The organism is Haloferax sp. Atlit-4N (assembly GCF_003383025.1).
Lineage (GTDB): Archaea > Halobacteriota > Halobacteria > Halobacteriales > Haloferacaceae > Haloferax > Haloferax gibbonsii.
On record NZ_PSYY01000002.1, the window covers coordinates 716,969 to 1,167,265 of the forward strand.

Annotated in this window: 438 protein-coding genes, 4 tRNA genes, 1 other RNA gene, 4 pseudogenes and 2 CRISPR repeat arrays (2 of these 449 only partly in view); of the genes and pseudogenes, 221 read left to right on the top strand and 226 right to left on the bottom strand. The window is 63.9% G+C overall.

Annotated features, from left to right (window positions below; all coding sequences use genetic code 11):
* The 4 genes from C5C07_RS12835 to C5C07_RS12850 form a co-directional block, all read right to left on the bottom strand.
* Positions 1–488 carry the 5' portion of an acetyltransferase gene (locus tag C5C07_RS12835; RefSeq protein ID WP_115805204.1) on the bottom strand. The gene continues 118 nt to the left of window position 1, outside the view, so the window shows 488 of its 606 coding nt (coding positions 1–488); the start codon lies at positions 486–488; the stop codon falls past the left edge of the window.
* A 63-nt stretch (positions 489–551) separates the two neighbouring features.
* Positions 552–1,442, bottom strand: coding sequence for a hypothetical protein (locus tag C5C07_RS12840; RefSeq protein ID WP_115805205.1), 891 nt, complete (start codon positions 1,440–1,442; stop codon positions 552–554).
* Positions 1,435–4,710, bottom strand: coding sequence for a 5'-nucleotidase C-terminal domain-containing protein (locus tag C5C07_RS12845; protein ID WP_199522735.1), 3,276 nt, complete (start codon positions 4,708–4,710; stop codon positions 1,435–1,437). Before C5C07_RS12845 ends, C5C07_RS12840 begins: the two co-directional genes overlap by 8 nt.
* 659 nt (positions 4,711–5,369) lie before the next feature.
* Positions 5,370–6,785 carry a hypothetical protein gene (locus C5C07_RS12850; protein WP_115805206.1) on the bottom strand — a complete coding sequence of 472 codons (1,416 nt, stop codon included), beginning with the start codon at positions 6,783–6,785 and terminating at the stop codon, positions 5,370–5,372.
* 191 nt (positions 6,786–6,976) lie between these two features.
* Between C5C07_RS12850 and C5C07_RS12855 the strand changes: the two genes are divergently transcribed.
* Complete coding sequence (locus tag C5C07_RS12855; RefSeq protein WP_115805207.1) at positions 6,977–8,140, top strand: PAS domain-containing protein; 1,164 nt, start codon at positions 6,977–6,979, stop codon at positions 8,138–8,140.
* A 95-nt stretch (positions 8,141–8,235) separates the two neighbouring features.
* A complete protein-coding gene (locus C5C07_RS21710; RefSeq protein ID WP_193492551.1) occupies positions 8,236–8,412 on the top strand; it encodes a hypothetical protein in 177 nt (58 codons plus the stop codon).
* Between the two features lie 36 nt (positions 8,413–8,448).
* Here C5C07_RS21710 and C5C07_RS12860 read toward each other — a convergent pair whose 3' ends face one another.
* On the bottom strand, positions 8,449–8,841 hold the full coding sequence (locus C5C07_RS12860) for a DoxX family membrane protein (RefSeq protein WP_004975755.1): 393 nt from the start codon (positions 8,839–8,841) through the stop codon (positions 8,449–8,451).
* Positions 8,842–9,192: 351 nt separating this feature from the next.
* Here C5C07_RS12860 and C5C07_RS12865 point away from each other — a divergent pair, with 351 nt between their 5' ends.
* Together C5C07_RS12865 and C5C07_RS12870 are read left to right on the top strand one after the other, a co-directional pair.
* Positions 9,193–9,894 carry a hypothetical protein gene (locus C5C07_RS12865; protein ID WP_115805208.1) on the top strand — a complete coding sequence of 234 codons (702 nt, stop codon included), beginning with the start codon at positions 9,193–9,195 and terminating at the stop codon, positions 9,892–9,894.
* Between the two features lie 74 nt (positions 9,895–9,968).
* The gene (locus C5C07_RS12870; RefSeq protein ID WP_115805209.1) at positions 9,969–12,119 is read left to right on the top strand and encodes a PAS domain S-box protein; all 2,151 of its coding nucleotides are present in this window, start codon (positions 9,969–9,971) and stop codon (positions 12,117–12,119) included.
* A 2-nt stretch (positions 12,120–12,121) separates the two neighbouring features.
* On the opposite strand, the gene lrp is transcribed toward C5C07_RS12870, so the two are convergent.
* Together lrp and C5C07_RS12880 are read right to left on the bottom strand one after the other, a co-directional pair.
* The gene (gene lrp / locus C5C07_RS12875) at positions 12,122–12,583 is read right to left on the bottom strand and encodes an HTH-type transcriptional regulator Lrp (protein WP_004975762.1); all 462 of its coding nucleotides are present in this window, start codon (positions 12,581–12,583) and stop codon (positions 12,122–12,124) included.
* 326 nt (positions 12,584–12,909) lie between these two features.
* Positions 12,910–13,203: a hypothetical protein gene (locus tag C5C07_RS12880; protein ID WP_004975763.1), complete on the bottom strand. Its 294-nt coding sequence runs from the start codon at positions 13,201–13,203 to the stop codon at positions 12,910–12,912.
* 317 nt (positions 13,204–13,520) lie between these two features.
* Between C5C07_RS12880 and C5C07_RS12885 the strand changes: the two genes are divergently transcribed.
* Positions 13,521–13,844: a hypothetical protein gene (locus C5C07_RS12885; RefSeq protein ID WP_115805210.1), complete on the top strand. Its 324-nt coding sequence runs from the start codon at positions 13,521–13,523 to the stop codon at positions 13,842–13,844.
* Between the two features lie 39 nt (positions 13,845–13,883).
* Here C5C07_RS12885 and C5C07_RS12890 read toward each other — a convergent pair whose 3' ends face one another.
* The 4 genes from C5C07_RS12890 to C5C07_RS21305 form a co-directional block, all read right to left on the bottom strand.
* Complete coding sequence (locus C5C07_RS12890; protein WP_115805211.1) at positions 13,884–15,590, bottom strand: NAD(P)/FAD-dependent oxidoreductase; 1,707 nt, start codon at positions 15,588–15,590, stop codon at positions 13,884–13,886.
* A gap of 102 nt (positions 15,591–15,692) precedes the next feature.
* A complete protein-coding gene (locus C5C07_RS12895) occupies positions 15,693–16,481 on the bottom strand; it encodes a winged helix-turn-helix domain-containing protein (protein WP_231608272.1) in 789 nt (262 codons plus the stop codon).
* Between the two features lie 87 nt (positions 16,482–16,568).
* A complete protein-coding gene (locus C5C07_RS12900) occupies positions 16,569–16,949 on the bottom strand; it encodes a hypothetical protein (protein WP_004975773.1) in 381 nt (126 codons plus the stop codon).
* A gap of 59 nt (positions 16,950–17,008) precedes the next feature.
* On the bottom strand, positions 17,009–17,149 hold the full coding sequence (locus C5C07_RS21305; RefSeq protein WP_158546582.1) for a hypothetical protein: 141 nt from the start codon (positions 17,147–17,149) through the stop codon (positions 17,009–17,011).
* A 970-nt stretch (positions 17,150–18,119) separates the two neighbouring features.
* Here C5C07_RS21305 and C5C07_RS12905 point away from each other — a divergent pair.
* On the top strand, positions 18,120–19,898 hold the full coding sequence (locus tag C5C07_RS12905) for a choice-of-anchor I family protein (RefSeq protein ID WP_233510360.1): 1,779 nt from the start codon (positions 18,120–18,122) through the stop codon (positions 19,896–19,898).
* 101 nt (positions 19,899–19,999) lie between these two features.
* On the opposite strand, the gene C5C07_RS12910 is transcribed toward C5C07_RS12905, so the two are convergent.
* The 6 genes from C5C07_RS12910 to C5C07_RS12940 form a co-directional block, all read right to left on the bottom strand.
* Positions 20,000–20,692, bottom strand: a complete 693-nt coding sequence (locus C5C07_RS12910) for a heme-binding protein (protein ID WP_115805213.1) — start codon at positions 20,690–20,692, stop codon at positions 20,000–20,002.
* A 320-nt stretch (positions 20,693–21,012) separates the two neighbouring features.
* Entirely contained in the window at positions 21,013–21,387 is a 375-nt protein-coding gene (locus C5C07_RS12915; RefSeq protein WP_050459454.1) for a PIN domain-containing protein, read from the bottom strand.
* Positions 21,388–21,618, bottom strand: a complete 231-nt coding sequence (locus tag C5C07_RS12920; RefSeq protein ID WP_050459453.1) for an AbrB/MazE/SpoVT family DNA-binding domain-containing protein — start codon at positions 21,616–21,618, stop codon at positions 21,388–21,390.
* Between the two features lie 725 nt (positions 21,619–22,343).
* Positions 22,344–24,722, bottom strand: a complete 2,379-nt coding sequence (locus tag C5C07_RS22160; protein WP_115805214.1) for a PKD domain-containing protein — start codon at positions 24,720–24,722, stop codon at positions 22,344–22,346.
* Between the two features lie 392 nt (positions 24,723–25,114).
* Entirely contained in the window at positions 25,115–25,954 is an 840-nt protein-coding gene (locus tag C5C07_RS12935; protein ID WP_115805216.1) for a DUF4870 domain-containing protein, read from the bottom strand.
* A gap of 47 nt (positions 25,955–26,001) precedes the next feature.
* Positions 26,002–26,592, bottom strand: coding sequence for a hypothetical protein (locus C5C07_RS12940; RefSeq protein ID WP_004975782.1), 591 nt, complete (start codon positions 26,590–26,592; stop codon positions 26,002–26,004).
* Between the two features lie 326 nt (positions 26,593–26,918).
* On the opposite strand from C5C07_RS12940, the gene C5C07_RS12945 reads away from it, so the two are divergent.
* Both C5C07_RS12945 and C5C07_RS21885 read left to right on the top strand, forming a co-directional pair.
* Complete coding sequence (locus tag C5C07_RS12945) at positions 26,919–27,107, top strand: hypothetical protein (RefSeq protein ID WP_004975784.1); 189 nt, start codon at positions 26,919–26,921, stop codon at positions 27,105–27,107.
* A 72-nt stretch (positions 27,108–27,179) separates the two neighbouring features.
* Positions 27,180–27,593 carry a hypothetical protein gene (locus C5C07_RS21885; RefSeq protein ID WP_233510362.1) on the top strand — a complete coding sequence of 138 codons (414 nt, stop codon included), beginning with the start codon at positions 27,180–27,182 and terminating at the stop codon, positions 27,591–27,593.
* A gap of 16 nt (positions 27,594–27,609) precedes the next feature.
* Here C5C07_RS21885 and C5C07_RS12955 read toward each other — a convergent pair whose 3' ends face one another.
* Positions 27,610–28,866 carry an RNA-guided endonuclease TnpB family protein gene (locus C5C07_RS12955; RefSeq protein WP_049967536.1) on the bottom strand — a complete coding sequence of 419 codons (1,257 nt, stop codon included), beginning with the start codon at positions 28,864–28,866 and terminating at the stop codon, positions 27,610–27,612.
* Positions 28,867–29,076: 210 nt separating this feature from the next.
* Between C5C07_RS12955 and C5C07_RS12960 the strand changes: the two genes are divergently transcribed.
* Positions 29,077–29,736 carry a helix-turn-helix domain-containing protein gene (locus C5C07_RS12960; protein WP_004975792.1) on the top strand — a complete coding sequence of 220 codons (660 nt, stop codon included), beginning with the start codon at positions 29,077–29,079 and terminating at the stop codon, positions 29,734–29,736.
* Positions 29,737–29,853: 117 nt separating this feature from the next.
* Here the strand turns inward: C5C07_RS12960 and C5C07_RS12965 are convergent, their stop codons facing one another.
* Positions 29,854–30,156: a CopG family transcriptional regulator gene (locus C5C07_RS12965; protein ID WP_233510365.1), complete on the bottom strand. Its 303-nt coding sequence runs from the start codon at positions 30,154–30,156 to the stop codon at positions 29,854–29,856.
* A gap of 136 nt (positions 30,157–30,292) precedes the next feature.
* On the bottom strand, positions 30,293–30,469 hold the full coding sequence (locus tag C5C07_RS21715; RefSeq protein WP_193492567.1) for a hypothetical protein: 177 nt from the start codon (positions 30,467–30,469) through the stop codon (positions 30,293–30,295).
* 260 nt (positions 30,470–30,729) lie between these two features.
* Between C5C07_RS21715 and C5C07_RS12975 the strand changes: the two genes are divergently transcribed.
* Entirely contained in the window at positions 30,730–31,152 is a 423-nt protein-coding gene (locus C5C07_RS12975) for an ester cyclase (RefSeq protein WP_004975797.1), read from the top strand.
* Between the two features lie 39 nt (positions 31,153–31,191).
* Positions 31,192–31,365, top strand: coding sequence for a hypothetical protein (locus C5C07_RS21310; RefSeq protein WP_158546583.1), 174 nt, complete (start codon positions 31,192–31,194; stop codon positions 31,363–31,365).
* A 351-nt stretch (positions 31,366–31,716) separates the two neighbouring features.
* On the opposite strand, the gene C5C07_RS22120 is transcribed toward C5C07_RS21310, so the two are convergent.
* Positions 31,717–31,842: a hypothetical protein gene (locus C5C07_RS22120; RefSeq protein ID WP_255565254.1), complete on the bottom strand. Its 126-nt coding sequence runs from the start codon at positions 31,840–31,842 to the stop codon at positions 31,717–31,719.
* Between the two features lie 148 nt (positions 31,843–31,990).
* Here C5C07_RS22120 and C5C07_RS12985 point away from each other — a divergent pair, with 148 nt between their 5' ends.
* Positions 31,991–32,575, top strand: coding sequence for a hypothetical protein (locus C5C07_RS12985; RefSeq protein ID WP_049905126.1), 585 nt, complete (start codon positions 31,991–31,993; stop codon positions 32,573–32,575).
* Positions 32,576–32,578: 3 nt separating this feature from the next.
* On the top strand, positions 32,579–33,022 hold the full coding sequence (locus tag C5C07_RS12990) for a hypothetical protein (protein WP_115805220.1): 444 nt from the start codon (positions 32,579–32,581) through the stop codon (positions 33,020–33,022).
* A 78-nt stretch (positions 33,023–33,100) separates the two neighbouring features.
* On the opposite strand, the gene C5C07_RS12995 is transcribed toward C5C07_RS12990, so the two are convergent.
* Positions 33,101–33,619, bottom strand: coding sequence for a DUF21 domain-containing protein (locus C5C07_RS12995; protein WP_004975803.1), 519 nt, complete (start codon positions 33,617–33,619; stop codon positions 33,101–33,103).
* Positions 33,620–33,687: 68 nt separating this feature from the next.
* Positions 33,688–34,851, bottom strand: a pseudogene (locus C5C07_RS13000) (hemolysin family protein); the annotation flags it as partial.
* Between the two features lie 143 nt (positions 34,852–34,994).
* On the opposite strand from C5C07_RS13000, the gene C5C07_RS13005 reads away from it, so the two are divergent.
* Positions 34,995–36,266, top strand: coding sequence for an RNA-guided endonuclease TnpB family protein (locus tag C5C07_RS13005; protein WP_115805221.1), 1,272 nt, complete (start codon positions 34,995–34,997; stop codon positions 36,264–36,266).
* Between the two features lie 425 nt (positions 36,267–36,691).
* The gene (locus tag C5C07_RS13010; protein ID WP_004975813.1) at positions 36,692–37,126 is read left to right on the top strand and encodes a hypothetical protein; all 435 of its coding nucleotides are present in this window, start codon (positions 36,692–36,694) and stop codon (positions 37,124–37,126) included.
* 23 nt (positions 37,127–37,149) lie between these two features.
* On the opposite strand, the gene C5C07_RS13015 is transcribed toward C5C07_RS13010, so the two are convergent.
* Both C5C07_RS13015 and C5C07_RS13020 read right to left on the bottom strand, forming a co-directional pair.
* Positions 37,150–38,328, bottom strand: a complete 1,179-nt coding sequence (locus C5C07_RS13015; RefSeq protein ID WP_049905128.1) for an ABC transporter substrate-binding protein — start codon at positions 38,326–38,328, stop codon at positions 37,150–37,152.
* 163 nt (positions 38,329–38,491) lie between these two features.
* Positions 38,492–40,216 (bottom strand): GLUG motif-containing protein, encoded by a 1,725-nt coding sequence (locus C5C07_RS13020; RefSeq protein WP_233510367.1) that lies wholly within the window; start codon positions 40,214–40,216, stop codon positions 38,492–38,494.
* Positions 40,217–40,482: 266 nt separating this feature from the next.
* Between C5C07_RS13020 and C5C07_RS21720 the strand changes: the two genes are divergently transcribed.
* Positions 40,483–40,650: a hypothetical protein gene (locus tag C5C07_RS21720; RefSeq protein WP_004975817.1), complete on the top strand. Its 168-nt coding sequence runs from the start codon at positions 40,483–40,485 to the stop codon at positions 40,648–40,650.
* A gap of 40 nt (positions 40,651–40,690) precedes the next feature.
* On the opposite strand, the gene C5C07_RS13025 is transcribed toward C5C07_RS21720, so the two are convergent.
* Positions 40,691–41,008 carry an RPA12/RPB9/RPC11 RNA polymerase family protein gene (locus C5C07_RS13025; protein ID WP_049905129.1) on the bottom strand — a complete coding sequence of 106 codons (318 nt, stop codon included), beginning with the start codon at positions 41,006–41,008 and terminating at the stop codon, positions 40,691–40,693.
* Between the two features lie 1,347 nt (positions 41,009–42,355).
* On the opposite strand from C5C07_RS13025, the gene C5C07_RS13030 reads away from it, so the two are divergent.
* The 3 genes from C5C07_RS13030 to C5C07_RS13040 all read left to right on the top strand — a co-directional run bounded on the left by C5C07_RS13030 (position 42,356) and on the right by C5C07_RS13040 (position 46,010).
* The gene (locus tag C5C07_RS13030) at positions 42,356–43,537 is read left to right on the top strand and encodes a Cdc6/Cdc18 family protein (protein WP_004975819.1); all 1,182 of its coding nucleotides are present in this window, start codon (positions 42,356–42,358) and stop codon (positions 43,535–43,537) included.
* Positions 43,538–44,336: 799 nt separating this feature from the next.
* The gene (locus tag C5C07_RS13035; protein WP_115805223.1) at positions 44,337–45,311 is read left to right on the top strand and encodes an ArsR family transcriptional regulator; all 975 of its coding nucleotides are present in this window, start codon (positions 44,337–44,339) and stop codon (positions 45,309–45,311) included.
* Between the two features lie 165 nt (positions 45,312–45,476).
* On the top strand, positions 45,477–46,010 hold the full coding sequence (locus C5C07_RS13040; protein WP_233510368.1) for a cupin domain-containing protein: 534 nt from the start codon (positions 45,477–45,479) through the stop codon (positions 46,008–46,010).
* A 149-nt stretch (positions 46,011–46,159) separates the two neighbouring features.
* Here the strand turns inward: C5C07_RS13040 and C5C07_RS13045 are convergent, their stop codons facing one another.
* From C5C07_RS13045 to C5C07_RS21315, 3 genes are all read right to left on the bottom strand, one after another.
* Entirely contained in the window at positions 46,160–47,788 is a 1,629-nt protein-coding gene (locus C5C07_RS13045) for a nitrous oxide reductase family maturation protein NosD (RefSeq protein WP_158546584.1), read from the bottom strand.
* Between the two features lie 612 nt (positions 47,789–48,400).
* Positions 48,401–49,135, bottom strand: coding sequence for a hypothetical protein (locus C5C07_RS13050; RefSeq protein WP_231608267.1), 735 nt, complete (start codon positions 49,133–49,135; stop codon positions 48,401–48,403).
* A 162-nt stretch (positions 49,136–49,297) separates the two neighbouring features.
* A complete protein-coding gene (locus tag C5C07_RS21315; protein WP_115805225.1) occupies positions 49,298–49,876 on the bottom strand; it encodes a cupin domain-containing protein in 579 nt (192 codons plus the stop codon).
* A gap of 243 nt (positions 49,877–50,119) precedes the next feature.
* On the opposite strand from C5C07_RS21315, the gene C5C07_RS13060 reads away from it, so the two are divergent.
* Complete coding sequence (locus C5C07_RS13060) at positions 50,120–50,917, top strand: DUF4386 domain-containing protein (RefSeq protein WP_115805226.1); 798 nt, start codon at positions 50,120–50,122, stop codon at positions 50,915–50,917.
* 58 nt (positions 50,918–50,975) lie between these two features.
* Here the strand turns inward: C5C07_RS13060 and C5C07_RS22215 are convergent.
* From C5C07_RS22215 to C5C07_RS13075, 3 genes and pseudogenes are all read right to left on the bottom strand, one after another.
* Positions 50,976–51,150 (bottom strand): annotated as a pseudogene (locus C5C07_RS22215) (helix-turn-helix domain-containing protein); the annotation flags it as partial.
* Between the two features lie 53 nt (positions 51,151–51,203).
* Positions 51,204–52,811, bottom strand: coding sequence for a BCCT family transporter (locus tag C5C07_RS13070; RefSeq protein ID WP_050459421.1), 1,608 nt, complete (start codon positions 52,809–52,811; stop codon positions 51,204–51,206).
* 214 nt (positions 52,812–53,025) lie between these two features.
* Positions 53,026–53,562 carry a hypothetical protein gene (locus C5C07_RS13075; protein ID WP_115805227.1) on the bottom strand — a complete coding sequence of 179 codons (537 nt, stop codon included), beginning with the start codon at positions 53,560–53,562 and terminating at the stop codon, positions 53,026–53,028.
* 132 nt (positions 53,563–53,694) lie between these two features.
* Here C5C07_RS13075 and C5C07_RS13080 point away from each other — a divergent pair, with 132 nt between their 5' ends.
* The gene (locus C5C07_RS13080) at positions 53,695–54,615 is read left to right on the top strand and encodes an NAD-dependent epimerase/dehydratase family protein (RefSeq protein WP_115805228.1); all 921 of its coding nucleotides are present in this window, start codon (positions 53,695–53,697) and stop codon (positions 54,613–54,615) included.
* A gap of 24 nt (positions 54,616–54,639) precedes the next feature.
* Here the strand turns inward: C5C07_RS13080 and C5C07_RS13085 are convergent, their stop codons facing one another.
* Positions 54,640–55,431: a hypothetical protein gene (locus C5C07_RS13085; RefSeq protein WP_233510371.1), complete on the bottom strand. Its 792-nt coding sequence runs from the start codon at positions 55,429–55,431 to the stop codon at positions 54,640–54,642.
* Between the two features lie 9 nt (positions 55,432–55,440).
* The gene (locus tag C5C07_RS13090; RefSeq protein WP_115805229.1) at positions 55,441–56,361 is read right to left on the bottom strand and encodes a halocin C8-like domain-containing protein; all 921 of its coding nucleotides are present in this window, start codon (positions 56,359–56,361) and stop codon (positions 55,441–55,443) included.
* Positions 56,362–56,580: 219 nt separating this feature from the next.
* Between C5C07_RS13090 and C5C07_RS13095 the strand changes: the two genes are divergently transcribed.
* Positions 56,581–57,375, top strand: coding sequence for a winged helix-turn-helix domain-containing protein (locus C5C07_RS13095; RefSeq protein WP_004975850.1), 795 nt, complete (start codon positions 56,581–56,583; stop codon positions 57,373–57,375).
* A 56-nt stretch (positions 57,376–57,431) separates the two neighbouring features.
* On the opposite strand, the gene C5C07_RS13100 is transcribed toward C5C07_RS13095, so the two are convergent.
* From C5C07_RS13100 to C5C07_RS13120, 5 genes are all read right to left on the bottom strand, one after another.
* The gene (locus tag C5C07_RS13100; protein WP_004975852.1) at positions 57,432–57,632 is read right to left on the bottom strand and encodes a helix-turn-helix transcriptional regulator; all 201 of its coding nucleotides are present in this window, start codon (positions 57,630–57,632) and stop codon (positions 57,432–57,434) included.
* Between the two features lie 5 nt (positions 57,633–57,637).
* Entirely contained in the window at positions 57,638–58,033 is a 396-nt protein-coding gene (locus C5C07_RS13105) for a hypothetical protein (RefSeq protein WP_050459419.1), read from the bottom strand.
* Position 58,034: 1 nt separating this feature from the next.
* A complete protein-coding gene (locus tag C5C07_RS13110; RefSeq protein WP_115805230.1) occupies positions 58,035–58,265 on the bottom strand; it encodes a hypothetical protein in 231 nt (76 codons plus the stop codon).
* Positions 58,266–58,479: 214 nt separating this feature from the next.
* Positions 58,480–59,007 carry a hypothetical protein gene (locus tag C5C07_RS13115; RefSeq protein ID WP_233510375.1) on the bottom strand — a complete coding sequence of 176 codons (528 nt, stop codon included), beginning with the start codon at positions 59,005–59,007 and terminating at the stop codon, positions 58,480–58,482.
* 182 nt (positions 59,008–59,189) lie between these two features.
* A complete protein-coding gene (locus C5C07_RS13120) occupies positions 59,190–59,834 on the bottom strand; it encodes a hypothetical protein (protein ID WP_115805232.1) in 645 nt (214 codons plus the stop codon).
* Positions 59,835–60,125: 291 nt separating this feature from the next.
* On the opposite strand from C5C07_RS13120, the gene C5C07_RS13125 reads away from it, so the two are divergent.
* The 3 genes from C5C07_RS13125 to C5C07_RS13140 all read left to right on the top strand — a co-directional run bounded on the left by C5C07_RS13125 (position 60,126) and on the right by C5C07_RS13140 (position 61,298).
* Complete coding sequence (locus C5C07_RS13125; RefSeq protein WP_233510405.1) at positions 60,126–60,377, top strand: helix-turn-helix transcriptional regulator; 252 nt, start codon at positions 60,126–60,128, stop codon at positions 60,375–60,377.
* A 421-nt stretch (positions 60,378–60,798) separates the two neighbouring features.
* Positions 60,799–61,107 (top strand): hypothetical protein, encoded by a 309-nt coding sequence (locus C5C07_RS13135; protein ID WP_115805235.1) that lies wholly within the window; start codon positions 60,799–60,801, stop codon positions 61,105–61,107.
* Positions 61,104–61,298, top strand: a complete 195-nt coding sequence (locus C5C07_RS13140; RefSeq protein ID WP_115805236.1) for a hypothetical protein — start codon at positions 61,104–61,106, stop codon at positions 61,296–61,298. Before C5C07_RS13135 ends, C5C07_RS13140 begins: the two co-directional genes overlap by 4 nt.
* Before the next feature lie 872 nt (positions 61,299–62,170).
* Here C5C07_RS13140 and C5C07_RS13145 read toward each other — a convergent pair.
* From C5C07_RS13145 to aglF, 6 genes are all read right to left on the bottom strand, one after another.
* Positions 62,171–63,364, bottom strand: a complete 1,194-nt coding sequence (locus C5C07_RS13145) for an orc1/cdc6 family replication initiation protein (RefSeq protein WP_115805237.1) — start codon at positions 63,362–63,364, stop codon at positions 62,171–62,173.
* Positions 63,365–63,718: 354 nt separating this feature from the next.
* Positions 63,719–64,219, bottom strand: a complete 501-nt coding sequence (locus C5C07_RS13150) for a metal-dependent hydrolase (protein WP_115805238.1) — start codon at positions 64,217–64,219, stop codon at positions 63,719–63,721.
* Positions 64,212–64,742 (bottom strand): hypothetical protein, encoded by a 531-nt coding sequence (locus C5C07_RS13155; protein ID WP_233510377.1) that lies wholly within the window; start codon positions 64,740–64,742, stop codon positions 64,212–64,214. The genes C5C07_RS13150 and C5C07_RS13155 overlap by 8 nt, the downstream gene beginning before the upstream one ends.
* A gap of 70 nt (positions 64,743–64,812) precedes the next feature.
* Positions 64,813–65,961 (bottom strand): glycosyltransferase family 4 protein, encoded by a 1,149-nt coding sequence (locus C5C07_RS13160; protein WP_115805239.1) that lies wholly within the window; start codon positions 65,959–65,961, stop codon positions 64,813–64,815.
* 69 nt (positions 65,962–66,030) lie between these two features.
* Positions 66,031–67,335: a UDP-glucose 6-dehydrogenase AglM gene (aglM, locus tag C5C07_RS13165; protein WP_115805240.1), complete on the bottom strand. Its 1,305-nt coding sequence runs from the start codon at positions 67,333–67,335 to the stop codon at positions 66,031–66,033.
* Positions 67,336–67,420: 85 nt separating this feature from the next.
* Complete coding sequence (gene aglF, locus C5C07_RS13170; RefSeq protein ID WP_115805241.1) at positions 67,421–68,149, bottom strand: UTP--glucose-1-phosphate uridylyltransferase AglF; 729 nt, start codon at positions 68,147–68,149, stop codon at positions 67,421–67,423.
* A 635-nt stretch (positions 68,150–68,784) separates the two neighbouring features.
* On the opposite strand from aglF, the gene C5C07_RS13175 reads away from it, so the two are divergent.
* On the top strand, positions 68,785–70,302 hold the full coding sequence (locus C5C07_RS13175; RefSeq protein WP_158546586.1) for an oligosaccharide flippase family protein: 1,518 nt from the start codon (positions 68,785–68,787) through the stop codon (positions 70,300–70,302).
* Positions 70,303–70,307: 5 nt separating this feature from the next.
* On the opposite strand, the gene C5C07_RS13180 is transcribed toward C5C07_RS13175, so the two are convergent.
* Positions 70,308–71,747 carry an alkaline phosphatase family protein gene (locus tag C5C07_RS13180; protein WP_115805243.1) on the bottom strand — a complete coding sequence of 480 codons (1,440 nt, stop codon included), beginning with the start codon at positions 71,745–71,747 and terminating at the stop codon, positions 70,308–70,310.
* Positions 71,748–71,953: 206 nt separating this feature from the next.
* On the opposite strand from C5C07_RS13180, the gene C5C07_RS13185 reads away from it, so the two are divergent.
* Genes C5C07_RS13185 through C5C07_RS13195 form a run of 3 tightly spaced genes read left to right on the top strand, consistent with a single transcriptional unit; the run spans position 71,954 to position 75,395 of the window.
* A complete protein-coding gene (locus tag C5C07_RS13185; RefSeq protein ID WP_115805244.1) occupies positions 71,954–73,117 on the top strand; it encodes a polysaccharide pyruvyl transferase family protein in 1,164 nt (387 codons plus the stop codon).
* Between the two features lie 3 nt (positions 73,118–73,120).
* Complete coding sequence (locus C5C07_RS13190) at positions 73,121–74,221, top strand: glycosyltransferase (protein WP_115805245.1); 1,101 nt, start codon at positions 73,121–73,123, stop codon at positions 74,219–74,221.
* Positions 74,222–74,264: 43 nt separating this feature from the next.
* Positions 74,265–75,395, top strand: coding sequence for a glycosyltransferase family 4 protein (locus tag C5C07_RS13195; RefSeq protein WP_158546587.1), 1,131 nt, complete (start codon positions 74,265–74,267; stop codon positions 75,393–75,395).
* Positions 75,396–75,454: 59 nt separating this feature from the next.
* Here the strand turns inward: C5C07_RS13195 and C5C07_RS13200 are convergent.
* From C5C07_RS13200 to C5C07_RS22125, 5 genes and pseudogenes are all read right to left on the bottom strand, one after another.
* Positions 75,455–75,646: pseudogene (locus C5C07_RS13200) on the bottom strand (IS6 family transposase); the annotation flags it as partial.
* A gap of 503 nt (positions 75,647–76,149) precedes the next feature.
* Positions 76,150–77,247, bottom strand: coding sequence for an acyltransferase (locus C5C07_RS13205; protein WP_115805247.1), 1,098 nt, complete (start codon positions 77,245–77,247; stop codon positions 76,150–76,152).
* Positions 77,248–77,444: 197 nt separating this feature from the next.
* The gene (locus C5C07_RS21040) at positions 77,445–77,633 is read right to left on the bottom strand and encodes a hypothetical protein (RefSeq protein WP_147302011.1); all 189 of its coding nucleotides are present in this window, start codon (positions 77,631–77,633) and stop codon (positions 77,445–77,447) included.
* A gap of 41 nt (positions 77,634–77,674) precedes the next feature.
* A complete protein-coding gene (locus C5C07_RS21045) occupies positions 77,675–79,504 on the bottom strand; it encodes a hypothetical protein (protein WP_147302012.1) in 1,830 nt (609 codons plus the stop codon).
* A gap of 1,119 nt (positions 79,505–80,623) precedes the next feature.
* The gene (locus C5C07_RS22125; protein ID WP_255565256.1) at positions 80,624–80,758 is read right to left on the bottom strand and encodes a hypothetical protein; all 135 of its coding nucleotides are present in this window, start codon (positions 80,756–80,758) and stop codon (positions 80,624–80,626) included.
* Positions 80,759–80,946: 188 nt separating this feature from the next.
* Between C5C07_RS22125 and C5C07_RS13210 the strand changes: the two genes are divergently transcribed.
* Positions 80,947–81,930, top strand: coding sequence for a GDP-mannose 4,6-dehydratase (locus C5C07_RS13210; protein WP_115805248.1), 984 nt, complete (start codon positions 80,947–80,949; stop codon positions 81,928–81,930).
* A 230-nt stretch (positions 81,931–82,160) separates the two neighbouring features.
* On the opposite strand, the gene C5C07_RS13215 is transcribed toward C5C07_RS13210, so the two are convergent.
* A complete protein-coding gene (locus tag C5C07_RS13215; protein ID WP_115805249.1) occupies positions 82,161–83,405 on the bottom strand; it encodes a glycosyltransferase family 2 protein in 1,245 nt (414 codons plus the stop codon).
* Between the two features lie 195 nt (positions 83,406–83,600).
* Positions 83,601–84,920: an RNA-guided endonuclease TnpB family protein gene (locus C5C07_RS13220; RefSeq protein WP_115805250.1), complete on the bottom strand. Its 1,320-nt coding sequence runs from the start codon at positions 84,918–84,920 to the stop codon at positions 83,601–83,603.
* A gap of 215 nt (positions 84,921–85,135) precedes the next feature.
* Between C5C07_RS13220 and C5C07_RS13225 the strand changes: the two genes are divergently transcribed.
* Positions 85,136–85,675, top strand: a complete 540-nt coding sequence (locus C5C07_RS13225; RefSeq protein ID WP_115805469.1) for a metal-dependent hydrolase — start codon at positions 85,136–85,138, stop codon at positions 85,673–85,675.
* A 152-nt stretch (positions 85,676–85,827) separates the two neighbouring features.
* Entirely contained in the window at positions 85,828–85,983 is a 156-nt protein-coding gene (locus C5C07_RS21725; RefSeq protein WP_004975909.1) for a hypothetical protein, read from the top strand.
* Positions 85,984–86,096: 113 nt separating this feature from the next.
* Here C5C07_RS21725 and C5C07_RS13230 read toward each other — a convergent pair whose 3' ends face one another.
* Positions 86,097–86,540: a type IV pilin gene (locus C5C07_RS13230; RefSeq protein ID WP_115805251.1), complete on the bottom strand. Its 444-nt coding sequence runs from the start codon at positions 86,538–86,540 to the stop codon at positions 86,097–86,099.
* Between the two features lie 316 nt (positions 86,541–86,856).
* On the opposite strand from C5C07_RS13230, the gene C5C07_RS13235 reads away from it, so the two are divergent.
* Positions 86,857–87,636, top strand: coding sequence for a hypothetical protein (locus C5C07_RS13235; protein WP_115805252.1), 780 nt, complete (start codon positions 86,857–86,859; stop codon positions 87,634–87,636).
* 822 nt (positions 87,637–88,458) lie between these two features.
* On the opposite strand, the gene dgoD is transcribed toward C5C07_RS13235, so the two are convergent.
* From dgoD to C5C07_RS13265, 6 genes are all read right to left on the bottom strand, one after another.
* Positions 88,459–89,610, bottom strand: a complete 1,152-nt coding sequence (dgoD, locus tag C5C07_RS13240; protein ID WP_115805253.1) for a galactonate dehydratase — start codon at positions 89,608–89,610, stop codon at positions 88,459–88,461.
* A 103-nt stretch (positions 89,611–89,713) separates the two neighbouring features.
* Entirely contained in the window at positions 89,714–90,883 is a 1,170-nt protein-coding gene (locus C5C07_RS13245) for an ABC transporter ATP-binding protein (protein WP_050459398.1), read from the bottom strand.
* Between the two features lie 139 nt (positions 90,884–91,022).
* Positions 91,023–91,922, bottom strand: coding sequence for a carbohydrate ABC transporter permease (locus C5C07_RS13250; protein ID WP_050459397.1), 900 nt, complete (start codon positions 91,920–91,922; stop codon positions 91,023–91,025).
* Positions 91,922–92,860 (bottom strand): carbohydrate ABC transporter permease, encoded by a 939-nt coding sequence (locus tag C5C07_RS13255; protein WP_050459395.1) that lies wholly within the window; start codon positions 92,858–92,860, stop codon positions 91,922–91,924. Before C5C07_RS13255 ends, C5C07_RS13250 begins: the two co-directional genes overlap by 1 nt.
* Before the next feature lie 4 nt (positions 92,861–92,864).
* Positions 92,865–94,301: an extracellular solute-binding protein gene (locus C5C07_RS13260; protein WP_115805254.1), complete on the bottom strand. Its 1,437-nt coding sequence runs from the start codon at positions 94,299–94,301 to the stop codon at positions 92,865–92,867.
* 57 nt (positions 94,302–94,358) lie between these two features.
* A complete protein-coding gene (locus tag C5C07_RS13265; protein WP_115805255.1) occupies positions 94,359–95,384 on the bottom strand; it encodes an alcohol dehydrogenase catalytic domain-containing protein in 1,026 nt (341 codons plus the stop codon).
* 267 nt (positions 95,385–95,651) lie between these two features.
* Between C5C07_RS13265 and C5C07_RS13270 the strand changes: the two genes are divergently transcribed.
* Positions 95,652–96,410, top strand: coding sequence for an IclR family transcriptional regulator (locus tag C5C07_RS13270; RefSeq protein WP_050459391.1), 759 nt, complete (start codon positions 95,652–95,654; stop codon positions 96,408–96,410).
* On the opposite strand, the gene C5C07_RS13275 is transcribed toward C5C07_RS13270, so the two are convergent.
* Positions 96,389–97,714, bottom strand: a complete 1,326-nt coding sequence (locus C5C07_RS13275; protein WP_115805256.1) for an aminotransferase class III-fold pyridoxal phosphate-dependent enzyme — start codon at positions 97,712–97,714, stop codon at positions 96,389–96,391. The two genes, C5C07_RS13270 and C5C07_RS13275, sit on opposite strands and share 22 nt — an antisense overlap.
* 248 nt (positions 97,715–97,962) lie before the next feature.
* Positions 97,963–98,766 carry an IclR family transcriptional regulator gene (locus C5C07_RS13280; RefSeq protein WP_115805257.1) on the bottom strand — a complete coding sequence of 268 codons (804 nt, stop codon included), beginning with the start codon at positions 98,764–98,766 and terminating at the stop codon, positions 97,963–97,965.
* A gap of 373 nt (positions 98,767–99,139) precedes the next feature.
* Between C5C07_RS13280 and nhaC the strand changes: the two genes are divergently transcribed.
* Positions 99,140–100,609, top strand: a complete 1,470-nt coding sequence (gene nhaC, locus C5C07_RS13285) for a Na+/H+ antiporter NhaC (RefSeq protein ID WP_050459388.1) — start codon at positions 99,140–99,142, stop codon at positions 100,607–100,609.
* A 13-nt stretch (positions 100,610–100,622) separates the two neighbouring features.
* Here nhaC and C5C07_RS13290 read toward each other — a convergent pair whose 3' ends face one another.
* The 3 genes from C5C07_RS13290 to C5C07_RS13300 all read right to left on the bottom strand — a co-directional run bounded on the left by C5C07_RS13290 (position 100,623) and on the right by C5C07_RS13300 (position 103,825).
* On the bottom strand, positions 100,623–101,867 hold the full coding sequence (locus tag C5C07_RS13290) for an ABC transporter substrate-binding protein (RefSeq protein ID WP_115805258.1): 1,245 nt from the start codon (positions 101,865–101,867) through the stop codon (positions 100,623–100,625).
* Positions 101,868–101,995: 128 nt separating this feature from the next.
* On the bottom strand, positions 101,996–103,009 hold the full coding sequence (locus tag C5C07_RS13295) for an NADP-dependent oxidoreductase (protein ID WP_115805259.1): 1,014 nt from the start codon (positions 103,007–103,009) through the stop codon (positions 101,996–101,998).
* Between the two features lie 144 nt (positions 103,010–103,153).
* The gene (locus tag C5C07_RS13300) at positions 103,154–103,825 is read right to left on the bottom strand and encodes a winged helix-turn-helix domain-containing protein (protein ID WP_233510379.1); all 672 of its coding nucleotides are present in this window, start codon (positions 103,823–103,825) and stop codon (positions 103,154–103,156) included.
* A gap of 109 nt (positions 103,826–103,934) precedes the next feature.
* Here C5C07_RS13300 and C5C07_RS13305 point away from each other — a divergent pair, with 109 nt between their 5' ends.
* From C5C07_RS13305 to C5C07_RS13315, 3 genes are all read left to right on the top strand, one after another.
* Positions 103,935–105,374, top strand: coding sequence for an ATPase domain-containing protein (locus tag C5C07_RS13305; RefSeq protein ID WP_081605234.1), 1,440 nt, complete (start codon positions 103,935–103,937; stop codon positions 105,372–105,374).
* 32 nt (positions 105,375–105,406) lie between these two features.
* On the top strand, positions 105,407–106,819 hold the full coding sequence (locus C5C07_RS13310) for a PAS domain S-box protein (protein ID WP_115805260.1): 1,413 nt from the start codon (positions 105,407–105,409) through the stop codon (positions 106,817–106,819).
* 80 nt (positions 106,820–106,899) lie between these two features.
* Complete coding sequence (locus C5C07_RS13315) at positions 106,900–107,544, top strand: SDR family oxidoreductase (RefSeq protein WP_115805261.1); 645 nt, start codon at positions 106,900–106,902, stop codon at positions 107,542–107,544.
* A gap of 455 nt (positions 107,545–107,999) precedes the next feature.
* On the opposite strand, the gene C5C07_RS13320 is transcribed toward C5C07_RS13315, so the two are convergent.
* The 3 genes from C5C07_RS13320 to C5C07_RS13330 form a co-directional block, all read right to left on the bottom strand.
* Positions 108,000–109,979, bottom strand: a complete 1,980-nt coding sequence (locus C5C07_RS13320) for a TRAP transporter fused permease subunit (protein ID WP_233510382.1) — start codon at positions 109,977–109,979, stop codon at positions 108,000–108,002.
* A 218-nt stretch (positions 109,980–110,197) separates the two neighbouring features.
* On the bottom strand, positions 110,198–110,620 hold the full coding sequence (locus C5C07_RS13325) for a universal stress protein (protein ID WP_115805262.1): 423 nt from the start codon (positions 110,618–110,620) through the stop codon (positions 110,198–110,200).
* A gap of 3 nt (positions 110,621–110,623) precedes the next feature.
* Positions 110,624–111,685: an isocitrate/isopropylmalate dehydrogenase family protein gene (locus tag C5C07_RS13330; protein WP_042664948.1), complete on the bottom strand. Its 1,062-nt coding sequence runs from the start codon at positions 111,683–111,685 to the stop codon at positions 110,624–110,626.
* A gap of 254 nt (positions 111,686–111,939) precedes the next feature.
* Here C5C07_RS13330 and C5C07_RS13335 point away from each other — a divergent pair, with 254 nt between their 5' ends.
* The gene (locus C5C07_RS13335; protein WP_049905157.1) at positions 111,940–113,001 is read left to right on the top strand and encodes a TAXI family TRAP transporter solute-binding subunit; all 1,062 of its coding nucleotides are present in this window, start codon (positions 111,940–111,942) and stop codon (positions 112,999–113,001) included.
* Positions 113,002–113,341: 340 nt separating this feature from the next.
* The gene (locus C5C07_RS13340; protein ID WP_115805263.1) at positions 113,342–114,082 is read left to right on the top strand and encodes an IclR family transcriptional regulator; all 741 of its coding nucleotides are present in this window, start codon (positions 113,342–113,344) and stop codon (positions 114,080–114,082) included.
* Positions 114,083–114,355: 273 nt separating this feature from the next.
* On the opposite strand, the gene C5C07_RS13345 is transcribed toward C5C07_RS13340, so the two are convergent.
* Positions 114,356–115,684 (bottom strand): glycerate kinase, encoded by a 1,329-nt coding sequence (locus tag C5C07_RS13345; RefSeq protein WP_115805264.1) that lies wholly within the window; start codon positions 115,682–115,684, stop codon positions 114,356–114,358.
* Between the two features lie 515 nt (positions 115,685–116,199).
* Between C5C07_RS13345 and C5C07_RS13350 the strand changes: the two genes are divergently transcribed.
* Positions 116,200–117,408, top strand: coding sequence for a nitrate/nitrite transporter (locus C5C07_RS13350; protein ID WP_115805472.1), 1,209 nt, complete (start codon positions 116,200–116,202; stop codon positions 117,406–117,408).
* 185 nt (positions 117,409–117,593) lie between these two features.
* On the opposite strand, the gene C5C07_RS13355 is transcribed toward C5C07_RS13350, so the two are convergent.
* Positions 117,594–117,845, bottom strand: a complete 252-nt coding sequence (locus tag C5C07_RS13355; RefSeq protein ID WP_050459383.1) for a DUF456 domain-containing protein — start codon at positions 117,843–117,845, stop codon at positions 117,594–117,596.
* A gap of 153 nt (positions 117,846–117,998) precedes the next feature.
* Here C5C07_RS13355 and C5C07_RS21730 point away from each other — a divergent pair, with 153 nt between their 5' ends.
* A complete protein-coding gene (locus C5C07_RS21730) occupies positions 117,999–118,148 on the top strand; it encodes a hypothetical protein (RefSeq protein WP_199522736.1) in 150 nt (49 codons plus the stop codon).
* A gap of 107 nt (positions 118,149–118,255) precedes the next feature.
* Here the strand turns inward: C5C07_RS21730 and C5C07_RS13360 are convergent, their stop codons facing one another.
* Genes C5C07_RS13360 through C5C07_RS13370 form a run of 3 tightly spaced genes read right to left on the bottom strand, consistent with a single transcriptional unit; the run spans position 118,256 to position 121,535 of the window.
* Positions 118,256–119,398, bottom strand: a complete 1,143-nt coding sequence (locus C5C07_RS13360) for an ABC transporter permease (RefSeq protein ID WP_115805265.1) — start codon at positions 119,396–119,398, stop codon at positions 118,256–118,258.
* Complete coding sequence (locus C5C07_RS13365; RefSeq protein WP_004975976.1) at positions 119,395–120,072, bottom strand: ABC transporter ATP-binding protein; 678 nt, start codon at positions 120,070–120,072, stop codon at positions 119,395–119,397. Before C5C07_RS13365 ends, C5C07_RS13360 begins: the two co-directional genes overlap by 4 nt.
* Positions 120,069–121,535 (bottom strand): hypothetical protein, encoded by a 1,467-nt coding sequence (locus tag C5C07_RS13370; RefSeq protein WP_115805266.1) that lies wholly within the window; start codon positions 121,533–121,535, stop codon positions 120,069–120,071. The genes C5C07_RS13365 and C5C07_RS13370 overlap by 4 nt, the downstream gene beginning before the upstream one ends.
* Positions 121,536–121,817: 282 nt before the next feature.
* Here C5C07_RS13370 and C5C07_RS13375 point away from each other — a divergent pair, with 282 nt between their 5' ends.
* Positions 121,818–122,165, top strand: a complete 348-nt coding sequence (locus C5C07_RS13375) for a helix-turn-helix transcriptional regulator (protein WP_004975978.1) — start codon at positions 121,818–121,820, stop codon at positions 122,163–122,165.
* Positions 122,165–122,491: a hypothetical protein gene (locus C5C07_RS13380; RefSeq protein WP_004975981.1), complete on the top strand. Its 327-nt coding sequence runs from the start codon at positions 122,165–122,167 to the stop codon at positions 122,489–122,491. The genes C5C07_RS13375 and C5C07_RS13380 overlap by 1 nt, the downstream gene beginning before the upstream one ends.
* A 398-nt stretch (positions 122,492–122,889) precedes the next feature.
* On the opposite strand, the gene C5C07_RS21735 is transcribed toward C5C07_RS13380, so the two are convergent.
* Both C5C07_RS21735 and C5C07_RS13385 read right to left on the bottom strand, forming a co-directional pair.
* Positions 122,890–123,051 (bottom strand): hypothetical protein, encoded by a 162-nt coding sequence (locus C5C07_RS21735; protein ID WP_199522737.1) that lies wholly within the window; start codon positions 123,049–123,051, stop codon positions 122,890–122,892.
* Between the two features lie 129 nt (positions 123,052–123,180).
* Positions 123,181–123,462 carry an HPr family phosphocarrier protein gene (locus C5C07_RS13385; RefSeq protein WP_115805267.1) on the bottom strand — a complete coding sequence of 94 codons (282 nt, stop codon included), beginning with the start codon at positions 123,460–123,462 and terminating at the stop codon, positions 123,181–123,183.
* 128 nt (positions 123,463–123,590) lie between these two features.
* On the opposite strand from C5C07_RS13385, the gene ptsP reads away from it, so the two are divergent.
* On the top strand, positions 123,591–125,273 hold the full coding sequence (gene ptsP / locus C5C07_RS13390; protein ID WP_115805268.1) for a phosphoenolpyruvate--protein phosphotransferase: 1,683 nt from the start codon (positions 123,591–123,593) through the stop codon (positions 125,271–125,273).
* A gap of 78 nt (positions 125,274–125,351) precedes the next feature.
* Here the strand turns inward: ptsP and C5C07_RS13395 are convergent, their stop codons facing one another.
* The 6 genes from C5C07_RS13395 to C5C07_RS13420 all read right to left on the bottom strand — a co-directional run bounded on the left by C5C07_RS13395 (position 125,352) and on the right by C5C07_RS13420 (position 129,855).
* Entirely contained in the window at positions 125,352–125,813 is a 462-nt protein-coding gene (locus C5C07_RS13395; protein WP_004975995.1) for a PTS sugar transporter subunit IIA, read from the bottom strand.
* A gap of 115 nt (positions 125,814–125,928) precedes the next feature.
* Positions 125,929–127,371 (bottom strand): PTS galactitol transporter subunit IIC, encoded by a 1,443-nt coding sequence (locus C5C07_RS13400; protein WP_049905142.1) that lies wholly within the window; start codon positions 127,369–127,371, stop codon positions 125,929–125,931.
* A gap of 176 nt (positions 127,372–127,547) precedes the next feature.
* Positions 127,548–127,844, bottom strand: a complete 297-nt coding sequence (locus C5C07_RS13405) for a PTS sugar transporter subunit IIB (protein WP_004976001.1) — start codon at positions 127,842–127,844, stop codon at positions 127,548–127,550.
* Positions 127,845–127,944: 100 nt separating this feature from the next.
* The gene (locus C5C07_RS13410) at positions 127,945–128,622 is read right to left on the bottom strand and encodes a triose-phosphate isomerase (RefSeq protein ID WP_004976006.1); all 678 of its coding nucleotides are present in this window, start codon (positions 128,620–128,622) and stop codon (positions 127,945–127,947) included.
* A gap of 28 nt (positions 128,623–128,650) precedes the next feature.
* Positions 128,651–129,427: a class I fructose-bisphosphate aldolase gene (locus C5C07_RS13415; protein ID WP_115805269.1), complete on the bottom strand. Its 777-nt coding sequence runs from the start codon at positions 129,425–129,427 to the stop codon at positions 128,651–128,653.
* Positions 129,428–129,429: 2 nt separating this feature from the next.
* Positions 129,430–129,855, bottom strand: a complete 426-nt coding sequence (locus C5C07_RS13420; RefSeq protein ID WP_004967184.1) for a secondary thiamine-phosphate synthase enzyme YjbQ — start codon at positions 129,853–129,855, stop codon at positions 129,430–129,432.
* 213 nt (positions 129,856–130,068) lie between these two features.
* On the opposite strand from C5C07_RS13420, the gene C5C07_RS13425 reads away from it, so the two are divergent.
* Both C5C07_RS13425 and C5C07_RS13430 read left to right on the top strand, forming a co-directional pair.
* Positions 130,069–130,830, top strand: coding sequence for an IclR family transcriptional regulator (locus tag C5C07_RS13425; protein ID WP_004976010.1), 762 nt, complete (start codon positions 130,069–130,071; stop codon positions 130,828–130,830).
* 346 nt (positions 130,831–131,176) lie between these two features.
* Positions 131,177–132,637, top strand: coding sequence for an FGGY family carbohydrate kinase (locus C5C07_RS13430; protein WP_004976013.1), 1,461 nt, complete (start codon positions 131,177–131,179; stop codon positions 132,635–132,637).
* Between the two features lie 530 nt (positions 132,638–133,167).
* Here C5C07_RS13430 and C5C07_RS13435 read toward each other — a convergent pair.
* From C5C07_RS13435 to C5C07_RS13460, 6 genes are all read right to left on the bottom strand, one after another.
* Positions 133,168–133,380: a hypothetical protein gene (locus tag C5C07_RS13435; protein WP_115805270.1), complete on the bottom strand. Its 213-nt coding sequence runs from the start codon at positions 133,378–133,380 to the stop codon at positions 133,168–133,170.
* On the bottom strand, positions 133,377–134,501 hold the full coding sequence (locus C5C07_RS13440) for an ABC transporter ATP-binding protein (RefSeq protein ID WP_004976018.1): 1,125 nt from the start codon (positions 134,499–134,501) through the stop codon (positions 133,377–133,379). The genes C5C07_RS13435 and C5C07_RS13440 overlap by 4 nt, the downstream gene beginning before the upstream one ends.
* Positions 134,498–135,574: an ABC transporter ATP-binding protein gene (locus C5C07_RS13445; protein WP_115805271.1), complete on the bottom strand. Its 1,077-nt coding sequence runs from the start codon at positions 135,572–135,574 to the stop codon at positions 134,498–134,500. Before C5C07_RS13445 ends, C5C07_RS13440 begins: the two co-directional genes overlap by 4 nt.
* Positions 135,571–136,575 carry an ABC transporter permease gene (locus tag C5C07_RS13450; protein WP_004976026.1) on the bottom strand — a complete coding sequence of 335 codons (1,005 nt, stop codon included), beginning with the start codon at positions 136,573–136,575 and terminating at the stop codon, positions 135,571–135,573. The genes C5C07_RS13445 and C5C07_RS13450 overlap by 4 nt, the downstream gene beginning before the upstream one ends.
* Before the next feature lies 1 nt (position 136,576).
* Complete coding sequence (locus tag C5C07_RS13455) at positions 136,577–137,536, bottom strand: ABC transporter permease (RefSeq protein WP_008096151.1); 960 nt, start codon at positions 137,534–137,536, stop codon at positions 136,577–136,579.
* A gap of 75 nt (positions 137,537–137,611) precedes the next feature.
* Positions 137,612–139,354, bottom strand: a complete 1,743-nt coding sequence (locus C5C07_RS13460; RefSeq protein WP_004976029.1) for an ABC transporter substrate-binding protein — start codon at positions 139,352–139,354, stop codon at positions 137,612–137,614.
* 185 nt (positions 139,355–139,539) lie between these two features.
* Here C5C07_RS13460 and C5C07_RS13465 point away from each other — a divergent pair, with 185 nt between their 5' ends.
* The 3 genes from C5C07_RS13465 to C5C07_RS13475 all read left to right on the top strand — a co-directional run bounded on the left by C5C07_RS13465 (position 139,540) and on the right by C5C07_RS13475 (position 143,648).
* Complete coding sequence (locus C5C07_RS13465) at positions 139,540–140,802, top strand: amidohydrolase (protein WP_115805272.1); 1,263 nt, start codon at positions 139,540–139,542, stop codon at positions 140,800–140,802.
* Between the two features lie 129 nt (positions 140,803–140,931).
* Positions 140,932–142,188: a hydantoinase/carbamoylase family amidase gene (locus tag C5C07_RS13470; protein WP_115805273.1), complete on the top strand. Its 1,257-nt coding sequence runs from the start codon at positions 140,932–140,934 to the stop codon at positions 142,186–142,188.
* A gap of 641 nt (positions 142,189–142,829) precedes the next feature.
* Positions 142,830–143,648 carry an IclR family transcriptional regulator gene (locus C5C07_RS13475; protein WP_004976035.1) on the top strand — a complete coding sequence of 273 codons (819 nt, stop codon included), beginning with the start codon at positions 142,830–142,832 and terminating at the stop codon, positions 143,646–143,648.
* Between the two features lie 179 nt (positions 143,649–143,827).
* Here the strand turns inward: C5C07_RS13475 and C5C07_RS13480 are convergent, their stop codons facing one another.
* Together C5C07_RS13480 and C5C07_RS13485 are read right to left on the bottom strand one after the other, a co-directional pair.
* The gene (locus C5C07_RS13480) at positions 143,828–144,925 is read right to left on the bottom strand and encodes a TrmB family transcriptional regulator (protein WP_004976039.1); all 1,098 of its coding nucleotides are present in this window, start codon (positions 144,923–144,925) and stop codon (positions 143,828–143,830) included.
* 993 nt (positions 144,926–145,918) lie between these two features.
* Positions 145,919–148,069, bottom strand: coding sequence for a glycoside hydrolase family 3 N-terminal domain-containing protein (locus tag C5C07_RS13485; protein ID WP_004976041.1), 2,151 nt, complete (start codon positions 148,067–148,069; stop codon positions 145,919–145,921).
* 520 nt (positions 148,070–148,589) lie between these two features.
* On the opposite strand from C5C07_RS13485, the gene C5C07_RS13490 reads away from it, so the two are divergent.
* The 6 genes from C5C07_RS13490 (at position 148,590) to C5C07_RS13515 (ending at position 154,820) form a co-directional block, all read left to right on the top strand.
* The gene (locus C5C07_RS13490) at positions 148,590–150,188 is read left to right on the top strand and encodes an ABC transporter substrate-binding protein (protein ID WP_115805274.1); all 1,599 of its coding nucleotides are present in this window, start codon (positions 148,590–148,592) and stop codon (positions 150,186–150,188) included.
* Between the two features lie 21 nt (positions 150,189–150,209).
* On the top strand, positions 150,210–151,214 hold the full coding sequence (locus C5C07_RS13495) for an ABC transporter permease (protein ID WP_004976045.1): 1,005 nt from the start codon (positions 150,210–150,212) through the stop codon (positions 151,212–151,214).
* Complete coding sequence (locus C5C07_RS13500) at positions 151,201–152,262, top strand: ABC transporter permease (protein WP_394324755.1); 1,062 nt, start codon at positions 151,201–151,203, stop codon at positions 152,260–152,262. The genes C5C07_RS13495 and C5C07_RS13500 overlap by 14 nt, the downstream gene beginning before the upstream one ends.
* 42 nt (positions 152,263–152,304) lie before the next feature.
* Entirely contained in the window at positions 152,305–153,351 is a 1,047-nt protein-coding gene (locus C5C07_RS13505; RefSeq protein WP_199522748.1) for an ABC transporter ATP-binding protein, read from the top strand.
* On the top strand, positions 153,348–154,454 hold the full coding sequence (locus C5C07_RS13510) for an oligopeptide/dipeptide ABC transporter ATP-binding protein (RefSeq protein WP_115805276.1): 1,107 nt from the start codon (positions 153,348–153,350) through the stop codon (positions 154,452–154,454). Before C5C07_RS13505 ends, C5C07_RS13510 begins: the two co-directional genes overlap by 4 nt.
* A 132-nt stretch (positions 154,455–154,586) precedes the next feature.
* Positions 154,587–154,820, top strand: a complete 234-nt coding sequence (locus C5C07_RS13515) for a hypothetical protein (protein ID WP_004976054.1) — start codon at positions 154,587–154,589, stop codon at positions 154,818–154,820.
* Positions 154,821–155,683: 863 nt separating this feature from the next.
* On the opposite strand, the gene C5C07_RS13520 is transcribed toward C5C07_RS13515, so the two are convergent.
* From C5C07_RS13520 to glpK, 4 genes are all read right to left on the bottom strand, one after another.
* The gene (locus C5C07_RS13520; protein WP_004976056.1) at positions 155,684–156,553 is read right to left on the bottom strand and encodes a class 1 fructose-bisphosphatase; all 870 of its coding nucleotides are present in this window, start codon (positions 156,551–156,553) and stop codon (positions 155,684–155,686) included.
* 934 nt (positions 156,554–157,487) lie between these two features.
* Entirely contained in the window at positions 157,488–158,654 is a 1,167-nt protein-coding gene (locus C5C07_RS13525) for a Cdc6/Cdc18 family protein (protein WP_004976059.1), read from the bottom strand.
* Positions 158,655–158,701: 47 nt separating this feature from the next.
* Positions 158,702–159,781 (bottom strand): hypothetical protein, encoded by a 1,080-nt coding sequence (locus C5C07_RS13530; RefSeq protein WP_004976060.1) that lies wholly within the window; start codon positions 159,779–159,781, stop codon positions 158,702–158,704.
* Between the two features lies 1 nt (position 159,782).
* Complete coding sequence (glpK, locus tag C5C07_RS13535; protein WP_050459369.1) at positions 159,783–161,333, bottom strand: glycerol kinase GlpK; 1,551 nt, start codon at positions 161,331–161,333, stop codon at positions 159,783–159,785.
* Positions 161,334–161,705: 372 nt separating this feature from the next.
* On the opposite strand from glpK, the gene C5C07_RS13540 reads away from it, so the two are divergent.
* Both C5C07_RS13540 and C5C07_RS13545 read left to right on the top strand, forming a co-directional pair.
* On the top strand, positions 161,706–161,939 hold the full coding sequence (locus C5C07_RS13540; protein ID WP_004976062.1) for a DUF2249 domain-containing protein: 234 nt from the start codon (positions 161,706–161,708) through the stop codon (positions 161,937–161,939).
* 110 nt (positions 161,940–162,049) lie between these two features.
* Positions 162,050–163,390 (top strand): hypothetical protein, encoded by a 1,341-nt coding sequence (locus C5C07_RS13545; RefSeq protein WP_004976063.1) that lies wholly within the window; start codon positions 162,050–162,052, stop codon positions 163,388–163,390.
* A gap of 32 nt (positions 163,391–163,422) precedes the next feature.
* On the opposite strand, the gene C5C07_RS13550 is transcribed toward C5C07_RS13545, so the two are convergent.
* The gene (locus C5C07_RS13550) at positions 163,423–163,722 is read right to left on the bottom strand and encodes a hypothetical protein (RefSeq protein WP_004976065.1); all 300 of its coding nucleotides are present in this window, start codon (positions 163,720–163,722) and stop codon (positions 163,423–163,425) included.
* A 145-nt stretch (positions 163,723–163,867) separates the two neighbouring features.
* On the opposite strand from C5C07_RS13550, the gene C5C07_RS13555 reads away from it, so the two are divergent.
* Positions 163,868–164,173, top strand: coding sequence for a cupin domain-containing protein (locus tag C5C07_RS13555; protein WP_004976066.1), 306 nt, complete (start codon positions 163,868–163,870; stop codon positions 164,171–164,173).
* A gap of 33 nt (positions 164,174–164,206) precedes the next feature.
* Here the strand turns inward: C5C07_RS13555 and C5C07_RS13560 are convergent, their stop codons facing one another.
* Both C5C07_RS13560 and C5C07_RS13565 read right to left on the bottom strand, forming a co-directional pair.
* Complete coding sequence (locus tag C5C07_RS13560) at positions 164,207–164,827, bottom strand: hypothetical protein (RefSeq protein WP_115805277.1); 621 nt, start codon at positions 164,825–164,827, stop codon at positions 164,207–164,209.
* 239 nt (positions 164,828–165,066) lie between these two features.
* Positions 165,067–165,387, bottom strand: a complete 321-nt coding sequence (locus C5C07_RS13565) for a hypothetical protein (protein WP_004976068.1) — start codon at positions 165,385–165,387, stop codon at positions 165,067–165,069.
* A gap of 247 nt (positions 165,388–165,634) precedes the next feature.
* Between C5C07_RS13565 and C5C07_RS13570 the strand changes: the two genes are divergently transcribed.
* A complete protein-coding gene (locus C5C07_RS13570; RefSeq protein WP_049905144.1) occupies positions 165,635–165,901 on the top strand; it encodes a hypothetical protein in 267 nt (88 codons plus the stop codon).
* A 137-nt stretch (positions 165,902–166,038) separates the two neighbouring features.
* On the top strand, positions 166,039–166,392 hold the full coding sequence (locus tag C5C07_RS21055; RefSeq protein WP_147299499.1) for a hypothetical protein: 354 nt from the start codon (positions 166,039–166,041) through the stop codon (positions 166,390–166,392).
* 103 nt (positions 166,393–166,495) lie between these two features.
* Here the strand turns inward: C5C07_RS21055 and nirK are convergent, their stop codons facing one another.
* The 3 genes from nirK to C5C07_RS13580 form a co-directional block, all read right to left on the bottom strand.
* Positions 166,496–167,575 (bottom strand): copper-containing nitrite reductase, encoded by a 1,080-nt coding sequence (gene nirK, locus C5C07_RS13575; protein ID WP_004976083.1) that lies wholly within the window; start codon positions 167,573–167,575, stop codon positions 166,496–166,498.
* A gap of 169 nt (positions 167,576–167,744) precedes the next feature.
* Positions 167,745–167,897, bottom strand: coding sequence for an HVO_2142 family zinc finger protein (locus tag C5C07_RS21320; RefSeq protein ID WP_008096193.1), 153 nt, complete (start codon positions 167,895–167,897; stop codon positions 167,745–167,747).
* A gap of 140 nt (positions 167,898–168,037) precedes the next feature.
* Positions 168,038–168,397, bottom strand: a complete 360-nt coding sequence (locus C5C07_RS13580) for a DUF2249 domain-containing protein (protein ID WP_004976086.1) — start codon at positions 168,395–168,397, stop codon at positions 168,038–168,040.
* 32 nt (positions 168,398–168,429) lie between these two features.
* On the opposite strand from C5C07_RS13580, the gene C5C07_RS13585 reads away from it, so the two are divergent.
* The 3 genes from C5C07_RS13585 (at position 168,430) to C5C07_RS13595 (ending at position 170,846) form a co-directional block, all read left to right on the top strand.
* A complete protein-coding gene (locus C5C07_RS13585) occupies positions 168,430–169,602 on the top strand; it encodes a TIGR04053 family radical SAM/SPASM domain-containing protein (RefSeq protein ID WP_004976088.1) in 1,173 nt (390 codons plus the stop codon).
* Between the two features lie 84 nt (positions 169,603–169,686).
* A complete protein-coding gene (locus tag C5C07_RS13590; protein WP_004976090.1) occupies positions 169,687–170,253 on the top strand; it encodes a halocyanin domain-containing protein in 567 nt (188 codons plus the stop codon).
* A gap of 95 nt (positions 170,254–170,348) precedes the next feature.
* Positions 170,349–170,846 (top strand): hypothetical protein, encoded by a 498-nt coding sequence (locus tag C5C07_RS13595; RefSeq protein ID WP_004976093.1) that lies wholly within the window; start codon positions 170,349–170,351, stop codon positions 170,844–170,846.
* A 179-nt stretch (positions 170,847–171,025) separates the two neighbouring features.
* On the opposite strand, the gene C5C07_RS13600 is transcribed toward C5C07_RS13595, so the two are convergent.
* Positions 171,026–171,634, bottom strand: a complete 609-nt coding sequence (locus C5C07_RS13600; protein ID WP_049905145.1) for a methyltransferase domain-containing protein — start codon at positions 171,632–171,634, stop codon at positions 171,026–171,028.
* A 155-nt stretch (positions 171,635–171,789) separates the two neighbouring features.
* Positions 171,790–174,072: a nitric-oxide reductase large subunit gene (locus tag C5C07_RS13605; RefSeq protein ID WP_004976097.1), complete on the bottom strand. Its 2,283-nt coding sequence runs from the start codon at positions 174,070–174,072 to the stop codon at positions 171,790–171,792.
* 119 nt (positions 174,073–174,191) lie between these two features.
* On the opposite strand from C5C07_RS13605, the gene C5C07_RS13610 reads away from it, so the two are divergent.
* Positions 174,192–174,512 (top strand): CGCGG family rSAM-modified RiPP protein, encoded by a 321-nt coding sequence (locus C5C07_RS13610; RefSeq protein ID WP_115805278.1) that lies wholly within the window; start codon positions 174,192–174,194, stop codon positions 174,510–174,512.
* Positions 174,513–174,572: 60 nt separating this feature from the next.
* Here C5C07_RS13610 and C5C07_RS13615 read toward each other — a convergent pair whose 3' ends face one another.
* The gene (locus tag C5C07_RS13615) at positions 174,573–175,199 is read right to left on the bottom strand and encodes a hypothetical protein (RefSeq protein ID WP_199522738.1); all 627 of its coding nucleotides are present in this window, start codon (positions 175,197–175,199) and stop codon (positions 174,573–174,575) included.
* Positions 175,200–175,350: 151 nt separating this feature from the next.
* Positions 175,351–176,448 carry a halocyanin domain-containing protein gene (locus C5C07_RS13620; protein ID WP_049905160.1) on the bottom strand — a complete coding sequence of 366 codons (1,098 nt, stop codon included), beginning with the start codon at positions 176,446–176,448 and terminating at the stop codon, positions 175,351–175,353.
* 155 nt (positions 176,449–176,603) lie between these two features.
* Here C5C07_RS13620 and C5C07_RS13625 point away from each other — a divergent pair, with 155 nt between their 5' ends.
* Positions 176,604–177,242 (top strand): helix-turn-helix domain-containing protein, encoded by a 639-nt coding sequence (locus C5C07_RS13625; protein WP_115805279.1) that lies wholly within the window; start codon positions 176,604–176,606, stop codon positions 177,240–177,242.
* A gap of 3 nt (positions 177,243–177,245) precedes the next feature.
* Here the strand turns inward: C5C07_RS13625 and C5C07_RS13630 are convergent, their stop codons facing one another.
* Entirely contained in the window at positions 177,246–177,614 is a 369-nt protein-coding gene (locus C5C07_RS13630; protein ID WP_004976107.1) for a helix-turn-helix domain-containing protein, read from the bottom strand.
* Between the two features lie 254 nt (positions 177,615–177,868).
* On the opposite strand from C5C07_RS13630, the gene C5C07_RS13635 reads away from it, so the two are divergent.
* From C5C07_RS13635 to C5C07_RS13655, 5 genes are all read left to right on the top strand, one after another.
* A complete protein-coding gene (locus C5C07_RS13635) occupies positions 177,869–179,026 on the top strand; it encodes a multicopper oxidase domain-containing protein (protein WP_004976108.1) in 1,158 nt (385 codons plus the stop codon).
* Between the two features lie 200 nt (positions 179,027–179,226).
* Positions 179,227–179,634, top strand: coding sequence for a hypothetical protein (locus tag C5C07_RS13640; RefSeq protein ID WP_233510389.1), 408 nt, complete (start codon positions 179,227–179,229; stop codon positions 179,632–179,634).
* Between the two features lie 168 nt (positions 179,635–179,802).
* Complete coding sequence (locus tag C5C07_RS13645) at positions 179,803–180,228, top strand: EamA family transporter (protein ID WP_115805281.1); 426 nt, start codon at positions 179,803–179,805, stop codon at positions 180,226–180,228.
* 155 nt (positions 180,229–180,383) lie between these two features.
* The gene (thiC, locus tag C5C07_RS13650; RefSeq protein ID WP_115805282.1) at positions 180,384–181,832 is read left to right on the top strand and encodes a phosphomethylpyrimidine synthase ThiC; all 1,449 of its coding nucleotides are present in this window, start codon (positions 180,384–180,386) and stop codon (positions 181,830–181,832) included.
* Between the two features lie 118 nt (positions 181,833–181,950).
* The gene (locus C5C07_RS13655; protein ID WP_004976121.1) at positions 181,951–182,985 is read left to right on the top strand and encodes a sodium:calcium antiporter; all 1,035 of its coding nucleotides are present in this window, start codon (positions 181,951–181,953) and stop codon (positions 182,983–182,985) included.
* Positions 182,986–183,039: 54 nt separating this feature from the next.
* Here C5C07_RS13655 and C5C07_RS13660 read toward each other — a convergent pair whose 3' ends face one another.
* Positions 183,040–183,930: a universal stress protein gene (locus C5C07_RS13660; RefSeq protein ID WP_115805283.1), complete on the bottom strand. Its 891-nt coding sequence runs from the start codon at positions 183,928–183,930 to the stop codon at positions 183,040–183,042.
* Between the two features lie 181 nt (positions 183,931–184,111).
* On the opposite strand from C5C07_RS13660, the gene C5C07_RS13665 reads away from it, so the two are divergent.
* The 4 genes from C5C07_RS13665 to C5C07_RS13680 all read left to right on the top strand — a co-directional run bounded on the left by C5C07_RS13665 (position 184,112) and on the right by C5C07_RS13680 (position 193,669).
* The gene (locus C5C07_RS13665; RefSeq protein ID WP_004976123.1) at positions 184,112–184,906 is read left to right on the top strand and encodes a winged helix-turn-helix domain-containing protein; all 795 of its coding nucleotides are present in this window, start codon (positions 184,112–184,114) and stop codon (positions 184,904–184,906) included.
* A gap of 201 nt (positions 184,907–185,107) precedes the next feature.
* Complete coding sequence (locus C5C07_RS13670; protein WP_115805284.1) at positions 185,108–190,966, top strand: PKD domain-containing protein; 5,859 nt, start codon at positions 185,108–185,110, stop codon at positions 190,964–190,966.
* 1 nt (position 190,967) lies between these two features.
* Complete coding sequence (locus C5C07_RS13675) at positions 190,968–192,173, top strand: hypothetical protein (protein ID WP_004976131.1); 1,206 nt, start codon at positions 190,968–190,970, stop codon at positions 192,171–192,173.
* A complete protein-coding gene (locus C5C07_RS13680) occupies positions 192,170–193,669 on the top strand; it encodes a PGF-pre-PGF domain-containing protein (protein ID WP_115805285.1) in 1,500 nt (499 codons plus the stop codon). The genes C5C07_RS13675 and C5C07_RS13680 overlap by 4 nt, the downstream gene beginning before the upstream one ends.
* A gap of 61 nt (positions 193,670–193,730) precedes the next feature.
* Here C5C07_RS13680 and C5C07_RS13685 read toward each other — a convergent pair whose 3' ends face one another.
* The 5 genes from C5C07_RS13685 to C5C07_RS13705 form a co-directional block, all read right to left on the bottom strand.
* Complete coding sequence (locus tag C5C07_RS13685) at positions 193,731–194,231, bottom strand: hypothetical protein (RefSeq protein WP_004976136.1); 501 nt, start codon at positions 194,229–194,231, stop codon at positions 193,731–193,733.
* A gap of 46 nt (positions 194,232–194,277) precedes the next feature.
* Positions 194,278–194,475, bottom strand: coding sequence for a hypothetical protein (locus tag C5C07_RS13690; protein WP_004976138.1), 198 nt, complete (start codon positions 194,473–194,475; stop codon positions 194,278–194,280).
* Positions 194,476–194,572: 97 nt separating this feature from the next.
* Positions 194,573–196,828, bottom strand: a complete 2,256-nt coding sequence (locus tag C5C07_RS13695; protein ID WP_115805286.1) for an NADP-dependent malic enzyme — start codon at positions 196,826–196,828, stop codon at positions 194,573–194,575.
* A gap of 172 nt (positions 196,829–197,000) precedes the next feature.
* The gene (locus C5C07_RS13700) at positions 197,001–197,291 is read right to left on the bottom strand and encodes a hypothetical protein (protein ID WP_004976145.1); all 291 of its coding nucleotides are present in this window, start codon (positions 197,289–197,291) and stop codon (positions 197,001–197,003) included.
* 499 nt (positions 197,292–197,790) lie between these two features.
* Positions 197,791–198,042 carry a hypothetical protein gene (locus C5C07_RS13705; protein WP_004976149.1) on the bottom strand — a complete coding sequence of 84 codons (252 nt, stop codon included), beginning with the start codon at positions 198,040–198,042 and terminating at the stop codon, positions 197,791–197,793.
* Between the two features lie 490 nt (positions 198,043–198,532).
* Here C5C07_RS13705 and C5C07_RS13710 point away from each other — a divergent pair, with 490 nt between their 5' ends.
* Positions 198,533–203,050, top strand: a complete 4,518-nt coding sequence (locus tag C5C07_RS13710; protein WP_233510391.1) for a dockerin type I domain-containing protein — start codon at positions 198,533–198,535, stop codon at positions 203,048–203,050.
* Between the two features lie 72 nt (positions 203,051–203,122).
* Here the strand turns inward: C5C07_RS13710 and C5C07_RS13715 are convergent, their stop codons facing one another.
* Positions 203,123–203,353: a hypothetical protein gene (locus C5C07_RS13715; protein WP_004976153.1), complete on the bottom strand. Its 231-nt coding sequence runs from the start codon at positions 203,351–203,353 to the stop codon at positions 203,123–203,125.
* Between the two features lie 404 nt (positions 203,354–203,757).
* Between C5C07_RS13715 and C5C07_RS13720 the strand changes: the two genes are divergently transcribed.
* The 5 genes from C5C07_RS13720 (at position 203,758) to C5C07_RS13740 (ending at position 208,326) form a co-directional block, all read left to right on the top strand.
* Positions 203,758–204,030: a PRC-barrel domain-containing protein gene (locus tag C5C07_RS13720; protein WP_004976157.1), complete on the top strand. Its 273-nt coding sequence runs from the start codon at positions 203,758–203,760 to the stop codon at positions 204,028–204,030.
* 276 nt (positions 204,031–204,306) lie between these two features.
* A complete protein-coding gene (locus C5C07_RS13725; RefSeq protein ID WP_004976160.1) occupies positions 204,307–204,666 on the top strand; it encodes a hypothetical protein in 360 nt (119 codons plus the stop codon).
* A gap of 96 nt (positions 204,667–204,762) precedes the next feature.
* Positions 204,763–206,145 carry a pentapeptide repeat-containing protein gene (locus C5C07_RS13730; RefSeq protein ID WP_199522739.1) on the top strand — a complete coding sequence of 461 codons (1,383 nt, stop codon included), beginning with the start codon at positions 204,763–204,765 and terminating at the stop codon, positions 206,143–206,145.
* Between the two features lie 123 nt (positions 206,146–206,268).
* Positions 206,269–207,171, top strand: a complete 903-nt coding sequence (locus C5C07_RS13735; RefSeq protein ID WP_115805288.1) for a permease — start codon at positions 206,269–206,271, stop codon at positions 207,169–207,171.
* Between the two features lie 132 nt (positions 207,172–207,303).
* Positions 207,304–208,326 carry a cell division protein FtsA gene (locus tag C5C07_RS13740; RefSeq protein ID WP_004976166.1) on the top strand — a complete coding sequence of 341 codons (1,023 nt, stop codon included), beginning with the start codon at positions 207,304–207,306 and terminating at the stop codon, positions 208,324–208,326.
* A gap of 84 nt (positions 208,327–208,410) precedes the next feature.
* Here C5C07_RS13740 and C5C07_RS13745 read toward each other — a convergent pair whose 3' ends face one another.
* The gene (locus C5C07_RS13745) at positions 208,411–208,893 is read right to left on the bottom strand and encodes a zinc finger domain-containing protein (RefSeq protein ID WP_115805289.1); all 483 of its coding nucleotides are present in this window, start codon (positions 208,891–208,893) and stop codon (positions 208,411–208,413) included.
* Between the two features lie 121 nt (positions 208,894–209,014).
* Here C5C07_RS13745 and C5C07_RS13750 point away from each other — a divergent pair, with 121 nt between their 5' ends.
* Both C5C07_RS13750 and C5C07_RS13755 read left to right on the top strand, forming a co-directional pair.
* Positions 209,015–210,202 (top strand): tubulin/FtsZ family protein, encoded by a 1,188-nt coding sequence (locus tag C5C07_RS13750; RefSeq protein ID WP_115805290.1) that lies wholly within the window; start codon positions 209,015–209,017, stop codon positions 210,200–210,202.
* 99 nt (positions 210,203–210,301) lie between these two features.
* Positions 210,302–210,697: a response regulator gene (locus C5C07_RS13755; protein ID WP_004976171.1), complete on the top strand. Its 396-nt coding sequence runs from the start codon at positions 210,302–210,304 to the stop codon at positions 210,695–210,697.
* Between the two features lie 23 nt (positions 210,698–210,720).
* Here C5C07_RS13755 and C5C07_RS13760 read toward each other — a convergent pair whose 3' ends face one another.
* On the bottom strand, positions 210,721–210,978 hold the full coding sequence (locus C5C07_RS13760; RefSeq protein WP_004976173.1) for a hypothetical protein: 258 nt from the start codon (positions 210,976–210,978) through the stop codon (positions 210,721–210,723).
* A gap of 359 nt (positions 210,979–211,337) precedes the next feature.
* Between C5C07_RS13760 and C5C07_RS13765 the strand changes: the two genes are divergently transcribed.
* Entirely contained in the window at positions 211,338–213,134 is a 1,797-nt protein-coding gene (locus C5C07_RS13765; RefSeq protein WP_115805291.1) for a hypothetical protein, read from the top strand.
* A gap of 48 nt (positions 213,135–213,182) precedes the next feature.
* Here the strand turns inward: C5C07_RS13765 and C5C07_RS13770 are convergent, their stop codons facing one another.
* Positions 213,183–214,343 carry a signal peptidase I gene (locus C5C07_RS13770; protein ID WP_004976175.1) on the bottom strand — a complete coding sequence of 387 codons (1,161 nt, stop codon included), beginning with the start codon at positions 214,341–214,343 and terminating at the stop codon, positions 213,183–213,185.
* Positions 214,344–214,783: 440 nt separating this feature from the next.
* On the opposite strand from C5C07_RS13770, the gene C5C07_RS13775 reads away from it, so the two are divergent.
* From C5C07_RS13775 to C5C07_RS13790, 4 genes are all read left to right on the top strand, one after another.
* Positions 214,784–215,365, top strand: a complete 582-nt coding sequence (locus tag C5C07_RS13775; protein ID WP_115805292.1) for a hypothetical protein — start codon at positions 214,784–214,786, stop codon at positions 215,363–215,365.
* Positions 215,366–215,374: 9 nt separating this feature from the next.
* Complete coding sequence (locus C5C07_RS13780) at positions 215,375–216,058, top strand: hypothetical protein (RefSeq protein ID WP_115805293.1); 684 nt, start codon at positions 215,375–215,377, stop codon at positions 216,056–216,058.
* 17 nt (positions 216,059–216,075) lie between these two features.
* Entirely contained in the window at positions 216,076–216,696 is a 621-nt protein-coding gene (locus C5C07_RS13785; RefSeq protein WP_115805294.1) for a hypothetical protein, read from the top strand.
* A gap of 97 nt (positions 216,697–216,793) precedes the next feature.
* Positions 216,794–217,387 carry a hypothetical protein gene (locus tag C5C07_RS13790; RefSeq protein ID WP_004976180.1) on the top strand — a complete coding sequence of 198 codons (594 nt, stop codon included), beginning with the start codon at positions 216,794–216,796 and terminating at the stop codon, positions 217,385–217,387.
* Between the two features lie 25 nt (positions 217,388–217,412).
* Here C5C07_RS13790 and C5C07_RS13795 read toward each other — a convergent pair whose 3' ends face one another.
* Positions 217,413–218,435 (bottom strand): DUF5305 domain-containing protein, encoded by a 1,023-nt coding sequence (locus tag C5C07_RS13795; RefSeq protein WP_004976181.1) that lies wholly within the window; start codon positions 218,433–218,435, stop codon positions 217,413–217,415.
* 110 nt (positions 218,436–218,545) lie between these two features.
* Here C5C07_RS13795 and C5C07_RS13800 point away from each other — a divergent pair, with 110 nt between their 5' ends.
* Positions 218,546–219,664: a hypothetical protein gene (locus C5C07_RS13800; protein ID WP_115805295.1), complete on the top strand. Its 1,119-nt coding sequence runs from the start codon at positions 218,546–218,548 to the stop codon at positions 219,662–219,664.
* Positions 219,665–219,679: 15 nt separating this feature from the next.
* On the opposite strand, the gene C5C07_RS13805 is transcribed toward C5C07_RS13800, so the two are convergent.
* The 6 genes from C5C07_RS13805 to C5C07_RS13830 form a co-directional block, all read right to left on the bottom strand.
* Complete coding sequence (locus C5C07_RS13805; protein ID WP_115805296.1) at positions 219,680–220,582, bottom strand: hypothetical protein; 903 nt, start codon at positions 220,580–220,582, stop codon at positions 219,680–219,682.
* Positions 220,583–221,177: 595 nt separating this feature from the next.
* Complete coding sequence (locus tag C5C07_RS13810) at positions 221,178–221,567, bottom strand: hypothetical protein (protein WP_004976185.1); 390 nt, start codon at positions 221,565–221,567, stop codon at positions 221,178–221,180.
* Positions 221,568–221,752: 185 nt separating this feature from the next.
* Entirely contained in the window at positions 221,753–222,061 is a 309-nt protein-coding gene (locus C5C07_RS13815; protein ID WP_004976186.1) for a hypothetical protein, read from the bottom strand.
* 98 nt (positions 222,062–222,159) lie between these two features.
* Positions 222,160–222,429 carry a hypothetical protein gene (locus C5C07_RS13820; RefSeq protein WP_004976187.1) on the bottom strand — a complete coding sequence of 90 codons (270 nt, stop codon included), beginning with the start codon at positions 222,427–222,429 and terminating at the stop codon, positions 222,160–222,162.
* A gap of 223 nt (positions 222,430–222,652) precedes the next feature.
* Positions 222,653–224,410 carry an archaeosine synthase gene (gene arcS, locus C5C07_RS13825; RefSeq protein WP_050459331.1) on the bottom strand — a complete coding sequence of 586 codons (1,758 nt, stop codon included), beginning with the start codon at positions 224,408–224,410 and terminating at the stop codon, positions 222,653–222,655.
* 118 nt (positions 224,411–224,528) lie between these two features.
* Positions 224,529–224,888 (bottom strand): hypothetical protein, encoded by a 360-nt coding sequence (locus C5C07_RS13830; RefSeq protein ID WP_004976191.1) that lies wholly within the window; start codon positions 224,886–224,888, stop codon positions 224,529–224,531.
* A gap of 132 nt (positions 224,889–225,020) precedes the next feature.
* Here C5C07_RS13830 and C5C07_RS13835 point away from each other — a divergent pair, with 132 nt between their 5' ends.
* Positions 225,021–225,482: a pyridoxamine 5'-phosphate oxidase family protein gene (locus tag C5C07_RS13835; RefSeq protein ID WP_115805297.1), complete on the top strand. Its 462-nt coding sequence runs from the start codon at positions 225,021–225,023 to the stop codon at positions 225,480–225,482.
* 117 nt (positions 225,483–225,599) lie between these two features.
* Positions 225,600–226,079, top strand: coding sequence for a hypothetical protein (locus tag C5C07_RS21060; RefSeq protein WP_147302014.1), 480 nt, complete (start codon positions 225,600–225,602; stop codon positions 226,077–226,079).
* A gap of 181 nt (positions 226,080–226,260) precedes the next feature.
* Here the strand turns inward: C5C07_RS21060 and C5C07_RS13840 are convergent, their stop codons facing one another.
* Positions 226,261–228,240 carry a PGF-CTERM sorting domain-containing protein gene (locus C5C07_RS13840; protein WP_199522749.1) on the bottom strand — a complete coding sequence of 660 codons (1,980 nt, stop codon included), beginning with the start codon at positions 228,238–228,240 and terminating at the stop codon, positions 226,261–226,263.
* Between the two features lie 276 nt (positions 228,241–228,516).
* Here C5C07_RS13840 and epsC point away from each other — a divergent pair, with 276 nt between their 5' ends.
* Positions 228,517–229,380 carry a serine O-acetyltransferase EpsC gene (gene epsC, locus C5C07_RS13845; protein ID WP_004976205.1) on the top strand — a complete coding sequence of 288 codons (864 nt, stop codon included), beginning with the start codon at positions 228,517–228,519 and terminating at the stop codon, positions 229,378–229,380.
* A gap of 51 nt (positions 229,381–229,431) precedes the next feature.
* On the opposite strand, the gene C5C07_RS13850 is transcribed toward epsC, so the two are convergent.
* From C5C07_RS13850 to tgtA, 3 genes are all read right to left on the bottom strand, one after another.
* Entirely contained in the window at positions 229,432–229,737 is a 306-nt protein-coding gene (locus tag C5C07_RS13850) for a hypothetical protein (RefSeq protein WP_042662634.1), read from the bottom strand.
* A 79-nt stretch (positions 229,738–229,816) separates the two neighbouring features.
* On the bottom strand, positions 229,817–230,092 hold the full coding sequence (locus tag C5C07_RS13855; protein ID WP_004041883.1) for a winged helix-turn-helix domain-containing protein: 276 nt from the start codon (positions 230,090–230,092) through the stop codon (positions 229,817–229,819).
* 73 nt (positions 230,093–230,165) lie between these two features.
* Positions 230,166–231,758 (bottom strand): tRNA guanosine(15) transglycosylase TgtA, encoded by a 1,593-nt coding sequence (gene tgtA, locus C5C07_RS13860; RefSeq protein ID WP_115805299.1) that lies wholly within the window; start codon positions 231,756–231,758, stop codon positions 230,166–230,168.
* Between the two features lie 184 nt (positions 231,759–231,942).
* Between tgtA and C5C07_RS13865 the strand changes: the two genes are divergently transcribed.
* The 3 genes from C5C07_RS13865 to C5C07_RS13875 all read left to right on the top strand — a co-directional run bounded on the left by C5C07_RS13865 (position 231,943) and on the right by C5C07_RS13875 (position 234,280).
* On the top strand, positions 231,943–232,224 hold the full coding sequence (locus tag C5C07_RS13865; protein WP_004976212.1) for a hypothetical protein: 282 nt from the start codon (positions 231,943–231,945) through the stop codon (positions 232,222–232,224).
* Positions 232,221–233,741, top strand: a complete 1,521-nt coding sequence (locus C5C07_RS13870) for a methyl-accepting chemotaxis protein (protein WP_050459327.1) — start codon at positions 232,221–232,223, stop codon at positions 233,739–233,741. Before C5C07_RS13865 ends, C5C07_RS13870 begins: the two co-directional genes overlap by 4 nt.
* 71 nt (positions 233,742–233,812) lie before the next feature.
* Positions 233,813–234,280 (top strand): cupin domain-containing protein, encoded by a 468-nt coding sequence (locus C5C07_RS13875; RefSeq protein WP_115805300.1) that lies wholly within the window; start codon positions 233,813–233,815, stop codon positions 234,278–234,280.
* A gap of 38 nt (positions 234,281–234,318) precedes the next feature.
* Here the strand turns inward: C5C07_RS13875 and C5C07_RS13880 are convergent, their stop codons facing one another.
* The 4 genes from C5C07_RS13880 to C5C07_RS13895 all read right to left on the bottom strand — a co-directional run bounded on the left by C5C07_RS13880 (position 234,319) and on the right by C5C07_RS13895 (position 238,467).
* Positions 234,319–236,190, bottom strand: a complete 1,872-nt coding sequence (locus C5C07_RS13880; RefSeq protein WP_115805301.1) for an SLC13 family permease — start codon at positions 236,188–236,190, stop codon at positions 234,319–234,321.
* Positions 236,191–236,238: 48 nt separating this feature from the next.
* The gene (locus C5C07_RS13885) at positions 236,239–237,012 is read right to left on the bottom strand and encodes a CPBP family intramembrane glutamic endopeptidase (RefSeq protein ID WP_004976219.1); all 774 of its coding nucleotides are present in this window, start codon (positions 237,010–237,012) and stop codon (positions 236,239–236,241) included.
* A gap of 90 nt (positions 237,013–237,102) precedes the next feature.
* Positions 237,103–237,690, bottom strand: a complete 588-nt coding sequence (locus C5C07_RS13890; protein ID WP_115805302.1) for an NUDIX domain-containing protein — start codon at positions 237,688–237,690, stop codon at positions 237,103–237,105.
* A gap of 45 nt (positions 237,691–237,735) precedes the next feature.
* Positions 237,736–238,467, bottom strand: a complete 732-nt coding sequence (locus tag C5C07_RS13895; RefSeq protein ID WP_004976222.1) for a hypothetical protein — start codon at positions 238,465–238,467, stop codon at positions 237,736–237,738.
* A 119-nt stretch (positions 238,468–238,586) separates the two neighbouring features.
* Between C5C07_RS13895 and C5C07_RS13900 the strand changes: the two genes are divergently transcribed.
* On the top strand, positions 238,587–239,303 hold the full coding sequence (locus C5C07_RS13900; protein WP_004976224.1) for a hypothetical protein: 717 nt from the start codon (positions 238,587–238,589) through the stop codon (positions 239,301–239,303).
* A gap of 12 nt (positions 239,304–239,315) precedes the next feature.
* Here C5C07_RS13900 and C5C07_RS13905 read toward each other — a convergent pair whose 3' ends face one another.
* Positions 239,316–239,933, bottom strand: coding sequence for a bifunctional 2-polyprenyl-6-hydroxyphenol methylase/3-demethylubiquinol 3-O-methyltransferase UbiG (locus C5C07_RS13905; protein WP_004976226.1), 618 nt, complete (start codon positions 239,931–239,933; stop codon positions 239,316–239,318).
* Between the two features lie 252 nt (positions 239,934–240,185).
* Here C5C07_RS13905 and C5C07_RS13910 point away from each other — a divergent pair, with 252 nt between their 5' ends.
* On the top strand, positions 240,186–240,380 hold the full coding sequence (locus C5C07_RS13910; RefSeq protein ID WP_004041873.1) for a cold-shock protein: 195 nt from the start codon (positions 240,186–240,188) through the stop codon (positions 240,378–240,380).
* A gap of 115 nt (positions 240,381–240,495) precedes the next feature.
* On the opposite strand, the gene C5C07_RS13915 is transcribed toward C5C07_RS13910, so the two are convergent.
* On the bottom strand, positions 240,496–242,799 hold the full coding sequence (locus C5C07_RS13915) for a hypothetical protein (RefSeq protein ID WP_115805303.1): 2,304 nt from the start codon (positions 242,797–242,799) through the stop codon (positions 240,496–240,498).
* A 116-nt stretch (positions 242,800–242,915) separates the two neighbouring features.
* Positions 242,916–244,145: an ABC transporter substrate-binding protein gene (locus C5C07_RS13920; RefSeq protein WP_115805304.1), complete on the bottom strand. Its 1,230-nt coding sequence runs from the start codon at positions 244,143–244,145 to the stop codon at positions 242,916–242,918.
* 499 nt (positions 244,146–244,644) lie between these two features.
* On the opposite strand from C5C07_RS13920, the gene C5C07_RS13925 reads away from it, so the two are divergent.
* Complete coding sequence (locus tag C5C07_RS13925) at positions 244,645–245,166, top strand: hypothetical protein (protein WP_049905164.1); 522 nt, start codon at positions 244,645–244,647, stop codon at positions 245,164–245,166.
* A gap of 248 nt (positions 245,167–245,414) precedes the next feature.
* Here the strand turns inward: C5C07_RS13925 and C5C07_RS13930 are convergent, their stop codons facing one another.
* From C5C07_RS13930 to C5C07_RS13955, 4 genes are all read right to left on the bottom strand, one after another.
* Positions 245,415–246,452, bottom strand: a complete 1,038-nt coding sequence (locus C5C07_RS13930; protein WP_115805475.1) for a site-specific integrase — start codon at positions 246,450–246,452, stop codon at positions 245,415–245,417.
* Positions 246,453–246,515: 63 nt separating this feature from the next.
* Positions 246,516–246,935: a hypothetical protein gene (locus C5C07_RS13935; RefSeq protein WP_147302015.1), complete on the bottom strand. Its 420-nt coding sequence runs from the start codon at positions 246,933–246,935 to the stop codon at positions 246,516–246,518.
* Between the two features lie 248 nt (positions 246,936–247,183).
* Positions 247,184–247,810: a helix-turn-helix transcriptional regulator gene (locus tag C5C07_RS21890; RefSeq protein ID WP_115805306.1), complete on the bottom strand. Its 627-nt coding sequence runs from the start codon at positions 247,808–247,810 to the stop codon at positions 247,184–247,186.
* Between the two features lie 1,231 nt (positions 247,811–249,041).
* Entirely contained in the window at positions 249,042–250,043 is a 1,002-nt protein-coding gene (locus C5C07_RS13955) for a Cdc6/Cdc18 family protein (RefSeq protein ID WP_115805309.1), read from the bottom strand.
* A gap of 296 nt (positions 250,044–250,339) precedes the next feature.
* Between C5C07_RS13955 and C5C07_RS21065 the strand changes: the two genes are divergently transcribed.
* From C5C07_RS21065 to C5C07_RS13965, 3 genes are all read left to right on the top strand, one after another.
* Positions 250,340–250,918, top strand: coding sequence for a hypothetical protein (locus tag C5C07_RS21065; RefSeq protein ID WP_147302016.1), 579 nt, complete (start codon positions 250,340–250,342; stop codon positions 250,916–250,918).
* A gap of 627 nt (positions 250,919–251,545) precedes the next feature.
* Positions 251,546–253,704: direct repeats of the CRISPR family, unit length 30 nt; unit sequence GCTTCAATCCCACAGGGGTTCGTCTGAAAC.
* A gap of 312 nt (positions 253,705–254,016) precedes the next feature.
* A complete protein-coding gene (locus C5C07_RS21070) occupies positions 254,017–254,295 on the top strand; it encodes a hypothetical protein (protein ID WP_147302017.1) in 279 nt (92 codons plus the stop codon).
* Between the two features lie 128 nt (positions 254,296–254,423).
* Positions 254,424–256,504: direct repeats of the CRISPR family, unit length 30 nt; unit sequence GCTTCAATCCCACAAGGGTTCGTCTGAAAC.
* A gap of 322 nt (positions 256,505–256,826) precedes the next feature.
* Positions 256,827–257,360 carry a hypothetical protein gene (locus tag C5C07_RS13965; RefSeq protein ID WP_115805311.1) on the top strand — a complete coding sequence of 178 codons (534 nt, stop codon included), beginning with the start codon at positions 256,827–256,829 and terminating at the stop codon, positions 257,358–257,360.
* A gap of 473 nt (positions 257,361–257,833) precedes the next feature.
* Here the strand turns inward: C5C07_RS13965 and C5C07_RS13970 are convergent, their stop codons facing one another.
* A complete protein-coding gene (locus C5C07_RS13970) occupies positions 257,834–258,631 on the bottom strand; it encodes a DUF6602 domain-containing protein (RefSeq protein ID WP_147302018.1) in 798 nt (265 codons plus the stop codon).
* Positions 258,632–258,836: 205 nt separating this feature from the next.
* Here C5C07_RS13970 and C5C07_RS21075 point away from each other — a divergent pair, with 205 nt between their 5' ends.
* A complete protein-coding gene (locus tag C5C07_RS21075; protein WP_147302019.1) occupies positions 258,837–259,511 on the top strand; it encodes a hypothetical protein in 675 nt (224 codons plus the stop codon).
* An 80-nt stretch (positions 259,512–259,591) separates the two neighbouring features.
* Here the strand turns inward: C5C07_RS21075 and C5C07_RS13975 are convergent, their stop codons facing one another.
* Entirely contained in the window at positions 259,592–259,852 is a 261-nt protein-coding gene (locus C5C07_RS13975) for a hypothetical protein (RefSeq protein WP_115805313.1), read from the bottom strand.
* Positions 259,853–259,976: 124 nt separating this feature from the next.
* Positions 259,977–260,582, bottom strand: coding sequence for a hypothetical protein (locus tag C5C07_RS21080; RefSeq protein WP_147302020.1), 606 nt, complete (start codon positions 260,580–260,582; stop codon positions 259,977–259,979).
* Positions 260,583–260,765: 183 nt separating this feature from the next.
* Between C5C07_RS21080 and C5C07_RS13985 the strand changes: the two genes are divergently transcribed.
* From C5C07_RS13985 to C5C07_RS13990, 3 genes are all read left to right on the top strand, one after another.
* Positions 260,766–261,377 carry a site-specific integrase gene (locus C5C07_RS13985; protein WP_115805315.1) on the top strand — a complete coding sequence of 204 codons (612 nt, stop codon included), beginning with the start codon at positions 260,766–260,768 and terminating at the stop codon, positions 261,375–261,377.
* Between the two features lie 101 nt (positions 261,378–261,478).
* A complete protein-coding gene (locus C5C07_RS21085; protein WP_147302021.1) occupies positions 261,479–262,024 on the top strand; it encodes a hypothetical protein in 546 nt (181 codons plus the stop codon).
* A complete protein-coding gene (locus C5C07_RS13990) occupies positions 262,021–262,536 on the top strand; it encodes a hypothetical protein (RefSeq protein WP_115805316.1) in 516 nt (171 codons plus the stop codon). The genes C5C07_RS21085 and C5C07_RS13990 overlap by 4 nt, the downstream gene beginning before the upstream one ends.
* Before the next feature lie 106 nt (positions 262,537–262,642).
* Here the strand turns inward: C5C07_RS13990 and C5C07_RS21090 are convergent, their stop codons facing one another.
* Positions 262,643–263,380 carry a hypothetical protein gene (locus tag C5C07_RS21090; protein WP_147302022.1) on the bottom strand — a complete coding sequence of 246 codons (738 nt, stop codon included), beginning with the start codon at positions 263,378–263,380 and terminating at the stop codon, positions 262,643–262,645.
* A 313-nt stretch (positions 263,381–263,693) separates the two neighbouring features.
* Between C5C07_RS21090 and C5C07_RS13995 the strand changes: the two genes are divergently transcribed.
* Positions 263,694–264,056 (top strand): hypothetical protein, encoded by a 363-nt coding sequence (locus C5C07_RS13995; RefSeq protein ID WP_115805317.1) that lies wholly within the window; start codon positions 263,694–263,696, stop codon positions 264,054–264,056.
* Between the two features lie 306 nt (positions 264,057–264,362).
* Here the strand turns inward: C5C07_RS13995 and C5C07_RS21095 are convergent, their stop codons facing one another.
* From C5C07_RS21095 to trmY, 5 genes are all read right to left on the bottom strand, one after another.
* A complete protein-coding gene (locus C5C07_RS21095) occupies positions 264,363–266,093 on the bottom strand; it encodes a hypothetical protein (RefSeq protein ID WP_147302023.1) in 1,731 nt (576 codons plus the stop codon).
* Positions 266,090–266,647 carry a hypothetical protein gene (locus C5C07_RS14010; protein ID WP_115805320.1) on the bottom strand — a complete coding sequence of 186 codons (558 nt, stop codon included), beginning with the start codon at positions 266,645–266,647 and terminating at the stop codon, positions 266,090–266,092. The genes C5C07_RS21095 and C5C07_RS14010 overlap by 4 nt, the downstream gene beginning before the upstream one ends.
* Positions 266,644–267,120, bottom strand: a complete 477-nt coding sequence (locus C5C07_RS14015; protein WP_147302024.1) for a hypothetical protein — start codon at positions 267,118–267,120, stop codon at positions 266,644–266,646. The genes C5C07_RS14010 and C5C07_RS14015 overlap by 4 nt, the downstream gene beginning before the upstream one ends.
* Positions 267,121–267,184: 64 nt before the next feature.
* Positions 267,185–267,257 (bottom strand) — tRNA-Pro (locus C5C07_RS14020).
* Positions 267,258–267,341: 84 nt separating this feature from the next.
* Complete coding sequence (gene trmY / locus C5C07_RS14025) at positions 267,342–267,938, bottom strand: tRNA (pseudouridine(54)-N(1))-methyltransferase TrmY (RefSeq protein ID WP_115805322.1); 597 nt, start codon at positions 267,936–267,938, stop codon at positions 267,342–267,344.
* A 164-nt stretch (positions 267,939–268,102) separates the two neighbouring features.
* On the opposite strand from trmY, the gene C5C07_RS14030 reads away from it, so the two are divergent.
* Complete coding sequence (locus C5C07_RS14030) at positions 268,103–270,004, top strand: ABC transporter ATP-binding protein (protein WP_115805323.1); 1,902 nt, start codon at positions 268,103–268,105, stop codon at positions 270,002–270,004.
* Positions 270,005–270,102: 98 nt separating this feature from the next.
* On the opposite strand, the gene C5C07_RS14035 is transcribed toward C5C07_RS14030, so the two are convergent.
* The 4 genes from C5C07_RS14035 to C5C07_RS14050 all read right to left on the bottom strand — a co-directional run bounded on the left by C5C07_RS14035 (position 270,103) and on the right by C5C07_RS14050 (position 273,881).
* Positions 270,103–271,122, bottom strand: coding sequence for a hypothetical protein (locus C5C07_RS14035; protein ID WP_004976253.1), 1,020 nt, complete (start codon positions 271,120–271,122; stop codon positions 270,103–270,105).
* Positions 271,109–272,008 carry a S49 family peptidase gene (locus C5C07_RS14040; RefSeq protein WP_004976255.1) on the bottom strand — a complete coding sequence of 300 codons (900 nt, stop codon included), beginning with the start codon at positions 272,006–272,008 and terminating at the stop codon, positions 271,109–271,111. Before C5C07_RS14040 ends, C5C07_RS14035 begins: the two co-directional genes overlap by 14 nt.
* A 146-nt stretch (positions 272,009–272,154) precedes the next feature.
* Positions 272,155–272,931, bottom strand: coding sequence for an ABC transporter permease (locus C5C07_RS14045; protein ID WP_004976259.1), 777 nt, complete (start codon positions 272,929–272,931; stop codon positions 272,155–272,157).
* On the bottom strand, positions 272,928–273,881 hold the full coding sequence (locus C5C07_RS14050) for an ABC transporter ATP-binding protein (RefSeq protein WP_004976261.1): 954 nt from the start codon (positions 273,879–273,881) through the stop codon (positions 272,928–272,930). The genes C5C07_RS14045 and C5C07_RS14050 overlap by 4 nt, the downstream gene beginning before the upstream one ends.
* 346 nt (positions 273,882–274,227) lie before the next feature.
* Between C5C07_RS14050 and C5C07_RS14055 the strand changes: the two genes are divergently transcribed.
* The 5 genes from C5C07_RS14055 (at position 274,228) to C5C07_RS14075 (ending at position 278,313) form a co-directional block, all read left to right on the top strand.
* Positions 274,228–274,482, top strand: a complete 255-nt coding sequence (locus C5C07_RS14055) for a hypothetical protein (RefSeq protein ID WP_004976263.1) — start codon at positions 274,228–274,230, stop codon at positions 274,480–274,482.
* Positions 274,479–275,516 (top strand): isocitrate lyase, encoded by a 1,038-nt coding sequence (gene aceA, locus C5C07_RS14060; protein ID WP_004976265.1) that lies wholly within the window; start codon positions 274,479–274,481, stop codon positions 275,514–275,516. The genes C5C07_RS14055 and aceA overlap by 4 nt, the downstream gene beginning before the upstream one ends.
* Positions 275,509–276,810 (top strand): malate synthase AceB, encoded by a 1,302-nt coding sequence (gene aceB / locus C5C07_RS14065; RefSeq protein WP_004976267.1) that lies wholly within the window; start codon positions 275,509–275,511, stop codon positions 276,808–276,810. Before aceA ends, aceB begins: the two co-directional genes overlap by 8 nt.
* 215 nt (positions 276,811–277,025) lie before the next feature.
* Positions 277,026–277,607: a DUF4112 domain-containing protein gene (locus C5C07_RS14070; RefSeq protein WP_049905165.1), complete on the top strand. Its 582-nt coding sequence runs from the start codon at positions 277,026–277,028 to the stop codon at positions 277,605–277,607.
* Positions 277,608–277,707: 100 nt separating this feature from the next.
* Positions 277,708–278,313 carry a twin-arginine translocation signal domain-containing protein gene (locus C5C07_RS14075; RefSeq protein ID WP_049905166.1) on the top strand — a complete coding sequence of 202 codons (606 nt, stop codon included), beginning with the start codon at positions 277,708–277,710 and terminating at the stop codon, positions 278,311–278,313.
* Positions 278,314–278,461: 148 nt separating this feature from the next.
* On the opposite strand, the gene C5C07_RS14080 is transcribed toward C5C07_RS14075, so the two are convergent.
* Positions 278,462–279,439, bottom strand: a complete 978-nt coding sequence (locus C5C07_RS14080) for a DMT family transporter (RefSeq protein ID WP_004976276.1) — start codon at positions 279,437–279,439, stop codon at positions 278,462–278,464.
* A gap of 193 nt (positions 279,440–279,632) precedes the next feature.
* Here C5C07_RS14080 and C5C07_RS14085 point away from each other — a divergent pair, with 193 nt between their 5' ends.
* Together C5C07_RS14085 and rnhB are read left to right on the top strand one after the other, a co-directional pair.
* The gene (locus C5C07_RS14085; RefSeq protein WP_004976278.1) at positions 279,633–280,916 is read left to right on the top strand and encodes a tRNA pseudouridine(54/55) synthase Pus10; all 1,284 of its coding nucleotides are present in this window, start codon (positions 279,633–279,635) and stop codon (positions 280,914–280,916) included.
* Between the two features lie 78 nt (positions 280,917–280,994).
* Complete coding sequence (gene rnhB / locus C5C07_RS14090; protein ID WP_115805324.1) at positions 280,995–281,642, top strand: ribonuclease HII; 648 nt, start codon at positions 280,995–280,997, stop codon at positions 281,640–281,642.
* 67 nt (positions 281,643–281,709) lie between these two features.
* Here the strand turns inward: rnhB and C5C07_RS14095 are convergent, their stop codons facing one another.
* The 3 genes from C5C07_RS14095 to secF all read right to left on the bottom strand — a co-directional run bounded on the left by C5C07_RS14095 (position 281,710) and on the right by secF (position 284,667).
* On the bottom strand, positions 281,710–281,943 hold the full coding sequence (locus C5C07_RS14095; protein ID WP_004976282.1) for a hypothetical protein: 234 nt from the start codon (positions 281,941–281,943) through the stop codon (positions 281,710–281,712).
* Between the two features lie 286 nt (positions 281,944–282,229).
* A complete protein-coding gene (gene secD / locus C5C07_RS14100; RefSeq protein WP_004976284.1) occupies positions 282,230–283,807 on the bottom strand; it encodes a preprotein translocase subunit SecD in 1,578 nt (525 codons plus the stop codon).
* Positions 283,804–284,667: a protein translocase subunit SecF gene (secF, locus tag C5C07_RS14105; RefSeq protein ID WP_042663512.1), complete on the bottom strand. Its 864-nt coding sequence runs from the start codon at positions 284,665–284,667 to the stop codon at positions 283,804–283,806. The genes secD and secF overlap by 4 nt, the downstream gene beginning before the upstream one ends.
* Before the next feature lie 127 nt (positions 284,668–284,794).
* On the opposite strand from secF, the gene C5C07_RS14110 reads away from it, so the two are divergent.
* The gene (locus tag C5C07_RS14110) at positions 284,795–285,136 is read left to right on the top strand and encodes a hypothetical protein (RefSeq protein ID WP_004976286.1); all 342 of its coding nucleotides are present in this window, start codon (positions 284,795–284,797) and stop codon (positions 285,134–285,136) included.
* A 57-nt stretch (positions 285,137–285,193) separates the two neighbouring features.
* Here C5C07_RS14110 and C5C07_RS14115 read toward each other — a convergent pair whose 3' ends face one another.
* The gene (locus C5C07_RS14115) at positions 285,194–285,691 is read right to left on the bottom strand and encodes a DUF5812 family protein (RefSeq protein ID WP_004976287.1); all 498 of its coding nucleotides are present in this window, start codon (positions 285,689–285,691) and stop codon (positions 285,194–285,196) included.
* A gap of 114 nt (positions 285,692–285,805) precedes the next feature.
* On the opposite strand from C5C07_RS14115, the gene C5C07_RS14120 reads away from it, so the two are divergent.
* From C5C07_RS14120 to C5C07_RS14135, 4 genes are all read left to right on the top strand, one after another.
* A complete protein-coding gene (locus C5C07_RS14120) occupies positions 285,806–286,405 on the top strand; it encodes a GNAT family N-acetyltransferase (protein ID WP_004976288.1) in 600 nt (199 codons plus the stop codon).
* 127 nt (positions 286,406–286,532) lie between these two features.
* Positions 286,533–287,231 (top strand): CDP-alcohol phosphatidyltransferase family protein, encoded by a 699-nt coding sequence (locus C5C07_RS14125; protein WP_004976289.1) that lies wholly within the window; start codon positions 286,533–286,535, stop codon positions 287,229–287,231.
* Positions 287,228–287,932, top strand: coding sequence for a PHP domain-containing protein (locus C5C07_RS14130; RefSeq protein WP_004976290.1), 705 nt, complete (start codon positions 287,228–287,230; stop codon positions 287,930–287,932). The genes C5C07_RS14125 and C5C07_RS14130 overlap by 4 nt, the downstream gene beginning before the upstream one ends.
* Positions 287,929–288,612 (top strand): TVP38/TMEM64 family protein, encoded by a 684-nt coding sequence (locus C5C07_RS14135; protein ID WP_115805325.1) that lies wholly within the window; start codon positions 287,929–287,931, stop codon positions 288,610–288,612. Before C5C07_RS14130 ends, C5C07_RS14135 begins: the two co-directional genes overlap by 4 nt.
* A 32-nt stretch (positions 288,613–288,644) precedes the next feature.
* Here the strand turns inward: C5C07_RS14135 and C5C07_RS14140 are convergent, their stop codons facing one another.
* Positions 288,645–289,178: a hypothetical protein gene (locus tag C5C07_RS14140; RefSeq protein ID WP_004976292.1), complete on the bottom strand. Its 534-nt coding sequence runs from the start codon at positions 289,176–289,178 to the stop codon at positions 288,645–288,647.
* A 72-nt stretch (positions 289,179–289,250) separates the two neighbouring features.
* On the opposite strand from C5C07_RS14140, the gene C5C07_RS14145 reads away from it, so the two are divergent.
* Both C5C07_RS14145 and C5C07_RS14150 read left to right on the top strand, forming a co-directional pair.
* Complete coding sequence (locus C5C07_RS14145) at positions 289,251–290,543, top strand: glucose-6-phosphate isomerase (protein ID WP_115805326.1); 1,293 nt, start codon at positions 289,251–289,253, stop codon at positions 290,541–290,543.
* Positions 290,544–290,775: 232 nt separating this feature from the next.
* Positions 290,776–291,513, top strand: a complete 738-nt coding sequence (locus C5C07_RS14150; protein WP_115805327.1) for a CPBP family intramembrane glutamic endopeptidase — start codon at positions 290,776–290,778, stop codon at positions 291,511–291,513.
* A 45-nt stretch (positions 291,514–291,558) separates the two neighbouring features.
* On the opposite strand, the gene C5C07_RS14155 is transcribed toward C5C07_RS14150, so the two are convergent.
* Both C5C07_RS14155 and C5C07_RS14160 read right to left on the bottom strand, forming a co-directional pair.
* Positions 291,559–292,017, bottom strand: coding sequence for an NOB1 family endonuclease (locus C5C07_RS14155; RefSeq protein WP_004976295.1), 459 nt, complete (start codon positions 292,015–292,017; stop codon positions 291,559–291,561).
* 18 nt (positions 292,018–292,035) lie between these two features.
* On the bottom strand, positions 292,036–292,281 hold the full coding sequence (locus C5C07_RS14160) for a PRC-barrel domain-containing protein (RefSeq protein WP_004976296.1): 246 nt from the start codon (positions 292,279–292,281) through the stop codon (positions 292,036–292,038).
* Between the two features lie 195 nt (positions 292,282–292,476).
* Here C5C07_RS14160 and infB point away from each other — a divergent pair, with 195 nt between their 5' ends.
* Positions 292,477–294,279: a translation initiation factor IF-2 gene (infB, locus tag C5C07_RS14165; RefSeq protein WP_050459307.1), complete on the top strand. Its 1,803-nt coding sequence runs from the start codon at positions 292,477–292,479 to the stop codon at positions 294,277–294,279.
* Positions 294,280–294,431: 152 nt separating this feature from the next.
* Positions 294,432–294,755 (top strand): hypothetical protein, encoded by a 324-nt coding sequence (locus C5C07_RS14170; protein WP_115805328.1) that lies wholly within the window; start codon positions 294,432–294,434, stop codon positions 294,753–294,755.
* Positions 294,756–294,780: 25 nt separating this feature from the next.
* Here C5C07_RS14170 and C5C07_RS21745 read toward each other — a convergent pair whose 3' ends face one another.
* The 6 genes from C5C07_RS21745 to C5C07_RS14195 form a co-directional block, all read right to left on the bottom strand.
* Positions 294,781–294,942: a hypothetical protein gene (locus C5C07_RS21745; RefSeq protein ID WP_004976299.1), complete on the bottom strand. Its 162-nt coding sequence runs from the start codon at positions 294,940–294,942 to the stop codon at positions 294,781–294,783.
* Positions 294,943–295,107: 165 nt separating this feature from the next.
* The gene (locus C5C07_RS14175; protein ID WP_004976300.1) at positions 295,108–295,491 is read right to left on the bottom strand and encodes a DUF5811 family protein; all 384 of its coding nucleotides are present in this window, start codon (positions 295,489–295,491) and stop codon (positions 295,108–295,110) included.
* A gap of 159 nt (positions 295,492–295,650) precedes the next feature.
* A complete protein-coding gene (locus C5C07_RS14180) occupies positions 295,651–296,499 on the bottom strand; it encodes a sensor histidine kinase KdpD (protein ID WP_115805476.1) in 849 nt (282 codons plus the stop codon).
* A gap of 92 nt (positions 296,500–296,591) precedes the next feature.
* Positions 296,592–297,065 (bottom strand): pyruvoyl-dependent arginine decarboxylase, encoded by a 474-nt coding sequence (locus C5C07_RS14185; protein ID WP_004976302.1) that lies wholly within the window; start codon positions 297,063–297,065, stop codon positions 296,592–296,594.
* Between the two features lie 108 nt (positions 297,066–297,173).
* Positions 297,174–298,412 (bottom strand): proteasome-activating nucleotidase Pan2, encoded by a 1,239-nt coding sequence (gene pan2, locus C5C07_RS14190; RefSeq protein WP_050459305.1) that lies wholly within the window; start codon positions 298,410–298,412, stop codon positions 297,174–297,176.
* 401 nt (positions 298,413–298,813) lie between these two features.
* Positions 298,814–299,287 carry a deoxyuridine 5'-triphosphate nucleotidohydrolase gene (locus C5C07_RS14195; protein WP_004976305.1) on the bottom strand — a complete coding sequence of 158 codons (474 nt, stop codon included), beginning with the start codon at positions 299,285–299,287 and terminating at the stop codon, positions 298,814–298,816.
* A gap of 304 nt (positions 299,288–299,591) precedes the next feature.
* On the opposite strand from C5C07_RS14195, the gene C5C07_RS14200 reads away from it, so the two are divergent.
* The 8 genes from C5C07_RS14200 (at position 299,592) to C5C07_RS14235 (ending at position 308,216) form a co-directional block, all read left to right on the top strand.
* Positions 299,592–301,556: an aconitate hydratase gene (locus C5C07_RS14200; protein WP_004976307.1), complete on the top strand. Its 1,965-nt coding sequence runs from the start codon at positions 299,592–299,594 to the stop codon at positions 301,554–301,556.
* A gap of 196 nt (positions 301,557–301,752) precedes the next feature.
* Positions 301,753–302,241: a ribosomal protein S18-alanine N-acetyltransferase gene (gene rimI, locus C5C07_RS14205; protein ID WP_004976308.1), complete on the top strand. Its 489-nt coding sequence runs from the start codon at positions 301,753–301,755 to the stop codon at positions 302,239–302,241.
* 82 nt (positions 302,242–302,323) lie between these two features.
* Complete coding sequence (locus tag C5C07_RS14210; RefSeq protein WP_115805477.1) at positions 302,324–305,536, top strand: bacterio-opsin activator domain-containing protein; 3,213 nt, start codon at positions 302,324–302,326, stop codon at positions 305,534–305,536.
* Positions 305,537–305,697: 161 nt separating this feature from the next.
* A complete protein-coding gene (locus tag C5C07_RS14215) occupies positions 305,698–306,045 on the top strand; it encodes a HalOD1 output domain-containing protein (RefSeq protein ID WP_004976310.1) in 348 nt (115 codons plus the stop codon).
* 231 nt (positions 306,046–306,276) lie between these two features.
* Positions 306,277–306,765, top strand: coding sequence for a DUF5810 domain-containing protein (locus C5C07_RS14220; RefSeq protein ID WP_115805329.1), 489 nt, complete (start codon positions 306,277–306,279; stop codon positions 306,763–306,765).
* A 24-nt stretch (positions 306,766–306,789) separates the two neighbouring features.
* The gene (locus C5C07_RS14225) at positions 306,790–307,305 is read left to right on the top strand and encodes a DUF5809 family protein (RefSeq protein WP_115805330.1); all 516 of its coding nucleotides are present in this window, start codon (positions 306,790–306,792) and stop codon (positions 307,303–307,305) included.
* Complete coding sequence (locus tag C5C07_RS14230; protein WP_004976314.1) at positions 307,302–307,865, top strand: NUDIX hydrolase; 564 nt, start codon at positions 307,302–307,304, stop codon at positions 307,863–307,865. The genes C5C07_RS14225 and C5C07_RS14230 overlap by 4 nt, the downstream gene beginning before the upstream one ends.
* Positions 307,866–308,216 (top strand): rhodanese-like domain-containing protein, encoded by a 351-nt coding sequence (locus tag C5C07_RS14235; RefSeq protein WP_004976315.1) that lies wholly within the window; start codon positions 307,866–307,868, stop codon positions 308,214–308,216. It begins immediately after the preceding gene.
* Between the two features lie 124 nt (positions 308,217–308,340).
* Here C5C07_RS14235 and yciH read toward each other — a convergent pair whose 3' ends face one another.
* The 6 genes from yciH to C5C07_RS14265 form a co-directional block, all read right to left on the bottom strand.
* Complete coding sequence (gene yciH / locus C5C07_RS14240; RefSeq protein ID WP_004976316.1) at positions 308,341–308,634, bottom strand: stress response translation initiation inhibitor YciH; 294 nt, start codon at positions 308,632–308,634, stop codon at positions 308,341–308,343.
* 66 nt (positions 308,635–308,700) lie between these two features.
* On the bottom strand, positions 308,701–309,738 hold the full coding sequence (locus tag C5C07_RS14245) for a hypothetical protein (protein ID WP_004976317.1): 1,038 nt from the start codon (positions 309,736–309,738) through the stop codon (positions 308,701–308,703).
* A 147-nt stretch (positions 309,739–309,885) separates the two neighbouring features.
* Positions 309,886–311,160 (bottom strand): hypothetical protein, encoded by a 1,275-nt coding sequence (locus C5C07_RS14250; protein WP_115805331.1) that lies wholly within the window; start codon positions 311,158–311,160, stop codon positions 309,886–309,888.
* Between the two features lie 52 nt (positions 311,161–311,212).
* On the bottom strand, positions 311,213–313,510 hold the full coding sequence (locus C5C07_RS14255; RefSeq protein WP_115805332.1) for a transglutaminase domain-containing protein: 2,298 nt from the start codon (positions 313,508–313,510) through the stop codon (positions 311,213–311,215).
* Between the two features lie 61 nt (positions 313,511–313,571).
* The gene (locus C5C07_RS14260) at positions 313,572–314,600 is read right to left on the bottom strand and encodes a DUF58 domain-containing protein (protein WP_115805333.1); all 1,029 of its coding nucleotides are present in this window, start codon (positions 314,598–314,600) and stop codon (positions 313,572–313,574) included.
* Positions 314,601–314,605: 5 nt separating this feature from the next.
* Positions 314,606–315,562: a MoxR family ATPase gene (locus C5C07_RS14265; RefSeq protein WP_004976321.1), complete on the bottom strand. Its 957-nt coding sequence runs from the start codon at positions 315,560–315,562 to the stop codon at positions 314,606–314,608.
* Between the two features lie 196 nt (positions 315,563–315,758).
* Between C5C07_RS14265 and mutS the strand changes: the two genes are divergently transcribed.
* The gene (gene mutS, locus C5C07_RS14270; RefSeq protein ID WP_115805334.1) at positions 315,759–318,536 is read left to right on the top strand and encodes a DNA mismatch repair protein MutS; all 2,778 of its coding nucleotides are present in this window, start codon (positions 315,759–315,761) and stop codon (positions 318,534–318,536) included.
* Positions 318,533–320,224 carry a DNA mismatch repair endonuclease MutL gene (mutL, locus tag C5C07_RS14275; protein ID WP_115805335.1) on the top strand — a complete coding sequence of 564 codons (1,692 nt, stop codon included), beginning with the start codon at positions 318,533–318,535 and terminating at the stop codon, positions 320,222–320,224. Before mutS ends, mutL begins: the two co-directional genes overlap by 4 nt.
* Before the next feature lie 111 nt (positions 320,225–320,335).
* On the opposite strand, the gene C5C07_RS14280 is transcribed toward mutL, so the two are convergent.
* The gene (locus tag C5C07_RS14280; protein ID WP_115805336.1) at positions 320,336–320,569 is read right to left on the bottom strand and encodes a hypothetical protein; all 234 of its coding nucleotides are present in this window, start codon (positions 320,567–320,569) and stop codon (positions 320,336–320,338) included.
* A gap of 154 nt (positions 320,570–320,723) precedes the next feature.
* Here C5C07_RS14280 and C5C07_RS14285 point away from each other — a divergent pair, with 154 nt between their 5' ends.
* Positions 320,724–320,960 (top strand): hypothetical protein, encoded by a 237-nt coding sequence (locus tag C5C07_RS14285; RefSeq protein WP_004976326.1) that lies wholly within the window; start codon positions 320,724–320,726, stop codon positions 320,958–320,960.
* Here C5C07_RS14285 and C5C07_RS14290 read toward each other — a convergent pair.
* The 3 genes from C5C07_RS14290 to C5C07_RS14300 form a co-directional block, all read right to left on the bottom strand.
* A complete protein-coding gene (locus tag C5C07_RS14290; RefSeq protein WP_004976327.1) occupies positions 320,914–321,900 on the bottom strand; it encodes a 5,10-methylenetetrahydromethanopterin reductase in 987 nt (328 codons plus the stop codon). The two genes, C5C07_RS14285 and C5C07_RS14290, sit on opposite strands and share 47 nt — an antisense overlap.
* A 41-nt stretch (positions 321,901–321,941) precedes the next feature.
* Positions 321,942–322,697 (bottom strand): coenzyme F420-0:L-glutamate ligase, encoded by a 756-nt coding sequence (locus C5C07_RS14295; RefSeq protein WP_004976328.1) that lies wholly within the window; start codon positions 322,695–322,697, stop codon positions 321,942–321,944.
* A gap of 118 nt (positions 322,698–322,815) precedes the next feature.
* A complete protein-coding gene (locus C5C07_RS14300) occupies positions 322,816–323,310 on the bottom strand; it encodes a metallophosphoesterase family protein (protein WP_004976330.1) in 495 nt (164 codons plus the stop codon).
* 60 nt (positions 323,311–323,370) lie between these two features.
* On the opposite strand from C5C07_RS14300, the gene C5C07_RS14305 reads away from it, so the two are divergent.
* Together C5C07_RS14305 and ddh are read left to right on the top strand one after the other, a co-directional pair.
* Positions 323,371–324,603, top strand: coding sequence for an NUDIX domain-containing protein (locus tag C5C07_RS14305; RefSeq protein ID WP_115805337.1), 1,233 nt, complete (start codon positions 323,371–323,373; stop codon positions 324,601–324,603).
* Positions 324,604–324,937: 334 nt separating this feature from the next.
* Positions 324,938–325,864, top strand: coding sequence for a D-2-hydroxyacid dehydrogenase (gene ddh, locus C5C07_RS14310; RefSeq protein ID WP_049905169.1), 927 nt, complete (start codon positions 324,938–324,940; stop codon positions 325,862–325,864).
* 45 nt (positions 325,865–325,909) lie between these two features.
* Here ddh and engB read toward each other — a convergent pair whose 3' ends face one another.
* Together engB and C5C07_RS14320 are read right to left on the bottom strand one after the other, a co-directional pair.
* Positions 325,910–326,527, bottom strand: a complete 618-nt coding sequence (gene engB / locus C5C07_RS14315; RefSeq protein ID WP_004976333.1) for a GTP-binding protein EngB — start codon at positions 326,525–326,527, stop codon at positions 325,910–325,912.
* Positions 326,528–326,666: 139 nt separating this feature from the next.
* Positions 326,667–326,999 carry a hypothetical protein gene (locus C5C07_RS14320; protein WP_115805338.1) on the bottom strand — a complete coding sequence of 111 codons (333 nt, stop codon included), beginning with the start codon at positions 326,997–326,999 and terminating at the stop codon, positions 326,667–326,669.
* Between the two features lie 485 nt (positions 327,000–327,484).
* Between C5C07_RS14320 and C5C07_RS14325 the strand changes: the two genes are divergently transcribed.
* The 4 genes from C5C07_RS14325 (at position 327,485) to C5C07_RS14340 (ending at position 331,129) form a co-directional block, all read left to right on the top strand.
* Positions 327,485–328,147, top strand: coding sequence for a helix-turn-helix domain-containing protein (locus C5C07_RS14325; protein ID WP_049905171.1), 663 nt, complete (start codon positions 327,485–327,487; stop codon positions 328,145–328,147).
* Positions 328,148–328,231: 84 nt separating this feature from the next.
* On the top strand, positions 328,232–328,954 hold the full coding sequence (locus C5C07_RS14330) for a 5-formyltetrahydrofolate cyclo-ligase (RefSeq protein WP_115805339.1): 723 nt from the start codon (positions 328,232–328,234) through the stop codon (positions 328,952–328,954).
* A gap of 42 nt (positions 328,955–328,996) precedes the next feature.
* Entirely contained in the window at positions 328,997–330,301 is a 1,305-nt protein-coding gene (locus C5C07_RS14335; protein ID WP_115805340.1) for a TIGR00341 family protein, read from the top strand.
* A 90-nt stretch (positions 330,302–330,391) separates the two neighbouring features.
* On the top strand, positions 330,392–331,129 hold the full coding sequence (locus tag C5C07_RS14340) for an SIMPL domain-containing protein (RefSeq protein WP_115805341.1): 738 nt from the start codon (positions 330,392–330,394) through the stop codon (positions 331,127–331,129).
* A gap of 153 nt (positions 331,130–331,282) precedes the next feature.
* Here C5C07_RS14340 and C5C07_RS14345 read toward each other — a convergent pair whose 3' ends face one another.
* Positions 331,283–332,260, bottom strand: coding sequence for an NOG1 family protein (locus tag C5C07_RS14345; protein ID WP_004976339.1), 978 nt, complete (start codon positions 332,258–332,260; stop codon positions 331,283–331,285).
* Positions 332,261–332,472: 212 nt separating this feature from the next.
* On the opposite strand from C5C07_RS14345, the gene C5C07_RS14350 reads away from it, so the two are divergent.
* Positions 332,473–332,835, top strand: a complete 363-nt coding sequence (locus C5C07_RS14350; protein WP_115805342.1) for a DUF5518 domain-containing protein — start codon at positions 332,473–332,475, stop codon at positions 332,833–332,835.
* Between the two features lie 137 nt (positions 332,836–332,972).
* Positions 332,973–333,734 (top strand): hypothetical protein, encoded by a 762-nt coding sequence (locus C5C07_RS14355; RefSeq protein ID WP_115805343.1) that lies wholly within the window; start codon positions 332,973–332,975, stop codon positions 333,732–333,734.
* A gap of 39 nt (positions 333,735–333,773) precedes the next feature.
* Here C5C07_RS14355 and C5C07_RS14360 read toward each other — a convergent pair whose 3' ends face one another.
* Positions 333,774–334,271 (bottom strand): DUF367 family protein, encoded by a 498-nt coding sequence (locus C5C07_RS14360; RefSeq protein WP_004976343.1) that lies wholly within the window; start codon positions 334,269–334,271, stop codon positions 333,774–333,776.
* A 112-nt stretch (positions 334,272–334,383) separates the two neighbouring features.
* Between C5C07_RS14360 and C5C07_RS14365 the strand changes: the two genes are divergently transcribed.
* Positions 334,384–334,737 carry a nuclear transport factor 2 family protein gene (locus C5C07_RS14365; RefSeq protein ID WP_004976344.1) on the top strand — a complete coding sequence of 118 codons (354 nt, stop codon included), beginning with the start codon at positions 334,384–334,386 and terminating at the stop codon, positions 334,735–334,737.
* Between the two features lie 70 nt (positions 334,738–334,807).
* Here C5C07_RS14365 and serS read toward each other — a convergent pair whose 3' ends face one another.
* Positions 334,808–336,190 carry a serine--tRNA ligase gene (gene serS / locus C5C07_RS14370; RefSeq protein ID WP_004976345.1) on the bottom strand — a complete coding sequence of 461 codons (1,383 nt, stop codon included), beginning with the start codon at positions 336,188–336,190 and terminating at the stop codon, positions 334,808–334,810.
* Between the two features lie 230 nt (positions 336,191–336,420).
* Here serS and C5C07_RS14375 point away from each other — a divergent pair, with 230 nt between their 5' ends.
* The 3 genes from C5C07_RS14375 (at position 336,421) to C5C07_RS14390 (ending at position 341,598) form a co-directional block, all read left to right on the top strand.
* Complete coding sequence (locus tag C5C07_RS14375; protein WP_115805344.1) at positions 336,421–337,329, top strand: MBL fold metallo-hydrolase; 909 nt, start codon at positions 336,421–336,423, stop codon at positions 337,327–337,329.
* A 231-nt stretch (positions 337,330–337,560) separates the two neighbouring features.
* A complete protein-coding gene (locus C5C07_RS14385) occupies positions 337,561–339,561 on the top strand; it encodes a long-chain fatty acid--CoA ligase (protein WP_115805345.1) in 2,001 nt (666 codons plus the stop codon).
* Positions 339,562–339,690: 129 nt separating this feature from the next.
* A complete protein-coding gene (locus tag C5C07_RS14390) occupies positions 339,691–341,598 on the top strand; it encodes a cation:proton antiporter (RefSeq protein WP_050459271.1) in 1,908 nt (635 codons plus the stop codon).
* Positions 341,599–341,647: 49 nt separating this feature from the next.
* Here C5C07_RS14390 and C5C07_RS21750 read toward each other — a convergent pair whose 3' ends face one another.
* The 6 genes from C5C07_RS21750 to nasA all read right to left on the bottom strand — a co-directional run bounded on the left by C5C07_RS21750 (position 341,648) and on the right by nasA (position 348,343).
* Positions 341,648–341,818: a hypothetical protein gene (locus tag C5C07_RS21750; protein ID WP_004976349.1), complete on the bottom strand. Its 171-nt coding sequence runs from the start codon at positions 341,816–341,818 to the stop codon at positions 341,648–341,650.
* A 253-nt stretch (positions 341,819–342,071) separates the two neighbouring features.
* The gene (locus C5C07_RS14395) at positions 342,072–343,205 is read right to left on the bottom strand and encodes a thiolase family protein (RefSeq protein ID WP_004976350.1); all 1,134 of its coding nucleotides are present in this window, start codon (positions 343,203–343,205) and stop codon (positions 342,072–342,074) included.
* 130 nt (positions 343,206–343,335) lie between these two features.
* Positions 343,336–343,515, bottom strand: a complete 180-nt coding sequence (locus C5C07_RS14400) for a hypothetical protein (RefSeq protein WP_004976351.1) — start codon at positions 343,513–343,515, stop codon at positions 343,336–343,338.
* Positions 343,516–343,517: 2 nt separating this feature from the next.
* On the bottom strand, positions 343,518–345,272 hold the full coding sequence (locus tag C5C07_RS14405) for a nitrite/sulfite reductase (protein ID WP_115805346.1): 1,755 nt from the start codon (positions 345,270–345,272) through the stop codon (positions 343,518–343,520).
* A gap of 265 nt (positions 345,273–345,537) precedes the next feature.
* The gene (locus C5C07_RS14410; RefSeq protein WP_004976353.1) at positions 345,538–346,170 is read right to left on the bottom strand and encodes a molybdenum cofactor guanylyltransferase; all 633 of its coding nucleotides are present in this window, start codon (positions 346,168–346,170) and stop codon (positions 345,538–345,540) included.
* Positions 346,171–346,228: 58 nt separating this feature from the next.
* Positions 346,229–348,343, bottom strand: a complete 2,115-nt coding sequence (gene nasA, locus C5C07_RS14415) for an assimilatory nitrate reductase NasA (RefSeq protein WP_199522740.1) — start codon at positions 348,341–348,343, stop codon at positions 346,229–346,231.
* Between the two features lie 348 nt (positions 348,344–348,691).
* On the opposite strand from nasA, the gene C5C07_RS14420 reads away from it, so the two are divergent.
* The 5 genes from C5C07_RS14420 (at position 348,692) to C5C07_RS14440 (ending at position 352,098) form a co-directional block, all read left to right on the top strand.
* Positions 348,692–350,107 carry an ATP-binding protein gene (locus tag C5C07_RS14420; protein WP_115805348.1) on the top strand — a complete coding sequence of 472 codons (1,416 nt, stop codon included), beginning with the start codon at positions 348,692–348,694 and terminating at the stop codon, positions 350,105–350,107.
* Between the two features lie 50 nt (positions 350,108–350,157).
* On the top strand, positions 350,158–350,769 hold the full coding sequence (locus C5C07_RS21895; protein ID WP_233510395.1) for a hypothetical protein: 612 nt from the start codon (positions 350,158–350,160) through the stop codon (positions 350,767–350,769).
* A 50-nt stretch (positions 350,770–350,819) separates the two neighbouring features.
* Positions 350,820–351,644, top strand: coding sequence for an MBL fold metallo-hydrolase (locus C5C07_RS14430; protein WP_115805350.1), 825 nt, complete (start codon positions 350,820–350,822; stop codon positions 351,642–351,644).
* A complete protein-coding gene (locus C5C07_RS14435; protein ID WP_115805351.1) occupies positions 351,641–351,853 on the top strand; it encodes a hypothetical protein in 213 nt (70 codons plus the stop codon). The genes C5C07_RS14430 and C5C07_RS14435 overlap by 4 nt, the downstream gene beginning before the upstream one ends.
* Positions 351,854–351,915: 62 nt before the next feature.
* On the top strand, positions 351,916–352,098 hold the full coding sequence (locus tag C5C07_RS14440) for a hypothetical protein (RefSeq protein WP_231608255.1): 183 nt from the start codon (positions 351,916–351,918) through the stop codon (positions 352,096–352,098).
* Between the two features lie 24 nt (positions 352,099–352,122).
* Here C5C07_RS14440 and C5C07_RS14445 read toward each other — a convergent pair whose 3' ends face one another.
* Complete coding sequence (locus C5C07_RS14445; RefSeq protein ID WP_199522741.1) at positions 352,123–353,106, bottom strand: DUF5787 family protein; 984 nt, start codon at positions 353,104–353,106, stop codon at positions 352,123–352,125.
* Positions 353,107–353,231: 125 nt separating this feature from the next.
* Here C5C07_RS14445 and C5C07_RS14450 point away from each other — a divergent pair, with 125 nt between their 5' ends.
* The 12 genes from C5C07_RS14450 (at position 353,232) to C5C07_RS21755 (ending at position 361,329) form a co-directional block, all read left to right on the top strand.
* Entirely contained in the window at positions 353,232–354,041 is an 810-nt protein-coding gene (locus tag C5C07_RS14450) for a DUF6517 family protein (RefSeq protein ID WP_115805352.1), read from the top strand.
* Between the two features lie 237 nt (positions 354,042–354,278).
* Positions 354,279–355,514 (top strand): translation initiation factor IF-2 subunit gamma, encoded by a 1,236-nt coding sequence (locus C5C07_RS14455; protein ID WP_049905172.1) that lies wholly within the window; start codon positions 354,279–354,281, stop codon positions 355,512–355,514.
* Between the two features lie 22 nt (positions 355,515–355,536).
* Positions 355,537–355,905 (top strand): hypothetical protein, encoded by a 369-nt coding sequence (locus tag C5C07_RS14460; RefSeq protein WP_004062994.1) that lies wholly within the window; start codon positions 355,537–355,539, stop codon positions 355,903–355,905.
* A 7-nt stretch (positions 355,906–355,912) separates the two neighbouring features.
* Positions 355,913–356,485, top strand: a complete 573-nt coding sequence (locus C5C07_RS14465; RefSeq protein ID WP_004041780.1) for a DNA-directed RNA polymerase — start codon at positions 355,913–355,915, stop codon at positions 356,483–356,485.
* On the top strand, positions 356,485–356,682 hold the full coding sequence (gene spt4 / locus C5C07_RS14470) for a transcription elongation factor subunit Spt4 (RefSeq protein WP_004041779.1): 198 nt from the start codon (positions 356,485–356,487) through the stop codon (positions 356,680–356,682). Before C5C07_RS14465 ends, spt4 begins: the two co-directional genes overlap by 1 nt.
* 2 nt (positions 356,683–356,684) lie before the next feature.
* Entirely contained in the window at positions 356,685–357,224 is a 540-nt protein-coding gene (locus C5C07_RS14475) for a GTP-dependent dephospho-CoA kinase family protein (RefSeq protein WP_004976368.1), read from the top strand.
* A 68-nt stretch (positions 357,225–357,292) separates the two neighbouring features.
* A complete protein-coding gene (locus C5C07_RS14480) occupies positions 357,293–357,598 on the top strand; it encodes a 30S ribosomal protein S24e (RefSeq protein ID WP_004976369.1) in 306 nt (101 codons plus the stop codon).
* 33 nt (positions 357,599–357,631) lie between these two features.
* Positions 357,632–359,290 (top strand): bifunctional N(6)-L-threonylcarbamoyladenine synthase/serine/threonine protein kinase, encoded by a 1,659-nt coding sequence (locus tag C5C07_RS14485; RefSeq protein ID WP_115805353.1) that lies wholly within the window; start codon positions 357,632–357,634, stop codon positions 359,288–359,290.
* A gap of 65 nt (positions 359,291–359,355) precedes the next feature.
* Entirely contained in the window at positions 359,356–359,634 is a 279-nt protein-coding gene (locus C5C07_RS14490; RefSeq protein ID WP_004976371.1) for a DUF5808 domain-containing protein, read from the top strand.
* A 54-nt stretch (positions 359,635–359,688) separates the two neighbouring features.
* Complete coding sequence (locus C5C07_RS14495; RefSeq protein WP_004976372.1) at positions 359,689–360,321, top strand: non-canonical purine NTP pyrophosphatase; 633 nt, start codon at positions 359,689–359,691, stop codon at positions 360,319–360,321.
* Positions 360,322–360,529: 208 nt separating this feature from the next.
* On the top strand, positions 360,530–360,937 hold the full coding sequence (locus C5C07_RS14500) for an ACT domain-containing protein (protein WP_115805479.1): 408 nt from the start codon (positions 360,530–360,532) through the stop codon (positions 360,935–360,937).
* 218 nt (positions 360,938–361,155) lie between these two features.
* The gene (locus C5C07_RS21755) at positions 361,156–361,329 is read left to right on the top strand and encodes a hypothetical protein (protein ID WP_004976375.1); all 174 of its coding nucleotides are present in this window, start codon (positions 361,156–361,158) and stop codon (positions 361,327–361,329) included.
* Positions 361,330–361,368: 39 nt separating this feature from the next.
* Here C5C07_RS21755 and C5C07_RS14505 read toward each other — a convergent pair whose 3' ends face one another.
* Positions 361,369–361,845 (bottom strand): PIN domain-containing protein, encoded by a 477-nt coding sequence (locus tag C5C07_RS14505; RefSeq protein ID WP_115805354.1) that lies wholly within the window; start codon positions 361,843–361,845, stop codon positions 361,369–361,371.
* Between the two features lie 231 nt (positions 361,846–362,076).
* On the opposite strand from C5C07_RS14505, the gene C5C07_RS14510 reads away from it, so the two are divergent.
* From C5C07_RS14510 to C5C07_RS14520, 3 genes are read left to right on the top strand one after another with little or no spacing between them, the layout of a single operon-like run.
* Positions 362,077–363,105 (top strand): substrate-binding domain-containing protein, encoded by a 1,029-nt coding sequence (locus tag C5C07_RS14510; RefSeq protein ID WP_115805355.1) that lies wholly within the window; start codon positions 362,077–362,079, stop codon positions 363,103–363,105.
* Between the two features lie 24 nt (positions 363,106–363,129).
* Entirely contained in the window at positions 363,130–363,828 is a 699-nt protein-coding gene (locus C5C07_RS14515) for an ABC transporter permease (RefSeq protein ID WP_004976378.1), read from the top strand.
* Positions 363,825–364,691 (top strand): phosphate ABC transporter ATP-binding protein, encoded by an 867-nt coding sequence (locus C5C07_RS14520; protein WP_115805356.1) that lies wholly within the window; start codon positions 363,825–363,827, stop codon positions 364,689–364,691. The genes C5C07_RS14515 and C5C07_RS14520 overlap by 4 nt, the downstream gene beginning before the upstream one ends.
* Positions 364,692–364,983: 292 nt before the next feature.
* Here C5C07_RS14520 and C5C07_RS14525 read toward each other — a convergent pair whose 3' ends face one another.
* Complete coding sequence (locus C5C07_RS14525; RefSeq protein ID WP_004976381.1) at positions 364,984–365,637, bottom strand: TrkA family potassium uptake protein; 654 nt, start codon at positions 365,635–365,637, stop codon at positions 364,984–364,986.
* A gap of 41 nt (positions 365,638–365,678) precedes the next feature.
* The gene (locus tag C5C07_RS14530; RefSeq protein WP_004976383.1) at positions 365,679–366,296 is read right to left on the bottom strand and encodes a hypothetical protein; all 618 of its coding nucleotides are present in this window, start codon (positions 366,294–366,296) and stop codon (positions 365,679–365,681) included.
* 98 nt (positions 366,297–366,394) lie between these two features.
* On the opposite strand from C5C07_RS14530, the gene C5C07_RS14535 reads away from it, so the two are divergent.
* On the top strand, positions 366,395–367,006 hold the full coding sequence (locus tag C5C07_RS14535; protein WP_172795736.1) for a metal-dependent hydrolase: 612 nt from the start codon (positions 366,395–366,397) through the stop codon (positions 367,004–367,006).
* 162 nt (positions 367,007–367,168) lie between these two features.
* Positions 367,169–367,780: a class I SAM-dependent methyltransferase gene (locus C5C07_RS14540; protein ID WP_004976385.1), complete on the top strand. Its 612-nt coding sequence runs from the start codon at positions 367,169–367,171 to the stop codon at positions 367,778–367,780.
* Between the two features lie 29 nt (positions 367,781–367,809).
* Here the strand turns inward: C5C07_RS14540 and C5C07_RS14545 are convergent, their stop codons facing one another.
* The gene (locus tag C5C07_RS14545) at positions 367,810–369,132 is read right to left on the bottom strand and encodes an MFS transporter (RefSeq protein ID WP_115805357.1); all 1,323 of its coding nucleotides are present in this window, start codon (positions 369,130–369,132) and stop codon (positions 367,810–367,812) included.
* A gap of 182 nt (positions 369,133–369,314) precedes the next feature.
* On the opposite strand from C5C07_RS14545, the gene C5C07_RS14550 reads away from it, so the two are divergent.
* The 3 genes from C5C07_RS14550 (at position 369,315) to C5C07_RS14565 (ending at position 372,454) form a co-directional block, all read left to right on the top strand.
* The gene (locus C5C07_RS14550) at positions 369,315–370,301 is read left to right on the top strand and encodes a pectinesterase family protein (protein WP_115805358.1); all 987 of its coding nucleotides are present in this window, start codon (positions 369,315–369,317) and stop codon (positions 370,299–370,301) included.
* A gap of 442 nt (positions 370,302–370,743) precedes the next feature.
* The gene (locus C5C07_RS14560; RefSeq protein ID WP_115805359.1) at positions 370,744–371,874 is read left to right on the top strand and encodes a phospholipase D-like domain-containing protein; all 1,131 of its coding nucleotides are present in this window, start codon (positions 370,744–370,746) and stop codon (positions 371,872–371,874) included.
* Positions 371,875–372,127: 253 nt separating this feature from the next.
* A complete protein-coding gene (locus C5C07_RS14565) occupies positions 372,128–372,454 on the top strand; it encodes a hypothetical protein (protein WP_115805360.1) in 327 nt (108 codons plus the stop codon).
* Between the two features lie 865 nt (positions 372,455–373,319).
* Here C5C07_RS14565 and C5C07_RS21100 read toward each other — a convergent pair.
* Complete coding sequence (locus C5C07_RS21100) at positions 373,320–374,099, bottom strand: hypothetical protein (protein ID WP_147302025.1); 780 nt, start codon at positions 374,097–374,099, stop codon at positions 373,320–373,322.
* A gap of 412 nt (positions 374,100–374,511) precedes the next feature.
* Here C5C07_RS21100 and C5C07_RS14575 point away from each other — a divergent pair, with 412 nt between their 5' ends.
* Together C5C07_RS14575 and C5C07_RS14580 are read left to right on the top strand one after the other, a co-directional pair.
* Entirely contained in the window at positions 374,512–374,898 is a 387-nt protein-coding gene (locus C5C07_RS14575; protein WP_115805362.1) for a hypothetical protein, read from the top strand.
* Positions 374,899–375,257: 359 nt separating this feature from the next.
* Positions 375,258–375,578 carry a hypothetical protein gene (locus C5C07_RS14580; protein ID WP_199522742.1) on the top strand — a complete coding sequence of 107 codons (321 nt, stop codon included), beginning with the start codon at positions 375,258–375,260 and terminating at the stop codon, positions 375,576–375,578.
* A 193-nt stretch (positions 375,579–375,771) separates the two neighbouring features.
* Here the strand turns inward: C5C07_RS14580 and C5C07_RS21105 are convergent, their stop codons facing one another.
* Positions 375,772–376,143, bottom strand: a complete 372-nt coding sequence (locus C5C07_RS21105; protein WP_147302026.1) for a hypothetical protein — start codon at positions 376,141–376,143, stop codon at positions 375,772–375,774.
* Between the two features lie 98 nt (positions 376,144–376,241).
* On the opposite strand from C5C07_RS21105, the gene C5C07_RS14585 reads away from it, so the two are divergent.
* Positions 376,242–378,074 carry a DUF4365 domain-containing protein gene (locus C5C07_RS14585; protein ID WP_115805364.1) on the top strand — a complete coding sequence of 611 codons (1,833 nt, stop codon included), beginning with the start codon at positions 376,242–376,244 and terminating at the stop codon, positions 378,072–378,074.
* Between the two features lie 75 nt (positions 378,075–378,149).
* Here C5C07_RS14585 and C5C07_RS14590 read toward each other — a convergent pair whose 3' ends face one another.
* From C5C07_RS14590 to C5C07_RS14600, 3 genes are all read right to left on the bottom strand, one after another.
* The gene (locus C5C07_RS14590; RefSeq protein WP_115805365.1) at positions 378,150–379,340 is read right to left on the bottom strand and encodes a site-specific integrase; all 1,191 of its coding nucleotides are present in this window, start codon (positions 379,338–379,340) and stop codon (positions 378,150–378,152) included.
* A gap of 183 nt (positions 379,341–379,523) precedes the next feature.
* Positions 379,524–379,595 (bottom strand) — tRNA-Thr (locus C5C07_RS14595).
* 78 nt (positions 379,596–379,673) lie between these two features.
* Positions 379,674–380,351 carry a hypothetical protein gene (locus C5C07_RS14600; RefSeq protein WP_004976389.1) on the bottom strand — a complete coding sequence of 226 codons (678 nt, stop codon included), beginning with the start codon at positions 380,349–380,351 and terminating at the stop codon, positions 379,674–379,676.
* A gap of 60 nt (positions 380,352–380,411) precedes the next feature.
* Here C5C07_RS14600 and C5C07_RS14605 point away from each other — a divergent pair, with 60 nt between their 5' ends.
* Positions 380,412–381,107, top strand: a complete 696-nt coding sequence (locus tag C5C07_RS14605; RefSeq protein WP_115805366.1) for an enoyl-CoA hydratase/isomerase family protein — start codon at positions 380,412–380,414, stop codon at positions 381,105–381,107.
* Between the two features lie 30 nt (positions 381,108–381,137).
* Here C5C07_RS14605 and C5C07_RS14610 read toward each other — a convergent pair whose 3' ends face one another.
* Positions 381,138–381,968 (bottom strand): NAD+ synthase, encoded by an 831-nt coding sequence (locus C5C07_RS14610; RefSeq protein ID WP_050459251.1) that lies wholly within the window; start codon positions 381,966–381,968, stop codon positions 381,138–381,140.
* A 323-nt stretch (positions 381,969–382,291) separates the two neighbouring features.
* Here C5C07_RS14610 and C5C07_RS14615 point away from each other — a divergent pair.
* Together C5C07_RS14615 and C5C07_RS14620 are read left to right on the top strand one after the other, a co-directional pair.
* Positions 382,292–382,362 (top strand) — tRNA-Gly (locus C5C07_RS14615).
* A 203-nt stretch (positions 382,363–382,565) separates the two neighbouring features.
* A complete protein-coding gene (locus C5C07_RS14620) occupies positions 382,566–382,760 on the top strand; it encodes a hypothetical protein (protein ID WP_115805367.1) in 195 nt (64 codons plus the stop codon).
* Between the two features lie 14 nt (positions 382,761–382,774).
* On the opposite strand, the gene C5C07_RS14625 is transcribed toward C5C07_RS14620, so the two are convergent.
* The 3 genes from C5C07_RS14625 to C5C07_RS14635 all read right to left on the bottom strand — a co-directional run bounded on the left by C5C07_RS14625 (position 382,775) and on the right by C5C07_RS14635 (position 384,335).
* Positions 382,775–382,954: a hypothetical protein gene (locus tag C5C07_RS14625; protein WP_004976393.1), complete on the bottom strand. Its 180-nt coding sequence runs from the start codon at positions 382,952–382,954 to the stop codon at positions 382,775–382,777.
* A gap of 50 nt (positions 382,955–383,004) precedes the next feature.
* A complete protein-coding gene (locus C5C07_RS14630; RefSeq protein WP_004976394.1) occupies positions 383,005–383,301 on the bottom strand; it encodes a hypothetical protein in 297 nt (98 codons plus the stop codon).
* A 116-nt stretch (positions 383,302–383,417) separates the two neighbouring features.
* Positions 383,418–384,335 carry an acyltransferase gene (locus tag C5C07_RS14635; protein ID WP_004976395.1) on the bottom strand — a complete coding sequence of 306 codons (918 nt, stop codon included), beginning with the start codon at positions 384,333–384,335 and terminating at the stop codon, positions 383,418–383,420.
* A gap of 228 nt (positions 384,336–384,563) precedes the next feature.
* On the opposite strand from C5C07_RS14635, the gene C5C07_RS14640 reads away from it, so the two are divergent.
* Complete coding sequence (locus C5C07_RS14640; RefSeq protein ID WP_004976396.1) at positions 384,564–385,853, top strand: glycoside hydrolase family 68 protein; 1,290 nt, start codon at positions 384,564–384,566, stop codon at positions 385,851–385,853.
* Positions 385,854–385,866: 13 nt separating this feature from the next.
* On the opposite strand, the gene C5C07_RS14645 is transcribed toward C5C07_RS14640, so the two are convergent.
* The gene (locus tag C5C07_RS14645; protein WP_115805368.1) at positions 385,867–388,044 is read right to left on the bottom strand and encodes a GH32 C-terminal domain-containing protein; all 2,178 of its coding nucleotides are present in this window, start codon (positions 388,042–388,044) and stop codon (positions 385,867–385,869) included.
* A gap of 174 nt (positions 388,045–388,218) precedes the next feature.
* Between C5C07_RS14645 and C5C07_RS14650 the strand changes: the two genes are divergently transcribed.
* The 5 genes and pseudogenes from C5C07_RS14650 to C5C07_RS14665 all read left to right on the top strand — a co-directional run bounded on the left by C5C07_RS14650 (position 388,219) and on the right by C5C07_RS14665 (position 390,765).
* Positions 388,219–389,292: an aldo/keto reductase gene (locus C5C07_RS14650; RefSeq protein ID WP_004976398.1), complete on the top strand. Its 1,074-nt coding sequence runs from the start codon at positions 388,219–388,221 to the stop codon at positions 389,290–389,292.
* The gene (locus tag C5C07_RS21760; RefSeq protein WP_004976399.1) at positions 389,292–389,462 is read left to right on the top strand and encodes a hypothetical protein; all 171 of its coding nucleotides are present in this window, start codon (positions 389,292–389,294) and stop codon (positions 389,460–389,462) included. The genes C5C07_RS14650 and C5C07_RS21760 overlap by 1 nt, the downstream gene beginning before the upstream one ends.
* A 102-nt stretch (positions 389,463–389,564) precedes the next feature.
* A pseudogene (locus C5C07_RS14655) lies at positions 389,565–389,860 on the top strand (cell surface protein); the annotation flags it as partial.
* Positions 389,861–389,909: 49 nt separating this feature from the next.
* On the top strand, positions 389,910–390,377 hold the full coding sequence (locus tag C5C07_RS14660) for an SHOCT domain-containing protein (RefSeq protein ID WP_004976401.1): 468 nt from the start codon (positions 389,910–389,912) through the stop codon (positions 390,375–390,377).
* Between the two features lie 139 nt (positions 390,378–390,516).
* Entirely contained in the window at positions 390,517–390,765 is a 249-nt protein-coding gene (locus tag C5C07_RS14665; RefSeq protein ID WP_049905183.1) for a hypothetical protein, read from the top strand.
* Between the two features lie 183 nt (positions 390,766–390,948).
* Here the strand turns inward: C5C07_RS14665 and C5C07_RS14670 are convergent, their stop codons facing one another.
* From C5C07_RS14670 to C5C07_RS14680, 3 genes are all read right to left on the bottom strand, one after another.
* Positions 390,949–392,457, bottom strand: coding sequence for a heme-binding protein (locus C5C07_RS14670; RefSeq protein ID WP_115805369.1), 1,509 nt, complete (start codon positions 392,455–392,457; stop codon positions 390,949–390,951).
* A 105-nt stretch (positions 392,458–392,562) separates the two neighbouring features.
* Positions 392,563–394,350, bottom strand: coding sequence for a site-2 protease family protein (locus tag C5C07_RS14675; protein WP_115805370.1), 1,788 nt, complete (start codon positions 394,348–394,350; stop codon positions 392,563–392,565).
* 139 nt (positions 394,351–394,489) lie between these two features.
* Positions 394,490–394,942 (bottom strand): hypothetical protein, encoded by a 453-nt coding sequence (locus tag C5C07_RS14680; protein WP_004976405.1) that lies wholly within the window; start codon positions 394,940–394,942, stop codon positions 394,490–394,492.
* 131 nt (positions 394,943–395,073) lie between these two features.
* Between C5C07_RS14680 and C5C07_RS14685 the strand changes: the two genes are divergently transcribed.
* Positions 395,074–395,613 (top strand): hypothetical protein, encoded by a 540-nt coding sequence (locus tag C5C07_RS14685; RefSeq protein ID WP_004976406.1) that lies wholly within the window; start codon positions 395,074–395,076, stop codon positions 395,611–395,613.
* A 97-nt stretch (positions 395,614–395,710) separates the two neighbouring features.
* Positions 395,711–396,226: a BGTF surface domain-containing protein gene (locus C5C07_RS14690; RefSeq protein WP_115805371.1), complete on the top strand. Its 516-nt coding sequence runs from the start codon at positions 395,711–395,713 to the stop codon at positions 396,224–396,226.
* Positions 396,227–396,268: 42 nt separating this feature from the next.
* Here C5C07_RS14690 and lysS read toward each other — a convergent pair whose 3' ends face one another.
* Both lysS and pyrH read right to left on the bottom strand, forming a co-directional pair.
* Positions 396,269–397,942 carry a lysine--tRNA ligase gene (gene lysS / locus C5C07_RS14695; RefSeq protein WP_004976408.1) on the bottom strand — a complete coding sequence of 558 codons (1,674 nt, stop codon included), beginning with the start codon at positions 397,940–397,942 and terminating at the stop codon, positions 396,269–396,271.
* A 1-nt stretch (position 397,943) separates the two neighbouring features.
* Positions 397,944–398,657 (bottom strand): UMP kinase, encoded by a 714-nt coding sequence (gene pyrH / locus C5C07_RS14700; RefSeq protein WP_004976409.1) that lies wholly within the window; start codon positions 398,655–398,657, stop codon positions 397,944–397,946.
* 93 nt (positions 398,658–398,750) lie between these two features.
* Here pyrH and C5C07_RS14705 point away from each other — a divergent pair, with 93 nt between their 5' ends.
* The 4 genes from C5C07_RS14705 (at position 398,751) to C5C07_RS14720 (ending at position 402,058) form a co-directional block, all read left to right on the top strand.
* Positions 398,751–399,095, top strand: a complete 345-nt coding sequence (locus C5C07_RS14705) for a hypothetical protein (RefSeq protein ID WP_115805372.1) — start codon at positions 398,751–398,753, stop codon at positions 399,093–399,095.
* A gap of 24 nt (positions 399,096–399,119) precedes the next feature.
* Positions 399,120–399,905, top strand: a complete 786-nt coding sequence (locus tag C5C07_RS14710) for a molybdopterin synthase (RefSeq protein ID WP_115805373.1) — start codon at positions 399,120–399,122, stop codon at positions 399,903–399,905.
* A gap of 307 nt (positions 399,906–400,212) precedes the next feature.
* Positions 400,213–400,458, top strand: coding sequence for a hypothetical protein (locus C5C07_RS14715; RefSeq protein ID WP_008096551.1), 246 nt, complete (start codon positions 400,213–400,215; stop codon positions 400,456–400,458).
* A gap of 460 nt (positions 400,459–400,918) precedes the next feature.
* Positions 400,919–402,058: a site-2 protease family protein gene (locus C5C07_RS14720; protein ID WP_050459239.1), complete on the top strand. Its 1,140-nt coding sequence runs from the start codon at positions 400,919–400,921 to the stop codon at positions 402,056–402,058.
* A 27-nt stretch (positions 402,059–402,085) separates the two neighbouring features.
* Here C5C07_RS14720 and thiL read toward each other — a convergent pair whose 3' ends face one another.
* On the bottom strand, positions 402,086–402,976 hold the full coding sequence (gene thiL / locus C5C07_RS14725) for a thiamine-phosphate kinase (RefSeq protein ID WP_115805374.1): 891 nt from the start codon (positions 402,974–402,976) through the stop codon (positions 402,086–402,088).
* A 166-nt stretch (positions 402,977–403,142) separates the two neighbouring features.
* Between thiL and C5C07_RS14730 the strand changes: the two genes are divergently transcribed.
* From C5C07_RS14730 to C5C07_RS14775, 10 genes are all read left to right on the top strand, one after another.
* A complete protein-coding gene (locus tag C5C07_RS14730; RefSeq protein ID WP_004976416.1) occupies positions 403,143–404,171 on the top strand; it encodes a lysylphosphatidylglycerol synthase transmembrane domain-containing protein in 1,029 nt (342 codons plus the stop codon).
* Between the two features lie 115 nt (positions 404,172–404,286).
* Entirely contained in the window at positions 404,287–404,742 is a 456-nt protein-coding gene (locus C5C07_RS14735; protein ID WP_004976418.1) for a 30S ribosomal protein S19e, read from the top strand.
* A gap of 105 nt (positions 404,743–404,847) precedes the next feature.
* Positions 404,848–405,213 (top strand): DNA-binding protein, encoded by a 366-nt coding sequence (locus tag C5C07_RS14740; protein WP_004976420.1) that lies wholly within the window; start codon positions 404,848–404,850, stop codon positions 405,211–405,213.
* A gap of 3 nt (positions 405,214–405,216) precedes the next feature.
* A complete protein-coding gene (locus C5C07_RS14745) occupies positions 405,217–405,807 on the top strand; it encodes an alpha hydrolase (protein ID WP_115805375.1) in 591 nt (196 codons plus the stop codon).
* Between the two features lie 74 nt (positions 405,808–405,881).
* Positions 405,882–406,787, top strand: a complete 906-nt coding sequence (locus C5C07_RS14750; RefSeq protein ID WP_004976423.1) for an EamA family transporter — start codon at positions 405,882–405,884, stop codon at positions 406,785–406,787.
* A 143-nt stretch (positions 406,788–406,930) separates the two neighbouring features.
* A complete protein-coding gene (hisS, locus tag C5C07_RS14755) occupies positions 406,931–408,226 on the top strand; it encodes a histidine--tRNA ligase (protein WP_050459236.1) in 1,296 nt (431 codons plus the stop codon).
* A gap of 117 nt (positions 408,227–408,343) precedes the next feature.
* On the top strand, positions 408,344–408,811 hold the full coding sequence (locus tag C5C07_RS14760; protein ID WP_115805376.1) for a universal stress protein: 468 nt from the start codon (positions 408,344–408,346) through the stop codon (positions 408,809–408,811).
* A 69-nt stretch (positions 408,812–408,880) separates the two neighbouring features.
* On the top strand, positions 408,881–409,774 hold the full coding sequence (gene truA, locus C5C07_RS14765) for a tRNA pseudouridine(38-40) synthase TruA (RefSeq protein WP_115805377.1): 894 nt from the start codon (positions 408,881–408,883) through the stop codon (positions 409,772–409,774).
* A 64-nt stretch (positions 409,775–409,838) separates the two neighbouring features.
* Positions 409,839–410,486, top strand: a complete 648-nt coding sequence (locus C5C07_RS14770) for an HAD family hydrolase (protein ID WP_004976428.1) — start codon at positions 409,839–409,841, stop codon at positions 410,484–410,486.
* Between the two features lie 108 nt (positions 410,487–410,594).
* Positions 410,595–410,942 (top strand): hypothetical protein, encoded by a 348-nt coding sequence (locus C5C07_RS14775; RefSeq protein WP_115805378.1) that lies wholly within the window; start codon positions 410,595–410,597, stop codon positions 410,940–410,942.
* A gap of 12 nt (positions 410,943–410,954) precedes the next feature.
* Here C5C07_RS14775 and C5C07_RS14780 read toward each other — a convergent pair whose 3' ends face one another.
* A complete protein-coding gene (locus C5C07_RS14780; RefSeq protein WP_115805379.1) occupies positions 410,955–412,292 on the bottom strand; it encodes a M28 family metallopeptidase in 1,338 nt (445 codons plus the stop codon).
* Between the two features lie 378 nt (positions 412,293–412,670).
* On the opposite strand from C5C07_RS14780, the gene pepF reads away from it, so the two are divergent.
* Both pepF and C5C07_RS21325 read left to right on the top strand, forming a co-directional pair.
* The gene (gene pepF / locus C5C07_RS14785) at positions 412,671–414,470 is read left to right on the top strand and encodes an oligoendopeptidase F (RefSeq protein ID WP_004976432.1); all 1,800 of its coding nucleotides are present in this window, start codon (positions 412,671–412,673) and stop codon (positions 414,468–414,470) included.
* Between the two features lie 394 nt (positions 414,471–414,864).
* The gene (locus C5C07_RS21325; RefSeq protein ID WP_158546588.1) at positions 414,865–415,038 is read left to right on the top strand and encodes a hypothetical protein; all 174 of its coding nucleotides are present in this window, start codon (positions 414,865–414,867) and stop codon (positions 415,036–415,038) included.
* Between the two features lie 78 nt (positions 415,039–415,116).
* Here the strand turns inward: C5C07_RS21325 and C5C07_RS14790 are convergent.
* Positions 415,117–415,190: transfer RNA gene (locus C5C07_RS14790), tRNA-Lys, on the bottom strand.
* Between the two features lie 86 nt (positions 415,191–415,276).
* Here C5C07_RS14790 and C5C07_RS14795 point away from each other — a divergent pair.
* The gene (locus C5C07_RS14795) at positions 415,277–416,521 is read left to right on the top strand and encodes a M20/M25/M40 family metallo-hydrolase (RefSeq protein WP_004976433.1); all 1,245 of its coding nucleotides are present in this window, start codon (positions 415,277–415,279) and stop codon (positions 416,519–416,521) included.
* On the opposite strand, the gene C5C07_RS14800 is transcribed toward C5C07_RS14795, so the two are convergent.
* Positions 416,509–417,183, bottom strand: coding sequence for a hypothetical protein (locus tag C5C07_RS14800; RefSeq protein WP_004976434.1), 675 nt, complete (start codon positions 417,181–417,183; stop codon positions 416,509–416,511). The two genes, C5C07_RS14795 and C5C07_RS14800, sit on opposite strands and share 13 nt — an antisense overlap.
* Positions 417,184–417,374: 191 nt before the next feature.
* On the bottom strand, positions 417,375–417,545 hold the full coding sequence (locus C5C07_RS21765; protein ID WP_004976435.1) for a hypothetical protein: 171 nt from the start codon (positions 417,543–417,545) through the stop codon (positions 417,375–417,377).
* 304 nt (positions 417,546–417,849) lie between these two features.
* Between C5C07_RS21765 and C5C07_RS14805 the strand changes: the two genes are divergently transcribed.
* The 4 genes from C5C07_RS14805 (at position 417,850) to C5C07_RS14820 (ending at position 421,649) form a co-directional block, all read left to right on the top strand.
* Positions 417,850–418,173, top strand: a complete 324-nt coding sequence (locus tag C5C07_RS14805) for a hypothetical protein (RefSeq protein ID WP_004976436.1) — start codon at positions 417,850–417,852, stop codon at positions 418,171–418,173.
* An 88-nt stretch (positions 418,174–418,261) separates the two neighbouring features.
* The gene (locus tag C5C07_RS14810; protein ID WP_050459232.1) at positions 418,262–420,040 is read left to right on the top strand and encodes a nitrite/sulfite reductase; all 1,779 of its coding nucleotides are present in this window, start codon (positions 418,262–418,264) and stop codon (positions 420,038–420,040) included.
* Between the two features lie 85 nt (positions 420,041–420,125).
* Entirely contained in the window at positions 420,126–420,410 is a 285-nt protein-coding gene (locus tag C5C07_RS14815; RefSeq protein ID WP_004976438.1) for a DUF6360 family protein, read from the top strand.
* A gap of 318 nt (positions 420,411–420,728) precedes the next feature.
* Positions 420,729–421,649, top strand: a complete 921-nt coding sequence (locus tag C5C07_RS14820; protein ID WP_004976439.1) for a DMT family transporter — start codon at positions 420,729–420,731, stop codon at positions 421,647–421,649.
* Between the two features lie 44 nt (positions 421,650–421,693).
* Here C5C07_RS14820 and C5C07_RS14825 read toward each other — a convergent pair whose 3' ends face one another.
* Positions 421,694–422,641, bottom strand: a complete 948-nt coding sequence (locus tag C5C07_RS14825; protein WP_115805380.1) for a DMT family transporter — start codon at positions 422,639–422,641, stop codon at positions 421,694–421,696.
* A 202-nt stretch (positions 422,642–422,843) separates the two neighbouring features.
* Between C5C07_RS14825 and C5C07_RS14830 the strand changes: the two genes are divergently transcribed.
* Together C5C07_RS14830 and C5C07_RS14835 are read left to right on the top strand one after the other, a co-directional pair.
* Complete coding sequence (locus tag C5C07_RS14830; protein WP_004976442.1) at positions 422,844–423,332, top strand: Lrp/AsnC family transcriptional regulator; 489 nt, start codon at positions 422,844–422,846, stop codon at positions 423,330–423,332.
* Between the two features lie 44 nt (positions 423,333–423,376).
* Complete coding sequence (locus C5C07_RS14835) at positions 423,377–423,652, top strand: hypothetical protein (RefSeq protein WP_004976443.1); 276 nt, start codon at positions 423,377–423,379, stop codon at positions 423,650–423,652.
* A 16-nt stretch (positions 423,653–423,668) separates the two neighbouring features.
* On the opposite strand, the gene C5C07_RS14840 is transcribed toward C5C07_RS14835, so the two are convergent.
* Positions 423,669–425,777: a PAS domain-containing sensor histidine kinase gene (locus tag C5C07_RS14840; protein WP_049905173.1), complete on the bottom strand. Its 2,109-nt coding sequence runs from the start codon at positions 425,775–425,777 to the stop codon at positions 423,669–423,671.
* A gap of 242 nt (positions 425,778–426,019) precedes the next feature.
* On the opposite strand from C5C07_RS14840, the gene C5C07_RS14845 reads away from it, so the two are divergent.
* Both C5C07_RS14845 and C5C07_RS21770 read left to right on the top strand, forming a co-directional pair.
* On the top strand, positions 426,020–426,394 hold the full coding sequence (locus C5C07_RS14845) for an SHOCT domain-containing protein (protein ID WP_004976445.1): 375 nt from the start codon (positions 426,020–426,022) through the stop codon (positions 426,392–426,394).
* A gap of 181 nt (positions 426,395–426,575) precedes the next feature.
* Positions 426,576–426,716 (top strand): hypothetical protein, encoded by a 141-nt coding sequence (locus C5C07_RS21770; RefSeq protein WP_004976446.1) that lies wholly within the window; start codon positions 426,576–426,578, stop codon positions 426,714–426,716.
* 50 nt (positions 426,717–426,766) lie between these two features.
* Here C5C07_RS21770 and C5C07_RS14850 read toward each other — a convergent pair whose 3' ends face one another.
* Positions 426,767–427,999, bottom strand: coding sequence for an MBL fold metallo-hydrolase (locus tag C5C07_RS14850; RefSeq protein ID WP_115805381.1), 1,233 nt, complete (start codon positions 427,997–427,999; stop codon positions 426,767–426,769).
* Positions 428,000–428,084: 85 nt separating this feature from the next.
* On the opposite strand from C5C07_RS14850, the gene C5C07_RS14855 reads away from it, so the two are divergent.
* Positions 428,085–428,447, top strand: coding sequence for a hypothetical protein (locus tag C5C07_RS14855; protein ID WP_004976448.1), 363 nt, complete (start codon positions 428,085–428,087; stop codon positions 428,445–428,447).
* Positions 428,448–428,538: 91 nt separating this feature from the next.
* Here the strand turns inward: C5C07_RS14855 and C5C07_RS14860 are convergent, their stop codons facing one another.
* The 4 genes from C5C07_RS14860 to rnpB all read right to left on the bottom strand — a co-directional run bounded on the left by C5C07_RS14860 (position 428,539) and on the right by rnpB (position 432,054).
* On the bottom strand, positions 428,539–429,771 hold the full coding sequence (locus tag C5C07_RS14860) for a digeranylgeranylglycerophospholipid reductase (protein ID WP_004976449.1): 1,233 nt from the start codon (positions 429,769–429,771) through the stop codon (positions 428,539–428,541).
* Between the two features lie 235 nt (positions 429,772–430,006).
* Complete coding sequence (locus C5C07_RS14865) at positions 430,007–430,318, bottom strand: hypothetical protein (protein WP_004976450.1); 312 nt, start codon at positions 430,316–430,318, stop codon at positions 430,007–430,009.
* A gap of 100 nt (positions 430,319–430,418) precedes the next feature.
* Complete coding sequence (locus C5C07_RS14870) at positions 430,419–431,537, bottom strand: hypothetical protein (protein ID WP_004976451.1); 1,119 nt, start codon at positions 431,535–431,537, stop codon at positions 430,419–430,421.
* An 85-nt stretch (positions 431,538–431,622) separates the two neighbouring features.
* An RNA gene (gene rnpB, locus C5C07_RS14875) (RNase P RNA component) lies at positions 431,623–432,054 on the bottom strand.
* A 149-nt stretch (positions 432,055–432,203) separates the two neighbouring features.
* Here rnpB and C5C07_RS14880 point away from each other — a divergent pair.
* Positions 432,204–432,806: a TIGR00296 family protein gene (locus C5C07_RS14880; RefSeq protein ID WP_004976452.1), complete on the top strand. Its 603-nt coding sequence runs from the start codon at positions 432,204–432,206 to the stop codon at positions 432,804–432,806.
* Between the two features lie 88 nt (positions 432,807–432,894).
* On the opposite strand, the gene C5C07_RS14885 is transcribed toward C5C07_RS14880, so the two are convergent.
* The 4 genes from C5C07_RS14885 to C5C07_RS14900 form a co-directional block, all read right to left on the bottom strand.
* Positions 432,895–434,052 carry a nicotinate phosphoribosyltransferase gene (locus C5C07_RS14885; RefSeq protein ID WP_004976453.1) on the bottom strand — a complete coding sequence of 386 codons (1,158 nt, stop codon included), beginning with the start codon at positions 434,050–434,052 and terminating at the stop codon, positions 432,895–432,897.
* A gap of 90 nt (positions 434,053–434,142) precedes the next feature.
* Positions 434,143–434,460 carry a hypothetical protein gene (locus tag C5C07_RS14890; protein ID WP_115805382.1) on the bottom strand — a complete coding sequence of 106 codons (318 nt, stop codon included), beginning with the start codon at positions 434,458–434,460 and terminating at the stop codon, positions 434,143–434,145.
* 36 nt (positions 434,461–434,496) lie between these two features.
* Entirely contained in the window at positions 434,497–435,927 is a 1,431-nt protein-coding gene (locus C5C07_RS14895) for an Hvo_1808 family surface protein (RefSeq protein WP_115805383.1), read from the bottom strand.
* 45 nt (positions 435,928–435,972) lie between these two features.
* Complete coding sequence (locus C5C07_RS14900; protein ID WP_115805384.1) at positions 435,973–437,418, bottom strand: Hvo_1808 family surface protein; 1,446 nt, start codon at positions 437,416–437,418, stop codon at positions 435,973–435,975.
* Positions 437,419–437,517: 99 nt separating this feature from the next.
* Between C5C07_RS14900 and C5C07_RS14905 the strand changes: the two genes are divergently transcribed.
* Entirely contained in the window at positions 437,518–438,090 is a 573-nt protein-coding gene (locus C5C07_RS14905) for a cysteine hydrolase family protein (protein WP_050459224.1), read from the top strand.
* A gap of 48 nt (positions 438,091–438,138) precedes the next feature.
* On the opposite strand, the gene C5C07_RS14910 is transcribed toward C5C07_RS14905, so the two are convergent.
* Positions 438,139–438,624 carry a PaaI family thioesterase gene (locus C5C07_RS14910; RefSeq protein WP_004976458.1) on the bottom strand — a complete coding sequence of 162 codons (486 nt, stop codon included), beginning with the start codon at positions 438,622–438,624 and terminating at the stop codon, positions 438,139–438,141.
* A gap of 114 nt (positions 438,625–438,738) precedes the next feature.
* Here C5C07_RS14910 and C5C07_RS14915 point away from each other — a divergent pair, with 114 nt between their 5' ends.
* Positions 438,739–441,327: a PAS domain S-box protein gene (locus C5C07_RS14915; protein ID WP_115805385.1), complete on the top strand. Its 2,589-nt coding sequence runs from the start codon at positions 438,739–438,741 to the stop codon at positions 441,325–441,327.
* Positions 441,328–441,410: 83 nt separating this feature from the next.
* On the top strand, positions 441,411–442,538 hold the full coding sequence (locus C5C07_RS14920; protein ID WP_050459222.1) for a hypothetical protein: 1,128 nt from the start codon (positions 441,411–441,413) through the stop codon (positions 442,536–442,538).
* 201 nt (positions 442,539–442,739) lie between these two features.
* On the opposite strand, the gene C5C07_RS14925 is transcribed toward C5C07_RS14920, so the two are convergent.
* Together C5C07_RS14925 and C5C07_RS14930 are read right to left on the bottom strand one after the other, a co-directional pair.
* The gene (locus C5C07_RS14925; RefSeq protein ID WP_004976461.1) at positions 442,740–443,432 is read right to left on the bottom strand and encodes a helix-turn-helix domain-containing protein; all 693 of its coding nucleotides are present in this window, start codon (positions 443,430–443,432) and stop codon (positions 442,740–442,742) included.
* Between the two features lie 221 nt (positions 443,433–443,653).
* Positions 443,654–444,565, bottom strand: coding sequence for a hypothetical protein (locus C5C07_RS14930; protein ID WP_115805386.1), 912 nt, complete (start codon positions 444,563–444,565; stop codon positions 443,654–443,656).
* Positions 444,566–444,619: 54 nt separating this feature from the next.
* Between C5C07_RS14930 and C5C07_RS14935 the strand changes: the two genes are divergently transcribed.
* Both C5C07_RS14935 and C5C07_RS14940 read left to right on the top strand, forming a co-directional pair.
* On the top strand, positions 444,620–445,306 hold the full coding sequence (locus tag C5C07_RS14935) for a lipoate--protein ligase family protein (protein ID WP_115805387.1): 687 nt from the start codon (positions 444,620–444,622) through the stop codon (positions 445,304–445,306).
* 111 nt (positions 445,307–445,417) lie between these two features.
* Positions 445,418–446,707, top strand: a complete 1,290-nt coding sequence (locus C5C07_RS14940; protein ID WP_115805388.1) for a dihydroorotase — start codon at positions 445,418–445,420, stop codon at positions 446,705–446,707.
* A 33-nt stretch (positions 446,708–446,740) separates the two neighbouring features.
* On the opposite strand, the gene C5C07_RS14945 is transcribed toward C5C07_RS14940, so the two are convergent.
* Positions 446,741–447,193 carry a hypothetical protein gene (locus tag C5C07_RS14945; protein ID WP_115805389.1) on the bottom strand — a complete coding sequence of 151 codons (453 nt, stop codon included), beginning with the start codon at positions 447,191–447,193 and terminating at the stop codon, positions 446,741–446,743.
* 124 nt (positions 447,194–447,317) lie between these two features.
* Between C5C07_RS14945 and C5C07_RS14950 the strand changes: the two genes are divergently transcribed.
* Entirely contained in the window at positions 447,318–447,839 is a 522-nt protein-coding gene (locus C5C07_RS14950; protein ID WP_004976466.1) for a hypothetical protein, read from the top strand.
* Between the two features lie 49 nt (positions 447,840–447,888).
* On the opposite strand, the gene C5C07_RS14955 is transcribed toward C5C07_RS14950, so the two are convergent.
* A complete protein-coding gene (locus tag C5C07_RS14955) occupies positions 447,889–448,647 on the bottom strand; it encodes a DUF5806 family protein (protein ID WP_004976467.1) in 759 nt (252 codons plus the stop codon).
* A gap of 121 nt (positions 448,648–448,768) precedes the next feature.
* On the opposite strand from C5C07_RS14955, the gene C5C07_RS14960 reads away from it, so the two are divergent.
* Together C5C07_RS14960 and C5C07_RS14965 are read left to right on the top strand one after the other, a co-directional pair.
* A complete protein-coding gene (locus C5C07_RS14960; RefSeq protein ID WP_004976468.1) occupies positions 448,769–449,137 on the top strand; it encodes a universal stress protein in 369 nt (122 codons plus the stop codon).
* Positions 449,134–449,688: a GNAT family N-acetyltransferase gene (locus C5C07_RS14965; RefSeq protein WP_004976469.1), complete on the top strand. Its 555-nt coding sequence runs from the start codon at positions 449,134–449,136 to the stop codon at positions 449,686–449,688. Before C5C07_RS14960 ends, C5C07_RS14965 begins: the two co-directional genes overlap by 4 nt.
* A gap of 27 nt (positions 449,689–449,715) precedes the next feature.
* On the opposite strand, the gene C5C07_RS14970 is transcribed toward C5C07_RS14965, so the two are convergent.
* The gene (locus C5C07_RS14970) at positions 449,716–450,171 is read right to left on the bottom strand and encodes a universal stress protein (RefSeq protein WP_004976470.1); all 456 of its coding nucleotides are present in this window, start codon (positions 450,169–450,171) and stop codon (positions 449,716–449,718) included.
* Positions 450,172–450,272: 101 nt separating this feature from the next.
* Between C5C07_RS14970 and C5C07_RS14975 the strand changes: the two genes are divergently transcribed.
* Positions 450,273–450,297, top strand: the beginning of a protein-coding gene (locus C5C07_RS14975; protein WP_004976471.1) for a universal stress protein. 437 nt of this gene lie beyond the right edge of the window; 25 of the gene's 462 nt are visible here — the first part of the coding sequence; the start codon lies at positions 450,273–450,275; the stop codon falls past the right edge of the window.

Sequence of the window (450,297 nt, forward strand, 5' to 3'; positions counted from 1 at the left end):
GTGTCGCCCGCGAGGAAGTGCGAGTCGACGCGCCAGAGCGTCCGCCCGGTGCCGAACTCGCCCGCTGGGAGGTCGTCGCGGTCCTCGCGCACCTCGTCCAACGCCGCGACGAGTCGCTCGCGGAGCGCCGCGTACGGCGAGTCGCCCGAGAAGTCGGCGTCGCCGTGGATACCGTCTTCGAGGTGGAGTTCGAGTCGGAACTGTCCGCGCTGGAGGGCGCGCGGCGTCGGGTAGTGTTCGAAGTGGAGGTCGTAGCCGTGGTCGCGACCGCGCTCCCACGCCGTGGGCGTGACGCGGCCCCACGGCTTCCCCGAGTCGAGGGCGTGCCACGTGTGGGGGCCTTCCGGCGGCGACGCGCGGAGGTAGTCGGCCCACTCGTACTGGAGGACCTCACGAGCGAGCTTCGCTACGGCGTCGCGGGTCGCGTCGACCTGTAGCTCGTAGTCGAGATAGAAGCTCGTTTCGTCCGCGGTGTCCGGGCCGTTCATACCTCCCTGCTAGACGTCCACAGGGATAAAGATTCGACACGGGCCCTGAGAGCCCGCGTTCGCTCAGTCCTCGCGTCGCGCCCGGCGTCCGAACCCGAACAGGAACGCCGCGATGGCGGCGACCGCGGGAGCGACGCCGAAACCGGGCACGCCGGTCGCCGTGGTCCGGCGCTCGGTCGTGGTCTCGGTCGCGGTTGCAGACTGCGTGGTCGCCTTCGGAGTCGTCTCAGCGCCGTCAGTCGCCGTCGGACTCGCGGTCGACGCGGGTGGCGTGGGTGACTGCGACGCCGACTCGGTCGTCGCGGGCTGGTCGGTCGCGTCGTCCGACTCGTCGTCCGCGTCGGAGTCGCCGTCCGACCCGGAGTCCGGACCATCGCCGTCGTCACCACCGTCGTTCGGGTCGTCGTCACCACCGCTCCCGCCACCACCACTCCCGCCACCGCCGGACGACTCCGAGACCGAGAGGTCGAGTCCCGACGTATCGGTGACGGTGTAGGAGTTCCCGTCCTCGTCGCCGAGGGCGGACACGGACACGTCGAGCGCGCCGTCGCCGGTGGCGTCGGCGGTCTCGACGGTGACGGTCGCGACGGCCACCGAACCAGCGTCGTCGGTGTCGAGGCCAATGACGCCAATCGACGCGGCCGTGCGACGCTCGTCGTACGATACGTCCCGCAGCCGCGGGTCGGTGCCGTCGGGCGTTGCGACCTCGGTGATGCGACCGACCGACGCGTCGTCGAGTTCGACCGTCAGGTTGTACGCGCCGACGCCGGCGTCGGCGCTGTCGACGACGATATCGAACGTCCGCGTCGAGTCGGGTTCGACGGTCGCCGCGTCTGCGTCGAAGCCGACGGTCGTGTCGGTCGCGGCGACCACGGGCGGCGCAACGGCGCTCAGACAGACGAGCGCCGCGAGCACCGCGAGCGCGGCTCGGTCGGGCAGCTTCGTCTTACGCATCCGTGGAGGCGAACAGCCGCTGTACGTCGCCCACGTCGACGCGACCGTCGTCGTTGAGGTCGAACGCGGGGATGCTCGACTGGACCGGCTCGGCGTCGCGGTTCACGAACAGCGCCTGCGCGTCTACGATGTCCACGCTGCCGTCGCCGTTTACGTCCTCGAAGGTGCCGTCGCCGTCGTGGTCGGCCATCGCGCGGCCGTTGCCGGTGAGGTCGCCGGGTTCGACGGTGACGGGCCGGTTGTCGATGTGCGACACCGCGTAGGCCGTGCCGCCGGGGTCGTAGGTCGCGGCGGGCGTCAGTTCGAGCGCCGTCGAATCGCCGAGCGCGACGCCTTCGACCGTCACGGTCGCGAGGACCTGCGAGCCGTTCGCGTCAGTCTCGGCGTCGATACCGGCGGCCTCGATGCGGACCTCACTGCCGTCGCCGCTGACGTTGACGGCCGAGGTTCCGGGTTCGTCGGGGAACTGGACGCCCGTGATGCGGGCGACGCTCGAATCGCCGACCGCGAGGGTCAGTTCGTACGCGCCGACGCCATCGGCGGCGTCGCTCGCGGTGATGTCGAACGTTCGGGTGTCGCCGAGGGGGACCGACCGGCCGTCCGAGCCGACCGAGAGTGCGACGCCGTCGGCCGGTTCAGGCGTCGGGTCGGGCGTCGTCGCCTCGCCGTCGAGGTCGGCGTTCAGGACCGCCGAATCGAAGTTCTCGTACTGGCTCGAATACGCGCTGTCGGTGTAGTCGACGTAGAGGTCGACGCCCGCCCCCGCCGCAGTCACCGACGACCCGAAGGCGTCGAGGTCGCTCGTCGGCACGGTGACCGTGACGGTGCCGCTCGCGCCGTCGTAGGCGACGTTCGTCGTCTCGACGTAGCCGCCGCTTCGGTCGGCGAAGGCGGCGGTTCCGCTCACGCCGGTCACGCGCGAGGGCGCGTCGATGGTGACCGTCGTCCGGCCGTCGTCGCTCGTCACGTCGACCGCGTCAGCGTCGACCGCCGCGTCGACTCGGCGCATCCGGTCGTCGGACTCGGTGTCGACTTCGGCGGCCGCGATGGTCGAGCGGTTCTGCAGGTAGCCGATGACCCCGTCGGCCATCGTCGTCTCGTTGTAGACCGACACGCGCGGTTTGTCGCCGAGCGGGTAGCCGCTGCCGCCGTCGGCGATGTAGGAGTTGGTCGCGAGCGTGTAGGTCGCCGAGTCGTTGACGGGTTCGCCGTCCACCGTCAGGTCGCGAATCGTCGCGTCGCCCTCGCCGGGCGACGAGCTATCGGTGTGGGGCACCCACTCGAAGGTGACGCCGCTGACCTGCTGTTGGGTCTGGGTGCCGTACTGGTTGTCCATCTCCAGCGGCGTGATCTGGCTCTTGACGACCTCGCGGAGTTCCGCGCCGGTCACCTCGACCACGACGATGTGGTTGCCGAACGAGAGCGTCGACGTGACCATCCCGCGGGTGATGTCGAACTCCTCGCCCGCGCCGTACTCGCTCGGGTAGAGCGTGTCGCGGATGCCGCCGGCGTTCGTCACGGCCACGTCCGCACCGGTGTAGCCGCGGACGCCGTCGGTGACGAGGTGACCCGTCGCCGAGTCGTCGGTGTAACTGGAGCCGACGCCCGTGTGCTCGGGCATGACCGCCGTCGCGAGCTTCGTGTTGAGATAGTCCTCGCGGAGCGGGTTGATGTACGTCTGCCACGAGTCGTTTCGCGGGACGTCGGTCGTCACGTCGACGAGTTCGCCGGAGGCGTCGGTGACGCTCCCGTTATCGACGGTCAGTTCCATCGTCATGACGGCGTTTGCCTTCCCGGTGGTCTCGCCGATGAGGACGCCGTTCGTCGTCTGCGGCGGGTAGCGCTGTTGGTCGTCGCCGGAGACGAGCGCGTCGATGCCGTCGACGTTCCGCGCGAGGGCCTTCGAGTCCGGGATGCCGACCGGGGCCAGCGCGACGACTACGTCAACGTCCTCTTCGGTGCGGAGCGTGTCGACAGTCCGCTGGGCGGCGGTCGTCGGGTCGACGACGGTGTAGCCGTTGCGCTCGATGACGCCGTCGGTCTTGGCGTTGATGGCCTCGTCGGTCAGGCCGAAGAAGCCGACTTTCACGCCGCCGCGCTCGACGACGGTGTAGTTCTGCGTCCCGGGGAGGTTCTCACCGGTCTCCTCGTCGACGACGTTGGCGAGGAGCCACGGGTAGGTCGACTCGTTGGCGATGGCCTCGAAGACGGCGAAGTCGTTCGTCCCCGCGTCCTCGTCGTAGTCGAGTTCGTGGTTCTGGACGACCTCGGCGTCGGGGTCGATGAGGTTCATCGCCGTCACCGGCGGCTCGTAGCCGTGTTCCAGGCCGTCGTAGTTGCGGAGGGCGTGGGGGCTGAGTTCGTCGCCGCCGCCGGCCACGAAGACGGGACCGGAAGCGTTCGCGCGCTCGCGGTTGATGAGCGTAATCATCCGGCCGAGTTTGTCGTCGCCGGAGCCGGCGGCCGCCTTGCCGATGTCGTTGAAGCCGACGAGCGTGAGCGTCGTCGCGTTCGCGCCCGCGGTGTCGTTGCCGGCGTCGCCGCCGTCACCGCCGTCGTCGCCCGCGGGAGCGGTCAGGTTCGTCACCGACGCGGGCTGAATCTTGTACTCCTCGAAGCTGTAGAACACCGGCCCTTCGACGGCGTCGGCGGTACTGCCGACCTCGCCGGGCGTGGTGTCGTCGCCGGTCGTCGCGTCGTCGATGGCGACCGGCCCGGAGCCGTCGGTGACCGCCCACTCACCGTACTGGCCGGGGGTTTCCGTGACCTCGACGTCGCGCACGCTGACGAGAACGCCCTCGTAGGCCTCTCGGGAGACGTTCGCCGTCGCGAGCGCGGTCGCCTCGGGAACCGACCCGGTGTCGGTCGTCGACAGCGAGGCGCTGTCGTTCGCGAGGTCGAGCTGGGTCATCCCGTAGTACTCGGAGACGGGCGCGTCGACGCGCACCTCGTCGCCGGGGGTCGCGTTCGACGACCCGCCCGCGTAGACGTAGACGCCGCTGTGGCGAACGTCTGCCGCGGAGGCGTTCTGCAGGAAGAAGCCGTCGGCGTTCGTCGCCGTCACCGTCCCGGTGACGCTGACGAACTGCCCCGCGTAGGCCGAGGCGTCGCCGCCGGTCGTGTTCGACTGGAGTTCGGTGATGGTCACGGCCGTCGGCGCGGACGCGTTCATCGCCGATTGAGCGGTCGAATCGAGTGCGCTCGCGTCCTCCCCAGCCGCGACGCCCGCCGCACCGGCGGGGAACGTCGCGGTCGTGAGTACTAACACCAGTAGCACCGTTACAGTACGACTGAGAACTGTCTGTGATGGTGTGTGCGGAGGCACATCAGTCCGCACCGGGGCGGGTGTCATAACCGCTGGTAAGAGTGTTATATAGGTGACAGAACTGCGATAGGGAGGTTCATACGATACGGAGCGGTTCGTACGTCAGTCGGGTGGTTGTCGGGTCGGGTCGAGTTCCGGGAGTTCACGAACAGAGGCGACCCAGAGAACGGCGGTCGTATCGCAGCACGTACCGGTGGTAGGTGAGATAGCCATATTTAAGTCCATTGGCCGATTCCGCAGCAGTTGAGAACGGTTTCCACCTCCTCGGTTCGGTGGTCGACCCACCGAAGACCGTTCTCTCTTTCCCCCACAGCATACTATCGGTACTTCCAATTAGTACCTACTTTCCGAATCTATATCACCCTCTACCAAAACAACGTGTACGAGAACGGGAACGTCATCATCTGATGCTGGTGGCGTTGCCCTCGTTCTCGTTCCATCCTCCCCCACTCGGGGGACCCCACCACCCTTCGGCTAACTGTCCACCGAGACGCGTCCGTCACTGAACCGATTCGTCAGCGCTCAGACACGGCTGTCGGGGACGTGCAACACAACATCCGTCGGGCCTCCCACGAACGCGTCGAGAATGGTGACGAGTTGGGTTATGCTCCCTCTCCGCCGAGTGCGGCGCACACGCGCATTCGAACGTCGGCGGGACTCGCCGCCGATTGGTCGCGCCGCGCCATCCGTCCGGTGACGAGGTCGAGCAGGTCGAGCGCGGTCAATAGCTCGCGGACCTCCGCGCGGTCGAGGCCGAGACGGCGTTCGACTTCGTACAGCGTCTTCGCACCCGCGACGGCGGCACACACGTCTTCGGTCGAGCAGTCGAGCGAGGACACCGACGCGGGAAGCGGCGGGAGCTCAGTCGCGGTGGACGCGTCCTCGGCCGTCGTACTCGTCTCGTCGGTCTCCGCCGCGACCGGCTCCGTGTCCGTGTCCGTGGCCGGGTCCGTCTCAGAGTCAGACTCCGACTCCGACTTCGGGTCCGGCCCTGACGTCGGATTTGGCCCTGACGTCGGGTCCGGCTTCGATTCCGACACCGACGTCGATTCGTCGTTCGCGTCGGTCTCGGCGTCGTCCGGCGTGTCACGTTCGACCGCCGCGCCGTCGATATCTTCAGTCCCCACCGGGGGAGACGGGTCAGTCCCACTCGTGCTGTCCTCGACAGAGACGCTCGGCTCCGGTTGCCGTGGCTCGTCGCCCGGCTCGGTCGACTCGGTCGAAGCCGCCGGCTCGGTCGACGCGCCGTACGACTCCGGCTCGTGAATCCCGCGTTGAATCATCTGGTTGCGGACGGTCTGGGGAGTCACGTCGACGCCGAGCGCGTCGGTCATCTCCTTGAACGTCTCGCAGGCCTCGTACGCCTCTCGAAGCCGAACGGGGTCGTGGTGTGCGGGCACCGAGTCGGCGTCTGTCGCGGCGGTCGCGCTCGTCTCCGTCTTCGTACCGGTGTCCGCGTCCGCCTCCGTGTCCGGACTCGTCTCTGTATCCGTATTCGCGTCCGTCTCCGTCTCCGCCCCGATGGGGTCGTCCGTCGATACCGGTGTGGGTTGGTCGTCCTCCGACGGCTCGTCTCTCGTCGTCGGGACCGCGAACTCCATCGTCGGTGGCGACACGACCGATGCGACGGGGGCGCTACCCGTCGAGCCGCGCGCCCCGGAACCGTCGGCTCGGGCGACCGGCGCGTCCGCCGGCTCGGGGTCGCCGTCGGTGCCGGCGTGTTCAGCCGATACCGACTCCTGTCCGGCGTCTTCGGTCGCCGGAGGGGCGAGCGCCACGTCGAGTTCGAGTCGAAGTCGGCCGTCGGCAATCGACGCCGCCGGCGACGACACGGAGAGTCGGTCCGGGTCGACCGCGCACGCTGACGCGAGGTCGTACTCGACGGTGACCGAAGCCGCTGTGCCGTCTTCGCTCGGCTCGTCCCCGCTGGCCAGTTCTATCCCGTGAATCTCTGCCGTCGCCTCCGAAAACTGTTCGAGAACCGCCGTGAGTTCTCGGACGTTTCTAACCACATCCATATGAGGATGTCAACTTCGTCACATGGCATATAATTTATTGCCGCCAACATCATCTAGTAATATATATTCTATACAGATTCTTGTTCGCGTGAGTCCGGCATCGAGAGACCGGAACGGTCGGCGGCGCACGGTCGCGGCGCTCGACTGTCTGCGTAGCTGTTTTTATGCTTCTGAGGGAAGATACCCACCGTATGGACGTGTCTCCGCTCCGCGACATCGCCCCATTCAGCACCGAGCGACGGGCGATGCGAGTCCTGTTGGTCGACGATAACGAGTCGATGGTGGAGCTGTCCGCGACCTTTCTCGAACGCGAACTCGACGACGTCGAGACGGAGACGTACACCGACCCGGTGTCGGCGCTCGACGAACTCACCGACGGCGCGTACGACTGCGTCGTGAGCGACTACGACATGCCGGGGATGGATGGGCTCGAACTCCTCACGGCGGCGCGCGAGCGGGGCATCGAGATTCCCTTCGTCCTCTTTACCGGGAAGGGAAGCGAGGAGATTGCGAGTCGCGCCATCTCCGCCGGCGTCGACGAGTACCTCCAGAAGGGCGGCCCCGAGGAGTATCCCGTGCTGGCGAACAAGGTGTCGAACCTCGTCGAGAAACACCGCGCCGAGACGCACATGCGACGCGGCTTTCTCGCCATCGAGTCGGCCGAGGAAGGCATCGGCATCATCGACGGAGACGGCGTCTATCAGTACCTGAACGAGGCGTACGCCGCGCTCTACGACCGCGACCGGGCCGAACTCATCGGCGAACACTGGGACGTTCTCTACCCGGACGACGAGGCGCGGCGCTTCCACGAGGAAATCCTCCCGCAACTCGAAGTCGAGGGGTCGTGGCGGGGTTTTTCGACCGGCGTCACCAAAGACGGCGAAGCGGTTCCCGAGCGACTCGTGTTGACGCAGATGGACGACGGCGGACACGTCTGTATCGTCCAGGAACTCACTGAGGTCGATGCGTTGCGCGCGGAGGTCGAACTGAAAAACCGGGTGCTCGACGCCCTCGACGTCGGCATCGTCGTCATCGACCCCTCGCAGGCCGACACCCCAATCATCTCTCACAACGAGGCGTTCGAGACGCTCACGGGCCACGACGCCGAGTCGGTGACGGGGCGTAACTACCGGTTCCTCTACGGACCCGAGACGGACCCCGAAACGGTCGCCGAGATTCGGTCGGCTATCGACGCCGGCGAGCCGATTTCGGCCGAGATTCGCAGCTACGACGCCGACGGCGAACCCTTCTGGAACCACCTCGATATCCAGCCGGTTCGGGACGACGACGGCGCACTCGAGTTCTTCATCGGCTTCCACCGCGAGGCCGGCCGCGACGGCGCGGACTCGACCTGACGGGGGGTCGGCAGTCGCCAACGACTTTACTGGAAATAGTGGGGTGTCGAACCCACGAGTAAGAACTACACCCGCGGGACTCGTCATCTGGAGTCATGTCCCGACGTTCCCGCCTCCAACAGTTCTTGGCCCTCGGTGCGTTCCTCTTTGCGGTGTACTGGATAGTCGATGGCTCACCGCTCATCGCGGTCGGGTGGGTCATCGTCGGGCTGCTCAACCTGTACACGCTCAGACGCGACGCTGAAGCAGTGGACGACGCAATCGACGTGTGACCGCAGAAAAGCGAGGGGTTGTGTGGCGATCTGCCGTTACTCGTTCGACGCGCGCTTGAAGAACGCCAGCGCCGCGCCGAACAGCGTCAGGTTCTGGAGGAACGAGGTGAGTTCCTCGTCGCGGGCGTCGTCGTCGACGGCCCAGAAGTCGTGCATCGTCGGCGTGACGCCGGCGAAGAACGCCGCGACGCTCGCGGCGGCGAGTTTGGGGAGTTTCCAGAGGCCGATGCCGATACTCCCGCCGAGGAGCAGGCCGCTCGCGGCGGGGACGAGTCGGTCCGCCTCGGGGACGCCCTTCGCCTCCGCGTAGGCGATGCGGCCGTCGAGGTCGGTCAGGTTGCGAATCGCGAGGACGGCGAGACCGCTCGCGAAGAGGGCGCGGGCGAGCCGCGATGGCGTGCTGCGTTCGGAGTCGTCGGGGGCTGTCATCACGTTTCGAAAATGGCGTCCTAATTATAAGCGCACTGTTTACAAACCGGCCAGAACGTTTTAGTACGAGAGGTGGCCCTGCCCCAGCACCAGAACCCCAAACCCGAGGCGTACAGCCGCCAACTAAGCCGTTCGCTCCCTCTGTCTGAGTTGAGAGGTCCGTACTGCGTTCCCTTTTCTGTCGACTACTGTCCGCGGAAAACACCGTGCCCACCGTCTCACTGACTCTCCGACTGCGCTCCGATTCGGGCCGAAACGCGCCGGACACCAAACTCGCCAATTGTGTGAACTCGTTGAACATTCATAACAATTAACCAATAACGAGTTGATATCTGTTTGTGGTGCGTTGACATGGCAAACCCGAAGCATTACGTCGTGCTGGAAGGCCTCGGAGCCGGAAAGTCCGACTACACGATTCAGGCGACTGGCGACATCGAAAAAGTAGGCGGCAGGCTCGGCGGACTGCCCGTCACCACGGGTCCGGCAGACCAAGTGTCCGGGAGTACGGCAGACGGAACCGTCTGGGGGAAATCCGATGGCTACCGAATCTACGGCGGCATCAAGTCCATCAGCCTCGAAAACCCCGATCACGTCCAGGTCCACATGGGAACGATCGCCGGGGAACCGGACGACGACCACGGCGACCTGTGTGAGGTTGTCGTCCGCGCGGAGAAAGTCGAGTTCATCAGCGGTCAAGGTCCGGGCGAAGGCGCGCTCGAACTGGACATCGAACACGACATCCGCGGCGGCCAGTCCGAACACACGTCGCTCAGGCTCCCGACGGGGTCGACGCGAAACCTCGGCGTGGCGATTGACAACTTCAAGGTCCCCCGAAGCGGGTCGGAACCGAAGACGATCGTGACGAAAATCACGGAACGAGAGCCGCCAAGAGACTGGTTCACAGGGACGCCGGACGAGGGGAGCGAGCCGGTCGATATCACGCTCGCGTGCGACAACCCACAGCAGGTGACCAACACGGTTCCCATCGACTCCGACCGCGGGAACCCCGGCAAGGTGAAGGTGTACTACACCATCGACGACCTCGACGACTGAGGGGGCCGTCCCCCGTTCGGTCGTCCCGCGAGCAGCAACCATTATGATGCGGTGCGGTCACAGTTGTCCCACGAATGGACTCGCCTCGCGACACGCCGCGTTCGCTCTCGGAGTCGTCGCCTATCGACGTCCTGCACGTCGATGCCGACCCCGAGTTCGCGGCGCTCGTCGCGGCGGCGCTGGAACGCGAGTGCGAGCACATCACCGTCCATACCGAGACGGACCCGCGGGTCGCGGTCGACCGGGTTCGGCGCGACGGCCCGACGTTCGACTGCGTCGTCTGCGACTACGATATGCCCGACCTCGACGGCCTCGACGTGCTGGCGAGCGTCCGCGCCGAGTATCCGGAGCTCCCAGTTATTCTCTTCACCGCGAACGGCAGCGAGGAAGTCGCCAGCGAGGCGATTTCGGCGGGCGTGACCGACTACCTCCGGAAGGGCGACGACACGAGTCGGTACCAACTGCTCGCCAACCGCGTCGAGAACGCCGTCGAGCGGTATCGAGCCTCGCAGTCTCTCAACCGGGGGCTGGCGGCCATCGAGAACGCGACCGACGCCGTCTGTATTCTCGGCGACGACGGCGGTATCGAGTACGCCAACGCGGCCTGTACTGAGCTGTTCGGCTACGAGCGCGCGGAACTCCTCGGTCGCCACTGGGAGGCGTTCTATCCCGACGACGACGTACAGGCGGTCTACGATTCGGTACTCCCCGAAGCGCGCGAGGGACAGTGGTCGGGACAGTCGTCGCTCGTGCGGAAGGACGGCAGCCTCGTCGACGTGGAGCACACGCTCACGTCCACGGCCGACGGGTCGCTCGTCTGGACGCTGTCGCGCGTCTCGAAACGCGACAGACTCGAAACGAAACTGTCGCGTCGGGAGCGGGCGATAGACGAGGCCCCGATCGGCGTCGTCCTCACGGACCCCGACCAAGCCGACAACCCCATCGTCTACGTCAACGACGAGTTCACCGACATCACCGGATACAGCCGTGACGAAGCCGTCGGGCGAAACTGCCGGTTTCTGCAGGGCGAAGAGACGGACGAGGCGGCCGTCGCCGAACTCCGAGCGGCGGTCGACGAGCGCGAACCCGTGACGACCGAGCTCCTGAACTACCGCAAGGACGGCACCGAGTTCTGGAACCGCGTCCGCATCGCGCCCATCTTCGACGACGGGAGCGTCGACCTCTTCGTCGGCTTCCAAGACGACATCACGCCGCGGAAGACCTACGAGCGACTCCTCCGGTCGAACACCGCGCGACTCGAAGCGCTGTTCGAACACTCGCCGGACCTCGTCGTCGTACACGACGACGACGGCACCATCCAAGACGTGAACCAGCGGATGTGCGAGGAGTTAGGCTACAGTGAGGCGGACCTCGTTGGCAAGACCATCTGGGACCTCGACCCTACGTCCGACCCGGAGCGCTCGAGGGCGTTCTGGACGGGGCTGCCGGCGAACGAGCCACACCGCTTCGAGGGTGAACTCGAACGGCAGAACGGGACGACGTTCCCCACCGAGATACACCTCATCCAACTCAACGTCGAGGGCGAGCATATGTTCGTCGCGATGATTCGCGACATCAGCGAACAGAAGGAACGCGAGGCCGAACTCGTCGAACAGAACGAACGCCTCGACCGCTTTGCGAGCGTCGTGAGCCACGACCTCCGCAACCCGCTGCAGGTCGCCATGGGCCGCCTCGAGATGCTCCAAGACGACTGCGACAGCGACCACCTCGACGCTATCGACCGCGCGCTGGACCGCATGGACGACCTCATCAGCGACCTCCTGGTGCTCGCCCACAACGGCAACGACGCCATGGAGGTCGAACCGGTCGGGCTGGCCGACCTCGCGCGGGCGTGCTGGCAGAACGTCGTGACCGACGGCGCGACGCTGGTCATCGAGACCGACGCCGTCGTCGACGCCGACCGCGACCAGTTGCAGCAACTCCTCGAAAATCTGTTCCGGAACTCGGTCGAGCACGGCTCCGACGACGGCGACGTGACCGTCACCGTCGGCGAGACCGACCGCAGTTTTTTCGTCGAAGACGACGGCCCGGGCATCCCGGAGGACGACCGCGACACCGTGTTCGAAGCCGGCTACACCACGTCTCCCGAGGGCACCGGCTTCGGGCTGAACATCGTCTCGCAGGTCGCCGCCGCCCACGGGTGGGAGGTGGCGGTCTCGGAAGGAGCCGAGGGTGGTGCGCGCTTCGACTTTCGGGTCGACTGAGCCTACGCGTCGCCGGCGTCGAGGTCGAACTGCTCGTTTTCGGAGACCGCGTTGAGGACGACGCTCGTGTTCGACTCGCGAATCGGCGCTTCGCTCAACAGCGCCTTGATCTGGCGGTTCATGTCGTCGGTGTTTCTGAACTTGCCAACCGCGAGGACGTCGTAGTCGCCGGTGACCTCGTACACAGAGACCATCTGCGGCTCGTTTGCGAGCAGGTCGGTGACGTCCGTGAGCGCGCTCCCCTCGACTTTGAGGTGCATGACCGCGGTCACGTCGTAGCCGAGTTCGTCGTAGTCGAGACGCGGCGTGTAGCCCTCGATGATGCCCTCGTCTTCGAGGTCTCGCAGGTGGTTCGAGACGGTCGTCACCGACACGTCGAGTTCTTCGGCGAGGCTTCGAAGACTACGTCGCCCGTCTTTCAACAGCGCGTTGATGAGGTCGGAATCCAAGTTTTCGTAGGTCATACTCGGGTAGTTTGCAGTTGATTGTGATTAACCTCCCGGTCGAAGTTGACAATCCGGTGAATAGTTGCCGCTTTCATGCTGAAAACCGTTCGAACGCTCGTCGGGCCGGACACGCACGCGCGCTGCCCCGTCTTCACACCCGCACCCTCCGACAACGGTGCGTTTTCGAGATGAACATGCGGTCGCTGGAGACCAGTACGAACGCCTCAGTTTGACACACCCGATGCGACCTCTCGATCGCTGTTCGATTAAATCGTGGTTGCGATAACTCTCACGTCGCGGACGCGACCGCGGCAGTTCACGCGGGTCGAAAGAAACTGACGGCCTCAGTCGGAAGTCGACGACTCAGTTTGTAGTTCCAGAAGCCACTCGCACTTCCCGCAGGGCGTCTTGCCCGTTCGCTTGGCCTCGGCGCGGGTGACCTCGACGAACCGACCGTCGCTGTGGCCGCCACAGACCAGTTCGCCGTCTTCGTCGAGTTCGTGATACGCGTAGCCGCCGGTGTACGCGCCGTTGGGTGTCGTAGCCACGCGGTCGTCGTCGTCGCGGGTGTCCTGCGCAGCGAGTTCGCTTCGCTGCTCGCTCGTGGGTTTCTGGTCGATGTGCTCTCGCGTCGGCATCCGTGCAGGTACACTCGCCCGGCCGCATATGTTTATTTCGGCCCCGACATGACGTGAGGAATCATCATGGATGTCGGCGGCGGCGCGCGATGGCTCCTTGCCACTCGACGAGTGCGTCGAACTCGTGCGGACTTCGTTCGATGATTGCACAAGTGTCCGGCTTAACGAGACACCTACGTCTCGTTCGCTCACGCGGGTACCGCGCTCGTGAACGCTGTCTCTCTCCCTTCGGTCGCTCCGGTCGCAGCTTAAGCAAGTTCCCTCGCGCCTCAGGTCAAGTGAAGGTCTTTACCGGAGTGGGTCGATGTCCCCGAGAGATGAGCCGGACGCTCGAACTCTCTGGGACGTGGCTCAGCTATCTGCTGTCTGCGTTCCAGTTGACCGCGCTCGCGTTGGCCCTCGTGTTCGTCGTGCCCAGACTCGGGTACCCGGTCAACATCTTCTTGGGCGGGCTGTTCGCCGTGGTCGTCCTCGCATCGGTGGTCGCGCTGTGGCGACGCGCGGCCGGTCAGGACGGGAGTCGTCAGCTCGGAAGCACGGAAGACATCACCTATGACCCGTTTGCCGACCCCGGGCAGGCCGCCCGCGATAGCTGGGAGAAGGCCGTTCGGCGGCTCCCCGGGTCCGACGACGACGAGTGATCCACAGTCCTCGGTGCCGCTGTAGCCGTGTTCATGGGGTCACGCCATCTCGGGAACGGGGAAATCGAACAGTTCCGCTCGAAGCTGTTCGGGGGAGTCGGTCTTCCCCCACTGAATGAGTTTCCCCACCAGTTCGGGGTCCGAGAAGTCGACGTGCCGCGCCCGCTCGTCGCCCCAGTCGTAGACGTGCTTCGGGAGCCAGTCCGCCCGCCGCAGTTCCGCGAACAGTAAGCCGGCCGCCTCGTCAACGCTCGCATCGCCCGCCCGGTAGGCGTCCAGTATCTCGCCCATCCGTCGGTGTATCTCGGCTTTCTGCGGGACGAACGGGGCGCCGTCGCCCGGCGTCGGTTCTTCGAGAAGCGAGTCGAACTCGGCGGGCTGTCCCGACGCGAGGTAGGTAAAGCAGTGTCGCTGGATGTACAGGTCGTGGAACAGGACCTGCCCCAGCCACATCTGGGTCCACGCGTTCCAGAGTCGGAAGTCGCCCATCGACTTGTACGCGTTGCTGATGACCCGGTCGTTGGTCGCGAGCTGACGGCGGTGCATCTCGTCGATGGGCGCGAAGCGCGCCGCCGAGAACTCGCCGTCTTCGAACGCGTCCAACAGCAGGTTGGTCGACACGAAGACGGATTCGAGGGTGTTCACGAGCCCGACCGCGTAGAGCGGGTCGACGAAGCCGTACGTGTTGTTGGTCAGGTAGTGTCGGTGCCCCGCGGACTGACTGGCGGTCCGCTGGAGTCTCCCGGTCCGAACCCACGGTCGCACCGTCGTCGCCGACGCGAGGTGGCGTTCGATATCGGGGAAGTCGGCGATGATTCGTCGAGCCTCTCGCTCGGCGCTGACCGACTCGTCTGTGGGGTACTGCGTTCGGTCGAGTACCAACCCGAGACTCGCTTTGTTCGTCTCGGAGCGCTCGAAGTTGTCGAAGGGAATCACCCACATCCAGCCGCCGTCGAACACGTGATGGAGCGTCCCGTCGTGGAGGCGGTTAGACTGTCCGGGGCGGGCGGATTCGTCGAGTATCTCGTCGAACGGAGCGAGTCCTTCGACGTGCGTGAAGATGGCGCGCGAATCCGTCTCCAACGCCGGAGCGTCCTCGCGATACCCCATCTCTTCGGCGAGGACGGAGTTCCCGCCGGTGCCGTCGACGTAGAAGGCGGCCTCGATACGACCGCGGTCGGTCGTCACCGACACCTCGTCCTGTCCGATATCCACGCCGGTGATTTCGGTCTCGTCGAGGTATGCCACGCCGTAGCCCCGGGCGGCCTCGACCAGATAGTGGTCGACCTCCGAACGCAGGAGGTGGCTCTCGCTGTAAAACGGCAGGCTCGGCGGAATCAACTGGTGGCTGTGGTCCGCCGCGACCGGGCGGTCGGGGTCGTGGTACGCGAAGCCGATGGAGTGTTTGATGCCGCACGACGGCGTGACGTTGTCGACGATGTCGTTCGTGTCGCTGAGGTACTGAATCTCCGGGATGCCGTGGTACTCCCCGAGAATCCACATCCACATCGAACTCTGCGGGAGCATCGCCTCGCCGACGGCGAACCGCGGATGCGACCCGGCTTCGAGCATCACCACGTCGAGGCCGCGTTTCCCCAGAATCATCGCGGTGAGAGACGCCGCCATCCCCGAGCCGCCGACGATGACGTCGTAGGAGTCCGTCGGCGACGACTCACCGGCGGCCCGGTCGTCGCGTCGTCCGTGCTGTCGGTTCCCGGTTGCGTCGGTCGAACCTGTCCCGTTCATGTTCCGTTTGACGGATAGGTCACGATTATAGTCATTCCCTGAGATGGCGTCTCAAGCCGTGAGACACCATTCAAACAGCAAACAGACCTGTCGACCGGAGGGTCACCGCGTTTCGGCGTTCATCTCGGCGAGATCAAGGGGGACTGCATCGCGCTTGTAGCGCCGATAGAGGTCGACGGCCCACTCGCGGGCCTCGGGGTCGTCGGTCGTGACGGAGGCGACGGGCAGCGACGTCTCGTCGTCGAAGCCGCCGACGATGACCACGTCGTCGATGATGCCCATCGTGAACGGCAGTCCGGGGTGGGTGTACAGGTCGGGCGCGTCGGCCGACGCGATGGTGTCGAACGCGTTCTTCGAGGCGTTTCGGTCCGCTTCGAGCGCCAGCGGCGTGCAGATGGCCTCGAAGTCCACGTCGTTTTGGGCGTGTTCGATGCCTTGTTCCGTAATCTTCGGAGGACACCCGGCGACGACCAGACTCCGCGAGCGGTCGAACGACGTGAAGTGTTCGAGCCACGGTTCGATGGGCGCGTTCGGGTGCTGTGGCGTGGCGACGTGGAGGTCGGCGTCGGCGAACAAGTGGACGTGGCGCGTGAGCTCCGGAGCCGAAATCTGAGCGAGCAGGGGTTCTAACTGGTCGACCGCCGCGATGGTGCGCTCGAATCGAGAGACGGCGTCGGCGACGGCGCATCCCGCCCCCGTCGTCTGGTAGCCCGCGGGCGTCTGTTCGAGCAACTGCTCGTCCGTGAGCGCGGACGTCCACCGGTAGGCCGTCGCACGAGAGATGTCGAGTTCGTCTTGGAGCGTCGACCGGTCGAGCGGCCCATCGCGGGTCGCAGCCAACAGCGGCGCTTGGTCCAGCAACTGGTGTGAGTCCCGTCCGTGAGGAGTCATGTTCTCGGAACGACCCTTCGAACTGTAAGTGTACCTCCAGCGAGCGGCTGGCGGTTGTCGCCCTCGCTGGCCTCGCTTTCGAACGCGTCACCGAATCCGGTCGTGAATTTCGAGAACACCGAGCGACCACACGAGCGCGCCGGCGAGTCCGGGAAACGCCAACGCGTTCCCCCAGAGGCCGAGCCACTTCCCGTACAGGACGCCCGCGTTGAGGCCGAGGAAGAACCCGTCGAACGACGCGAGGGTTTTCGCACGGACTCCCGCGTAGCGTTCGAGGACGACGAGCCCACACAGGAGGACGAGCGTCCCGGCGACGAGCGCGCCGACGATGTGTGCGAGCGAGGCCTGCCGGCCCAGCGTCGACTCGACGTACCAAAACGGACCGAAGGGCGCGCCGAGGACGACGGCGATGAGGGCGTACGTCCCAAGGCGTTTGCCCGTCTCGGCGAGTGCGTGGGTGTCGACCATTCCGTACTCGTGTGTCGGTTCGGGCGGTGAAATAACTCGGCGCCGTCTCGTCGAGGGCACTACTGTAGTCCCCGGCCGGGTGGATCTCCGAGCAGCCCCTCGCTCCGGACCAGGATGTACAGGAGGATCGGGCCGGCGACCAGGAACAACAAACACAGCAGGCCGATGAGTCCCTTGAGTATCGACTGGACGGGAACCATGTTTCCCGTCTGCAGTCCGAGTCGGAAAAACCCACTCCCGTGGTTGGGATGGGTCTACACCTGTACATTCTCCCGCAACAACGTGTCCTCTGTGGCCGTCGTCGCGTCGACTCCAATTCGGCCGGCAATCGTAGCCAGATTCGGGCCCTATCGACGAACCCCCATTTCAGGTCGAACGGCCCGAAACGAGCGTGCAGGCGGCCACAAACGAGTATGTGTGGACTGTCGTCGACGCATGTCGCGGCCGCGTGTAGACGCCAATTTGGTCCCGATTCCCGCTCGCGAAATCGGGCGGTACACCCCACTTTCGAGCGGGTGTACCGGAAAATCGACGATTTTCGACCCTGCCTGAGTGACGACAATCGGCCGTCGAGACAGCATTTGCACGGGAGGACTGTGGACGAAAAACGCGTCTCTGAGCGGGTGTGAGGCGCTGCAGGCCGGAATCGGGTGGGTCGACGAGTGCTACACAGCCGGCGTCGATGGCACCCCGAACGCGTCAGGAATCGACGCGAATCGAGTACACCCTTGCGGAGAATCGGCGTCCATGTACACCCCTGAATGTCGGGGGTGTAGCGCGTCTGTCCCGGTTCACCCACGCTGCCAGGGGTGTAGAATCGACCGCGATTTTCGGCAGGGGTGTATCGAAGCGGTCGGGTCGGTGGCGTCGGCTCGGCCGTGGACGACTGGTCGTTGGGCGTGTCCGCTTTCGGTTCATAGTCGTGTTAGATTCTCCACACGAATTGGATGCGTCGGGCTGTGGCAAGGCTTGCTGAGAATGTGCGTTTCCAACAGCATCTGAGAACACGTGGAAAGAGCGGCCCCCGTACTGTACACATTGAATCAGTTCAACAGAGTCGTCTCGTAGGTTTGGCATCGGTAAACAGCACACTCGTCGTCAACAGTTCACTACATAGCAATCGTGTTAGATATTATAAGTGCTTAACCTGTCCGACGGGGGCTGTCGACTGTGGAACGATCACAACAGACGAGCGATATCGGGCGTCGAGCTGTCTTGGGTCTCACGGGCGGAACCGTCCTCGGACTTCTCGCAGGCACGGCTGTCGCGGGTCACGACCAGGCGGCGAGTGGCTCCGATTCGGGCGGGCTTTCGGGGACCGAGACCATCACACTGGAACAGATCGGCCGGTACGAATCGGGGCTCTTCGACGAGGGTGGGGCCGAAATCATCGCCTACCACGCCCCCACACAGCGGCTGTTCGTGATCAACGCTGATCTCGGCGGCGTCGACGTGCTGGACGTCTCGGAGCCGACTGCCCCCGAGAAGGTTGGAGCGATCGACGCCGCGAGCGAGCTCGACGGCGTGAGCTCCGCGAACAGCGTCGCGACGTCCGCCGACGTCGTCGCCGTCGCGCTCGAAGCAGAGATTGCCCAGGACCCCGGGCAGGTCGGGCTCTACGACCCCGCGACGCTCGAACGCCTGGGGACCGCGCCGGTCGGTCCGCTGCCGGACAAGGTCACCTTCACCCCGGACGGGACGCGGGTGCTCGTCGCAAACGAAGGCGAGCCGACGGACAACTACGCGTACGACCCCCGCGGTTCCGTCAGCATCGTGGACCTCTCTGACGGCGCGGCTGCACCCACGGTCAGCACCGCCGACTTCACCGCCTTCGACGGAAAGGAAGACCAGCTCCGAAAGCAAGGCATCCGTATCTTCGGGCCGAACGCGAGCGCATCGCAGGACTTCGAGCCCGAGTACGTGACCGTGAGCGACGACTCGAAGACGGCGTGGGTCTCGCTGCAGGAGAACAACGCGATCGCGGAGCTCGACATCGACGCGGCGAAAATCAAGAATCTCCTGCCGCTGGGGTTCAAGGACTACAGTCTGGCCGGGAACGAACTCGACGCGAGCAACGAGGACGGCGGGGTCAACATCCGGAACTGGCCGATCAACGGGATCCTCCAGCCGGACGCGATCGGCGCGTACAACCCCGACGGCAACACCTACCTCGTGACCGCCAACGAGGGTGACAGCCGCGATTACGACTCGTTCAGCGAGGAGGCGGAGGTTTCGGACCTCCGACTCGACCCCGAGGCGTTCGACTTCGACGAGATCGAAGGCATCGACAGCGTCGAGGAACTCCAGCAGCCCGAGCACCTCGGGGCCAAAGGCGTGACGACGACGCTCGGCGACGTCGACGGCGACGGGCGCTACGAGGAACTGTACGTCTTCGGTGGTCGGTCGTTCAGCATCTTCACGACGAACGGCAAACGGGTGTTCGACAGCGGGAGCGACTTCGAAGACATCACCGCCGAGCGGTTCGGCGACCAGTTCAACAACGACAACAACGAACACGACCCTGACGGCCGCAGCGACAACAAAGGTCCCGAGCCCGAGGGGCTCACAATCGGGCAGGTCGGCGACCGGTACTACGCGTTCATCGGTCTCGAACGTATCGGCGGCGTCATGGTCTACGACATCACCGACCCCGAGTGTGCCACGTTCGTCGAGTACGTCAACAACCGGGACTTCTCGGTCGACATCGAGGCGGCCATCGAAGACGGTGACGCCCCCGCTGGCGCTGCCGGCGACCTCGGCCCGGAGGGACTGGACTTCGCGACCGCCGAAGAAAGCCCGGTTGACGACCCGCTCGTCTTCGTCGGCCACGAAATCAGCGGGACGACGGCGATACTCCGCGTGACGAGCGACGAGAGCGATGACGTTGCTGTGGGGTCGTGTAGTGTCGGCTCGCGTGGGAACGGCCGTGGGAACGGACGGCGGTCGTAAGTTAACGGCGTCGACCCTGGGTCGCTGACAGTCGCCCCGGTATTCACGCCGGTGGGCCATCTGAGCACACGAAACGTCCGCTCACAGACCATCTCGTGTGCTCACCGCAGCGCCCGCCGAACGCTCGCCGTGTCCACCTCGACGACCACTTCGTTCGTCCGGAGCCACGGCGGCGTGAAGGGTGCGTCGTAGCGCAAGAGGCGAGGCTCACCCGTCGGTTCGATGCCGGCGTGCGCCAGCGTCTTCCGGAGGGTGCGTTCGTTCAGCGAGACACGGATGCGCGGAGCCCACCACGAAAAGCGGCGGACGGCCAGCGTCCGCGGCGGGTCGACGACGAGTTCTACGTCGTCGTTGGTTGGCTCCGGTGCGGTCTCCGGCGTGTACGTTGCAGGGAGGAAAAACGACATCGTCGCGTCGTCTGCCCGGGTTGTCTCGACAGGAGCGGTCATCGAGATCGACTCGCCCGTCTTGGTGGCCCCATCGCCGGTGGCACTCGTGTCCGTACCCGTTTCGACGGGGGCGGTCATCGAGACGGACGTGCCGCCTTCGTTCGCGCCGTCGATGTAGTTGAACAGGCGGAAAAACGCCTCTCGGCCGTTGGACGCGGTGGTCCGGACGCGAATCGTCTCCGGGTATCGCCGGAGTTCGACGCCATCGATTCGCTCGACCGTCTTGTACGGGACCCGTTCAGTCCCGCGGTTTTTCACGCGGTCGAGGGCCGTCCAGGCCGTCGCGGCGGCCAGCCCCACACCGATGATGCCGACTCCCAGTTTCGCTTTCGTCTTCCAATCCATGTCTCGTGTAGGCGACGTGACTGCAAAAGCCGACTTGTGTGACTCTGCGTTCCGCTCGCGTCGACTTCGGCTGTGAACACGGTCGAGCAGGGCGATAGCAGATGAAGTTGTGGGGGGGTAGGTGGTTGTCGCGGGTGGGATACCGGTTCGAATGTATCGTTCCACTCGCGGCCGCTAGACGCTCAGTATCCGTCGTTTCAGGAGCTTTGGTTGCTACTCACGAGTCCACGTGACTGACAGCGTCGGGGTCGCATGCGTTCGAGCGAGCGCTAACGTACGAGATCCAGCCCGTGGCTGTCGTCGCTTCGTCAGCCATCGTCTCACTCGTCTTGGACTGTCTTCAGGTCGAGCCGTGGAGCAAACGATTCGTACGTCTCATCGCTCGAAACGATGGTATCACCATCTGATTCGACGAGGTGAAGCGCGTCGAACGGTGTGAACCCGTGGTCTTCGACGTAGGTCGCAGCTGTGACAACGGTGTCCACGTCACCACGGACTTCCAACAGAGCAGCGGCATTTGTGACGACTCGCTCTGTATCTCGTTGTTCACGATACGCAACCATGAGGAGTTCGATGAGTGTGAACTGAGACGTCCACAGTTCGTCCTGGTGGTCGCGGTATACTTCCTCTGCGGCGTCACCAAGCCAGTCTTCGTCCTTGATGAGTGCTAAAAGGAAGTCTGTCTCCGCGTACATTCAGCGTCCAGCCTCGTCTAATGCTGCGTTCCGTGCTTCCTGCCGGAGTTCGTCCGCCGACTTCTCGACGTCTGCGAACTCAGATCGGAGGGCATCGAGCGGGTCATCCTCGATTGGAATCAACTTGATACCGTCGTGAAGCTGGACGATGTGGTAGTGTTCGCCATACCGCTCTCGAATCTCTTTCGGGAGCGTCAGGCGTCCACGACCGTCCAGCGTTGCTTCGGACATACGCTCATATCGTGTGGGTAGGTACAAGTAATTTCCCCGAATATATCTAAATACCCACTCAATCAACTCAATCTCGCTTGCTGGACTCACCTACTGTCTGCAGCACGCACATTCTGTCAGGCCCAGGGGCTTTCAACAGAGCCGTCCCGTCCTGTCGAGACTGAGGCGTCGATTCCAGGCGTGTTAGAGCTTGAAGCGTGCTGAAACAGATGAAGTCGTGGGGGTACGGTACTGCTTCACATCGCCAGAACGAGTTCTGTAGCGTCTCCGAATCCTCGGTGTGGACGTTCAATACGGTCTGCTCTCTCCCCACGACTTCATCTGTTCTTGCGGAACGCCCACAGACTCAGCAGCGACTACATCACGAACGAACTCTTCGCTTCGAATGGGCTGTGAGTCTCGAAAATCAGAGGGAGAAGCCATGAGAAGCAGCTAAACAGATGATGTGATGGGGGTCGGGAGACGAACGAACATCTGTGACCAACTGACGACGATGCACAATGTGGAGACCCCCGCCCCCCATGACTTCATCTGTTCTCCGATTCTTTGCAGCGGTTGCTGTGCAGTCATCTCGAATGCAGTTTCATCCAGCGAAGACCGAAGTTTCGACACTAGAACACGGGGATGTCCGGGGACGGCTTTAGGTGTGGGAGCTAGTCGAGCAAAACCACCCCCCGAAACGGGCCTGTTGCTCGGGCTGCGAATCGCCCGTTGGAGTCGGCATGCTACCCGAACATATCGATGAGTTCTCGCAGCAACGTCTCAAGTGCACTCAGAACTCCGTTATCCGCTCTTTCAGCCGAGGATGCAGTCGTCGTGGTCGTCTGTTCGGCAGGGGACGTCTCAGTATCCGTGGACGCCGCCGTAGTCGCTGTTGACGTCGTCCCGGTCTGTGGTGGGTCGGCGGCGTTACCGATGGCCCCAGATGCCGTCGCAGTGGCACCTGCATCGTCGACGACGAGCAGTTCGACGTCGCGTGACCCCGTCTCAGCGGGGTCGTAGGTCACTCGCTCACCCGTTATGACCGTCTCGTTCCCGATAAACCAGACATACTGGGTGATGGTCCCGTCGTCGGCAGACGCGCTCGCGTCGAGCGATACGGTCCCGTTTTGACCAGTGTCAGCTGAGAATTCGGCTGTCGGCCGTGCGTTTGGCGTCGTGACTGTGACCGTCTGTTCGCGAACGGCAGTTTTCCCACCGCTGTCGGTGACCGTCAGTCGAACGGTGTAGTTCCCACCACTCGCGTAGGTGTGGGTTTGCGTCGGCCCGTTCGCACTCGCTCCGTCGCCGAACGACCAATGATACGAATTGATCGGCCCTTCGGCGTCAGTTGACCCGCGAGCGTCGAACGACACTGACTCGCCGGCCTGCGACTGGAACGTGCTCGGGGCGAATGCAGCGTGGGGGGCCGTATCCTGTACTGTGACTGTCTTCGTCGCTGTATCGGTGTTCCCATTTCCGTCCTTGACCGTCAGCTCAACAGTGTACGTCCCCGGACTGGCGTAGGTGTGTGTCTGCGTTGATGTCGAGCGCTGGCTCGTTGTCGCGCCGTCGCCGAAGGACCACTGGTAGTGAGTGACGTTCCCGACGAGGCTGTACGACTGTCCGGCGGTCAGCGTCACCGGGTCACCGATATTGACGGTCGTCTCGCTCGCTTCGAATCGCGACGCGACCAACTGAACGTCTGGGATGGTGCGCAGATCATCTTCGAGTGCCGCGGTGGCCAGGTCTGTGTTCGTAAGCACCAGGTTCGACTCAGAATCGGTGTCATCCGATATCTCAGTCGTTGACGCGTCTGTCGACCCGTTGAGCGATGTGTTGTCAAACGATGGCTCTGTGATGTCGGTTATGAGACTCGTATTTGCAAGTTCGGTTGAGATCGTGTCGCCGGCCGTGACGCCTGTGAACTGACGTGGGGCCTTGCCGTCGGCGCTGACGAACACCTCGTAGGAGCCCTCAACCCATCGCTCTCCACTCCACGGCGTCACGCCGACGACCTCACCGTCGACGAAGACGGTCGCACCCGGCGTCGCAGTGCGGACCGTTATCGGCTGTTTGATCTTCGTCAGTCGCGCATCGATATCGTGTGGCGCTCCCATGCGGCGCGTCTCCGGGAGATACCCTCGGTCGGCCACGGTAACGCGAACTGGGCCATCTTTGCCAATGTCGGTCGGGACCGCACCGGTCCACGGCGTTGTCCCGACGCGTTCTCTGTCGATCGTGACGACCGCCCCGTCGACGTTCGACGTGATGGTTATGTTTTCGGACCGGTCCTGTTCCGGAGACTCGATCTTCAGTGGCTCGTCGGGAACGAAAATGAATGGTGGGGTCCCGTAGAGCGAGTCGAAGATCGCAGCGAACCCCTCATCTGGAATGTCCGTCGGACGGAGACAGGCGTCGAAGTCCTTGCCGGTCAGCGACCCTCTCGCTTCGGGGTCCCAGCAGGCGTCGAGCGTTATCCGTTCGATGGTCGTTCGCTCGGTTGCTGGCCCGAGGAATCGCGACATCTCGACTGCATGACTATCATGTGCCCACACCGCCCCCTCGCGTGCGGTCCCGACGTACAGTGGGGTCTCATCGGTCTCGTTGCTTGGCCCGAAGTATCGATCCGGTCCGATAGGCCGGTACGTCCCAAGATCACGGGGTCCATCTGCGGTGCCTGCAGTCATCACCTGTCCGGGGGTAAAGAACTCGTCTGACGCTTTCTTGGTGAAGAAATTGTGTAGTTTCTTTATCGGCCCACGCATGAGAACAGAGAACAACTTTGCTGTCGACCGGCCGACTTGGCTATTTTCTTTCGGATCTTTCGGGCGCGTGTCACTGACGATCTTGAACTGCAATCCTGAGGCATAGCCGTCGCCGTCGCGGTCAATCCGATCGACGACGACCAGTTCGTGTACGACCCCCGATCCTCGGGTCTCGAATTCGACTTGGGTCGGCGACGAAACCGCTTCACCCGTGTCCACAGACGGTCTTACCTCTGACGAGACGTGATGATCGTCGGGAGGGGGCGCAGGTATCGCCGCGACGGCCGCTGGTCCGGCAGCGATGACAAGCATCCCAATAGACAACAGTGTGAGTGTGGTGTGATGTACGCGTTTCATAATTATATTTGAACAGTATGATTACTTGAACTATTCACGGTATAGTTCTATGGGAGAACCGGCCAGCACCACGTTCTCACCGGCCCTAGATCCGTTTGAAGTGTGTCCTGTCGAACCGATCAAAATGATATAAATTTGGTAATAATGGCGTAGCACAGACTCGGGAGCGGCGATTCGCTCAATTCACTGAGGGAGGATATCTTCGACGGGTGTACTTCGTGTCAGATATAGTATTCGAAATGGAGCGAACCAAGGCGCTCACCGGTTGTCTCATCGTTCCGTGTCTTCTCTACGGCTCCGCCTTCGCCATCGTGGTAACTCAGTTTTCGGATGTCGTTGGTGCCAGCACTCGAAATTCAGGGCTGAGTTGCGCGAACTGTTCGCATTCTCTATCAGCGCAACGTCGTTCTCCACCGCAACACGTACGTCAGTGAGGCAACCCAGAACGCTGCGAGGAAGACATACATCGCGTCGCCCCCGGGGTTGATTGAGTCGGTGAACGTCCCCGAGAGAGCGTATGCGAGGACAGCGACGAGAACGGGCGCTCCAATGTACGCGACGAGATGCGGCTTCCAGTTCGTACCCGCGGCGCTCGTGCGTTTCACGTGAAGATACATCGCAACGCCGGTCAGCGGAACGAGTACCATGATAAGGCCGAACATGCCGAACACAGTTGCGAGGACGGCCGCTCCCTCGTGTGGTCCGAGAAATACAGTTCCGATGACGAGCGGCGCGATGACCACGTAGCCGACGATAACACCTGGCCATCCGCCGGGGACTTCGACCTGTGAGCCGAACCGTTCGACGAGCGCCGGCGTCAGCGGATACCGCCACGCGTCCCCGAATACTGCCTTGCCGGTTGCGATGAATCCGAACAAGAACGTACAGGTCGTGACGATCATCCAGACGAGGAGCAACGCCGAGATGACGAGACCGACCCCAGCGGCGATGGGTGCGGAAAGCGTAACGACGTTGGTGATGCCCTGTTCGGTGAGTTCGGCGTAGACGAATATGGAACCGAACGTCAGCACTGTCAGTGCCAGCACGGTGAAATGCCAGTCGAGAGCGTTGCGGGCGTTTCGTTTCGTGAACTCGTTGGTCGCGACAAGATACACCAGTCCGGCGCCGACGACGCCGGTTGGGATCGACAGCAGGTGGACGAGAATGCCGCCGATCGATCGTTCGTTGAGCAGTTCGGGACCGGGTGCGGCGGGCGTGGATGTCGATGTCATTGGGCTGTGGAGGGTTGTGGTGGGTGATGAGGTGCTGTTGGGTGGTGCTATGTCGATGAGAGGAGGTTCAGCGGGCCGTAGCGGTCGCGAACCCAGCGAACGAGTCGCTCGACGACGAGCAACGCCAGGCTGGTCACGAGCAGATCAACTGCGGTGTCCCACAGCACGATATCGCTCTGCGTGCTGCGTACATCAGCGCCGACGATCGTGAGAACACCGCCGAGAGCGAACAGCACTAAACTCAACTGAAGCCCGGCGAGTACGAGCGTGCGGATTCCTGCCGTGTCCGATAGCGTGAGGAATCCTCGCGTGGAGAGCCGGTCAAGCGGGGTATCTGCGTTCAGCGCGCGTTTTCCCTCGGGCGAGAGGGGCCAGTCCGACTCTGGATGGTTAATGTAGTACAGGGTGATCGAGTCGGGATACGTCTCTGTGGCCACGACGTCGATTGCTTGTAACTCCTGTAACCGATTTCGAACTGTCGCCCTGCTCACTTCGGGTTTGATTCGCGCGTGCAGTTGCCGGAGAGAGAAGAACGGTCGATCGGACTCGATCATCGTCTCAACGACGTGCTCTTGTGTGAGCGTGTTGTCGAGGTTCCGATCGATTCGTTCATCGATCCATGACGGGAGCGTGGACACGGTTCCACCGTTGTCGACGGGGATTATTAAATCGAGACGGATTTTTCGACCCCGCGAACCGCCGTTTCACGGCCGTGAAACGGCCCGTCATCGCTGTGAGAACGGTGTTCCGGGTGGACACCGATAGTTCGATAGTTCGATACTACTGTGGCAATCGGTACCGTCGTTCACTCGACTCTGTGTCTGTCGTTGTCGAAGAACATCACGCGCTCTCTAGTGTCGATGCGGACTCCGACGTGGACGACGCGACTCCTGAGGCGTCGTAGTCCTCACGGGAAGGACCTTGGGTCGACTTTACATCGGAGCGCTACCCGGAACCACCCAGTATGACTCGTGACCGACTCCTGAGTGCCGAGACGAAAACGACGCTCGTGTTCATGTTCCTCGGGCTCACCGCCTGGTACCTAGCACAGCAGTATCTGGGGAACTGGCTTGTGGAACTCGTCGCGCTGTTCGGTGTGGGTATCGTCCTCCCGACGTTGATCAACGAACTCCGTCGGCAGTCCAACGAGTGAGGTGGCGGCGTTCTCGGGTGTGCTGGAGTGCCACTAGCTGCGTTCTTCGAGTTCCGAAACCTGCTCCAGTAGTTGTTCGAGCTGTGGGGATGGCCGATACCGGACACAGCCACTCCGTCGGTCGTGTTCGATAACGCCCGCGTTGACGAGTTTCGGCAGCGAAACGTGGTACAGACGCTGTTCGACTCGTGCGTTATCGTCGTCCGCTCGCTCTCGTTCTCGCCCGACGAGATGCTGGACGAGTCGTTCCACACTCACAGTCGCTTCGTCCGCGTCACGGAGAAAGTACAGGACGTGACGACGACGCTGTTTTGCGATGACGTCGCAAAGCTCTCCGATTCGATCAGGATCCTGCTGCGACGACGGCACGTCGAAAGTGGACATCTACCGGCAGTTCTCGCGACCGGACAATTAGTCTCCTGCGTAAACTACCCCACCCTACTCCCTCGGCGCTCCGCGCCTCGGTCCTTGAGGGTAGGGCTTTGATGTGGACTCCCGGCGATCAGTCGCCAGCAAGAGGCTGGTGACTCTCACCGTTCAACATCCCACCATTCAAACGCACGTCTACTGGTGCGTCTCCGCTCCCCGACTTGGGCGAGGAACGGAGTTTGTGCGTCTCCTTCCGAACGTACCTCACGCCGATGTTCTTCGCTGCATTGTAGTCGGCGTTCACTTCGTACCCGCACTTCAGGCATTCAAAATACTCTCCGTGGCGGTTGTCCTCGTGCGTGAACCCACAGTCCGTCCGAGAACAGCGTTGGGACGTGTGGTTCGGCCCGACCTGCTCCACCGAAACACCGCGTTCCGGGGCCTTGTACGAGACGTACTCGTACAGACGTCGGAACGCCCAGATGTGGTGCCACTTTGCCTGTGGAAGCCGCTCTCGAATGTCGGTCAACTCTTCGAACACGATCACGTCGCAATCGTGTTCGACGGCCTCCGTAATTATCTCATTAGCGACGGTGTGTATGTACTGTTTCCGCCATGCTTCCTCTCGCTTTCCGAGGCGCAACAAGGCGTTGTGTGCGGCTTGCGTGCCGCGTTGTTGCATCTCACCTCGTCGTTTCTCGAACTCGCGGCACCAGTGGTCGTAGTCGTCTCCCTGCCAGAAGCGTCCCGTCGAGGAGACGGCAAGACTGCTGACGCCGAGGTCGATACCGAGGACTGTTTGGTGCTCAGTATCTGCCGAAACCTCAGACGGCTCGCCGTCTCTTTCGGAGTCGTACTTTCGGGTGGTGATATGGAAGTAGAACTCGTCGTCTACTGCGTCGTACTGAAGCGTGCTCGCTCGGAACTCAAACTCCTCTGACAGCACGTACTGTTCGTACGGTGTGGGGCTATCCGAGGGAAGTTCAAACTCACACTCAACACGGCCGTTGACAGTCGATAGCGAGACTTTGTTCCGGTAGAACGTAGCGCTCCGCTTGTCGTAGAGCATACTCCACGATGTGAACTCCGGTTGACTCACTCGCTTCCCGTTTTTCCACCGTTCGACACATCCTTTGACGGCTTCAACGCCGCGTCGGATGGCTTCCTGAACGAGGTTTGCGGTGAGATTAGTTTCCACACGGAGTTCGTCGTAGAGCGCGTCCCGTGTAGTCGTGTTGACCGTGACGCACTCGGTGTAGGAGCGGTCGGACCAACAGAACTCAGCAGCACGGTTGGCACAGTGAAGGAACTGCCGGGCGGATTCGTGGAGATCCTCGCGTCGCTCGTCGGGAACGACGAGTTTGACGGGTGCGGTCCGCCGGACCTCCATGTTTCAGATGTGTTGCTGATGGTTCTTAAACGCTTGGGAGTCAGGTCGTCGCAGTATGCCGGTTGTGTCGCACCATACCGGTTTCCTCTCCGGCCTACTCACTCACTCCGTTCGCTCTTTGAGGCCGGAGGCTCCACCTCGAAAATGCTGAACCTCCCGGGTGTTTATAGGCTCTCGTCTCTTTTTCCCATATAGTGAGGGATGCTACCAATGCTCATAGCAGAATTCACGATCGACCATCCGATTTTGCTCACGCCGTTACGGGAGATTCCCGACATCGAAGTCGAGTGGGAAGAGACGTACCGGGGGCCAGACGATCGGACGCAGATGCTTTTTTCGGTGCGGAGCGACGACTTCGCGGCGGTCGAGGCGGCGCTGGCTGACGACCGCTCAGTCACGAATCCAACCGTCTTGGACGACACGGGCGACCGTCGGTTCTACCGGGTGGACTTCACCTCGGCCGGAGACGAGACGAATCTCATGCCCGAGTTCATCTCGGTCGGGGGCGTCCTCCAGCGAGCGGTCGGGACGAACAGCGGGTGGCGGTGTCACGCCCGCTTTCCGAGTCGAGACGCGTTCAGACACATCATGCAGTTCTGTGCTGACCACGATATCACCGTCTCCGTCAAGCGACTCTACGAGGAGACCGACCAGGACGGACTCAGCGTGTCGTTGACGGACGCCCAACGAGAGCTGTTGGTTGTCGCATCCGAGTGTGGGTATCTGGAGATTCCTCGGACGTGTTCGCTGGCCGACCTGGGAGACCAGCTTGATATCTCAGACAGTTCCGCCTCCGAACGGTTTCGCAGAGGCGTAAAGCAACTCGTCCAGCAGACGGTGGTCAACGAGTCGGCGGCTGCACAGGGGTAGGTCGTGGGCTTCGGCTGTGATTCATGGGACCCCTCGTTGCTCGCGCACCTCTTGTTCAGTATGCATCAGTTTCGAATAGTCAAGGAGAAAGCCCCACCCTTCTGGGTGCGGAGGATGTCAATGCTCAGCGAGGTTGTCTGTGAGTGCGTCACCACGGTCGAGGACTTCCTTCGAGGCGCGGACGGCTTCGGCATCCTGTCGCCCGATGATTTCGGCAAGCTTCTCGAACTGAATCTGACCATCCAGATAACGTTCAACGACGGCCTCACGAAACTGCTCGTCAGACGCTTTTTGTTCGAGATACTGCCGGAGCGTTTCGGTGAGAGTCTCCGTTCGGTTCGTGTGCGTCACTTCGGCCGCGACGTCCGTGCGTGCCACCAAGGCATCTGGCAGCCGGAAGTCGACTCGCTTCGTGCTCATGTACAGACTGTGTCTGTACAGACTCAAAACTGTGTCAGCGTGTCGATGGTGTTTTCGACGACACACAGTCGCTGAGTGTTGTGCGCCGTTTCCGTGGCGTCTCGCGTCTTCGCCGCCGTTGTGCGTTGTCTGTCGATCAGCTGTCGACGACGTTCTCGATGAGAACTGCCCCAACGAGGTACACCGGTCCCAGATACAGAATCGCCATCACGGGGAGCACGATGAATATCGGTGTGTGACCATCTCCGGTCTCGTATACCTGTGCAGCCAACAGCACGGCGATCAAGCCGAGGAAGAAGTCCGTCCGGTCCACGTGATTCGTTTTGGGACCCATTCCCTGTTAGGTGTGGTGTCCAAGTCGTCACGTCGTGGAACGGGCGACTCAACGAGCGTGTATGAGACGGGTGAGTCGCTCTCATGTGAATCATACATTCTGACATATCGTCAGATTGTGTCGAACGAACGTCGCGAGTTGACGACGACATCCAGGGAATGCCTGGTTCTCGTCTCATGAGAGTTATTGACATGTATATGCTGGTTTGGCACCTCTCTCTAGTGAGGGTGTTTTGACCGATGACCCAAACCGTCTCGACCAGACACGAACAGCCCATGAGTGCCTACCTCGCGCTCTGGAACGGTGAGACTTCGAACACAGACGCCGTCTCCGAGTCGTTCGTCGCCTACGAGCCAAGCGCTCCCGGCGGTGAAGTACACGGGCCGGACGCCCTCGAGGCATACGTCCGCGAACTTCGGACCGCGTTCCCCGACTTCACAATCACTCCCACGGCGCTCCTCGAAGACGCCGAGATCGTCATGACCGAGTGGACCGCAACCGGGACGCACGACGGCGTGTTCAATGGCATGCCCCCGACCGGACGCACGTTCGAGCACACGGGCATGTCGGCGTTCGTCCTCACGGACGGAAAGATACAGGAAGAACGGATGTACTACGACCCTCGAGAGATTGCCGAGCAACTCGGCTTCCTCGAGGAGTAAACGTCATTTTTACAATATTTCTGGCGGGAGATTGTCTCGATGGATTCGGCCCTCCGCAAACACCTCCTGTTGATCGAGTTTTTCCTGCTCGTCCTGATCGTCATCGGCGTGTTCGCCTACGGGCAGTTGGTGCCACAATCTGGATACCTCGGACTCGGACTCATCGCCCTCGTTGTGATACTATATCTGTCTGTGTACGATTCGACCGGTTGAGGTTCCGCTCAGCGATTCGTGCGGCGGAGATACACACCACCAAATAGGCAGACAGTTGCCACCAGCAACAGCCCTCCGCTCAGGACGTCTCGAAGGCCTCCAGAAACGCCCGGGTTCGCCACCAGTCCGAAGGTGCCTTCGAACACGACCGATTGAATGACCAACGCCAGCCCCCCAATCGAGATCAGTAGTTCTGGAACGCGTGTGCTCGTGTCGCTAGGCATGTCGGCATTTTTATAGGAGATGTTGATGTACGCTGTGGTTTCCTGAACCGCGCGTATTCGCCTCCCGTCCTTGGCGAGGAGACAGCGAGTCTCTGCTGACTGCCACGCCTTTCGGGGGCGTGGTCGATCACTCGTCGAGATATGGTTTCTCGATCTGTTGGTCGCCTCCGATGAGTGTCGTCAGCCATCGCGTGATGATATCGAACACCGCAACGAGCGGCCCCAGTGCACAGACGAGGATGAGAACACTCACCGAGAGTGTCGCAATCACGACGGTGGAACCGGGGGGATGTCAAGAGAGAATGGCAACTCAACGTATCATACTCAGAAGCGCGATTATCGGTCTACAGCTGATCTGGATGACTGCGCCCTTGCCGTGCCATTGATTCGATATAAATTGAATGGCCTCAACCTATATTAATACATGGCTCGTAGAACAACGTATGTCCGAAGATGAAGAGAACTCTGAGAGGGGGATAATGGAACGCCACACTACAGGGGAAGACCGTGTTCGGATGGTCGCTCGCCAACTGTCCAAGCCACAGACAGCCAACTGGATTGCCTCCGAAGCCGAATGGTCACACGGCCCCACAAAGCGCGTCCTCGAACGACTCGTCGAGGACGGCGTACTCCGTCGTGATGAAAGTGGCACCCACACCACATATCACCCAGACTATCGCAGGCAAGCGATGCAGGAAGCAATGCGGCTTCGTGATAGCAGCCACTCCGTCAAAGAACTGACCGACCGCCTCGCCGAGTTCAAAGCACAGATCCGAGATTGGAAAGACGAGTTTGCTATCGAATCACCAAACCATCTCCGTGCAACGCTCGCGGAAGATGACCTCAGCCCAGAAGAGGAATCCCGGCGACGAGAGATTGCACGTGAATGGGAACACCTCCAACGGCGCATCCAAGTCCTCGGCTTCGCGATTCGTGAGTGGGACTTCTTAGCCCCCGAGACACAGCACGCAGAGGTCGGAAACTAATCGATGTCTGTCCCACATCCGGGTGGTGATCCGAACGCAAATTTGTATGCACAACTCAAGCGAGATGTTCTTGACCGAGTCCCCCACATTACTGCGGTTGAGTACGTCCCGGACGATATCGAAGCAAAGAAGCTCCGAGCGACGTTCGACCACACCCGAATCCGGCCTCCCACTGGACCTGAATCACCGGAACTAATTGTCACTTGGTACCGCCAGACCCCACACGATTGGTTTCGCGTGAACTACAGTGATTCCAATACGGGCTTTCACGCAGGGTGGCATCAAGACGAAGACCACCCAGACCTCGGCTTGGCACACTTTCAGTACACGACGACTGACAGCGAAGATCGGTGGGGAGTCTCATTCGAGCACGAGACTCCATCATTGATCCTCTGGGAAATCATCGAAGAGTTGCTTGAGACCGTGCTCCCAACATACCAACAGTGATACAGAATCAAGCGCATACCCGCGTCTTTAGGCGTGGGAGGGGGTCAAAGAACGCGTGTGCCCATGTCGGCACGCATGTCACTCATCGAGATATGGTTTCTCGATCTGTTGGTCGCCCCCGATGAGTGTCGTCAGCCATCGCGTGATGATATCGAACACCGCAACGAGCGGCCCCAGTGCACGTTCGACGTACGAGATTGGGCGAGCGACACGGAGACTCCACGACTCGGCGTGGCCGAGGCCATAGGATTTCGGCACGATTTCCCCGAAAACGAGGATGAGCACACTCACCGAGAGTGTTGCGATTACGACGGTGAAACCCGGAGGAATGAACCGTGCAACCAGCAGCGTGACGATGCTGGTGATGGCGATGTTGACGAGGTTGTTGCCAACCAGCAGCGTGACGAGCAGTCGATGTGGGTTCTCACGGAGCTGTTGGAGTGTGCGGCTGTCTTTTGTGCTGTCTTCGGGAGCGGTCTGCAGCCAGTCATCCGGGAGCGAAAAGATCGCTGACTCGCTGCTGGAAAAGAACGCACTCAGCAACAACAAAATCACGACTGCGACGAGCGACGGTCCCAAAATCGAGTATGTATTCATACAACACTCGTACGGTGGTGGGCGTATGAATATCGGTGGTTGGTCGTTCCTTGGGAGGGGACTCCACGCTACTCCGTTAGTTGGATTACCAGTCGTTCGATTCGAGTTTCATCGACAGCCTCCACTTGAATGATGTACCCGTCCATATCGATCTGATCGCCAACGACAGGAACCCTGCCGAGGCGACTGAAGACCAGTCCACCGATCGTCTCGACGTCGTCGCTCTCGAATCGGGTGTCGAGTCGGTCGTTCACGTCCTGAATCGGGACCCCTCCGTCGACGACGTACGCGCCGTCGTCTCGCTTCTCGATAGACGGTTCCTGCGCAGCGGTATCGAACTCGTCTTGGATGTCGCCTACGATCTCTTCGAGGATATCCTCGATGGTCACAATCCCCTCGAAGACGCCCCATTCGTCGACGACGACGGCCATCTGGCCTTCCCCACGCGTCTGAAAGTCGGCGAGAATCGTGTCGATCCGTCGCGTTTCCGGGATGGTGAGGACTGGCCGGGCAAGGTCTCGCGCAGTCATGGATTCATCTAACTCCGTTTCGGTTTCACTCACTCGCAAGATGTCTTTCGCGTGGACGAACCCGAGCGGCTGGTCGCCATCCTCGTCGAGCACGAGATAGCGGGTGTAGGTTCCCGTCGCGACAACTGACCGGAGGTCCGGAAACGACATCGAGGCGGGGATGGTCTCGACATCCGGACGCGGAATCATGATCTCGCGAGCGATCGTGTCGCCGAGTTCGAAGACGCTCTCGATCATTTCGACCTCGTCGACGTCGATGTGGCCCGTCTCTTCGGACCGCGTGAGGATCATCCGAATTTCCTCTTCGGTATGGGATTCCTCGCTTTCGGATGCCGGTGAGACGCCAGCGAGGCGGGTGAAGTAGTTGGCAGTCCCGTTGAAGACGATGATGCCGGGCACGAACACGTAGTAGAAGAACTTCATGAGCGGGGCGACGAGGAGCGCGATACGCGGGGCCTCTTGAATCGCGAACGTCTTCGGCGCGAGCTCGCCGAATACCACGTGGAGGAACGTGATGAACCCGAATCCGAGAACGAACGCGACGAGATGGACCGACCCCGCGGGAAGCACCCGCCCGAGGACGGGTTCGATGAGCGCTGCCACTGCCGGTTCGCCGATCCAGCCGAGACCGAGCGAGGAGAGCGTGATCCCGAGTTGACTGACCGCCAGATAGTCGTCTAGGTTCTGGATGACGTCCTGTACGGAGAGTCAAGGAGAAAGCCCCGCCCTTTAGGGCGGGGATGAATCCGGCATAATCCTCCACAGACCACCGTTCAAACACTCGGATGGATATTCCACGCTGCGTAATCCATACCTTCAAGTAATATTCTCGACATAGGTTACGTATGGCGAAACAGGTCGTCACCCGCACCTACACTGCTTCCATCAGGAACCAGCAACAGGTGTCTGACGACCTCGATTCGCTCGGGTTCGCAGCCTCGAAGCTCTGGAACGTCGGACGGTGGGTCTGCGACCGCGTGTGGTCGGAGATAGGCCACATCCCCGGTCACAACGAACTCACCTCGTACCTGAAGTCGCACGAACGCTACGGTGACCTCCATTCGCAGTCAAGTCAGCGAGTCCTGCAAGAACTCGCTGAAGCGTTCACCGGCTGGTACGGCAAACGACGCAACGGAGACACGAAAGCGAACCCACCGAAGTACCGCAAACACGGCGACGAACACCCCCGAAGCACGGTGACGTTCAAAGCCGCCGGTTTCAAACTCGACACCCAGTACAACCGAGTCCGACTCTCCAAAGGCTCGAATCTCAAAGAGTATTGGTCGGACTTCATCCTCTGTGAATACAAGACAAGACCTGACGTTGACCTCTCCACTGTAGAGAGCGTTCAACAAGTTCGGGCCGTCTGGACAGGTGACGAGTGGGAGCTACACTTCGTGTGCAAGGTCGAAATAGAGGTTGCTGAAGCCCCCGGTGAGAAGACCGTGGGTGTTGACCTCGGCATCAACAACTTCGCCGCACTCGCCTACGAAGACGGCCACAGCGAACTGTATCCACTGAACTGCTTAAAGCAGGACGACTACTACTTCAGCAAACGACTCGCTCGGTGTGACGATTCAGACTCCGACCAAGCGACACGGTTGAATCAGAAGAAGTCGGCTCGCCGCACCCACTACTTCCATACACTCTCCAAACACATCGTCCAGCGATGTGTGGACGAAGAAGCTGGAACGATTGTGGTGGGCGACCTTTCTGGCATCCGAGAAGGTGAGGGGAACGGTGAGTCGAAGAACTGGGGTAAGCACGGCAACCTTGACCTGCACTCGTGGGCGTTTGACCGCTTCATCGACCTCGTTGAATACAAGTCCGAGATGGAGGGCATCACGGTCGAACGAGTGTCTGAGCGAGATACGTCGAAGTCGTGTTCGTGCTGTGGTCGTAACCGTAAATCAAACCGTGTTGAGCGTGGGTTGTACGTGTGTGATGACTGCGGTGTGGTGGCGAACGCGGATGTAAACGGTGCTGAGAACATTCGACAGAAAGTATCTCCGAGTCCTTCCGAGGATAGGAGTAACGGCTGGTTGGCACAGCCTTCGACGTTCTTGTTTGACAAGGAAACTGGTGCGTTCGCACCTCAAGAACAGGTAACGTCGTAAACCACAATATCCCAACTGCGGTCGGGAATCCTCGCGCTTCAGCGCGGGGAGGATGTCAACTGCGTGGGCCGAACTTTGACGAACGCGAACTCCGCAGCCACGAAAACGCCGTTCATGATGACGAGAAAGAACGCGAGAAGTAATCCGCCGAGAGAGAACAAATCCACCATACTCAGTTACCGATGTCGTGGCACTTGTAGGACGTGGATGTGCACTCAACAGCCGGGGCTGTCACGAAGGTGGTGGCCACAGAAGTCGCCCAGGAATGCTGTGTTCCGGCGCTGTTGGAATCCCCAGCCGCTGTTCTTTGTTGCGGCTGTGCTGAATAGAGGCGCGAATCGGTCGTCGCTCCGTCGCTCTACGTGACCAAATTGACTCGTTCAGTACAGAGAAAACAGTTACCCAAGCAGATATCTGTCTGACATATGGTGGCCAAGCAGAAATTTGCGTATATTGTTGCGACGATTATGGCTGCAGTATTGGGCGTCGTCGGAGCGTGGCTTCCATGGGTGCGAAAGCAGCCAGCCGGCATCACGGACGAATACATGGTGGGCTTGGATGCCGGCTTTTCTGACATCGACCTCCTTGTTACCATCCTTGTTGTGGCCGTCGTTGTGGCCGTCGTGTTGGGGCACTACCGGAACTGGCGACCGGATGGCATTCTCATCGGTGCTGGCGGACTGATACTCATTGTGTTCGGTAGTGTGTTCCAGAGCTACTCTGCAGTAGAGCGATATGTAGTCGAACCGGGGCTGTATCTCTTGATTGTCAGTGGTTTTCTGTTCATCCTGATCGGAGTCGTTGCAGTACTGAGTCGGCGTATGACGTTCCCACCTCAGTATCGCGACGAGGCAGTCTAGTACCCCGCCGTTCGACGACAGTCCTAGACGTTTCCGTTGATGCTGTCGGCCACGCGCTGGCGGTCGAACAGCTGTTGTGCGTCCGCAATGTCGGGATACGGGCCACCCTCGTAGGTCGGCCACGCGCCGAACTGCTCAGGGTACAGTTGCTTGGCGATCATCTCGAGTTGGAACAGGTTCATCAGCGGACCGCCGTAGCGAACTCCAATCGGGAACACGCGGTCGTTTGCGACCGCTGAGAGGCCCTGCGCAGTCGGTTCGTCGTACAGCTCCTGTTTGGTCGCCTCCCAGTTCGGTCCGAGTCCGCCGTCGACGAGGATGACGTCCGGGTCGGCTTCGACGAGCGCTTCCATGTCGATTTGCGTCCCGCTCGGGACGTCGGCGAGCGCGTCTTCGGCGTCGAACACACGCGTGTGAGCTCGGACCGTCCCGGGGCCGTTGAGCGGATACACCCAGATGCCGCCCCGCCACAGGAACCGTGCGACCGACGGTCGCTGGTCGGTCTCTTCGAGGCCAGCCGCAATCGTGTTCAGGAGGTCGCGGCGGATGTCTGCCAGCGCCTCGTACTGGTCCTGTGCGTGGAACACCGTCGCGACCTGCTCGAAAATCTCCCAGAGCGTGTAGTACTGGTACTGGTCGACCCACGCTGCCGGCGGTTCGCTGTGGTTGCGGCTCAGCGAGTTCCCGAACCACGGCGCGATTGCCGTCCGAACCTCCTCGACGTCGTCGGAGTCCCACGCCTCCATCGTCGCCATGAGCGCGGGGTCTTCGAGGTGGAGGTCGCTGTCGAGTTCGTAGAGCACCTCCTTGTCGGGATTCCAGGTGTCCGCCAGCACGGACCAATCGACCGAGACGCCGGGGAGTCGCTCGAGAAGCAGGTCGTATATCTGGCCGAACCCCTCGGGGTTGTACATCCCGTTGAGCGTCTCGCCGTGGCCGAGTGCGACCACCATGTCGGCGTGGTGGAGAAGGACCGTGAACACGTTCTCCGGGGGGTCGGTGAACGACACACGACCGGCCGGCGCGAGGGTGGCGGTGTAGCGCTCGTCGTCGGGCGTCGAAGTCGTCGTCGTGTCGGGTTGCGTCTGTGTGGTCGTCGCCTCGGACGCCTGTCCGCTACAGCCGGCGAGTGCGGCCGTCACTGCAGCGCTCCCGTACGTCAAGTAGTCGCGCCGCGTCAGTGCATCGTGTGTGTCTGACATGCATTTTAGGCCTGCCTAAAGATAGATAACAACTTCGGTTTTTAGGTGGGCCAAAATATTCTGTGCGTACCTGGCGTTCAGTGAGAAATGGACTAGCCACAGTAGCCGAACCGGGCAACACACCAAGACGACGAACGCTCACGGCAGAGCGCCGCGAGCGAACTTAAGTCGTCGTCGTGTAGAACAACCGCTGGACGTCGACGATGTTGAACACCCCGTTTCCGGTGACATCGAAGCGCTCGCGTTGCTCAGTGACCGCCTCGCTGTCTCGATGGGTGAACAGCGCCTGGACGTCGGAGACAGTGACGGTGCCGTCGCCGTTGACGTCTTCGTACACGCCATCACCATCGGGGTCGGTCGGCGGCGATTCGAAGTTACCGATCGGGTCAACTGTCGGTGCAGTCGGGTCGTCGCCGACGGTGAGACTGCGGTTGAGCGTCGTCTGCGTCCCCGTGTCGTCACTCGCCGATACGTCAAGTGTGTACTCGCCGGCGTCCGTGTCGATATAGCGCGTCGTGTAGACGTACGTCGACCCGTTTTGTGTCTGTGAGAACGCGTCGAGTGTGATCGTCTCCTGGGATACCGTCTCGGTGCTCGCGAGGACGGCTTTGAGCGAGTCGAGTGACTCATTCGCTGTGACCGTGAGGACGAGATCGCCGTCGACCAGTTCGGTCGTTGCGTTGAGTGCGAGCGGGGTCGGCTCGTCAGTTTCGGTGCTCACGGGATATTCATCGTCAGCTACCCCGACGAGGTCCGGGTACGCACCCGACTCAACCTGCCACGTTTCGTCGAAGTCCAGCGCAGTCAGGTTCGTCGTGGCCGCCTCGCCCGCCATCTCGGCGGTCGAGAGCCCGACGCTCCCGTTACCCGCCGCCGCGGAGGTTGGTTGGCCGGTAGTCTGTTCGTTCCAATACGACCCCGTGACCGAACTGCCGTAGTAGAGGCCGCCGACGAGTCCGCCGACGGTTTCCTCGCCGGTCACGTTCGCTGTCGCGTACGAGTTCGCAACAACCCCGCTTTCGTAGTTACTCGACCCGACGAGCCCGCCGACGTAGTTCGTGCCGGACACGCGCCCGTGGGCGTGTGTCGCGGTGATGTTCCCCGAATTATACCCGACGAGCCCGCCGGTCGCGACGCTGGTGTCGTCGGTCGTCCCGACGACGGTCGCGTTCACCGCCGCGCGTTCGATCGTCCCGGGGTTCTGTGCGGCGATACCACCGGCGTACGGCCCACCGGTGATGGTCCCGGTCACGACGACGTCGCTGATGGTTCCCTCGTTTTCGCCAACGAGGCCACCTGCGCTCCCGGGGCTCTCAACCGTGACGGCCGCGCGTGCGTGTTCGACTGTCCCGCCGTCGGTGGACGCTACCACGCCGGCGACGGTCCCGGTTCCGGTCACCGACCCGGAGACAGTCACCTCGCGGACGAGGGTGTTCGTTGCCGACCCGACGAGGGCAGCAGTGGTGAAGTCACCAGTAATGGAGACGTCGGTCAGTCGGAGGTTCGTTATCGAACTCTCCGAGGCGTAGCCGACGAGTGCGACACCACTCGTCGACGGCCGGTCAATCGTCAGCCCCTCAATCGTGTGATTCGCCCCGTCAATCGTGCCCGTGAACGGCGTCCCGAACGTTCCGATGGGTTCGAAGCCAGAGCCGTTGTTCCACGTCGCCGTCTCGGTCGCATCGATGTCCGAGTCAAGTACGTAGTGGGCATCGAGGTCGTCGCGTATCGCGGCGAGCCCAGAGGCGTTGGTGATGACGTACGGGTTCACTTCGGTCCCGTTTCCGCTCTGTATTGCGAGCGTCCCTGTCGATTCGAGGCGTGGTTGTTTCGTGGGCTGTTCTTCGTGGTCGACTGTCGTCGCGCCTGCAATCGGTGCGGTGGCCATGAGGCCGCACAGCAGGAGTATACTCGCGATATGTGTGAATTTGTGTCCCATGTATCGATGTCGCGTCGCGTCTGTTGGTCCCGTGTTCGACAACTCCCTTCGTCGCGGCATCGCGAGCGTTAGTGCTCGCTGTGAACCGGCTGCCCCGACATAGCCGGTTGTTGATAGGTTTCATATTTGTAAAGTTATGGGACACCACAGGGGTTGCGGGGTGTGGCAGCTGTGGGGAGTGAACATCTATCCCGCCTTCCTGCGATTGCTCTCGTATGAGTACGGACGACGACGGGATGGATTCGGCGGCGATAGGCACCTGGATTGCGATTGGGACCGGATTCGGCGTCGCTCTTGGTTTGGCACTCGATAATCTTGCATTGGGCATCGCAATCGGCGTGGCGCTCGGGGCCGGTCTGGGGGCTGGGTTGTCGTCGCGGTAGGGGGGTTCCGGTCGGTGGGTTCAGGGACTCGTGGCGCTGCTCAAGACTCGCGCCACTTGCGGCCGCACTCGACGCAGGTGAACAGCCGAACCTCGTAGGAGCCACCCGGTTTCGGCATCATCTCGTAGTTGGCTCGGTCGCTGTCGCAGTCGTCCGCCGGACACGGTTCCTGCATCGTCTCGGTGGAGCCGTGGGTCGCGTCGGCCACGGCGGGTGCGCCGTCGTCTCGCTGTCCATCTTGAATCGCCATCGCCGCTTCCGCGTTCGCGTCCCGCGGCTCTTCGTGCGCACAGGAGCGACACACCCACGTGTCACCCTCTGTGTGCATTATCGACCCGCATTCGGAACAGAATTGCATTTACCGGAGGAACACACGGGTCGCAGATATATGTATTAATTTCCGATTCGTCGTCCAGGTGCCTCCTCGTGCTGACAGTACGGCCGACTCTCGTTACCCGGCTCTTCGGGCAGGTCGTCGCGTTACTGGGAGGTTTCACTCTCGAGAACAACAACGGTACCGGAGCAGTCGAATATGTGCTCCGAAGTTAGGAATCAAACTATAATAGTTTGAGCTATAATAGTTCAAACTCTAACTCTACGGGTCAATCACGAAGGCAGAACCCCACGACGGGAGGACTCTTCGCACACCGTGTTCGATTTGAATTCACCGCTCGAATCTCGGTTTGATCGGCGTCTGAGCCGATATTGCGTAGTCGACGCTTCCGGACAGATTTCATTTCGACGATGGTGTGGGGTGACGATCTAGTCGGTCGTTCGACTTCTACAGTCCACGAGTCGATGTGGTGAACAGCTTGAGTCAACAGTCGGTCGTAGACTCGGTACCGCGCTCGATTGTGGTCACGGGGGGACACCGTTTTGCAAGTGTTTTGAGAGCACAGAGGGACAGAGTAGGTTCACGAACGGGGGTGACCGAAGTCCTGAGTGCTCCACACCAGACCAATCTGTGGTGTTTTTCTGACCCGTTGAGTGGTTCTCAACTGAATCACACAGTTGCGTTGTCAGCGTCAGTAGTCCTGTTGACCAGGACAGACACACCGTTTTGCAAGTGTTTGACTGAGACAGACGAGGTGACGCTTCTGTACGAACGGGTACTGTTGTTCACGGTACACAACTCGCGCGAGAGTTGCATTGGTAGTCACCCAGAAACGACCGCGACGCCGCAAGTCCCGTCACGGTATAATATTCCACCCTCCAAAGTGTTGCATGTGCTCTGGTTCTTTATCACACTCCCACACACCGTTTTGCAAGTGTTGTTGATCACGTCGTGAGATATGGGGTTCACCTAAGCGGTAGCGCGGAGGCTCCTTCGTCAACGAACGAGCAAAGCGAGTGAGTAGGGAGGGGAGGAAGCGCGTTCGTTTCGAGAGCAAACGCTTATTCCGATGCCTCGCCGACCGTGAGTGGCTTTCTGGTCGGTTCGCATTCTGTTTTCTCTAGTCCACGGAACGAGCACGGCGAGGGATTCGAGGAGGAGTCGACCGTGGACCCGTTGCCGTACTCAATTGTAGACAGAGGGGGACACCGTCTTGCAAGTGTTTCTTGCCGTTGTTGTCCTCGAGCGATACGCGGGAAAGGATCGGAAAATAACACTTGGAAAGTGGTGTGTTCCACATATAAGAGAGTTACTAACACTTGGAACACTCTGATGGGTGGTTTTATAAATAGACCTGTCGTATTTAGCGTAATGACCCATCATGAGTTCCGAAAAACACGGGATATCTTCATCACGAAGGACGTGTTTTCAGAGAACTACTCTCCAGAGGTACCCATCGAGCGTGATGATGAGATTGATGAGTACATGACTGCACTCGAGGACTCGCTCTTCGGGGATCAACCATCGAACATCCTCACGTACGGAAAGACAGGCGTCGGAAAGACTGTCGTCACGAAGTACGTCCTCAACCTCCTTGTTGAGACAGCAACTGAGCGCGATGTCGACATTGAATACTTCGAGGTGAACTGCGGCAGCAATCAGACGTCGTACCAAGTGGCCCTCTCACTCCTCAACAAGATTCGTGCACAAACAGGACAGTCACCGCTGAACCGCGGCTACGGTTTTTCCGAGGTCATGTCGCGGTTGTACGAACAGATTGAGTCGCTGGATGCGACGGTCTATGTGATGATTGACGAAATCGATTACCTTGGCGGTGATGACCGTATTCTCTACGAGCTACCACGAGCGTACAAGAACGGCTACTTGGATACGAGCTTTGTCGGCGTCATCGGTATCTCGAACGACTACTCATACCGACAAAACCTCTCGTCGAAAGTCAAGGATACGCTTCAGGAACGTGAGATTCGATTTCCGCCGTACAACGCTAGTGAACTGCAGTCGATTCTCCGTGAGCGGGCAAGTGAAGGCATGAAATCCGGTGTCGTCGGTAATGGTGTAATCGAGCAGTGCGCAGCACTCGGTGCCCGAGATACGGGATCGGCCAGACAAGCAATCGATCTCCTCCGGGAAGCGGGAAATGTCGCCGAAGAAGCGTCAGCAGGTGAGGTTGAAGTCAGCCACGTCGAACACGCAAAGGAGCGAGTCAAACGCGGTCGTATCCGGGACGGAGTCACCGACCTGACCGATAGTGGGCTGATGGTTCTACACGCGGTTGCGAGCCTCGCTCGGAGTGGTGAGACACCAACTCGGCTCAAATCAATTGTTTCGGTATACGAGGAAATTGCGACGCACTACGGACGCCGTCCACTCGGCGAGTCGCGTATCAGAGACCATGTGGGAGATCTGACTATGCTCGGGTTTGTGACTGAAGAACGGAAGAACCTCGGCCGAGCAGGAGGACAATTCTATCAATACTCACTTGCAGTCGATAGTGACCTCGTGTATGACGTCGTCTCCGAACGACTGTCGTAACGAGGGACGCAAATTCGTGTGCGGCTACTCAGCTATATCTTCAGGGACACCGTTTTGCAAGTGTTTACTGGAAAACCCTTACAAGCACAACCGGAGTTGGCTGCTTGAGCAGGTTTCGAATTGAGAAAGAACACTTGCAAAACGGTGTGTGGGTGTCGTATAAAGAACCAGAGCACACGGAACACATTGGATGGTGGTGCGATATAGCTCAACCCGTTATGCTGGGGTGCAGATTAGCTGAAAATCAGCGCTAAGCCTCCTTCCTCAAGGAGCGACCGAAGGGAGTGAGTAAGGAGGGAATACAGCGTTCACGAGAGCAATCATGTGGGCGAACGAGACACAGGGCGTCTCGTCAACGCCGCACGATTAGCAAACACGTTCGACACTCTGCCCACAGGCCAACGTTTCACCATAACCATTATCCGAAGATGAACGCGAGCAGTGCGGCAACTGCAAGTATACCGAGACACACCCACAGGAACGATTTCACTGTCGACGTGAGAAGCGACGATCCACCGCCTCCATCGGTGTAGCCCATCGATTCGAGGATGTCGGAACCGGTGGTCGACGAACCTGAGTCTCGGTGCCCCTGCGGTGCGTCCTGTTCGGCAGTCTCTCTGCCGACTGCACTTCCGAACCCGGCACCTGACGGATCTTCCTGGACCAGACGTTCATTAATTGGTTCGGTGACACTAATAGTAGTGGCTTCCGAACCGAGCGCGCGAGTCGACCCAGGGAACTCACGACTGAGGTTTGTTAACAATCGTTAACCGCCGCTGGCACCTAGTGGAATGCCAGTATGACCGCCGACGAAGCGTCGGAATACGGACCGACACCGGAGCAGGCGTTTGCCGTTCTCGGCCACGAGACGCGGCTCGCGATCCTGTTTGCGCTCTGGGAACACCGGCGTCTCGACGAACACGTTCCGCAGCACCCGATGACGTTCTCAGCGTTACGAAAGACCCTCGGGATGCGGGACGGCTCGCAGTTCAACTACCACCTCAAGCCCCTCCTCGGTCGATTCGTCCACCATGTCGCGGACGGGTACGTGCTCCGACGGGAGGGCGAGCGTGTGGTCAGCGCCATCCTCGCCGGCGCGTTCACCGACGAACTCGTGTTCGACGCCGTCCCGAACGACAAGCCGTGCGAACTCTGTGGCGGCCGAACCGTCTTCGAGTGCAACACGGAGCTGACCCGTGGGTACTTCGCGATCAGGTGTACCGAGTGCGACGGAGCGTTCGGTGGCACCGGCTTCGACGGGACGTTGAGCCTGACCGAATCGCTCTCGCCGGTCGGGACTCGCAGTCGAGACCCCGCGGAGTTCTACCGGGCACTCGACGTCATGGTGAAACACCAGATCATGTCCGCAATCGAAGGCGTCTGTCCCGACTGTACCGGCACCACGAGCGCGACGCCCCACGTCTGTCGGGACCACCACGTGGAACCGGGTCACCGCTGTGTGTCGTGTGACACCATCTTCGAGGTCCAGTACGACATCGTCTGTGACGTCTGTCACCAGCGGTTCAGTATTCCGAGCAACCGCTGTTTGCTCACCGAGCCGCGAGTGCTCGTCTTCCTCGAAGACCATGGCTACGACCCCTGGTACGACTGGCTGTTGATCGAACTGGAATTAGTCCACCGCCAGACCGTTCTTTCGGAGACTCCGTTCGAACTGGAGATGGTCCTCGAGGCCGACGGGGACCGACTGGTCGCGACCCTGGACAACAACGGGGCCGTCACAACCCTCTGTAGATGCTCTCGAGAGCAGTCATGACAGGAGACTCAGGCTACTGAATTCCAGTCCGATCCTGGATAGAAATATAATTCAGCTTACATATATGCCCTGAGACGCCGTCAGTACTCACGAGGAGACATGACCAGATTCGAACCGGTTGGACGAAGCGCGATTGAACAGCCCGACGGTGTGTTGCGCCGGACCGTGTTGAAAGCCAGTGCCCTGACCGTCGCCGCGCTCGGCACGAGCGTTCCCGTTGCCGCCGACCCGATAGATCACAACGGCGAATCGAAAGCAGACCGCGACGTCGACAGCCCCGTGGGCTTTACCGTCGACCTCCTCGCAGGGCACGCGCCGTTCCCCGACGAGGTTGCCGCGACGTTCCGGCTGAAATACGAGGATGGAGACGGAACCATCGTCTCCAATTTGCCACGGGACGCGTCGACGACCATCTTCGCGAAGGTGACGTGGGACCCCGAGGGGACCTCGGGCTGGCACACCCACCCCGGACCGGTCATCGTCAGCGTCGTCGAAGGCGAACTCGAACTCATCAACGAGCGCGACTGCATCACTCGGACCTACTCGGCGGGTGAAGCCTTCATCGACCCCGGGCAGGGGAACATCCACATCGCGTCGAATCCGAGCCAACGCGACATCGCCGTCGCCTACGCGACGTTCCTCGGCGTGCCAGCCGGCGCGCCGGCGACGGTGCTCGTGCCTCCAGTGGTCTGTGACTAGACGCTGGGTCCTGCGTATCCAACGTCGGGTGTTTGCGTCATGCTCGGCGGGCATTGCGAACTCGGCCGGGCGCCGTGCTGTGTCGTGTGGGTTCGGGAACTGGCGTGCGGTGGCGGCCCGTTAGCGGGGACGCCGTGGAGCACGGTTCGTTACGCTGCTGATTGGTTCCCCGCACCCACGTCCTCGGGTGCCTGCTGGAGCCACGCGTCGAAGTGAACGTTCGATTGGCCCGCGCTGTTCGGGTCTTCGGAGACGGCTGCACCGCTGCCGTTCGCGAGTGTCCCCGTCACCGGGTCCGCGAACGGTGCGTCCACGTCCGCGGCGCTTGATGGCCCGTCGCTCGCACCCCAGTAGTTCGACGTCGCATTCACCACGTCGGCGTTCTGATTCAACACGCCGTACGCGGTATTGTTGGCGATGCGGTTGTCGTGGACGGCGACGAATGCAGCGCCCTCGGCCGTGGGCGAACAGACTGCCGACGCCTGAAGGGTGATGCCGTGTTCGTTGTGCTGGATGTCGTTGCCCTCGACGACGAGGTTGCGGTCGAGCGCCCTGACGAAGATGCCGTCCGTGTTGTTCATGATGTCGTTCCCGCGAATGTCGTTCGCGCGGTCATCAGTCGAGTCGACGAAGGAGACCTCGACGCCGATTGCGTTGTCTGCAAGCGTGTTCCCCTCGATGGTGTTGTTGTACGAGTTCGACCGAAGCGACACGCCGACGTCAGTGTCGGTAATCGTGTTGGCTGTGATCGTGTTGTCCGTGGCGAGTTGGCTCATGACGACTCCGGTTTCCGCCCCGGAAATCGTGTTGTTCCGGACGGTGTTCGACCCGGCGTTTCGGAGGGCGATGCTCCCGCGTGGCCCCGTACCGGGGTTGGTGAGGACGTTGTCTTCGATGGTCACGGCCGACGCGAACGAGACGGTGATGTCGCTGTGGGTGAGCGTGTTATTCGCGACGCGCGTCTGGGTCGGGACGCCGCGGGCCAGCCCGACCGCAATCGAGCCGTTCACGACCTCGTTGTCGACGAGGTGGGTGTTCGTGACGTCATCGGACGCGTGTTCGACGGTGATCGCCCCGTTGACGATGCGGTTCGACGCGACGACGTTGTCGGAACTGCCGTCGTTCACCGCGGGATCCGAGGTGCGGACCTGAATCGCGTCTCCCGACTCGGCGGTCGCGACCACGTCGTTCCCGCTGACGATGGCGTCGTTGACGGTATCGAGGCGGATGCCAACCGTCTCGTAGGTCGTGATCGCGTTATCGACGACTTCGATTCGGTTCGACCCCGCTGTGCGGACCGCGCTCTCGACGTGCTCGAAGGTCGAGTTCCTGACCATCGCTCCGTCTGAAGCGGTCTCGTATCCCGGCCGGGTGTCGAGCGAGCCAACCTGGACGCCGATAGCTGTCTCGGTCACCGTGAGGTCAGTCGCCGTCGCGTTCGGCGCGAAGACGAAGTTGAGGCCGGTCCCCCAGGAGTCGACGGTGAGGTCGCGGACGGTGACGTTCGCGTGGCCGTCTGCAGTCCGGTTTTCGGTCTGGTTCGCGTTGACCGCGACACCGTCGCCGTCACCGGTCAGGGTGTGACCGTTCCCGTCGACGACGACATCACTCGATTCGATGTCGAGACAGGGACTGGCGGTGGCGTTCGTGATGTCGGTCCCGAGCGTGTAGACACCGGGGTCGGTGATGGTGGTACACTCGGTGATCGGCTGTGAGTGAGGTGTCTGTGCCGTACCAATTGTGGGTGCCGCCGTCGACGCCACTACGAGGGCCGTCACGACGGCGACTGTCGCAAGTAATCGTCGCATCCGCGTGGGAGTGGTCAGTGTTACCGCATTATTATCAGTCGGCTAAGGTCTGCAATTGGGAGGTTTCGCGTGGTGATGCGGGGGTTTGGGTGCATGGATACTCGTTCGGTGGGAGACGCCTGTATTCGGCACGGTGTCACTCGGTGCGAGGTGTGGGGGTCAGTCGGCCTAGACAGTATGCGTGAGCTCGTCGACGCTGGTGCTGATTTTGTTGGTGCGGTGCTGCAGACAGGCCGCGGCTTGGTCCAGACGATAGAAAAGTTCACAGTCAGTAGACATGATCGGAGACTATGAACCGTCGCGCCTTCCTTGGAACTGCTTCTGCAGTCGGGATATCATCTCTTTCCGGGTGTGGCACCCTCGAAACGGTCGAAGAACCGTTCGTCACATACCAACTCGACGGGATCTTCACAGACAACGCGGTCGACGAAGCAATCGAGTTCACAGTGGAGATACTGGATGGAACGGACCCGATATACGACACCACCGTTTCACTCAGTACACTCGGCGCTGACGACGGCGACTCCTCCACGGTGATCGAAGCGCCGTGGATGGATGAGAACGCACGGTACGGGATTCGAGTTATTCCTCCCGAAGGTACGCAGACGCCTCGTGGCGACCTGCGCGTAACAGGAGGACGCCGAGCGCGACGAACCAAACGATCTGGGTGAGACCGAAGATGCCACCGCCGATCTCACCGAGCGCTGGAATCGCCGAGAGGATGCCTGCAGCCCCGACTACGAGTCCGAAATAGTTCACCAGACGGTGGAGCGCTCGTGTCCGGAGCGCGACCACACTCACGAGCAGCGTCCAGAGGCCGCCCACGATCTCGTTGCCACCGCCCAGCCCATCGATGACCGGGCTGACCGCCAGCCAGACCGTCGTCGCCTGCGTCGGGTCGGTACTGTAGAGGTTGACGACGACGCCCGTCGCGAGGGTGGCGACCATCCCGCTGGCGATGACGAGCCCGGCCCAGATGAGTCCGAACGCGGTCGTCGCTCGCATCAACATCGGTGCACCGGCCGCGAGGCGCTCGTGGAGCGCCAGAACGAGTGCCACCAGCACGATGCCGAAGACCACGTAGATGAGCAGGTACATCGCGGACAGACTCGTCTCGTTCGCGACGAACAGTTCGACCTGTTGGAGCGCACCGGTGACGCTCGCGAAATCAAGGATGACGAGGAAGTACGCGATTCCGGCCACGTAGATGGCCGCCTCGATCAGCGCAGCGAGGCCGCCGACCGTCAGATAGTTCCAGCGGCCCACCGTAGGCGACTGCTCGATACCCTCTACTGCTTGACCCGTCGTTGCTACCATACGTTATCTGCCGCAGAGACATTACCGCCAGAGGAGATAGCCGTATCGAGTACGACTCTCTCCACCAGCCAGACGCCCCCGAGGTAGTGCGGAGGTACCCGTCGTCGTCGACCGTGGGTGAGCGCACGCGTCACCAGCGATGGCCTTCGATTGGGCAGCGGACTACCTGAGTGGATTTCGACCGAGCATCGTGGCGATGCCGGCGAGCAAACGCAGGAGTGGTCGCTGAACCAGCCACGGGACGCCCGCGAGACGCACGTCCGAACGGTGATGAGAAAGGACTGCCGCCACCGCGAACACATCCGGTTTCCCTCCCGCCCCGGCCTCGTAGAGCGCCCGAATTGCGGCTTCGAACTCGCCTGGTGGGCGGAGCATCGTCCGAACGACGAGGGTGTCGACGCCGCCGTTTCGGATACTGTGGGGCTCGCCGGGTGCGATGGTCAGCGATTCGCCGGGAAGCAGGACGTGAGGTTCACCGCGAGTCGTCACCTCTGCCTGACCCGCGATTACCTCCGAACGTACCTCCGACTGTGGGTGGAAACGAGCGGGCCCACTGTCGGTTCCTGGCGGGAGAACACCATCCATCACCACGTACGCCCCTTGTTCGTCGATACCGCGTTCGAGGAACGTGATGGACGCCCCTGTCGACGGGTCTTCGATCGTGTTCGGGTAGGCACCTGCGTCGGTTCTCGGGGAGTGACTAGATTCCGCTAACAGATGATCGTCTGACCGTGAATCCATCCGCTCCAGTACTACTCAGATGATGCTAAGCATTCCGCCGGCTTCAGCCGATACCTGAGCCCGAGGGGTGTCCCCCGCTCTCAACTGTTCGGTACGGCAGCGTCCGGCCAGGGTGTATCGCACCACCGCCTCCGGTTCGTGGTGAGCCGTCCACACCGCTCGTGACGTGGGTTTGTTTCGGGTAGCGGATAATGACGCACACTTTAGAGCACCGTTATGCTGGTTCGACACCTCTAGAGGCGAATGGCTGGAGCAGCTGTTACCCCAGATCAGGAGCGGAGCGTCGAGTATCAGCGACCGTCCACAACCGAGACATCTGTCGGGCGAGCGAGCGTGATTGCTGGACTCGCACTCTTGCTGATGACTGTCCTCGCCGTCTTCGCGAACTTCGTCGTGTTAGACGGGCTCGTTACACGGGGGGACGCTACCGGAACGGCGACCGCTATCCTGGGTGCCGAAGGGACATTCCGACTCGGTATCGCGGCGCTCTTCGCGGTCGCCGTACTCGATCTGACCGTCGCGTGGGCGTTGTACACCGTATTCAAGCCGGTACACGCTGGCGTCGCGCTCCTCTCGGGATGGTTTAGAGCTGTCTTCGCTGGCATCTTCGTCGTTGCAATCAGTCAACTCATGAGCGTCCCGCAGCTACTGGGTGCAACCGGGACTGGATTCACCACGGAGCAACAGGCCACTCAGGCACTGCTGAGCATCGAGGCGTTCTACAACATCTGGGACGGTGCACTGATTCTGGTCGGCCTCCATCTGGTGTTGGTCGGTTATCTGCTGTACAAGTCTGCGGCTGTCCAGTCGTACCCTTCGGGCTACGTGCCGAAGGTGTTAGGAATGCTCCTCATTCTCGCTGGCATCGGCTACGTGGTGGATAGTTTCGGACGGGTGCTGTTCGCTGGCTACACCTTCGAGGTTGCTGCGTTCACCTTCGTCGGTGAAGTGTTGCTGATTCTCTGGTTGCTCATCTATGGGCGCCGGATCAGGCTGGACGAGGATAGTGTGGACGACGAGCCGATATCCGTGACGACCTGAGACCTGGACTTACGGCGATTCGAGGAGAACGCCCACGACTGCAGTCGTGTGGAGGCCCTCACACCGTCGAGCGTTCGAGGATATCGAAGACGTCGACTGCTTTGTACTCTTGGTTGCGCTGTTTTCCGGTTGCTTCGACGATGAGACCGTCTGCTTCCAGTTCCTCGATTTGCATTGTACGCCGTCTGTCGGCTGACGTCAAAGCGTGATTCGACCTCGTTCGCGGTGAAGTGTGACACCCTCCCCGGCGTAAACGCCGGGGCTTCCCACGCATGGGGAATGCCAGTTAGTCGTCGTCGATGCTCGACCCTGCCCGGTTCGGCGAACTCGCTGGCTCGGCACCCGTCGAGTCGCTCGTGCCGGAGAGGAGTGGCTCAACCTGATGGAATTCCCGGAGCATGCCAGCGATGGCGATGACAGAAATGAGTGCAAATGGGAATCCAGTGATGATTGCCGACGAGCGGAGCGCGTCGATACCGCCACCGACGATGAGGAGCGACGCGAGCCCTCCCATGAGGGCACCCCAGATGACGCGGTTGACAGTCGAGGGGTGCTGCTTCCCACCTGTCGTGAGCATCCCGAGGGCGAGTGTCGAGGAGTCTGCAGACGTGATGAAGAAGGTGACAACGAGGAACAGAAACACGGCCGAAAGCACGCCACCAAATGGCAACGAGCCGAACAACGGGAAGCCGGAGACGGCAACGCCGTGTTCAGCAACCATCTCGAGCATCGGTGCGATGTTCTGCCGTTCGAAGAAAATAGCACTCCCACCCATCGTGAGGAACCACGGCGTGGTCGCAACGGTTGAGCCCACGAGTGCTGTGGCGACGACTTGCCTGATCGTCCGCCCACGTGAGATCCGGGCCACGAAAAGCCCACCAAATGGTGCCCACGAGAATACCCATGCCCAGTAAAAGACAGTCCAGTTGCCGACCCACTCGCCAGATCCCGTCGCGTTGGTGTACAACGACATCTCGAGGAATCCAACGAAGTAGCGTCCCATCGCCTGGAGCCCAGTATTCATGATATAGTTGGTTGGCCCCAAAAGGAACGTCATGACCGTCAGGACGGCGAAGACGCCCATATTGAACCGTGAAATTCGGGCAATACCCTTCTTGACGCCGAGTGCAACCGAGGCGGTGAACGCAACCGTCAGCCCCGTAATTACCAGTACGGTCCCGGTATCACCGATCGAGACGCCGAAGTTGTACGTCAGCCCAGTGAGGAACTGCTCCCCGACGAATCCAAGCGTGGTTGCAATACCACCAATCGTCGCGAACACCGCCAGTATATCGATTCCCTTCGCTAGAACGCCGTCAAGCTTGTCGACGCCGACGAATGGCGCGATAAGCGTCGACACTCGCATCGGAGCATCCTTCCGGAACGCGTAGTACGCAATCGGGAGTGCGACGATGAGGTACGGAACCCAGTACGAGATCCCCCAATGAAAGAGGGTGTACTGAATTGCCCCGACTGCCGCGGTCGCCGATTGGGATTCGCCCCCGATGAGTGGCGGCACCGTCTGGTAGTGACTCAACGCCTCTGCAGGGCCCCAGAAAACGATCCCTGCTGCAATGCCTGCTGAGAACATCATCGCAAAGTACGACAGCAACCCAAACTCGGGGTCTTCGTCTGGTTTGCCGAGTTTGATTCGTCCCCACGGACCAACCATCAGCCAGAGGCTGAACATGACCATCAGGAACATCGTTCCGATGTAAACCCACATATACTCCGTCCAGAGGAACGTATTGATCTGCCCCATGGCGTTTGCAGATGCAGTCGGGTTGGTGAAGAACACGACAATCGCGAGCAGCGATACCGAGAATCCAATCCCGAAGATGGTGAAGTCAAGTTCGTCGATGAACCGTTTTATTGGTGTGTTATTTTCTACCATTCGTCACGATGTCTTCCGTCATGGCGTCTCAAATTTCGGGTTGAATATGACTCCTGTTTAAGTCAACGCCGGTTCTCGACTGTGCCGGTCTTCCAACGATTCGAGGATATTGACTACGAATTTACAGTAACTCGCCGGAAGGCGTGTCAATCAGAGAATAAGATGGGAGTCTCGGCTGTCTATCACTCGGTGCGAGGTGTGGGGGACAGCCGCGTCACCCTGTCGGCGTCCGCTGTTCAATGGCAACGAGTGAGTCGTCGAGTCCTTCGAGAACGTCGCGAGTGCTTGGTTCGCTCCCCCAGGAGTACCGAGAGGTCGTCGTATTGCGGCCGACTTTTGCAGCAACGACGAGTGATGGGTCTGGTTCGCTCTCGCTGTATCCCTGCGTGTTGAACACGTCGTTGAACGCGTCGCTTCGAGCCCACGAGAGCCACGTTGTTTCAGCGTTCTCCCCGAGGAGTGCCAGCACTCGGTCGTCGGTCAGCCACTCGAGCGCCTGCGTGGCGTCGGTGTCCGTCTCGTCGGGGAGGACGAGTAGGTCGGCGTTGTGCGGTGCGTTCACTGTCTCGATGGCTGCAGGCATCGAGAGGTCCAGTCCATCGGCGACGTACACCGGCGTCACGTCGAGACGCTCGTAGGTTGGCTTCTCAGTGTCTGAATCGTCCGTTTGGAGGGCCGAACACCCAGCGAGCGAACTGAGCGCGGCAATGCCGCATGCACGGAGGGCGTTCCGGCGGGTGGAGTGTTGCATGGAAACGAGTTCGTGGGTGGGACTGAAAATATGTTGATGATTCAAGGAGTCTGGTTCCCACGGGTGAACGAACTCGCCTGACTCACACCAGATTGACGATAGGTTCTTGTCACTTGGCGAAAGCACCCACGTATGGACGGCAAACGAGTCCTCGTTACTGGCGGTGCCGGCTTCATCGGCTCGAATCTCGCAAATCAGCTTGCGGAGGATAACGACGTCATTGCAATCGACGACCTCTATCTCGGAACGCCTGAGAACCTGGATGATGACGTGGAGTTCCACGACATGACGGTCCTCGACGACGACCTCCCGACCGAGGGCGTCGACGTAGTGTTCCACCTGGCGGCACTGTCGTCGTACAAGATGCACGAGGAGAACCCGACGAAGGGTGCCCGTGTCAACATCGAAGGCTTCGTCAACACGGTCGAACAGGCCCGGAAAGACGGCTGCGACACGGTCGTGTACGCGACCACGTCGTCGATCTATGGCTCGCGGACCGAGCCCTCGCCGGAAGACATGCCCGTCGAATCTCGGACGGGCTACGAAGCGTCGAAGTTAGGCCGTGAGCGCTACGCGGAGTACTTCCACCACCACTACGACATGCAGCTCGCGGGCATGCGTTTCTTCTCGGTGTACCAGGGCTTCGGCGGCGCGGAAGAACACAAAGGCGAGTTCGCGAATACGGTCGCGCAGTTCACCGACAAAATCGCGAACGGCGAGTCGCCGGAGCTGTTCGGCGATGGGTCCCAAACGCGTGACTTCACGCACGTGGATGATATCGTCCGCGGCATCGAACTCGCGGCTGACGAGCGGCTCCAGGGCATCTACAACCTCGGGACTGCCGAGAGCTACTCGTTCAACGAGATGGTCGAGATGATCAACGACGTACTCGGGACGGACGTCGAGCCCGTGTATGTGGAGAACCCCTTCGAGGTGTACGTCCACGACACCAAGGCGGACTACTCGAAGATCCACGAGGCGACCGGGTGGGAACCCCAGGTGTCGTTCGAAGAGGGTGTCGAGCGGGTTTGTCAGCCGTATCTCGACGACTAACAGAGACTTTCGCGGGAGTGTGTTTTAGCGACGCAGTTCCACCAGCGCTTCGTCACACTGTGGGCAAATGAGTCGCTCGACGGTCACGGACGCACAACACGTCTCGTGAGTCACCTGCTCGTATTCGGTCGGTTCGTCACACCGAAGGCAGCGGTCAACCGTTGCGCGGACGCTCCGAAGGAGGGCGGCGATTTCGTCCGGCGGGCGTTCGCTCCACCCGGTATACCGTTCCGAGAGGACCGCTTTCGCCCGAAGGTCTGCGTCAAGCGCAAGCGGTGACGGCCACGCTGCGATAGGGTCGCTGTCATCGGAAAGCGTGTAGCGACCCTGCTGGCTGGTGAACGAACCGTCGGTCGACGGGAGTTCGAGGACGTCGCGTGCGAGCGAAGCCGATGGCGACTGCGGCGGGTCAACCGCGGCCAGCGACGCTTTGAACTCCGGGTCGAGAGCGAAGTCTCCATCCGAGGACTCGCGTAAAAGCCCCTGCGAGAGGAGCCACGCGTCGGTACTCTCGTCGCGTGACGTCAACAGCGGCTGCTTGCCGAACCACGCGAGGAGCCGTGACGGCAGGTAACGCTTTGTTAGTGCCGGCGTGCCCGGAACGAGGTACCCTCGAAAGTACACCGTCGCGAGCGCCCCAGTCAACGCCACAAGGGCCGCGACACCGGACAGCGGTATCAAGGCGACCGCGACGAGTACCGAGAGACCAACGTTCACTACCGTACAGGCCCAACATCGGTTCGATCCAGTGTACTCGTCTCGACGCAGTCGGTCACCGAGGCCGTGCGTGATGTGGGATAGAGACACGGATGTCACCGCTCCTACTCAGCACCAGTTTGTCCGGTCAACACAGACCTCTTCGGCGACGGCTTCACCGCATCCGGAGAGGGCGTCGGCCACGTCGCAGATGATACCGACGAAGCCGACACAGGTCAGACCAGCGATGGGGACTGCGATCCCGGTTAGCCCGCAGATGAACGCACCGGTTGCCGCACAGCCGACGCTACAGGTGAGACCGACGGCGAACCCACAAGCGTAACAGCCGTCGATGTCGACGTCGTCGTCGAGGAGGTCCCACGCGAGGTTCGTCAGGTCACTCCCCGTGGTGAAGCCGTCGTAAATCTCGTCGATAACGGCGTTCGTGTCGACGTTGTTGACGGCCCGCCGAGTCGCATCGGCATCGAGGTTAAGCTCGGTAGACGCCAAGCCATCAGTGCTGTTTGCGGCGGACACCGTCTGTTCACCAGCGCCGGCGTCGAATCGCTCGATACGAGTGGTGAATCCGTCTTTCGTCTTGTGCGTGTAATCAAGAACGCTCAGAATGAGCGAATCTGACGTGGCGTCTTCGGCGAGTACGACGGCAGCTTCGGCATTAGGATTCGGGTGCTTGACCGGGTACTCGACGACGTACCGGTGAATCTTCTTGCCGTCCGGCGCATCGTCGGCGGCGATCTCGACTTCGCCGACGGTGACCGACTTGCCGCGAGACACCGTCCCGTCGCGGGACTTCGCCTTCGCTTCGAGGCGGTCGAACTCGGCGGTCTTCGCCAACCGGTTTGCCACTTTCCTCTCATCTTTGCCATCGAGAATGCTGATGTTCTCGGAAGCGACGACGTTCCCAGCGGCGACAGGGGACAACGCGAGCCCCGTTCCAACCGCGCCGGCGCGCCGAACGAAACTGCGTCGGTTGAGTCCGCTTGTCTCCTGTTCGTTACTGTCGTGTTCGTTGTCGTTAGCGTGGGTCATCGTGTTACCCAATCGACACCATGGCCGGGGCACCCATTGCTTCATGGACCGTTGGAGAGTCGCATCCACTGCAGTAGCTGCGTACGGGGTGACACAGCGACACAGTAGTTGCACGAATACGTCACGCTCTGCGGAGACGGTGCAGTTCAGAACTGGTGACTGTAATCCAGATTTCAGTCAACAGAAATGTCAAGTTATGTAGGTCAAAACTCGTCGGTGATGCCGTCTCCAGCCACCGAAGAGATAATCGACCTCGTCACCCGCCGGTGGAACGTCTTAGAGTCGCTTTCGGATCGCGCATTATCCAAGCCGGAATTAGAGGCGACACTCGAGGTCTCTCGTTCGACGGTAGATCGGGCAATCGGTGAACTCGAAGCGGCGTCGATGGTCGTCCGCGACCCGTCGAGCGGCTACCAGTTGACGGAGTTCGGTCGGCCGGTGTATCGACTGTGCAAACGGACTCGGCGGTGCCTCGATGCCGTGACTGAAGCATACTCCCTCGGGTCGGCAGTTCCATCGGGCGCGAACGGCGAGCTACCGATGTACGACGGGGCGACGCTCGTGTCCACGGAACCACACGTTCCAGACAAGCCACTGCAGCACCTCCTGGACAGGATGCGCGAGGCGGAGTCACTACGGGGTTACACTCCGGTCGTGTTACAGCAGTATGTCGAAGTATGCAACGAGCACGCCACGCGCCGAGAGGCCGACGTCGAACTAGTCGTGCCTCCACAGGCACATCAGTGCCTGCGGACGACGTATCCCGACGAGTACCAACGCGCGCTTCGGACCTCACGTGTTCGCCTCCACGAAACGGCGGCCTCGCTGCCGTTCGGACTGCTCGTTTTCGATGAGAGAGCGAATCGGACGTGCGCGCTTGTGTCGTACTCGAAGGCAGGAGCGACGGGCGTGCTGTTCAACGATACGACCTCGGCGATTGGTTGGGCGACGCAGACGTATCGCGAACTCAAGGCAGATTCGACCCCAGTCGACCAGCCGAAGGCGACGCACTGACATCCTCCCCGCACTAACCAACGGAGGGTTCTCCTTACTTCTCCGTAACCGTGCGCTCATCCGTCGAACTCCGGTGAAAACAGCTCTTCGACGGAACAATCGAAATAGCGCGCGAGCTTGAACGCGAGTTTGAGCGACGGGTCGTACCGCGAGTGTTCGATGGCGTAGATGGTCTGTCGGCTGACGCCGACCGCAGTCGCCAGCTCCGCTTGAGTGATTCGTTCTTCCGCTCGCTTTACTCGGATGTCGTTTTCCATCGATGTCAGACGCGCTGTCGGAGTTCGGTCGCGCCGAGGACACAGAACACCGTCCCGAGACCTGCGACCGCGAGGAAGGTGACTGCGCTCGGGACTTGCTGGGTACTGAGAGCGTACGACGCGAACAGGCCGACTAGCGACGCGAGCATGACACCCCCGGTCGTACTGAGAGCACGGTCGATGTTTCGCACGTCGCGCTCGTCAACCACGTTGTCGGAGGGCGACTCACCTCGAACGACGTATCCGACGTTCGCGAAGACGGTGATGACCGCAGGAACGACAACTAACTCACCGACCGAGGGAGAAGTTCCCGCACTGAAGAACGGCGGCACAACCGCCAGCAGGAGCGCCGGAACGACGAACAGCAAGAAACTGTACGTCGGCGGGAGCCACCGCGACATTTCACTGTCCCCCGCTTCCGAACTCGCTCGACAGGATTCCGGGCAGGTCGGTCAGCCAACTGATGACCGCACAGACGATCATCACGCCGACCGCGGCCATATAGCCCCACACCGTAACCGTGTCGAGCACCAAGTCGATTGCGACGAATCCCGAGAGGATGACAGCGCCGCTGATCGCCGCCGCGACGACGACGAGCAGCGCCGAATACGCACGCACCGGACTGTTTACCATACGAAAAAAGTGTATATTCAACAACATAAATGTAATGGCTACTTTCCATAATGACAAGAAGGTACGTCATCCAGTCGATGACGGTAGCGACCACAGCAGTGACTCTCACCGAGTTCGCAGTCCCTGACAAAGCAATGCGCGATTCGAACGGGCAGAAGCTGGGAGTCCCGGCCGTTCGATTCTCTGTGGTGTCTTGGCCCGTGGCTTCAGCTGCTCACCGCACCCCACGTCGGTCCGCAGAGTACGCGTACAGATAGGTACACACGAGAATCGCCGCGCCAAGGCCGACCATATTCTGGAGTAGGTCTGTGACCGTCACGACGAACATGAGCGAAAACACACCGTAACACCCGAGGCCGCCAAAGAGACACATGGTGAAGCGCTTTCGAACCCAGTACAGTTCGTGTTCGCGTTTCTGTGGGAGGCCATCGACCACCGGCCAGTACGACCCCGCGATGAAGCCGACCGCGATTGCACACACGAACAGCAACAACAGGAGATTTTCATTCCCAACCACTAGCTCACCCGGCGTCCAGTGGGTGACTGCACTCACGGCGAGGATCGACGCGCTCCCGACCGTTGGACACGCGATGGAGGCAATCCCAGCACCCTGACAGGCGGCCATGAATCGAGTCAGCGGGTCTGGACGAGTGGGACCGTACGATTCGACCGACATCGTGAGCGAGTCCACTCGCGGCTCGTAGTTGGGTATTACGGCAGGATGGGCAACGTCGATTCTCATCACACTCGTTGTGATCTGTCTCAGTTGGGTCGGAGCCTCAAACTCGTTTCATTCACTCACACTACCCTTGTTCACAGTGGGGCTTTCTCGGGTGCTGCTGCTAGCTGTGGGGGCTGTCTCCGCGGTGGGTGTCGACAGCGTGGCGGCGTGCGGTCGACTATCGACGGTTGATCACACGCTCGCTAGCGCCACCCCATCACAACGTCTGTGATTGCACTCCCACCCGAGGACTTCGGTGCTGTCTCTGCGAGTTCCGAGACCGCGTGTTCAGAGAAGATGACGCGTTTCGTCCCGCGGCGTTTCACGATCTTCACACCTTCTTTGCCGAGGTCATCGAGAAAGTCCATGACGCGACTGACGGTCTGGGTGTGGGGGGTGCGGCCTTCCTTTGCGTGGAGGACGGTTCTGATGGTACTCGAGTCGAGTGCGAAGCCTGCGGGGACGCTCGTAGCGTACTCCCTGATGTCTTTGGCGATGAAGCGAGCGCGCTCTTGGTTGGCGGTGAGTTTCGAGCGCGCTTTCGAGGGGAGTCGGATGAGCTGTTGGAGTGGGGAGCGACGGGTGTTGGAATCGTTGGCTGTGGATTCTTCGGATTCGACGGCGTAGAGACGCTGTTGGAGATGCTTGCGGTGGTCCGTTGCGGCGTCGAGTTGGGCTTCGAGTTCTTCGGTACGGGTTTCGTAGTGGGCGAGTTGGTCGCGTTGGGACGCGATTGTCTGTGCTTGGGCGTCGACTGTGTTTTCGAGTTGTTCGGTGTCGGCTTCGAGTTCATCGACGCGGTCTTCGAGTTCGTCGATCCGGGCGGCGAGATCCTCGATAGAGGTCATTCGTGGCCCTCCGTGCGAGGTGGCTGTGCGACGAGACCTTTTTGCGTGGGTGGTGTGTTCGGAGACATGCGGTTGGGGTTAGACCGCACCGGATCCGTGCTACAACACGGGTCCTTTCTGAGGAGACCAATGATCCAGTAGACAGTCTGTCCTACCGAATGAGAGTCTCGATAATAAGAGTTGGCACTATTATTTTCAAGTTGGGAAATATAGTTCCAATTTGGTGACAAAACCACTCGTTCTATAATCACCACGTAGCGAGGGGACTCTATGCGAGACCAAGCACAGTGGATGAACAAGGCGAGTATCCCAGTGCTAGAGCTACTAGACGAATCTGGGGTTGCCTTACCCGCTCAGACCATTTCCCTCAATCTCGACAGGGTGCTATCACAGGGGCCGTCGCGAACTACTGTCTACCGAACACTAGAGCCGCTTGAGCAACATGGGCTCATTGAACACGTTACTGGTGACAGTAAGCACTACGTCATCACCGACAAAGGCAAACAGTTCCTGGCAGGCGAACTGCGAGCGTCTGATCTATAACTGATCAACACCGGGCGTATTAGGTCTCATCTTCAGCTGACTCACAGACAACCTCCCGAAGTTCGGTTAGCAACTCGGGTTTGTGTTCGGCCAGCATTGCCATCTCCTTAGGCAGTTCTTCGTGGATTCGACGCCGTACCCGAGATACTGCTTGATACCGCTTTTCGGGGTCTTCATCGCTTTCTTCAGCAATTCGTTCCCACTCCGTGTTTGTAATGAGACCGCGAGATCGTGGCATTCTACGTCACCTACTACGAACAGTAGTTCTTAAATATCATATACCTTACGTTGCGAGTATTCGCAACTATTAAGCTACCGTAGAATAGAGTTGTAACTGAGAAGCACTGGGTTCGCCTTTCGCAGAAAGGCCACGTGCTGGAACACGTGACCGGGTGGCTTCTCGATTGGAGCAAGAAAGCCAATGTCAACTACGCACACCGCGACACAAGAGCGTACCGTATCGCTAGCCGACCAACTCACCAACGCCCTCACGAACTCGTTTACCCTTGGCATCGACACCGAGGGCTTCACACACCACTACTTCCGCCCTGCCGACGCGGTCGTCGTCTTTGATGGCCGTGCCCTCGACCACTTCCAGCCACTCGATGGCCGGCCGCTTCGTGAGTGGCAGGCGTTCGTCTCCCAGAAGCGTGGCTGGGCCTCGATGGGCCAGCTTGCACACCTCGGGCTCCGAGTAGATACCGAGCGGAAGGAGAATCCCTGCGCATGAGTGCCCACGAAGAACTGCGGATGCACCTCACGCAGGCGCTGACGCGAACGACCGAGCCCGACGTGCAAGCGCATCTGCACGCCGCGTTGGAGTCTTGTCAGGAGTTGCCGACGACGCTCGTGACGTGTCCTGCGTGTGGTGCGGTGGGGCTGCCAGAGCGGATTGAGGTACACAACTGTCGGCAGGGGTAGATCGAGTCTCAAACACGCTCTGAGCAACCGATATTTTGCCACATAGCTACTGATTCTTGGGTATTCTTTATATATGATGTGTTTAGTTAGTACTGTTTAAATAATGGTCTTCAAACCCTCTAAATGAGATACTTAGCCAAAAATAAGTAGTATAGTTTCTGACTATTTCTGTTTTTAGACGTCTAACATTCACATTTAGAGTCTCAGGGGAAGGCACCTCGTGATGGACTGGCGAGTGTCGAATACTGCGAATCGGTGTACCGAACATATGGTTGTTATACCCCACTCCCGCTGTTGTCCCCGTTACCAAGTGATGTGGACGGTCGAGTTGCCCGCTCAGCACGTCTGGCTAGTCAGAGAGTACATTTCGTATGCTTTCCACGTCGGTGCCTGTCGTTTTTGGATGCAAGTTTGAGCATACGAAATGGACTTTGTTTTTGTCGCGATGACGACTCAGTCTGGATTTTGCCCGTCGTCGAACTGAAACCCAAGTGAGAGAGAGTACATTTCGTATGCTATCGTCTGTACCGTCTTGCGGTTTCACCCAGGAAAGAAAGCATACGAAACGTACTCTGTCTCGCCCATCTTCGGTCATCTCTGCTGAGTGAGAGAGTACGTTTCGTATGCTTTTCCCGAGGAAGTCGTGCGTTTTCGCGTACAGTAGTAGCAGACGAGCTGTACTGGTGAAGTCGTGTTCAGTTTGGGGTCGTTGTGAGACAGTACATTTCGTATGCTTTTTGCCATACAGCGTCGCCCCACACTCACTTCTAAGCACTCAGACGTGCCTTGAGGTCGACGAAGACGAGAGCCGGTGACTCCGCTCCAATACAAACGAGAGTACGTTTCGTATGCTTCGGTTCCCCGTTCTCAGGTCACTCCGCGTGTTCAATTTGCTCGCGGGTCTCCAAGACGAGGTCCGAATCGAGGTCGAGTTCGTACTCGTAGTACTGTCCGCCACTCAATCCCTCGTTTCGATCGTATCGCTTGGCGAAACCGAGCATGTGGAGATCCGAGAGGTGGTCCTGAATACTCTTGAGCGTCGTCAACGGTTCAACCCCCCAGGATTTTGCGACTGTTTTGTAGTGGGACTGAATCTCCTTCGATCGCACGGGGCTGTTCCCCTGTTCTTCGAGTCGAGCAATCGTCTCCAAGATGAGTTGTGCCTGTTCGGTTTGGTCTCGGATTCGGTTGCTCAATCGACCACGTTGGACAAGCCGCCGAGCCTCCTCGATATGGTCGTCGGTCACGCAGTACTCGCCTCGTTTTTCAGCCACTTCCGCACCGACACGAAGGAGATCAATCGCTTGGCGTGCATTGCCCATGTCTCGGGCCGCAATCGCAGCGGTCATGGTTATCGCCGACATGTCGTAGCCACCCTCGATGAACGCACGCTCTGCCCTATCGAGGAGGATGGTCTTCAGTTCGGTCGCATCGTACGGCGAAAACGAGATCTCAGTCTCCATCAGCGTGTCTTTGACCTTCGGTGAGAGATCATCTCTGAACGTGTAGTTGTTGCTGATGCCGATAATTCCAATTCGAGCTTCGTCGAGGTGTCCGTTCGACCGAGCACGTGGGAGTTCGTAGAGGAGGGAGTTCGCGCCTGAGAGGTGGTCGATTTCGTCGAACGCGAAGATGTGCGTCCCACCAATTCGATCGAGTTGTGTGTAGAGTTCGTCGAAGGCGTCTCCCGTTCCTAATCCTCGCTTGGGGAAGTCGCTCGCGTGTGCAGGGAGGAGTTCGTTTACTAAGCGACGAACGACCATGAACAGCGTCTTGCCATTACAGTTTACGTCGTGGACGTACAGGTCGTCAGCTCCCTCTCGCGTCTCGACCTCTGTTGCCAATGCGTCCAACATGTAGGTCGTGACTGCTGTCTTCCCAAGTCCTGCCTTTCCGTACAGCATGACGTTCTTCGGATCCCGGCCAAAGAGGACGTCCTGGAGTGCATATCGGTATTCTTCGATTTCTTGGTCTCGCTCGAGAATCTCTTCGGGCTGGTATTCTTCGCTGAGTACACTTTTGTCAGCGAATATCGTCTCCGTCATGTCGCTGAACGGTCCTGCCATGTGTCCTTACAGAATCCATGAATGTTGACTATATAAAACCACACTTTGTCTGTTTCGTATGCTTTCTCATCTCGAATTCCAATTGCTTCTACCCAACGATACTGGCGTTTCTAGGGGTGCAACGTAGGACAGAGCATACGAAATGTACTCTCTCACTAAGTGCGGGCATCTCCACATGTGCTGTGAGTCTGGAACCGGGCGACGGTGTGTGGGTTCCCCTTATTCCGGTCTGTGTACCCCGGGGGGCCAGAGAAAGCATACGAAATGTACTCTCACACTCGATGGGATCGTGTGTGTCACCCCAATAGAGGTTCCTGACGGAGCGATACAACAGGCGCAGACGAAGGGGCCGAATTATGAAGACGCTCGATCTGTCTGTAATTGAGTGATGATATAGACGATGAGTGCGATTGCACCGAAGACGATGGACGGTTCGATATCCGTACTCAGGTACAAACCCGGTGTTGGCGGATGGATTCGAGTAAACGGCCAAAGTAGTGGATAGGACAGTCCAGTCGGTTTCAACAGGAAGGCGTCCGCGATGAGGTGCGATGCAGCACCTGCTGAGAGGAGTACAAAGACACGGCGGCGCTCCGACTCAGAGACAAGAAGCACCCCAATGAAAACCGAACACAGCGCTGCACCTGCCGTGTGAAGACCAATCCAGTCAAACGGAATGCCAAGCAATTGTTCGACTCGTGCGCTTGGAATTAGTAACATGACTTTAGTCATGTCTGGGATGAACGCCCCGGCCATCGCAACGGTGACGTACGGACGCGTAATCCACTCGTAGCGCCACGAGGCGACCGTGGCAATCGTGTATGCGATCAGAGCGTGTGCGAGTAGATCAGGCATCGCGGTCCTCCGTATGATTTGGTCGGGGGACGATGTCACGAATCCCGAGTGGTGTCTCTCGAGGCACGAGCGACCATGTTTCGTCGAGACGCCACGACCGGACGATTCTACCAAGCACCCACAGACCAGCGAGGAACGAAACTGCGTACATGTATAGATAGTTCGCCGGCGGGACGGTGTAGGCGTTCAACGAACGGATTGTCTGAGCTGGTTCGACGACACCATATACTGAGAGACTGTCATCCAGTTGTGCATCGACAGCGGCGTTGGTAACGCGAAGACGGACCTGTTCGCCAGCCCCGTACTCGGCGTTAATCGTGAGTGGGTCAGTATCGGTGACTGTACCTGTGAGACTCACCTGGTCGCCGACCCACGCGTCGTAGTCCGTACCCAATTCTTCCGAGCCGGGGTATGCGCCCACATCTGGTGCAGGAGCGAGTGACCCAAACCAGACCATGAGTCCAAACAGACACCCCAGCAAGACGAGAATACCAACAATCCGGCGACGTGGAGGGTTGGACATTAGATGTTACTTTGGAGGTTAGCCGATAAGTGTTCACGACTGCGGTGTGTCTCTCGCGGGAAACTGACGCCTACCAACTGCCGTCAACTGCCCGACGATACGCCGCTTCGGCCTGGTCGGCGACGCTATCCCAATCGTATTTTTCTGCGCGTTTGGTCGGTTCAGTCGGTGGCGTCTCACCGGCGAGTGCTCGGTCTAACGACTCGGCGACTGAATCCACAGTCGGTTCGGCGAGATAGCCCGCGTCACCGATGACCTCACTCGCCGCAGACTCGGGATGCTGGACGCCGATGACCGTACAGTCGGCGGCCATCGCTTCGGCGTAGGTGATGCCGAATCCTTCCCTTGTACTGGGTGACGCAAACACGTCGGCGGCGCGCATCTGGCCCAATACGTCCTCGTACTCGTCGAGGAAGCCCAGCATACTCACACGGTCGGCGTGGTCCAAGGCGCTCGCCTGTTGCTTGAGACGGTCGACCTCCGGGCCGTCGCCGACGACGCCGAGGGTCACGTCGTCGTAGTCGTCAGCCACGCGGTCGAACGCATCGAGAAGGGTGGAGACGTTCTTGTCGGCGATGAGTCGCCCTGCAAACAGTACGTCGAAGGAGTCGCCGTCGTCGGGGAGCGGCGCGTTCCGAATCTGGTCGACGTCGATGCCGTTCGGGACGACCTCAATGGTGTCTCTGTCGCGGCCGATATCGGCGAGACGGTCGGCGGTGATACCCGAGACGGCGATAGGGTGTTGCGGCACGCGGACGGTGAGGTGTTCGGTGAATTTGCCGAAGGGCGCGAGCATGCCGAGGTAGTCATCCCAGTAGTCACCCCACACCTCGTGCCAGGTCGTGACGACGGGCACGTCAGTTCCGAGGGCGGCGAGCTTCGAAGAGAGGACGGGGAAGTAGGGAAAGACAGAGGCGACGACGAGGTCGTGGTTTTCGTTGTGGAGGCGTTTGGCGAGTGGGTAGGCGAGTCGGGCGGCGAAGTCGAGCGCTTCCGTGATCGAGCGGCGGTCGTCGGTGTAGAGTTCCGTTTCGGGCGCAACCGCACGGAGGGTAACGCCCTCGTGGGTGGTTTCTTTCGGGCCGTCCCAGAAGTGCCGGCCGTAGATGGTGACGTCGTGGCCTCTCTGTGAAAGTTGGGTGGCGATTTCGTGGATACGTTTTTCTGCGCCACCAGTCACGAACGGAAATATCACATTGCTTACAAATGCGAGGTCCATTGTTCGTGTCATCTTGTCTGTGGGTCAATTCCCTTTCGGTTGGGGTACTCTACCTGTGAGCTACGTGGTCTACCAGGTCAGCCCTTCATACGTGAGTTTCGCAGAGGCGTCGATAACGTGCCTACCGTCTACGACAACGGGCTGTTCCATCTGGTCGAATTCGTCGTCTAACACCGCGAACTCGTCCCAGTCAGTACACACAACACACGCAGACGCGCCAGTAAGCGCATCGCCAGCGGAGTCTGCATACTCGATATCAGGGAACCGTTCACGCATGTTGGCCGCCGCGACGGGGTCGTACGCGCTGATGGATGCACCCCGGTCCTTCAGGCCCTCAATCACCGAGATTGCCCGCGAGTTCCGAATGTCGTCCGTCCCTGGTTTGAACGCTAACCCGAGAACAGCCACTTTCTGGTCGGCCACATCGACATGCTGGTCGAGTAAGGACAACAGTCGTTCGGGCTGGTTGTCGTTCACCTCAACTGCGGCTTCGAGCACGGCCGGCGTGTAGCCCTGCTGCTTGGCCGCGTGAATGATTGCGTTGGTGTCTTTCGGGAAGCAACTGCCACCCCAACCAAGTCCACTTCGGAGGAACTGCTCTCCAATCCGGTCATCAAGGCCGATCGCATCCGCAACCTCGTAGGCATCGACACCGAATTCTTTGCAGATATTTCCGATATCGTTGATCAGCGAGACCTTGGTCGCCAGGAAGCCGTTGTTGGCGTACTTAATCATCTCCGCCGTTCGGCTGTTTGTCTCGACGACGTGCGGGTCGGCTTCGGCAATGAGCGGTGCAAACACCTCGTGCATATCCTCGAGCGTTCGGTCGTTGTCCGCACCGAGGACGACCTTCTCGGGGTTGCGGAAGTCGTGAACTGCAGTCCCCTCACGGAGGAACTCAGGATTCATCCCGATTCCCAGTTGTTCGCCTTCGACCTTTCCGCTCGACTTTTCGAGTAGCGGCGTGATGACTTCCTCAGTCGTCCCTGGGACGACGGTACTCTTCACAACGGCTGTGTGCCATTCGGGTTTCTGTGTGAGTGTCTCGCCGAGTTGTTCTGCACCAGCCTCCATAATCGAGAGATCGATTTCGCCATCGTCTTTCTGTGGCGTTGGGAGACAGAGGAAGGTAACGTCGGTCTCGAGTACTTCGGAGTAGTCCGTCGTCGCTCGCAGTCGACCTGTACCGTCTTCACCTGCGTGTGCGGCGATTAGTTCAGGGAGTCCGTCCTCGTGAATCGGTGGTTCGCCACGGTTGATCGCATCAACGATCTCGGTGTCAATATCGACGTTAACCACTTCGTGACCGAGGTCTGCGAAACACGCGGCGATTGTCGTTCCGACATAGCCGCTCCCGATGACAGAGAGTTGCATTACTACGTGTGTCCCACGCAGGTCATATCAAATACTCGGAGGAAACGGAGAGGCGGATGCGACGGACAGAAAGAACTGATTTCGCTTACTGTGCTTCGGCGACTTCGCCACTCAGTCGCTCTTCAGCTTCGTCGCGGTCTTCGGGGTAGCCGATATCAAGTCGCCAGCCATCGAGTCTGATTGCGTCGATCGTCCGTCCGCTATGGATGAGCAGGTCGATTGCCTCACTAATTTCGTACTCGTTGCGGTTCGACGGCTGGACGAGGTGACACGCGTGGAAGATTTCGGGCGTGAACGTGTAGAAGCCCGTCATCACTAAGTTGGACGGCGGATCGTCCGGCTTCTCGACGACGTCAGTAATCTCGCCGTATTTGTTCGTGTCACAGACGCCGTATCGACTCGCTTTCTCCCACGGGACTTCCTCGACGAGGAAGGCCGCGTCAGCTCGTTGTTCTTGCTGACGGTTGACGACATCCGAAAGGTTGGCGTTGAAGATGTTGTCGCCGAGCATCAGCATGAAGTCGTCGTCGATGTGCTCTTCGACGGTTAACAGCGCGTGTGCGAGCCCTTTCTGCTCTCGCTGGTGCGCGTACGTGATCGGGAGGTCCTGGAACTCGTCTCCGTAGTGTTCGATAATTCGCTCTTTCATGTAGCCGACGACGACGACGAGCTCGTCGGCCCCGAGTTCGGCGAGTTGTTCGAAACAATGGGTGAGGATTGGTTTGTCGTTGACCTCGACCATCCCCTTCGGCTTGTCTTCAGTAAGTGGACGGAGTCGGGTCCCCTCACCACCGGCTAGGACGACTGCTTTCATACTGGCTACTGCGTCGTCACATTGTATAATTCTTACCTGTCGTAGAAATAATAGTGTGAATAACGGATTCGTATTGCACGGGACATATTCTACTGCTTGCTCTGGGAAGCACTCTCAGTCAATGTTTGGAACATTTCCCCAAACAACATTAATAAGACTGGGAATTTTGAGGATAGAATGATCTAGACTCTGTAGAACAAACGAACTCAAGTCGTTGGAACGGTAACTCCCAAACTCAGAGCCACGACACTAAGAGTTCAGATAATTGCCTGTCGAATAGTGGTAGCCATGTGGGTAGTCGGAATCCGAACGATCTGCTGAGTTGAGGGATGCACTCGTCGGGCCAGGCCTGTTCATCCCTGCTCAAGAGCTACTATTCAATATAGAAGGTACTACCACGCCTATATTTGTAATGGGTACAACAAAAATACACCCTCGGACTGTAGATTGAAATTTGTCTTCCAAATCTACTAATTAATTGTTAAGTAGACAGACTGGAAATTCAACTCGATGTTTTAATATTATTTCACTCTCTTAGTTGGTATAGTTCCGAATGAGAGACTACACTGATCCGTCTGGTAGACGTCTAAAGAGTGTATTAATAGCTAACCGTACACACACAAATGAAAGCATCTATGTCCTCCAGCAGGATTAACCTCATCCGCGGATTTTTGTCTATTCTTTCTTCAAGCGTCCTACTTATTATTATATCACTCATCACAACGCCGATATTGACACGTGTATTAGGAACTGCATCATATGGAGATTATGCTACCGTTCTCGCAGTTTTTGGAATCTCAAAGGTAGTTTCTGAGTCTGGTACATTTAATGGAGTCCGGAAATACATCGCTGAAAGTCGAGACCAGTCAGAGTGGGATTCGAAGGTAATTAACTTCTATACGTTGTTCTCGGTTGTCCTCGGGTCTGTGGTCGTCCTACTATTGTATTTGTCGTATTTCACAGGAGCTTTAGAAGCAATATTTGGAGATCTCAGCCAATCGTACACAATATTAATATCCCTAATGATTGTATCTAGTTTGTTCTTTGGGCTGTTCCGTGGTGCATTGATGGGGCTTGGTTACGAACATTATTCTGAACCGTTAGACGTGATCAACAATCTAGCGTTTTCAACAATAGCAGTTACATTAGCAGTTCTCGGAACTGGTGTAATTGGCCCACTAATTGGAAAAGTAACTGGATTCCTCTTAGGTGCTATTTTAGCATATATTCTCTTGGTTCGGAAAACTGATCTAAAACTATTCTCTCTAAATTTAGTCGACGTGTCGTCAAATCGACTCTTTGACGAAAAGACTAAATTTGGAATCTATAGTATCATTCTTTCACTCCTAATCAGCTCACTATATAATGTTGACATTTTGCTTGTGCAGCTATTCGTTGGTGGGAGTCAGGTTGGATATTACAAAGCATCACTAGTGATAGCAGAATTTCTATGGTTCGTCCCTCTTGCAGTACAGTACTCATTGGTCCATTCTTCTTCGGAGATGTGGGCAAACAACCAGCATGAGAAGATAACAGATATTTCGTCAAAGGTGAGTCGGTATACACTACTCCTTGTTCTCTTGATGTGTATCGGGCTATCAATACTTGCTGATGAGTTCATTCCATTATATTTTGGACAGCAATATACGCCTGCAGTAGTACCACTCCTACTGCTATTACCAGGAGTTCTCGGATTATCTATCGCACGACCCATATTTGCAATTGGCCAAGGAAAAGGTGCGCTACGGTCTCTTATCCTCGCTACAGCAGCCGCGGCCGTGATTAACTTCCTACTTAATTTAATTTTGATACCACAATATGGTATGAATGGTGCAGCGATCGCGACGAGTATTGGATATGGCTCAATGCTTATATTCCATTATTGGTGTGCGATATCTATTGGATTTGATCCACTATCAAATTTAATGTCTAAGAAGATTGTATTAATCGCGGCTATTACATACCCAATTCTGTTTGTGGTCGAGTCGACTATCCGGTCAGACCTCACGTCATTAGTTGTGATACCAATCCTGGGGTTACTAATCTATATCATCTTAGCCTTACGCTGGAAGGTTATTGAACAGGATGACGTGTATCGTCTTCCACTAACCAACAATCGAATTGAAAAGATTTTGTCTATTCTTAGACTATAGGTTGATTACTTATCATCAAGGAAACGACGAAGAATATGATAAGCAGCAGTTGTGTCTTCTTCATCACCAACATATTGGTTTAACCCCGAGGACACACAAAGAAGCGGATACCTGCCTTTGATCCCAGTATACATATCACGGTTAACTCGAGAAAGATCATCTATCAGACCGTAATCGCTATTTGGCTCAATAAACGAATCGCCAGTTACGCCAAAGAACTGAGAGTCAGAGTGATTAATCCAGATGTCTGGGAGCAAGTCGTAGCAATTTACATTTTGATAGTTAGTGCGGTAGAGTTCAGCAGAAAGTTCTTCATAGCCACTAAGGAAATCATTGACTTCTTCCAATATCTTTTTTGATAGTTTGGAGACATCCGATTCATTAACTGGGCCACCAAAGCGACGTTCATCATTGATGTATATCCCAGGAATATATCGAACAGAAAACGCTTCTGACTTTTGCCAATCTGCGTTCGGAATTTTGAGCGATTCTACCACGCTTGGTGCGGCATCCGTCAGCACTTGTTTGATTGATTGCGGAAGCGTTTTTGATGCAAATTCAATTGCCAGGGATTTGGGTTTAGCAGCCAAGTCCCTATCTTGCTCCTGATATCCAATCTCTCTCAGACAGGTGTTAATATTCACTCTTTCTAGATACGGTGCCTGGCCATGATCTGAGACAACCATTGTATGCTTTGGGTCAATTTCGTTAGCAACCTGCTCTAATCCCGAATCTAACTTCCGGTAAAATTCAATAATTAGTTGTTGAAGGTCGCTCTGTGGGCCGCCAGACTCAATGATCTGTTCAATTTCGCTCATCATCAGATTCTGGATTACCACATTTTCTTTCTGAACAAAAAAAGTGAATTCAGGATCATACCAATCACATAGGTCAAGGAAAACGTCTACCCGTGCAGAAATCGTGTGTATAAGTTGTTCAATGAACTCGTGACTATCACGAATCCCAGAAACCGCGAAGCGGGTCTCCCATTGGTACTCTGAATCTTCAAGTTTTTCAAGAATCTTGTTCGGATATACTGCAGCCTCGGGTACTCCATTTGCAGGACTATACCCCCCACCAGCACCAGATACGAAGAATCCGTCAACTGTAGGTGCAGGAACGGTAGTTGGCGGATTCATAAATCCGACAGTGTACCCAGATTCTTCAGCCAGACGCCATAGTGGTGGCGTGGGCGCGGAGTCATGACCAGGCGTCCCAAATGACTGAGTCGTTCCATACCCCCCATCCAATTTGGGCTTTGCGTAGAATGCACCTGTTTCACGTCCATGTTCTCCATTTAGAATTGAAGCCCAACCACGACTCCAGAGATCTTCTTCTATTTCCACGTTTGTCCCGGTTTCTAGCAAGTTTGAAACAAATGGCATGTCCATTGCTTCAATAATTCGCTGGTCCCCGCCGTCAAGACCAAGCATAAGCACGTCCATAGAAGTTGATACTCACATGTACTTATCAACCTAACTGTGGTTGAAGCCAGAGATGTGCGATAGTCTCACTCAAACTCGTACATTGCGTCACCAAAGCCGCCAAGAGTGACTCTTCAATTTATTCTGGAAGATGTATAATTGGTGTCGATCATTTCTATATTCGCCAAAGCGAAAAGGATACATGTCGCTAGTTGTGTGTATCTCCTATGAAGATTGGAATATTAACATATCATCGAGAGATTAACAAAGGTTCAGTCATGCAGGCATACTGTCTTGAACAATTGCTGCGTGACCGGTGGCCCACAGCTGATGTTGAAATAATTGATTATCGGTCTAGTGCGACCGAGACCAGCGATGTAAACACGCTTCTAAAACAGTCTATGGCACAGCTCGCTTTTGGTCATGCACCCACTCAAATATTCCGGCATTCAGATAAAAAAGAGAGTGTTCGTAGATTTTTGAACAACAACTGCTCCATCTCCTCTATATCTCGAACTACTGACAATCTCCAAGAGGCAATCGAGTACATCCAAAGTTTGGATTACGACGTGATCTTTGTGGGTAGCGATACTGTTTGGAGTGTGCGAAAAAATGGTGGTGGGCCAACACCTCCAAACATTTTCCAATTACCGGGTGTTGACTCCACAAAAATTGGGTTCTCTGTATCAATGGATCAAACGAATGATGGTCTTCTGCAAAATCTGAGTGACGAAATGCATCAATACATATCTGAATTTGACTGCATATCTGTGCGGGATCGGTACACACAACAGCGTCTACAGCGATTGGGTATCTCTAAAAAGAGGGTTCACTACATGCCTGACCCGACGCTATTGTGGGATTTTTCAAAACACATTGAACAACCTCCAATCGACCTTGATCAAAACACAGTCGGTCTTGAGATTGAAAACTTGTTTATAAAGAGAAAGATTACAAAACAGCTCCGCAAGCAAGGAAAAACTGTTCTTAATCTCTTAGGGCCGGCAGTACGTGGGCAACAATCACCACCATCTAACTTGTCTGTGGGTGAACGCATTGGAGTATATGATGAACTGGACTACCTGATCACAAATCGATTCCACGGGAGTATATTCACCATAAAAACGACAAGTACTCCGTTTGTGTATATTGAACAGAAACAGAAGTACCCGGACAATATGAGTAAGGTTCGAGATCTTTATACTCGCCTCGGCATCTCTGATCTAATTATTGAGTCAGATGGCGATATACCAAATGAGATACTGAAAACACACCGACCAATATGGGAAGAAAATCAGGATGAGATGCAGTCTCGGTTAACTGACTTAATACGAGAGGGATCTTCGACATTTTCAGACTTGAGTAAGAGTCTTGTGAACGTGTCAAAATAATATATGAAGCTAGCTTTTTATATCCCTTCACTTGGCGTTGGCGGTGCAGAGCGAGTTGTGGTTAATCTTTCAAATGAATTTTCTAAGAGAGGTCATTCAGTTGATTTAGTTACTAGTGACAAGGGTGGTAAACTACGTAATGAAGTTTCTAAAGACGTGGATCTAATTCAGCATTCACCACTCAATGTTCCAGGATATTCATCAATAGGGTCAGTTCCATTTCTATCACGATATCTCAAACAGAACGAGCCAGAGTGGCTCTATTCTGCAATGAACCACGCAAATATCCCCGCTATAATAAGTGGACATGTATCAGATTCAGACACGAATATTATGATCAGTGAGCATAACACGCCGTCAAGATTAATTAACCATTCATATGGGAATAAAATTATATATTCAATGGCAAGGTATCTTTATCCCCATTCAGATTGTATTATTACTGTATCAGATGGTGTTAAAAGAGACCTCGTAAATGAGGTGAACATTTCACCTGACAAACTAAAAACAGTCTATAATCCAATTGTCACTCCTAGTCTAATTCAAAATTCATCTAAAGGTGTTGAACACCCCTGGTTCAAATCTGATGATATTGATGTGATACTCGGGATGGGGCGACTTCATCCACAAAAGAGATTTAGTGACCTAATCAGAGCTTTTTCTCGGGTTGACTCCCATAATAGTAGGCTTGTGATAATTGGGACAGGACAAGAGCGAGAAAAGCTTGAACAACATGTAAATGAATTGAATATCAATGATCAGGTCGATTTCCTTGGATACGTTGAGAATCCATATAAGTATCTCCGTAATTCCTCTGTGTTCGCACTCTCATCTGCTTGGGAAGGATTTGGCAATGTACTGGTTGAAGCACTAGCCTGCGGTTGCCCTGTGGTCTCAACTAACTGTCCTAACGGTCCTAATGAAATATTAGCTGACGGTGAGTATGGAACTCTTGTTCCTGTTGGAGACATAGAGTCCCTTAGTAGCGCGATTGAGCGCACGATCAAGAAAGAAATTAATCAGACTACGCTTAAAAAGCGAGCTGACGACTTCCATGTGGATGAAATTGCAGACCAATACGAGTTACTATTTGAACAACTATAAGCAGTAGAAACCCAAATATCAGAGCACTTGTTATCTAATGCCTATGAAAATCGCAATCGTCACCCCAAACTACCCCCCAAACACGCGTGGTGGTGGTGAATTAAGTGCCCAACTTCTCGCTGAACAGTTTGTTGATCAAACAGAACACAGCGTCGTTGTTCATTCGTTTGATGGTCGTAGTCAAGAACTAATAAACGGGGTCCATGTAGTCAGGCATCGAGACCTACCGTCTATTCCTGAACTAAGTTCAATCATTGCAATCAAATCTCTTTGGGACTTAATCGAGGACTATGATATCATTCACGGGTATAACATGGAGTTGCACCCTGCAGTGGGGTTTTTGTCAAAACACAAATCGATCGCCTCAGTCGCCCACCTTAATTCATATACGTTTGTTGATAAAAATTCAATTGGAATTGATATGCCAAAGCAAGAAATGATATATAATAATTATGTGAGGCCATCAGTAGGTCGGGTTTCAAAACATTATCTTTCGCAAATTTCAACTTTGATTGCACTTAGTAATTGTATCAAAGGTATATATGACTCAGAACCAGGAATAGATACTCAAATAACACAGATTACAAACATGATCGATCCATCATTTACTCCTGAGTCGGTTCAGTACACCATCTCAGGCAATCCACAGTTACTGTACGTTGGGTCACTTAAGAAGCAGAAGGGTGTCGAACACCTCATAAGATCAATCCCGGAAATCAAGCAACAAGTCAGATTAACTGTTGTTGGGGATGGACCAGAGCGAGAGAGACTGCGACAGATTTCCCGTCAGAAAGGTGTTGATGAACAGATCGAGTTCGTAGGTCAGGTTCCTCATTCGAGAGTCGACGAGTACTATGAAGATTCAGACATTTTTGTCCATCCTGGAACCTGGCCAGAACCATTAAACAGAACTCTATTAGAGGCAATACAGCATGGACTGGCAGTAGTAGTAACTCGGCGAGGCGGCCCACCAGAAATTATTCAAGACTCGAATCTACTGGCAGATCCTGGAAATCCAGCCGAATTGGCGAATGCTATTAAATATGCCATTGAAAATCGAAAAGAAGCCGGAGAGATGCATCGTCAGCATATTCTTAAAAACCACCACCCGTCTACTGTAATTGCGAAGATAGAACAGTTGTACCGAAGGTTAACAAATGAGAGGCCACCATGAATCACTAGACGAAGTCGACTTTCATCCGCAGGAATTTGGAAATCGAAGTTAATCCAAACGCTCAATCCTAATCGAGAGACGGCAGTCTGATATCCGTAGCCATCAACAGAAACACAGCATCTGAGAGGTCTGTTTCTCCGAGAGTCCATAGAGAAACGCAGCCGCCGGATCAGTCCCAGTCGTCCAAACAATTCGACGTCAAGAATCAGCTTTGTCTCGATGTCTATTGCAGCGTACAACCAAGACAACTCGATGTCCGCTCACGCTCCCAAGTTTCTTCTAAATCTGTCGCAAAGCACTTTCTGAGCAGGTCTGCGAGCATCGAACCAAACTCACTCAACGACCTCGTTTTTTAGATTACGATACAGGTATAGACAGTTTCGGATTGACCACCTGAACCGTCGGGTACAGTTCCATCGTGATGGCCAAGGCCTTGAAGTGAGTCCGCCTGACGCGAATACGCGCTAGTGGTCGGATGATTGACAACGTGGGGAACATCGACGCTACACCGTGAGGAACAACGCGAACAAAAGCAGATAGGCGGCCCCGTAGTGACTAACAATTACGGTGAGTGCGAACATAACTGCAAGAATGCGTTCATTCCGGGGAAGCGGAAGGCCGTGTCTAAGCAAGGGACTGTCCAGAAGGGCGGTGAACTGAGCGGGTGGTGCAACGCGGCCGGCAGTTGGGTAGGTAGTGAACTAGAGAAATGAAAATTAAAGAGAAGGACCGATAGGTCAGGTTCAGGAAAATATCAAGTAGAAAACCACGCTCTGAACGGTATATGGCTCCCTCCGGAGTCTATTATGTCCAATTTATCAAATACTACATAAATACCTAATGCGCCCAGGAACACAACCGGGGTTAAAAGCAGATGCCAGATTATCGTTTGTTCGATGTTTACTCCACTCATTTTTGCGAACTCACTCAAGGCAGTCAAAGAATACAATATCGAAGGATGAACAACATAGATACCAACCGACAGCGTGCCTAACTCTGGGAGACGAGTACCTTGCCCGAGTGTTGGGCGTGACAGCACGAACATCGAAACCGAGAACACCAACAGGAAGGTTCCGACGGTGTATTTTGCTACATTGGTTCCTCCTGTTAGCGACTGTCCTGTCCATAAGTAGTTAAGTGTGTATTGCTCAACAACGAGGAGGATCGCACTCGCAACCGTCGCGAACAAGAACTTATTAGAGTGTTTCCGCGAGGATGGCAACTCCCATCTCTTCAGGAAGAATCCAAGTGAGACATAGAAAAACCCGTAGAACAGCGCGTCAGTAGTGTTGAGTCTCAAATCAAATAGACCATACGTCGTGGTTAGAAGTCCGACGCTATGGAAGGCCGCAGCTGCTGTAAATGTCCACTTGCCTGCCCCCAATTCGAGAAAGACGAACAACAAGACAACTGAAAAAATGAGTGCTGGGAGAAACCAAAATATCGGAGAAACAGAATCGCCGTAGTAGACCAGCCCCAGAGGAGAGAGTGTGCTATAGAATCTCGACACTACTGCTGCAGGCACCGAAGAACCGGACACATATGCTGTTGCAGCACTCCTCATAAGAGTGATTGGAAGATAGAGAAGCATTCCAAACAAATAGATTGAGGCAACTTTCGAGATGTACTGCTTGAGATACTTCCACGAACTCCCCCGTTCATATTTCTGAGCAAAGAGAATCCCTGAGATGACAAAAAACAGTGGAACAGCGAACCCTGCCACGCTTCGGATGACGAGATTGAGAGCGTTCCAAGAGTAGCCAAGGCCCTCAAATGGGTGCGTGTGTATCATCACGATAAACACCATTCCAATCGCTCTGAAGGAGTCGATGCTGTAGATTCTCTTTGACATTTGTCTGTGAAATACTACTGAACTCACATAAGACGCTCGGCATGAAACTCACGTTAAGAAGCGTTAGTTCGGCGGACCTATTCAGATGCCATTAGGTCGCAGTTGATATTGGCCCGAGTTGCTATCCCCCGAATCAGTAAAGAGCACCGTTGTACTGAGAGATGGTGATATTTATTTTCTCTGAATTTTGCAGAGAATCAAGAGTTGATGGATCCAAAGGTCAAGAACAACACAATCGCAATAACCAAACCAGTATATTCAGGTAAATTCAGGGAAAACTCAATAACACCTGCGACTGCTCCTACGAGTAGTGTGGCCAATAAAAACCCCTTGGCTTCAGACAGAATTTTGCCATTTGAAATCCGGACCCGTCCTTTTTCGGACACACCAGCGGTTTTTAACCAGACGAACTTAATATTTTGTTCAGTTAAGAGCTGTTCCCATTGTATACAGAGGAGTCGCCAGAGTCATAGACTCTATTCGAAGCTGGTTCGGATAAATCAAAAGCCACGTCGTAATAGTCGAGGTATATGACGGTCTTTCTACTCCCATTCTTCTCGAATTGGTCAATCGTCGACGGATCGCTTTCTGAAAATCCCTGTCGTATTGTGACAACTGGCTGTTCACCTTTCGATGCTTGGGAGATATGGTCGTAACCGCTCACGTAAGGGCCTGATTGTGCGCTGGTTGTATGACTTTTTGTCCACTCAATTGCTTTCAGCTGATTCGAACTGAGTGTCTTTTGATAGCTGTGCTCAGACAACTCTGGTTTCGCGACAGCCGGGGACAAAACCCCACTAAAAGCAACCATCATAATTAAGACAGCGACTAATACAAAACCAATTTGTCCTCGACGTTCACGAACACGATTCAATGCCATCCCTGCAAGCGGAGATAGAATAATCAAGATAATCGGAACAGCACGGCGAGCATCTCGACTTCCAGCAGCAAAGACAGCTGCCAATCCTGTGAAAGTGAGCAAACCAAACAGCATATACTGAATTGGTAATCTGTGGTCTCGTTTTGTCAAAAAGTCACGTAGTGAAAAGTAACTCGCAAGACCAACTAGGAGTGCAGCGCAAAGTAGCGGTGCGGCCCACATTAGGACACCGGGCAGTTCTTGACCGAACAGAACAACAGTGGGGACGCCTGAGGCACCAGTATTTTCGATTGATCCTTGTCCATTCCCATCTAACAACAGAACGATTCGGAACACGCGGAGAACCTGATAAGAGAGATAACCAACACGGTCGTACCAAAGGAACCCTGCGATCCCGCCAACCATCACGACAAACGTCGTGTCAGCGTATAGTTGGGCCGAATCTATGTGCGTTTTTGCCTTCGCAGCCAAGGCCCCGGAAAACCATGTCAGTCCTCCAATCCCTGTGAGAATTAATGGTGCGATGTTTTGAGTCAACGTCAAGATAACGATAAGGCCAAGAATCAACGCGGTGTTTCGTTTGCTGAACTTCTCTCCAAAAAACATTAGAAACAAAATGACTGGCATTATTGCGGTCAGAAGAGCCTGTGCAAATGGCTCACCGCCAGATTTTATATGGAATCCAGAAACCGCAACAAACAGAGTTCCAAGAAGAGCTGTGTGAGTTGAATCTGATATTTTTTTCGCGAAGCAATAGACAACGATTAGTGAACAAGCTTGAGAGATACCCAGACTAAAATATCCCACTTTAAGCGGTACTTCGGTCACAATTCCGAATGTTGATGCGAAGATGTGCGCTATCGGGAAATCTCGATAATAGGTGATTGTTTCGGGAACGAGTTCCCCTGTGTTAATAATCCATCCGAATGCTGCAAAATGGAAGCGGTCAGCTCCGTAAACCGGGTAAGAGAACCACAGTACGCTACGAAGAACGAGCGCAAATAGCACGATTTGAACAACTCCCATTGAGGGGCGTATGGGTCTTCTTGATAACCGATAGGAAAGAACACCAGATGTTCCAACGGCGAACACATAATAAAAGTCAAACACCCCTCCACGTTCGAGATGTCCAAGGATCGCAGTTAACGTGATCAATAAGAACACAACCGCATCAAGTGATTTGGCGGCAGTCGATGTTAGCGGTCCGAGTGACGCCTTTGGCAGGAGGTGAAGAACCGAAAAAAGGAACGATGCAAAAGAGACAGTCAACAGAGGGTATCGGACAAACTCTATCTCAATCAAGACTCCGGCAGATAGCGAGAGAAAACCAATGATTGCAGTAATGAGAGAAAATTGGCGGTTAGTGACTCTCAACATTTAGCCATACAGAGACAACCCGGTGACAAAAATGATTCGAGAAAATTTATCCATCACGTATATTGGGCCTCAACGACCGTGCTCGAACAATCGAATGATGACGTGTCATAATCAACATCGAGTCTAATATCCGCATTTGGATCCGTTTAATGTCGGTTGTGATGTTAAGTGACACCCCCCACCCCGAAACTCACGCCGGAGGCATCAACGTCTATTCTGCGGTCACAATTACCGGAGTGGACCATAAGAGACGTCGCTGGCGTTGAATGTGATGAAGATTGCAGCAGCGACCCAATCGTAAGCAGGAACTGTCCCCGTCACGTCGCTAAATTGTTCCGTCCCGTACCGCTACCGACGACAACCGTCACGTCGATTTTACCCTCGTTATTCCTATCGGAGAAAATCTCCATGTTGTTGTCCCGATGTTGGTTTCATTCCCATCGATGAATCCTCGATGTGATGGGAACGTTGGCTGCGAAGACATGAACGGTGTGGTACTCTGTCGTGCGTCAATTTGAGTCCGAGTAGTTGGGAGGCACCATCGGCGAACTCAACGTTCGCGTTGGAGAAAATAATCAACTCTGTGTTCAGTGTCTCGACTTCGATGGAGTCCGAGATAATGTGTTGACCGGGGGAGTAGTGTACTGAGTGCCCAGAAGATGTAAAAAATCGTTGATTTCGGATGCCGACGTTCAGCCCCAATGAAATAGTCGGCGCTGTTTGGGACCTTCTGAACTGCGCACGTGAACACGTGCAAGAGCCGCACCGAGGCGTTTCAAAAGACAAACTGATAGTATATCTCAGAGGATCCAAGTTCGGCGATGGATCCTCCTCAAAACCGGGGTGAGAGACACTCAAAGATATTGTCTAAGCGTTCTCCGCTCTACCAACAAATAAACTCACAAGGGAATAACACAGTCACATATGTATTCGTACACGAACGTAGCTCGGAGTAACTTTTCAAACTCATCCAATATCTGCGTTAACAATAAAACGTGCCGTAGTATAGCCAACTTGACAGCGGTCTATTGGTTCATGACGAGTTTGATTTAAACAATCCAATATCGTCCATTCTACAACTATAGTTGGGCAGTCAGAACGTTACCCACTAGTAATGTATTATGACTCCCGTTTTTCAGACAGATGGTCCCAAATCTCTGTGCAACCCGCTCCATCCTCGATATCGATTAGATGCGCTGATTGCTCTCTCTCCTGCTCTTCGATCTCCTCGTCGTTTTCTACGTCCTCTACCATTTGTTATACAGGACGACATATCAGCGCTAATGTATAAATGTGTGTGTTCAAGGAATACTAGTACGTTGTTTCAATGAGGTACACGTCGCACAGATCCCAATACCACTCCCAACCAACCACAGATATATTGTATCTAGGCAAGTCTCTCTTGAGTATAATATAAATACCTCTCTTGTATTTGTACACACATGACGGTACTAGTAACTGGAGGAGTTGGATTTATTGGATCACACCTTTCCGAAGCGCTACTGCAGGAGGGGCGAGATGTCATCGCAATTGATACCCTTGATCCCTATTATGATGTGAGCCTCAAGAAACAGAATGAAAGGCTATGCCAACAGGCAGGCCCGGGAGAGTTTAATTTTATTCAGGGATCAATTAATGATTCTGACTTAGTCGGCGATGTGATTGCTAATAACGATATCGAGGTGGTCTATCACCAAGCAGCAAAAGCTGGTGTTCGTCCAAGTGTTGAGCAGCCGGTTGCTTACGAACAAAATAATGTAATGGGCATTTTAACACTTCTTGAGGCAGCCGAAAAATACGGAGTTAATCGTCTCATTCATGCCTCTTCATCATCTGTCTATGGTATTCCAGAATATCTCCCGTACGATGAGGAACACCCAAACAATCCCAAAAGTCCGTACGGTGTGACGAAACTTGCTAGCGAACATTATTGTAATGTCTACGATCAACTTCACGACATATCGACAGTTAATCTACGCTACTTTACTGTATATGGGCCACGGATGCGCCCAAATATGGCAATTTCAAACTTTGTGTCACGCTGTCTTAATAATCAACCGCCTATAATCTATGGAGATGGTAAACAAACCCGTGACTTCACGTATATCGATGACATCGTTGAAGCAAACCTAGCGCTTCTCAACTCAGATGCTGGAGATGGTGAGACAATGAACGTTGGATCAAGCGACAATATATCTATCCGCCAACTTGCTGAATACGTGGTTGAAGAGACTGGTGTTGATGTTGAGATTGAACATAAAAAAGAGAAGGACGCGGACTCCCGCCACACACATGCAGACATATCAAAAGCAAATGATCTGATTGACTACGAGCCGAGTTACGACATCCGTGAAGGAGTAAATGAATTTATTAACTGGTACAAACAGAATCGCGAGTGGTATGAGCCACTCATACTGAACACGTGATTTGTAATTGTATAGGTGTACTCCAGATCTTCAAAACTGTATTTTAGTAGCAACCATTTATGATTGAGTTATTTCAGTAACAGAACCACATTCAACCTAGAAAGTCTGTACTACAGAAAAAAGGAGAATTACTATAGTCCATGACGAAACAACGCATTTGATCTAAGCCCACTCGTTTTTCGTGCGTACACGTCAAATATAGATGATTTCGACAGAAGCTTGTATCCTGTTTAGCTATCCACCGACCCCAACAGGAACGACCCGAACACCATCTGCAGGCCAACGACCACAGCCACGGTCGCCACGACGTCGGCAACCGCGATCGGCAACGCACTGAATCCACTGGTCACCCACGTAACGGCCAGGTAGCCACCGTAGGCCAGCCCACCGAGGAACACGAGCGAGCCAATCGTCGCCCCTCGCTCGAGCGAAATCCGCTTCGTAAACCAGGTCGTAAACGGATCAGAAGCCCCACGAACCGGATCCGAAGACACCGTCGAGAAGGCTCCGAACAGCATCAGTTGAAACCCAGCGAGCGTCAGCAGGCCACCGCCAATCCCGGTGTGAATGCCGAACTGCGCACCACCGATCTCCAGACCACTCCACGCGAGCACCAGCGCCAACACACCAACCACAGACAGGCCGAACCCAGGTGCCGAAAACAGGTAGCCGGGCGCATTGACCAACATAAACCGAACGTGTCGCCAGCCATCGGGGAAGCTCTCCAGATTGGCCTCACCCTCACGCGGGTGATACGTAATCGGCTTCTCTTCGATCTCGAGATCCTTCGCGCCGGCCTCCATAATCATCTCGCTGGCGAACTCCATGCCAGTCGACGAACACTCCATGGTCTCCCAGGCGTCTCGAGTAAAGACACGCATCCCACTATGCGCGTCACTCACGCCAGCGCCGTAGAACACGTTCAGGAATTTCGTCAACAACGGATTCCCGACGTGTTCGTGCAGCGGGGGCATCGAGCCGGGGAGAATCTCACCCTCCAGCCGCGAGCCCATGGCCATATCTGCATCACCGGACCGAACCATGTTCAACAGCTTGGGAAGCTCCTTGAAGTCGTAGGTGCAGTCGGCGTCGCCCATGGCGATGTACTGGCCGCGGACGCGCTCGAAGGCGTACAGGTAGGCGTAGCCGTAGCCCTTGCCGTCGGGTTCGATGACGACCGCACCATTCTCTGCCGCAATCTCGGGCGTGCGGTCGTCCGAGCTGTCGGCGACGACGACCTCGCCGTAAATCTGCATGTCCTCGAGGGCGGCTTTGACCCACTCGATACACTGGGCGATGCCGCCCTCTTCGTTGAGGGTGGGCATCACGACCGAGAGCGTGGGCGTGATCTCGCTGTCTGCGGACAGGAGCAACTCATCACCGCTGAGTTGGATATCCGATGCTGACGTACCGTGTTTGCCGTTACCCAGCTGTTTCGCATGCTGGGTGTCGTTGTGTGTGGTTGACGTTCCCATAGAGATTGACCACCTGTTGTGAGCACCGTTGAGACTGTATTGCAGTAGTTCGGTGGACCCCACGAACGGTTTCTATTGTGTTGACTCGGGGAGGTGCGTAAAGAGTTTATCGTCTGAGCAGTCTGTGTAGACAGAATATAATATTGTTGACATCCTCCCGCGCCTGAAGACGCGGGAATCCCGAGCGTTGGGATATTAGGGTTTGCAGTCTACCACTTGTTCCCTCGGTGAGAATCCGTGGGACAAGTCATGAAGGTAGACTCCAGGCTGTGCCAACCAGCCGGTACTCCTATCTCCACCCAAACGGGGTGCAGACTTGGAGTTACTTTGATTCAGGTCGAGACGTATGTTTTCCGCCCCATTCACGTCAGCGTTGAACGCCGCATCACACTTCTCGCACGCGTACAGGCCACGCTCAATACGCTGATTGTAGTCTTCCCTACCGCACACGCAACACGTCTTGCTCGTGTTGCGCTCAGACACCTCTACGACTTCGATGCCCTCGACTTTCGCCTTGTAAGTGAGAATCTTCGTGAAGCGGTCGAACGCCCACCCGTGCAAGTCGAGGTTGCCGTGCCGACCCCAATTCTTCGGCTCACCATTCTCGTCCTCACGGACACCAGCAAGTTTTCCGATGTTGATGCGACCCACGCCACGCTCGATACACTTCTCAACGATGTGTTTAGCGAGGCTATGGAAGAAGTGGGTACGGCGCTCCGACCACTTGTGGTGTAGACGAGTTGCCTCAGAGCCTCCCGAGTCGTCGCAGTTAGCGATTTCTTTCGGGAAGTAGTACCCGTCCTGCTTCAAGCGATTACCGGGATACAAGTCGGCTTCCTTGGTGCTGTACGCGACTGCCGCGAAGTTACAGATGCCAAGGTCAACACCTGCTGTCTCGTTACCGGGAGCGGTAGGCGTCTCGATTTCGTCTTTGCAGACGAGATGCAGTTCCCACACTTGTTTGGCCTTGTTGTAAACGGCTCGAACCTGTTTCAGATTCTCAACCGAGACACCGGGACGAGTTTCGTATTCGACAAGGATGTACTCCCACGCTTTCGGGTGTTCCTTGTGACTCGCGCCTTTGGACAGCCTGACGCGGTTGTGTTTTGTGTCGTGACGAATTCCGTTCTGCTTCCACGTTACTGTCGAACGAGGATGTTCTTCGTGGACACGGTTGCCATCGTCGTCGTAGTAGTTTTTCTTGCGGTAGCCGGGTGGGTTTGCGCGGTCGTCAGACTTGCGTTTGCCATACCACGAATTGAAGGATTCAGCGAGTTCCTCCAGAACGCGCTGACTGGACTGCGAGTGCAATCCCTTGTAAGTTGTATGACTCTTCAATTCGCTTTTCAAGTCTTCGTGGCCGGGGATTTCACCCGAATCATTCCATACTTGTCGGGAGTGATAGTTCGCTACGTTCCAGAGTTTGCTGGCACTCCACCCATGAATGTCGAGCATCTCAGCCACTTGGGAGTGATTGAGGATTTTCGCTCGATGGGTTCGGTGGATTTCCAACATCTCGAAACGCCCGTATAATAACTTATACTCGTCCCTGTTGTAAAAGTTCGGATTGAGATGGTGGAATATCCAGACGTGCCGTCGAACGGTGGGTGGTGTAGAGAATCGTCGGATTCATCCTGAAAGGGTCAGGTATTCTCCTTGATTCTGTATACATATATGCGAAAACAATTTCGATGAATGAGTTTATGGGCGGGACGCGCCTGTATCGGCGTGTGTATCCCCTTGGCCACCTCGCATTCGGCTATCTCCTCGTCGTGGCCCTCGCTCGGGTGCGTGACTGGGAGTTCCGATATCCCCACGGCCTGACGCTCGCGTTGCTCGCGGTCGGGACGCAACTCCCTGATATCATCGACAAGCCGCTGGCCTACGCGGGCGTGCTGCCGAACGGCCGGTCGCTCGCACATTCACTCCTCATCGTCGTCCCCGTCGTGGTCGTCGGCGTCCGGTATCTCTCGCGTCGAGGCTACGGAACTGAAGCGCGCGTGCTCGCGGTCACTATCGGGTCGCACCTCCTCGGCGATTCGTATCTCCTCGTCCTCCGAGGAGAGTGGCGCGAACTCGGCTTTCTGTTGTGGCCTGTCGTGCCCGGCCTCCAGTACCCGAGCGACGACATCGCCCCGTGGGTCCGGATTCTCAACGCGGGGTTCGACAGCCCACAGATGCAGTTCCAGTATCTGTTGTTTGCGGGCGCAGTAGCCATCTGGCTCGTGAGCGTCTATCGACGACGTCAGCGGCGTCGACCGTCGACGTGACACCGTAGTAGTGTAACGTACATATGTTTGTTTTAACATCCGCAGAAAACGAAGACGGTGAACACACGTAACTTGAAGCAAGACGGCCCACTACAGCCACACGTACAGTCCGCAGCGAACAAGCCACGATTTCAAGCACTCTCAACCCTTCCATGACCGACGAGTCGACGACGATTGGCCGTTGTCCGGACTGCGAGATGGAACTCTACGAGTACCATGTGTTGATCGAGTTCGAGACGGAAGACGGCGGGACTGGCGTGTTCGCGGACTGTCCCGAGTGTGATGACGTCGTTCGACTGAATCGGTGACGTTCATCTGCGTAGTTGTCCAGCGTCTCCGAGACGTGTCTGCGACTGCGCGCTCCGACACGGTGAATTCTCTCTGGTAATCAGGTACGCTCGCAAAAAATCTGAAGACTGTGTTAGCCGTTGTAGGTCCACTTCTGCAGGGTCGCAGAGTTAGACCCGGATTCGGAGGTCCAGACAACGCGGACGGATTCACCGGATGCGAACGAGGCGGGCGTTCCAGTTGCGGTCACGGTAATCGAGCTACCTGCCGAGACTTCAGTCGCAGTTGCGTCGATTACGTTCCATGCGTCTCCATCGTCAGTGATCGGTCCCGAGATGGTCACACGGGCGGGGTCGATGGCGTCACCGCTTTCGTGAGTGATGATCAGGGTCCCGGCGCTACTGTCGTGATCGAAGCTGAAACTCGCCTGCGGGGCAGTGTCGCCGACCTGGTCGCCGAGACCGAGGACGAACGTCCCGATGACGGCCGCGAGGATGACGGTAATCGCGACCATCAGGATGACACCGATAACCGGCGAAACAGCAGAGTCGTCTTTGAAGAGGTGTGTAAGTTGCATTGGATATTTCCTGTGCCCGAACAGACGGCGGTCGACGGATACGTCGGCGCGTGTCGCACGCAGCGAACAGATAACGTACCTGTTGCGTACACACGACCCCTGTAGTGGGCTTACAACCAAACATATGTTGGCAATGCTAATAAAGATAGATTGAGTGACTATCTCATAGCACGGAACAATCACAAACACAGACAATTCGCGGGGAGAACCTATCCAATCACCCCACCAGAACCGGTCTCACGAGCCACCATTGTCACGCTCTGCCTGAATGTCTTGAATCGCGATAGTTATCTCTGAGCAACACGTTCGGACGTTCATGCCGCTTGCGACGGAACCGGAAGTCGCGCGGACGTACGCGACGCCGGTCGACGACGCGTGGGCGTACGTTCTGCAGTATCGCGAGACGTTGGACTACGTCGCGGCCAACCCCGACAAGGGGTCGACCGCAGTCAGTACCGCCCTGGATCTCCCGCGGAGTCGCGTCCGCGAGTGGATGGACGGAAGCGTCCCGGACGTGGTCCGCGGGCTACAGACGGCTCGCGACCACGGCTGGTTCCCCGACTCGCTTCGCCAGCCGGCCGCGCGTGCGCTCAACCGACTCGTCGCCGCGGTGTTCGCGACGGGGAGCATCGCCCTCGACAACTATCGGCCGTCGTTCGTCGTCGACGACGCCACTCGCGACGTCGTCGCCGATGCGCTCGCCACGCTCGGTGTGGGGAGTCGCACGATTCACACCGACGACGACCGGCGCGCGACCGAACTCGTCCCCCGACGCGACGGGGCGGTGTTGGGTCGGGTGCTCGCCGCGGCTGGCGCGCCGGTCGGCCCGAAGGTCCAACTGGAGGCACTTCGGCTCCCGACGTATCTCGACGACGCCCCGCTGTCGATCCAAGTCGATTTCGTCGAACTCTACGTCGACGGCCGCGGGACGGAACTCGACGGGAAGGCGACGACGCCGCTTCTCGAACAACGCAACGAGACGTTTCGGCGCGACCTCGCGGCGCTCGTCTCGCGGGTGACCGACGAACCCGTCTCGGTCGGCACCAACGGCGTGTATCTGTCGGCGACGGCCGCGCGTCGACTCGGCGTGCGGTGAGTCTTCGAAGCGAGCACAGACAGACCGCGATGCCGACTGTCCAGTATGAAGTATATTCTAGTTAATTGACTAAATTGACTCGGCGATAACTGACTGATGTATCTAACTACTGTGAAAATACAAAAGGAGCCAAATAAAAAGAAGATATTCAAAATATGCCCCATATTTTGAAACTTCATCTATTAGCTCTCATGTATAAAATCAGCGATCTCGATGCGAATTATATCGAGTTACCGATTATATGTGGTTTATATTGGGAATCTAGACGAATTGCGTCGAATCGGTTCCCAGACGAGTACGTGTGACTGACGTTCCACTAGGAACTCTATGCAGACGATAATATTATCATCTGCATAGTGGTCGACCGCGAAAACGAACTGGAGTGGTTGGCGTCCCAGCTCACGGATAGACCTTCACCCGATGACTGTTGTGCGAGGACGCTGAGAACGGCGTCACCCAACGATTCTAGTCCGACTGTTCGGTCACGCCGTCACAGGAACAGAGCTGCAGCGCAGTCCGGAGGTGGAAATTCTTCTCGTCAGGATCGTCCGTTTCGAGGGCTCTCTGCAGGTGGACTTTCGTCTGCTCGAGGAACGACGACGGCTCACTCATCCTTCCAGGTTCGAATCTTTTCAACAGGCGTTCGGAGGCCAAACACGGTCCAGTCCACGTGAGGGTCGGCTTGTTGCAACATGCCAATCATGTTGCCTAGCTAACCTTATTCTCAAAAGTATTTCTAGACGGTCTCCTCCCTTGTAGCTTCGTCTCAGTGAGCTTCGGTTCGAACGTGGGCAGGCAGATTTCCACAATCGGCACGCCGGCTCACCACTCGGCGAGTCGGCCGTCGTCGTGGTGCCAGACGGGGTTGTACCAGTTAACCTCGCCGCGGGAGCGTTCGCGGACGTACGCTTCGTCCACGTCGATACCCAGTCCCGGCCCGGTCGGCCGTTTGACGAAGCCGTCGGAGAAGTCGAACTGGTGGGGGTCGTCGAGATACGCGAGGCCGACGCTCTCGGATGGGTCGTGGAGCCCGAGGTCCTGTTCTTGCATGACGGCGCTGTGGGACGCGAAGACGGCCTGGAGGTTCGCAGCGAAGGCGACCGGGCTCAACGGACAGTGGGGGACGACCGACACGTCGAACGCCTCGGCCATCGTCATCACCTTCCGGAGTTCGGTGATACCGCCGACGTGGGTGACGTCCGGCTGGAGGACCGACACCGCCCCCTCGGTCAACAGCGGCTTGAAATCGTAGCGAGAGTAGAATCGCTCGCCGGTCGCGAGCGGGGTGGTCGTCCCCTCGGCGAGCGAAGCGAGCGCCTCGGAGTGTTCGGGACCGACGGGCTGGTCGATGAACATGAGACCGTAGGGTTCGAGCGCCTCGACCAGTCGCGACGCCATCGACTTCGAGACGCGTCCGTGAAAGTCGACGCCGAGGTGAAGGTCGTCGCCGAGCGCCTCGCGGACGGCGGCAACGCGCTTGCGGGCGGTCTCGACGGCGGCCGGCGGCTCCAACGGGCCGAACTCGGTAGTCGCGTTCATCTTGAGCGCCCGGTAGCCCTGGTCGCGCCGTTGAATCGCCTCTTTGGCGACTTCCTCCGGCGTCTCGCCGCCGACCCACTGGTGGACGGGAATCCGGTCGCGGACGTGGCCACCGAGGAGGTCGTACACCGGGGCGTCGTAGTGTTTCCCTTTGATGTCCCACAGCGCGTGGTCGATACCCGACAGCGCGCTCATGAGAACTGGGCCACCCCGGTAGTACCCGCTTTGGTAGAGTTTTCGCCAGTGGTACTCGGTGCGAAGCGGGTCCTCACCCAGCAGGTACACCTCCACGAGTTCTTCCACCGCAGCCCGGACCGTCCGGAGGCGACCCTGCACGATGGGCTCGCCCCAGCCGACGAGGCCGTCGCTCGTCTCCAGTTTGAGCAGCAGCCACCGCGGGGGCACGGCGAACAGTTCGTAGTCCGTGATGTGCATGGTCGCACAACCGGGAGCGGATACTTCAATGGGAGGGGGGAGCGTCCGGGCGGCGGCGGCGGGGCCGTGAGCGTGAGTCGGTCGTTGTCGGCACGAACGAGGCTCAGTCAGCGCCCGCGCTCGCGTTCTCGAGAGGTTGTGAGAGGGCGTGTTCCGCGTCGTCGGTGAGCGTCCGCTGATGAATGGTTTCGCCGGACTGGGTGTCGAAGAGGTGTGTATCCTCGCTTTCGACGTGGGCGTACAGCCGCTCGCCTTCGGAGACGGGTTGCTGGCCGTCGACTTCGACGACGAACGTCTCGTCGTGAGACGCCGCGACCGCTCGAACGTACACGTACGAGACGCTTCCCATCGGCTCGACAACGTCGACGACGACTTCGAAGCCGTTGTCTGTGGAGTCTTCGGAGAGCGTGAAATCCTCCGGGCGCGCGCCGAGTGTCACTGCGGTCCGGTCGCCGACGTTCGCCCGCATGCGTTCCGAGAGATCGTATTCGAACCCGTCGGCGACGAGCGTGCCGTCGGCGACCTCGCCTTCGAAGAAGTTCATCGACGGCGACCCGATGAAGCCGGCGACGAACCGATTCGCGGGGCGGTAGAAACACGCCAGCGGCGTGCCGACCTGCTGGAGTTCGCCGTAGTTGAGGACGACGAGGCGGTCGCCCATCGTCATCGCCTCGGTCTGGTCGTGGGTGACGTACAGCGTCGTCACGCCGAGGTCGCTCTGGAGGCGGTTGATTTCGGTCCGCATCGTCGTCCGGAGCTTCGCGTCCAAGTTGGACAGCGGCTCGTCCATCAAGAACACGTTCGGGTCGCGGACGATGGCGCGGCCGAGCGCGACGCGCTGTTGTTGGCCGCCCGAAAGCTCGCCGGGCGTGTTGTCCAGAAGCGACTCGATACCCATCATCTCGGCCGTTTCGGTCACCGTCGCTTCGATTTCGTCGGCCGAGAGTTCGGTCGACATCTTCAGCCCGAACGACATGTTCTCCTCGACGGTCATGTTCGGGTACAGCGCGTAGTTCTGGAACACCATCGCGATGTCGCGCGCGCGAGGGCCGAGCTGGTTGACGATTTGGTCGCCGATGTACACGTCGCCGTCGGTCTGCGTTTCGAGGCCGGCGACCATCCGCATCAGGGTGGACTTGCCGCTTCCCGACGGACCGACGAAGACGACGAACTCGCCGTCTTCGATGTCGAGCGATACGTCGTCGACGGCGACGACCGCGTCGCCGCCGTCTCCGAACTCCTTCGTTACGTCGTCTAGGGTGATACTGGCCATGTGTGTGTCTCCGTGTTCGTGATGCGGCTGTCTGCCCCCGCCGCGCGGGTATGGATGTTGGTGGTGGTGTGGGTATGGTTCGCGAGCGATGCGCGCTGTCGTGCCGACGGTCGTCGGCCGTGTGAGAGCCCAGTCTGTGTCATTCCTTGATCACCACGCCAAAGCTCAGCCCGGCGGCGAGGTACTTGTTCACCGCGACGAGGAAGACGACGACCGGGAGAATCATCGCCATCGAGGCCGCGGCGAGCATCCCCCACTCGATGGACCGAGAGCCGATAAACGAGTAGACGAACAGCGTCACCGGGACCGCCTTGAAGTTCGTCAAGACGAGTCCGAACAGGAGCTCGATCCACGCGAAAATGAAGCTGATAATCGCGACCGAGAAGATGCCCGGTTTCGCCGCCGGCAGGACGACCTTGCGGAAGCCCTGGAACCGGGTCGCGCCGTCGACGCGAGCGGCCTCTTCGAGCGTCTCGGGGATGCCGTCGAAGAACGCCTTCATCACCCAGACGACGAGCGAGAGGTTGATGCTGACGTACATGAACACCATCCCGATGCGGCTGTCGAAGAGGTTGAGTTCCCGGAAGATGACGAAAAACGGGATGACGACGGCGATGGGCGGGAGCATCCGCGAGGAGAGAATCCACACGAGCACGTCCCGCTCCATCGGGATGTCGTACCGCGAGAGGACGTACGCCGCGGGCACGCCGATGAGCAACACGAGCACGACCGACGCCGACACCATGACGACGCTGTTGGCGAACGCCGCGAGGAACGCGCCGTCCTGTGCGAGGCGGATGTAGTTGTACACTGTCGGCAGGAAGAGCCAGTCCGGCGGCAACGAATTCGCGCTCCCCGGCGGCTTCAGCGACATCGACGCCAGCCAGTACAGCGGGAACAGCACGACGAACGACCACGCCAACAGAAGCCCGTGGCGGGCGACGCTGACGAGCGTCTCGCGGGTGTCGTTGTCGAGGCGCTGCGACCCGGTGTCGACGGGCGACTGGGACTGGGACTGAGACTGGTTCTCGGACGCCATCAGTCCCACACCCCCTCGAAACCGACCTTGGCGATGACGATGTTCGCGATGGCGACCACGAAGACGAGGTAGACGACCGCGATTGCGGCCGCCACGCCCGGCGAGTTGTTGATGAACATCTGTTCGTAGATGTTGATGCTCACGAGTTGGGTGGCCGTCCCCGGGCCGCCCTGGGTCAGCCCGTAGACGACGCCGAACGTCCGAAAGAGGTCAATCATCCGGATGAGCGTGGCGACGAACACCACCGGCTTCATGTACGGGATGATGACGTGGAGGTACCGACGCCACAGCGGCGCGCCGTCGACCTTCGACGCCTCGATGAGCGTGTCGGGCACCGACGAGAGGCCGGCGTAGAAGATGATGAACATGAACGGCGTCCAGTTCCAGGTGTCGAGGAGGACCACCGTCAACAGCGGAATCTCCGAGAGGAACGCCGGGGCCGCGAAGGGCGTCGTCGCCTCGATGAGGTACGGGATGACCCCGATTTCGCTGTTCAGCATGATGCGACCGATGGTCGCGAGCGAGACGGGCGCGACGGCCATCGGGATGATAAACAGCACCCGGTAGAACGATTGCAGTCGTTCGGATTCCACGCCGGCGACGAGCGCGGCCAGGCCGAACCCGAGGACGCTCTCGAGGGCGAGCGCGCTGACGACGACGGTCACCGTGATGATAAACGAGTGCAGCGCGCCGCCGCGGCCGAACGCCGTCGCGTAGTTACTCAGACCGACGAACTCGGCCGCGAAGACGTCGAACGTGGGTTCCTCGATGACGCTGAGATAGAGGTCGTACGCGCCGGGGAAGAAGGTGATAAGCAGCATCACCAGCACCATCGGCGCGACGAACCAGTACGGGAGGTAGTCGTTCCACAGCGCCCGGAGCTTGGCGACTCCCGTCTCCCTCGTCGTCGACGTTTCGGTCTGTGTGTGCGTACTCATGGCGTCATTCGCTGTAGATTTCCTCTGCGACCTCGGCGGCGGTCGTCATCGCCGCCTCGGGGGACTTCTGGCCCGCGAGGGCGCGCTGGAGTTCCTCGGAGTAGCGCTGTCCCCACTCGGGGTACTTCCGGTCGAAGGGGTCCGGCGACGCCGCCTGCAGCGATTCGAGGGTCACCTGCGCGAACTCCTCGCCGACCTGCGAGCGGAACTCGTCGTTCTCCCAGACCGACTGCCGGACCGAGAACGCGGCGTCGCTGTGGAGATGCATCCACGTGTTCGTCGGCTCCGAGGTGGCCCAGAGCATGAACAGGAACGCCTGTTTCGAGTTCGCCGCGTTCTTCGACGTCGAAATCTGCCAGTTGTACGCGTTGGGTGCGAACTCGCCGTCGGCCGGCTTCGGGACCTTCGCGATGCCGACGGTGTCGGCGATCGACGACTCCGAGCCGGTCAGGCCGGGCCAAAACAGGTTCGCGTCGGCGACGATGTGACCCGCGCGAACCTCCTGCATCGTCGACAGCACGTCGGACCACGACTGCGTGGACGCGCCGTCGGGGCCGTAGTCCCGCAGGAGGTTCGTGTACCACGTCGCCGCGTCGATGACGCCCGACGAGTCGAGCCCGGAGTCGGTCGGGAACTCCGTCCAGAGCGAAGAGCCCATCTCCCGGAGGAGCATGTTCAGGATGAAGATGTTCATGCCGTAGCCCTTCTGTCCGCGGCCGACGGTACCGACGACGTCAGACTCGTTTTCGTGAATCGCCTGGGCGTTCTGTCGGAACCCTTCGAGCGTCTCTGCGACCTCAAGATCGTGTTTCTCGTAGAGGTCGGTCCGGTAGAACTGGGTCTGGACTTCGACGGTGATGGGCAGGCCGGTCCAGTCGTCGCTGAAGCCGCCGCCGTGGGCTTGCCATCGCGACGCCTCGAAGAGGTCGTCGGGCTGGTACCACGCTTCGTCGTACAGGCTCTCGTCTTCGAAGTAGGGGTCGAGCGGCTGGAGCCAGCCTTCGTTTCGGTACTGGTTGACCACCTGGTCCATGAAGAAGACGTCAAACTGGCCAGCGCCGGTGCTCACGTCGGTCTGGCGCTTCGTCCGGAACTGGTTTTCGGGGAGGATGTTCCAGACGACGTCGATGCCGGTGAGTTCCTCGAAGACGGGGATTGCCGGCTTGATGGCCGAGACCCACGGGTGCTGGACGGCACCGATGTTGATTTGGGAGCCCTCGAACTGCGCCCAGTCGATGTCGGCGTCGTACTCGCTGAGCGGGATGACGGGTTCGGACGACGACCCAGTCGAGGTGTCGCCGTCGGTGCTCCCTCCGCCGTCAGTCGAGCCGCCGCTGTTCTGTGCCTGTTCGCCGCCGCGGGTACAGCCGGCGAGTCCGCCGAGGAGACCCGCGGCCGCCGCCGTCTTGATGAAGCTTCGTCGGTTGTGGTCGTTCGTCATTGGTGGTGATGTGATGTGGTGTGGTGTGTCGGTCAGTGGGCAGTCACGTCGTGCGCGTCACCGGGCGGGGTAGATGATCTTCTTCAGCCCGCGGTTGTCCTCCATCTGGTCGAACGCGGTTTCGAGGCCGGCGAGACCGAACTCGTCAGTGACGAGTGTGTCAACGTCGATGCGGCCGTTCTGGAGCAACCGAACTGCCCGTGCGAACGTGTCCGGCGTGAGCGAGTAGCTCGCAACGAGCTCGCGTTCCTCGAAAAACAGCTCGTACGGCGAGAGTTCGATCGTCGCGTCGGTCGGGGGGACGCCGAAGATGAGCGTCCGGCCACCCGGCCCGGTGAGCGACTGCGCCTGCGCGATGGTCTGGGGGAGGCCGACGGCTTCGACGGCGACGTCGACGTCGCCGACGAGGTTCGGAATCACCGTCGTCGGGTCCGTGACACTCGGGTCGATAGTGTGGTCGGCACCGACCGCCTCGGCCACCGCTCGGCGGTCGTCGACCGGTTCGGAGACGACAATCGTCCCCGCGCCACTCGCCCGAAGCGCCTGGACGAGAAGCAGGCCGATGAAGCCCGCGCCGACCACGACCACGGTCTCGCCGCTCGTCAGGTCGGCCTGGTCGACGCCGTTGATGACGCAGCCGAGGGGTTCGGCGAACGCGGCCGTCCGGTACTCGAGGTCGCCGATGGGTTCGACGTTGCCGACGGGGACGGCCGCATACTCCGCGAACGCGCCGTCAATGACGTGTTTCGCGGCACCGCCGAGTGAGGTGAGGTCGTGACAGAGGTTCTCCCGGCCGGCCTTGCAGGCGCGACATTCGTGGCACGGCACCGACGGGTTGATAGCAACCCGGTCGCCCACCTCGTAGGCATCAACGTCCGACCCGACAGCGACGACTTCGCCCGCGCTCTCGTGGCCGGGAACCATCGGGAGGTCAACGTCGAGGTTGCCGTGATACATGTGCAGGTCGGTTGTACAGACCCCACAGGCGTGTATCTCGACCAGCACCTCGTCGGCGTCGGGGCGCGGTCGCGCTGTGTCGGTGATCGCTACCGTGTGGGTATCCGTTAGTTGGGCAGATTTCATTGTTCGACCGTGACAATCCGTTCAAAAACTGATTGATAAAACCCCATGGCCGGAATCGAAACCGCTCGTTTAGAGAGCCATACTACCGAAAATCGGGTGATTCAGATTGTTCTGCAGAGCAAAACGAGGTAGCTATTGCCGGCCATTTGTTGTATAAGTTATAATAATTAACAATTGTGCGCGTGCTGGAGCGTGTGTGGTCTGGGTCGTCGTTCTGCTCTGAAAAACAAATTCTATATAGGTGTGATAGCTCGTAGCACTACAGAGATGACGGGGACAACGACGGTCGATGCGACGATGAACTCGTTTCGCATCCTCGAGCGACTGGTCGCGTCCGACGAGGCGCTCGGCGTCACCGAACTCGCGGCCGACGTCGGACTCTCGAAAGGCGTCGTCCACACGCACCTCAACACGCTCTCGGAACTCGGCTACGTGACGAAGCGAGACCGGAAGTACCTCGCGTCGATGGGGCTGTTAGCCCTCGGAGAGGAGGTTCGGTCGCACCTCGGCGTGTTCGCCGCCGCGAGACAGCATGTCGATAACTTGGCGCGAGTCACCGGCGAGGTCTCGACGCTGTTCGTCGAGGAAGACGGCGTCGGCATCTGCGCGTACATGGCTCACGGGCCGAACGACTGGGAACCGGCGTACGCGTGTGGAACCCGCATCCCGCTTCACGTCACGGCCCCCGGCAAGGCCATGCTCGCGTCGCTCGGCCGTGAGCGCGTCGGCGACATCGTCGACGAACGCGGCCTCGTCGCACAGACGGGAGAGACGATTACCGACCGCGGCGTGCTTCGGGGCGAACTCCGGACGATCCGCGAGAACGGCATCTCGTTTTGCAGAGAAGAACAGTCAGCGGGCGTTATCGGGGTTGGGACGTCCATCGCCCTGACTGAGCGCGCGCCAGCGGCGGCCATCGGGGTCTGTGGACCGGCGAGCAGACTCACCGGCCGGTATCTCGAAGAGGACATCACCGGGCAGGTCATCAGCACCGCGAAATCGATTCAGGTCGAACTGACGCGGTGACTCGCGACGCTGTCGAGGGCGGCTTCGAAGCACTCGAGCGCGAGGTCGAGTTCGCGGTCGGTCACGTCGAGCGGCGGCAGGAGGCGAAGCGACCGCTTGCCGCAGCCGAGCGTGAGAAGGCCCTCAGACAGGGCGGCCTTGAGGACTGCGTCGCGACGGTCCTTGGTGTCGAATTCGACGGCAGTCATCAGCCCGAGCCCACGCACGTCGGTGAGACAGGGAGTCCGCTCGGCGAGCCGCGAGAGATCCGCACGGAGCTTCGTACCCTTCTCCGTGGCGTTCGCCATGAGGTCCTGTTCCTGAATGACGTCGAGCGTCAGCGTGCCCTGAATCGACGCGAGGATGTCGCCCGCGCCCCACGTCGATGACAGGCGCGCTTCGGTGTCCGGGAACAGCGCTTCGTTCGCCACCGTCGCGCCGACCCGGAGCGCCTTCGCGCTGGTGATGACGTCCGGTTCGAGGTCGTAGTGATCCGAGGCCCACAGTTCGCCGGTCCGGCCCACGCCGGACTGAATCTCGTCGGCGATGACGGGGATATCGTGTTCGTCGCAGATGGCCTGCACCTCGCGCATGAATTCCTCGCTCGGGACGTGGTAGCCGCCTTCGCCCTGAACGGGTTCGAGGATGAGAAACGCCACCTGATCGGCGGGGAGGTGACCGTGGGTGTCGTCGAGTTTGTCGCGCAGCGTCTCGAGGCCCGCCATCGAGTACGGCACGTCGTGGATGCCGCTCACCTCGGGGAACTTGCGGCGGTGGACGGACTTCGAGCGGTTGAGCGACAGCGCGCCGAGCGTGCGGCCGTGGAACGCCCCGTCGAAGGTGATGCCGTACTTCGGAGCCTCGCAGGCGTCGTAACAGATTTTGATGGCGTTTTCGACCGCCTCGGCCCCGGAGTTCGACAGGAAAACCGTGTCCATCCCGTAGTGATCGGTGAGGTCGGTTAGGCGGTCCATGAGATGGGCCGGCCCGGGCAGCGACGCCGTCTCGGGCGACCCGCCGGTGCTCACGTAGAAGTCCTGGCCCGCAATCTTCATCGGGTCGACGAGGTCGAGGTCGTCGAGGCGGGACTGCAGTTCGGGGTTGTTGTAGCCGAGTGGGGCGGCCGCGACGTGGCTCGTGAAGTCCAGCAACACGTTGCCGTCGGGGTCGGTACAGAACGGTCCGACGGCGTCCTTGGTGATGTCCCACACGAACTCGTAGACGTAGGTGCTCGTCGCGGCGGTCGACTGATGATACTCGACCCACTCTGAGGCCTTCGGTCCCGGGAGCGACGTGACGGTCGGCTCGACTGAGTCTCGATCCATACGAACACTCTGGTGGACAATGTAACATAAAACTACCTAGAAAAATTAGTACCTCCTCCAAATACGACTCTAGATAACCAATCGTCTGATTCACTTCAGGATTTGTTTGATAATACCGAACAATTCCGATGCGCACGAACACGTCGCAGGTCGCGAATCGACGGCGTTCCACGCCGAGAACGTCTCTCGTGAGGAGAGTCACCACGCGACGGGGTCGCGCTGGGTTTCGAATCGTCAAACCGGTCGCGTCACCGGGACGGGTCGAACGTGGTCGTCTCGAGGTTCACCTCGATGATGTTCGCCGCCTGCATCACGAGTTCGGGGATTTCCGAGCGAAAGCGGTCCCCCGAGAGTCGACTCGTCGGCGCAGTGACGCTGACCGCCCCGCAGACGTCGCCGTCGACGCCGCGAATCGGCGCGCCGATAGAGCGCATGCCGCGAAGCTCCTCTTCGTCGTTGACCGCGTAACCCCGCTCGCGAATCCGCTCGAGTTCGTCGAACAGCCGTTCGGAGTCGGAGATGGTGTTGTCGGTCTGCTCGACGAGTCCCTGGTCGTCGATGATGTCGCGGACGCGGTCGTCGTCGAAGTGACCGAGCATCGCTTTCCCGGTCGCCGTACAATGGAGGTACTGTGGGGCCTCGCGCATCCGCAGATGATAGTCCGTCGCGACCGCGTTGTCGCCGCGACTCTCGTAGATGGTCACCTCCTTGCCGCGGGAGACGACCGTCAGGTGGACGTACTCGTTGGTCGTGTCGGCGAGCTTGTCCACCTCGAGTTGGCCCGCGCGGTACAGCGGCGTCTCGTTGCGCACGGTTTCGCCCATCGTGACCAGTCGCAGGCCGAGGCGATAGCGACCGTCGACCTTCGCCACGAACCCTTCTTCTTCGAGCGTCGCGAGGTAGGTGTGGACGGTCCCCTTCGAGGCGTCGAGTTCGTCGCAGACGTCGCTGAACGTCGGGTCGGGCCGTCGCTGTATCGCAGCCAGAATCTCGCTCGCCGTCTGTACGGATTTGATTCGACGCGGGCCGTCCGCGGGGCGACTGTCGTCCATACGAACCCGAACTCGGTGGGGTGCCATTAGTTCTGTTATATCAAACTGCGATTCGTCTGACAACGCCGTTTGTCTGCTATAGATGCAATCATGTTTGTCTTTCTCAAACATTACACGCCAAAATCTCCAAATAAAAATTTATATGGGACATTCATGATTGTTCGAGTGGTATGGATTGTCAACCATCTGGCCGCCGCCGGGACGCGCCCGCGGTGGGCCGGGTGCGAGCGCGCACGTATCGGCTTCCAACGACGGTCGGTGAACGCGGAACGACGGCACGCGCCGACCGCGCCGGCCCGGTCTCGGGCGGACACGTCGGCGGAACCCCGACGAGACGGTCGGGCGACAGACAGCGACCGACGGAGGTGCCACGATGGGCTTAGCGTTCGAGCCCCGCCTGTACGAGGAACTCGACGCCGACGAGCGACCCTCGCTGTTCGAAGCGTTGGTCCCCGTCTTCGGGATGCTCGTCTTCCTCGGCGTCGGCATCGTCGTCTACGGCCTCGACCCGCAGTTCCCGCTGTTTTGGGGCATCACCTTCACCGGACTGTTCAGTCGGTACTGGCTGGGCATCTCTTGGGCGGACCTCTACGACGGCATCACCGACAGCCTCCACATGGGGATTCAGGTCATCCTCATCATGTTCGTCGTCTACGCGCTCATCGCGACGTGGGTCGCCGCGGGGACGATTCCGAGCCTGATGTACTACGGCCTCGACCTGCTGACGCCGACGATATTCCTGCCCATCACGGCCGTGCTCGCGTCGATCGTCACGTTCGCAATCGGGTCGTCGTGGACGGCCGCCGGCACGCTCGGCGTCTCGTTTATCGGCATCGGTGCCGGATTGGGGATTCCAGCCCCGATGACCGCGGGGGCCATCCTCTCGGGGGCGTACATGGGTGACAAACAGTCGCCGCTTTCGGACACGACGAACCTCGCGGCCGCCGTCACGAACACCGACCTGTTCGACCACGTCAACGCCATGCGCGACAGTTCGCTCGTCGCGTTCGGCATCGCCGTCGTGTTGTACGCCGTCCTCGGCGTCCAAGCCTCGGGGAACATCCCGGTCGGGCGCATCGCCGAGATTCAGGGCGCGCTCACCGGGTCGTACGCGATATCGGTACTCACCTTCGCCCCGCTCATCATCACGTTCGGTCTCGCGCTCTACGGCGTTCCTGCGTTGCCGGCGCTCGGCGCGGGCGTGTTCGCGGGTGCAATTACCTCGGTCGTGATGCAGGGAACCGCCTTCGGAGCCGTGTGGTCCATCGCGCAGTCGGGGACCTCGCCGTCGACCGGGATGGAACTCGTCGACGGCCTGCTGGCAAGCGAGGGGATGATCGGCGGTGCGTGGGTGGTCACCATCGCCATCGCGGCGCTGTCGCTCGGCGGGATGCTCGAACGCGCCGGCATCCTCGCCGTGCTCGCACACCACCTCGGCCGACTGAGCCGCGGTGTCGCGAGCCTGACCGGCGTGACCGCCGTCTCCGCGGTGTCGATGAACGTCCTCGCCGCCGAGCAGTACATCAGCATCGTCGTCCCGGGCATCACGCTCCGGAACCTCTACGAAGAACAGGGACTCCAAAGCGAGAACCTCTCGCGGGCCATCGAATCGGCGGGGACGACCACGAGCGCGCTCATTCCGTGGAACAGTGGGGCGCTGTTCATGGCCGGCACGCTCGGCGTCGGAACCCTCGAGTACGCGCCGTACTACTTCTTCGGCCTCCTGTCGCCGCTCGTCTTGCTCCTCATGGGCGTGACCGGCTGGCAGATCACCTACCAGCCTGGCGCGGCCCCCGGCGACGCCGGCGACCGTCGCGGCTCGCCCTCGTCGACCGACGACTGACGAGGAAACGCGCCTACAGATTTTCGCCGGCGATGATCTCTTCGACCCGCCCGTGGTCGAACAGCTGTTCGTCGGCACCGAAGTCCGGATAGTCGTCGCCGTCCTCGTAGGTCGGCCAGTCGCCGAACTGGTCGGGGTAGAGCTGTTTGGCCGTCATCTCGGTCTGGAACAGGTTCATCAGCGGCCCCTGCCACCGGGTCCCCTGCGGGTAGACGCGGTCGTTCTGGACGGCGGCCAGTTCGCGGCCGACCGGGTCGTCCCGGAGGTTCTGCTTCAGCCCGTCGAAATCGACGGTTTCGGTGACCGTCCACAGCGTGAGAATCACGTCGGGGTCGGCCTCCAACAACGCCTCCATGTCGACTTCCTGGAACGGGCCCGTGAACTCCTCGTCGCCGAAGGCGTCGACCGCGCCGAGCGGCCGGGTGTGAGCGTTCCAGTAGCCGGGCGCGTTCAGCCGAAGGAGGTAGATGCTCGAGAGGTCCGTCGAGAGAGAGAGGTACGCGGCGGTCGGGCGTTCGGACTCGGCCGGAAGCCCGTCTTCGACGGTCGTGAGCTGGTCGTCGCGGACGGACTGCAGCGCCGCGTAGCGCTCGCGCTCGCCGTACAGCGACGCGACGCGGTCGAACAGCTCCCAGAGGTCGTAGTACTCGTAGCCGTCGGCCCACTCCTCCGGGGGTGCGGCGTTGAAGTTGCTGTAGTAGTTGCCGAACCACGGGCCGATGTTGTCCGCGACCTCGTCGATGTCGGCTTGGTTCCAGTTGTCCTGCGTGGACACCCACGCGGGGTCGACGAGGTGGAGGTCGCTGTCGAGTTCGTACAGCCGTTCCTTCGTGAAGCCGTACTCGCCCGCGGCGTCAGCCCACTCGATGTCGAAGTCGTCGAAGCCGGCGGTGAAGTACTCCAGGCCCGCGACGGTGCCGTCCCACCAGAGGTTGTTGACGGTGTCGCCCTGTCCGAGCGCGCTCGCCATGTCCGGGAACCACGGGAAGTGGGTGAACACGTTCGTCGGCGGCTCGTCCAGCGTAACCGTCCCGACCGGCGACAGCTCGGCCGTGTAGCTCGATTCGGCCGCCTCGGTCGTCGTCTCGGCGGCGTCCGTCTCGGTTCCGGTCTCCGTGGCCGTCTCGGTCGCCGTCGTCGACGTCGTATCGCCCGACTGCCCGGCGCAGCCTGCGAGGAGGCCCCCACTGAGAAGTGCGCCACCGTACTTCACGTAGTCTCTCCGCGTCGGACCCGCGTTCTCGTCGATCTCTTTCATACGGATTAGGCCCACCTAAACCGATATAGGTGCTTCGAAGTTTAGGCAGGGCTAAAAATGAATGACACGACGGTCCGCGTTCGGGCCGTGGTGGTCACCTCACCGGCGGTCGGCGGCGAAGCCGCGCGTTAAGGTTCGGACACGCCGACCACCTGCTTGCCGATATTGTCGCCGGAGAACAGCCCGAGGAACGCGTCGGGCGCGTTCTCCAGCCCGTCGACGACGGTCTCGCGGTGTTCGAGGTCGCCCGAGGCGACCCACGCGCCGAGCTGTTCGCTCGCCTGGCCGAATCGCGTCGCGTAGTCGCCGACGAGCAGTCCCTGCACCTTCGCGCGCGGCGCGATGAGCTGTGGGAGCTTTCGCGGGCCGGTCGGCACGCCCTCGTCGTTGTAGTGGGCGATCTGCCCGCAGACGGCGACGCGGGCGTCGAGGTTCAGCTTCGTGAACACCGCGTCGGTGATGGGCCCGCCGACGTTATCGAAGTAGACGTCGACGCCGTCGGGCGCGGCATCGTCGAGCGCAGCCCGGTAGTCGTCGACGTCCTTGTAGTTGATCGCGGCGTCGAAGCCGAGGTCGTCGGTGAGCCACGACACCTTCTCGTCGGAGCCGGCGAAGCCGACGACGCGACAGCCGTTGAACTTGGCAATCTGGCCGACGACGGAGCCGACTGCACCGGCCGCGCCGGACACGACGACCGTCTCGCCGGGCGAGGGGTCGCCCACTTCGAGTAGGCCGAAGTACGCCGTCCGGCCGGGCATCCCGAGCACGCCGAGATAGGCGGGGAGGTCCGCGACCGAGGGGTCGACGGGCGCGACCTCACCGGCGTCGAGGACGGTGTAGTCGGCCCACGTGCCGTTGCCGGTCACGAGGTCGCCGGCGTCGTACGCCTCGCTCTCGCTTTCGACGACCTCGCCGACGACGCCGCCCTGCAACGGGTCGCCGACCGACCACGGCTCGGCGTACGACTCCGCGTCTCGCATCCGCCCGCGCATGTACGGGTCGACGGAGAGATATCGCACGCGGACGAGGAGTTCCCCGTGTCGTGGCTCCGGTATCTCGCCCTCGCGGAGTTCGAAACTGTCCATGTCCGGTTCGCCCTCGGGGCGCTCGGCAAACATCCACTCGCGGTTCGTCTCTCGCATACCCGAACACCGACCCGCGAGCGTTAGGACGGTGTTGTTTCCAGCAGCACCGTCCGGTTCGACGGGGGCACATCGGGCGTCGGGGAGCTGTCTGTCGTTGTCTGCCCTCTCTCATCGTCGGACGACCCCGAATCACTCGCCTTGTTACTCCTGTAGAACCACCGACTCGATCGTGTTCAGGAGGGCAGAGATATCGACATCTTGGTACGGTGAAAAGCTGGCAGAATACAGATTCCGATCCGGGTCTTGAGCGATAAGTAGTGCTTCCGGATCGAAGAAGTAAATCTGTGCCCAGCACTCCTTATTTGGGATGTTCAGATCTAAGTTAACCCGCCGGAACACCAGTTCTCGGGCACCGTCTGTCAGTTCCTGTTCTGTGTACTCGGAGCGTGCGTCATCATCGGCGTACAAGAGCCTGGCTGAGGCACCGTCGTACATGCCGACGAACCGGAGTTTGTCTCCGAGGAGTTGGGTTACTGTTTCGACGAACCGGCAGCTTGTCTCACTCGTCGGGTCGGCGTCCTGCCACTCTACGTGTATGATGTCCGTACGGAGATGCTCCCACGCCGCTTCACCGAAGTCAGTCAGCCCGTAATACCGTCCAACAGTTCGCTCTTCTGGCGCGTGGAGTTTCACGATGCCCTCCTCGCGTAACTCCGAAATCGCCCTGGAGAGATGTGACCGTTGGAGCTCCGTGTTTTCGGCGAGCTCGGTCGGTGTCGCGAGGGTGGCCCTCGCCAACCCTTTCAACACGTGTTTTCGGTATTTGGAACTGAGGACGAACGAACGTGCCGCTTCGATCCTGTCTCGTTCCATTACCTCACACACAGAGAGCCGGCGTTATAGACCATTTGTTGAGGAACACACAGAAATGTACCATTCCGGTACCAGAACGAATATACTCTCGTACACGGACAGGAAAACAATGGACAGCATCAGTTCAGGTATCCCCGGGTTAGACACCGTTCTTCATGGAGGGTTTGCCAGGGGAAGAATGTATCTGGTGAGAGGCGAGCCAGGTGCCGGAAAATCTCTGCTTGGTGCACACTTCCTCGAAGCCGGTCTCGAAGCGGATGAATCGGTTGTCTATATGCACGGTGAAGAATCGAAAGAGAACGTCTTGCTGAATGCGAAGCAAGTCGATATCGACATTTCCGGGGCGCATTTTCTCGACCTCGGTCCGGAAACTGAGTTTTTCACCGAAGACCAATCGTACGACCTCGTCGAGCCGGGTGATGTACAGTCCGAACGAATCACCGAAGACATCATGCAGGCGATCGAGGAGTACGATCCGTCACGCATACTCATCGATCCGATAACGCAGATCAAGTATATCGAGACAGACCAGTACCAGTACCGCAAACGTCTCCTGTCGCTCATGCGGTATCTCCGTGACCGAGAGACGACAGTCGTCGGGACGCTCACGACCAGAAGTGACGACAGCGGGAACTGGCCGGAGGACGCCGAGTCGCTGAGTGACGGACTCCTCGATCTCACAAATGGAACTGCTGGACGCCGATGCGAAGTGAAGAAACACCGTGGGCTCGGTCAGGAGGCAGGGACACACGGACTTGAGATCCGCGCGCAGGGTCTCGAAGTGTATCCGCGCGTCGTCCCTCAACAGCGGACGACGCCGTTCGATCCGAACGTCCTCACCTCGGGGAACGACAGTCTCGATGCACTGCTGGGGGGCGGTGTCCGAGAGGGCTCTGTGACGTTCATTAGCGGCCCGAGCGGCGTCGGGAAGACGACGACTGGAACACAGTTCTTACACGGCGTTGCCAGCCAAGGCAAAACCACCCTCGGATTCCTCTTCGAGGAGTCGACGGACCAGTTCAGCTACCGTGCTGAAAAACTCGGGACGCCTGTCAGAGACCTCGTCGATCGCGGACTGCTGGAGCTACACGATATCGAGCCGCTCGTACGCTCGCCTGAAGAGTTCGCACAACTCGTGCTCGATGCCGTTGAACGACGGGATCCAGAGATCGTGCTGATCGATGGTATTGCGGGCTATAAGATGTCTATTCAGGGTGATGACATGCAACTCGTCCGGCGGCTTCACACACTCACGCGGACGTTGAAACAGCGAGACATTTCGGTCATCATCACAGACGAAGTTGGCAGAGTGACCGGGGTTGAGTCGCCGACGAGCGCAGGTGCCAGCTACCTGGCGGACAACGTCGTGTTTCTGTCGTACGTCGAGCAGGCAGGAGGGATGGAACGGATGATTGGCGTGCTGAAAAAGCGCCTCGGCGATTTCGATAACCAGTTTCACCGGTTCACGATCGAAGATGCACAGGGGTTGCAACTGCATGGGCCCTTCGAGACAGCCCCAGACATCACCCGCGGACTCTTCGACGAGTGAGTTGTCCCACGACTGTTTGGCGATCTTAACTGATGTTTGAGACGAGACACGACGAGACGACGGTTCAGTTGCTCGTGAGTGGTGAACAAGACCAATCAGCAATCCGTGACCTGCTGTTGTCGGAGTACGATGTCGTCGTCGACGACGAGATTCAGCCCGCGTCGTGCTACCTGATTGAAGACCGTCTCCTCCCGAAGTACGGCTCTCAGCTATTAGCGCGAAAACAGGCCGAACATCCGACGTTTTGTCCAGTCGTTGTGATCAAGCGTCAGGATTCCTCGTTCAGCCTCGGGGGTACACAGCAGGTGTGGCAGCGGGAGCAAGCCGTCGTGGACGATATCGTCGCTGCACCGATCAACGAGCAGGTCCTCAACTATCGTCTCGAAAATCTCTGTATCCGACGTGTGCAATCTCGAAAGCTGACGAGCCAGTACGAACAAATCGAAGCGCGATACGAACGACTGTTCGAGTCCGCAGAGGAAGCCATCGTCGTCGTCGATGTCGAGTCGAACGAGATCGCCGAGTGCAACAGGGCCGCTTGCGAACTCTTCGGCTACTCCAAGTTCGAACTACAGCGACTCAATCCGTCGAGCGTCATCCAGTTCGAAGACGGTTGTGAGTTCACCGAGTTCACCGAACACCTCTCCCAACAGGATGCTGGCGTCACGAAAACACTCATCTGTACCACACAGTGGGGACAGAGCGTCCACGCCGAGGCCTCCGCAGCGGCGATCGAACACGCCGAACAACAGTCGGTACTGCTGTTGATTCGAGACATCTCCGAACGGGTCCGGCGACAAAAGCAGATCCGTGTACTCAATCGGGTATTGCGACACAACATCCGAAACAGCATAAACGTCGTCAACGGGTACGGCGAACTCATCTACGAATCGACGGCCGACGACGAAGTCAGTGCGTTCGCAGAGAAGGTCGTCGACCGCTCCAAAGAGTTGCTTGATCTCAGCGAGAAGTCCAGAACCGTCAGTAACGCGCTCCAGGCGGGAGATGAGTTACAGTCACTCGACGTCGTTGCGGTACTCGACCGAATTCGAGCAGCGCTCTCCGACGAGTATCCGCATGCCCGAATCGAGCTGACCGCCCCTGAGAGTGCGCAGGTCTTCGGAAACTCCTATCTGCAGACCGCGTTGTACGAACTCTGTGAGAACGCGATCGTCCACTCGACGCAGGATGCACCGCTCGTCGACATCTCCGTAACTGAGGCACAATCAGCCGTAACGGTTCGGATCGAAGACCGTGGAACCGGTATCTCCGAACAGGAACTCGCGATGCTCGAAGGCGAAGAGACCGCGTTACGTCACGGGAGCGGGCTCGGTCTGTGGATGGTGAACTCCGTCGTCGACGGTATCGGCGGTGAGCTCGATATCAGCACCGACAGCACGCGGGGAAGTGTGGTAACGGTCTCGCTCCCGCAACCTGCGGAGTGAGCGCTCTGTTCTCGCGGACCACCTTCACCTTCGCCGACCCCAGCCCCTATCTGGCCCGGCCGACTACGCGACGGCGAACCATGCAGGTCGCAGTCATCGGCGCGAACGGCGGTATCGGACGGCGGCTCCTCCCCCGGCTCGCAGACGCCGGCCACGACCCCATCGGCGTCGTCCGCGACGAATCGCAGTTCGAGGTGGTCCGCGACCGCGGCGGCGAGCCGCGACTGGGCGACCTCGAAGGCGACTTCGAAGCGGCGCTCGAGGGGGCCGACGCGGTCGTGTTCACCGCCGGCTCCGGCGGGTCGACCGGCGCGGACAAGACGCTCATGGTTGACCTCTGGGGCGCTCGACGGGTGGTCGACGCCTGTGTCGACGCGGGTATCGACCGTTTCGTGATGATTAGCTCCATCGGTGCTGGCGACCCGCTCGCAGGCCCCGAGCCGCTGCGCCCGTACCTGGTCGCCAAGCGCTGCGCCGACGACTACCTCGAACAGTCGTCGCTCGATGCGACGATTCTCCGTCCCACGAGGCTCACCGATGCGGACGGCACCGGAACCGTCTCGCTGACCGTCGACGGCCTCGATGGCGACACGGCCGAGATTCCGCGGGCCGATGTTGCAGGGACGGTCGTCGCCTGTCTCGACATCGACCGGACGGTCGGCGAGACGCTGCATCTCACGGGTGGCGAGACGCCCATCGAGCGGGCGCTTCGCGGAGACGACTGAGTCGGTATTGTCTGGATATAGACACCTAGTACAGATAATAGAAGTGTAATAAATAAGCAATACCAGGGAGTGATATCAGTTTTTGCTGCTCCCAATGGAGCAACAAATTCGACATTCTAGTACCACTATTGATTTTCTACAGTAGATGTGCACAGAAAGTGGCGGCTGACTTCAGTCTCTTATTCAGTACGCACAGTCTCGAGAATGATGCGCCAATATAAAAATGTACGAGAATAGCATGACTACATTGGATTTTTATTCACCTATATCCGAAGACACATTCAGGAAACGTGGTCAACTAAGAGTAGTAACCACGTATGAGGACACCCACAATACGTGCTGTGTGGGAAGAGACGACAACTGTCCTCGGGAGTAACCTCGACGGGATGGTACGTGACTCGCCAGCTACCCGTTACCGGTCGGTGTCTTGTATTGACGGTTGTACATCGATGCGCCTAGTTGTTGATGGTGTCGCCGACAGCAACTTTACGAGTCGCGAGCTGTTGGATGACGAAGAGCGTGATAATCACGCCAGCGCCCGCGTACTGAACTGTCGAGTTGGGGTACACCATCGTGAGGACACCAACCACAAAGAACGCCACTCGAGTGCCGAGTTGCGCCCATTTGCCGTAGCCAAAGCGGTAGTTGATTCCGTGGATGATGCTGATGCCGCCCAGCAAGATGAGCAACCCGGTGAAGACGGCACCACCACTGAGTACCCCTGAGACGATGACAGGGTGGTAGATGAACGAGAACGGCAAGACGAACAATGGGGCGGCGACTTTGATAGCTTCGTAGCACGTCTCGACGAAGTCGGCATTCGCGATACCGGCGGCGACCGCGGCACACGTCGCAATCGGTGGCGTGAGTCCCGAGAGAATCGCGCCGTAGAAGACGAAGAAGTGGGCAGCCAGATCGGGGACGAGGAAGCGACTGACGAGCGTCGGGGCCACGAGGAGTGCCACAACGGTGTAGGCGGCGGTCGTCGGCATCCCCAACCCGAGGAGGATACAGATTACCATCGAGATCAGAACAGCGACGAGCATGATGCCACCCGAGATATCCATCATCGAGAGGGTGAGGATTCCGGGGACGCCGGTGGTCATAAGAATGTCAACGACGCCGTTTATCGCCGCGAGGATAATGGCGATGGGTGCCGTGATGATCGCACCGCGCCGGAAGCCAGCCACCGTGTCCGAGAGTGTCTCTCGAGTCGCGGCCGTCACCGAGCGCGACTCGTACGCCGCCTGGAAGACGGGGAATGTGATACCGGTGATCAACATCGTGACTGCGGTGTACAGCGCGGACGTCATCACAGTCAGCTGAATGACACCGAGCGTGTACACCAACACGCCGAATGGGATGATGAACTTGACCGTGTCGACGAGGGTGTCCCGACGAGTCCGGTCTTCCAGCTCGTCAAGGACGGCATCGACGTCGATCGAGTCGAGCTGATTGCTCGCGATGTAGTGAACCGCGAGAATTATACACACCATCATGATCATCGCCGGAATGAGCCCTGCGGTGATGACGGTCACGTAGCTGATGCCGAGAAGCGAGGCCATGATGAACGCACCCGCACCCATAACTGGTGGAAGAACCTGACCAGTCGTGGATGCGACCGCCTCAATTCCCCCTGCTGTCGAGGGCTTGATGCCGTTTTCTTTCATCATCGGGATTGTGAACGACCCGGTCATACCGGCGTTTGCGGTCTGTGAACCGTTGATCGAGCCGATAACCGCACTTGCGACGACAGCGGTCTGTGCAACGCCCGAGTCGATGTACTTCGACGTTCGGACGGCTCCACGGAAGATGAGGTCGAACGCACCGTAGCTCTCCAACAGCCCCGCATAAAGCAAGAAGAGCGCGATCCACGCCGCGACTAACTGAGTCAGGAAGCCGTAGAAGCCGGTGATGTCGAGTGCGAGTAAGAGGAGCAGTCGGCTGTAGCTTAACCCACTGTGGCCGAGGATTCCGGGAATCAGATCACCGAAGTAGCCGTACAGGAGCGCACCCACAAGGATGCTAAGGAACGTCAGCCCGAACGAACGCCACGAGAGGTAGACAATTGCTGCGAGGAATGCAGCTGCCAAGGCGTACTCGTGTGGAAACGCGTAGCCAACACGGTCGATGTACAGTTCCCTGAAGTGCAGGTTGACGTAGACGGTGATGGCAATGGTGATCACCAACGACCCGAGTAACAGGGCTGCGTCGAGATAGTCCCGATCAGCGATGACGTCTTCGAGTTCGTTGAGGATGTACACCCCGATTGCACCGGCAATGAACAGGACACCGTACTGTGCCCGCGGCATCGACACGGTGTAGGCATAGAAGATAACGAGTGCCCACAACGCGAGAGCAGCGAGCGTTAACGTCCCACCCACCGCGTCTTCCAGGTCTGTTGATCTCAATCGCTGGATACGTCTTGCTACCATGGTTCACTCTCACAGTAGATTCAAACATATAAATTAGTTATGGTAGGCTCAGTCATATGGCGACGTCTCGCATGACAGCAGACAAACGAATCCGCACCTGAGACGTCCGAGTACATCGGCTCTCGGTTTCCGGGGAGTGTGACTGAAGCTGTTGGGAGGCAATCTCAGCTGACGAAAACGGGAGTGGGGCAGGTTGCAGGCTGTCGGGCGGTCAGGAACTAGGCAACGATGACTGGACACTCGGCGTCAAGCAGGACGCCCTGTGTGACGCTCCCGAAGAGCACTTTCCCAACCGGCGAGCGACTGGCGGGCGCCATGGCAATCGCATCGGCGTCACAATCCGCTGCAGTCTGTACGACCGTCGCCGCCGGGTCGCCGTGGGCCGCTTCGAACGTCCAGTCGATTCCGCGCTCGTCCAGTTCCTCGCGGGCGACAGTTACGCTCGATGGCGGATCGTACTTTTCGAAGAGTTCCTCCGACGTCACGTGTCCGCCGCTGTCGTCGATTGCATCGAACTCCTCGAATACGTTGAGAATCGTGACGGTGACCGCTGACTCGGCAGCGGGGAGGTTGGCAACTGCGTCGACTGCGGCTGCCGTCCGATCTTCATTCCCGTCGACGGCAAGTAGCACGTGATACATAGGTTACTCGAGGAGTCGCTCTTCGAGATCGCCCACGACATCCAGCGTCGTTGCCGTGCCACCGATGTCCGGGGTCCGCGGTGCATCCGAATCTGCTAGCTGTGCACCGACACCGTCCCAAAGCGTCTCGGCGAGATCGTCCTCTTCGAGATGTTCGAACATCAGCGACATCGACAACAGCATCCCGACCGGGTTCGCGATGCCTTCTCCCATGATATCGAAGGCGCTTCCGTGGACCGGTTCGAACATCGAGGGGTACTCCCCGCTGGGGTTGATGTTCGTCGACGGGGCCATCCCAAGACTCCCGGAGATGATGCCACCGATGTCGGTGAGGATATCGCCGAACAGGTTCGATGCGACGACGACGTCGAACTCGTTGGGACGACGAACGAAGTCCATACTCCCGGCGTCGACGAGGAGTCGTTCGACGGTGATATCCGGGTATTCCTCGCTAATCTCCTCAACGATTTCGTCCCAGAACACCATCCCGTAAGCCTGTGCGTTCGACTTCGTGATGTTGGTTAGTTTTCCACTCCGCTCTGTCGCGGCCTCAAAGGCAGCCCGGACGATTGCTTCGGTCCCCTCGCGTGTGTAGACCGCTGATTGAACTGCGACTTCGTTTCCGAATCCTTGGTGTTCGCGTCCACCGACGTCAGCGTACTCTCCCTCGGTGTTCTGTCGGTAGACAACGAGATCGATATCGCCGCCCTCGTAGCCACGAAGCGGGCTTTCGACCCCATCAAAGAGATACGAGGGGCGCTTGCAGATGTGCTGGTTGAATCCCTTGGTGATCGGGAGGCGAAGGTTACGGAGCGTAACGTGATCCGGCACGTCTGGGTGACCCACCGCACCGAGCAAAATCGCGTCAAACTCTTTGAGCGTCTCCAAACCGTCGTCGGGCATGAGCGCACCCTCTTCGAGATACCGCTCGCTTCCCCAGTCGAACCACGTCGTCTCGATCTCAACGCCGTGGGCCGCAGCAAGTTCGATGAGAAGTGGCTCGGTCGCCTCTGTCACTTCGATTCCGATACCGTCGCCTGGAATCACCGCTATGTTATACGACATCGGTCCGATTGATGCTCTATCCTGATAAAAACATTTGGGTGGCGACCAATCGAGAGGGTATCTCGCTCCCAAGCCGGCTGTCACGGGCGCAAACCCCTGATGATATTTTGAATATCAATCAAATATTGGAATTAACAACAAGATTTATCATCGATGTACATGAACGTCGAGAGCGGATGTCTAAGCAAGCACACAGCGCACGGACTAGACGGAGTATTATCAAAGCAGCCGCTGCGGGTGCCGGGACCGTTGCAATCACCGGCTGTCTCGGTGGCGACAGCGAATCCGACAGTGGGTCTGGCAGTGGATCCGGCGGCGATTCAGGGTCGGACGGCGGCTCGAGCGATGATTCGGGTTCGGACGGTGGCTCGGGCGGTAGCTCGTACCAACTACGGATGGGCGGCTCCTCACAGGGGAGTACGGCGTTCAACTCGATGCAAGCACTTGCTCGAGCACTCAACGAGCACAGCGACTCCCTCCGAATGACCGTCGAGCAGACCCAGGGGAACGTCGCCAACATGTATCAGTACGACCAAGGTAACATCCCTGCCGTCGCGACGGACAACAACACGATCAACAAGGCGGTCAACGAAACGGACCGATTCAACGATGAACCGGTCGACAACATCGGCTATCAGTCGTTCCGGTTCAACGGACTCGACATCTTCTGGGTTGCCGTTGAAGGCTCTGGAATCGAATCGACCGCAGACTTCGCGGGGAAGACCGTCTACCCGATTCAGCCGGGCTTCGGGACGCGGCTACTCACCGAAGAGGTGATGCGAGTCGCCGGAATGTGGGAGGAAGTCGACATCATCAACGTCAACACGAGCGACATCCCTGGTGCGATCGAAGAGGGTCGCGTTGACGCTGTTGCGGTATACGGGTCGAACCGCGTCGAACTGACTGGCTGGGCGAAGCAGATCGACGCTCGAAACGACGTCTATCTCGTCGATGTCGCCGACAATTTCAAACAGGCCATCGAAGAGGTCGGCGGCGCACGTTTAGCCGAAATCGAGCCTTACGGGTGGAATCAGGAGGTCACGAAGGTTACCGACTCGATCGTCAGCTGGAATCTTGACCTGCAGTGTCTGCTCAGTCCGGAAGTGCCAGCAGACGCCGCACACGAACTGGCTCGGATCAGTCACGAACACGGCGAGACGATCCGGGAGGCCGACCAGACGTACGCTGACCACTCTGACCCGGCAGATATGGCCACCGCAGTCATTCCAGAACATCCGGTCCACCCCGGCGTCGCTGAGTTCTACAAGGAACAAGACGTGTGGGACGACTCCTGGACCGTCGGCGACGAAGCGTAACGAAACCAAACTGACGGACGTTTCGTTTTTTATGATTAGTTACCGATTGTACTTCGTACTCATTGAATTCGCATATAAAGTTCCGTATCATGGCACACACTCGATGCTGATCGGTGGCCAGTATGGGGTCTCACTTCGTTGTGTTCGAAGACAGATGGATGGACACGCGAACAACCATCATGATTGTTAAGAATATATGTGTGAGTGAGACTCACACGAACACTACGTGTGTACGCCGAGACACGCGCGCCAATCCGAAGTGAGACTCCAAGTGCTATGTTCCACATTGTGAAACTTTATGTACCATCGCTGAGAATCACGACTAACGGAGACACAAACCATGAAAACGACACACAAGCTGTTCAGGATTATCGAGGAGCTACGAGACCGAAACGGGGCTCGAGTATCGGAACTGGCGACGGAGTTAGAGCTGCCCAAGAGCACGGTTCACCGGCATCTCAAGACACTCGAGGAACGAGAGTACGTGATGAAGACGGGGGATCTCTACCACATCGGCTCCCGATTTCTTTACATCGGCATGGGCGTAAACAACCGACACGAGGCGTTCGCTCAGATCGAACCGAAAGTCAAAGCACTCGCCTCGGAGACTGACGAACGTGCTCAGTTCATGATCGAAGAACACGGCTATCTCGTGTACATCTATCGAGAAACCGGAGAACACGCCGTTCAGACGAACACGCAGCTCGGAAAGCGAATGCCAATCCACGCGACCTCCGGCGGAAAAGCAATTCTCGCTCAACTGACCGACGACCAAATCGCTCGCATTATCGAGCGTCATGGGCTCCCAAAAATCACCGAGAACACCATCACGGACGAAGACGAGCTCTACGACGAACTACGCGAGATCAGAGACGAGGGCGTCAGTTTCAATGATCAAGAGTATATTGAGGGTCTCCGGTCCGTCTCAGTTCCAGTTATCAAGCCGAACGGACAGCCGTTAGGTGCGATCGGTATCTCCGGCCCGCAGAACCGGTTCAAAGGTGAATTCTACCGCGAAGAACTGCCAGACAAACTCTTGGGTGTCGTTAACGAGGTCGAGCTCAATATGAAATACCAGTAGACGAATGCCGTGCGGGTGAAGCGATGTTCGTACTATACATTACAAAGATATCGTTGTAATCCCTTGCCACATAATCTATCATCGGTGATTATATTCCACGGGATGGAATTTTATATAGTATGTGTTGTTGTGTAGATAGATGCCAGCCAGACCGATACCAAGTTACGATTGACACGTTCTCGTGCGGACCACGACCCACGAAGAAATAAAACAGAATGTCGGGTCTACAGAGAAAACAAGGCGAGTGCCTCGGGGTCAAGCCCCCGAGGCAGTTCACGTCAACGTGATTACCATCACACGAAGATCGTTTACATTTGTCCCGGTCGGACCCGATCGAAGAAGTGCCTCAGCGGCCTCGAGGTGTGGATAGACGTCGTTTTGTGCGAGCCCAGCTTGTGCACTCTCTTGGTCATCAAGTAGCTCGGCATCGACGAGTGCCCCAGCGGCGTCGGTGTTGCCGTCAATGCCATCCGTATCAACCGCTCCAACGACGACGCCCGCCGCATCGAGTTCGAGTGCAGCACTCAACGCGAACTCTTGGTTTGGACCGCCATGTCCGTCGCCCGAGACGGTTACTGTTGCTTCGCCGCCGGAAAGGACGACCGCCGGTGGTTCGACCGGTCGTTTCGCGGCGAGTGCTTCCTCTGCGAGACCGACGTGTACTTTCGCGATTTCGCTCGCTTCGCCTCGGACATGTGATGACAAGATCATCGACTCGTACCCGTGTTCGTGAGCGACTTCAGCGGCACTCTCCAACGCAGTTCCGTTATCTGCCAAGACGTGAACGTCCACACTAGCGAAAGCCGGGTGGTCTTCTGTAGGCGTTTCTGGGTGCCCCCCTTGGAAGCCATCTTTGAGGTGGCGCACAACCGGTTCAGGCGGTTCGATGTTGTAGCGGTCGAACACCGCTTGTGCGTCGCCATATGTCGTCGGATCCGGCGAGACAGGGCCGCTCGCGACTGCACCTAAATCGTTCCCGACGACATCGCTGAACACGAGCCCGATGACATCCGCTGGGGAGGCAGCGACCGCGAGACGTCCGCCCTTGATTGCTGAAAGATGTTTTCGAACCGTATTGATCTCTCCAATCGTCGCACCGGCCCTGAGAAGTGTCTCGGTGACTGCCTGTACGTCACTAAGAGTGAGAGTACCCGCTGGGGCAGGGAGGAGAGCGCTCCCCCCACCCGTCACGATACTGAGCACGAGATCGTCTGTCGTCGCGTCCGACGCTAGCTCCAACAGCTCGGCGGTCCCTGAAACGGCGGACGCATCTGGAATCGGGTGAGACCCCTCGACACAGCTGACCCTCGAGAGCGAAACAGGATCATCTGTCACGACCAGTCCGTCGTCGATTCGGTCGGACAAGCACGTCTCGAGGGCCGCAGCGACGTGGCCAGCGGCGTTACCACCGCCCAACACGAGCAGGCGATCGTAGTCGTCTAGGTCGTACTCGCGCTCACCGACGTGTAACGTGTTGTCTACTACCGAAACAGTCCGTTCGATAACCGACTGCGGGTGTGCAGCTCGAATCCCCGCCTCAAGGCAGTCGAGTACGAGTTTGTGTTCGGATGTAGCTGCAAGGGCAGCTCGATTTGCAAACATCAGTGGATACTCTCAACCAAGAACTCAAAAATGTACTGGCGTTTCGTGTCTCGTGTTCAGAGATAGCTGCGCGACGTTGTCGTGTTTGTATAAGACAATTCTCTCCCACTCCAGAATAGTATCTTCACCCATCAATATTGGTAGTAAATAACAAGATAGCCGCTAGTTTTCAGGTATAGATCAGTCAAACCCATTGGAACGTGGTCGTCATCATATATCTCAAAATTTCCTCAAATAAATATATATTTTACACTCCTAACCATTCATATCAGGTATTTCCACTGTTATTTAGTTTTCTATAGTTTTCCACATCGACAGCCGTCCCAGATAATCGAGCGAAAATAGATTATACTAGTGCTATAGTATTGTATCTAAATGTGTCAATTACCACGGGGCAACACCATGCTCGAAGAACAGTAGTAATGGACAAAAACACAAAGCTAGCGTGTGGCTCATCTGCTCAGCACAGAAGAACGACAAACGATTTCAGCCCCCACCGAGCAGATATGAAAACCGTGAGTACGACATCGGACGCGGCGGGCACGCGACGCGAGATACTGGGCATCGTCGTCGGCTTCTTCCTGCTTTCGACGGCGGCGGCAGCCTACGAAATCGCCCCCGCCAGCGTGCTGCCGGTGATTCAAGAGTCTCTCGGGCTGAGCGCGAGCGCGGCGGGCTGGCTCGTGAGCATCATGTACGCGACGGCGGTCGTCACGAGCGTCCCCGTCGGCGTCGTCCTCGACCGGTTTTCGGTGCGCCGCGTGGTCGCGCTCGCGACCGTCGCCCTCGTCGTCGCCGGCGGCTGGGGCTGGTACGCGGCCACCGCCGGCGCGTACGGCTGGCTCCTCGTTTCGCGGGTGCTCGGTGGCCTCGCGTACGTCACGTTCTGGAACGCGGGCGCGAACGTCGTCGGCAGCGCGGTCCCAACGGAACAGCGCGCGACCGCGGTCGGCGTGTTCACCGCGAGCGCGCCCGTCGGCTTCGCCCTCGGGCAGTTTGGGAGCCCGCTCATCGCGAACGTCGCCGGGTGGCCCGCGATTCTCCCACTGTACGCCGCGGTTGCCGTCGTCGGCGTCGTGGTTTTCATGCTCGCGACCCGCCGCCGCGTCCCCGGCGTCGACGCGCCCGCACCCGACCGGGCGGCGCTCCGCGAACTGTTCGGTAGCCGGGCGGTCTGGACCGTCTGCGCGCTCTGTTTTCTCGCCTACTCGCTGTACCTCTTCGTCAACACGTGGCTCCCGAGTTTCCTCGCCAGCGAGTTCCCGATTTCGCTGGCCGCGAGCGGCCTCCTGACCGCGCTGTTTCCCGCTATCGGCGCGGTCGCGCGGTCGACCAGCGGCGTGGTCACCGACCGCGTGTTCGGCGGTCGTCGTCGCCGGGTCATCGTCTCGTCGTTCGCCGTCGCCACGCCGGCGGTCGTCGCGTTCGCGTTCGTCTCGGAACTCGGCCTCGTCGTCGGCGCGGTCGTCGTCGTCGGCTTCGCCATCCAACTCGTGACGGGGCTCATCTTCTCGTACATCGCCGAACTCGTCGCCCCCGCGGTGCGGACCACGGCCGTCTCGCTCCTGACGAGCGTCGGTCTCCTCGGCGCGTTCGCCGCCCCCATCGCCGCCGGCGCGATTATCGACTACGCGGGATACGCACCGGCGTTCTTCGCCGCCGGAGGCGTCGCTATCGCCGGGGTACTGTTGGCGCTTCGAGCACCGGAGCCGAGTCGGGCGTAGGCCCACCGCCGTGTCGGCTCTATTGGGATATACCGCCGCTGATGATTTGTCGAGACCGTGCTGAATACAGCGGGCGAGTCGGTCATCAGTCAGGCTATCAAATCGCCAATCCCAGCACGCAATTGGAGTGACCGGTAGTCTCACGAGAGTTAGAGTATGAAATAGGTTCTAACAGATTCTCGCAATCATTCGCCCTCGTCTGGACTGTCATCTATCTTGAGCTGTTCAACTGTTGATTCCGTTTTCGCAACGCGCTCCTCTAGTGCTGCCATTCGAGACTGGTAGTTTTCATAGGCAGATTTGAGTGGAAATCCGACGAATATTGTGCCGACGAGTCCGATAAAGAATCCGACCGGGCCAAGCAGGAGGAAGCCAACAGCACCGACGAGAAATGAACCACCAACCATCAGGAGAGCGGTCCAGTCTATTTGACTCATATTTAATGTTGCCTTATTGATAGAAATAAACGTCCCGAAATCACAACGGATCCACCGCGTCGTGTCTCCCCACACCTGCCGCTCCCGTTCCCACGACCATTTATATATTAACTATTCAGTTACTTTATATATCTGTGCGTCCGACGACCACGTATGGCTCGCGCAGTCAACCCCGTTCGAACCGACTACTCGAACATCCAGATGGGACTCATGGGGACGCTCATCGTCGCCGGAATCGCGGTGCTCATGATACCGTTCGCACCGTTCATCCTCCTCGGTCTGCTGTGGAGAGCGCTCCATTAGGCGCGTCGCTCTCTCTCCAGCCCGCACGTCAGCACGTGTTTTTTCACCCCGTTTGACGCCCGAGTCCGAAACTCGCCGACGGATGTCGGCCGAAAAGAGTCGACGGCTCAGCTCCGAAGCGCGTCGACCGGGCGGTCGTTGGCGGCCTTCCACGCGGGGTAGACACCGCTCAGGACGCTCGCCACGACGGCGAATGCGAACCCGAACAGGAGGTACTGGGAGCTACTCCAGTTGAACACGGCCATCGCGTTACCCGTGAGTAACTGGAACATGGCCAGTCCGACGAGGAGCGACCCGAGCGCTCCGATCAATCCGCCGACGGCACCCATGAGGGCGGCCTTGGTCAGAATCATCCGGAGTACCTCACCACGGCGAATCCCGACGGCCCGGAGGACGCCGATTTCGCCGCGGCGTTCGACCGTGCTCATCAGCATCACGTTGAGGATGGCGACGCTCGCCACGACGAGCGAGATGGCACCGATAGCGAGCAGCGCGTAGTTGAGCGTGTTCAGGAACGTTTCGAGGCTGTCTAAGCTCCCGAACGTGCTCACGCGTAGCTCCTCGTCGTCTTCCCCGTTGAACTGGGCGTCGATCACGTCAGCGAGGGCCGCGGCCGCGTCGCTATTGCCGGCGACGACGGTCACGGTGTCGTACCCGTCCTGCTCAGAGAGCGCTGACATCGGCAACACAAGTTGGCCGCCACCGCCGCCGAAGCCACCCGACTCCTCGAGGAACCCGCTGATGCGGTATATCTGACCGTCGTACTCGACGGGGTCGCCGAGTTCGAGGTCAAGTGTCTCGGCGGTGCCGTTGCTGATGAGCGCCCCCGAAGCCAGCCGATTCGGTGCGTCGCCGTTCGTGAGGTTGTACAGCGCGGCGGCGTTCGTCACCCCCGTGACGCTCATCCGCGCCTCCTCGCCGTTTCGCGCGGTTAGCGCCGTCGAGTTCGACTTCTGTGGAACCACCTCCGCGTCACTCACGATGTCACGGAGCGTTTCGACCTGCGCTCGGGTGACGCCGTCGGTGGCGCTGTCCGCTCCCGAGGCGATCGTCACATCACCGCCGATAGAGCCGAGGTCGGAGGTGGCCTGCTGTTGGAGCGCTGCACCCGCCATCCCGAGCGACGCAATGGAAATCACGCCGATAACGATGCCGAGTGCCGCCAGCACCGTTCGCGTTCGGTTGCGGCCGAGGTTGCGCCACGCCATGAGCGCGCTCGGATACCGCCACAGGTAATCGGCGATACTCACGGCTGATCCACCTCTTGGATGACGCCGTCGACGATGCGGACGGTGGTGTCGGTGTAGTCGAGCATCTGGTCGTCGTGAGTGACCGCGACGATGGCGACGTTCTCGTCTTCCTTCAGCCGCGTCAGTTCTTCGAGAATCGTCTGACCGGTGTCCTGGTCGAGGTTCCCCGTGGGCTCGTCGGCCAAGAGGATGTCCGGTTCGTTGATGAGCGACCGCGCGACTGCGACACGCTGTTGTTGGCCGCCGGATAACTGGTCGGGCGTGTGGTCTAAGCGGTCGCCGAGACCGACGCGACGGAGCAACTCAACCGCGCGGTCGTGCCTGTCTACCGAGGTGTTCCACATCGAGGGGAGTTCGACGTTCTCGACCGCCGTCAGCATGGGAAGCAGGTGGAAGTCCTGGAACACGAACCCGATTCCCGTTCGGCGCTCTTCGGTGAGTTCGTCCTCGCTGAAGTCGGTCACGTCGCGGGCGTCGAGGTGGACGTGGCCCTCGGTGGGCGTGTCGAGCAGTCCGATCATGTTGAGCATGGTACTCTTGCCCGAACCCGAAGGGCCGATGACGGTGACCATCTCGCCGCGGTCGGCGCTGAAGTCCACGCCCTTGAGCGCCTCAACCGTTTCCACACCGCTCTGATAGCGCTTGATGACATCCTCGAGTTCGATGACGCTCATGACTGTTGTCGTCGCCAGTAGACACCAGCAGCACCGACCGCAACGGCGAGTGCGATACCGAGCGCCGCCACGGAGAACCCGCTGCTGCCACCACCGGAACTACTGCTCGCGGCCGCACCACCCCGCGCGGCCGACTCGCTCGACGCGAGGTCGACGTGGACCGTCCGGACGAACTGCTCACCACCCGCAGAGTAGCGGATTTCGACGGGGAGGCTGTCGACCGAGCCGTTTGAATCCGTCTCGGCAGTCAGTTCGAACGTGGCGAACTCGCTGGATTCGACGGTGCCGACGAAGTACTCGCCGTTCGGCGCAGCCGGGCTGACCCCGGCGGCGTCACCGACGCTCATGAGCACGGAGTCGGCGTCACTGCTCCCGACGTTCGCGGCATCGCCGCTCAGCGTGACGGTCGAACCGCTCCGCGTCGCTTCGATACCGGTCAGTTCGATGTTCGACAACTCGCGGGGGTTGTAGTCGATGGTCGTTTCGGTCGTGTGGGCGTCACCACCGGCGGTGTACGCGGCGACGATGGTTACCGCACCCGTGGGAATGTCGGTCCCGCTGAGTGCGAACGTCTGCGACGTCTTCGGGTCGACGTCCGAGACGAGGGCGCGTTCAACGACCGTTCCGTCGACGACCGCCCGGAACTGAACGTCGGTGAGGCCGACGTTCCCGTACTCTGTGAGCGTCGTCTGAATGACCGACGACCCGTTCGACTCGGCCACCGTCGCGGTGAGACCGGTGTCGATATCAGCGGTCTCGGCGGTCACCGCCTTCTCGACGGTCGCTGTCCGCGTTGCTCCGGTCGCGGTTTTGTACTGGACCGTGCCGCGGAGCGTGTGCTCACCGGCTTCGGGAAATGTCACGTTGTACGTGTAGTCGGCCTTCGAACCGGGCGCGAGCGAGGCGCTCACGCGTTTCGGGTCCTCTACGTCGGCGTCGCCGCCGAGCGTGAGTTTGACGTTCGAAATCGTGTCGGTGTCACCGTTGGCAACGGTCACCCCGACGGAACGCTCGTCGCCCGCGACGGGGTCGAGGTGTTCGAACGAGATTGCGGCCTCGTCTGGTGGCTCGACATCTACGTACACCGGGTAGCTCACACGGGTGTATCCACCGCCTTGTCCCCTAACGGCCGCTTGGACGGTGAGCCGTTTTCTCCCCTCCTCGTCGAGGGTGACACTCATGGGAACGCTCATCTCACGCCCCGCGGTAAGCGACCCGAGATCTTCGGCCCGCGCGTACTCGGCCCCGCTCGGATCGCGGAGGTACACGTCGGTCACGTCGACAGACTCGTCGCCGACGTTGCTCAGGTTGACGGAGACGACGAACGGTTCGCCCGGTGCGGGGTCGCTAACGGACGCGTCGGCATGGATGGCGACTTCGGTCGCACCCGCCGTACTCGCGACGGCGCCGACCGACGACGTGAGCAACAACAACGCGAACACAGCGGAGAAGAACCGCTTCACCGACGCTCCACCCCGATTGCGCTCCGACGGCGAGCGAGTCGCCGTCCGATCCGTTGATAGGTCAATACTCGAACGCGGCCATCGGTGTCTGGCTGTCGTTTCACGAGAGAGCAAGCGGCAGATAGGTGATTAAACACCGACACAGATTTTCTGGGTCGGAAAGTTTGACCGGGTCACAGATGTCCGACTGCCGTCTCGGCCCGAGAGTATATAGGGCGACGCACGTTTTCTGGGCCAGAAAATCGACGCACCGATAAACATCACTCACGATGATACCCCGTTGTGTGTGAGGAGTCTACACCGGAGGAAGTCTACCACCTCCTCGACGACAAATACGCACGGACCATCCTCACGTCGACAGACACGACAGCGAAGTCCGCCAAAGAGCTCAGTGAAGCGTGCGACGCGTCGCTCCCGACGATTTACCGGCGCACCGAGCGCCTGATCGACTGCGGACTTCTCGAAGAGCAGACCGAACTCGAAGGCGATGGGCACCACTACAGCGTCTACAAAGCACGGCTCAAGCGCCTCACGGTGGAATTAGAGAACGATGAACTCAAACTCACAATCGAAGAACGGGAGCCCGAAACGATGGCGGACCGCTTCACGCGGATCTGGGAGGAACTGTGATGCAACCGCTTCAGATTGACCTTCTTACGCTGCCGATACGCTACGTGACGCTGTTCGCCGCGTTCTTCGTCACAATCGTGATGGGCCTGTTTATCGTCTTCCAGGCCTACCACGGATACCGTCGGAACGCGAACCGACGAATGTTGTTTCTCGCGGTCGGCCTCGCGTTCGTCACCGTCATTCCACCGCTCATGTCACTCGCCACCGCCTCGTTTGGGCTCCACGTCGACATCTACATGTTTTATCTGCCGCTCGGGACCGCGATAAGCCAAATCGTCGGACTGTCGTTTATCATCTACTCACTTGCGCTTCGGAGCGGGTCCTAGCGTTCGGCCGAGTCCGAGGCGCTTCCGATTCGGCGTCTTTCGCGCGCTTCAGAACCCGTCCAGCACCGGAGGCGACTCGGTCGCCGTCGTTCTCGGTAGCGAACGTCACTCCGGAGTGGGGAGACCGTTCGTGGCAAGGACAAACTATCATAAATCAGAAATAGATTTTCGAAATATACGTTTTAGCTGTCAATTAGGCCCAGAAATACGCGAGTACGCTGATTAATTCAATATATGGCCGGTCAGGCCAGATTATCGATACTCGAATAGCAGTCTAAGACAAATACTCCTCAAACACCGATAGATGGCCTGATACGTCTATTCATACGTACTGTCCGAACAGACCTAAAATGACATATCTTTAGATAATCTCTATTCCTCTCAATTATTGTATGTTTCTATCTCCGAACGAGAGACACAGACACCCCGCGAGGCCGCTCCCCCCCGCGGTCGAACTCGTCGTCGACCATCGCCAGCGCCCCGCCGGAGTTGAACAGCAGGCGGCTCACGATGGCGACCGTCAGAACGAGGCAGAATATCGGCTTGACGGCGATGCTCATCTGTCGTCATCATCCCGGCCGGCGGTCGCGAGCGTCGGTTCGGCGTCGAAGGTGCAAGCGGCTTTGTGGCCGCGGGTCGCGCTCGCCACGCCGTCGAGCGTCGCGGTCGACCGCGAGCCCGAGCGGTCGTTACGAATCGAGGTCGAAGTCGTTCTGGACGAGTTCGACGAGCCGTTCGACGGCCTGCTCGCCGTCGCTGCCGTCGGCGGTGATGACGATCTCTTCGTCCGGGCCGACGCCGAGCGAGAGGACGGCGATACTGCTTTTCGCGTCTACTTCCGTCTCCCCGCCTGTTTTCCGCACGGAGATATCCGTCTCGAACTTCGACGCCGTCTGGACGAACATCGACGCGGGGCGTGCGTGGAGACCGGTCTCGTGCTCTACGACTACTGTCGCTGATTTCGCTGCCATCCGTGCCACCATTTCCCACGCCGGTACTAAGGCCTTTCCGCTTGGCGAGCGTTTTTGCCGGCGGACGCGGACTAGTCGCGTGTGATGTTCGCAAGCGCAGCGTATCCAGCGGTAGCTACGAGGGACCGATGAGCGACCGTAGAATCTCGGGCGTCGGCGTGACACCGCTTCTCGGTGTCGGCACGGTCGTCCAGTACGATTCGACGGTCGACCTCGACGAGAGCGAGCGGTCGGCGGCCGGCCCCGAAGCTGAGCTTCGGCGGTTCGAGGCGGCACGGGAGACGGCGGCGGACGAGCTCGCTCGCGAACGGTCACGGACGGCCGAGCGCGTCGGCACCGAAGAAGCGGAAATCTTCGACGCGCACCAGCAGTTCCTCGCCGACCCACAGATCACCGACGGCGTCGAAACCGCGATCAGCGAAGACGGCCTCACCGCCGAGCGCGCCGTTTCGCAGGCGTTCGAAGACCCAATCGCCACGTTCGAGGCCGCAGACGGGATGTTCGCCGAGCGCGCGGACGACCTCCGCGACGTCCGCGACCGAGTGCTTCGCATCCTGCTCGACCGCGACCGGGTCGACCTCTCGGCGCTCCCCGAGGGAACGGTGCTCGTCGCGGAGCGACTCACCCCGAGCGATACCGCGCAGTTAGACCCCGACGCCGTCGCCGGGTTCGTCACGGTCGAGGGAGGACGAACCTCCCACGCCGCCATCATGGCACGGTCGCTGGCGATTCCGGCGGTGGTCGGCGTCGGCACCGATGTGCTCGACCTTGCTGACGGCACGCGCCTCGTCGTCGACGGCACCACGGGCGACGTGACCGTCGACCCAGACGCCGACGCCATCGCCGCGGCGCGGGAATCGGGCGGTGCAACGGTGGAACACGACCCCGTCACGACGGCCGGCGGCCGACACGTCGAAGTCGCCGCGAACGTCGGGACGCCGCGGGAAGCGGTGGCGGCCGCCGAACGCGGTGCGGACGGCGTCGGGCTCTTTCGAACGGAGTTCCTCTTTCTCGACCGGGAGACACCGCCGGACGAAGACGAGCAGTACGAGGCGCTCACCGAGGTGTGCGAGGCGTTCGCCGGGTCGCGCGTGGTCGTCCGAACGCTCGACATCGGGGGCGACAAGCCGATTCCGTACGTCGACTCCGACCCCGGCGACAACCCGTTTCTCGGCGTTCGCGGCGTCCGGTTCGCGCCGGGCGAGCGACCCGAACTGTTCGAAGAACACGTCCGCGCGATTCTGCGTGCGGCCGCCGGGCCGGCGCAGCTCGCCGTGATGTTCCCGCTGGTGTCGACGGTGACGGAACTCGACGCGCTCCTCGACGAAGTGAGCGCAATCGCCGCGGAACTGGACGAGGCGGGCGTCGACTACGCGGTTCCCGAACTCGGCGCGATGGTCGAGACGCCGGCGTCGGTGTTTCTCGCCCGCGAGTTCGCCGACCGCCTCGACTTCCTCAGTATCGGGACGAACGACCTCACGCAGTACGTGATGGCCGCGGCCCGCGACGACGACCGCGTCGCCTCCTTACACGACCCGCTTCACCCGCCGGTGCTCCGCGCCATCGCGCGGACGGTCGAGGCCGCTCACGACGGCGACGCCTGGGTCGGCATGTGCGGCGAAATGGCCGGCGACCCCGCGCACACGGAACTGCTCGTCGGGCTCGGTTTCGACGAGTTGAGCATGAGCGCCGTGACGATTCCCGAGGTGAAAGCGGGCGTCCGGGCCGTCGATGACGAGTCGGCGGCGGCGCTCGCCGAGGCTGCCCTCCGCGCCGAGACCAACGAGGACGTTCGAGCGCTCTTAGACTAACAACTGGAGTGGAGTGGAGTAGAAGACTGGCCGCTCGCTCGCCGTGAAGCGCCGCTCCGCGGCGTCGTCTTCTCCGGTTCAGCCGTCGAAATCGACGCAGCGCTCGACGACGAGGTCGAGCAGGCCGTCGGCGTCGCGGCGCTTCGTCAATTCGGCGAACTCCTCGGCCTGAAAGAGTTTGGCGAGGTTCGAGAGGAACGACGAGTAGCCCTCGGTCTCTGTCACGAGGAGCAACACGACGACCTCGGCGTCGACGCGCTCGTCGGGGTTGTCCATGCTTCGGAAGGCTATCGACTCGCCCGCGGGCGGCAATCCGAGGAGCACTGCCTGTTCGGAGACGTGGTCGGGGTCGGCGTGGGGGATGGCGATGCCGAACCCCATCGTCGGGATGTCGAGCCCCGTCGGATAGTCGGCTTCCCGCGTCAGGAGGGCATCCGCGTAGCTCTCGTCGGCCCATCCCCGGTCGTAAGCGTACGCGCCGAGTTCCGTGAGGACCGCTTCGTCCGTCTCGCCAGTCAGTTCGAGGCTTTCAGTTCGCATCGATGAGTCGTACGCGGGTCTCCGAGAAAAGTGTTGGTACCGGTTCGCCGACGGTTCGGCGAAGCACGGTGGCTCGTCGCGGTCGGGCCGCGGACGTCAACGGGGAACTGCGCGGTCAGTCGTCGGAGCGGCCCTCTGCGGCCGTCACGTCGGCTGACGAGCCGAGTTTGTTGGGCAAGAGGCCGCCGCCCTTCCCGGTGTGACGACGTTCGACGGTCTCCCGCGCTTTCTCTTCTGACGCGCCGGCGACCATGTACATCCGCTGGGGCCACATCCGAAGTGCGACCCAGATACCGAGGACGATGACGAGCCCGACCGCGAGGGCGACCGGCGCCGGGATGAGGGCAAGGACGCCCGTCGCGGGCGACCCCGCGTCAGCGACGGGCGACGTGATGAGCCCGCGGCCAGCGAGGTCGAAGCCCGCGCTCCCCGCCGCCTGCGTCAGGAGGGGCGCCACCGCGGAAGAGATGTAGTGCAGCGGAATCAGCAGGATGGTCCCCGTGACGACCATCTTCACGATGTTGCCGTTCATGATGGGAACCATCAGCGCGAAGAAGAACGGGAACGTCGCCAGGTCGATTCCCCACAGGACGTCGTTTCCGGGGAGGATGATCGACATCACGATGGCGATCGGGACGATGAGCAGGCTGGACGCGATGACCGACTCGTGGCCGATGAGGATGGCCGAGTCGAGGCCAATCGCCATGTCGCGGTCTTCGAACCGCGAGGTCATGAAGTTCCGAATCGACTCCGAAAGCGGCGTCAGCCCCTCCATGAGGATGCCGACCATCATCGGCAGGATGTGCATCACCGCGGCGAACGAGATGCCGGCGGTGAGGATGGCGTACCAGCTCTCGGCGACGAAAAGCGCGTTACTGTAGGCGGCGATACCGATGACGAGACCGATAGCGAGGCCGACGAAGATGGGCTCGCCGAGGATACCGAACCGGTCTTGAATCGCGTCGGGGTCCGCTTCGATGTTTCCGAGGGGTGTCTTGTCCACCGCCCAGTGAATCGGAATCGCGGCGACGGCGTACGGTGCCGAGGTTCCGTGCGGGATGGAGATGCCGGGCGTGTCGAACGTCTCTTCGACGGCCGGCTGCGTCCAGTCCGCGGCGACGAGGACGAACAGCCCAAGCGTCAGCCCGACCGCCACCGAGTACAGCCAGTTGTTCGTGCTCATGTAGACCAGCCCGCCGATGAAGGCGAAGTGCCAGTAGTTCCAGATGTCCACGTTGAGCGTGTAGGTAAAGCCGATAGCGAAGAGGACGAGGTTCATCGCCACGAACAGCGGAATCATCCAGACGCCGAGTTCCGCGATACCGAAGGCGATGGCGGCGGCGGCGGGCCAGCCGACGTCGACCGCCGGCAGCGTGATGCCGGTCACCTCGACCATCTGTTGGGCCAGCGGGCTGATGTTCTCGCTGAACAGTCCGATGACGAGATTGATGCCGATGAAGCCGATACCGATGAGGATGGACGAGCGCGCCGCCTTCAACACGTCCACCCGGAACGCGAGCGCGATGAGGAAGATGATTATCGGAAGGAGGACGCTCACGCCCAACGATTGGATTACGCTGTTGATAGAATTCAACAGGGAACTCACACCACTCTGTAAGAGTACTTCTGGTACTGCCATGTTATTGACTCACAACCCTGTCTCAGGATGAGAGTGATCCCACATAAATATTGCTATCGTTCGTGAAAAATCCGCGTCGCCGACTCGTCGAACAGTCAGTCTTCGAGCGCCGCGGCGATGTCGTCGAGGACCTCGTCTTGGCCGATACCGGTCATGAACGCCGTCGTGTGGATGACCGGGATGTCGAACTTGTCTTGGTTGAGCTGCGTCGTGGTGACGATAAGGTCGAAGTTCCCCGACGAGACCTTGCCGGGGGCCTCCGTCGCCTTCGCCTTGGCGATGGTCCCGATGTCGAGGCCCCGCTCCGGGAGTTTCTCTTTCAGCGCTTCCTTGACGACCGTCGACGTCGCGACCGATGTGCCACACACTACGAGGATGTTTTTCGTTGTCATTGACGTGTATTGCACATCATCGATGACCACTAAAAAGATTGCGCCGGTCTGACGCGCTGCAGTCGCCGAACCAAGCGGGGCGTTCGCCGTCGCCGGCGTCTCAGGGGAAACTCGCGGCGATGTCGCGGAGGAGCGACTCCGGATCCGACGCGAGCGACACGGCCGATGCGGCACCGGTCGCGTGACCGCCCTGTTCGAAGGCGAGGCGGACGTCCTCGGCGGTCGAGATGCCGCCGCCGACGAGGACGCGAGTGCGCGGGTTCTCCGCTTCGACCATCGACATGAAGGCGCGGACGCGGTCGGGGTGGGTCTGCGTGATCGCGCGGTCCGACGAGATGTCTTCGGGCATCTCGTATATCATCGAGTCGGGGTCGAACTCGGCGACCGCTCGGCCCATCTCGATGCTGTCGACGCAGACGACCGAGTCGAGGTCGAGGTCGCGGCAGCGCTCGATTTTCCACACGAGGTCGGACAGCGTGTCGCGGTTCTCCGCGTGGTTGATGACGACGCCGTCCGCCCCTGCGTCCGCGACGGTCTCAGGGAGGATTTTCCCCATCCCGCGACCGGGCTCGACGGCGTCCATCGCGGGCGCGGTGACGGCGAGGTCGGTGTGTTCGGTTATCAGCCGAATGTCCGGCAGTTGTGGCGTCAACACGAAGCGCGCGTCGGTCTCCGCTTCTATCGTTTCGAGCATGCGCGCGAACGCGAGCGCGTCCTCGCCGCTCGTATCCGGGTACACCTTGAAGTTGACCTGAAAGTGGGGGTACGGAAGGTTCATCAGTGGGTCCGGGAGGTGTTTCGGGAGGTCATAGCAACGTCTCGGCCTCTTCGATGGTCGCGCCCTCGTGGACGATGGCCGAGAGCGCGTCGATGATGGCGGCGGGGTCGTCTCGCTGCCAGACGTTGCGGCCGAACATCACGCCCTGCGAGCCGGCGTTGACGGCACCGTGGACCATCTCCAGTACCTCCCGGTCCGTCTCGACGGTGGGTCCGCCGGCGATGTACGTCGGCACCGGCGCGTTGTGTACGATACGCTCGAAGCCCGTGGGTGGGTACGGCGTCTTCAGGATGTCCGCGCCGAGTTCGAAGCCCAGGCGGTTGGCGTTGACGAGGTAGTCGGTGTCGAACTCGTCGTCGGCGCGCTGGCCCCAGAGGGTCGGCTCGACGATGAGCGGAATCCCCGCGTCGTCGCAGTCCTCGGCCGCGGCCGCGACGAACTCGGCGTTCTCCTTCAGCACGTCGGGGTCCTCCCGGCCGAAGACGAGCGCGACCTTCGCGGCGTCGGCCACGTCGGCGCAGTCTTCGACGCTGAACACCTGGGAGTGGATTTCGGCGTTTTCGATGTCGCCCGGCATCGTCGAGTCGTACAGGAGGTCGAGCGTGCCGATGGTGTGGACGTCGGCGGCGGCGATTCGGTCCTCGAAGCGCTTCAGGAATGGAACGCTCGCGAGGATACCGTCGGGGCCGGCGTCCAGCACCGTGTCGAGGAGCGCCGCGGGGTCCTCGAACCCCTCGAGGGAACCCCAATGGAGGCCGTGGTCGATAGCGACAGTCACCGATCGTCCGAGTGGTTGGTCCGTCATGGCTATTGTAGAATCGTCGTGGTAATCGTTCGCTCGCGCGGGCCGCACAGTTCGAAGAACATGACCTCTTCCCAGGTCCCGAGGTCGAGCTCCCCGTCGCGGAGGACGAGAAGGACCGGTCGCTTGATCATCGCGGAGATGAGGTGCGCGTGAGCGTTCGGCTGCTCACCTGCGGTGATGTGGTCGAGGTCGTGGTAGTAGCCCTCGTCCGGGGGGGCAATCTCCTTGAACTTGTCAATCATGTCGTCGAGGAGCTTCTCTTCGTACTCGTTAGTCGAGAGCGCCGCAGACGTGTGCGGCGTCGACACGTACACGAGTCCGTCGGTCACGCCGAGGTCCTCGATGGTCGCTTCCACCTCGGGAGTGACGCTCAGAATCTCGAACCTGCTGTGGCTCTCGATGGAGAAGCTCTCTGTCTGTATCTCCATACACCGTAGCTCAGGGAGTGAGCGTAAATAGTTTTTGCCGGCACTGCCCCGAACACCGCACAGCGGCCCTTAGACACCAGATACCTCGGTTCCACCTCGTCTGGCTCCGCCGTTCGAACGGCGTCGACGGTTCGCCCCGCTGTCTCGCTGAATCGAACAGCTGTTCTACTCGATGGAACAAACTATTTAGGGTTGCCTCGACGACACGCAGTCATGACAGAGAACGCGCCCCACCGGGTCGAAACGAGTCGGAAGACGATTCGGGTGCTCGACGCGCTCCGAGAACACGGGTCGAGCAGCGTGACGTTCCTCGCTCGGGAACTCGAGATGAACAAGAGCACGGTCCACAACCACCTCAGCACGCTCGAAGCCGAGAAGTTCGTCGTCCGCGACGGGACCGATTACGAACTGAGCCTTCGGCTGCTCGGGTTCGGGGGGTACGTACAGCACCGCCACCCGCTGTATCAGGTGGCGAAGCGCGAGGTCCACCGGTTGGCGTCACAGACCGGCGAACTCGCGAATCTGATGGTCGAGGAGTACGGGCAGGGCGTGTATCTCGCCTCCGAACAGGGCGAGCGAGCGGTCGATTTAGACATCTACCCCGGCCTCAGGCGGCCGCTACACGCTATCGGACTCGGAAAGGCGATACTGGCGCACCTCTCTCCCGAGCGCGTCGACGACATCATCGACGAACACGGCCTTCCCGCGGAAACCGACCAGACGATCACCGACAGGGCGGAACTCGACGCACAGTTGGCGACGGTCCGCGACCGGGGCTACGCCGTCGACAACGAGGAACTTATCCGGGGACTCCGGTGCGTCGGCGCGCCCATCATCGCGAAAGACGGGACTGTTCTGGGTGCAATCAGCGTCTCGCAACCCGTCAGCCGCATGAATAACGAACGGTTCACCGACGAGGTTCCCGATATCGTCCAGAGCGCCGCCAACGTCATCGAACTCCACGCGAACCACTAGCTATTACAAACGTACCTTTGTAACGACTTTCGCGACGACTCCTGCAAGCCTCCGCCGGCCCTGTCGAGACTGTTCAGCACCCTTGGACTAGTGTTCTCAATCACAGAATAGAAGGAATCTCAACGATAGTTCGTGTTTGTCCGATTATCGTTCTTATTTCGGTATCAACGCTCGGAATGTCATCTCTCCCGAAACGAATGTCGATTGAACGTGCGCTCGTCCGGATTGTATGCTAACAGCCACCAAATGAACTCTGCTGCGGCCGGTCTGTCGAACCGCGCGCTCGCGCGGTCGACAAGGTCACTGCCTCGGAAGGGTTTAATGGCGTCCTACGAGACCCCGTAGTATGGAGAGCCCGCAACTGGTCGGCGTTCATCTCGGTACCGCGAGCGTGCACGTCGATGTGTACAGCACCGACGGGGAACGACTCGCCGGTGGTGAGGCACCGGTCGCCGAGCAGACGACGCTCGCGTGGGAGCGTGCGCTCCACGAGGCGGCACCGGCGCTGCCGCAGACCGGTATCGGCTCGGTCGCAAGTACGTCGGGGACGGCCGTACTCGTCGATAAGTACGGCGAGCCGGTGTTTCCGCCGCAGATGTACTTCGATTCCGCGCCCGAACAGGCATCGAAGCTCCGCGACCTCGACCTGTCCGGCCTCTCGATTAACCAGAACATCGCGTTTTCTCCGACCAGCCCCCTTCCGAAGATTCTGAAGCTTCGCGAGGAACACCCCGAAAAGTTCCAGCGGGTGGAGTGGATTCTCAGCCCGACGACGTGGCTGTTGTATCGGCTCCGGTTCGACGCGTCGACGCCGTGGCACGATATCGAGACCGACTGGACGAACGCGTTGAAGTTCGGTGCCGACGTGACGACGCCCCTCCCCACGTGGTTCGAGTCGCTGTTCGAGACGCTCGACCTGCCTCGATCGCTCTTTCCGGCGATTCGACCCCCGGGGTCGTTCATCGGCGTCGCCGACGGCCAGTTAGCCGAGCGGACCGGCTTCGACGGTATCAAACTCTTTCAGGGACTCACCGACGGCAACGCCTCGGTGTTGGCGAACGGCGGCGTCAAACCGGGGGAGTTCAGCATCACCTTCGGCGCGTCGAGCGTCGTCAAGTACGTCTCGGAGACCGTCTCGCCGCACCCGGCGCTGTATTATCACCGCCACCCCATCGACGGCTACCTTCCCGGTGCGTCGTTCGACACCGGCAACCTCCTTCGGTGGTTCTTCGACCGCATCCTCAACTGTACGCCGGAGCGCGGGCTCGAACTCGCCCGACAGGTCCCGAGCGGAGAGGGGTACGAGATGTTCCTCAAGGGCAACCGAAGCCCGTTTTTCGACGCCGACGTCGCGGGGTCGCTCCTCGGACTCAACTACGACAACTCCCTGTCGACCGAGGAAGTCCACGGCCGACTGGCCCGCGGGCTCATCACCGGTATCATCCTGACCGAGTGGACCTACATCTCGCTTGTCGAAGAACACTTCGACACCGACATCGACCGCGTGCTCGTCATCAACGACGGGACGCCGACGCTCGACGGCAACTACGACTGGTGGAACACGCTCCGCGCGTCGATATGGGACCGTCCGGTCGTCGAGATGGAGCCGCGGACGACCGCCGGCGCGGTCATGGCCCCCGCGCTCATCACGTCGATTTACAGCGACGTCGAGACGGCAGCGGAAAACCTCCTCCGGGAGCGCGACGTTATCGAACCAGACCCGTCGATCGGCGCGGACTTCGATACGCAAAAAGAGGCGTACTTCGACCGATGGCGGGACATCGCGGAGTTCTATCAACGGGAGTGACGCCGAGTGCGACCGTTCACTGGCTCTGGTCGCCTTGCATCGGTCCATCTCGTCTCGCCTTCGCTCGTTCCCTGTCGATCGTGGCAACTCCCAGCCTCATTCACGAGCCAGTCGCGTCGTGTGTTCGATGCACAACGAGGCGGCGGGTTCAAGATAGCGAGCGACTCTGCCTTCGAAGGGTGAGGGCGCCCACATCCTAAACGACGAATTTGACAGATATAATAATATATCAAACAAAATATTTCGCCACCTCGACCGAATAACGTCTGAAGCGCAAATACCATGCGAATTAGAGGATTTAGCGTCCGGTATGTCGCTTGGACGTTTCGTTAACCGCTGAGTGCGTTCTCGGATAGACGATCTTTTGAAATCGTCTTATTCATCCCTTGGAGCCACCTATTCAACTATTTAGTGGTCCCCCTCGGAAAATTCGCTTGGTACTGACTACTATATTGAATGATTAATCACTACTCTGTTTTCTGATATTTATTATTGTGGGTACAGGGTGCGGACGGCGCACCCGTCGACTGCTACCCCCCGCGGTCGAACTCGTCGTCAACCATCGCCAGCGCCCTGCCGGAGTTGAAAAGCAGGCGGCTCACGACCACCCACGTCGGCACCGCGAGGACGACCAGCGCGACCGTGCTCGCGACGGGCGACAGCGGCGGCAACAGCCCGCGGTAGAACCACACGATGGCGAACGTCAGGACGATGCGAAGCATCGGTTTGACGGCGATGCTCATCTGTCGTCGTCACCCCGGCCCTGGTCCCGTCCGCGACCGTCGGTCGCGAGCGTCGGTTCGGCGTCGAAGTTCTCGATGCTGAATCGTTCGTCGACGCCCTGTGCGGCGCTCGGGACGCCCGCGCCGGTCTCGAACTCGTCGACGTGGATACAGGCGGCCTTGTGGCCGCCGGTCGCGCCCGCCACGTCGTCGAGCGTCGGGTCGATCGACGTGCACTCCTCGGTCGCCTCGGGACACCGCGGATTGAACGAACAGCCGGAGGGCGGGTCGAGCGGCGAGGGGACCTCGCCTTCGAGCACCTGCCGCTGCCGCGCCAGCTCCGGGACCGGCTGGGGAATCGCGCCCAACAGCGCCCGCGTATAGGGGTGTTGGGGGTTCGAAAACAGCTCGTCGGCGTCCGCGAGTTCGACGATTTCGCCGAGGTACATCACGGCGACGCGGTCGCAGACGTGGCGAATCACGCTGAGGTCGTGGGCGATGAACAGAAGCGTCAGGTCGAACTCCTCCTGGAGGTCCTCGAGCAGGTTGAGTATCTGCGCTTGAATCGACACGTCGAGCGCGGAGACGGGTTCGTCGGCGACGATGAAGTCGGGGTCGACCGCGAGCGCGCGGGCGATGCCGACGCGCTGGCGCTGGCCGCCCGAGAACTCGTGGGGGTAGCGGTTGGAGTACTGCGGCGGCAGGCCGACGGTCTCCATGAGTTCGTCCACGCGGGCGTCGCGTTCGCCCTCGTAGAGGCCGTGAATCTCCATCGGCTGTTTGATTATCTGGCCGACGGTCTTCCGACGGTTGAGACTCGACGCGGGGTCCTGAAAGACGATTTGGATGCGCTTTCGCATCTCCGTCATCTCCCGGTCCGACAGCGCCGTCAGGTCGGTGCCGTCGTAGCTGACCGTCCCCTTCGTGGGTTCGTCCAGCCGGAGGACCGATCGCGCCGTCGTCGACTTGCCGGAGCCGGACTCGCCGACGAGACCGAGCGTCTCGCCGCGCTCGATGTCGAACGAGACGCCGTTGACGGCTTTCACGGTCTCGTCGGCCCCGAGCAGGCGGTCGATGAAGCCGTCGTTCTGCGTGAAGTACTTGTGGAGCCCCGAGACGGACAACAGCGGGTCGTCGCTCATTGCGATGCACCTCCGTCGGTCGCGGGAGTCGCACGACTGCCGCCGTCAGCTTGCACGCCTTCGGTTTCGAGAGCCGACTTCGAGAGGTTGTAGCCGCGCGCGTGGAGACACGCCGCTTCCCGGCCGGGTTCGACCTCCCGGAGTTCGGGGTCGTACGACTCGCACTCGGCGGTCGCGTGCGGACACCGAGGGTGGAACGAACAGCCAGACGGCAGGTCCGTGAGGTTCGGCACGTCGCCTTTGACGGGCGTCAGCCGGTCGGTGTCGTCGGTGAGCCGCGGAATCGACCGCATGAGGCCGCGGGTGTAGGGATGCCGCGGGTTCTCGAAGAGTGCGTCCACCCCGGCGCGCTCGACGACGCGGCCGCCGTAGGCGACGGCGACGCGGTCGCAGGTCCCGGCGACGACGCCGAGGTCGTGCGTGATGAGGATGATACTCATCCCGTACTTCTCCTGGAGTTTGTCGAGGACGTTGAATATCTGCGTCTCGATGGTCACGTCGAGCGCGGTGGTCGGCTCGTCGGCGATGAGCACGTCCGGCTCGCAGGAGATGGCCATCGCGAGCAGCGCGCGCTGGCGCATCCCGCCGGAGAACTGGTGCGGGTAGTTGTCCACGCGCGAGGTCGGCTCTGGGATGCCCACGTCGGCCATGAGTTCGATGGTCCGCTCGCGGGCCGCCGCGTCCGAGACGTCCTGGTGGGTCTTGATGACCCGGCTGATCTGGTCGCCGACGGTGAACACGGGGTTGAGACTCGTCATCGGGTCTTGGAACATCATCGCGATGTCGTTGCCCCGAATCGACCGCATCTCCGCCTCGCTTTTTTCGAGCAGGTCGTCGCCGCGGTAGCGGACGCTTCCCCCCTCGATGCGACCGGGGGCGTCGACGAGTTGGAGCATCGACAGCGCGGTCACGGACTTGCCGGAGCCCGATTCGCCGACGATGCCGAGCGTCTCGCCCTCGTAGAGGTCGAACGACGAGCCATCGACGGCCTTGACGGTCCCCTCGTCGGTGTAGAACCGCGTGACGAGGTCGCGGATTTCGAGTACCGGTTGTTCGTCCGGCTCAGCGCTCATCGCTCGCCTCCGTCGTTGCGGGGGTCAAGCGCGTCGCGCAGGCCGTCACCGAGCAGGTTGAACCCGAGGATGGTGACGACGATGACGAGCCCGGGGAACACCGAGTACCACCACTCCCCACTGTAGAGGTAGCCGCGGGCGTTCGACAGCATCAGCCCGAGACTCGCGTTCGGCGGCTGGATGCCCAGCCCGAGGAACGACAGCGCGGCGCTGGCGAGGACGGCCGTCCCCATGTAGAGCGTCCCTTGGACCACGACGGTCGGCAGGGTGTTGACGGCGATGTCCTTCACGAGGATGTGTCGGTCGCTCGCGCCGAGCGACTTCGCGGCGTCGACGTAGTCTTCTTCCATCTCCTTGAGGACCGACCCGCGCATGACGCGCGCGAAACTCGGGATGTAGACGACGCCGATGACGGCGATGACCTTCACGATGTTTGGGAGCGTGAACGAGCCGTACTCCGTGCTTCCGACCCCGAGCACGCCGAGCACCGCGATGGCGAGGATGAGACTCGGGAAGGAAAACAGGATGTCCATGAAGCGCATGACGACCTCGTCGACCCAGGTGTTGCGGTAGTAGCCCGCAATCGCGCCGGCGCTCACGCCGAGCGCCATCGCGAAGCCGACGACGCCAAGCGAGACGGTCATCAGCGTCCGCAACCCGTAGATGATGCGCGAGAGGATGTCCCGGCCGTGGTGGTCGGTGCCGAGGTACGCCGTCGTCGTGCCGACGACCTCGCCGGCGTCGTTCTCGACGATCATCTGGGTGCCCATCGGCATCGGGTTGTGTTCGCCGTCCGGTGCCTCGAACTGCGTCGTCGGGTCGTGGGGGGCGAGAAACGGCGCGAACAGCGCGGTCAGGAGCATCGTGAGGATAATCGCGGTCCCCACGAGCGAGAGGGTGTTCTTGCGGAACTCCTTCCAGAACATCTCGAACTGACTGTGGTGCGTACCGGGGGCTTGCGCGGCCGGCACCGCCTCGTCCGTGTGGTCTGTCGTTGCCATGTTAGTTTCCATCGTGTCTGATGCGGGGGTCGAGGTAGGCGTACAGCACGTCCACCGCGAGGTTCGCGAAGACGAACACGCTCGCGATGAACAGGATGAGCGCCTGGATGATGCGGTAGTCGCGGCGGTCGATGGCCAGTATCAGGAGCTTGCCGATACCGGGGAGGTTGAACACCGTCTCGGTCAGAATCGCGCCGTTCATGAGTTGGCCGAGTCCGACGCCGATGACGGTCACGACGGGGATGAGCGCGTTCTTCGAGGCGTCCTTGAGGACGATTTCGCGCGCGCCGATGCCCATCGCGCGGGCGGTCTTGACGTAGTCCTGACTGAGCGTGTCCAGCATCTCGGAGCGCATCATCCGGGCGATGAGCGCGGAGTAGGCCGTCCCGAGCGTGATGACCGGAAGGAACAACTGCTGGAGGTTCGCCACCGGGTCGACCCACGGCGGCGTCCAGCCGCCGGTCGCCCACGGGAACGAAAACTGCACCGCGAATATCATGATGAGGATGATACCCAGCCAGAAGTCGGGAATCGAGATGCCCGACAGCGCGGCGATGCGCGCGGCGTGGTCCGCGGGCTTGTCCTTCCGGACGGCGCTGATGATGCCCGCCGGGATGGCGATGAGGACCGCCGTAATCATGCTGAGAATCGACAGCTCGACCGTCAGCGGGATGCGCTCGACGATGATGTCGGTGACGGGCGTCCCCTGCTTGACCGTCCACGACACGCCGAAGTCGCCCTGTATCGCGTCGAACACCCACATGCCGTACTGGACGTACAGCGGGCGGTTGAGCCCCATCTCCAGTCGAATCTGCCTGACGAGCTCCTCGCTGCTGAGCGGGCCGAGCATCACCCGCACCGGACCGCCCGGCGCGAGGTGGACGAGCGCGAAGACGACGACGCTCACCCCGAGGAGGACGGGAACGCTCAACAGCAGGCGCTTGAGGACGAACCGGAACATGCTCACGGCCGAGTCACCTCCCGGGTCGCCGTCTGCGGTCGACGAGTCTGGCGCGAACGCGTGTGCATCGGCTCGTCACTCACCCTTCGAGACGAAGCGGTAGTTGTCCTGGAACGTGCCCACGTCGTAGTCGTTGACGGCGTTGCGCCACGCTTCGAGCTTGTTCACGTAGGCGATGTCTATCTGGATGCCGTGTTCGACGAGGTACTCCTCCAGTTCCCAGACGATTTCCTTCTGTTCTTGTTCGTCCGTCGAGGCCTGTGCCTCGCGGAGCTTCGAGACGTACCACTCGTGACCGTTCGAGAAGTCGCCCTCGGCGTCCTCGGGCGCGGCGGGGCCGCTCGGCGCGTAGATGTCTTCGAGGTCGTCCGAGGGGTGGTGCCAGTTGTTGTGGTTGTGGTTGTTGTCGGCGTAGCCGGCGTCGAGCCACGACGTGGCGACCGGAATCGACTGCGCCCAGTCTTCCATCGCGGCGTGCCACGTGTCCGTGCTGTACACCTGATTGAGGAGCGTGGACTTGTCGACGGCGGTGACGCTGGCTTCGATGCCGATTTTCGACAGTTGGTTCTGGATGACGACGGCCTCGTCTTTGAACCACGAGCCCTTGGTGGCGATGATGTCCATCTCGAAGCCGTCGGGGTTGCCCGCGAGTTCGAGTTCCTTCTTGGCCTTCTCGGGGTCGTACATCTGCATCTCCTTGAGCTTCGGCGAAGTCCAGTCGCTGTCGGGGTACCACGGTCCCTTCTGGACCGCGCCCTGTCCGTAGAAAATCTCGTCGAGGATCTCCTCGCGGTCGATGCCGAACAGCACCGCGCGGCGGTTGTGCCGGTTGCTCATCGGGTTGCCCTCCGACTCCATGAGGTTCACGTACAGCACCTGGGTGAAGTTGCCGGGGACGGACTCGGTCGTGATGTCGGGTTGGCCGCTGAGGCTCTCGAAGTCCTTCGGGGGAACCTTGTCCGTCAGGTCGAGTTGGCCGGACCGGAGGTTCGCGAGGCGCGTGGAGTCCTCGCCGATGAAGTCGAACTTGAACTCGTCGACGGCGGGCGCACCCTCCTTCCAGTAGTCTTCGTTCTTTTCGAGGAGGACGTGACTCCCGCTTTTCCACTCGACGAATTTGAACGCGCCGGTGCCCGCGCCGGCGGGGTCCTTCGTGAGGTCGGTCGCGAGGCCGCTCGGCCCCTTCCCGTCCGCGGTGTCGCCGCGGGACCCCTCGGGAACGATACCCTCCAGGCCGCGCGTGAGCCACCAGTTGAGCGTCCCGAACGGCTGGGAGAGGTTGAGCCGGAGCGTCCGGTCACCGACGATTTCGGTGTCCTCGACGAACGGCAGGCGGCTCTTGACCGGCGACTTGTTGTCGGGGTTGAGAATCCAGTCGACGGAGTACTTGAAGTCCTCGACGGTGACCTCGTCGCCGTTGTGGAAGGTGATACCCTCGCGCAGCGTGTACTCGAAGGCCGTCCCACCGTCGACCGGGTCGGGAACCTCGGTCACGAGGCCGGGCTGGAGTTCGGAGTCGGGCGTCAGTTCGATGACCTCGTCGTAGATGAGGCCGCCGATGGTGCTGGTCGCGGTGTCCGTCCAGAGCGCGGGGTCGAAGTTCCACGGCTCCGCGGCGAGCGCGACGTTGACGCGGACGGTCTCTCCCGAGTTGCCCGACGAACCGCTGTCGGTGCTCCCGCCGCTCGTCTCGGTTCCGTCGGAACCGCCGGAATCGCCGCCGGTACAGCCCGCAAACGCGGTCGCGCCGACCGCGCTCGCGGCCGCAATAAATTGCCGTCTGTCCATGTTTATCTCGGTAATGTTGTCGTCTGACATTGTTTCTCGGAGCTACGTACACACCCTTGTAGCGGTACGCGTGATACCTTAGCTCATGAAACACCGTTATTTATATCTTTGGCAACCCCTCACAAACTTGGTACTATCTCGCAATGGGTTCCGGGCGCGTTCGTTGTGCTACCGCTTCCCAAACAGTTTAACGGGGTGGTTGCAATGTCGGCTTCATGGCGTACGCCAGCACGCTCTCCCTGCGAGAGTTACGACAGGACCTTCACGCCCACCCCGAGTCCGGGTGGAAGGAGTTCCGCACGACAGCCCTCATCGCCGCCGCGCTCGACGACCGCGAGTTCACACTCCACCTCGGCCCGGACGCAGTCGCCGAAGACGAGCGACTCGGCGTCCCCGACGACGACGCGGTCGCGGCCGCAATCGAACGCGCACGCGAGGAAGGCGCACCCGAGGCCTACCTGGAACGGATGGGCGGTATCACGGGGCTCGTCGCCGAGAAGACCTTCGGCGACGGGCCGACCGTCGGCGTCCGCGTCGACATGGACGCCCTCGAACGCACCGAGTCGAGCGACGAGGCGCACCGCCCCGCGAAACTGGGCTTCGCGAGCACGCACCCCAACGAGATGCACGCGTGCGGCCACGACGGTCACACCGCCATCGGCCTCGGCATCGCCCGCGACATCGACGACGACGGCGGGTTCGACGGTACGCTTCGGCTGTTCTTCCAGCCGGCGGAGGAGGGCGGCCGCGGCGGCAAGCCGATGAGCGAGACCGACCTGCTCGCGGACATCGATTACTTCCTCGCGCTCCACCTCGGTCTCGGCAACCCCACGGGGACCGTCATCGCCGCCTACGAGAACCCGCTTTCGAACGCGAAACTCGACGCGACCTTCGAGGGCGCGCCGAGCCACGCGGGCAACGCGCCCAACGAGGGGCGCAACGCGCTCCACGCGGCGACCGCAGCGGTCCAGAATCTCTACGGGATTCCGCGCCACGCCGACGGTGCGACCCGCATCAACGTCGGGAAGTTCGAGTCCCCCAACCCGCAGAACATCATCGCAGAAGAGGCGCGTCTCCGCGTCGAGGTCCGCGGCAGGACCGCCGAACTCAACGACTACATGCTGGAAAAGGCCCGCCGCGTGCTCGACCACGCCGCGGGCATGCACGACGTGTCGGTCGAGACGGGACTGTACGGGAAGACGTCGACGTTCACGGCCGACGACGAGATGGTCGAGGCCGTCCTCGCGTCGGCGGCCGACCTCGACGACGTGACCGAGACGGTCCCGCGACTCGACATCGGCGGCAGCGAGGACGCCTCCTACCTCATCCGGCGCGTGCAGGACCACGGCGGGAAGGCGACCTACGTCGGTATCGGCGCGAGCAACGAGTTCGGCCACCACACCTCGCGGTTCGACATCGACGAAGACGCCCTCGACGTCGGCGTCGACGTGGTGTGTCAGACGATTCGAACGCTCTAACGCGGCGACTCGACCCGGCTGTCCGACCCCGACCAGCCGCGCGTCCCGGCCGTCGTCGCCGCCGCCGACCCGTAGAATCTGCCACGAACGCACACAATTATTAGCTATCGTTTGCGAGTTGAGTCGCACATGCAGGCCTCCCAGCAGCGACTCCGCGAGGACATCGAAGCGAACGCCCGCTTCGGCGACATCGACGCGCCGGCGGGACGCGGCCGAACCGTCCTGACCGGAAGCGACGCCGACCGACGCGCTCGCGAATATTTCGTCGAGCGACTGCGCGACGCCGGCCTCTCGGTCCGCATCGACGCCGTGGGCAACGTCGCCGGGCGGTGGGTCCCCGAGGGAGCCGACCCCGACGCGGCCCCCGTCGCCGCCGGGAGTCACCTCGATTCGGTCCCCGAGGGTGGCATCTTCGACGGCCCGCTCGGCGTCTACGCGGCGCTCGAAGCGGTCCGAACGCTCCAAGAACGAGACGCCGACGTGAGCCTCGACCGCCCAATCGACGTCGTCTCGTTCACCGAAGAGGAGGGCGCGCGCTTCTCGCACGGCCTGCTCGGGTCGTCGGTGGCAACGGGGGCGCGAGACGCCGACGACGCGCTCGCGTTCCGCGACGCCGACGGCACGACGCTCGCAGCGCACCTCGACGCCATCGGCTTCCGCGGAACCGACACCATCGCGGCCGCGGAGTGGGACGCGTGGGCCGAACTCCACATCGAACAGGGGACGCTCCTGGAGTCCGCGGGGGCGTCGGTCGGCGTCGTCGACGCCATCACCGGTATCACGACCTGCGCGGCCGACATCGTCGGCGAGGCAGACCACGCCGGCGCGACGCCGATGGACGAGCGCCGCGACGCGCTGGTCGCCGCCAGCGAGTTCGTCGTCGACTTCCGGGCCGCGGCCGACGACGTGGCGCAGAACCAGAGCGCCACCGCCGTGGGAACCGTCGGCCAGTTCGACGTGACCCCGAACGCGCGCAACATTGTCCCCGGTGAGGTCACGCTGCAGATGGACATCCGCGACGTGAACTACCGGGCGATGAACGCCATCGCGGAGCGAGCGGACGCCGCGCTCGCGCACCTCGAAACCACCCACCCGGTCGAGACGAGCTTCGACCGCTACCGCGACCAGCGCCCGAGTCGGATGGCCGACGACTGCGTCGACGCCGCATTCGCCGCCGCCGCGGCCGAGGATATCGACGCCCAACGGATGCACTCCGCGGCGATGCACGATACTGCAAATGTTGCCACCGTCACCGATGCCGTGCTCCTGTTCGCACCGTCGGCGGACGGCCTCTCGCACAACCCGCGCGAATGGACCGACTGGGCCGACTGTGCGACCGCAGCGTCGGTTCTCGCGGGGACGCTCGCTCGCCTCGCCGCCGCGTGAGCCGTTGCCTGAGCCGTCGCAGACGACCCACCCCTCTCTGCCACTCCGTCTTCGCGTTCCGATAGTTTAGCGCTCTACTCGCGTCTTTGCCGCCGTTTCGTCCCGACCGCACCGCCAATCTCGCTATGTGACACGCACCCGGCATGCTCACCCAACGGCGTCGTCTCGGTCGCGTTCCGGGAGCGTCGGACGCGCTCCGCCGGAGATGTCGGATTCCCGCTTGGAGTGGTCTCGGGTCGCTCGGGTTCTCGTCCAGCGAGCCACGGACCACGATAGCCGAAATCACTCGTGGACAACTCTGTACCGCTGCTTTGCCGTCAAATACAACGACTATCGGTGTCGCAGGCGACGTATCTCTCGGTACCGAAGTCAACAAGCGGAAACACCGGGAGTACGACGATTCTACGCATCTGACAGGCAGGGATCGCGGGCAGTGGCCGTCGCCTCCGGTGTGTCTCGGGGGATGCGCACATCCGCGCTCGCGCTGGGCGAGGGGGTGGACGACTCCGGCTTCGAGTCGGGGTTGACAATTATCGAGCGAAACCGCCTTCGAGCCCCTGTCTCGACACCGATTTTGCCCAACACGTTTCGATTGCAAGATATTCGGAACAGCTATGACACCCGATAGACGTTCTCGTAGCATGCCCGAGAACCCCAACACCGATGCGCCGTCGCGGACCCTCAGCACGGTGGACACGGCGGTCAGCGTCGTCAGGGCGCTCGAGGAGTTGAACGGGGCGCGCGTCGCCGAGTTGGTCGATTACCTCGACCTCTCGAAGTCCACGGTGTACAACCACCTCGCGACCCTGCGGAAGAACAACCTCGTCGCCAAGGACGGCGACAGCTACCATCTCAGCCTCCAGTTCCTGCTTCTGGGCGAGTACGTGCGCAACCAGCAGATACTCTACCAAGTCGGCAAGGAGGAAGTCGAGGCGCTCGCGGAGAAGACCGGCGAGTACGCCCACCTCTCGACCGAACAGCACGGCCTGCGAATCAGCCTGCTCAAGGTTCGCGGCGAGCGCGCGGTCGGCAGCCAGTACCAGCGCTCGAAGATTCAGCGCCCGGACAACCTCCACGCGTCGTCGACCGGGAAGGCCATCCTCGCGTTCCTCCCGCGCAGTCGGGTGGCGGAAATCGTCGACCAACACGGCCTGCCGGCGAAGACCGAGGCGACGATCACCGACCGCGACGCGCTGTTCGACGAGCTCGACGCCATCCGCGAGCGGGGGTACGCCTGCAACGACGAGGAGGAAATCGAAGGCCTCCGCGCCGTCGGCGCACCGATTCGAGACCGAAACGGCACCGTCCTCGGCGCGCTGAGCGTCTCCGGGCCGACGAGCCGAATCAAGGGCGAGCAGTTCCGCGACACCATCCCCGAGATGGTCACGAGCACTGCCAACATCATCGAAGTGAACATGAACATGGCGGCGCGGAGTTCGAACGCCGGGCGCTTCGACTGAACCGCCCGCCCCCCGACAGCCATGACACAGATATGCCCGTAATCTTTTGCGACATCTCATCCGGGTTCGGATGCGGTGTCCGGTCGAGCAGTTCGGCGTTCTGACCGTTCTCCCGACCGTTTCACCGGGGCCGTCCCGCAGCCGTCGTCGGCCGCTCGAAGCCAGCGAGCGCTGGCCCGTCAGTCCCGTCTCTCGTGGGTGAACGGTGTCTCTCCGATGTCGATACGCTCCAAGGTGATCGTCCGTATCTCCATGTCTTCGAAGACAGCACCCCACCCGCCAACGACGGCCGTTTCGTCGCCCGTGTCGAGTGTGAGGTTCTTGTACGCCCCAAGGTCGGACAGCGCCAGCCGTGACGGCGGTCGCTCGTCTCCGTAGAACGAGATGTCGGCGACGCTCCCTTCGACAGCCGTCTCTCCGCCATCTGCAAGGTCGACGCCTTCGACGGTGACCCCGAGTTCGAACCCGCGTTCCCAAAGCGGGACGATATCCCGAATGAACTCCTCGATGGTGACGTAGGTGTACTGGTCTTCGGCGTCGAGGTAGACGGTCGGGTACAGGTTCCACAGACAGGTGAGGAAGAACCAGTGAAAGACAAACGGCAGGATGCGGTCGTAGACGAGGACGCCGTAGTCTTCGTCGGAGCGCGTGTTCGGTCCGAAACACGTCCGGTTTCGGTCGATAACGACGAGGTACGGTCCCGGAATGGTACACACACGAAGTTCCGAGAGCACCCCACTCGGGTCGAACGCCGCGGGTGGTTCATCGTCCTGGTCGATGTAGACGGCCGCACGGACGACGACACCTCGGTCGCGGGCCTCTCGAAGCGCCGGAGAAAGCGACTGGAGTTGTTCGAACGACCCGGCGACCTCCACGACGGTTTCTGCGTCGTCGATGAGGTCCTGTGCGTTCTCGACTGCTGTCTCGACACGCTTGGTGACGCCGACTCTCGCGTCCATCCGCTCGGGAGTTCGGTACCGCTCGCGGACCGCTTCGGCGGCATCGTGGAGGAGTTCACCCCTGGACTCTAGGTCCGCCATCGCCGCCTCCGGGTCACACGGTTGCACGTACAGTTTCTCTCGTTCGATCGTTTCGACGTACCCCTTCGATTCGAGGCTCCGGAGAACGTCGTACACTTGCGAGACGGGGACGGCGCTCTCACGACCCACCTCGATAGCAGGCGAGACGCCCATCTCGAGGAGTGTGAGATAGGCGTCGGCTTGGTACGACGTGAGGTCCGCGTACTCGAGTGCGTTCGTCAGCGTTTCGCGGTCCATACCCGCACCCACACAATCGTTCACCATGAATACTTCGTTGATGTCCGGCCCTGGTTCCGGGAGCCGTTTGCGTTCGACCAGTACGGTGAGACGTCCGTGTGAAGAGTTCGACCGCTTCGAAACGACTGCGGTCGCTCGCGAACGATTCACCGTGCGGGTTCCATCAGAGATGGTTACTTTCTTGTCAGCAATTCGGGTGTCGTTGGTGGGCGATATACTACCCTCGGGAGGCCGTCTGAGACACCGCCACCGAGATCACGACTCACCCAGAACCAGTCGAATGTGCGGTGCCTGTCTCGAGGCACGATTCAACTGCTGAATGGCTGTCCGAGTCTCCGTTGGGGAACGTCGCGAACGGCGGGCACACCAAGTCATTACGGGCCTAAGTCTGTAATAGATATCCCGGCTACGACCCAGATATACTCTAGGATATGATAGCTGAGCCGGCGACACGGCTTCGTGCCCCTACCGAGGAGCGAACCAATTCGGACGACATTCCCAGATACGCCGTTAGAAGCCGTCAATCAGGCGTTTGGAATGTCGGCGTACTTATTTTTCAGCGCCCTATACAGAAAATTTGCTTGTGTCTGACTCCTTAGTATTCGAGCCTCTACGAAGCAGAGAAACGGGTTTCATGCCCTCTAAAGTCGGTTTCGAGGGCATAGTCTCTTTCAGTAAACTTACGCTACTCTGAGTTGTTTTCTCAATTCCTCACTGAAATGACCTGATATCCGGAATATGTGTGTTTCATGTGGCCGAATGCCAGACGATGGGTTCCCGTAGGATACCGAACGACGGCCCGAAAGGTCGTCCATGAGAGCCTCACGAAACGCGGGCGACGGCTCAACAGGAGACAGTTCCGTGTCTGTTCTCGCCGCGGCGTCGAGAGGGAGACACGTAGTGGCGGCGCTCTCTCCACGAAGAACCGCCAGGAAAAATATCGCCGCCGAAAACCTCGCTCGGAACGGGTTACGCAGTCCGCGACGAGGCCGGTCAGTCGGACTTCGGTTCGACGGTAATCGTGACAGCTTGCTCGCCGACACGAAGGGTGTACTCACCCGGAATCGCCAACACCCTGCCGGTTTCGTCGACGCGCCCGATCGATGCCGCATCGATGGGGACCGACACCGTCTCTGTGGCTCCGGGGTCGAGCGAGACACGCTCGAACCCACAGAGTTCCCGGACCGGGGTTACGCGCGTTCCAGCCTGGTCGGTGACGTACACCTGTACGACGGTCGAACCGCGTCGGTCCCCGACGTTCTCCACGGGGAGTTCGACTGTCGTGGTCCCGTGGGGTGACATCCGCTCGTTCGTCACGGTCATCGAGCCGAACTCGAACTCGGTGTAACTCAGCCCGTGACCGAATTCGAAGAGTGGGTCGTACGACGGGAGATGTTCGTCGGGACCGATCGGTGTCGGGTGCGGGAAGTGATTGAACCGGGTGGGAAGGTGACTCGCGGACCGAGGGAACGAAATCGGTAATCGCCCGCCGGGGTCGCACGCCCCGAAGAGCGTCTCCGCGACGGCTTGGCCACCCATTGTCCCCGGGTAGTACGCCAGCAACAGCGAGGGGAGATTCGCTGCCATCCACTCCACGGCCAGCGGTCGACCGGTGACGAGGACGCCAACGACAGGAGTCCCCGTCTCGTGCAACGCGGTTACGAGCTCGCGCTGCGCATCGGGGAGTTCGAGCGTGGTTCGGTTCGGAAACTCGTCGGGGGCGGTACCGCTCTCCGCGGTCGGCCCAAACTCGTGGATATACCAGTTCTCTCCGACGGCGACCACCGCGACGTCCGCATCCTTCGCCGCTTCGACTGCGGCGTCGATATCGTCTGGGTCGGTTACCGTCGCCCCCCGCTCGTAGGTCACCGTCCCATCGCACACGGATTCGATTCCGTCTTTGATTGTGATGACGTCGGTGCCCGCTTCGTCGGGGACGCTCCAGCCACCGAGTTGGTGAACGGGGGTGTCTGCGTTCGGTCCAGCGACGAGAACGTCGGCACCGGGGTCCAACGGGAGCGTGTCGTCGTTCTGAAGCAGCGTCATCGACTTCCGCGCGGTCGCTAACGCGTCGGCTCGATGCGCATCGGCACCGACGACGTCTCGCGCTTCGTTCGCATCGACGAACGCGTCTTCGAAGAGCCCGAGCCGGAATTTGAGGTCGAGGACGCGCCTGACGCTCTCGTCGAGAGCGTGCTCTGCGACCGCTCCCGCTTCGACGAGCGACACGAGATGGTCCGCGTGCGCGACCGCATCGACTGATGCGACATCGAGTCCAGCGTTGCGAGTCATCCGGACCGACTCGCGGTGGTCGCTCGCGACGTGGTGGTCCTCGTGAAGCATCCGGACCCCGTTCCAATCAGAGACGACGGTTCCATCGAATCCGAGTTTCCCTCGCAGAAGGTCCGTGAGATAGTCGCGTGAGGCGTGTGCGGGCTTCCCGTCGATTGCGTTGTAGCAGGGCATAACGGACGCGACGCCCTCGTCAATCGCGTCGAGGAACGACGGTAAGAAGACGTTTCGAAGGAGGTACGAGGACACTTCGACGGGGGCAGTGTCTTCCCCCCGTGCGGGCTCGCTATAGGCCGGGAAGTGCTTCGCGGTTGCCGCCACGGAGTTGGGGTCGTCGAGGCCGTCGCCTTGGTACCCGCGTACCATCGCACCCGCCATCCGTCCGCACAGAAATGGACTCTCGCCGAACGTCTCGAAGGTGCGGCCCCACCGCGGCTCTCGAGCAACGTCGCACGTGGGCGAATAGTTCTGCTGTGCCCCCGACTTCCGGACTTCGGTTGCAGTGACCGCTGCCGCCCTCTCGACGCCGTCTTCGTCCCACGTTGCCGCCATCCCGAGTCCGTTCGGGAACGCCGTTCCTTCGGCGACGTACGCGTGACCGTGGACGGCATCCACGTTGAACAACAGCGGGATACCGAGTCGAGTCTTCGACAGCGCGACTTCTTGAAGATGGTTGACCGTCTCTACGATGTCGTCTATTCGAGAGTCGAGCGCTCCTGCCCACCCGAACGACGCAACAGCACCGACTGCGGATTCGACGATTTCGTCTTCGACGTCTTCGACCGATTTGAACCCATCAAGTTGTCCCGCCCACGTGCCGACGAGTTGCCCGACTTTCTCTTCGACCGTCATTCGGTCGAGAAGGTCCTCGATGCGCTTCTCGGTCGGGAGAGTCTCATCTCTGTAAGGGGGATGCTTGCTTTCTGACTGCATACGGCGAAGAGAAGGCCGCTACTACTTATACATTTGCCAACGCGTGACGAGCGTCGCTCAGACGGCCGTGTTTCGCGACGAGAGCGTGACTGTGCCGTGTTCTCCGACGCCGACGTGTTCGGTGTGGCCCTCTTGGGAGAACTGTCACAACAGCCATCTGCTACACCTAACCAAATATTTATTAACAATGACTGTGGTTTGTTATCAGTACGCCATGTCAGACAGTACTGACCGCTTTAGCGACTTGATTAGCCGGCGCCGTTTCGTCGAACTAACCGGGGCAACCGGAATCGCAGCCCTTGCGGGGTGTAGTGGTGCGTCCACCGGAGGGGGAACGACCGACGACGGTGGGTCGAACGGGGACACGACCGGGTCCAACGGGAACGATGCAGGCGGTGACGATTCCGAGACGAGTGGGACGACTGTCCTCGACAAGAAGATGGTCGGTGCCACGAACAACGGTGTGCCGACGAACCTCCACCTGAACCCGGAAGCGACGCAGAACTACGACCCACGAGCGGGGAACTTCGTCTTCGAACGGTTCGCCGCCTACAACTTCTCGACCGGCGAGTTCGAGTTAGCCGCGCTCGACTCGTGGTCCATCGAGGGCCAGACGGTGACACTCACGCTCCGGGACGACCTGTTGTGGGATACCGGCGAGGACGTGACCGCGCGTGACGTCCTGACGCAGTTCCGCCTGATGAAGAAGATGAACACGTCGCTTTGGGACTTCACCGAGAGCGTCGAACGGGGCGACGACGACAAGACCGTCGTTCTCAACCTGAAGCGACCGTCCAACCCGGAGGTCATCAAACACACGCTCGCCAACGGCTCACTCCGACTGTTCGCGTACCATCCGACCTTCGAACAGTTCCTCGACAAAGAAGCCGAGGAGCTCCAGCAGTTCAAATACGAGGGAGACGTGGTCGCGAGCGGCCCCTTCTCGGTCGCGTCGAAGTCGAAGCAGTCGTGGGAACTCACGAGGAATCCCGAATACTACGGCGCTGAAAACATCAACTTCGCGGGCATCTCGCTTCTCTCGCGGGCGGACAACACCGCACTCCAACAGGGCCTGATGGGCCGCGAACTCGACTTCGTCACGAGCCTCTTCGCGCCGCCGAAGATCGTCGGCAACTTCCCCGACTCCGTCGAAGAGGTCACCATCTCTGCGAAGTGGGGGTACGGCGTCCTGTTCAATCACGACGACCCCGACTTCGGGAAGCGAAACGTCCGGCAGGCCGTCGCTCACATCGTCAACCGCCAGCAGGTCGTTGATAACGCAGGGCCGCGAACGAAAGCGCCCGCACCGAAGGTGACTGGCATCGCCCCGGGTGACCAGGAATCGTGGCTCGGTGACGCGTACGACTCCTTCGAGGGGTACGGCATGGCGGCGTCGCAGACGGACAAAGCCGCCGCGCTCCTCCGCGAGGCCGGCTACTCGAAGGAAGACGGCACGTGGACGCACAGCAGCGGTCGAACCCTCGGTGGGACGTACTACACCCCCGCTGGCTGGACGGACTGGACCACGGCGACGAACACTGTCGTCGACCAGTTGAACGCGTTCGGCTTCGACTTCGAAATCAGCCAGAAGCCGACGGGGGATTTCTTCGGCGGCTACATCGAATCCAACTTCAAGATCGGCGCGTTCTACTGGCTGCCCGGTGGCGCCCGGTCGTCGTTCCCGTACTTCCCGCTCCGCTGGCAGCTCACGAACCCGGACATCGACGGCGGCCACAACTTCCCGGAGGGCGAACAGACTGTCCCCGGGATGGACGGCGGCGAGATGACTATCGACCCACTCTCGGTGGCACAGGAGATTTCGACCACGCAGGACCGAGCCGCGACGGAGGAACTCATCAAGCGTGTCGCGTGGCACCACAACCAGAACATTCCAATACTGGGGCTGGTCGCGAAGCTCGAACAGTCGTGGCTCACCACCGACGAGTGGGACATCCCGGCGGAAGGGAGCGACGACCGAGCGATCAAGTGGCCAAGCGAGTGGCTCCCGCGCAAGGGACAGCTCATGGCCGAGCGATAATCGAAGTGGAGCAACGTAACCATGAGTAACTACTACGTCCGTCGGACGGCCAGGGTGTTCGCGACCATCTTCGCGGTCGCGACGCTCACGTTCGGGCTGATTCGCCTCCTTCCGGGCGGCCCCTTCACGCAGTTGCGCGCGCAACTGCTTCGGCAGGGCGTTCCGGCATCCGAGGTCGACGCCCGGATTTCGAACCTCCAGAACATCGACCCCAACGCGCCGCTCTGGCGGCAGTACCTGGACTACATGGGCGCCGTCGCGCAGGGGAACTTCGGCGAGTCGATCTCGCTGGGCGAACCGGTGGCGCAGGTCATCGCCGAAGCGGTGCCGTGGACGGTGTTCGTCGTCCTGGTGTCGACGATTCTCATGTTCGCCGTCGGTATCTTCCTCGGGTCGTTACAGGCCTACTGGGAAGGCTCGCGGTTCGACAAGGCGTTCAGTGGCCTCTCGATCGGCCTCATGTCCGTCCCCTTCTACGTCGTCGCCGTCATCTCGCTGTACGTCTTCGCGTACCAGTGGGGATGGTTGCCGACGGCGGGGACAGTCGGGACCAACGTCGACAAAGAACTGAGCGTCCCGTTCGTGCTCAGCGCGCTCGAACACAGTCTCTTGCCCATCTTCTCGTACACGCTGGGCGGGATCGGCGGGCAGGCGTTGGCCATGCGCGGGAACAGCATCCAGGTGCTCGGTAACGACTACGTCCGGGTCGCGAGACTCCGCGGGCTCCCCGACCGCCGAATCGCGACTCGGTACGTCGCGAGGAACGCCATCCTTCCGATGTACACCGGGTTCCTGTTGCTCCTCGGATTCCGCCTGTCGGGGACCGTCATTCTGGAGCAGATATTCTCGTACACCGGACTCGGCTACTACATGTTCGCCGCGCTGAAGGCGAACGACTACCCGCTCATGATGGCGACGTTCCTCATCATCACCGTCGCGCTCATCGTCGGCGTCTATATCGCCGACCTGACCTACAGCAAGATCGACCCGCGAATCAGTGCCGGAGGTTCTGATGAAGCGTACTGAGAGAGAAGAGTCCAGCGCGGCGGAGTCCAGCGCAGTGGTTACCGACGGTGCCGGCGTCGACTGGCGAGGGTCGGCCTCGTCGTCGGTGACGGTGACTCGTGCGGAGCGACTTCGAGAGTTCTACGAGGAAACCGTCCTGAAACCGATGCTCGTCGCGTGGTCGGACAGCAGAACCCGACTCGGACTGCTCATCATCGGGTTCTACGTGTCGTTGGCGCTCGTGGCCGTCCTCGGTCTCTGGCGAGCGCCTTCGACGAGTCAGGCCCCTCGGTACCTGACGCTGTTCGAGAACATGCAGTACCCGCTCGGGACGACTGCGTCGGGGACGGACCTCGCCGCACTCATCATCCACTCGACTCCAGACATCTTGCTGATGGTCACCTCGGGTGGGCTCTGGGCGACCGGTATCGCCGTCCTCGTCGGGACCGTCGCTGGGTACAAGGGCGGTTCGGTCGGACGCGCGTTGATGTCGATATCGGACTTCGTCATGGCCATCCCCGGGCTCCCGCTGGTGATGATTCTCGCGATTACGTTCAATCCCAAGAACCCGATCCTGCTCGGAATCGTCATCAACATCAACTACTGGGCTGGCCTCGGCCGGTCGATCCATTCACAGGTGCTGACGATTCGAGAGAACAACTACGTCGAAGCCTCCCGGACGATGGGCGTGAGCACGCCGCGAATCATCCTGAAGGACGTGATTCCGAACATCATGCCGTACGTGACGGTCAACTTCGTGTTCGCCGCGCGGTACGTCGTGTTCGCATCGATCGGACTGTTCTTCCTCGGCGTGTTGCCGTACTCCGACCAGAACTGGGGCGTCACCCTGAACTTCGCGTACAATGGTGGTGCCCTGTTCTCTTGGAGTGCCGCACACTGGCTTCTCGTCCCGATGGCCGCGATTATCGGCCTCTCGGTCGGCCTCATCCTCCTCGGTCAGGGGATGGACCGCGTGTTCAACCCGCGTGTCCGCACTCGGCTGACGGGGGAGTCTGAGTCGACTGCTTCGGCCGACGAGAAAGACACCGGCATGACGGAGGTACTGTAGATGACTGCCAAACAGCGCGAAACGACGACCACGACGACAACTATGACGACAGACGACCCAATCATCGAGATCAACAACGCGGCCGTCACGTACGACGGAGGCGAGACGTACGTGTTGGACCACGTGAGCATGTCTATCGAACGTGGCGAGATTCTCGGCATCGTGGGCGAGAGCGGAAGCGGCAAGTCGATGTTCGCCGACTCGATGCTGGACGCCATCCCCGACCCCGGACGACTGTCCGGTGAGATACGCTACCACCGCGACGATGGGACCACAGTCGACGTGCTCGAACTCTCCGACGACGAACTTCGGGAGTTCCGGTGGGAGGAGGTGTCGATGGTCTTCCAGGGCGCGATGAGTTCGTTCAACCCGACGATGAAGATCGGCGGGCACTTCAGAGAGACGCTGAAGGCCCACGACGCCGACGTCACGTCTGGAATGGAGTTCGCCCGTGAACTCCTCTCTGACCTGTACCTCGACCCGGAGCGCGTGCTGACGTCGTACCCGCACGAACTCTCCGGCGGGATGCAACAGCGGGCACTCATCGCCCTGTCGCTCGTTCTCGAACCCGAAGTGCTGGTGATGGACGAACCGACCGCCGCACTCGACCTCCTGATGCAGCGTTCGATTCTGACGCTCCTCCAGGACTTACAGGAGAAGTACGACCTGACGATGGTGTTCATCACCCACGACCTGCCGCTGGTCGCCGAACTCGCCGACCGGATGGCCGTCATGTACGCCTTCCAACTCATCGAGGTCGGCGACCGTGAGCAACTTATCGCGAATAGCGGACACCCATACACGCGAGCGTTGCTCAATGCGACGCCCGACATCGAAGCACCGCTCGAAGAGATGCGACCGATCGAGGGACAGAGTCCGGCACCCATCAACGTTCCACAGGGGTGCGCCTTCGCACCGCGATGTCCACTCGCCACCGAAGAGTGCCGAGTTGAAGACCCGGCGTTCACGCAACTCGACGACGGCCACGCCGTCGCCTGTCACTACGCGGAAGACGCACGAGACGAGATTGCGCTGCACTTCGACCGTTCCGAGGAGACCGTTCCGGTCTCGGGAGGTGGTGGGTCGTGAGCCGTGCCGACGAATCGTCGAGCGGGTCCGACCCGCTCGACGAACCACTCATCTCACTCGAAAACCTCGAAGTCCACTTCGAAACAGAGCAAGGACTGTTCGACCTCTTCGAGGAGCCAGACGTGGTCAAAGCGGTCGACGGCGTCTCGCTCGACATCGAGGAGAACGACGTCCTCGCACTCGTCGGGGAAAGCGGGTGCGGAAAGACCACCCTCGGCAAGACGACCATCGGACTCCAGCGGCCGACGGGCGGGACGGTGACGTACAAGGGACAGGACATCTGGGCCGCCAAAGACGGCAACGGAGAGATACCGTTCGACGAGATTCGGTCGTCGCTCCAGATTATTCATCAGGACCCCGGGAGTTCGCTCAACCCTAATCGACGGATTCTGAACATCCTCGCAGAGCCGATTAAGCTCACTCACCCAGCGGTCGGGGCCAGCGAACGCCGCGAGCGGATTCACGCGCTTCTCGAGCGCGTCGGTATGAACCCCGCAGCGGACTTCGCAGACCGGTACCCACACCAGCTCAGCGGCGGAGAGAAACAGCGCGTGGCGCTCGCTCGCGCGCTCTTGATGAATCCCGACGTGATCCTCGCAGACGAGGCCATCAGCGCACTCGACGTCTCCTTACGGGTCGAAATGATGGACCTGATGCTCGATTTGCAGTCGGAGTTCGACACCTCGTTCGTGTTCGTCTCGCACGACCTCTCGAACGCGCGGTACTTCGCAGAACACGGGGACGGTCGAATCGGGGTGATGTATCTCGGAAATCTGGTCGAAGTCGGGCCGGCAGACCAACTCATCGGCGACCCCAGTCACCCGTACACGAACGTCCTCCGCTGGGCGACGCCGAACTTGTCCCGACAGTCGGGTGAGGCTGGTGAGCCGCCGATGCGGAAGATAGACATCCCGGATCCGGTCAACCCACCGAGCGGGTGCCGGTTCCACACACGCTGTCCCGAAGCACGTGAGGCGTGCCGAGAGGTGGCCCCACAACTCCAACAGTCCGGTGAGGCCGCTGGCCATCGCGTCGCCTGCTTCAGAGACGACCCGAACCACACCTATTGGGATAGCGACCCGCTGACGGAGGACGATGACTGATGTGAATGGGTGGTTGTCGCTTCCGCCTCACTCGCTGGTCGCCGGTGCGAACCCGCCCTTCCATCTCGACCGGAACCTGACCGGTATCGGTCGAATCGGGAGCTTGATAATCGGTGCAATATACGATACCGTATGACACGGCTAGAGACGGTTGTCGACGTGATCTGCGACCAACGTGACCGGTTCCCGCTGTTCGTCGCAATCGGCATCGTGATGGGGCTCCTGCTCGGGTTTTCGTTGTTGTATCTCGAACCGGGGACTGCCGCGTACGCGATCGCGCTCGTCGACGTTGGCCTCGTTGCGGTCACGGTGGTCGGGTTTGGCGGCGGCTTTTGGCTCTGTACGAAGCGCTCCGTAGAGGACTGACGCGGTACTGGCGACGGCGCTGAGCACTCGGTGGGGACGAATGGCTGGTCTCACGAGAAACGAATCACTGCGCGACACCCGACCGCCGCTGAATGCGTCAAACCAGCAAAGGACCCAACCGCTCCCTGGAGACACCAGTCAGGAGTTCTCCGCGCACTCCAGGAAGCGGTTATTTATGTAAAGAAAGGAGACATAGACACACCATAGCAAATTTATTACATTTGACTATCGGTCTGCTGACTGCGGAGCGACTCAGCTGAGATAACAGCAAGGTGGGCGATCACCTCGTCAATTATGTTCAGATGTGATGAGTATGTATTGATTTTATTATACAATAGTACTGGATGGGACGCTTCTTGCGCCAAATTGGCCGGACACCGCGAAACCGTCCTGAGTACGTTGCCATACTCCCGTCAGAGGCCCACAGTCACCCGTACGACGCCTCGTTCGTCGTCGGCCACCGGTATCGGACTCAGTCCCGACACCCTGACCGACTCGATTCGACCACGTGAGCAAAAACCTCGTGAAGTGTCGGTTTTACACGCGTATAGGCTGTTTTAACCGAGTCTTTTCCTCCCTCAAGTGGAATTCACACGGGCTTCGGTAATGAGCCATATTTTGAACAATACTCTATGTCTCAAATCACCTCGACAGTTGGCTGCCGAGCACGGTCGAAGATATTGTATTCTAGAGAATGAGTCCCCAAGTGAAATCTGAATTTAATACTAACTATACATATATTTCATCCGCGGTCGGAACGGACGTGCCACCGCCGCGCTATCGAGCGCATTGCTCAGTTCGGTGGGTGTCGGTGAGTCTGGCTCGTATCGGACCGCGACTCCGCCACCGCGTGAGTCGGACCGTCAGCCCAGTCGCGCTTCCAGCGACTCGACGAGCGAGTCGTTGCCGATGTAGACCGGAACGCGGTCGTGGATGCCGTCGGGCGTCCCCGAGAGGAGCGACGCCTCGCCGTCGGAGGACCGCCCGCCCGCACACTCGATGATGTAGCCGATGGGAAAGCCCTCGAACTGCTGTCGGAGTTTCCCGCTCGGTGCGTCGGTCTGTGCGGGGTACGCGAAGACGCCGCCGTAGTGGAGAATCTGGTTCACGTCGCCGATCATCGAGCCGCCGTAGCGGAGCTTCATGCCCTCGGTGCGCTCGGTCTCGCTGGCGAACGCCTCGAACTCGTCGAACCAGTGGTTGACGCGGCCGCCGAAACTGAAGATGGCGGGGTCGTCGGGCAGCGTCAACTCCTCGCGGAGCGGGCGCTTGATGCCCGATTCGAGGATGTACTCGCTGACGACGCCGTCGCGGGCGGCCACGAGCGTCGTCACCGGGCCGTAGAGGATGTAGCCAGCGGCGAGCAGATTCTCGCCGCCCGTGGGGAGCGGTTCGTCGTAGACGCTGTAGAGCGTCCCCATCACGTTGTTCGGCTTCAGGTTCGTCGACCCGTCGAGCGGGTCGAGCGCGACGGACACGCCCTCGCCGATGTCGATGACGTCGGCGCGCTCCTCGCTGGCGTACTCGCCGACGCCGTCGAGGGGACGAAGCCGCTTCAACAGCAGTTCGTCGGCGTAGGTGTCGGCTTCCAGTTGGCGCTCGCCGCTCGGGTTCGTGCCCTCCTCGTAGACGCGCCGGCCGGGCAGGCCCGCCCGAATCGACGGCGCGGCCGCACAGAGCGTCTCGACGACGGCGTCGACCACGTCGTCCTCCCGACTCGATTCGTCTGTCATGCGTTCGATACACCCTGCGGAGTCGCGGATGCGTCGAAGCGGTTCGACGGGACGCCGACGGGCGGCGCGCGGACGGGCGTCGGGGTGGTCGTCATTACCTACAGATTCCGTGGACGGAGTATAGTTCTGTCCCCGAGCGTAAGCGTTGCACCGCGCCGACGACGGGGTTTGCGGCGGGTTTTCGACTCGGGCGCTGTTGAAATCCTCCGCTGGTGGAGGTTGTTGGACTCGTGCTGAATACAGGGCGCGAGTCGGCTATGAGTTCAGCACTCGATATGGGCAGCTCAAATCGCTACGTACAGTTTTTCTACTCAGCGGTTATCTCTCGGGGCTTGGCAGAACTAAACTACGTATTGCATTTTGTTCCACCAAGGGGTACCCAGAAGACATATTATATCAACTAAGAAGAAATAATTATGTCAACAGGTGGGGTGCCTGGGTTCATTACAACTCTCCCTCTCGTGGCACTGATTGGTCTCTTCGGTAGTTCAGCAGCAATCGCCTACTGTATTCGAGTACTCGCTGCCCGATACGAGACACCGGCACCGCTTTCAACGGGAAGTCTCACGCTCATCAGTGTACTAGGACAGTTAGCGGTTCTATTCACCGCAGGAACTGTCCTCGCCGGAATTGGTGGAATTCCTGCGAGCCCTTCCTTCTTCGGCCCCGCAGTCCCAGTACTCCTGTTTGGCTATGGACTCCCTCTCGTAGTCATCGCAGTTCTCATCGGGAAATTGATCGAGTGGCGCAGTCAAGATGAACCGTCACGTCGATTTATACATGGTTCGAGCACCGTATTCGCAGTCATCCACCTGCTAACGGTGCCTACCGTTTGGGCAATGTTTGTTCTAATTGAATTACTGATTCGCAGTTACTGATCACAGTTCTGTTATCAATTTCCGTGGCGTCTGTGAGACAGATACGTTCGAACAGATTACTGCGCGGCGAACAGTCGTTCGAACACGACCGTCGGGAACCGCGGTTCGAGTCGGCTCGGCGGCCGGCCCTTTCGGTCGACGCGCTCGGCCGTGACCCGACGGGTGATGCCGTCTTCGGCGAGTTCGTAGAGGATTCGCTTGACCGTCGCCGCCGAGAGGTCGACCGACTTGGCGATGTGCTGGCTCGTCGCCCGCACCGACTGCTGTTGGTCGGGGCGCAACGCGAGGAGTTCGTGAAGCACCTGCTGGCGGTTCTCCGGGAGCGCGAACACGCGGCCGAGCGAGACGCACGGGCGCGGCACCGCGGCGATTCCCGCGGCGGTGTCGGCGGCGGTGATGCTCTGGTGTCTGTTCCGAGTCGCCTCGTCGGCCGCGCCGAACAGCGCCGCGAGCGCGTCGTGGGCGTCGCCGTCGGCCCACTCGGCGATGTCGCGCGCGAGTCGGTGGTCGAGCGTCCGCTGGGACCCGGCCGACGACGCCCGGGTCATCAGCACGTCGATGAGCACCTGACTCTGGTACGGTTCGAACTGAATCTCGCCGGCCGTGTAGTCGGTCAGCACCGTCTCGTCGGGCGACGAACGCCCGATGGCCAACCAACTGACCTTGCTCGGCAGTCCGGCACAGAGCTCGACGAACGCCTCGCCGTCGAGCGTTCCCGGCTCTTCGAGGTGGTCGACGGCGACGATGGCTCCCGTCTGCGGGCCGTCGAGCGTCTCCTTGAGCCGCGACTGGAGCGCCTCCGTCTTGATGCCCTGCTTCGGCACCGACTCGTCGACGAGCGCGTCGAGCACGGCGTGATAGAACGCGAACGCGCTCGTCGTCTCGCGCGCGTCGACGTAGACGAACCGCGGCGCGAACGTCGCCTGCACGCGAGTCGTCGTGTGAATGGCGGCGTTGTTGACGCTCGACACGCGGACGAGGCGGTCGAAAAGCGCCGTCACCACCGCCGACTTCCCCGACCCTTTGGGGCCGTAGACGTAGGCGTTCGGCGGGAGGTGGCCGTCGAACACCGGGTCGAGGTAGTCGAGCAGTCGCTCCAACACCGGCCCGCAGTTCACCGGGTCGTCGATGTGCGCGACCGGCGAGAGCGAATCGTAGTCGACGAGGAGGCGAGGCTCACCGTCACGGCGCTGTCGACGTTTGATCCTCGCTTCGATGTCCATGTCGTGGATGATAGTTCCGAAATGGGAGGTATATCAGTTCTGACTGCTCACGGCAGCGGCACCGCGCCGGCCGTGGTGAAGACGCCCGCGATGGCGAGCAGGCCGAGGACGAACGTGGTCGTCACGATGGAGGCCGCGGGCGGGTCGAAGTGGGTGCTGCCGTGGGCGTAGAAGACGCGCTCGTACACCTCGCCGAGGACGCCGCCGAGGACGCCGAAGCCCGCGCCGAGCACGAGCGCCACGGGGACGCTCGCGCCGTCGAGCATGGCCATGCTGGCGATGAACGTCGCCGGGAGGCTCATGTGGTGGGTGACCGGAATCTTCTCGACGCCGAGATTCAAGAACAGCAGGCTCGTCGCGGAGATGCCGAACGGGATGAACAGGCTCCCCGTGCGCGCGAAGATGTACGCGCTGAGGATGCCGACGGCCATTCCGACGGCGGCGACGCCGCTCCACTTGTACTGGTGCGGGAGCCACGGCTCGACCGCGAGACGGTACGAACCGCCGGTGGCGGTCCCGCCGTCGGTCATCGCCTCGCGTTTTGTGCCCGTCTCGAACGGCGACACGTCGAGGAAGCCCTTGCCGCGGGGGGTTCCGACGAGTTCGTAGCCGAAGACGGCGCGGGCGAGCAGCGCGGTCAGGACGACGCCGACCGCGGGCGGGTCGAGCGGGAGCGCGAGGCCAGCAGAGGTCTGACGAATCGCCATCCCGATGACGCCGAAGACGCCGCCCACCGCGAGGATGTCCGGCCGGGTGCCGAGCGCGTACGCGATGTCCTTCGCGGGGTGGTAGTCGCCGTCGGCGGGCGCGGGCATACCGTCGTTCTTCGCGGCGTAGGCCGCGGCGGCGACGCCGCCCGCGAAGGCGACGTGAGGGCCGAAGACGGGGCCGAACGCCAGCGGGCCGACGATGCCGGCACCGTAGCCGCCCGCGGCGTCCGCGACGAGGCCCCCGCCCCCGACGAACTCCGTGGAGACGACGTTGCCGGCCTCGCCGACGAGCACCATGATACCGGTGAAGATGAACGCCGGCAGCGCCCCGAGAGACGCGCCGAACATCCCGCCCGCGAACGAGGCGATGACGAGCACGAGGATGTCGACGGCTTCGAGGCCGAAGACGATGGCCATCTCACTCGTCCCCCTCGGTTTCGTCTTCGCGCGCCCAGTCGAGCGAGCGGTCGACCGCGTCGTGCCAGCGGTCGTACAGCTTGTCGACGCGCTCGGCGTCGGCCTCGGGCGAGAACTCGCGGTCGACCTGCCAGTTGTCGCGGAGTTCGTCCACCGTGTCCCAGTAGCCGACGGCGAGGCCGGCGGCGTACGCCGACCCGAGGGCGGTCGTCTCGTCGACCTCCGGCCGGGCGATGTCCGTCTGGATGATGTCGGACTGGAGCTGACAGAGGAAGTTGTTCTTGACCGCGCCGCCGTCGACGCGGAGCGCGTTCAGTTCGACGCCCGAGTCGGCCTCCATGGCCTCGGCCACGTCGCGGGTCTGGTAGGCGATGGATTCGAGCGTCGCGCGGACGAGATGCTCCTTCCGCGTGCCGCGGGTCATGCCGACGATGGTGCCGCGGGCGCGACCGTCCCAGTGGGGCGCGCCGAGGCCCGTGAACGCCGGGACCATGTAGACGCCGTCGGTGGACTTGACCGAGCGCGCGAGTTCCGCCGTCTGGGCGGCGTTGTTGATGAGGTCGACGTCTTCGAGCCACTCGATTGCCGCGCCGGTGATGAAGATAGAGCCTTCGAGGGCGTACTGCACGGGCTCGCCGGAGAGTTGGAACCCGATGGTCGTCAGGAGGCCGTGGTCGGACGAGACCGCCTCGGTCCCGGTGTTCATGAGGTAGAACGAGCCGGTGCCGTAGGTGTTCTTCGCGTCGCCCTCGTCGAAGCAGGTCTGGCCGAACAGCGCGGCCTGCTGGTCGCCGAGCGCGCCCGCGACGGGGATTTCCGCGCCGAGGAAGCCGTCGGCGTCCGTGTGGCCGTAGAGGTCTTCGTCCGAGGACGGCCGGACCTCCGGGACCATCTCTTTGGGCACGTCGAACTCGGCGAGGAGGTCGTCGTCCCAGTCGAGCGCCTCGATGTCGTAGAGCATCGTCCGCGAGGCGTTCGACACGTCAGTGATGTGGTTGCCCGTCAGGTTGTAGATGAGCCACGCGTCGATGGTACCCATCAGGAGTTCGCCCTCCTCGGCCCGACTGCGGAGGTCGTCGCCGCGCGAACTCTGGAGCTTCAGCGGCTCCGCGTTGTCGAGAATCCACTCGACTTTCGTCGCCGAGAAGTAGGCGTCCGCTTCGAGGCCGGTCTGCTCGCGAATCCACTCGACTTTGTCTTCGGCCTGGAGTTCCTCGACGCGGTCGGTCGTCCGGCGGTCCTGCCAGACGAGCGCGTTGTGGACCGGCTTGCCCGTCTCACGGTCCCAGACGATGGTCGTCTCGCGCTGGTTCGTGATGCCCAGCGCTTCGAGTTGCTCCGCGTCGAGGCCGGCGTCGGCCAGCCCGTCCGCGATGACCTGCTTCGTGTTCTCCCAGATTTCGAGGGGGTCGTGTTCGACCCATCCCGGATTCGGGTAAATCTGCTCGTGTTTCTCGTAGGCGTTGCCGACGACCTGCCCGCTGTGATCGAAGATCATGAAGCGCGTTCCGGTCGTCCCCTGGTCGATCGAACCGACGTATGTGTCTACCATGTGTGTTCCGTGCCCTGCCCAATTCGTTATTGCTGGTGCGGGCTTACCAGTAAACAATATATTGAATCGTTATAAATATACCTCTCAGACTGATTTTCGTCGGTGACACACGGGAACCAACTGTCGTTCGAATGGGTGTTTCGAGAGCCCACCCACACAATAGAGGCGCTTTCATCCGCGTATTCCCGGAGTAACCAGTTCCCGTCCGAAAGCACCCGACGCTCGGCGACGAACGTATTCTTCACCGAGAACAATCACAGAATCATTATGTTTACTAGCCATCCGCAGTGGGTAGTGTCGATTCGGTTCAGCCGTGCGAGCGAACGTGTTCGGGGTAATCGACTCGGTGGTCTCCCGCGAGGGACGATACGCATGGCAGACACCACCCTCGACGTGCGCGACCTCCCCCCGGTAGAGCGCCATCCGAAGATTCACGCCGCCTTCGACGACCTCGACGCCGGCGAGTCGCTGACGATTCTCAACGACCACGACCCCAAGCCGCTGTTCTACGAGATGCAGGCGGAAGTCGACGCCTTCGACGCCGACAACTACACCGTCGAACAGCGCGCCCCCGACGAGTTCGCGGCGACGTTCCCGAAGCAGTAGCGTCGCGGCCGCGGGTCGTGACCGCGGTTCCGGCCCGCCTCCCGCGTTTCTCCACCTCGACGAATATGTTCGGAGTCACCGGTAGGACTCCTCGCCGCGCTAGGTCGCGTATGAGCGCCATTCCCGCCGACATCGACACGGCTCGACAGCCACCGATGACGATTCCGCTCCGGCACTTCGTCGTCGCGCTCGGCCTCCTCGCGGCCGCGGTGGGCCTCCGGGTCGGCCTCGCCGTCGGCGTCGCTCCCGGTGCCGCCCGCCTCGCGCACGTCCACCTCCTCGTCGCGGGGTGGGTGTGCGTCACCATCATGGGCGCGATGACGCAGTTCGTCCCGGTCTGGTCCGGCGTCGACCTCTACTCTCGACGACTCGCGACCACCCAACTGTGGGCCGTCGGCGTCGGTCTCGTCGGCCTCGCGGGGTGCTTTCTCCTCGGCGCGTTCGCGTGGCTCCCGGTCTTCGGTGCCGCCGCCCTCCTCGGCTTCTGGACGTTCGCCTACAACATGGCGCGCACGCTCTCTCGACTCGACGGCTTCGACGTGACCGAGCGCCACTTCGGCCTCGCAATCGGCTTTCTCGTGGCCGTCACCGGGCTCGGGTTCCTGCTCGCGGTCGACTTCACGCGGCCGCTTTTCGCCGGCGTCGGCGCGACCCACGGGACCGTCCGCGCGGCCCACGTCACGCTCGCCGTCTTCGGCGTCGTCGTGACGACCGTCGTCGGCGCGCTCTACCAACTCGCGACGATGTTCACCCAGACGAAACTCCGCGGCGTCGACGTGTGGCTCCGCCGCGTCGAGGAGGTCGGCTACCCGCTGGGCGTCGTCGCGCTCGCCGGCGGGCGACTCGTCTCCGAGCCGACGCTCGCGCGGGTCGGCGGCGCGCTCGTCGCCCTCTCGCTTCTCGGCGTCGCGGCGATTCTCGCCCGCCGCCTCGTCGAGTCGTCGGTCGACTGGACGCCCATGCTCACCCGGTACGCCGTCGCGGCCGTCGCGCTCGCCGCCTGGGCCGTCCTGACGGTCCCCGCGTGGGTCGCGGCCCCGCTGGCCGGCGACCGCCTGTTCGGCACGCCGGGGGTCGACTCGCTGTTCCTCCTCGGGTTCGTCGGCTTCGTCGTGCTCGGGACGCTCTACCACGTCGTCCCCTTCATCGTCTGGGTCCACCGCTACAGCGACCGCCTCGGCCTCGAACCCGTACCGATGCTCGACGACCTCTACAGCGACCGCCTCGCCCGCCTCGACTTCGCCCTCGTCCTCTCGGGGGTCGCCGTCGTCGTCACGAACGACCTCGCCGGACTCTCTCCGGCCGCCGAGACGGCGGGCTGGACGCTCGTGTTCGTCGGCGTCGCGGCGTTCGCCGCGAACCTTTTGCGGGTCATCTGGCTCCACAGCCCGCAGTCGCTGGTCGGCGGCGCAGTCGCGTCGGCCGCCGATGCGGACGACGGCGCGGACTGAGTCGATTCGTCAGCGACGCGTCTCGGACTCCTTCATTCCATGAGCAGTTCGGGCGCGAGGAAGAGCATCGCGAGCAGACACGTCAGGACGAGAACCGCCGCGAGACGCAGGACCCCGGCTTCTCGCCGTCGATCGTTCGGAAGCGACTCGGCGACGCCGGACAGCGCGGTCCCCGCTATCATGAACAGGAGCCACCCGCCAGACAGGGACTGGTCCACGACGGCGTACTGCCAGTACAGACCCGACATGACGAGCGCGCCGCAGAGCTGGACGACCGGGAAGACGCCGCCGGAGGGCTCGCTGAACACGGTTTCGTCGACGATGGAGGGCATCGAACAGGCCATCGCCCGCGGAGAACAAAATAGCACCTGCTGTCGCTCACCTCGCCGGCCGTGCGCTCGTTCGCTCCCGGTCGTGTCTCCCCCGAACGCGTTCGGCCGCAGGCTTACCGACCGCGCGGCCGACAGTCCAGCCGTGATGCCAGAACACGCCGCGCTCGCCGACCTCCCGCCGCAGATGCACGCGCCCGTCTTCGAGACCGACCGCCCGAAAACCGTCAGGCTCCGCCTCGAAGCCGGCGACGAGGTGCCGGCGCACTCTCACCCCGGCTTCGACATCGTCTTCCACGTCGTCGACGGCCGGATGGAACTCGCGCTCGACGGCGAGACCCACGAGGTCGCGGCGGGGGAGCTGCTGCGGTTCGGCGGCGACCGCGACATCTCGCCGCGCGCGCCAGTCGATAGTACCGCAGTGCTCGTGTTCGCGCCGGCCGGTGACGACTGAGCTGCGGGGTCACGACGGACGAAAAACGGACGCCTACTGCTTTTCGCCCGACAGCCGGTTCAGCGCCGCCTCGAACTCCTCGGACAGCGAAACCGCTCCGGGTTCGGCCTCGTCGTCGCGCTCGCCCGCTGGCGCTCCAGCGACGCGGGTCGAGTCGTTCGTCTCCGCCTGCGCCTGGGCGTCGCCCGCGTCCATCGCGTCGAGCTCCGCGTTGATGGCGTCGGCCTGCTGGTGCATCGGCGCGACGCGGACCCGGACGCGATCGTAGTCGTGGCGGTCGGCGAGGCCGTTCCACGCCCGAAACGCGCCGACGGTGAGCGTCTTCGACTGCGGGCAAAACGGCGTCGTCGGCGTGAACTCCGCGCGGAGAATCGACGGGTCGTCGCGGTCCTCCGCGTAGCGAAAGCCCGCCTCGGGGTGTCGCCGGTCGAGGTTCAGCCGCGCGAGGTTGTAGCCGAACGTCACGTCGTAGACGCCGCGGTCTTCGAACAGGTCGCGCGCGACCCGGTGGACGGCGACGTGGTCGTCGCCGTCGAGGACGCGGTGACCGTCGAGAAAGGCGTCCGGGTCGGGCAGGTGTTCCGGGACGAACTGGTCGATATCGTCGAAGCGGTCGGCTCGCGACCCGCCGAACAGGGATGGGATGTCTGGCATGGTCCGAAATGGGGTCGCCACGGGCGTAGGCCCACCCCCGAACACGTTCAACGCACCGTTCGGTGCCGGCGCCCGTCGCGGTCGTGGCACGAGTCGATGGTGCTCGGTGCTGTCAAAATTCGTCGTCGCGGGACGGGAGCTACGTATGGACGGGCCAAAGAGTGGCACAGACGGACCGGACACGGCTCGGAGCGTAGGTTACCGAAATATCGCCACGACGGAGACGGCTTCGGACGCACTCATCTCCGATTTATCAATCGCTGAATCCGGTCGCGAACCTCGTCCGCGGAGTCGTATAGCTCGTTGTCAACCGGAGCGAGGACCTCGTCGACGGGTTTCAACCCTCCTTGCGTTTCGACCTCGTAGTCGCCGTAGTTCTCGACGAGTTGCTCCGTCGTGGTCGGGTAGTCCTGAATCTCAAGCGCATCGTCGAGGTCCCCAAGCTGCTCCCCGGGGGCGGGTTCGTCGGCGCGGTCACGCGCCTCTTGGAGCGCTCGTTCGCGCTGGCGCTGTTCTTCGTTGGCCGCTTGCTTGTTTCGGCCCTGTTTGTCGTCTGGCATCCTTGGCACTTCGAAAGCGAACGGGATAATGCTGTGGCCGATTCTCGGTAGTCACTTCCGACATGCGGGTTCTGTCAGGTCCGGCGGGGGTCAACAGCGTCAGGTAGAAAACCGGTCAGTCCGGGGACGACCGGTTGGTGCCGGCGCTCCGTTGCGGTCGGAACGGTCGAGGTACACGATGAATGCCAACCGGCCTCAGAGTGGCTTTATTTTCGGCCCGCATATACGGTACACCACTTGCGGAACGATGCGTGCTCACCAATCGCTCGAAATCCTCGCCGTGGCTATCCTCTACATCTGCGTGTTTGTGATAGTCGTCGGATCTGCGCTTGATTCGATAGCCGGCTTGGAAACGCTCTCGATGGATGCTACGAGGGGTGTTGAACGCACATGGGACTTAGTCTCGAAGCCACAGGGCTGGATTCTCTGTCTCGGCTACGTCCCAGTTCATTTCGCGTACCTGTTCGTCCGCGCACGACTCGCCGGTGAATCGGTTGATTCCTACTGGGACTGACAACCGCCACGATGTGTAATACGCCTCGCTGAACACAGAGTGCGAGTCGGCCACTAGCGACTCGCTGGCGAAATATATTACACGTCCAATCAGTACTCGTTCACGTATGCGTTGCAACCAGCATCGGCCCTCTATCGATGACTGACATCAACGACGAGTTCGGTGGTGTGTGGGGTGGCGTGAGTACGCTGCTAGTCGCAGTACTCGCCATCGGCGTCTTCGTATTCTTGACGAACCCGATCAATACTGGTGGAGTTATCGCCGGAATCGTTTTGGCCCTTATTGGTCTTGTACAGGTTCTTGCCCCTCGCATCTCGCCGTGGTTCAAACGCCTTAGCCGTCACTGGATTGGCCTGTGTTGGATACTCATCGGTGGCGGGATAGCGACTCTCGGGCTTGTTGCCTCGTCAACAACCGGAACGCTCGTTGGTGGAGTTGTACTCGGGGCACTGTTCATACTCTTTGGAAGTGCTGTTGTATTCGGTCGTTGACATCGCCCTCTAAGCGTTGCACGCGTGTTCTCTCAACACCGAGAGGTTTCGACAGAGACGGGCGAAAAACAGCGATCAATGGTTGCCAGTCGGTGCGACGGCGCTACTGCGGGTCAGGGTCGGAGTCGAATATCTCGGGGTCCTCCGGCCCCTCGGCGCGGATGACCGCCATACAACCCTTGCGGGCGACGCGGGACAGCGAGTGGTCGACGAGTTTGAAGTCGCCGGGGACGGGCGAGCTCATCGTCGCGATGGTCGTGCTCCCCGGCGGGACGAGCCGCGTCTGGATGTGGCTCTGGGGCTCCGTCGTCAAAGAGCCGTCCGGGTAGAGCGTCTCCCAGACGCTCCCGATGGGGTGGAAGCTACTGGAGAGGTTCGGCCCCCCGTCGACGAAGTACACCCGGACCGTCTCGCCCGTGCCGACGGTCGCGGCCGGTCCCCGGCCGTTGGGCGTCCACGCGTACTTCTCGCCGTTCATGAGGACGTACGTTGGGTCCTCGTCCCGCATCGACGCGTAGTCGAAGTTGTGCTGGCCCTCCTCGCCGGCGGCCTTGTCGGTGTAGAGTTCGTGCTGGCCGATGTAGACCTCGTGGTCGACCTCGGGAAGCCCCTCCGGTGGCTCGACGAGGATGAGCCCGAACATCCCGGCGCTGATGTGCATGTCCATGTTCGGCACGGCGCAGTGGTAGATGTACGCGCCGGGGTAGGTCGCCTTGAACCGCAGGTGCGCCGTCTCGCCGGGGTTCGTCATCGTCGCCTCCGCGCCGCCGCCGGGACCGGCGACCGCGTGGAAGTCGACGTTGTGCGGCATCGCGTTCTCCTCGGGGTTCTCGAACGTCAGGTTCACCGTGTCGCCCTGCCGGACGCGGATGAACGGACCGGGGACCTGCCCGTTGTAGGTCATGTAGGTGAACGTCACGCCGTCTTCGACCTCGGCGGTCACCTCCTCCGGCCGGAGCGTCACGTCGACCTCGGCGGGCTCGCTTCGGTCGATTGGTCCGGGGATATCAGTGGGGTCGGCCGCGACTTGGTCGACCAGATTCGTCGAACGCTGTTGTGTCGGTTCCTCCGTCCCGTCGAGCGACTGCGCGGCGGTCGGCGCTTTCGTCGCACAGCCGGCGAGCGATGCGGCGCCGCCGAGTCCGAGCCACTGGAGCGTCCGTCGCCGAGTCGTAGATAGCATCTGTGTCTCCCTCCGGTTGAATCGAGTGCCCGAACACGGGTATAAACGAACAATGGTTGTACGGTTGGGAGACGCGCTCCGAACATCTTCGCGAGTCGTACCACACCGCGAGACGCGAGCGGGCGCGGTCGCTCCCGAGTGCGCGAGTCCCGAGAAGACGAACGAGGGTTCAGTCGTCGCCGACGAACCGGTCGCGGCGGTACCGACACTGCTCGCAGAAGAACTGCGCGAGTCCCGCTGGCTGCGTGCCGGTGAAGGCCATCTCGGAGCCGCAGTCAGGGCACCATTCGGAGTGGGTGGTATTCGTGTGGTCTGAACTCATACCACGTACAAACGCGTGAGGAGTTATTACATTAACGATTATGCCAAATTAGGCTCGATTGATACGTTTCGGGACGCTAAGGGTGTCGACGACGACGTTAGCGAGGGGCACGCTGGAGGTGAGTCGGTGGTGGCGACGACTCAGGGGTCCCAAATCGCGGTGACGACGCCGTCCTCACGCTCGGCCGAGCAGTAGGCGAACCCCCGGTCGTCGAGCTTCGGGTAGAGGAACTTCGGCTCGCGGTCGTTGAGCTGGACGAACACGGTTTCGCCGTCGAGTGCGGCGAGGCGGTTCATCGTCTCCGTGAGCGGTTCCGGCGGCGGCAGCTCCCGCACGTCGAGGAAGCTCACCGCTCGTTCGCTCGGTGCGTCGAGTCCGTCGAGGTACGCTTCGTGCTCCATACCGGTGTCGTGGGGCCGCCGGAGCAGGAAGTTCACCCCGAACGTGTTCGTCCCGTCGCCGCCGGTCTTGCGGCCGAACGCGTTCGGGGTGTGGCTCACCTTTCACGCCCTCGAACCACCCGACCAGAGCCATGTCTCGACCGCCACACCTCGACACCGACACGGGAACGGGGAGCGACGCGGACGCGCCGCCGACGGCGACCGCCCCGCCTGACCCGTCGAGCATCGACACCTCGCGGCGGCCGTTCGTCCTCATCTGGGAGGTCACCCAGGCGTGCGGCCTCGCGTGCGACCACTGCCGGGCGGACGCGACGCCCGCACGGCACCCCGACGAACTGACGACGGCGGAGGGCACGCGCCTGCTCGGCCAGGCCCGCGAGTTCGGCCCCGGGCAGCTCGTCGTCCTCTCCGGCGGCGACCCGCTCGCCCGTTCGGACCTCGTGGACCTCGTCGAGTACGGGACCGACTTGGGCCTCCGGATGACGCTCACCCCGAGCGGGACGTCGTCGCTGACGCCCGAGACGGTCGCCGACCTCGCCGACGCGGGCGTCAAGCGCATGGCGCTCAGCCTCGACGGCGCGACCGCGGCGTCGCACGACGCCTTCCGAGGCGAAGACGGGAGTTTCGAGCAGACCGTCGCGGCCGCCCGCGCGGCCCGCGAGGCCGGCCTCCCGCTCCAGATAAACACGACCGTCTGCGCCGAAACGGTCGACGAACTCCCCGCGCTCTGCGACCTCGTGGCCGACCTCGGGGCGGTTCTCTGGTCCGTGTTCTTCCTCGTCCCCGTCGGGCGCGGGCGCGTCCTCGACCCGATTTCCCCCGAGCGGGCCGAGCGCGTCATGGAGTGGCTGGCCGAGGTGAGCGCAGAAGCGCCCTTCGGCGTCAAGACGACCGAAGCGCCCCACTACCGCCGAGTCGCCATCCAGCGCCGGCGGGACGCGAGCGACGCGCCCCCGACCGACGGCATCGGCCGCCGACTCGGCATCACCGCGGGCGACGGCTTCGCCTTCGTCAGCCACACCGGCGAGCTGTTCCCGTCGGGCTTTCTCCCCGCGTCCGCCGGCTCGGTCCGCGACGGCGGACTCGTCGAGCGGTACCGCGAGAGCGACCTCTTTCGGGCGCTCCGGGACCGCGACGCCCTCCGCGGGAAGTGCGGCGCGTGCGAGTTCCGCCACGTCTGCGGCGGCAGTCGGTCGCGGGCGTACGCCCACACCGGCGACCCGCTGGCAAGCGACCCGCTCTGTGGGTACGTACCCGCCGACTACGACGGACCGATGCCCGGGACTCGGTCGGCGGGCGACTGACGCCTCGGGAGTGGCGGCGCACGGGAAGAACCCCGAACACGTTCGGGATAACCGCTTGCATCCGTCGCCGCCGAGGTGTAGCTGATGACGCGCGACACAACCTTCACGAGACGGCGCTTTACGGCACTGACTGCGACGGCGGCGCTGTCGACGGCGCTCGCCGGCTGTTCCGGCTCCGGCGACGACGCCGCGAACGCGGCCGAAGCGGACGGGGGCGACGCGACGACCGCCGAATCGACCGCGGAGCCGACGACCGACTCCGGCGGCACGACCGGCGGCGACGACGGTTCCGGCGGCGGGAGCGCCCCGCAGTTCGACGGCTGGTTCGACAACGTCGACAACTACGACGGCGTCTCGGACGAGACCGGGAGTTCGACGGTGACGGTGACAGTGGGTTCGCAGGCGAACGGCGGGGCGTTCGGGTTCGGCCCGGCCGCCGTGCGGGTCTCGACGGGAACCACGGTCGTCTGGGAGTGGAACGGAAAAGGCGGGTCGCACAACGTCGCCGCCGCGGACGGCGGGTTCGAATCGGAGTTGGCGGGCAATAGCGGTCACACGTTCGAACACACCTTCGAGGAGGCCGGGACGTACAGATACGCCTGCACGCCGCACGAGACGCTCGGGATGAAGGGCGCGGTCGTCGTTGAGTAGCGTCCGGCCACGTCGTTTTTCGGTCTGTTTCCGCCCGCAGTCGGTCGGTTCTCGACTGCCGCGAACTTCTTCTTCCGGTGCGACGAATCTCTCGCATGGGCCGTCCACCACTCCTCGCCGCCGCGCGCCGCCGCCCCTCGATGACGTTCGCTCTCGCGGGCGGCGCGTTCGCGCTCTGGTACGTTCTCGCCGACCCGGTCGTCGCGTTGTTGACCGGCGGCGACCCGGCCGCCCCCGCCGCGCCGATGGCGGTGCTCATCGCCGGGGGGTTCCTCGGCGGCGGTCTGCTCGCCAGCCTGCTCTGGCGGCGACTCGGCGGGGCGAACTCCCGAGTCCGCGGCGCGCTCGTCGGTGGGCTCGTGGGATTGCTCGCGCTCCCGGTCCCGATGTATCTGCTCGAACTCGCGGTGGTCGTGATGGAGGGCAATCCGTTCGAAGCGCCGGTCGGGATGGGGGCGGTGGCGGCGCTTGTGAGGGGTGTCGTCCTGTTTCTCGTCGTCCCGCTGTTGCTCGGGGCGCTGGGCGTGATTGCGACGCTCGGCGGGACGGTCGTCGTCGGGGCCGTGACCGGGGTGGTGCTCGCGTGGGAGTGAGTCGGGAGTCCACCGGCGGCATAAATCGGAACACGTGACTCCGTCGAACTCCTCGGAACCCGACAGGAGTGGCGTGCTGAATATAGAGGGCGTATTCAGCGACCTGTAACCGAGGGCATCGGCACTGAACGTTATCGCTGTCCGTCGTGCTGCAAAAAGAGACTCAAAAGGCCCCGACTCTATTTCTGTACAAATAATATTTCAGCAGCATGTTGGTGTGGTTCATCTCCGGAATCGTCGTCGAAGACGACATTTTCTGACTGAAGGACCTCCCAATCTTCGTAATAGCTCAGGAGTTCACCCTGCGCATAGAAATATTCGTTCTCCGTCCAGTCAGGTGGTGTCGGCACGTCTGGATGATCGATGAACGCAAAGATTGCGTGTACCCCGCCCACCGCCGTGTTCTGTTTGAAGTGGTCGAACTGCTGCGAGCGATTCGTTGGATGAATGTACTGGACGGCCCCTGCCGAATACACTACATCGACCGGTTCCGGGAGAGAGACGTCATTTGCATCGGCCCGAATCGTCTGGAGAGGGACACCTCTCTGGTTAGCGAGTCGCTCGGCCTTCTGCAACCCTTTCGGGGAGACGTCCATCGCATAGACGTTCCACCCTTGTTGGGCGAAGAAGACAGCATCTCGCCCTTCGCCGGCACCAATATCGATCGCTGTTAGTTCGTTAGCATTCCCAGAGGTGAGTTCTACAACCGTTTCTGCCATTTGATTCGGTTCTGTTCCCCAGTAGTAGTCGTCTCGTCCGTAGACCTGTTCTCTGTCTTCGAAGTTCATGATATGACTGTGTTTTCAGACGCTAGATAAGATATACTCGGTTTCCTAGTCGACTTGATACCTGACCTCTACAGAATATCGCGAGATATGCGCGCTCTATTCAGCACGGCCTCAACAGGCGAGCACAAAAAAGCGGGTCGACAGAACCTCCCCCGTTAGTCGTCGCCCAGGATGCCCTCGGCGACCGCCATGTCCTCGACGCTCGGGTCGTCGGCGGACTGCCGGAGGACGAACCGCTTTCTGACGAGGTCGGCCGCGTAGATGACCGTCCCGAGGATGATGAGGGAGTCGCCGGGGAGCCGCGCCCAGAACAGCGTCTGAATCAGCGGCTGGTCGTAGAAGGCGACGCTCCGGGCGGCGGCGTAGCTCCCGGTAAACGCCGTCTCCAACTGGAGGAAGCCGACCGGGAGGACGGAGACGAACACCATCAACACGAGGCCGACGTTCCAACACCAGAAGGCGGCGTGCAGCCACGAGCCGTCCCAGCGCTCGGCGTCGATGGAGAGCTGGAGCATGTAGGTGACCATGCCGAGCGCGAGGAAGCCGAACGCGCCGAACATCGCGGCGTGGGCGTGACCGACCGTCAGGTACGTCCCGTGCTCGTAGTAGTTGATGAGCGGGAGGTTGATGAAGAAGCCGAGCACGCCCGCGCCGACGAAGTTCCAGACGCCGCTGGCGACGATGAACATGAACGGCAGGCGGTACGGGAACGACTCGCCCGACATCGCGCGGTACTGCCCGAGCGCCTCGTAGAGGATGAACACCAGCGGGATGAGTTCGAGCGTCGAGAAGACGCTCCCGATGGGCACCCACATGTCGGGCATGCCGACCCACCAGTAGTGGTGCGAGACGCCGATGATGCCCGTCCCCATGACGAGCAGCGCTTGGAGCATGACCGCCTTCTCGGCGCTCCGGCGCGACAGGAGGTTCATCGACACCAGCGTCAGGCCGACGATGGCGACGATGAAGAACTCGAAGGCCCCCTCGACCCACATGTGGACGACCCACCAGCGCCAGAACTCCGTGACGGCGATGTTCGTCTCGGGGGTAAAGAGGAAGCCCGCGGTGAACAGGAGGGCGATGGAGCCGCCGGCGTACAGAATCATGTGCGCCAGCCCGTACGGCGGTTCCTTATCGAGAAGCGGCTTCAGGCCGCGGACGGCCAGCCCCGCCCAGATGAGGAAGCCGGCGAGGATGCCGAACTGCCAGAGCTTCCCGACTTCGAGGTATTCGAGCCCCTCGTTGCCGAGAATCCACCACAGCGAGCCGTCGATGTAGCCGTTCGCGCCCAGCCAGATGCCCGACAGGCCGCCGACCACGACGACGACGATCGCGCCGAGGAGGACGTTGATGTACGTCGACTGCTTCGGCGGTTCGTAGCCGGTCAAAAGCGGCGGGAGGAACAGCCCCGCGCCGAGCCACGTCGCGGCGATCCAGAGGATGCCGAGGTCGATGTGCCACGTCTTGGCGATGGCGAACGGGAGCAGTTGCAGGATGGGCACGCCGAATATCGACTCGATGCCGAAGAACCCGGCGCGCTCGATGTAGAAGTGCGCGAGTAGGCCGCCCAACAGCACCTGCGCCAAGAACAATCCCGCGGCCACCGGGATGAACCGAAGCGCCGCCCGCTGGCTCGGGAAGACGCTCACGTCGCCCGGCTCGGGCACCGTGATGTCTTCGGCCGACGGCTCGGGGAGTTCGACCGACTTGTACAGCCAGATGCCGAGGCCCGCGCCCGCGACGAGAAGCACCATGGCGATGACGCTCCACGTCATCGAGGCGGCGGTGGCGTCGTTGCCCGCGCCGGGCTGGTACGGCCAGTCGTTCGTGTACGAGTGAGTGCCGTCAGGGCGGTCGGTGTGGGAGAACCAGGCCGTCCACATGGCGAAGTCCGCGAATGCCCGCGCCTCCTCCTCGGAGTCGATCATGTTCGCGGGGACGCCGCGCTCGTGGTCGCCTTCGTGGTAGCGCTCGACGTACTCCTGACGAACCTGCTCGTGGGCGTAGACTTCGGCCGCGGTGTACTGAATCGCGCCGCCCTCGTAGCTGTCGTCGAGGTCTGATTTCACCACGTCGGCGACGGCGGCCTGGTCGGCGGAGTCGAGTTCGTCGTAGGATTCACCGTACCGCTCTTGGGCGTAGTAGTTCCGCATGAACTGGACTTTCAAATCCAGCGCGTCGGCGGTGTAGTCCGCGCCGTAGTACGCGCCGTTGCCCAGTATCGACCCGTGGTTCATCAGGCCGTCTTTCTGGAACACCGTCTTGCCCTCTCGAATCACGTCGCCGCTGACGACGACGTCGCCGTCGGGTCCGACCACCTCGTCGGGGATGGGCGGAGCCTCCTGGTAGGCGAACCAGGCGCCCGCGCCCATCACGACGAGGTTGAAGACGAACACGACGACGATTGCCTTCGCGATGGTCTTGCGTTGAAGCTCCATACACGTCGTGGTTCACACGCCTGCTATAGGCTACACGCGGCGCTTCCCGGCCTCGCACAGCCCGGACGAACATGTTCGGATAGCCGCTCTTTGAGTCGGAAGCCGTCTCTCGAAGTGTGATGACGACCGACTCGCGACCCGCGGACCACGACCGCGAAACGCCCGACTCTGCGACCGACCGCGTCCACGACACGTCGTGGTCGGCGAACCTCGAACACCCGCGGCACGCCGCCGACCGCGACCTCGTGGTCTCGGAGGCGGTCGCCGCGGTCGAACACACGACCGCCGGCCACCACGTCAACCTCGTCACCCACGGCGACCACGGCCACCCGGAGACGTACCTCTACGACGCGCTGGCGGAGCGGTTCGACGGCGTGGCGTACGAGTACGTCGAGCAGTGCGGCTGCGGCGGGCACGTGACGCGGGTGTTCGTCGGGTAGCCGCATCTCGGTCTCGAACGTCCAGACCGGTGCCTGCACTCGCGGCGAGCCGGTGTCTAGCTACCCCGACGAACTCGGGGTTCCAGCGGTTTCACCGTCGGCGTCCGGTTCGGCGAAGAAGTCGAATTCCAACTCCCCGTCGAGGACGTGCGTGTGCTCGAAAACCCCCGTCTCGACGAGTTCCACGGTACTGTCGACGGCGAGCCTGCGGGCCGATTCCGGCCATTCGGTGACCGCGAGGTTGAGAAACGCGGTCTCGTCGGCGAGCTCGCCGAACCGGTGAACTTCGACGACCGCGGCCGTCTCGTCTCGGAACAGCGACACAGACGGGTGAGGTCTGCGGCCACCCTCGAACGGCCCCCGTAGCGAGAGTCGTGGCGGGGACCCGTCACCGTCGGGTGCCGTAAAGCGCTGTGTGAGCGACCGCAGTTCGGTGTCGCGAGAGTGCGAAATCGAGACGGCGAGCGGTCTCGGGAGGGGCCCGGACGTGGGGTCGACGCCCACGGTGGCGAGGTCTCCGTCGTCTCCATCCCCGTCGAACTGGAGGTATTTTCCCCTGTCTCGGGGGTTGTCGTCGGGCTCGACCACCGGGTCCGTGTGTTCGGTCGGCGACCGGATGGAACCACATCCGGCGGTCAGGGTGGAGGCGGCGGTCAGGGCGGACGCGAGGAACGCGCGGCGGCGCATAGTTGTCAACACGTTGGCGGCAGTAACAATGTTCTGGACCGACGACAGCGCCGGGAGCCGTCGACACCGCCGCGATGGGTTGTCGCCGTCGTCTCGTGACGACCGCGTCGCAGTCGCCCAGTCTTCGAAAGCGCTGCCGGGCCGTGGGCGACTACTCCGACTTCTCTTTCGGATACGTCTCGCCCGCCGACTCGCCACCCTCGCCTTTGAGCCACATGAACGCGCCGAACAGCGCGGGCGACGCCAGCATCGCGCCGAACGTCCCGGCCAGCGCGATGCCGCCGAGGCGCTCCGTCTCGGGGTCGCCGAACGGTTCGGCGACCTGCTCGTTCGACCCGCCCTCGTCGTCGGTGACGACGACCGCGCCCTTCATCCCGAGCGTCTCGTGCGGCGTGCAGGCGTAGGTGTACGTCCCGGCCTCCTCGAAGGTGTGCTCGAATGTGTGGTCGCCGGCGCTGACGAGGTCGGACTCGAAGCTCCCGTCCTCGGCGACGACGTTGTGCGACCCGCCCTCGCCGGACCACGTCCACGCCACGGTCGTCCCCTTCGAGACGCGAATCGCCGCGGGACCGAACCCGAACGCCCCGCCGTTGGCCTGCGAACCGACCTCGACCGTCACGCGCCGGAGACCGGTCTGTCCCTCCACGCCGTCGAAGTTCGAGGTGTTCTCGAACCACGCGTCGAGGTCAACGTCGCCCTCACCGGCGCTCTCGGCAGACGCCTCTGAATCGCCCTCACCGGCCGAGTCGGCCGCCTCGGTCGCGGTCGCGCCGCCGGCGTCGCCGACGACGACTGCGCCCTTCATGCCGAGCGTCTCGTGCGGCGTACAGACGTAGGTGTAGACGCCCTCCGTGTCGAAGGTGTGCTCGAACGTGTGGCCGCTGTCGCCGACGAGGTCGGACTCGAAACTCCCGTCGCTGGCGGCGACGTTGTGCGAGCCGCCTTTCCCGTTCCACTCCCAGACGACGGTCGTTCCGGGGTCGACGCGAACCGCGGCCGGGCCAAAGCCGAACGCGCCGCCGTTTGCCTGCGATCCCACCGTCACCGTCACCGTCGAACTCCCCGTCTCGTCCACCACCCCCTCGTAGTTCGAGGTCTGTGCGAACCACGAGTCGAGGTCGGTCCCCGACTGCGCTCGCGCGGAGTCGGCGACGCCGCCCAGCGCGGTCGTGGAGACGGCCGCGCCGCCGAGGAGTCGAAGTACGGTTCGCCGGCCGAGCGTCGGAGATGTGGAATCGTTCGAACTCATGATTGAGGCGGCGAGGCGGTTGACCCGCCCCGCTCGACACTCGACGGTCGGGGTTCCGGTGAAAAGCCCGTCTCGGTGGTTCCCGAACCGCGGTCGATGGCCGAACATGTTCGGAACTATCTTTGTGCGGCGGGGACGAGTTCGTTTCACTACCGATGCCCCGGGTAACACTCTCCATCACGCTCCCCGAGCAGGTCTGGGTTTCCGACCTCTCGGGCCGCTATCCGGACGCCGAGTTCACCGTCCTCGCGGCGATGCCGGCCGACGAGACGGGCGTCGGCCTCGTCGAGATACGGGCGGCCGACATCGAGCCGGTCGTCACCACCATCGACGAGTACGAGTCGGTCGTCTCGGTGACGATTCTCGAAGCGCAGCCGGAGCGCGCGCTGGTGCAGTTCGAGACGACCGAGCCGCTGTTGATTCTCACGCTCAGCGAGGTGGGCATCCCGCTGGAACTGCCCATCACCATCGTCGACGGCGAGGTGACCGTCGAGGTGACCGCGCCGCGCGAGAACCTCTCGGAGCTGGGCGAACAGCTCACCCAGTTCGGTATCCCGTTCGACCTCGTCTCCATCCACCAGTCGATAGACACGGAGTCGCTTCTCACCGACGACCAGTACGCGCTCCTCGAGACGGCGGTCGCCGAGGGCTACTACGACACGCCACGGACGTGCACGCTCACCGGGCTCGCCGAGGCCGTCGGGCTGGCGAAGTCGACGACGAGCGAGAAGCTCCACCGGGCGGAAGGGAAAGTCATGAAGGCGTTTCTCGCGCGAGACGACGCGACGGTCTAACTCTCAGTCGTCGGTCTGGTCGCTGACGGCCGACCACAGCGTCGAGAGCTGGTCCGCGGCGGACCGCGACGGCGACGACACGGAAATCGAGAGGTCGCCCGGTTCGCGCGTGACGACCACCTCTTCGAAGCCGAGCGCGTAGCGGGCGGCCTCGCGGCCGCGGTCGCGTTTCTCCAACAGCCCCGCCTCGACCATCTGTTCGAGCTTTCGGTACACCGTCGAGCGCGGGAGGTCGCACGCGGCGGCGATGTCCGAGGCGGTCATCGGGCCGTCGAGCCGCTTGAGGACGGCGCGACACTGCGTGCTGGTGAGGGCGTCGAACACCGTCTCGAAGTCCGGTTCGAGCGCGTCTGAGAGTGGATTCGTCGACATCTGCGTAGGCTTGGGTTGCTCGGCGCGGCGCGCGCCGTCAGTTCGGGTTCCGATACGCCACCGGGTCGTATGAAAGGTGTGGGCACCAGCGTCGAGTCGGTCGAATCGATGGCCGTCGATTCGCACTGGGACGCCCGACTCGACCGTTGCCCCGCCCGGTACGTATCGACCGCGCCGAACATGTTCGGACACGTACTGAGAGACGGGAACCGGCGAGACGGTATTCCACTCCCCCGGGCCAACGACCGACTGTAATGAGCAACTACGTCGGTGCACCCGGTTCGACGGTGTCGCGTCGCGAATTCCTCGCCGCAACGGGGAGCGTCGGAGCGCTCGGCCTCGCGGGGTGCGCAGCGCCCACGAACGGCGACGGCAACGCCGCCGTCGGCGCGGACGAGACGACGGTCGCCCAGACGAGCGAGTCGGCGCTGCCGTACACCAGCCCGCCGGAGGTCGTGCAGGTCGACGAGCAAGGCGGGAAGGTCACCCTCAAGAGCGCGCCGGCGCGCCACGCGGCGCACCCCCTCGAAACGATGGGGGGGCCGGTCGAACTCCCGCAGGTGTGGGCGTTCAGCGCCGACGACGGTGCGCCGAGCGTCCCCGGGCCGATTCTCCGGACGACCGAGGGCAACGACATGGAGGTCACGCTGGACAACACCGACGGGATGCGCCCGCACACGGTCCACTTCCACGGCGTGCGCAAGGCCTGGAAGGACGACGGCGTGCCGACGACGACGGGCATCCGCGTCGACCCCGGCGAGAAACACACCTACACCATCCCGGCGAACGTCCCCGGGACGCACCTCTACCACTGTCACTACCAGACCCATCGGCACATCGAGATGGGGATGTACGGCATCCTCCGCGTCGACCCGAAGGGGTACGAACCGGCCGACAGGGAGTACTTCATGACCGTCCGCGACTGGGACTCGCGGCTCCCCCGGCAGATGGCCGGCGAGAACGTGGCTTACGACCCCCGGAACCGGAAGCCGGACGTGTTCACCGTCAACGGCAAGAGCGCGCCGCGGACGCTCCACCCCGAAGACGGCTCGCCCATCATCGTCGAACGGGGCGACACCGTCCGCATCCACTACGTCAACGCGGGCTACATGAGCCACCCGATGCACATCCACAACCACCGCTTCCAGGTCGTCGAAAAGGACGGCGGCGTCGTCCCCGAAGCCGCCCGCCACGACATGGACGTGACGAACATCGCGCCCGCGGAGCGCCACACCATCGAGTTCACGGCGGACGCCCAACCCGGCATCTACCTCATGCACTGCCACAAGGTCAACCACGTCATGAACGGGAACTTCTACCCCGGCGGCATGCTCGGCGGCGTCGTCTACAAGGAGGCGATGGACACCGACATCTTCGCGAAGCTGATGGAGTACGCCGGCTACGAGGGGTGAGCTGACGAGTCGGTAGCGCGGTTCACGCGCGCTTCCGGCGACGTTTCGGCGACTGTTTCTGTGTCAGTGACCCACGGCTGAAGCCGTTGGCTTCCCCCTTGCATCTCTGTGAATCGGTCACGGGCTCAGTCCCCAGTATGAGAGAATCGAATCGTTCAGAAGTGATAACATACTTACTAATATCGGATGTAGTCGGACGTGTGCAACGCCGCCACGTCCTCCTCGGTGCGACCGCCACGTTGTTCGGGTTCTCCGGCTGTATCGCCCCGTTCACGTCCGACGGATCCCTTCAAGAGGTGAACGTCGAACTCCGGAATACGGACGACGGAGCGCAGACGTTCCACCTCGCGCTCGAAACCGAATCTGGCATGCTAGACTGGGAGTCGCATCGTGTCAACGCGGGCGCTGACGAGCCAGTAACGATAGCCCCAGACAAAGATGTCACCCCGGTCGCAGTACACGGAGTTGTCAAGGACTTCGCGGAGAGAGTCGACATCTCAGGTGTCGATGAGCTTGATGAGAACTACTGTCTCCAATTCCATTTCTGGGACTCCCATCCAATCGACGAACGACCGCAGTTGGCGCAGGTTGCCGACATCGAATGCTAACCGTGGACCCGTTCTGCCGATAGATCCACAGGCGCTACTCGGCAGTTAGTTCAGCGTCGGTGGGGTAGAATAAACGGACCTCCGTGCCGGCATCTCTGCCCGCCCCCTATATACACCAGTCATAATCGAGGTCCGGTTTCTTTTGAACGGCGACGTGAGGCGTTACAGATGGAATTCGCTGAGATGGACTCGGCTGTGTTGTTCGGCCTGGTTACAATGGTGACGTGGGGGATTTGGATAATCTTAGGCAACGCCGCGTCGGAGTCCATCGACCCGAGGACTGCCGCCGCGATTTCGTATCTCGTAGCGGCACTCCTCGCATTCGGCTTCATCATCGTTTCAGACGCATCGCTCGCAGTTACCGCAAGGGGAGGTCTCCTTGCCGGCGTGGCCGGGTTGTTCACCGGAATTGGTCTCATTTCGATGTATATCGGGTTCACTCATGGGTCGACGACAGTGGTCTCCACGCTCGGTGCGATGTACTTCGTCGTCGCCGCCGTCATCGGGATACTCGTTCTCGGAGAGAACCTCACACTCACGAAACTCACGGGTATCGCGTTCGCGGTCGTCGGCATCGTCTTGGTCACTCGATAGATTGAGTCGCCGTCTGTGTCACGCCGCCTCAGACAATGCTCGTGAGGGTTCTGTGGACGTGTTGAACCCGGCGTGAGTCGCCCTCTCCGACGACCATCTCCCGCTGGCCGCGGCTGTCACAAATGTTATTAGCCAGTTGTATCACTAGGTAATCAATGGCGTCGACACAACTCCAGCACGCCCGAGAGGGACGCGTCACCCCTGCGATGGAACGCGTCGCGGAGCGCGAGAACCGCGACCCCGAGTTCGTCAGGAAGCAGGTCGCCGAGGGCCAGGCGGTCGTCCCCGCGAACCGCAACCACGACTCGCTCGACCCGATGATTATCGGCCGCGAGTTCGCCACGAAGGTCAACGCGAACATCGGCAACAGCGAGACGACGAGCGACCTCACCGAGGAGTTGGAGAAGCTCCACACCGCGGTCCACTACGGCGCGGACACGGTGATGGACCTCTCGACGGGGTCGAACCTCGACGAGATTCGCGAGGCGAACGTGGCGTACTCGCCGGTCCCAATCGGCACCGTCCCCATCTACGAGGCGGTCAAGCGCGTCGACAGCCCCGAGGACATCACCCGCGACCTGCTCCTCGAAATCATCGAGAAACAGGCCGAACAGGGCGTCGATTACATGACGATTCACGCGGGCGTGCTGATGGAGCACCTCCCCCTGACCGACGGCCGGAAGACGGGCATCGTCTCCCGCGGCGGCTCCATCCTCGCCCAGTGGATGGAAGAAAACGGCGAGCAGAACCCGCTTTTCGTCGCGTTCGAGGACATCTGCGACATCTTCGCCGAGCACGACGTGACGTTCTCGCTCGGCGACGGCCTCCGACCCGGCTGTCTGGCCGACGCCGGCGACGACGCGCAGTTCGCCGAACTCGACACGCTGGGCGAACTCACGCAGACCGCGTGGGACTACGGCGTGCAGGTGATGGTCGAGGGACCCGGCCACGTCCCGATGGACCAAATCGCCGAGAACGTCGAGCGCCAGCAGGACGTCTGCGACGGCGCGCCGTTCTACGTCCTCGGCCCGCTCGTCACCGACGTGGCTCCGGGCTACGACCACATCACGAGCGCCATCGGCGCGACCGAGGCGGGCCGCGCCGGCGCGGCGATGCTGTGTTACGTCACGCCGAAAGAACACCTCGGGCTTCCCGACCGCGAGGACGTGCGCGAGGGGCTCGCGGCCTACCGAATCGCCGCCCACGCGGCCGACGTAGCGACCGACCTCCCCGGCGCGCGCGACTGGGACGACGCGCTCTCGGAGGCCCGCTACGAGTTCGACTGGGCGCGGCAGTTCGACCTCGCGCTCGACCCCGAGCGGGCGCGGTCGTACCACGACCAGACGCTCCCCGGCGACAACTACAAGGAGGCGCGCTTCTGCTCGATGTGCGGCGTCGAGTTCTGCTCGATGCGCATCGACCAGGACGCGCGCGAGGCCGACGGCGAGATGGAGACAATCGCGTCCGCGACCGACCTCGACGCGTCGCCGGCGGCCGACGCGAACCTCCCTCCGGTCGGCGCGCACGACACCGACCGCGTCCCCGACGAAATCGAAATCGGCGGCGTCACGTTCACGCCCGAATCGGCCCACGGCGACGACTGACGACCGTCTGAGTTCGCGGGCCATCGACCGAGTCCGCGGGCCACCCGCCGACCGGCCCCCACCGCCGACCACCCCGTGTCGGTGGGTTCTTTTTCCGCGTCGCTGAAAGGGAGTACCAATGGTCCTCGGCAGTCTCGTCCCGTCGTCGCCGCTCGCGAACGTCGTCGTGATTCTCCTGACGACCGGGCTCATCTGGGTCGGCAGCGGCTGGCTCGAAGAGTCCGCCGACCACCTCGCGGCGTACTACGGCCTCCCCGCGGTCGTCCAGGGCTCCATCATCGTCGCTCTCGGGTCGAGCTTTCCCGAGTTCGCCAGCGTCGCCATCGCCGCCACCGCGGGCGTCTTCGACATGGGCGTCGGCGCAATCGTCGGCTCGGCCATCTTCAACATCCTCGTGATTCCGGCGCTATCGGGGCTCGCCACCGACGGCGACCTCGAAACGAGCCGGCTGGTCGTCTACAAGGAAGCGCAGTTCTACATGGTCGCCGTCGCCACGCTCGTCGTCACGTTCTCGCTGGCGGTTATCTACTTCCCCGTACCCGACGGCCCGGCGCTGACCGGACAGCTCACCCGTCCGGTGGCGCTCATCCCGCTTTTCCTCTACGGCCTCTACCTGTTCATCCAGTGGCAGGACGTCTCGGAGTACGAAGCCGAGAACGCCGGCGTCGCTGACGGTATCGGTCGCGAGTGGGCGCGCCTCCTCGGCGGCCTCCTCGTCATCCTCGTCGGCGTCGAGCAACTGGTCGGGAGCGTCGAGTCGCTCAGCGGGACGTTCGGCGTCCCGACGTTCCTCGCGGGGGTCACCGTCGTCGCCGCCGCGACGAGCCTCCCCGACACGCTCGTCAGCGTCCGCTCGGCCGCCGACGGCAACAGCGCGACGAGCCTCGGCAACGTCCTCGGGTCGAACACGTTCGACCTGCTCGTCGCCATCCCCGTGGGCGTCCTCATCGTCGGGAGCGTCCCGGTCGACTTCGCCGTCGCCGTCCCCATGCTGGGCGTGCTGACGCTGGCGACCGTCCTGCTGTTCGGCCTGCTCCGGACGGACCTGTCGCTCTCGCGGGTGGAGTGCTACGCGCTCGGCGCGGCGTATCTCGTCTTCGTCGGGTGGGTCATCGCCGAGACCGCGGGCGTCACGAGCTTGCTTCGGAGCTGACGGGCGAAAGCGACCGGCGTCCGCCGACCGCGGGCCGACGCCCGACGACCCGACCTACTCGCCTCGCGGCTCTCTGACCGTCACCACCGGCACCGGCGAGGTTCGGACCAGTTTCTCTGCGACGCTCCCGAGCATGTAGCGGTCGAAGCCCGTGTGGCCGTGGGTTCCCATCACCACGAGGTCCACGTCGTGTTCGTCGATGTACGCGAGGATGCCGTGGTGAATCGACACGTCGCGGCCGACGGACTCCCTGACCGTCTCGACGCCCGCGGCGGCCGCCACGTCGCCCGCCTGTTCGACCGCGTCGCTCGCCCGCTCTTCGAGTTCGTCGATGAGGAGCGGCCCGCGGATGTCCGCGCCGAAGGCGGCGACGTTGACGACCGAGACCGCGTGGAGCGCGGCGTCGGTCGCCGCCGCCAACTCGCTGCCGAACGTGACCGCCGCGGTCGCGCAGGCGCTCCCGTCGGTGGGCGTCAGCACGTCTGCGTAGGGGTACGCGAGGTCGGTCGCCGCGTCCGGTCGGACGGTGAGCACGGGCACGTCGGACCGTCGGACGACGCGCTCGGTGGTGCTCCCGAGGAGCAGGCGGCTCAGCCCCGTCCGCCCGTGGGTCGGCATGGCGACGAGGTCGACGTCCTGTTCGGCGGCGTACTCGGTGATGACCCGATACGGCTCGCCGCGCTCGATGCTCGTCACGACCGCCGCGTCGGACTGGGACGCCCGGGCCGCGGCGTCGCTCACGAATCGCTCGCCGTCGGTTCGGCGGCGCTCGCCCGCCGCTCCGTCGCCTTCGTCGCGCAGGTTCGGGCGTCGCTCGGGCTCCGGCGGGGCGACGTGCAGCAAGTGGAGGGTCGCGTCGTGGGCGGCGGCGATGTCGATGACGTGGTCGAGGACGGCGTCCGCGCCGTCGCTCCCGTCCGTCGGAAAGAGGAGTCGGTCGAACATAGTTCGATGTTCTCAACGAGCCCACATAACCGCTGAGGTGCGTTCGCTCGCGGTGGGAACGAGGCGGGGGGTTCGCGACTGACGCGGTGGCGGCGATTCCGCGGCACACAGCCTCGTTCGCGTGTGGTTTCGCACCCACGCAGAGGGGAACCACTATTACGGCGGTGTCGTATCGTCTACCATGGACGGGGTCGTGGACGAACTTCGGAGTCTCATCACCTCACCGAACCGGTTAGCGGCGCTCCGGGCGCTCGACGAGGGACCGGCGACCGCGAGCGAGTTGCAGGCGACGCTCGACACGTCACGGTCGACAGCCTGGCGGGTGATGAAGTCGCTCACCGAGCGGGAGTGGGTTTCGAAAACGGGCGAACACTACGAGATTACGCCGCTCGGTGTGGTCGTGGTCGAACAGCTCCAGACCGCCGTCTCGACCGTCGAGGCGGCGACGACGTTCGCGGAGGCCGACCTCTTGCAGTGGCTCCCGCTGGACGACCCCGGCTTCCGTCTCGGCGCGCTCGCGTCTGCGACCGTCGTGACGCCGACGCCGAGCGACCCGCAGGCCCCGCTTCGGCTCGCGGTGTCGCACGTCGAGTCGGCCGACCGAATTCGCATCCTGACGCACGCCGCCTCGCCCGACGTGTTGGCGACGGTTCATCGCCGCCGGAACGACGACGTCGACGTCGAAGTCATCATGACCGACGGGGCCTACGAGGCGATGGCGCGAAGCGAGAAGACCGCGGGGCAGTTGGCCGACCTCTTCGACGCCCCCAACGTCTCTCTGTACCGCTACGAGCGCGTGCCGTACGTCCTCTCGATTCTCGACGCCGACCGCGTCGGCATGGGCGTCGTCGACGACCACGGCCGCCCGCGCGCGGTGTTGGACGCCGAGGCCGACGCCGTGGTCGACTGGGCCCACTCGACGTACACGCGGTATCGCACCGAATCGACGCCGGCCGAACGCGACGCGTTCCTCTGAGGCGACGGACTCGCCGCCGCGGTCGAACAGCCGACAGCGGCGCGGCTCGGCGGCCTACGATTCGCGGTTCGAAACGTCGTTTCAGGCCCTGAAACACCGCTGTATGGCCAGTAACACAGAATTATAGCCTCGCCATGATGACACACGATATCGTTCCGGATTTCGTGGCTATCGCGGGTTTCGGAGAGACGAAGGTGGGGCATGACAACACGTTATCGACACCAGGTAGGGGCAGCATCGCTCACGATTATCGTCCTCGTCTCGCTGGCGAGTCCGTTCGTCGCGCTCTCGGGGGCGGCCGCCGGGCAGTCGCTCGCGGGGTCGGTCGACCGCGCGACGGGCGCGCCCGCCGCAAGCGACGTCGTCTTCGCCGCGACCGACGGAAGTGAACCGAGCTACGACGAACTCTCGGCGCAGGGGGCGTACAACCTCACGGGCCTCCAATCGAACGCCACGTACGACGTGAGTTACCTCGCGGCCAACGGGTCGCAACCCGGCGCTCCCGGCGCGTTCCCCCGAGACGGGTCGCCCGACGTGTTCGCGCTTCGGCGGGCGTCGCCCGGCGCGACCGCCGACCTCGGGAACGCGGCGCTTCCGGGTGCGCACGTGGTGAACCTCTCGGTCGTCAACGAGACCGGCGCGCCCGTCTCGGGGGCGGCCGTGGCCTTCCAGCACACGAACGCGAACGGCGCGACGGTGAACACCTCGCAGTTCGGCGAGTGGTTCCTCACCGAGGCCGACGGTGACGTCCACCTCTCGAACGGGACGGCCGGAATCGAACTCACGGGCAACGTGACCGTCGCCGTCGCCCCGCCGAGACAACTCAGCTACGACGGCGGACTCGAAGGCGAGCCCGTCTCGTCGTCGAGCGGCTACGTCCAGCGCGTCTACACGACACAGCTCGACGTGACGGGCGACGAGACGGTGACGGTGACGCTCGAATCGGCCGAACAGCCGGGCGCGACGATGACGGCGAACGAGACGGCCCCGGCGCTCGGCGAGCCTGTCAACGTCTCGCTGTCGAACATCACGGGCGAGACGCCCTCGTTCTACACGTGGACGGTCGACGGCTCTTACGCGAGGTACACGACGCATCCGAACGCGAGCCTCGTCCTCCCCGGATTCTCCGCCCCCGGCCCGCACACCGTCGCCGTCACGGCGCGGAGCGGGAGCGAGCAGTTCCTCTTCGAGGAGTCGCTCACGCTCGACGCGGTGACGGCCGGAGACGGCACGCTCACCGCCGCACCGACGCCCGCCCGCGCCAATCTCGATACGGTTCGGTTCGCCCTCGTGAACGTCTCCGGCGTCGGCGACGGCGACTTCTACACGTGGACGTTCGGCGACGGCGACCGCGCGTACACGAGACACCCGAACGCGACGGCGAATCACACCTACGCCGAGCTGGGCGCGTACAACGCGACCGTGCGGGTCCGCGACAACAGCACGGAGGCGCTCCTGGTCGAAGACACGCTCCGACTCGACGTGACGGCCGCCGGAAACGGCACGCTCGTCGCCACGCCCGACAGCCTCACCGAGGGCGAATCTGTCGCGTTCGCGGTTCGGAACGTCTCGCTCGCGGCCGGCCAGTCGGTCGGCGAGTACCGGTGGGACTTCGACGGCGACGGGACCGCCGACACGACGACCGCGGCCAACGAGACCAGCTACGCCTACGCCGACCCCGGTACCTACGACGCCGCCGTGACCGTGGCGAACGCGAACGGAACGCCGCTGTTCACGGCGTCTGTGGCGGTCGACGTCGCCGCCGAGGAGTTCGCCGCGCCGACCGACGGCTGGCCGCAGTTCGGCTACGACGACGCCAACACCGGCGCGAACGTCGCCGGCGTCGGCCCGGCGGGACCCGTCGAGGTCCGCTGGAACGAGACCACGTCCACGCTCTACTCGCGGCCGCCGACGTTCGCTGACGGGCGGGTGTTCGTCGCCAGCGGCTACGGAATCGTCGCCTACGACGCCGCGAACGGCTCGACGCTGTGGTCCGCCAGCGCCTACCCCGACGAGGTGACCGCGCCCCCGACCGTCGAGGGCGACTCGGTGTTCGTGAGCAGTCACAACGACGCCGCGAACAACGAGCGCGACACGCTCACCGTGTTCGACGCGGCCGACGGCTTCGAACGCTGGTCGGTGTCGGTGCCGGCCGACAGCGACGGTCTGTTCACCGACGGCGAGTGGCTCTCCGCGCCCACGGTGACGAGCGACGCGGTCTACGTCGTCTCGGAGGCCGAAGACGCGCTCTACGCCATCGACCGGGGGTCGCACTCGCTCCGCTGGCGGAAGAACCTGACCGAACTCGAAACGACCGGTGACGCGCAGGCCGTGCCCGCGGTGGCGAACGGCACCGTCTACGTGACGCAGGGGTGGGACGGCTCGCGCTTCACCGGCTTCGGCTCGCACCTCTACGCCTTCGACGCCGACACGGGCACCGAGCGGTGGAACCGGAGCCTCTCGAACCACCGCGGCGCGGCACCCACCGTCTCGGACGGCGTCCTCTACGTCTCGACGTACGGCTCGCTCGTCGCCTTCGACGCCGACACGGGCGCGCAACTGTGGTCCGTGGCCGCCGGCGAGACCGAGAGCCGCTCGTCGCCCGCCGTCGCCGACGGCATCGTCGTCGACACCCGCGGCGGCTTCTACGACGACGAGAAGGGCGTCGTCGCGGTCGCCACGAACGGCTCGCGCGCGTGGAGCTACGACACCGACAGCGCCGTCCTCGGCGCGCCGGCCGTCCTCGGCGACACGGTCTACGTCGCCGAGTTCGACGGCACCGTCCACGCGCTCGACCTGCAGACGGGCGCGCCGGTGTGGAACGACTCGCTTGACGCCCCCGGCTTCGACACCACCGTCGCGAGCGCGGTCGTCGGCGGCGACGGCTGGCTCTACGTCCAGACCGGGTCGTCGTCGGACATCAACCGCTCGCTCGTCGCACTCGGCGACGTGGAACCGCTCGCGTCGGTCTCGGGGTCGCTCTCGGCGACGCCCGCGGACCCGCGGCGTACCGTCGAGAACGTCACCTTCGAGACGACCGTCTCGGGCGACGCCGACAGCGTCGAGACCTACCGCTGGTCGTTCGGCGACGGCGCGACCGCCGAGACGACGGCGCGGAACGTCTCGCACGCGTACGACCGGACCGGAACGTACACGGCCCGCGTCTCCGGCTTCGACAGCTACGACCGCAAACTCTACACCGCGACGACGGCCGTGACCGTCCGCGACATCGGCTCTGCGGACCTCCGCGTCGCCCCGACGCCGGCCGACGTGAACGTGACGAACGTCTCCTTCGCCGTCACCAACCGCTCGCTCCCGGCGTCCGTGACGGACGTTCGCTACGGTTGGTCGTTCGGTGACGGCGAGACCGTCTTCACGAGCGCGAACCGGACGAACCACACCTACGCGGCGCTCGGGGACGCGCCCGTCTCGGTCGAGGTGCTCGACGGGACGACCGAACAGACGCTGGTGACGCTTTCGGCGACCGTTCCGGTGGTCGACCGCGTGCCGCCGACGGTCTCGGCGAGCGCGCCGTCGCCAGTCAGGACCGGCGGGAACTTCAGCGTCGCCGCGAGCGCGACCGACAACCACCGCGTCGCGAACTACACCTTCGAGACCGACGAGGGGCAGTCGGTGACGACGGCCGCGAACCGGACGAACCTCTCGTTGGCGACGGCGGGCGCACACACCGTCACCGTCACCGCGACCGACGCGTCCGGGAACAGCAACGCGACGACGCTCGTCGTGAACGCCTCGGCCGCGCCCGACCTCGAACCGCGCATCTCGGTCGAACCCGCCCAGACGCTCGGCAATGACCGCGTGACCGCGAACGTCACCGTCGTCAACGACGGCACCGCCGAGGCGACCGACGTCGACGTGCGACTGGTCGCGCGGTCCCGCGTCGGCTACTACGACGACGCCTCGACGACGTACACCCGCGCCGTCGGCACCGTCGCCGCTGGCGCGAACGAGACGGTGACGGTCGACCTCACCGACTGGCTCCGCGGCAACCTGAGTTCGGCGTATCCGGACGTGGAACTCGTCGCCGTCTCGGACCCCGACGGCGCGGTCGCCGAGGGCGACGAGACCGACAATCGAACCACGGCGACGACCGAGGTCAGCTACGCCGACCTCCGACTCACCGTCAACGCGCCGTGGCGGGTCATCCCGACCGAGGCCGCCGAGACGCGCGTCTACGTCAGGAACTACGGGAACGCCCCGAGCGACGCCCGCACCGCCGAGCTCGACTTCGGCGACGGGTCGTCGAACGAGACCCTCGCCGTGCCGGCGCTCGACCCACGCGAGACGGCCGTCTTCACGCGGAATCACACGTTCGCGACCGGGCGGCACACGCTCGTCGCCTCCGTCGCGGACCCCGACGCCCCGCGCGGCAACGCCGACCGCGACGTGACGACGAGCCAGCCGTACGAACTCCGCGGACGGCTGTCCGCCGCCGACCCGGTGCAGGTCGGCCGGAACGTCACCGTCTACGGCCGCGGCTACAGCAACTACGAGAGCAACGTGACCGCGAACCTGTCGCTCCCGGCGGGCCTCGAATTCGCGCCCGGCGAGACCGCGACCAAGTACGACACCGACGACCGAACGTACTTCGAGTGGACCGTGGTCGCCACCGCGAACCGCGACGCGACCTACGACCTCGAACTGAACCTCAGCGCCCGCGGTGAGAACGAGACGGCGACCGAACGCCTCACCGTCGAGCGCCCGAAGACCCGCGTGGTCGACACGGCGGCGGTGAACTTCACCGGCACGGGGAGCGACTCCGCGACGCTCACCCTCCGCAACGAGACGACCTACGAACACGGGGTGACCATCTCCACGCACCTCGGGACCGACGGGCGGACGCTCGCCGGGCTCGACTACCTCGTGGAGTACCCCCACGCCTGCGTCGAGCAGACGACCTCGCCGATGCTCGGGGCGCTGTACACCGGCCAGTACTACCGGCGCAACCCCGCACCCGGCGGATACGACACCGGCCAAATCAACGCCAGCGTGGACGCGGGCGTCGCCCGTCTGACGACCGGACAGGACGCGCAACACGAGAACGGTTCGTGGAGCATGTACGGCAACGACCCCGACGGCGACGTGTTCTACACGGCCTACGCGCTGTTCGGCACGAGCGCGGTCGGAAACGACCCCGTGCAGAGCGCTCGCGCGCCGGTCCGCGCCGACCTCGACCGGATAGACGCTAACGCGACCGTTGCGTGGCTCGCGGACGAACAGGCCGCCGACGGCCGCATCCGCAACGACAAGTTCTACTTCGACGATGACGCCGCCATGACCGGGTTCACCCTCGTCGCCCTCGACCAGGCCGGCCCGTACAACGCGACCGCCGCAGCGACCGCAGACCAACTCCGGGGCGACGCCGCGAGCTACCTCGTGACCGCCCAGCGCGCCGACGGCGCGTGGGGCGACGGTTCCACCCCGAACACGATGTCCACCGCGCTCGCCGTCTGGGGCCTCGAAGCCTCGGGCGTCGAGACGGCTCCCGTCCGGACGGCCATCGACGACGGCCGGGCGTGGCTGCTCGACAACCAAGCCGACAGCGGGGCGTGGTCGCAACGTCGCTCCGCCTCGTGGAGCGACGTCGGCACCACCTCCGAGACGACCGCGTACGCGCTCATGGCGCTCAACGCGACCGGACTGGAGAACACGAACGCCTCCGTGCAGGCCGGCCAGACCTACCTCGTCACCGTCTACGACGACCGCGGGTCGTGGGGCTACACCCGCGCGACCGCCCTCGCAATCAACACGCTGTTGACGCTCGGACAGGGCGGCTCGAACCCGACCCACGACGTGACCGTCACCTTCGGCACGGAGTCGACCCCGGCGCTCGTGACGAAGACCATCGACGTGGACTCGACCGACGCGCTCGACTCGGTCGAACTCACCGAGAGCGAACTCCAGACGCTCCGGGACAACGCCGACGGGCCGATAACCGTGCAGGTCGATACGACCGGGACGGGCGTGCTCGTCGTCGGTCTCGAAAACGACCAACTCGTCGCCCGCGACGAGTACGCCGCGAACGAGGGAGGTGCCTGAGATGTCCGTCGCACGCGCCGTGACGGGACTCCTGCTCGTCGCGGTCGTCGTCGCCGGCGTCTCCGCGCCCACCGCGGCCGCGGCCGGCTACGGCGTCTCAATCGACGCGCCGGCCGACTTCCACGTCGGCGACAACCGACTCGAAGTGACCGTCGACAACACGGCGAGCGGCACGGACCTGTTCAGCCCCATCGTCGAGGTCCCCCTCGAAGCCGGGCTGTCGGCCCCGGCGGACCCGAATCCAGTGGTGAAATCGACCGACGGAACCCGGACGTGGGCCGTCCAGAACAGCACGATTACGAGCGGGGACTCGCTGTTCGTCTACGGCCGGAACGTCCCGGCGGGCGAGTCGCGGACCTACGTCTTCACCGTCACCGTCGAGTCGGCGGGCGAGCGCACCGTTCGGGCTGACGTGCGCCCCCTGTACAACGAGTCGAACAACGTCCGCGCGCAGACGACCGCGACCGCTGTCGCCACCGGCGCGCTCTCCGTGGACGTGCTCGACGAGGCGGGCGACCCGGCGTCGGGCGCGACCGTCACCGTCGACGGCACCGACCGCGCGGGGGCCACCGTCCGCGACGACGTGACCGCGGGCGACCACACCGTCTCCGTCAGCGTCGGCGGCGCGACCTACCCGGCGCTGAACGTCTCGGTCGTCGCCGGCGGCGAGACCAACGTGACCTACCGCCACGGCTCGCTGGACGACCCCGCGGTCGTCGTCGCCACCGACGCACAGTCGGCCGTCGCGAACGGCAGCGCCGAGAGCGCCGTCACCGAGGCCGGCAACGCCACCGCCCGCGCGCGGTTCGAAGTCGCGTTCCTCGCGGACGTGCCCGACGGCCGGGCGGTCGTCGGCGTCGCCGACCCCGCTGCCTTCCCGTCGGGCTACCACGACGTGACGGCCACCGTGGACGGCCAGCAGGTCGCGCCCGGCCGCAATGGTGGAACCACGACCGTCGCCCTCGACTCGCCCGGCCTGCTCGACGTGGCCATCGAGTTCGTCGGCTTCCCGGTCGGCGACGCGACCCGCGACGGGACCGTCGACGACGGCGACGCCGCGGATATCGCGGCCGCGGTCGCCGCGGTCGACGACGGCGACCCCTACGGCGACGTGGACGGCGACGGCGAGGTGACGGCGGTCGATGCGATGCTCGTCGCCCAGTACGACGCCGGCAACCGCACCGCCGACTACGGAGGTGCGCGATGAGCCGTCTCGCGTTCGCGCGGCGCGTCGTCGTCGCGGCGGTCGTCTGCGCGGTCGTCCTCGCGGGCGTCGCACCGTTCGCTGCGGTCTCCGCGGCCGGCGCGGCATCTTCGGCGACCGTCTCCGTCGCGGGCGTCGATTCGGTCGGCTTGGAGGAGACGGCGACGGCGACCCTGCGGGCCGCGGACGTTCCCGCCGGCGCGGGCGTCGGCGCGTTCGCAGTCAACGTCACCTACGACCCCTCGGTCGTCTCGGTGCGCGTCGCCGACAGCGACTTCGCGGTCGAGACGGCCGCGCCCGAATCGGGCGTCCTCAGAATCGTCGGCTACACCGACGCCCGGTCCGGCCCGACCGGCGACGTCGCGCTCGCGGCGCTCGACGTGACGGGCGAGTCGGCCGGCGACGCGACGCTCGGCGTCGAGGTCGACACCCTCGCCGACGCGGACGGGTCGGCGATTACGCGCACGACGGCCGACGCGTCCGTCGAGGTGACCGGCGGCTCCGACGGCGGCGAGACCGACGGCGGCGACACGACGGACAGCCCGGACGACCCGGGCGGCGAGAGCGACGACGACACCGGCGGCTCGTCGGGCGGTTCCAACTCCGGCGGCGCGCGGACGTCGGTTCGCACGTCGGCCAGTAACGGCGGCCTCGCGGTCGACATCCGAAACGCGAAGCCCGGCGCGCCGGTCGAGGTCGACCTCTCCGGCGTCGAGCGCGGCGGCGTCCGGGTCGACGGCCTCTCGCTTACGCTCGGCGCGAAGTCGGACGCGAAACTCACGGTGCGGGCGCTCGATTCCGTGCCGGACGGGACGCCGGCGCTCGACGGGGGGCCGCTTTCGTACCTCGACGTGGCCCACGACGTGGACGACAGCGCCATCTCCGGCGTGAACTTCACCGTCTCCGTCTCGAAGGCGACGCTGACGGACCGCGACCTCGACCCGGCCGACCTCCGGCTCTACCGCTACAGCGACGGCGAGTGGCGGGCGCTCTCGACGGGCGTCGCCGGCGAGACCGACGACGAGGTTCGATTCACCGCCGTCTCGCCCGGCCTCTCGGTGTTCGCGCTCGCCCCCGCGCCCGCCGGGGCGGCCTTCGCGGTGACGACGGGGCCCCTGCCGTCCTCGGTGGTGGTCGGCGACTCGGTCACCGTGACCGCGACGGTCGAAAACACCGGCCAGACCCGCGGCGAGACGACAGTCGACCTGACGGTCGACGGCGCGGTCAGCGAGTCGCGAACGCTCGACCTCGCCCCCGGCGAGACGCGGTCCGTCGAGTTCGTGGTCACAGCCGACGCCGTCGGGCGCTACGACGTCGCGGTGGACGGCGTCTCGGCCGGAACGCTCCGGGTCGACGCCGAGTCGACGCCGACGCCGACCGCGACGACCGAGTCGGAACCGGCGACGACCGGGACCAGTACCCCCGGCTTCGGTGCGGTGACCGCAGCGCTCGCGGCGGCGTTGGCGGCACTCGTCGCACTCGCTCGGCGACGGACGTAGGTGCGGGGCGTCGCGAGCAGCGACTCGCAGGCGCGCGGTCTCGTCGACCCGCGTTCTCGGTTTACGCTCGTTCGAGAGTCTGCAATACCCGGAGCGATAGCTCGTCCGCGCTGATGTCGCCGCGGTCGTAGGCGTCGAACCACGTGGACTCGGCGCGCCAGCGGGCGACGACCGCGCCCGAGTCGGCGGCGGCCGCGACGATGGTCGCTTCGAGCCGCGACGCGGTCCACCCCGCGGCGACCTCCCTGAAGAACCCGCCAGCGACGGTCCCGATTTCGTTGCTGAGGCGGTCCGTGCTGCGCGCGTCGCTCTCGTAAGTGAGCGAGACGACAGACGCCCGTTCGTCGGCGGTCAGTTCCGCGAGCGCCACCGACTCCGAGTCGAGGAACCGTCCGAACGAGGCGAGATGGGACTCGTAGGGGTCAGGGGACGACGTCGCCGTCGGCGACTCCGGCTCCGCTCGCGTCGTCGGCGAATCGGGCGTCGTCGGCGGCGACGGCGACGCGCTACAGCCGGCGAAAAGCGAGGCGAACGACCCGAGAACGAGGCGACGTGATGGCACGCGCGAACGTTCGAACGACGTCGATATAGCTGTTCTCCGCCCGCCGTCAGCGTCGGAGCAGCCAGACGGCCAGTCCGATGACCTCCCGAAGCGTCACGCCCGCCGCGAACACGTACACCGTCTGCAACGGCAGTTCGAGGAAATCGATGGCCGCCACCGCGAGCGACATCACGATGGCCATCCCGACCCACCCGAGTGCGAACCGGCGCTCCGACGCCGACGTGTGTGTACCCAACTCGACCATACTCCCTGACTCGGCTGAACGTATTTAATTTCTCGTGCTGACACGACGGAGTGGCCGCCGCGGCCAGCCGAGGTGGCTCGACGCCGCTCGGAGCGCGTTACTCCTCTTGGGCGTCCACCACGGCGACACCGGCCAAGTTGACGATATCTTTCACTTCGTCGCCGCGCTGGAGGACGTGGACCGGCTTGTCCATGCCGACGAGCATCGGGCCGATAGCTTCCGCGCCGCCGAGACGCTGGAGCAGTTTGTAGCCGATGTTGCCCGCTTCGAGGTTCGGGAACACGAGGACGTTCGCGGGGTCGTCGAGCTCCGCGAAGTCGTAGGTATCGGTCAGCATCTCCTCGACGAGGGCGGTGTCGGCCTGCATCTCGCCGTCGACCGGGAAGTCAACGGCGGGGTCGGCGTGCAGTTGTTCGACCGCGTCGCGGGGCTTGCGCGTCCCCTCGTTGGTGACGCTCCCGAAGTCGGAGTACGAGAGCAGGGCCGCGCGGGGGTCGACGTTGAACCGCCGGGCGAGTTCGGCGGTGTGTTTCGTCACCTCGGCGAGCACGTTCTCGTCGGGGTCGAGGTTGACCGTCGCGTCGGCGCAGAAGATGACGCGGTTCCGGAACGTCAGCATGTAGACGCCGGCGGCGTAGTCGGCGTCGTCGGCCGTGCCGATAATCTGCAGCGGCGGGCGGAGCGCCGAGGGGTAGTGATGCGTGAGACCGGTCAGCATCGCGTCCGCGTCGTCCATGGCGACCATCACGCTGGCGAAGTAGTTCGAATCGCTCCGCACGAGTTCGGCAGCCTCCGTCCGGGTGAGGCCCTTGCGCTGGCGGCGCTCGTAGAGGTGGTCCACGTAGTGGTTCCACTCGCCGCTTTCGGGGTCGGCGATGGTCGGGTCGAAATCGAGACCGAGGTCCTCGGCGGTGCGGAGAATCTCCTTCGTCCGGCCGACGAGGATGGGTTCGGCGATGCCCTCTTCGACCAACTGACTCGCGGCGCGAATCATCTTCTCGTCTTCGCCCTCGGCGAGAACGACCCGCTTGGGGTTCGTCGCCGCCTTGTTGAGGACGACGCGCATCATCTCGCGGGACTTCCCGAGGCGGGCCTCCAACTCCTCGCGGTAGTCGTCGAGGTCGCGCTCGCGGCGGGCCGCGCCGCTCTCCATGGCCGCCTCGGCGACGGCGGGCGTCACCTCGTAGAGGACGCGCTGGTCGAGCGGCTTGGGGATGAGGTAGTCGGGGCCGAACTGCAGCGGGCCGTCGCCGTAAGCTTTGACGACCGCGTCGGGCACGTCCTGTCGGGCGAGGTTCGCCAGCGCCTCGGCGGCCGCGCGCTTCATCTCCTCGTTGATTTCGGTCGCGCGCACGTCGAGCGCGCCGCGGAAGATGAACGGGAACCCGAGGACGTTGTTCACCTGATTCGGGTAGTCGGAGCGCCCGGTCGCCATGATGACCGTGTCGTCGCGGGCGTCCTTCGCGTCCTCGTAGGCGATTTCGGGGTCCGGGTTGGCCATCGCGAAGATGATTGGGTTGTCGGCCATCGACCGCACCATCTCCTGGCTGACGATGCCGCCGACCGAGAGGCCGACGAGCACGTCAGCGCCCTCGATTGCGTCTTCGAGGTCGCCGTCGTCGACGCCGCGGGCGAACGGTTCGGCGTACTCGTCGAGTTCGCCGGCCTCGGCCCGCGACTCCGAGAGAACGCCGTCGATGTCGCACAGCGTGATGTTCTCGTGTGGGATGCCCAGCGAGACGTAGAACCGCGCCGTCGCGGTCGCGGCCGCGCCCGCTCCCGAGAAGGTGACGTTCAGCGACGACAGCTCCTTGTCCGCGATGTCGGCGGCGTTGAGTAGCGCCGCACCGGAGATGATGGCCGTGCCGTGCTGGTCGTCGTGGAACACGGGGATGTCCATCCGGTCGCGCAGGGACTCCTCGATTTCGAAGCACTCGGGCGCGCGGATGTCCTCCAAGTTGATGCCGCCGAACGTCGGCTCCATCGCGGCGACTGACTCCACGAACGCCTGGGGGTCGTCGTGGTCGAACTCGACGTCGAACACGTCGATGTCGGCGAAGCGCTTGAACAGCACGCCCTTACCCTCCATCACCGGTTTCGACGCCTGCGCCCCGATGTCGCCGAGGCCGAGCACCGCGGAGCCGTTCGAGACGACGCCGACGAGGTTGCCCTTCGCCGTGTACTCGTAGGCCGCCGTCTCGTCGTCGGCGATGTCGAGACACGGCGCGGCCACGCCCGGCGAGTACGCCAGGCTCAGGTCGCGCTGCGTGTTCGTCGGCTTCGTCGTCGCTATCTCCACTTTTCCCGCGGGCGGCCGTCGATGGTAGTCCCGGGCGTCGTCTTCGAGCGTCATTGCTCGTGATGGGAACGCTGAGGTAGGTAGAGTCTTCGCTCCGACAGAGACGCGCGTAGAAATAATGATGTAGAATACGGAGACACAGAACCGGGATTTCACGACGAGGAGGCGAACGAGCGGAGCGAGGCGGGTCGCGGTCGACGCGGAGGCCGACTCGCGCGCCGCGCAGTCAGCGGAGCGACTCGTGCGGCATCGTGTACAACTGCACGTTCTCCGCGATGGTCACCTCCTCGAAGTGGCTCTCCGTCGCGAACAGGTCCGAAACGTCTTCGACCTGCTCGACCGGATAGATGTGCTTCGCGCTTCCGTAGCCGTGGTAGACCTCAACCGGAACGGCGAACGCAACCTCTCCCTCGTCGACTTCGACTGTCGCCCCGAACGTCAGGCCGTCTTCGTCGTCGGCGATTGTACAGATGGTCGACGGTACGGTTTCCCCTGCATCGTATCTCTCTTTGGCCATGCGTTGACAACCCACACGATTTTTCGATACTATAAGCAGTATCGCTCCCTACCCATACACCGGAAGGCGTACTGCTCAAGTTTCAGCCATATGTCCAACGAGCACCGTGATAATTATTACTCAACTCGCATAACTAACTGATAGATTGATACGTTTGACACGGGAGTTCTCCGACTGTCGACTCACCGCGCCACAGTCTGGGCACGGTCTCCGAGTTCTGACCACGGCCACTTGACGCGCCGCGTGAGCCGTCTGTACGCGAACGGTTCGGCATCGACACCCCACGACCGGTCCGAACCGATGCGGCCGTCGTCGCGCGGTCGCGCATAGCTGTCGCAGGTTTGTCTGGTCGGTTCGGTGGTACGTCCGCGAGTCTCTGACCGTTCGGTACATAGTCAGCTCTCGGATATTTCGGCCCCTGCGGACGGTCGTCGAACGCGACTCGGGTTCGCGACTCGGGCAGGACGCGGAGGCGAGCGAGCGTGCGACCACGACCCACTCAGCGGAGCGCGTCGTGGGGAATCGTGTAGAGCCGAACTTCGTCTTCGACCACCACCTCGTCGGTTTCGGTGTTCGTGACGAACAGGTCCCAGACGCGTTCGACTTGCTCTGTCGGATAGACGTGCTTGGCGCTCCCGTATCCGTCGTAGACGTCGACGGAGACGGCGAACGTTATCTCTTCTTCCTCGGCGGGGACCGAGCAGATGTCCGCAGGTACTGTTTCACCCACTTCGTAGTGTGTAGCCACCATATTGTATGGAACGTTCTTGTCAGCACCTACGAATCCGCACGTTCACGGGTACTGAAGGCACTCATTCGGTTGGAAGTCCATGTGACAGCCAATAATTGTTTCTCCGAGTGACAGTCGATGTGTTCATCAGCGTCGACGAGTCGGAGAGGGAAAGTATCGTTACCAAGTCGCACAGTGGTGTAACAATGTTAGAGTCATTATACCTATCGACTCCGCTCTGAGAGACCTCGAGAACGGTTCTCGAAAGGGGTCAGTAGAAAGCCGCGGAGTCCGTCGAAAACGCGGGACAGTCAATTGTTTCCAACGAACCATACAATTATACTATTTCGATAAACACTTGCGAGCGATGCGAGCACGGATAGCAGTTACACTAGGGGCAGTGCTGTTCGTCTGCTCGGTCGCATTGGTTGGGGTTAGTGCGGCAGAGGAGATACAGCAGCAACCGGATACAGAGGTACAACCGATAAACGAAAGCGGGGTCCTCGAGGTGGTGTTCATCGACACGGGCTCGGGGGCAGACTACCACTTCGAAGGGGGTGACGTGGACACGTCGTCGCTCCCGCGCGGGGAGTATCTCGTCGTCACCTACACGCGGACCGACGACGGCATCCAGAAGCAGACCGAACGCGTCGAGCTCTCGGACGATTCGACGGTCACGGCGACCGACGCCGAGTCGTCCGACGAACTCCTCAGTTCGTTCAGTCACGACTCGGAACCGGAGATCGACGTAGGGGCAAGTGTCGCCTACGAGTACGGCGAACCGTCGTACGACAGCGACGGGACTGTCGACATCCGCGTGAGCGCGGTGAACGTGACGACCGAGGAGTACGTGCCGGCGAACACGTCGCTCACGGTCGAAGTCGAGACGCCGAACGGCACGGACACGTTCAACGCGACGACCGGTGAGGACGGGACGGCGGTGGTCAGCTACGACCTCGCCGGACGCGACGACGGCGAGTACCAAGTGTTCGTTACGTCGGACACGAGCGGGTACTCCGGCTACGCGAGCTTTACCGCGGGCGCGCGAGCCCAGCTCGTCCCGCAGTACTACCGCCAGACGACGCCGCAGAACAGCACCGTGGGCGTCGCCGTCCACACGAGCGTCGACGGGGAACCCACCACCGGTGACCCGGTTCACGTCGAGATTCGGGCACCCGACGGGAGCGTCACTGAACAGAACGTGACGACGGGGACCGACAGTTTCGCTCGGCTCAATCTCACGACGACACAGACGGGGTCGTACGTCGTTCGTGCGACCGGACCGAACGGCGAAACCGAGCGCGCAACCATCGATTCGGCGGAGTATATCAGTAGCGTCAACATCCCGAACTGGTGGGAGCTTCGCCCGGGCGAGCGCGCGTCGATTTCCGGGACGGTTCTCACCGAGACGGGCGAGCCGCTGGCGAACGAGGAGCTAACGCTGCGCATCGAAAACGAGAGCGACGTGGTCCTCGATACCCAGACGCTCACGACGACCGCCGCCGGCCAGTTCGTGACGTCGTGGGACGTGCCGGCGAACCAGACGGAGTACCGCGTCCACTACGACGTCACCCTCGAGACGAACGGCGTCCGAATCGCTGAGGACGCCGAGCTCGAAGTCGAAAACCGAACGAGCGAGGACGACGAACCGGTGCCGGACGAACCGGCGGCCGAGGTGGAAGTCCGGACGGGCGGTGACGTCAGCCCGGACGGAAGCGCGACGGCGACAGTCGTCGTCGAGAAAAACGGCACGGCGGTAAGTAATCAGGACGTTCGCGTGCTCTCGGGAGTCGACGCGACAGTTCTCGATTACCGGACCGTAACGACGAACAGCACCGGCGCGGCAACGGTCTCGTTCGACCTGCCGCAGTCGCTCGCGAACTACCACAACAGGAACATCCGACTGCGCGCGACGACAACTGTCGACGACAGCACAGTCGTCGGCTACGGCTACACGGACATCTCGCAGGGCGAAACCGAACTTGACGGGGAGTTCGGAACCGAAGCCGGCCAGTCGGCGAACGGTTCGATAGCGTTCATCGACGCGGATGGCTCGCCCGTCTCGAACGCACCTGTCGCGTACGTCGGTGCACGCAACGGCCTGCGAGCCGGCGTGTTCGCGACCGGGTTGGTGACGACGAACGCGAGCGGGCAGGCGTCGTTCACCTACGACGTGCCCGCGGACGCGCAGCTCTCGGTCGCCCTCGCGGCCGACAGCCGAACGCGGGACTTCAACTACTGGACGTCGCCGTCGCTGAGCCAGTACGTCGTGGACGTCAACGTCACTGACAGCGGGAACGGCTACACCGAAGTCGCGCCCGGCGAGACGGTGACAATTAACTACGACGTCCCCGACGAGACCGTCGAGGGCGGCGTGCTCACCGTCTATTCGTGGGATGAAGAGGCCGAAGAACGCGTGCTCACGACCCGGACGTTCGCGCCGGGCGAGAACGCGTCGGTCAGGATTCCGGCGACGACCGAAGCCGGTAGCTACTCGGCGATGGTCCAGACCGTCACCGCAGACGGTCGGCTCTCGTCGGCAGAGGGCTACATCAGCATCGACCAGGACGCAGAGCCGATCCGCGAGACCACGTCCGTCTCCGGTCACGTAACCACGGCCAACGGGACGCCGCTGGTCAACGACACGGTCGCGTTCTTCGACGAGTCGTTCGATAGCCCGTCAGCCGCCGCAACGACGAACGGTTCCGGGTTCTACAACACGACGCAGGACATCGCCGAATTCGACCAGTCGGTGCTCCAAGACACCGAGTACCAGGTCGGGTTCTACCAGTTCAACGCGAGCGAGTCGGCCTCCAGAGCCGACGCGTGGCCCCGCGATGGCGTCGCGGACATCTACGCGGTCGACCGAATCAACACGTCACAGACGACGACCGTCGATGCCGAGATTCCCGAGGGCCACGTCCTCAACGTCTCCGTGACGGCCGAAAACGAAAGTGCGGTCGAAGACGCACGGCTGCGAATCACGCACGCGAACGGCTCCGCGAGAGTGGTGTTCGGAGGCCGGACGAATGCGAACGGACGACTCATCATCAACGACGCGCCTCGGCCCGGCGTGGAAGTCACCGGCAACGTGACCGTGGAGGTCGCACCGCCGGTTGAGTCCGACGCGTACGAGGACACGATTCAACGGCAGCGCGTCACCGTGACGAACGACACGGACCTCTCGTTCACGCTCGCCACGAACGAGACGGACGGGTCGCCGGCGAATCTGACCGGCTTCGTTGAAGCCGCCGACGGGACCGTCCCGCCCGGTGAGGTCGTCCTCGACACTCGTCTCGGCGCACCCGACGGCGACGTGTCGTCGCTCGGGCCGAACGGCGAATACGACCTGACGGCCGCCCGCGGAACGTATCAGGTTTCGTTCGTCCAGCCGAGTAGCCAAGTCGACGGGGTGCCGGACCTCTACCCGCTCCACCGCGTCTACGCCGACGACTCGACGCACCTCGGAAGCGATGAACTACCGAATGCCAACCGCCTCAACGTGACCGTACTCGACCGGCAGGGCGACCCGGCCGACGACGCGACGGTCGTCGTCGCGTACGGCGGGAACCGCGTGTTCGATTCCGTCAGCGGGCAGACCGCTAGTGACGGCCAGTTCATCTTCGGCCAGACCCAGGGTGTCGAAGTCGCCGGCCCGGAGGCGGTCCCCAACGATTACGGCGGCAACGTGCAGGTCCAAGTCTACGGCCCGAACGAGACCTTCGTCGGGACGCGGCTGAACGTCACGTCGGACACGAACCTCACGGTTCAGTTGACCGACCGAGTGAACGTCACCGGTCGGTTCGTCCGGCCGGACGGCGAACCGGCGGTCAACCGGACCGCGGTCGTCCTCGGCGATACGAACGGCACGTCCGGCGGCGGCTTCGCCCGCACGGCCGACGACGGGGCGTTCGGCGTGTCCGTCGCGGAAAACGGGACCTACAACGTGAAGTTCCGACAGGAACGGTACGCCGAGGAGGGAACGAGCTTCCCGCGCGACGGCGTCCCGGACGTCTACGCGGCGACGTCGATTGACGTGGGGGCCGCCCCGCACGACGTCGGAACAGTCGCGCTCCCCGAGGCCCACCAGCTCAACGTCTCCGTCGTCGACGCCGGCGGCGACGCGGTCGAGAACGCGCGCGTCACCGTCGACCACCGCAACAACGGTTCGGTCGGCTTCGTCTCCGGAAGCACGCTTCCGAACGGCACGATGGTGCTGGACGCGACCGGTCGCCCCGGCGTCGAACTCGTCGGCGACCTTCGGCTGACCGTCGAAGCGCCGCCGAACGCGACCGACCTCGAAGGTATCGAGACCACCGAGACGCTCTCGCTCGACGACGACCGAACCGTGACGGTCCAGTTGGACGGTGACGAGGACGACGAGAGCAACACGACGCCGGATGCGGTCGACGTTCGCGCGCTCGCGACGCCGACGACCGCGAGCGTGAACGAGACGGTGACCGTCGACCTCGTCGCGACGAACGTCACCGACGGCGTCGGCGCGTTCGAAACGACGCTCAACCTGACGAACGGCACGGCGGGAACGATTACCGACGTGACCGTTCTCGGGTCGCCGCTCGAAGCGAATGCGACGTACGGCCCGGAGAACGACTCGGTCGCAATCGACGCGTTCGGCATGGACACGGCGCAGAACGGGACCGTCACCTTCGCCCGCGTGAACGTCACACTCACGTCGGCGGGAACGTCCGAACTCGCAGTCTCCGAGACGGTACTGGGAAGCGAGCCGGGTACCGAATACGACGTCGGCTCCGAGAGCGGCGCGACCCTCACCGCGGTCGCGCTCGAGCCGGTCGGTGCATCGGACGCCGTGCCGACTGACCCGGACGGCGACGGAACGTTCGAAGACATCAACGGCGACGGAAACGTGACCGTCTCCGACGTGCAGGCCATGTTCGCGAACCGGAACAGTCCGGGCATCACCGACAACGCCGACGCGTTCGACTTCTCCGGAAACGGCGAGGTCAACATCGTCGACGTGCAGCGGCTGTTCGTCGAGATTCGGGACTAACACCCCCGTCAGGGGAACGTCCCGACAGGGGTTCTTTTTCGAACGCGCGGTAGTGGCAGCCTCAGCGTCGTCTCACCGTCCGCCGCTTCCGAACTCGCTCGACAGGATTCCGGGGAGGTCGGTCAGCCAACTGACCGCCGCACAGACGACCATCACGCCGACCGCAGCCATGTATCCCCAGACCGTGACCGTGTCGAGTACGAAGTCGATAGCGACGAATCCCGAGAGGATGATAGCACCGCTGACCGCCGCCGCGACGACGACGAACAGCGCACCATACGCCCGGACCGGACTGTCTACCATACGGAGAAAATGTGTATTCAAAAACATAAATGTGAAGATTACTTTGCATCATGGCAACGGGACTGTACGCAGCGCAGGCGGCGACGGCGCTCGGCGGGAGAGACGACAGCGGGATAAACACGACCAACCGCCTGCCCGTGAGAAAATGGTCAGTCGGCCTCGGCAGTGGTGGTGGGTCTGTGGAAGGAACACCGAGGCTCAGTTTTCCTGACCAGATTCATATCCATTAGGCGTGCCTAAATACATATCGACGCGGGAGAATATCCAGCGCTCGCGTCGTCTCTCGGCGACTATCGCGCGGTACGCGTCTGGACCGGAACGTCTCGTACCCCTCGATGCCCCTCGGGACCGAACCGCCCGCATCGACCGAGGTATTTTTTATTGACACGTTCGATGGCGTAGGTATGGTCCCCCAGTCACCGACGGGCATCGAACCGATTCCGAGCATCGAAGGCCGCCCCGTGTACACCGCCTCGGGGAACCGGTTGGGCGAGGCAGTCGACCTCTGTGTCGACCTCGACGACGACCGCGTGACCGCGCTTCTCGTCTCGGTCGAAGACCCTCCCGAGGGAATGGAAGTCGGTCCGCGGGGGATTCGGGTCCCGTTCAGGTCCGTGCGGGGGATGGCCGACATCATCGTCCTGACGGGCGACCCCGGTATCGAGGCCGCCGACTGAGCTCGAACATCGGTTTTCGACTGTCCACGCAGCCGACGGGCACATACGTTGATATACTCCCGACGACGACCGTATAGCGGGCAGTCGTGTTGGTCAGGATGTGGACAGCGCGATTGCCCAGTCACGGCGGCCTGTCCCGCCTGCACGCCTCTGACAGACGGTCGGGCCCCGACCGTTCAGGCCGCGAGTCGCGAGGTTCGCGACCCGCGCTGACGGTCGAGAGACGCCGAAAACTGTTGTAGATACGTTGATAGGAGTAGGTCGAGTAGGCGACGTATGAGCCTCTACGAGTCGATTCACCAGTTCGTCGGTGAACACGAGACGCTCCGGTCGGTCAGCCACTACGAGGAGATGACGGTGCTTCTGACCGAGACGCGACTCGTGCAGATTCGACACGACGGCGAGCAGGCGACCCCCGAGGAAGTCCGAGAGGTGCGGACGATACAGCTCAACCGCCCCGTCTTCGCCGGCTGTTCGGTCGAACTCGAATCGGACCGGACCGTCGTCGGCTTCCACGACAGCGCCGGCGAGACGGTTCGGCTGGTCACGCTCCCCGTCCGTGACTTCGAGTTCGCGGCGACGTTCTCGGCCGTCGTCGGCGACGCGGAGGCCGGCGCGCCCTTCATCGAGCGGTAATCAGAGCAGCCGACTGAGGTGGCGACGAAGGTGAAATCGGACGTTCGCGACATCGTGACAACCTATTTACGTGATAACGACGAACGGTCGAGCGACGTGGAACGCCCCGCTCGCTGTGCTTACAAGCACGTCTTCGACGCCGACGACGAGACGGGTGCCGACGAATCGCCATCCGTGTGGCGGTGTCCGCACCCCGCGAGCGGTGCGGCCGACCGCTGTCTCTTTCACCGCCCCGTCGGCGAAACGCGAACCGCGGCCGTCACCGAGGCGCTCCGCGAGACGATTGCCGACCCCGAACGGCCGTCGGCGTTCGTCGGCGGGTCGTTCGAACGCATCGACCTCGCAGGGCTGACGCTCGCCGACGACGCGCCGCTCGACTTCCGCGGCGCGATGGTGAAAGGAGATATCGACCTGCGCGACGCGGCGCTCGAGGGCCCGCTGCGGCTCGACCGCGTCTCGGTGGGCGGCGCGGTGTGCATGCAGCGGCTCGACACGCTCGCGACAGTCACCTGTCGCAGTCTCCAGGTCGGGGACCGCTGGGTGCTCTGCGAGTCGCGCTTCGGCGAGCGCTTCGACGCGACCGGCTTCAGCGCAGGGGCGGTCGTCGCGACCGAGGCGCGCTTCGAGGGCGGGGCGACGTTCCGGAAGGGCGTCGTCGACGACGACGTGTCCGTCGCGGAGGCGCAGTTCGGCGGGCCGGCGTGGTTCTCCCACACCCGACTGGGCGGTCGCCTCGACCTCGGGAACGTCGCGTGCGACCGTCGGCTCTCCCTCGCGCACTGCCGCGTCCGTGAGAACATCGTCGCCGCGTCGGCGACCGTCGACGACGGCCTCTCGCTCGAACACCTGACGGTCGACGGCGAACTCGACGCGACGCGGCTCACGGTGGACGGCGGCATCGACGCGACGAGCGCCGGCTTCGGCGGCCGGGTCGACTGCACGGGGCTCACCGCCCGCGACGGGACCGTCGACTTCACGCACAGCGCGTTCGACGGCCCGGTCTCCTTCGACAACGCGACCGTCGAGGGGCGGGCGCTCCGCTTCCGGAGCGCGCGATTCGAGTCGGGGGCGGCGTCGTTCGTCCGCGCGACCGTGACCGGCGGCCTCGACCTCTCCGACGCGGTCTGTTCCGCCGACTCGCCGGTTCGAGTGGTCGAAACCACGGTCGGCGGGAGCGTCGTCTGCGACCACGCGCGCTTCGGCGACGAGGTGTTCTGTTCGGGCGTCCGCGTCGCGCGCGACGTGGACTTCTCCGACTGCACCGTGGGTTCGCTCGTTTTCGGGGTGGAAATCGAGGGCCGACTGGACTTCGCGTACACGCACGTGACGGACGCCGCGGCCTTCGGCGACACCGTCGTCCGCGGGCCCGCTCGGTTCACCAGCGCGCGGTTCGACGCGGACCCCACGCTCACCGAGGCGACCCTCGGCGACACGGTCGCGGCCTACGACATGTCCGTCGAGCACGCCGGCGGACAGTAGCGACTCGGCGGACAGTAACGGTGCGCCGACGGGTCGTGACGGGGCGTCGGTTCGGACGCCGGCGGCGGTACGAACCCCGAACCCAGCGAACATTATATGTCGCGCCGGAGAGTGGTCTGAGGCATGTCGAGTGACGGGCAGAACACCCTCATCGCCCTCTACCGGCGGTACGTCGACGCCGACCCCGACGAGACGACCGTCTACGCGGGCTTCGCGCTGTTCTTTACGGCTATCGGACTGCTCGCCGTCGCGCTCGCGGCGGTGGTGTGGAGCGGCGGCATCCCGCCCGAGAACATCTTCAAGTACGAACTCCGCGAGGTCGCGGGCGTCACCGGCGCGCTCGGGATTCCCCTCCTCTTGGTCTCCGTCGTGGTCCTGCTTCCCTCCCAGTACCGGTTCCCGACGGTCCTCGCGGGCGCGGGCCTCCTCGTCTGCGCGGTCGCAGTCGCCCAGTTCGTCGGCGCGTACCCCCACAACTGGAACGTCTCCGCGAGCGCCGACCAGAGCGGCCGCATCGTCGGCATCTACTCGCTCGGCGCGGTGGCGGTCGTCGCCGCGAGCGGCACGTCGCTCGTCGGCTTCCAACTCGCCCGCGCGAGGACGAGCGGCCCCGCCGCGGGCGGGGGCGATGCGGAGACCGACGCGACCGACGACGGCGAGGACGAGGAAGCCGTCTCCGCGCAGGTCCGCCGCGACATGGACGAGGCGATGTCGAACACCGAACTGTCGTGGGGTGGCGTCCGCAAGACTGAGACCACCCGCCTGAAGCTCGATACCTCCGCCGTCGACGACGTGGACCGGGCGAGCTTCGAGAACGCCAAGGTGACCGAGACGCGCGGCGGCGGGGTCGACGACGCGGTCGCCGGGCTACAGGGGCTCCGCGGCGGGAAGAAGGACACGGCGGTCGGCGACAGCACGGACGACCAGGCCGCCGCGCTGGCCGAACTCCGGAAGCAACAGCAGGCCGACGCCGAACGCGAGGACTCGGACGGCGTGGTCGACCGGATTCGCGGACTGTTCTCCTGAGTCGTCGCGGGACGCCGGGCTATCGGTTCGGCGTTGGATTCATCGGCAGAAGTGAATTTCAAAAGCGCATACAGATTTATGCGACAGCCCTACGACGCGTGAGGTATGGCGAAAGGCCTTGACGTAGGTACCATGAACATCCTGTCCGCGAGCCAGGATGGAAGTGAGACCGTATTTGTCCAGCAGCGAAACTCGTTCGTCGAAATCGACTACAGCGACATGGCGGAGCAGATGCTCTCGCGGAGCGACGTGCTCCACATCCGCAAGGACGACAAAGTGTACGTCGTCGGCGACGACGCGCTCAACTTCGCGAACATCTTCGGCAAGGAGACGCGCCGGCCGATGCAACACGGCATCCTCTCCAGTGAGGAGTCCTCCGCGATTCCGATGATCAAGCTCATCATCGAGCAGGTCGTCGGCTCGCCCTCCCGGCCGAACGAGCGCCTCTTCTATTCGAGTCCGGCGGACCCCATCGACTCGGACCTCTCGACGCTGTATCACGACAAGACGCTCGAATCGATGCTCGGCGACATGGGCTACGACCCCGAACCCATCAACGAGGGGATGGCGGTCATCTACAGCGAACTCGCCGACAACAACTTCACCGGTCTCGGCGTCTCCTTCGGCGCGGGCATGACGAACATCTGTCTGGCGTACTACGCGGTGCCGGTCATGCAGTTCTCCATCGCCCGCGGCGGCGACTGGATCGACCAGCAGACCGCACAGGCCACCGGCACGGCCGTCGACAAGGTCACGTCCATCAAGGAAGACGACTTCCAGCTCGACTTCCGCACGGACGTCGGCGGCGTCGAGGGCGCGCTGTCGATTTACTACGAGAACCTCCTCGACTACGTCATCGAGAACATCGAGCGCGAGGTCGACGAGGAAGACATCGAAGAGGGCCTCGACGTGCCCGTCGTCGTCACCGGCGGCACCTCCAGCCCGAAAGGCTTCGAAGAGCTGTTCGAACACCACCTCGAAGACTCCACGATTCCATTCTCGGTCAACGAGGTTCGGAGCATCGACCGCCCGCTGTACAGCGTCGCCCGCGGGTCGCTCGTCGCCGCCCGCTCCGAAGAGGAGTCCGACGGGAGCGCCTCGGAACCAGAGCCCGAACCGGAACCCGAAGCAGAAGCCGCACCGGAATCGAACTGAACGCCGACCCGAACTGACGCACCCGACCGGACAGTACGTCACGACCGAGGTCGACGCGCCGCCGGGAGCGCGCGAGCGAGCGCGTTACTCGTCTCCCGTGCGGTCCCCGCGGTCGCCGTCCTCCCCGTTTTTGCGCTGGTAGTCGCTGGACTCGCGGTCAGCGGTGTCGCTGTCACCCGTCTCGTCGGCCTCGACGGCTCCGGACTCGGCGACGCCTTCAGTCGCGTCGCTCTCGTCGGTGACGGCGTCGCTCTCGCTGTTGTCGGCGTCAGCTTCGTCGCCCTCGGGTTCGGACTCGTCGTCGCCGTCAGCAGACTCGCTGTCGCCGCCAGCGGACTCGTCGTCGCCGCCTTCGTCTTCAGCCACCACGTCCTCGTCGCGCTCGCGCGCCCCGCGGACCGCCCGTGCGTGAAAGCGGGCTATCGCGTCGTCCCACGACTCTCGGTTCGGCGCGTCGCGCTCGTGGACCGTCTCGACGCCGACGAAGCCGCACCGCTCGCAGTAGCGCGCCGCGCGGCCGTCGAGCGAGAGCGTCGAGAGGGGCTGTGAACACCGCGGACAAGTCATGCAGTTTGCCGGTGGTTCTCGCCCGGGTCGTATAGAACTACCCCGTTGGCGGGGCCGAAGACCCACGTGTGACAGTCCGCTAACAGAAGATTCACCATTAATGGCGTGCCACAGAGAGACGATGAAGGTCCTTTGCTTCGGAGTTGGACAAGCGGGTGGGAACGTCCTCGACGCCCTCCTTCGGTACGAACAGCGCACGAACGCCGACTACGTCGTCGACGCGGTGGCGTACAACACCGCGTCGGCGGACCTCCGCGGCCTCGACCTCGTCCCCGAGGAGAACCGCATCCTCTTCGGCGCGGACGAGGTGAGCGGTCACGGCGTCGGCGCGGACAACGAACTCGCCGCCGAACTCGCCGAGCGCGACAGCCGACAGCTCCTTCGCGGCACCGACGACTCCCCGACCTCCACGGCCGACGCGTTTCTCATCTTCGCCGGACTCGGCGGTGGCACGGGCAGCGGCGCGGCCCCCGTGCTCGCAAAGCACCTCCAGCGCATCTACGAACAGCCCATCTACGGCGTCGGCATCCTCCCCGCCGCAGACGAGGGCGCGCTCTACTCGCGCAACGCCGCGCGGTCGCTCAAGACGTTCGTGGACGTGACCGACCACGTGTTCGCGTTCGACAACGGGGCGTGGGCGAAAAGCGGCGAGGACGTCGCGCAGGCCCACGACTCGATGAACGAAGAGCTGGTGCGACGCCTCGGCATCCTCTTCGCCTCGGGCGAGGTGAGCGAGTCGGGGACGGTCGGCGAGAGCGTCGTCGACTCCTCGGAGGTCATCAACACCCTCCGCGGCGGCGGCATCTCGACTATCGGCTACGCGGCGAGCGAACTCCCCGAGAGCGACGACGGCGGCGGGTTCAGCATCAAGGGACTGCTGGGCGGGGGGTCGTCGTCGGTGGACGAACTCGACTCCATCAACCGCATCACGACCCAGACGCGGAAGGCGGTGCTCGGTCGGCTCACCCTCCCGTGCGACGTGGACTCCGCGTCCCGCGGGTTGGTCGTCGTCAGCGGCCCGCCCGAGTGGCTCAACCGGAAGGCCATCGAGCGGAGTCGGACGTGGGTCGAAGAGCAGACCGGGAGCATGGAGGTCCGCGGCGGCGACTACCCGCTCCCCGAGTCGAACCACGTCGGCGTGCTCGTCCTCCTCGGCGACGTGTCGCGGAGCGACCGCGTGGCCGAGGTCCGGTCGACCGCCGTCGAGGCCGAGCGGGACCGCCGCGACCGCGAGGCCGACGACACGAGCGCCGACGCCGGCGACGATGCGGAGGGCGTCGTCGACGAGCGCCTCGATACGTTGTTTTAACTCGGTCGCGTCGCAGACCGCCGCCGAGGCGGGGGTGCGGCCGGCGGCGGTTCGTTCCGGAGAAACTGTCAAATACTCTCTCGGCGAACAGCTAGGTGCGTGTCTGAGACCAGCATAGCGGCGACGCCGCGCATCCTCGCGTACGGCCCGCAACCCGCGGGTTCGGCGATAGCACAGTCCGACGTGGACGTGGAGTTCGTGGAGTCGAGCAGAGAGTTGTTCGAACGGTTGACCGAGGCACCGGCCCATCTCATCATCTGCCTCCACGCCCCGCCGGTGTTCGACGGCGTCGAGGCGGTCAAGGGTATCCGGCGGTTCGACGCGACGGTCCCGGTGGTGCTGGCGTCGCGAATCCAGAACACGATGCTCAACCTCCAAGCGGTACAGTCGCAGGTCACCTGGAGCGTGAACCTCGCAGGCGAGGGTCCCATCGAGGAGGCGCTGTTAGACCTCGTCACCGACGCGAGAGAGTGGTTAGAACGGCAGGCGGAGTAGTCACCGAACCCGGTCGAGACCGGTCAGTCGTCGGTCGACGGGAAGTCGAAAGGCCCCAGCGTCTGCTCCGCCTCGTCGGCCGCGTCGGCGGCCGGGAACGAGACCCGTCCGAGTTCGTTCTGTACGGCCCACAACCGCTCGAAGAGTCGGTCGAACTCGTCGTCCGCGTCGTCCGGGAGGTCGCGAGCGCACTCCCACAGGAGTTCCTCGGCGCGGTCGACGTGAGCCGTCGCCCGTTCGAATGCGTCGCTGGGCCGTCGTGCCGGTGTGTGTTCCGCCATTGTTTGACTTAGGTCAGCAAATGGCATAGTCGTTTCAGTGTGTCTAATAATGTTATGTCTGTTATAGCTGGCCACAAGATTGTTTACCGAGCTGACAATCAGAATGATTTATATATTCGAAGTGGTTACGCCTACGTGGATGCAGCACCGTACAGAGTAACCCCTCGGACGCATCCACATGACCGAACTCATCCCCCCTTCCCCCCTTCCCCTTTAGGTTCGGTCACCCCTTTACGGGGCGAAACTGTTCTCAAGAGTGACGTCCGTCGGACGAGAAGCGCGGCCGGCCGAACCGCCGACAGTCGGTGTGTACAAGACGCTCCACGTCCTACTGACGAGTAGGCTCTGGAGACCGTCGCATGAATCAGAATCTCTGGTACGCCGGCGTCCTCATCGTGGTTCTCGGCGTCACCCTCGCCGCGGTTCCGACGGGCAGTTTTAGTTCGGTCTCCGGACAGCGGCCGGTCGACGTCTCGGTCGTCGACGACGACCGAGCCCTCGTCGCGTTGGAACCGACCGGCGAGGTCGTGACGAGTCCAAGCCGCGGCAACGCCGTGGCGGTCGGCTCAATCGTAAACAACCTCGGCACCGACGTGACCGTCGACTACACCGCCAGCATCGACGTGAACGCGCTTTCGCTCGCGCAGTCGGGCGGCTCTCCGACGCTCAGCCGGGGCGGCGAGCACCAGGTGACGGCCTACTGCCGGCGACCGAACGCGGGGAGCGGCGTGGCGACACTCGTCGTCGAAGTCGATTCCGCGCAGGCGGACGGCGTCTCTATCTCCGGTGCGACGCTCGAAGCGCGAGTCGAGTACGATTGCACGAGCGGGAACGGCGGCGGTAACCCCGGGAACGGCGACGACAACCCCGGGAACGGCGGCGGCAACGACGGCGGAGATAGCGGCGACGGGAGCGATGGCGGCGACGGCAACCCCTCGGGGCCGTCGAACGGCGTCGCCTACGTCGACAGCGACGAAGACATCGCCTACGATGACGGCGAGCGCGTCCTGACCGAACAGGAGGTCGCGACGTTCGACGACGACGACGCGGTGCTCGTCGTCGGGACCGACAACGGCACCATCGACAACAGTTGGCGCGCTATCGACATCTCGGCCAAGCGCGTCGTCGTCACGCACACGACGTTCACGAGCGGCGACTCGGTCGACATCGAGGCGGAGACGGGCATCGAGTTCACCGACGTGACGGTCAACTCCGACTGGGGCGAGGTTACGCTCTCGGGCGAGTCGATAACGCTCCGTCGGTCGACGATAGACGCGAAAAACGGGAAGATAGAACTCGCGGCCGACGGCGGGACGCTCGACGTGCGCGAGAGCGCGGTCCGGGGGAAGAACGACAAGGTCGAACTGACCGGCGAGACGGTTCAGGCCGGTGGCGCGACCATCCGGAACACGAACGACGAAATCGAACTGGCGGCCGACGACGGCCCCGTGAACGTCACGGGAGCGACGCTCGACAACCAGAACGGCAAGGTCACGCTCTCGGGCGAGTCGGTTCAGGCTCGCGGCGCGAGCATCAGCACGCGAAACGGGAAAATCGACCTCGCGGCCGACGACGGCCCCGTGGACATCCGCGACGCGAGTCTCCAGAACCGGAACCGCGACATCGAGGTGAGCGGGGAGACGGTGTCGGCGCGGAACGCCTCGATTACGGTCGTCAACGGGCGGATTTCGCTCGACGCCGACGACGGCCTCCTCGACATCGAGAACGCGACGGTCCACGGCGAAAAGCAGATTGACCTCACCGGCGAGCGCATCGGTGCCGCGAGCGCGTCTATCGAGACGAAAAACGCCCAAATCGACCTCCGGTCGGGGTCCGGCGACGTGACGCTCGACGGCGCGACGGTCAAAACGAAGAACGCCCAAATTACCGTCGAGTCCGCGGGCGACCTCCGCGCGAACGAGAGCGTCTTCGAGACGACGAACGCGGACGTGTCGCTTTCGGCCGACGGCGACGTGTTCCTCCGTGACGCCGACCTGCGCACCACAAACGCCGAACTCGCCGTCGAACTCGGGGACGCGTCGGCGACGCTCTCGGTCGACGGCCTCGAAGTCGAGGACCGAGACGACACCCTCGACTACGACCCCGGCGGCGCGGGAGTGACCGGAACGCCGAGCGCCGGGCAGGTTCGCGGGTAGTCGAAGTCGGGAGCGCGCGGACGCAGCAGACCCCGGCGTCCAGCGCACTCACAGATACTTGCGTCTGAACTGCTCGACGAGCGAGACGTTCCGGTCGGTCGAGCGCAACCGAATCGGGCCGAGACCGAGCGCGAGGACGCTCACGAGGAGCGTCGCGAACGCCAACACGGCGTCGATAGCCGCGATTGCGAGGAACGGATGAACCTCGTGTAAGCCGAGGATGACCGTCTGCGGGAGCACGGGAACGTACAGCTGTTCGCGTATCTCGCGGTCGTACGCGCCGGTTCGGTCCGGCGCTTCGATGGTGAGCGTCGTGTTTTTCGACCCCTTCCCGGGGACCACAAACACGGACTGGCCGAACGAGACGCCCGGGTCGCGGGATTCGAGGACGGTGATAATCGGGACGTAGCCGTTGTTCGTCAGCGTGTAGTCGATGACCGTCGTCTCGCCGACGCCGACGACGAGCGGGTTCTCGTTCGGCGACTCGGAGCTCACGATGGTCAGTTCCGTCGGTCCCGACCCGAGAACCATGCTCAGCGTCGCGGGCGTGACGACGATGACGACGAGCAGGAGGAGGACGACGCCGCTCGTGTAGTAGTCCGGACGGCGACGGCTGTGCGAGCTCTGTTTTCGCCCGCCCCCGGAGCCGTCGAACACGAGGCTCAACGCGATGAGAATCCCGCCGATAGCGACGAGGAACATGGGCGAGGGCTCCCCGTCGGCGGCGCTCTCGAACCCCGGCAGGTTCCCGAGGAGGTCGAACGCGCCGGTCGCGAGACCGTTGACCGCTCCGACGACGGCACCGAGCTGCGGGATGACGACGACGTTCCCGTTTATCTGGAGCGCCTCGGCGACGATTTGGGACCGCTTGACCGGCGGCTCGACGCTCTCTTGGTCGGTGAAGGGGTTGGCGTCGCCGCGCGTGATGTACCCCTCTTCGGTCCACCTGACAACCCGGTGGGTCGTCAGCCCGCCGCCGTGGAGTTCGCGCGCGTTGAACACGACCACGTCGCCGGATTCGGGGTCTTCGAGCAGGACCGACGGGACCGCGATGAACCCGTCGCCGGGCTCCATCGTCGGCGACATGCTCCCCGTCTCGACGTAGCCGAGGAGCACCGGCTGGCCGAGCGCCTGCCCGAACAGCAGCGCGACGACGGCGACGACGAGGAGGCCGAGCACCGCGTATTCGAGGACGTCGCTGAGTTTCACGGCGTGTATGAGACACTACGTGTGAACCCGTAATTACCTATCGCCGACTCGACAGCACTCGTGACCCCGGCGCGTGGGTGTCGGTGGGGTCGTCACGCGTCCCGGCTTGGGGGCCCTCACTTTCGATGTGCTAGTATGTCGTGTTCTGTGGTAGCTCGGTTCGATACACGCGTTACCAATCATCATGGGACGGCGAACCACAGACACCGATTCCGAACAGAAATCGACAGACTGCGAGTCAGTTGCACCGTCCTAAACCCTCGATTGAACGCCGAAACCGACCCGCGAAAGGTGGGCTTGAACCCGACTCGACGGGGAGAAAGCCGGGCTTGTCGAATCGAACGGTGACCGAGGACTCGTTCAAGCACCGGAATACAAAGTGGGTAGGTCCTGATGGGAGAGACAACGACGCAGTCACCTGTGTCAGGGAGAACACAACCATGGCAATCAACAGACGCAACATCTTGATCGGACTCGGAGCACTCGTCGGCGGCGGCGGCGCACTCGTCGGAACGGGCGCGTTTACGACCGTGAGCGCGGCGCGTGAAGTGAGTGTGAGCACGGCCGGCGACGGGAGCGCGTTCCTCCAGTTGACCTCTGACAGCCCGTACGTGGACAACACCGGAGATACGCTGACGCTGACGTTGGACGCGGACGGAAACGACGGAAACGACTCGGGCTTCAACGAGAACGCGGTGACGACGCTCACTAGCGTGTTCACGATTGCGAACAACTCCGCGGAGGGCAACTCCGTTCAGGTCGGTCTCGGAGCTGGAGCGGGTCCCGACGTCCCCAGCGCCGACGACCTCAGTACGGAAGTCACACTAACCGTCGGTAGCGACGGCGGCGAAGACGTAGATATCACCTTCACGCTCAGCGAGACGGGCAACAACGGATCTGCACCGTCGCTCGACGCGGGGTCCTCGGTTACCGTCGATGTCGAAGTCGACACGACGCCGACATCGAGCGACGCTGACGCCACCGGCGAACTGAGCATCTTCGCTGTCGACGACAGCGCCTAAACAGAGAGCATGAAACGACGCAACGTTATCGCGGCGATTGGAACGCTCGCAATCGGCAGTGGCACGGCAATCGGGACCGGCGCGTTCAACGCGACGAGCACGAGCGCCGACTCGTCGATGAGCATCATTACCGAACGGTCCGACGTGGACGTCGATGTGAGCCCCGGGAGCGGAGCCGGAAGCGGGAACATCCGAGATAGTTTGTACAGCGACACCGAGATCGAGAACATCGACGTCGACGACCTCCCGCTGGCCGCCGTCGCCGACAACGGTCAAGGGATGGTTCACGTCCAGATTATCGGCGTCGTCGGCACCGACGAGACGTTCTCGAACATCGTGGAACTGACGAACAACGACGCCGACCAGAGCTACGAGATGGGGTTCTACTACGACGGCGGCTTCACCGAGGAGGTCACGTCGGGCGACAAACTGACCGAGTCCGAGGCGACTGACGTCTTCGAGTTCACGCACGACTCGACGGTCATCTCCAGTCTCGACGGAACGACTGGAGGCACCGTAGAGCTCGACGCGTCCGGCGGTACCAACGACACCGTGCAAGTCAGTATCGACTTCAACGGGACTGACACGCGACTGAATGAGGAGTACGGCCTGAGTGCGGGCGGGTTCGGGACCGGCGGCGCGACGCAGTTGGAACTCATCGACCAAGTTACCGCGTTCGCGGACGAAGTCTAACGACCCACGGACCTCCCATGCCAACACGCCGCCAGACCCTCTTCGCCCTCAGCAATTTCTTCATCGTCGGCGGCGTTCTCGGCGTCAGCGCCACGACGACGACCCAATCGACGTCGGGGGCGAGCTTTCGCATCGTCGCGCCCGACTACCTCTCTCTCACGGCGGCGAACGACCCGCCGATTCACGTCGAGACGGACTCGTCCGGCTACGTGACGCGGCTCACCCCCGGCGGCGACGAGAATGGCGTCAACAAGCGCGCCATCACGCGCTTCGAGGACATCGTCAGCCTCACCAACGTCAGCGAGGCCGACATCGACGGCGTCTACTTCGAGTTCGACGTGACGAGCGACTCGCTTTCGGCCTCGACGCTCGAAGACGTCGAGGCGGCGTTACAGGTCACGGCGGGCGACGAGGCGCTCGCCCCGGGCACGGACGGAGACGACCTGCTCGACGTAAGCACGGCGGTGTCGGGTCCGGAGGGCGTGCTCGAACCGGGGGAGTCGGTCCCGTTCGGCCTCCAACTCAACCTCATTCCGTGGACCGGACCGAGCACGCTGGAGGACCTTCCGGACCCCGAGGCGTACAGCGCCACGCTACGGATTCACGTCGAGCGAGAATCGTCGGACTCCGGCGACTAATCGGCTGGTGTCGTCGGTACGCCGCGCGAGGCGGTATCTGTGCGGCCGCTGACAGCAGAGGAACTATGTGCGGCGGGGCAGTATCGACGGTCGATAGATGAGTCCCAGCGGTGCCGGCGGGTTGCTCGGCCGCACGTCAGCCTCGACGCCGGACGGCGGCGGCGAGGACGGCGACGCGCTGACGCGCGACGAGATTTTCGACCTGATGAGCAACCACCGCCGGCGGTACACCCTCCACTACTGCAAGCGGGCCGACGGCGCGGTCGAACTCGGAGACCTCGCAGAGCAGGTCGCGGCGTGGGAACAGGACAAGGAGATTTCGGACCTGACCTCCGCCGAGCGAAAGACCGTCTACACGTCGCTCCAGCAGACGCACCTGCCGCGGCTCGAACAGGCCGGCGTCCTCCGATACGACCGGGGCGAAGTCGAACTCACGGAGCGCATGGAGCGCCTCGACATCTACATGGACATCGTCCCCGAGAACTCGGTTCCGTGGGGGGTGTACTACCTCGGCCTCTCGGTCCTGTCGAGTCTCGTCGTGGCGGCCCTGTGGGCCGACGTGCTGCCGACGGGGACGGTCCCGCTTCTCGCCTACCCGACCGTCATCGTCGCGGCGTTCGGCCTCTCGGCGGCGTACCACGCCGTGACGAACCGTCGCTACCAGTTCGAAAACCTCGAACGGCCGCCGTAGGACGGGTCACGCCCGAGGGGCCGGCTCAGAGATTGAGCCACGCGTGCGTGTTGGTCTCGTCGAGCGAGTAGTAGTAGATCTCGCTGCTGTCGATGACGGCGTACGTCTCGATTTCGGGGTCGAAGATGACGCGACGGTTCGTGTCGATGGCCACGTCGACGAGGTCTTCGAGGGTGAGAATCGAGATGTACGGCTTGTTCGCGTCGGTCGGGAACTCGCCGCGGGAAATCCACTCCTCGTGGCGACTGTGCGAGATTCTCGTGCGGAGTTCCTCGGGGTCGCTTCGGTACTCGGTGCGGATGACGAGGCCGGCGAGTCCGAACAGCACCAACGCGGCCGCGGCGAGTCCGCCGTACTCGACGGGGTTCGGCGGTCGCGTCACGGTCCGCGCGACGGTCGTCGAGTGTCGCCGGTCGTCGGCCAGCGACCGTTCGAGGTAGTAGGCCCGCCCGGAGAACGCGAGCGGCGTGCTCGCTTCGAGCGTGCCGCTGTACGAGCCCGTCTGGTACGTCACCGTGAGGTTGAGGCTCGTCCTGAACTGACCGACGCCGCCGGTTTCGGTCCGCTTTTGCTGGAGGTCGCGGTCGAGCGTGGAGACGTTGAGCGAGGGCGCGTCGACGGCGGTTCCGTCGGTGACGAGCGTCTGTTCGTCGAGGAGGACGGTCTCGTTCTCGTAGAACGGCGTGCCGTCGCGAACGCCGACGGTGCGCAGAACCAACCGCTGTGTGACGTTGACCGACTGGTTCGCGGGGACGTCGGTGTGGACGCGGAACGACACGTCGGGCGAAATCGTCATGAAGTAGACAGAGCGGTTCTCCAGCGTCGACCCGCGCTCGTAGAGCGTCGTGTTCTGGGTGACGACCGCCCGCGTGTCGACGCCGGTCTCGACCGACTGCACGTTCGTCTCTTCGGTCACCGTCTGCGTCGTCGGCGTGAGAAAGACGTAGCCGGCGGCGACCAGACACGCGACGCCCGCGATGGCGAGGACGGCGACCAGCACCCGAGCCTGCTGCGTGACGAAGAGTTCGAGGCGGTCGTCAAATCCCATTATCGAGAGGGGAGCGCGGCACTCGCGGGATGTACATACGGGCAGATAGTTCGAGGCGCAAGAAAACTTTTGTCCTAGCGACCGATAGGTTTTGCGAGGCAGTACAGTACATGGTCTCCGACCCCGTCGACAACGACCGAGCGGACGACATCCCGTCGTCGTTCGAAGCCTGGCTGGACCAGCGAATGAGCGAGACCGGTAAATCGCGCGACCAGTTGTGCCAGGAGTTGCTCGCGTCGCACTGGCAACTCAACGAGATCACGGAACTTCTGGGTCGCGACAGCCACGCCTCGGACGAGAGACCCAGCGAGGCGAAGAGCGCGACGCGCTCGCCGTCCAGAGATGATACGGAACCGAACAAGCCCGTGAGCGACGACGAACTAGCCGAGGTCCTCGAACTCATCGAGGGACTTCAATCGGAGGTCGATACGGAAGCACAGCGGCGCGCGCGCCTCGAACAGTCGGTTCAGACGCTTACGACGCGACTGGACGAGGTCGAAGACGCGCTCGACGAGGTCGAAGACCTACCGGCCGAACTCGACGCTGTCGAGTCCACGTTCCGCGAGCGACACCAAGCGCTCGACACGCGGTTCGACGACGAGTTCGACAACCTCCAGACGATTCTCGAGTACCTCGTCGAGACCGACGACCGCGTCGAGACGAAACTCAAGGAGATAGAGACGCAGTACGGGGCCGAGATACGGGAGATTCGGGCCGAACGCGAGCAGTTGCGTCGGGTGAAACAGGCCGCAAAGGAGGCCGATACCCACGAGGGAGACTGCGAACACTGCGGGGAGACCATCGACCTCGCGCTTCTCACCAGTCCCGAGTGTCCGAACTGTCAGCGCCCGCTGCACGGCGTCGAAAAAGAGACCAAGTGGCTCGTGCTCACCGACTACACCGTGACGGTCGCGAGCAGCGACGGGGGCACGCGGCGCGCGTCGGAGACGACCGCTCGACCCGACCTCGACGCCGCGCGGGACCCCGCGGACTCCGGCGGCCAACCGTCCGAACCGAAGCGCGGCGCGTCCGGAACGTCCGACCGCCCGGTGAGCCAGAGTCGGGAAGCGGTCGACGAGATAATCGACTCGTTCGAGTCGGTATCGACCGGCGACGACGGGACGACCGGGACCGACGAGACGGCGGACGCGACGGGTGCTATCGACCCGGACGCGGCGATAGACGCCGACGAGAGCACGTTCGAGTGGAACGAAGACGACTTCCGGTGAGGCGCGACGCCCGCCTCAGCCGAGCGATAGCGACCCGTCGGCCTCGAACTCTATCGCCGCGTCGAACAGGGATTTGAAGGTCCGGAGCGTCTGGTCGTCGTGTCGCGCCGGGTCGACGTGGTAGTGGGCGCGTGCGCCCGCCGAGGAGACGCGATTCGTGAGGATGTGGAGGAACCGGAAGAGGCGCTGGTCGTTGTTCACCGCGGCGATGAGGTTCGAAAGCGAGTGCACACAGAGCGTCGATTGGACCGACGACTCGCCCCACTCGTTCAGCGACTTCGTGATGAGGAGTCCGATGCGACGGAGGTCCGTCGCCTTCGTGACGGTCTTGATAGTTATCGGCAGGTCGGCGGCGTCGATTGTCCCGGAGGCGTCGTACGACTGGACGCTGATGAGCGTCTGGTTTTCGACGCTCCCGACGCGGTAGTTGTTGAGGATGTTGAGCTGTTCTTCGGGCGTCGTCTCGACGGACACGAGAAGCTGGTTTGCGCCCCCCGAATCGCCGGTCATGAGTTGCGTACAGAGGTTGTACTCCGCGGCGGTCTCCGCCGGGCCGACGACGAGGATGTTAGACTGCTCGGACACGAGGTCGAACACCGCCGCCGCCTTCTCGTCGAAGTTCGCCTCGTCGAACGGCGTGTCCGAGCGGTCGTCGATGAGGTCCCATTCGGACGCCTCGTCGTCCGGTAGCGACGCCGACGGACCCTGCTTCCGCCGAATCGACTCCGCGAGTTCGGAGAGCGTCGATGGCGTCCGGTCGGTCGTCGGTCCGTCCTCTCCCGCCGGCGAGACGGTGTCACCCGATTTATCCGAGGTCGGCGTCCCGTCTTCCACGCGGTCCGCAAGGTCAGATAACGACGGCGAGTTCTGTATCTCGGTGTCGGAGTCTCCCGACTCCGCATCGTCACGGTCTGCCATAGTGGCCGATGGGTGTGAGCATGGGTTGCGAGGGAGTTCGTGAAGCGGTGGCGACTGGGCGGGAACGAGAGCGAGAACGTGCCCTGTTCCCAACGTGTTTCACTGTTTTGAACTCGTAGGGGGTTCACTTAATGTATGGGGCTTTGCCGGCGAAAGACAGGATAGCGTTATACACCGTCTCGGGGGGACAGACGAGCTGATAAATTTCGTATGGGAAGACGAATAGATATCGAGAGTGGGATTTCGTCTGCTCGAATTCATGGTCGAAATCGGCGTTTTAATATTGGTATATTTAGACAATACTAACTGTTTCTGGAATCGGGTTCGAAGAATCTATGGACAAGAGCTCAGAATACGCTATAACTCAAATGAGTATAGATGCGTGGATTTCTTCACGATAGGGAAGATTTCGAATCTGATTAGCCAGCTTTTATCTAGTTCGTAGAGTTCGTCAAGCTGTAGATTCCACTCTGGCGCGAACGTGGGGGCGCACAACTACGTAGTAGAAGTTCTCATATTTACCAATACTGTCGTTAGGTAAAAATCGACCCGGGCCGGGTATCGACCAGCCGAGTCAGAAAGTCTACTGTGTTGGTTATTTGCCGAATCTGATGCCGTCTTCGACCAGTCGAAGGTTTCGTTCCCGGTCGATGTGCGGCTTCAACCAGTCGTACTCCTCGATTTGGAGGATGAGGTCCGCTTGGAGGTTCCGCCACGCGATGGCGTAGATGGGCGATTGCCCCCACGCGCGGAGTTCGGGGATGAACTCGTCGTAGCGCTCGTAGTGGCCTTCGAGGCGTTCGAGAGCGTCGACCACGTAGCCGGCGGCCTCCGATTCCGTCTCCGCGCCGTCGATGGCCCGGTTCAGTCGGGTTTCGAGCCCCTCGACGGCGCGTTGCATGTCCTGTGCCGCCGTGCCGTCGGCCTCCGGAAGCGAGTCGATGATGGGCTTCGGAACGCCGAGCGAGAGTGGTTCGATAGCCATACCTCGAACTGGGCGGCAAGGCGGCAAAAAGGCGGCGACGGTCGCAGCACGGCGCGGACGAATCCGACACCACGACGCCGTGTCGGGATGGCGGTGTCGAACAGCGTCACCACTCGTCACCGAGAACAGCGCGCCGGGGTGCCTCCGAAGGCCGTCCCGACCTCCGGTTGCGGCGCGTCGCTCTGTTACGCGTTCGTCTCGTCGGTCCGCGCCCTGAGTTCGGATTCGACGAGGGCGTCGAAGTCGACGCCGTCTGTCCGGTACTGGTCGCGGTTGTCGATGACGACCAGCCCCTTGTCTGTGATTTCGTACAGCCCGGAGTTCGGCGCGGGCCCGACTCGCGCCAACAGGTCGTAGTCCGCTAAAATCGGCAGTCGCGTGTTGATGTACGAACGGTTCTTATCGAGGATATACGAGAGATTCACGGCGGTGTTCCGCCTCCTATCTGAGAGTGCCTCGAGGATATCGAAGTCAGTTGGGACGGCCAACTTCATACATGGTTGTTCGTAGCCGCTGTTAAATAAACAGCTTATTGCGAGGGCCTACGGCCGGGTTCGCGCGGCGAGGGGCGATAGGGCGGCGATTTCGGGTCTTACCGATGGTCGAGCGCGTCGCGTGCGAGGCGCAAGTCCTCGATAATCCGCGTGTGGCGGTCGATTGCATCGTCGATATGCCGCGCCGTCGCCGCCGTGTCGACTCCGGCGTCATCGTGGTACTGCGCCTGCAGCAAATGCGACTCCAAGGCCCGCGACGTGGAGTCACTCGCCGCCAACAGCGCCTGGGTAATCGTCCAGTCTACCGTCCCGTCGTCGGGGAGTTCGTCGAACTCCAACCGCTCCCCCTCGTATCGTTCTGCCATCATGGCCCACGTTGGGACGTTATACTATTTAAAGTTATAGCGACGTGATAATTCCGACGTTTCGGGTTCGATAGGAAACCCACTATACGTACCATTTACTGGCGTTTCGGAGCCGATTAACGACGGCGATAAGTATATCAAAGTTAAGTAACTTCACCCGGTGGCGGCGAGATGTCCTGCGATTTCCGAGGCGAGTCGGGGACGCGTCACCCGCCCCGCGTTCGCGTCACCGCTCTTCGACGTGTCGAATCTCGACGCCGATGCCGCGCGTGGACTCGACCAGTTCGCGGCCGCCCATCTCGGCGCGGCCGATGGCGAACGCCTTCGGCCCCTCGACGATGACCTCGTCGCCCGGCCGGATGTCCTCGTCGGCGTCGACGACGCCCGGCGCGAGGACCGACCCGTGCGGGACGAACCCGTCGATTTCGACCGTCTTCGTCGGCGCGTCGCTGTCGCGCCACACCTTCGCACCTTCGAGCGTAAAGGAGAGCACGCCGTACTGCGGGACCATCGTCGCCAGCTGCTCGCCCGCGTCGTTCCACACCTGCAGTTTGGGGTAGCGGCTCGTCATCTCCAACTCCACGTCGGAGAAGAGCGCGTCGCCCGCGTCCGGGCCGAGTTGGTAGTCTGCGAGCGCCTTCACGACGTTGTGCTCGCGCTCCTCGCGGGTGAACTTGGGCGCGCCGTCGAGCGTTCGCATGAGGTTCCCGATGGACTCCGTCGTCGTCGGGTGCTCCGAGACGGTGAACTCCACGTCGAGGTTCAGGTCGTCCGCGACGCGCTCGACGATTTCCGTGTAGGCTCCCGGCGGGACGTGGGCGATGATTCGCGGGTAGTCGTTGCGCTCCAGATAGCGTCGGAGCACCTCGGCGACGAACGACTTCTCGTCTTCTGACCAGTCACCCGTGACGACCGAGTCGTAGTGCTGGGCGGGGTAGGTGAGTTCGAGTTCCTGCGGGACGACGCCGATGGGCGAAGTCATCGACACCATGTGCGCGCGGTACTGCACCGCCTCGTGGAACTGCCGGTGGCTCTGGGACTCGCTGTAGGGTTTCTTCGCCGAACACGGCAGGAGCACGAGCGGGTGGTCGAAGCGGTTCCGGTAGCGCTTCGTCACGCGGTCGGCGAACCGCTGAATCTCCACGCGGTCGATGGACTCCTCGGAGGCCGCGGTGAGCTCCGAGTCGCGGATGACGGGAACCCGCTCTTCTATGAAGCTGTACTGCTGGTCGAACCGCCGGAACAGGGCGGTCAGCCACTGGTCGTGGCGGGCCTGCCCCTCCACGTAGTCCCGGAGCCGACCGTCGCGCACGCGGCGGCGGACCCGCGCGAGTTCGGCGCGCAGGGCGTTGGCGTTGTGGTCGGCCGCGTCGGCGCGGGTGAACTCGGAGGCAGGTTTGCGGCAGGCCTCGCAGGCGCAGGGGAGTTCGTCGAGGTCTTCGAGGAAGTACTCGCCGTCGCTCGTGAGGTAGAACCCTTCGAGGCCGCGGGCGCGGGCGAGTTTCTCGTCGACGAGGTCGACGCCCGCGTAGACGAGCAGCGAGACGTTCCGGGGCGTGGCGACGCCCGAGAGCATGAGCGCCGTGTCGGCGGGCAGGTTCTCCTTCGCCTCGATGACGTTGTCGCGGAAGGCGCGCGCGTGGCCGACGAAGCCCTGCGCGTCCGAGAGGATGTAGGCGTCAGCGCCGTAGTCGGCGGCCGTGTCGGCGGTGACGACGGCGGCCGAGGGGAACTCCACGTCGGGGTAGTCCACCGAAAAGGACTCGCGGACCTCGTCGGCGCTCCCGGCGGGAAGCGAGCGGTGAGGGAGCACGGTCAGCACGTCGTCGGAGCCGTCGGGGAACTCGCGCTCGGCCGCCCAGAGGCTGCCGGCGTCCGCGAGCGCGTCGTCCACGACCGCCGGCGTCGTCACCGAGTCGGAGAGCCGCAACTCCCCGATTCGGGCGGCGCCGTCGCGGGCGTGAACCTCGAAGTAATCGGTCATACCCGCTTTCGGCCCCCGATAGGCAATTAACTTGTCTTCTGCGGGCGCGCCGAAACGGGGGAACGCCGGGAGTCTTCGTAAACGGCGAGCCACGCGAAAAACAGCGGAAACGAACGGACTACTCGTTTGACCGGCCGTCTTCGACTTCGATGCGCTGGGGTTCTTCGGTTTGCGCGTCGGCGTCGGCGTCGTCACGGCCGCCCAGTAGCGACGATTGCAGGTTCTTCGCGAACGACTCGACCTGGTTTCGGAGCGTCTTGACCTCCGTCTCGAACTCCTCGACGGAGCGCTCGACGTAGTGGACTCGCTGGATCGGAATCCGGCGGACGACGTCGTTGCCGCCGGCGTCCTCGTCGAGTTTGACTATCCAGTGGTCCTGAAAGTAGGCGATGTTCTCGTTTTCGACGCGTTTCTCGACGGTTCCCTCGTCGGGGTCGTCGTAGACGATTACCGCCGTACCGAGGTCTGTGTCCGTCATCACGGGCCCTTGTATCCAGACACTGGTATGTCTGGTGGCACGGCGAACCCGCCGGCGACCGAGCCCATCGGTTCGGCCGCTCTACTTCCACCGAGCCTACCGAATTTAGCCCGCCCCGCCCGAACGACCACTATGAACGCCCCCGACCCCACCGGCCCGTGGTCGCGCGACCGCGTCGACGACTTCCTCGCCGACGCGACCGTCCCGGTTCGACTCTCGTGTCGCACCCCGGCGGACGACCTCTGGATGCTCTCGCTTTGGTACGAGTGGGACGCCGAGGCGACCGAACTCCGGTGTGCCACCGCGGCCGACGCCGACGTGGTGCGATTCCTCCGCGCCCACGACGACGTGGCGTTCGAAATCTCGACGAACGACCCGCCGTACCGGGGCGTCCGCGGCCGGGGAACCGCGACCGTCGAACCCGACGCGGAGAAGGCAGTGCTGCGGCGACTCATCACGCGGTATCTCGGCGACACCGACTCGGAACTGGCCGAGCGACTGCTCTCGCCCGAGCGCGACGAGGTGATGATTCGGATTCGGCCCGAGCGGCTGCATACGTGGGACTACGCGGCGCGGATGCGTTCGTCGGAATAGTCGGGTCTGGTGAGGTGGTCAGTTACTGGTTGACGGAGACGCGCTGGGTGCAGCGTGCGAGTACTCTCCAAACACCTTTACCAGAAATACTATCTCAACAGAACGTGTAGGTAATATATGGTTTTACAGATCTCGAATTGTGTGTTTAGTAATTGTAGCTCGGCTATTAAATCAGATGTGCCAGTCCATATCGAGAATACTGTTGTTCAGGGACATTCTGATACTGGTCTAAAGGTACGTGGCCACGATTCTCCGGTCTCTGTTTCTGGAGAGAATCTATACTTTGCATCTAAAGATGGCCGCCTTGGTTTTGACTTCGAAAATGTCAATGCAAACATCTACAATTCGACTATCAGAGATCACTATGAAGACGATATCCGCTTAGGTCCGAATGTACTCGCTGATTTCGGGAGTGTCAAAACCGGAAAAGTTCAGGACACTGCCCGACTGGACCGACCAGTAATACCAACTACAGAACCAGTAGAGAGAGATTTTTCTATTAACACGACGACGGGTCGACTCCAACGTGAACATCAACTTGCAAAAGCAAAAGTGGTGTCCTCAGCCTTATCCAAGCTTATCCGTGGCGGTTTCTAAACACAGAATCTATCCTACATCGCATATTTCAACACACACTGCCCGTCACACTCTGTGACGGTCAACAGCGCAAAATAACCCCAAAGCGGGGCGCGTGCCGCGCGGGGGTGGCTTTTGGCCCGCGCGGCGTACGAAAAAGGGTGCCTCTGTGTGGTGGTGGGCCGGTGCGTCGTCAGCGGGATTACCGACGCCGGACGGCGACGAGCGCCGCCGCGACGAGCGCGACGAGGGCCGCGACGAGACCGAAGCCGGGCGCGTCGGTGGACGACTCGCTCGTCGTCTCCATCGACTCGTCGGTCATCTCGGTCGTGGGTTCGTCGGTCATCGTCTCGGTCGGCTCGTCCGTCATCGTGCCTTCGACCGTGTAGTCGGCGGTCGTGACGACCGCGCCGCCGGCGGCCACGTAGGGCCCGTCGTTTTCGCCTTCACTGGTCACGAAGTCGTAGGCCTCGTTGCCGTTGGTGTCCATGTGCGCCATCGGGACGACGGTGCCGGACTCCTCGAGCGGCGCGTCGAGGGTGATTTCGACGTTCTCGTGGGTGCCGGGTTCGAGGTACGCGGAGGTGCCGCGGACGCTCTCGAAGACCTGGCCCTCGGTGACCGTCTCGTCGTGGACCGTCACGAAGCCGCCGTCGTGGAGCGTGACGGACTCGACGGTGACGGTCGTGCCGTCGCCGGACTGGTCCATCGCGGTCACGACCGCGTTGACCGAGGTGTGGGCGCTGGCGACGACCGCGCCGCCGTCAGCCGTGAAGGGACCGTCGGACTCGCCCTCGCTGGTCACGAAGTCGTAGGCCTCGTTGTCGTTGGTGTCCATGTGCGCCATGGGGGTGAGCACCTGCGAGGAGCGAATCGGCTCGTCGAGGGTGACTTCGACGTCCTCGTGGACGCCGGCGGGCAGGTACATCGAGGTACCGACCACGCTGTCGAACACCGCGCCGCCCGACAGCGACGGGTCGTGAATCGTCACGAAGCCGCCCTCGGAGAGTTCGACGCGGTCGACCACGACGGTCGCGCCGTCCGAGGACTTCATCGTGTAGTCGACGCTGGCGGAGACGGTCGCGTTGCCGCTGTCGACGACGGCGCTGCCGTCAGCCGTGTACGGACCGTCCGCCTCGCCTTCCGATTCGGGGAAGGTGTAGGTCTCGTCGCCGTCAGTGTCCATGTGGGCCATCGGGACGACGGTGGTCGTCTCGTTCAGCGGCGAGTCGAGGGTGACCCGCACGTCGCGGTGCAGGCCGGGTTCGAGGTACGCGGAGGTGCCGCGGATGCTCTCGAAGACCTGTCCGTCGGTGACGGTGCCGTCGTGAATCGTCACGAAGCCGCCGTCGGGCAGGTACGCCGAGTCGACGACGAGGGAGTAGCCGCCGGTGGCCTGCGCGGTGTAGTTCACGCTCGCGGTGTCCGAAGGCATGGCCATCGCGGTGTCGACGACGGCGCTGCCGTCAGCCGTGTACGGGCCGTCAGTCTCCCCCTCGGACTCGGGGAACGTGTACATCTCGTCGCCGTCGGTGTCCATGTGCGCCATCGGGACGAGCGTCGTGTTCTCGGTCACGGGCGCGTCCAGCTCGACGCGGACGTTCTCGTGGACGCCGGCCGGGAGGTACGCGGAGGTGCCGCGGATGCTCTCGAACACCGCGCCCTCGGTGACGGACGCGTCGTGAATCGTCACGAAGCCGCCCTGCGAGAGTTCGACCCGGTCGACCACGACCGAGTCGCCGGTCGTGGGCTGGTCGGACATCGAGACGGTCGCGCTCGCGTTGACCATCGCGGTGTCGACGACGGCGCTGCCGTCAGCCGTGTACGGGCCGTCGGCCTCGCCGTTAGCCGCGACGAACGAGTAGACGCGGTCGCCGTCGGAGTCCATGTGGGGCATGGCGACGAACGTGCCGGACTCGCCGACCGGTTCGTCGAGGTGGACGGTCACGTTCTCGTGCGTGCCGGCGTCGAGGTACGTCGACGAGCCGACGACGCTCCCGAGGACGTTGCCGTCCGTGACGGAGGCGTCGTGAATCGTCACGAAGCCGCCGTCGGGGAGCGTGACGGAGTCGACCGTCACCGTCGTGCCGCCTGTCGCTTGGTTCTCGAAGGAGACGGACGCGGTCTCCTGTTGTGCCGCTGCGGCCGCCGGGATGCCCCCGACGACCACGACGAGTGTCATCAACACTGCGAGTGTGCGTCGCATGTCTCAGAGGGGGACGAATATTTAAAAGAAGATTTTCCGAACTGTCACCCAAATCTCTCCCCGTTGTGTCCCCATTCGCCCGATTTCGGCGGCCAGAAGCCTTATCCGGCGGTCGGGGGCGCGCCGATTCGTCGGAGCGAACGTGCCGACTGGTGAGGTCGATTCGCGCCCGAGAGTCGCGGTTCGAAGGCGGCGAATCGGGCCCGATGAGACGGGGTTAAATACCGCTCGTCCACCAACTATCGCTATCGGATGTCCTACACCTACTCGGGCGACGCGCACCTCGGGCTCGCGGCGTCCTACCGCGCCGACGACGACCCCTTCCCCACGGACACGTCGCTTTCGTTCCCGCGGCGGAATCACCTGCGAGAGGACGTCGACCTCATCAAGCGACTCCTGTTCCCGCGCTGTTGGAACGCGGGGCCGTGGGTCGGCGACGAGGAACTCCTCCGCGACGCGGTCGCCAACTTCGCCGCGCTCTGTCACTCCGGTATCGCCCCCTACGCCGACGAGGACCCCGCGCCCGTCGTCGACGAGGTGGTCAGGCGACTCCCCGACATCCGCGAGACGCTGAAGAAGGACGTCGAGGCGGCCTACAAAGGCGACCCGGCCGCGCGCGGCTACATCGAAATCATCCGGTCGTACCCCGGCGTGCAGGCGATTATCGTCCACCGCGTCGCCAACGCCTTCTACGAGGCCGGCGCGCCCGAATACGCCCGCGAACTCGCCGAGTACGCGAAGATGGAGTCGGGCATCGACATCCACCCCGGCGCGACCATCGGCGACTACTTCTTCATCGACCACGGCACCGGCGTCGTCATCGGCGAGACGACGACCATCGGCGAGTGGGCGCGCATCTATCAGGACGTGACCCTCGGCGCGCTCCACTTCGAGGAGGACGAAGACGACGAACACTCGCTCAAGAAGGGGTACAAGCGCCACCCGGACATCGGCGACAGCGTCGTCATCGGCGCGGGGACCAAGGTGCTCGGCGCGGTCTCCGTCGGCGACCACGTGAGCATCGGCGCGAACTCGTGGGTCACGGAGGACGTGCCGGACCACACGAGCGTCTTCATCTCCGAACACCCGACCCACGAGCGGAAACACCGCGACTGAGCGGGCGAAGGTGCGTCAAAACCGGACGGGAGCGCGGGAAAAATCGTGTTTTCAGTCGAACGTGATCCACGCGAGGAACACGAGGCCGAACGTCTCGAAGACGTGCAACAGCATCATCAGCCGCCAGGCGATGACGGGCACGTCGGTGCTGAACCACCCCGAGAGCGTCGGGTCGAGGATGTACATATAGAACGCCAGCGCGTTCTCGGCGAGGAGGAACACCCCGAACACGAGGAGTCCGACGGCGTGTTTGGACCTGAAGGTCAGGTAGTTTCGGGCCCACACCGCCGATAGTGCGAGTAGCACGACGACGTTGACGCCCGAGGAGACCGTCGCGACGTCCACCCAGATACTCATTCGTTCTCTCCTTTCCCCGTCATCCTGATATACGCTTTCCCAAATCTTTCCATAATCACCGCGTCCGTGACTCGCATGCTCAGTCCATTCGCTCGACGATCGTCTCGACGGTCTCCCAGTTGGCGCGACACCGCGGCGACGGGAGGTAGACCGCGCCGTAGTCGTCGCCGCTTCGCTGGACCACGTCGTTGTCCATGAGCACGTCGAGGTGGTGCCGGACGGTCTTGTAGTCGAGGTCGAGCGTCTCGGCCAGTTGGTTGGCGTTTCGCGGCTGCTCCTCTACGGTCTTGAGAATACGCACACGGTTTTCGCCGCCGCGGGTTCCCGTGAGCACGTACCAGAGGACAGCCTCCATCGTGTTCGTTGATACGTCGGGTGAACCTAAGAGCATCGACCGACAGACGCCGACGCGACCGCCCGGGTCGGCGCTACTCGTCTGACAGTCCGTCGGAGTCGCCCACGTCGCGCTCGTCGCCTCCGTCGGCGGCGTCAGCGGCCTCGCCTTCGTCGTCCCCCTCGGACGACGCCTCGTCGCCCAACCGCTCGGAGACCGTCGAAAGCGACTCCAGCTCGACCGACTCGGGGACGCGGGCGAGCGCCGACTCGGGCCAGTCGTCGTGCGCCAGCGTGAACGCCGCGTCGGGGTTCTCCTCGACCAGCCGCGAGACGCCGCGGGCGGCCTGCTCGTAGGCGTCGCGGTCGAGTCGCTCGGGGACCTCGGCGGTGAGCGGGTACGTCTCGGAGAGCGACCGCGGGAACGGGCCGAACGGCGGGACGACCCGCCACGTCGCGTCGAAGTCGTCGCCGGAGGGAGTGCCGCCCTCGGTGAGGAGGACGTGGCCCTCGGCGGTCAGGCGGTCCATCCGGGCGTGGTGGCGCGCGACCTCGGGCCGGTGGGCGCTCTCGTTGGAGGCGTAGAAGAACGCGCCCTTCGAGGCGGGGTCCTCGCGTTCGAGCTGGTCGACGTGGTCGAGGAGGGCGCGGTAGCCGTCGAGCATCGCCGGGTGCGAACGGGTGCGCTCCTCGACGAGTTCCATCAGGTCGCCGTCGCGGATGGCCTGCTTGATGCGGCGGAGTTCGGCGAACGTGACGTGGAGGTTGTGCTCGGCGAGCAGTTGCTCCTGTTCTTTCGACCCCGCGGCCCGCAGGTCGTCGGGCGAGTACTCGGTACAGATGGGGCAGGTACACGGGAGATATTCGAGGTCTTCGAGGTGTTCGGTCCCGCGGACCGTGAGATACCGGCCGTCGCGGGCGTAGAGGGCGTAGGCGGCGGAGTCGAAGAGGTCGCAGCCGAGCGCGACGGCGAGCGCGAGCATCATCGGGTGGCCCGCGCCGAACAGGTGAACCGGGGCGTCGACGCCGAGGCCGCGCTTGGCGGCCGCGACGGCGTCGACCATGTCGTCGTAGCGGTAGGCGTTCATCATCGGGACGACCGCGCCCACGGGGAACACGTCGAGGTCGGTCGCGTCGGCGTGGCGGCCGGCCTCCTCGCGGAGGTCCGGGTAGGTCGACCCCTGAACGGGCGCGTTCACGAGCATCTCGCCCGTGTCGGCCGCCTCGGCGTCGGCGAGGGCCTGTCTGGTGATTTCGAGGTCCGTCTCGGCCTGCTCGCGGGCCACGTCCGGCGGCGTCGGGATGTCGACCGGGGTGGCGATGTCGGTCCCGATGTCGCGCTGGAACTGCAGAATCTCCTCGGTCGTCGTGTCGATTTCGCCGTACTCGGCGAGTTGGAACGACCCCGAGTCGGTCATGATGGCCCCGTGGAAGTCGAGCATCTCGTGGAGGCCCACGTCGAGGGCCTCCTCGCGGAGGTGCTCGTTCGTCTTGATGATGTAGGAGTTGGTGATGAGGATGTCCGCGCCGAACTCGGACTCCAACCGCGCGGGCGAAATCGTGTCGATGTTCGGGTTGACGACCGGCAGGAGGGCCGGCGTCTCGACGGTGACCCCCGCACGCGGGACCGACAGACGGCCGATTCGGCCGGCGAGGTCCCCGTCGCGGAGTTCGAAGTGGTCGCGCATGGAGTGGCGTTTCCCGAGCGCGGCGGTAAGGGTTCCGTTCGCGGGTCGGCCGCGCGCGAAAACAGACGCGCGACCGGAAATCGGTTCACGCGTTGAAATGTTCTAGAAAACATACAGCAAGGGTATCAAACGTGATTTTTTGGGCGAACAGTTTACAAAGAGATTAGCAGAACTGGGAAACCAGATGTTAGCCAACCTATCGCCACTCGAAGTAACCGCGCTCGCCGTCGCGCTCGTCGGGCTGATACCGGTTATCACGCAGTACAGAGACGAGACGAAGCTGTTCGCCGCGGGGTACGTCATGCTCGTAATCGGCATCGTGGCCACGAACGTCGAGGCGCTCTTCCTCGGGTCGGTGCTCAACTTCGTCGAGCACGCGGTCGGCATCGGCCTCGCGGGCGTGACGTTCTTCGCGGCCGCGTACGTCCGCCGGAAAAACGTCATCAAAGGCGGTGAGGGCTCGTGATAATCGACGCGTTCTTCGACGCTATCGGAACCCTCGGGTTCATCGGCGCGGCGGTGCTGGCGTGGCTCAACTACCGCGACACCGACGCGGAAGCGTCGTTCTGGCTGACGTACGCGTTCGCTTCCGTGCTGGCGATTCTGTGGATGGCCAGCCTCACGCTGGAAAAGGTCGGCATCTATCCCGAGGTGTTCGACCTCGCGAGTTCGCCGCTCATGACCGCCACGGTCGCCGTCTTCGCCATCGGCGGCACGGCGACGCTCGCCATCGTCGCGGACATGAAGGAGCTCGTCAACAGCGCCGAAGAACGGCGGCGCGAACTCGACGCGCTGACGACGGACCTCGAACGGCAGGCAGAGAACTACGGCGACGCGATGCAGACGGCCGCCGACGGCGACCTTACCGTCCGCGTCGACGCCGAGAGTCAGAACGACGCGATGCGTCGCATCGGCCGCGGGTTCAACGAAATGTTGGAGGCCATCGACTCGGTCATCGTCCAGATACAGACGTTCGCCGAGCAGGTCGACGACGAGAGCTCCGAGGTCACCGCGAGCGCGGACGCCGTGAAGACGACGAGCACGGACGTGGCGAACAGCATCGAAGAGATTTCGGCGGGCAACGAGACGCAGCACCGGAACCTCAACGCCGCGGAGTCCGAACTGAGCAACCTCTCTGCGACCATCGAGGAAATCGCCTCCTCCTCCGAGGAAATCGCGCGGCAGTCCCAACAGACCGTCGGGCGCGCCAAGGAGAGCCAAGAGGCCGCCAGTTCGACCATCGAGAAGATGGAGCAACTGGAGTCGCGGTCGACCGAGACCGTCAGCGAGGTCGAGGACCTCCAGCAGTCGGTCACGCAGATCAGCGAAGTCGTCGACCTCATCGACGACATCGCGGAGAAGACGAGCATCCTCGCGCTCAACGCCTCCATCGAGGCGGCGGGCGCGGGCGACGCCGGTGAGGGGTTCGCCGTCGTCGCCAGCGAGGTGAAGACGCTCGCGGAGGAGACCGCCGAGGCGACCCAGGAGGTCGATTCGCTCATCCGCGACATCGAGAAATCGACCGAGAACGTCGCCGAAGACACCTTCGAGACGCAAGACGAGGTCGAAGCGAGCCGCGAGACCGTCGGCGAGACGGTGGACGTGCTCGAGGAAATCGTCCACAAAATCGAAGACAGCAACGACTCCATCCAGTCCATCAGCAGCGCCACCGACGAGCAGGCGCAGTCGACCCAGGAGGTCGTCACGATGATGGACGAGATAACGAACCTCAGCGACCGGACGGCCTCCGAGGCCCAGAACGTCTCCGCCGCGGCCGAAGAACAGACGGCCGCGACCCAGCAGATTGCGGCGTCGTCCTCGTCGCTCTCGGAGCGCGCACAACAGCTCAAGTCGCTCGTCTCGCAGTTCGACTCCGGACGCGCGGCGGGCGGCGCACCGGGCCGCGAGACGGCGACGCCCGCGGCCTCGACCCCCAACCGAGCGATGCGGGCCGACGGGCGCGGCGACGACCGTCCGAACTGACCGACGCCCGGCGACCGCGCCGGCGAGCGACCCCGACGAACGTTTTTCCGCCGACTCGCCGAACGCCCGATATGGAACCGGTCAACGAGTCCGACCTCGACTGGAGGGTCCGCGACGGCGTCGAAGGCACGTTCAAACAGAAGCGATTGGGCGCGGCCGCCGGAAGCGACCACCTCGGCTGTAGCCTCTACGAACTCCCGCCCGGCGCACAGCCGTGGTCGTACCACTACCACGCCGCGAACGAGGAGGCGCTGTACGTCCTCTCCGGGCGCGGGCAGGTTCGCCTCGGCGGCGAGGTCCACGCCCTCTGCGAGGGCGACTACGTCCCCTGCCCGACCGACGAGTCAGGGGCGCACTGCGTCGTCAACGACGGCGACGAACCGCTCCGGTATCTGGCGATGTCGACCATGCGCGACCCCGACGTGACGGTCCACCCAGCCATCGACAAAGTCGGTGTCTACGTCGGCGCGCCGCCGGGGCGCTCGGCGGACCGAACGGTCTCGGCGTTCTACGACCACGAGTTCGACGGCGACGACTGAGTCGGCGGTGGCCGACTCGCACGGCGGGGGCGACGCGCCTACGCGCCGACGCCCCAGAAGAAGGCGATGCCGGCCACGGTGACGACCGACAGGAGCAACTGCAGCGGCGCGCCGACGCGGAGGAAGTCCGAGAACGTGTAGCCGCCGGGGCCGTAGACGAACAGGTTCGTCTGGTAGCCGACCGGCGTCATGAAGGCCGTCGAGGCCGCGAACGTCACGGCGAGGACGAACGCGAACGCGTTGGCCCCGATTGATTGGGCGGCGCTGGCGGCGACGGGAATCATGAGCACGACGCTCGCGTTGTTCGAGATGACGCTCGTGAGCAACCCGGTCGCGAGGTAGAACACCCACAGGACGCCGAGTGCGGGGAGGAACGTCGCCGTCGAGGCGACGGCGTCACCGAGGAGCGCCGCGGCACCCGTCTGTTGGAGCGCGACGCCGAGCGGGATGACGCCCGCGAGCAGGAAGATGACGTTCCACTCGACCGACTTGTACAGTTCGTTCGGTTTGAGCACGCCGGTGAGAATCATCGCGACGACGCCGCCGAGCGCCGAGACGACGATTGGGAGGACGTTGAACGCCGGGAGCGCGACGACGCCGGCGATGATGGCGACGGCGAACGGCGTCTTTTCGGTTCGGTAGTCGGTGTCCTCGAACTCGTGGGCGACGATGAAGTCCTCGTTTTGGACGAGTCGCGTGAGGCTGTCGGGCGGTGCCTGCACGAGCAGCGTGTCGCCGACGCGGATGTCGATGTCCTCGAACCGGTCGCGGACGACCTTCCCGCGGGTCCGGAAGGCGAGGACGTTCGCGTCGTAGCGCTGTCGAAACGTCGAACTGGCGAGGCTCTCGCCGACGAGAAACGAACCCGACGGGATGACGACTTCGACCATGACCGGCTCTTCTTCGCCCGGGTGGAGCTCGCTCTCCGAGCGGGGCCCGCCGACGAACGTGAGCCCTTCCGAGCGCATGATTCGTTCGAGCGTCTCCCGGTTCGTGCGGAGCCGGAGCGTGTCGTTCTGGTGAATCTCCTTGCGGGCCAGCGGCTCCAAGAACTGCTCGCCGTAGCGGATGAGCTGTAACACGTCGATGTCGAGGTCGTCGTTCCCGAGGGCCTCCTGAACGGTCTGGCCGATGAGCGACGAGTCCGCGGGGACGACCACGTCGGCGAGGTACTCCTGGAGCGCGTACTCCTCGAGGAGGTCGTCCTCGGCGGGCACCCGCTTCGGGAGCAGGCGGACGCCGACCGTCATGAGGTAGACCGCGCCGACCACGAAGACGATGACGCCGAGCTTGGTGAACTCGAACATGCCGAAGGCGTGGAGGCCGAGGCCCGGCGACTCCCGTCCGAGTTGGGCCGCGATGTCGCTGGCGAGGATGTTCGTCGAGGTCCCGATGACCGTCAGGGTGCCGCCGAGCATCGAGGCGAACGAAAGCGGCATGAGGAGCTTCGACGGCGAGGTCTTGCCCTTGTGCGCGAGGTCTGCGACGACCGGGACGAGGATGGCCACGACCGGCGTGTTGTTGATGAATCCCGACACCGGGCCGGTGACGCTAATCGTCGCGGCGAGTTGCTTCGTTTGGCTGTTGCCGGCGTACTCGGCCATCTTCCGGCCGATGAGTTGGACGATACCGGTTCGGTTGACGCCAGTGCTCAAGATGAGCATCGCCAACACGGTGATCGTCGCGGGGCTGGCGAATCCCGAGAGCCCCTCCTGCGGGGTGATTTGCGTCCACGGCTCCAGCACCATCAGGAGGACCATCACGACGATGGCGGTCACGTCGATGGGGAGCCACTCGGTGGCGAACAAGACGAGAGAGAGGAGGATGAGCGCGAAGACGACGAGCATATCCACCGTGACGGCCGCCGGAACCAGCCCCTGGACGGCCGACACGAGTGTGGAGAAGAACACGTCTGTTCGAGGGGACAGCGAAGGAAAAAGGCTGGTATCGCCGGCCGCTTAGAACAGCAGCCCGGTCGGGACCTCGCCGGGGTTCATCTCGGCGAACTTGAACACGAGGTACGCCAAGGAGAACAGCGTCGCGTTGTACGCGCCGTGGATGAGCGCCGGGACGGCGATGTTGTCGGTCAGCTCGTACGCCGTGCCGAAGACGACGCTCGGGAAGAACAGGATGCCGATGGTGACGAGTCGACCGCCCGCGCCGCCGGTGAGCGCGACGTAGTGAATCGCCGCGAAGATGGCGCTGGCGAGGGCGATGCCCGGAACCGGGCCGAACGACTCGCGGATGCGGTTCTGGACGACCCCGCGGAACAGCAGTTCCTCGCCGGGGCCGATGAGGAGGAACGACGCCGGGACGAGGAGCAACAGCACTTCGGGGTCCTGCGCGGCGATTTCGGTCACCTGGTTCGACCCCGCTTGGACGCCGAACGTCGAGACGAGGAACGCGCCGACGAACGCCGCGACGAGCGCCGTCACGTAGCCGAGGACGACCGCGACGACGTCGCGGAGCGACGGGACGGAGACGCCGAAGTACGAGCGTCCGAGACCGCGGTACCGACTGTAGGCGACGGCGACGCCGCCGAAGGCGATGCCCTGCAGGAGAACCAGCGACGTGACGACGAGCGCGAGCGGTGTCAGTTCGATGCCCGCGCTCAACGCCGCGAACTGCGTGATGACAACGAGTATGGTCCCCACCGCGAGACCGCCGCCGCCGAGGGCGATGGCCGCGAGGAAGGACCGAACGGGGTCGGGGAGGCGCGTCGTAGTAGCCACAATCGACCCCTTGGGGCGCCGGCGTCAAAATCCTTCTCGCCTCGGAGGGGGGTTCGAGACGCGAACGCGGGGTGCGCGGAACCGACCGCGCTACTCGCCGGCGAGTTCGTAGTAGAGCACGCCGAGGACCGTCCGCGCGTCGCGGACCTCGCCCGCGAGGACGGCCCGCTTGAGGTCGTCGTAGCCGACCGTCGTCGGGCGGATGCTCTCGTTGAAGTCGAGGTTCTGGTCGGCGCTCGGCTCGCACCCGCGCGCGACGAAGTAGTGGTGGACCGAGTTGGCGATGCCGTTGGCCGGCTCGACGGTCACGAGCGGTTCGACCGCCTCGGCCTCGTGACCGGTTTCCTCGGCGAGTTCGCGCCGGGCGGCCGCGGCGTAGTCGTCGTCGTCCGGTTCCGTGCCGCCGGCGGGGAGTCCGCGGTTCGTCCGGCCGACGGCCTGTCGCCACTCGTCGATGACGACCACGTCGCCGTCGGGCGTGAACGGCAGGACGACGACCGCCGCCGGCTCGTCGACGTAGTGGAAGTCCGTCTCGGTCCCGTCGGGGAGCCGAACGTCGTCCATGCGGATGTCGAAGCCGGGACACGAGTAGTCGATGCGCGTGTCGGTGGTCTCCCACGCGAGGTCGTCGGTGGGGGCGGCGAGACTGTCGTCAGCCGTCTCGGAGTCGTCGTTCATGACATCACGTGCCGGCGGTGATTCCAAAAGCGTCGCGGTGCCCCGCTACCCAGCGTCGTCGAACGAGACGGTCGCGAGGTCGGCTTCGAGGTCGTCGACGTACTCGTTGTACGCCTCCACGAACGCGACGAAGTCGCCGGCGAGTTCGCGCACGTCGGGCGCGGCGGGGGGTTCGTACTGCGACAGCAGGTAGATGCCGCCCTCGCCGCCGACGCGGAGGTACGACGCCCGCGGGCCGTCCCACTTCAGCTCCCAGCGCGTGCCGCCGACCCGCTGGGTGAAGGTGCCGTACTCGCCGTCGAAGCGGTTGAGTTCGCCCGCCATGGTGTCGGCCACCTCGCGGATGGTCGAGACGAGTTGGTCCCGCTGGGCGACGATTTCCTCGGTCGTCGTGACCGCGGGGAACTCCGTCGGTACGTCGTCGAGGACGCCGTCGAGCGACTCGACGTGCTCGTTGTACGCCTCAACGAACGCCGGGTAGTCCTGCATCGCCGTTCCGAGCGCCTTCGGCTCCGGGGGCTGTTTGGTCGAGACGACGTACGTCTCGCCGCCCGACTTCCCCTTGAACCGGAGGTACTGCAGCGCGCCCGCCTCGTACTTGAGCGTCCACGTCCCGCGGCGCGTCTTGAACGTCTCCTGGCCGTAGTCGCCGCCCTGGAGGATGGCGAGTTCGCGCGCGATGGGTCCCGCGTGGGCTTCGACCGCGGCGACGACCTCGTCGCGGTTGGCCGCGACGTCGTCGACGCTCGTGATATCGAACGAGAGGGCGTCAGTCATTGTCGGAGGGTGGGGGTTGGAGGGGATAAGTTCGTTCGTCGCCAGTTTTATCACCGATAGTACACGTCTCGAACGTGATGAGCCAACACAGGGCAACGATTGGTGGGACAATCGGGGGCATGGCACAACGGGCGAACCCGGCGTTCGCGGGCGGCATCGTCGCCGTGTCGGTAGTCGCACTCGCGTACGCGGTCACGCTCGGGTCGCTCCAGCAACACACGTACGTCCACGTCATGGCGGGACTGCTCTGGACCGGGACCGACCTGTTCATGGGGGCGATTCTCGGGCCGGTCATCGGCGGGTTGACCGACGAACAGAGCGCCGCGGTGTTCGAGCGCCTCACGCCGAAGACCTCGTTTTTCCTCCCGTCGATGGCGCTCGTCACCATCGCCGGCGGCATCACGCTCGCCCAGCGACTCGGGGTGTTTCCCCACGCCGAACCGTGGCTCGCGCTGTTCACCGCCGCGAACCTGATTCCGGTTCTCCTCCTGCTCGGGTGGCGGCTGAACGCGTGGCGCGACCGACGCTGGCAGGTCGTCTTCGCCGTCGCCACCGTCGGGTCGCTCGCGTGGGTCGCGACCACCATCGGCGACTTCCAGATGACGACCCCGGCCATCGTCGTCGCGCTCGTCATCGTCACTATCCTCTCGGTGCAGGGCTTCGGCTTCCTGATGCCCGGCGAGATACGGATGTACTTCGAGATGACCTCCGAGGACCCCGACCCCGGCGTCATTTCGGCCATCGGAAAACAGAACGCCATGCTCGGCGGCGTGCAGGGACTGTTCCAACTCGTCCTCATCGCCGACATGGTGTACCTCCGCTACGGCGGGTTCTGACCCGAACCGAGGTCAGTCGGTCCGGCGGAACACGCGGAGGGTGTCGCGGTCGCCGCGCTCGCAGGCGACCTGTTCGAAGCCGAACGGCGCGAACACGGCCTCCCAATCGCGGTAGTAGAGGGGGAAGTCGTACTCGTCGTCGTTGACGCCGCGGTCCTCGGGCGGGACCGACTGGTCGCCCTCGTTTTCGACGGTGACGAAGTAGTCGCTCGCGCTCCGGGCGAGCGCCTCGAACACCCACGCGTCGTCGGGGTGGATGTGCTGGAGCGTCTCGATGGAGTAGACGGCGTCGAACTGGCCCGGGGAGAACTCCTCGGCGACCTCCTCGATGGCGGCGGCGTGGAACGTCCCGCAGTCGGCGAGGTCGGGGTAGGCGTCGGCCATCACCTCGAAACAGTCGGGGTTGATGTCGACGCCGTGGAGGTTCTCGAAGCCGTGTTCGCGGAGGTGCGAGAGGTGCCGACCGGGACCGCAACCGAGTTCGAGAATCGACGCCGAGGGGTCGAGACGCGCCTCGAAGACGCGCCGAATCGACTCGCTCGTCTCGTTCGGCCCGTAGTACGCGTAGTACTCCGGCGAGAACTCTCCCGACCGATTCGCCCACTTCCGACGAACGTCGTTAGCATCCACGGTGTCGGAGACCGTCCGGCCACGCGTAAAGCCTCGTCGGCCGCGACCGACCGGATTCGACGGGGGGAACTGCCGATACCACAGCTTATCGAGGAATCACCGTCGAACCACTAGGCGAGCGCGGGTAGAACCGACATACCAGAACATTCGTCTACAAATGTCGATGATTCAGAAACATATTCAATAAAATAACCCCGTGACAACACGACCCTCACAAGTCTTATCCGTAAAGGGCGTGTGTGTTCAAAAGCAATGGCGAAAGGAAACGTTGATTTCTTCAACGACACTGGCGGCTACGGTTTCATTTCGACGGACGATGCTGACGACGACGTGTTCTTCCACATGGAAGACATCGGCGGCCCGGACCTCGAAGAAGGCACGGATGTTGAGTTCGACATCGAGCAGGCCCCCAAGGGCCCCCGCGCGACGAACCTCACGCGCCTTTAAACTAATTTAGTACGCCGCGTTTTCGCGGCAGAACGATAACTCACATTTTGCGTATATTCGACCGGCGAGCGACGCGTTCGCGGCCGGTCGGCTACGCGACCTATCCACGCACCACTCAGAGCGCGTCGGCCGCGCGGGCCTGCTCCGAGCGACGGCGCGCCTGTTCGAGTCGCCGGTCGGCCGCCCGAGAGAGCGACCCCGGAAGCTCCCCGCGCGCCTCGGCTAACCGCTCAGCCACGCGTTCGAGCCGCGACGCGACGGTGTCGAGGCTCTCGTCCGCCCGGCCGCGCTCGCCGGCCTCGGCGCGTTCCGCGGCCCGGTTCGCGGCCTCGGCGACCGATTCGAGCGCCTGCGCCAGCCCGCGGACCGCGTTCGCCTGTCCGTCGCTCGTCGCCGTTCCCGTCGAGTCGTCCGGGGTACCCGTGCCCGACGAGTCGTCCGAAGTACCCGAGTCGTCCGAGTCGTCGCTGTCGCCGCCGTCTCTCTCGTCGGCCGCCGCGACCGCCGCGGCCGTCTCGGCGGCGATGTCGGCGAGGAAGGTCGCGAGCGACGACTTCCCGGTCCGCGGGTCGTCGATTCGGACGCTCGGAATCGACGCCGGCGCGGACCCGGAGTCAGAATCCGAGTCGTCGCCCGCGGCGCTCGCGTTCGGGTCGGGGTTCACGCGGAACGCGCCGATTTCGTCGTCGCTGTCGCGGACTTCGACGGTGTACGCGCCGCCGCGGTGGACGTAGACGGCGTCCGGCCCGGACAGCGGCGCGTCGTACAGCCGCCCGGCGAAGTCGTCTTCGAGCGCGAGCGACGTCAGGTCGCGGTCGGTCCCGTCGGCGTCGACTTCGACTTTCGTCGCCGACTCCCGGGCGACGAGCGGGATTTCGCCGCCCACGCCGGCCGTGGTGAGCGTCTCGCCGTCGTCGCCGTCGGTGGATGACGATTCGGTCTCTGTTGCGGACTCCGACCCGGGCCCCGCGTCGCCGACCTGAACCGTCTCGCTGTGTGGTGCCGAACCTGCGCCGTTCACCGTGAGCCGATGCTCGCCCGCGGGGACGTCGCGGAGGACGCCGAGACCGCCGAACGTCGGCGCGGCCTCCGGGTCGCTCTCCAAGAGGAGGACGGACTCGACGCCCGACTCGCGGGTCGTCACGCCCTCGCCGTCCGGCGCGTCGGCGTCGGTGACGGCCTCCGTCACCCGGACGAAAAGCGTGTTGAGCGCCGAGGGCTCGTCGACGACGTCGTACCGCTCGGCGAGGGCGCTGCGGTGGGTCGGGTCGGTGATGTCCGCCGCGGGGTCGGCGTAGCGCGACTGGCTCCACGGCGTGCTCGTCGTCGTGAGGTGGCTCGCAATCGCGTCTTCGGCGAACGTCGGGACCGCGAACTCGAAGCTCAGTTGCGGCCCGGTGAACTCGGTGATGTGTTCGACCTCGCCCGCGGAGACGAGCGCGTATTCGATGTCGGCGTCCGCGTCCGCGTCGCGCTCGCCGGTCGCCTCGGGCCCGAACACCAACCCCGTCGACCGCGCCGGGAGGTCCGTCGGCGGCGACGACAGCGCGTCGAACGACCGCACCGTGAGCGCCTCGCTGACGAGGGAGTCGCGGGTGACCGACGGGAGTCGCTCGTCTTCGTACACCGGCGCGCCGTCGAGTTCCGGGACGACGTAGGGGAGGCGCGCGCCCTCGTCCCGCGGGAGGCCGTAGGCGATGGGTATCTCCGCGGCGTCCTCGATACGGTCGAACGCCCGGTTCGTGATGTCCGCGAACGTCCCGCCCGTCGGGAGCCGCTGGAATCGGTCGGCGCGGTCGTTGAGCGAGAGCGCGCTGGAGTGCGACCCGAGTTCGGAGAGCACCCGCGGCGGACGCGCGGGGTCCGGGTCGAGGAACTCGTTGTTCGGCACCGACCGCGAGTGCGAACTCGCCACGTAGAGTTGGGGGACCGGCTCGTCGTCCGCCGTGTCGACGAAGACGTGCAGCACCTCCCAGTCGTGCCAGTGGAAGTTCGTCGTGAACTGGTCGAACACCGAGTAGAACCAGTACTGCACGGTCGTCAGCGACGAGTCCTCGTATCGAACCACGTTGTAGAACACCGTCGGCTCCGGCGCTCGCTCGCCCGTTTCCTCCTGTGTCGCGTGGTAGCCGTCGAAGGCGTCGAAGCCGTCGACGACCGTCTCGCCGTCCCGGTCGCTCGCGTACGACCGCGGGTCCGTCGGGAACCACGTCTCGTCGGCGTCGAAGTAGAGCGTCGGCGCGAACCGCGCGGCGAGGTCGCGGGCGACGTCGGCGTCGACGCTGGCGGTCGGGGCGGCGGTGCTGGCGGTCTCGGTCGAGTCGCCGCCGAGGGCCGAACACCCGGCGAGCGACCCGAGGCCGGCGCTCCCGAGCGCGGCGAGGAACGCCCGTCGGTCGAACGCGGGTCGGTCCGTCATCTGTCTATGTGGTGGAGTCGAGGACGGAACAAATCTCTTGTGTCGTTCGGCGACGGCGGGTGCGGGGCCGGTAGTGGGGCCGGTAGCGGGGCCGTCGATGCGGCTCCGGCGGCCGCTCAGAACTCGCCGTTGATGATGTCGGCGACGTGCTGACGGTCGAACAGCTGTTCCTCCTCGGGGATTTCGGGGTACGGTCCGCCGTCCGAGGTCGGCCACGCGCCGAACTCCTCGGGATGGAACTGCTTGGCGCTCATCTCCAGTTGGAAGAGGTTGAGAATCGGACCCTGATAGCGCGCGCCCTGCGGGTAGACGCGACCGTTCTGGACCGCCGAAATCTCCGCGGCGACGGGGTCGTCTTCGAGCGTCGCTCGGAGGTCGTTCATGCTGACGTTCGGCTGCATCCCGCTCAGGAAGAGGATGACGTCGGGGTCTGCCTCTAAGAGCGCCTCGAAGTCGACGTTCGAACCGGACTCGATGGAGCCTTCGAACGCGTCGTGGGGTTCGAGCGGCCGAATGTGTGATGACATAAAGCCGGGGTTGCCGACCGTGTACGCCCAGATTTGCTTTTCGATGTCGGCCGCGGTGAGAAGCACCACGCTCGGGCGCTCGTCTTCCGGCGGGAGCCGTTCCTCGATGGTGGCGAGCACGTCGTTGCGAACGGCCGTGAGCGCCTCGTAGCGCTCTTCTTCGTTGAGCACCTGCGCGACCTTCTCGAACTGCTCCCACAGCGTGTAGTACTCGTAGTCGCCGGTCCACTCGTCGGTCGGCGACGCGTGACGACCGCTCAGCGAGTTCCCGAACCACGGCGAGATGTTGTCGTCGACCTCCTCGATGTCGTCCATGTCCCACTGTTCGAGCTGGACGACCCACGCGGGGTCCGCCAGATGCACGTCGCTGTCGAGTTCGTAGAGCTTCTCCTTGCTCGTCTCCCACGAGGGATACAGGTCCGCCCAGTCGACCTCGACGCCCGGGAGCCGCGCCGTGAACTGCTTCCACGTCGTGTCGTAGTACTCCGGCCCGTTGACCGCGTTCACGTCGTCGCCGCGGCCGAGCGCGAACGCCATCCCCGCGTGGTGGGTCAGCCGCGTGAAGATGCTCTGCGGCGGCTCGTCGAACTCGACGGTGCCGACCGGCGACATCGTCACCGAGTACGAACTGTCCTCGGGCGTCTCGGTCTCCGTTTCCGTTGCCGTCTCGGTCGTCGACCCGGTCTCGGCGTCCGTCGTCGGCTCCGAACCGTTCCCCCCGGTACAGCCGGCGAGCAGCCCGCCGCCGACGGCTGCGCCGCCGTACTTCACGTAGTCGCGCCGCGTCAATCCCTTCCGTGGCGTCTCGTCGCGTTCCATAGTTTTTTAGGCCAGCCTAAAATAGATAATTGCTTCGGTTCCCGGACGACAGCGGGGCCGTCACGAGCGCGAACAGCGCCTCGTCGGCTCGGCCGCGCGTCGGCTCGAAACTGCGGGGGCCGGCCTCGCGTCGCCGCTTGGTGCGATTGGACTGCCTTCGGCCGTTCGGCCGATTCCGTGCTCACCTTGGGTCTGTCGGCGGGGAGGCGGCGGTCGAGCCGTCGGTACCGCTCGCCCTCGTTTGTTTTAGGTTGGCCTAAACTATTGAAGCTTTTCGGTTTGGTGGCGTGGGCGGCAGTAACCACTCCGTGTAACTCGATTGAATCAGTCGTTCTCGGCCTGTGGAAGACTCGTATTTCAAACGTCTCAGGGCTCCCGTAGCTCTCTCTCCTAGGAGCATGAGTTCCGCATCGATCACGCCACTCACCGGTGAGTCGTCCAATACATATCATGCCACGAATATATTATATATCCTGAATGTATCCCACCAGACACTCTAATGACCAACCTTACTGATGCGATTCAACCGTATCTGTCCTCCAACGAGTCTATTCGCGCTGCTCGAGCCAACGACTCAAGCGCGGTCGTCGTCACAGACCGGCGCGTTATGGAGGTTAAACGCGGCTCAGACAGTCGAGGACGTGACCTCAAACTTGCGAAGAGCACGCTCATTACGGGACCAAACATTCTCGGTGTCAAAATCGTCGAGGAAGGGAGTGAGCGAGTGGACCTCCAAGGACTCGCCGCCGGGTTGGTAGCACTCGTACTCGGTTTGGGGATTTTCTTCGTCACCGAGCGTGTGAGCGGTGAGCTCGCAGGTCTTGCTGAACTCGTCGGACTGGCCTCGGCGTTCATTGGTGGAATCATCGGTGTCGTGTACATCTGGAACGCGGTCCAGACGAAGCAAGGCGCAGTCACGGTGAAGGTTATCGGCGATGACGGGGACGTGATTGAGACGATTTCGCTCGCGGAAGAAGAGGCGGATGTGGCAGCAGAGATCTCGAGTGTGATCGGAGCGTAATCAAATGAGTTCCTGTGACTTTGATTTCGGGGCTCCGTCAATTCAGATTCGAACTTCCCTCGCTGTCGCTCGGGCGTTCGGATCTTCAGTCGCCCAGACAACCGTTTCGGGGGGACTCGCACACGCTACGCGGTGCTCGTTGGCGTTGAAAGGGGTAGAAATGGGCCGGCTCAGAACATACCTAATCGCAAGACAGCGGCGGGTTATGCCTCTCTCGACAGAATTCAAAAAACCGATCAGAAAGCCGATCATCGGTTGATCGACAGAGTATCGATATACTGCCGACGACGGCGCTCCATCCGCTCGAGCTCGGTGGTCGCGTCGTAGTGCTTCTTGATCACATCGATACCGGCGTTCACCCGCTCAGCGACAATCTCCGGGGGGAGACCAGAATCCAACTGCCACGTAATCGAGCCCGTCCGAATCTTGTGCGGCGACCTCGAAGACGGGCACTTGCTCGCGTGAGCGAACTCAGTCATCTCACACGTATCCGACTCACGACCATGAGGACACAAACTGTGAAGACACGGCAGCGTCGCGAGATACGACCACATTCGAATCGTCCCCGTCGCCGGGCGACCATTCATGCTCGCGAGAAGCGGCTGACGCTGGTGGTCATCGTGAACAGCATACCGGTTCTCATCGATGTACTCACGGAGAATCTCCGAAACCTCGGGCGGAATCGCGACCGGACGCTCACCATTAGACTTGTTCTTCAGAGGAGTATCCGTCTCCGGGCGGTGACGAAACTCAATGTAGTTCTCATCGAGCTGAAGATCCCGAAGATCGAGCGCGCGAATCCCACCCTGCCGGGCACCAGTATACCACGCCAACTCGAGAAAAACATGATTCCGCGTCGCACGGTGCACATCGCTCTGTCTGTAGAACCTGAGAATCGAAACCGCGTCCTGTGCCTCAAGAGAAACACTATTCGACCGCTCCTCCTCATCAATATCAGGAATTCGAACAGAGTCTGCGAGCCCATCATCAACAGCCTCGATCTGTTCGAGGTACTCGAAGAACTTCTGCAGGGTCCACATCTCGCCCTCGAGCGTGGCCGGAGCGACTGTCCCACTCCGAACCTCAAAATACTCGTCGAGGTCATATCCACGGAACTCACTGACAGTCCCGATACTGACGCTCTCAGCCCATTGCACGAACTGTTTCAAGCGGTACTTCCACCCCTTAACGCTTGCATCCGTCGAGTCGGCACGACGGCGGCGGAGATACCGACTTACTGCCTCGCGAGGTTTGAGCTCGCCGGGGTCACGACGACGGTCACTCACAGTAACCAACCCCCACAACAAACCCCGACAGCACGTCCACCAGGGGGAACAGCTGACAAAGACTCATTTTCGAGCCTCCTCCTGAATCGCCCCAAGCACCTCAACCGCCAGCTCAGTATCTAACTCACTATCGAAACATCCCAACAGCTCCGCAACTTGCTGAACCGTGAACTCCGCTTGCTCAACCCTCTCAAATACATCCAACACCTGCCGGATCTCGCTCCTCGTCACCCCATTACACGACCAATACAGGTACGCAACCAGACTCTCACGTCCAATCCCACCCCTGAAGTCCGACACCGTCTCCAGAACCTCCTCAATAGCCTCACCCTGCTCCGCCCACAGCTCAGCCAACGCTTCATCGAACTGTGCCTCGCTCACTTCACCCGACCGCAGCTCCGGCAATGGCTGCGAAAGCGCCTCACGAAGTACCTCGGGGTCGGGGTCACACGACTCCGCCGGCCCCTCAGTCAGAACCTTCACCACCCGACTCACTCGCGGATGACATTCCGGATACCCACAGATCGAATACCACTCATGTACATGGCGCAGCTCCTTGACCATCCACGACGTCTCACTCCGCGTCGACGGACACACCGGCGTTGGCGCCTCCGCGGACAAATCCGGTGCATGGATACGACGCGACCCGCTCGTCGACTTTACAACAACCGGCACATCGAACCCCTCAGCCCAATGAGGCACCCCCGAAGTCCTCCCCAGCGTCGTTGAACTCACGCTTCCTCACCCCCAGAAACCGCCACCGAAGAGTGACCAACCTCAAGACCAGACAGCCCCGCCAGATCAACCGCCTCCTGTTCAACCAACTCGTACCCACGGTCAGTCACCTCATAGGTGTTCGTCCGACGATCCCACGCCGACTTCAACACGAGACCATACGCATCGAGCTCATCCAGATTCGGATACAACCTACCATGTCCAACCTCCTCGACATCCTCCATCCGTTCAAGCGCCTCCTTAATCTCGATCCCCTTAGGAGACCGTCCAAACCGGGCCTCAAACCGCATGATCGCCTTAACCACTCGCTGTTGGAACGCCGAAATCTGGTCCCACGAGAAGCCACCATCAGCAACCAACTTTGGGCGACCCACTCGCTCAACCCTCCATTGCGACTGGTTCGAATTCGGCTTCCACCGTGACACCTCAAACTCAGAGGAGTCAACTTTCCCAACCCGACTGTCATTGCCCGCAAGACGGCCCAGCCAGTAACCCACCTCAGAGCTCGTGAGAGACGTCTGCCTAGCGATGTGTTTCGCGTAGTAGATCTTCCACTCCCCAGATCCCACGTCCGCACGCAAGAACGACAAGAGCGTACAAGTCGGATCATCTGCAGCGCTCATTCGGAATCACCCCCCACGTGTGAGCGAGCGGCTCGATTGACAGCACAGCCACACGGGACGGTGAGCTGACGGCCGGGGCCCGTCGCAGAGTAGCCCAAGACATGAGCTCCACACCGACGGCAATTGCGAGACTGTCCACTAATCGTGTCGCGGGGTTTATTCCGCCCCCGCGAAAGAGTGCGATTGGTCGTCATCGTAGCTGACGGCCTTCCACCGGACTCCTGGATCCAGCAGGAGTCTGGGATTTTCCCAGATCTGTTAATTCCGGTGAGAGTCGTCATCACCACAATTTTACCAAGGGGTAATAAACTTTGATACAGATCTGTGTCATATGACCTTGTTAGAAGCCATTTGAGACAGATATAATCCAACAATCCTTCTTGCGTAAATTTACACTCTGCCCGCTGCAGGGTGCAGGTATGACTCGGTGGAGAAATGATGCAATTGAGCCCATCTTGCTCTTGTTGAATGACTCGGGACTGGACCTGAATCCGAAAACGATTGTACACAACCTTGAGGTACGGATGCAGCGTCCTCCATCGCGCTCTACTGTGAATCGAGCGTTGAAGATGCTCTTGGAGGCTAACCTGATTAAGAAGGTTAACGATGGTCCCTACTATCGGATTACCCAAATGGGTCAAGATTTGATTCAGGGTGAATCGGACCCATCTGAGTACGATTTTTATATCGGTCAGTAATCGCAGCAACTCGACCTGGTCTACGGATTTGGTAGCGACCAGACGCTTACTTGATGTGGTATATAGGCTCATACCCACATAACCCCGAGTTGGAAGAAGACGTCGCAAATCCAGGTAGGATTCTGAGGATTTTCAACCCGCGTTGACCCGTCGAATGCGTCGATGAGCGTAGCGATCTTGTTACTATCAACACCATACACCCACCGCGAATCATCAGCACTCACGTCCACCCGAGCGGTGTAATCCGGGTCAGAAGTAATCTCGATTCGAACGTCTGGCCCACGCCGTAACCGGAGTATCCGAGCGGTTCCCGTTTGGGGTTGTCCGTCGATTATCGTCGACATACTCTGGTCAAAGTGGGGTAGCAATAAGCGAATTATCGGCACGTGATCGAATCTACCGGTTTCACACCCCGTATCCTCCGAATCCAGCGATTGTAACGGCTCTCCCCACCAAACCCAGAGAATGATCGAATGATCGAATTGTACTGCAGTCTTGCGATTATCAGCCTGATCGAATCACCCAATTCTATCCTACGGGTTGACACTACGGTACGTAGTCCCTCTTGTCGCACCTTCCTTCTCGATAAGTCGGTACCGCTCAAGTGCGCCAAGGTATCTTCGTCGCGTTACCTTCGACTTCGGTGAGCTACTCTTTCGTTCGTACTCCTGGTGGAGCTGGTTCGCAGGGATTTCCGTGTGCGTACGAATAATATCATAGAGAAGCCGTTTGTGAGTCGAGAGCCGCTCAACGTTCCGAGTGTGGACCTCGCCGGCAGCACCATCAGCCACAGTATCAACAAGACCTGGGCTCAACGCAGCGAGGTCATTGTTATCTGCATACTCCGCTGCACGACGAAGGTGAGTGATCGCCAAGCGCGCGTCCCCCGCAGCGAGCTTCGCAATATGCTGGATCGTTGCTTGATCTACGGTTCCAGGTTTGAGGCCGGCATCAACACGCCCTGAGACGATATCCTCCAATTGATCACTCCGGTACTTCGACAACCGAAGGTTTGCGGCAGAACGAACCCGTGACTCGACGCCCATACTAAGATCTGAGAGGAGGACATCCGAATCAATGCAGATCATGATCGTAGTCACACCAGGAAGCAGATAGAGCGACGCTAGCAGCTCGAAGTCCTCAATTGCATCAACCTCGTCGATGATGAATACGACCTGGCTGTCGGTCTCCCTGAGGACATCAAGATACTGTTGCATCGGCAAGCCCCGACGAAGATCAAGACCAATACCAGCGTCTCTCAGAAGTGAGTAGATGAGACCAATCGTCGTCGAGACTGAATGGCAAGACGCGTATCCAGTTCTCACACCCAGAGTCGCCATCTCAAGTTCATTTGCAATGAACCTCGCTAGCGTCGTCTTACCCGCTCCAGAGGGGCCAGTGATCAAAACATTCTCCCCCGGAAAGCCCTCTTCAATCGGTGAAAGATAGGTCGAGAGTGTTGAAATCTCAGAATTCCGGTGATGGAGATCCTGAGGAACAAACTCTTCGCGAAGTGCTCGTGCGTCTCGTATCATAGCATAGCAGTCAACCCGGGACAGAATCAATATCAGCCAAGCAGACTGAAAGTAGTCGCTGTGCCTTCAACACCGCATCTGAGCCCACAAAAGCCCTGAAAACAGCCAAATCAGATGTTATCAGAGATGACTTAATTGGGAGAAGTACGTTGACTGGAATGTGACCTAAGACAGTAGGGACGCCCTCGCATACCATCTCGGACATTCCAGTCGGTTACTTCCCCCAATCTTTCGACGACCCTACTGTCACCGGGTCATGTGTTGCAGCCTTCGAGGCTGTCTCAGGACGTTTAGCCATGTCAAAGAGTGCCCACTATAGTTCAGAAGAGTCAGCAAACCAAGCGAGATACGCCAGAGAAAACTGGTGGTACGATGAGCAAGACCTCCCAGGTCACGACGAACCAGAATCGACATCCCATGAGACGAAGCCAGGGACTTCGAAAGACCGATGGTTCGCGTACCAACTACTCAAAGAGACGGCAGAGTTGGCATGTTCGGTGACTCACCGTGAAGAAGGACGGGCAGTCGAAGTAACCTGCCCAGAAGTCTACGTTGGACCAACTGAGTACGACGGCTGGGACGACTCCAGAGAGAGACAACGCTACCGTACTACGCGGAAATATCGGTACGCACCAGAGACGGGCCACATCGGTGGGGCGTATATCATGGACCGACCCAAAGAGGAGTTTCTAAAGATCGTCGAGATAGTCCTCGAAAGGGCGCGAATGAAGTCGGGGGTTCGGCAAGCGACAGCCAAAAGGATCCGTACGATGGCAGCGACAAAGAAGTCGGCAGGAGAATCAGACGTGCGGACGATGACGCGGGTGATTCGGTGCCTCGACGAACCAAGAGAATTGGACCAACTCGGATTTTGACTCGATAGCGCAGATGACACCCGCAGACTAGTTTTGTTAGACTGTTAATAGAGTTAATCGTAGTGAACAAGTATATGTAAGTACCATATGCAACGTTCAGACTATCATCTATATAACTCTCTCAAAGAAGGAATTCGAGCGTTGTAGAGCTGAGCAATCGAGGTTCTGAAACGAGAGTAAGAATCATCAACATATCAACGGGGATGCTCGGCGGAGATCAGAGATAATACGTAGAGTATGACGGTGTGGTTGAGAAAAACGGGTTCAGAGAGATAGTCTACAGTAGCTAGACTTGGTTACTTATTGGGGAAACCACGCGATGAGTGATCAAATGATGTTTGGAGTGAGTATATACGTGTGTATTGGAGTTCTCTCGGGGGTCATCTCAGTTTTAACAGGTATCGGATTCTGGGTCGTTAAAACTGGATTTGAGACTGTACGCACACGCCTGGATTTTCTCGAAGAGAAGAATTGAGTCTCTAAGCAGTTGCGTCTGAGAGTAGCGATGATATTCGACTCAAGCAAGGAATCACAGATAGTTCGTAGCATGTTCACTCCGACATCGCAATTTGCTCTAGGAACTGGTAGTCGAAAATGAGAACACCCGATGCTCACCGTGATCGAGCGGCTCCAATCTCAGAGGAGTTCGTCTGAAACTTGTTGAAGCCGATGAACGGACTGAGCTTCATGACGATGCTTCAAGCCCAACAAGGGTTCGTCTGAAACATGTGCTCGTTCAGCTCCTCGTCGCGGACTCCCGAGCTTCAAACCCACAAGGGTTCGTCTGAAACTGAAGTCGCGCACCGCGTCGCGCGGCGGGTTGTTCCCGCTTCAATCCCACAGGGGTTCGTCTGAAACACTCGTGGGGCAACGGTCAGGGAGAGCCGCCCGAGGTGCTTCAATCCCACAGGGGTTCGTCTGAAACGGGGAAATCGATTCAACCGCTGGTGTGTCCAATTCCTTGCTTCAATCCCACAAAGGTTCGTCTGAAACTATACGGCACTCGGCCGCAAGTTCAGCGGTTCTATCCGGCTTCAATCCCACAAAGGTTCGTCTGAAACGACCAGGTGAGTTCTGGCGATGGAGGCGGAGTCATTTGCTTCAATCCCACAGGGGTTCGTCTGAAACAACGACCACCGCGGGCTTCGCCGTGGGGTGGATGCTGCTTCAATCCCACAGGGGTTCGTCTGAAACCGTTCCTCGTCGAGTGAGGCGTGTCTCGGGGTACGCGCTTCAATCCCACAGGGGTTCGTCTGAAACGCAATGCGCGTCGTCTTGGAGGCGGACGGTGTCGAAGCTTCAATCCCACAGGGGTTCGTCTGAAACTGTCTCCGCCGTCCTGCGAAGTATCACCGCCTTCGCTTCAATCCCACAGGGGTTCGTCTGAAACGTCCCTCAGTTAGCAACGGGCCGACACGACGACGGGAGCTTCAATCCCACAGGGGTTCGTCTGAAACCCGTGACCTTCGTCGTGTCCCACGAAATCGTGGTGCTTCAATCCCACAGGGGTTCGTCTGAAACGAGACGTACACGCCGATGAACGTGCAGTACGGCGATAAGCTTCAATCCCACAGGGGTTCGTCTGAAACGCGGCATCGACATATACCGGACCCATGCCATACGAATCGCTTCAATCCCACAGGGGTTCGTCTGAAACCCGTTCCTCGGCGTCTCGTTGCCGTTGCCATGCCTCGCTTCAATCCCACAGGGGTTCGTCTGAAACTGGCGCGAGAGGATACGATACGAACTCTTGGACTTCGCTTCAATCCCACAGGGGTTCGTCTGAAACAACTCATCAAAGCGGAATGTAACGACGACGACGAGCTTCAATCCCACAGGGGTTCGTCTGAAACGAGAAAGAGAAGTGGATGGCGTCGGCGGAAGTCAGGGAGCTTCAATCCCACAGGGGTTCGTCTGAAACAGCGTCGCTCTCAACGACCTCACGACTCACGTCGTCGCTTCAATCCCACAGGGGTTCGTCTGAAACGGTCTCCGATTTGAGCACTCGACATAAAAAGACCGAGTGCTTCAATCCCACAGGGGTTCGTCTGAAACTCGAACTCGCAGAAGTTGAGGATGTGGTAAATCGTGCTTCAATCCCACAGGGGTTCGTCTGAAACCGCCAAGATGGTGCCGGTCATAAGTTGTGATTATGGGGCTTCAATCCCACAGGGGTTCGTCTGAAACCTGGTGAGCCACACCTTCTTTCCGTCTTGGCTCTCGCTTCAATCCCACAGGGGTTCGTCTGAAACGAGAAACAGGCGCGCTTCGGGAGGTCCGACTGATGGCGCTTCAATCCCACAGGGGTTCGTCTGAAACAAATTGACGCCCTCGGTCGCCCACTCTTCTAAGTCGTCGCTTCAATCCCACAGGGGTTCGTCTGAAACCACGACATACCACTACTCCGCACCACCCCCTCACTCAGCTTCAATCCCACAGGGGTTCGTCTGAAACACCGGACCTCGTCGTCGGCCTCGTCCTTCCGCGGGCAGCTTCAATCCCACAGGGGTTCGTCTGAAACTCGTCTGCCTCGACTGTGGCGAGCACTTCGAGGGCGCGCTTCAATCCCACAGGGGTTCGTCTGAAACAGCCGGTGGCGCGCGGCCTTTTCCAGCGCGTCGATGCTTCAATCCCACAGGGGTTCGTCTGAAACCGACCTTCGACCTCGCCCGTGCCAAAGACAAGCAGGAGCTTCAATCCCACAGGGGTTCGTCTGAAACAATGCGAGCGGATTCGAGCGTCTCGGCAGATAGTCCGCTTCAATCCCACAGGGGTTCGTCTGAAACCCGTCTGAATTCACGGGTATAGAGACCCGTACATCCCGAATTCCTATCAACGTTTCCGTCGACCCCCAATTCCCCCCAAACCCCCGGGGGGTCGACGGAACCAACTCCTCTCACCCCTACCGAATGTTGTTCACGTAAGTAGTCGAGAGCCCCGTGCTTTAGCGCAGAGAGGATATCAACGAAGCACGCGAGAGCACGACGGTGATTATACGCACCGTATTCACAGCAAGCGACCAGTTGTGGGGTTAGCAGTTCCGAGTGGTAACGAGAGATAAGCTCGAAACTATGTACTAGTTGGCTAATATCTGAGTAATGGACACTGATTTCCCCGACTGGAGAACAAAACATCCGTTTGATGGAGAGGAGAGAAACATCCTAGCGAAGGTTCAAGGAAAGAACGAGCGGGTTTGTGCTGTTGAAGTTGGCTCTGGCTTTCGAGTCATCTGGGAGGGCCCCAATTCGATTGCAGATCATGGCAGGGTTGTAACCAACTCAAAGAATACCACATTCCCCGCGCTCGCAACTTGTGCCCAAGAACATCAGATGTCGGTTAAAGTGCAATTCAATCACGATCTACTTGAAGAAGAGTAAGCTACCTGAAGCCGAGAACAGTTCATTCAGGACGAGTGGTTGAAGAGACTGAAGAAGCTGATCAACTTTCCTGAAAGATTCGTCTGAAACAGGGACCCAGAACCGTCGAGGCGTCCGCGCGCTTGCTTGCTTCAATCCCACAAGAGTTCGACTGAAACCCGAATCCGCTTGTTGCACTCGTCGACGAGCGACCCGCTTCAATCCCGCAAGGGGTCGTCTGAAACGCATGTTCGCCGTCTCGAATCTCCGGTCGGGCAGCGAGCTTCAATCCCACAAGGGTTCGTCTGAAACGATAGCCAACAGTAAGCGGGCTACTGTCCTTATGTGGCTTCAATCCCGCAAGGGTTCCTTTGAAATACAGTACGAAGACCGTTCCCGCGTTCACGCCAATAACACTTCAATCCCGAAAGGGATCCTCTGAAACGCTGGTCATCGGGAACCAGGTCTTCGACATCAGCCTGCTTCAAGCCCACAAGGGGTCGTCTGAGGTCGGTACCGGAGTCGGTCTTTACGCGGACGCCCACCTGGCTTCAATCCTACAAGGGTTCGTCTGAAACGCCGTCGAGGAGGACCGCGACGCGAGTGACATCGCTTCAATCCCACAAGGGTTCGTCTGAAACTGAGCGCGCTCGGGTTGCGGTGGCCGATGTCAAGCCCGCTTCAATCCCACAAGGGTTCGTCTGAAACTGAGCGCGCTCGGGTTGCGGTGGCCGATGTCAAGCCCGCTTCAATCCCACAAGGGTTCGTCTGAAACGTCGTCGATAGGCTTGCACTCGCCACCGACCATTACGCTTCAATCCCACAAGGGTTCGTCTGAAACGAGCGTTAGCTGGCGGTGCATATCTCGGCTTGCAGCTTCAATCCCACAAGGGTTCGTCTGAAACACTGGCGATTCACGAACGGGACGTTCATCCTCACGATGCTTCAATCCCACAAGGGTTCGTCTGAAACTCGCCCCAACCGGGTTTGACCGCGCCGGTCCCGAAGCTTCAATCCCACAAGGGTTCGTCTGAAACACCCGGACCACCGTCGAGCAGCTCGCTGACCACCCGCTTCAATCCCACAAGGGTTCGTCTGAAACTGGTGTGAGACGAGTGAGAGCGATTCACTCGGTCGTGAGCTTCAATCCCACAAGGGTTCGTCTGAAACTCCGATTTGAGCACTCGACATAAAAAGACCGAGTGCTTCAATCCCACAAGGGTTCGTCTGAAACCGACCCGGACCTCCTCGGGAATGGGCACGTCAATCCGCTTCAATCCCACAAGGGTTCGTCTGAAACAAACGTTAAGAGACGACCCATCGAGGGCTTTTATACCGCTTCAATCCCACAAGGGTTCGTCTGAAACATTAGAAGTCGTTGAGATCGGGACCGGACGGGACGCGGCTTCAATCCCACAAGGGTTCGTCTGAAACATTAGAAGTCGTTGAGATCGGGACCGGACGGGACGCGGCTTCAATCCCACAAGGGTTCGTCTGAAACGAGCGTCGATTCGTCGGGGAGGTCGCTCCGCGTCGCGCTTCAATCCCACAAGGGTTCGTCTGAAACTCCCCAATATCGTGGATTCGGGCGTCTTCAAGCTTGCTTCAATCCCACAAGGGTTCGTCTGAAACCGAGGGACTTCGCACCAACCGCCTCCATCACACCGAGGCTTCAATCCCACAAGGGTTCGTCTGAAACCTTTTCTCGCGGCCCCGTGCGGCACCGCAACGACGCCCGCTTCAATCCCACAAGGGTTCGTCTGAAACTACTCGGGCAAAACCGACGGACGGCACGCGGGAGGGCTTCAATCCCACAAGGGTTCGTCTGAAACGATGTTGTGCGCGCATGCCGCGCAGTGCTCTTCGTCGCTTCAATCCCACAAGGGTTCGTCTGAAACGCCGACCCACCTCCGATGGCGTCGACGGAGTGGTCGGGGCTTCAATCCCACAAGGGTTCGTCTGAAACGGACTGTGGCTGTTCGGTCCCAGAGCCGGTTCCGATGCTTCAATCCCACAAGGGTTCGTCTGAAACACTTCCTCTCCGACCCCGGACAGGCGGTTCGCGACCCGCTTCAATCCCACAAGGGTTCGTCTGAAACGGGCAGACCTTCGGGAACTGGTGACCGACGGTGGGCAGCTTCAATCCCACAAGGGTTCGTCTGAAACCGGCGAGGAAAGTTTTCCGAAGGTGTTTGTACGTGCTTCAATCCCACAAGGGTTCGTCTGAAACCCGTCTGAATTCACGGGTATAGAGACTCATACATCCCGAATTCCTATCAACGTTTCCGTCGACCCCCAATTCCCCCCAAACCCCCGGGGGGTCGACGGAACCAACTCCTCTCAAATCTTCCGAGAACCGGTTATTCAAACAATAGTACGTCGATTGCCATCTCGATTGATCTCACCTGTGGATAGGTTGGTGGAGCTACAGTGAAATCAGCGTACGTATTTCTCAGGGGCTTTTGCCCAATTTCACCCTTATTCACAGACACGTCCCGGGTGAGCCATCATCCGTGAAAAAATCTATCAGTGGTGTCTCTAATGCTAACTACATGACTGATTCTACAATTCATTTTCACTACTATCCCCGGACAAAGAAACCGCCTGAGATTGCGTTTGAACTCGTAGGGGCATTTCGTAAACACGAAGAAAGTATTGCGACTCGCGATCTTGATGATGGGCTGAAGAGTGATGAGGTACTCACAACCGTCCGCGAAAGTCTGTTTGATCTCGGCTTCCAGGTGGAGACTGGGAAACGTCATTCCGACAAGATTCATCGACCAGTACTCTTCGGGGAAGACGGAGAGCCAGATCTTAGCTACGAGGTAGACGCCTACCATCCAGATACTCGTCTCGGACTTGAGGTTGAAGCAGGACGTGCTTGGAAGGGAAACGCAATCTATCGAGATATTGTGCAGGCTCTGATGATGGTGCAAGTTGACACCCTTGCACTTGCCGTTCCAAACGTCTACAAATACTCTTCCGGATCAAACCCCGCTTTTGAGAAAACGAACGCCGTCGTTGAGACGCTGTATGACACTAATCGGTACGAACCTCCATATGATATGCTCGTTATCGGCTACTGAGGCGAACTACGTTTGTTGAATCGTTTCCTTGGCAGCGTTCGATGGGGTTTCTGAAGCCGTGCTGAACCCAGCGCGCGAACCAGTCAGTAGTCTTCACTCACAAGTGAGCATGTGGATCAAGCAGTCTCTGTACTCAGAACGCCGTTCATGACAATAGTACGAACAAGCATTGTTTGAGGAGACACTTCCGAGAGTAGCCTATTCTCGTAAGTACCACCCCTATAGATAACCAATCACAAAACCACGAAAGTACTCTTAACTCCAGAATTGTCAACTGTGAGTGAGGCGGAATATGAGTCTAAAAGAAAATATCCCAATGATGGTTCAAACAGCGGGATCAGCAGCAACAGTCGTCTACGTCATCGTCTGGATGGGGATCCTAATTTGGTGACGTAGGCTATCCCACTTCATCAGTGATTTTAGTGTTTTTCGGAAAGGTGAGTAATAGTGGCCGCTGTTCGAGGACATATAAGTTAAGTGATCGGGAAGAAGTGGAGATCAGCTTCAAGCCCCGGTTCAATTCCATAGTATTCTAGCAGGCGTGGTCGTCCGATTCGAGCTTCATTTACGAAAGCTGAAAGAGTGGCGTAGAACAAGACAAACAAAGAATCGACTGCGTCTGTAAGATAGAACCCTTTTGCATTGTTTGGGTCGTAACTGTAGTACTGACCAGTACTGAACCCTACGTTGAAACTGGAATAATCACAGTAGTAGTTCGGCCAAAGGCGCTCCTGAAGAGGTTCTAATTCATCGTAATATGCTGTGACGAAATTCTCCTTCGACAGCGAGTCACCGGTGAAAATAAATCCGAATATCTGGTCTCGGTGGTCATGACGGGACAGCTCCCAACCTTGGAGATTTATCCCTGGCCCTGTAATCATGGGCGCACCAAACCGTTTTAGAGTCTTAGCAGAAGCGATTTTTTCGATGGCGTCTTCCAGTTCTCTCGACTTCACTTCCGACTTCACTTCACCGACTGCTATTACAGTTTCACAGGGGAAGTACTGCTTCGAATCAGCTATTTTGAAAATTGGTGTGTAGTACTTGTCATAGATTATCACATCCATCTGTTGACTCTGATTTCCGTTCACGTCGATAACAAAGCCGGTAGAAACACCGCATCTCTCGGGAAGGTAGGCCTCTAAAAGCTCTCGTAATGCATCCTCACGCGCTTCTCCCTTTTGTTGCGGGTGCGAGATAGCCCCTGCTTTCAATTCGAACTTAGCACGGAGTTCAGCATTGATTCCACGCATTAACTCAGAGAATGGCACTACTTGTCAATAGACATCGGTATAACATAAAATTAGGTCGAATACGAAAACGGAATTAGTTCAGGTCAAGATACTACCAAACATAGTCGATACTGTTGACTTTTCTTTCTGCAGATGCCGCTTGGCCTCCGCTCATTTCCGAATCTAACCGGTTCCCGGAAGTTACTGAGTAGAACTTATTTTCCATTGAACAAACTCTATTATAGTGACAGCCACTAACACAAAGGGGGATTTGTCGATTACCTTACTGGGAGTGAAGCATAGCGATTCAACGTTGATTGATAATCTTGAGGAGTACATATCACAAGATATTGACGTACTCTATCATGAAAAAGAGCCAGAGGACAATGACTACGAGATGTCATTTGTTGAGTTTGTTCTACGTCAGCCAGCGGCATTTTCGGTAATACCTGTTGATCTGTATCGGTATATCCGCAGACTCTTCTCTCACAAGAATCCGGATACGACGTGGGATATTAGAGCTTCTAAGAAAGTTGCTGAAAAAATGGGTATTGAGTATTCAGAGATAGGACGATCGACATCCAGTTATATCAGAGATCAACACATCATCTGGACAATAATCGGGTGGGTTACTACCGCTCTATTCCTATTCTTTCTCTTGGTGTACATTTCCTACCCAAATAACTCAACAGGGGTTGTGGTTACCCTGAGTTACCTACCATCACTTATCCTCATGTTCGCGTTTATGTATCGACGAACAGAAGACAGAAATAAACACTTTATCAACCGAATCATACACGACGCTAGAATGAATGAATATTCGAATGTATGTCTAGTTACTGGGAAAGCGCACCTGAGCGGTTTGACAACTCTTGCAGAAAATCGGGGAATCGAATACCAGTCCGTTGCTGTTTCCTAATATAAGTGGTTGTTCTCGGAACCGCAATCACAGAATCACAGAAACAGTAGTTGCGGTGACGTGAGAAGACAACGGTCAGATCAGATCAGGTCATCATTGAATTCTATTTCAATTTCTCCGTCCTCGTTTACGAGTTCGATATCGATTAATTTGTTGAAATCTGAAACGAACTCTACAATTTCTCTCCGACTTTGGAAGCTCGTCGGATGGTGATGGATGTCGTATCTGAATTTCCCCTCAACAAATATCTCAGTACGCTCTTCCTCTGCATTTTGGACAATTGATAGCCCCCCCTCCCCATCTTGGCGTTCGACTCGAGCTACAATATCAAGATTTCCCATAGAATAGAGCATGGTTGTGATACCTAATAAACATAAGTGCCGATTCTAATACTGACAGCAAATAGTACCTATGCTCGAATGAACAGTTCCCAGGATAGGCTATTCTCGGGTAGGTGTCTGAAAATCAGTCGGACCCGATCTCTCTTTTCACAATCTCTATTATATCGGCTACCAAAGCGAATGCATCTCCTGTCGCCATGTATCCTTCCACGATTTTGGGATCTGCATGTCGTCGTTCCGCTGGACCGAGTGGTTCATGAGAGATATTATAACCACGAAGTTCTGGAAAAACCAATTCACCGTCCATATCTTCTGTCAGTTCATTACCTCTCCATACTGCATTTATTGGTGCATTATGGAAGTTGAATCGATTCCCGTGGAAAACACCGTTTCGGACGTGCCGGAGGAAGATCATCTCCGGAATGTGTGAGAACTTCTGTTCCCACGTCTCGTTATCATCTTTTAATAATTCACAAACTACGCCAAGAAGTGAACCAGCAAGTCGACCAGAGGCAGCTCGGGTGAGTTTCCGATTAGATTTCAGTTTGTACAGTAAGATGTGCCCACCAACTGTTTGGATATCTTTGCCCTCAGTATTTTTATTTGCGATATTCGTATCAAGTAGACGGGCTAAATCCGCTTTAGGACCCACTTTTTCAACAACATGAATGCCATAGATTGCGTAGCTAATCGCTTCTCTCTCTGTTTCTATTCGCTCGACTAAGTTCATACAATGAGTAGTTCACCAGATGAGAAATCAAACTCGGTGGGAAATTTTCTAGTTCCGAGAACAACCTATTCTCGTAACCAACTGCTCCTCGACAACACGTAATCGGCGTCTTTTCGGGAGAGACTGGCCCGGCCAAACTAGCTAAGGTTCCGGAAAGCAGAGCTACCTACCAAGACCGGAACCATGCAGGCACGCCCATACCCATCGAAGTCAGGAAAGCGACTGTGGCTTTCCCGCGACGAACAGAGCAAACTCCTCTCACTCGTCGAGGACGAGTATCCACGTCGGCACATCGCCCTCGACCTCGCACTTCACGGTCTCCGCAGCGACGAGGTACGGAACGTCGAGCCACGACACTTCGAGCGCCTCGACGACGAAGGGAAGTGGCGACTGACTGTTCCCAACGGCAAGACGGGCGCACGAGACACGCCAGTCTCGAAGTCTCTTCGCGAGCGCGTGAAGTACCTGAAGTCCGCGGCACGGATGCGAGCCGATGAGCCAGTCATCGACGTCTCGACTCGCTCCCTGCGAGACTGGGTTGTTGAAGCTCGCGGAGAGTTGGCTGACGACCTTGACGACGACCGTTGGCACGACCTCGGGATGCATGATCTCCGACGGACGTGGGCGACGGACACGTTCTACTCACTCGCGTTCGAGGGCGTACCTATTGCTGAGGAACTGACGATGGCCTGGGGTGGCTGGGCGATGACCGATTCCGGGTGCGAGACGTTCCGTCGGAACTACCTCGGTCCAGTACCAGACCATGTGACATCGAGAGCGATGGTGTATCTGTAATGAGTGAAGCAGAAAGCATCACACCATATCTAACTTCGTCGCCTGATGATTGAGCCAGATTCATTATACTTGTAATGTAAAGCATTCAGATATCTAAGAACATGGATCGAAAAGATCGGATCTCATATACAAATTCTAAATCTAGGAGGAATTTAGACGTACAAATTGATCAATTCAATCGGCTCACTAATAGAGGGTTTGAGATACTGAAGATACACCTACTAACATTTTCAGTTACTGCTGCATTCCTTACTGGCACAAAATTCGAAAATAGTGCTGGAGAACAGGTCTCTCTTGTATCATTAATTGTGGATACTGTCTCCCAGAATTTTGGCTACTTCTTTGTACTACTCATAGCTACAGGACTGCTTATCTCATCGATTTTCGCAGCCTTTCTCGCTTCTCGAGAGAGTGGCCATACGAGGGGACTGTCTGGTAATGACATCATGAAGATATACAACGATACATCTCCTCTTGAAGAGTCAGAAATTAGTGAAGTACATCACACAGCAAGTTGGATCGACGATTTGATTGAGATCAATAAAGAAAAAAAGAAGTTAATAAATTGGAGTCTTGCTGGCTTTTTAGGCCTTTTCATCGTACTTGTCCTTGGTTTTTCAATAATTAGCGAGGTTGGTGGGCTATGATCGAATTTGAGGGGGACAAGTCAGATAGTCGGGTGAAAAACCTAATCGACGACGTGCTATCAGATCTTGCTCAGTACATTCTGCAACTCATGAGTCTCACGCTAGCTGTATTCCTTATATTTGTATTTCAAGCAACGTACGGCAAGCCGCTCTCGCTCGGTCTTGGTCCAAACTCGGTGATTCTGTATACGTTGGCATATCTGGTCCTCTTGTTTTTATGGGCGGCAACAATACCATCTCAAGAGCTGGCTCTTGCAGTATTGTTACGAACGTGGAAATCAATCAAGCAGGGGCGAAATGCAGTACGCACCAAAACCGAGGTGTCGAAAGAGGAGACGCTGAAGTTGGTTGAACAAGAAGGGCCAGGAACTGTTTATGATTTTTCCAGTTCATCAAATATCGACCACGTATTACTCAGAGAGCGTCTACAAGAGCTACATACTGTTGGTGAAATCAAAAAAAGAGACCTTTCTTTTGGGTTAGTACCAATCTGGTTCGTCAAGGAAGAGTAACCTCCCACAATCTCTGTTGAAATCCTTCAGTATTGATATTGTGGTGATCAGTTCAAGTGAACCTTTCTTTTGGCTACCCTTCTATCATTAACCATCTAAATGCTGCTCACCGAGAAATTTCTTGCCTGAGCGAGGACATCTCATTTCGCACCTTGCTCAGGCTTTGCTCAATTTTACGGAGTTCACTTGCAGTATCATGTCTCCCATATTGTGCCATTCCTTCTTCGGCATATTTCGTGTAAAATATAGAATCGATCTCATGTTCTGTGTCGAGAATATCACGACAAGTACCAGTCATATATATGTGGCTGATATCTTGCAAGTCTTTTTTATTAATTTGGTCAACTGACTCAAATAGGCGGTGGTCTCCAGAATCTTTGTTTTTCTTTGATGTGGGTGCAGTTGGATCTTCAACATCATCCAGGCCAACACTCACTGCGATACTCTCGCTAGGAGAGATTACTGGCAGGGGAGTACCAATTTCATCTTGTACACTATCTCTCTGCCCGTCACTACTGATTGCTTTAATAGTCACGTCAACGTCTTTTGCTGGTCCGTTTCCTACGTTTTCAACCATAATTGAGTATGCTCCAAGAGTCACTTTCTCTAAATCTAGCCTAAGAAGTGGCTTCGCTTGCTGTTCACGAGCTAAGCGCTGTTCATGAAGTGTATTTCGTGTGGTAATCAGCGATAATGTTGTTGCAAGGACAAGCCCCGAGCTAGCGATAACAGAGGCAAACCCGGAGCTATACCAGCCTTGGAACGCCCCGTAAAGCCCTACACCAATTCCTAAGGCAACAATACAGAAGATCAGGAAATTCTGAAAGGACTGGAGTTTAGTCATCGTGTTATTCTCACACTTGTTTCTGATAATCCTTTGCCATGAAATGGCTACGAGAGAGTTCTAGTCCTGTCGATCTGTAGGTTGATTTTTTGCGCTTAGCAAGCCGCGCCGAGTAGGCGCTGCGACCCCCGTTGCAAGTGTTTCATCTGGAGTCTGAGCGAAGCGAAGACTCCGGTAATCTTGGAGTGTGGCTCTTTAGCCACAACCCCGCTAAGAAGATGGCACAATCAGAAACGCGTGGAAGTTACTTCTCAAACAGCCACCGACTCGCCCAGTCCGTACAAATTTGTCAGTCGGTGCAACTCGTATCTTCATGGAGCTTCCCAACAGTTGGAATTTGACGCTCTCAGAGAAGCACGACAGCATAATCGAGGAAGACAAGCCTCACGCAGAGTACAGTCGTGAGGGTCTCGACCTCTCGGTCGTCGTGGCTCACGGGAATGACTTTGGAGAGTTTGGATTTCATGTCCTACTCCGGCACTCTGAGGTCGAATATATCAACGAGATCATGGAGTTCCGTGAAGACTTCGACGAATCGAGAGAGCTTGCTGAACAGTTCGTCGATGGGTTCGAGAACAGCTACGATGGAGAAGAGGGTCGCGAGATACTCAAGGTTGCAAGCAAAGTTGTGGAACGTGACCACGATCTCGAGTTCGAGTTCGGTCTGAACTACTGAACGACGACTGAATTCTTCGCGCCTCCGTTCCCTGACTCCTCCGTTTCGAGTGCTTCGAGTGGAGACGCGGTTCGGAGGTGGGGCGGTGTATTTTTTCACGCCGTAGGCGTGTGCCCTTTGGCACACCCCCGAAGGGGGGCTTCCCACCCAACGAGAACAGATTACTGACGCGCATACACTGATGGTCGGTACTCTGTAGAAACCATGGTGTGGAAAGCAAGTGAGTTTGTGCTAGGATAGATAGTACGCAATTGTGTTTGCTGAAACGAAGGTTCGGGGCCGCGTTGCCACTCTCGAGACCGTGGCCTAAACGACGATTTCCTTGTTCACCAGCGTGTGTTCGGCTCCGGTGAGGGCGTCGTCGTACTCGACGAGGGCATCAACGAATTCGGATGTCCTTCGACCGGCATCCGACCACGCCGAATATCCTTCGTCGAGTACGTCAGCAAGCTTCGGGCCACCGAGTCGGTTTAGAACGCTCTGGATTTTGATAGCCAATCTCGTATCGCCACCGTGGACGTCTCTTTCTTCGAATTCGACGCCCCACTTCGCAGCCCACTTCGTTAGCGCGCCGGATGTGTTCTCCAAAATGTTCTCGGAAAGCGAGAGCACGCGCTCAGTGGCGCGTTTCGCATAGTCGATTTGGGCCTTTCCGTGTTCTGCAAGTTCGAAAATCTCTCGAAGGTCTTCATGGATCTTTGCGCAGACGAACCCAACAGTACCGTTCTGAGATTCGACCAGGTCGTTCAGTTGTTCGAGAGCACGGTAGTATGTCGACTTCGAGACGCCGAGTTCGTCGATGAGAGTGCGGTAGTGCGTCTGTCCGCCATCGGCAACTAGCTGCTCGAGCATCGAGATCTCACGGCCTTTCGCATCGGCAAGGGCACGAACGAGTTGACTCTCTCGAGCCACTTCCATCTCAGGTGTCGGATCTTCGTAAAGCTGGATTTTTCGACTGCTAGGTTCAGGCTCGAAGTGCTTGTCAGGAACGAAGACATCGGATGCGTCATGCGCAATCGGGACCTCGCCCCACGAGAGCGTATTCAGAAGGAACTCCTCGAGTTCGCGAACTAATTCGTTCCGCTGACTCCAGGGAACGCTCTCGGAATTGAGCTTCAGACTCTCGCCGTTGTTCTTCCCCATCCGGAAGAGTACTTCGTGCTTCGGGTGAGCAAGAGCGTCTCCGGCATCCAATTTCTCTTGCCCACGCACATGGCTCGGGTGGTACCATTCGAGTTTCACTCCCTTCGAGAGACCAGGGAGCGGATGAACCGAATGGTCGGGCAATTCAGCTTTATTCTGATAACCGACTGTCTCGGTATTGTCGAGGTCGAGGCGAATGTGCGTTCCCTTCTCGCCTCCGTAGAGACTCTGGAGTTTCTGGAAGATACCTCCTAAGCCACACATCTGATCTGTGTATTTGCGGTGGACTCGGAGATATCGCTCGTGAGCGTGAATCCGCGAGACTCTCGGAAGGACGCGCATCGGCTTGAAGTATCGCGGAGACCAACGTTCTCCAATCTCGCGGGCAAGTGCTGAACAGGTCTCACGTAAAACGTGAATGTACTCGTCGGGTTCGAGGTTCGACCCTTGGACGTATGCTTCGAGACCTTCTTCGTCGCCAGTGTGGTCGAACGGTGTTGAGATGCGATCCCGAGTATCGACGTGTCGAAGGTCTTGCCAGCGAGGCTTAATTTGGAACGTTGCTTTTCGTTCTCCTGCTCCGCGCCACTTGAGCGTGAACTCCCACATTCCTCTCTCAGGGTCTCGCGAGTCTTTCATTCGCGGGGCGATTTTCCCGACGTGGTAGTTCAGATGTATCTCGGAGCGCTCGAGTGCGTTGTTTGGACCGGTTCGAGTTTCGGCCACGACCGGCTTCCCCTTCTTCGTCCCGCCGTCTAATGCGCGAACGAATTTGCCGAGAGTAAAGTACGGTTTCGCACCGTGCTTAGACCAAAATAGGCGAGCTTTGATTTCGTGAGGTGCGCTAGCGACGTGAGCCTTCGTCTCGTGAACGACGGGTTCGGACTCGCTCACTGGCGGTCACCTCCGTAGGAGACACGAACGACTTGACCGTGCCAGTCGGTCACCGACTGCGAGGAGTAACCACAGATGTCACAGACGAGAGCCCCGACGACCGATCCACGACGCCACTCGTGGCGTCCTTCAGCACAGGGGCCGTCCTGCGTTCTCCGTTGGAGTTCTTCGAGAACGATGCGGCGATGATCGTAGCGATCATCAGAACGCCACGAGACGAGCCAGACAGGTCGTTGACTCGCGTCTGACTGAATTTGTGAGAGAACTTCGCGTGCACCGGACGACTGGAGATAGCTTCGGAAGCGCGTCTCGAATCCTGTCGATTCCCACGAGATTGCGAGCGCGTTGTCAACTCCATCGGTGTCGGCGGCGTCCTCAACACGACTCCGTGCGTTCTCAAGTGACTCTGGTGGTGCGAGGTGTGGAAGGGTACGATCGACGAGCGTGTCTGCCCAGTCGGGAAGATCACGCGCGATTGCGAAGACTCGCGCGTGCTCACTTGGCACGACCTCACTACTCGCGAGCGCGGTGAAGTGGGTCCCGCGAACGCTCATCGTGAATCGACCTCCTCGGGGTCAAAGATCTGTGTCCAGGTGATCTGCCCATACTCGACACCGCCGTTGGTGTCGATCCACGAGAAGTCGAGGTCGGTGACTTCTGTCGCAGGGACGATCTTGGATGCGGGGATCGTGTCTGAGTTGGGCGCGGTAACGCTGAAGAGGTAGAAGCCAGCGAGCTCAACGAGCTTACTGTGCTGACCTTTCTTGATTTTGTAGCGCCCACGCCGTTGTCGCGCATTGACGACGACAGAGGCGGATTTACACTCAACGACTGCACCTTGTTCGAGGACAAGAACGCCGACGAACGGGAGGGTGCGCGAGGGCCAGACGGACCGCTGGCAGATGATATCGTAGGGGAGCTCGCGGCCGTCGTCACCGTGTTTTGGTGCAGCTTCGAAGCCGCTGATACGTTGTATCTGGTCAGCTTCGACGCGCTCGCCCGCGCGCTTCGAGGGCGCGAGACTCACGCGAACCACCCCGAGCGGTGGCTGGAAAGTGTCAGGAAATGCGGGAAAAGGGGTATATACCTTATGGGCCGGCTCAGATTCGAACTGAGGTTACGGCCACCCGAAGGCCGAAGGATACCAAGCTACCCCACCGGCCCGCATTTTGAGGCAAGCCACCGTCGCGTTTAACAGTTGTGATTGTGGGCCACCGTCAGACGGCGTGACACACCGCCGACCCCGCCTCAGTACCGCGAATAGCCCGCGGTATCGAGGTAGTTGTGCGCGACCGTAATCGAGTGGTCGGCGTGGAGAATCTCGGGACCGAGTCGGACCTGCTCGTCGGCGGCGGCCGCCAGCAACTCGGCCTCCTCGTCGGTGAAGTCGTGGTGGTCCGAGAGGACGAAAAGCGGGTTCTCGGGCGGTTCGACCTGAACCACGGGGTCGCCCTCCTCGTGGAGTTCGACCACGGTCGCGTCGCGGGCGGCCTCCTCCAGCGTCGTCTCGAAGCCCATCCGGCGGATGGAGACCCCCGGCGACGACTCGGCGGGCATGTGCCCGATTGCCTCCTCGCGCTTCTCCAGCGCCTTCCGAATCAGGGCGGCGGTGGAGCGCTCGTCGGGGTTGAGCCGACGGAGTTCCGAACCTTCGAACCGGACGGTGTACTCGTCGCCGAGGACCAGATGAACCCGAACGTCCTCGCGGATGTCGTGCGAGAGGAAGAACGCGGCGTTGACACAGCGACAGAGCACGTCGAGTCGGCCGGCCCCGCCGGCGATGTCGTCGAGCGAGAAGTCGGGCGTCGTCGGCGCGTCGTGGCCGATGACGATGAATTGGCGCATGACTCCGATTCGTCGCGTGGGAACCTTATCGCTGTTCACTCGGGCGGGCGTGCGGGCGAGGGCGAAGCGACGCCCGCAGCGGGCGCGAATCTCCCCGACCGCGCACGTCATATCCGCCGGACGCTTACCTCGGGTAAGTGAGCCTCAAATCCGGGCGCGACCCGATGGTCCGCCTGTTCGCCGAATACGGTCGCGAGAACCTGGCGTGGTTCGTCGTCGGGCTACTGGCGAGCGTCCTCGGGCGACTCGTCGCCATCGTCCCGGCGCTCGTCCTCGGGGTCGCCATCGACGCGGTGTTCTTCCGGAACACGGCGTACGCCCTCCCGCTGGTTCCGTCGTCGTGGCTGCCGACGACCGTCTCCGGGCAGTTCTGGCTGAGTTTCTGGCTCGTCATCGGAGCGTTCGTCGGCGGGGTCGCGCTCTCGTGGGTGCAGGGCCTCGGCCTCGCGGTCTACTCGAATCGCGTCCAACACGCCGTCCGCGTGGACACCTACGACGCGCTCCAGCGCCTCGATATGACCTTCTTCGACGACAAGCAGACCGGGCAGGTGCTGTCGATTCTCGACGGCGACGTGCGCAACCTCCGGACGTTCCTCGACAGCACGCTCTCGGGCGGCCTCCAGTTGGTCGTCGCCGTCGTCGGCATCGCGGGCGTGCTGTTCTACCTGAACGCCCAGCTCGCGGTCGTCACGCTCGTGGCCGTCCCGCTTCTGGCCGTCTTCACCGTCTGGTTCATGCGGACGATTCGGCCGCTGTACCGCGCGCTCCGCGAGAGCGTCGGCGCGCTCAACACCCGCATCGAGAACAACGTCTCGGGGATGGAGGTCATCAAGGCCTCCGCGACCGAGGACTACGAGACCGACCGCGTCGCCGACGCCTCCATGGACTACTACCGGCGCGCCCTCGCGGTCGTCAGGCTCGACTACCTCTACCAGCCGTCGATGGAACTCCTCGCCGGCGTCGCGTTCGCCGCCACGTTCGCCATCGGCGGCGTCTGGCTCATCTTCGGCCCGCCCGCCCCCTTCACCGGGGACCTGCTCGTCGGCGAGTTCGTCACGTTCCTGTTCATGACCCAGCGGTTCATCGATCCGCTGTCCGGCGCGGGCCGCATCGTCAACTCCTACGAGAACGCCCGCGCCTCGGGCGAGCGCATCTTCGGGCTGGCCGACCGCGAGGCCGTCGTCCGCGACGCACCCGACGCCGAGTCTCTCGACACCGTCGCCGGGCGAATCGAGTTCGACGGCGTCTCGTTCGCCTACGCGACCGGCCGCGACGTGCTCCACGACGTCTCGTTCGCGGCCGAGCCGGGCGAAACCGTCGCGCTCGTCGGCCCCACGGGCGCGGGAAAATCCACCGTCGCGAAGCTCCTCCTCAGGCTCTACGAACCCACGGACGGAGCGGTCCGCGTGGACGGCCACGACGTGCGCGACGTCGAACTCAGGAGCCTCCGCGAGGCCATCGGCTACGTGAGTCAGGACGTGTACCTCTTCGACGGGACTGTCAGGGAGAACCTCCTGTACGGAGCGTTCGACGCGACCGAGACGGAGATGGTCGCGGCCGCGAAAGCCGCCGAGGCCCACGAGTTCGTCTCGCGGCTCCCCGAGGGCTACGACACCCGCATCGGCGAGCGCGGCGTGAAGCTCTCGGGCGGCCAGCGCCAGCGGCTCTCCATCGCCCGCGCGATGCTCCAAGACCCGCGGATTCTCGTCCTCGACGAGGCGACGAGCGCCGTCGACACCGAGACGGAACTGCTCATCCAGCGCGCGCTCGACCGCCTCTCGGCGGGCCGGACGACGCTCGTCATCGCCCACCGGCTCTCGACGGTCCGCCGCGCCGACGCCATCGTCGTCCTCGACGAGGGCGAAGTCGTCGAGTCGGGCACCCACGACGAACTCGTCGAACTCGGCGGCCTCTACGCGACGCTCTGGGGCGTCCAAGCCGGCGACGTGTCGGGCGTCTCCGCGGACATCCTCGCGCGACTGGTCGAGCGAAGCCGCGCGGCCGACGAGGCCGACGCGGACCGCATCGCCGACGGAGTCACCGCCGACGGCGGCGAAGGCGCCTGAGGAAGTCGTCAACCGACGCTAGGCGAAGAACGACGAAAGAAAACGGGGCGGGGCAGCGAAGCCGGGAGTCCGGCTTCGGCCGCGTCGGTGCGACTCAGTTACGCCGGAGTCGGGGCGGTTCCCTGTCCGGGTGCCGAACCGGCCTCGCCGCCGGATTCGGGCGTGGCCGGGGCGGGCGCGCCGGACTCCTTGTCGCCGGAGACGAGGAAGTCGGCGAGGTTGCCGACGAGCACCTCGTTGTCGGCCTCGTAGGCCGATTCGGGCGCGAGGAAGTCGGCGTCACCGATGGCGACGACCGTCTCGCTCTGGGCGGCGACCGTGTACGGACCGGTCTTGCGAATCGACTCGACGCGGGTCTCGCCGCCGGAGACGAGCGCCGGCGAGACGCTGTCGGCCGAGACCGAAAGCGGCGCGGCGTCGCGGAACACGACCTCGTCGACGCCCTCGGTCAGGGCGGTTTCGCCCTCGGGCGTGGCGTAGACGTTCTCGTAGTTGAGGTAGTAGTCGTGCATGTTGTACAGCGACGAGGAACCGAACGAGACCCCGTAGTCGGAGGTCAGCCCGGCGTCGCCGCCGACAGCGCCGGACGACACCGAGACGGTGATGAGACCGAGGACGCTCGTCGTGCCCGCGGACTGCGGGTCCCCGACGAGGGCGACGCGGCCGCCGGCGTCCTCGAACGACCGCAGGCCGGCGAGCTGGTCGCCGGTGTACGGCTGTTCGGGGTTGACGACGACGAAGGCGTCGGCCGACCGGAGCGAGGCGTTGAAGTTCCGCTGGGCGTCCTCGCGGGTGAGGTACTTCACCTGATGGCCGTTGGCGACGAGCGCGTCGACGAGCGGTTGCATGTCGGACTCGCTCACACCGTTCTCGTGGGCCACGTCGATGAGGACGGTTTTGGGCTCCGCGTTCGAATCCATCGTCACCTCGCCCGATTCGGGGCCGGGCGTGGCGACGAGTTCGTCCGCGTCGAACGCCTGTTTCGCGGCGTTTTCCGTGTCTGCCGGGGCGCTACCGCCGAGTTGGAAGGCGTAGGGTGCCACCGCGGCTCCGACCAAGATGAGGCCGAGCGCGACCGCGAAGACGACCGTCCCGCCGAGTAAGTTACGCTGAGACATTGCCGATCACCTCATCTTCGTACTGCACTTGTCCGTACACCATCAGGAACTGCGGCGCGCGAACGCCGTCGTACCCGATGGGACTCTCTTGGATGACGACCGACGAATTACCGTTCTGCGAGCTGAGAAGGATGATTCCCGAGCGGGTCGGGGGCTCCTTCTCGACGACCTCGTAGTTTTCGAGGCCGGCCTCGGAGGCGGCGCGGTCGATGGCCGTCTGAAGCGTGCCGATGTCGTCGGCGTAGCCGTTCTGCGTGGCGCGAGCGCCGGTGTAGACCTTCGCGTAGGCGACCTCCTCGCGCGACAGCGAGAGTTCGTCGCCGCGGTGGTCCATGACGCTGCCGACGAAGGCGTGCTTCAGCGTCTCAATCTGCGCTTCGCGGTGGTCGAGAGTCATCGACGCCTTGTCGGGGCCGGTGCGAATCTCGCTGGACGTGCCACCGTAGGGGGCCGACCCGCGGACGCCGACGCTCCCGATGACCGACGAGGGCGTCACGTAGATGCTCTCGGAGGGGAGCATCGTGTAGTACGCGCCCGACGCGCCCGTTCCTTGGACGCTCGAAACGACGGGCATCTCTTGGGCGGTCCGATTGACCGCCAAGTACATGCGCTCGGAGGCGGCGGCAGAGCCGCCGGGGCTGTCGACCTGCAGGACGACCGCCTTTATCGATTCGTTCTCTCGCGCTTCGTGGAGGTCCTCTTCCAGCTGGTCAGCTGTGTAGGAGGTGATGGTCCCGTCGACCGAGATGACCGCGACCCTGTCGGGGGTGGGCGCGGCCGCGTCGTAGACGACGGGGGCGAGGAATGCTCCAACCAGGACGGCCGCGACGAGGGCGAGGACCGAGATGGTCCGCGCCGACGCCGCGGAGGAGGGTTTTGATACCATACTTCGGACGTGACTTCTAGAGCGTGTGTCAAAATACTTGTCATCTCAAAAGACAGTTGTTCAGACAAGAACTCCGAGCGGCGGGTCGAAAATGCGCCGACCGCGCCCGGTCGCCACCGGAGGAAGTCGACGACGGTCGACCGACCTCAGTCGGTCAGCCCGTAGCCGCGCCGGAAGAGAACGACGTTGAGACCGACGACCCCGAGCGTGAGCGCCGTCAGCACGCCGAGAGACAGGTTCGGGTCGACCTCTGTGACGCCGAGGAAGCCGTAGCGGACGCCGTTAACCATGTATATCATCGGATTGAGGAGCGACGCCTGCTGGAAGGTCGCGGGAATCTCGTTGAGCGAGTAGAAGACGCCGCCGAAGAACACCAGCGGGCGCAGGATGAACTGGTTCATCATCGTCAGGTCGTCGAAGTCGTCGGCCCAGAGGCCGCCGACCACGCCGAGACCCGCGAAAAGCAGGGTGATGACGAGCATGAACGCGACGAGGTAGAACGGTCTGGCGACGCCGACGGACGTGAAGAACGCGCCGATGAGCGCGACGAGCGCGCCGACGAGCACCCCGCGGGTCGCGCTGGAGAGGACGTACGCGCCGACCATCGAGGAGTACGAAAGCGGCGAGGTCAGCGCCTCCTCGATGTAGCGGTTCCAGCGGCCGTGGAAGATGGAAAACGAGGCGTTCTCGAAGGCGTTCGAGACGGCCCCGAGGACGATGAGACCGGGGAGGATAAACAGGATGTACGGGACGCCCGCGATTTCGTTGATGCGCTCGCCGAGGATGACGCCGAACACGGAGAAGTACAGCACGTTCGTGATGAACGGCGGGACGAACGTGTTGCGCGGGCGGCGGACGAACCGGAGGACTTCGCGGCGGAGCAGGGCGTAAAAGCCGGTCACGTCGAGGCTCGTGAGGCTCACTGCTCGACCTCCGCGGTGGCGCGGCCCTCGCCCTTTCTCGTCATCTCGACGAACACCTCTTCGAGCGACGTGCGCGAGATTTCGAGGTCGACGATTTCGTGGCCGGCGCGGTCGAGCGCCTGCACCACGTCGGGAGCGACGAGGCCGCCCTGCTGGGCCGTCACGACGAGGCGAGTCCCGTCCAGTTCGACGGCCTCGACGCGGTCGTCGTCGGCCGCGAAGTCGGGGACCGCCGTCGGCGGGTCGCGGAGTTGGACGACGATGTCGTCGGTGCCGCGGTCCATCAGTTCCTCGGGGCTTGCGACCTCGATGACGGAGCCGGAGTCGAGGATGGCGACCTCGTCGCAGAGGCGTTCGGCCTCCTCGATGTAGTGGGTCGTGAGCAGGATGGTCGTCCCGCTGTCGTTGAGGTCGACGATGGTCTCCCAGAGTTCGTGGCGCAGTTGCACGTCGACGCCGGCGGTCGGCTCGTCGAGGATGAGCAGGTCGGGGTCGGTGATGAGCGCCCGCGCGAGCATGAACCGCCGTTTCATCCCGCCGGACAGCCAGTCGAACCGGGTGTCGCGCTTGTCGTAGATGCCGACGCGCTTGAGCACCTCGTCGGCGCGCTCTGCGGCCTCGTCGTGCGGAATGCCGTGGTATCCCGCCTTGTGTTCGAGCACTTCGCGGATCGGGAAGAATCGGTCCACGTTGAACTCCTGGGGCGCGAGGCCGATTCGGTCGCGGGCTTCGCGGTAGTCGTCTTCGACGTCGTAGCCGAAGACGCTCGCCTCGCCGCCGGTCTTGCGGACGAGGCCCACGAGGATGTTGATGAACGTCGTCTTCCCCGCCCCGTTCGGCCCCAACAGCCCGAAGAACGACCCCTCGGGAACGTCGAGGTCGACGCCGTCGAGGGCGCGGACGTCGCCGTAGGACTTCGTCAAGTCGCGTATCTCTATCGCGGATGCCATTCGCTGGTGCGTCGTCGGGCGTGGACGCGATTAAGCGTAGTGTCCGCGGAACGCCCCGTCACGGCGTGGCACGCCCGGTCGCCGGGGAAACCGACGACGCTCGAACCCCGCTCAAAGAGTTAGATGTGTTACCACGTGTCAAATTAGGGCCTAATATCCATCCGTACAGAACTAAGTCATTAACTAATATTATCATTATCAATCATTAACTATTAGTACCACTCGGCAGTCGAACCGGGTGAGGAGACATCCGATGGTAGTATCCGCAGCACACCACGCAACCGACCACTCGACGACCGCGACCCGAACCGACCGCTACCGACCGCCGACCCCACCGACGTAACCGATGACAAACCGCGACAACACGACCCGAACCGACACGACGACCCGCACGCCGACCACCACTCGCTCGACGACGACTCGCCCTCGCGCCGCGCGACGCTACCCCAACAACGAGGAGAACATGGACGCGCCGCTCGTCCCCTTCATCCGACAACCGGGGGAGGACGACGAGATGACGAGCATCCGGCGCGAACTGGCCGCGCTCCGCGCCCAACTGAACCGCATCGAGCGAACGATGCAGCCCACCGATACCCAATGAACCCGACCGAACTCGACAGCGACGTCTTCGCACAGGATGTTGACAACCAGAAGGCCCGCGAACTGCGGGAGATGCTGAACACGCAGGACTTCGTGTTCGCCCCCGGCATGTACCACGCCCTCGACGCCCGCCTCGCCGAGATGACGGGCCACGACGCCGCCTACATGTCCGGCTACTCGACGGTCCTCGGGCAGTTCGGCTTCCCGGACCTGGAGATGGTCACGATGACCGAGATGGTCGAGAACGCCAAGCGCATGGTCGAGGCGACGAACCTCCCGGTCATCGCCGACTGCGACACGGGCTACGGCGGCATCCACAACGTCCGCCGCGCCGTCCGCGAGTACGAGAAGGCCGGCGTCGCCGCCGTCCACATCGAAGACCAGACGACGCCCAAGCGCTGCGGCCACATCGCGGGCAAGCAGATAGTCTCCCGCGAGAAGGCCCGCGCCCGCTTCGAGGCGGCCGTCGACGCCAAGCAGTCGGAGGACACGGTCGTCATCGCCCGCACCGACGCCTACGGCTCCTCGAACGGCGACTGGGACGAACACGTCGAGCGCGGTCGCATCTACGCCGACGCCGGCGTCGACATCGTCTGGCCCGAGATGCCGAACCCCTCGCGCGAGGACGCCGTCGCCTACGCCGAGGAGATTCACGAGACGCACCCCGACCTGAAGCTCGCGTTCAACTACTCCTCGTCGTTCGCGTGGTCCGAAGAAGAGGACCCGCTGACGTTCCAGGAGCTGGGCGACCTCGGCTACAAGTACATCTTCATCACGCTGTTCGGGCTCCACTCGGGCGCGCACGCCGTCTACGAGGACTTCAAGAAGCTCGCCGAACAGGACGAGGAAGGCCAGTTCGACCTCGAACAGCGCTACCTCGGCCACCCGACCGAGAGCCACCACGAGCTATCGTTCGTCTCGCGGTATCAGGACATCGAGACCGAGTTCGACCCCGAGGCGCGCCGCCGCATCGAGGAGTCCGAAGGGTTCAGCGAGGAGCAGGCCGACCCCATCACGAGCAACGACGATGACTGAGCGCAGACACGACCGCGAGTTCGTGCGGACGTTCTTCACCTCGCCGACGGCCGTCGAGGGCGAAGACGACTCCGCGAAGATGCTCCGACGGGCGGCCGGCCTCCGCGGGATGCAGGCCCCCGACGTGTGGGTCCCCGACAACGAGGACGCCACCGCGCCGTCGATGCGCGACGAGGGGGCCGAGAACATCGTCGAAGTCATCTCCGAACACGGCTCGGAGTTCCCCGGCGAGATTCACCCCCGGATGGTCTGGCACCGCGACAGCCCCGGGACCCGGTATCAGGGCTTCCAGCACATGCTCGACATCACCGACCCCGAGCGGGGCGCGGTCGAGCACATCGACGGCTTCGTCATCCCCGAGGTCGGCGGCATCGACGACTGGAAGAAGGCCGACGAGTTCTTCACCATCGTCGAGAACGAACACGGCCTCGAAGAGGGGAGCCTCGCCATGTCGGTCATCATCGAGAGCGGCGAGGCCGAACTCGCCATGGGCGACCTCCGCGACGAGATGGGCAAGCCGACGAACAACCTCGAACGGCTGTTCCTCCTCGTCGACGGCGAGGTCGACTACACGAAGGACATGCGCGCCATGACGCCGACCGGCGAGCTTCCGGCGTGGCCGGAGCTTCGACACAACACCTCGCGCGGGGCTAGCGCCGCCGGCTGTATCGCTGTCGACGGCCCCTACGACGACATCCGCGACGTGGAGGGCTACCGCGAGCGCATGACCGAGAACCAGGCGAAGGGAATGCTCGGCATCTGGTCGCTCACGCCCGGCCAAGTCGTCGAGGCGAACACCTCGCCGCTCCCGCCGAAGACCGGCAGTTGGCTCCTCGACGCGGGCGGCGAGGAAGTCGAACTCGCGTCCGAAGACGGGGCCGAGGTGTACGACGGGGACCGCCTCTCGCTCGAAGCTACCGACGACGGCTACGAACTCCGGGTCGGCGGCGACACGCGGGAACTCACCGCGGACGAACTCCGCGAGGAACTGCTCGGCCTGACCTCGTACGTCCCGAGCATGGACGACATCGTCGACTCCATGGAGGAGTTCGAGGCGGCCAAGGAGGCCGGCCGCGGCGCTATCGCCATGACCCAGTCGGCGACGCTCCGCATCGGCGGCACCGAAATCGACATCGCCAAGGACCGCATGTGGGACGAGGCGACCTATCAGGCCGCGATGACGCCCATCAGCCTGTTCCAGGACGTGTACGAACACCGCCCCGACCAACACGAGGAGTTAGCGGAACGCTACGGCGCGGGCGTCGTCGAGCGCGCGATGGAGGTGGGACTCTAAGCTCGGGACGCGACTCCACCGCAGGGGTTCCGCCGTCGGCCCCGGGGTTCCGGCTTGGTCACGCGACGGCGTCCGGCTTCGTAGCTCCGACGACGCGCCCGCCCGAACCGTGGGGGCGGCGCGTCGCGCTCTTTTTCCACTCGACGCGCAGTTTCCGACTCGACACGACCCCGACCGACGCTATTCTCAAGTTCCGCCCGCGCGAGTTGACACGTGTGAACGATTCGACGAACACCCCGGCGACGCCCGTGGAGACGAGCGACAGCAACGGCGACGCGGACGAGTCGCTGGAACCCGACGTAGTCGTCGACTTCGAGTCCGTGGGCGTCGCGGACGAGGAGACGCTCGCGCGACTCCGGACGGTGAGCTTCTACCTCGACGAGGCGTTCGAGATTCCGGGGACGAACTACCGCATCGGCCTCGACCCGATTCTGGGGCTCGTGCCCGGCGTCGGCGACGCGACGGCCGCCGCGCTCTCGGCGTACATCCTCGTCGAGGCCGCCATGCTCGGCGTGCCGCGGGCGACGCTCGCGCGGATGCTCGGCAACGTCGTCCTCGACGCGACCGTCGGGTCGCTCCCGGTTGTCGGCGACGTGTTCGACGCGGCGTGGAAGGCGAACGCCCGGAACGTCCGGCTGTTGGAGGCCCGATACGACGACGCCTCCCCCGCGGCCGTAGAGGCCGACCGACGCTTCCTCTTGGCCGCGGTCGCCGCCATCGCCCTCCTGCTCGTCGCGCTCGGCGCGGCGACCGCGCTCGTCGCCCTGTGGGTGCTCGGACAGGTTGGACTGTTGTAAGTTACCAGTGCTCGAAACGAAGAAATCCGCTGTGTGAGTCGTTATCCACCCCCAAACTGTAAACTACAAGACATATATACGGGCTTGCAAATCATGGCGTATGGAACGACGAACTTTCCTGAAGAGCGTCGCCGCGACGGGAGCCCTCCTCACCACCGCCGGATGCATGGGCGGTGGCTCCGGGTCGCAGCCGACCGCGGGCAACGAGACGGGTAACGAGACCGGCAACGGCACGGCGGGCGAGACGACGGCCGACGTCGAGCCGGCCGAGGTCCCGGACCCCGAACTCGCCTTCCGCACCAACAGCGGCGTCCTCCGCGTGGTTCACATGGGCGGCGAGAAGATTACCGACGAGGCGACGAGCGAGGTCTACGTCACCGTCGACGACGAGCGCACCGCGACGTGGGTCGCCGACGGCGAGGAGGGGCAGGACTACCCCGTCTCGGTGGGTAACTTCCGCGAAATCGAGTCCGCCGAGAGCGGCTCGACGGTCGAGGTCGTCTGGGTCGGCCGCGCGGGTGCCGAAGAAGTCCTCGCCACCCACGAGGTCGCCGCAGAGGAGACCACGACGACCGCGACGACCAACGAGACGACCACGAACGGGACCGCCACCAACGAGACGGTCACCGAGACGACGGCCGCCAACGAGACGGTCACGACGACGAACGAGACGACCACGTCGTCGGACAACGAGACCAGCAACTGAGAACGACGGCCGACGCCGACGCGGACACCGGCGTCGGACGCGACGAGGCTTTTTTCGACTCGAAAGCGGTTCGACGTTCGCGCTGTCGCGGAGCAACGGGACCGCGATAGCGCTACGATACTCTCGGGTGGGCGGCGGCGGAACCGGCTCAGTCGTCGGCCGGGAGGCCGTCCGGGTCGGTCGCCGGTTCGGGCGCGACGAGACCGACGCGGACGCCGAGGCGACGACCCAGCGGGCCGAGCGCGTCGCGCTTCATGAACGCGAAGCCGAGGAGGATGAGCGCGAAGCCGACGACGGTGACGGGGCCGATGCGCTCGCCGAGGAACGCCCAGCCGGTGACGGCGGCGACGACCGGCGTGACGTAGTTGACGAGGCTGATTTCGACCGCGCCGATGCGGTCGAGCAGGACGAAGTAGGCGATGAAGCCGACGGCGCTGCACAGCACGGCCAAGAACAGCAGCGCGGCGACGACGACCGGCGACCACGCCACGCTCGCGAGGCCGGGCTCGCCGAGGACGGGGCTCGTGACGTGGAGCATGCCCGCGCCGAGGAGCATCATCCACGCCTGCATCGGAACGACGGGCGGGTTCCCGGGGAGCCGCTTGACGAGCACCGAGCCGAACGCCCACGCCGCGGCCGCGAGAAGGAGCAGGACGACGCCGAGGAGTTGGCCGCCGACCGACCCTGACGCGAGGGCGATGACCACCGTCCCGGCCAACCCCAGAAACACCCCGAGGAAGCCGAACCCGTCGAGGCGCTCTTCGGGCAGCATCGGCCACGCGAAAAGCGGCGTGAGGACGGGCGCGAGGCTGATGACGATGGCCGAGACGCCGCTCGTCACGTACCGCTGGCCGGAGAACAGGAGCGAGAAGTGCGCGCCGATGAGGAGCGCCCCGCCGACGAGGACGACGAGCCACTCGTCGCGGCCGCGGGGCCGCCAGTCCTCGGCCGCGAGCAGGCCGTAGGTGAACAGCACCACGCCGGCCACGTCGTATCGGAGGGCGGCGAACAGTACGGGCGGGAGGACGTCGAGGCCGACCTCGATGGCGATAAACGAGGTTCCCCAGAGGACCGCGATGGTCGCGAACAGTGCGAGCGTCCGATTCGTTTGCGTATTGATAGACACGAGATATCGACCGTAGACCCAGGTGTTGAAGCGGCTACCACGCCGCCGTACATCAAATTTCTCGGAGCCGAGATAGCACTCCACTCGGGTCGTGTTGACAAACATCTCTGAGCTGAGATACGTCGACAAGCCGTGCCGCGGCGACGCGGCGAACAAAGTAAGCTAGTTACGCGCGCCCCGATAGAGACCGAACATGAGCATCCTTGAGGACGCGCGAGCGCTCGCCGAGAGCGGGCCGGTCTGCGACGCCTGTCTGGGCCGGGCCTTCGCCGAGCGCAGTTTCGGGCTGACGAACGCCGAGCGGGGCAAGTCGCTCCGGGTCGCCGCCGCCCTCGACGCGGACGAGCCCTACGAGGCCGTCGAGACCGAGGACTGCTGGGTCTGCGAGGGGGCCTGCGCCGAGTTCGACGCGTGGGCCGAACGCTGCGCCGAGGCCATCGAGGACGTGGAAGTCGAGACGTATCAGGTCGGCACCCGCGCGCCGCCGCTCGTCGAGGAAAACGAGCTACTGCTCCGCGAGGGGGCGGGCCTCCCCGAGGACGCCGGCGAACTGTTCAAATCCGAGTTCAACCGCGAGGTCGGAAAGCGCGTGGGCCGACTCACCGGCACCGAGGTCGACTTCACCCGACCGGACGTGCAGTTCCTCCTCGACATCGAAGCCGACACCGTCGAGGCGCAGCTCAACTCCGCGTTCGTCTACGGGCGCTACCGGAAGCTCGCGCGCGACATCCCGCAGACCGAGTGGCCCTGCCGCGAGTGCGACGGCTCGGGCTACAAGGGCAAGGAGCCCTGCGACTACTGCGGCGGCTCGGGCTACCTCTACGAGGACAGCGTCGAGGGCTTCGTCGCCCCCGTCGTGACGGACGTGATGGACGGCGTCGACGCGAAGTTCCACGGCGCGGGCCGCGAGGACGTGGACGCGCTCATGCTCGGGACGGGCCGGCCGTTCGTGGTCGAAATCATGGAACCCCGCCGCCGCACCATCGACGTCGAACAGCTCGAAGGCGACATCAACGCGATGGCCGAGGGGGAAATCGAGGTCGAGGGGCTCCGCCTCGCCACCTACGACATGGTCGAGCGCGTGAAGAAACTCGACGCGAGCAAGGAGTACCGCGCCGCCGTCGAGTTCGACGACGACGTGACCGACGAGGAACTGGGGGCCGCGCTGGACGAACTCACCGGCGCGACCATCGAGCAGTACACGCCCCACCGCGTCGACCACCGCCGCGCGAGCATCACCCGCACCCGCCACGTCTACGACGCCACCGGCGACCTCGAAGACGCGCGCCACGCGACCGTCGAAATCCACGGCGAGGGCGGCCTCTACATCAAGGAACTCGTCTCGGGCGACGAGGGCCGAACCAACCCGAGCCTCGCCGGCATCCTCGACACCGGCGCGGTCGTCACCGCGCTCGACGTCATCGCCGTCGAAGGCGAGGACGAACCGTTCGAGGACGACGACTTCTTCAAGGACTGAAACGAGACCCCGGGGACCCCCTGCGAACGTCGCCGCAGACCGCAATCTCTAATTCTCGCCCGCGACACCCGACGAGGTATGCACATCGGCGTCGACGAAGCCGGAAAGGGACCCGTGTTGGGTCCGATGGTCGCCGCGGCGGTCCGAGGGGACCCCGACGCCCTCCCGGACGGAATCGCCGACTCGAAGCGACTCGCTCCCGAGCGCCGCGAGGAACTCGCCGCGAAACTCCGTGACCGAGACGACGTGGAAGTCGGGGTCGCGTTCGTCGAACCCGAGACCATCGACGACCCCGAGACGGACATGAACCTGCTGACCGTCCGAGCGCAGGTCGAGGCCGCCGCCGAGGTCGCCGTCGACGCCGACGAACTCGTCTGCGACGCGGGCGACGTGAGCGAGTCCAGATTCGGCCGCCGCGTCCGCGAGGGGCTGGCCGAGGCGGGCGTCGAAGTCGAGGTCCACGCCCAGCACCGCGCGGACGACGAACACGCCATCGTCGGCGCGGCGAGCATCGTGGCGAAGGTCGAACGCGACCGCCGGGTCGAGGAGATTGCCGCGTCGTACGGCGAGGTCGGAAGCGGCTACCCGAGCGACGGGACGACCCGCGAGTTCCTGCGGGAGTACGTCCGCGAACACGGGATTCTCCCGGACTGCGCGCGGAAGTCGTGGTCGACCTGCGCCGACCTCATGGCCGCACACGAACAGTCGTCGCTGGGCGATTTCTGAGTCGGCTCGGGAGCGGCGGTCGAAAAAGTGGAGGGTCGGTGGTTCGAGGGCGAGTCGCGGAGACGGCTCACCGCATCTCGGCGAGCGCGACGTACGAGCCTTCCTGCGCGGAGAGCCACGTCGTCAGCAACTCGTCTTCTGCGAGTCCTGCGGGGAAGATGGTGCACTCGTCTGGTGCGTCCTCGTACGGGGCGACGATGGCGACGAACTCCTCGTCGTCCGCGGGGGCGGAGCGTCGCGGAGCGTCCGGCCGGGTCGTCGTCGCGTCCGTGTCGTCGCGTCGAAGTGGCGTGTCTTCCATGAGTGGAGTGCGTGCACCGTGAGTACCGACGGGCGGCGGTTGGTCGGTTGCCGGTTCGGTCAGTATTTTATAGACAGTCTATATGATTCTGTCGGCGAATACGTCCCGATGAGGACGACCGAAACCGTCGCCGTCTTCCGATTCTGACATGGGGAACGATTGAGCGGTCGGAGAGGTATCAACTGCGAGAATCGCCACGGTGGTCTGCGGGCGGGGTCGTCGGCTCGCGGGGCTGGGCGCGTGACGGACGAGTGAGAGAAAGCGTCGGTCGGAGGTGGAGCCGACCTCAGCGGTCCTCGGTCAGGAGGATTCGGAGGATGTCACCGTACGCCGGGCGGGTGACGAGGACGCCGATGATGACGCCGAGGATGGTGAAGATGGCGAAGCCCTGCAGATCGCCGAGCGAGAGCACGGCGAGCGGGCTCATGGCGATGATGGTCGTCGCAGCGGCCGCGCCGATGACCCAGAAGGCCCGACGGAACCGCGACTGGAAGACCTTCCGCGACTTCACCGTGCCCTCAGCCATCACCTCGTCGGCGATGATGATGAGGTCGTCCACACCCGTCCCGATGACGGCGATGAAGCCGGCGATGACAGAGAGGTCGAGCGGGTAGCCGATGGCCGCGGCGAACCCGAGGAGGATGTACACCTCGGAGAGGCCGGTGACGATCATCGGCAGGGCGACCTGCGGTTTGCCGTAGCGGACGAAGACGACGCCGGCGACCGCGAGGACCGCGATGATACCCGTGATGAGCGAGTTGAACTTGAAGCTCTCACCCTGGCTCGGGGAGATGTACGACGAGGTGCCGCTGTCCTCGCCCGAGAGGTCGAGCTTGGCCGGCAGCGCGCCGGCGCGGAGGTTGATGGCGATTTCCTGGGCCTCGGACGTGTTGCGCGTCTGGAGCTGGAAGCTCGGTGCGCCGGCCCACTCGCCGGCCCGCATGGTGTCGGCGAGTCCGTCGCTCATGCCGAAGGCGTTGACGACCTCCCCGTTGACGACGAGCAGGAGACAGCCCTCGGTCGTGTTCTGTCCGCCGTCTTCCATGTAGGTACACCGGGTCCCGCCGTTCTGGGCGAGGCCGGTCTCGACGACCGCCGACTGGAACTCCTGTGCGGGTTCGTCCCGGACGGAGACGGGGACGAACGCCCCGCTCCCGACCTGGGACTCCTGTGCGGTCCCGATGGAGGTGAAGTCGGCCTGCGTCAGGACGGCCTCGCGCGTCTCGTAGGTCCGCGTGCCGTTCTGTGAGACCGGGTGATAGATGTCGATTTGGACCGTCCCGCGCTCGCCGACGAGGTCGACGACGTCCGACTGGTCGCGGTTGGGGACCTCGACGAGGATGAAGTGTTCGCCCGTCGCCGTGGTCACCTGTTGGACCGTCCCGCCGGAGAGGCCGGCCTCGTTGATCTTCGACTGGAGGACGCGGACCGTCTCGGCGCGGGTCGTCTCGGTGACGCCGTCTCTGACCTCGCCGTGGGCGTAGCCCGCGGCGTCGAGCGCGGCGGCCAAGTCGTCGGTCGTGGCGTTCTCGATGGTCACTTCGACCGTGTTGGACTCCGCGCCCACACGGGCGATGACGTCCGCGGCGTCGGCGCCGTCCAACTGAGCGGCGACCTGTCGCTCGACGACGCGGTCGGAATCGCCCTCGAACTCGACGTCCTCGGCCGTGACGCCGACGAGCGGCGCGCGGATGCGCGTCCCGCCGTCGAGTTGGAGGCCGAACTTGAGGTTCGTCGCGCCGCCGTCATCGGCGACGGGGCCCTGGGTCTGCCCCCCGATGGTCGGCGAGAAGAGGGCGAGCGTCGAGAGCAGGACGGCGACGACGAGGAAGATGACCCGCCAGTTGTCGCGGAGCGTGCTCATCGGGCCACCCCCTCGAACTTGTACCAGCGAAGGAGGGTCACGTTCAGCATGTAGGTGTTCATCAGGTCGGCGGTGAGGCCGAAGACGAGGACCGTTCCGATGGCGGCGAGCAGCTGAATGCCGAACAGCGTCGCCGTGATGGTCATGACGATCATCGCCGCGATGGACGTGAGCGTCATGGTGACACCGGTGCGCATGGCGCGCGCGGTGGACTCGTAGAAGTCACCGGACCGTCGGAGGACGTGGTTGTTCAGGAGGATGTCCGAGTCCACCGAGTACCCGATGAGCATCAGGAGGGCGGCGACGGTCCCCAGCGATAGCTCGATGCCGAGGAGGTTCATCAGCGCCACCGGGATGACGATGTCGGAGAACGCCGAGACGACGACCGCGATGGAGGGGACGAACGAGCGGAACATGGCAAACACGAGGATGCTCATGCCCGCGAAGGCGACCGCGAGGCCACCGAGGGCGAGCAGTTGCGTCTCGGAGCCGAAGTTAGCCGACACCGCATCGATAGACCTGACTTCGAAGCCGGCGTCTTCGGCCTGCGTCTGGAGCTCGCTCGACGTCGCGCTCCCGGACTGGAAGGTCACGACGTACGTTCCGTCGGCCGCGACGGAACGAATCGATTCGGGCTGACTGTCGAAGGCCGCGGCGACCTCGCTTTGCGGGGCATCCGTTGCGATACGGAGTTCGGTCCCGCCGGTGAAATCGACGCCCGGGTTCACCGGCGCGCCAGTCGCGACGTACCACCCTCCGATGACCAGTAGGGCCACCGCGAGGACCGCGAGGGGGACGGCCACGAGTTGGCGATTCGTGTACCGGGTGTAGTCTACCTCCGGTACCGTAAACTCAACCATGGGTTGCGGTCCTGAGCGGTGCCGAATAAGGTTTCTTATCCGCGGACGGCCTCGGCCGTAAAACGGTCTGACGGGCGCGCGGCGAACCCGCGACAGGCCCATAATCGTTGGCCGACAATCGTGAGGTATGGCGACCGACCAGACGGCGACCCGCGTGGTCGTCTCCTTTCCCGACGAACTCAGCGCGTGGGGCCGCGACCAGCTGACCACCGACCACTTCGTGACCTACCTGCAGCGGGTCCACGAGGACGCCGCGCCGGGCGACGAGTGGGAGGAGTTCCTCGACGTGGGCTGTTGCGGCGACGCGTTGACGCTGACGCTCCGCGTGGAGGGGCTCGACCCCGCGGACGCGACCGGAATCGGCGAGGAGACGACCGTCGAGTTCGTCGAGCGCGAGGGGAGCGTCCACGGCGGGTGGTGCGTCCAGAGCGCGGACGGTCCCGTCTCCTCGACCGGAACACAGCGGTAGCGAGAGGCGAAGCGGGAGCGAAGTAGACGAGCGAGCGGAGGGCGGAAAAGACCCGACTCAGGGCATGTAGCGGACCGCGACGACGCCCGGCTGCGAGCGGACTTCGACGCGGTTCACGTCGAGTCTGGCGGCCCGCGAGAGCAGCCCCTCGCGGTCCGAGAGGACATCGTCGACGGCCTGTTCGGTCATGTCGTCGGGAACCGAGAGGACGTGAATCTCGCCGGTGCCGGCGCGTTCCTCCCGGACGAGTTCGCCGTCGGGGTTGTCCGCGGCGATGTCGCGGGAGTTCGTCGTCGGCGACTCGGTGGAGCGCTCGACGGAGACGGTCCAGCGCGAGTCGACCTCGACGAGTTGCCACGAGACGTTCATCGGCGGGTCGGGCGCGACGGTCCCGCGGACGGCTTCGTCCTCGGAGACGCCGGGGTTCGACGAGAGCGCGTGAACCTGCCCGGAGTGAACGTCCTTCAGGACGGCCGACTCCTCGTCGGCGGCGGTGACGAGAAACGTTCCCGTTCGCTCGGACTCGGATTCGGTCTCGGACTCGGTCTCGGTCATCACCCGGTGTAAGCCGCCGGGCCTTTTCCCCGTTTCGGGCGCTTTCGACCGCGTGTGCCACCTGTACCCACGGCGACGGTGGGCTTTTCTCGCGGCGCTTCGACGCGACTGACGATGCCCGCGCTCTGGCGGTTGACCCGGACCGAGACGGCCCGACGCGTCTACGACGCGCTCAAAGCCCGCGGACTCACGGCGACGCAGATGGACGAGTACGTCGCGGACGCCGACGCGGCGGACGTCGGCCGCGACCCCCCGGCGGGCGTCGAGATTCGCGCGCTCGACCCCGCGGAGGCGACGCGGTTCGAAGCCCGATACGACGCGTTTTCCGAACTCAGAGGCGACGAGACGGCGGTGTGCGCGTTCGATGGTGGGGCAGACGAGGAACCTGTGCTCGTCGGCTATCTCTTCCTCGGCGACCCCGGCCTGACGTACCGCGTCCACCCGCTGGAGGCCGACGTGACCTTCCCCGGCGGCTACGTCCGCCGGGTGTTCGTCGCGCCCGAAGCGCGGAATCGCGGCATCGCCACCGCGCTCGTCTCGCGGGCCGTCGCGGTCGCCGGCGAGCGGGGGGCCGAAACGGTGCACGCGCTCGTCGCCCGCGACAACAGACCCTCGCAGTGGACCTTCGAGAGCGTCGGCTTCCGAGTCGCCCGAACCCGGGCGTACTACCGGGTCGGGCCGTGGCGTCGCCGGCGCGTCAAACCGCGTTCATAGCGGTACAGAGTGCTCAGTTACGTCCCGAGCGCTCCGTTCGGGAACGTTGATATATAGATATTTGATTTATATATACTATAGCGGTTAAATTTATACTCAATCGGCCGAGTGTGTCGGACAGACAGGCATGACGGACGAACTCAGGTCAGCACTTCGCGGGAGGCTGGACGCGGTCGACGCGCGGGCGAGCGAGGTCGTGCGCTCATCGACGGGGGAGAACATGATTTCGCGGCTCGGGGTCGCGGACTGGTTGAGTCTGGGCGCGCTCTTCTGGGCGTGGGTCGGCGCGATACTGTTCGTGTCGGGCGAGCCGAACTGGGCCATCGTGGCCGTCCTCGTCGGCTTCGCCTTCGACAAGGCCGACGGCTACTACGCCCGCAAGACCGGGACCGCCTCGGCGTTCGGCCGACAGATAGACTCCTTCATCGACATCTTCGCGTACCTCGTGTCGGCGGCGCTCCTGTACCACGTCGCGCTCGCGCCCAACCCGGTCGTGAGCGCCGTCGTCGGGTTCGTCGTCCTCACCTTCGGCGGCCTGCGACTCATCCGCCACAACAGCGAGGGCTTCGGCGACGACTCGGGGACCTCGTACTACCGCGGGACGACCGTCGTCCACACGCACCTCGTCGTGCTGGCGAACTACTTCCTCCTCCAGTTCGTCCCGCCGTGGAACGGCTGGGTCGCGGGCGCGACCATCGTGGCGGTCTGCCCGCTCATGACCTCCGACTACAAGGCGTACAAGACCGACGCGGGGCACCTCCTCGTCGGCGCCGCCGGCGTCCTGACGGTCGTCGGCTGTCTCGCGCTCGAATTCGGCGTGATATGAGCGGTCGGACGCAGGGCTCGCGGGAGGCGCGGACGCTCGCGGTCGACCTCCACGTCCACACCGACGCCTCCTACGACTGCGAGATGTCGGTCGAGGCGGTGTTGGCCCGCGCCGCGGCGGTCGGCCTGGACGCGGTCGCCATCACCGACCACGACTCGGTCGGGTCGCTCCCGCGGGCGTTCGACATCGCCCACGAGTACGGCGTCCGGGTCGTCCCCGGTGTCGAGGTCTCGACGGCCGACGGTCACCTCCTCGCGCTCGGCGTCGACGACCCGCCGGCGAGGGGACGACCGCTCTCCGAGACGGCGCGGGCGGTCCGCGAGTCGGGCGGCCTCGCGGTCGTACCGCACCCCTTTCAGACGTTCCGCCACGGCGCGTCCCGTCGGGCGATTCGGGACGTGGACGCCGTCGAGGTGTACAACGCGCACACGCTCACCGGGTTCAGAAACGGGCAGGCGCGGCGCTACGCCCGCCGCGAGGGCCTTCCGGGGACGGGTGGAAGCGACGCGCACCGACCCGCGTTAGTCGGACAGGCGTACACGGCCGTCTCGGTCGCGGCGGACGGTGGCGTCACGACCGACGCCATCTTGGACGGGGTTCGCGCCGGGCGGACCGTCGCGCGGGGGACGCGAACGACCGCCCGCCAGTACCTGCGGAAGTACGCGCTGAACGCCCGGCTCAAGACCGCCTCGTTCCTGTGACGGGCCGGCTGTTCGACTCGCCCGCGGCGCGGAACGCGGCGCTCCTCAGAGTCGGCGTCGTCGCGGTCGCCGCCGCGGTCCTCGCGGTCGCCGTCGCCGCGTTCGCCCCGCGGCTCGCCGACCCGGCGTGGATTCGCTCGGCGGTCGAATCGACCGGCCCGTTCGCGCCGCTGGCGTTCGTCGGCGTCCAGACCCTGCAGGTGATTCTCGCGCCGATTCCCGGGCAAGCCCTCGCCGCCGTCGGCGGTTACCTGTTCGGGACGGTCGCCGGGACGGCCTACAGCATGGTCGGCGTCGTCGCCGGGAGCGCAATCGTCTTCCTGCTCGCCCGGCGTTTCGGCCGACCCGCGGTCGAGCGCCTCGTCGCCGACGACGCGCTCGCGCGGTTCGACGGCGTCGCCGACCGCCGGGGCGTCGCCGGCCTGTTCGTCCTGTTTCTCCTGCCGGTGTTCCCGGACGACGCGCTCTGTGCGCTCGCCGGGGTCTCGCCGCTTCGACTGCGGACGCTCGTCGTCCTCGTCGCCGTCGGTCGCCTGCCGACGTTCGCGCTCGCGGCGGCCGCCGGGCGGAACGCGGGGGCGGCGAACTACGAGACGGTTGCGCTCCTCGTCGGCGTCGGCGTCGTGGCCTCGGCGGTCGTCTACCGCTACCGCGACGAGTTAGCGGCGCGAGTCGGGTGAGGCCGAGTCGGAAAAAAACGAGTCCGCGGCGGTTACCGAAGCAGTCGGTGAATCCCGTAGATTCCCACCGCGCACGCGACCGGCGGGACGAGCCCGTAGATTGCGGGCAGGTCGTAGAGGAGCTGGACGACGGGAACGAGTGCGGAGACGGTCACGGGACCCACCGTGAACGGCTCTGCGGGCGTCTGAAGCTCCGCCGGCACCGACGCGACGAGCCCGACGTACACCGACGCCATGAACACGAAGCCAGCGAGCGCGAGGCTCAGGTCGTACCGCGGCTCCGAGCCGGTGCGGCGGTGTCGTCGGGCGACGAACAGTACGGGAGCGACCAGCGGCGCGACGACGAACAGCCCCACGAGGACGTAGAACGACCGCGAGAGGGTGAGCGAGCCGCCGGGGACGCCGGCGGTCGCGCCGATGAGAACCACGAGTCCGAAGGCGACGAACAGCGAGACGACACCCGTCGCGAGGGCACCGACGAGCACGTAGCACTTGAACAGCCACGACTCGCTGTGCCGGAAGGCGTACGGGAACGCGCCGATGACGCCGCCGTAGTCGTCTGCCATCGGTCGCCCTTGGGAGCGGCCGCGATTAAAGCGACCGGTGTCGTTTTGACGCCGGGCGACGCGGCATTCTGTATGCAGGTAGACCTCGGGAACGTCCTGGACACGGCGTCGTCCCACGGCGTCTCGCGCGAGACGCTCGAACGACTCGACGGCCGCGTCGCGGCCGCCCACGACCGCATCGAACGGGGCCGAGAGGCCGGCGAGCACGGCTACGAATCGCTGAACCTCCCGAACAGCACCGACCCCGCGGCGATTCGGGACGCCGTGAGCCGGTTCGACGACCCCTCCGCGGTCGTCACCGTCGGCATCGGCGGGAGCGCCCTCGGCGCGGCCACCCTCACCGACGCCCTCGAAAGCGACGTCGACGCCTACTACCTCGACAACGTCGACCCCGAGGCCGTCGAGCGCCTCCTCGACTCGCTGGACCTCTCGTCGACGGTCGTCAACGTCGTCTCGCGGTCCGGCACGACCGCCGAGACGCTGGCGAACTTCCTCGTCGTGCAGGAGGCGATGGCCGACGCGGGCGTCGACTGGGCCGACCGTACCTTCGTCACGACCGGCGAGGAGGGCAATCTCCGCGACCTCGCCGACCAGCACGACCTCCCGTCGCTCCCCGTCCCGGACGGCGTCCCCGGCCGCTTTTCGGTGCTCTCGACGGTCGGCCTCGCCGCCGCGGCCCTCTGCGGCCACGACATCGAGGCGGTGCTGGAGGGCGCGGCCGCACAGGAAGCGCGCCTGTCGGACTCGCTTTTCGACTCGCCCGCCTACGCCTACGGCGCGGTCTCCTACGCCCTCGCCGAGCGCGGCATGCGGCAGAACGCGATGATGCCCTACGCCGAGTCGCTCGAAACGTTCTCCGAGTGGTTCGCCCAGCTGTGGGCCGAGTCGCTCGGAAAGGACGGCCTCGGCCAGACGCCCCTGCGAGCGCTCGGCGCGACCGACCAGCACTCCCAGCTCCAACTGTACCGCGCCGGCCCGCGCGACAAGCTCGTGACGCTCGTCCGCGCCACGGAGCGCGAGGACGTTTCCATCCCCGAGACCGACCTCGACGGCCTCGCGTACCTCGGCGGCTCGTCGCTCGGCGAACTGCTCGACGCCGAGTTCGAGGCGACCGAGGCGAGCCTCGCCGCGGCCGGCTGTCCGAACGTCCGCATCGAACTCGACCGCGTCGACGAGTACGGGCTGGGCGAACTCCTCTACGCGATGGAGGCCGCCTGCGTCCTCTACGGCGAGCTCGCCAGCGTTGACACGTTCATCCAGCCGGCGGTCGAGTGGGGCAAGCGCGCCGCCCGCGGCCTGCTCGGCGGCGGCGACTTCGCGGAGGCCGACGCGGTCGAAGAGAAGTCGCGGCTGGTCGTGGAGTAGTCGGAACGAGAGTCTCCCGGCGACCACGGCCGAGAGCTAACTTTTGCGACGACCACCGAACGACCACCCAGCGACGACCACCGAACAGTCCATGGGCGGGAGCTTTCGAGGGGGGTCCCGAAGTCCGGTTCTCCTCTCGAAACGACGCAAACGGCGCAGAGTCACGAGACTCCACGGAATCACGAGAATCGACCCGAATCGGTTATCCGACCCCGTTCCGAAGGGGAGGGCAATGGCACACGACACCGCCCGCACGTCTGCGAGCCCCGCAGACCACCTCCAAGCGTACGGTGGCATCATCATCGTCGTCGCCCTCTCGCTCCTCGTCGGCGCGACGTTCGGCTCGCTCGCCGGCGGCCTCGCTCGCGGCGTGGTTCCGGGTGACACCGCACTCATCGGCGCGATACAGAGCGCTGGGCAGTTCGTCGGCTTCGGCGTCGTCGGCGCGGGCTACCTCGCCGCCCGCGACGACTGGGACCTGATTCGGTTCGAGCGACCGACCGCGAGCGACGCCCTGTGGATCGTCGGCGGGTTCGTCGCCGTGATGGGCGTCTACCTCGGCGCGTCGGCGCTGATGTCAGCGCTCGGCATCCAGAGCGGCGACAGCGTCATCGCCCAGCAGGGCCGCGAGAACCCGGTGTACTTCCTGTATCTCACCGTCGTCACCATCGTCCTCGTCGGCCCGGCGGAGGAACTCATCTTCCGCGGCGTCGCCTTCGGCGAACTCCGCCGACTCTGGGGTCCCGCGCCCGCGGTCGTCCTGTCGAGTCTGGTGTTCGCGTCGATTCACGTCTGGTCGTTTTCCGGCGAGGGGGCCTTCGTCTCGCTGGGGATGGTGTTCCTCCTCGGGAGCGTCCTCGCGCTCGTCTACGAGAAAAGCGGGAACCTGCTCGTCGCCGCGCTGGTCCACGGGCTGTACAACGCGGTCCAGTTCCTCGTGAGCTACGCGCAGGCGACCGGCATGGTCTGAAAAAGAACGTCGGACAGCCGAGTCGAGTCGGCCGGTTCGACCGGCTTACGCCGGATTCTTCCGCGACAGCTCCATCCCGCAGATGGGACAGCGCTCTTTGTTCTCGTCGAACTCGCGGCCGCAGCCCTGACACTGGAACTTCCAGCTCCGCTGTTCTGCGATGCCGTCTTGGGCGATGACTTCGACGCCGACGTTGAGCCGCTCGGCGACGTTCTGCATCGCGTAGTCGTCGGTGACGAGCGTCGCGTCGAGTTCGAACGCGGCGGCGATGAGGCGCGTGTCGGTCTCCGAGAGCACGTCGCGGTCGCCGGTCTCGCCCGCGGCGCGGAGCACCTTGTCCACGGTTCCCTGTCCGGGGATGTGGACGTACATGCCCGCGCCTTCGAGGGCGTCGAACCGGAAGGCGTGCTCGCCGGTGAGTTCTTCCTTGACGAGGGGAATCGAGGCCGTCTCGTCGTCGGTGTGGTACTCGTTGATGAACGCAGAAGCGTCGAGAATCCGCATTGAGAATCTATCCTGAAACTACCGTTGGACGACGATGTAATCCTTGACCGCCTGCACGCGGTTCACCGGGACACGGAACCGACCGCGGTCGTCCTGGTCGAACGCCACGCGGCTCGGGGCGACCTGCTCGTTCGGCTGGACGAGGAGGTCGTGAAGCTCGCCCGATTTCAGATCCATCGTGATGTTGTACAGCATCCCGAGTTCCGTCCCGTCGGACCCCATGACGGCCTTTCCGGAGAGGTTCTCGGCGAGTATGTCGGCCATACACACCCCTTCCTCGCCGGTTCACATAAACGACACGGGCACGTCTGACGGGCGGCCGACGAGCGAATCCGGACCCGAGCGTGGGCCGCGAGAACAGTCGACACGGCGAATCGCGGGGTCGTGCGCCCGTGACGATGGACTTAACTTGAGTCACCGACTCGATTCCGGTAAGAGCTTTCTCCGGGGCGATTCTCCATGTCCGACACTGATTCGACGTCACAATCCGATACGCTTCGCACACCCATCGTGGCCGTCCTCGGCCACGTGGACCACGGGAAGACGAGTCTTCTCGACAAGATTCGCGGCTCCGCCGTCAGCGAGGGTGAGGCCGGTGCCATCACCCAGCACATCGGCGCGACCGCGGTCCCCTTAGACACCGTCTCGCAGATGGCCGGCAGCCTGGTCAAACCCGAGGACTTCGACCTCCCGGGGCTGTTGTTCATCGACACGCCGGGCCACCACTCCTTCAGCACCCTCCGCTCTCGCGGCGGGGCGCTCGCCGACATCGCCATCCTCGTGGTCGACGTGAACGACAGTTTCCAGCCGCAGACCGAGGAGGCCATCGACATCCTCAAACGAACGGGGACGCCGTTCATCGTGGCCGCGAACAAGATAGACACGACGCCGGGCTGGAACCCCCAAGAGGGGGCCCCCATCCAGAAGACCTACGAGGAACAGTCCCAGCGCGCCCGCTCGAAACTCGACGAGAAGCTGTACGAGATTATCGGCGAACTCTCCGACCGGGGCTTTTCCTCTGACTTCTACTGGCGCGTCCAGAACTTCCAGTCCAACATCGGCGTCGTCCCCGTCTCCGCGCTCACCGGCGAGGGCATTCCGGACCTGCTGGGCGTCCTCATGGGCCTCTCCCAGCGCTACATGAAAGACGAGATGGCCATCGACGTGGCCGGCCCCGGCTCCGGGACGGTCCTCGAAGTCAAGGAGGAACGTGGCTTCGGCGCGACCCTCGACGTGGTCCTCTACGACGGGACGATTCGCGCGGGCGACACCATCGTCGTCGGCGGCGCGAACGACCCCATCGTCACCGAGGTCCGCGCGCTCCTCCAGCCCCGACCGAACGCCGAGATTCGCACCGAAAAGCGGTTCGACAAGGTCGACGAGGTCGGTGCCGCGGCCGGTGTGAAAATCGCCGCCCCCGACCTCGAAGACGCGATGGCCGGCGCGCCGGTCCGCGTCGTCGGCGACCGCGACCTCGACGAGGTCATCCGCGAGGTCGAAGCCGAACTCGCCGACATCGAAGTGACGACCGAAGAGGAGGGCGTCGTCGTCAAGGCCGACACGCTCGGCAGCCTCGAAGCGATGGCGAACGCCTTACAGGAGGCCGAAGTCCCCATCCTCCGCGCCGAGGTCGGCGACATCGCCCCGCGCGACGTTGCCGTCGCCTCGACCGCCCGCGAACCCGAGCACAAGGTCATCCTCGGCTTCAACGTGGACGTGCTCTCGAACGCCGAGGCCGAACTCGACAAGAACGACGTGAAGCTGTTCGAAGACGACGTCATCTATCAGCTCGTCGAGGAGTACGAGGAGTACGTCGACGAGATGAAACGCGCCCAGCAGGAGACGATTCTCGACAAAATCGTCCGGCCGTGTCGCTTCCGCATCCTCCAGGACCACGTCTTCCGGCAGAACAACCCCGCCGTCGTCGGCGTCGAAATCATGTCCGGGACCATCAAGAACAACATGAACGTCGTGAAGTGGGAAGACGGCGAGCCCACTCGCGTCGGGCAGCTCTCGGGCATCCAAGAGAACGGCGAGGACGCGTCGAGCGCCCGCGCCGGCTCGCGCGTCAGCGTCGCCATCGACGGCCCGACGGTCGGCCGGCAGATAGACGAGGGCGACGAACTCTGGATCGAACTCCCCGAGAAGCACGCGAAGATTCTCGAACAGGAACTCCGCGACGACATCCCCACCGACGAACTGGAGGCGCTGTCCGGCTACCTCGAAAAGCACCGCCGCCGCGACCCCTTCTGGGGGAAGTAGGCGCGAGACGCGACCGGAAATCTCGCGGATTCACCGCGCCCGCGACGCCCGCCCGACGCGGTCCGGACGGCCGTTCCATTCGACCACCGGGACCGACCCGTCCGGCGAAATAGCTATTATTCACACGTTCGTACTCGTCTCCGAGTGGTATCATGCGCACACGAACTCCCCATAGCGACAGCATCGTCTCGGAAGCGACGCGGTACGACGCCATCCTCGCGACACTGCCGCTCCCAATAGTCGTCGGGACGGCGGCCGGCACGCTCTCGCCGCTCCCCCTCTCGCTCGTCGTGGGGGCGAGCGGCCTCGTCTCGGCGGCCGTGCTCGCTCACGGGTTGTTCGTTGCGACGCCGCGGTCGGCCGTCGGGCCGACACGCGGGTCGGATGCGTCCGCCGAGACCGACGTCCCGCTCGGCGGCGTTACGTCTCGCGCTCGCGACGACACCGGGCGAAACCGTCGTCGCGGGAGCGTCTGAGCGAGTTCACGCACTCGTTTTGCACTCAGGGGCGGTTCCACTCCCAGAACCAGTACGCCGCGCCGAACAGCATCAGCCCCGCGCCGAGCGCGGAGGTCGCCGGTTCCGGGAAGACAAACAGGAGGAATCCGACGATGATGAGCGTCGTCGGGCCGATCTCGTCCGCGTATCCGAGGAGCGAAGCCATACCTCCCTTTCGACCGCCTCCGTGAAGTGTATTGTTCTCGTTCTGAGAGGACGAGAGCGCTCGGAAGCGAAGCGACAGGCCGTGAAAGGAGTCGCGGAGTGAATCGGTCGGCGACCGCGCGTCAGTCGCCACTCGGACCCCGACGGCGGCGGGGGTCGTTCGGGGTTACCGCGCGGCGGGCGTGAGGTCGTCGCCGACGGCGCTCATCACCTGGAACGCCGCGGTCGCGGCGAGTCCGCGGGCGACCTCGTTTCGGTCCTCGTCGGTGAGTCCGGCGTCGAGTTCGTCGGCGTCCGGCGAGAAGCCGGCGCTGACGGGGTGGCCGACGGGCGGGTGGACGGCCACGGTCGCCAGCGGTCCGTTCGACCCCGTCGAGAGCTCCGAGCCGACGGCGAACCCCTCGGGGAGATACGACTCGGTGCGCGAGACGATGCCGGCGACGGCCCGCCGGAGTGCGTCCATCTGCTCGACGGTCAGTTCTCGGTTGGCCGACGGCTGGCCGGCCCCAGCCACGCCGGGAGCGCCCGCATATGGGTTGTTCCCGTTCATCAGTCGTCTGCGATACGGGAAGGACGTGTAAAAAGCCGTCGTCGGCGGTGATGTGGCGAGCGAATCGAAACCGGGTGACGACGCGGTTGCGACGCGGGCGAGGCCGTCGCGGCGCGGACGAGACCGTCGCGGCTCGGTCTCGGCTCGGTCGCGGCGCGGTCACGACGCCGTCCGCGGGAGCGACACGGTGACCACGGTCCCGTGGGCCTTCGGCTTCGAGATGTCGAGGGAGCCGCCGGACGCGTCGACGATGGCGCGAACCAGCCAGAGGCCGACCCCGCTCGTGTGCGAAAGCGGCGTCTCCGAGCCGGAAAGGAGGGCGTCGCGCTCGGCATCGGGGATACCGGGGCCGTTGTCGGTGACGGTCACCCCGGCGACTTCGCCGAGTTGCCAGACGCCGACGTGCACCTCCGGTTCGTCGCAGTCGGCGTGGACGACGGCGTTGTCGAGTAACTCCGCGAGACTCCGCGGGAGCGCCGGATGCGCCCGCACGACGAGCGACTCCGGCGAGGCGACCGAGACCTGCACCTCCGGATACTCCATTTCGAGGTCCTCGACGGCGTCCGCGACCGCACAGGAGAGGTCGACGTCGACCTCGTTCCCCTCCGCGAGTTCGACGGTGCGGAGGAGCGCGACCTCGTCGCTCACTTCGACCAGCCGGTTCGCGCGCACCTGAATCGCCTCGACCGGGTCGATGTTCGAACCCGCGTCGCCTTTCGACTCGACGAGTTCGGCGTAGCCGAGGATGGCGGTGCAGGCGTTTCTGATGTCGTGTCTGAGGATTCGATGGAGGACGCTCGTGTGTGCGAGCGTCGACTCCAGTTGCTCGGAGGTCCGGTTCAGTTTGGACTGGCTCCGGTTGACGAGGGCGTACACCAACAGCGCCGAGAGGCCGACGAACAGCCATCCCTTCGCCGTCTGGATGAGTTCGTGGTTCGGGAGTCCCTCTACGAGACTGTCGCTCGTCGCGACCCAGAGGAAGCCGAAGGCGGCGTAGATAAGCGCCACTCGCCCGGGAGACAGGTCGAACGGCGCGTCACCACTCATGCCGGAAGGGTTCTCACAAAAGCTGATGAGTCCGTCGGTCAGCGCGGGGACCGTCAGAAGATGGATTCGCTCTGCCCGTAGGCCGCGACCGTGACGGCGGTGGTGTAGCCGTCGCCCTCGTGGGTCCCGGTCGTGAGCGCGACTTCCTCGTCGTCGAACGACCACTCGCGGAGGTTCCGGCCCGCTTCGAGCCCGTCGAGGACGGCCGCGCGAACGCTCGCTTCGTCGGTGCCGGACGCCTCGTAGAACAGGCCGGGTCCGGAGCCGGTCGCCCAGCCGAGGCCGGCGACGACCGTCTCGCCGGGCGTCGAGGTGGTCTCGCGGGCCTGCACCACGGTCAGTCGGTTGCCCGCCGGGCCGAGGTCGGGGGCCACGTCGACCGCCTCGACGGTCGCGTCGGCGGGTACGACCGAGGAGACGGCGACGAGGTTGTAGTTGTGGACGTTAGCGGCGGCGAGGGCGGCGTCGTACGACGCCATCTCGGTGGGGGCGGTGCCGACCCCGCGGACGACGCGAATCGTGTTCATGTCCGAACTCTCGCGGCGGCGGAAAAGGGGGTTACGAATAGTGGCGCTCGAAAGCCGGGGCGAGGCGGGGGCGTCGACGACCGCCGCGACGCCGGTTCCCGGCCGGGTTCAGTACTGGTAGTCCGTGAAGCCCGAGATGGGGCCGGTGCCGGACTCCTCGACGTTCGAGAGCTTCTCGTGGGCGGCGTCGAAGTCCGCGCCCGTCACCTCGGTCCGGCCGTCGCGGATGGCGAACATCCCGGCCTCGGTCGTGAGCGACGCGATGTCCGCGCCGGAGTAGTCGTCGAGTTCCTCGGCGAGCGCGTCGAGGTCCACGTCGTCGGCGACGTTCATGTCGCGGGTGTGGATGTCGAGGATGCGGCGGCGGCCCTCGACGGCGGGCTTGGGCACCTCGATGAGGCGGTCGAACCGCCCCGGCCGGAGAATGGCCTCGTCGAGCATGTCGAAGCGGTTAGTCGCCGCGATGATGCGGATGTCGCCGCGGTCGTCGAAGCCGTCCATCTCCGAGAGCAGTTGCATCATCGTGCGCTGAACCTCGGCGTCGCCGGAGGTCTTCGAGTCCGTGCGCTTCGAGGCGACGGCGTCGATTTCGTCGATGAAGATGACCACCGGTTCGCGCTCGGCGGCGAGCTTGAACAGGTCGCGGACGAGCCGCGCGCCCTCGCCGATGAACTTCTGGACGAGTTCGGAGCCGGCCATCTTGATGAACGAGGCGTTGGTCTCGTTGGCGACGGCCTTCGCGAGCATCGTCTTCCCCGTTCCCGGCGGGCCGTACAGGAGCACGCCCGCGGGCGGGTCGATGCCGACTTCCTCGAACATCTCGGGGTTCTCGAGGGGCTGTTCGACCGCCTCGCGGACCTCGCGGACCTGCTCGTCGATGCCGCCGATGTCGTCGTAGGTGACCGTCGGCGACTCGACGACCTCCATCGCCTGCGCCCGCGCGTCCGTCTCGTCGTCGAGGACGGTCTGGACGGCGAACGAATCGTTGATGGCGACGCGGTCGCCGGGTTCGATGTCGTCGATGTTCAGGCTCGGTGCGAACTCGGTCAGGACCTCCTGGTTGTTGCCGTGCTGCTTGATGATGACGCCGTCGTCGGTCAGTTCTTCGACCGTGGCGATGTAGTACGAGGCCGTCTTCAGGGCCTCGTTTCGCGCCTTCATCTGGTCGACCTCGTCGACCAGTTCGGCGTGACGGTCGTCGGCGTTCTGGAGCCGCTGGTCGAGTTCGCGGTTGACGTCGACCATGCGTTCGAAGTGCTGGCGGAGTGCAGAGAGGCGCTCTGCATCCGACATCTCGGGGTCCAGATCGAGATGAGGACGTTCCGGGAGAGATGGACTCCGTGACATCAGTGATTGGCCACACTTAGGCATGCGCGTAAATGTGCCTTTGGGTCAGAGAACACGAGTGCGCCGCTCGAAGCGGTTTTAGGTGACAGCGCCCCCGTGGCCGCTCGCTTTCCGGGCGAATCGAAGGCCCGCGGGCGGTGTCTGCGACTCGCGCGAAGCGAAACGGGCCCAACAGGAACACGCGCACTGAAGAAGGTGTGAAAGGAGGAAGTTGCGGAGGTTCGGTGTGTACAGGTCGCCCCTCGTTTCGGCCCGACATGTCCTCCGCGAGGACAAATACGACGCCCATCGACTTGAAACGAATTCGTAATCGCCGAGAACGTCCCGTAAATCGGGATGTCGGTATTCATCCGGTACGATCCGCCGAGCGATGCCTCCGGAGCGCCATCGACCGGAAGCCGTCAGCGGGTCCGCTCGCCCTGATAGCTACCGTCGTAGGTCCCGTCGTGGTTCGCGTCCGCGAGGACGATTTGAGCCACGCGCGCGCCGCGTTCGAGTTCGACCGGGTGGTGGACCTGCAAGAGCCCCTCGCCTTTCCCCTCGTAGCCGGCGTCCCAGACGGCCGTGTTCAGCATACAGGAGTTCCGCATGAGCGACGACCGCGGGTAGATGAAGCCGACGTGGTCTTCCGGGATGTGGACCGTCTCGGCGTACTGGAGGACGTAGCCGCCGGGGTCGAGTCGGTACGTCTCGGCGTCCGGGTCGGCGAACTCGAGGGGCCGACGCTCGCCGATGGTCTTCCCTTCGCGGCCGAGGCGGCCCGGTTCGACCTGTTCGAGGACCGCTTCGAGCGTCAGGTCGACGCCGTTCGGTTGGACCTGTTCGGCCGTAACCGGCGAGATGTGCTGTGCGACGAACGAGCCAGCGCGGTGCATATCCGAACCCCGTCCAGGGGGCGCAAAACTGTGCCGAACCTCGGTCGGTCGGCGGCCCGAGGACGGTGTCGATTCCGAGGTCGTGACGGGGTCCAAACACCCCGGTTTCGGGGGGATGTGAGAGCCCGAATCGCCCTCCATCTGGGGCGGTGACGACCCCCGCGGTGACAAGTCACATGGGAGAACCAACAAGGAGTTTAATGGCCCTTAGACGCTAGAAACCCCGAGACGGCGCTATCGTTCACGTTCGAAGATAGGGAAGTACGCGGGATTTATATCCGAGGACCATCGACGTTCGGGTGTTATGGGACAGACGCTCACGGAAAAGATTCTCTCGGACCACCTCGTCGAGGGTGACCTCACCCCCGGAGAGGAGATCGGAATCGAAATCGACCAAGTCCTGATGCAGGACACGACTGGGACGATGGTGTGGCTCCAGTTCGAGGCGCTCGACCTCGACGAGGCCCAGACCGAACTCGCCGCCCAGTACTGCGACCACCAGACCTACCAGTTCGACTTCAAGAACACGGACGACCACCGCTTCCTCCGTTCCGCGGCCGGGACATATGGTGCCCACTTCTCCCGCCCCGGTAACGGTATCTGCCACAACGTCCACAAGGAGAACTTCGCCGCGCCCGGCAAGACGCTCCTCGGCTCGGACTCCCACACGCCGACGCCCGGCGGCCTCGGCCAGCTCGCCATCGGTGCCGGCGGCCTCGACATCGCTGTCGCCATGGGCGGCGGCGCGTACTACGTCGAGATGCCGGAAGTCGTGAACGTCCGCCTCGAAGGCGAACTCCCCGAGTGGTCCTCCGCGAAGGACGTCATCCTCGAGATGCTCCGCCGCGAGACCGTCAAGGGCGGCGTCGGCAAGGTGTTCGAGTACACCGGCCCCGGTGCTGAATCGCTCACCGTGCCCGAGCGAACCACCATCACCAACATGGGAACCGAACTCGGTGCCACCTCGTCGCTCTTCGAGACCGACGAGAAGACCAAGGACTACCTCGAGCGCCAGGGTCGCGGCGACGAGTACGTCGAGCTGACGGCCGACGACGACGCCGAATACGCCGACGAAATCGTCATCGACCTCGGCGACCTCGAACCGCTCATCGCCTGCCCGTCGATGCCCGACAACGTGGTTCCGGTCCGCGAAGTCGCCGGCGAGAAGGTCGAGCAGGTCCTCGTCGGTTCCTGTACCAACGGCGGCTACGAGGACGTCCTCCCGGCCGCGAAGATGGTCAAGGACCAGGAAGTCGCAAAGCACCTCGAGATGATCGTCGCGCCCGGTTCGAAGCAGGCCGGCGAGATGCTCGCCCGTCAGGGCTGGACGGCAGAGATGATGGCGGCCGGCGTCAACGTCTCCGAGGCGACCTGTGGACCGTGTATCGGTATCGGCCACGTCCCCGCCTCCGACTCCGTCTCGCTGCGCACCTTCAACCGCAACTTCGAGGGCCGCTCGGGCATCGAAGACGACAACGTCTACCTCTGTTCGCCGCAGGTCGCCGCCGCCGCGGCGCTCAAGGGCGAAATCGTCGACCCGCGCGACCTCGCCGACGAACTCGGTCTCGACGCCCCCGGCATCGAGCTCCCCGACAAGTACGACGGCTCGAAGACGGACCTCATCTACGCCGAAGACGCCATCGACGACGAGCTCATCAAGGGCCCGAACATCGGCGAGGTTCCCCTGCAGGACCCCCTCGGCTCCAACATCTCGGGTGAGACCCTCCTGAAGATGGAGGACAACATCACGACCGACCACATCATCCCGGCGACGTCCGACATCCTCAAGTTCCGCTCGAACATCGAGCGCCTCTCGGACTTCACGCTCTCGCGCGTCGACGAGACGTTCGCCCAGCGCGCCAAGGATGCCGGCACCGGCGTCCTCGTCGCGGGCGAGAACTACGGTCAGGGTTCCTCCCGCGAACACGCCGCGATGTGTCCGATGTACCTCGGCATCGAGGCCGTCCTCGCGCAGTCGTTCGCCCGCATCCACAAGGCGAACCTGTTCAACTTCGGTATCGTCCCCCTCGCCATCGACGAGGAGACCTACGCGAAGATCGAACAGGGCGACGACGTCGAAATCGTCGACGACGTTGCCGAAGCCGTCGAATCCGGCCAGGAAGAGTTCACCATCCGCGTGAACGACGACTGGGAAGCGACGGCGAACCTGCACGCCTCCGAGCGTGAGCGTCGTATCCTCACCGCCGGCGGCAAGCTCCCCCTCACGAAGCAGCAGGCCGAGGGCGGCGCTGCCCCCGCGGACGACTGAACGCGACCAACACACCTTCTCACTTTTTCGCCCGGCGAGCGGCGGCCACCGCGCGGCCGGAAGTAGTGCACCGCCCGCTCCCGTGCGCGTCTGTCTCGACGTCGGTTCCGCGTCCGTCCGACGACCGTCCACACCCGTGCCGACCGTCCGCACCCGTGCCGTCGGGCTTTTGCGTGCCAACCACGTAGCGCCGGGCGTGACGGCGTTCGACGACGCGCTCGCCGGCGACTTGGTCGTCAGGCGGGTCGACCGGGCGGACCTCCTCGACGTGCTCCGCATCGAGCGGACGTGTTTCTCCGAGCCGTGGCCGTACTCCGCGTTCGAGATGTTCGTCGACGAGCCGGCGTTCCTCGTCGCCGCCCGCGGAGACGAGGTGCTCGGCTACGTCGTCGCCGACGTGATGCCGAACCACGGCAACGACATCGGCCACGTGAAGGACCTCGCGGTCCGCCCGGAGGCCCGCGGGAACGGCCTCGGTCGGCGGCTGCTCGTCCAGTCGCTGACGGCGATGGCCATCGCGGGCGCGACGGTCGTGAAGCTCGAAGTCCGCGTCTCGAACGAGCCGGCCATCGGCCTCTACCGGAGCCTCGGCTTCGAGCCCGCCCGCCGGGTGCCGGGCTACTACGGCGACGGCGAGGACGCGTACATCATGGTCCTCGACGTGGCGGAGTGGCAGCGCGCCTGACAGGACCGCTCGCGGCCGAAGGAGCGCTTATCACGACGAGCCGCGTACACGGGTTGTGTTACCGTCCCCCACCGTGCTCTGTCTGAGTGACGACGGCGAGTTCGCGGCGTCCCTCGACTCGTCGCTGTCGTCGCTCGACGGAGCGACGACCGTCCGGCACGTCCGCACCCCCGCCGCGGCGCGCGCGGAACTCGTTTCCGCCTCGGCGGCCATCTCCTGTATCGTCCTGGCCGCCCCCACGGCGGCCGGCGACGAGGGGACGTTCGTCCGCGACATCTACGCCCAGGGTATCGACGTCCCGGTCGTCGTCGCGGCCGCCGACCAGGAGACCGCGACCCGCGCGGTCGAAGCCGGCGCGACGGACTACGTCGTCCGCGACGACGACCCCGAGACGATGTCGTGGCTCGCCTTCCGCGTCGAGCGGGCGCTCGGCGAGTGCACCCTCGCTCGGAGCCACCGGGACCGAATCGAACAGCAGCGCGTCGTCTCCGAAATCGGAACGCGGGCGCTGACCGCCGTCGACCTCGACTCGACGCTCGACCACGCCGCGAGTCGCGTCCGCGACGTGCTCGACGCCAGTTCGGTCACGATTTTCGAGGGCCTCGACGACGGCGCGTTCCGCGTCGCCGCCGCCGCGGGCTGGTCGGCGAATCGGGACCACGGACTCGCCGCGGCCGGGGGGACGCAGGCGGTCGAGACGTACCGGTCCGGGCGTTCGACGCTCGTCGACGACTTCGACGACGACGAGCGCTTCGAGCACGCGAGCGACGCGGGCCCGTCGGGACCGAAAAGCGGAATGAGCGCGGCCATCGGCGGCGACGACATCCGGTGGGGAGTCATCGCCGTCCACGGCGTCGCCAGCGGGCAGTTCTCCGACGACGACGTGCTCTTCTTGGAGAACATCGCCGCCGTCGTCGGCGCGGCGACCGAACGGCACGAGCTGAAAAGCGCCCTCTCGGAGGTCTTAGAGCGGATGGACGAGGCGGTGATGGGGTTCGACGCGGACTGGCGCGTCACCTACGTCAACTCGACGGCCGAACACGGCCTCGGGATGTCGGCCGAGGCGGTGTTGGGGACGCGAATCTGGGACTCGGTGCCCGAGTCGGCCGTCTTCCGCGAGGAGTTCGAGCGCGCGATGGAGCGACAGGAGCCGGCGACCTTCGAACAGTACTACGACCGCCTCGAAACGTGGTACGCGGTTCGGGCGTACCCCTCAGAGACGGGGCTGTCCGTCTACTTCACCGACATCACGGAGCAGTTGGAACACGAGGTCGAAGCCGAGCAGTACGGGCGGATGCTCGCGGCCGTCGCCGACGCGGTGTACGCGCTGGACGACGAGGGGCGGTTCGCGGCGGTCAACCCCGCGTTCGAGCGCCTCACCGGACTCGACCGCGACCGCGTCATCGGGTCGTCGACGGCGTTGCTCACCGAGAACGCGAGCGCGACCGACGGCAGCGACGAGGCGTTCGCGTCGACCTCGCAGGGAATCGTGGAGTTGGACCTGCGGACGCCCGACGAGGGGGTCGTCAGAGTCGAGGACCACCGGACGCCGCTGGTCGTCGGCGGGGAGGAGGTCGGCTCGGTCGGCGTCCTCCGCGACGTGACGAAGCGACACCGCTACGAGCGCCTGCTCGCGACGCTCCACGACCGGACCCGAGAGATGATGGGCGCGACCGACCGGCAGGCGGTCCTCCGGGCCGCCGTCGACGCCTGCGACGAGGTGCTCGGCGACGCCCGGACCGAGCTGTTCGTCTTCGACGAGGCGGACACGAGCCTCGTCCGGGTCGGCGCGGCCGGAACCGGCCTCGGCGACAAGCCGGTCGGGGGCGGCCTCGACCGCGGCGGGGTCTGGGACGCGTTCGTCTCCGGCGAGGTCCGGGTGGTCGAACTCGCGCCCGACGGGGGCGTCGTCGACGGCGTCGAGCGCGTCATCGCCGCGCCGCTCGGTCGTCACGGCGTCCTCGTCACCGGCCACCCCGGCACCGTCGCGCCAGACGAGGTCGACGTGGAGCTCGTGAACCTGCTTTCTGCGACCGTCGAGGAACTGCTCGACCGAATCGACGCCGAGGCGGAGCTACGCGAGCGCGACCGGCGGCTCGAGGCCCAGAACGAGGCGCTCACCCGACTCGACCGAATCAACGCGACCATCCGGAACATCAACCAGTCGCTCATCCGCGCGCCGACCCGCGGCGAGGCGCTTTCGGCCGTGGCCAAGCACCTCGTCGACGCCGACGACTACGCCATCGTCTGGCACGCAGAGGCCAGGGACGTAGACGAGACGTACCGGCCGACGAGCGACGCGGTCCACGGCGCTGACACCGCCTACGCCGACCGGCTCGGAGAGGTGGCGTCCGCTGAGCCGCTGTTTCCCCTGCTCGAAGCCGCCGTGGAGACCCGGGAGATACAGGTGGTAGCGGACGTGCTCGACGACCCCGCGTGGGCCGACCACCGAGGCGACGCCCTCAGCTACGGGTTCCGCGCTATCGCGGTCATCCCCGCGGTCGCCGACGACCGGGTGGAGGCGCTGTTCGTCGTCCACGCCACCGACCCGGACGCCTTCGCCGACGACGACGGCCTGCTCACCGACCTGGGCGAGACGGTCGGCTACGCCCTCGCGGCCACCGGGCGCGCCGACGCCATGCTGACCGAGCGCCGGACGGACGTGCAGGTACAGCTCGGCGGCGACCGGCTGTCGCTGTCGCGGCTCGCCCGGCGCGTCGGCCGCGCGGTGAGCCTCGGCGGCGTCATCCCGAACTCCGACGGCTCCGTTATCGCGTTCGTCACCAGCGACGCGGAACCCGAGGAGGTCGTCGCCGCCGGGCGGGACATCGCGACGCGCGTGCGCCACGTCTCGACCGACGACTCGGGGTCCCTGTTCGAACTCCGCCTCCCGCGGGAGTCGCTGTTCGAGACGCTGTACGCCTCGGAGGCGACCCTGCGCGCGCTCGACGCGACGCCGACCCAGACCACGCTCACCGCCGAGGTGCCGGAGCGAATCCGGGTCCGGTCGTTCGTCGACGCGCTCGACTCGAACTACCCGGGGACGAGTCTGCTGTCGCGGCGGACCGCGGACGACGGCACCGAGTCGCCGCAGACGTTCGCCGCCGAGATGCGCGAGGCGTGGACGAGCCGGCAGTACGAGTCGATTCGGGCGGCCCACCTCTCCGGATTCTACGAGTGGCCGCGCCGCAGCACCGCCGAGACGCTCGCCGAGACGTTCGACATCAGCGCGCCGACCTACCAGTACCACCTGCGCGCGGCCGAGCGAAAACTGGTCGGGCGCGTCTTCGAATGATAACATACCACATGAGAACCAGCGATACCAGCTGATTTTCAGTTACGGTTCTAGGTACCTAGAGGTGGCGCGCGCGCCACCACTAGTTGGATAGCAGCGACCGATATATTCACGAACGTCGTCGGCTCGGATGTCGGCGAGGCGCCGACGCGAACCGAACCATGGACGAAACTCGCGTGTTACCGGGCAACGATGTGGGATGGAATACGGGGACGACCGACGAGGTCGTCGCCCGACACGACTGGAGCGGACGAGACACCCTCGCGGTGACCGTCGTCACCGCGGCCGCCCAGTTGCGAGACGTGGACGCCGTCGACCTCCCGCCGCTGTCCGAGACTATCGACCCCGACGCGCTCTGCCAACTGTTCGCTCCGCTGGCGCGGGCACCGGCGACGGACGGCGGCACCCGCGGGTCGGTCGTCCCGTCGCGCGGTCGAATCGGGTTCCGGTACGCTGCCTGCGACGTGACCGTCTGGGCCGACGGAACGGTCATCGTCAAGTCCGCCTGACGCATCGACACACGAACGAATCGGTATCACCACCACCCACCACCACACGACGCGGCACCTCGTTCGGTGCCGCGAGAGCCGACCGTCGCCCGCGACCCACCCACCACCGCGCGGGCGACGCGGCCACATTTCCTTCGACGACCGACGACGCCGACGCGGCGCGACGCAACGCGACAGAGCACGACGCGAGAGTGCGACGGGTTTTGGTACACAGAGCCGCTACCGGAGGGCATGGGATACGCCTGTCCGGTCTGCGACGCGCCGCAGCGCGACGAGACGCACCTCGCGAACCACCTCGCGTTGCAGGCCATCGTCCACGGCGACGACCACGAGACGTGGCTGGACGAACACGTCCCCGAGTGGAGCGACCTGAACGCCGACTCGCTCGGCCCGCTCGTCTCCGACCTCGCCGAGGAACGGGAGTTCGACGAGGTGTTCGAGGACACGGTCGACCGCACGGGAGGCCGAGGTCACGGTCACGACCACAATCACGGCCACGACATCCCCGACCGACAGCCGCAGCAGTTCGGCGGCTCCGGTGGGTCGCAGTCGCTGTCTGGCGACGCGGCGCGCATCTTCGAGGAGGCGCAGTCGCTCACCCGCGAGATGTACGAGGAGGGAGAAGACGGCGAGGGAACCGGCGACGACGAGCACGCGGGGCGTGACGACGCCGGTGACGCCAACAGTGCCGACGACGACGTGGACAGGAAAGAGTCGTAAGTCCGGGTCCCGAATCGACTGGCGATGGAAACCCACGGGACGATTGCTCCGGCGTCACTCGACGAGGCCGAGGCCGCCTTCGACCGCGTCGGACCGACCGCACAGGTGGTCGTCCGCGAGACGGCCAAGGCGATGGACTTCGACCGCGAGGAGTACCGAGAGCGCGTGACCGGCGACGTAATCGAGACCGTCCGCAACGCGCTGTTCGCCGAGTCGCTTTCGGTCTCCGTCGGCACGCGCGACGAGTTCGACGACTGGCGCGCGGCCCACGAGCGCTACGAGGTCGTCGAACTCGGCAACCCCGACGTGGACCGCGTCGCGTGGCACGTGGTTCCGTTCGCCGAGACGGTGCTGGCGACGACGTTCCAGAACGAGGAGGACGCCGCCGTCAGTACGCTCCGACGCAACGCCTTCGGCCGCGTCTACCGCGACGCGCTCCTCGGGGAGGAAGCCGAGACCGACGAGGCGGCCGCGGCCGACGATGACGCCGCCGAGACCGACGACGACGAAACCGACGACGCGACCGGAGCGGGCCGATGACCGACGACGGCCGCCGTCACGAGCGCCTGCCCGACCCCGAGTGGCGCGTGCTGGAATCCGAAACCGAGTACGAGACCGGCTGGTTCACCGGCGGCTACGACCTCGTCGAACAGCCCAACGGGACCACGAAGCGCTACTACTGGGCCGAACTGGCGACCGCGGTGGTCGTCGTCGCCGTCGCGGACGACCACGTCGTCTTCGTCGAGCAGTACCGGCCGAACATCCGCCAGACCCAGCTCGAACTCCCCGCGGGCGTCGTCGAGAAGGGAGAGTCGTTCACCGACGCCGGACTGCGCGAACTCCGCGAGGAGACCGGCTTCGCCGCCGACTCCGCGTCGGTCGTCGGCGACGTGTGGTGTTCGACCGGCGTCCTCCGGCACCGCCGCGGCTTCGTCTTCGCCGAGGGGCTCACGCCGGTCGAACGCGACCTCGACGACAACGAGTTCCTCTCGGTCCGCGCCGTACCGGTCGAGGAGGCCATCGAGCGGGCGACCGAACCGCCGACGAACGACGCGACCGTCGAGGGCGTCCTCCTCGCCCGCGACGAGGGCCTGCTGTAGATGGTCGACGAAATCTCCCCCGCGGCGGTCGAGGAACTCCTCGACGGCGAGGACCCGCCGCTCGTCGTCGACGTGAGCACCGAGGCCGAGTTCGCGCTCGGGCACGTGCCGGGGAGCATCAACGTCCCGCTTTCCGACCTCGTCTCGCACCTCGACCGCGTCGCGGGCGCAGAGCGCATCGTCACCGTCTGTCCGCGGGGCGAGGCGAGCGTGCAGGCCGTCCGCCTGCTTTCGGCCTACGAGGGGACCGAAAACGCCCGTATCGAGAGCATGGCCGGCGGACTCGACGCGTGGGACGGCCCGCTCGAAGAGGGCACCGACGAGGGCGGACGCGACGACGGACGCCGCTGAGCGGCGGCGTCGCTGAAGCGTGACGCGGCCGCGGACACGAGCGGTCGGACGACCGACGGACTAACGGCTCGTGTGCGCTGAGTTGCTTCGAAAAATCTCGACGGCGGGCTAACTCAGAGGTCGGTCACGCGACGTTGAACCCCTTTTCGCGGAGGAAGTCCTCCACGCGGCCGCGGTGGTTGCCTTGGAGCTCGATGGAATCGTCTTCCACGGTTCCACCGCAAGCGAATTTCGACTTCAGGTCCGACGACAGGCTGTCCATGTCGACGTCCTTCGGGTCGAATCCCTCGATGACTGTAACCTCTTTTCCGTAGCGGCGCTCGTCGATGCGGATGACTATCTCCTGAGACTCTTTCGCCACGTCCTCGCAGACGCAGAGCTCTTCAGGGAGCCCGCACGTCGAGCAGACTTCCGACATTACAGTGTGGACCTACAGGATGGGGATATTAAACAGTATCGGGAGGCGGGGTCGCCGTCCCCGGCTTCAAGCGCCCGAGTCGTCCGTGGACGACGTTTCCGATTCGTCGTCCGCCGTCGCGTCGTCGGTCGTGGTCGTGCCGTCGTCGTCGGACTGCCCGTCGTCGGTGGTCACCGCGGGGGCGCTCCCGTCGGCGTCCTTCGCCCGCTTGTCGTTTCCGGGCGGCGTCTCCGGGGCGTTGCCGCGGTCGCCGTCGCCGGACGAACCCTCGGACGCGTCGTCGGTCACGCCGGTCGCGTCGGTCGCGTTTCCGGCGTCTTCACGAACGTCATCGGCGCGGCCGCTCGCCTCAGAACGCGAGTTTCCCGGGGCATCGCTCCGTCCCGCTTCGTCAGACCGCCCGTTGCGGCCGGTTTCCGACTCGTTTTCGGCGCGGTCGCGGCCGATTCCCTTCCCGGGGTTCCCCGCGATTTCGCGGGCGATTTCGGCGACTTCGGGGCCGGTGAGTTCGCTCGCGTTCGTGCGGAGCCTATCGAGTTCGGCCGTCTCGACGCCGCGCGCCGAGAGCTCCTCGGCGGGGACCGTCGAGGCGGCGTCGGCCGTCTGGTTCAGCATGCTCCGGGTGCGCTCGATGTCGGCGACCGTCTGGGTCAGCCGCGCGCGGTACTGGCCCTCCGAGAGGGTGCCGTTTTCGCGCTGGGCTTCGAGGCGGTCCCTGCGCTGTTCGAGTTCGGTGAGGCGCTCGCGCACCGTCACGACCTGCGTGGCGACGACCGCGGCCTTCGAGGCGTTCGAGTTCGCGTTCGCGAAGCGCGCTTCGAAGGTACGGCGTTCGAGTTCCCCGTCGGTCTCGGAGCCCTGCACGCCGATGACGGCGGACAGGCGCTGACCGGGGAGCGTCTCCGACGACGCGGCGCTATCGTTGGCCGCCGTGTCGTTGGTCGCGCTGTCGTTCGCGGTCGTCTGTGCGACGGGAGCGGCGGCCGAGCCATCGGTGGCCGTTATTCCCATCGGTCCGGCCGGGGCGGCGAGAGCGAGCGGTGCGCCAACCGTCGCCAGCAACACGGCGGCGACGACGGCGAGCGCAGCGGTTCGTCGACTCATCACTCTCGTTTTGGAACCCCGTTCCGATATAAACGTGCGGTCGTGCCCCCGAATCAACTCCAGTCAACGGCAGTTTGAGCGCCGCGTACGGGTCGCCGCCGTCTTCCGATTAGGGACCGACCACCGACCTAAACGGTCGTAAGGTATTTATTCCCCTTTCGAGCCGCCGCCGTCCTCGTCGTCCGCGTCGTCTTCTGGCAGACGGAGGACGTTCTCGCGGCCGAGGCGGAAGCCCTCGATGGTTCCCTCGTCGCGCATTCCGCGGACGACCTTGCTCGTCTTGGCGTCGGTCCAGTCGAGCGCGCCGGCGACCTCCTGTTGCTTGATGCGGCCGCCGCGGGACTCGATGAGTCGGAGGACCCGCTCTTCGTTGCTCAGGAGTTCCGGCGGCGGACTCGGCTCGCCGTCCTCGTCGCCCGCGGCGGAGTCGTCGTCGGCTTCGTCTGCACCGGCTCCGGCGCTCGCCGCTGCGGTCGCTGCGTCGTCGGCCGCCGCCGAGTCGGCTTCGCCCGCGCTCGCGGTGGCCGAGTCGGTGGACGCGCCGGCGTCCGTGCTGCCAGCCGCGCCGGCCGCGTTTGCGCCGCCGCTGTCGCCGTCGCCGCCGCCGAACGCGCCCCGCGAGCGGAGATAGAGCGCGCCGGCCCCGACGAGGACGACGAGAGCGAGCGCGATGAGCGCGGTGGTCGTCGGGAACGGGTCGTCGCCCGGGGCGGGCGTCTCCGAGTCGGTCGGGGTCGCCGTCGCCGTCGTTCCCGGACCGCCCGCGCCGCGTTCGAGGACGACGTTCGGCTCGCCCGAGACGAACTCGGTCTGGGAGCCGCGCCAGATGACCGTGTGTTCTCGCGTCTCGTCGCCCGCTGGTTCGACGGTCGTCGCGTCGTACTCGTCGGGCCACGAGAGGATGAGCCGGGAGCTACTGTCGAGGAAGAAGCCCTCGATGGCGTCGCCGACGACGAGGCGGTCGCCGTCGACCGCCGCGAAGTTGGACCACTCGAAGGAGTACGAGACGACGCCGAAGCTATCGGGGAGCGACCGCGTCTCCGCCGAGACCGAGACGTTCGTGGCGGCCATCTCCCGGCCGGTGGCGTTCTCGGCGGCCCCGACGGTCGAGGCGATGCGCTCCGCGAACGCCGAGGTGTAGTCGTCCGGGTTGGCCCGCACGTCGTCTCGGAGCGACTGGAAGGCATCGGTCGTGTTCTCGTCGTCGAGCCGGGTCCAGTACTGAATCTCCCAGCGGGCGTCGCCGCTCTCGGAGACCTCGACGACGATTCGCGTGCTGTCCGGTTCGACGCCCTGTTGGACGAGCGGTTCGACGCCCGGCCCGCTCGCGGTGCCCTCCTGTGCGGCCGCGGTCGGCGCGACCACGGCGAGCACGCAGAGGGCGGCACACAGGACTGCGAAGACAGCGTCTCGTGTCGCCATTGACCGTTCGTGCGAGCGCACGCAGAAAAAGTGACGCGGTTCTTCGCGCCGCTCAGTCCGCCCAGCGTCTGACGAGCGGCAGACGAGCGCGGACGACGGCGTTCGCCGCGGCCACGGCCTCGTCCGCGTCGGCGCGGGTGACGCCGTCGCCGTACTTGGCGCGCTCGTAGAGTCGGCCGACCTGTCGGGTCCGCTCGTCCACGCCGACGCGGGAGAGCGAATCGAGGTACGCCCTGACCGTCTCGCCGGGGCGGCGCGGGCGGTAGTCGCGTTCGAGGGCGAGTTCGAGGCGGTCGTACGCCCGGAACACGTCGTCCGCCGGCGAGTCGGTGCGCCGCTGATACGCCGCGGTGGCGAACCGGAGGTGCGCCGGGAGCCGGGTCCGCCTGACGCCGGCCACGACGCCGAGGAGGCCGACGAGACCGACGAATATCGTCTCCCGAGACGGCATCTCGGGGACGAGTCCGTCGTCCTCGTCGTCTTCCGTCGCGCCGTCGCCGGTCGGCGTGATGCCGAGGCGCTCGTCGATGTTGGGACCCGGCGCGCTGCTGTCGACGGGCGTCGAGTTCGTCTCGGTCCCGTTTTCCGTCGGCGTCTCGGTGTCGTTCGCGGTCGTCGTGGGCTGTTCGGTCTCGTTGGACTCGGCGTTCGTCTCGTTGGTGTCGACGCCCAGTCGACCCTCGTTTCGGGCGTCGCTGAGGGTGGTCGACTCCGCGTCCTGCCGGGGGCCGGCGGGCGTCGGGTCGAAGCGGACCCAGCCGGTGTCCTCGAAGTAGACTTCGACCCACGCGTGGGAGTCGAGGCCGCGGACGACGTAGCGGTCGCCGTCGACGCGCTCGCCGGTCGTGTAGCCGGTGACGAAGCGCGCGGGGACGCCCTCCGAACGGAGCAGCACCACCATCGTCGAGGCGTAGTAGGTGCAGTAGCCGGCGTCCATCTCGAAGAGGAACGACTCGGCGATGTCGCCGTCGGGACGGGACACCCGGAGCGAGTACTCCTTGTTGGCTTCGAGCCACTCCTCGACGGCGACGGCTTTGTCGTACGGCGTCTCCGCGTCGCCCGTTATCTCGGCGGCGCGGTCGCGGACGCGGTCGGACGTGCTGTCGGGGAGCGCGAGATACCGCTCGCGAATCTCGTCGGGGTAGTCGGTGCCCGTCCGCCGGAGCGACGCCGCGGTGTACTGCGGGACGGCGCTCGTGACGTTGTAGGTCTCGCCGATTTCGACGGCTCGGTCGGGGCGGAGGTTCCCCTGCTGGGTGACGAGCGTCTCGTTTTCGATGTCGCCGGAGACGGCGACGGGCCGCCACGCCGCGGGCATCGAGTCGAGCGGCGTCGCCGGCGTGACGGTCTGGCGGACCAAACGCGACGGCCCCTCGGGCCCGGCCAGCCGACCGCCCTCGTAGTCGCGGGTGTCGCCCGTTCTGACCCAGCCGTCGCCGGTGTAGCGGTCGAACGTCGCCGTCTGCCAGTAGTCCGGCGAGGTGCTCTGGACCTCGAAGCGGACCTGCGGCGAGAGGCTGATGCTCCCGACGATGGAGATGCGGTCGTCGGCGCTCACGAGGCTGGCCTCGACGGTCGGCTGTTCGGCCACGCCCTCGTCGGGGATGACCGGCGACCCGCCCGCGCCTGGGAGGACCGTGACGGTGGCCGAGAGGACGACCATCGCGGCGAGGACGACCGTCAGCACGTCGAGTTGGCCGCCGGCGCTCCCGAAGCGGTCGATGCCGTCGAAGCCGACCGCGGCCATGCCCGCGCCGACGCCGAGGAGCGTGAGCGTCCCCGTCGCGTCGGTGGTGAGGACGAACAGGCCGAGGCCGCTCCCGGCGACCGCGACGGCCGGCGCGATTCGCCCGCGGACCGCGAGGTACCACGCGAGGAACACCGGGCCGGGCGTCACCGCGAGCGCCCACACGTCGGCCGACAGGAGTCGGAGCGCCGAGAGGCCGCTGAGGAGCGCGAACGTGTCGGCCAAAAGGCGCTCCGGCGAGAGCAACGCGACTTGGCTCTCGGGGAGCGCGAGGAAGTACGCCGCGAAGCCGCCGGCGGCGATGAGGGCCGCGAGACCGAGCGCGTAGCGGGGGCGGAGCGTCCAGCCCACGACGGTCGCGAGGGCGAGCGTCCCCGCGGCGAGGAGGACGAACTGGTCGCGGCGACCCACGACGTTCGTGATGTCGTAGACGACCGCGAGGAACGCGCCGATGAGGACCAGCGAGGCCGCCGTCGCGAGGAGGTCGGCGGGGACGCCGAAGACGGTGTTCGTCGCGGAGGACGCCGACCCCGTCGCTGACGCCGACGCGCTCGCGGCCGACCGCGACGAGTCCGAGCCGCTCCGGTTCGTGTCCGTGCTCATCGCGGCACCTCCGGCCGTGTAGGGGCCCGGCTCGCGCCGTCAGAACGGGCACGTGGAACCGTCACGCCGACACCCCCGAGTCGGCACCGCGGGTTCCGACGCGACTCGTCGGGTTCGGCACCGACGACTCGGCCGCGTCGCGCTCGGCGCGTAGGCGGTCGAACGTCGTCTCGCGCCCGCCGAGCGTGACGTACGTCTTTCCGGCGTCGCCGCTGACGACGACCTCGGCGGTCTCGTCGGGGACCGACCCCGACCGGAGCCGCGAGAGGTGGACGAGGACGCGCCGGCGGTCGCCGGGCGTCGCTTCCACGACCCCCGCGGGCGAGGTGAGGTGGACCGGAACGCCGGCGTCGAGAAGCGCACAGCAGAGCGTCGCGGCCGCCTCCGCGGCGTCGTCCTCGTGGCCGTCGGTCGCGCCGGTGGAGACGCGAACCGCGTCGGCCGTGACCCGGTCGGAGTAGGCTTTCACCATGAGGTCGCCGGACTTGGCGCTCGACTTCCAGTGGATGTCGCGGAGCGGGTCGCCGGGGACGTACTCGCGCAGGCGGTCGAACTCGGCGCGTTCGTCGGTGCGCCCCGCGTCGGCGAGCGCCGAGAGATCTCGCCGGGCCGCCGCCCCGAGCGACCGGACCCGCGGGAAGACGAGCACTTCGGTCGTCCCGCCGGCGGTGAACGACTTCGAGAACAGCCCGAGGATGTCGCGGGCGACGACGGTCGCCGGGCCGAGCGTCGCCGGGCCGCGACCGCGGTAGGTCACCTCGTAGTCGACGCGGCCGTCGCCGACGACCGAGTCGACCGCGGTGTCGCCGTCGAGACCGGACGAGAGCGCGTCGGTCGTGGTCGCCGGAAACGGCCTGTCGGCGTCGAGGTCGAGCGAGACGGTGTGGGTCTCGCCGGGGAAGCCGTCGTCGGGCGCGACGCGCTCGACGCGGGGCGGCGAGACGCGCCAGACCTGCACCGCGCCGACGACGAGGCCGACGGCGACCGGAACGACGACGGCGTTGAGCGCCCGCGGGCCGTAGGCGACGGCGTTGGCGACGCCGACGACCACGACCGCGACGGCGACCCAGCCGCGGAGGGTGAGCTTCATCGGTCTCACTCGACCGCGACGGTGTCGAGCGCCCGCTCGACCACGTCGCGGCCGGAGCGCTCGTCGGTCGTCCGGACGCGGTGGGCCCAGACGCTCCGCACCTCGCGCTGGACGTCGTCGGGGACGACGTAGTCGCGGGCGTCGAGGGCGGCGCGGGCCTGCGCGGCGCGGACGAGCGCGATGGAGCCGCGGGGGCTCACGCCGAGGTCGGCGCGCGCTCTGGTGTCGGCGGCGAGCCGAGAGACGTAGCGCCGGACCGGCTCGCTCACCGTCACGTCGAGGATGCGCTCGCGGGCGTCGCGCACGTCGCCGGCCGACGCGACGGGTTCGAGCGACTCGATGGGGTGGTGGCCCGAGACGCGGCCGAGCAGTTCCGTCTCCTCGGCCTCGTTCGGGTAGCCGAGGTGAATCTTCTTCATGAACCGGTCGAGTTCGGCCAGCGGGAGGTCGTACGTTCGGTCGGGTTCCACGTCGTTCTGGGTCGCGATGACGGTGAAGGGGTCGGGGACGCGGCGGGTGACGCCGTCGACCGTGACCTGTAGCTCCTCCATGACTTCGAGGAGGGCGGCCTGCGTCTTCGGCGGCGCGCGGTTTATCTCGTCGCCGAGGACGACGTTTCCGAAGACCGGCCCCTCGCGGAACTCGAACTCGCTGGTCTGTTGGTTGAACACGTTCACGCCCGTCACGTCGGACGGGAGGAGGTCGGGCGTAAACTGGATGCGCTCGAACTCCCCCTCTATCGAGGTGGCGATGGCGCGGGCGAGCATCGTCTTTCCGACGCCCGGCACGTCCTCCAAGAGGAGGTGACCGCGGGCGAACAGCGCCACGATGATGTCTTCGATGGCGTCGTGGTGGCCGACGATGACGCGTTCGACGTTCTCGGAGATTCGTGTCGCGAGGTCCGACACCGCCTCGACCGAGAGCGCGGGGTCGAAGTCGGCGTCTGCATGTGCATCAGTCATTGATATCCCGGATTACCCGCCGACCGTGCCGAGAGGAACGACGGGTCTCTGTGTGCTATTATTGCTTCAGTCTACCTAACCTTGCTGGGTGTGTGCACGAGTCAACCGCGGGCGGCGAGCGAGCGGACGGCCGTCGACCGGGCCGTTCTCGGGCCGTTCCCGGGCGTTTTTATCGCTCGGCGACCCGGGTGTGGGTATGAACGCGGACGCCCAGCGGGAGGCGGTGTACGGCGCGCCGCCGGAGATGCTGGAAGTGCGGGACGACCTGACGCCGATGCTCTCGCAGTACGCCGACCTCTGTGCGGAACACGACGACGCCGTCGTGCTGTTTCAGGTCGGCGACTTCTACGAGGCGTTCTGCGGCGCGGCGGAGGCCGTCGCCCGCACCTGCGAGGTGACGCTGACCCAGCGCGAGGACTCCACCGGGACGTGGCCGATGGCGGGCATCCCCATCGACAACGCCGCGGGCTACCTCGAACGCCTGCTCGACGCCGGCTACCGGGTCGCGCTCGCGGAACAAGTCGAAGACGCCGAGGAGGCGTCCGGGCTCGTTGACCGCGCCGTCACCCAACTCATCACGCCCGGCACCGTCGTCGACGAGGAACTGCTCGACGCCGGGCGGGCGACCTACCTCGGCGCGGTCGCCCGAGGCGGCGGCGACGTCGAGGGCCGCGACAGCGACGCCGAGGACGACGCCGACACCTACGGCCTCGCCGTCGTGGACGTATCGACCGGCGAGTGCCTCGTCACCGGGGCGGACCGCGCGCTGGCGCTCGAAGAACTGGAGCGCCTCGCGCCCGCCGAACTCGTCGTCGGCCCCGACTGCGACCTCCCGGACCTCTCGTTCGACCCGATGGAGACGCCGTTCGAACCGGGGGCGTTCGACGCCGACGCGGCCCGCGAGACGCTGTCGGCGTACGCGCCCCGGCCGGACGCCGTGGTCGAATCGGACGCCGAACTCCGGGCGGTCGGCGCGGCGCTCGCCTACGCCGAGTACGCGCAGGGCGACTCGACGCTAGAGTACGTCACCCGCGTCACGCGGTTCGACCCCCGCGAGTTCCTCCAACTCGACGCGACGGCCATCCGGAGCCTCGAACTGTTCGAGTCGCGGAGCGCCCGCGCCGGAAGCACGCTGTTTTCGGTCCTCGACGAGACGGCCTGCGCGCTCGGCCGCCGCCGACTCGAGGCGTGGCTCCGCCGCCCGCTCGTCGACCGCGACGAAATCGAGGCGCGACTGGACGCCGTTGACGCCCTCTGCGACGACGCGCTCGCCCGCGCCGACCTCCGAGAGCACCTCTCGTCGGTGTACGACCTCGAACGGCTGGTCGCCCGCGTCTCCCGCGAGCGCGCCGACGCCCGCGACCTGCGCTCCCTGAAGACGACGCTCGACCGGGTTCCGAAGGTCCGCGAGGCGCTCGCCGGAACCGGTTCCGACCTCCTCGCGGACCTCCGCGACTCGCTGGACGAACTCGAAGACGTGCGCGACCTCGTCGGCGACGCAATCGTCTCCGACCCGCCCCAGGAGATTACGGAAGGCGGCGTCATCGCCGACGGCTTCGACGCCGAGCTGGACGACATCCGCGGCACCGCCGAGGCGGGCCGCGAGTGGGTGTCGAACCTCGAAGCCCGCGAGCAGGAGCGCACCGGCATCGACTCGCTGGAGGTCGGCTACAACCAGGTCCACGGCTACTACATCGAGGTGACGAATCCGAACCTCGACCGCGTCCCCGACGACTACCGGCGCCGCCAGACGCTGAAGAACTCAGAGCGGTTCTACACGCCCGAACTGAAGGAGCGCGAAGACGAGATTCTCCGCGCCTCGGACCGCGCCGACGCCCTCGAATACGACCTGTTCTGCGAGGTTCGCGCCGACGTGGCGACCGAGTCCGCCCGGATTCAGGCCGTCGCCGACGCCCTCGCCGACCTCGACGTGCTCCGGACGCTCGCGGACGTGGCGGTGGCGAACGACTACGCCCGCCCCGAGTTCCACGGGAACGCCGCCTCCTCGGCCGGCCCGACCGACGAGGACACCGGCATCCACATCGACGGCGGCAGACACCCCGTCGTCGAGCGCGCACAGGACGAGTTCGTGCCGAACCCCGCCGACCTCCCGCGGGGGAGCGTCGCGCTCGTCACCGGCCCCAACATGTCCGGGAAATCGACGTACATGCGGCAGGTCGCGCTCGGCTGCGTCCTCGCGCAGGTCGGGAGCTTCGTCCCCGCAGCGTCGGCCCGACTGCCGGTCCTCGACCGCGTGTTCACCCGCATCGGCGCGTCCGACGACATCGCGGGCGGGCAGTCCACCTTCATGCGCGAGATGAGCGAACTGACCGAAATCCTCCACAACGCCACCGGCGACTCGCTCGTCCTCCTCGACGAGGTCGGCCGCGGCACCTCCACCGCCGACGGCCTCGCCATCGCCCGCGCGGCCACCGAGTTCCTGCACGACGAGGTCGGCGCGACGACGCTCTTTGCGACCCACTACCACGACCTCACCGACGCGGCCGACGACCGCGAGGGCGTGTTCAACCTCCACTTCACCGCCGCGCGGCGCGACGGCGAAGTCACGTTCCTCCACAGCGTCGCCGACGGCCCGTCCTCGTCGTCTTACGGGGTCGAAGTGGCGCAGTTGGCCGGCGTGCCGGCGAGCGTCGTGGCGCGCGCTCGGGACCTCGTGGACGAGACTGACCCCGAGAGCGCGGACGACACCGAAGGCGATGGCGTCGCCGCCGCCGCGAACGGCGAGGTCGCCGAGGCCGCCGAAGACGGCACGCTCGCGGCCTACGTCGATGGGTTGGAGAACGGCCACCGAGAGAGCGAGAGTCCGAACCGAGCAACTGCGACGACCGCGACGGCCGAACCGACCCCCGAGCTCGAAGCCGTCGCCGAGGCGCTCCGCGAGGCCGACCTCGCGGACACTACGCCGCTGGAGGCGCTGAACCTCCTCTCCGACCTCAAAGGGAAGCTTGAATGATTCGCCGACTCGACCCGGGGACGCGCTCGAAAATCGCCGCCGGCGAGGTCGTCGCCCGCCCCGCGAGCGTCGCGGTCGAACTGGTGGAAAACGCCCTCGACGCCGGCGCGGAGACCGTCGAAATCGAGGTTGACGGCGACGGGACCGACCGAATCCGCGTCGCCGACGACGGCCGCGGGATGGCCGAGTCTGACGCCGCCCTCGCGGTCGAGCGGCACACGACGAGCAAGCTCTCGGCGGCCGACGACCTCGAAACCGTCGAGACGCTCGGCTTCCGGGGCGAGGCGCTCCCGAGCATCGCCGCGGCCGCCGCCCGACTCGAACTGACGACGAACGACGGCGGCCCGCGCGGGACGCGAGTCGTCGTCGACGGCGGCGGGGACGCGACCGACGGCGAACACGACAAGACCGTCTCGCCCGCGGGTCGGGCGCGCGGGACGACGGTCGAAGTGACCGGCCTCTTTTCGGACCGCCCGGCCCGGAAGAAGTCGCTCGCGTCGCCGAAAGCCGAGTTCGCCCGCGTCTCGGCGGTCGTCACGCGCTACGCGCTCACGCGGCCGGACGTGCGGTTCGTCCTGCGACACGACGGCCGGGAGACGCTCGCGACGCCCGGCACCGACCGCTTCGCCGACGCGCTCTTGGCGGTGTACGGCCGCGACGCCGCGAGCCACGCCTCGACGTTCGACTCGTCGCGGGAGGTCTCGGCGGCCGGCGAGACGGCCACGGTCGAGGTCGACGGCGCGCTCTGTCACCCGGAGGTGACGCGCTCCCGACGCGACCACGTCCACGTCTCGGTCAACGGCCGCGCCCTCGCCGAACCGCGGCTCCGCCGGGCGGTCGCCGACGGCTACGGGACGCTGCTTCCCGACGGACGCGAACCGGTCGGCGTCGTCCGACTCCGTCTACCGCCCGCGTGGGTCGACCACAACGTCCACCCCGCGAAGGACGAGGTAGGCTTCAGAGACGCCGACGCGGTCGCCGAGGCGGTCGAATCGAGCGTCCGCGACGCGCTCTCGACCGCGGACCTCCGGCGGAGCGGCGAGGTGGCGATGGACCTCGATAGCTCGCTCGCGCCCGTCGAGGCCGCGTCGGTGTTCGACGACCTCCGCGTCATCGGGCGCTTCCGCGGCCTGTACCTGCTCTGTGAGGCCGGCGACGAACTCCTCGTCGTCGACCAGCACGCGGCCCACGAGCGCATCAACTACGAGCGACTCCGCGAGGCGGTCGAGTCGGCGGGCATCGACGCCGTCTCCGTCGACCCGCCGGCGACCGTCTCGCTGTCGCCGACCGACGCGGCGCTCCTCGACGCGAACCGCGACCTCGTGGAGAAACTGGGTTTCCGCGTCGCCGAGTTCGGCGACGGGAGCGGGTCCGGAACCTACCGCGTCGAGGCCGTGCCCGCGCCGCTCGGCCGGCCGTTCGCCCCGGACGCGCTCGCGGACGTGGTGGCCGACGTCGCCGCCGGCGACGACGCCGACCCGCGGGACGAACTCCTCAAAGACCTCGCGTGCCATCCGTCGATTAAAGCGGGCGACGACCTCACCGACGACGAGGCCGCGCGGGTAGTCGAGCGCCTCGGGTCGTGCGAGACGCCCTACACCTGTCCGCACGGCCGACCCACGGTGCTCGCCATCGACGAGGAGACGTTCGTCCGCGGGTTCGGCCGGCGAAGCGGCCGGCTCGGGTAGCGCTCGGCGGGAGCAACCTTGCCGAGCCACCCCGTCGCCGTCGTTCGAAATGGCGCGGTTGCTGGTGGGGAAATGAATACGACGTAGCGACCAGCGTGGCGCGCCCGGTCGCTACCAGTCCTTGCAGTCGAGACAGACGTACTCGTCGCCGTCGAGCCACCGCTTTTGCACCGACTCGCCGCACTGGGGGCACGGCGTGGCTTCGGGGGTCCATCGGTACGTGGCGAGCGTGCTCACGTCGCGGTCGTCGGCGACGTCGGAATCGACGGCGTCGTCGGCGACCGTCGGTTCGTCGGCCGCTCCGTCGTCGCCGCCGGCGAAGTCGTCGAGCGAGCGGTTCGGCATGACTCAGCGTCCGTGGGCGCGGTCCTTATCGGTGCCGACCGAGCCGCGCCGCTGACGGCCGCCGCGAACCGCGGGGCGGCGAGCGGCTCACCGGACGGGGCGAGCGCCGTGCGAAACCCACACAATCAATACCCCCGAATCCCGAGAGTCGCGCATGGCAACACTCACGGACTTCGTCATCGCGCTCCTCACGAGCGTCCTCGAACTGGTGGTGACCTTCGCCGACGTGGCGCTGAGCGACCCGCTTTCCACGGTGAGTTTCCTCTTCGGCAACATCTTCATCCTCCTCGCCGTCGGCGCGTTCGCCTATCTCGTCGTCGGCGCGCTCGGCGCGGAACTCGGCATCATCGGCGTCGGCTCGTCGACCGGTAGGCCGCCGCAGCGAGAGTAATCGCTTCTTCGAGGTCGGGGCCGACCGGCGACCCGACCACGACGCCGTCAGCGTGTTCGAGCACCGCGTCCATCCGGTCGGCCACGTCGTCCGGCGTGCCGGCCATCGAGAAGGCGTCTATCATCGCCGGCGTGACGAGGCCGAACGCCTCGGAGAACGCGCCGGCGGAAATCTTCTCGCCGATGTCGCCCGCGCGCTCGGCGTCGATGCCGTGTCTGTCGAGGACCGGCGGGGCCGCCCCCGCGGTGATAAAGGCGACCGGCGGGCGGGCGGCCTCGCGAGCCGCGTCCTCGTCTTCCGAGACGGAGACGCTGGCGTAGGCGGCGAGGGTGAACTCGCCGCGCGAGTCGGGGCGGTCCTCGACGCCGATATCGACCTGTTCTCTGGCCCACGCGAGGTCGTCGGGGTGCGAGCCGTTGAACAGCAGGCCGTCTGCGTGCTTGCCGGCCATGCGACACATGTGCGGCCCCTCGCCGCCGACGTACACCGGCACCTCGCCGGGCACGTCGAAGTTGAGGCCGGCGTCGGTCGCCTCGAACGTGCCGTCGTGGGTGACGCGCTCGCCGTCCCAGAGCCGCTGTGCGACCTTGAACGCCTCCAGCACGGAGCGGAGGCCGCGCTCGTCTTCGAGGCCGAGGTTGCGGAGCGTCGAGGGGTCGCCGGGGCCGATACCGAGGAGGCCGCGGCCGCCGGATGCCTCGGCGACGGTCGCCACCTTGCCGGCGAGCGTCACGGGGTGTAGCTCGTAGGGGTTGGCGACGCCGGGGCCGAGGCGGATGTCGTCGGTCTCGGCCGCGAGCCGCGCGAGGACCGCGAAGGGGTCGCGGTTGTTGTAGTGACACGAGACGAACAGGGAGTCGTAGCCCTCGCGTTCCGCCTGCGTGCCCAGTTCGACGAGGTCGTCGACGGGATGTTCCGGGGTGAGTTCGAGTCCGAGCATAGTGTGAGCGTGGTGTGAGCGTGGAATGGTGGAGCGAGTCGTCAGGGGTCGTAGCGCCACTCGCGGAGCGCCTGTCGCACGAAGTCACCGTCGATGTCGCGGAAGTGGGCGTCGCTCTCGCCGTGGTCGCCCCACTCGAAGCCGCGGACGACGACGACGGGCGTGCCGCCGTCGCCCTCGCCCTGCACGAGGTTCGCGGCCGCGGCGAGTTCGTCCACGACGCTCTCGACGGTGACGCCGAGTTCGCGGCCGTCGCGGTCGGCCTCGCCGCGCCAGTCGCGCGAGGCGCTCAGCCCCGCCCAGCCGATGGCGACGCCGCGCTGCCCGTGTCGGAACGGCCGGCCGCAGGTGTCGGTGACGATGACCCGGTCGGCGTCGACGCCGGCGCGGATGCGCTCGGCCGACTCGCTCGGGCGCTTCGGGAGCAACAGCAGGTCGTGGTCGGGGACGTTCGAGCGGTCGATGCCGGCGTTGACGCCGACGTGGCCGAACCGCGTCTCGGTCAGGAGGAACGGCTCCGACATGACGAGGTCGACGCTCTCTTCGAGGACCGCCTGCGCGAACCGCGGGTCCTTCTCGTCGCCGGTCAGTTCGGCGAGGCGGGCGGCGAGTTCGCGCGCCCGCGGGCCGGCCGGGAAGTCGTCGAGGTCGGCGAACCGCCCTTCGGCCTTCGAGACGACGGTAGAGGCGACGCAGACCACGTCGTCGGGCCGAAGGTCGACGCGCTCCGAGACGAGGGCGGCGAGGTCGTCGCCCTCGCGGACCTCGGGCACGTCGGGGACGGGAAACAGCTCCATACCGAGTCGGAAGGCGAGGGCGGTGAAAAACGACGGGATGCTGGCGAACCGGGCCGGTATCGCAGGCGGTCGACCGGAGAGCGGTTCGGGGAGCGACGACACGCCGACTGCGCCGAGTTCAGTCGTCGCGGACGACTTCGACCGACAGCGAGCCGTCGACGACCGAGCCGACCATCATCGTGGCGTCGTCGCCCGGGTTGGCCGCCGTCGCCGTGCCGGGGTTGAGGACGCGGATGCCGTCGACCACTTCGTCGACCACCTCGTGGATGTGGCCCGCGACGCCGACCGCGCCGTCGCCCGCGGCGTCCCTGACCGCGTCGGCGACGCGGGACTCGTAGCCCGTTCTCGTGCCCGTGCCGTGGGTGACGACGAACGTGAGTCCGTCGACCTCCGCGACCTCGACGAACGGGAGGTCGATGGCCGGCGGGTCGATGTTCCCGCGGACGCCGACGAACCGCGCCGAGAGGTCGCGGAGGCGGTCGAGGGTGTCCGGCGAGTCGAAGTCGCCCGCGTGAATCACGAGGTCGGCCGATCGGACCCGGTCTTCGACCCACCCCGGAATCCCGTCGGCCCGCCCCGGAACGTGCGTGTCGCTCAGGATAGCGAGTCGCATACCGACACCACGCGACCGGCCTGAATAGTCGTTTTGTCAGTCGCGGACGTAAGTCTGGATATGCCACACGTCGTCACCGTCTTCCTCCGAAACGGCGGCCGCGTCCTCCTCGCCCGCCGGAGCGAGGCGGTCGGAACGTACCAGTGCCGCTGGGCTGGCGTCTCGGGCTACGTCGAGGGCGACCCCGACGACGCCGAGCGCGACGCCCGACGCGAACTCGCCGAGGAACTCGGCGTCCGCGAGGCCGACGCCGACCTCGTCCGCGCGGGAACGCCCGTCTCCGTCGCCGACGACGGCCGCGAGTGGACCGTCCACCCGTTCCTGTTCGACGCGCGGAGCCGCGACGTCGACCCGAACGAGGAACTCGCCGCGGTCGAGTGGGTCCACCCGACCGCGATTCGGGACCGCGAGACGGTCCCCGGACTGTGGACGGCCTACCGCCGGGTCGCACCCGCGGTCGAGACCGTCGCCGCCGACGAGACCCACGGCTCGGCGTGGATTTCGCTCCGGGCGCTCGAAGTCCTGCGCGACGCCGCCGCCGAGGCGGACTCGCGGGACGCGGTCGCGTCGGTCGCCCGGCGACTCCGCGACGCCCGCCCGAGCATGGCCGCCGTCGAGAACCGCGTCAACCGCGTCATGGCCGACTCGGAGACTGACCCCGAATCGGTCCGCCGACGGGCCGAGGCGGCCATCGACGCCGCGGCAGAGGCTGACGACTCGGCGGCCGCCCGCGCCGCCGAACTCGTCCGGGAGCGCGGGTTCGACCGAATCGCCACGCTCTCGCGGTCGGGGACGGTCCTCGCGGCGCTCGAAGCCGCCGGGGCGAGTGTCCTCGTCTCCGAGTCCCGACCGGGCGGCGAGGGCGTCGGCGTCGCGGAGCGACTCGTCCGTCTGGGACTCAGCGTGACGCTGACGACCGACGCGGCGCTCCCCGGACTCGTCGCGGGCGGCGAAGCCGACGCCGTCCTCCTCGGGGCCGACTCCGTGCTCGCGTCCGGCGGCGTCGTCAACAAGGTCGGAAGCCTCCCCGTGGCGCTCGCGGCCGCCCGCGCCGACGTCCCCGTCTTCGCCGTCTGCGCCCGCGACAAGATTCGCGGTGACGGCCGCGTCCTCGGCGAGGACGCCGGGAGACTGTACGACGGCGAGGCCGCGGTAGGGACCGAGAACCCGCTTTTCGAGGTGGTGCCCGCGGACCTGGTCTCGGGCGTCGTCACCGAATCCGGCGTGTTGGACGCGGACGGAATCGGTACGGTGGCGGCCGAACACGCCGCGCTGGCGGCGTGGGACGACTGAGGCGAGTGTGGCGTTTCGGGGAACCGTCGGGACCACCGCTCGGCGGGGCGAAAAGGGTGGATTCTTGGGCGTCCGCCCCGGACTCCGACTCGGTGGCGATGACGAAGGTTACCCCCACTCAGCCCCTTGTGATGATAGATTTCATCCGAGCCACCAACTACTGACGACGCGCCTCCCGTTACACCGAACCGACTTCACCCCGGAGCGACGCGTACGCGCTTCTCGCGAACCGGGCCACCTGCTGGGACCGAACGGGCTCTCGTCGGACACCCGAAAACCGGACACCGACGCCGAAGGCGCAACTTCCTTCGTGGGCCGCGGTGACCCCTCGGTCATGCACATCGAACGCATCGCGGTCGACGAGTCGGTCGGTCGCGTGATGCCGCCGGGCCTGTTCGTGGAGGCGCTTTCGAACTCCGACGCTCCGGTCGAACTCGTCGACGAGGGCGAGGCGTTCGGCCCGGGCGACGCGGTCGTCTCGTTCGGCCACAGAGACGCGTTCGTCGAGGCCGACTGGGTCCACTGCGTCCGCGCCGGCTACGACGAGTTCCCCGTGGACGCCTACGAGGCGGCCGGGACGGCGCTCACGAACAGCACCGGCGTCCACGGGACGACGGTCGGCGAGACGGTCGTCGCCTACATGCTGACGCTCGCCCGCCGCCTCCACGCCTACCGCGACGCCCAGCGCGACCGCGAGTGGGACCTGCCCCGCTACAAAGAGCCGTTCACCCTCGACGGCGAGCGCGTCTGCGTCGTCGGCCTCGGCACGCTCGGCCGGGGCGTCGCCGACCGCGCGGCCGCCCTCGGCATGGAGGTCGTCGGCGTCCGGCGCTCCGGCGACCCGGTCGAGAACGTCTCGACCGTGTTCACGCCCGACCGATTCCACGAGGCCATCGCCGACGCCCGGTTCGTGGTGCTGGCGATGCCGTTGACGGAGGAGACGGCGGGCATGGTCGACGCGCCGGCGTTCGAGGCGATGCGCGAGGACGCCTACCTCGTGAACGTCGCGCGCGGGCCCGTCGTCGACGAGGACGACCTCGTGGCGGCGCTCGACCGAGGCGACATCGCCGGCGCGGCGCTCGACGTGTTCGCCGAGGAGCCGCTGTCCGCGGAGTCGCCGCTGTGGAACTTCGACGAGGTGCTCGTCACGCCGCACGTGAGCGCCGCGACGGGGAAGTACCACGAGGACATCGCGGCGCTCGTGCGGGAGAACGTCGAGAAGACGGCCGCCGGCGACCCGCTCACGAACCGCGTAGTGTGAGTTCGCCGGGGTCGAGCCGAGGGGTTCGAAGCGACGGCGAGCGGGTCAGAGGAACTTGAACAGGTCGTCGCGGCCCTGCTCGTGGAGGTGCGACCGCAGGGCGTCTTCGAGGTGCGAGATGTCGCCGCGCTTGGCCGTGATGGGCGCGATGACGTTCCGCCACTGCTTCCACGGCGGGAAGAGGCCGAGGCGGTCGCAGAGGTCGTTCAGGCGCTCGTCGCGGTCGTCGACCTTGTCCATCTTGTTGACCGCGACCACGGTCGGGATGTCGAGTTCGTCGAGGAAGAAGAACATCTCCACGTCGTGCGGGATGGAGTCTTCCGTGGTGTGGCGGTCGATGATGTCGATGACGCTCTTCCCGTCGACGACGAGGACCGCCGCGAGGATGTCGTCGGCGTTCTCCTCGATGTACTGGACGACGTCCGTCTTGATTGCCTCGCGGGTGTCGCGGTCGACGCCGGACATGAATCCGAACCCGGGGAGGTCGGTGAACATGAATTTCTCCGCGTTCCAGTCGAAGTGGTTGGGTTTGCGGGTGACGCCGGGCTTCTTACCCGTCGTGAACTTGCTGTGACCCGTCAGCTCTCGCATCAGGGTCGACTTCCCCACGTTCGACCGCCCGACGAGAACGATTTCGTCGCGGTTCGGTCGGTCTTCGAACATACCGGCGGTTCGCCGCCGCGACGGATAAGGAGGACGGTACGGACGCCGCGCTCCGGGGCGTCGACGCCGAAAAAATCACGTCTCCGGGCGAGTCGCCCCCACGACGGCTCGCCGACGACGCGTGAATGAGGCGGCCGCGTCAGTCACGGCCGCCCGCCGATAACTCGCCCGCGTTCTCGTCGAGAAATCGCAACAGCGGCTCGATTTCGTCGAATCGAGGGCCGCGCGCGACGGAACCGCGATGACGGTTCCACTCGACGAAGCCGGCGTCAGCGAGTTTCGGGAGATGAATGTGGAACAGTTCCACCTTCAGTCGGTCGCGGTTGCGGCCGCCACCAACGGCCGCGTCCCGCGTTGCCGCTTCGAGGCGCGCGTGCCGCCGTCGGCGAAGACCCATCAGCAACCGTCGCCGATGGACGTTTCCGAGAGCGTCGAACGCCTCGTCAAGGCGGGGGGACGTCGCGGCTACCATCGGCGCGACCCCCGTTGGATCCGAACAGGCGTCGCGCGACGGGCGCGAGACGCCGAGGCAAAGCGTCTCCCGCAAGTCGCCGGAAGGCCCCGCTCTGGGCACCCGGTGGACACCACCCGATACCGGTACCGTCGAGAGCGCGGCCCGTCAATCACACGTTCGCACGCCTCTGCGCCACCACGGCGCGGTTTGACGGCGTACGGCTGTCGATGTCTGTGTGTGTTCACAACTACGTTCCCCGAAGGGGTATAGATAGCAAGTTGGCATTCTCTTTCTGCTTTCACAGTCCGGTCATTGAAGTAATGCATCCGGAAGCCTACGTTACATGTTATGAACCGAATGAGGTCACGAACGGACGCTATCGGCCCAAATACTAGGGGGAAACGGTGAATTTTCGGCGTCTGATCACCCCCTCCCCCGAGAGAATATCAGACAGTATGCTGACAAGAGAGTTCAATACAGCGGCCGCTGAAGGTCAGCTAGTAATGGCAGTAATCGTCGAGCTGACGATTGATTCAAGGGATTTCGACCTCGGGAGGGTCACCGCCGTGTCGAGCGGCGTCCACATCGAGCTAGAGCGCGTCGTTCCGACTGGCGGTGAGGTCATGCCGTTCTTCTGGGCGCAGGGGACCGACTTCGAGGCGTTCGAACACGCCGTCCGGCACGACCGACTCGTCGACGACCTGACCGCGGTTGCGCGCGTCGCCGACCGCGTGCTGTACAAGGTCAACTGGGGCGAGACCACGTCGAGCCTGACCCGCATTCTCACAGACAGCGAGGCGACGATTCTCGAAGCCCACGGCAACGACCCGTGGATGTTCCGCCTCCGGTTCAACGACCACGCGGCGCTCACCGACTTCCACAACCTCTGTCAGGAAGAGGACATCGAGTTCCACGTTGAGCGCATCTATACCCTCGCAGAGGGCGAGCCGGGCGTCTACAACTTCGACATCACAGACGGACAACAGGAGGCGCTCGTCACCGCCGTCTCGGAGGGCTACTTCGAAGTCCCCCGGCAGACCACGCTCAACGAGGTGGCGGACCAACTCGGAATCAGCCCGCAGGCCGCCTCCGAGCGCGTCCGCCGCGGGGCCGACACCGTCCTGCGGAAGGTGCTGTTGTCGCAGTCGGCGGCGGACCTCTCGTAGGCGACTGCCCGCGCCGAGACGCGGTTCGCCCGCGACACGAACGGGGGAGCTATTGGTCCGCCGCGAGTACGCGACGGCGACGCGATGGACAAAGCGACGCTCCGAACGACGGTGTGGGACGACCTCGAATCGTCGGGCGCGGCACGGTTTCCCTTCCCGCCGCACGGCCGCATCCCGAACTTCGCCGACGCGAGCGCGGCCGCCGAGCGACTCGCGGCGACGCCCGAGTGGGCCGACGCCGACGCGGTGAAGGCCAACCCGGACGCCCCGCAACTCCCCGTCAGGCGACGGGCGCTCCGCGAGGGGAAAACCGTCTACATGGCCGTCCCCCGGCTCCGCGACGAGGAGTGCTTCTACGAACTCGACCCCGCGCGCATCGACGACGAACACCTCGACAGCGCGCCGACCGTCTCCCACGTCGAGACCTACGCCGACACGGTCGGCCCAGACGCCCTGCCGCCCGTCGACCTCGTCGTCTCGGGGTCGGTCGCCGTCTCCGAGGCGGGCGCGCGCATCGGGAAGGGAGAGGGGTTCAGCGACCTCGAATACGCGGTGTTGCGGGGTCTCGGGGCCGTCACCGACGAGACGACCGTGGCGACGACGGTCCACGAGCGACAGGTCCGCGACGACCTGCCGGAGCCGGACGCCCACGACGTGCCGATGGACCTCGTCGTCACTCCCGAACGGTTGGTCCGAACCGAGACCTCGCACCCGAGACCCACGGGCATCGACTGGGACGCGCTCCCCGACGAGCGCCTCGACGAGATGCCCGTCCTCCGGCGGTTGCACGACGAGTCGTCGGAGTAGCCGAGCCCCTGCTTATTTCACCGCCCGGGCCGACGTGAGGCCGTGCGACTCGTACAGGTGTTGGTGCCGACCGGCAAGCGCGAGGCCGTCCTGCGGACGCTCGACGAGGAGGGCGTCGACTACGCCGTCTCCGAGGAGACGTCCGGGCGCGGCTTCGTCGCCGTCGTCACCTTCCCGGTCCCCAAGGAGGCCGTCGAACCGGTGTTAGCGCGACTCCGCGAGGCGGGCGTCGAGCGCGACGCCTACACCGTGGTCGTCGCCGCCGAGACGGTCGCGTCGAAGCGGTTCGACCAACTGCGCGAGCAGTACGAGGAAGACGACGAGAACGGCGACCGCATCGCCCGCGAGGAACTGGCCTCGAAGGCCGCCGACCTCGCGCCGTCGGTTTCGACCTACGTGCTCATGACGGTCATCTCGGCGCTCGTCGCCACCGCGGGCCTGCTTCTCGATTCGCCGGCCGTGGTCGTCGGCTCGATGGTCATCGCCCCGCTCGTCGGTCCCGCGATGTCCGCGAGCGTCGGCACCGTCGTCGACGACGACGAGATGTTCGGCCGCGGGGTTCGCCTGCAGGCGCTCGGCGGCGTCCTCGCGGTCGGCGCGGCCGCCGTCTTCGCCTTCCTGCTCAAACAGACCGGGGCGGTCCCGCTGTCGTCCGCGGAGGTGCTTTCGATTCCCGAGGTGGACGAGCGCCTCGCGCCCGACGTGCTGTCGCTCGTCATCGCGCTCGGCGCGGGAGCCGCCGGCGCGATTTCGCTCTCCTCCGGCGTCTCGACCGCGCTCGTCGGCGTCATGATAGCCGCCGCGTTGGTCCCGCCGACCGCCGTCGTCGGCATCGGCATCGCGTGGGGCGCGCCAGAGGCCGTCGTCGGCTCGGCCATCCTCGTCCTCGTCAACATCCTCTCGGTCAACTTCGTCGCCATCGGCGTCCTCTGGCAGCAGGGCTACCGGCCGGAGCGCTGGATTCGCCGCGACGAGGCCCGCCGGGCCGCCCTGTTCCGCATCGCCGTCATCGGGGTCGGACTGCTCGTCCTCTCGTCGTTCCTCGGCGCGGTCACCTACACGACCTACCGGAACGCCGACTTCCAGGGCGACGCGCGCGACGCCATCGAGGACGTGCTCTCGGGCACCGACGCCCGACTGCTATCGATGGAACTGCAGTACGACAGCGGGCCGCTACAGGAGCCCGACGGCGTCGTCGTGACCGTCGGCTACGACCCGGCCTCCGACCCGCCGATGGTCGAACGCGAACTCACGAGGCGGGTGAACGCCGTCGCCCCCGAGCCGCTGTCGCCGTGGGCCACCGACGAAATCGACGTCGAAGTGCGCTACGTCGCCGTCGTGGAGTAGGACGGCCGGCGTTCCGTCCCCCGTTTCGAAGGCTACAGTCGCTCTTTGTCTCTAGCGCGGCTTGAATAGCTGAACCGACGTACGGTGGGTATGCAACGACGCACGATTGCTCCGATATTCCTCGTCGGCCTCGTCCTCCTCGCGGGCTGCCTCTCGGCACCCCTGCAGGCGACGACCGACGGCGGCGTAGACGCGACGAACGCGACGACCATCTCCGCGACCGGTACCGGCGACGTGACCGCCGACGCCGACCTCGCCGTGGTCTCCATCGCCGTGACGACCACCGCCGACTCGGCGGACGACGCCCGCGGCACCGTCGCCGACGACGTGGCCGCCGTCCGCGCCGCCCTCACCGACGCCGGTGTCGCCGAGGAAGCCATCCAGACGACCGGCTTCAACATCTACCCCGAGTACGACTACAGCGGCCAGGAGCGCGACCTCCTCGGCTACCGCGCCACCCACACCCTCCGCGTCGAGGTCGCCCCCGACCGCGCCGGCGAGGTCATCGACCTCGCGGTCGGTGCCGGTGCCAGCGAAATCCGCGGCGTCGCCTTCACGCTGACCGACGAGAAGCGCGCCGAACTCCGCGAAGAGGCCCTGACCCGCGCCGTCGACTCGGCGAAGGCCGACGCCGACGCGGTCGCCAGCGCCTCCGACCTGACCGTCACGGGCGTCCACACCGCCACCGTCGGCGGCAGCGCCTCGCCCGGCCCGTACCCGGTCGCCTACGCCGAGGACGCCGCCCGCGCCTCGTCCGGTTCGACCGAGCTCTCGCCCGGCCCCGTGACCGTCTCGGCGACCGTCCAGATGGTCTACGAAGCCGAGTAAGCGACCCCGCCCCGCTGACCGAGACCGAACTCCCGGTCTCGACCACCCCCCGCGTTCCCATTTCTCCGACAGCTACCTCGTAGCCACAGCTCTCGTCGAGAAGCAGGTGCTGCGGCAAGACAGAAGCGCCAGAACCGAAAAATCCCGAGTCGCTTACTCGTTGCGCGACGGCGGGATGTCGGGTTCGAACCCGATGGCCTCGACCGCGGCGTCGAGGACGGCCTCGACGTTCTCGCCCGTCTCGACGCTCATGTAGAGGTCGGCCTCCATGTCGGTCGAGCGGTCGCTCTTGTTACAGACGGTGAGGACGGGGATGTCGCGCTCCTCGAAGCGCGCCTTCACGGCGTCGCGGAGTTCGAGCTGCGACTCGATGGGGTAGCCGCACGCCCCGCTGGCGTCGGCGACGAAGATGACGGCGTCCGCGAGGTGTTCGAGGGCGCTCACGGCCTGTCGCTCGATGTCGTTTCGCTCGTCTTCGGGCCGGTCGAGCAGCCCCGGCGTGTCGATAATCTGGTAGCGGATTCGGTCGCGGTCGAAGTGCCCGATTTGGACGCCCTTCGTCGTGAAGGGGTAGCGGGCGATTTCGTTCGACGCGCGGGTCACGTCGTTGACGAACGAGGACTTCCCGACGTTCGGGTAGCCGGCGACGACGATTGCCGGTTCGTCCGGGCGGATATCGGGGAGGTTCTTCAGGGCGTCGCGCGCCTCGCCGATGCGGAGCAGGTCGTCTTCGACCTCCTCGACGACGCTCGCCATGCGGGCGAACGCCTGCTTTCGGTGCTTGCGCGCGAGGTCGGCGTCGGTCTTGCGGAGCTTCGGCTGGTACTCGCGGGCGATGTTGTCGACCTGCCGGGAGGCCCACATCACTTCCGAGAGGCTCTTTCGGACCTCGTCCACGTCGACGATGGCGTCGGCGAGCTCGTAGTAGAAGGGGTCGACCGTCCCGAAGTCGGGCCACTCGACGACGACGTTTTCGAGGTTGTCGGAAAGGATGTTCGACGCCGTCTGGAGCATCGACTGCTGAGCCTCCAACTTGTTCTGCTTCGCTCGCCCCGTGCGCGCGGCCCGCGAGAAGGCCTTGTCGATGAGTTCGTCCGACCGGGGCGTGGTCGGGAGAGACTCGAAAATCATTGCAGTCCGCTACATGGCCGAGCCGTAAAAGCGCGTCCGTTTGGGGCTCGGCGCTTCGAGCGGTGGATTCGCCGTGCAGGTCTCACGCACGGTTCGACCGGAAGCGAGGGGGTCGCGGGCGACCGGCGCGCGGACGCGGACGTGAGCGAGCGGTCGAACAATCCCCCGCGACCGCCACGAAGTTCTTGCCCGCCCGAGGTCTACGTCGACCCATGACTGACTGGAAAGCTGTCGCCGTCGGTTTCGTCGTCATCGTCGTCATCGGCACCGGCGGGCTCGCGCTCCCGCTCATCGGCCAAATCGGGGCGGGGCTGCTCGGGGGCTTCGCGGCGGGCTACCTCGCGGGCGGCACGCTCGGCAACGGCGCGTGGAACGGCCTCGTCGCGGGCTCCATCTCGGGTATCGTCGTGACGCTCCTCGCGGCCCTGCTCGGGAGCCTCCTCGGACTCGCCGGCGGGCCGCTGGGCGGACTCCTCGGCGGCGTCGGCGTCCTCGTCGCGGGCGTCGTGCTGACGCTCATCTTCGCAATCGACAGCGCCATCGCCGGGGCCGTCGGCGCGTGGGTGAAAGGATAGTCAGACGAACGCGGCCGCGACTCGGACTCTCCCCGAACGCGATAGTCCCAAAAAACGGGGTTTAGCATGGTGCTAAGTCCGTTATCTCACGTAAACGGTCGCGGGTCTCTAAGGGAGCGGGACCACACCCGACGGCCATGGGTAAGGAGCCAACGCACACCCGTCGAAGAACCCTCCAATCGATTTGCGGCGTCGCCGTCGCCGGTCTCACCGGTCTCGCTGGCTGTAGCTCGTCCGGGGACTCTGACTCGACGACGCAAACGACCGACGCGCAGACGCAGACCGCGACCGAGACGCAGACCACGACGACCGCGAACGAGACGACCGAACAGGCGGAGGAAACAACCGAAAGCGGGCTCGAGGCCGCCGACTTCGTCGAGAACCCCGAGGAGATACACCCGACGCTGGTCAAAGCGACGTCGGTCCCCTCGGACGAGGTGCTGCTCGGCTTTCGGCTCGAAGACTCGTCGCTCCCGTTTACGACCGAGGTGTACCGCGCGCCGGACGACGCCGAGGTGCAGGCGACGGAGACCTACGACACCCAAGACCTCTCGCAGGTCGACTTGCTCCCCGAGTCGCCGCAGGCGCTCGATACCGTCGACACCGACCGCGAGGACATCCACTACGGGACGACGACCGTCGGAGAACCGCTGAAAGTCACGCTCGTCGCGCGCCACGACACCGACACCTTCGACTGGAGCGCGTGGTCTCGAACCGGCTATCCGTACGACGGCCACGACGAGGAGGACCCCGCGCTCGAAGTCGACTGTTACTGCGGCGGGATGAACTACACCGCGCCGAGCGGCGGGACGTGGGCGCGAGTGATTCAGGTGACGCCGACCGAGCGCGTCGACACCGGGACGACCGTCGCGCTCAACTGGACGTCGAGCCGACTCTGAAGGCGTAATCGACGCGGTTCGCCGCTCCGCGGGCGCGGTCTACTCGCCGCGTTCGAGGTACTCCCGCTGAATCTCCACGACTTCGGTCGAGTCTGCACACTCCGAGTACCGGCGGAGCGGCTCCTCGTTGAGTTCGAGGAACGTGTGGCCCCAGTTGAACTTCGAGAGGATACCCTCGGCCCGCTTCTTCTCGCCGAAGATGACGAGGGCGGCGGCTATCGCCTCGACCGTCGTCAGCTGCATCGGGCGGCCGAAGTTCACGGGGTTGGCGGCGACGAGATAGGGGAGCGCGCGGTGCTCGCCGGGGAGCGAGAACATGGCCTCGCCGGCCGACTCCCACGAGCAGTCGAGCGCGACGAGCGCGCCGGTGTCCGCGTCGGCGGGCGACAGCGCCCTGTCGGCGTGGGGGTTGAGCACGACGCCGTAGGGAGTCTCTCGGTCGGAGCCGTGGAGGGCGGCCATGTCGAAGCGTTCGAGCTTCTTCGCCGTGCACTTCTTCGGGTCGTCGTCGCCCTCGTATCGAACGTGCAGGTCCACAGCCACGATACGCGACTGGCCGAGAAAAGCGTCCCGAACGCGGCGGCGCGCGCGAGGAGTCGGACGGCAGGGCCGGCGTCGGATACTTCCGGTCGGCCGACGAAGAGAGGGCGTGCATCCCGACGCGACGTATCTGGCCCGGCAGTACTACACGGCGCTCGACCACCACGGATACGACATGCTTCGGAACATCCTCGAACCGGAGTTCGTCCAGCACCGCGGCGACATGACGCTCTCGGGGCGCGAGGAGTTCGTCTCGTTCATGCGGGACGACAGGCCGCAGAAGGACACGCGACACGTCATCGAGCGCTACATCCAGTCGAAGTCCGACGACGAAATCGTCGTCCGCGGCCACCTCGAAGACCGCGACGGCGACGAACTGTTCGTCTTTCTCGACCGGTTCCGTGCCCACGACGGGAAGCTCTCGGAGCTGAAGACGTTCGTCAAGTCGTCGACGGCGAACTGACGGGGCGAGTCTCGGGAGAAAGGAGAACGGAGAGAGTGAGAGAGAAACGCCCGGGCGCGGTTCGTCCCGGTCAGTCCTTCTTACCCGCACCGACGGCGGCCTCGCCGACGGGCTCGTGGCCCTCGATGACCTCGCGGCCGCCCATGTAGGGCTGGAGCGGTTCGGGCACGTCGACCGTGCCGTCCTCGTTTTGGTAGTATTCGAGCAGCGCGACCATGACGCGGCCGACGGCCGTGCCCGACGCGTTGAGCGTGTGGAGGTACTCCGCCGACTCGTGGCGCTCGGGGCGGTAGCGGAGGCCGGCGCGGCGCGCCTGGAAGTCCTCGAAGTTCGAGGCCGACGAGACCTCGAGCCAGCGGCCGCCCTGTTCGGGGGCGTCGTCCGACTCCGTGCCGGGAGCCCACACTTCGAGGTCGTAGGTCTTCGCCGACGCGAAGGTGAGGTCGCCGGTGCAAAGCGAGAGGACGCGGTACGGCAGCCCGAGGCGGTCGAGCACTTCGGCGGCCTCGTCGACGAGGGCTTCGAGCCGGTCGTACGACTCCTCGGGCTCGACGAAGTTGACGAGTTCGACCTTGTTGAACTGGTGGACGCGGACGATACCGCGGGTCTCGGTGCCGTGTTCGCCCGCCTCGCGGCGGAAGTTCGGCGTGTACGCCTGGTGCTTCAGCGGGAGGTCGTCCTTCAGGAGAATCTCGTCGCGGTACATGTTCGTGACCGGGACCTCCGCGGTGGGACAGAGCCACAGGTCGTCGTCCTCGTAGTTCTCGGTCTCCGAGCCGCCGATGCGGTAGGCGTCCTCGGCGAACTTCGGGAGCTGACCGGTGCCCTCCATCGAGGTGGTCTTGACCGGAATCGGCGGGAAGAGGTCGACGTACTCCTGTTCGCGGTGCACGTCGAGCATGAACTGCACGAGCGCGTGTTCGAGCATCGCGCCCTCGCCTTTCAGGAAGTAGAAGCCCGAGCCGGTGGTCTTGGCCGCGCGACCCTCGTCGATGATGTCGAGTTCCTCGCCGAGGTCGTAGTGGGGCGTCACCTCGTCGGGAAGCTCGCGGAGGTCGTCGAAGCCGACGCGGCGGACCTCCTCGTTGTCGGCCTCGTCGGCCCCGACGGGAACCGACTCGTGGGGGAGGTTGGGCAGTTCCATGAGCGCCTCGTCGAGTTCCGCTTCGAGTTCGTCGGCGCGGGCTTCGAGCTCCTGTAGCTCCGTCTTGAGTTCGCCCGAGCGGTCGATGGCCTCCTGTGCTTCCTCGTCTTTCCCTTCTTGCTTCAACTGGCCGATTTTCTGGCTGACCTCGTTGCGCTCGTGGCGGAGGTCGTCGCCCTCGGCCTTCAGCGAGCGCCACTCGTCGTACACGTCGAGGACGCGGTCGATGTCCACGCCCTCCATGTTACGGGCGGCGAGCGCGTCGCGAACTCGCTCCGGTTCGTCGCGGAGCAGTTGCCTGTCAATCATTGGGCTGTGGTTTCCGGGCGGGCGGGAAAATCGTATCGCATCGCCGAGGGACGGGGGGCAAATCAACGGCGGACGAGCGCGACGAACCCGCATCTGGGGAGCGCGACGAACCCACGTGAAAGCGGCCGCAGCTCCCGGATTCGAGCGTGGAGACCGCTTTGCGGTCGCCCGTAATCAACGCGGGGGGCGGGCGACCGAACGCTTTTCTTCCCCGGAGACGGCCGTCAACTATGGCTATTGGCGACGTCGAACCCGTCCCGGACAGCACGGACCTCTACTACGTCGACAGCGGCATGTACGAGGTGGAGAAGTACGGCTCGGTCTACCTCGTCGACGCCGAGAAACCGGCGCTCGTCGACACCGGCATCGCCGCCGATAGAGAACACGTCTTCGGGATGCTCGACGAGGTCGGCGTCGACGACCTCGCGTACATCCTGCCGACGCACGTCCACCTCGACCACGCGGGCGGCGCGGGCTACCTCGCCGAGCGCTACCCCGACGCGACCGTCATGACCCACGAAATCGGCGCGCCGCACCTCGTGGACCCGTCGCGGCTCATCGAGGGCACGAAGGCGGCCGTCGAAGACCAGTGGCAGTTCTACGACGAACCGCTCCCAATCGCCGAGGACCGCGTCGAGGGACTCACCGACGGCGACGAAATCGACCTCGGCGACCGGACGCTCACGGTCCACCACGCGCCCGGCCACGCGCCGCATCAGGTGATGTTCCACGACGACGGCGACGACGTGCTGTTCGTCGGAGACGCCCTCGGCATCTGGGAGCCGAAGTCGCGGACGCTCCGACAGACCTCGCCGCCCTCGCAGTTCCACCTCCAGAAGGCGCTCGACGACGTGCGCACTATCGAAGACATCGACCCGGAGACGGTCTGTTTCGGCCACTTCGGACCGAAACCCTACGACAGCGACCTCGCCGGAGAGTACAAGCGGGTCCTCGTGGAGTGGGTCGAGGCCATCCGACAGAAGCGCGCGGAACTCGGTGACGACGAGGCCGTCATCGACCACTTCGTCGAGCACACCCAGATGGCCGAGGTGTGGGGCGAGCGGAAGGCACACGACGAAGAGCGCCTGAACACCCGCGGCGTGCTCGGTTACCTCGACTACATCGGCGACGACGAGTGACACGAGCGAGTCGGCTGGTCCGGGCGATTCAGGCAATTCAGGCGGTTCGGGCGACTCGGGCGGCTCGGACGGATTGGACGGACCTACCGGCGCGAACGGCGCGCTGACACCGCCACCAGACACCTGAAACCGGCGCGAACGGGTTCGTAATCGGTTTTTCCCCGCGGTATCGCGGGGTTTCAACAGACCGAACGTACATAGTTTTAAATGTTGAATCATTACTAACAGAGCATGGACTGGCGGGACGCGGAGGCGGCGTTCGACGACCCTGTCATCGAGCGGACGACCCTCCCACGGATGTTCGAATCGAGCGCGTCGCGGAACGCCACGCGAGTCGCACAGCGGTACAAAGGCGGCGTCTACCGCCGGTCGCTGGTCGCCGAGGGCGTCGTTCCGGCGGCCCCCGACGGCGACTACGCCGACCTGACCTACGAGGAGATGCGGGGCATCGTCCGTCGCCTCGCGGCGGGGTTCCGCGACCTCGGCATCGAGACCGGCGACCGGGTCGGCATCCTCTCGCACACGCGCATGGAGTGGGCCCAGACCGACTTCGCCGTCCTCGGCGCGGGCGGCGTCGTCACCACGGTCTACACCTCGTCGTCGGAGCGGCAGGTGCAGTACCTGCTTTCCGACCCCGGCGCGAACGCCGTCGTCGTCGAGAATCAGGAGTTACTGGAGCGCGTGCTCGCCGTCGAGGACGAACTCGACCTGCGCTTCATCGTGGTCGTCGACGAGTACGAGGGCCACGAGGACCGCGACGACGTGCTGACGCTCGGCGAACTCTACCGCCGCGGCGAGGAAGTGTACGACGAGGCGGCCTACGAGTCGTGGCTGGACGAGCGCGAGCCCGAGGACCTCGCCAGCCTCATCTACACCTCGGGGACGACCGGCCAGCCGAAGGGCGTCCAACTCACCCACTGGAACTTCCGGTCGAACGTCAACGAGAGCTACCGGCGGTTCGGTCCCCGCCCGGACAAAGGCGACACGCCGGTCATCGGCCCCGACTCGGTCGCGCTGTCGTTCCTGCCGCTCGCGCACGTCTTCGAGCGCATGGCCGGCCACTTCATGATGTTCGCGGCGGGCGCGGCCGTCGCCTACGCCGAAAGTCCCGACACGCTCCGCGAGGACTTCCAGCTCGTCCGGCCGACCACGGGGACGAGCGTCCCCCGCGTGTACGAGAAGCTCTACGACGCGATTCGGGCGCAAGCCAGCGAGTCGCCGGCGAAAAAGCGCATCTTCGAGTGGGCCGTCGGCGTCGGGCAGGCGTACCACACGACCGACGCGCCGGGCTACCTGCTCACCGCGAAACACCGCCTCGCCGACCGGCTCGTGTTCGGGCAGGTGCGCGAGGCGCTCGGCGACAACCTCGACTTCTTCATCAGCGGCGGCGGGAGCCTCTCGGCCGAGCTGTGCGCGCTCTACCACGCGATGGGCCTCCCGATTTACGAGGGCTACGGCCTCACCGAAACGTCGCCCGTCATCTCGGTCAACCCCCCCGAGGAACCGAAAATCGGAACCATCGGCTATCCGCTCCGGAACGTCGAGACGAAACTCGACACGACCGTCGTCGGCGACCAACTCGGCGATGCGGGCGGCGAAGTCGGCGAACTGCTCGTCCGCGGGTCGAGCGTCACCGAGGGCTACTGGAACAACCCCGAGGAGACCGAGGCGGCGTTCGTCGAGGACGACGAGGGCGAGCGCTGGTTCCGCACCGGCGACGTGGTCGAACTCCGGCCCGACGGCTACATCACCTTCCGCGAGCGCGCCAAGCAGATTCTCGTCCTCTCGACGGGCAAGAACGTCGCGCCCGGCCCCATCGAGGACGCGTTCGCCTCCTCACCGGTGGTCGAACAGTGCATGGTCCTCGGCGACGGCCGCAAGTTCGTCTCGGCGCTCATCGTGCCCAGTTTCGACGGGCTGAGGAAGTGGGCCGACGAGGAGGGCATCGACCTCCCCGACGAGCCGAAAGCCATCTGCCGCGACGACCGGGTGTACGAGCGCATCGAAGCCGAGGTTGAGGCGGCCAACGAGAACTTCGAGCCCTACGAGCGAATCAAGCAGTTCCGCGTCGTTCCCGAGGAGTTCACGGAGGGGAACGACCTGATGACGCCGACGATGAAAAAGAAGCGCCGGAACATCCTCGACCGCTACGCCGACGAGGTGTCTCTCATCTACGACGAGGACCGCCGGAGCGAAGAGCGGCGGGGTGGCGGGCGGGCCGCGACTCAGTGAAGTCGGACAGCCGAACCGTCCCCAGCCGTCTTTTCGCCGAGCGTCTCCCCAACTCCGCGGAGATACCGCCCGAGATGTGTGGACTTATCTTCCGTCGTCACATGGACCGAATCAATGGAGGCGATATAAGTGGCCGCAGCAGGAGGGGCCAACCTCATCCCGCTCGTCGCCGCGATAATCGGCATCGGCGTGGTCTCGCAGGTGCTCTCGGACCGGTTTCAGGTCCCCAGCGTCGTGTTCCTCATCGCGTCGGGTATCCTGCTCGGTCCGGAGGTCCTCGGCGTCATCTCTCCCGACTCGTTCGGGAACGCACTACAGGCCATCGTCGGTCTCTCGGTCGCTATCATCGTGTTCGAGGGCGCGTTCCACCTTCGAATCGACAAGCTACGGGAAGCGCCCGCCGCGACGTTCCGACTCGTCACCGTCGGGGCGATAATCGCGTTCGTCGCGACGGGCGTCGTCGTCCGCTACGCGCTCGGCGCGCCGTGGGCGGTGTCGTTCCTCGTCGGCGCGCTCCTCGTCGCGACCGGGCCGACGGTCATCGCACCGATTCTCGAAGTCGTCCCGGTCCGCGACCGGGTCGGCGCGGCGCTCGATACGGAGGGCATCGTCAACGACGTGACGGCGGCCATCGTCGCCGTCGTCATCTTCGAGGCAATCCTCGAAGGCGTCAGTAGTCCCGACGCTCTCGTGACGCTGTTCGCCGAGCGACTCGGCGTCGGCGTCGTCGTTGGCGCAATCGTCGCCGGGTCGCTGTACTACGCGCTCCGGTACGTCGACCTCTCGCCGGGTAACGCGCCGCAGAACGCGCGTCTGCTCGTCCTCGCCGGCGCGCTCGTGTCCTACGCGGCCGCCGACTACGTCGCCACGGAGGCCGGCATCGCGGCGGTGGCGACCGCCGGCATCCTCCTCGGCAACGCGGACGTGCCGTACGAAGAGGAGATTTCGGCGTTCAAAGGCGACATCACGCTGCTCGTGCTGTCGTTCGTCTTCATCGCCCTCGCGGCGCTGTTGGACTTCCAGAACCTCCTGAACCTCGGCGTCGGCGGCCTCGCCGTCGTCGCCGCCGTCGCGCTCGTGATTCGACCGCTGTTGGTCTTCATCTCGGCGCGCGGCGACCGGTTCACGAGAGAAGAGAAGCTCTTCATGAGCTTCGTCGGCCCGCGCGGCATCATCCCCGCGTCCGTGGCCTCGCTGTTCGCCATCGCCCTCCAGGAGGAGGCGACGCGGCTCGCGGCCGAAGGAATGGCCCAGCAGGCCGCAATGCTGAATCAGAGCGCCTCGATTCTCGTCGGCACGGTCTTTCTCGTCATCCTGACGACCGTCGTCTTCGAGGCCGGCCTCGCTCGTCAGATCGCAGAATACCTCGACGTCATCCCAATGCGTGTACTCATCATCGGAGGCGGGAAAGTGGGCCGTGCGCTCGCCGAACGCCTCGCAGACCGCGGAGAGAACGTGGTCCTCATCGAAGAGGACCAAGAAGTAGTCCAGACGGCCCGGAACATGGGCTTTACCGTCCACCACGGCGACGGAGCCGACACGAGCGTCTTACGCTCCGCGGGGGCCGCGAACGCCAAGTTCGTGGTCGCCGCGACCGGCGACGACGACGTGAACCTGCTCGTCGCGCAGTTGGCGAACTCGAAGTTCGAACCCGAGAGCGTCCTCGCGCGGGCGAACAACCCCGACAACGTCGAGGCGTTCGAAGAACTCGGCGTCCGGACCATCTCCTCGACCATCGCCACGGCGCAGGCGCTCGACAACTACATCGAGCGCCCGTCGATGTCGAACTGGATGGGCGAAATCGGCCGCTCCGGCGACGTTCAGGAGGTCGAGGTCACCGCCGAGAAACTCATCGGCCGGACCATCCGCGAAGTCGGCCCCGAACTGCCCGACGGCTGTCTCGTCACGCTCGTCTCGCGGAACGGCGACACGACGGTCCCCAACGCGGAGTTCACGCTCCAGGAGGGCGACCGCATCACCATCATCGGCGAGCGCGAGGCCGTCCGGGACGCAGAAGAGTTAGTCCACCCCGAGTAGCGGCTCTCGCCGCCCGCGACCCGTCGATTTTCACGCCGTCTCCGGCCGGTCAGCGCCGCGCCCAGCGGACGAACACCGCCCAGTAGCCGACGGTGAGCGCGACGAGGACGTACCAGACGGGCGCGCCGAGGTCGGGCCTCGGAACGAACCCCGCGGAGGCGGCCCCCGCGGCCGCCAGCGCCGCGAAGGCCCCCGACAGTACGGTCGTCGTTAGATTCATCACCGCGTTGTTCTCGACTTGCGGAGTATGAACGTGACGGAAGGCGCACGTATATTCGTGAGCGATAGCCGAGGTCCGCGGTTCGGGGAACCGCCGACACGCGGTCCACGAATTTCGCTCGCTTCCCGGGACGAATCAGGATAAAAAACGCAGGGCGGCCCTACCGACTGAACTCGATTGCCGCACCGCTGCCACCTTTTTCTCTCGCTCCGCTCGGCAAAAATCTGGACCAAAAAACAGCCGAGTTCCCACCCTACCTGCTGAACTCGATTGCCGCGCCCTGACCGAAGCCGACGCAGAGCGACGCGAGGCCGCGGTCCACGTCGCGCTTCTGCATCTCGTGGATGAGCGTCACGGGGAGGCGCGCGCCGGAGGCCCCGAGGGGGTGGCCGAGGGCGATTGCGCCGCCGTTGACGTTGAGTTTGTCCGCGTCGATGCCGAGTTCGCGGCGGGAGTACTCACACTGGCTGGCGAACGCCTCGTTGATTTCGACGAGGCCGTAGTCGTCGATATCGGTGCCGGCGCGGTCGAGGAGGCCGCGGGTCGCCGGGACCGGGCCGATGCCCATGACCGTCGGGTCGACGCCGGCGACGTTGTTCGTGCCGACCGAGGCGAGCACGTCGAGGCCGTGTTCGTCCGCGAACTCGCGGCTGGTGACGAGGACCGCGGCCGCGCCGTCGGTTATCTGCGAGGAGTTGCCGGCGGTGACGGAGCCGTCGCCGGAGAAGGCGGGGTCGAGGCCGCCGAGAATCTCCATGGAGGTGTCGCGGCGGATGCCCTCGTCCTCGGTGACGACGCCGTCGTCCGTCTCGACCGGGACGATTTCGTCGTCGAACCGGCCCGAGTCGGTCGCGTCGGCGGCGCGCTGGTGGCTCCGGAACGCGAACTCGTCTTGGGCCTCGCGGGAGACCTCGTACTCCTCGGCGACCTTCTCCGCGGTCATCCCCATCTGCAACTGGAAGATGTTGTACTGCTCGCTCAGTTCGGGGTGGAGGTGCTGGTAGGAGTCGCCGTCCATCGGCACGCGGGACATGCTCTCGACTCCGCCGGCGACGATGCACTCGCGGTTGCCGGCGGCGATGGCGTCGGACGCGGAGATGATGGCCTGCATGGAGGAGGCGCACCAGCGGTTGATGCTCGTCGCGGGCGTCCCCTCGCCGAGGTCCGACAGGAGCGCGATGACGCGAGCGACGTTGTTGTCCTGTTCGGTGCGCTGTTGGGCGACGCCCCACATCAGGTCCTCCACGTCGTCGGGGTCGACGTCGTGTTCGTCGAGGATGTGGTCGATGAGCGTGACCGAGAGGTCCTCGCTTCGAACGTCTTCGAACACGCCGCCCGCCTTGCCGAACGGCGTGCGGTACGCGGCCGCGATGACTGGCTCTGGCATGGCACATCATCGGGGTTCGAACACCATAAATAGTTTAGAACTCACTATTCGTCGTGACGAGTTGTTTATCGGGTCGAAAAACGCCGAGAAAGCGGTGAAAGTGGAGACGACGGCACCGAGTCTCGGAGCGTCAGGAACGAGTGGCGGAGTCGCTGTCCGGCCGACCGGGGATTCCGCCGGTACCCGCGTCGGCGACCGTTGGCTCCGCCGGGAAGAGCTCCGGCGCGACGTCGGCCGAGGCGTGCTCGAAGGGCACGTCGTCGGCGCTGGCGGCGTCCGCCGGGTCGTCGGATGCGATGCGTTCGGTCATGGTCAGTCGCTCGTGACCGGCTGTTCGGCCTTCGCTTCCTCCTCGGCGAACGGGTACCACGACTGCTTGGCGTCGTGCATGTACGGCGCTTCGAAGTCCGTCTCCTCGGGGACGCAGTACTCGGTGACCGCCTCGGTCCCCTCGGCTTCGACCCACTCGCGGAACGTCTGTCCGGGGTCGCGGCGCTCCGCGAACGCCTCCACGAGCGACGCGATTGCCCCCGGCACCTCGTCGGCCGGGATGCGCTGCCGAACCCACTCGACGAACGACGGCTCCTCGCCGATGCCGCCGCCGACGCCGATGTCCATGGCCTCGACCATCTCGCCGTCCTTCTGGGCGCGCATGCCGAACAGGCCGATGTCGGCCGTGTTCGCCTGCCCGCAGTCGGCGGTACAGCCGGAGTAGTGAATCTTCAGTTGGCTCACGTCGTCGGGCACGTCCACGTTGTCGCGGAGCCACCGGAGCATCCGGGCGGTCCGGGCTTTCGTCTCCGTGAGCGCGAGCGAGCAGAACTCCGTGCCGGTGCAGGCGACCGTGCCGCGCTGGAACGGGTTCGGGACGGGCGTGTGCTTGCCGAGGAGCGGCTCGGCGAGCAGGTCGTCGAGCTTCTCCTCCGGCACGTCCATCAGAAGCGGGTTCTGCCGGCGGGTGAGTCGGACCTCGCCGGAGCCGTACTCGTCGGCGATATCGGCCAGTTCGATGGCGGCGGACGCCGTGAGCCGGCCGACCGCGACGCTGAGGCCGACGTAGTAGTCGCCGTTGGCCTGCTCGTGGACGCCGACGTGGTCGTGTTTCCCGGCGGACTCCGAGCGGCCCGCGTTGTAGGTGTACTCGTCGCGGATGTTCTCGCCCGCAGACCGGAGTTCGAAGTCGACGTACTCCTCTTGGAGCAGGTCGCGGATCTTCTCCGTGCCCCACTCGTCCACGAAGAAGCGACTGCGGGCACGGGCCCGAACGTCGCGGTTACCGTGTTCGTGGTAGAGTTCGACGAAGCCGCGGACGACCTCGTAGGCGCGCTCTTCGTCGGCGACGAAGATGTCGAGGTCGCGGGCGACGCGCGGCTTCCGGGAGCCGAGGCCGCCGCCGACGCGGACGTTGAAGCCGGTGACCGTCTCGCCGTCGATTTCTTTCTTCGCGGGTTCGAGCCCCACGTCGTTTATCGAGTCCTGCGCGCAGCCCTCCCGGCAGCCGGTGACGCTGATGTTGAACTTCCGCGGCATGTTCGACAGGGCGTCGTTCCCGCGGAGCTCGGTCTGGAAGCGGTCGAGGAGCGGCTGGGACTCGACGAGTTCGTGTTTGTCGCGGCCGGCGACCGGACAGCCGGTGATGTTCCGCATCGTGTCGCCGCCGGCGGACCGCGAGGAGACGCCCGCCGCTTCGAGCTTCTCCCAGACCTCGGGGATGTCCTCGAGCTCGAGCCAGTGGAGCTGAATCGACTGGCGCGTCGTCAGGTCCAACCAGGCGTCGCCGAACTCGGGGTTCTCGACCGGCCCGGACGCGTAGTCGCGCGCGACCTCCCCGATGGCCCGGAGCTGCCCCGGTTCGAGGACGCCGTTGGCGTTCGTCAGCCGCATCATGAAGTACGAGTCCTGACCCGTCCGCTGCTGGAAGACGCCCCAGAACTTGAAGCGCGTGAACCACTCGTCGCGCTCGTCTTCGGGGATGGCGTCGACGCCTTGCTCGGCGAACTCCTCGATCTTCTCGCGGACCGCGTCGCCGTAGAGCTCCGACTTCCACGCTTCCTTTTTACTCGCCATTTCCGACCACCAGTGGGCAATCATCCACTATTCCTGTGCGTTTGTTTGCGAACTTGGTCATGTTTCGTGATAACACGACTCGACAGAGGTTGATAAGAGTATTCGTTGAGAATCTTTAGAAATAGGCCTTCTAAGGCGTATTCGTCCATTCTATAACCGAATATTCCGAATATAAGGTCATAATCTGCGCAGATAATCGGTTGATTATTGGATAATCTAAACAGACCATAATGGACGATAATGTGGTATGGGACTCGAACGCGGTTCACCGACGAACGGTGAGCGCGCGCAAGTCGTCGAAGGAGTTCACGTTGTGAAACGCGTGCGTTCCGGCGTGAGCCTCCACTTCGCGGTCGTCGAGGACGGTGACGTCGAGCGCGGACATCACGGCCTGTAGGCGGTCGTCACCGGCTCGGATGGTGTCGGTGCAGGCGACCTCGCCGGCGCGGCAGTGGATGACCGCGGGGAGCGGCTGGGTCGTCTCCGAGACCCGCGGGACGACGCCCGCGCCGCCCTGCAGGCGGCCGAAGAGATGCGAGATGAACCCGCTCGGGACGAGCGGCATGTCGCACGGGAGGACCGCCGCGTACTCGGCGCTCGTCGCCCGCAGCGCGGTTCGCAGGCCGAAGACCGGCCCCCGGTCGGGATGGGCGTCCTCCGCGAACCGGACGTCGAAGTCCAAGAGCGCGCCGGCGAGCGCGTCCCGCTGTTCGGCGCGGCAGTTGACGACGAGTTCGTCGACGACGGGGTCGAGCGAGGCGGCGACACGGTGAATCATGGGCTGGCCGCCGACGGTGGCCGTCGCCTTGTCGATGCCGCCGAATCGAGTCGACCGACCGCCGGCGAGAATGATGCCCGCACGGCCGGTGTCGAGGTGTGGGTGCGACTCGTCGGCCATTCTCAGGCGGCGGCGCGTTCGAGTTCGCGGGGCCGTCCGCCGGCGGCGACGAGCGCCATCAGTCGCTCACCTCGGCCGCGAGGAGGTCGGTGGACGCGGTCGTCTCGGGGTGTTCGAGGCGGACGGCGCACTGCTTGAAGTTCGGTTCGTTCGACTGCGGGTCGACCGCAGGGCTGGTGAGTCGGTTAGTCATCGGGTGGTGGATAGAGAGCCAGACGAGTCCCGGCGGGACGGCGTCGTCGGGGTCGAGCGTCGCCGGGACCGACGCCCGACGGGAGACGACGGTGGTTCGGCGGTCGCCCTCGGGGTCGGCGACCGCGTCGCGGTGCGCGTCGATTGTGTCGGGGTGCGCGCGGGCGACCGGCTCGTCCGGCGTGTCGCTGCGCGTGCGGACCCCGGTGTTGTACCCGTCCGCCTCGCGGCCGGTCGTGAGCGTCAGCGGGTACGACTCGTCCGCGGGTTCGGGGAGCGACGACCCCGAGAGCGCGCTGAACTGCGCCTTCCCGGACGGCGTCGGGAACGACCACGTCGGGTCGTCGGACTCCCCGTCGGCGTCGTCGTAGTAGCGGTAACCGCCCTCGCTCGTCGGGTCCGGCGCGGGCCAGCGGACGGCGCGCTCGCCGTCGAGTCGCGTGTACGAGAGCCCCGAGCAGTCGGCGTCGGTGCCCGCGGTGAGTGCGGCGAACTCGTCGAACACGTCGCTCGGCGAGACCGACGGTCTCGGGAGCAGTCCGGGCGAGACGCGGGCGGCAACGTCGGCGATGATGTCGAGGTCCTGCCTGACGCCCGGCGGCGTCTCGGTGGCCGGGCGGACCCGCGAGACCGTCCGCTCCATGTTCATCGTGGTCCCCTCGGACTCGCCCCACGTCGCCGCGGGGAGCACCACGTCGGCGAGTTCGACGGTCTCGGACCGGAAGGCGTCCTGCACGACGAGGAAGGAGTCTTCGAGGACCTCGCGGGCGGCCGTCGCGTCCGGGAACCCGGCGAGCGGGTTGGTGGCGACGGTCCAGACGACCGACGGCGACGACTCGAACATCCCGACCGGGCCGGGACCGTTGTCGTCGGGGAGGCGGGAGACGGGCACGCCCCACGCCTCCGCGACGGTCCGGCGGTGGTCCGGGTGTTCGAACGGTCGGTGGCCGGGCCACGTCCCCTTCGAGGAGACGACGCGAGTGCCCATCGAGTTCGCCTGTCCGGTGAGAGAGAAGGGGCCGGAGCCGGGGCCGAGGTTCCCGGAGGCGAGACAGAGGTTCACGAGCGCGCCGGCGGTCGCGGTGCCGCGGACGCTCTGGTTGACGCCCATGCCCCAGTAGACGAGCGTGGGGGCGTCGAGGAGCGACGCCAGTTTCTCGACTTCGTCGAGCGAGACGCCGGCCTCGGACGCCGCCTCTTCGACCGGGGGGAGTTCGTCGACGACGCGGTCGAAGCCCTCCGTGTCCCCCTCGACGAACGCGTCGTCCACGCGGTCGGTCTCGACGAGGTGACCGAGGACCGCCTGCGCCAGCGCGAGGTCGCCGCCGGGGTCGATGGCGACGTGGTCGTCGGCGACCGCCGCGGTCTTCGTCTCGACGGGGTCGACGACGACGAGGTCGCCGTCGTCGGCCGACTGCCGAATCCACCGGAACATCACCGGGTGGGCGACTGCCGGGTTCGCCCCCCAGACGAGGTGCGTCTCGGCCTCGGGGATGTCGTCGTAGGTCGGCGGCGGCGCGTCGCTCCCGAAGGCGCGGTAGTAGGCCTTGACCGCGCTCGCCATGCAGAGCGTCGTGTTCGCGTCGTAGTTTCGGGTGCCGATACCGCCGCGGGCGAGCTTCCCGAGGGCGTAGGCGGCCTCGTTCGTCTGTTGGCCGCTGCCGAGGACGGCGACCTCGTCGGGGTCGTCGGCCATCGCGTCGGTGATGGCGTCGCCGACGCGCGCGAGCGCGTCAGACCACGAGGTCTGCCGGAGCTCCCCGTCCTCCCTGACGAGCGGTCGCGTGAGCCACGACCCGTCGGGGTCGGCCGATTCGCGGATACCGCGACCGCAGGCCAGCCCGTTGTTCACGGGGTGTGAAGGGTCCCCCCGAACCGCTTCCAGCCCGTACGAGGTGTCGGAGCCGAGGTGGACGTGTCCACAGCCCACGGCACAGCGCATGCAGGTCGTCGGGACTTGTTTCGCCACGCGATTCACCACCGGCTATTCGTCGAGAATGTACCGCATTTGGGCGGGCATCTCGGTCCATTCGTGAATATCATTTCACTATCTTGGCTCACAGTGGCGGAAGATAACCATAAAACCCTAATCGTTTAAGAAAGGATATTTTCCCCGAGTATTCTGAAGAAAGAGACAATATACAAGCATATGAAAGGAATATAATCGCGTAATCAATCCATTTTCGGATATGTTTTTGAATTGTTTTTCTGAAATTAACGTTGTGCGGCGGAGTCGCGCCGAGTTCCTTGTCATCGGGGAAGTTCGGCCGCGCGCACCAGCGGCGGCGCTCCGACGCTCTTATGCGTCTCCCCGGGCAATTTCTGGGGGATGAGTGAACGGGCGCTCGAGGTTGTCGAGTTTCTGCTGACGGCCCACCTCTACACCGACGACCGAACGCTTGACGAAAACGACCTTCCCCCGCGGTATCGACGCGTCTTCTGGGCGGACGCCGAGGACGACGGCGACGAGGACGAGTCGTCGATGGGCGGCATCGAGCGACCGCTCGTCGTGACCGAGTCCGTCGCGCGGAAGGCGACCGGCGTGGAACACCCCTGGGACGCGATTTCCGACCTCATGTTCACCCAGCGCGAGGACTTCTCCGGCCGCCTCTCTCTGACGCAGCCCGAGATGGCGCTGGAGTGGTTCGTCAAACGAGCCGACTACGACCGGCTCGTGACGAATCCGACGGTCGCGAAGTCGGTCGAGGACCGGGACGACGTGGACGTGACCCACGCGGACGCCAGAGAACAGACCCGGCCGATTCACGCCGACCGCGTGTGGATAGACAGCCTGCTGGACGAGTACTTCGACGACGAGGACGACGCCGAGATGCTCGACCTCGTGCAGGTCCGCGCGCCCGAGGAAATCGAGATGACCCTCGACGACCTCGTGCTCACGACGGACCAGGAAGGCGAGATTCACAAGCTGATGAAGGCCATCGAGCACCGCGAGTACCTCGCGGACATCGGCCTCCGCGAAATCGGGAAAATCCTCTTCGTCGGCCCGCCGGGGACCGGCAAGACCACCGTCTCGCGGGCGCTCGCCCACGAGCTCGGCCTCCCGTTCGTCGAGGTGAAGCTCTCGATGATTACGAGCCAGTACCTCGGCGAGACGGCCAAGAACGTCGAAAAGACCTTCGAGGTCGCAAAGCGGCTGTCGCCGTGTATCCTCTTTATCGACGAGTTCGACTCGGTGGCGAAGACCCGCCGGTCGGACGAGCACGCGGCGCTCAAGCGCGCGGTCAACACGCTGCTCAAGAGCATCGACGACATCTCGCTGATTCGCGACGAGGTCATCCTCATCGGCGCGACCAACCACCCCGACCAGCTCGACTCGGCGGCGTGGCGGCGCTTCGACGAAATCGTCAACTTCCCCAAGCCGGACCGCGGGATGCGCGCCGACATCCTCCGGGTCATCACGAACCGAATGGACATCGACGAGTTCGACCCCTCGGCCATCGCCGACGTGACGGAGGGCCTCACCGGCTCCGACCTCCGACTCGTCCTCCGCGAGGCCGTCCTCGAAGCGCTCACCGAAGAGCGGATGGAACTCACGCAGGACGACCTGCTCGAGGCCGTCGCCGACTTCGAAGAGCGCGACAACCTGAAGAACCTCGACATGATGTCCGACTCGTCGGAACTCGTCGCGGGCTCCAACGACGGTCACGACCACGACCACGACCACGACGGTCACGCGGACGAACACGAAGGCGAGACGCAGAAAGACGCCGGCGCGGCGCAGTAACTCCGCTTTTCTGACAAAACATTTACTAGTGGGCCGCAAACGGCGAGCCGATGCCCTCCAGCAGACGCCGATTCGTTCGGACGATTGCGGCGGGCGGAGTTCTGACGGCGCTCTCCGGGTGTACATCGGACCTCGAACCGTCCACCGCGACGCCCCTTCCCGAACCTGAGCCGAATCCTGCGCCCGCCTCTGGGGACCCGATTACAATCTCGCGCGACTACCGAGCGTCCTCGAAGTACGACTACTATCCGGACGCCGCGGAGATTCGACGACGCACCGGCTATCGCAAGCACGTGAACGAGTCGGGAACGACGAGAGAGCCGATATACGAGCGAGAACCGGCGTCGTCGTGGGTGACGCGAGTCGGCGGGACCGTCGCGGGAGCCGAGGCGATGGCGACGGCGCGGGAGCGACTCGGCGTCGACTCGGTAGAGAACGTCAGTCCGGGAATGGGGTACAACGACGGGGGCGAGAGGCGGGTGATGCTCGGCTACGAGGTGTGGCCGAATCGGAGCGGTGAAACGCGAACGCCGGCCGTCGAATTCGAGGCGCTCGTCTCGGCGGTTCCGCGCACGGTTACCGCGAACTTCCAGTTCGAAGCGGCGACGCTCTCGGGGACGTTCCACCCCGTGGTCGAATTCCGGCAGATATACCGGTCCTGACTCGCCGCGGTCGGCCACGTTTATACCTCGCCGCCCCCGTGGTTGAGTCGATGCGCGTGACCCTCCTCGGGACCGGCGACACGACCGGCACGCCCACCGTCGGCTGCGACTGCGAGACCTGCCTCGCGGCCCGCGAGCGGGGCATCGAGCGGACGCGCTTTTCTGTCCACGTGCAGAACGAGCGGACCGGCGAGTCGCTCCTCGTGGACTTCAGCCCCGACTTCCGCCACCAGTTTCTCACGCAGGACGTGCCGCTGCCGGACGAGGCCTTAGTCACCCACATCCACTTCGACCACCTCGACGGCCTCGGGAACGTCTACCGCCTCCTCGACGACCTCGCGGTCCACGCCGCCGACGAGGTCGACCCGGTCACGGGCGAGAGCGTCGCCGACGCGATTCGCTCGAAGTTCTCCTACCTCGACCGCATCTCGGTCGAAGACCAGACGCCGTTCGAGTCGTTCCGCGCCTGCGGCCTCGACGTGACGTTCGTGCCGGTCGTTCACCCGCCGCTGGTCTGCTACGGCGTCGCCATCGAGGACCCCGTGACGGGCGCGAAGCTCTCGCTTTCGGGCGATTCCACCTACGCCATCCCCGAGGAGTCCCGCGACGTGCTCCGGAACCCCGACCTGCTTCTCGCCGAGGCCATCGTCCCCGCGTCCGTCTGCGAGTACCACCCCATCGGCGGCGACGACTACGACGAAAACGGGGTCGCGCGGACCTTCGGCACGAAGCACATGACCCGCGAGGGAGCCATCGCGCTCGGCGAGGAACTGAACGCCGACGAGACTCGCCTCGTCCACGTGGCGCACTACTACCCCGCTGACGAGGCGTTCGAAGAGCCGCTGGCGGTCGACGGCGAGGTGTACGAACTGTGAAGCTCCGGACCGTCGCCGACGACAGGGCGTTCAGGTATCTCATGGTCGCCGGCGTCGTCGCGGCCGCGGCCAACTTCGTCCTGACCTACCTCGATACCGGCCGACTCGACTTCTTCGCCGTCGCCGTGCAGTTCACCCTCGTCGTCGTCATCGGCGTCGCGCTCGTCTCCTACTGGAACTACATGGAGCGACGGGCCGACTCGGAGTGAGAGTCGGGGAGCGAACGCGCCGGTCCGATGCGACTTTGCGACCGGAGCGCGTCGGGACGGTCGTGTCCGATATCGTCGACGCGCTTCGATACAGCACGCCGCTGGCCCTCGTCGCCGGCGTCGTCTGGTACCTCGTTGCCTCGTGGTCCGGCGAGCCGAACTGGGTCGAAGGCGCGGTGTTCGTCGTCGGTTTCGGCGTCGTCGCCACGCTCGGCTGGCACTACTCCGACGAGCGGAACGAGTAGCGACCCGGCGAGAGACCGGACGAGTCAGAAGTACCGGTCGAGTCCCGACTGTCTGCGAACCGCCCCGGCCGGGTCGGCGACCCAGCCCGTCCGCGACTCGCGGAGGCCGTCGCGGTCAAGTTCGGGCGGGTCGGCCGCCTCGAACGCCGAGCAGTCGGCACCGCACTCGGAACCGGGGTCGACCACGCGGTCGAAGTGGGCGCAGGTCGGGCGGCCGTCGGCGTCGGCGCGGGCGTGGGCGCAGGCGGGGAGGTCGTAGGCGCGCCATCCTTTTCCGTAGGCGCGCTCGGCGAGTCGGAGGCGGGCGGTTCGCTTTTCGGCGGGCGAGACGAGCGCCACGTCGGTGTGTAGCGAGTGGTACTCGGTGGGTTCGACGCCGGTCGAACCGGGCGAGAGCGGCTGAGGCTCGCGGACGACCTCGCGGTCGCCGGTGTCGGGGTCGAAGCGCCAGACGCCGACTTCCCCGGGGATGCGGTTGAGGTGCGCGCCGGTGACGTAGCTCTCAGTCGAGAGAATCACTTCGTCGAAGACCGCGAGACTCACGTCGAGGCGGAGCTGTCGGAGCAGGTCGCCGGGACTGCCGAGGTCGGGTTTGTTCTCGATGCCGACGAGCCGGGAGAACCAGTCGTGGGGATAGCGGGCGGCGCGGCGGACGTACTCTCGGCTCCGTCGGCGCTCGGACTCGAAGAAGCCGACCTCGACGGCGCGGTCGGTGGCCCGCCGGGCGCGGGCGGGGTGGCAGTCGAAGCCGTCGCGCCAGAAGACGGCGCTTCCGGCCCCCACGTCGCTCTCGATGGCCGTTGCGGGAATCTCGCTGTCGGTGATGCGGGCGCGTTCGTCGAATTCCGGACCCGGAACGACGGCGCACACGTCGATGATGCGGCTCCCCGGCGAGGTGACCGACGCGCCGAGTTGGCGCGCGGGCAGCCAGTCTGTCGTCTGTTCGAGCCGGGCGCAGAGCGCCAGTTCGAAGGCGAACTCCGAGGGCGACGACACCGGAGCGGGCACGCGAGACGGTCGGAGGCGGAGCGACAAAAAGCTCGCTCTCAGAACGGTCGACCGTCGTGTCGGTGTTCTCGCATTTGATTTTCGGGGAGATACCTATTTGAAACAGAGCGGGGCAGTACTGACCGATGAAGGGGGAAGACAACGCAACCCACAGTATCAGACGGAGAACGTACCTCGGTATCGCGGCCAGCGCGGGGCTCGCCGGTCTCGCCGGCTGTAGTTCCGGAACGACCGCGAGCGCCGCGCGGGCACCGCCGAAGGTTCCGAAGGGGGCGCTCAAAGCCGGCGGCTGGGAGTACATCGGGGGGCACTCCCTCGACCCGGCGTTCGAGCGGTCGGTCGGCCCGGCGAGCGTCTCCGCGGCGTTCGAGACGGTCGTGTACGAAGACATGGACCTCTCGGAGACGCTGAAAGAGAAGACGCTCGGGCAGGCCGAGGGGCAGTTCTCGCTGTTCTTCGCGACGCGCGTGACGCTCGACCCGGGCCTGTCGAACCTCCCGGAGACGGTCCGCGGAACGGTCGTCGACTTGGTCGAGAAGCACGCGCGGAAACACTACGAGACGCAGTTATCGGACGTTGGCGTCACGGACATCGAACAGACCGACACCCGGTCGACGACGGTCGATACCGGCGATTCGGCGCGCGTTACCGACTACGGGGCGACGATTTCCTTCGACACGATTACGTTCCCGTTCACGGACGAAAAGGAGTTCACAATCGAAGGACAGGAGTTCGACGTCAGCGGGATGCTGGCCGTCTGGGAGCACGACGGGACGATTCTCGTCGCGGGTGGCGCACACCCCGGCGAGAACATCGAACTCAGCGTGACCAAGGAGCCGACCGAGGCCATCGAGGTCTCGGTCGACATCGACCTCGGACTCACGCCGGACGCCTACCGAGACGAGCTTCGCTCGCTCGTCAAGGGCGTCGAATAACCGACGGATTCCGGAGCCGATAGCCGTTCGAGGGGTTACTCGAATCGGTCTACGAACCGTCGTGCTGGGGGGCACGACTAACCATTTTTCGAGGCATCGCCGGGAGCGGGAGACGCCGCTGAATCGCCGCGCGCGGTGTGTGACCGCCCGACGTAGCCACAGCAGACCCGGTCCGAGAACAGCACCTTTATCAGTCGTTCGGAGCCAAGTTCACGCAAGATTACTCTCAGGAGGTCAATGGTGACGAAAAACCCACAACAACCGGAGGTGAACATCGGACTCGTCGGTCACGTCGACCACGGAAAGACGACGCTCGTTCAAGCGTTGTCCGGCTCGTGGACGGACCAGCACTCGGAGGAGATGAAGCGCGGAATCTCCATCCGACTCGGGTATGCCGACGCGACGTTCCGTCAGATTCCCGGCGTTGACGCGCCGGAGTGTTACACGGTCGAAGAGGAGACCGAAGACGGCGAAGAGACCGAAGTGCGCCGCACCGTCTCGTTCGTCGACGCGCCCGGCCACGAGACGCTCATGGCGACCATGCTCTCTGGTGCCGCCATCATGGACGGCGCCATCCTGCTCGTGAGCGCGACCGAGGACGTGCCGCAGGCCCAGACGGCGGAGCACCTGATGGCGCTCGATATCATCGGCATCGAGAACATCGTCATCGCGCAGAACAAGGTCGACCTCGTCGACCGCGAGCGCGCTCTCGACAACTACGAACAGATCAAGGAGTTCGTGGAGGGAACGGTGGCCGAAGACGCGCCCATCGTCCCCATCAGCGCCCAGCAGGAGGTCAACCTCGACCTCCTCATCGAGGCCATCGAGGAGGAGATTCCGACGCCCGACCGCGACGAGACCGAAGACAGCCGGATGTTCGTCGCGCGCAGCTTCGACATCAACCGCCCGGGGACGACCTGGGACGGCCTCATGGGCGGTGTCATCGGCGGCAGCGTCGTCGCCGGCAAGCTCGAGGAGGGCGACGAACTCGAACTCCGCCCCGGCCGCGAAGTCGACGAGGAGGGCCAGACCGAATGGCGCTCCATCACGACCGAGGTCCGCTCGCTGCAGGCGGGCGGCAACATGGTCGACGAAGTCCGGCCCGGCGGCCTCTGCGGCGTCGGGACCGGTCTCGACCCGAGCTTCACGAAGGGCGACGCGCTCGCGGGACAGGTCGCCGGCGAGCCCGGCACGCTCCCGCCGACGCGCGAGCAGTTCACCATGGACGTCGAACTGCTCGACCGCGTCGTCGGCGGCGAGGAAGACGAGGGTATCGACGAGATATCCACCGGCGAGCCCCTGATGCTCACCGTCGGCACCGCGACGACCGTCGGCGCGGTGACGAGCGCGCGAAGCGGCGAGGCGGAAGTCTCGCTCAAGCGCCCCGTCTGCGCCGCCGAAGGCGCGAAGATAGCCATCAACCGCCGCGTGGGCGCCCGCTGGCGGCTCATCGGTATCGGGACGCTCAAGTGACGTGACCGCCACCGTAGTCGTCATGGACACGAACGCGCTCATGATGCCGGTCGAACTCGACGTTCGCGTGTTCGACGAACTCGACCGGCTGCTCGCGGCCGACGCGGACCTCGTGGTCCCCACGGCCGTCCTCGACGAGCTGGAGAAGCTCTCGTCGGGCGGCGGGACCGAAGGCGTCGCGGCGAGCGTGGGCGCGGACCTGGCGACCCGGTGCCGGGCGGTCGAAACCGAGGAATCGTACGCCGACGACGCGGTCGTCGAACTCGCCGAATCGGGCGAGGTCGACTACGTCGTCACGAACGACAAGCCCCTCCGTGACCGGGTGCTCGACTGCGGGATTCCCGTCGTCGGCATCCGGGGGCACGCCACGCTGGCAATCACGGAACCTTAACGAAACTATGTACAAACGGGTACGACTCAAAGATACAGTCGAAGTCCCACCCCGACACCTGGGCGACGTGACGCCCGAGCGGGTCAAGCGACTGTTGCAGGACAAGTTGGAAGGACGGATGGACGAGGACGTGGGGAGCGTCGTGAGCGTCGTGAACGTCAACGACATCGGCGAGGGCACCGTGCTGCCCAACCGCCCCGGCGTCTACTACGAGGCCGATTTCGACGCCATCACCTACGACCCCGACATGCAGGAGGTCGTCGACGGCATCGTGGTCGAAGTCGTCGAGTTCGGTGCCTTCGTCGGCATCGGGCCGGTCGACGGGCTGCTCCACGTCTCGCAGATATCCGACGAATACCTCGCCTACGACGGCGAGAACCAACAGCTCGCGTCGACCGAGTCCAACCAGACGCTCGCCGTCGACGACGAGGTTCGCGCACGCATCGTCACCAAGAGCATCGACGAGCGCAACCCGCGCGACTCGAAGATCGGCCTCACGGCCAAACAGCCGGGGCTCGGCAAGCACGGCTGGCTCGAATCGAAGCGCCAGCAGAGCGAGGCCTCGGCGGAGGGTAACTGATGGCGAAGCCCCGTCTCGCCTGCCGCGAGTGCCACTTCGTCAACGACCCGGACAAACAGACGTGCGAGAACTGCGGGTCGAGCAGTCTCACCGAGGACTGGGCGGGTTACGTCGTCATCACCCACCCCGAAGACAGCGAAATCGCCACCGAGATGAACGTCACCGAACCCGGCGGCTACGCGCTTAAGGTCCGCTGAGCATGCTCACCCTGCCGACGGCGCTTCGGGCGGCGTTCAAAGAGCCGTTCGGCCCGGTGTACACCGAGGCCGACGAGCTCCTCGCAGACGCATCCAGCGAGGACGCTGACGCGCCGCTCGTCGCCGTCGGCGACGTCGTCACCTTCCACCTCCGCCGCGCCGGTCGCCCGCCGGACGTGGCAGTCATCGACGGCAAGACGAAGCGCGAGGCCGTCGGCGAGGAGATTCGCCGGGCGGTCGAGACCGGCCGTCTCGTCGAGGTCGAAAACGAACCGGGAACCGTCTCCGTCGACCTCGTGGCCGCGCTCGTGACTGCGCTCGACGCCGACGAGCCGACGACGCTCCTCGTCGAGGGCGAAGAGGACCTCGCCACGCTCCCGGCGGTGCTCGCCGCGCCCGTCGGCTCGACCGTCGTCTACGGCCAGCCCGACGAGGGAATGGTCCGCGTGACCGTCACCGACGCGGCCAAGACCGAGATGCGGGACCTCCTCGCGCAGTTCGACGGCGACTTCGACGCCGTGGTCGCGCCCATCGACGCCTGAGACGCGGGCGCGCTCGTCCCTTCGAAATCCTTTTACTTGCTTCGGGGGGAATTACTGGTAACTGAACCATGGATATCGAAATCATCTCCGAGGAGGAGAACCCCATGTTGCACCGGACGGACGTTCGATTCGAGATCGTCCACGAGGAAGCGACGCCCTCGCGTCTGTCGGTTCGCGACTCGCTCGCGGCCAAGCTGAACAAGGACTCCGACGAGGTCGTCGTCCACGAGCTCGACACGAAGTTCGGCATGCGCAAGACCGCGGGCTACGCGAAGGTCTACGAGAGCCCCGAGTTCGCGCGCGACGTCGAGCAGGAGCACATGCTCGAGCGCAACAAGATCACCGACGCCGAAGTCGAAGCCGAAGAGGCGTAGTCCCGGCTTCGAACCGCCGTTTCTTCACACTCGATGCGCATTCTCGGAATCGAAGGTACAGCGTGGGCCGCGAGCGCCGCGGTTTTCGAGACCGACGACCCCGACGCGCTCCGCTCCGGAACCGGGCGGACGCCGGACCCCTCGGCCGACCACGTCTTCATCGAATCTGACCCGTACCAGCCCGACAGCGGCGGCATCCACCCGCGAGAGGCCGCAGAGCACATGGGGACCGCCATCCCCGAGGTCGTCGAGACCGCACTGGCGCACGCCGCGGAGCGACACGACGGCGACGGTCCCGTCGTCGACGGCGTCGCCTTCTCCCGCGGCCCCGGGCTCGGCCCGTGTCTCCGCATCGTCGGCACCGCGGCGCGCTCGGTCGCCCAGACGCTCGACGTGCCGCTACTCGGCGTCAACCACATGGTCGCGCACCTCGAAATCGGCCGCTACCAGTCCGGCTTCGACTCGCCGGTCTGTCTGAACGCCTCGGGCGCGAACGCCCACCTCTTGGGCTATCACAACGGCCGCTACCGCGTCCTCGGCGAGACGATGGACACCGGCGTCGGCAACGCCATCGACAAGTTCACCCGCCACGTCGGCTGGACCCACCCCGGCGGCCCGAAAGTCGAAGCGGCCGCGAAGGACGGCGAGTACGTCGAACTGCCGTATGTCGTCAAAGGAATGGACTTCTCGTTTTCCGGCATCATGAGCGCCGCGAAGGACGAGGCGGACGCGGGCACGCCCGTCCCCGACATCTGCGCCGGCCTGCAGGAGACCATCTTCGCCATGCTCACCGAGGTGGCCGAGCGCGCCCTGTCGCTGACGGGGACGGACGAACTCGTCCTCGGCGGTGGCGTGGGCCAGAACGCCCGCCTGCGCGAGATGCTCGCCGAGATGTGCGACCAGCGCGGCGCGAAGTTCCACGCGCCCGAGCCGCGGTTCCTTCGCGACAACGCCGGCATGATAGCCGTGCTCGGCGCGCGGATGCTCGCCGCGGGCGACACGCTCGCGGTCGAGAAATCCACCGTGGACCCGAACTTCCGTCCCGACCAGGTCGAAGTGACGTGGCGCGGCGCGGACGAGTCGGTCGCGCGCGCCTACACCGACGACGGCGCGATTCGCGGGGCCGAGGCGACCGTCGACATCGGCTCCGAGGAGGTCGTCAAGCGGCGCGTCCCGAAGACGTACCGCCACCCGGAACTGGACGACAAACTCCGCCGCGAGCGGACGAAAGCCGAGTCGCGGCTGACGAGCGACGCCCGGCGCGCCGGCGTCCGGACGCCCGTCGTCCGCGACGTGGACCCCGTCGACGGCGTTATCACGTTCCAGCGGGTCGGCGACGCGGACCTCGCGGAGCGACTCGACCCCGAGGCCGTCCGCGTCGTCGGCGAGTACCTCGCGCGCCTCCACGAGGCGGGTATCGTCCACGGCGACCCGACGACGCGGAACGTTCGGGTCGGAACCGGACCGGACGGCGAACCGCGCGTGTACCTCATCGACTTCGGCCTCGGCTTCCACACGGGTCACGTCGAGGACCACGCGATGGACCTCCACGTCTTCGCCCAGAGCGTCGAGGGGACCGCCGACGACGCCGAACCCCTCCTCGACGCGCTCGAAGCGGGCTACGAGGCCGTCGGCTCCGAGGAGGTCATCGCCCGGTTGCGAGAGGTCGAATCCCGCGGTCGGTACCGGTAGGTCGCCGCGGCCGAACTCGTCGGAAGGCCAAAACGATTTATCCCGAGCCGGCGTATTCGTCTCACATGGCAGACAAACCGCAGCGCGGAACGCTTTTCGGCATCCCGTACAACTTCGAGCGCCCGAGCGCCGGCCGACTGCTCTCGTCGTACTGGCAGCCCGGTAAGGGCATGCTGGTCGAGAAGCCCTTCGGTATCGGCTACACCCTGAACCTCGCGAGCTGGCGGTCGTGGGTCGTCCTCCTCGTCGCCGGCGGCCTGCTCTGGAACGAGCGCCAGAAGGCGGAGGAGTCCGAAGAAGAGGCCGAGGCCGACGACGGCCCCGTCGAAGTCATCGTCGACTGAGGCGAAGCGACCGACACCGACGACTTTTCCACGTCCGCCCGCGGAGGGGCGGGCATGCTCCGATACGTCACCACGAACGCGGGGAAGGTCCGCGAGGCGCTCTCGTACCTCGACGACGACGTGACCCAACTCGACTTCGACTACACCGAGGTACAGGCGTCCGAACTCGGCCCCATCGCGGCGCACGGCGCGCGCGAGGCCTACCGCTACGCCGACGAACCGGTGCTCGTGGACGACGCCGGCCTCTTTATCGACGGCTTCGAGGGCTTCCCCGGCCCGTACTCCTCGTACGTCGAGGACACCCTCGGCGTCGAGGCAGTCCACCGACTGGCCGCGGCCGAACTCGACGAGCCCCGTCGGGCCTCGTTCCGCTGCGTCCTCGCGTACTGCGACGGCGAGGCCTTCGAGGCGAGTCCAGACCCGATAGACCGCGACGACCGGACCGTGGCGGCCGCCCGCGGCGCGGAACAAGACGCGGAGGAGACGGAGGCGCTCCCGGTGAAGCTCTTTACGGGGAGCGTCAACGGTCGCATCGTCCCGCCGCGCGGCGAGGGGGGCTTCGGCTACGACCCCATCTTCGAACACGACGGCGCGACGTTCGCGGAGCTGAGCGCCGAGGAGAAGAACGGTATCTCCCACCGCGGGCGGGCGTTAGCGAAGTTCGCGACGTGGTACGCCGAGCGATAGCGAGGAGTTCGTCGAAAATCTTCGATTTTCGGAAGTTTGCTGAGCGAACGGAGTGAGCGAAGCAAACGTCGTCGGGCGCGAAGCGTCCGACGGAAGTTCGCCGAGCGATAGCGAGGCGAATCTCGTCTGGCGAACCGAGCGAACGGGAGCCGTCGCCGACCATCCCACCGACCGCTACGTTTACCTCACCGGCGCAACCCCGAACCGCATGGACCCGAGCGATTTCTTCGAGGGCGGGACCGTCACCGTCTCGGCGGCGACCTACGCGGTCGTCAAGGCCGAGCGGGGCGACCCGGACGCCTTCGCGACGATTCGAGACGAGAACGAGACGACGGTCGTCGTCGAAGAGGGGCGCGTCGACGAGGCGACCGCCGTCGAAGTCGAGCGGGGCTGGAAGCGGCTCACCTTCGAGATGGTCCTGCCGTTCGAACTCGTCGGCTTTCTGGCGCAGGTGGCGGGCGCGCTCGCCGAGGAGGACATCTCGATATTCGCGCTGTCGGCGTACTCGACCGACCACGTGCTCGTCCGGGAGGATAACGCGGCGGCGGCCGCGACGAAACTCGAATCGCTCGGCTGTACCGTCGAGCACGCCGGGAGCTCTGGAGACGAGAACTAACGTCAAAACTGGTTCGCGAGCAAACAGGTTGATACGTCCGGGGGTGGCACACTAGTCGTGATGTTCCCCGACTGCGACGAACCCCTCCCACTCGTCACCGACCCCTCCAACGGTATCGACTGCATGCGCTCCGTCCGATTGACAGCCGGCCCTGGCCCCGCCACTCCCCACAATCGTGGGGGTTCACACTCAGGGTCGGCGAGCGCCTACGGAGACGCATGAACCGAGCGAACGTCGTCGCCGCCGGCGCGGCGAGCGGCTACGGCATCGCCGTCTTCGCCGCCATCGCGGTGTTCTTCGGCGACGCCTCCCGGAGCCTCGGCGTCGCCCTCGCCTTCGGTCTCGTGACCGTTCTCGCCATCTTCGCGGTGACTCGCGTCCTCAACGACTGAGCCGGCGGTTGGGCCGGCAGTCGGGCGGGCTGCCGGCGTCTACGCCCGCGGGTCGCGGTCCGGGCCGGGGTACGACCCGCCTTCGACCTCGACGTAGAGGCTCTCTGGCGCGAACAGCGTCGCGAACGCCTTCGGGTGTCGGACGCTGACGGGGAAGCGACCGCCGAGCGCCGCGCCCGCCTGCGCCGAACTGAGGCGGTCGTCGAACGTGAGGAGGTGCATCGCGCCGCCGCGGTAGGCCGACGCCAGCGCGGGGTTGTCGCCGTCCGGGTGGGAGACGAGCTCGGCCCACGACTCGACCTTCTCGCGCCAGTCGGCCGCGAGGTCGGCGTCCGCGAGCGACGAGATGACCGCCTCGGCGTCGTCGAGGAGCGGGTCGCTGGCGACGAGCGCCGTCCACGAGTGCCGACGGAGGTGGTCGAGCGCCGCTCTGGCGGGGCCGTCGGCGAGGAGATCCGCCGCGAGCACGTCGGCGTCGGCGACGACCCGCGCGGGCGAGGGCTCCGACTCAGGCATCGTCACCTCGGCGGGCGCGGAGCGCCTCGGTGATGTCGGCCTCGGTCGTCTCGTAGGCGGCGGCGCGAGCGAAAAGCGACTCCCAACTCATGTCCGTCACCACGGGACGGCTCGAAAAGAATCCGACGCAACCGGTTTCGTACTCGAATCGTTACGATTCTCTGGTATTGAAATTGTTTGTGATTACGTTGCGTGGGAAACAGTTAATCCGCGTTCGGCGAACCACAATGCATGGCGATAGAGCGACGGCGTTTCTTACAGGCTGCTGGTGTCGGCGCGGTTCTCGGACTGAGCGGATGCACGGGAGACGCGAATCCCCCGCAGGCGAACAACGGGACCACAGAGGAGTCTCAGGGGAGCCAAAGCGGGAGCGGCGCGACCCAGGAACTGACGCTGGCGACGACGACGAGCACCTACGACACGGGCCTGCTCGACGCGCTGAACCCGGTGTTCGAAGAGAAGTTCAACGCCCGCGTGAAGACCATCTCGCAGGGGACCGGCGCGGCCATCGAGACGGCGCGGAACGGCGACGCGGACGTGATTCTCGTCCACGCCCGCGGCGCGGAAGACGAGTTCCTGCGAGAGGGCTACGGCGTCAACCGCCGCGACGTGATGTTCAACGACTTCGTCGTCGTCGGCCCGGCCGACGACCCCGCCGGCATCTCGGGGATGTCGAGCGCGGCCGACGCCTTCGCGACCATCGCGGACGCCGAGGCGACGTTCGTCTCCCGCGGCGACGACTCGGGGACGAACAAGAAGGAACTCCTCATCTGGGAGGCCGCCGGCGTCGAACCGTCGGGGACGTGGTACCGCGAAATCGGCAAGGGCATGGGCGACACGCTCGTCCAGGCCGACCAGTCGGGCGCGTACACGCTCGCCGACCGCGGGACGTTCCTCGCGACGCAGGACAACATCGACCTCGAAATCCATGTGCAGGGCCCGCTCAAGGGCGGCCCGACCATCCTGAAGAACCCCTACGGCGTCATCCCGGTCAACCCCGCGAAGTACCCCGACGTGAACTACTCGCTGGCGATGGCCTACGCCGGCTTCCTCACGAGCCCCGAGGGACAGGAGATGATCAGCAACTACACGGCGAACGGGTCGCAGCTCTTCTTCCCCAACGCGCTCTCTGAGGACCCGCAGTTCGGCCAGTACGTCCCCGAGAACTACGACGGCGGGGAGAACGCCTCGTCGTCGGCGTCGGTCTCCGACGCCCAGTTCGAGTCGTGGGTGGCACAGCACGTCCCCGAGGACTTTTAGTCCGACCGGACCCCACCACCGCCCGTGTTCGCCCTCGGCGACCTGAACCTCACCTACCTCGTCAGCATCACGGCCGTCTCGCTGTACGTGAGCACCGCGGCGGTCGCGCTGAGCGCCGCGCTCGGCCTCCCAATCTCGCTGGCGGTCGGGTTCCGCGACTTCTACGGGAAGTCGGTCGTCACCTCCGTCATCTCGACGGGGATGGGCTTTCCGAGCGTCGTCGTCGGCCTCGTCGTCCTCTTGGCGCTGTCCCGCTCGGGACCGCTCGGGACGTTCGACCTGCTGTTTACCCCCGAGGCGATGATTCTCTCGCAGACCATCCTCGCGCTCCCCGTCCTCGTGAGCGTCTCGCTGTCGGCGGTCCAGTCGGTTCCACAGGACCTCAGAGACGCCGCCTTCGCCGCCGGCGGCACCTCGACCGACGTCGCCCTGTTGGTCGTCCGCGAGGCGCGCTACGGCATCGTCACGGCGCTTCTGGCCGCCTACGGCCGCGCCATCAGCGAGGTCGGCTCCGTGCTCATCGTCGGCGGCAACATCGTCTTCTCGGACAGCACGTCGTTCACCCGGACGCTCACGACGGCCATCACCGTCGAAGCGCGGAAGGGGAACATCGAGACGGGCATCGCGCTCGGAGCCATCCTGCTCGCGCTCGTCCTCGGCGTGAACGCCCTCGGCGCGCGCTTCCGCGACCGGACCCCCGGACGGAACGGGAGGGGACGATGACGACCGAGAGACCCGGAACCGGCGGGCCCGGTGTCGGCGAGTCCGACGGGTCCACCGCACCCGACCCGGCGTCGAACGGGGCGGGGCGCGGCGGGACCCGACTCGCGGCTCACGACCTCGGCCACGGCTTCGGCAACGGCGCGGTGCTGGAAGACATCTCGCTGGCCGTCGAACCGGGGGAGATTCTCGCCGTCGTCGGTCCCTCGGGGACGGGCAAGACGACGCTCTTCCGACTGCTCGCCATGTTCGAGCGGCCGGACGAGGGGACGGTCGAAGTCGGCGACGACGACGTGTGGACCCTCTCCGAAGCGCGCCGACTGGCGGTCAGACGGCGAGTCGGGATGGCGTTCCAGACACGGAGTCTCTTCTCGACGACGGTCGAAGAGAACGTCTCCTACGGGCTTCGAGTCCGCCGGTCGTGGGGCGCTCGCGTCCGCGACGCGGTCGAGGGGCTGTTCGGCCGCGACGAGCCGTCGGAGACGGTCGAAAAGGCGCTTCGGACCGTCGGGATGTTCGACAAGGTCGACCGCGACGCCGGGTCGCTGTCGGCGGGCGAGGCCCAGCGCGTCGCCATCGCGCGGGCGCTCGCACCCGACCCGGACGTGTTACTGCTGGACGAACCGACCTCGAACCTCGACCCGCGGAACACCGCCGCCATCGAGTCGGCGATGCGGGCGGCGCGGGACCGCGGCATCGCCGTCGCGCTCGCGACTCACGACATGCAGCAGGCCCGGCGGGTGTCAGACCGGACGGCCGTCATCCTCGGCGGGACGTGCATCGAATCGGGACCGACCGACGAGGTGTTCGAGTCGCCGGACGACGACCGGGTCCGCCAGTTCGTCGAGGGGAAACTCGTCTACTGAGCGCGGGAGGCGAACGGCAATCCCGGCAGTGGTATAACAGCAGATATTGCACGTAGATAGCGTGTGACCCCTGTCTGACGCAGATTTAAGGTTCCCCGTACGTACCCGAGTATGGGGCGCGCACTCGGCCTCAGTTCCCATCCTCCCACCGGCGCGCCCGGCACGAAACCACCACCACCATCGTCGTTCTGGTTCCCCCGGTACGACATGCGGCGCCGCCACCACGGCGCTGTTTTCCGAGACGGACTACACCGCAGAGAGACCTCTCGACCCGCCGAACGTCGTCGCGGCGTCAGCCGAGTAGTTTCGACCGAACCCGTTCCAGCGCGTTTCGCTCCGTGAGGAGCGCGAGCTGGTCGCCGGGTTCGACGACGGTCCCCGGAAGCGGAATCGTCATCGGCTCGCGCTCCCGGCCGTGGGCGTAGACGCGCCCGTCCGCGCCGAGGTCGATGTTGGCGACGTGGTCGCCGACGACGGGTGCGCCGTCGGGGACGGTTACCGTCGTCAGTCGGAGCTGGTCGGTGAGGTCGCCGATGGCGTTGAAGTCGCCGCCGAGGAGCGCCGTCTTCGCGCCGGCCGCGCCGAGGCGTTCGGGGTAGATAATCTCGTCCACGTCGTCGGCGTAGCGCTCGTAAATCTCCTGGCGGTAGTCCTCGCTGATTCGCATGACCGTCCGGCAGTCGTACTCCTTTCCGAGCATGCAGGCCGCGAAGTTGATGTTCGGGTCGCCGGTCAGCCCGCCGACGGCGTCTGCGCCCTCGACGCCCGCTTCCCGCAGGACGCTCTCGGTCCCGCCGTCGCCGAGAACCGCCTCGAAGCCCTCGTCGCGGGCGCGGTCGACCTTCTTGTCGTTGTTGTCGACGACCGTCACGTCGTGGCCCTCCTCCCGGAGCACGCGGGCGGTCCGTGAACCCACGCGGCCGTAGCCAACGATAACGAATTTCATGGTAGTAGTATGCACACCGGATGGCTAAAAGATGGCCCCCGTCAGGGTCGAGTCCGTTCGAGTCGCTCCGTGACCGAATCGATGGTGTCCGCGAGTGACGGCGTCCCGAAGAGGGCGACGAGCACCGCGCCGACCGTGTCGAAGACGAGGTCGACGATAGTGTCGCCGAGACCGTACTGAACGAGGACGGCCTCCGAGCCGACGGCGTCGGCGGCGAGTCGCGCACCGAACTCGAGTACCTCCCAGAACACGCCGGCCGCGAGCGTGAAAAGCAGGATGTAGACGAACATGAAGCGGTCGGGGAGGTAGACGGTCTCGGTGTACTCGTCGACGGCCCGCGCGGTGACGTAACCGACCGCCGCGACCACGGTCGCCGAGAGCGTGTGGGTGACGTGGTCCCACCAGTCGATGTAGTGGTACGGGCCGAGCATGCCGATGGCGTGGAGCAACACCGCCAGCGCCAGCCAGAGGCCGAGAAGCGGGTGGAGCCGAATCTGCCAGTCGCGGCGGAGCACCGCGGGGAGGAACGTCGCCGCCAGCGCGAGCACGGCGTTGACGGCGACGCTCAGGTTCCGCGTGTAGAGACCGACGAGGAAGATACACACGATGATGGCCTGAATCGCCCGCCCCGCGAGTCGCTCGATTCGACTGGGGACCATTGCGGTGTGCTACGACCTGAGCAGGCTAAATTCGACCGTGAGACTAGCTAGCACGACCACCGACATCGTTTTTCCTCCAGATTGCATACGCCCCATCGATGATGGCCACCACTCACGCCCTCGCGGGTGTCGTCCTCGGCACCGCCGTGTGGGCGCTGGTCCCCGAGGCCGGGATGCTCCCGGTGCTCGCGGCCGCACTCGGCGGCCTGTTCCCCGACTTCGACCTCTACGCGGGCCACCGGAAGACCCTCCACTTCCCCGTGTACTTCAGCGCGCTCGCCGTGCCCGCGGTAGCGGTCGCCGCGCTGAACCCGACGACCACGACGCTCGCCGTCGCGCTGTTCCTCGCGGCGGCCGCGCTCCACTCCGCGTCCGACGTGCTCGGCGGCGGCCTCGAACTCAAGCCGTGGCTCGGCACCTCCGAGCGCGCCGTCTACGACCACTGGAACGGCCGGTGGCTCGCCCCGAAGCGCCTGATTCGCTACGACGGCGCGCCCGAGGACCTCGCGCTGACGCTCGCCTTCGCCGTCCCGCCGGTCCTCGCCTTCGACGGCCTCGCGGAGACGCTCGTCATCGCCGCGGTCGCCGTCTCCGGCGTCTACGTCCTGCTCCGGAAACCGATGGTCGCCATCGCGGAGACCGCCGTCGCGGCGATACCCGACCACGTCGTCGACTACGTGCCGGAGCGGTTCGTCCGCGACCTCCGGTAAGCGGCTCCCGTTTTCGAGGCGTCTCGACCGCCGATTCTCCGGGTTTCAGCGCCGCTTCCGTTTCGAGCCGACAGCCGTTTCGAACCGACAGCCCGCGAGGGGGCCGACCGGGACAAGACACTTATCTGACGGCCGCGCGGTCGAACTCACCCGAGTTCCAGAATGACAGACCAACGACGCGCCGTCAGAGACGCGTACGACCGCCTCGCCGACGACTACCTCGACCAGCGGAGCGACGACGCGCCCGCGGTGCTCGACGAGTTCGCCGACGCCCTCGACCCGGACGCGCGGGTGCTCGACGCCGGCTGCGGGCAGGGAACGCCCGTGACGGACGCTCTCGCGGCCGACTTCGACGTGGTCGGCGTCGACTTCTCCCGCGAGCAACTGCGCCGCGCCCGCCGAGACGTGCCGGCGGCGCGGTTCGCACAGGGAGACATGACCGCGCTTCCGGTCCGGTCGGACTCCTTCGACGCCGTCTGCGCGTTCTATTCCGTCATCCACGTCCCAATCGCGGAACACGAGCGGGTGTTCGCGGAGTTCGCCCGCGTCCTCCGGCCCGGCGGCACCCTGCTTTCGACCGTCGGCGGCGAGGCGTGGACCGGGTCGAACCCCGACTGGCTCGACAGCGGCGTCGAGATGCGCTGGAGCTTCCCCGACATCGACGAGACCTACGAGACGCTCGATTCGACCGGGTTCGCGGTCGAATCCGAGTTCGTCGTGGACGACGAGCTGGGGAGCCAGTACCCGTTCGTGTTAGCGCGATACGAGAGCTGAGATGGCTATTTTAGCGGGGAAGACGCGTCTCAGTCGGTCGGTTTCGCGGTCGGAGACGGGGCCGCATCGGCGCGGGCCTCCCGCCGATGGAGCAGGTACGCACAGCACACCGCGACGACGCCCGCGGCGGTGGCGATGCCGAACGCGACGCGGTAGCCGGTCGGCGTGTAGACCCGCGCGCCGGCCACCGTCTCGCCCGTCCAGTAGGCGTCGAGGGCGAGACCCATCACCGCCGGAAACAGCGCCGCGCCGAAGTAGCCCATGCTGTTTATCGCGCCCGTGACCGTCGCGCTCGCGGTGGCGTCGTGGCGCTCCTTGGCGACCGTGAAGGCGATGACGGCCCCGCCCATGACGAACAGCGCCGAAAACAGCAGGACGCCGACCACCAACAGCGGCGGCGTCACGAGGAGGAAGACGAGCCCGTACGCGAGGGTGAAGACGACACAGGAGGCGACGATGAGTTCGGTGCGGTAGCCGATGCGGTCCGAGAGCGTCCCCAGCACGGGCGACCCGAGGAGGAAGCCGACGTTGCCGACGAAGACGAAAAGCGAGGCCGTCCGGACCGACACGTCGTAGAGGTCGGCGATGTAGGGCACGCCCCACAGGCCGGTGACGGTGAAGTTCGTGCCCAAGACGAGAAACAGCATCGTCCCCATCAGCCACGTCTCGCCCTCGCGGAGGACGCGCTTCGTGTTCTCGACGACCGTCCCGAGTTCGACCGACGACGCGGGCGGGCGGACGCCGTCGAGGGGGTCGAACCCGGCGTCTCGCGGTCGGTCGCGGACCGCGAGGTACGTCACGACGGCGAGGCCGACGCCGCCGACGCCGACCCCGAGGAGCACCGAACGCCAGCCGACCGAGTCGATTGCGACCGCGAGCGGCGTCGTCGCCAGCACGCCGCCCATGCCCGCCGCGGCGACGGTCCACCCGGTCATCGTGGCGAACTCGTCCGGCCGGTACCAGTTGGCGAGAAACCGGAGCGTCGCCGTGTAGAGGACGCTCCCACCGAGGCCGAGAAGCGCCCGCGAGGCGAACGCCACCCCGTAGGTCGGTGCGAGCGCGAAGCCGAAGACGCCGAGCGCCATCACGGCGAGCCCGCCGGCGGCGACCCGGCGCGACCCCGCGCGGTCCACGAGGATTCCCGCCGGGAGCTGCAGGCCGGCGTAGATGTAGAAAAAGGAGGCGTGGAGCATACCCAGTTCCGCGCCGGTCGTGTCGAACGTCCGCGCGAGGTCGTCGGCGAGGACCGCCGAGGTGACGCGATGAAAGCTGACGAGGAGAAAGCCCGTCGTCAGGAGCGCCCAGAGCGCCCACCGGGCGCGGGTCGGTCCGAACCGCGAAAGCCGTGTCATGGCTCAGGCGACATCGCGTGCGTGTAAATGTCTATCGTGAATATTCGTGTGGGACGGTGCGGGTGAGCGGTGGTCCGTTCCCGTTTCCGACCCGACCCGACCCGACCCGACCCGACCCGACCCGGCCGTGAGTTCCTCCGCTATCCCCCAAGCGTATATCGGCGGCACGTTACGTACGTGCCATGCTCGCGTCTCTCATCCTCGCGTTGATTTCACTCGGCGTCGCCGTCGGACTGCTCGGCACGCTCGCCGAAACCGACGATCCCGACGAGTACGATTACGTCGTCGCGAAGGACGGCACCGGCGACTACGAGACGATTCAGGCCGCTATCGACGGCGCGAAGTCGTTCCCGCCGGACCGAATCCGAATCCTCGTCCGGGACGGCGTGTACGACGAGAAGGTCGAAGTCCACGCGTGGAACCCCGACATCACCCTCGTCGGCGAGAGCGCCGAGGGGACGGTCATCACCCACGGTGACCACTTCGAGAGAATCGACCGCGGCCGCAACAGTACCTTCTTCACCTACACGCTGAAGGTCCGCGGCAACGACTTCCGCGCCCGCGACCTGACCGTCGAGAACAGCGCCGGCCCGGTCGGACAGGCCGTTTCGATCCACGTGGACGCCGACCGGGCGAGCTTCGAGAACTGTCGCTTCCTCGGCCACCAAGACACCGTCTACGCCGCCGGCGAGGGCGCGCGCCAGTACTTCTCGGACTGCTACGTCGAGGGGACGACCGACTTCATTTTCGGCGGTGCGACCGCCGTCTTCGAGGACTGCCGCGTCCACTCGAAAGCCGACTCGTACGTGACGGCGGCCTCGACGCCCGAGAGCGAGCCCTTCGGTTTCGTCTTTCTCGACTGCGAACTGACCGCCGACGCCGACGTGTCCGAGGTGTATCTCGGCCGCCCGTGGCGGAATCACGCCCGGACCGCGTTTATTCGCACGCGGATGGGCTCGCACGTCGTCCCCGTCGGCTGGCACAACTGGTCGCGTCCGGAAGCCGAGGAGACGGTCGAATACGCGGAGTACGACAGCCGAGGCCCGGGTTCGGAGGGCGAGCGGGTCTCGTGGGCGACGGCGTTGGCCGAGGACGAGGTCGGGAGGTACTCGAAGGCGAACGTGTTGGGTTCGGAGGATGCTGGTGAGTGGTGGGACTGGGAGGAGTGAGAGTGCGAGTGGGGCGGTTCAGTCTCAACCGGAATCCAGTAACTGCTCGGCGACGAGACGCCTCGCTCGATAGTTAGATTCCGAGAAGAGCCTAGGCCGGGATTTGAACTCACTCGCAAATCAGAGATTTGCTCGCTGCTCAAATCCGGCTACGGCTTCCGCTCGTCACGTTGTTCCTCACAGAAAGCCTAGGCCGGGATTTGAACCCGGGGTCTCGTCCTTACCAAGGACGCGCTTTACCGCGCCCCTTTCAGCGAGATATACCGGACATATTATCCGGATACTCGCCCCAAGTCGGCTGTCTTCCTATAATTCTATAGACGCTATTTATAAAAAACGCCCGGTTAGGGGGGCATATGCCGAACCAATATCACTCTATCTCGCTAATCATCGGGGCAACTTGCTACGGGATTTTTGAGAGTTCGCTATCTCTTTGTTGCTAATGTCCCGGCTCATCTACCATTCCGAAGAAGGCTATGACAGGGGAAAATCACCGTTTGATAGGGATATTAGGGAAACGGCAGACTCCGAAGAGGTGAGAATTGTCTGTCCGTACATTGGCCCTGCCTACGTGAAAAGCATCCTCAGCGACGTAGATGAGTGGCAGATTATCACCGATGTTGTGGCTTGGGTCGGGACGTTTCACGGCGACTCAAGAGATGAAATCAAGGAGTTCATCGAAGAGCATCAAGACCGGATTCATCACTTCCGTCATATCCACGCAAAAGTGGTTCTCTCGGATGATTCGGCAGTCCTTGGCTCAGCGAATCTCACGGAGAAGGGTGTAACCGGACGGACTGAGATGGGAGTTCGGTTTAGCGAGGAAGAGAAAATCAAGGAGTTGAGTGAGTGGTTCACCCGGCTTTGGTCGGAGAGTGACCCTGTTGACCTTGATGAACTTGATGAACTTGTCCGTACTTCCCCGTCTGCCTCTTCGACCTACTCACGGTCTACAACATCACTCACTTCTGATGCTCCAAGGGTGAATGCGAGTTTCGTAGAGGATACGGAGCCACCAACAGCGGAAAGCATCGATGTGGATGAAGAGGGCCACAGGGCGTTAGTGAAGCGTGTTCAGTTGGCTCCAAGCCGGAAGTGGGCTAATTCCTTCTTCGACCTTCTGAGCGACTTGATAGCCGCTACGGGACTATCTGAGGATGATGCTGAGTTGGTTACAGCGATTCCTCAGAAGAAGCGTATCAGCATCTCTATCAACCGACGTATGGTATTGGGAGCGTTCTTCACAGGGGAAGCCAAGACCGGCTTCATCATCGGTGAGGAAACGGAGAGTCTTGATGAGTTGATTGAGAAGGCTGATGGATACCTTGATTTTTCGGCAAATGCCGGAGAGGATGAAGAGAAGACACCCCATTGGGTGGAATACGAAGGGGAGCCTGAGCGTATGGTGACTCCAACCTTCCGCCGGAAGTGGATGAAAGCCGCAATACGTGAGATTGAGAGAGCTTCAGGTTCCATTCACCAAGATTCTCATCAACCTCTTGTCTACCAAGCGGCTGTAGATGAGAACTACCGGAATCAGGTTCTCAATCAGGCGTTTTCTGATGAGGTTTGAAGCACGATAGAAGACCCTCAAGCGACCTTATTAGGCTATTCACGGCTTATTCTGAGTTGACTCCGGCATCATAGCACCGCACCGGAGTCCAAGAGCGTTAGTTGCTCTATCGTGGGGAACTCAACCCCGCACCTTCTCCCGTTCGCACCCCCGGTTCAACCCTCATTGACCAACCCGAACCGGGATTTTGAGTGATGGGTTGACCAAACAAAAACCATTGATATGCCCCTTGAGAGCATTGTTTTCAACAGATATGGAGAAGGAAGACTTGAGCGAAAAGCGGCTGAGAGAAATGTACCACGACAGGGAGATGAGCCTGTCTGAAATTGCTGATGAGACGGGAGTATTCTCATACCACCTGTGGGAGCGGATGGAAGCGTTAGGAATCGAACGACGTTCCCCCGGAGAAGGCCAACAGTTGAAGCGAGAGCAACAACAGCCCGGTGAGGAAGAGCGAGGAAAGGATGCTGATGCAGACCGTCCGGATGAAGAGGAAGAACAGGAACGGGTGAGTGACCGGATATACTTCTCACCTCTTCATTATTATGTCGAAGAAGTGATGGATAAAGAGGCTCAGTAGGGCTATTAGCGAGATGAGGCACTTATAAAGTATATTGGAAACTCGCACTTTCAGGGTCACACAAGAGGGTTGATTCACTACTTCACCAAACTGTCACAGAATCAAAGTGAAGGCTAATTTGATGCTCATAGGTAACTCCCGTTCAGCCGGAGCCGAGAAAAGTTGAGATTTTTTCAGTCCCTTCACCCTCTATAACTCTATTCCGCTATAACGTTATTAGCAAGCCCTATAGCACCTGTAACGCTCTCAGACAGCTTCTATTCCAATACGACCAATCCCCTTCACCGACATACGAACAAGCACACGGGGCCTGTGAGCCGGTCTGATGGGATGCTCTACACATAGCACCCATTTGGGTACTCAATAAGAGCGATATAGCGCGAATATGGCCCACTCAGTAGGGCAGGGCAGTCATCACACCTACCCGGAGTTGTGATGGGACGGTCTGCCTCATCGGTTGGAGAGTCACTTATGATGAGGTGATGTTTCTGTATTTGTCCAATAAAAATCAGTTTTCTCGGAATAATATAACTCTCTAATCGTGCGGGTAAGAGCATAGGTAGCGTAGAATTTTCACCAAATCTCATTTACCTGTTATAAAATTCTAACACTATAGCACCGGGGGGTCTTCTGAGTGAACCTGTCCCGTCAAAAATTTCAAATCAGAATTTCCGAACCTGCCCCGGCTTCCGATAATAGGGGTATTATCGCTCTCCCCCCTCACCGGGATGAGGGTACTTAAAGAGAGTTTCAGATTCGCACTCTTAGAGTCTGATTGTGGCGAATGTTAGACTTTAGAAAAGCGCGGAAATGTATACAAGAGGAATATCTTATACTGTATACTATTAGAAAGTATGATTATACTCTATTCTTCTTCTAATCCTTCTTTGTCTTCTACCAAGTCATCTAAGTAGGAGTTCGTAATCCCTCTATCAATCCAAAGGTCATAGGCACTCTTCCTCTTTTCCCGATGAACAAGACCTTCTGCCTCAAGCACAGGCAATACGTTTCTGATGTGCCTTTCACTCACCTCAGCATACTCGCTCAGTTGGGAAACGGTCGCTTCCTGATGTAAGAGAACTCCGCGTGCTACTGAGGATTTTGTAGCCAAGTCTACCCCTTCACAGTAGACAAATGGAACGTCTTCTACTACGCTGAAGACATAGGCCCGGTGCTTGGGATTCACCTCATACTCCGTCTGAAAATCAAGGCTCTCCATTTCATAGGCGACAATTTCCTTATTCTTCCCGAAAGTGAAAGCAAACTGAGCCGCGAGATAGGACTCAGCCTGTATCTGATTATATCGCCCAAAATTCTCCGCGAGAATCTGATTCACAACCTCTTGGTTCCCCCATCCGCCGGAAGTGAGTTTCTTCCGTCTATCAAAATAGTTGTCTTCGACGTAGGGTACTTCATCCCATACATTCACAGGGTGGAATCCTTCATCGGTCTTCTCAGTTGGCCCGATTACATCACGGGGAACATCGCTACATCGTTCCTGTTGAATACGGTCTGCCCTCTCCGCATAGGTTTCAAAAACTTCACTAATACCGCTGATAGGGGTATTATTCTTTGAAGGATTTGCCGATACGTTTGATTTTAGCGAAAGTTCTAAATCTATTCCGCTATAATTTGAAACTGTCATCGTTAGTTGGTGACACCTGCATTGTGGACACATCCGTTCCGTGCGAAAGGGAATTGGCGACGTGGGAAATCGCCTGTCTCATTCCCTCAGTTTTCGTTGGTTAGGTGTGTCTGAGACTATTCCGTACTCCCATTTAAAACCGAGCAAAATAGAAGGCGAATAAGTTTATAGAATCATAAAATTGGGCATTGTTAATCTGGTAATAGGGATATAACCGTCTAACGTTTGAGGATTGTTCAGTTATCGTTGTTGGCTTTAAGTAGAGACATATCCAATTGATAAACGAACCAATGGAGAACCACAGCACGATTACGATTCCGACAGAACTCAAGACGGATTTAGAAAAGGAGAAGGGAGAATACGAAACGTGGCCCGCGTTCCTTCACTCGCGGATTGTTGAGGGAGCCAACCGATGAGCGGAGTTCCTGAGGCTACCTTACAGGAAGCGTTTGAGACGGTTCTCCCGGCAGACCGTGAGGAAATGTCTGAAGAGGAAATGGCAGTTCATCTCGCTGAGAATATTGGGACGCTTCAAGATTATCTCTCCGAGCGAGGGTTTGAGTTGGATAAATCCGGTGAGGCTACCCCACAAGATATGCTAAAGTCGTTCTACGGGGCAGATAGCGGGAATACATCCTACTTTGACCCTGAGACGGTGAACGCCGTAGAGAGCAAGTTTGAGACTCCCGATGACGTAGAAGCCGATGAAGGTTCTCCCCCGCTCTCCGTTCACTATGGCAAGTCGGTGGATACTCCCGCTTCATCGAACCGTGGCAATTCCCATCACGAATCGGGATAGAAAATGGGGAGTGATGAGAGTGAGCCGGTCGCCAAGGTCGTAGCCGTCTACCACGACAACGGACTCACCGCTGATGATACATTGCTCAAACGCTCCGTTACGGCGGTTGAAGCGCCCTCAGGGGTAATCTATCGCTTCCGTCCGGACGGCGATGAGCAAGTGTCTGAACCTGTCCCTGTCCAATCTGAAGAAGACGCCCGGTGGTTCAGAAGTTTCGCGGTGTTCAGCGTAAGGAAGGCAAACACCCGGTGGTCTGATTGAGCCGTCCGATTCGCCAACAGTCCATACAGGGAGCCTCAGCCGTTACTCAGGGAGAAGCATTCGCGGCTAAGGGTCACAACTCACTTGGTCTGTTCGTAGTGGCTCAGGGGCTTGATACAGCCGGTGGGGACGTGTTCACCGTCCGTCTTGAGGTTGAAGGCCCTGAAGGTGAATGGAGTCCCATCTACGATTATAGCGGTACTGTCATCGGAGAACTCACCGGGAGTGAGGCTGTAGATGTTGACTCCGATGGAAGCACCTACAACGCTTTCACAGCCGTTCACGGAGTCCCCGCCCCATCCATCCGAGCGAACCTTACGGACTACACAGACGGCGGCTCAGGGTTCACGATTGACGCCTACGTATTGGGGGCAGGCAACGCCGGAACGGGAAGCGCATTTCTTTCCGGTTCGGTCTGAATCTTGCTCTTCCTCAGTTACCCCACGGTTGGTTATAGAATCATAGCGTGTGGGGTAACTCGCGGGCAGTCTTTTCACCCTCCTCCGTTGGCGGTGAGGTTGGTCGGGGTCGTAGGAATCGCCCAACTTCTTCAGTAGAGAATTCCAATTCTCTCTTCCCATCTTCAGCGTCTTCAGTTGTTCTCGCGTTGATTTACAGGGAGTTCGGGAGATAAGAAATATCAGTTAAGTCTTGAACCGACTCAAGGTCGTTTACTGTATCTGATATGAGTGTTTCAGCCTCAGCTTGGGAATCTACAGATTTAGACCATCGAGTTTTGTATCCTTTCTTCCCCTTCTCGCCAAGGATTCCGTGTTCTGATTGAATACTAACGTCCCACGATTCTGTCTTAGAACTTGGGCCGTGTTTGACGACATTGTGTACTACGTGAACTGCCCCATCCAAATGCGAGGGGATTGCTCTAAATCCATCATCGCCGTCGCTTTCACTTTCTTTAACTGAACTATCGCTACCAACTTCAACAAGTTCCCAATTTGACGGCCAATCTCCAATTTTACTACTCATAACAATTCCTTCGGGTGAGTGTTTTTAGTAGCTTTTCATTACTGTGGTTGGTGGGTATACAGGATAATCTTCATAGGAATGGCAACGGGCCATAGGGTATGGATTGGGATGAAGAGACGGCTCAGTTTCCAAATACAGATACAGCCGAAGCAGATGCCGTAAACGTCTTGGAATCCCTTCTGAAGACAAAAAGAGTCAAATCAGAAATTAACACGCGAGATAAGCTCCCGGCTGAAGACGGGGCTCTCTACTTGGTGGATGAGAACAACAGTATAAGCGGGAAGCTCACCGTTCAGGTAAAGAAGCTCCCATCTGATTATTCTGATTCTCCGAAAAAGCAGTTCGATTTGGTGGCCCTCAACCATTTTGTGAATGATTTCGCTCCTTTCCTTCTAATTGTAGTGGATATCGATAAAGAGGTTGCCTATTGGGAACATATTGATGACAAGTATATGGATGGCTTGGAATTAGATGAAGGGCAAGAATCCAAGGTCATTCATTTTAACCAAGGGAAGCGTATTGATGGTGAAGATGAGTCATATATTGGTCATTGGCAAAGGATAGTGGATGATAGGAGAGAAAAACTGTATTTCTCAGAAGATTATAAAGAGGCGTATGAAGACCTACGCCAAAGAGCGAATCCGGCAGTAGGCCAAGAACAGGATTTCTTTGAGCAGATATACCGATTCTTAGATGAATATGATAGTTTGATTCAGGAAGATATTCCGGTACTCAACCATCGATTATACGCCGATGCCCGAAATATCGGGCTCGCCTATCAGGAATATACTGACAACGAATTACATTATGGGCTCTATCCCATTCCGGCTAACAGGAATGACGTTCAAATAAAAACGGTAGACGGGCCGGTATTGGATGAATTAGAAGGAACGACCGTTTCACGGGGTCATTATGATGAAAATCCAATTGAATATCGCCCGAAGGAGTATGCGAAAGAGGTTGCCCACTCAAAGTTGGAGAATCTATTTGAGCAAAAGGGACTGATACATACTGTTGATGAGTTCTTGGCACGGGAATTTATTTTTGATTTTATTGACGAGTTCCACGTCCCTCTTGGATTGGAGCAGAAGGACGAATACACCCTAAGGGAAATCCGATATGGGTTCCGCAATTATCTCCCGTTTTGGGTTGAAGAAGCTCTGAAGAATAAAGAAAAGACAGGACGAATGGGGAATCTCGGACGAAGAGGGTACATTGACCTTTCATTATTGTTGATGCAGACACTTCCTGATGAACGTGATGAGATAGGTCGGAAGGCGCAAGAACGTTTAGAATCAGACGAAAGAACCCGCCCCTACCCTATCGGAAACGAAGAACTCTCACCCCGGATTTTCAAGGAGTTTGTGGCCTATCTTGAACAGAACGGTGTAGAAGAGATTCAGCGCCCCTACATTCCCAAAGACTACTCAAGATACGACGAAGGTGGTGGGGGTGGGATTTGGCAGGCCTACTCCCGGTCTGATATGCGGGAGAACTTAGAGCGATTCTTCGACAAGCTCCCATCAGTCTACCGAAAGATTGTTTCTGAGAACTTCACCGGGATTCAGGGGGAGCTTCCTCTGTTCAAGAATGCCTCAAAGGTACTCATCACGTATGAGGTGAATGACGAATATGAGTCGCGTGAAGATTCACCGGGCATTCAGTACGTTCACCTGAAAGATGAGTATTGGGACGAAACCAAGCCCGTGATTGAATTATATTCTTCAGAAGAGAGCCCTCATCACGATTTATGGGAAGAAAAGAGAGTTGGTGATGAGCTTGTGGTAGATGGTACAAACTACGAGATTTCATATATGTCAACAGGTGTTCTGAGGTTCCCATACAATGAATTACCGATGATGAACTTCATCTACGACCGATTAGAAGATGCCGCAAGAGAATATCTCTTAGACACAGAAAATAGCATTTGAACTTATTCTAACCAATTAGGCATAGCCACCATAGAAAACACACTCTATTCATCGCGTAACTATTGCTCCCTATATCTACCAAATTTGCTCTACCGCGCTGTTCCGCGTCTCAGCGTCGGAGTGAAGATACTTCATTGTAGTATTCAGACTCTTGTGGCGAAGTTGTTCTTTCGCGTGGTGCGGCCCGACGTGATTCGCCCAATAGGTAGCGACTCCGTGACGGATGGAATACCACGAAATATCCCTGTGTTCGGGAATCGGAACGTCCCCGTTATCGATTACCCGGTGAAGGAGCGCGTTACAGGACTTGGAGCCGTATTGAGACGACTTTTGCGTTAGCCACAGTTCCTCTCTTCCATTGTACTTCTCTAACGAAGCTCGCTCATCAAGCCACCGCCTGAGTGTCTTCGCCGTCCGTTTCTTAATCGCACAGTTCCAATGCGCTTCGTTCTTCGTAGATTCCTCTTTCGGGATATTCAACTCATTATCTTCTAAGTTCACCCACGAAACCTTAGCCCGCCCAACTTCGATAGGCCGTAGTCCGGTGTCAAGGGTGACAGAAATCATCGATGGGTACTTCCAAGAGTTCGCCTGCTTGAACTCATCCGGCCCGACCTTCTCTTTCGGGATTCCAAGCCGTTGGGCAACGAATGTCTTCAGTTCACTCCGTTCCTCAGGCGAAACGGAATGGTAGCCTTTGACCGATGAATGGTCAAGCGCGGCTTGATACAGCGGCTCAAACGCGCTACGTCTGAGGTAATCGCGTTCATCACCGTTGGATTGAGAGAGTTCAATTTCTACCTCCCATTCGTACTCCGTTCCCCGGACATAGTTGCTGAAGCGGAAATACCGCTGAATGTCCTTGGCGTGATGGAGAACGGTGGAATCAATCATCCCATCCGATTGGTCAAGAACGCGGATGAACTTGTTCGCGTGTTCGGGTGTGAACCTTGTCGTGTATTGGCTCTCATAGCGCCACAGCCACCGAAATACGGTTTCAAGTTTGTAGTGAGTGGACTCAAGCGTTGTTTCTGCTAAGCCTTCGTGCTTCTCGGGGTTCTTCCCGTAGGTGGCAAGCCACGAAAGCAGTTCGCGCTTGAAATCACGATAATCCTCTACCATATTCAGCCCGAACTTCTTCAAATCCTCTTCCGACCGCTTGCTCACCAAGGGGTATCCGAACTCATAGTTGTCCGGCGCGGGCGGGATTTCTGTGTTCAGCGAGTCATCGTTTCCGAGATTTTCCAATGGGTCTGCTTTGTTCATCGCCCGCGTTCACCCCCGTAACCACCGGACAGCGCGGGGGCTGATGTTATAGTGTCCTGACAATACACCAAATCGCAAGACGGCGCGGGTGTGTCCGTGTAGTAAAACGGACTGTTTCTGAGTTCCATTTATTCTCTCCTGAAAACAGCGTAAAATGGGGAGAGAAGGCTTGAAACTGCCTTAAGCCTAGGCCGGGATTTGAACCCGGGCTCTCGTCCTTACCAAGGACGCGCTTTACCGCTAAGCTACCCAGGCAGGCATTCCTTGGTTGTCCGGGTTACTCTTTAGGGGTTTCGATTCGAACCGACCCGGAACCGTGGTAGCGTATGTCGATTAGCGGTCCGCCGCGGAGGTGACCGCGTCGTCGCCACCGCCGCCCTGATAGAGGGCCGCGATGCGCTCGACGGTCCCCTCGGAGACGGTCTCGTCGGCTGGGGGGAAATCGCCGTCGTGGGTGTCGGCCAGTCCGGCGGCGTACTCCACGAGGGCGGTCGGCGGGGCCGAGCCGACGGCCGTGGTGCCGGCGACGACGGCGAGCGTGCAGATGTTCACTTCGAGTTCGCCGTCGAGGTCCGGGCGTGCCGCTTCGTCTGCCGAGCGGCGGCGAGTCTGGTCGCGGCCGAAGGCGCGGACCGTCTCGACGGCGTGGTCGGCGGCCTCGGTTCGGGCGAGGAGGTAGAAGCCGCGCGAGACGAGCACGTCCGCCGCGAGGATGTCGAGGTCCGCGTCGGTGTCCTCCTCGGGGCTATCGAGATGCGTCCACGGCTCGTCGTGGGCGAGCGACCGAGTGAGCCGGAGGCCCTCGTAGATGAGTTGCACTCCGGCCGCGCGGGAGGCCATCCCGTTCAGGTCGACCTTCGGTTCGACGGCCCGCGCGCTCACGAACGTGAGCACTGCCGGCGTCAGGGAGGCGGCGTCGAGGCGTTCGTCCAGCGCCGCACGGAGGGCCTCGGGCTCGATATCGGAGAGGGCCTCGCGCGCGGCCTCGCGGGCTCGCACGGCGTCGTCCATCGGCCGAGACTTACGGTTGGGAGGGCAAAGACCTTTGGAAAACCACGGCACAACGGGCGTATGATACGGACGACGGACGACGGCGACCTCCGGGTCGTGACCATCGACCGCCCGGCGCGACGGAACGCGCTCAGACCGACCGACCTCGACGCCCTCGAAGCCGCGGTCGTCGAGGCCGACGCGCCGGTGGTCCTCCTCCGGGGGAACGGCCCGGCGTTCTGCGCCGGCGCGGACCTCGACAGCGTCGCCGACCTCGACGATCCGGAAGCGTTCGCAAAACACGGCCAGCGCGTCGCCGACGCCATCGAAGCCGCCGAATCGGTCGTCGTCGCCGGCATCGACGGAGCGGCCCGCGGCGGCGGCGTCGAACTCGCGCTCGCCTGCGACGTGCGGGTGGCCACCTCGCGGGCGACCCTCGGCGAACCGGGCGTCCGACTCGGCCTGTTCGGCGCGTGGGGCGGGACCGTCCGTCTCCCGCGCGTCGTCGGCGAGGGTCACGCCCTCGAATTCTCGCTTTCGGGCCGCGTCGTCGACGCCGACGAGGCGCTCCGGATGGGCCTCGTCTCCCGAATCGTCGACGACCCGCGCGCGGTCGCGGCCTCGATGGCCAACAACGACCACCGGTCGCTCCGAATCATCAAGGAGCGACTGCGCGACCGCGACGGGTGGGAAGCGCGACTCGAACGGGAAGCCGCCGGCTTCGCGGAGCTTCATCGGGCGAACGTCGACGACATCGCGGCGTCGCGCGAAAAGTGAGTGCTGCGAACGGACCGGTTCGACGGCTGGTTACACGTCCAGCGCCGACGGCGCGGGGGGCATCGACCGCTTGTGGGCGCTGCCCGCGACGAGGCCGACCACGCGGTCGACCTGTTCTTCGGTCACGCCGAGGTGGCGGACCGTCGCGGACTTCGAGAGCGGGCCGTCCACGTGGAGCGCGAGAATCGCGTCGAGCGCGTCGTAGGTGAGCCCCAGTTCGCCCTCGTCGGTCTGGCCGGACCACATCTCGGCAGAGGGGGTCTGTAACACGAGTTCTTCCGGCACGCCGACGTGGGCGGCCAGCTGGCGGACCTGCTGTTTGTAGAGGTTCCCGATGGGGTTGCAGTCGACCGCCTGGTCACCGTACTTCGTGAAGTAGCCGGTCATCGCCTCGGCGCGGTTGCCCGTCCCGAGCACGATGCGGTTCTCGTGGTTGGCGACGAAGTAGTTGAGCACCGCCCGCGTGCGGACGTAGACGTTCCCGGCGGCCATGCGGTCGTCGGCCGCCTCGGGGAACGTGTCGAAGAACGTCTCGGCGATGGGCTGAATCTCGACCACGTCGTACTCGATTCCCAGCATCTCGGCGACCCCCTCGGCGTCGCTCATCATGTCCTCGGCGTTCGCCACGCTCGGCATGACGAGCCCGTGGAGGTTCTCCTTCCCGAGCGCCTCGACGGCGAGGAAGGCGGTGAGCGTCGAGTCAATCCCCCCGGAGAGGCCGAGGACGGCCCCGTCGGCTCCGGCGGCTTCGACGGTGTCTTCGATGAAGGTCGTGATGTGTTCGCGATGCGCTTCGAGTTCCGCTTCGGAGAACAGGAGGTCGAACGGGGCGTCCTCCGAGAGAACGTCGACGGATGTCATGGGCGCCGGTTGGAACCGGGGGCCCAAATAGTCACGTGTCACGCGAAAACAATGGACGGCCGTCCAGTTTTCGCGGGGGTTCGATGGGGTGAAGCGCTACGTTCAAGTGCCCCCGCAGTCTACGGATTTTTGCTTCGGAACGCGGTTCGAAGCGCAGCGCGCCGATGTGTTGTCGAACGAAGTGAGACAACGCGCGGGGCGAACGAATGTGAGCGCCGATGGGTGACTGAACGAAGTGAAGTCAGCCACGGGGTGAATGCAATGAGCGCCGATGGTCGACCGAGCGGAGCGAGGTCGAGTCAGGGGCGCAAGCAAAGCGTAGCGCGCCGATGGTCCAGTGGTAGGACACGAGCTTCCCAAGCTCGGAGCCCGGGTTCAATTCCCGGTCGGCGCACTTCCGGTGAGACGCTGTCTCACCGACGTACCGCTCGTTTCACTCGCGGTACTCCCTTCGGTCGTTTGCCGACCGACCTTCGCAAACCTTCGGTTTGCTCAGTTCTGGCGAGATGCTATCTCGCCAACGTGCCGCTCGTTTCACTCGCGGCACTCCCGGTCGGCGTACAGCCGGCTTTATTGACAGTTGTCCGAACGGGGCATATGGACACCGAGACGCCCCTCCTGTCGATTCGGCGGTGGCTGATGGTCCTCTCGCTGTTGCTCACGGTCCAAGTGTACGCCAGCGTCACCGACACCGGCGCACTCGACGCCCCCGGCCAGCCAGTGAGACTCGCACTGATAGGTGCGGGAGTCTACGTCGTCATCGCGTTGCTTCTCACCTTCTTCGAAGAATAGCACGCGTCACCGACTCAGAAAAACAGGTTCTGCACGTCGTCGAGCTCCGGCGATTCGGAGCGAAACACCGGCTCGCGGGCGGTCTGCCGAAGCATCGCGTGGCGTTCGAGGGCCGAGTCGAATTCGAGAATCGCCCGCTCGATATCGCGGGCCAGCGCGTCGATTTCGCCGTGGAGTTCGTCGTCGTCGGCCATGATACGCGTAGTTAGTCGAGGGCTGGTAAAACGGGCTCGGCCGCGAGTCGTCACCGGAGCCGTCGGGTGCAGTTCCAGCAGAGGTCGAAGGTGGTGTCGGCCTCGTTTTCGACCCCGCAGTTCGGGCAGATGCGCTCGCCCGTCGGCGTCGTCTGCACGCCGGCCTGCGAGCCGTCGTCGAACGACGCCGCGATTTCGGGGTGGGCGTAGCGGTCCGTCCGGGCGGAGTCCCGACCGGTCCCCTCGCCCATCGTCGGCTCACCGCCGTTGACGAGGTACCGATAGACCAGGAGCTGGAGCAGGGTCAACCCGAGGGCGTAGACGACGATCCAACCCCAGATGTCCATCACACATTGACTTACGTTAGCATGCTATATCGGTTCTTCGGTCGAACGGGTCTGCTGACGCTCTCGACGGTGGTCGCGGGCGATGCCGGCGCGGCGGTCTGGCACCGAAAAGGGAGTTACTCGCGTCGGTGGGAATTCACCGGTCCGTCGAGTTCGCGGTCGAACTCGTCGAAGGCGTCGAGGTCGTCGGGGAGCTCGTAAGGAATCTCGCGCTCGTCGGCGCGGCGCTCGCCGCCGGCGTCGAGCGGTTCGGCCGCGTCCTCGAAGCCGGGCTTTACTTTCACGCTCTTGGCGGGCGAGCCGACAGCGATGTGGTGGGCGGGCACGTCGCCCTGCACGACCGACCGGGCCCCGACGATGGCGTTCTCGCCGACCGAAACGCCGGCGTTCACCATCGCGTCGTAGGTGATGCGCGCGTCGTCGCCGACGGTCGTGTGGTAGTTTCTGACCTCGGTCTGGTCGACGGTGTCGTGGGAGTGGCTGTAGATGTGGGCGCTGTCGGAGATGGAGACGCGGTCGCCGATGGTGAGTTTCCCGCGGTCGTCGAGGTGCACGTCGTCGTGGATGACCGTGTTGTCGCCGACGGAGATGTTGTGGCCGTACGAGAAGGTGACGCCCTTGAAGATGCGGAGGTTGTCCCCGGCCTCCTCGAAGAGGTGGTTGGCGAGCATCTGTCGGAACCGGAGGGCGAACGCGACGTTGTCGGCCATCGGCGTCGCGTCGAACTGCCGCCAGAGCCACTGGAGATGCTTCGAGCGCTTGAACTTCTCGTCGTCCTTCTCGGCGTAGTACTCGGCTTCGAGCGTCGCGTTGCAGGGGTCGTACCCCTGCAGTCGGACCCGCGTCGCGGGCGAGACGGGCTTGCCGTTCTGCCAGCGCTCCCACGCCTCGCGGTCGCCGAACAGGTCGATGAGGGTGTCCCGAACGACCGTGCAGGTGTCTTCGTCCGAGGCCAGACGAGCGTCGACCTCGTCGATAAACGCCTGTAAGCCGTCTTCGGCGTCTTCCGGAAGCGAAACGCGGACCTTTGTCATTGCACCGTCGTAAGCCGTCGAGATTCAAAGGGATTCGGTTGTGCGAACCGCGCGTCAGGCCTCCTCCGGGCAATATTAGCTGGTTTCGGGGGTCGGGCGCGTGTCTGATGGAACAAGTTCGACCCGTCGCTAGCGCCGAACGGAACCCGAAACGGACCGAGTGGGGTGTCTCTCCGATGGGTGATACGAATGGTGAAACCTATCACAGTCGCCCGAGTTTACACGATAATGAGTGAAAAATTCAGAGAAGGGATTCCGGCGTGGACGCGGGAACACGCCGCTGGCCTCCGCCGCGACGACTCGAACGTCGCGCCGGTCATCTATCCCCCGGACGAGCGACTTGACGACGACCTGCACATCTGGGACACGTGGTTCCTCCGGAACCGCGACGGCTCCGTCGCCGAAATCGACGGCTATCGCGTCATCTTCTCGCTGACGTCGTCGTCGGACCTCCTCCCCGGCAAGCGCCACGACGTGGCGACGATTCGCTACTTCTACTCCCGAGACGGCGAGGAGTGGACCACCGGCGGCGTCGTCTTCGACGGCGGCGCGCTCGGCCAGCGTCAGTGGGCCGGGTCGGCGATGTACGACCCGGACGGCGACGGCGACGACGTCTATCTCTACTACACCGCGGCCGGAGAGGACGGCGCCGAGGAGCTGACCTACACCCAGCGCATCGCAGTCGCCACCGGGGGGACCGTCCGCACCGACGACGCCGGATTCAGCATCGAGGGGTCGTGGAACCACCGAATCATCCTCACGCCGGACGGCGACTGGTACGAGCGCGAGGACCAGTCGCGCGGGATGATATACACCTTCCGCGACCCGTGGTTCTTCGAGGACCCCGCGTCGGGCGAGACGTACCTCCTCTTCGAGGCGAACACGCCCGTCCCCGAGGGGACCGGCGAGTGCGACGACCCCGTCTGGGAGGAGTTCAACGGGAGCGTCGGCATCGCCCACTCGCCGACCGGCGACCCGACCGACTTCGAACTCCGGCCGCCGCTTCTCGACGCCGTCTGCGTCAATCAGGAACTGGAGCGCCCGCACCTCGTCGTCCGCGACGGGACGTACCACCTGTTCGTCTCCAGCCACGTCCACACGTTCGCGCCCGGCCTGACGGGCTACGATGCCCTCTACGGGTTCGTCGCCGACGACCTCGCGGGCGACTACGAACCCCTGAACGGCCACGGGATGGTTCTCACGAACCCGAAAGGCGCGCCCTTCCAGGCGTACTCGTGGCTCGTCTACGACCACGGCGACGACCTCCTCGTCTCGTCGTTCTTCAACTACTTCGACTACGACCGACCGAGCCTCGACGACGTGGGACTCCTCCCGCCCGAAGAACAGCAGCGCCGCTTCGGCGGCACGCTCGCGCCGACCGTCCGGGTCGCTCTCGACGGCGACGAGACCGACCTCGTCGACACCCTCGGCCACGGACACCTGCCGCTGCCGCGCGAGGAACTGCCGACGCCGTGGTGGGAGCGAGACGGGGACGCCACCCGCGGCGGCGACTACTGAACGAACGCGGCGGTCACGCTCGTTTTCGCGCCTCGAACGTCGCGTCGAGTTCCCACGCGTCGAGCGAGCGGACGTCGACCCGGCCGTCGCCCTCGCCGCGTCGGACCGCGACCGAGACGCCGTCGGCGTCCGCGCGCGTCGGGTAGACCCGGGTCGTCAGACAGCGCTGCTCGTCGGCGAACACCTCGACGACCGAACAGTCGACGAACACGCGGAGCGACACCGACTCGCCCTCGACGGGCATCGAGCGGGGCTCTCGGTCCGCGTCGTGGGCTCGGGTGCTCCGCTCGCGGTCGACCGTGACGCGGTCGCCGTCGTACCGGAGGACGGTCCGCTCGCCAAGCGCCGGCGACTCGAACAGCCCGAGTTCGAACGCCCCGTCGCCGTCGACCGCGACGTCGACGGCGAGTTCGTAGGCGTTGCCCGAGAGGTCGAGCGACGCGTGCTCGTCGGCGTCGAGCGCGCTCGCGTCGAGTTCGACGTGACGGCCGCGGAGGGTGGCGAGTTCTCCGGCGGGTCGCTGTCGGAACTCGCCGGCGGCGGTCACCGAAAGCTCGCGCGGGAGCGAGAGCATCCCGGACCAGCCGGCGCGCCACTGCGCGTCGACGCCGCGGGTCTCTTTGACCCACCCCCACGCGAGCGTCCGGCCGTCGTCGACGACGGTGGACTGCGGGGCGTAGAAGTCGCCGTAGTCGAGCAGGCCCTCGCGTTCGACCGCGAACTCCGGGGCGTCGAGGTCGGCGGTGCCGACGAAGTAGCGCACGTCCTCGTAGTTCGAGACGTGCAGCAGTTGGTGGTCGCCGAAGTCGAGGAGCTCCGGGCACTCCCAGACGGTTCCGTGACCCTCGCTACCGGAGAGAATCGGACCGACGTACTCCCACTCGCGCAAGTCGGGCGAGCGATAGAGGAGCGCGACGCCGCCGACCGCCGCGATTGCGGAGCCGATGAGCTGGTACCAGTCGTCGCCGACCTTCCAGACGGCGTGGTCGCGGAACTCCGCGGCCCAGTCGTCGGTCTCGAGGATGTCGAGGTCGTCCGGGGGCGTCTCGATGACTGGGTTGTCGGGCGCTTTGTCCCACGACCGGAGCAGCGGGTCGCTCGTCGTCGCCAGACAGGGAAGCTGGTGGTGGTCGCGACCGCCCGTGTAGATAATCGTCGGCACGCCCTCGTCGTCGACGACGGCGCACCCGGACCAACAGCCGTCGCGGTCCGGACCGTCCGGGTCCGGGGCGAGCGCGACCGGTCGGTCCGTCCAGTGCAGGAGGTCCTCGCTGGTCGCGTGGCCCCAGTGAATCGACCCGTGGAACGGCCCGCCGGGGTTGTACTGGTAGAACAGGTGGTAGGTCCCGTCGTGCTGGATGACGCCGTTCGGGTCGTTCAGCCAGTTTGCGGGGCCGGCGAGGTGGTACCGGGGTCGGAGATGGTCGTCGCCGAGTCGCTCGCGCATCGCGGCGAACCCCTCGGCGTCCGCGGGGCGGTCGGTGAACGCCGGTCTGCGGTGGACGGGGCCGCCGAGGACCGCGAGCGCGTTGCGGAGGAGGTGCTCGTTCGCGCCCATCGTCTCGAAGTCGTTGCCGTGGTGGGTGAGAAAGGCGACCTCGGCACCGATGCCGTAGACCGCGCCCGCGCCGCGGTCCCACGCGACGACGGACTTGAGCGCGACGAGGAAGTCGTCGCCGTGGAGCGTGCTGGCGAGGACCTGCCCGTTCTCGGGGAGGACGTGTTCGTACCGGGCGAAGGGGCGCGGCGCTTCGGGTGGTTGGAGGTGGACGCCCAGCGTGTCGAACCCGTCGAACAGCGGGTGGTCCGCGTGGATGGACTTCGTCAGCAGTCCGGTCGGGTGCGGCGAGTTCTCGGTCCCGACCGCGTCGGGCGCGACGGGGTCGATTCCCAGCGCGTCGACCGCCGAGAGGGCGTTGAGCGTCAGGAGGAGTCCGCCGCCGTCGGCGAGGTACGCGTCCAGTGCAGGCACACACTCGGCCGCGAGGGAGCGCACGTCGGCGTCGACGTGGCGGTCGGAGTGCCACCACAGCACGTCGAACTCGGAAAGGTCGGTCTCCCCGGCTGCGACGGCGTCGAGAGAGATTGTTTCGACGCTCGCTATCGACTCGGCCCACTCGAACGCCACTCGCTGTTCCTCCGTACGCTCGGTCGCGAAGAGAAATCCGACTCGAACCGGAATCACGTCCATTGCTGGCGTGGTTCGACATCACCGTGCATGAATCTGCGGATTCACTCGGTAGCGAGCAAATACACACAGCATCCAGAGAGCGACCGCGGGCCGCGAGCGCCGCTCACGCCGGGGATTCCCACGAGACGAAAACAAAACACACCCAATAAGTCGCCCCAATTCGTAGGGCCGGCCATGCACTACCGCGAACTCGGCACCTCCGGAATCGAAGTCAGCGAGGTCGGCTTCGGTGCGTGGGTCGTCGGGACCGACTGGTGGGGCGACCGCTCGGACGAAGACTCCATCGAGATGCTCCACCACGCCATCGACCGGGGCATCGACTTCTTCGACACGGGTGACGTGTACGGCCACGGCCACTCCGAGGAGGTCGTCGGCGAGGCCCTCGCCGACTACCGCGACGAGGTCACCGTCGCCACCAAAATCGGCTACGACTTCTACAACAACCCGCAGGCCGGCCACGGCGAACTCCCCAAGGAGATAACCGGCGAGTGGGTCCGCGAGGCAACCGAAAAGAGCCTCGAACGCCTCGACATGGAGTACGTGGACCTCCTGCAACTCCACAACGCGAACGTCGACGAGGTCACGCCCGACGTGCTCGAAGCCCTCGACGAACTGAAAGAGGAGGGCCTCATCAAGGCCACCGGCTGGGCGCTCGGCCCCTCCATCGGCTGGCTGGCCGAAGGCGACATGGCCATCGAAGAGGAGTTCGACGCGCTCCAAATCGTCTGGAACGCCTTCGAACAGGACGTGGGCAACCACTTCCTCGACACCATCCGCGAGACCGGTTCCTCGACGAGCCTCATCGCCCGCGTGCCGCACTCCTCGGGCCTCCTGAACGAGCAGGTCCGCCCCGAGACCGAACTCGGCTCCGGCGACCACCGCGGCTTCCGCCCCGACGAGTGGTACGAGACGGGCTGGGAGAAGCTCGAACAACTCCGCTTCCTCGAACGCGACGGCGAGCGCACCATGGCACAGGCGTCCATCGCCTACCTCCTCGGCTACGACGAGACCGCGGCCGTCACGCCGACGTTCCGCACGAAAGACGACATCGACGAGTGGGCGAAGGCCTCCGACGTGCCGAAGCTCACCGACGAGGAGCTAACCCGCGTCGAGGACCTGTACGCGGACAACTTCGGCATCGACCGCTTCGATGGCATGGACGCGCTCCGCTCGTCGGTCGACGGCGACGACATCCGCGCGGCCGGCCTCGACAAGCGCGTCGCGAAGGGCGCGCGCAACGAAGCCTGATGGGTCGCCTGAAGACCCTCCTCGGCGTCACCGCGGTTGCCCACGTCGCGCTCGCGTGGCTGGTCAGCCTCGACGCCAAGAAGCGCGGCGACGACGCCGGTCGCTGGATAGCGCTGACGCTCCTCACCGGCGTCGTCGGCGCCGTGGACTACGTCCGAAACGGGCGCTGACGGCGCGTCCGCGGTCGACCCCGGCTGTTTTCCGTTCTGTCCGTTCGGTCACCGACGCTCACGAGGGCTCCCCTTCGATATATATCGCACTTAGCAGCCTACTACACCGCCGCCGCCGAACTCAACGACGACATGTCGAACGCCACCGGCGGCTCCAGCTCCAGCGGGTCGACGACGCGCTCATCAACGTCGACAACCTCGCCGTGATGGACGACGGTCGCGTGCTCTGTTGCGAGGACGCCGACCAGTTCGGCCGCTCGTACAAGAACGACTGCCTGTACGTCTACACGCCGGAGGACGACGACCGCGGCCACGGGAACGACCCCGACGGCGACGACGCCGATAACCCGGGACGAAGCGACGACGCTCCGGGTCGCGGGAACGGCGACGGAAACTAACCCGACCCGCTCACGCAGTTTTTTGTATTTCGAGAGACACGTTCGACCAATGGTCCTCGAACGATTCGGTTCGGCGCTCTCCCGTGAGGCCCGCGCCGTCGCCCGAAGCCCACCGCTCTTAGGCGTGGTTACCGGGGTGTGGATGATGCTCATCGCGCTGATGATGGGCCTCGAAGTGCATCTCGCAGTCGTCTGGTTCCTCGCCGTCGCTCCGTCGACGGCGGTGGTGGCCTACGGCGGGCGGCGCGTCCTGCGTCGCTTCCGCGGTGACCGCGGCGAGTCCGACGGCGAAGACGAGTGGGCGCGGAGGGCGGACCGAGGGACCTACGACCCCGTGGACGACGAGTCGGCCATCGAGCGGCTGCGAGAGCGCTACGCGGCCGGCGACCTCTCCGACGAGGAGTTCGAACGCCGCCTCGACAAGCTAGTCGAAACCGAGAGCTACGTCGCCGGGTCGCAATCGCGGTCGCAGTCGCCCTCCGGAAACGCGAGAGAGCGAGCCTTCGAGCAGAACTGACGGAACGGGAGTCGGCCGGACGCAGGGACGGCCGCGGCGACCGGTGACCGAGTCGGAGTCGGAGTCGGAGCGCGCCTCGCGGGCGACCCGCGTGCCGGGACCAAAAGAGACACAACGCTCGACCGAGTCCGGGACGACCATGCGTAGTTCACTCGTCGACCTGCTTCCGGACCTCCTCGAACTTCTCGTCTTCAGTCTCGGGAGTGCGGGGCTTTCGCTCGCCGGCGCGTACATCGAGCGCTTCGCGCTCATCACCTTCGAACAGGGCAACGTCGAAATCGCCGCGTGGGCGGTCGTGATGGGCGCGGTGGCGCTGTACTTCGCGTACAACGTCGGAACCGACAAGGTCCGCCCGAAGCTCCGGGACGTTCGCGCCGCGCTCGCGTAGAAAAAGCTGCAGTCTGATTTTGGGCGTTCGACCGCGTTAGGCGAGGAAGACGTGTCGCGGCCGGTCCGCGAGCACGTACACGCCACCTTTTCCTGCGCTCGCTCCGCTCACTGGCAAAACCTGGACAAAAAGGTTCGTCACCCCCGATGGGGATTCCTCACCCCGCTCCCGATGGTCGCGGAGCTACGCTAAGAACACGTGTCGCGGCCGGTCCGCGAGCACGTCGCGACCCCACTGGACCGTGTCGCGGAACGCGTCGGAGCGGAAGAACTCCATGGCGTCGTCCTGCGAGCGCCACTGGCTGGCGATGAACATGTCGTCTTCGTCTTCGACGTTGACCATCAGGTCCGTGTCGAAGTGGCCGTCCATCTCTTCGAGGAGGCCGCCGACGGTGCCGAACTTCTCGACGAAGTCGCCGCGGTGTTCGGACTTGACGGTGTAGAACATCCCCATCGTGCCGAAGCCGGACTCCTCGCCGGCGCGCTCGACGATGCCGGGGAGTTCCGAGAGGAATCCCGCGGCGGTCTCGGCCGCCGACGCCGTCTCCCAGATGGAGACGACGGCGACCCGACCGCGCTCGTTTGCCTCGTAGACGGCCGTCTTGACGTGCGTCGGGTAGTGGTCGAAGTTGCCGCGGAGGCCCTCGACCTCGTCGAACAGCTCGTCGGCGTCGGCCTCGGAGTAGAGGACCGTCGCGTACACGTCCTCGCCGTGGGGCTTGCCGGCGTAGATGTTCAGGTCTTCGAGCTGCCCGCGGATGTCCTCGTCGCCGGCTTCGTCGCCGCCGTCGTCACCGTGGTGGTGCCCGCCGTCGTCGCTCTCGCCGCCGTGATGGTGGCCGTCGCCGCCGTGGTGGTGGCCACCCTCGCCGTGCGCGTGCGCGCCGCGGTGGGACTCGTCTTCGAACTCGCTGGTCGGGACGCCGTCGCCCGCGAGGAACGCGCCGAGGTCAGACGGCGGGAAGCGCCGGCCGACGTAGAACTGGCCGAACTCGCCGTACTTCGAGGAGACCTCGTCGAAGCGCATCTCGTAGACGATGTCCTTGATGTCGGTCGGGTCGTCGCCGAAGAGCGTGACGCCCCACTCGTAGTCGTCGAAGCCGACCGAGGAGGCGATGACCTGCTTGATTTTCCCGGCGTACTTCCGGCCGGTGTCGCCGTGGGTGGACATCAGGTCGCGGCGCTCGTCGAACGAGAGGTCGTACCAGTTGTGCTCCTCGCCGCGGCGCTTCGACATCGGGTAGAAGGACATGTAGGTGTCCGCCGGGATGTCGGGCTTGAGCTTGCCCTCGATGTAGCGGAGCAGCCCGGTGTCGATGTCCTCCTCGTTACCCTCGAAGTAGTCGTCCGAGACGTAGCCGGACACCTCGGTGACGGAGACGTAGGAGGTCGGCTGCTCGGTGAAGGCCGCGAGCGCGGTCCGCTCGAACTGCCGCTCGGCGCGGGAGATGTCGTCGAGCGTCGGCCGGAAGTGGACGACCACGAAGTCCGCCTTGTGGCCGAGCACGGAGAAGACGGCGGACGCGCCCGCCTCGGCGTCCTCGACCGCCTCGTGGGCGTCGAGGTACGCGACGCCCTCCTCGATTGCGCGGCGGCGCTCGCGGTCGGGCGCGTCACGCCACGCGTCCCAGTCGACGGTTCGGAAGTCGTGCAGCGCGAACCAGCCCTCGTCGGTCTGTGGGGCCTCTACCATACGGGGGCCTAGGGAGTCATCCGGTATTGAAGTTGCGAGTCGTTTTCGCGGTTCGAGAACCGTCGAAGGGAGGCGAGTCGACCCCGACCGGGGCGGCCGAGGCGCTCAGCCGAGGAGCGTCGGCCCGAATATCATGAGCACGAGCGACGCGAGCATCGTGAGCCCGATCGAGGTCGTGATGGTCCGGACGACGGTGTGGGGGTCGTCGACCGGGAGCCGCGAGACCACGGCCTCGGTCGAGGTCCGGAGGATGCGACCGCCGTCGAGCGGGTAGCCGGGGATGCAGTTGAAAAGCCCCAGCTGGAGGTTTATCCACGCCGTCCAGAACAGGACGTTGGCGACGATGAAGACGCCGCCGCCGAGGAAGCCGAGCGGGCCGCCGACCTGGTAGAAGTTGATGACCTCGCCGGTGAAGCCGGGGAAGTTCGGAATCCCGAGGACGACCGACGCGAGGGGCAACAGGAGCGACACGTAGACGAGCTGGAGGGGCGACCCGGCGAAGGCGCTGCCGAGGCCGCCGCCGTCGCCGCCGTCACCGCCGAGAAGCGAGAGGTACGTCCCCGCGGGGTACTCCTGCGTGCCGAAGTCCGTCAGGAGCAGGCCGCTCGTCCCCTGGAAGATGTTGACGCCGAGGAATCCGTTTCCGTCCTGCGGGTTCTCGCCGAGCGTCACCTGCACCGTCTCGAAGCCGCCGTCGCGGTAGACTTCGACGGCGACGGTCTGGTCGGGCGCTGTCCGGTCGAGCGCCTCCTGAAGTCCCGTGGATGAGGTGATGCGCTCGCCGTTGAACGACGAGACGATGAGGGGTTGCGTCGTCCCCGTGGCGTTGTACAGCGGGCCGTCTTCTGCGACGTTCGTGATGTAGGCACCGACCGGGATGGTGCGCTCGCCGGCGGAGGTGTCGAGGCGGGCGAACCGCGAGTCGCCGACGGCCGACTCGAAGCCGGCGCGCGTCGAGACGGCGGTCCCGTTGACCGCGGTCACGCGAATCGGGTCGGTCCCGGACTCGACGGTGAGGTTCGCGGGGTTGCCTTTGACGGAGCCGGCGACGACGAGTTCGCGCGTGACCGAGACGGTCCGTTCGCCGTCGAGTTCGACCGACACCGTTCCCGCGTCGGTCGCGAGGAGCGCGGCGTCGAGTTCCTGCGTCGTGTTGACCGGCGTGCCCTCGATGGCGGTCACGCGGTCGCCGCCCGAGATGCCCGCCGCGTCCGCAGGTGAACCGGCGTACGCGCCGGAGACGGCGACGCCCGGCGCGACGGTGATAGAGCCGATGACCGGGCCGAAAAGCAGGGCGAACGCGACCAGCGTGACGGCGAAGTTGTTCGTCACGCCGGCCGCGAACATCCGCGACTTGCCGCCGCGGTCGGCGCGGCGCTGGCTCTCCTCGGAGGGTTCGACGAACGCCCCGATGGGGAGTATCGTCAGGAGGACGATGCCCATCGACTCCACGTCGATGCCCTCGACGCGGCTGAGGATGCCGTGGCCGCCCTCGTGGACGACGAGACCGACGAGGAGGCCGAAGAGGATTTCCGGAGCGACCGAAAGCGGGAGGAAGTCGTTGACGCCGGGGATGACGAGGAAGTTCTGCGGCTGGTTCACCTGCGTCGGCGCGGGCGGGTTCTGGAGGATGACGACCGCCTGGTAGACGAGGAGGACGAACGTCCCCGCCATGATGACGAGGGCGATGCCGAGGCCGACGTTGCTCCACGCCCGCCAGAACCGCTTGGGGGCGGCGAGCCTGTCGAGGAGTTCGCGGCCGCGACGGGTGTGGACCGTCGTGAGCGGACCTTGGACGCGGACGTACTCGGGGAGAATCCCGCGAGCACGCAACAGCGCCGCGAGGAGAGAGTAGGCGATGAAACCGGCGAGAACCCAAAGCAGCGTGTTCATCGCCCGAAGGGAAGCGGCGCGGGCCAAAAGGCGTTCGGGTTACGGTACCACCGTTCGGGTCACGGTACCGCTGTTCGACGACCGCGGGCGGGCGTCGGCGGCCGCGAGCGCCGCCGCCAGCCGGCCGTCACGAATGGGATTACTCGTCTTCGTCGCCGTCGTCGCCGGGCGACTCGATTTCGACTTCGACCGCGCCGTCGTCGTCCGCATCGGCCGCTTCGTCGCCGTCGGCCTCGTCAGTTTCGTCGTCGGACGCCGCGTCTTCCGTCTCGTCTTCGGGGTCGTGTTCGACGGTGACCGTGGCGTCTTCGTCGTCGGCCGCGTCGTCGTCGGTCGCCGTCTCGCTCTCGGCGTCGTCGTCGGCGAGCGCGATGTCGGTAAAGGAGTCGCCGGACGACGAGCGAAGCCGGGAGACGGCGTAGGCGACGCCCACGAGGAGCAAGGCGACGAGGAACAGCCGGCCGTACGAGCGGCCGCCCGAGGACTCGTCGTCGACGGCTTCCTGTTCGGAGTCGGCGTCGAACTCCTCCAGTTCGACGTCGAATTCGTCTTGCGATTCCTCCACGGACCGGATGAAGTCGATGAGAGACATGTGAAGTGTGGTGCGGCGAGGCCGCGGTAGGCGTCGTTCGCGGGGGAACGAGCCCGTCCATCCGTACGCGCGTCGGGGACATAAGTCGTCCCCCAGAAGGGTTTTAGCCACCCCGGCGACCATCGAGTACCGTGTTCGACAGTTCCCGCTACGAGGTCCGACAGAAGGTGTCCATCGGCAACAAGTACGTCGTCTACGAGGGCGACGACCCCATCCTCTCGGCGAAGCAAAAGAAGTTCAAGCTGAAAGAGGACTTCCGGCTGGACGACCACGACACCGGCGAGGAGCGCTTCCGCGTCAAGGCCGACAGCGTCCTCGACGTGTCGACCGCCTACGACATCGTCGACAGCCGGACCGGCGAGCGCGTCGGCGCGGTCAAACGCGGCGCGTTCTCGTTCGCCAAACACACCTACCAACTGCTCGGCCCCGACGGCTCCGTCGTGGGGCGAATCGTCGAGGACAACGTCCCGATGGCGGTCGCCAGACGGCTCCTCACGACGCTCATTCCCTTCTCGTACCGCATCGAGGACGCGGCCGGCGAGCCGGTCGGCGCGGTGGACGAGCGGTTCTCCTTCCGGGACAAGTACACTATCGACGTGGACCGCGAGCGTCTCGACCCGCGACTCGCCGTCGTCGGTGCGGTCGTGATAGACGCCATCGAGGAGAACTGAGACCGACCGAGTCATCGCCCCCGCGCCGCCGGTAACTCAAAGAGCTATTTGACATTTGAGTATCTATTTCTCCCGAATTCGAGTAGTGTCGGATGGCATGTTCGAACGAATCCGACTCCGTTGGTTCGTCGTCGCCGCCGTCGTCTGCGCCGCGCTCGTCGGCGGGGCGACCGCGGCCGCAGCACAGGACGCCCCGTCGGTGAGCCTCGCGACGACCGGCGGGAACGTGACCGTCACGCAGGCCGAAGACGCGACGATTCGGGGGACGAGCGACCTCGAAGCGGGGACGACGGTCTCGGTCCGCGTCCAGTCGGCCGGCGACACGAGCCCGCGGTTCCTCAAGACGAGCGAGGCCGTCGTCGGCGATGACGGGAACTTCTCGGCGACCCTCGACTTCTCGGATATTCCGCCGGGCTCGACGTTCTCCGTCTCGGTCCGCAACGAGTCGAGCGCGCTCGCGGAGGCCGAGGGCGTCGTCGTCGAGGACGCAGCGACGACGACCACCTCGGCATCGACGACCGACACCGGAATCCCCGGCTTCGGCGCGGGTCTCGGCGCGCTCGCGGTCGCGGGGCTCGGCGCGGCGGCGTTGCTCGCGGGTCGTCGGGCGTGAGAATCGAAGTAAACAGCGAACCGCGCCCTGCGGGGCGCGAGGTCAGTCCTCGCGGCGGAGCCGCGTGACGACGAAGTCGCGCTCTAGCTCGCCGAGGAACTCGCCGAGCCGCGGGCCCTGTTCGGCGTCGAAGAACAGGCGGTAGCCGGCGGCGAAGAAGTCGCCCATCTCGATGTCGTGGCGGCGCGCCGTCTCGTAGATTTCGCCCTGAATCGCCTCGCCGTCGTGGCCCTCGGCGACGAAGTCCGCGAGGTCGTCGAGGGCGGCCTCGACCGCGGGTTCGAAGTCGAACTCGGGGAGGTCGACCTGCAGGCGGTAGTTGTACTGGTTGTCCATCTTCTCGGCCCAGCGGCGGGCGCGTTCGACCCGAGCGAGCGCCTCGTCGACCACCTCGTCGGGCGTGTCCTCGTCGAAGAAGCCCTCGTTGCGGGCCATCTTGACGCGCAGGTCCTCGTCGTCGGTCATGCCGAGGACGGCCGCGAACGTGTACGGGAGCCGAACCCGGTCCTCGCGGACCTCGTCGACGACGAACGGGTAGGCGCGCTCGGCGAAGCGAGTCAGACTCTCGTCGTCGACCTCGCCGAAGTAGGCGCGCTCGAAGCGGTCGAAGTCGTCGACGAGCTGGTCGAGCCGCGTGAGGTCGAGGTCGCGGGCCTTCCGCGGGTTGAGCGCGAAGAAGTACCGGAGCACCTCGGGTTCGAGCAGGTCGAGCATCTCCGCGACGGTGACGATGTTGCCGGCGGACGACGACAGCGCCTCGCCGTTGAGCGTGAACCACTCGTACACCATCGGCACCGGCGGCTCGATTCCGAGGACGTTCTCGGCGATGTCCGTGCCGGAGGGCCACGAGCCCTCGGCGTGGTCCTTCCCGAACGGCTCGAAGTCGACGCCGAGGACCTGCCACTGGCCGGGCCACTCGAAGCGCCACGGGAGCTTCCCCTCGCGGAACGTCGCGGTCCCCTCGTGGCCGCAGCCGTCGATGGTGTTGTCGCCGACGGTCATGTCGGTGCAGACGTAGTCGACGGTGCCGGCGTCGAGGTCGATGTCCGTGACCGTCTCGGTGATTTTGCCGCACTCGGCGCAGACGGGGTTGAACGGGACGTAGTCCTCGTCGACCTTCGACTGGTACTCGCTCAGCACCTCGCGCGCGGTGTCGGCGTGTTCGAGGACGTGTTCGACCACGGGGTCGAAGTCGCCGTTTTCGTACAGCTCGGTGTTGGAAATCATCTCCACCGGGACGCCGAGGCGGTCGGCGTCGGCCTTCAGGAGCGCCGCGAAGTGCGCCGCGTACGACTCGGCCTCGCCGAACGGGTCCGGAATCGACGTGTACGGCTTGCCGAGGTTGCGGCCGAGCGCGCCGGCGTCGACCTCGCCGAGACCGACGATGTTGCCGTCGGCGTCCGCGAGCTTCCGCGGGAGCTTTCGGAGCGGGTCCTTGTCGTCGCTGGTGAACACCTGCCGGACCTCGTGGCCGCGCTCGCGGAGCACCTCGGCGACGAAGTAGCCGCGCATAATCTCGTTGAAGTTGCCGAGGTGGGCCACGCCGGACGGCGAGACGCCGCCCTTGATTACGACCGGCTCGTCGGGGTCGCGGGCCTCGATTTCGTCGGCGACCTCGTCGGCCCAGAAGCCGTGGTGATTGGCGGCCGCGTCGCCGTCGCCGTCGGTCGCGTCCGCGGCGGGAGCGTCGCCGCGGGAGGGGTCGTCGGTCGTCATCTCAGGGGGCCCAGTAGGTCGGTTCGTCGCCGCCCTCCGGGATGATGTCGGTGCCCGTGTGCTCGCCGCGGAGGACCGCCGGCGTGATGCGGTCGGGGTCCGTGCCGTCGAGGACGATGGTGCGCATCTTCGCGCGCTCGATGAGCTTCGCGGCGAGGAGGTCGACCGGGGCGGACGAGCCGGCGTTCATCTCGATGTCGCCGATGACGTCGACGAGTTCCGCGGCGGTCATCTCCTCGAACTTCGTCGCGTCGGGGTCGGTGTTCGGGTCGGCGCTGAAGACGCCGTCGACGCTGGTCGCGTAGACGAGCAGGTCGGCGTCGACGTACTCGGCGAGCGCGGCCGCGACGGCGTCGGTGGTCTGGCCGGGCATGACGCCGCCCATCACCGAGATGTCGCCGCGTCGGATGGCGTCGCCGGCGTCCTCGTAGTCGTGGGCGACCTTGGGGTCGACCTGTGAGCCGAGCGCCGCGATGAGCAGGCGGGCGTTGATTCTGGTCACGTCGATGCCGATCTGGTCGAGTTGAACCTCGTTCGCGCCGAGGTCGCGGGCGGCACCGATGTAGTCGCGGGCGACGCCGCCGCCGCCGACGACCGCACCGATTTCGCACCCGTCTCGCGCGAGCGTTTCGACGACGGAGGCGTGACCCTCCACGCGTCGGGCGTCGAGGTCCGGCGCGAGCACGCTTCCGCCGATGGAGATGACGACTCTCATTGCACACGGATATCCGTGAGCGCATCTTAAGGGTTATCAAGTGCGAGACGCCCGTGTCGGGGGGTTTAAACCACTCTCGCGGCGACTACCGGTATGCGACTCGTCACCGTGGAGACGGTCACGCTCATCGTCGTCGGCTGGGTGCTCGCCCTCGGGGCGATTCTCGCCCGCCACCGACGCGGCGAGTTCGACCGGCGGACCGTCTTCAACTGGGCGTTGGTGGCCTGTTTTTCGGTCGGCTGGGCGCTCTGGCAGTTCGACACGCTGCCCGCGACGGCAGACACGCCCGTCGGCGCGGCGGCCCCGTGGCTGGCGACGCTCCTCAGTCTGGCCGGCGTGGCCCTCGCCGTCCACCTCTATCGGTCCCGCCCGCGCCCCGAGGCGGACGAGGCGGAGCCGCCGGCCGAGTCTGACGAGACCGGCACGGAGCAATCTTAAACCGCCGCGGGCCGTCCTTCGGGTATGCACGTCCTCGGAATCGTCGGCGCGGGCGCGACGACGCTCTGCGACCGACTCGCCGCGCAGTTGGACGGCCGCGTCGCCACCGTCGAATCGCTCCCCGAGAGCGCGACCGAACCGAAGTCGACAGACGGTGCCGCCGCCGCGTACGGGCTCTCGCCGGACGGCAACTGGGTCGGAACCGGCGACGACCGCGACCTCGACGGCCTCCTCGACGACCTCTCGGCGGAGTACGACTACGCGCTCCTCTCGGGATTCCCCGACGCGCGCGTCCCGACCGTCGCGCTCGCGGGTGCCGACGCGGCGAACGTCGTCGCGGAGGTCGAAACGGCCGACGCGGCGGACGTGGGGTCTCTCGCCGCCGAAGTCGACTCGCACGAACCGCACGTCACGCTCGAAACGCTGGTCGAGCGCGCGAAGGCGGACCCGCTCGAAGTGTACGCCGGAGCGATTGCGACGTTCACCGGACGGGTGCGCGCGAAGGAGTCCGAGGACGACGACCCGACGCTCAGCCTCGAATTCGAGAAGTACGACGGCGTCGCGGAGTCGAAGATGGCCGCGATTTCGGAGGAACTGGAGGCGCGCGACGGCGTCCTCCGCGTCCTCATGCACCACCGGGTGGGCGTCGTCGGCGACGGCGAGGACATCGTGTTCGTCGTCGTCCTCGCTGGCCACCGGCGAGAGGCGTTCAGAACGGTCGAAGACGGTATCGACCGCCTGAAAGACGAGGTGCCGATATTCAAGAAGGAGACGACCTCCGACGAGGAGTTCTGGGTCCACGACCGCTGAGGCGGGGCGGATTATTCAGAATACGCGGATAGTCGCGAAGGCGCGAAAATCGGCCGATATTGCGGATGTTGTTGCCGCAAAATGCGGCGTCTGACGGCGCAAAACGGGGCGTATTTGCCCCCATATATTCAAAAGATGATTTGCAGAAAGGATTCCTCAAAACCGATTCTAAAAAATCTAAGCCGATTTCGAAGATTCCTAAAATGTACCATTTGAGTCGATTCAGGCTGAAAGCGGCCGAACTAATTCTAACGGACCTTCCTTTATAACAGGTGATGGGCCATTAGGTGGAAGTGAGGTGTACCAGATGAGCGCAACAGTATCCCCCTCCACCGACAGTGGCTCCAAGGAAGACCGCCTCAAGCAGTACCTGCTCGACCGTGCGAAGGACGGCGAGATGTACTTCAAGAGCAAATTCATCGCCGACGACGTCGGCCTGTCTCCCAAGGAAATCGGCGCACTGATGGTCAAGCTCCGCGACTCCGCGACGGACCTGACCATCGAGAAGTGGTCGTACACGAGCGCGACCACGTGGCGCGTCGAGACCGCCTGAAACCCGCATTGCCCGCCCCGGTCCCGACCGACGCCAGCGCAACACCGCGCACCGCCCGGACGGTCCCCGGACGAACTGAACGCGGCCCTGAAACGACCCACAGCCCCACAGCCCACACCGAGCGCGCTCGGAACCCAAGCCGAGACGTGACTCAACTGCCCGACTGCCCGACTACCCGACTACCCGACTGCCCCGCCCGGTTCGTGACGCCGACGAACCGATGTCCCTCCCACGGCGCAGCGTAACCGAACCCCCGCGTAAGCCCGCTGGAACGGCCTCCACCACACTCCCCCGGTGACGGCCCGCCCGCTCCGCGGCGACGACCGCACGTTTTCGCCGACGCTCCGGATTCTCAAGTTGGTCGTAGACGCCCGGAGCGAGAGCCGTCTCGATCGCTGCCGTCGGCTCAGAGACGGGACCGTCACGGGGTTTATCAACGTCCCGCGCCTACCTGCCGTCGATGGAGCAGCCCGAATCGGCGGACGGACCGCCGGTGGAAGCACTTCGCGCCGTCTTCGACGTTCACGAAGTGCGGTCAGACGGTCGCCGACGAATCTACTACGGCGAGTCGCTCGTCCCCGAGCAGATGCTCGTCCGCGAAATCTGGCCGTCGTTCCGGGGGGCCGGCTACGACGTGCAGGCGCAGGTCGGCGACCTCGGACAGACTGACGTGGTCATCGTCGAACCGGCCTCGCAGGGCGTCGAGGGCATCCCGTGGAAGAACATCACGCTGTTCGCGCTGACGGTCCTCTCGACGCTTTTCGTCGGCGCGTACGCGTGGTACTACATCCCCCTGTCCGACATCGTCGCGAACCCGCTCGTGTTGCTTCGGGCGTGGCCGTTCACCGCCGCCGTGCTCGGCGTCCTCTCGGTCCACGAACTCGGCCACTACGCGGTCGGCCGGTACCACGGCGTCAACGTCTCGCTGCCCTACCTCATCCCGTTTATCTTCCCGTTCGGCACGCTCGGTGCCATCATCCGCATGCGCGGCCAGATGCCCGACCGGAAAACGCTGTTCGACATCGGCGTCGCCGGCCCGCTCGCCGGGCTCGCGGCGACCGTCGTCGTCACCGTCATCGGCCTCTCGCTCGAACCGATGACCGTCCCGAGCCGGGTCCTCGCGGGGTCGGGCGACGTCATCGTGTTCAACAATCCGCCGCTCCTCGACGCCATCGCGACCGTGCTCGGTCGGCCGACGGAGTACGCCGACCCCCGGACCGTCGTCCACCCGGTCGTCATCGGCGGCTGGGTCGGGATGTTCTTCACCGTCCTCAACCTGCTCCCCGTCGGCCAACTCGACGGGGGCCACATGGTCCGGGCGATGCTCGGCGAGCGCCAGGAGTCGCTCGCGGCGGCCGTGCCGCTCGTCCTGTTCGGCATCGCCGGCTACCTCCACTACGTTCGCGGCCTCGGTCTCAACCAGTCCGTCGGCCTGTGGTTCTTCTGGGGACTGATGTCGACGTTCATCGCCTACAACGGCCCGGCGAAACCGATAGACGAGACGCCGCTCGGACCGGCACGGATGGCCGTCGGCCTGTTCACGTTCGCCCTCGGTGCGGCGTGTTTCCTTCTCGTGCCGGTGCAGGTCATTCCGGGCTGAGGCGCGACGGCGGAGAAAACGGCGACGCTATCCGTCGCCGTGGGTGTAACCGCGGTCCGGTACGGGCTCGCCGTCGGCGACGACGGCGGCCTCGGCGGATTCCTCGACGACGCTCCCGACGACCGTGAGCGGCACGTCAGTCGCGGCTCGGGCGTCCGCGAGCGCCGACTCGGGGAGCGTGAACACGAGTTCGAAGTCCTCGCCGAAGAACGCCGCGAGGTCGCGTCTGTCGTCGGAATCGGTCGCCACCTCGGCGACGCCGTCGTGGACCGGGAGCGCGTCGAAGTCGAGTTCGAAGCCGCAGTCGCTGGCCTCCGCGAGCTGGTGGACCGAGCGGGCGAGGCCGTCGCTCGAGTCCATCATCGCCGTGGCCGACCCGCGGAGGGCGATGCCGGCGGCGACGCGGGGCGTGAACCGAAAGAGGTCGTTGGCGCGGTCGGTCTCGCCCGCCTCGAACAGGCGGACTGCGGCGGCAGACCTGCCGAGTTCGCCCGTGACGCAGAGCAGGTCGCCCGGCTCCGCGCCCGAGCGGCGGACCGGGTCGTCGGTGCGGCCGATGGCCGTCGTCGCCGTCGTGAACTCCCGGTGGGTGTCGAGGTCGCCGCCGACGTACGCCGCGCCGACCGCCTCGCACACGTCCCGCGCGCCCCGGACGAAGTCGCCGAGCTCCGTCTCGTCGAGTTCGACGGCGGCGTAGGCGGCGACGGCGCAGGTGGCGCTCGCGCCCATCGCGGCCACGTCAGAGAGGGACGCGCCGACGGCGCGCCAGCCGGCGGTGTAGCGGGTCGTCCCCGCGGGGAAGTCCGTCGTCTCGTGGAGCATGTCGGTCGTGACGACGAGGTCGTCGACGACGGCGGCGTCGTCGCCGGCGTCCGGCAGGTCCGCGGCGAGCAGTCTGAGGGCGGCGCGCTCGTCCATATGCGGACGTGTCGGGCGGAGCGGAAATGTCCATCTATCCGAAAGTGAGCGGCGGTGTCGCCGACCGGGGGAGCACGACCGAATCCGCGACGGCGGCGACGCGAGACCTGTTTCTCGGCCGTCGAATCCGGTGACTTAATGCCCGTCGTAGACGCATCCCCAGCAAATGGCCCGCGAGAACCTCCGCGCGACGGTGCTCGGTTTCGCAGCGGCGGTCGTCGTCTTCGCCGTCCTGTTCTACTTCGCGGGTGTGGACGAACTCGTCGACAGGGTGACGATGGCCGAGCCGACCTATCTGGTCGCCATCCTCGCCATCACGCTCGTCTGGCTCGTCGCGTGGGGCGCGTCGCTGAAGACCGTCCTCGGCGTGCTCGGCGTGAACGTCTCGACCGTCCGCTCGTTTCTCATCTTCACGGGCGCGACGTTCTCGAACAACATCACCCCGTTCGGACAGGCGGGCGGCGAGCCCGTGACGGCGCTCCTCATCTCCCGGAGCGCCGACACCGAGTACGAGACCGGACTGGCCGCCATCGCCAGCGTCGACACCATCAACTTCGTCCCCTCGATCACCATCGCGCTCATCGGCGCGGGCTACTACGCCACCGAAGTGACGCTCGGCCGCAACCTCGAAATCGCGCTCGTCGCCGTCATCGCCCTCGCCGTCGGCGTTCCGGCGGCCGTCTACACCGCGTGGAAGCGCCGCTACGGTCTCGAACGCCGGCTCATCGGTGCCCTGACGCCGTTCATCCGAACCATCGCGCGATACGTCCCGCGGGTGTCGGTGCCCACGAACGACGGCATCGAGCGCCGCATCAACGGCTTCTTCCGCTCTATCGAACGCGTCGGCCGGAACCCGCGGGGGCTGGCGGTCGCCCTCGGCCTGTCGGGGTTCGGCTGGTTCTGCCAGATGGTCGCGCTCTGGGTGGCGTTTCACGCCATCGGCGCGCCCATCGCCTTCTCCATCGCGCTGTTCGTCGTCCCCATCGGGGCGATAGCCGGCGTCACGCCGCTCCCCGGCGGCGCGGGCGGCATCGAGTGGACGCTCGCCATCCTCGTCGCCGCCGCGAGCTCCGCCGTCTCGTTCGACGTGGCGACCGCGGGCGTCGTCGTCTTCCGGGGGTTCGTCTACTGGGTGCCCGTCGTCCTCGGCGGCCTCGTGATGAGCACGGAGAGCGCGCGCGGGTGGCGGTCCTGACGGCGCGGACGCGGGCTGTCGGCCCGGCAGACGCCGGTCGGGGCGCAGGAGCCTCCAACCGCCCGTATCGGGCGAATACGATGCCTTTAAACGCCGCGATTATGAACCAATAGCCATGGTAACCATCTATGACGTCCCGGCGGACGCCCTCATCGAAGAGGTCGCCGGACGACTCGAGGACCGTATCGAGCAACCCGACTGGATGGCCTTCGCGAAGAGCGGCCAGACCCGCGAACTCCCGCCCCAGCAGGACAACTTCTGGTTCGTCCGCGGCGCGAGCCTGCTCCGCAAGGTCGCCATGAACGGCCCCGTCGGTGTCGACCGCCTCTCCACCGAGTACGGCGGCCTCAAGCGCGGCTCCAACCGCTACAGCGTCTCCGGTGCGCACAGCGACGCCGGCAGCAAGAACATCATCCGCACGCTCCTCCAGCAGCTCGAAGAGGAAGGCCTCGTCGAGACCGCCAAGGGCGAGGGTCGCCGCATCACCGCCGAGGGGACGAGCTTCCTCGACAACGCCGCGTCCGACGTGCTCTCCGACCTCGACCGTCCGGAACTCGAACGCTACGCGTAGAGCCGCCGACACACACCGAGAGTTCTTCTTCGACGGCGGATTCCCCGAGAGCCGTCTGTATGCGGGTCCGTAATGGTTTTCAGACATCGGACCGTGCGCTAGGGTATGAGTGGCAGTCCCGACGATGAGCGACTGGAGGAGCTTCGAAAGAAGAAGATGCAGGAACTCCAAGAACAGCGGGGCGGCGGCGGACAGGGCTCCGCCGAGCAACAGCAGGCCGAGGAGGCCGCCCAACAGCGCGCCGAACAGCAGAAACAGGCGCTTCTCAAACAGCACCTGACCGACGAGGCCCGCCAGCGCCTCAACGCGGTGCAGATGTCCAAGCCGGACTTCGCAGAGCAGGTCGAGCGCCAAATTGTCGCCCTCGCCCAGAGCGGACGCATCCAGGGCCGCATCGACGACGACAAGATGAAGGCGCTCCTGAAAGAGCTGCAGCCCGAGTCGAAGAGCTTCAACATCCGACGCCGGTAACACGTGGAACTCGCGCTCCTCTACAGCGGCGGCAAGGACTCCTCGCTCGCCGCGCTGCTTCTCGATACCTTCTACAACGTGACGCTCGTGACCGCCCACTTCGGGGTCACGGAAGACTGGACGCACGCCCGCGACGCGGCGGCCGAACTCGGCTACGCCTTCGAGACGCTGGAACTCGACCGCGAGGTCGCGGCGCAGGCCACCGCCCGCATGGTCGAAGACGGTTACCCCCGCGGCGGCATCCAGCGCGTCCACGAACACGCTCTCGAAGCGGTCTGCGGCCTCGATTTCGACGCCGTCGCCGACGGCACCCGCCGCGACGACCGCGTCCCGTCCATCTCCCGGGCGCAGGCCCAGAGCCTCGAAGACCGCCACGGCGTCGATTATCTCTCGCCGCTTTCGGGCTTCGGCCGCGGTGCGGTCGACCGCCTCGTGGAGTCGCATCTCGACGTGGAAACCGGTCCGTCCGAGGAGATTCCGAAGGCCGACTACGAGGGCGAACTCCGCCGACTCATCGCCGCCGAGCACGGGCAGGCGGCGGTCGACGAGGTGTTCCCGGACCACATCCAGAGCTACGTCCACGGTCGGCGCTGAGGACGCCCCGGCCGGGACTCGCCGGCTCGCTCCGTATCGCGTCGTTTTTCACCCCGCCGCGCGCCGGATGAATCATGGACCCCGGCATCGCCTACTCCGTTCTCGCCGCGTTCGTCTGGGGCGTCTACATCTTCGCCCTGAAGCGGTACTTTCCGGGGTACTCCGGCGCGGTCATCACGGTCGTCGTCAACGCCTTCGCCGTCCTCCTGTACCTCCCGGTCACGGCGGTGACGTACGACCCCGCGGCCGTGCCCTCGCTGGCCGAACTCGGCGCGACCGGCGTGCTGATCGTCGCCGGCACGGCCGTTCTGGTCGGCGTCGCGTTCATCCTGTTCGTCGACGCGCTCGCCGCCGGTGACGTGTCCTACGTCGCGCCCATCAACAAGCTCGTCCCGGTGTTCGTCCTCCCCATCGAAATCCTGTTTCTGAACCAGTTTCTGACCGGATTACAGGTCCTCGGCGTCGCGGTCGCCACCGTCGCCGTCTACGTGGCGAACTACGAGGGCGGGGCGTTCCTCGACCCGCTGCGGCGCGCGGTCCGCTCGCGGCCCGCCCAACTCGCGCTGGCGAGCGCGGCCTGTTACGCCGCCAGCGACGTGGGAAAGCGCGTCGCCCTGCAGGAACTCGGCATCCCGACGAGCGTGTTCGTCCCGGTGCTGTTCACCGGTGCGGCGCTCGCCGTTCTGCCCGTCGCGGCCCGCAACTGGACGAGCGTTCGCGGCGACGTTCCGAAGTTCGTCGCGGCGGGCGCGCTGGTCGCCGTCGGCGAGCACGTCACCTCGACCGCCTTCGGACTGGTGCCGGCGAGCATCGCCTCGCCCATCGTCAACACGCAGGCCATCGTCGCCGTCGTCCTCGGCGGGGTCGTCCTCAAGGAGTCCCAGTTCGGCCTCCGCCTCGCCGCGGCCGTCCTCGCGGTCGCGGGCGTCTCGCTCATCGCCCTCGGCGACCTCTCGGCGCTCGCGGCGCTGGTCGGGTAATCGGTCGCGGCTCGACGAACCGCACCGCGCCGGCGACTCGACAGCGAACCGACGGCGAACCGACGGCGAACCGACGGCGAACCGACGACCGCTCGCCGCCCCGAACAACAGGTTTCAAGCGCGACCTTCGCCAACCAACGCGCATGTACGACCGACTCAAGGGATTTCGTGACTTCTATCCCGGCGAGATGTCGGCCCGGCGCGAGGTCGTCGACACCGTCGAGACCGCCGCCGCCCGCTACGGCTTCCGCGAAATCGGGACGCCCCACCTCGAACGGACCCAGATGTACGTCGACAAGTCCGGCGAGGAAATCGTCGAGGAGCTGTACGCCTTCGAGGACAAGGGCGGCCGCGAGGTCACCCTCACGCCCGAACTGACGCCGACGGTCGCCCGGATGGTCGTCGCCAAACAGCAGGCGCTGTCGAAGCCCATCAAGTGGGTCTCGACCCGACCGTTCTGGCGCTACGAACAGGTCCAACAGGGCCGCTTCCGCGAGTTCTACCAGACCAACGCCGACATCTTCGGCTCCTCGGAGCCGGAGGCCGACGCCGAGATTCTGGCCTTCTGTGCAGACGCGCTGACGGACCTCGGCCTCACCGCCGACGACTTCGAGTTCCGCGTCTCCCACCGCGACATCCTCGGCGGTCTGCTCCGGTCGTTCGACGCCGACGTGGACGTGGCCGACGCGGTCCGCGCCGTCGACAAGTCCGAGAAGGTCGAACGCGAGGAGTACCTCGGCCTGCTTTCGGACGCCGGGCTCTCGTACGACCAGGCCGGCGAGTTCGCCGACCTCATCGAGCGCGGCGACCTCGACGAAATCGCCGAGTTCGGCGGCGACGACGTCGAAGCCGCGGTCGAGAACCTCCGGAACGTCCTCGCCGCCGCCGACGACTTCGGCGCGGGCGAGTTCTGCGAGGTGTCGCTTTCGACCGCCCGCGGGCTGGACTACTACACCGGCGTCGTCTTCGAGTGCTTCGACTCCACGGGCGACGTGTCGCGGGCGACCTTCGGCGGCGGCCGCTACGACGACCTCATCGAGTCGTTCGGCGGCCAGCCCACCCCCGCCGTCGGCGTCGGCATCGGCGGCGCGACGCTCCAACTGCTCTGCCAGCGCGCCGGCGTCTGGCCCGAGGAGGAACTGGCGACCGACTACTACCTCCTCACCGTCGGCGACACCCGCGCGGTCGCCTCCGACATCGCCCGCGACCTCCGCGCCGCGGGCAACGTCGTCGAGGCCGACGTGTCCGACCGGAGCTTCGGCGCGCAGATGTCCTACGCCGACTCCGTCAACGCCGACACGGTCGTCATCGTCGGTGAACGCGACCTCGAAAACGGCGAGGTGACGGTCAAGGACATGGCGAGCGGCGACCAGACCACCGTCCCCGTCGACGACTTCCCCGGCGACCGCGACGCGCCGACCTACGAGGACTACGAGTAGCGAACGCCGGCTCGCACCGGGAAGTCCGGTCCTCGTACCGGCCGACTGCCGCCGGATTCTCGCGACCCGGAACCGGCGCACGCTCTTTTGTTCCCGCCCGTCGTACAGACGAGTGACATGTACGACAGGATTCTCGTCCCGCTCGACGGGAGCGCCCCCGCCGACGAGGCGCTCGACCGCGCCATCGACCTCGCCGCGACGGCGGACGCGACGGTGTACGCACTCTACGTCGTCGACGAACGCGTCCTCCACGCGACCCAACTCGACGCCGGCGGCCTCGTCCGCGCCTACGAGGAGGAAGGCGAGCGCATCGTCTCCGAGGCCGTGGAGGCGGCCGACCCGGTCGGCGTCGAGGTCGTCACGGCCGTCGAACACGGCTCGCCGCACCGGGCGATTCTCCAGTACGCCGAGGAGGTCGACGCGGACCTCATCGTGATGGGCACCCACGGCCGCCGGGGCATCGAGCGCTACCTGCTCGGGAGCGTCACGGAGCGCGTGCTCCGGATGGCCGACGTGCCGGTGCTCACCATCCGAAGCGAGGACTCCCCCATCGAAGAGGAGGAGTCGCTGGACGCAGACGCGTAGTCACAGGACGACCGGAGCCGTCGAACCGGGTTGGAGTCGGTTAAGTAGTCCGCCGGGAAATCAGCCGGCATGCGCGCCTTCCGCGTCGCCTACGACGGACGCCCGTACCACGGGTTCCAGCGACAGCCGGACGTGCCGACCGTCGAGGACGCCCTCTTCGACGCCTGCCGCGCGCTCGGCGTCTGCGACGACGACGAGGAGCCGACCGACTACGCCGCCGCCGGGCGGACCGACGCGGGCGTCTCTGCGCTCGCCCAGACCGTCGCATTCGAGTGTCCCGACTGGTGTACGCCGCGGGCGCTGAACTCGGAGCTACCGGGGACGGTCCGAGCGTGGGCCGACGCCGACGCCCCCAACGACTTCCACGCCCGGCACCGACCGACCCGGCGCGAGTACGTCTACGACCTCCACGCCCCGAGCGACGGATTCGACGACGACCGGGCGCGAGACGCGTTCGACGCCTGCCGCGGCGAACACGACTTCCACAACCTCACCCCCGACGCCCACGGGACGGTCCGGGCCATCGACGGCGACCTGACCCGCGACGGCGACTTCCTCCTCGTCCGCGTCGAGTCCGGCGGCTTCGCCCGCGAACTCGTCCGCAGACTCGTCTCGCTCGTCCGCGCCGTGGGGTCGGGCGCGGCCCCGCCGTCGAAGGTGGACGACGTGCTCGGTCCCGACCACCTCGCTGGCCCCGAGGGCGTCCCGGCCGCGCCGCCGACCCCCCTGCTTCTCACGGCGGTCGACTACCCGAACGTCGAGTTCGACGTGGACTCGATGGCCGCCGAGAGCACCGCCGCGGCTTTCGGCGAGCAGGCCCTCGCGGACCGCATCGGCTGGCGCGTCGGCTCGCGCATCCGTGACGGGGTCGAGCGGGCGGGCGACCTCGGTGACGGGAACGCCGACGCCGCCGACGACGACGGCGGCGTCGGGGGGAGCCGCGGGGGCACAAGGAGTCAATAGCCCTCCGGAGCGGTTGGGGTCGCACATAGTAACGTTATCCTGGCCCGGGTGCGAACCTCCGACCATGTGCTACGACGCTGTCATCTTCGACAACGACGGCGTGCTGACGAAGCCGACGCTCCTCGAAGTCCAGCGGGAGGCGGTCAGACGGGCGTTCGCCGAGTTCGACGTCGAGCCGACGACCGAGACGGTCGACGGCGTCATCAACGGCGGACTCACGCGCCTGCGCCGCATCTGTGCGGTCCACGACGTGCCGGTCGACGACTTCTGGTCGCACCACGAGAGTCACGCCGCGGCGACCCAGCGCGCGTGTCTGGAAAACGGGACGAAGCCGCTGTACGACGACGTGGTCGCCCTCGACGACATCGACCACCCGCTGGCGGTCGTGAGCAACAACCAGCACGCGACCATCGAACACATCCTCGACGTGTTCGACATCGACGACCGCTTCGAGGTGGCCTACGGCCGCGACCCGACCGTCGAGGGCGCTCGGGTGAAGAAGCCGGACCCCCACTACATCGAGCGCGCGATGGGCGAACTCGGCGTCGACTCGGCGCTCTACGTCGGCGACAGCAACGTCGACGTGGTCGCGGCCGACCGCGCCGGCATCGACTCGGCGTTCATCCGCCGACCCCACCGCGACGGCTACCAGTTGGCCGCCGAGCCGACCTACGAACTCGACTCGCTGGACGAACTGCTCGCGGTGTGCTGACGGCCGGAGGAGCGACCCTCCGCCGCGGCCCCGTGCCACGCGCCCGCCGCAGCCCTACACCGCCTATCGACCAGTAGACACATCACGCGGCTCGCCGTCGGCTCACGCATGGACCGGTCCGCCGCGTGGGACGCCACCCTCCGCATCGTCTTCGGCCTGTTTATCATCGGAATCGGCAACGCCGTCGGCGGCTTCCTCGCCAGCACGACGGGCATCGCCGGCCTCGCGCTCTACCTCCTCGTCGCCGTCCCGACGTTCGTCTACGGGATGTACTACGTCGTCATCGGGGCCGGGATGGTCGTCGAAGCCGCGACGAAAAGCGCGCTGTCGAAGGCTGACCTGACGGTTGAGGTCGCAGACGGCGAGGCAAACGGGCGCGACGGCTCGGACGGCGACCGCGGCGACGACCCCAGCGGCGACCGGGCCGGCGGCTCCGAGCCGTCCGCGGACGACTGACCGGCGCTACTCCTACTCCCAGCCGTCGGGCCAGATGCCCGCGGCCTTCATCCCCGTCTCGAAGTCGGCGTCGCGGAACGCCGCCGCGAGTTCGTCGTCGTCGAGCCGCGGTATCTCACCGTCGGCGGCCGCCGCCGCGAGTTCGCGGACGATGAGCGCGGTCAGCATCCCGTGTTCGCGGACGTTTCTGTCGTCGACCTTGTCGCGGGTGTCGGCGTGGGTGTGGCCCCACCCGCGGCCGCGCTCGCCGCTCTCGCTCCTGAGTTGGAGCGCCGGGACGCCGGCGCGGACGAACGGCCACTGGTCGCTGAAGGGGTGCGGCTCGGGTTCGATTTCGACCGGGTGGCGCGTCTCGTTTCCGACCCGGATGGCCACCTCGGCGGTCGCCTCGGAGGTGTGGCTGTGGGCGACGAGGTCGCGGAACCGCCCCGCGCCGTCGACGTTGACGACGGCGGCGACCCGGTCGAGGTCGAGGCGGTCCGCGAGGTGCTCGGAGCCGGTCAGCCCGAGTTCTTCCGCGCCGACGCCGACGACGCGGACGCCGAGGTCGAGGTCCATCTCGGAGAGGAGTCGCGCCGCGGTGAGGACGACCGCGATGCCGCAGCCGTTGTCGAGCGCGCCCTCGGCGATGTCGTGGGCGTCGAAGTGGGCGCACAAGATGAGTTCGCGGTCGGTGTCGGGGCCGACGCGGCCCTCGACGTTCCGACTCTCGCCGGGCGTCGTCTCGGCGTCGACGGCGAGGGTCGCCTCGCCGCCGCGGGTCGCGTAGTCGGTCAACCACGACCCGGTCTCCGCGCTCACGCCGACCGCGGGAGCGGCGGCCTCCTCGTCGTAGCGGAGCGCCCCGGTCGGCGGGAGTTGCCCGGGGACGTGGTTGACGAAGACGAAGCCGACCGCCCCGGCGTCGATTGCGTAGTTGAACTTCTCCATCCGGTGGACGAACCGGCCGCCGGCGGGGGTCGTCGTGCTGGCGACGGCGAGCGCGCCGTCCACGTCGGCGGCGTCGATTTCGCTGGGCGTGCCGTAGCCGACATCCACGAGTGGGCCGGAGACGGTCGCCGGCGGGGCGTACGGGAGCGCGACGGCCTCGAAGCGCCGCTCGTCGGGGGCGGTGAGGTCGAGCGCCGTGTCGCCGCGAGTCCACCGGGCCATCTCGAAGGGGTCGAACTCGACGCGCTCGACGCCCGCGTCGGTCAAAGCGTCGGCGACGAGCGTGCTCGCGCGACGGTCGCCCGGCCCGCCGGCCATCCGGTCGCCGATGGCGGTCAGGTCGGTGAGGAACGCCCACGGGCGGTCGTCGACCCACGTCCGGGCGAACGCCTCGCGGACTGCGGGGGAGAGGTCGTCCATGGGGCTTCCACACGCCCGCCGGTCAAAGTGGTTTGCGCCGCCGGAACTCGCCGGGCGAGCCTCGCATCCGATTCCGGTGTCGGCTGGCGAAAATCGCCCATAACATCTAACTCAGTTGACGTGGTACGCACGACCGCCATGCCTACATGTCAGAACTGCAATTCTTTCGTCACGGAAGGCTACGTCAGGGTGTTCGCCCCGGAGGGCATGGACGCCCCCCGCGTCTGTCCGCACTGCGAGGATTTAGTCCGGGACGGCTCGCAGGTCCGAGAAGCGAGAGCGACCCGACACTAACCGCGACGCGACCGCCCTCCTCGACCCCGCTTCGCCCGTCGATTGATAAGGCTTACCACCCGCGCGTGCGTCGAATCACCCGACATGAGTTCGGTTCCCGAGCGGAGCGACATCGACGAGGAGTACAAGTGGGACCTCGACAGCATCTACGCCTCCGACGAGGAGTGGGAGGCGGCGTACGAGGACGTCGCAGAGCGCGTTCCCGAGCTGGCGAGCTACGAGGGCCGCGCCACCGAGGACCCCGAGACCCTCCTCGAACTCCTCGAGACGATGGAGTCGGTGCTCCGCGAGGTGTCGATGGTCGTCTCCTACGCGAACCTCCGCAGCAGCCAGGACACCCGGAACCAGGAGTACCAGGCGCAGGCCGGCCGCGCCGAGGCGCTGGCGTCGAAGGCCCGCAGCGCGGTCAGCTACCTCGACCCCGAACTGCAGGAACTCGGCCGCGACGGCGTCGCCGAGTTCGTCGAGGAAGAACCCGAACTCGACGCCTACGAGCACTACTTCGACGACGTGCTCCGGACGAAAGAACACACCCGCTCCGCGGAGGTCGAAGAGGTACTCGCCGACCTCTCTGACGTGACCGGCGCGTCCAGCGACATCTACTCCATGCTGGCCAACGCCGACCTCGAGTTCCCGACCGTCGAAAAGCCCGACGGGACGTCGGTCGAAATCACGCAGGGCAACTTCACGAAGCTCCAGAAGCACCCCGACCGCGAGTTCCGCCGGACCGTCCACGAGGAGTTCTACGACCGCTGGGCCGACGTGCGCAACGCCGTCGGTACCTCGCTGAAAAACAGCGTCAAGAAGGACGTGAAGACCGCGCGCATCCGCGACTACGAGACCGCCCGCGAGGCCGCCCTCGACGGCCCCAACGTCCCGGTCGAGGTGTACGACAACCTGCTCGACACCGTCCGCGACAACCTCGGGCACCTCCACCGCCACGCCGAGTTGAAGCGCGAGGCCATCGGCGCGGACGAACTCCGGATGTGGGACCTGTACGTGTCTCTCACCGGCGACCACGGCCCCGAGATTCCGTACGAGCAGGCGAAGGAGTACATCGTCGAGGCCGTCGAACCGCTCGGCGAGGCGTATCAAGAACGGATGGCCGAGGGGCTCGAAGACCGCTGGGTCGACGTGTACGAGAACCGCGGCAAGCGCTCCGGGGCGTACTCCGCGGGCACCTACGACACCCAGCCGTTCATCATGATGAACTACCAGGACGACGCGGCGTCGATGTTCACGCTCGCCCACGAACTGGGTCACTCGATGCACTCCGAACTCGCCAACGACGCCCAGCCGTGGCACGACGCGAGCTACGAGATTTTCACCGCCGAGGTCGCCTCCACGGTCAACGAGACGCTCCTGACCGAGTACCTCCTGGAGAACGTCGACGACGACGAACTCCGGACGCACGTCCTCGACGAGTACCTCGAACGGTTCCGCTCGACGCTGTTCCGCCAGACGATGTTCGCCGACTTCGAGCTCCAGATTCACGAGATAATCGAGGACGACGGCGCGCTCACGCCCGACCGCTTCGACGAGCTGTACGGCGACCTGAAGGCGGCGTACTACGAGCCCGCGGCGACCGACGACCGCATCGCCCGCGAGTGGATGCGTATTCCGCACTTCTACTACAACTACTACGTCTACCAGTACGCGACGGGTATCTCCGCGGCGGCGGCCATCGTCGAGCGCATCCGCGAGGAGGGCGAGTCCGCCGCTGCGGACTACCGCGAGGCGCTCGCGCTCGGCGGCAGCGAGTACCCACTCGACGTGCTCCGAACCGCCGGCGTCGACATGACCGAGCCCGAACCCATCGAGGACGCGATGTCGGTCTACGCGGAGTTCCTCGACGAGGCCGCGACGCTCCTCGACCTCGAATAACCCCAAGAGCCGCGGGCGGCCGCAACCGACCTGAGCGAGCGTGGCCTGCCCGGACGCGCTGTCGGTGCGGACGTCGGACTCGCCGGTGCCGTCGCGAACGTCTTCGGGCGCTCGGTCGCCCCCTGCCACCCGTCGGCGGCTGCCACGGGACGGAGGATGTTCGCCGCTTCCGGACTGCGACCGACTGCGCCGACGACGTGAGCGCACAGTGTCGCCCGCGCGGGGACGCGTCAGCAGTGTGGGCGAACTGCACGTCCCATTCGCGAGTTCCGAGGATTCTCGCATGAACACGGAGTGACGGTTATCGGCCGTGTCCGAATTTCGCACGGAACCGTGCGTCTGCCAGAACATTTGTGTGGTTGGATGAGTAACACGTTTCGGGGGGCTACCAGACGTGGCAGAAGAGTATCTAACGCTAACTTTGGACGAGGCGACGGGGGTCGACGAGGTGGTGCTCGGCTTTCGAAAAGACGGGGAGTTCTACGAGCTCATCAGTCTCGAGCCGCCGGTGGAGGCGGAAATCAGGCAGCGAGAAGACGACGCGACCGGTGAGGACGGCGAAGCGTAGCTTTACGTTCCGCGCGACTCGCCACCAGATTCGACGACTCCAGAGCCGTTGCACTCCGCACGAAGTTCGTCGCAGAAACGGGCTGGGAGGGACTTGAACCCCCGACCGTCTGGTTAAAAGCCAGACGCTCTGCCTAACTGAGCTACCAGCCCTCGGAGTTTCTTTAAATGGGGATACTGATAAGCGTTTATTTTCACAGCCCCCGCCTGCTTTGTACCCTGTTGCCGTCCCCCATAATATGGACCTGCGCGACTTCGCGGACACCCTGCTCCGGTTCGAGAGCGTCGCCCGCGCCGAGGCCCCGGCCCAGCAGTGGGTCAAAAACCGGCTACACGACTTCGGCTTCGACACCTACGAGTGGACCGCCGACCCGGCGCGCCTGGCCGAACACCCGTCGTTTCCCGACGACCCCGACGACATCGACGCGGCGAACCGCCCGAGCGTCGCCGGCGCGTTCGAGTTCGGCGACCCCGACGCGGGCCGGACGCTCGTCCTCAACGGCCACGTCGACGTGGTGCCCGCCGACAGGGAACTGTGGACCCACGACCCGTTTTTACCCGACTGGGACGACGACGCGGGCACCGTCAGCGCCCGCGGCGCGGCCGACATGAAAGCGGGGCTCGCGGCGTGCGTCTTCGCCGCGCTCGACCTCCGAGACGCCGTCGAGGCGGGCGACCTCGACCTCGACGGGCGAGTGGTCGTCGAGAGCGTCGTCGGCGAGGAGGAAGGCGGCATCGGGGCCGCGGCGGCCGCGCTCGACACCCCCTACCCGTTCGAGCGAGACGCCGCGCTCGTCGCCGAACCGACGCGGCTCAAGCCGGTCGTCGCCACCGAGGGCTCGGTCATGAAGCGACTCCGCCTGACCGGGCGGACGGCGCACGCGGCCTCGCGCTGGCGCGGAGTGGACGTCATCGAGAAGTTCGAGGCGATTCGCGGAGCGTTCTTCGACCTCGAATCGGAGCGGACCGACGCGGTCACCCACCCGCTTTTCGACTACCCGATTCCGTGGCCCGTCTGCGTCGGCCGCGTCGAGGCGGGGACGTGGGCGTCGAGCGTCGCGGGGACGCTCACCGCGGAGTGGCGACTCGGCGTCGCGCCGGGCGAGACGGTCGCCGAGGTCGAAGCCGCATTCGAGGAACGGCTGGCGCGCGTCGTCGCCGACGACGAATGGCTCTCGGCGCACCCGCCGGTGTTCGAGCGCTTTTCGGTGCAGTTCGAGCCGGCCGAAATCGACGCCGACGAACCGGTCGTGGAGTCGTTGCGCGGGGCGCTGCGGGCGGACGGCCGCGACGACGAACCGGTCGGCGTGACCTACGGGGCGGACTCGCGGCACTACGTCGAAGCGGGCATCCCGACGGTGCTGTTCGGACCGGGCGACATCGACCAGGCGCACTTCCCTGACGAGACCGTCGAGTGGGAAGAAGTCGGGGTCGCGCGGGACGTGATTCGGGAGACGGCGACGCGCTTTCTTCAGTCGAGGTAGTCGTCGAGGGCGTCCGCGACCACGTCGCCGGGGGCGGCGTCTTCGAGCGAGGCGCGGCGGCGGAGTTCGAGGTAGACGTCGGCCGGGAGCGTCACCTCGAGCGTGCCGATATCGACGCCGTGGGCCGAGAGCGCGTCCACGACGGGCGTGCCGTCGTTGACCTCGCTGGCGAGGCGACGGACCTCGCGGACGGTCAACCCGGCGTCGAGCGTGGCCCACGCGAGGTGGAGTCTGGCGTCGCCGGAGACGCGGGCGATGTGCTTTGCGGCCGTGGGAGCGATTCTACCGCGGGCGACGTGCCGGCGGACCGACTGCGGGAGGTCGTGGACGCGGGCCCACTTGCGGATGAAGGAGACGGACACGTCGCCGCCGGCGCGCTCGGCGGCGCGCTTGTAGGAGCCGACGCCGCGGACGAGCGCGGCGCAGGCGGCCGCGCCGCGGAGCATGAACACGTGGTCGTCGTCGCCGGCGGTGGACTCCGAAAACGAGCGGACCGTTCTGGCGGCCTCGGCGAGGCTGTCGGGGTCGGTGGGGTCGAAGCCGACGGCCTCGCGGGCGCGGTCGCCCGTGACGGCGGGGTCGCCGCGGACGACCGGTTCACCGACCGGTTCCCGTCGGTCGGCCGGGACCTCAGTCGTTCGTCGGCGTTCGTCGTTCGTCATCTACGAATCGGTAACGCGTTCTGGCTTAAAAACGTCCCCCCGAGAGGCGAGATTCGCGCGCGACCGGTCGCTGGGCGGCACACGGGCGAGCGGCTGGAGGCCGGCAAACGAGGGACGGCCGGGGCGGGGATACGCCGACGCCGACCGATTACGGGCGGGCGGTAGATGGTCAGCGGCCGGTCGACGGGCGGTTACTCCTCGCGGGACTCCGAGAGGTGCGACCAGATTTCGGTACAGCCCGCACCGTCTTCGAGGTCTTTGAGGTGAGCCGTGGGGTCTTCTTCGTCTACCTCAGTCGACGACTCGACCTCGGCGTCGGCCTCGCGGTCGCGTTCGGGTTCGAGTTCTGCCTCGCCGGTCATGCGTCGCCCTCCCGTGACGGTTCGAACAGCTCTGGGGCGACGTCGGCGGAGGCGTGTTGTCGGACGGCGGTGCGGTGGTCACTCATCACCACCACGTACCGGGCGGACCCGCATAAGGGAATCCGCACCTGTAATGTGTACCCCCACTCCCGGCTACCGGAACGGGTTGCCCCTACCTCTGACGGCCGATTTCGGCCACAATCGCACGACTACGCCGGAACGACCGCCGGAACGCGCGTCGCGCTCCCCCGCGGGGATTGCGGGCGCCGCCCCGCATAGGTAGCCGGAGCGCGGAGGGTGAGGTATGAGCGTCTCCCTACGCGTCCTCGACGACGGGGCGTGGGTCTCCGTGAACGACGCCAGAGAAGTGAGCGTGAGCGAACTCTGGCGGCTCGACGACCCGTCATTCTGTGGGTGCGAGCTTCCCGACTTCGTCGTCGAGAACGTCCTCGACGTCGGCGCGGACGGCAGAACCGTCTCCGCGAAGGTGTACGGCCAGTGCATCGCCTGCGGCCACGCGGGCGTGCCCGGCTGGGTTCCGGTCGGGAGGCTCCGCGAGGGCGAATTCGTCGATATCGACCGCGAGCGGGTTGTCCTCCCGGTTCGACGCGGCGACGACGATGAATAGGCAACATTCTCCGCTTTTGGGCAGCACCGGGAAGGGTTGACGGTACGCTCGGGGCCTTACGTGGGCACGTATATGGACATTCATACGAATGCCCACGGACGTCGAACGCTGGAAGTCGGAGGTCTACGGTAACGAGATACGAGAGCACCTGCTCGAATTCGCCGAGCAGGGCTGGGACACCATCCCGGAAGACGAGCGAGACGCCTGGTTCGAGCGCTTCAAATGGTGGGGCCTGTACCACCAGCGCAACGGCCAAGAGAGCTACTTCATGATGCGCATCGGGACGCCGAACGGCGTGCTGACGCCCGGCCAGACCGAAGTCGTCGCGGAAGTCGCCGACGAGTACGCCCGCGGCCCGGCCGAGAACCCCATCTTCGGCAACGGCTACGTCGACTGGACGACCCGCCAGTCGATTCAGCTCCACTGGATCAAACTGGAGGACATCCCGGAAATCTTCGAGAAGCTCGAATCGGTCGGTCTCTCGACGCAGCAGGCCTGCGGTGACTCGTGGCGGAACATCGTCGGCTGCCCCGTCGCCGGCAAGGACAAACACGAGCACGTCGACGCGCTCCCCGTCGCGATGGAGCTCAACGAGACGTTCAAAGGCAACGACGACCACTCGAACCTCCCGCGGAAGTGGAAGGTCTCCATCACCGGCTGCCGCGAGGGCTGCGGACAGGGCGACATCAACGACCTCGCGCTCGAACCCGCGACCAAGGAGATAGACGGCGAGGAGACGAAGGGCTTCAACATCCGCATCGGCGGCGGCCTCTCGCGGAACGAGCCGCGGCTCGCCCGCGACATCGACGTGTTCGTGACGCCCGAGCAGGCCGCCGAGGTCTCGGGAGCCATCTCCGCGCTGTTCCGCGAGAACGGCGACCGCGACAACCGCTACAACGCCCGCATCAAGTTCCTGATGGACGAGTGGGGCGCGGAGAAGTTCCGCAACGTCCTCCAGGAGGAGTTCGTCGACTTCGAACTGGAGACCGCCGGCGAAGACCTGCGCTCGGAGTACTCCTACAACTCCGGCTACGCCAACGGCGGCCACGCCGACCACGTCGGCATCCACGAGCAGGCCGACGGCAACTACTACGTCGGGCTCAACGTCCTCGTCGGCCGCATGGGCGTCGACGAGACGAAAGAGCTCGCCCGCGTCGCCGACGAGTACGGCTCCGGCGAGGTTCGCGTCACGCAGCGCCAGAACGTCATCATCACCGACGTGCCCGAAGAGAAGCTCGACGCGCTGCAGGACGAGGAACTCCTCGACCACTACTCGCCCGACCCGCACCCGTTCATGCGCGGCTCTATCGCCTGTACGGGCACCGAGTTCTGTTCGCTCTCCATCGTGGAGACGAAGAACCGGCAGGTCCGCTACGCCCGCTGGCTCAAGGAGAACGTCGAACTCCCCGCGGGCGTCGAGGACTTCCACATCCACCTCTCGGGCTGTACGGCCTCCTGCGCCCAGCCGCAGATTGCGGACATCAGCCTCCGGGGCATGAAGACCCGCAAGGACGGCGAGCCGGTCGAGGCGCTCGACATCGGTCTCGGCGGCGGTCTCGGCGAGAACCCCAACTTCGCCGAGTGGGTCACCCAGCGCGTCCCCGTCGACGAGGTGCCGGGTGCCATCAAGAACCTGCTCGCGAACTTCGAAGCGCGCCGCGAGGGCGACGAGACGTTCCGCGAGTTCGTCGCCCGGACGGACGAGGAAGACCTCGCCGAACTGGTCGAACCCGAAGAGACCAGCTACGAGGACCCGATGATGCACAACACGAAGCGCACGTGGTACCCCTACGCGGAAGACGACTCGATGGACGCGAGTCCCGCGCCGACCCACGGTGACGGCACGCCCATCACGAGCGACGACTGAGCGGGCCCGTCTCGGGACCGATCCGCGTCGGTGACGACTCGCCGCCGCGCTACCTATTTACGACGACGCCGATACTCAATCACAGATGCCAGACCGAATCCTGAAGGTCAACGCCTACACGACGCTGGACCTCGTCGACGCGTCGGCGACGGGTCACGACTTCGAGGAGTCGGCGTTCGCGGTGTGCAACGTCACCTCGCCGCGGAAGCACCCCGACGAGATTACCCTCGAACTCGAACTCGACTGGACGCAGCTCGACGCGCTCCCGCCGCACGCCGACAAACTGACGCTGTCGCCCGAGGAGGCTCGAACCCTCGCGGCCGACCTCGAAAAGCACGCCGACCGCGTCGAAGCCGAACAGCGCGACTGACCGCGGCCCCCCGATTTTCGACGACCGTTCGACGCCCCGAGCGGCGCGACCGCCCGCGCGAGCCCGACGGTTCGTGGCAACACCACCCATGAGAACTTCTATCCCGATTTAGTCAACGAATCGTGTGAATCTGTGTCTCGAATGCTCGAATTGTGTTGCAACAAGCCCAATCGTTAGACATATGCCTTCGGAAGTCGCAGGATGTGTTGTGATACAGACGACGCCCTTACGCCGTCCACGCACCGAGCGTCGACCGCACTCCACCTCCCGCGCCCACCCGGCGAATCGAACGCCGGCCACAGCGCGGGGGGTGGTGGCGTGAGCCGTCACCGGACCCTCGTCCTCTTCGTCGCGGCCGCGGTGCTGTTCGGCACCTCCTTCGTCGGCATCAAGGCCGCCATCGGCTCGGTCCCGCCGGTGCTCTTTGCGGCCTTCCGCGTCGACGTCGCCGCCGTCGTCCTCCTGACGCTCGTCGCCGTCCGCGGCGGCTACTGGCTCCCGCGGACCCGCGCGGACGCGCTCGGCATCCTCGCCAGCGCCGCGTTCGTCCTCGGGGCGAACAACGTGTTCCTGTTCCTCGGCCAGCAGCACGCGACGACGGGCGCGGCGGCCGTCATGTACAGCATCATGCCCGTGGCCTCCCCGGTGTTCGCCGTCTTGCTCCTCGACGACGCGCGCATCTCCGCGGTCGACGCCGCCGGCATCCTGCTCGGACTCGTCGGCGTCGTCGTCATCGTCGGCCCCGAGAGCGTCCTCGGCGGCGGGAGCGTCGGACAGGCGCTCATCGTCTGTTCGGCGCTGTCGGTCGCCTTCGGGACTGTGCTGCTCAAGCGCGTTGGCCCCTCTATCGGAACGCTCCCGCAGACCGCGTGGGCGATGGCGGCCGCCGCCGTCGGCATCCACGCCGCCAGCCTCGGTCTCGGCGAATCAATCGCGCAGGTCGCGTGGTCGCCGGAACTCGTCGCCGCGATTCTCTACGTCGGCATGCCCGCGACCGCCGCGGCCTACCCGGTCTACTTCGCGCTCCTCGCGGAGGCCGGCCCGGTCCGCGGCAACCTCGTCGCCTACGCGATGCCTGTCGTCGCCACCGTCACCGGCTGGGCGTTCCTCGGTGAGTCCGTCTCGCCGGCGACCGTCCTCGGCTTCGGGGTCATCCTCTCGGGGTTCATCTTGGTCCAGCGCGACAGCGTGGCCCGGGTGGTCGGCCTGCGGGGAAGCGTCCCCGCGGAAGCTGAATAAGCGAAGAGAACAGCATAGAACAGAACTCGAAACGCGGACCGATTTCAGGCCGCGACCCGCCGCCGGACCGCGACGGCGACCGACACCAGCGTCTCCTTTTTCATCGCCGCGAAGCCGAAGAAGATGGCTCCGAAGCCGACGAGCGCCGTCGTGTCGATGACGTGTCCGAGGAGCGCCCAGCTCATGAGCGCCGCGACCACGGGCTCGACGTAGCCGATGAGGTTGAGTTCGGTCGGCCCGAGGCGGTCTAAGAGTTCGAAGTAGAGGAGGAACGCCACCGCGCCGGAGACGAGCGTCAGGTAGAGGAACGACGCGATGCCGGCGGGGGCGAACTCGATGGTCGAAAGCGACTCGCCGCGGACGAGTGCCCAGCCGTGAAGCAGGACACCGCCACCGAGCATCGACCACGCCTGCATCGACTGGACCGGGAGGTCGCTCCGGAGCGGGCGGGTGAGGACCGCACCGAGGGCGAACGACACCGCCGCGAGGAAGATGAGGACGATGCCGAGTCCCTGCGCCGACCCGGAGGACCCCGAGAACGCCGAGACCGGGTCGGCGACGAGCACGGCACCGGCGAAACCGGCGAACAGGCCGAGCGTCCCGGTCTTCCCCAGTGACCCCTCGGTGAGGATGGCCGAGGCGAAGACCGCAGTCAGGATGGGCGAGAGGCTGATGATGATAGAGGCCACCGCGCCGGGGACGTGTTCCTGTCCGAGGTAGAGCAGGCCGTGGTAGGCGGCGATGATGAACACCGCGCCGATGGCCGTCGCGAGCAGTTCGTCTCTGGTCTCGGGTCGCCAGCGGTCGGTGGAGTAGCAGGCGTACACCAGCATCACGAGCCCCGCGAGTTCGTAGCGGAGCGCGGCGAAAGAGAGCGTCGGGAAGAACTCCAAGCCGACCTCGATGGCGACGAACGAGGTGCCCCACATCGCCGCGAGCGCGACGAAAAGCAGGGGCGTCGTCGGAATGTTTCTCCAAGTGGTTCGCGTCATGGTCGAATCTGTTTCAGTTCTCAGAGACACATCTTGTTAAATCCTTCTACAAGAGATTGGGTTTGAATTGAATTTTAGAGGAACGATTCGTGGTTTTGCTGTTCTAAAGTTTCTATAATTCGTGATGATTCGAGAGCTCGAGAGAGGTGGCGAAAACGGCGGACAGAACAAGGACTTACGTCACCGACCGCAACGAGAGGGTATGGACGAACGCGACGTGCGCCTGTTGAAGGCCATCGCGGACCTCGGGACGGGCAGTCCCGAGAAGCTACACGAAGCGACAGACATCCCTGTGTCGACCATCCACTACCGCCTGAACAACCTGAAGGACGACGGCGTCATCGAGAACGACCTCTACGACATCGACCTAGAGGCGTTCGGACTCGGCGTCACCGTGGTCGTGGAGGTGCTGGCGGACTACAGCGGGTCGTACGAGGAAGTCGGGAACAAACTGCTGGAGATAGAGGGCGTCACGCAGCTCTACTTCACCATGGGCGAGACGGACTTCATCGTCGTCGCCCACCTCGCGGACTCCGACCGCGTGGAGCGCCTCATCAGCGACTTCGAGGCGACGCCGGAGGTCGAGCGGACGAACTCGACGTTCGTCATCTCCGCGATGCGCGACAGCCACCGGGCGCTCCAGAGCTACACGCTGGAGACGCTCCTCGACGAGCTCGGCATCGAGGACTGAGAATCGGCCGGGGACGTATCACGGTTCGTCGCGTACTATCGACCATGTCGAACGACGTGCGAACGTGGCTGGTCGAACGGACCTACTCGGACGACGAACAGAACATCATCATCCTCGTGTACGCGACCACCGACGGGACGCGCTACCACCGCAAAGAGCGCTCGCTGACGAGTTTCGAGTCCGACGTGCGCGACACCTACGCCGCCGTCGACGTGCCCGAGGACGAACTGGGCCGCGTCTCCGACGAGGAGACGAGAGCGGCGTACGCGGCCGCCGCGACCGAGATGGCCGAGTCGCACGAGCCGACCGACACGGTCTGAGAGCGTCGCGGTCGGCTCAGTCCGCCGACGCGAGCGGGAGCGAGACGACGACGACCGTGCCGGTCGGCTCGTTGTCCTCGAAGTGAATCTCGCCGCCGAACGAGTCGACCAGTTGGTGGACGAGGTAGAGTCCGAGGCCGGTGCCGGTACTCTCCAGTCCCTTTTCGCCCTTCCCGAAGACGACCGACTTCCGCGCGTCGGGGATACCCGAACCGTCGTCGGCGATGCGGATGACCGCCATGTCGGCGTCGTCGTCCACGGTCGCCGAGACGGTGACGACGGTGCTGCCGTCGTTGTGCTGGACGGCGTTGTTGAAGAGGTTACCGAGCACCGACGCGATGAGCGGGTTCGCGCGCACCGCCACGTCGGGTATCTCGCCGTCGACCTCGAACGTCGCGTGCGGGAACGCCTCGCGGCGGACCGCGAGTTCGCGCTCGACGGCGTTCACGAGCGACATCGGGCGCGTCTCGACGCCGCCGCCGCTCATCGTCTCCATCAGGTCGCGGGCGACCTCGGTTATCTCGATGGTGTGGCGACCCGTCGAGAGGATGCGCGAGAGGATGTCCGCGCCCTCTCCGTCGACGTGTTCTCGGAGTAGCTCCGCCCAGCCGACGACGACGGCCATGTCGTTTCGGATGTCGTGGCGGACGATTCGGTTGAGCGCCTCCAGTTCGGCGTTCGTCCGTTCGAGTTCGCGCTCGCGGGTGCGGCGGGCGGTCACGTCCTGAATCGTCCCTCTGAGCGCCGCCACGCGCCCGTCGCGGATGACGGGCTCGCCGCGGGTGCGGACCCACAGCTCAGACCCCTCCGCGGTCACCAGTCGGTACTCGTCTTCCCACGGGATGCCCTCGGACCGACAGCGGTCCAACAGCTCGCGGACCCGGTCTCGCTCCTCGGCGGCGTAGAACTCGATGGCGTCGTCGACGTTCGGCTCGTAGTCGAGCGGCACCTCGTGGATGCGCTTGGTCTGGTCGGTCCACGCCAGCGTGTCGGTCGTGAGGTCGAGCTCCCAGCCGCCGACCTTCGAGATGCGCTGGGTGCGTTCGAGGAAGTCACGGCTCCGTTCGAGTTCGTCCTCGCGCGCCTTCTGCTCGGAGAGGCTCTGGAAGACGATGACGTTGCGGTCGCCTTCGAGGGACGTGATGGAGAACCGAACCGGGACGAGCTCGTCGTCGGGCCGGCGAATCGCCACCTCGCCCTGCCACTTGCCGTCGGCTTCGAGCGCGGGCGGAATCGTCTCTCTGAGCCGTTCGAGCTCCGACTCGTCGTGGAGGTGATTCCAGCCCGTCCCGAGCATCGACTCGGGGTCCGAGTAGCCGCAGATGTCGGCCGCGGTCTCGTTGACGTACGTGTGCCGGTCGTTCTCGGTGATGGTGACGCCGGCGTCGACGGCGTCGACCGCGCCCTTGAACGCCTCGAGGTCGCGTTCGCGCCGGCGCTCTTCGGTCACGTCCTCGACCGTCGAGATGAGTCGGTCCCGCCCCGATATCTCGGCGACGGTGAGGCTGACGCGAATCCAGACGGTGTCGCCCGACGCGTTCTCGATGGGCCACGTGAAGACGGACCCGCCCTCCTCGCGGGCGGTCTCGACCTCGTCGAGGGCGCGTTCGTCGTCGTAGCCGGGGAGGTCCGCGGTCACGTGCGTCGGACTCGTGTCGATGACCGCCGCGCGGCCGACGCCGAGGATGTCCAGGTAGTGCTGATTGATGTCGACGAGTTCGAGCGTTTCGAGGTTTCGAACCGCGAGACCGACGTTGACGGCCTCGAAGAGCGCGCGGTGGTCGAGCGAGCCGACGGTGTTCCGGGCGGCGTCGTAGACGACGCGGCCGAGGTTGTCGAGGTCGTGTTCGTCGGGGGCGGGCCGCTCGAACGAGACGAGCGGAACGCCGTCGACCCGCAGCTTCGAGACGAGCGGCTGACCCTCCGAGTCCGTGATCCCAGTGGAGACGACGAGACAGTCGATACGAGCGCGTTCGAGTTCCGCGTGGACCGCGTCGAGGTCGTCGACGGCCGAGACGCGGACGTCGGTCGTCGCGTCGCCGATCGAATCGGGGAGCTCGGTCGCGAGACGCTCGCGAACGGCGGCGTCCTCGCTGACGACGAGGACAGTCAACCGACCAGGCATACCGGCGAGAAGAGAGCGAGGTTCAAGTATGAACCGACAGCTGTCGGTTCGGAATCACGAGCCGCGGTCCGACCGACCGTCGGACTCGCCCGCGTCGAAGATTCCAAAGTTCGGGCGAGGAGAAACCGACGAAATCGAACCTTCATCCCCCGTCGGACCCGAAGCGTCGAAGCGACAATCGACCTAAACGTGGAGCGCGTACTGACACCTGTGGGGCGGACACCACCGCCTCGGTGAACACCATGACGACGACAAACGACTCGACGCGACTCGCGGGCATCGTCCTGCTCGCGCTGGCCGCGCTGTTCGCGCTCCCCGTCCTCTTCGGGATGGCCGGCCTCGGCGGCGGCATGCCGATGGGGTGGGGCGGCGGCTGGATGCACGACACGTGGATGCACGGCGGAACCGGCGGGACCGTCCCGTGGTGGATGTGGGGGATGGGACTGTTCGGCCAACTGCTCGTCCTCGCGGCCGTCGTCGGCGGCGGCGTCCTCCTGTTCCGCGCCCTGCGCGGCGGGAGCGACGACGCGCTCGACGAACTCCGCCGGGCCTACGCCCGCGGTGACATCGACGACGAGGAGTTCGACCGCCGCCGCGAGCGACTCGAACGCGACTGACGCGTCGAAACTCGGGACAGTCGCCGCGTTGCAGGCGAAACGAAGGGGTTCGGCCGGATAGCGGTCGGCGAAAGGCGGTCGGCGAGAAGCGGTCCCGGGGAGTCGGCGCGCGGCCGCCTCCGTCGGAGAGAGTGCGCGCGCCGACCGCAACGACTATAATTATTTAGGCCAACCTAAAACCATGAGTTCGGATTCATCCGATGGGTCGTTCGGTTCGTTCCTCGGTCGCTTTCGGTCGCGGCGAACGCGACTTCGCGTGTCCGCGTGCGTCGCCGCGAGCCGGTCGATAGCGGTCCCGGAGACGGACGACGAGCGCGACTGAGCGCCGGAGACCGGCGACGTCGGGTCGCTCCGCGCTGGTCGCCGCGCGCCTCAGACCTCGACCGTCGCTCCGATTTCTGGAGCCGCGGCCTCGTAGCCGTCGGCCCGGAGTTCCTCGGCGAACGTCGCACAGCGGTCGCCGTGGTTCACGAACACCGGCGCGCCGCGGTAGTCGTCGAGAAACGACAGGAGCCCGTGCCGGTCGGCGTGGGCGGAGAAGTCGTACATCTCGGCGCGGGCGGCCACGGGGACGACCCCGCCGTTGAGTTCGCACCGGCCGCGCTCGACCAGTTCTCTGCCCGGCGTCCCCTCGACCTGATAGCCGGTGAGACAGATTTTGTTCGTCGGGTCTCGCCGAATCTCGGAGATGTACGTCATCGCCGGCCCGCCCGAGAGCATCCCGCTCGTCGTCACGATGACCGAGTTCTGCCGGGCGATGCGCTTTCGCTGACCGTCTCGACCCGAGACGATTCGCGCGTTCGACTTCGCCCGCTTGAGCGCCGCGGCGTCGCGGACGTAGTCGGGGTGGTTCCGGAGCATCCGCAGCACGCGCGTCCCCATGCCGTCGACGTAGCAGTCGATGTCGTGGGCGTCGAGCACCATGAGAATCTCCTGGGTCCGGCCGATGGCGAACGCGGGGACGACGACGGTGCCGCCCTCCCAGACGGTCGTCCGCACCGACTCCACGAAGCGCTCTTCGACGGTCGCGCGGTCGTCGTGTTCCACGTCGGAGTAGGTGGACTCGCAGATGACCACGTCGGCGTCCGGGCGGTCGGTCGTGCCCGAGACCAACCGCTGGTCGTCGGTGTGGAAGTCGGCGCTGTAGAGCAGACGCGTCTCCCCGTCGTCGACGAGGACGTGGGCGCTGCCGGGGATGTGCCCGGCGTTGTAGAACGTGACCTCGTGGCCGGCGGCCTCGAACGGCTCGCCGTAGTCGTGGTGTTCCGACTGCTGGGTCATCCGCCGGACGTGCGTCTCGGTGAACGGGCAGTTGTAGCTCCCGCCGTGGAGTTTGAGCGTGTCGCGCGCGAGCGTCCGGGCGAGTTCGTCGGTCGGCGGCGTCCAATGGACCGCCGGCCAGTCGTCGCCAGAGAGGAGCGAGGGGACCGTCCCGACGTGGTCGAGGTGGCCGTGCGAGACGACGACGGCGTCGGGGTCGACGGAGCCGACGGGGAACTGCGGGGGGTTCCCGGTCAGCATCCCGTAATCGAGCAGCAGCGAGTCGTTGACGAGAATCGCGCTGCGCCCGACCTCCTCGGCCCCGCCGAGGAACTGGAGTTTCATTGCCGGCAGTACCGACCGGAGGGGCTTTTGCTCGTCGGTCCCGCCGCACTCGACGCTTTTCACGCCGGCCGCCGTCTCCCGAGGTGTGACCGGCTCCGACCCCGAATCCGACCGCGGTGGCGACGACCTCGAACCAGACACCGAGGCCGACCGCGACGACCTCGACCGACTGGTGACGACGCTCCACGACCGACTCGCCGCGACGGCGACCCGCCCCGTCCGCGAGGAGGCGAGCCGGTGGCTCGGCGAGGCGGAGGCCGTCGCGGGCGACCTCGCGGTCGGCCCGCTCCCGGACGACGAGGTGGTTCGGAGGCGACTCGGCCACGTCGAACACCTGCTGTCGAACGTCGGCGAAACCGAAGACGAGGCGGCGGACGAACACGTCGCGTCGGCGCGGGCGGCGCTGGCCGACGCGCTGGCGACGCTCGGTGACGGCGGCGGCGAGTGAGTTTGGGGAGACAAAGAGAGGCGAGACGGGAACCGCGAGAGATACACAGCGAAGCGCGGGGACCGAAAGAAACGCGCGCGCTTCCCGGCGCTCAGTTCGAGAACCACTCCCTCGCGGTCGAGGCGAGGATGGAGAGGTCTTCGAACTTGAGCATGCGGAACATGGCGAGGGGACTGCCGCCGTTGGCGGCGTCCAACTGCTCGTTGGGGAGGCGATGGAGGTCTTCGAGCAGTTTGTCGTAGCGCTCGTTGGAGGCGCGGTAGAGCATCTCCGTCATGAACAGACGGTTTTTGACCTTCGGCGCGACGCGCTCGTGCCACAGTTGGTCGTAGATGGCGAGTTCGGACGCGGAGGTGTCGCGCTCGGAGTTCGTGAGCGCGCGGTCGGCGGTCGCCGCCGCGACCCGGCCCGAGCGCATGCACTTGTCGATGCCCTCGCCCCACAGCGGGTCGACGGTCGGCACCGTGTCGCCGATGGCCATGAAGTTGTCCGTGCTCATGCGGCCCGGAAGCTGGATGTGTGCGGAGCCGCGGTGCTGTTTGCCCGCGATGCGCTCCGCGTTCGCGAAGCGCGGGTCGGTGTCGAGCCAGTACTGGAGGTAGTCGTCGATGGTGTAGCCCGACTTGGCGTTGTGGCGGTGTCCCTCGTTTTGGATGTAGCAGACGCCGACCTTCGCGGTGTCGCCGCCGGTGTGGAATATCCACGAGTAGCCGCCGGGCGCGATGTCGTGGTCGAGCCGAAGCATCATCGCGTCGGTGAGGTCGCCGTAGCCCTCGGGCGCGAGGTCCATGCCCTCGAACTCGAACTCGATGCCGATAGCCTGCTTCTGTCGGTTGAGGTCGCACACGTCGAGGGCCTTGGCGAGCGGCGCGCTCGGTCCGGTCGCGTCGATGACGATGTCGGCGTACACTTCCTTGTCGCCGTTGTACCGGACGCCGACGATTTCGCCGCCCTCCATGATCGGCTTGGAGACGCGCGCGTCGAAGCGGTACTCCGCGCCGTCGGCTTCCGCCTCGTCGACGAGCCAGTTCTTGAAGTCCGCGAACTCGAGGACCGCACCGGGCTGGTGCCGGTAGTAATGGTGGTTCGGGGACTCCAAGACGACATCGTCGGTGAAGTTCATCACGACCTCGTCGGGGATGTTGAACGAGGCCATCGCCGACGGGAACGTCCCGGCGGTCGACTTGTTGCTTCTGGAGGGGAACTCGTCTTCGGACTCGGTTTCGAGGACGCACACGTCGTAGCCTCGGGCGGCGAGGTCTCGTGCCGCCTGTCCACCTGCAGGGCCCGCGCCTGCGATAATCACGTCGTAGTTGTCTGTCATTGTAGAGTAGGCATCACCGGTAGGGTTGGTCGTACGCGTTACACACCCTTTCTGTAACAAGCGTGTAATCTGCTTTGGTTTTGAACGGTCGGAAATACGGGGGCGTTCGACGTATCCCGACCGCTCAAAGGCGACAGATACGGCGGAGAGACGGCGGACGATGGAGGGCGCGACACGTCGCTCGACACGGGGAGAGACGGTGGCAAACGCGGCCACGGCGCGGCTAAAACTCGGGTCAGGCTTTCGGGATGCGGCGGACTTGGAACTCGCGGTAGCCGCCGTAGGCGGCTTCGAGCGCCCCGAGCCACCAGTTCCAGCGCGTCGCGGGGCCGCCCTCCGGCGCGTCGCGCATGTTCCGCACGATTTCGTCGCCCGTGAGCGCCGCGCCGCGGTCGGCTTCGGCCTGCCCCGAGTCGGCGAGGTCGCGGGCTTGACGCGCGACGACCCGACGCTCCGCATCGGTGCCGCCGAACTCGGCGAGCGCGTCGCGGAACGACTCCTCGTCGAAGGCGGCGTGGGCGTCACCGTGCCTATCGGTGGGAATCACGACTGCTCCTACGGGGGCCGTCCCAAAGAAGGACTCGGCCGATTCGACCGGGCGAGAACCGTCGTTTTCGGCGCGAAGCGCGCCGGCGCGGGCGACGGCGCTACGTCCACCACTCGCTCCGGCGCTCGTTGTACGTCGCGTTCCGGAACGGCTCTGGCTTTTCGTCGTCGGCCTCCGCGCCGAGGTAGTGTGCGGTCCAGTAGCCGACGTGCCAGCCGACGGCTTCGGTGTCGAGGTCGACGAGGATGACCCGATAGCTACCGTACGTCTCTAACGCGCCGTCGCCGTCCGGGTCGTAGCCGCTGACGGCGGCACAGGAGACCGCGCCCGGGGCGCACGGCGAGGAGTCAGCAAAGGAGATGCGAACCTCGGCGTCCGCCGGGTCGTCCACGTAGGTGTAGGTGAGGTTGTCGGGCATCCCCGGCGCGCCGTCGGCGAAGTAATCGAGGGCGTGACGGACCTGCTCGCGGGCCGCGTCGGGGTCCGAGGCGTTCGCGTCGTCGACGTAGACCGTGAAGTTCGGGTCGTCCCACGGGAACGCCTTCTCGGTCGCGTTCGTCCGCGGGAGCGTGTAGAGGATGCCCGTGGCGTTCATCAGGGCCGCGGGCTCGTCGCCGTGGGCGAGACCGAGCGTGTGGCCCAGTTCGTGTTCGATGATTTCGACCGTCGAGTCGTCGCTGAACCCGGTTCGGATGTAGACGGTCTCGGGGCGGTCAATCTGCCGGGCGTCGGTGATGTGCGGCGCGCAGCCGACCGCGTCGGCCTGTCCGCTACACTCGGGGATGGTGTCGGAAAAGCGGACCACCATGTCCGGGTCGCGGGCGTCGGCGTCGACCTCGTAGTCGACCTCGTAGCCGAGGTACCGCGCGTCGTTCGCCTCCCAGAACGTCGTCGCCTCGCTCACGAGCGCGGCGTAGTCGCGGTCGTTGGCGGCGGCCTCGACGGCGACGACGACCGGCTCGGAGCCCCACGGACCGTAGCCGGAGGCGGGCGTGAACGTCTCTGTCGGCTCGGCTGTCGGCTCGGGCGTCGGCGACGCGGTGGGCGTTGCAGTCGCGGTCGCTGACGGAGCCGTAGTCGAGACTGCGGTCGACGGCGTTTCGGTGGTCGCCGCGGTCGGAGCGGTCGTCGAAGTCGTCGCGTCGTCTCCCGGCGACACCGGCGCGGCACAGCCGGCGAGGACGACGAGCGCCGCGACGAGGAGGGTCGAACCGCGCATACCGAGACTGCGGTGGCGAACGGTCAAGAGCGTTTCCCGACGCCGCGACCCGACCGACGGCGCGGCCGCTCGGGCGTTCGAAAGCGGCTGAGAGGAGTAAGCCCCCTTCTGTTCGTCCCAGCATTCGGCTCAGCGTCCGCGTCCTTCTCGGGGCGAGCCCCGAGGGCGCGACGGGCGAACCCGACGCGCCGTCCGAACTACCTTCGCGGCGCGGACTTGCACCGGTGAGGATTCGCCGTTCCATCCGTTCTCGACCGTCAGAGATGGCGACGCCATCTCACTCCCTCTGCGGGTTAACTCCCTTCCCTTACGGGTCGGTTCGCACGCGGACGGGTCTCCCGTCCGCGCCGGCGACGGCGGAGCCGTCGCGCGCGCATCATCGGTCAAGTCGAGCGGTCTCGTTTCTGTTCCAGCGCCAGCCGTCTCCGACTCCGGGCTTGCGCCCGGTCACCCGTTCGGACGGTGGGGGGACTTTCCTCATGCCCGTCTCGGGCACGGGAACTGGGCTCTCTCTGCCGACCTACCCTAGTCCGGTCGGTCGGATAAGCGGTTCGATTAACGGGTCATACGCGGGTTTAGTCGCCCGTTATGTGGCACCGATTCTACATAACAACCCGATAACATTCGAGGGAAGCGTTGAAGTCACCACAGGACTTGAATGATAATATGTCCGAGGCGCAGACCGTACACCTCACCTACGAGGATGGGGCGCGGGCGGTCGAACTAGCGCGGGAATCGGTCGAATCGTACGTTCTTCACGGACAGAGAGAGCAACCGGGCAGCATGCGCGACGCGTTTTACGCCCGAACCGGGGCGTTCGTCCGCATCAAGTCGACACGTGGGCGCGGTCGACTGCGGGGCTGTGCGGGCGCGTATCGGGGGAAAGACCAGCTCGGTCACGCCATCGTCGACGCGGCCATCAAGGCCGCGTCGGGCGACTCGTGCCAAACCGAAATCGAAGCACCCGAACTCCCGAATCTGAACATCTCTGTTTGTATCGTCAACAATTACACGCTGACTAACGACCCAGTCGCCGACATCGAACTCGGCACGCACGGGGTCGCCATCGACGCCGGCGGCACCCACGGCTGGATGTACCCGACCCTGCCCATCGAGCTCGGCTGGTCGAAAGAGGAGTTCCTCACGAACGCCTGTCGCAAGGCCGGCCTGTCGCCGCTGGCGTGGCAGGACGACGACACCATGATCACCCTGTTCGAAGGGCAGGTCTTCCGCGAGCGCGACGACGGCGGGAGCGTCGAAGCGCTGTAAGTCGTCGCGGCGACGACTCGACTCCTTGGGGGGAGAACCGAACTGGCGAGCGACGGCTTCGAGCGTCGCCGCAAAACGAGAACGCGTCTTACTCGTCGCCGAAGCCGACCAACTCGGCGTCCTCTCTGGCCCGCGTCGCGGCCGCGTCGATGTCGAACTCGAACTCCGAGACGACCTCGCCGTCGCGGATGAGCGGTTCGAGGAGCGCCTCGCCGTCGGTCGGGCCGGGGCGTCCGCGGAGGCCGACGTGGTGGCCGCCGTCGGCCGTGCGGTAGACCTCCTTCACGCCGGAGAGCTTGCCCCGCTTGGCCGCGGGTTCGCCGTCGACTTCGACGATGTCGAGCGCGAAGTCCACCGGGTTGGCGTTCGAGATGTAGCCGCCGACGCCGAACCCCTCGACCACGTCGCGGAGGTGCCGGAGTTCCGCCGGGCCGAGGCCGCCGCTCACGAAGATGCCCACGTCCTCGTGGCCGCGGGCGTCGAGTTCCCAGCGGACCTCCCGGACGATGTGTCGGAAGTCCCCCCGCCGCGAGGACGTGGTGTCGAGGCGGACGCTGTCGAGGTCGTCGCCGAGCGTCTCGACCGCCTGCAGCACCTCCTCGGTCTCGTCGCCGTAGGTGTCGCAGAGAGCGACCCGCGGCACGTCCTCGTCGACGGCCTCGTCGAAGGCGCGGAACGCCTCCGCCTGGTTGCCGCGACCGAAGGCGATGAGGAGCGCGTGGGGCATCGTCCCCGACGCCTCCTTCCCGAGAATCTCGCCGGCGGCGACGTGCGAGAAGCCGTCGAGGCCGGCGACGAGGGCGCTCCGCTCGACCATCGCGGCGATGGAGGGGTGGACGTGGCGCGCGCCGAACGAGAGAACCGTCGAGTCGGGGGCCGCCGTGCGGGCTTCGAGGGCGGCCGTCGCACAGCCCGAGGCGTGCGAGAGGAAGCCGAGCAGCGAGGTTTCGAGCCGAGCGAACTCGAGGTAGTCGCCCTCGATTCGCATCACTGGACCGCCGTCGAACAGCAGGCCCTCGGGCATGGCGTCGACGTCGATATCGCGGTCGGAGAGCAGTTCGGCGGCGTCTTTCACGCCGGCGAACAGCTCGAAGTCGCCGTCGGGGAACTGGTCGGCCGTCACCTCGGCGACGACGCGGGGGTTCTTGCCCGCGTGTCGGAGGGTCGCCTCGGTCCGCTCGAAGTAGGCGTCGGTCGCGACGCCCTCGCGGATGGCCTCGGGACCGACGATATCGAAGTCACTCATTGGCGCGGATTCCACCCGGCCGATGAAAAAGGTGTATAATCGGTCACGTGCGTCGAAGAGGAATTTTCTTCACCGCGATGGACGGGCCGATCAGCAAACGAGGATGCTCGTGCGGTAGGTGGTGTCGTCTTTTTTCACGTATCCATTGCCGACACTCCACCGACGGTCGTGAAAGCCCGCGGGAGACTCGGAAAGCGCGTCGTCGAACAGCGCTTGCTCCTCTGGCGAAAGCGAGTCGTACGGAACGACGTCAGCGTCCGCAGGAACGTCGTCGGCTGGGTCGACTCCCAGAGACTGACCGCAACTGTTCGACCACGGAACGAGCGTTCCGGTGGCGAAGAGGAAGACGACGACGAACAGGACGAGCGAGAGGGAGACGATAGCGAACAGACCGAGCCGACGGGGCATACAACCTAATGTCAGTTATGACACAAGTGCTTTCTCCTACCTCTGACGGTGAACCTCGTCTAACCGCTCCACCGTCGGCGCGTTGACGACGGTGACGGTGTCGCCGTCTCTCGTCACCCGGTAGGCGTCCGCGAAGGGGCCGTCGTCGACGAGGTAGGTGTTCTCGCCCGCGTACGACCCGCCGAGGCGGAGCTTCAGCGTGTAGGTCACGTAGGCCCGCTCGAACTGCTCGGCGTCCGCCTCGGAATCCCAGACCGTCTTCCAGACGTAGCCGCGCTCGTGCGGGTTCGCCTCGTAGGTCTCGTCCGACGCCGGGCGGTAGGGAACCACCGCGTCGCCGGCCCAGCCCTCGGAGGGACCGGCCGTGTAGTTGTACGGCGAGTACGCGCCGGTGTCCTGTTGGAGTCGCCCCCGGTCGATGGCGCGGTGCTTCCAGAACGTCGCGAAGATGGACGCCTCGCCGACCGTGTCGGCGACGGGGTCGGTGTCGTAGCGCGTCCACGCGGCCGACGAGCGGTCTTCGACCGTCACCTCGACGGGGCGCTCGTCGGGGTATCGCTTCGGGTGGAGCACCTGCTCGGTCGAGGCGGGGCGGTCGGCGTAGGCGTCGTCGACGGCCGCCCAGCCGCCGCGCTCGCGCAGGTCGGCGACGAACGTCGGACCCTCGCTGTAGGGCGCGTAGATGGTCAAGAAGACCGGGTAGTCGTACGACCCGCTTCCCGAGCCGCTGGCCGGCGGCCGGGGGACGCACTCCCAGTCGGTCTCACAGCGCTCCTCGTACAGTCGGTCGACGTAGCGGGCGTCGCCTTCGACCAGTCCGTTCTCGGCGAGTTGGGCGTCCTGCGTCGGCGGCGAGCCGTCCAGCCCGAAGTGCTGGTCCTGCAGGGCGTGGTGGAGTTCGTGAGCGAGCGTCCGCCGGTCGATGGTCGGTCGGTCGTCGTCGCTCACGAGGACGATGCGGTCCTCCGAGGGCGAGTAGTAGCCGAGCACCGCGCCGCCGTACAGCTCGTCGAACACCTCGTCGATGGTCCGGTCCTCGCCGACCAGCAGGAGCGCCTCCCACACCTGGTCGTTCCAGTCGCTGTGGACCGGGTCTGCGGGCTCCTCGGACTGGTTTCGGTACTCGGCGCGCGAGATGACCTCGACCGGCACGGACTCCTCGAACTCCAGTTCGCGCACGACCTCGACGCGGGCCATCGTCCGGGCGACGAACGCCTCGCGCTCCGTCGCGTTCAGGCCGTCGGACTGGTTGACCGCGATGGACTCGTTGTACCAGTAGCCGGCCTCCCAACCCAGCCGGTCGGTCGGCGGGTCGTCGGGCCACGCCCAGTCCTCGGCCGGGTCCGCGGTCCCGTCCGCGTCGTTGGACGCGTCTCCCGCGGCATTCGGGTCGGCGATGGGGGCGGCACAGCCCGCGACGACGAGGAGAAGGGCGGAGAGAACGGCGGCGAGGCGGCGGCGATTCATAGCGGATGCAGGGGCGGGAGACGAAAAAGCGTCTCGGCGCGGGGGTTACGACGCGAGTCCCGGCCGAATCTCGTCCACGTCGGCGGGTGCCGGCCCGTTGACGATGACGACGCGGTCGCCGGTCCGGACGACCCGGAAGGCGTCGTTGAACGAGCCGTCCTCGATGACGTAGATGCCGTCGTCCCGCTGGGTGGCGTCGTTGGCGCTGAGGATGTTCAGGTAGGCGTCGTGGAACTCCTGTGCGTCGCCGTCGGTGTCCCACTCGGTCACCCAGACGTAGCCGTACTCGGTCTCAGCGCCGGCCTCGTTGCGGTAGGGGAACAGGCGGTCGTTCGCCCACCCGTTCGACGGCGCGGCGTCGTAGTTGTACGTGTCGTACCGCGAGTTCGTGTCGAGGATGGACTGGACGCGGACGGTCTGCGCGCCGGACGTGCGGGCCTGATACCAGAACATCGAGAACATCGACGCCTCGCCGACCGTGTCGGAGCCCTCGACGCCCTGTTCGGGGAAGGTGGTCCAGCCGTTCGTCCCCTCGTCGGCGAAGGAGATGGGACGGGGCGACTCGTCGGTCACGTGGATGGTCTGTTCGGTGGACGCCGGCGGGTTGCGCAGGGCGTCGTTGACGGCCTCCCAGCCGCCCCGTTCGTACAGGTCGTGGACGTAGACCGGACCGTCGGAGTACGGCTGGTAGATGGTGAGCAGGATGCCGAGGTTCGGACCGCCGCCGCCCGACCCGCCGCCGGAGCCGCCCGCGGCGGGCGTGACGACGCAGTCCCACGCGCCGGCGTCGCACTGCTCGACGTACTGCCGTTCGACGTACTTGGCGTCGCCCTCGACGATGCCGTCGATGGCGAGGTCGCCGTCCTGCGTCTCGCCGCGGAAGCGGGCGTCGGTCAGGTCGAAGTGCTGGTCCTGCAGGGCGTGGACCAGTTCGTGGACGAGCGTGGCGTTGTCGATGGTGGGCTCGTCGGTCGAGTCGGTGACGATTTTGATTTCGTCGTCGGACGGCGAGTAGAAGCCGAGGACCGAGCTCCCGGTCGTCTCGGAGATGGCGCTCGCGCTCCCGGTCGACTCGCCAGTGATAAACAGCGCCTCCCACACCTGGTCGTTCCAGCGGTTGAACTCGGAGTCGGCCGAGCCGGAGCCGCCGGCGTTGCCGCTGCGGTAGTCGGCGCGGGAGATGACGTCCACGGGGACGCGTTCGTCGAACTCCAACTGTCGGATGTGCTCGACGCGGGCCATCCCGCGGGCGACGTACGCCTCCATCTCGGACTCGTTGAGGCCGTCGGACTGGTCGACGTCGATGGCCTCGTCGTACCAGTAGCCGTCCTCCCAGCCGAGCACGTCCCGGTCGGGGTCGTCGAATCCGTCTCTGTCCGGGTCGGGCGTCGCGGGCGGCGCGTCGCCGCCGGGCGCGGCCGTGGGGGCGGCACAGCCGGCGAGAACCAAGAGTAGGGCGGCGAAAACGGCGCGGAGACCGGTCGTTCGCATATCGTACCCTTGGACTCCGGAGTGAAGTACCTTGTCGGGTTCGGGCGTCGAAACGGGCCGGCGCGTACTGTTTTGGTCGTCCCGGCGCAACCGACGCGTATGGCACTCGACCCGAACCGAACCGCGGTGGTCGTCGTCGACATGCAGAACGGCTTTTGTCACCCCGACGGGAGCCTGTTCGCGCCGGGGAGCGAATCAGCAATCGAACCCGTCACGGACCTCGTCGACGCCGCCCGCGACGCCGGCGCGCGCGTCGTCTACACCCGCGACGTGCACCCGCCGGAGCAGTTCGACGGCAATCACTACTACGACGAGTTCGAGCGCTGGGGCGAACACGTCGTCGAGGGGACGTGGGACGCCGACCTCCACGGCGACCTCGACGTCCGCGACGAGGACCTCGTCGTCGAGAAGCACACCTACGACGCGTTCTACCGGACGCAACTGGAGGGGTGGCTCGACAGCCACGGCGTGGACGACCTGCTCATCTGCGGCACGCTGGCGAACGTCTGCGTCCTCCACACCGCCGGGAGCGCCGGCCTGCGGGACTACCGGCCGATTCTCGTCACCGACGCGCTCGGCTACATCGAGAGGGAACACAAGGAGTACGCCGTCGACCACGCCGACTGGCTGTTCGGCGAGACGGCGACGCTCGCGGACGTGGCGTTCGAGTAGGCCGACGGCCCCGCCGGGCACGACTGCAGCCGCGACCGGAGCCGCTCCTCACTCCCGAAAGAGCCGGTACGCGCCCTGTCCGGTGGCGACGGCGTCGTTCCAGTCGCTCGACGGCGACTGCCGGGCGGCCACGTCCGAGTCCTCCTCGGGGTCGGTGCTGACGACGGTGATGGTGCTCACGCCGACCGACCCGCCGGCGCGGACGACCTCGGCGACCGCGGTCAGGTCGCCCGACGCCCGCCGCAGGTAGTTCACGTTGAGGTTGATGGTGGCGACGCCGCCGGCGAGCGGGTCGTCGAGCATCGTCCGCAGGGCGATGCCGCCCGCGGTGTCGATGAGCGTCGCCGCGATGCCGCCGTGGATAGTCGGCGGCGACACGGTGTTGGTGAGCTTCTCGTCGTACGGGATGGTCATCACGATGCGGCCGCGCTCGATGGCGTCGACGCGGGTGTTGAGCCACGACAGGTAGCCGTGTTCGTCCTCGATGTGCCGCTGGACGATTGCCGCGGCCTCGGCGGGAAAGTCGTCGGTCATGTCACGAACGAGTGTGTCAAATGGCATGTAACCGACGGTCGGGGACGGTCTCGTCGGACACTCGTCAGGTCGGTATCACGTGAGATATATACAGTTTCCCGGACTGATAGGCGTATGAGCGATTCCCGCGTCGTCTTCGTCGACGAGTGCCCCGACGGTCTCGTCGAGGCCGTCGAGCGACGCGGTTTCACGACCGAGACGTGCGCGGACCTCGACGCGGTGGTCGAGGGCCTCGACGCCGTCGACGGCGTCGTCTTCTGCGGCGACGTCGACACCGAACTCGTCTCGCGCGTCCGGAATCGAATCGGCGTGATACCGGTCTTTTTTCTCGCCCGTGACGGACCCCAAGGCTCCGCCAAGTCCGCCCACGGGAACGGAGCCATCGTCATCGACTACCCGAAGACGGAGAAGGCGGTTGCCGCGGTCGCCGCGCGAATCGAGCGCGCCATCGAGTTCTCCCGGTGGGCGTCGAGCGAGCGGGACTCGGACTCGCTGTACCGGACGGTCGTCGAGCAGAGCCACGACGCCATCTTCATCGCGCAGGACGGCGACTTCCGGTTTTGGAACCGTCGGCTGACCGAACTCACCGGCCGGAGCGACGACGAACTCGCCGAGACCGCGCTCTTGGACGTCATCCACCCCGACGACCGGGAGAAAGTCAGACGCATCTCCGAGACGCGGCGGCGGGGCGGCGACGCGCCCGTGAGCTACGAGGTCCGCCTCGTCGACGCCGACGGCGACGTCCGCGAGTGCGCGGCGAACGTCAAGGACATCGAGTATCACGGCTCGTACGGCGTGCTCGTCTCGATGCGCGACGTGACCGAACAGCGCGCCACGGAGGCGCAGTTCCGCGGCCTCGTGGAGCTGGCGCGCGACCTCGTGACCCTCGTCGGGACCGACGGGCGAATCAAGTACCAGAGCCCCTCGGTTACCGACGTGCTCGGGTTCGAGCCCGGCGAACTGGTCGGCAGACGCGTCTCCGACCTGATTCACCCCGACGACTGGGAGCGCGTGGAGGCCGTCTTCGAACGCGCCCTCCGGACGGGGGCCGACGGGACCGACCCCGTCCGGTACCGCCACCGCAACGCCGAGGGGTCGTGGACGTGGCTCGAATCCATCGGAAGCAACCAGGCGGACACCTCGGTCGGTGGGTTCGTCGTCACCTCGCGGAACGTGACCGAACAGCGGAGCTACGAACAGCGGCTCAAACGGTACGAGACCATCGTCGAGAGCATCGGGCAGGGCGCGTACGTGGTCGACGACGAAGGCGTCGTCCAGTTCATCAACGAGGCGGCGCTGTCGCGGACGACCATCCCCATGTCGGCGTTCGTCGGCCGGCACATCTCTGCGCTCCGCGACGCCGGGTATCTGGCCGCCGACCAGTACGAGCGCGCCCGGGCGGCCCTCGACGCCATCCTCGACGGCGAGAGCGACCGCGAGCGGTTCGAAATCGAGCTGTCGCTTCCGTCGATGAACTACGTGGTCGAGTTCACCGTCTCGCCCATCCTCGGCGACGACGGCGCCGTCGAAGGCGCGGTGGGTATCTCGACGGACGTCACGGCGCGAAAGCGGTACGAACAGCGGCTCAACGCGCTCCACGCCTCGACCCGGCGGCTGACGGGCGCGACGAGCCGCGAAGAGGTCGCCGAAATCGTCCGTGAGGCCGCCACCGAGGTCCTCGACTACGGGATTAGCGGCGTCCTCCTGTACGACGAGTCGCTGGACGCGCTCGTCCCCGCGGCGTTCACCGACGAGGCGTGGGAGGTGTTCGGCGACGTGCCGCCGATTCCGCGGGGGACCGGCCTGACGTGGGAGGTGTTCGAGCGCGGCGAGCACAACCTCTACCGGGACGTGGAGTCGAACCCGAAGCGGTTCATCGTCGACGCCGGGGTCACAGAGGAACTCATCGTCCCGATTCCGGACCACGGCGTGTTCTTCGTCGCCTCCCTCGACGAGGGGTCGCTGGCCGACCAGCGCATCGCGCTGGCGAAGGTGCTGGCCGCCAACACCCGCGCGGTCTTGGACCGGGTCGAGCGCGAACAGCTGCTGCGTCGGCGCGAGCGCGAACTCGCCAGCCAGAACGAGCAGCTCGAATCGTTCGCGTCGGTCGTCTCCCACGACCTCAAGAACCCGCTGAACGCGGCGATGGGCTACCTCGAACTCGCCCGCGAGCGGTACGACGGCGACGAGTTGGACCGCGTCTCCGACGCCCACGAGCGGATGGCGGGCATCGTCGAGGACGTGCTGGCGCTCGCGCGAAACGGCCAGACGGTCGAGGAGGCCGAGCGGCTGTCGCTCGGGGCCGTCGCCGAGGAAGCGTGGACGACCGCCGCGAGCGACGCGCCGGAAGCGACGCTCACCGTGGAGGGCGACGTCGCGGTCGACGCCCACCGCGGGCGGCTCAGACAGCTCCTCGAAAACCTCTTTTCGAACGCGATTCGACACGGCGGCGACGACGTGACCGTCGGCGTCGGCCCCCTCGCCGACCGCGACGGGTTCTACGTCGAAGACGACGGCCCGGGGATTCCGCCGGACGACCGCCCCCGCATCTTCGAGGCGGGCTACACCACGAGTTCGGAGGGGACCGGCTTCGGACTCAGCGTCGTCATGAGCGTCGTGAACGCCCACGGCTGGAGCGTCTGGTTCGTCGAGAGCGACGCCGGCGGCGCGCGGTTCGAAATCACGACGGAGAGCGACCGTTGACGGCCTCTGAAAGCGACCGCTGACGCCGCGAGAGTGTCGCCGGCGGCGGCAACACTAATTGGCGGTCGTCCGAACGAAGCGCCATGGAAACCCCAGACGAGACGACGGTCCGTGCGGTAGAGTCGTGTCGGGACGCGCTCCCGGAGACCGTCGACGGCGGGCGGGTGCTGTTCGGGTTCGACGGCTACATCGACCGCGTTCGGGAGTTCGTCTCCGAGCGGCAGTCGGCCGACGCCTACGAGCGGGTGCCGACGCTCGAAGCGTTCGCCGACCGCGTGAACGACTCGGTCGAAGCCGAGAGTTCGCTCTCGTTCGAGTGGATTCAGTCGAACGTCCGAACCGGCGGACACGTGAGTCACCTCGCCCGCGCGTTCGACCGACTGGGGTTCGAGCCCGGGGTCGTCGGCTGTCTCGGCGAGCCGGTCGAAGAGCCGTTCGTCGAGGAGTTCGGCCACCTCCCGCTGGAGACGCTCGGGTCGCCCGGCTACACCGACGCCGTCGAGTTCGACGACGGGAAGCTGATGCTCACCGAAATCGGCGCGCTGATGACGCTCGACTGGGCCGGAATCGAGTCGCGGGTCGGCCTCGACCGACTGGCCGAGCTGGTCGACGGGACCGAGCTCGTCGGGATGGGTTACTGGTCGGAGATGCCCGAGCTACCGGACGTGGCCCGCGGCCTCCGCGAGGAGTTGTGGCCGACGCTGTCGGACCCGCCGGAGACGCTGCTTTTGGACCCCGGCGACCTCAGAAAGCGGGAGCCCGAGGTGGTCGCCGCGGGCGTCGAACAGGTGTCCGCGCTGGACGACGCGGTGCGCGTCGTCGCGTCGGCGAACCGCTACGAGACGCGCTATCTCGCGCGGTTGGCGGGCGTCGAGAGCGACGACTTCGGCCGCGAGTCGCAGGCGGCGTTCGAGCACCTTGGCGTCAGTCGCTTCGCGGGCCACGGCATCGAAGCGGCCCACCTCATCGACGACGAGGGGGCCGCGACCGTCGGCGTTCCCCGGACGGACGACCCGGTGTTGACGACGAGTTCCGGCGACCACTTCAACGCCGGACTCGCGCTCGCGCACGTCCTCGACCTCGGCCGCGCGGAGTCGCTCGTCGTCGGCAACGCCGTCGCGGGACACTTCGTCCGAAACGGGTCGCCGCCGACGTACGACGAGGTCCGTGCGTTCGCCTCGGAGTACCTCGATTACTTCGACGCCGCTTAAATACCGATTGTCCACACAAGGGTCAGATATATTACTAGAATCAGCGTACCGATATGCGTCGGTGGCACCCCCCCACACGGGCGCACCGCCGGAGAGACCGCAGGTCGCCTCCGTCGCGGTCCACTTTCGACACCACCGTGGCAATCCGCGCCCGGTTGCCACATCCCCACCACGGTCCCGTTCTGACGCGTCGTCGGCTCTTCACTCGGACCGCGAGTCGCGGTCGATGTCGTCGATATCGTCTATCGCCGAGCCGACGAGGTGTCGGAGCGCTCGCCGGAGTCGCTGTGAGAGCGCCTGTTCGGTGATGCCCAATCGGCTCGCGATGTCGTCGAGGCCGGTCTCTTTCGGCGTCTCGAAGTAACCCCGTTCGAAGGCGAGCCGAAGCGCCGCGAGTTGCTTTTCCGAGAGGTCGCTGTCGGGCGGGTGGCGCTCGTCGAGGCGGGCCGGTTCGACCCGGCGCACGTCGATATCGATGTCGCGGGAGAGACACGCGTCGTGGAACCGGGTCGTCAGCTCGTTCGACGCGAAGTACACCGACAGCGACCAGCCGTACCTCGTGCCGACCATCCGCCGGACGATGCCGTCGCACTCGCGAATCGCCGAGATGATGTCGCCCTCGTGAGTCGCCCACTCACAGCGGTAGAGCCGTCCCTCGGGGCCGTCGGAGACCGGCTCGAAACACTCGATGTTCACGTGGTCGTCGAGGAAGTCGTCGAGCTCCTCGCGGTCTCTCCCGCGGGCGACGAAGTAGGGAACCGGCTCGCCCGACACCGGGATACCGCCGACGAACGTGAGTTCGAATTCGGGGTCTTCGAGCGTCGCATCGGGGGACGCGCCGGCCAGCGGGTGACCGAGTTCGACCTCGTACCCGGTGTCGCGGTCGTCAGTCATCGCGGCGCGGAGACGGCGGCGTCGAAGACTGAAACGACGGTGCACGTTCGTATATCGAGTCTCACAAACAGAGAAAAATACGAGTGAGCGAAGGATATTTTTTGCGGAGACTCGGCCTTTCATAGTAAAGGCATTTAAAAACTAACCCCCCAGAATGGAGGGGTTCGGTCGGTCGCCATCGGGCGGCGCGTTCGTGTTAGTATTAAATCATTTCTGTCGAATCAGTCGAGGCGCACCGGGTCGTCGCTGGGGCGAATCGCGACCGACACCTCGTCGCCGACGGCGAGGTCGTGGCCGGGACAGACGACCTTGGTCCCGAAGTCGGTTCGGGACGCGAATAATGACATTCCAGTCACACGAATTCCGTCGACGAGCACGTCGAAGTCGGCCCACGGAACGTCCCGGCCGGCGGTCCGACCGACTCGCTCGCCGAGGAGCGACAGGGATTGCCCGTCCGCGACGGAAGAGAGCGTGCCACCGAACCCGTAGTGGGCGAGGCCGCCGTCGAGGACGACGCCCTCGTCGCTGCCGAGGCCCACGAACTCGTCCGGTCCGACCCCCGCGTCGGCGCGGGTCGGGGCGTCGAGGACGACGAACGTCTCGGCCGTCTCGACGACGGTTCCCGTCCCGTCCCAGTCGAGCGGCGAGACGGTCACGTCGGTCGAAACCGGGAGCGACCCCCGGGCGCGGTGCTGATTCGCGTCCGCGGGGCGGAAGCCGAGGTGGACGTGGTTCGCGACCCACGGGGCGAAGAAGCCGGAGCGGACGAGTCGTCCCAGCGAGTCGCCGACCGCGACCTCGTCGCCCGCGGCAACGTCGGGTCGGACGTGGAGGATTCGCGCCACCAGTCCGTCGCGGGGGTCGTCGACGGCGTCGCCGAGCCAGTCCAGCCCGGTGGCCTCGGCGTCGACGTCGACGAGCACGAGGTACTCGTCGTCGTGGGCGTAGGGCTTGTCGGGCGCGCGGACGGTCCGCGTCTCGCGGACGACGCCCGCGACGGGCGAGCGGGCCACCGGGTCGTCGTCGGCGACGTAGAGGTCGATGGCACAGCCGCCGTCGTGGGCGGGGTACGGCGAGTTGTAGAGCGAGAAGCGCTCGAAGCGCGAGAGCATCGACCGCGGCAGTCGCAGCATGGTCGTCGGGACGGGACGGGTGTTCTTAGGTACGTCGGGGTGCTTCCTTCGGGCATGCGCGTCATCCGCGGCCGCGGGCCCGACCGAGACGCAGACCGGGCGGTCACCGCGGCCATGCTCCGCGAGGCGGGCGAAACGGGCGAACCGGCCTTCCGGGCGTGGACGCCGCACCGACAGCTCGCGTTCGGCAGGCGCGACACCCGCGCCCCGCGGTACGACGAGGCCGTCGCCGCCGCCGAAGAGCGGGGCTTCCCGGCCGTCGAGCGCTCCGTCGGCGGCCGGGCCGTGGCCTACACGGGAACCACCGTCGCGTTCGCACACGCGCTCCCGCTCGACGACGCCCGGGCCGGACTCGACGCGCGGTACGAGGCCGGAACGACCGCCGTCGTCCGCGCCCTGCGAACTCTCGGCGTGCCCGCGCGGCGGGGCGAGCCTCCGGAGTCGTACTGCCCCGGCGACCACTCGGTCCAAGCGGGCGGGAAACTCTGCGGCATCGCCCAGCGGGTCCGAAAAGAGAGCGCGCTCGTCTCCGGCGTGGTCGTCGTCGCCGACCGCGACGAAATCGCCGACGTGCTCGCGCCCGTCTACGAGGCCATCGAGGTCCCCTTCGACCCGGGTTCGGTGGGCAGCGTCGCCGACGCCGGCGGCCCGGGAAGCCCCGACGCGGTCTGCGACGCCCTCGAAGCCGTCTTCGTCGGCGACGCGGAGACGCGAGTCGAAGACGCGGCGGACCTCGCGTGAGCGTCCTCAGCCACGACCGCCCGCGGGGCGACGCACCCGGCCGCGGCCGCTCCCCGAACCGCGACTACCCGAACCGCCGGACTTAGCACCCGGCGCGTCGCACCCCCTCGTATGCGAATCGAGAACGCGACGCTGGCCGACGGCCGCGTGGTCGATGTCCGCGTCGAGGACGGGACCGTCGAGGCGGTCGGCGACCTCGACCCCGTCGCCGACGAGGAGACCGTCGACGCCGAGGAGAACCTGCTTCTACCGGGCGCTATCGACGTGCACGTCCACTTCCGCGAACCGGGATTCGAACACAAGGAGACGTGGGAGACGGGCGCGCGGAGCGCCGCCGCGGGGGGCGTGACGACCGTCGCCGACCAGCCGAACACCGACCCGACGACGACCGACGGCGCGAGCTTCGACGCGAAGGCCGAGCGCGCCGCGAAGTCGTGTATCGACTACGGCATCAACGGCGGCGTCACCGCCGACTGGGACCCCGACAGCCTCCTCGACCGCCCGCTTTTCGCCCTCGGCGAGGTGTTCCTCGCCGACTCGACCGGCGACATGGGCATCGAGGCCGACCTGTTTTCCGAGGCCGCGGAGCGCGCCGGCGAGGCGGGCGTGCCCGTCACGGTCCACGCCGAGGACGCCGACCTGTTCGACGAGTCCGCCATCGAGGGCGACCTCGGCGGGGTCGGCCGCGACGCCGACGCCGACGCGTGGAGCGCCTACCGCACCGCCGAGGCCGAGGCGGCCGCCGTCGAGCGCGCCGTCCGCGTCGGCGGCGAGACCGGCGCGCAGATTCACGTCGCCCACACGAGCACGCCCGAGGGCGTCGACGCCGCCCGCGACGGCGGCGCGACCTGCGAGGCGACGCCGCACCACCTGTTTCTGTCCCGCGACGACCTCGCCGAGTTGGGCACCTACGGCCGGATGAACCCGCCGCTCCGGTCCGAGGCGCGCCGCGAGGCCATGTTCGAGCGCCTCGCCGACGGCCGCATCGACATGGTCGCCACGGACCACGCGCCGCACACGCGCGAGGAGAAAGAACAGTCACTCCTCGACGCCCCGAGCGGCGTCCCCGGCGTCGAGACGATGGTTCCCCTGCTTCTCGGCGCGGTCGTCGCCGGCGACCTCACCGCCGAGCGCGTCCGCGACGTGGTCGCGGCGACCCCCGCCGAGGTGTTCGACCTGCCGCGCAAAGGCCGAGTCGAGGCGGGCGCTGACGCCGACCTCGCGCTCTACGACCTCGACGCCGCCCGCGAGATTCGCGGCGCGGACCTCCACTCGAAGTGCGACTGGACCCCGTTCGAGGGCCACACCGGCGTCTTCCCCGAGTGGACGATGCTCCGCGGCGAGTTCGTCTGGGACGGCGACGAGTTCGGCGAAGTCGCAGGCGAGAACGTTCGCGACTGACCGGAGACGGGAACCGACCGGGGGGCGGCCCGCTCAGAACCGCGCGGCCGCGACCTGCGCGCCTTTCCAGCCGACGCCGACGAGCACCGCGAGCGGCGCCGTCAGGACCACGAGCGAGACGGCCGACCCGGCGAGACCGCCGAGTCCGCCGAGCGCCGACGACGCGACGACGGCCGCGAGGAAGCCGCCCACGGCGAGGGCCGGCGAGACCAGCGCGTAGGCGAACAGCCAGCGCTGGTTGCGAGTGAACTCGACGCCGTAGCCCGGTCCCGGCGGGATGAGCAGGCCGCCCGCGAGGAGGACGAAGCCGACGAGTCCGAACACGAGGAGGAAAAAGCCCGCGAGTCCGTGGACGAAGCCGTCGCTTCCGGGCGGCGGTGGGGGCATCGTGACGGCGGTCCGCCAGACGAACGCGAGGAGCGCGGCCCCGACACCGGCGACGGGAAGTTGGAGCGAGCCGAGGACCGCGCGGAGCGACCATCGCATCGGGCCGACTGTCGGCGGGGAGACAGATAGCAGTTCCGTCGCGGCCGGGGCGTCGGCCGGGAGTCGGACGACCCCGATGCAAGCGAATCCTTTTCCCGTCCGACACCCCGAGGGAGTGACACGCATGACCGACGAGCAGACGCCGCCCCGAGGTCGCGGCCCGAACGCGGACGAACCGCACGCACTCACGGGACTGCTGTCGTTCTGGGAGACGGTCGTGGAGGACGCCGAGGCGACCGCGGCCGAGTACGAAGACGAGGGCTGGGAGACGCTCGTGCTCCACCCGGGCGACGTGACGGTGCTGCCGCCGGCGAACCTGCCCGAGGCGACGGAGCGCGTCGGCTTCGACGTGCTCGTCCCCGGGAGCGAGTTCGAGTCGCTGTCGACGTGGGTCGAGTCGGCCGCCTTCGACCGCTACGACGTGTACCGCGCCCGCGAGGACGACACCGTGTTCGTCGTCTCGGTCGTCCAGGACGCCGCGGCGTCGAAGGCCGTCGTCGTCCCGCTGTACTACGGGCTGGACAAAGTGGACGCGATGGCGACGAAGGCGCGAGAACGGGGCGAACTGCGCCTCTACGTCCGGCCGGTCGAGGCGGACCGACGCGTCGAGTTAGTCCAGTCGGAGCCGGACCCGCTTTTCCCCTGACTCCGAGTCGGCGCGGAGTCGGCTCTGAACCGACCCCGGCCGCGAGGGCTCACTCCTCGTCCGACAGCTCTTCTTGTCGCAGTTCCGTGCTCGCCTCGCGGACCTCCCGCATGACGCTGGAGATGCGCTCTTCGGCTTCGAGTTCCTCTTCGACCGAGAGGTCGACGCCCTCGACTTCGAGCAGGAACTTGGCGATTTCCGTCACCTCGTACATCATCTCGTCGAGTTCCTCGGCCGTGAAGAAGCCCGACATCGCGCCGTAGAGGAACGTCGCGCCCGACTTCCGGACCTTGTCTCGGAACGCCGAGCGGGCCTGATTGACCGCCTGCGGGGTGTAGGTGTCGGTCATGAAGGGGACGAGCTCGGGGAGGTTGTTCCCGATTTTCGTCATCTCGACGCCCGTCTCGGTCCGGAAGTCGGCGCAGAGTCGCGCGATGGCCCACTCGCGGGCCGTCACGTAGGTCCGCTGGCGGAGGAAGTCGTTGACGCGGTCGTACTGCGCGCCGTCGACTTTCTTGAACCGGGCGTACTTCTGTACGTCCTCCGGAACAGCGTCTTCGACGTCTTCGGCGTCGGAATCTGCACCGTCGGCGTCGGCCTCGGGGTCGGCCGCGTCAGCGTCGGCCGGGCCGGCCTCGGCCGCGTCGGCGGCCTCCGCGTCCGTCGGTTCCGCGTCTGTCGTCTCCGCAGTTGCCGTCGCCGCGTCTGCCGCCGTTTCGTCCGCCTCCGCACCCGGGTCCGCGTCGGCGCGAGTCGCCTCCTCGGCGTCGCCCGCGCCGGTCTCGAACTCGTCGGACTCGTCTGTCATACCGCGGGCTACCGCGGCACGGCCGAAAAGGGTTCCGCGACGCGCGGTCCCCCCGCCGGCGGGGGTGTCGCCCCCCGATTCCGGGCAAGGGTTTTCTATCGCGACCGCGAGATTGGGAATCATGAAGGTACTGCTCGGAATCGGTGGCAGCGACGATTCCATCCGAGCGCTCGAAAAGACGGTCGAACGGACGGCCAACGTGGACGACGACCTCACGGTCGCCATCGTCGACAACCCGTCGGTCGAGCGCTCGCGCGAGGACATCGAAACGCGGGTGACGGAACTGCTCGACGAACGGGGCGTCGAGGCGACCGTCCGCCTGCTCGACGGCGACGCGGGGAGCGCCCTCGTGGACCTCGCCGAGAACGAGGGGTTCGACCAACTGGTGCTCGGCGGCGGCGAGACGAGTCCGATGGGGAAGATACAGATCGGTAGCATCGCGGAGTTCGTCCTCTTGAACTCCCACGTGACCGTCACCCTAGTACGATGAGCGACCGAACGTTCTCCGACGCCGTCGCCGACCCGTACGACGCGCCGCCGCTGTCGTTCACCGACAGGGAAGACCGCACCATCGAGGTGCGCGCCTACGACGGCTCAGACGAGGAGATGGAGGCGCTCGTCGAGATGTACGACGCGTTCGACCCCTCGGACCGCGCGCAGGGCATCCCGCCGGGACGCGAGGACCGCATCCGCGACTGGCTGGAGAACATCCTCGACGAGGACTGCCTGAACGTCATCGCGTGGGACGGCGGCGAGGTGGCCGGTCACGCGACGCTCGTCCCCGACGGCGACGCCTACGAACTCGCCATCTTCGTCCACCAGACGTACCAGCGCGCCGGTATCGGCACGCGGCTCATCAAGGCGCTGCTCGGCTACGGCCGAGTGTCCGGCGTCGAGAAGGTGTGGCTCACGGTCGAGCGCTGGAACCGCGCGGCGGTCGGGCTCTACCAGACCGTCGGCTTCGAGACGAGCGACGCCGAGAGCTTCGAACTGGAGATGACCATCCGGCTCGCCGAACCCCCGGACGAGGAGGGCGGCTGAAGGCGGCAGACCACGGCGACCTGCGACTCAGACCGAGAGCACGGGCTGGCTGGCGTACAGGAGAACGTACTCGGCGGCCTTGGCGAGCACTTCGCCGGGGTCGCCCGAGACCGGCTCTCGGGGCACGACGATGAAGTCCGCGTTCAGCTCTTCTGCGGTGTCGAGGACGACGCTTCCGGGGTGGCGGAGCTTGCTCGTCCGCGAGAAGCCGTAGGCGACCGACGAGGTGACCGGGACGTCGGCCTCGTCGGCGAGGGCCGAGACCGTGTCGGTGACGGCCTTGCTGTCCTCGGCGACGGCGTCCTCGTCGACGACGCCCTGCTCTATGGCGCGGACGACGTCCTCGCCGAGGACGTGGACGGCGTGGACCGCGGCGTCGTACTCGGCCGCGACGGCGGCGGCGTACTCCGCCGCGCGCGTCGCCTCGTCGCTTTGGTCGACCGGCACGAGAACGAGGTCGATAGAGAGCGGGCGCGGTGACATGTCCCCACCTGCGTCGGGCGACGACAAAAAACTCACCCCACGGTCCCGACGGTCGGTCGTCCCAGACTGGTTTTATGCCGCCCCACTGTGAACCCGTAGGCATGTTCGACACCATCGTCATCGCCA

Excerpts from the sequence above, each read along its gene's own strand:
- C5C07_RS14710 (WP_115805373.1), top strand. The coding sequence starts at position 399,120 with ATGCACGTCCTCGGAATCGTCGGCGCGGGCGCGACGACGCTCTGCGAC.
- C5C07_RS13665 (WP_004976123.1), top strand. The coding sequence starts at position 184,112 with ATGGACGGGGTCGTGGACGAACTTCGGAGTCTCATCACCTCACCGAAC.
- C5C07_RS13795 (WP_004976181.1), bottom strand. The coding sequence starts at position 218,435 with ATGGGATTTGACGACCGCCTCGAACTCTTCGTCACGCAGCAGGCTCGG.
- C5C07_RS12995 (WP_004975803.1), bottom strand. The coding sequence starts at position 33,619 with ATGAATACATACTCGATTTTGGGACCGTCGCTCGTCGCAGTCGTGATT.
- nhaC (WP_050459388.1), top strand. The coding sequence starts at position 99,140 with ATGGGCTTAGCGTTCGAGCCCCGCCTGTACGAGGAACTCGACGCCGAC.
- C5C07_RS13415 (WP_115805269.1), bottom strand. The coding sequence starts at position 129,427 with ATGACGGACCAACCACTCGGACGATCGGTGACTGTCGCTATCGACCAC.
- C5C07_RS13975 (WP_115805313.1), bottom strand. The coding sequence starts at position 259,852 with ATGGGAAATCTTGATATTGTAGCTCGAGTCGAACGCCAAGATGGGGAG.
- pan2 (WP_050459305.1), bottom strand. The coding sequence starts at position 298,412 with ATGTCACGGAGTCCATCTCTCCCGGAACGTCCTCATCTCGATCTGGAC.
- C5C07_RS13810 (WP_004976185.1), bottom strand. The coding sequence starts at position 221,567 with ATGGCTATCGAACCACTCTCGCTCGGCGTTCCGAAGCCCATCATCGAC.
- C5C07_RS13700 (WP_004976145.1), bottom strand. The coding sequence starts at position 197,291 with ATGGCCAAAGAGAGATACGATGCAGGGGAAACCGTACCGTCGACCATC.
- C5C07_RS14295 (WP_004976328.1), bottom strand. The coding sequence starts at position 322,697 with ATGGAGCTGTTTCCCGTCCCCGACGTGCCCGAGGTCCGCGAGGGCGAC.
- C5C07_RS13790 (WP_004976180.1), top strand. The coding sequence starts at position 216,794 with ATGAGTCCCAGCGGTGCCGGCGGGTTGCTCGGCCGCACGTCAGCCTCG.
- C5C07_RS14455 (WP_049905172.1), top strand. The coding sequence starts at position 354,279 with ATGGTGACGAAAAACCCACAACAACCGGAGGTGAACATCGGACTCGTC.
- C5C07_RS21055 (WP_147299499.1), top strand. The coding sequence starts at position 166,039 with ATGACTGACATCAACGACGAGTTCGGTGGTGTGTGGGGTGGCGTGAGT.
- lrp (WP_004975762.1), bottom strand. The coding sequence starts at position 12,583 with ATGACCTACGAAAACTTGGATTCCGACCTCATCAACGCGCTGTTGAAA.
- C5C07_RS13505 (WP_199522748.1), top strand. The coding sequence starts at position 152,305 with ATGACGACAGACGACCCAATCATCGAGATCAACAACGCGGCCGTCACG.
- C5C07_RS14040 (WP_004976255.1), bottom strand. The coding sequence starts at position 272,008 with ATGGTATCAAAACCCTCCTCCGCGGCGTCGGCGCGGACCATCTCGGTC.
- C5C07_RS13785 (WP_115805294.1), top strand. The coding sequence starts at position 216,076 with ATGCCAACACGCCGCCAGACCCTCTTCGCCCTCAGCAATTTCTTCATC.
- C5C07_RS13290 (WP_115805258.1), bottom strand. The coding sequence starts at position 101,867 with ATGAAAGAGATCGACGAGAACGCGGGTCCGACGCGGAGAGACTACGTG.
- C5C07_RS14575 (WP_115805362.1), top strand. The coding sequence starts at position 374,512 with ATGAGCGGAGTTCCTGAGGCTACCTTACAGGAAGCGTTTGAGACGGTT.
- C5C07_RS14410 (WP_004976353.1), bottom strand. The coding sequence starts at position 346,170 with ATGGCCGACGAGTCGCACCCACACCTCGACACCGGCCGTGCGGGCATC.
- C5C07_RS12895 (WP_231608272.1), bottom strand. The coding sequence starts at position 16,481 with ATGACTCCTCACGGACGGGACTCACACCAGTTGCTGGACCAAGCGCCG.
- C5C07_RS13260 (WP_115805254.1), bottom strand. The coding sequence starts at position 94,301 with ATGACGAACGACCACAACCGACGAAGCTTCATCAAGACGGCGGCGGCC.
- C5C07_RS12890 (WP_115805211.1), bottom strand. The coding sequence starts at position 15,590 with ATGAACGGGACAGGTTCGACCGACGCAACCGGGAACCGACAGCACGGA.
- C5C07_RS14905 (WP_050459224.1), top strand. The coding sequence starts at position 437,518 with ATGGCACTCGACCCGAACCGAACCGCGGTGGTCGTCGTCGACATGCAG.
- C5C07_RS13320 (WP_233510382.1), bottom strand. The coding sequence starts at position 109,979 with ATGGTAGCAAGACGTATCCAGCGATTGAGATCAACAGACCTGGAAGAC.
- C5C07_RS13205 (WP_115805247.1), bottom strand. The coding sequence starts at position 77,247 with ATGTCAAAGAGAATCTACAGCATCGACTCCTTCAGAGCGATTGGAATG.
- C5C07_RS21305 (WP_158546582.1), bottom strand. The coding sequence starts at position 17,149 with ATGGTTCCCGTCCAGTCGATACTCAAGGGACTCATCGGCCTGCTGTGT.
- mutS (WP_115805334.1), top strand. The coding sequence starts at position 315,759 with ATGAACGCGGACGCCCAGCGGGAGGCGGTGTACGGCGCGCCGCCGGAG.
- C5C07_RS13090 (WP_115805229.1), bottom strand. The coding sequence starts at position 56,361 with ATGACCCACGCTAACGACAACGAACACGACAGTAACGAACAGGAGACA.
- C5C07_RS13160 (WP_115805239.1), bottom strand. The coding sequence starts at position 65,961 with ATGGACCTCGCATTTGTAAGCAATGTGATATTTCCGTTCGTGACTGGT.
- C5C07_RS14465 (WP_004041780.1), top strand. The coding sequence starts at position 355,913 with ATGTACAAACGGGTACGACTCAAAGATACAGTCGAAGTCCCACCCCGA.
- C5C07_RS13690 (WP_004976138.1), bottom strand. The coding sequence starts at position 194,475 with ATGGTCGAGTTGGGTACACACACGTCGGCGTCGGAGCGCCGGTTCGCA.
- C5C07_RS13420 (WP_004967184.1), bottom strand. The coding sequence starts at position 129,855 with ATGGAGATACAGACAGAGAGCTTCTCCATCGAGAGCCACAGCAGGTTC.
- C5C07_RS13035 (WP_115805223.1), top strand. The coding sequence starts at position 44,337 with ATGACCGCCGACGAAGCGTCGGAATACGGACCGACACCGGAGCAGGCG.
- C5C07_RS14095 (WP_004976282.1), bottom strand. The coding sequence starts at position 281,943 with ATGGAAGACACGCCACTTCGACGCGACGACACGGACGCGACGACGACC.
- C5C07_RS14120 (WP_004976288.1), top strand. The coding sequence starts at position 285,806 with ATGCCCGCGCTCTGGCGGTTGACCCGGACCGAGACGGCCCGACGCGTC.
- tgtA (WP_115805299.1), bottom strand. The coding sequence starts at position 231,758 with ATGCGCGACCACTTCGAACTCCGCGACGGGGACCTCGCCGGCCGAATC.
- C5C07_RS14480 (WP_004976369.1), top strand. The coding sequence starts at position 357,293 with ATGGATATCGAAATCATCTCCGAGGAGGAGAACCCCATGTTGCACCGG.
- C5C07_RS12850 (WP_115805206.1), bottom strand. The coding sequence starts at position 6,785 with ATGGATGTGGTTAGAAACGTCCGAGAACTCACGGCGGTTCTCGAACAG.
- C5C07_RS13395 (WP_004975995.1), bottom strand. The coding sequence starts at position 125,813 with ATGCGAACTGAAAGCCTCGAACTGACTGGCGAGACGGACGAAGCGGTC.
- C5C07_RS13255 (WP_050459395.1), bottom strand. The coding sequence starts at position 92,860 with ATGAGTACGCACACACAGACCGAAACGTCGACGACGAGGGAGACGGGA.
- yciH (WP_004976316.1), bottom strand. The coding sequence starts at position 308,634 with ATGTCGGAAGTCTGCTCGACGTGCGGGCTCCCTGAAGAGCTCTGCGTC.
- C5C07_RS21320 (WP_008096193.1), bottom strand. The coding sequence starts at position 167,897 with ATGAGTTCAGACCACACGAATACCACCCACTCCGAATGGTGCCCTGAC.
- C5C07_RS14735 (WP_004976418.1), top strand. The coding sequence starts at position 404,287 with ATGGTAACCATCTATGACGTCCCGGCGGACGCCCTCATCGAAGAGGTC.
- C5C07_RS12840 (WP_115805205.1), bottom strand. The coding sequence starts at position 1,442 with ATGCGTAAGACGAAGCTGCCCGACCGAGCCGCGCTCGCGGTGCTCGCG.
- C5C07_RS14885 (WP_004976453.1), bottom strand. The coding sequence starts at position 434,052 with ATGAGTGACTTCGATATCGTCGGTCCCGAGGCCATCCGCGAGGGCGTC.
- C5C07_RS14280 (WP_115805336.1), bottom strand. The coding sequence starts at position 320,569 with ATGCCGAACCGCTCGCTCGACGACTTCGCCGGCGGCGACGACGGAGCG.
- C5C07_RS13800 (WP_115805295.1), top strand. The coding sequence starts at position 218,546 with ATGGTCTCCGACCCCGTCGACAACGACCGAGCGGACGACATCCCGTCG.
- C5C07_RS14345 (WP_004976339.1), bottom strand. The coding sequence starts at position 332,260 with ATGATTTTCGAGTCTCTCCCGACCACGCCCCGGTCGGACGAACTCATC.
- C5C07_RS14170 (WP_115805328.1), top strand. The coding sequence starts at position 294,432 with ATGCGCACACGAACTCCCCATAGCGACAGCATCGTCTCGGAAGCGACG.
- C5C07_RS12920 (WP_050459453.1), bottom strand. The coding sequence starts at position 21,618 with ATGTCCGAAGCAACGCTGGACGGTCGTGGACGCCTGACGCTCCCGAAA.
- C5C07_RS13875 (WP_115805300.1), top strand. The coding sequence starts at position 233,813 with ATGGAACCGGTCAACGAGTCCGACCTCGACTGGAGGGTCCGCGACGGC.
- C5C07_RS21080 (WP_147302020.1), bottom strand. The coding sequence starts at position 260,582 with ATGAACTTAGTCGAGCGAATAGAAACAGAGAGAGAAGCGATTAGCTAC.
- C5C07_RS13310 (WP_115805260.1), top strand. The coding sequence starts at position 105,407 with ATGTTTGAGACGAGACACGACGAGACGACGGTTCAGTTGCTCGTGAGT.
- C5C07_RS13725 (WP_004976160.1), top strand. The coding sequence starts at position 204,307 with ATGAGCCTCTACGAGTCGATTCACCAGTTCGTCGGTGAACACGAGACG.
- C5C07_RS12885 (WP_115805210.1), top strand. The coding sequence starts at position 13,521 with ATGAGCCGGACGCTCGAACTCTCTGGGACGTGGCTCAGCTATCTGCTG.
- C5C07_RS13450 (WP_004976026.1), bottom strand. The coding sequence starts at position 136,575 with ATGGCAACGACAGACCACACGGACGAGGCGGTGCCGGCCGCGCAAGCC.
- C5C07_RS13715 (WP_004976153.1), bottom strand. The coding sequence starts at position 203,353 with ATGGTAGACAGTCCGGTCCGGGCGTATGGTGCGCTGTTCGTCGTCGTC.
- C5C07_RS14235 (WP_004976315.1), top strand. The coding sequence starts at position 307,866 with ATGGTCGACGAAATCTCCCCCGCGGCGGTCGAGGAACTCCTCGACGGC.
- C5C07_RS14420 (WP_115805348.1), top strand. The coding sequence starts at position 348,692 with ATGAGTGAACGGGCGCTCGAGGTTGTCGAGTTTCTGCTGACGGCCCAC.
- C5C07_RS14800 (WP_004976434.1), bottom strand. The coding sequence starts at position 417,183 with ATGACGAACGACGAACGCCGACGAACGACTGAGGTCCCGGCCGACCGA.
- C5C07_RS13955 (WP_115805309.1), bottom strand. The coding sequence starts at position 250,043 with ATGATACGAGACGCACGAGCACTTCGCGAAGAGTTTGTTCCTCAGGAT.
- C5C07_RS13265 (WP_115805255.1), bottom strand. The coding sequence starts at position 95,384 with ATGAAATCTGCCCAACTAACGGATACCCACACGGTAGCGATCACCGAC.
- C5C07_RS14910 (WP_004976458.1), bottom strand. The coding sequence starts at position 438,624 with ATGACCGACGACTTTCCCGCCGAGGCCGCGGCAATCGTCCAGCGGCAC.
- C5C07_RS14665 (WP_049905183.1), top strand. The coding sequence starts at position 390,517 with ATGCGTAGTTCACTCGTCGACCTGCTTCCGGACCTCCTCGAACTTCTC.
- C5C07_RS14775 (WP_115805378.1), top strand. The coding sequence starts at position 410,595 with ATGGACCGGTCCGCCGCGTGGGACGCCACCCTCCGCATCGTCTTCGGC.
- C5C07_RS14475 (WP_004976368.1), top strand. The coding sequence starts at position 356,685 with ATGCTCACCCTGCCGACGGCGCTTCGGGCGGCGTTCAAAGAGCCGTTC.
- C5C07_RS13695 (WP_115805286.1), bottom strand. The coding sequence starts at position 196,828 with ATGACGCTCGAAGACGACGCCCGGGACTACCATCGACGGCCGCCCGCG.
- C5C07_RS13625 (WP_115805279.1), top strand. The coding sequence starts at position 176,604 with ATGCCCCGGGTAACACTCTCCATCACGCTCCCCGAGCAGGTCTGGGTT.
- C5C07_RS13915 (WP_115805303.1), bottom strand. The coding sequence starts at position 242,799 with ATGACGGACCGACCCGCGTTCGACCGACGGGCGTTCCTCGCCGCGCTC.
- C5C07_RS13125 (WP_233510405.1), top strand. The coding sequence starts at position 60,126 with ATGAACAAGGCGAGTATCCCAGTGCTAGAGCTACTAGACGAATCTGGG.
- C5C07_RS13680 (WP_115805285.1), top strand. The coding sequence starts at position 192,170 with ATGAGCCGTCTCGCGTTCGCGCGGCGCGTCGTCGTCGCGGCGGTCGTC.
- C5C07_RS12955 (WP_049967536.1), bottom strand. The coding sequence starts at position 28,866 with ATGGAGGTCCGGCGGACCGCACCCGTCAAACTCGTCGTTCCCGACGAG.
- C5C07_RS14650 (WP_004976398.1), top strand. The coding sequence starts at position 388,219 with ATGCACTACCGCGAACTCGGCACCTCCGGAATCGAAGTCAGCGAGGTC.
- C5C07_RS14350 (WP_115805342.1), top strand. The coding sequence starts at position 332,473 with ATGACTGACTGGAAAGCTGTCGCCGTCGGTTTCGTCGTCATCGTCGTC.
- C5C07_RS14155 (WP_004976295.1), bottom strand. The coding sequence starts at position 292,017 with ATGCGGATTCTCGACGCTTCTGCGTTCATCAACGAGTACCACACCGAC.
- C5C07_RS13060 (WP_115805226.1), top strand. The coding sequence starts at position 50,120 with ATGGCTGGAGCAGCTGTTACCCCAGATCAGGAGCGGAGCGTCGAGTAT.
- C5C07_RS21085 (WP_147302021.1), top strand. The coding sequence starts at position 261,479 with ATGGATCGAAAAGATCGGATCTCATATACAAATTCTAAATCTAGGAGG.
- rnhB (WP_115805324.1), top strand. The coding sequence starts at position 280,995 with ATGCACATCGGCGTCGACGAAGCCGGAAAGGGACCCGTGTTGGGTCCG.
- C5C07_RS13025 (WP_049905129.1), bottom strand. The coding sequence starts at position 41,008 with ATGCAATTCTGTTCCGAATGCGGGTCGATAATGCACACAGAGGGTGAC.
- C5C07_RS13565 (WP_004976068.1), bottom strand. The coding sequence starts at position 165,387 with ATGCCAGACGACAAACAGGGCCGAAACAAGCAAGCGGCCAACGAAGAA.
- C5C07_RS13465 (WP_115805272.1), top strand. The coding sequence starts at position 139,540 with ATGGCGTACGCCAGCACGCTCTCCCTGCGAGAGTTACGACAGGACCTT.
- trmY (WP_115805322.1), bottom strand. The coding sequence starts at position 267,938 with ATGCGCCAATTCATCGTCATCGGCCACGACGCGCCGACGACGCCCGAC.
- C5C07_RS13245 (WP_050459398.1), bottom strand. The coding sequence starts at position 90,883 with ATGGCCAGTATCACCCTAGACGACGTAACGAAGGAGTTCGGAGACGGC.
- C5C07_RS14550 (WP_115805358.1), top strand. The coding sequence starts at position 369,315 with ATGCTCGCGTCTCTCATCCTCGCGTTGATTTCACTCGGCGTCGCCGTC.
- C5C07_RS21735 (WP_199522737.1), bottom strand. The coding sequence starts at position 123,051 with ATGAGCATCGCCGTCAAGCCGATATTCTGCCTCGTTCTGACGGTCGCC.
- C5C07_RS13655 (WP_004976121.1), top strand. The coding sequence starts at position 181,951 with ATGGTCCTCGGCAGTCTCGTCCCGTCGTCGCCGCTCGCGAACGTCGTC.
- C5C07_RS12985 (WP_049905126.1), top strand. The coding sequence starts at position 31,991 with ATGGCCTCAACCTATATTAATACATGGCTCGTAGAACAACGTATGTCC.
- C5C07_RS13570 (WP_049905144.1), top strand. The coding sequence starts at position 165,635 with ATGCGTGCTCACCAATCGCTCGAAATCCTCGCCGTGGCTATCCTCTAC.
- C5C07_RS13590 (WP_004976090.1), top strand. The coding sequence starts at position 169,687 with ATGACGCGCGACACAACCTTCACGAGACGGCGCTTTACGGCACTGACT.
- C5C07_RS14945 (WP_115805389.1), bottom strand. The coding sequence starts at position 447,193 with ATGCGATGGTCGCTCCGCGCGGTCCTCGGCTCGCTCCAACTTCCCGTC.
- C5C07_RS13135 (WP_115805235.1), top strand. The coding sequence starts at position 60,799 with ATGTCAACTACGCACACCGCGACACAAGAGCGTACCGTATCGCTAGCC.
- C5C07_RS13460 (WP_004976029.1), bottom strand. The coding sequence starts at position 139,354 with ATGTCAGACGACAACATTACCGAGATAAACATGGACAGACGGCAATTT.
- C5C07_RS13895 (WP_004976222.1), bottom strand. The coding sequence starts at position 238,467 with ATGACTGACGCCCTCTCGTTCGATATCACGAGCGTCGACGACGTCGCG.
- C5C07_RS12860 (WP_004975755.1), bottom strand. The coding sequence starts at position 8,841 with ATGACAGCCCCCGACGACTCCGAACGCAGCACGCCATCGCGGCTCGCC.
- C5C07_RS13485 (WP_004976041.1), bottom strand. The coding sequence starts at position 148,069 with ATGACGGTCGAAGAGAAAGTCGGGCAACTCGTCGGCACGTGGGCGGGA.
- aglM (WP_115805240.1), bottom strand. The coding sequence starts at position 67,335 with ATGCAACTCTCTGTCATCGGGAGCGGCTATGTCGGAACGACAATCGCC.
- C5C07_RS14405 (WP_115805346.1), bottom strand. The coding sequence starts at position 345,272 with ATGGCGAGTAAAAAGGAAGCGTGGAAGTCGGAGCTCTACGGCGACGCG.
- C5C07_RS13080 (WP_115805228.1), top strand. The coding sequence starts at position 53,695 with ATGGACGGCAAACGAGTCCTCGTTACTGGCGGTGCCGGCTTCATCGGC.
- C5C07_RS21730 (WP_199522736.1), top strand. The coding sequence starts at position 117,999 with ATGGCTCGCGCAGTCAACCCCGTTCGAACCGACTACTCGAACATCCAG.
- C5C07_RS14430 (WP_115805350.1), top strand. The coding sequence starts at position 350,820 with ATGCGCGTGACCCTCCTCGGGACCGGCGACACGACCGGCACGCCCACC.
- C5C07_RS12915 (WP_050459454.1), bottom strand. The coding sequence starts at position 21,387 with ATGTACGCGGAGACAGACTTCCTTTTAGCACTCATCAAGGACGAAGAC.
- C5C07_RS14850 (WP_115805381.1), bottom strand. The coding sequence starts at position 427,999 with ATGAAACTCCAGTTCCTCGGCGGGGCCGAGGAGGTCGGGCGCAGCGCG.
- C5C07_RS14970 (WP_004976470.1), bottom strand. The coding sequence starts at position 450,171 with ATGTCACCGCGCCCGCTCTCTATCGACCTCGTTCTCGTGCCGGTCGAC.
- C5C07_RS13865 (WP_004976212.1), top strand. The coding sequence starts at position 231,943 with ATGTTAGCCAACCTATCGCCACTCGAAGTAACCGCGCTCGCCGTCGCG.
- C5C07_RS14510 (WP_115805355.1), top strand. The coding sequence starts at position 362,077 with ATGGCGATAGAGCGACGGCGTTTCTTACAGGCTGCTGGTGTCGGCGCG.
- thiL (WP_115805374.1), bottom strand. The coding sequence starts at position 402,976 with ATGGACGAGCGCGCCGCCCTCAGACTGCTCGCCGCGGACCTGCCGGAC.
- C5C07_RS13835 (WP_115805297.1), top strand. The coding sequence starts at position 225,021 with ATGAACGCCCCCGACCCCACCGGCCCGTGGTCGCGCGACCGCGTCGAC.
- C5C07_RS13190 (WP_115805245.1), top strand. The coding sequence starts at position 73,121 with ATGAAGCTAGCTTTTTATATCCCTTCACTTGGCGTTGGCGGTGCAGAG.
- thiC (WP_115805282.1), top strand. The coding sequence starts at position 180,384 with ATGGCGTCGACACAACTCCAGCACGCCCGAGAGGGACGCGTCACCCCT.
- C5C07_RS13315 (WP_115805261.1), top strand. The coding sequence starts at position 106,900 with ATGCAGGTCGCAGTCATCGGCGCGAACGGCGGTATCGGACGGCGGCTC.
- C5C07_RS13405 (WP_004976001.1), bottom strand. The coding sequence starts at position 127,844 with ATGACAACGAAAAACATCCTCGTAGTGTGTGGCACATCGGTCGCGACG.
- C5C07_RS13545 (WP_004976063.1), top strand. The coding sequence starts at position 162,050 with ATGAGCGCCATTCCCGCCGACATCGACACGGCTCGACAGCCACCGATG.
- C5C07_RS14160 (WP_004976296.1), bottom strand. The coding sequence starts at position 292,281 with ATGGCCGACATACTCGCCGAGAACCTCTCCGGAAAGGCCGTCATGGGG.
- C5C07_RS21315 (WP_115805225.1), bottom strand. The coding sequence starts at position 49,876 with ATGGATTCACGGTCAGACGATCATCTGTTAGCGGAATCTAGTCACTCC.
- C5C07_RS14585 (WP_115805364.1), top strand. The coding sequence starts at position 376,242 with ATGGATTGGGATGAAGAGACGGCTCAGTTTCCAAATACAGATACAGCC.
- C5C07_RS13075 (WP_115805227.1), bottom strand. The coding sequence starts at position 53,562 with ATGCAACACTCCACCCGCCGGAACGCCCTCCGTGCATGCGGCATTGCC.
- serS (WP_004976345.1), bottom strand. The coding sequence starts at position 336,190 with ATGATTGACAGGCAACTGCTCCGCGACGAACCGGAGCGAGTTCGCGAC.
- C5C07_RS14840 (WP_049905173.1), bottom strand. The coding sequence starts at position 425,777 with ATGCCTGGTCGGTTGACTGTCCTCGTCGTCAGCGAGGACGCCGCCGTT.
- C5C07_RS13015 (WP_049905128.1), bottom strand. The coding sequence starts at position 38,328 with ATGTCAGACACACACGATGCACTGACGCGGCGCGACTACTTGACGTAC.
- C5C07_RS13740 (WP_004976166.1), top strand. The coding sequence starts at position 207,304 with ATGAACATCCTGTCCGCGAGCCAGGATGGAAGTGAGACCGTATTTGTC.
- C5C07_RS14130 (WP_004976290.1), top strand. The coding sequence starts at position 287,228 with ATGAGCGGTCGGACGCAGGGCTCGCGGGAGGCGCGGACGCTCGCGGTC.
- C5C07_RS14940 (WP_115805388.1), top strand. The coding sequence starts at position 445,418 with ATGCGAATCGAGAACGCGACGCTGGCCGACGGCCGCGTGGTCGATGTC.
- aceB (WP_004976267.1), top strand. The coding sequence starts at position 275,509 with ATGACTGAGCGCAGACACGACCGCGAGTTCGTGCGGACGTTCTTCACC.
- C5C07_RS13215 (WP_115805249.1), bottom strand. The coding sequence starts at position 83,405 with ATGGGAACGTCAACCACACACAACGACACCCAGCATGCGAAACAGCTG.
- C5C07_RS14255 (WP_115805332.1), bottom strand. The coding sequence starts at position 313,510 with ATGAGCACGGACACGAACCGGAGCGGCTCGGACTCGTCGCGGTCGGCC.
- spt4 (WP_004041779.1), top strand. The coding sequence starts at position 356,485 with ATGGCGAAGCCCCGTCTCGCCTGCCGCGAGTGCCACTTCGTCAACGAC.
- C5C07_RS14880 (WP_004976452.1), top strand. The coding sequence starts at position 432,204 with ATGTCCGAGGCGCAGACCGTACACCTCACCTACGAGGATGGGGCGCGG.
- C5C07_RS13435 (WP_115805270.1), bottom strand. The coding sequence starts at position 133,380 with ATGAGCATCGCCGTCAAACCGATGCTTCGCATCGTCCTGACGTTCGCC.
- C5C07_RS14260 (WP_115805333.1), bottom strand. The coding sequence starts at position 314,600 with ATGAAGCTCACCCTCCGCGGCTGGGTCGCCGTCGCGGTCGTGGTCGTC.
- C5C07_RS14690 (WP_115805371.1), top strand. The coding sequence starts at position 395,711 with ATGTTCGAACGAATCCGACTCCGTTGGTTCGTCGTCGCCGCCGTCGTC.
- C5C07_RS13605 (WP_004976097.1), bottom strand. The coding sequence starts at position 174,072 with ATGGAGCTTCAACGCAAGACCATCGCGAAGGCAATCGTCGTCGTGTTC.
- C5C07_RS21770 (WP_004976446.1), top strand. The coding sequence starts at position 426,576 with ATGAGTTCGGATTCATCCGATGGGTCGTTCGGTTCGTTCCTCGGTCGC.
- C5C07_RS13495 (WP_004976045.1), top strand. The coding sequence starts at position 150,210 with ATGAGTAACTACTACGTCCGTCGGACGGCCAGGGTGTTCGCGACCATC.
- C5C07_RS14245 (WP_004976317.1), bottom strand. The coding sequence starts at position 309,738 with ATGAGTCGACGAACCGCTGCGCTCGCCGTCGTCGCCGCCGTGTTGCTG.
- C5C07_RS13965 (WP_115805311.1), top strand. The coding sequence starts at position 256,827 with ATGACTGATTCTACAATTCATTTTCACTACTATCCCCGGACAAAGAAA.
- C5C07_RS13120 (WP_115805232.1), bottom strand. The coding sequence starts at position 59,834 with ATGACCTCTATCGAGGATCTCGCCGCCCGGATCGACGAACTCGAAGAC.
- C5C07_RS13195 (WP_158546587.1), top strand. The coding sequence starts at position 74,265 with ATGAAAATCGCAATCGTCACCCCAAACTACCCCCCAAACACGCGTGGT.
- C5C07_RS14670 (WP_115805369.1), bottom strand. The coding sequence starts at position 392,457 with ATGGTAGAGGCCCCACAGACCGACGAGGGCTGGTTCGCGCTGCACGAC.
- C5C07_RS13030 (WP_004975819.1), top strand. The coding sequence starts at position 42,356 with ATGACCCATCATGAGTTCCGAAAAACACGGGATATCTTCATCACGAAG.
- C5C07_RS14325 (WP_049905171.1), top strand. The coding sequence starts at position 327,485 with ATGGCAGTAATCGTCGAGCTGACGATTGATTCAAGGGATTTCGACCTC.
- C5C07_RS13275 (WP_115805256.1), bottom strand. The coding sequence starts at position 97,714 with ATGGATCGAGACTCAGTCGAGCCGACCGTCACGTCGCTCCCGGGACCG.
- C5C07_RS14035 (WP_004976253.1), bottom strand. The coding sequence starts at position 271,122 with ATGTCTCAGCGTAACTTACTCGGCGGGACGGTCGTCTTCGCGGTCGCG.
- C5C07_RS13705 (WP_004976149.1), bottom strand. The coding sequence starts at position 198,042 with ATGGTGGCTACACACTACGAAGTGGGTGAAACAGTACCTGCGGACATC.
- C5C07_RS14645 (WP_115805368.1), bottom strand. The coding sequence starts at position 388,044 with ATGGACGTGATTCCGGTTCGAGTCGGATTTCTCTTCGCGACCGAGCGT.
- C5C07_RS14505 (WP_115805354.1), bottom strand. The coding sequence starts at position 361,845 with ATGCCTGAGTCGGAGCCCTCGCCCGCGCGGGTCGTCGCCGACGCCGAC.
- C5C07_RS12945 (WP_004975784.1), top strand. The coding sequence starts at position 26,919 with ATGACTCGTGACCGACTCCTGAGTGCCGAGACGAAAACGACGCTCGTG.
- C5C07_RS14195 (WP_004976305.1), bottom strand. The coding sequence starts at position 299,287 with ATGCACCGCGCTGGCTCGTTCGTCGCACAGCACATCTCGCCGGTTACG.
- C5C07_RS14760 (WP_115805376.1), top strand. The coding sequence starts at position 408,344 with ATGTACGACAGGATTCTCGTCCCGCTCGACGGGAGCGCCCCCGCCGAC.
- C5C07_RS13805 (WP_115805296.1), bottom strand. The coding sequence starts at position 220,582 with ATGGCAGACCGTGACGATGCGGAGTCGGGAGACTCCGACACCGAGATA.
- C5C07_RS21760 (WP_004976399.1), top strand. The coding sequence starts at position 389,292 with ATGGGTCGCCTGAAGACCCTCCTCGGCGTCACCGCGGTTGCCCACGTC.
- C5C07_RS12880 (WP_004975763.1), bottom strand. The coding sequence starts at position 13,203 with ATGCCGACGCGAGAGCACATCGACCAGAAACCCACGAGCGAGCAGCGA.
- C5C07_RS14920 (WP_050459222.1), top strand. The coding sequence starts at position 441,411 with ATGGAAACCCCAGACGAGACGACGGTCCGTGCGGTAGAGTCGTGTCGG.
- C5C07_RS14485 (WP_115805353.1), top strand. The coding sequence starts at position 357,632 with ATGCGCATTCTCGGAATCGAAGGTACAGCGTGGGCCGCGAGCGCCGCG.
- C5C07_RS14890 (WP_115805382.1), bottom strand. The coding sequence starts at position 434,460 with ATGCCCCGTCGGCTCGGTCTGTTCGCTATCGTCTCCCTCTCGCTCGTC.
- C5C07_RS13280 (WP_115805257.1), bottom strand. The coding sequence starts at position 98,766 with ATGGACGACAGTCGCCCCGCGGACGGCCCGCGTCGAATCAAATCCGTA.
- C5C07_RS14915 (WP_115805385.1), top strand. The coding sequence starts at position 438,739 with ATGAGCGATTCCCGCGTCGTCTTCGTCGACGAGTGCCCCGACGGTCTC.
- C5C07_RS14730 (WP_004976416.1), top strand. The coding sequence starts at position 403,143 with ATGGCCCGCGAGAACCTCCGCGCGACGGTGCTCGGTTTCGCAGCGGCG.
- C5C07_RS13365 (WP_004975976.1), bottom strand. The coding sequence starts at position 120,072 with ATGAGCGTCATCGAACTCGAGGATGTCATCAAGCGCTATCAGAGCGGT.
- C5C07_RS14680 (WP_004976405.1), bottom strand. The coding sequence starts at position 394,942 with ATGTCTCTCATCGACTTCATCCGGTCCGTGGAGGAATCGCAAGACGAA.
- C5C07_RS13515 (WP_004976054.1), top strand. The coding sequence starts at position 154,587 with ATGACACGGCTAGAGACGGTTGTCGACGTGATCTGCGACCAACGTGAC.
- C5C07_RS14565 (WP_115805360.1), top strand. The coding sequence starts at position 372,128 with ATGGAGAAGGAAGACTTGAGCGAAAAGCGGCTGAGAGAAATGTACCAC.
- mutL (WP_115805335.1), top strand. The coding sequence starts at position 318,533 with ATGATTCGCCGACTCGACCCGGGGACGCGCTCGAAAATCGCCGCCGGC.
- C5C07_RS14870 (WP_004976451.1), bottom strand. The coding sequence starts at position 431,537 with ATGCGCGGTTCGACCCTCCTCGTCGCGGCGCTCGTCGTCCTCGCCGGC.
- C5C07_RS14140 (WP_004976292.1), bottom strand. The coding sequence starts at position 289,178 with ATGGCAGACGACTACGGCGGCGTCATCGGCGCGTTCCCGTACGCCTTC.
- C5C07_RS13550 (WP_004976065.1), bottom strand. The coding sequence starts at position 163,722 with ATGCCCTCCATCGTCGACGAAACCGTGTTCAGCGAGCCCTCCGGCGGC.
- C5C07_RS22160 (WP_115805214.1), bottom strand. The coding sequence starts at position 24,722 with ATGAAACGCGTACATCACACCACACTCACACTGTTGTCTATTGGGATG.
- C5C07_RS13775 (WP_115805292.1), top strand. The coding sequence starts at position 214,784 with ATGGCAATCAACAGACGCAACATCTTGATCGGACTCGGAGCACTCGTC.
- C5C07_RS14125 (WP_004976289.1), top strand. The coding sequence starts at position 286,533 with ATGACGGACGAACTCAGGTCAGCACTTCGCGGGAGGCTGGACGCGGTC.
- C5C07_RS13140 (WP_115805236.1), top strand. The coding sequence starts at position 61,104 with ATGAGTGCCCACGAAGAACTGCGGATGCACCTCACGCAGGCGCTGACG.
- C5C07_RS21060 (WP_147302014.1), top strand. The coding sequence starts at position 225,600 with ATGGTTTTACAGATCTCGAATTGTGTGTTTAGTAATTGTAGCTCGGCT.
- C5C07_RS14965 (WP_004976469.1), top strand. The coding sequence starts at position 449,134 with ATGAGCGACCGAACGTTCTCCGACGCCGTCGCCGACCCGTACGACGCG.
- C5C07_RS13920 (WP_115805304.1), bottom strand. The coding sequence starts at position 244,145 with ATGGAACGCGACGAGACGCCACGGAAGGGATTGACGCGGCGCGACTAC.
- C5C07_RS13100 (WP_004975852.1), bottom strand. The coding sequence starts at position 57,632 with ATGGAAAACGACATCCGAGTAAAGCGAGCGGAAGAACGAATCACTCAA.
- C5C07_RS13985 (WP_115805315.1), top strand. The coding sequence starts at position 260,766 with ATGCAGGCACGCCCATACCCATCGAAGTCAGGAAAGCGACTGTGGCTT.
- C5C07_RS13445 (WP_115805271.1), bottom strand. The coding sequence starts at position 135,574 with ATGAGCGCTGAGCCGGACGAACAACCGGTACTCGAAATCCGCGACCTC.
- C5C07_RS13385 (WP_115805267.1), bottom strand. The coding sequence starts at position 123,462 with ATGGCAGCGAAATCAGCGACAGTAGTCGTAGAGCACGAGACCGGTCTC.
- C5C07_RS14900 (WP_115805384.1), bottom strand. The coding sequence starts at position 437,418 with ATGCGAACGACCGGTCTCCGCGCCGTTTTCGCCGCCCTACTCTTGGTT.
- secD (WP_004976284.1), bottom strand. The coding sequence starts at position 283,807 with ATGAGCACGCTCCGCGACAACTGGCGGGTCATCTTCCTCGTCGTCGCC.
- ddh (WP_049905169.1), top strand. The coding sequence starts at position 324,938 with ATGCACATCGAACGCATCGCGGTCGACGAGTCGGTCGGTCGCGTGATG.
- C5C07_RS13325 (WP_115805262.1), bottom strand. The coding sequence starts at position 110,620 with ATGTATCACGTGCTACTTGCCGTCGACGGGAATGAAGATCGGACGGCA.
- C5C07_RS14530 (WP_004976383.1), bottom strand. The coding sequence starts at position 366,296 with ATGGTCCCCAGTCGAATCGAGCGACTCGCGGGGCGGGCGATTCAGGCC.
- C5C07_RS13150 (WP_115805238.1), bottom strand. The coding sequence starts at position 64,219 with ATGCCTGATCTACTCGCACACGCTCTGATCGCATACACGATTGCCACG.
- C5C07_RS14220 (WP_115805329.1), top strand. The coding sequence starts at position 306,277 with ATGGGATACGCCTGTCCGGTCTGCGACGCGCCGCAGCGCGACGAGACG.
- C5C07_RS13500 (WP_394324755.1), top strand. The coding sequence starts at position 151,201 with ATGAAGCGTACTGAGAGAGAAGAGTCCAGCGCGGCGGAGTCCAGCGCA.
- C5C07_RS21890 (WP_115805306.1), bottom strand. The coding sequence starts at position 247,810 with ATGAGCGCTGCAGATGATCCGACTTGTACGCTCTTGTCGTTCTTGCGT.
- C5C07_RS21755 (WP_004976375.1), top strand. The coding sequence starts at position 361,156 with ATGAACCGAGCGAACGTCGTCGCCGCCGGCGCGGCGAGCGGCTACGGC.
- C5C07_RS14110 (WP_004976286.1), top strand. The coding sequence starts at position 284,795 with ATGGCGACCGACCAGACGGCGACCCGCGTGGTCGTCTCCTTTCCCGAC.
- C5C07_RS13145 (WP_115805237.1), bottom strand. The coding sequence starts at position 63,364 with ATGGCAGGACCGTTCAGCGACATGACGGAGACGATATTCGCTGACAAA.
- C5C07_RS13735 (WP_115805288.1), top strand. The coding sequence starts at position 206,269 with ATGTCGAGTGACGGGCAGAACACCCTCATCGCCCTCTACCGGCGGTAC.
- C5C07_RS14620 (WP_115805367.1), top strand. The coding sequence starts at position 382,566 with ATGGACACCGAGACGCCCCTCCTGTCGATTCGGCGGTGGCTGATGGTC.
- C5C07_RS14320 (WP_115805338.1), bottom strand. The coding sequence starts at position 326,999 with ATGGTAGCCGCGACGTCCCCCCGCCTTGACGAGGCGTTCGACGCTCTC.
- C5C07_RS14600 (WP_004976389.1), bottom strand. The coding sequence starts at position 380,351 with ATGGACGACGCCGTGCGAGCCCGCGAGGCCGCGCGCGAGGCCCTCTCC.
- C5C07_RS13520 (WP_004976056.1), bottom strand. The coding sequence starts at position 156,553 with ATGACAGACGAATCGAGTCGGGAGGACGACGTGGTCGACGCCGTCGTC.
- C5C07_RS14490 (WP_004976371.1), top strand. The coding sequence starts at position 359,356 with ATGGCAGACAAACCGCAGCGCGGAACGCTTTTCGGCATCCCGTACAAC.
- C5C07_RS13815 (WP_004976186.1), bottom strand. The coding sequence starts at position 222,061 with ATGAAGTTGGCCGTCCCAACTGACTTCGATATCCTCGAGGCACTCTCA.
- C5C07_RS13910 (WP_004041873.1), top strand. The coding sequence starts at position 240,186 with ATGGCGAAAGGAAACGTTGATTTCTTCAACGACACTGGCGGCTACGGT.
- C5C07_RS13820 (WP_004976187.1), bottom strand. The coding sequence starts at position 222,429 with ATGATGGCAGAACGATACGAGGGGGAGCGGTTGGAGTTCGACGAACTC.
- C5C07_RS21720 (WP_004975817.1), top strand. The coding sequence starts at position 40,483 with ATGAGTACGGACGACGACGGGATGGATTCGGCGGCGATAGGCACCTGG.
- pepF (WP_004976432.1), top strand. The coding sequence starts at position 412,671 with ATGAGTTCGGTTCCCGAGCGGAGCGACATCGACGAGGAGTACAAGTGG.
- dgoD (WP_115805253.1), bottom strand. The coding sequence starts at position 89,610 with ATGCACATCACGGACTACGAACTGTTCGCCGTGCCCCCGCGGTGGCTG.
- C5C07_RS13070 (WP_050459421.1), bottom strand. The coding sequence starts at position 52,811 with ATGGTAGAAAATAACACACCAATAAAACGGTTCATCGACGAACTTGAC.
- C5C07_RS13560 (WP_115805277.1), bottom strand. The coding sequence starts at position 164,827 with ATGCCAGACATCCCATCCCTGTTCGGCGGGTCGCGAGCCGACCGCTTC.
- C5C07_RS14740 (WP_004976420.1), top strand. The coding sequence starts at position 404,848 with ATGAGTGGCAGTCCCGACGATGAGCGACTGGAGGAGCTTCGAAAGAAG.
- C5C07_RS13675 (WP_004976131.1), top strand. The coding sequence starts at position 190,968 with ATGTCCGTCGCACGCGCCGTGACGGGACTCCTGCTCGTCGCGGTCGTC.
- C5C07_RS14525 (WP_004976381.1), bottom strand. The coding sequence starts at position 365,637 with ATGAAATTCGTTATCGTTGGCTACGGCCGCGTGGGTTCACGGACCGCC.
- C5C07_RS12935 (WP_115805216.1), bottom strand. The coding sequence starts at position 25,954 with ATGACATCGACATCCACGCCCGCCGCACCCGGTCCCGAACTGCTCAAC.
- C5C07_RS14075 (WP_049905166.1), top strand. The coding sequence starts at position 277,708 with ATGGAACGACGAACTTTCCTGAAGAGCGTCGCCGCGACGGGAGCCCTC.
- C5C07_RS21310 (WP_158546583.1), top strand. The coding sequence starts at position 31,192 with ATGGATTCGGCCCTCCGCAAACACCTCCTGTTGATCGAGTTTTTCCTG.
- aceA (WP_004976265.1), top strand. The coding sequence starts at position 274,479 with ATGAACCCGACCGAACTCGACAGCGACGTCTTCGCACAGGATGTTGAC.
- C5C07_RS14450 (WP_115805352.1), top strand. The coding sequence starts at position 353,232 with ATGAAGGGGGAAGACAACGCAACCCACAGTATCAGACGGAGAACGTAC.
- C5C07_RS13050 (WP_231608267.1), bottom strand. The coding sequence starts at position 49,135 with ATGGTAGCAACGACGGGTCAAGCAGTAGAGGGTATCGAGCAGTCGCCT.
- C5C07_RS12965 (WP_233510365.1), bottom strand. The coding sequence starts at position 30,156 with ATGAGCACGAAGCGAGTCGACTTCCGGCTGCCAGATGCCTTGGTGGCA.
- hisS (WP_050459236.1), top strand. The coding sequence starts at position 406,931 with ATGTACGACCGACTCAAGGGATTTCGTGACTTCTATCCCGGCGAGATG.
- C5C07_RS13475 (WP_004976035.1), top strand. The coding sequence starts at position 142,830 with ATGCCCGAGAACCCCAACACCGATGCGCCGTCGCGGACCCTCAGCACG.
- C5C07_RS14935 (WP_115805387.1), top strand. The coding sequence starts at position 444,620 with ATGCGCGTCATCCGCGGCCGCGGGCCCGACCGAGACGCAGACCGGGCG.
- C5C07_RS13105 (WP_050459419.1), bottom strand. The coding sequence starts at position 58,033 with ATGTCGCGGTGGCTCCCGCCGACGTACAGTTTCTTGCTGTTCGTCGTT.
- C5C07_RS13010 (WP_004975813.1), top strand. The coding sequence starts at position 36,692 with ATGGTGGCCAAGCAGAAATTTGCGTATATTGTTGCGACGATTATGGCT.
- nirK (WP_004976083.1), bottom strand. The coding sequence starts at position 167,575 with ATGCTATCTACGACTCGGCGACGGACGCTCCAGTGGCTCGGACTCGGC.
- C5C07_RS14705 (WP_115805372.1), top strand. The coding sequence starts at position 398,751 with ATGCGACTCGTCACCGTGGAGACGGTCACGCTCATCGTCGTCGGCTGG.
- C5C07_RS14560 (WP_115805359.1), top strand. The coding sequence starts at position 370,744 with ATGTCCCGGCTCATCTACCATTCCGAAGAAGGCTATGACAGGGGAAAA.
- C5C07_RS13900 (WP_004976224.1), top strand. The coding sequence starts at position 238,587 with ATGGCACAACGGGCGAACCCGGCGTTCGCGGGCGGCATCGTCGCCGTG.
- C5C07_RS12865 (WP_115805208.1), top strand. The coding sequence starts at position 9,193 with ATGGCAAACCCGAAGCATTACGTCGTGCTGGAAGGCCTCGGAGCCGGA.
- C5C07_RS14780 (WP_115805379.1), bottom strand. The coding sequence starts at position 412,292 with ATGGACGACCTCTCCCCCGCAGTCCGCGAGGCGTTCGCCCGGACGTGG.
- C5C07_RS14340 (WP_115805341.1), top strand. The coding sequence starts at position 330,392 with ATGCAACGACGCACGATTGCTCCGATATTCCTCGTCGGCCTCGTCCTC.
- C5C07_RS14810 (WP_050459232.1), top strand. The coding sequence starts at position 418,262 with ATGCCCACGGACGTCGAACGCTGGAAGTCGGAGGTCTACGGTAACGAG.
- C5C07_RS21065 (WP_147302016.1), top strand. The coding sequence starts at position 250,340 with ATGTCAAAGAGTGCCCACTATAGTTCAGAAGAGTCAGCAAACCAAGCG.
- C5C07_RS14860 (WP_004976449.1), bottom strand. The coding sequence starts at position 429,771 with ATGACAGACAACTACGACGTGATTATCGCAGGCGCGGGCCCTGCAGGT.
- C5C07_RS21745 (WP_004976299.1), bottom strand. The coding sequence starts at position 294,942 with ATGGCTTCGCTCCTCGGATACGCGGACGAGATCGGCCCGACGACGCTC.
- C5C07_RS13300 (WP_233510379.1), bottom strand. The coding sequence starts at position 103,825 with ATGGAACGAGACAGGATCGAAGCGGCACGTTCGTTCGTCCTCAGTTCC.
- C5C07_RS14355 (WP_115805343.1), top strand. The coding sequence starts at position 332,973 with ATGGGTAAGGAGCCAACGCACACCCGTCGAAGAACCCTCCAATCGATT.
- C5C07_RS14955 (WP_004976467.1), bottom strand. The coding sequence starts at position 448,647 with ATGACAGACGAGTCCGACGAGTTCGAGACCGGCGCGGGCGACGCCGAG.
- C5C07_RS14115 (WP_004976287.1), bottom strand. The coding sequence starts at position 285,691 with ATGACCGAGACCGAGTCCGAGACCGAATCCGAGTCCGAGCGAACGGGA.
- C5C07_RS13295 (WP_115805259.1), bottom strand. The coding sequence starts at position 103,009 with ATGCGAGAGACGAACCGCGAGTGGATGTTTGCCGAGCGCCCCGAGGGC.
- C5C07_RS13340 (WP_115805263.1), top strand. The coding sequence starts at position 113,342 with ATGAAAACGACACACAAGCTGTTCAGGATTATCGAGGAGCTACGAGAC.
- C5C07_RS13670 (WP_115805284.1), top strand. The coding sequence starts at position 185,108 with ATGACAACACGTTATCGACACCAGGTAGGGGCAGCATCGCTCACGATT.
- C5C07_RS13380 (WP_004975981.1), top strand. The coding sequence starts at position 122,165 with ATGCAACCGCTTCAGATTGACCTTCTTACGCTGCCGATACGCTACGTG.
- C5C07_RS13830 (WP_004976191.1), bottom strand. The coding sequence starts at position 224,888 with ATGACGGACACAGACCTCGGTACGGCGGTAATCGTCTACGACGACCCC.
- C5C07_RS13525 (WP_004976059.1), bottom strand. The coding sequence starts at position 158,654 with ATGGACATCGAAGCGAGGATCAAACGTCGACAGCGCCGTGACGGTGAG.
- C5C07_RS14050 (WP_004976261.1), bottom strand. The coding sequence starts at position 273,881 with ATGGCATCCGCGATAGAGATACGCGACTTGACGAAGTCCTACGGCGAC.
- C5C07_RS14395 (WP_004976350.1), bottom strand. The coding sequence starts at position 343,205 with ATGCCAGAGCCAGTCATCGCGGCCGCGTACCGCACGCCGTTCGGCAAG.
- C5C07_RS14290 (WP_004976327.1), bottom strand. The coding sequence starts at position 321,900 with ATGCTCGGACTCGAACTCACCCCGGAACATCCCGTCGACGACCTCGTC.
- C5C07_RS14950 (WP_004976466.1), top strand. The coding sequence starts at position 447,318 with ATGACCGACGAGCAGACGCCGCCCCGAGGTCGCGGCCCGAACGCGGAC.
- C5C07_RS14895 (WP_115805383.1), bottom strand. The coding sequence starts at position 435,927 with ATGAATCGCCGCCGCCTCGCCGCCGTTCTCTCCGCCCTTCTCCTCGTC.
- C5C07_RS13645 (WP_115805281.1), top strand. The coding sequence starts at position 179,803 with ATGGAATTCGCTGAGATGGACTCGGCTGTGTTGTTCGGCCTGGTTACA.
- C5C07_RS21045 (WP_147302012.1), bottom strand. The coding sequence starts at position 79,504 with ATGTTGAGAGTCACTAACCGCCAATTTTCTCTCATTACTGCAATCATT.
- C5C07_RS14215 (WP_004976310.1), top strand. The coding sequence starts at position 305,698 with ATGGACGAAACTCGCGTGTTACCGGGCAACGATGTGGGATGGAATACG.
- C5C07_RS14605 (WP_115805366.1), top strand. The coding sequence starts at position 380,412 with ATGATACGGACGACGGACGACGGCGACCTCCGGGTCGTGACCATCGAC.
- C5C07_RS21895 (WP_233510395.1), top strand. The coding sequence starts at position 350,158 with ATGCCCTCCAGCAGACGCCGATTCGTTCGGACGATTGCGGCGGGCGGA.
- C5C07_RS13185 (WP_115805244.1), top strand. The coding sequence starts at position 71,954 with ATGAAGATTGGAATATTAACATATCATCGAGAGATTAACAAAGGTTCA.
- C5C07_RS13020 (WP_233510367.1), bottom strand. The coding sequence starts at position 40,216 with ATGGCCACCGCACCGATTGCAGGCGCGACGACAGTCGACCACGAAGAA.
- C5C07_RS14720 (WP_050459239.1), top strand. The coding sequence starts at position 400,919 with ATGGAGCAGCCCGAATCGGCGGACGGACCGCCGGTGGAAGCACTTCGC.
- C5C07_RS14660 (WP_004976401.1), top strand. The coding sequence starts at position 389,910 with ATGGTCCTCGAACGATTCGGTTCGGCGCTCTCCCGTGAGGCCCGCGCC.
- C5C07_RS13180 (WP_115805243.1), bottom strand. The coding sequence starts at position 71,747 with ATGGACGTGCTTATGCTTGGTCTTGACGGCGGGGACCAGCGAATTATT.
- C5C07_RS13765 (WP_115805291.1), top strand. The coding sequence starts at position 211,338 with ATGAATCAGAATCTCTGGTACGCCGGCGTCCTCATCGTGGTTCTCGGC.
- C5C07_RS13750 (WP_115805290.1), top strand. The coding sequence starts at position 209,015 with ATGAAGGTCCTTTGCTTCGGAGTTGGACAAGCGGGTGGGAACGTCCTC.
- C5C07_RS13210 (WP_115805248.1), top strand. The coding sequence starts at position 80,947 with ATGACGGTACTAGTAACTGGAGGAGTTGGATTTATTGGATCACACCTT.
- arcS (WP_050459331.1), bottom strand. The coding sequence starts at position 224,410 with ATGACCGATTACTTCGAGGTTCACGCCCGCGACGGCGCCGCCCGAATC.
- C5C07_RS21765 (WP_004976435.1), bottom strand. The coding sequence starts at position 417,545 with ATGACCGGCGAGGCAGAACTCGAACCCGAACGCGACCGCGAGGCCGAC.
- C5C07_RS14630 (WP_004976394.1), bottom strand. The coding sequence starts at position 383,301 with ATGGACATCTGGGGTTGGATCGTCGTCTACGCCCTCGGGTTGACCCTG.
- C5C07_RS13850 (WP_042662634.1), bottom strand. The coding sequence starts at position 229,737 with ATGAGTATCTGGGTGGACGTCGCGACGGTCTCCTCGGGCGTCAACGTC.
- C5C07_RS12960 (WP_004975792.1), top strand. The coding sequence starts at position 29,077 with ATGCTCATAGCAGAATTCACGATCGACCATCCGATTTTGCTCACGCCG.
- C5C07_RS14230 (WP_004976314.1), top strand. The coding sequence starts at position 307,302 with ATGACCGACGACGGCCGCCGTCACGAGCGCCTGCCCGACCCCGAGTGG.
- C5C07_RS14625 (WP_004976393.1), bottom strand. The coding sequence starts at position 382,954 with ATGGCCGACGACGACGAACTCCACGGCGAAATCGACGCGCTGGCCCGC.
- C5C07_RS13250 (WP_050459397.1), bottom strand. The coding sequence starts at position 91,922 with ATGGCGTCCGAGAACCAGTCTCAGTCCCAGTCCCAGTCGCCCGTCGAC.
- C5C07_RS13660 (WP_115805283.1), bottom strand. The coding sequence starts at position 183,930 with ATGTTCGACCGACTCCTCTTTCCGACGGACGGGAGCGACGGCGCGGAC.
- C5C07_RS21090 (WP_147302022.1), bottom strand. The coding sequence starts at position 263,380 with ATGACTAAACTCCAGTCCTTTCAGAATTTCCTGATCTTCTGTATTGTT.
- C5C07_RS14225 (WP_115805330.1), top strand. The coding sequence starts at position 306,790 with ATGGAAACCCACGGGACGATTGCTCCGGCGTCACTCGACGAGGCCGAG.
- C5C07_RS13455 (WP_008096151.1), bottom strand. The coding sequence starts at position 137,536 with ATGTTCCGGTTCGTCCTCAAGCGCCTGCTGTTGAGCGTTCCCGTCCTC.
- C5C07_RS13430 (WP_004976013.1), top strand. The coding sequence starts at position 131,177 with ATGGAGAGCCCGCAACTGGTCGGCGTTCATCTCGGTACCGCGAGCGTG.
- C5C07_RS14300 (WP_004976330.1), bottom strand. The coding sequence starts at position 323,310 with ATGCGACTCGCTATCCTGAGCGACACGCACGTTCCGGGGCGGGCCGAC.
- infB (WP_050459307.1), top strand. The coding sequence starts at position 292,477 with ATGTCCGACACTGATTCGACGTCACAATCCGATACGCTTCGCACACCC.
- C5C07_RS14305 (WP_115805337.1), top strand. The coding sequence starts at position 323,371 with ATGCCACACGTCGTCACCGTCTTCCTCCGAAACGGCGGCCGCGTCCTC.
- C5C07_RS13990 (WP_115805316.1), top strand. The coding sequence starts at position 262,021 with ATGATCGAATTTGAGGGGGACAAGTCAGATAGTCGGGTGAAAAACCTA.
- C5C07_RS13005 (WP_115805221.1), top strand. The coding sequence starts at position 34,995 with ATGGCGAAACAGGTCGTCACCCGCACCTACACTGCTTCCATCAGGAAC.
- C5C07_RS21725 (WP_004975909.1), top strand. The coding sequence starts at position 85,828 with ATGACCGACGAGTCGACGACGATTGGCCGTTGTCCGGACTGCGAGATG.
- C5C07_RS14795 (WP_004976433.1), top strand. The coding sequence starts at position 415,277 with ATGGACCTGCGCGACTTCGCGGACACCCTGCTCCGGTTCGAGAGCGTC.
- C5C07_RS13490 (WP_115805274.1), top strand. The coding sequence starts at position 148,590 with ATGGTCGGTGCCACGAACAACGGTGTGCCGACGAACCTCCACCTGAAC.
- C5C07_RS13855 (WP_004041883.1), bottom strand. The coding sequence starts at position 230,092 with ATGGAGGCTGTCCTCTGGTACGTGCTCACGGGAACCCGCGGCGGCGAA.
- C5C07_RS13620 (WP_049905160.1), bottom strand. The coding sequence starts at position 176,448 with ATGAGTTCGAACGATTCCACATCTCCGACGCTCGGCCGGCGAACCGTA.
- C5C07_RS14750 (WP_004976423.1), top strand. The coding sequence starts at position 405,882 with ATGGACCCCGGCATCGCCTACTCCGTTCTCGCCGCGTTCGTCTGGGGC.
- C5C07_RS14265 (WP_004976321.1), bottom strand. The coding sequence starts at position 315,562 with ATGACTGATGCACATGCAGACGCCGACTTCGACCCCGCGCTCTCGGTC.
- C5C07_RS14055 (WP_004976263.1), top strand. The coding sequence starts at position 274,228 with ATGACAAACCGCGACAACACGACCCGAACCGACACGACGACCCGCACG.
- C5C07_RS14385 (WP_115805345.1), top strand. The coding sequence starts at position 337,561 with ATGGACTGGCGGGACGCGGAGGCGGCGTTCGACGACCCTGTCATCGAG.
- engB (WP_004976333.1), bottom strand. The coding sequence starts at position 326,527 with ATGTTCGAAGACCGACCGAACCGCGACGAAATCGTTCTCGTCGGGCGG.
- C5C07_RS13305 (WP_081605234.1), top strand. The coding sequence starts at position 103,935 with ATGGACAGCATCAGTTCAGGTATCCCCGGGTTAGACACCGTTCTTCAT.
- C5C07_RS13890 (WP_115805302.1), bottom strand. The coding sequence starts at position 237,690 with ATGAACGACGACTCCGAGACGGCTGACGACAGTCTCGCCGCCCCCACC.
- C5C07_RS14815 (WP_004976438.1), top strand. The coding sequence starts at position 420,126 with ATGCCAGACCGAATCCTGAAGGTCAACGCCTACACGACGCTGGACCTC.
- C5C07_RS13555 (WP_004976066.1), top strand. The coding sequence starts at position 163,868 with ATGCCAGAACACGCCGCGCTCGCCGACCTCCCGCCGCAGATGCACGCG.
- C5C07_RS14535 (WP_172795736.1), top strand. The coding sequence starts at position 366,395 with ATGATGGCCACCACTCACGCCCTCGCGGGTGTCGTCCTCGGCACCGCC.
- C5C07_RS13230 (WP_115805251.1), bottom strand. The coding sequence starts at position 86,540 with ATGCAACTTACACACCTCTTCAAAGACGACTCTGCTGTTTCGCCGGTT.
- C5C07_RS14540 (WP_004976385.1), top strand. The coding sequence starts at position 367,169 with ATGACAGACCAACGACGCGCCGTCAGAGACGCGTACGACCGCCTCGCC.
- C5C07_RS14675 (WP_115805370.1), bottom strand. The coding sequence starts at position 394,350 with ATGAACACGCTGCTTTGGGTTCTCGCCGGTTTCATCGCCTACTCTCTC.
- C5C07_RS14330 (WP_115805339.1), top strand. The coding sequence starts at position 328,232 with ATGGACAAAGCGACGCTCCGAACGACGGTGTGGGACGACCTCGAATCG.
- C5C07_RS14175 (WP_004976300.1), bottom strand. The coding sequence starts at position 295,491 with ATGAACGGGAACAACCCATATGCGGGCGCTCCCGGCGTGGCTGGGGCC.
- C5C07_RS13235 (WP_115805252.1), top strand. The coding sequence starts at position 86,857 with ATGCCGCTTGCGACGGAACCGGAAGTCGCGCGGACGTACGCGACGCCG.
- C5C07_RS13155 (WP_233510377.1), bottom strand. The coding sequence starts at position 64,742 with ATGTCCAACCCTCCACGTCGCCGGATTGTTGGTATTCTCGTCTTGCTG.
- C5C07_RS14640 (WP_004976396.1), top strand. The coding sequence starts at position 384,564 with ATGAGTGAAAAATTCAGAGAAGGGATTCCGGCGTGGACGCGGGAACAC.
- C5C07_RS14545 (WP_115805357.1), bottom strand. The coding sequence starts at position 369,132 with ATGACACGGCTTTCGCGGTTCGGACCGACCCGCGCCCGGTGGGCGCTC.
- C5C07_RS13330 (WP_042664948.1), bottom strand. The coding sequence starts at position 111,685 with ATGTCGTATAACATAGCGGTGATTCCAGGCGACGGTATCGGAATCGAA.
- C5C07_RS14590 (WP_115805365.1), bottom strand. The coding sequence starts at position 379,340 with ATGAACAAAGCAGACCCATTGGAAAATCTCGGAAACGATGACTCGCTG.
- C5C07_RS14830 (WP_004976442.1), top strand. The coding sequence starts at position 422,844 with ATGGACGAACGCGACGTGCGCCTGTTGAAGGCCATCGCGGACCTCGGG.
- C5C07_RS14375 (WP_115805344.1), top strand. The coding sequence starts at position 336,421 with ATGGCTATTGGCGACGTCGAACCCGTCCCGGACAGCACGGACCTCTAC.
- C5C07_RS21105 (WP_147302026.1), bottom strand. The coding sequence starts at position 376,143 with ATGAGTAGTAAAATTGGAGATTGGCCGTCAAATTGGGAACTTGTTGAA.
- C5C07_RS13470 (WP_115805273.1), top strand. The coding sequence starts at position 140,932 with ATGCAGGCCTCCCAGCAGCGACTCCGCGAGGACATCGAAGCGAACGCC.
- C5C07_RS14460 (WP_004062994.1), top strand. The coding sequence starts at position 355,537 with ATGGACACGAACGCGCTCATGATGCCGGTCGAACTCGACGTTCGCGTG.
- C5C07_RS13595 (WP_004976093.1), top strand. The coding sequence starts at position 170,349 with ATGGGCCGTCCACCACTCCTCGCCGCCGCGCGCCGCCGCCCCTCGATG.
- C5C07_RS13480 (WP_004976039.1), bottom strand. The coding sequence starts at position 144,925 with ATGGACCGCGAAACGCTGACGAACGCACTCGAGTACGCGGACCTCACG.
- C5C07_RS14805 (WP_004976436.1), top strand. The coding sequence starts at position 417,850 with ATGAGCGTCTCCCTACGCGTCCTCGACGACGGGGCGTGGGTCTCCGTG.
- lysS (WP_004976408.1), bottom strand. The coding sequence starts at position 397,942 with ATGACGACCGACGACCCCTCCCGCGGCGACGCTCCCGCCGCGGACGCG.
- C5C07_RS12975 (WP_004975797.1), top strand. The coding sequence starts at position 30,730 with ATGACCCAAACCGTCTCGACCAGACACGAACAGCCCATGAGTGCCTAC.
- C5C07_RS13530 (WP_004976060.1), bottom strand. The coding sequence starts at position 159,781 with ATGGCCATCGTCTTCGGCCTCGAAGCCGTCGACATCCTCGTGCTCGTC.
- C5C07_RS21070 (WP_147302017.1), top strand. The coding sequence starts at position 254,017 with ATGGACACTGATTTCCCCGACTGGAGAACAAAACATCCGTTTGATGGA.
- C5C07_RS13840 (WP_199522749.1), bottom strand. The coding sequence starts at position 228,240 with ATGACACTCGTCGTGGTCGTCGGGGGCATCCCGGCGGCCGCAGCGGCA.
- C5C07_RS14930 (WP_115805386.1), bottom strand. The coding sequence starts at position 444,565 with ATGCTGCGACTGCCGCGGTCGATGCTCTCGCGCTTCGAGCGCTTCTCG.
- C5C07_RS13175 (WP_158546586.1), top strand. The coding sequence starts at position 68,785 with ATGTCCTCCAGCAGGATTAACCTCATCCGCGGATTTTTGTCTATTCTT.
- C5C07_RS13540 (WP_004976062.1), top strand. The coding sequence starts at position 161,706 with ATGGCAGACACCACCCTCGACGTGCGCGACCTCCCCCCGGTAGAGCGC.
- C5C07_RS14200 (WP_004976307.1), top strand. The coding sequence starts at position 299,592 with ATGGGACAGACGCTCACGGAAAAGATTCTCTCGGACCACCTCGTCGAG.
- C5C07_RS14845 (WP_004976445.1), top strand. The coding sequence starts at position 426,020 with ATGACGACGACAAACGACTCGACGCGACTCGCGGGCATCGTCCTGCTC.
- C5C07_RS14960 (WP_004976468.1), top strand. The coding sequence starts at position 448,769 with ATGAAGGTACTGCTCGGAATCGGTGGCAGCGACGATTCCATCCGAGCG.
- C5C07_RS13355 (WP_050459383.1), bottom strand. The coding sequence starts at position 117,845 with ATGAGTCAAATAGACTGGACCGCTCTCCTGATGGTTGGTGGTTCATTT.
- C5C07_RS13745 (WP_115805289.1), bottom strand. The coding sequence starts at position 208,893 with ATGACTTGTCCGCGGTGTTCACAGCCCCTCTCGACGCTCTCGCTCGAC.
- C5C07_RS22125 (WP_255565256.1), bottom strand. The coding sequence starts at position 80,758 with ATGGTAGAGGACGTAGAAAACGACGAGGAGATCGAAGAGCAGGAGAGA.
- C5C07_RS13995 (WP_115805317.1), top strand. The coding sequence starts at position 263,694 with ATGGAGCTTCCCAACAGTTGGAATTTGACGCTCTCAGAGAAGCACGAC.
- C5C07_RS13585 (WP_004976088.1), top strand. The coding sequence starts at position 168,430 with ATGTCTCGACCGCCACACCTCGACACCGACACGGGAACGGGGAGCGAC.
- C5C07_RS12855 (WP_115805207.1), top strand. The coding sequence starts at position 6,977 with ATGGACGTGTCTCCGCTCCGCGACATCGCCCCATTCAGCACCGAGCGA.
- C5C07_RS13425 (WP_004976010.1), top strand. The coding sequence starts at position 130,069 with ATGACAGAGAACGCGCCCCACCGGGTCGAAACGAGTCGGAAGACGATT.
- C5C07_RS13610 (WP_115805278.1), top strand. The coding sequence starts at position 174,192 with ATGACGACCGACTCGCGACCCGCGGACCACGACCGCGAAACGCCCGAC.
- C5C07_RS13440 (WP_004976018.1), bottom strand. The coding sequence starts at position 134,501 with ATGAGCGACGACCCGCTGTTGTCCGTCTCGGGGCTCCACAAGTACTTC.
- C5C07_RS14145 (WP_115805326.1), top strand. The coding sequence starts at position 289,251 with ATGCAGGTAGACCTCGGGAACGTCCTGGACACGGCGTCGTCCCACGGC.
- C5C07_RS14185 (WP_004976302.1), bottom strand. The coding sequence starts at position 297,065 with ATGAACACGATTCGCGTCGTCCGCGGGGTCGGCACCGCCCCCACCGAG.
- C5C07_RS12990 (WP_115805220.1), top strand. The coding sequence starts at position 32,579 with ATGTCTGTCCCACATCCGGGTGGTGATCCGAACGCAAATTTGTATGCA.
- C5C07_RS14925 (WP_004976461.1), bottom strand. The coding sequence starts at position 443,432 with ATGACTGACGACCGCGACACCGGGTACGAGGTCGAACTCGGTCACCCG.
- C5C07_RS12870 (WP_115805209.1), top strand. The coding sequence starts at position 9,969 with ATGGACTCGCCTCGCGACACGCCGCGTTCGCTCTCGGAGTCGTCGCCT.
- C5C07_RS13110 (WP_115805230.1), bottom strand. The coding sequence starts at position 58,265 with ATGGTAAACAGTCCGGTGCGTGCGTATTCGGCGCTGCTCGTCGTCGTC.
- C5C07_RS13635 (WP_004976108.1), top strand. The coding sequence starts at position 177,869 with ATGAGCAACTACGTCGGTGCACCCGGTTCGACGGTGTCGCGTCGCGAA.
- C5C07_RS14825 (WP_115805380.1), bottom strand. The coding sequence starts at position 422,641 with ATGACGCGAACCACTTGGAGAAACATTCCGACGACGCCCCTGCTTTTC.
- C5C07_RS14400 (WP_004976351.1), bottom strand. The coding sequence starts at position 343,515 with ATGACCGAACGCATCGCATCCGACGACCCGGCGGACGCCGCCAGCGCC.
- C5C07_RS13630 (WP_004976107.1), bottom strand. The coding sequence starts at position 177,614 with ATGTCGACGAATCCACTCTCAGACGCGCTCGAACCGGACTTCGAGACG.
- C5C07_RS21710 (WP_193492551.1), top strand. The coding sequence starts at position 8,236 with ATGTCCCGACGTTCCCGCCTCCAACAGTTCTTGGCCCTCGGTGCGTTC.
- C5C07_RS14500 (WP_115805479.1), top strand. The coding sequence starts at position 360,530 with ATGGACCCGAGCGATTTCTTCGAGGGCGGGACCGTCACCGTCTCGGCG.
- C5C07_RS13720 (WP_004976157.1), top strand. The coding sequence starts at position 203,758 with ATGGTCCCCCAGTCACCGACGGGCATCGAACCGATTCCGAGCATCGAA.
- aglF (WP_115805241.1), bottom strand. The coding sequence starts at position 68,149 with ATGAAAGCAGTCGTCCTAGCCGGTGGTGAGGGGACCCGACTCCGTCCA.
- C5C07_RS14520 (WP_115805356.1), top strand. The coding sequence starts at position 363,825 with ATGACGACCGAGAGACCCGGAACCGGCGGGCCCGGTGTCGGCGAGTCC.
- C5C07_RS13925 (WP_049905164.1), top strand. The coding sequence starts at position 244,645 with ATGACCAACCTTACTGATGCGATTCAACCGTATCTGTCCTCCAACGAG.
- C5C07_RS14610 (WP_050459251.1), bottom strand. The coding sequence starts at position 381,968 with ATGACATCCGTCGACGTTCTCTCGGAGGACGCCCCGTTCGACCTCCTG.
- C5C07_RS14030 (WP_115805323.1), top strand. The coding sequence starts at position 268,103 with ATGGTCCGCCTGTTCGCCGAATACGGTCGCGAGAACCTGGCGTGGTTC.
- glpK (WP_050459369.1), bottom strand. The coding sequence starts at position 161,333 with ATGGTAGACACATACGTCGGTTCGATCGACCAGGGGACGACCGGAACG.
- C5C07_RS13780 (WP_115805293.1), top strand. The coding sequence starts at position 215,375 with ATGAAACGACGCAACGTTATCGCGGCGATTGGAACGCTCGCAATCGGC.
- C5C07_RS13600 (WP_049905145.1), bottom strand. The coding sequence starts at position 171,634 with ATGAACTTCGAAGACAGAGAACAGGTCTACGGACGAGACGACTACTAC.
- epsC (WP_004976205.1), top strand. The coding sequence starts at position 228,517 with ATGTCCTACACCTACTCGGGCGACGCGCACCTCGGGCTCGCGGCGTCC.
- C5C07_RS14250 (WP_115805331.1), bottom strand. The coding sequence starts at position 311,160 with ATGGCGACACGAGACGCTGTCTTCGCAGTCCTGTGTGCCGCCCTCTGC.
- C5C07_RS21100 (WP_147302025.1), bottom strand. The coding sequence starts at position 374,099 with ATGACAGTTTCAAATTATAGCGGAATAGATTTAGAACTTTCGCTAAAA.
- C5C07_RS14285 (WP_004976326.1), top strand. The coding sequence starts at position 320,724 with ATGGCAACACTCACGGACTTCGTCATCGCGCTCCTCACGAGCGTCCTC.
- secF (WP_042663512.1), bottom strand. The coding sequence starts at position 284,667 with ATGGTTGAGTTTACGGTACCGGAGGTAGACTACACCCGGTACACGAAT.
- pyrH (WP_004976409.1), bottom strand. The coding sequence starts at position 398,657 with ATGAGAGTCGTCATCTCCATCGGCGGAAGCGTGCTCGCGCCGGACCTC.
- C5C07_RS14010 (WP_115805320.1), bottom strand. The coding sequence starts at position 266,647 with ATGAGCGTTCGCGGGACCCACTTCACCGCGCTCGCGAGTAGTGAGGTC.
- C5C07_RS14495 (WP_004976372.1), top strand. The coding sequence starts at position 359,689 with ATGCTCCGATACGTCACCACGAACGCGGGGAAGGTCCGCGAGGCGCTC.
- C5C07_RS13345 (WP_115805264.1), bottom strand. The coding sequence starts at position 115,684 with ATGTTTGCAAATCGAGCTGCCCTTGCAGCTACATCCGAACACAAACTC.
- C5C07_RS12900 (WP_004975773.1), bottom strand. The coding sequence starts at position 16,949 with ATGGTCGACACCCACGCACTCGCCGAGACGGGCAAACGCCTTGGGACG.
- C5C07_RS14835 (WP_004976443.1), top strand. The coding sequence starts at position 423,377 with ATGTCGAACGACGTGCGAACGTGGCTGGTCGAACGGACCTACTCGGAC.
- C5C07_RS13615 (WP_199522738.1), bottom strand. The coding sequence starts at position 175,199 with ATGCGCCGCCGCGCGTTCCTCGCGTCCGCCCTGACCGCCGCCTCCACC.
- C5C07_RS14085 (WP_004976278.1), top strand. The coding sequence starts at position 279,633 with ATGAGCATCCTTGAGGACGCGCGAGCGCTCGCCGAGAGCGGGCCGGTC.
- C5C07_RS13760 (WP_004976173.1), bottom strand. The coding sequence starts at position 210,978 with ATGGCGGAACACACACCGGCACGACGGCCCAGCGACGCATTCGAACGG.
- ptsP (WP_115805268.1), top strand. The coding sequence starts at position 123,591 with ATGAGCGACCGTAGAATCTCGGGCGTCGGCGTGACACCGCTTCTCGGT.
- C5C07_RS13095 (WP_004975850.1), top strand. The coding sequence starts at position 56,581 with ATGCCGTCTCCAGCCACCGAAGAGATAATCGACCTCGTCACCCGCCGG.
- C5C07_RS14770 (WP_004976428.1), top strand. The coding sequence starts at position 409,839 with ATGTGCTACGACGCTGTCATCTTCGACAACGACGGCGTGCTGACGAAG.
- C5C07_RS21750 (WP_004976349.1), bottom strand. The coding sequence starts at position 341,818 with ATGAATCTAACGACGACCGTACTGTCGGGGGCCTTCGCGGCGCTGGCG.
- truA (WP_115805377.1), top strand. The coding sequence starts at position 408,881 with ATGCGCGCCTTCCGCGTCGCCTACGACGGACGCCCGTACCACGGGTTC.
- C5C07_RS13270 (WP_050459391.1), top strand. The coding sequence starts at position 95,652 with ATGACGGGGACAACGACGGTCGATGCGACGATGAACTCGTTTCGCATC.
- C5C07_RS13410 (WP_004976006.1), bottom strand. The coding sequence starts at position 128,622 with ATGAACCTTCCGTACCCCCACTTTCAGGTCAACTTCAAGGTGTACCCG.
- C5C07_RS14635 (WP_004976395.1), bottom strand. The coding sequence starts at position 384,335 with ATGACAAAGGTCCGCGTTTCGCTTCCGGAAGACGCCGAAGACGGCTTA.
- C5C07_RS14150 (WP_115805327.1), top strand. The coding sequence starts at position 290,776 with ATGGCACACGACACCGCCCGCACGTCTGCGAGCCCCGCAGACCACCTC.
- C5C07_RS13115 (WP_233510375.1), bottom strand. The coding sequence starts at position 59,007 with ATGAGAATCGACGTTGCCCATCCTGCCGTAATACCCAACTACGAGCCG.
- C5C07_RS12910 (WP_115805213.1), bottom strand. The coding sequence starts at position 20,692 with ATGGATTGGAAGACGAAAGCGAAACTGGGAGTCGGCATCATCGGTGTG.
- C5C07_RS13220 (WP_115805250.1), bottom strand. The coding sequence starts at position 84,920 with ATGTTGGAAATCCACCGAACCCATCGAGCGAAAATCCTCAATCACTCC.
- C5C07_RS14715 (WP_008096551.1), top strand. The coding sequence starts at position 400,213 with ATGAGCGCAACAGTATCCCCCTCCACCGACAGTGGCTCCAAGGAAGAC.